The 461373-nt window shown below is 48.1% G+C and carries 420 protein-coding genes, 3 tRNA genes, 3 rRNA genes, 1 other RNA gene, 9 pseudogenes and 1 riboswitch (2 of these 437 cut by a window edge); of the genes and pseudogenes, 303 read left to right on the top strand and 133 right to left on the bottom strand.

Features of this window, described 5'->3' with window-relative positions:
• From BN7444_RS04365 to BN7444_RS04350, 4 genes are all read right to left on the bottom strand, one after another.
• Positions 1-233: the 5' portion of an MBL fold metallo-hydrolase gene (locus tag BN7444_RS04365; protein WP_068456264.1), read on the bottom strand. 556 nt of this gene lie to the left of the window's left edge; the window shows 233 of its 789 coding nt (coding positions 1-233); the start codon lies at positions 231-233; its stop codon lies off the left edge, out of view.
• 145 nt (positions 234-378) lie between these two features.
• Positions 379-2535, bottom strand: coding sequence for an S-layer homology domain-containing protein (locus BN7444_RS04360; protein WP_135122030.1), 2157 nt, complete (start codon positions 2533-2535; stop codon positions 379-381).
• A gap of 57 nt (positions 2536-2592) precedes the next feature.
• Positions 2593-7215: an SHIRT domain-containing protein gene (locus tag BN7444_RS04355; protein ID WP_068456258.1), complete on the bottom strand. Its 4623-nt coding sequence runs from the start codon at positions 7213-7215 to the stop codon at positions 2593-2595.
• A gap of 337 nt (positions 7216-7552) precedes the next feature.
• A complete protein-coding gene (locus BN7444_RS04350) occupies positions 7553-8407 on the bottom strand; it encodes a pirin family protein (RefSeq protein WP_068456255.1) in 855 nt (284 codons plus the stop codon).
• A gap of 140 nt (positions 8408-8547) precedes the next feature.
• On the opposite strand from BN7444_RS04350, the gene BN7444_RS04345 reads away from it, so the two are divergent.
• Positions 8548-8988, top strand: coding sequence for a universal stress protein (locus tag BN7444_RS04345; protein WP_068456252.1), 441 nt, complete (start codon positions 8548-8550; stop codon positions 8986-8988).
• Between the two features lie 66 nt (positions 8989-9054).
• On the top strand, positions 9055-10050 hold the full coding sequence (locus BN7444_RS04340) for an ornithine cyclodeaminase family protein (protein ID WP_068456249.1): 996 nt from the start codon (positions 9055-9057) through the stop codon (positions 10048-10050).
• Between the two features lie 579 nt (positions 10051-10629).
• Here BN7444_RS04340 and BN7444_RS04335 read toward each other — a convergent pair.
• A complete protein-coding gene (locus BN7444_RS04335; RefSeq protein WP_068456246.1) occupies positions 10630-11580 on the bottom strand; it encodes a magnesium transporter CorA family protein in 951 nt (316 codons plus the stop codon).
• A 388-nt stretch (positions 11581-11968) separates the two neighbouring features.
• On the opposite strand from BN7444_RS04335, the gene BN7444_RS04330 reads away from it, so the two are divergent.
• Positions 11969-13159, top strand: a complete 1191-nt coding sequence (locus BN7444_RS04330) for a pyridoxal phosphate-dependent aminotransferase (RefSeq protein WP_068456243.1) — start codon at positions 11969-11971, stop codon at positions 13157-13159.
• Positions 13160-13427: 268 nt separating this feature from the next.
• Here BN7444_RS04330 and BN7444_RS04325 read toward each other — a convergent pair whose 3' ends face one another.
• The 6 genes from BN7444_RS04325 to BN7444_RS04305 form a co-directional block, all read right to left on the bottom strand.
• Positions 13428-14381 (bottom strand): sulfurtransferase, encoded by a 954-nt coding sequence (locus tag BN7444_RS04325; RefSeq protein ID WP_135122029.1) that lies wholly within the window; start codon positions 14379-14381, stop codon positions 13428-13430.
• Positions 14382-14398: 17 nt separating this feature from the next.
• A complete protein-coding gene (locus tag BN7444_RS09270) occupies positions 14399-14887 on the bottom strand; it encodes a rhodanese-like domain-containing protein (RefSeq protein WP_135122027.1) in 489 nt (162 codons plus the stop codon).
• Positions 14884-15420: a hypothetical protein gene (locus BN7444_RS04320; protein ID WP_068456240.1), complete on the bottom strand. Its 537-nt coding sequence runs from the start codon at positions 15418-15420 to the stop codon at positions 14884-14886. The genes BN7444_RS09270 and BN7444_RS04320 overlap by 4 nt, the downstream gene beginning before the upstream one ends.
• 205 nt (positions 15421-15625) lie before the next feature.
• Positions 15626-16567: a putative ABC transporter permease gene (locus BN7444_RS04315; protein WP_068456237.1), complete on the bottom strand. Its 942-nt coding sequence runs from the start codon at positions 16565-16567 to the stop codon at positions 15626-15628.
• A gap of 141 nt (positions 16568-16708) precedes the next feature.
• A complete protein-coding gene (locus tag BN7444_RS04310) occupies positions 16709-17869 on the bottom strand; it encodes an ArgE/DapE family deacylase (protein ID WP_068456234.1) in 1161 nt (386 codons plus the stop codon).
• Between the two features lie 11 nt (positions 17870-17880).
• Positions 17881-19155, bottom strand: a complete 1275-nt coding sequence (locus BN7444_RS04305) for an MFS transporter (protein ID WP_218016010.1) — start codon at positions 19153-19155, stop codon at positions 17881-17883.
• Positions 19156-19660: 505 nt separating this feature from the next.
• Here BN7444_RS04305 and BN7444_RS04300 point away from each other — a divergent pair.
• Positions 19661-20032, top strand: coding sequence for a CidA/LrgA family protein (locus BN7444_RS04300; protein WP_218016009.1), 372 nt, complete (start codon positions 19661-19663; stop codon positions 20030-20032).
• Entirely contained in the window at positions 20025-20726 is a 702-nt protein-coding gene (locus BN7444_RS04295; protein WP_068456227.1) for an LrgB family protein, read from the top strand. Before BN7444_RS04300 ends, BN7444_RS04295 begins: the two co-directional genes overlap by 8 nt.
• A gap of 226 nt (positions 20727-20952) precedes the next feature.
• Here BN7444_RS04295 and BN7444_RS04290 read toward each other — a convergent pair whose 3' ends face one another.
• The 3 genes from BN7444_RS04290 to xerA form a co-directional block, all read right to left on the bottom strand.
• Entirely contained in the window at positions 20953-24099 is a 3147-nt protein-coding gene (locus tag BN7444_RS04290; protein WP_068456223.1) for a type I restriction endonuclease subunit R, read from the bottom strand.
• A gap of 88 nt (positions 24100-24187) precedes the next feature.
• Positions 24188-25327, bottom strand: a complete 1140-nt coding sequence (locus BN7444_RS04285) for a restriction endonuclease subunit S (protein ID WP_068456220.1) — start codon at positions 25325-25327, stop codon at positions 24188-24190.
• A gap of 12 nt (positions 25328-25339) precedes the next feature.
• Entirely contained in the window at positions 25340-26323 is a 984-nt protein-coding gene (gene xerA, locus BN7444_RS04280; RefSeq protein ID WP_068456217.1) for a site-specific tyrosine recombinase/integron integrase, read from the bottom strand.
• A 79-nt stretch (positions 26324-26402) separates the two neighbouring features.
• Here xerA and BN7444_RS09120 point away from each other — a divergent pair, with 79 nt between their 5' ends.
• Positions 26403-27065, top strand: coding sequence for a restriction endonuclease subunit S (locus BN7444_RS09120; protein ID WP_218016008.1), 663 nt, complete (start codon positions 26403-26405; stop codon positions 27063-27065).
• On the opposite strand, the gene BN7444_RS04270 is transcribed toward BN7444_RS09120, so the two are convergent.
• From BN7444_RS04270 to BN7444_RS04250, 5 genes are all read right to left on the bottom strand, one after another.
• A complete protein-coding gene (locus BN7444_RS04270; protein WP_068456211.1) occupies positions 27062-27583 on the bottom strand; it encodes a restriction endonuclease subunit S in 522 nt (173 codons plus the stop codon). The two genes, BN7444_RS09120 and BN7444_RS04270, sit on opposite strands and share 4 nt — an antisense overlap.
• On the bottom strand, positions 27573-29105 hold the full coding sequence (locus tag BN7444_RS04265; protein ID WP_068456208.1) for a type I restriction-modification system subunit M: 1533 nt from the start codon (positions 29103-29105) through the stop codon (positions 27573-27575). The genes BN7444_RS04270 and BN7444_RS04265 overlap by 11 nt, the downstream gene beginning before the upstream one ends.
• A gap of 477 nt (positions 29106-29582) precedes the next feature.
• On the bottom strand, positions 29583-29792 hold the full coding sequence (locus tag BN7444_RS04260) for a helix-turn-helix domain-containing protein (RefSeq protein ID WP_032840830.1): 210 nt from the start codon (positions 29790-29792) through the stop codon (positions 29583-29585).
• Between the two features lie 11 nt (positions 29793-29803).
• Positions 29804-32707: a DEAD/DEAH box helicase gene (locus BN7444_RS04255; RefSeq protein WP_218016007.1), complete on the bottom strand. Its 2904-nt coding sequence runs from the start codon at positions 32705-32707 to the stop codon at positions 29804-29806.
• A gap of 100 nt (positions 32708-32807) precedes the next feature.
• Complete coding sequence (locus BN7444_RS04250; protein WP_068456205.1) at positions 32808-33224, bottom strand: sigma factor-like helix-turn-helix DNA-binding protein; 417 nt, start codon at positions 33222-33224, stop codon at positions 32808-32810.
• Between the two features lie 145 nt (positions 33225-33369).
• On the opposite strand from BN7444_RS04250, the gene BN7444_RS09115 reads away from it, so the two are divergent.
• A protein-coding gene (locus BN7444_RS09115) for an IS3 family transposase (RefSeq protein WP_417875469.1) occupies positions 33370-34796 on the top strand; the annotation gives its coding sequence in 2 pieces (ribosomal slippage) (positions 33370-33940 and positions 33940-34796; 1428 coding nt in all).
• A 150-nt stretch (positions 34797-34946) separates the two neighbouring features.
• Here BN7444_RS09115 and tnpA (BN7444_RS04235) read toward each other — a convergent pair.
• From tnpA (BN7444_RS04235) to guaA, 4 genes are all read right to left on the bottom strand, one after another.
• On the bottom strand, positions 34947-35408 hold the full coding sequence (gene tnpA, locus BN7444_RS04235) for an IS200/IS605 family transposase (RefSeq protein WP_068456197.1): 462 nt from the start codon (positions 35406-35408) through the stop codon (positions 34947-34949).
• 279 nt (positions 35409-35687) lie between these two features.
• A complete protein-coding gene (locus BN7444_RS04230; RefSeq protein WP_068456194.1) occupies positions 35688-36086 on the bottom strand; it encodes a hypothetical protein in 399 nt (132 codons plus the stop codon).
• Positions 36087-36105: 19 nt separating this feature from the next.
• Positions 36106-37065, bottom strand: a complete 960-nt coding sequence (locus BN7444_RS04225; protein ID WP_068456191.1) for a DUF4365 domain-containing protein — start codon at positions 37063-37065, stop codon at positions 36106-36108.
• Positions 37066-37415: 350 nt separating this feature from the next.
• Positions 37416-38948, bottom strand: a complete 1533-nt coding sequence (gene guaA, locus BN7444_RS04220; protein WP_068456188.1) for a glutamine-hydrolyzing GMP synthase — start codon at positions 38946-38948, stop codon at positions 37416-37418.
• Between the two features lie 133 nt (positions 38949-39081).
• Between guaA and BN7444_RS04215 the strand changes: the two genes are divergently transcribed.
• Entirely contained in the window at positions 39082-39630 is a 549-nt protein-coding gene (locus BN7444_RS04215; protein ID WP_068456184.1) for a helix-turn-helix domain-containing protein, read from the top strand.
• Between the two features lie 42 nt (positions 39631-39672).
• On the opposite strand, the gene BN7444_RS04210 is transcribed toward BN7444_RS04215, so the two are convergent.
• The 3 genes from BN7444_RS04210 to BN7444_RS04200 are packed head-to-tail and all read right to left on the bottom strand — an operon-like array spanning position 39673 to position 43858.
• Positions 39673-40167: an NUDIX hydrolase gene (locus BN7444_RS04210; protein ID WP_068456181.1), complete on the bottom strand. Its 495-nt coding sequence runs from the start codon at positions 40165-40167 to the stop codon at positions 39673-39675.
• Positions 40164-41771, bottom strand: a complete 1608-nt coding sequence (locus BN7444_RS04205; RefSeq protein ID WP_068456178.1) for a CTP synthase — start codon at positions 41769-41771, stop codon at positions 40164-40166. Before BN7444_RS04205 ends, BN7444_RS04210 begins: the two co-directional genes overlap by 4 nt.
• An 8-nt stretch (positions 41772-41779) precedes the next feature.
• A complete protein-coding gene (locus BN7444_RS04200) occupies positions 41780-43858 on the bottom strand; it encodes a glutamine synthetase III domain-containing protein (protein ID WP_068456174.1) in 2079 nt (692 codons plus the stop codon).
• A gap of 448 nt (positions 43859-44306) precedes the next feature.
• On the opposite strand from BN7444_RS04200, the gene proS reads away from it, so the two are divergent.
• Entirely contained in the window at positions 44307-45743 is a 1437-nt protein-coding gene (proS, locus tag BN7444_RS04195) for a proline--tRNA ligase (protein ID WP_068456171.1), read from the top strand.
• A 54-nt stretch (positions 45744-45797) separates the two neighbouring features.
• On the opposite strand, the gene BN7444_RS04190 is transcribed toward proS, so the two are convergent.
• On the bottom strand, positions 45798-47147 hold the full coding sequence (locus BN7444_RS04190) for a hypothetical protein (protein WP_068456168.1): 1350 nt from the start codon (positions 47145-47147) through the stop codon (positions 45798-45800).
• Positions 47148-47259: 112 nt separating this feature from the next.
• Between BN7444_RS04190 and BN7444_RS04185 the strand changes: the two genes are divergently transcribed.
• Positions 47260-48441 (top strand): coenzyme F420-0:L-glutamate ligase, encoded by a 1182-nt coding sequence (locus BN7444_RS04185; RefSeq protein WP_068456166.1) that lies wholly within the window; start codon positions 47260-47262, stop codon positions 48439-48441.
• A gap of 54 nt (positions 48442-48495) precedes the next feature.
• On the opposite strand, the gene BN7444_RS04180 is transcribed toward BN7444_RS04185, so the two are convergent.
• The 5 genes from BN7444_RS04180 to murJ form a co-directional block, all read right to left on the bottom strand.
• Positions 48496-49827, bottom strand: coding sequence for an aldehyde dehydrogenase family protein (locus BN7444_RS04180; RefSeq protein ID WP_068456163.1), 1332 nt, complete (start codon positions 49825-49827; stop codon positions 48496-48498).
• A 65-nt stretch (positions 49828-49892) separates the two neighbouring features.
• The gene (locus tag BN7444_RS04175) at positions 49893-50321 is read right to left on the bottom strand and encodes a DUF3021 domain-containing protein (protein WP_068456159.1); all 429 of its coding nucleotides are present in this window, start codon (positions 50319-50321) and stop codon (positions 49893-49895) included.
• Between the two features lie 10 nt (positions 50322-50331).
• The gene (locus BN7444_RS04170) at positions 50332-50772 is read right to left on the bottom strand and encodes a LytTR family DNA-binding domain-containing protein (protein ID WP_068456158.1); all 441 of its coding nucleotides are present in this window, start codon (positions 50770-50772) and stop codon (positions 50332-50334) included.
• A gap of 117 nt (positions 50773-50889) precedes the next feature.
• Positions 50890-51195, bottom strand: coding sequence for a hypothetical protein (locus BN7444_RS04165; protein ID WP_068456155.1), 306 nt, complete (start codon positions 51193-51195; stop codon positions 50890-50892).
• A gap of 15 nt (positions 51196-51210) precedes the next feature.
• On the bottom strand, positions 51211-52773 hold the full coding sequence (gene murJ, locus BN7444_RS04160) for a murein biosynthesis integral membrane protein MurJ (RefSeq protein ID WP_068456152.1): 1563 nt from the start codon (positions 52771-52773) through the stop codon (positions 51211-51213).
• Between the two features lie 98 nt (positions 52774-52871).
• Between murJ and BN7444_RS04155 the strand changes: the two genes are divergently transcribed.
• Positions 52872-53750, top strand: coding sequence for an N-acetylmuramoyl-L-alanine amidase family protein (locus BN7444_RS04155; RefSeq protein WP_068456149.1), 879 nt, complete (start codon positions 52872-52874; stop codon positions 53748-53750).
• A 51-nt stretch (positions 53751-53801) separates the two neighbouring features.
• Here BN7444_RS04155 and BN7444_RS04150 read toward each other — a convergent pair whose 3' ends face one another.
• From BN7444_RS04150 to sufC, 7 genes are all read right to left on the bottom strand, one after another.
• Positions 53802-55442 (bottom strand): DUF1343 domain-containing protein, encoded by a 1641-nt coding sequence (locus BN7444_RS04150; protein WP_218016006.1) that lies wholly within the window; start codon positions 55440-55442, stop codon positions 53802-53804.
• Between the two features lie 141 nt (positions 55443-55583).
• The gene (locus BN7444_RS04145; RefSeq protein WP_068456146.1) at positions 55584-56072 is read right to left on the bottom strand and encodes a MarR family winged helix-turn-helix transcriptional regulator; all 489 of its coding nucleotides are present in this window, start codon (positions 56070-56072) and stop codon (positions 55584-55586) included.
• Between the two features lie 179 nt (positions 56073-56251).
• Positions 56252-56677: a Fe-S cluster assembly sulfur transfer protein SufU gene (gene sufU, locus BN7444_RS04140; protein ID WP_068456143.1), complete on the bottom strand. Its 426-nt coding sequence runs from the start codon at positions 56675-56677 to the stop codon at positions 56252-56254.
• Positions 56664-57911, bottom strand: coding sequence for an aminotransferase class V-fold PLP-dependent enzyme (locus BN7444_RS04135; RefSeq protein WP_068456140.1), 1248 nt, complete (start codon positions 57909-57911; stop codon positions 56664-56666). Before BN7444_RS04135 ends, sufU begins: the two co-directional genes overlap by 14 nt.
• The gene (locus tag BN7444_RS04130; RefSeq protein WP_068456137.1) at positions 57898-58917 is read right to left on the bottom strand and encodes a SufB/SufD family protein; all 1020 of its coding nucleotides are present in this window, start codon (positions 58915-58917) and stop codon (positions 57898-57900) included. The genes BN7444_RS04135 and BN7444_RS04130 overlap by 14 nt, the downstream gene beginning before the upstream one ends.
• Positions 58917-60332 (bottom strand): Fe-S cluster assembly protein SufB, encoded by a 1416-nt coding sequence (sufB, locus tag BN7444_RS04125; RefSeq protein ID WP_068456134.1) that lies wholly within the window; start codon positions 60330-60332, stop codon positions 58917-58919. Before sufB ends, BN7444_RS04130 begins: the two co-directional genes overlap by 1 nt.
• Entirely contained in the window at positions 60325-61071 is a 747-nt protein-coding gene (sufC, locus tag BN7444_RS04120) for a Fe-S cluster assembly ATPase SufC (protein WP_068456131.1), read from the bottom strand. The genes sufB and sufC overlap by 8 nt, the downstream gene beginning before the upstream one ends.
• 115 nt (positions 61072-61186) lie before the next feature.
• Between sufC and mutY the strand changes: the two genes are divergently transcribed.
• The 3 genes from mutY to BN7444_RS04105 are packed head-to-tail and all read left to right on the top strand — an operon-like array spanning position 61187 to position 63399.
• Positions 61187-62215, top strand: a complete 1029-nt coding sequence (mutY, locus tag BN7444_RS04115) for an A/G-specific adenine glycosylase (RefSeq protein WP_068456128.1) — start codon at positions 61187-61189, stop codon at positions 62213-62215.
• The gene (locus BN7444_RS04110) at positions 62202-62744 is read left to right on the top strand and encodes an NUDIX hydrolase (RefSeq protein ID WP_068456126.1); all 543 of its coding nucleotides are present in this window, start codon (positions 62202-62204) and stop codon (positions 62742-62744) included. Before mutY ends, BN7444_RS04110 begins: the two co-directional genes overlap by 14 nt.
• Positions 62734-63399, top strand: coding sequence for a YoaK family protein (locus BN7444_RS04105; protein ID WP_068456122.1), 666 nt, complete (start codon positions 62734-62736; stop codon positions 63397-63399). The genes BN7444_RS04110 and BN7444_RS04105 overlap by 11 nt, the downstream gene beginning before the upstream one ends.
• A gap of 41 nt (positions 63400-63440) precedes the next feature.
• Here the strand turns inward: BN7444_RS04105 and BN7444_RS04100 are convergent, their stop codons facing one another.
• Positions 63441-63794: an arsenate reductase family protein gene (locus BN7444_RS04100; RefSeq protein ID WP_068456120.1), complete on the bottom strand. Its 354-nt coding sequence runs from the start codon at positions 63792-63794 to the stop codon at positions 63441-63443.
• 30 nt (positions 63795-63824) lie between these two features.
• Here BN7444_RS04100 and BN7444_RS04095 point away from each other — a divergent pair, with 30 nt between their 5' ends.
• A complete protein-coding gene (locus BN7444_RS04095) occupies positions 63825-64502 on the top strand; it encodes a thermonuclease family protein (protein ID WP_068456117.1) in 678 nt (225 codons plus the stop codon).
• Positions 64503-64584: 82 nt separating this feature from the next.
• Here the strand turns inward: BN7444_RS04095 and BN7444_RS04090 are convergent, their stop codons facing one another.
• From BN7444_RS04090 to rpmH, 14 genes are all read right to left on the bottom strand, one after another.
• Positions 64585-65439 (bottom strand): diacylglycerol/lipid kinase family protein, encoded by an 855-nt coding sequence (locus BN7444_RS04090; RefSeq protein ID WP_068456114.1) that lies wholly within the window; start codon positions 65437-65439, stop codon positions 64585-64587.
• On the bottom strand, positions 65436-66023 hold the full coding sequence (locus tag BN7444_RS04085; RefSeq protein WP_068456111.1) for a cyclodeaminase/cyclohydrolase family protein: 588 nt from the start codon (positions 66021-66023) through the stop codon (positions 65436-65438). Before BN7444_RS04085 ends, BN7444_RS04090 begins: the two co-directional genes overlap by 4 nt.
• Positions 66020-66898: a PhzF family phenazine biosynthesis protein gene (locus tag BN7444_RS04080; RefSeq protein WP_068456108.1), complete on the bottom strand. Its 879-nt coding sequence runs from the start codon at positions 66896-66898 to the stop codon at positions 66020-66022. Before BN7444_RS04080 ends, BN7444_RS04085 begins: the two co-directional genes overlap by 4 nt.
• On the bottom strand, positions 66891-67727 hold the full coding sequence (locus tag BN7444_RS04075) for a ParB/RepB/Spo0J family partition protein (RefSeq protein ID WP_068456105.1): 837 nt from the start codon (positions 67725-67727) through the stop codon (positions 66891-66893). Before BN7444_RS04075 ends, BN7444_RS04080 begins: the two co-directional genes overlap by 8 nt.
• Complete coding sequence (locus BN7444_RS04070; protein ID WP_068456102.1) at positions 67727-68476, bottom strand: ParA family protein; 750 nt, start codon at positions 68474-68476, stop codon at positions 67727-67729. The genes BN7444_RS04075 and BN7444_RS04070 overlap by 1 nt, the downstream gene beginning before the upstream one ends.
• Before the next feature lie 81 nt (positions 68477-68557).
• Positions 68558-68986, bottom strand: coding sequence for a hypothetical protein (locus BN7444_RS04065; RefSeq protein WP_068456099.1), 429 nt, complete (start codon positions 68984-68986; stop codon positions 68558-68560).
• A gap of 2 nt (positions 68987-68988) precedes the next feature.
• A complete protein-coding gene (gene rsmG / locus BN7444_RS04060; RefSeq protein ID WP_068456096.1) occupies positions 68989-69690 on the bottom strand; it encodes a 16S rRNA (guanine(527)-N(7))-methyltransferase RsmG in 702 nt (233 codons plus the stop codon).
• Complete coding sequence (mnmG, locus tag BN7444_RS04055) at positions 69671-71578, bottom strand: tRNA uridine-5-carboxymethylaminomethyl(34) synthesis enzyme MnmG (RefSeq protein WP_068456094.1); 1908 nt, start codon at positions 71576-71578, stop codon at positions 69671-69673. The genes rsmG and mnmG overlap by 20 nt, the downstream gene beginning before the upstream one ends.
• A 9-nt stretch (positions 71579-71587) precedes the next feature.
• Positions 71588-72946 carry a tRNA uridine-5-carboxymethylaminomethyl(34) synthesis GTPase MnmE gene (gene mnmE / locus BN7444_RS04050; RefSeq protein ID WP_068456091.1) on the bottom strand — a complete coding sequence of 453 codons (1359 nt, stop codon included), beginning with the start codon at positions 72944-72946 and terminating at the stop codon, positions 71588-71590.
• A 36-nt stretch (positions 72947-72982) separates the two neighbouring features.
• Positions 72983-73825, bottom strand: a complete 843-nt coding sequence (jag, locus tag BN7444_RS04045) for an RNA-binding cell elongation regulator Jag/EloR (protein WP_068456088.1) — start codon at positions 73823-73825, stop codon at positions 72983-72985.
• A gap of 1 nt (position 73826) precedes the next feature.
• Positions 73827-74546, bottom strand: a complete 720-nt coding sequence (locus tag BN7444_RS04040) for a YidC/Oxa1 family membrane protein insertase (protein WP_245654192.1) — start codon at positions 74544-74546, stop codon at positions 73827-73829.
• Positions 74547-74563: 17 nt separating this feature from the next.
• Complete coding sequence (gene yidD, locus BN7444_RS09110; RefSeq protein WP_082941264.1) at positions 74564-74779, bottom strand: membrane protein insertion efficiency factor YidD; 216 nt, start codon at positions 74777-74779, stop codon at positions 74564-74566.
• Positions 74776-75126, bottom strand: a complete 351-nt coding sequence (gene rnpA, locus BN7444_RS04035) for a ribonuclease P protein component (RefSeq protein WP_068456085.1) — start codon at positions 75124-75126, stop codon at positions 74776-74778. Before rnpA ends, yidD begins: the two co-directional genes overlap by 4 nt.
• A gap of 3 nt (positions 75127-75129) precedes the next feature.
• Positions 75130-75264: a 50S ribosomal protein L34 gene (gene rpmH / locus BN7444_RS09105; protein ID WP_077074495.1), complete on the bottom strand. Its 135-nt coding sequence runs from the start codon at positions 75262-75264 to the stop codon at positions 75130-75132.
• Positions 75265-75737: 473 nt separating this feature from the next.
• On the opposite strand from rpmH, the gene dnaA reads away from it, so the two are divergent.
• The 20 genes from dnaA (at position 75738) to arsS (ending at position 93575) form a co-directional block, all read left to right on the top strand.
• Positions 75738-77072, top strand: a complete 1335-nt coding sequence (dnaA, locus tag BN7444_RS04030) for a chromosomal replication initiator protein DnaA (RefSeq protein WP_068456082.1) — start codon at positions 75738-75740, stop codon at positions 77070-77072.
• A gap of 154 nt (positions 77073-77226) precedes the next feature.
• Positions 77227-78324 carry a DNA polymerase III subunit beta gene (gene dnaN / locus BN7444_RS04025; protein WP_068456079.1) on the top strand — a complete coding sequence of 366 codons (1098 nt, stop codon included), beginning with the start codon at positions 77227-77229 and terminating at the stop codon, positions 78322-78324.
• The gene (locus BN7444_RS04020) at positions 78321-78524 is read left to right on the top strand and encodes an RNA-binding S4 domain-containing protein (protein ID WP_068456076.1); all 204 of its coding nucleotides are present in this window, start codon (positions 78321-78323) and stop codon (positions 78522-78524) included. The genes dnaN and BN7444_RS04020 overlap by 4 nt, the downstream gene beginning before the upstream one ends.
• A gap of 64 nt (positions 78525-78588) precedes the next feature.
• Positions 78589-79689: a DNA replication/repair protein RecF gene (gene recF, locus BN7444_RS04015; RefSeq protein WP_068456073.1), complete on the top strand. Its 1101-nt coding sequence runs from the start codon at positions 78589-78591 to the stop codon at positions 79687-79689.
• Positions 79683-81602: a DNA topoisomerase (ATP-hydrolyzing) subunit B gene (gene gyrB / locus BN7444_RS04010; RefSeq protein ID WP_068456070.1), complete on the top strand. Its 1920-nt coding sequence runs from the start codon at positions 79683-79685 to the stop codon at positions 81600-81602. Before recF ends, gyrB begins: the two co-directional genes overlap by 7 nt.
• A 9-nt stretch (positions 81603-81611) precedes the next feature.
• Positions 81612-84038 (top strand): DNA gyrase subunit A, encoded by a 2427-nt coding sequence (gene gyrA, locus BN7444_RS04005; protein ID WP_082941262.1) that lies wholly within the window; start codon positions 81612-81614, stop codon positions 84036-84038.
• A 53-nt stretch (positions 84039-84091) separates the two neighbouring features.
• Positions 84092-84406 carry an STAS domain-containing protein gene (locus BN7444_RS04000; RefSeq protein WP_068456067.1) on the top strand — a complete coding sequence of 105 codons (315 nt, stop codon included), beginning with the start codon at positions 84092-84094 and terminating at the stop codon, positions 84404-84406.
• On the top strand, positions 84406-84762 hold the full coding sequence (locus BN7444_RS03995; RefSeq protein ID WP_068456065.1) for an ATP-binding protein: 357 nt from the start codon (positions 84406-84408) through the stop codon (positions 84760-84762). Before BN7444_RS04000 ends, BN7444_RS03995 begins: the two co-directional genes overlap by 1 nt.
• 1 nt (position 84763) lies before the next feature.
• Positions 84764-85555: a SigB/SigF/SigG family RNA polymerase sigma factor gene (locus BN7444_RS03990; protein ID WP_068456063.1), complete on the top strand. Its 792-nt coding sequence runs from the start codon at positions 84764-84766 to the stop codon at positions 85553-85555.
• Entirely contained in the window at positions 85552-86184 is a 633-nt protein-coding gene (locus tag BN7444_RS03985; protein ID WP_068456060.1) for a phosphate-starvation-inducible PsiE family protein, read from the top strand. Before BN7444_RS03990 ends, BN7444_RS03985 begins: the two co-directional genes overlap by 4 nt.
• 66 nt (positions 86185-86250) lie before the next feature.
• Positions 86251-86327, top strand: a tRNA-Arg gene (locus BN7444_RS03980).
• A 141-nt stretch (positions 86328-86468) separates the two neighbouring features.
• Complete coding sequence (locus tag BN7444_RS03975) at positions 86469-86960, top strand: MarR family winged helix-turn-helix transcriptional regulator (protein WP_082941261.1); 492 nt, start codon at positions 86469-86471, stop codon at positions 86958-86960.
• Between the two features lie 3 nt (positions 86961-86963).
• Positions 86964-87167 (top strand): hypothetical protein, encoded by a 204-nt coding sequence (locus BN7444_RS09265; RefSeq protein WP_135122026.1) that lies wholly within the window; start codon positions 86964-86966, stop codon positions 87165-87167.
• A gap of 87 nt (positions 87168-87254) precedes the next feature.
• Complete coding sequence (locus BN7444_RS03970; protein WP_082941260.1) at positions 87255-88379, top strand: TlpA family protein disulfide reductase; 1125 nt, start codon at positions 87255-87257, stop codon at positions 88377-88379.
• A 159-nt stretch (positions 88380-88538) separates the two neighbouring features.
• The gene (locus BN7444_RS03965; protein WP_245654191.1) at positions 88539-89663 is read left to right on the top strand and encodes a TlpA family protein disulfide reductase; all 1125 of its coding nucleotides are present in this window, start codon (positions 88539-88541) and stop codon (positions 89661-89663) included.
• Position 89664: 1 nt separating this feature from the next.
• Positions 89665-89814, top strand: coding sequence for a CD1871A family CXXC motif-containing protein (locus BN7444_RS03960; protein WP_068456054.1), 150 nt, complete (start codon positions 89665-89667; stop codon positions 89812-89814).
• 13 nt (positions 89815-89827) lie between these two features.
• On the top strand, positions 89828-90700 hold the full coding sequence (locus BN7444_RS03955; protein WP_068456051.1) for a 4Fe-4S binding protein: 873 nt from the start codon (positions 89828-89830) through the stop codon (positions 90698-90700).
• A gap of 70 nt (positions 90701-90770) precedes the next feature.
• Positions 90771-91442: a response regulator transcription factor gene (locus BN7444_RS03950; protein ID WP_068456048.1), complete on the top strand. Its 672-nt coding sequence runs from the start codon at positions 90771-90773 to the stop codon at positions 91440-91442.
• Positions 91429-92565 carry a sensor histidine kinase gene (locus BN7444_RS03945; RefSeq protein WP_068456046.1) on the top strand — a complete coding sequence of 379 codons (1137 nt, stop codon included), beginning with the start codon at positions 91429-91431 and terminating at the stop codon, positions 92563-92565. The genes BN7444_RS03950 and BN7444_RS03945 overlap by 14 nt, the downstream gene beginning before the upstream one ends.
• An 86-nt stretch (positions 92566-92651) precedes the next feature.
• Entirely contained in the window at positions 92652-93575 is a 924-nt protein-coding gene (gene arsS / locus BN7444_RS03940) for an arsenosugar biosynthesis radical SAM (seleno)protein ArsS (protein ID WP_245654190.1), read from the top strand.
• An 85-nt stretch (positions 93576-93660) separates the two neighbouring features.
• On the opposite strand, the gene BN7444_RS03935 is transcribed toward arsS, so the two are convergent.
• Together BN7444_RS03935 and BN7444_RS03930 are read right to left on the bottom strand one after the other, a co-directional pair.
• Positions 93661-94191, bottom strand: coding sequence for a DUF3783 domain-containing protein (locus tag BN7444_RS03935; protein WP_068456040.1), 531 nt, complete (start codon positions 94189-94191; stop codon positions 93661-93663).
• 95 nt (positions 94192-94286) lie between these two features.
• Positions 94287-94934 (bottom strand): HAD family hydrolase, encoded by a 648-nt coding sequence (locus BN7444_RS03930; RefSeq protein WP_068456037.1) that lies wholly within the window; start codon positions 94932-94934, stop codon positions 94287-94289.
• Between the two features lie 67 nt (positions 94935-95001).
• Between BN7444_RS03930 and dinB the strand changes: the two genes are divergently transcribed.
• The 16 genes from dinB (at position 95002) to BN7444_RS03850 (ending at position 111111) form a co-directional block, all read left to right on the top strand.
• Entirely contained in the window at positions 95002-96033 is a 1032-nt protein-coding gene (gene dinB / locus BN7444_RS03925; RefSeq protein ID WP_245654189.1) for a DNA polymerase IV, read from the top strand.
• Between the two features lie 8 nt (positions 96034-96041).
• The gene (locus tag BN7444_RS03920; protein ID WP_068456034.1) at positions 96042-96425 is read left to right on the top strand and encodes a PaaI family thioesterase; all 384 of its coding nucleotides are present in this window, start codon (positions 96042-96044) and stop codon (positions 96423-96425) included.
• A 9-nt stretch (positions 96426-96434) separates the two neighbouring features.
• On the top strand, positions 96435-96851 hold the full coding sequence (locus BN7444_RS03915; protein WP_068456031.1) for a hotdog family protein: 417 nt from the start codon (positions 96435-96437) through the stop codon (positions 96849-96851).
• The gene (locus BN7444_RS03910; protein ID WP_068456028.1) at positions 96841-97734 is read left to right on the top strand and encodes a DMT family transporter; all 894 of its coding nucleotides are present in this window, start codon (positions 96841-96843) and stop codon (positions 97732-97734) included. Before BN7444_RS03915 ends, BN7444_RS03910 begins: the two co-directional genes overlap by 11 nt.
• A gap of 93 nt (positions 97735-97827) precedes the next feature.
• Complete coding sequence (locus BN7444_RS03905; RefSeq protein WP_068456026.1) at positions 97828-98550, top strand: zinc ribbon domain-containing protein; 723 nt, start codon at positions 97828-97830, stop codon at positions 98548-98550.
• Complete coding sequence (locus BN7444_RS03900) at positions 98547-99197, top strand: DNA alkylation repair protein (RefSeq protein WP_068456023.1); 651 nt, start codon at positions 98547-98549, stop codon at positions 99195-99197. Before BN7444_RS03905 ends, BN7444_RS03900 begins: the two co-directional genes overlap by 4 nt.
• Before the next feature lie 40 nt (positions 99198-99237).
• The gene (locus BN7444_RS03895) at positions 99238-100347 is read left to right on the top strand and encodes a cysteine desulfurase family protein (RefSeq protein WP_068456021.1); all 1110 of its coding nucleotides are present in this window, start codon (positions 99238-99240) and stop codon (positions 100345-100347) included.
• On the top strand, positions 100344-101417 hold the full coding sequence (gene mnmA, locus BN7444_RS03890; protein WP_068456019.1) for a tRNA 2-thiouridine(34) synthase MnmA: 1074 nt from the start codon (positions 100344-100346) through the stop codon (positions 101415-101417). The genes BN7444_RS03895 and mnmA overlap by 4 nt, the downstream gene beginning before the upstream one ends.
• A gap of 14 nt (positions 101418-101431) precedes the next feature.
• Positions 101432-101887 carry a MaoC/PaaZ C-terminal domain-containing protein gene (locus BN7444_RS03885; RefSeq protein WP_068456017.1) on the top strand — a complete coding sequence of 152 codons (456 nt, stop codon included), beginning with the start codon at positions 101432-101434 and terminating at the stop codon, positions 101885-101887.
• A gap of 201 nt (positions 101888-102088) precedes the next feature.
• On the top strand, positions 102089-103417 hold the full coding sequence (gene brnQ / locus BN7444_RS03880; protein ID WP_068456015.1) for a branched-chain amino acid transport system II carrier protein: 1329 nt from the start codon (positions 102089-102091) through the stop codon (positions 103415-103417).
• A 280-nt stretch (positions 103418-103697) separates the two neighbouring features.
• On the top strand, positions 103698-105059 hold the full coding sequence (locus BN7444_RS03875) for a sodium-dependent transporter (protein ID WP_068456013.1): 1362 nt from the start codon (positions 103698-103700) through the stop codon (positions 105057-105059).
• Between the two features lie 280 nt (positions 105060-105339).
• Complete coding sequence (gene nhaC / locus BN7444_RS03870; RefSeq protein ID WP_068456010.1) at positions 105340-106764, top strand: Na+/H+ antiporter NhaC; 1425 nt, start codon at positions 105340-105342, stop codon at positions 106762-106764.
• Positions 106765-106767: 3 nt separating this feature from the next.
• A complete protein-coding gene (locus BN7444_RS03865) occupies positions 106768-107307 on the top strand; it encodes a glycoside hydrolase family 73 protein (protein WP_082941258.1) in 540 nt (179 codons plus the stop codon).
• 148 nt (positions 107308-107455) lie between these two features.
• Entirely contained in the window at positions 107456-109582 is a 2127-nt protein-coding gene (locus BN7444_RS03860; protein WP_068456007.1) for an adenosylcobalamin-dependent ribonucleoside-diphosphate reductase, read from the top strand.
• A gap of 228 nt (positions 109583-109810) precedes the next feature.
• Positions 109811-110947, top strand: a complete 1137-nt coding sequence (locus BN7444_RS03855) for a peptidoglycan DD-metalloendopeptidase family protein (RefSeq protein ID WP_167627199.1) — start codon at positions 109811-109813, stop codon at positions 110945-110947.
• 75 nt (positions 110948-111022) lie between these two features.
• Positions 111023-111111, top strand: a tRNA-Ser gene (locus tag BN7444_RS03850).
• A gap of 54 nt (positions 111112-111165) precedes the next feature.
• Here the strand turns inward: BN7444_RS03850 and BN7444_RS03845 are convergent.
• Positions 111166-112335, bottom strand: coding sequence for a hypothetical protein (locus tag BN7444_RS03845; protein ID WP_068456001.1), 1170 nt, complete (start codon positions 112333-112335; stop codon positions 111166-111168).
• A gap of 146 nt (positions 112336-112481) precedes the next feature.
• Between BN7444_RS03845 and tpx the strand changes: the two genes are divergently transcribed.
• The 8 genes from tpx to BN7444_RS03805 all read left to right on the top strand — a co-directional run bounded on the left by tpx (position 112482) and on the right by BN7444_RS03805 (position 117926).
• Positions 112482-112991 (top strand): thiol peroxidase, encoded by a 510-nt coding sequence (gene tpx / locus BN7444_RS03840; protein WP_068455997.1) that lies wholly within the window; start codon positions 112482-112484, stop codon positions 112989-112991.
• Positions 112992-112993: 2 nt separating this feature from the next.
• A complete protein-coding gene (rlmH, locus tag BN7444_RS03835; RefSeq protein ID WP_068455994.1) occupies positions 112994-113473 on the top strand; it encodes a 23S rRNA (pseudouridine(1915)-N(3))-methyltransferase RlmH in 480 nt (159 codons plus the stop codon).
• A 9-nt stretch (positions 113474-113482) separates the two neighbouring features.
• The gene (locus BN7444_RS03830; RefSeq protein ID WP_068455991.1) at positions 113483-113665 is read left to right on the top strand and encodes a CDIF630_02480 family spore surface protein; all 183 of its coding nucleotides are present in this window, start codon (positions 113483-113485) and stop codon (positions 113663-113665) included.
• A 64-nt stretch (positions 113666-113729) separates the two neighbouring features.
• Entirely contained in the window at positions 113730-114242 is a 513-nt protein-coding gene (locus BN7444_RS03825) for a hypothetical protein (RefSeq protein ID WP_068455989.1), read from the top strand.
• A complete protein-coding gene (locus BN7444_RS03820) occupies positions 114242-115003 on the top strand; it encodes an NADPH-dependent oxidoreductase (RefSeq protein ID WP_068455983.1) in 762 nt (253 codons plus the stop codon). Before BN7444_RS03825 ends, BN7444_RS03820 begins: the two co-directional genes overlap by 1 nt.
• Before the next feature lie 3 nt (positions 115004-115006).
• Entirely contained in the window at positions 115007-115423 is a 417-nt protein-coding gene (locus BN7444_RS03815) for a hypothetical protein (RefSeq protein ID WP_068455980.1), read from the top strand.
• A 233-nt stretch (positions 115424-115656) separates the two neighbouring features.
• On the top strand, positions 115657-116817 hold the full coding sequence (locus BN7444_RS03810; RefSeq protein WP_068455977.1) for an MFS transporter: 1161 nt from the start codon (positions 115657-115659) through the stop codon (positions 116815-116817).
• 44 nt (positions 116818-116861) lie between these two features.
• Positions 116862-117926 (top strand): FAD-dependent oxidoreductase, encoded by a 1065-nt coding sequence (locus BN7444_RS03805; RefSeq protein WP_068455974.1) that lies wholly within the window; start codon positions 116862-116864, stop codon positions 117924-117926.
• Between the two features lie 35 nt (positions 117927-117961).
• Here the strand turns inward: BN7444_RS03805 and BN7444_RS03800 are convergent, their stop codons facing one another.
• On the bottom strand, positions 117962-118369 hold the full coding sequence (locus tag BN7444_RS03800) for a Fur family transcriptional regulator (RefSeq protein WP_068455971.1): 408 nt from the start codon (positions 118367-118369) through the stop codon (positions 117962-117964).
• A gap of 147 nt (positions 118370-118516) precedes the next feature.
• On the opposite strand from BN7444_RS03800, the gene BN7444_RS03795 reads away from it, so the two are divergent.
• From BN7444_RS03795 to BN7444_RS03735, 11 genes are all read left to right on the top strand, one after another.
• Complete coding sequence (locus tag BN7444_RS03795; protein ID WP_068455968.1) at positions 118517-119611, top strand: metal ABC transporter substrate-binding protein; 1095 nt, start codon at positions 118517-118519, stop codon at positions 119609-119611.
• Complete coding sequence (locus tag BN7444_RS03790; RefSeq protein WP_068455966.1) at positions 119608-120270, top strand: metal ABC transporter ATP-binding protein; 663 nt, start codon at positions 119608-119610, stop codon at positions 120268-120270. Before BN7444_RS03795 ends, BN7444_RS03790 begins: the two co-directional genes overlap by 4 nt.
• On the top strand, positions 120270-121076 hold the full coding sequence (locus BN7444_RS03785; RefSeq protein WP_068455964.1) for a metal ABC transporter permease: 807 nt from the start codon (positions 120270-120272) through the stop codon (positions 121074-121076). Before BN7444_RS03790 ends, BN7444_RS03785 begins: the two co-directional genes overlap by 1 nt.
• Positions 121077-121179: 103 nt before the next feature.
• Complete coding sequence (locus BN7444_RS03780; protein ID WP_068455960.1) at positions 121180-122076, top strand: DegV family protein; 897 nt, start codon at positions 121180-121182, stop codon at positions 122074-122076.
• A 179-nt stretch (positions 122077-122255) separates the two neighbouring features.
• Entirely contained in the window at positions 122256-124100 is a 1845-nt protein-coding gene (locus BN7444_RS03775; protein WP_068455957.1) for an acyltransferase family protein, read from the top strand.
• An 88-nt stretch (positions 124101-124188) separates the two neighbouring features.
• Positions 124189-125262, top strand: coding sequence for an iron-containing alcohol dehydrogenase family protein (locus tag BN7444_RS03770; protein ID WP_068455954.1), 1074 nt, complete (start codon positions 124189-124191; stop codon positions 125260-125262).
• A gap of 405 nt (positions 125263-125667) precedes the next feature.
• A protein-coding gene (locus BN7444_RS03760; RefSeq protein WP_135122023.1) for an IS3 family transposase occupies positions 125668-126821 on the top strand; the annotation gives its coding sequence in 2 pieces (ribosomal slippage) (positions 125668-125949 and positions 125952-126821; 1152 coding nt in all).
• A 525-nt stretch (positions 126822-127346) separates the two neighbouring features.
• Positions 127347-128225, top strand: a complete 879-nt coding sequence (gene cysK, locus BN7444_RS03750) for a cysteine synthase A (RefSeq protein WP_068455948.1) — start codon at positions 127347-127349, stop codon at positions 128223-128225.
• A gap of 2 nt (positions 128226-128227) precedes the next feature.
• The gene (gene cysE / locus BN7444_RS03745) at positions 128228-128809 is read left to right on the top strand and encodes a serine O-acetyltransferase (RefSeq protein WP_068455945.1); all 582 of its coding nucleotides are present in this window, start codon (positions 128228-128230) and stop codon (positions 128807-128809) included.
• Positions 128810-128953: 144 nt separating this feature from the next.
• On the top strand, positions 128954-129472 hold the full coding sequence (locus BN7444_RS03740; RefSeq protein ID WP_082941256.1) for a zinc ribbon domain-containing protein: 519 nt from the start codon (positions 128954-128956) through the stop codon (positions 129470-129472).
• On the top strand, positions 129469-130476 hold the full coding sequence (locus BN7444_RS03735) for an SH3 domain-containing protein (RefSeq protein WP_068455942.1): 1008 nt from the start codon (positions 129469-129471) through the stop codon (positions 130474-130476). The genes BN7444_RS03740 and BN7444_RS03735 overlap by 4 nt, the downstream gene beginning before the upstream one ends.
• Before the next feature lie 172 nt (positions 130477-130648).
• Here the strand turns inward: BN7444_RS03735 and BN7444_RS03730 are convergent.
• The 4 genes from BN7444_RS03730 to BN7444_RS03715 form a co-directional block, all read right to left on the bottom strand.
• Positions 130649-131802, bottom strand: a protein-coding gene (locus BN7444_RS03730) for an IS3 family transposase (RefSeq protein ID WP_135122023.1) whose coding sequence is annotated in 2 segments (ribosomal slippage) — positions 130649-131518 and positions 131521-131802 — 1152 coding nt in all. Because the reading frame shifts where the segments join, the coding sequence is not laid out codon by codon here.
• Between the two features lie 338 nt (positions 131803-132140).
• Positions 132141-132266 (bottom strand): hypothetical protein, encoded by a 126-nt coding sequence (locus BN7444_RS09565; RefSeq protein ID WP_281189446.1) that lies wholly within the window; start codon positions 132264-132266, stop codon positions 132141-132143.
• Positions 132263-132775 carry a macro domain-containing protein gene (locus BN7444_RS03720; RefSeq protein ID WP_218016005.1) on the bottom strand — a complete coding sequence of 171 codons (513 nt, stop codon included), beginning with the start codon at positions 132773-132775 and terminating at the stop codon, positions 132263-132265. Before BN7444_RS03720 ends, BN7444_RS09565 begins: the two co-directional genes overlap by 4 nt.
• Positions 132776-132870: 95 nt before the next feature.
• Positions 132871-134718 carry an LTA synthase family protein gene (locus tag BN7444_RS03715; RefSeq protein WP_068455930.1) on the bottom strand — a complete coding sequence of 616 codons (1848 nt, stop codon included), beginning with the start codon at positions 134716-134718 and terminating at the stop codon, positions 132871-132873.
• Positions 134719-135058: 340 nt separating this feature from the next.
• Here BN7444_RS03715 and BN7444_RS03710 point away from each other — a divergent pair, with 340 nt between their 5' ends.
• A complete protein-coding gene (locus BN7444_RS03710) occupies positions 135059-142288 on the top strand; it encodes an InlB B-repeat-containing protein (RefSeq protein WP_068455927.1) in 7230 nt (2409 codons plus the stop codon).
• A gap of 773 nt (positions 142289-143061) precedes the next feature.
• Positions 143062-149808, top strand: a complete 6747-nt coding sequence (locus BN7444_RS03705; RefSeq protein ID WP_068455924.1) for an S-layer homology domain-containing protein — start codon at positions 143062-143064, stop codon at positions 149806-149808.
• A 90-nt stretch (positions 149809-149898) separates the two neighbouring features.
• Here BN7444_RS03705 and BN7444_RS03700 read toward each other — a convergent pair whose 3' ends face one another.
• From BN7444_RS03700 to BN7444_RS03690, 3 genes are all read right to left on the bottom strand, one after another.
• Positions 149899-150150 (bottom strand): GlsB/YeaQ/YmgE family stress response membrane protein, encoded by a 252-nt coding sequence (locus BN7444_RS03700; RefSeq protein ID WP_068455921.1) that lies wholly within the window; start codon positions 150148-150150, stop codon positions 149899-149901.
• 112 nt (positions 150151-150262) lie between these two features.
• Positions 150263-152068 (bottom strand): ABC transporter ATP-binding protein, encoded by a 1806-nt coding sequence (locus BN7444_RS03695; RefSeq protein ID WP_068455918.1) that lies wholly within the window; start codon positions 152066-152068, stop codon positions 150263-150265.
• Positions 152061-153782 (bottom strand): ABC transporter ATP-binding protein, encoded by a 1722-nt coding sequence (locus tag BN7444_RS03690; RefSeq protein ID WP_068455915.1) that lies wholly within the window; start codon positions 153780-153782, stop codon positions 152061-152063. Before BN7444_RS03690 ends, BN7444_RS03695 begins: the two co-directional genes overlap by 8 nt.
• Positions 153783-153847: 65 nt before the next feature.
• On the opposite strand from BN7444_RS03690, the gene BN7444_RS03685 reads away from it, so the two are divergent.
• Positions 153848-154408, top strand: coding sequence for a cysteine peptidase family C39 domain-containing protein (locus BN7444_RS03685; RefSeq protein WP_068455913.1), 561 nt, complete (start codon positions 153848-153850; stop codon positions 154406-154408).
• Between the two features lie 679 nt (positions 154409-155087).
• On the opposite strand, the pseudogene BN7444_RS09500 reads toward BN7444_RS03685, so the two are convergent.
• The 5 genes and pseudogenes from BN7444_RS09500 to BN7444_RS03660 form a co-directional block, all read right to left on the bottom strand.
• Positions 155088-155966 (bottom strand): annotated as a pseudogene (locus BN7444_RS09500) (IS3 family transposase); the annotation flags it as partial.
• On the bottom strand, positions 155930-156514 hold the full coding sequence (locus tag BN7444_RS09495) for a helix-turn-helix domain-containing protein (RefSeq protein WP_068455907.1): 585 nt from the start codon (positions 156512-156514) through the stop codon (positions 155930-155932). The gene BN7444_RS09495 and the pseudogene BN7444_RS09500, both read right to left, overlap by 37 nt.
• 56 nt (positions 156515-156570) lie before the next feature.
• Positions 156571-157128, bottom strand: a complete 558-nt coding sequence (locus BN7444_RS03670) for a hypothetical protein (RefSeq protein WP_068455904.1) — start codon at positions 157126-157128, stop codon at positions 156571-156573.
• A complete protein-coding gene (locus tag BN7444_RS03665) occupies positions 157125-158216 on the bottom strand; it encodes an ABC transporter substrate-binding protein (protein WP_068455901.1) in 1092 nt (363 codons plus the stop codon). The genes BN7444_RS03670 and BN7444_RS03665 overlap by 4 nt, the downstream gene beginning before the upstream one ends.
• Entirely contained in the window at positions 158213-159730 is a 1518-nt protein-coding gene (locus BN7444_RS03660; RefSeq protein ID WP_068455899.1) for a ClC family H(+)/Cl(-) exchange transporter, read from the bottom strand. Before BN7444_RS03660 ends, BN7444_RS03665 begins: the two co-directional genes overlap by 4 nt.
• 461 nt (positions 159731-160191) lie before the next feature.
• Here BN7444_RS03660 and BN7444_RS03655 point away from each other — a divergent pair, with 461 nt between their 5' ends.
• From BN7444_RS03655 to BN7444_RS03645, 3 genes are read left to right on the top strand one after another with little or no spacing between them, the layout of a single operon-like run.
• Positions 160192-161019, top strand: coding sequence for an amino acid ABC transporter substrate-binding protein (locus tag BN7444_RS03655; protein WP_068455897.1), 828 nt, complete (start codon positions 160192-160194; stop codon positions 161017-161019).
• Positions 161020-161041: 22 nt separating this feature from the next.
• On the top strand, positions 161042-161686 hold the full coding sequence (locus BN7444_RS03650) for an amino acid ABC transporter permease (protein ID WP_082941252.1): 645 nt from the start codon (positions 161042-161044) through the stop codon (positions 161684-161686).
• Entirely contained in the window at positions 161683-162333 is a 651-nt protein-coding gene (locus tag BN7444_RS03645) for an amino acid ABC transporter ATP-binding protein (RefSeq protein WP_068455893.1), read from the top strand. The genes BN7444_RS03650 and BN7444_RS03645 overlap by 4 nt, the downstream gene beginning before the upstream one ends.
• Positions 162334-162520: 187 nt before the next feature.
• Here BN7444_RS03645 and BN7444_RS03640 read toward each other — a convergent pair whose 3' ends face one another.
• A complete protein-coding gene (locus BN7444_RS03640) occupies positions 162521-163297 on the bottom strand; it encodes an IclR family transcriptional regulator (RefSeq protein ID WP_068455890.1) in 777 nt (258 codons plus the stop codon).
• A 101-nt stretch (positions 163298-163398) separates the two neighbouring features.
• Here BN7444_RS03640 and BN7444_RS03635 point away from each other — a divergent pair, with 101 nt between their 5' ends.
• The 6 genes from BN7444_RS03635 (at position 163399) to BN7444_RS03605 (ending at position 171769) form a co-directional block, all read left to right on the top strand.
• Positions 163399-164559, top strand: a complete 1161-nt coding sequence (locus BN7444_RS03635) for an aminotransferase class I/II-fold pyridoxal phosphate-dependent enzyme (protein ID WP_068455886.1) — start codon at positions 163399-163401, stop codon at positions 164557-164559.
• 290 nt (positions 164560-164849) lie between these two features.
• Complete coding sequence (locus BN7444_RS09340) at positions 164850-165014, top strand: hypothetical protein (RefSeq protein WP_167627198.1); 165 nt, start codon at positions 164850-164852, stop codon at positions 165012-165014.
• A gap of 343 nt (positions 165015-165357) precedes the next feature.
• Positions 165358-166885: ribosomal RNA gene (locus tag BN7444_RS03620) — 16S ribosomal RNA — on the top strand.
• Between the two features lie 219 nt (positions 166886-167104).
• Positions 167105-169963 (top strand): 23S ribosomal RNA (locus tag BN7444_RS03615).
• Between the two features lie 26 nt (positions 169964-169989).
• Positions 169990-170106 (top strand): 5S ribosomal RNA (gene rrf / locus BN7444_RS03610).
• The 16S, 23S and 5S rRNA genes sit together here, the layout of an rRNA operon.
• Positions 170107-170431: 325 nt before the next feature.
• Complete coding sequence (locus tag BN7444_RS03605; RefSeq protein WP_068455877.1) at positions 170432-171769, top strand: sodium-dependent transporter; 1338 nt, start codon at positions 170432-170434, stop codon at positions 171767-171769.
• Positions 171770-172041: 272 nt separating this feature from the next.
• On the opposite strand, the gene BN7444_RS03600 is transcribed toward BN7444_RS03605, so the two are convergent.
• Genes BN7444_RS03600 through BN7444_RS03590 form a run of 3 tightly spaced genes read right to left on the bottom strand, consistent with a single transcriptional unit; the run spans position 172042 to position 173226 of the window.
• Positions 172042-172527: a hypothetical protein gene (locus BN7444_RS03600; protein ID WP_068455874.1), complete on the bottom strand. Its 486-nt coding sequence runs from the start codon at positions 172525-172527 to the stop codon at positions 172042-172044.
• Positions 172514-172735 (bottom strand): helix-turn-helix domain-containing protein, encoded by a 222-nt coding sequence (locus tag BN7444_RS03595; RefSeq protein ID WP_068455871.1) that lies wholly within the window; start codon positions 172733-172735, stop codon positions 172514-172516. Before BN7444_RS03595 ends, BN7444_RS03600 begins: the two co-directional genes overlap by 14 nt.
• An 8-nt stretch (positions 172736-172743) precedes the next feature.
• Entirely contained in the window at positions 172744-173226 is a 483-nt protein-coding gene (locus tag BN7444_RS03590; RefSeq protein ID WP_068455869.1) for a DUF2975 domain-containing protein, read from the bottom strand.
• 594 nt (positions 173227-173820) lie between these two features.
• On the opposite strand from BN7444_RS03590, the gene BN7444_RS03580 reads away from it, so the two are divergent.
• The gene (locus tag BN7444_RS03580) at positions 173821-174240 is read left to right on the top strand and encodes a flavodoxin domain-containing protein (RefSeq protein ID WP_068455862.1); all 420 of its coding nucleotides are present in this window, start codon (positions 173821-173823) and stop codon (positions 174238-174240) included.
• Positions 174215-174808 carry a DUF3793 family protein gene (locus BN7444_RS03575; protein WP_068455858.1) on the top strand — a complete coding sequence of 198 codons (594 nt, stop codon included), beginning with the start codon at positions 174215-174217 and terminating at the stop codon, positions 174806-174808. The genes BN7444_RS03580 and BN7444_RS03575 overlap by 26 nt, the downstream gene beginning before the upstream one ends.
• Positions 174809-174898: 90 nt before the next feature.
• On the opposite strand, the gene BN7444_RS03570 is transcribed toward BN7444_RS03575, so the two are convergent.
• On the bottom strand, positions 174899-175411 hold the full coding sequence (locus tag BN7444_RS03570; RefSeq protein WP_068455855.1) for a helix-turn-helix domain-containing protein: 513 nt from the start codon (positions 175409-175411) through the stop codon (positions 174899-174901).
• Between the two features lie 240 nt (positions 175412-175651).
• On the opposite strand from BN7444_RS03570, the gene BN7444_RS03565 reads away from it, so the two are divergent.
• From BN7444_RS03565 to BN7444_RS03540, 6 genes are all read left to right on the top strand, one after another.
• Positions 175652-176539: an ABC transporter ATP-binding protein gene (locus BN7444_RS03565; RefSeq protein ID WP_068455852.1), complete on the top strand. Its 888-nt coding sequence runs from the start codon at positions 175652-175654 to the stop codon at positions 176537-176539.
• Complete coding sequence (locus tag BN7444_RS03560; protein WP_068455849.1) at positions 176508-177260, top strand: ABC transporter permease subunit; 753 nt, start codon at positions 176508-176510, stop codon at positions 177258-177260. Before BN7444_RS03565 ends, BN7444_RS03560 begins: the two co-directional genes overlap by 32 nt.
• 29 nt (positions 177261-177289) lie before the next feature.
• Complete coding sequence (locus tag BN7444_RS03555) at positions 177290-177667, top strand: GntR family transcriptional regulator (protein ID WP_068455846.1); 378 nt, start codon at positions 177290-177292, stop codon at positions 177665-177667.
• A complete protein-coding gene (locus BN7444_RS03550) occupies positions 177654-178349 on the top strand; it encodes an ABC transporter ATP-binding protein (RefSeq protein ID WP_068455842.1) in 696 nt (231 codons plus the stop codon). The genes BN7444_RS03555 and BN7444_RS03550 overlap by 14 nt, the downstream gene beginning before the upstream one ends.
• Complete coding sequence (locus BN7444_RS03545; RefSeq protein ID WP_068455839.1) at positions 178342-179109, top strand: hypothetical protein; 768 nt, start codon at positions 178342-178344, stop codon at positions 179107-179109. The genes BN7444_RS03550 and BN7444_RS03545 overlap by 8 nt, the downstream gene beginning before the upstream one ends.
• A gap of 95 nt (positions 179110-179204) precedes the next feature.
• Positions 179205-179582 carry an SdpI family protein gene (locus tag BN7444_RS03540; protein WP_068455836.1) on the top strand — a complete coding sequence of 126 codons (378 nt, stop codon included), beginning with the start codon at positions 179205-179207 and terminating at the stop codon, positions 179580-179582.
• A gap of 116 nt (positions 179583-179698) precedes the next feature.
• Here the strand turns inward: BN7444_RS03540 and BN7444_RS03535 are convergent, their stop codons facing one another.
• The 4 genes from BN7444_RS03535 to BN7444_RS03520 are packed head-to-tail and all read right to left on the bottom strand — an operon-like array spanning position 179699 to position 183142.
• Positions 179699-180436, bottom strand: coding sequence for a DUF169 domain-containing protein (locus BN7444_RS03535; RefSeq protein ID WP_068455833.1), 738 nt, complete (start codon positions 180434-180436; stop codon positions 179699-179701).
• Positions 180436-181185 carry an energy-coupling factor transporter transmembrane component T family protein gene (locus tag BN7444_RS03530; RefSeq protein WP_068455830.1) on the bottom strand — a complete coding sequence of 250 codons (750 nt, stop codon included), beginning with the start codon at positions 181183-181185 and terminating at the stop codon, positions 180436-180438. The genes BN7444_RS03535 and BN7444_RS03530 overlap by 1 nt, the downstream gene beginning before the upstream one ends.
• Positions 181178-182587, bottom strand: a complete 1410-nt coding sequence (locus tag BN7444_RS03525; RefSeq protein ID WP_068455827.1) for an ABC transporter ATP-binding protein — start codon at positions 182585-182587, stop codon at positions 181178-181180. Before BN7444_RS03525 ends, BN7444_RS03530 begins: the two co-directional genes overlap by 8 nt.
• Before the next feature lie 3 nt (positions 182588-182590).
• The gene (locus tag BN7444_RS03520; RefSeq protein ID WP_068455824.1) at positions 182591-183142 is read right to left on the bottom strand and encodes an ECF transporter S component; all 552 of its coding nucleotides are present in this window, start codon (positions 183140-183142) and stop codon (positions 182591-182593) included.
• Between the two features lie 240 nt (positions 183143-183382).
• On the opposite strand from BN7444_RS03520, the gene BN7444_RS03515 reads away from it, so the two are divergent.
• From BN7444_RS03515 to BN7444_RS03465, 10 genes are all read left to right on the top strand, one after another.
• Complete coding sequence (locus tag BN7444_RS03515; protein WP_068455821.1) at positions 183383-184117, top strand: SDR family NAD(P)-dependent oxidoreductase; 735 nt, start codon at positions 183383-183385, stop codon at positions 184115-184117.
• A 156-nt stretch (positions 184118-184273) separates the two neighbouring features.
• Positions 184274-185992 carry an S-layer homology domain-containing protein gene (locus tag BN7444_RS03510; protein WP_068455818.1) on the top strand — a complete coding sequence of 573 codons (1719 nt, stop codon included), beginning with the start codon at positions 184274-184276 and terminating at the stop codon, positions 185990-185992.
• Positions 185993-186154: 162 nt separating this feature from the next.
• The gene (locus tag BN7444_RS03505) at positions 186155-187480 is read left to right on the top strand and encodes a zinc ribbon domain-containing protein (RefSeq protein WP_068455815.1); all 1326 of its coding nucleotides are present in this window, start codon (positions 186155-186157) and stop codon (positions 187478-187480) included.
• 163 nt (positions 187481-187643) lie between these two features.
• Positions 187644-188627 (top strand): hypothetical protein, encoded by a 984-nt coding sequence (locus BN7444_RS03500; RefSeq protein WP_068455812.1) that lies wholly within the window; start codon positions 187644-187646, stop codon positions 188625-188627.
• A gap of 20 nt (positions 188628-188647) precedes the next feature.
• Complete coding sequence (gene cysS, locus BN7444_RS03495) at positions 188648-190039, top strand: cysteine--tRNA ligase (RefSeq protein WP_068455809.1); 1392 nt, start codon at positions 188648-188650, stop codon at positions 190037-190039.
• A complete protein-coding gene (locus BN7444_RS03490) occupies positions 190024-190452 on the top strand; it encodes a Mini-ribonuclease 3 (RefSeq protein WP_068455806.1) in 429 nt (142 codons plus the stop codon). Before cysS ends, BN7444_RS03490 begins: the two co-directional genes overlap by 16 nt.
• Positions 190442-191215: an FAD-dependent thymidylate synthase gene (gene thyX / locus BN7444_RS03485; RefSeq protein ID WP_068455803.1), complete on the top strand. Its 774-nt coding sequence runs from the start codon at positions 190442-190444 to the stop codon at positions 191213-191215. Before BN7444_RS03490 ends, thyX begins: the two co-directional genes overlap by 11 nt.
• Positions 191200-191943 carry a 23S rRNA (guanosine(2251)-2'-O)-methyltransferase RlmB gene (gene rlmB, locus BN7444_RS03480; protein ID WP_068455798.1) on the top strand — a complete coding sequence of 248 codons (744 nt, stop codon included), beginning with the start codon at positions 191200-191202 and terminating at the stop codon, positions 191941-191943. Before thyX ends, rlmB begins: the two co-directional genes overlap by 16 nt.
• Positions 191921-192460 (top strand): NYN domain-containing protein, encoded by a 540-nt coding sequence (locus tag BN7444_RS03475; protein ID WP_068455794.1) that lies wholly within the window; start codon positions 191921-191923, stop codon positions 192458-192460. Before rlmB ends, BN7444_RS03475 begins: the two co-directional genes overlap by 23 nt.
• A gap of 469 nt (positions 192461-192929) precedes the next feature.
• Positions 192930-193325 carry a hypothetical protein gene (locus BN7444_RS03465; protein ID WP_068455788.1) on the top strand — a complete coding sequence of 132 codons (396 nt, stop codon included), beginning with the start codon at positions 192930-192932 and terminating at the stop codon, positions 193323-193325.
• Here BN7444_RS03465 and BN7444_RS09655 read toward each other — a convergent pair.
• Positions 193289-193558 carry a transposase family protein gene (locus tag BN7444_RS09655; protein WP_470381989.1) on the bottom strand — a complete coding sequence of 90 codons (270 nt, stop codon included), beginning with the start codon at positions 193556-193558 and terminating at the stop codon, positions 193289-193291. The two genes, BN7444_RS03465 and BN7444_RS09655, sit on opposite strands and share 37 nt — an antisense overlap.
• A gap of 273 nt (positions 193559-193831) precedes the next feature.
• On the opposite strand from BN7444_RS09655, the gene BN7444_RS03460 reads away from it, so the two are divergent.
• Entirely contained in the window at positions 193832-194620 is a 789-nt protein-coding gene (locus BN7444_RS03460) for a copper amine oxidase N-terminal domain-containing protein (RefSeq protein WP_068455785.1), read from the top strand.
• Between the two features lie 97 nt (positions 194621-194717).
• Here BN7444_RS03460 and BN7444_RS09095 read toward each other — a convergent pair.
• The 3 genes from BN7444_RS09095 to BN7444_RS03440 all read right to left on the bottom strand — a co-directional run bounded on the left by BN7444_RS09095 (position 194718) and on the right by BN7444_RS03440 (position 198755).
• Positions 194718-196144, bottom strand: a protein-coding gene (locus BN7444_RS09095; protein WP_417875430.1) for an IS3 family transposase whose coding sequence is annotated in 2 segments (ribosomal slippage) — positions 194718-195574 and positions 195574-196144 — 1428 coding nt in all. Because the reading frame shifts where the segments join, the coding sequence is not laid out codon by codon here.
• A 140-nt stretch (positions 196145-196284) separates the two neighbouring features.
• A complete protein-coding gene (locus tag BN7444_RS03445; RefSeq protein ID WP_068458409.1) occupies positions 196285-197472 on the bottom strand; it encodes a cobalamin-independent methionine synthase II family protein in 1188 nt (395 codons plus the stop codon).
• A gap of 14 nt (positions 197473-197486) precedes the next feature.
• A complete protein-coding gene (locus BN7444_RS03440) occupies positions 197487-198755 on the bottom strand; it encodes a rhodanese-like domain-containing protein (protein WP_068455777.1) in 1269 nt (422 codons plus the stop codon).
• 153 nt (positions 198756-198908) lie between these two features.
• Between BN7444_RS03440 and BN7444_RS03435 the strand changes: the two genes are divergently transcribed.
• From BN7444_RS03435 to BN7444_RS03420, 4 genes are all read left to right on the top strand, one after another.
• Entirely contained in the window at positions 198909-200090 is a 1182-nt protein-coding gene (locus tag BN7444_RS03435) for an ABC transporter permease (protein ID WP_068455774.1), read from the top strand.
• Entirely contained in the window at positions 200087-201037 is a 951-nt protein-coding gene (locus BN7444_RS03430) for an ABC transporter ATP-binding protein (protein WP_068455771.1), read from the top strand. The genes BN7444_RS03435 and BN7444_RS03430 overlap by 4 nt, the downstream gene beginning before the upstream one ends.
• The gene (locus tag BN7444_RS03425) at positions 201024-201767 is read left to right on the top strand and encodes an ABC transporter permease (protein WP_082941245.1); all 744 of its coding nucleotides are present in this window, start codon (positions 201024-201026) and stop codon (positions 201765-201767) included. The genes BN7444_RS03430 and BN7444_RS03425 overlap by 14 nt, the downstream gene beginning before the upstream one ends.
• 61 nt (positions 201768-201828) lie before the next feature.
• Complete coding sequence (locus BN7444_RS03420) at positions 201829-202779, top strand: glycine betaine ABC transporter substrate-binding protein (protein ID WP_068455768.1); 951 nt, start codon at positions 201829-201831, stop codon at positions 202777-202779.
• Positions 202780-202957: 178 nt separating this feature from the next.
• Here BN7444_RS03420 and BN7444_RS03415 read toward each other — a convergent pair whose 3' ends face one another.
• Together BN7444_RS03415 and BN7444_RS03410 are read right to left on the bottom strand one after the other, a co-directional pair.
• Entirely contained in the window at positions 202958-203914 is a 957-nt protein-coding gene (locus BN7444_RS03415) for a helix-turn-helix domain-containing protein (protein WP_068455765.1), read from the bottom strand.
• Positions 203915-204045: 131 nt separating this feature from the next.
• Positions 204046-205131, bottom strand: a complete 1086-nt coding sequence (locus BN7444_RS03410) for a pyridoxal phosphate-dependent aminotransferase (protein ID WP_068455762.1) — start codon at positions 205129-205131, stop codon at positions 204046-204048.
• Between the two features lie 66 nt (positions 205132-205197).
• On the opposite strand from BN7444_RS03410, the gene BN7444_RS03405 reads away from it, so the two are divergent.
• From BN7444_RS03405 to BN7444_RS03385, 5 genes are all read left to right on the top strand, one after another.
• Positions 205198-206223, top strand: coding sequence for a threonine aldolase family protein (locus BN7444_RS03405; RefSeq protein ID WP_068455760.1), 1026 nt, complete (start codon positions 205198-205200; stop codon positions 206221-206223).
• A 260-nt stretch (positions 206224-206483) separates the two neighbouring features.
• Positions 206484-207152 carry an amino acid ABC transporter permease gene (locus tag BN7444_RS03400; protein ID WP_068455758.1) on the top strand — a complete coding sequence of 223 codons (669 nt, stop codon included), beginning with the start codon at positions 206484-206486 and terminating at the stop codon, positions 207150-207152.
• Positions 207124-207801 (top strand): amino acid ABC transporter permease, encoded by a 678-nt coding sequence (locus tag BN7444_RS03395; protein ID WP_245654188.1) that lies wholly within the window; start codon positions 207124-207126, stop codon positions 207799-207801. The genes BN7444_RS03400 and BN7444_RS03395 overlap by 29 nt, the downstream gene beginning before the upstream one ends.
• On the top strand, positions 207801-208535 hold the full coding sequence (locus tag BN7444_RS03390; protein ID WP_068455756.1) for an amino acid ABC transporter ATP-binding protein: 735 nt from the start codon (positions 207801-207803) through the stop codon (positions 208533-208535). The genes BN7444_RS03395 and BN7444_RS03390 overlap by 1 nt, the downstream gene beginning before the upstream one ends.
• 10 nt (positions 208536-208545) lie before the next feature.
• The gene (locus tag BN7444_RS03385; protein WP_068455754.1) at positions 208546-209400 is read left to right on the top strand and encodes a cysteine ABC transporter substrate-binding protein; all 855 of its coding nucleotides are present in this window, start codon (positions 208546-208548) and stop codon (positions 209398-209400) included.
• 56 nt (positions 209401-209456) lie between these two features.
• On the opposite strand, the gene BN7444_RS03380 is transcribed toward BN7444_RS03385, so the two are convergent.
• The gene (locus BN7444_RS03380) at positions 209457-210677 is read right to left on the bottom strand and encodes a dihydroorotase (protein ID WP_068455752.1); all 1221 of its coding nucleotides are present in this window, start codon (positions 210675-210677) and stop codon (positions 209457-209459) included.
• A gap of 81 nt (positions 210678-210758) precedes the next feature.
• On the opposite strand from BN7444_RS03380, the gene sdaAB reads away from it, so the two are divergent.
• The 3 genes from sdaAB (at position 210759) to BN7444_RS03365 (ending at position 212909) form a co-directional block, all read left to right on the top strand.
• Positions 210759-211451: an L-serine ammonia-lyase, iron-sulfur-dependent subunit beta gene (gene sdaAB, locus BN7444_RS03375; RefSeq protein ID WP_068455750.1), complete on the top strand. Its 693-nt coding sequence runs from the start codon at positions 210759-210761 to the stop codon at positions 211449-211451.
• A complete protein-coding gene (gene sdaAA / locus BN7444_RS03370) occupies positions 211444-212316 on the top strand; it encodes an L-serine ammonia-lyase, iron-sulfur-dependent, subunit alpha (protein WP_068455748.1) in 873 nt (290 codons plus the stop codon). The genes sdaAB and sdaAA overlap by 8 nt, the downstream gene beginning before the upstream one ends.
• 116 nt (positions 212317-212432) lie before the next feature.
• Positions 212433-212909, top strand: a complete 477-nt coding sequence (locus tag BN7444_RS03365; protein ID WP_068455746.1) for a DUF4342 domain-containing protein — start codon at positions 212433-212435, stop codon at positions 212907-212909.
• 36 nt (positions 212910-212945) lie between these two features.
• Here the strand turns inward: BN7444_RS03365 and BN7444_RS03360 are convergent, their stop codons facing one another.
• Positions 212946-213833: an arginine deiminase-related protein gene (locus tag BN7444_RS03360; RefSeq protein ID WP_068455743.1), complete on the bottom strand. Its 888-nt coding sequence runs from the start codon at positions 213831-213833 to the stop codon at positions 212946-212948.
• Positions 213834-214268: 435 nt separating this feature from the next.
• On the opposite strand from BN7444_RS03360, the gene gdhA reads away from it, so the two are divergent.
• Positions 214269-215615, top strand: a complete 1347-nt coding sequence (gene gdhA / locus BN7444_RS03355; protein WP_068455740.1) for an NADP-specific glutamate dehydrogenase — start codon at positions 214269-214271, stop codon at positions 215613-215615.
• Positions 215616-215739: 124 nt separating this feature from the next.
• Positions 215740-216324, top strand: a complete 585-nt coding sequence (locus BN7444_RS03350) for a hydrolase (RefSeq protein ID WP_068455737.1) — start codon at positions 215740-215742, stop codon at positions 216322-216324.
• 46 nt (positions 216325-216370) lie between these two features.
• On the opposite strand, the gene BN7444_RS03345 is transcribed toward BN7444_RS03350, so the two are convergent.
• Complete coding sequence (locus BN7444_RS03345; RefSeq protein WP_068455734.1) at positions 216371-217315, bottom strand: AEC family transporter; 945 nt, start codon at positions 217313-217315, stop codon at positions 216371-216373.
• 120 nt (positions 217316-217435) lie between these two features.
• Between BN7444_RS03345 and BN7444_RS03340 the strand changes: the two genes are divergently transcribed.
• From BN7444_RS03340 to BN7444_RS03330, 3 genes are read left to right on the top strand one after another with little or no spacing between them, the layout of a single operon-like run.
• Positions 217436-218659, top strand: coding sequence for an MFS transporter (locus BN7444_RS03340; RefSeq protein ID WP_068455731.1), 1224 nt, complete (start codon positions 217436-217438; stop codon positions 218657-218659).
• Positions 218660-218697: 38 nt separating this feature from the next.
• Positions 218698-219165 carry a hotdog domain-containing protein gene (locus BN7444_RS03335; RefSeq protein WP_068455728.1) on the top strand — a complete coding sequence of 156 codons (468 nt, stop codon included), beginning with the start codon at positions 218698-218700 and terminating at the stop codon, positions 219163-219165.
• Positions 219166-219177: 12 nt separating this feature from the next.
• Positions 219178-219735, top strand: a complete 558-nt coding sequence (locus BN7444_RS03330; protein ID WP_068455725.1) for an isochorismatase family protein — start codon at positions 219178-219180, stop codon at positions 219733-219735.
• A gap of 98 nt (positions 219736-219833) precedes the next feature.
• Here the strand turns inward: BN7444_RS03330 and BN7444_RS03325 are convergent, their stop codons facing one another.
• Positions 219834-220172 carry a type II toxin-antitoxin system RelE/ParE family toxin gene (locus tag BN7444_RS03325; protein WP_068455723.1) on the bottom strand — a complete coding sequence of 113 codons (339 nt, stop codon included), beginning with the start codon at positions 220170-220172 and terminating at the stop codon, positions 219834-219836.
• A complete protein-coding gene (locus BN7444_RS03320; protein WP_068455720.1) occupies positions 220169-220468 on the bottom strand; it encodes a type II toxin-antitoxin system RelB/DinJ family antitoxin in 300 nt (99 codons plus the stop codon). The genes BN7444_RS03325 and BN7444_RS03320 overlap by 4 nt, the downstream gene beginning before the upstream one ends.
• A gap of 205 nt (positions 220469-220673) precedes the next feature.
• Between BN7444_RS03320 and BN7444_RS03315 the strand changes: the two genes are divergently transcribed.
• The 3 genes from BN7444_RS03315 to BN7444_RS03305 all read left to right on the top strand — a co-directional run bounded on the left by BN7444_RS03315 (position 220674) and on the right by BN7444_RS03305 (position 223221).
• Positions 220674-221090, top strand: coding sequence for a 2-thiouracil desulfurase family protein (locus BN7444_RS03315; protein WP_068455717.1), 417 nt, complete (start codon positions 220674-220676; stop codon positions 221088-221090).
• A gap of 167 nt (positions 221091-221257) precedes the next feature.
• On the top strand, positions 221258-222499 hold the full coding sequence (locus BN7444_RS03310; protein ID WP_068455715.1) for a DUF819 family protein: 1242 nt from the start codon (positions 221258-221260) through the stop codon (positions 222497-222499).
• 14 nt (positions 222500-222513) lie between these two features.
• Positions 222514-223221: a M15 family metallopeptidase gene (locus tag BN7444_RS03305; protein ID WP_068455712.1), complete on the top strand. Its 708-nt coding sequence runs from the start codon at positions 222514-222516 to the stop codon at positions 223219-223221.
• Positions 223222-223348: 127 nt separating this feature from the next.
• Here the strand turns inward: BN7444_RS03305 and BN7444_RS03300 are convergent, their stop codons facing one another.
• Positions 223349-225253 (bottom strand): ABC-F family ATP-binding cassette domain-containing protein, encoded by a 1905-nt coding sequence (locus tag BN7444_RS03300; protein ID WP_068455709.1) that lies wholly within the window; start codon positions 225251-225253, stop codon positions 223349-223351.
• 172 nt (positions 225254-225425) lie between these two features.
• Between BN7444_RS03300 and BN7444_RS03295 the strand changes: the two genes are divergently transcribed.
• From BN7444_RS03295 to BN7444_RS03285, 3 genes are read left to right on the top strand one after another with little or no spacing between them, the layout of a single operon-like run.
• The gene (locus BN7444_RS03295) at positions 225426-226067 is read left to right on the top strand and encodes a redox-sensing transcriptional repressor Rex (RefSeq protein ID WP_135122018.1); all 642 of its coding nucleotides are present in this window, start codon (positions 225426-225428) and stop codon (positions 226065-226067) included.
• A 54-nt stretch (positions 226068-226121) separates the two neighbouring features.
• Positions 226122-226901: a DNA-3-methyladenine glycosylase family protein gene (locus BN7444_RS03290; protein WP_068455706.1), complete on the top strand. Its 780-nt coding sequence runs from the start codon at positions 226122-226124 to the stop codon at positions 226899-226901.
• Positions 226898-227602, top strand: coding sequence for a DUF554 domain-containing protein (locus BN7444_RS03285; protein ID WP_068455704.1), 705 nt, complete (start codon positions 226898-226900; stop codon positions 227600-227602). The genes BN7444_RS03290 and BN7444_RS03285 overlap by 4 nt, the downstream gene beginning before the upstream one ends.
• Before the next feature lie 76 nt (positions 227603-227678).
• Here the strand turns inward: BN7444_RS03285 and BN7444_RS03280 are convergent, their stop codons facing one another.
• The 3 genes from BN7444_RS03280 to nrdD form a co-directional block, all read right to left on the bottom strand.
• Complete coding sequence (locus BN7444_RS03280; protein ID WP_068455701.1) at positions 227679-229463, bottom strand: LTA synthase family protein; 1785 nt, start codon at positions 229461-229463, stop codon at positions 227679-227681.
• Between the two features lie 95 nt (positions 229464-229558).
• Positions 229559-230065 carry an anaerobic ribonucleoside-triphosphate reductase activating protein gene (gene nrdG / locus BN7444_RS03275; RefSeq protein ID WP_068455698.1) on the bottom strand — a complete coding sequence of 169 codons (507 nt, stop codon included), beginning with the start codon at positions 230063-230065 and terminating at the stop codon, positions 229559-229561.
• 1 nt (position 230066) lies between these two features.
• Positions 230067-232226: an anaerobic ribonucleoside-triphosphate reductase gene (gene nrdD, locus BN7444_RS03270; RefSeq protein ID WP_068455696.1), complete on the bottom strand. Its 2160-nt coding sequence runs from the start codon at positions 232224-232226 to the stop codon at positions 230067-230069.
• 306 nt (positions 232227-232532) lie between these two features.
• On the opposite strand from nrdD, the gene BN7444_RS03265 reads away from it, so the two are divergent.
• From BN7444_RS03265 to BN7444_RS03255, 3 genes are all read left to right on the top strand, one after another.
• A complete protein-coding gene (locus BN7444_RS03265; protein ID WP_068455693.1) occupies positions 232533-232814 on the top strand; it encodes a co-chaperone GroES in 282 nt (93 codons plus the stop codon).
• Positions 232815-232845: 31 nt separating this feature from the next.
• The gene (gene groL, locus BN7444_RS03260) at positions 232846-234474 is read left to right on the top strand and encodes a chaperonin GroEL (RefSeq protein WP_068455690.1); all 1629 of its coding nucleotides are present in this window, start codon (positions 232846-232848) and stop codon (positions 234472-234474) included.
• Between the two features lie 174 nt (positions 234475-234648).
• The gene (locus tag BN7444_RS03255) at positions 234649-235380 is read left to right on the top strand and encodes a TraX family protein (RefSeq protein ID WP_068455687.1); all 732 of its coding nucleotides are present in this window, start codon (positions 234649-234651) and stop codon (positions 235378-235380) included.
• A gap of 13 nt (positions 235381-235393) precedes the next feature.
• Here BN7444_RS03255 and BN7444_RS03250 read toward each other — a convergent pair whose 3' ends face one another.
• Together BN7444_RS03250 and BN7444_RS03245 are read right to left on the bottom strand one after the other, a co-directional pair.
• A complete protein-coding gene (locus BN7444_RS03250; RefSeq protein ID WP_068455684.1) occupies positions 235394-235771 on the bottom strand; it encodes a type II toxin-antitoxin system death-on-curing family toxin in 378 nt (125 codons plus the stop codon).
• Positions 235768-236013 carry a type II toxin-antitoxin system Phd/YefM family antitoxin gene (locus BN7444_RS03245; RefSeq protein WP_245654187.1) on the bottom strand — a complete coding sequence of 82 codons (246 nt, stop codon included), beginning with the start codon at positions 236011-236013 and terminating at the stop codon, positions 235768-235770. The genes BN7444_RS03250 and BN7444_RS03245 overlap by 4 nt, the downstream gene beginning before the upstream one ends.
• A gap of 190 nt (positions 236014-236203) precedes the next feature.
• Positions 236204-236363: riboswitch (cobalamin riboswitch) on the top strand.
• A gap of 40 nt (positions 236364-236403) precedes the next feature.
• On the opposite strand from BN7444_RS03245, the gene BN7444_RS03240 reads away from it, so the two are divergent.
• The 9 genes from BN7444_RS03240 to BN7444_RS03200 all read left to right on the top strand — a co-directional run bounded on the left by BN7444_RS03240 (position 236404) and on the right by BN7444_RS03200 (position 245953).
• Positions 236404-237411 (top strand): ABC transporter substrate-binding protein, encoded by a 1008-nt coding sequence (locus tag BN7444_RS03240; RefSeq protein WP_068455681.1) that lies wholly within the window; start codon positions 236404-236406, stop codon positions 237409-237411.
• Entirely contained in the window at positions 237408-238424 is a 1017-nt protein-coding gene (locus BN7444_RS03235) for a FecCD family ABC transporter permease (protein WP_068455678.1), read from the top strand. The genes BN7444_RS03240 and BN7444_RS03235 overlap by 4 nt, the downstream gene beginning before the upstream one ends.
• Positions 238421-239170: an ABC transporter ATP-binding protein gene (locus tag BN7444_RS03230; protein ID WP_082941242.1), complete on the top strand. Its 750-nt coding sequence runs from the start codon at positions 238421-238423 to the stop codon at positions 239168-239170. Before BN7444_RS03235 ends, BN7444_RS03230 begins: the two co-directional genes overlap by 4 nt.
• A 108-nt stretch (positions 239171-239278) precedes the next feature.
• A complete protein-coding gene (locus BN7444_RS03225) occupies positions 239279-239641 on the top strand; it encodes a hypothetical protein (RefSeq protein WP_068455676.1) in 363 nt (120 codons plus the stop codon).
• A gap of 238 nt (positions 239642-239879) precedes the next feature.
• Complete coding sequence (locus tag BN7444_RS03220) at positions 239880-241667, top strand: aminopeptidase P family protein (RefSeq protein ID WP_068455672.1); 1788 nt, start codon at positions 239880-239882, stop codon at positions 241665-241667.
• Positions 241668-241676: 9 nt separating this feature from the next.
• Entirely contained in the window at positions 241677-243014 is a 1338-nt protein-coding gene (locus tag BN7444_RS03215) for a peptide MFS transporter (RefSeq protein WP_068455670.1), read from the top strand.
• A 57-nt stretch (positions 243015-243071) separates the two neighbouring features.
• Entirely contained in the window at positions 243072-244157 is a 1086-nt protein-coding gene (locus BN7444_RS03210) for a M24 family metallopeptidase (protein WP_068455667.1), read from the top strand.
• A 1-nt stretch (position 244158) separates the two neighbouring features.
• Complete coding sequence (gene pepI / locus BN7444_RS03205; RefSeq protein ID WP_068455664.1) at positions 244159-245046, top strand: proline iminopeptidase; 888 nt, start codon at positions 244159-244161, stop codon at positions 245044-245046.
• 100 nt (positions 245047-245146) lie between these two features.
• Positions 245147-245953 carry a hypothetical protein gene (locus tag BN7444_RS03200; RefSeq protein ID WP_068455660.1) on the top strand — a complete coding sequence of 269 codons (807 nt, stop codon included), beginning with the start codon at positions 245147-245149 and terminating at the stop codon, positions 245951-245953.
• A gap of 50 nt (positions 245954-246003) precedes the next feature.
• Here BN7444_RS03200 and BN7444_RS03195 read toward each other — a convergent pair whose 3' ends face one another.
• On the bottom strand, positions 246004-247218 hold the full coding sequence (locus BN7444_RS03195; protein WP_068455656.1) for a CAP and S-layer homology domain-containing protein: 1215 nt from the start codon (positions 247216-247218) through the stop codon (positions 246004-246006).
• Positions 247219-247479: 261 nt separating this feature from the next.
• Between BN7444_RS03195 and BN7444_RS03190 the strand changes: the two genes are divergently transcribed.
• A complete protein-coding gene (locus tag BN7444_RS03190) occupies positions 247480-253203 on the top strand; it encodes a G5 domain-containing protein (protein WP_068455654.1) in 5724 nt (1907 codons plus the stop codon).
• A gap of 129 nt (positions 253204-253332) precedes the next feature.
• Here BN7444_RS03190 and BN7444_RS03185 read toward each other — a convergent pair whose 3' ends face one another.
• From BN7444_RS03185 to BN7444_RS03175, 3 genes are read right to left on the bottom strand one after another with little or no spacing between them, the layout of a single operon-like run.
• Entirely contained in the window at positions 253333-255438 is a 2106-nt protein-coding gene (locus tag BN7444_RS03185) for a stalk domain-containing protein (RefSeq protein WP_068455651.1), read from the bottom strand.
• A gap of 54 nt (positions 255439-255492) precedes the next feature.
• Positions 255493-256047: an ImmA/IrrE family metallo-endopeptidase gene (locus BN7444_RS03180; RefSeq protein ID WP_068455648.1), complete on the bottom strand. Its 555-nt coding sequence runs from the start codon at positions 256045-256047 to the stop codon at positions 255493-255495.
• Positions 256031-256444, bottom strand: a complete 414-nt coding sequence (locus tag BN7444_RS03175; RefSeq protein ID WP_068455645.1) for a helix-turn-helix domain-containing protein — start codon at positions 256442-256444, stop codon at positions 256031-256033. The genes BN7444_RS03180 and BN7444_RS03175 overlap by 17 nt, the downstream gene beginning before the upstream one ends.
• A 147-nt stretch (positions 256445-256591) precedes the next feature.
• Here BN7444_RS03175 and BN7444_RS03170 point away from each other — a divergent pair, with 147 nt between their 5' ends.
• The 20 genes from BN7444_RS03170 (at position 256592) to BN7444_RS03080 (ending at position 280304) form a co-directional block, all read left to right on the top strand.
• On the top strand, positions 256592-257830 hold the full coding sequence (locus BN7444_RS03170; RefSeq protein ID WP_068458397.1) for a DNA polymerase Y family protein: 1239 nt from the start codon (positions 256592-256594) through the stop codon (positions 257828-257830).
• Positions 257831-257924: 94 nt separating this feature from the next.
• Positions 257925-258125, top strand: a complete 201-nt coding sequence (locus tag BN7444_RS03165; RefSeq protein WP_167627197.1) for an AtpZ/AtpI family protein — start codon at positions 257925-257927, stop codon at positions 258123-258125.
• Positions 258122-258508, top strand: coding sequence for an ATP synthase subunit I (locus BN7444_RS03160; protein ID WP_068455638.1), 387 nt, complete (start codon positions 258122-258124; stop codon positions 258506-258508). Before BN7444_RS03165 ends, BN7444_RS03160 begins: the two co-directional genes overlap by 4 nt.
• On the top strand, positions 258505-259230 hold the full coding sequence (gene atpB / locus BN7444_RS03155; RefSeq protein ID WP_082941241.1) for a F0F1 ATP synthase subunit A: 726 nt from the start codon (positions 258505-258507) through the stop codon (positions 259228-259230). Before BN7444_RS03160 ends, atpB begins: the two co-directional genes overlap by 4 nt.
• 32 nt (positions 259231-259262) lie before the next feature.
• The gene (atpE, locus tag BN7444_RS03150; protein WP_068455635.1) at positions 259263-259520 is read left to right on the top strand and encodes an ATP synthase F0 subunit C; all 258 of its coding nucleotides are present in this window, start codon (positions 259263-259265) and stop codon (positions 259518-259520) included.
• Between the two features lie 34 nt (positions 259521-259554).
• The gene (gene atpF, locus BN7444_RS03145) at positions 259555-260055 is read left to right on the top strand and encodes a F0F1 ATP synthase subunit B (RefSeq protein ID WP_068455632.1); all 501 of its coding nucleotides are present in this window, start codon (positions 259555-259557) and stop codon (positions 260053-260055) included.
• Positions 260048-260578 (top strand): ATP synthase F1 subunit delta, encoded by a 531-nt coding sequence (gene atpH / locus BN7444_RS03140; RefSeq protein ID WP_068455629.1) that lies wholly within the window; start codon positions 260048-260050, stop codon positions 260576-260578. The genes atpF and atpH overlap by 8 nt, the downstream gene beginning before the upstream one ends.
• Before the next feature lie 11 nt (positions 260579-260589).
• A complete protein-coding gene (gene atpA, locus BN7444_RS03135; RefSeq protein ID WP_068455626.1) occupies positions 260590-262089 on the top strand; it encodes a F0F1 ATP synthase subunit alpha in 1500 nt (499 codons plus the stop codon).
• Positions 262090-262098: 9 nt separating this feature from the next.
• Positions 262099-262956 carry an ATP synthase F1 subunit gamma gene (gene atpG, locus BN7444_RS03130; protein WP_068455623.1) on the top strand — a complete coding sequence of 286 codons (858 nt, stop codon included), beginning with the start codon at positions 262099-262101 and terminating at the stop codon, positions 262954-262956.
• Positions 262957-262970: 14 nt separating this feature from the next.
• The gene (gene atpD, locus BN7444_RS03125) at positions 262971-264422 is read left to right on the top strand and encodes a F0F1 ATP synthase subunit beta (protein WP_068455620.1); all 1452 of its coding nucleotides are present in this window, start codon (positions 262971-262973) and stop codon (positions 264420-264422) included.
• Entirely contained in the window at positions 264419-264823 is a 405-nt protein-coding gene (gene atpC, locus BN7444_RS03120) for an ATP synthase F1 subunit epsilon (protein ID WP_068455617.1), read from the top strand. Before atpD ends, atpC begins: the two co-directional genes overlap by 4 nt.
• A gap of 141 nt (positions 264824-264964) precedes the next feature.
• Complete coding sequence (cls, locus tag BN7444_RS03115) at positions 264965-266557, top strand: cardiolipin synthase (protein WP_082941240.1); 1593 nt, start codon at positions 264965-264967, stop codon at positions 266555-266557.
• Between the two features lie 9 nt (positions 266558-266566).
• Positions 266567-268309 carry a DUF4153 domain-containing protein gene (locus BN7444_RS03110; RefSeq protein ID WP_068455614.1) on the top strand — a complete coding sequence of 581 codons (1743 nt, stop codon included), beginning with the start codon at positions 266567-266569 and terminating at the stop codon, positions 268307-268309.
• A 28-nt stretch (positions 268310-268337) separates the two neighbouring features.
• Positions 268338-268502 (top strand): TMEM165/GDT1 family protein, encoded by a 165-nt coding sequence (locus tag BN7444_RS09090; RefSeq protein WP_082941239.1) that lies wholly within the window; start codon positions 268338-268340, stop codon positions 268500-268502.
• Positions 268503-268605: 103 nt separating this feature from the next.
• Entirely contained in the window at positions 268606-269274 is a 669-nt protein-coding gene (locus BN7444_RS03105) for a tRNA1(Val) (adenine(37)-N6)-methyltransferase (protein WP_068455611.1), read from the top strand.
• Complete coding sequence (rsmI, locus tag BN7444_RS03100; protein ID WP_068455608.1) at positions 269264-270076, top strand: 16S rRNA (cytidine(1402)-2'-O)-methyltransferase; 813 nt, start codon at positions 269264-269266, stop codon at positions 270074-270076. Before BN7444_RS03105 ends, rsmI begins: the two co-directional genes overlap by 11 nt.
• The gene (locus tag BN7444_RS03095; protein WP_082941238.1) at positions 270073-271023 is read left to right on the top strand and encodes a DNA double-strand break repair nuclease NurA; all 951 of its coding nucleotides are present in this window, start codon (positions 270073-270075) and stop codon (positions 271021-271023) included. The genes rsmI and BN7444_RS03095 overlap by 4 nt, the downstream gene beginning before the upstream one ends.
• A 42-nt stretch (positions 271024-271065) precedes the next feature.
• Entirely contained in the window at positions 271066-274026 is a 2961-nt protein-coding gene (locus BN7444_RS03090) for an S-layer homology domain-containing protein (protein WP_068455605.1), read from the top strand.
• A gap of 24 nt (positions 274027-274050) precedes the next feature.
• Positions 274051-275886, top strand: a complete 1836-nt coding sequence (locus tag BN7444_RS03085) for an ATP-binding protein (RefSeq protein ID WP_245654186.1) — start codon at positions 274051-274053, stop codon at positions 275884-275886.
• Positions 275887-276020: 134 nt separating this feature from the next.
• The gene (locus BN7444_RS03080; protein ID WP_068455602.1) at positions 276021-280304 is read left to right on the top strand and encodes an S-layer homology domain-containing protein; all 4284 of its coding nucleotides are present in this window, start codon (positions 276021-276023) and stop codon (positions 280302-280304) included.
• A gap of 115 nt (positions 280305-280419) precedes the next feature.
• Here the strand turns inward: BN7444_RS03080 and BN7444_RS03075 are convergent, their stop codons facing one another.
• Positions 280420-281379: an L-lactate dehydrogenase gene (locus BN7444_RS03075; RefSeq protein WP_082941351.1), complete on the bottom strand. Its 960-nt coding sequence runs from the start codon at positions 281377-281379 to the stop codon at positions 280420-280422.
• 529 nt (positions 281380-281908) lie between these two features.
• Between BN7444_RS03075 and BN7444_RS09085 the strand changes: the two genes are divergently transcribed.
• From BN7444_RS09085 to BN7444_RS03060, 3 genes are all read left to right on the top strand, one after another.
• Positions 281909-283840, top strand: coding sequence for an acyl-CoA dehydrogenase family protein (locus tag BN7444_RS09085; RefSeq protein ID WP_082941237.1), 1932 nt, complete (start codon positions 281909-281911; stop codon positions 283838-283840).
• A 17-nt stretch (positions 283841-283857) separates the two neighbouring features.
• Positions 283858-285093, top strand: coding sequence for an FprA family A-type flavoprotein (locus BN7444_RS03065; protein WP_068455596.1), 1236 nt, complete (start codon positions 283858-283860; stop codon positions 285091-285093).
• A gap of 239 nt (positions 285094-285332) precedes the next feature.
• Positions 285333-286520: a hypothetical protein gene (locus BN7444_RS03060; protein WP_068455593.1), complete on the top strand. Its 1188-nt coding sequence runs from the start codon at positions 285333-285335 to the stop codon at positions 286518-286520.
• Between the two features lie 89 nt (positions 286521-286609).
• On the opposite strand, the gene BN7444_RS03055 is transcribed toward BN7444_RS03060, so the two are convergent.
• A complete protein-coding gene (locus tag BN7444_RS03055) occupies positions 286610-287104 on the bottom strand; it encodes a hypothetical protein (RefSeq protein ID WP_068455591.1) in 495 nt (164 codons plus the stop codon).
• Between the two features lie 133 nt (positions 287105-287237).
• Between BN7444_RS03055 and BN7444_RS03050 the strand changes: the two genes are divergently transcribed.
• The 8 genes from BN7444_RS03050 (at position 287238) to BN7444_RS03015 (ending at position 297352) form a co-directional block, all read left to right on the top strand.
• A complete protein-coding gene (locus tag BN7444_RS03050) occupies positions 287238-287975 on the top strand; it encodes a DHHA2 domain-containing protein (RefSeq protein ID WP_245654185.1) in 738 nt (245 codons plus the stop codon).
• A 16-nt stretch (positions 287976-287991) separates the two neighbouring features.
• Positions 287992-288561 (top strand): TetR/AcrR family transcriptional regulator, encoded by a 570-nt coding sequence (locus BN7444_RS03045; protein WP_135122016.1) that lies wholly within the window; start codon positions 287992-287994, stop codon positions 288559-288561.
• A 119-nt stretch (positions 288562-288680) separates the two neighbouring features.
• Positions 288681-289220: an HdeD family acid-resistance protein gene (locus BN7444_RS03040; protein ID WP_068455585.1), complete on the top strand. Its 540-nt coding sequence runs from the start codon at positions 288681-288683 to the stop codon at positions 289218-289220.
• A gap of 4 nt (positions 289221-289224) precedes the next feature.
• Positions 289225-290589: a radical SAM/SPASM domain-containing protein gene (locus BN7444_RS03035; RefSeq protein ID WP_068455582.1), complete on the top strand. Its 1365-nt coding sequence runs from the start codon at positions 289225-289227 to the stop codon at positions 290587-290589.
• A 76-nt stretch (positions 290590-290665) separates the two neighbouring features.
• A complete protein-coding gene (locus BN7444_RS03030) occupies positions 290666-291373 on the top strand; it encodes a GTP pyrophosphokinase (protein ID WP_068455579.1) in 708 nt (235 codons plus the stop codon).
• 21 nt (positions 291374-291394) lie between these two features.
• Positions 291395-292102 (top strand): TVP38/TMEM64 family protein, encoded by a 708-nt coding sequence (locus tag BN7444_RS03025; protein WP_068455576.1) that lies wholly within the window; start codon positions 291395-291397, stop codon positions 292100-292102.
• A 14-nt stretch (positions 292103-292116) separates the two neighbouring features.
• Positions 292117-292986 carry a DegV family protein gene (locus BN7444_RS03020; RefSeq protein ID WP_068455573.1) on the top strand — a complete coding sequence of 290 codons (870 nt, stop codon included), beginning with the start codon at positions 292117-292119 and terminating at the stop codon, positions 292984-292986.
• 121 nt (positions 292987-293107) lie between these two features.
• The gene (locus tag BN7444_RS03015) at positions 293108-297352 is read left to right on the top strand and encodes a 2-hydroxyacyl-CoA dehydratase (RefSeq protein ID WP_068455570.1); all 4245 of its coding nucleotides are present in this window, start codon (positions 293108-293110) and stop codon (positions 297350-297352) included.
• Positions 297353-297464: 112 nt separating this feature from the next.
• Here the strand turns inward: BN7444_RS03015 and pdxS are convergent, their stop codons facing one another.
• Complete coding sequence (gene pdxS, locus BN7444_RS03010) at positions 297465-298322, bottom strand: pyridoxal 5'-phosphate synthase lyase subunit PdxS (protein WP_068455567.1); 858 nt, start codon at positions 298320-298322, stop codon at positions 297465-297467.
• A gap of 99 nt (positions 298323-298421) precedes the next feature.
• Here pdxS and pdxR point away from each other — a divergent pair, with 99 nt between their 5' ends.
• Positions 298422-299804, top strand: coding sequence for a MocR-like pyridoxine biosynthesis transcription factor PdxR (pdxR, locus tag BN7444_RS03005; protein ID WP_068455562.1), 1383 nt, complete (start codon positions 298422-298424; stop codon positions 299802-299804).
• Between the two features lie 46 nt (positions 299805-299850).
• Here the strand turns inward: pdxR and BN7444_RS03000 are convergent, their stop codons facing one another.
• Positions 299851-300591, bottom strand: a complete 741-nt coding sequence (locus tag BN7444_RS03000) for a hypothetical protein (RefSeq protein ID WP_068455559.1) — start codon at positions 300589-300591, stop codon at positions 299851-299853.
• A gap of 103 nt (positions 300592-300694) precedes the next feature.
• Between BN7444_RS03000 and BN7444_RS02995 the strand changes: the two genes are divergently transcribed.
• From BN7444_RS02995 to tuf, 4 genes are all read left to right on the top strand, one after another.
• Positions 300695-302053, top strand: coding sequence for a CCA tRNA nucleotidyltransferase (locus BN7444_RS02995; RefSeq protein ID WP_082941235.1), 1359 nt, complete (start codon positions 300695-300697; stop codon positions 302051-302053).
• On the top strand, positions 302050-303396 hold the full coding sequence (gene glmM / locus BN7444_RS02990) for a phosphoglucosamine mutase (protein WP_068455556.1): 1347 nt from the start codon (positions 302050-302052) through the stop codon (positions 303394-303396). The genes BN7444_RS02995 and glmM overlap by 4 nt, the downstream gene beginning before the upstream one ends.
• Positions 303393-304235, top strand: a complete 843-nt coding sequence (locus BN7444_RS02985; protein WP_068455553.1) for a DegV family protein — start codon at positions 303393-303395, stop codon at positions 304233-304235. Before glmM ends, BN7444_RS02985 begins: the two co-directional genes overlap by 4 nt.
• A 69-nt stretch (positions 304236-304304) precedes the next feature.
• Positions 304305-305498, top strand: a complete 1194-nt coding sequence (gene tuf, locus BN7444_RS02980) for an elongation factor Tu (RefSeq protein ID WP_068455550.1) — start codon at positions 304305-304307, stop codon at positions 305496-305498.
• Positions 305499-305760: 262 nt separating this feature from the next.
• Here tuf and BN7444_RS02975 read toward each other — a convergent pair whose 3' ends face one another.
• Entirely contained in the window at positions 305761-307092 is a 1332-nt protein-coding gene (locus tag BN7444_RS02975; protein ID WP_068455548.1) for an IS3 family transposase, read from the bottom strand.
• Positions 307093-307928: 836 nt separating this feature from the next.
• On the opposite strand from BN7444_RS02975, the gene BN7444_RS02970 reads away from it, so the two are divergent.
• From BN7444_RS02970 to BN7444_RS02950, 5 genes are all read left to right on the top strand, one after another.
• On the top strand, positions 307929-309125 hold the full coding sequence (locus BN7444_RS02970) for a 3-phosphoshikimate 1-carboxyvinyltransferase (protein WP_135122014.1): 1197 nt from the start codon (positions 307929-307931) through the stop codon (positions 309123-309125).
• A gap of 11 nt (positions 309126-309136) precedes the next feature.
• Complete coding sequence (locus BN7444_RS02965) at positions 309137-310150, top strand: chorismate synthase (protein ID WP_068455545.1); 1014 nt, start codon at positions 309137-309139, stop codon at positions 310148-310150.
• Positions 310147-310638, top strand: a complete 492-nt coding sequence (locus tag BN7444_RS02960; protein ID WP_068455542.1) for a shikimate kinase — start codon at positions 310147-310149, stop codon at positions 310636-310638. The genes BN7444_RS02965 and BN7444_RS02960 overlap by 4 nt, the downstream gene beginning before the upstream one ends.
• Before the next feature lie 217 nt (positions 310639-310855).
• Positions 310856-313177 carry an S-layer homology domain-containing protein gene (locus BN7444_RS02955; protein ID WP_068455539.1) on the top strand — a complete coding sequence of 774 codons (2322 nt, stop codon included), beginning with the start codon at positions 310856-310858 and terminating at the stop codon, positions 313175-313177.
• Between the two features lie 420 nt (positions 313178-313597).
• Positions 313598-313795 carry a hypothetical protein gene (locus BN7444_RS02950; RefSeq protein ID WP_068455536.1) on the top strand — a complete coding sequence of 66 codons (198 nt, stop codon included), beginning with the start codon at positions 313598-313600 and terminating at the stop codon, positions 313793-313795.
• Between the two features lie 4 nt (positions 313796-313799).
• On the opposite strand, the gene BN7444_RS09560 is transcribed toward BN7444_RS02950, so the two are convergent.
• The gene (locus tag BN7444_RS09560; RefSeq protein WP_281189427.1) at positions 313800-313934 is read right to left on the bottom strand and encodes a hypothetical protein; all 135 of its coding nucleotides are present in this window, start codon (positions 313932-313934) and stop codon (positions 313800-313802) included.
• Positions 313935-314092: 158 nt separating this feature from the next.
• Between BN7444_RS09560 and BN7444_RS02945 the strand changes: the two genes are divergently transcribed.
• From BN7444_RS02945 to BN7444_RS09080, 3 genes are read left to right on the top strand one after another with little or no spacing between them, the layout of a single operon-like run.
• Entirely contained in the window at positions 314093-314299 is a 207-nt protein-coding gene (locus BN7444_RS02945) for a DUF1659 domain-containing protein (protein ID WP_068455533.1), read from the top strand.
• A gap of 11 nt (positions 314300-314310) precedes the next feature.
• Positions 314311-314529 (top strand): DUF2922 domain-containing protein, encoded by a 219-nt coding sequence (locus BN7444_RS02940; protein ID WP_068455531.1) that lies wholly within the window; start codon positions 314311-314313, stop codon positions 314527-314529.
• A gap of 9 nt (positions 314530-314538) precedes the next feature.
• Positions 314539-314691: a YvrJ family protein gene (locus tag BN7444_RS09080; RefSeq protein ID WP_245654184.1), complete on the top strand. Its 153-nt coding sequence runs from the start codon at positions 314539-314541 to the stop codon at positions 314689-314691.
• 369 nt (positions 314692-315060) lie between these two features.
• On the opposite strand, the gene BN7444_RS09335 is transcribed toward BN7444_RS09080, so the two are convergent.
• Positions 315061-315237: a hypothetical protein gene (locus tag BN7444_RS09335; RefSeq protein WP_167627196.1), complete on the bottom strand. Its 177-nt coding sequence runs from the start codon at positions 315235-315237 to the stop codon at positions 315061-315063.
• Between the two features lie 361 nt (positions 315238-315598).
• Positions 315599-317146, bottom strand: coding sequence for an AlbA family DNA-binding domain-containing protein (locus BN7444_RS02935; protein WP_068455528.1), 1548 nt, complete (start codon positions 317144-317146; stop codon positions 315599-315601).
• Between the two features lie 228 nt (positions 317147-317374).
• Here BN7444_RS02935 and BN7444_RS02930 point away from each other — a divergent pair, with 228 nt between their 5' ends.
• Positions 317375-317932, top strand: a complete 558-nt coding sequence (locus BN7444_RS02930) for an RNA polymerase sigma factor (RefSeq protein WP_068455525.1) — start codon at positions 317375-317377, stop codon at positions 317930-317932.
• Positions 317901-318374, top strand: coding sequence for a peptidoglycan recognition protein family protein (locus BN7444_RS02925; RefSeq protein WP_068455521.1), 474 nt, complete (start codon positions 317901-317903; stop codon positions 318372-318374). Before BN7444_RS02930 ends, BN7444_RS02925 begins: the two co-directional genes overlap by 32 nt.
• 75 nt (positions 318375-318449) lie before the next feature.
• On the opposite strand, the gene BN7444_RS02920 is transcribed toward BN7444_RS02925, so the two are convergent.
• Positions 318450-318896, bottom strand: coding sequence for a C-GCAxxG-C-C family (seleno)protein (locus BN7444_RS02920; RefSeq protein WP_068455518.1), 447 nt, complete (start codon positions 318894-318896; stop codon positions 318450-318452).
• 154 nt (positions 318897-319050) lie between these two features.
• Between BN7444_RS02920 and BN7444_RS02915 the strand changes: the two genes are divergently transcribed.
• The gene (locus tag BN7444_RS02915; protein ID WP_068455514.1) at positions 319051-319551 is read left to right on the top strand and encodes an ECF transporter S component; all 501 of its coding nucleotides are present in this window, start codon (positions 319051-319053) and stop codon (positions 319549-319551) included.
• A gap of 59 nt (positions 319552-319610) precedes the next feature.
• On the opposite strand, the gene yedF is transcribed toward BN7444_RS02915, so the two are convergent.
• The 3 genes from yedF to BN7444_RS02900 all read right to left on the bottom strand — a co-directional run bounded on the left by yedF (position 319611) and on the right by BN7444_RS02900 (position 322231).
• Complete coding sequence (yedF, locus tag BN7444_RS02910) at positions 319611-320198, bottom strand: sulfurtransferase-like selenium metabolism protein YedF (protein ID WP_068455511.1); 588 nt, start codon at positions 320196-320198, stop codon at positions 319611-319613.
• Positions 320199-320203: 5 nt separating this feature from the next.
• Entirely contained in the window at positions 320204-321211 is a 1008-nt protein-coding gene (selD, locus tag BN7444_RS02905; RefSeq protein ID WP_068455509.1) for a selenide, water dikinase SelD, read from the bottom strand.
• Positions 321212-321367: 156 nt separating this feature from the next.
• Complete coding sequence (locus BN7444_RS02900) at positions 321368-322231, bottom strand: ATP-grasp domain-containing protein (protein WP_068455506.1); 864 nt, start codon at positions 322229-322231, stop codon at positions 321368-321370.
• A gap of 18 nt (positions 322232-322249) precedes the next feature.
• Between BN7444_RS02900 and BN7444_RS02895 the strand changes: the two genes are divergently transcribed.
• The 6 genes from BN7444_RS02895 to BN7444_RS02870 all read left to right on the top strand — a co-directional run bounded on the left by BN7444_RS02895 (position 322250) and on the right by BN7444_RS02870 (position 328007).
• On the top strand, positions 322250-322498 hold the full coding sequence (locus BN7444_RS02895) for a chorismate mutase (protein WP_068455503.1): 249 nt from the start codon (positions 322250-322252) through the stop codon (positions 322496-322498).
• Positions 322499-322558: 60 nt separating this feature from the next.
• Entirely contained in the window at positions 322559-323242 is a 684-nt protein-coding gene (locus BN7444_RS02890) for a response regulator (protein WP_068455500.1), read from the top strand.
• The gene (locus BN7444_RS02885; RefSeq protein WP_068455497.1) at positions 323232-325037 is read left to right on the top strand and encodes an ATP-binding protein; all 1806 of its coding nucleotides are present in this window, start codon (positions 323232-323234) and stop codon (positions 325035-325037) included. The genes BN7444_RS02890 and BN7444_RS02885 overlap by 11 nt, the downstream gene beginning before the upstream one ends.
• Positions 325034-326371 carry a hypothetical protein gene (locus BN7444_RS02880; protein ID WP_068455494.1) on the top strand — a complete coding sequence of 446 codons (1338 nt, stop codon included), beginning with the start codon at positions 325034-325036 and terminating at the stop codon, positions 326369-326371. The genes BN7444_RS02885 and BN7444_RS02880 overlap by 4 nt, the downstream gene beginning before the upstream one ends.
• On the top strand, positions 326368-327207 hold the full coding sequence (gene yycI / locus BN7444_RS02875) for a two-component system regulatory protein YycI (protein ID WP_068455491.1): 840 nt from the start codon (positions 326368-326370) through the stop codon (positions 327205-327207). The genes BN7444_RS02880 and yycI overlap by 4 nt, the downstream gene beginning before the upstream one ends.
• Positions 327208-327371: 164 nt before the next feature.
• Positions 327372-328007: a hypothetical protein gene (locus tag BN7444_RS02870; protein ID WP_068455488.1), complete on the top strand. Its 636-nt coding sequence runs from the start codon at positions 327372-327374 to the stop codon at positions 328005-328007.
• Positions 328008-328109: 102 nt separating this feature from the next.
• Here BN7444_RS02870 and BN7444_RS02865 read toward each other — a convergent pair whose 3' ends face one another.
• From BN7444_RS02865 to BN7444_RS02855, 3 genes are all read right to left on the bottom strand, one after another.
• Entirely contained in the window at positions 328110-329117 is a 1008-nt protein-coding gene (locus tag BN7444_RS02865) for a uroporphyrinogen decarboxylase family protein (protein ID WP_068455484.1), read from the bottom strand.
• A gap of 139 nt (positions 329118-329256) precedes the next feature.
• Positions 329257-330468 (bottom strand): carboxylate--amine ligase, encoded by a 1212-nt coding sequence (locus tag BN7444_RS02860; protein WP_068455480.1) that lies wholly within the window; start codon positions 330466-330468, stop codon positions 329257-329259.
• Complete coding sequence (locus tag BN7444_RS02855) at positions 330468-331145, bottom strand: aspartate/glutamate racemase family protein (RefSeq protein ID WP_068455477.1); 678 nt, start codon at positions 331143-331145, stop codon at positions 330468-330470. Before BN7444_RS02855 ends, BN7444_RS02860 begins: the two co-directional genes overlap by 1 nt.
• A 206-nt stretch (positions 331146-331351) precedes the next feature.
• Here BN7444_RS02855 and BN7444_RS02850 point away from each other — a divergent pair, with 206 nt between their 5' ends.
• Positions 331352-335029: a leucine-rich repeat protein gene (locus BN7444_RS02850; protein ID WP_167627195.1), complete on the top strand. Its 3678-nt coding sequence runs from the start codon at positions 331352-331354 to the stop codon at positions 335027-335029.
• Between the two features lie 87 nt (positions 335030-335116).
• Here the strand turns inward: BN7444_RS02850 and BN7444_RS02845 are convergent, their stop codons facing one another.
• Positions 335117-336517: a protein adenylyltransferase SelO gene (locus BN7444_RS02845; protein ID WP_068455472.1), complete on the bottom strand. Its 1401-nt coding sequence runs from the start codon at positions 336515-336517 to the stop codon at positions 335117-335119.
• A gap of 153 nt (positions 336518-336670) precedes the next feature.
• Here BN7444_RS02845 and BN7444_RS02840 point away from each other — a divergent pair, with 153 nt between their 5' ends.
• Positions 336671-339565 carry an S-layer homology domain-containing protein gene (locus tag BN7444_RS02840; protein WP_068455469.1) on the top strand — a complete coding sequence of 965 codons (2895 nt, stop codon included), beginning with the start codon at positions 336671-336673 and terminating at the stop codon, positions 339563-339565.
• Positions 339566-339658: 93 nt separating this feature from the next.
• The gene (gene rlmD / locus BN7444_RS02835; RefSeq protein ID WP_068455466.1) at positions 339659-340987 is read left to right on the top strand and encodes a 23S rRNA (uracil(1939)-C(5))-methyltransferase RlmD; all 1329 of its coding nucleotides are present in this window, start codon (positions 339659-339661) and stop codon (positions 340985-340987) included.
• A gap of 4 nt (positions 340988-340991) precedes the next feature.
• On the opposite strand, the pseudogene BN7444_RS09645 reads toward rlmD, so the two are convergent.
• Positions 340992-341102 (bottom strand): annotated as a pseudogene (locus BN7444_RS09645) (relaxase); the annotation flags it as partial.
• A pseudogene (locus BN7444_RS02830) lies at positions 341095-341449 on the bottom strand (plasmid mobilization protein). The pseudogenes BN7444_RS09645 and BN7444_RS02830, both read right to left, overlap by 8 nt.
• Before the next feature lie 312 nt (positions 341450-341761).
• Between BN7444_RS02830 and BN7444_RS02825 the strand changes: the two are divergent.
• The 26 genes from BN7444_RS02825 to BN7444_RS02705 all read left to right on the top strand — a co-directional run bounded on the left by BN7444_RS02825 (position 341762) and on the right by BN7444_RS02705 (position 365560).
• Complete coding sequence (locus BN7444_RS02825) at positions 341762-342373, top strand: TetR/AcrR family transcriptional regulator (RefSeq protein ID WP_082941232.1); 612 nt, start codon at positions 341762-341764, stop codon at positions 342371-342373.
• A 17-nt stretch (positions 342374-342390) separates the two neighbouring features.
• Entirely contained in the window at positions 342391-342972 is a 582-nt protein-coding gene (locus BN7444_RS02820) for an MptD family putative ECF transporter S component (protein WP_054253434.1), read from the top strand.
• Between the two features lie 24 nt (positions 342973-342996).
• Positions 342997-343698, top strand: coding sequence for an energy-coupling factor transporter transmembrane component T (locus BN7444_RS02815; RefSeq protein ID WP_002836640.1), 702 nt, complete (start codon positions 342997-342999; stop codon positions 343696-343698).
• Positions 343691-345082, top strand: a complete 1392-nt coding sequence (locus tag BN7444_RS02810) for an ATP-binding cassette domain-containing protein (RefSeq protein ID WP_068455460.1) — start codon at positions 343691-343693, stop codon at positions 345080-345082. Before BN7444_RS02815 ends, BN7444_RS02810 begins: the two co-directional genes overlap by 8 nt.
• 24 nt (positions 345083-345106) lie before the next feature.
• Positions 345107-346822, top strand: coding sequence for an ABC transporter ATP-binding protein (locus BN7444_RS02805; RefSeq protein WP_245654183.1), 1716 nt, complete (start codon positions 345107-345109; stop codon positions 346820-346822).
• A gap of 10 nt (positions 346823-346832) precedes the next feature.
• Complete coding sequence (locus BN7444_RS02800; protein ID WP_068455456.1) at positions 346833-348569, top strand: ABC transporter ATP-binding protein; 1737 nt, start codon at positions 346833-346835, stop codon at positions 348567-348569.
• 278 nt (positions 348570-348847) lie between these two features.
• Positions 348848-349099 (top strand): DUF3784 domain-containing protein, encoded by a 252-nt coding sequence (locus BN7444_RS02795; RefSeq protein WP_335340606.1) that lies wholly within the window; start codon positions 348848-348850, stop codon positions 349097-349099.
• Between the two features lie 194 nt (positions 349100-349293).
• Positions 349294-349551 (top strand): hypothetical protein, encoded by a 258-nt coding sequence (locus BN7444_RS09490; RefSeq protein WP_068455450.1) that lies wholly within the window; start codon positions 349294-349296, stop codon positions 349549-349551.
• Positions 349552-349756: 205 nt separating this feature from the next.
• Positions 349757-350269, top strand: coding sequence for a hypothetical protein (locus BN7444_RS02785; RefSeq protein ID WP_068455447.1), 513 nt, complete (start codon positions 349757-349759; stop codon positions 350267-350269).
• A gap of 715 nt (positions 350270-350984) precedes the next feature.
• Positions 350985-351167, top strand: a complete 183-nt coding sequence (locus tag BN7444_RS02780) for an RNA polymerase sigma factor sigma-70 region 4 domain-containing protein (RefSeq protein ID WP_068455445.1) — start codon at positions 350985-350987, stop codon at positions 351165-351167.
• Positions 351168-351398: 231 nt separating this feature from the next.
• A complete protein-coding gene (locus BN7444_RS02775) occupies positions 351399-351680 on the top strand; it encodes an ArsR/SmtB family transcription factor (RefSeq protein WP_068455443.1) in 282 nt (93 codons plus the stop codon).
• 96 nt (positions 351681-351776) lie between these two features.
• Entirely contained in the window at positions 351777-352154 is a 378-nt protein-coding gene (gene arsD, locus BN7444_RS02770) for an arsenite efflux transporter metallochaperone ArsD (RefSeq protein WP_068455441.1), read from the top strand.
• A 12-nt stretch (positions 352155-352166) separates the two neighbouring features.
• Positions 352167-353897 carry an arsenical pump-driving ATPase gene (gene arsA, locus BN7444_RS02765; RefSeq protein ID WP_068455439.1) on the top strand — a complete coding sequence of 577 codons (1731 nt, stop codon included), beginning with the start codon at positions 352167-352169 and terminating at the stop codon, positions 353895-353897.
• A 9-nt stretch (positions 353898-353906) separates the two neighbouring features.
• Entirely contained in the window at positions 353907-354311 is a 405-nt protein-coding gene (locus BN7444_RS02760; RefSeq protein WP_068455436.1) for an arsenate reductase ArsC, read from the top strand.
• Between the two features lie 2 nt (positions 354312-354313).
• Complete coding sequence (gene arsB, locus BN7444_RS02755) at positions 354314-355354, top strand: ACR3 family arsenite efflux transporter (RefSeq protein ID WP_068455433.1); 1041 nt, start codon at positions 354314-354316, stop codon at positions 355352-355354.
• A 525-nt stretch (positions 355355-355879) separates the two neighbouring features.
• Positions 355880-356830 carry a 2-keto-3-deoxygluconate permease gene (locus BN7444_RS02750; RefSeq protein ID WP_068455432.1) on the top strand — a complete coding sequence of 317 codons (951 nt, stop codon included), beginning with the start codon at positions 355880-355882 and terminating at the stop codon, positions 356828-356830.
• Between the two features lie 9 nt (positions 356831-356839).
• A complete protein-coding gene (locus BN7444_RS02745) occupies positions 356840-358009 on the top strand; it encodes a M20 metallopeptidase family protein (protein ID WP_068455430.1) in 1170 nt (389 codons plus the stop codon).
• A 173-nt stretch (positions 358010-358182) separates the two neighbouring features.
• Entirely contained in the window at positions 358183-358716 is a 534-nt protein-coding gene (locus BN7444_RS02740; protein ID WP_068455428.1) for a GNAT family N-acetyltransferase, read from the top strand.
• A gap of 457 nt (positions 358717-359173) precedes the next feature.
• Positions 359174-359866, top strand: coding sequence for an MgtC/SapB family protein (locus BN7444_RS02735; RefSeq protein ID WP_068455426.1), 693 nt, complete (start codon positions 359174-359176; stop codon positions 359864-359866).
• Positions 359867-360346: 480 nt separating this feature from the next.
• Entirely contained in the window at positions 360347-360985 is a 639-nt protein-coding gene (locus BN7444_RS02730) for a DUF6796 family protein (RefSeq protein WP_068455424.1), read from the top strand.
• Positions 360986-361035: 50 nt separating this feature from the next.
• Complete coding sequence (locus BN7444_RS02725; RefSeq protein ID WP_068455420.1) at positions 361036-361863, top strand: class I SAM-dependent methyltransferase; 828 nt, start codon at positions 361036-361038, stop codon at positions 361861-361863.
• A gap of 44 nt (positions 361864-361907) precedes the next feature.
• Positions 361908-362534, top strand: a complete 627-nt coding sequence (locus tag BN7444_RS02720) for an L-2-amino-thiazoline-4-carboxylic acid hydrolase (RefSeq protein WP_068455416.1) — start codon at positions 361908-361910, stop codon at positions 362532-362534.
• Between the two features lie 48 nt (positions 362535-362582).
• Entirely contained in the window at positions 362583-363518 is a 936-nt protein-coding gene (locus BN7444_RS02715; protein WP_068455413.1) for an alpha/beta hydrolase, read from the top strand.
• Complete coding sequence (locus BN7444_RS09485; RefSeq protein ID WP_245654182.1) at positions 363519-363695, top strand: alpha/beta fold hydrolase; 177 nt, start codon at positions 363519-363521, stop codon at positions 363693-363695.
• Positions 363696-363782: 87 nt separating this feature from the next.
• Positions 363783-363992, top strand: a complete 210-nt coding sequence (locus tag BN7444_RS09480) for a hypothetical protein (protein WP_245654181.1) — start codon at positions 363783-363785, stop codon at positions 363990-363992.
• 77 nt (positions 363993-364069) lie between these two features.
• A complete protein-coding gene (locus BN7444_RS02705) occupies positions 364070-365560 on the top strand; it encodes a DUF438 domain-containing protein (protein ID WP_068455410.1) in 1491 nt (496 codons plus the stop codon).
• A 131-nt stretch (positions 365561-365691) separates the two neighbouring features.
• Here the strand turns inward: BN7444_RS02705 and BN7444_RS02700 are convergent, their stop codons facing one another.
• The gene (locus BN7444_RS02700; protein WP_068455407.1) at positions 365692-366363 is read right to left on the bottom strand and encodes a Crp/Fnr family transcriptional regulator; all 672 of its coding nucleotides are present in this window, start codon (positions 366361-366363) and stop codon (positions 365692-365694) included.
• 88 nt (positions 366364-366451) lie between these two features.
• On the opposite strand from BN7444_RS02700, the gene BN7444_RS02695 reads away from it, so the two are divergent.
• The 3 genes from BN7444_RS02695 to BN7444_RS02685 all read left to right on the top strand — a co-directional run bounded on the left by BN7444_RS02695 (position 366452) and on the right by BN7444_RS02685 (position 368864).
• A complete protein-coding gene (locus tag BN7444_RS02695) occupies positions 366452-367123 on the top strand; it encodes a cupin domain-containing protein (RefSeq protein ID WP_245654180.1) in 672 nt (223 codons plus the stop codon).
• A 23-nt stretch (positions 367124-367146) separates the two neighbouring features.
• Positions 367147-368358, top strand: coding sequence for an oxygen-binding di-iron domain-containing protein (locus tag BN7444_RS02690; RefSeq protein WP_068455400.1), 1212 nt, complete (start codon positions 367147-367149; stop codon positions 368356-368358).
• Between the two features lie 179 nt (positions 368359-368537).
• Positions 368538-368864: a cupin domain-containing protein gene (locus tag BN7444_RS02685; protein WP_245654179.1), complete on the top strand. Its 327-nt coding sequence runs from the start codon at positions 368538-368540 to the stop codon at positions 368862-368864.
• A 210-nt stretch (positions 368865-369074) separates the two neighbouring features.
• Here BN7444_RS02685 and BN7444_RS02680 read toward each other — a convergent pair whose 3' ends face one another.
• Positions 369075-370190, bottom strand: a complete 1116-nt coding sequence (locus BN7444_RS02680) for a hypothetical protein (protein WP_167627194.1) — start codon at positions 370188-370190, stop codon at positions 369075-369077.
• A 235-nt stretch (positions 370191-370425) separates the two neighbouring features.
• Between BN7444_RS02680 and BN7444_RS02675 the strand changes: the two genes are divergently transcribed.
• The 8 genes from BN7444_RS02675 (at position 370426) to BN7444_RS02645 (ending at position 376282) form a co-directional block, all read left to right on the top strand.
• Positions 370426-370728, top strand: coding sequence for a type II toxin-antitoxin system RelB/DinJ family antitoxin (locus BN7444_RS02675; RefSeq protein WP_068455394.1), 303 nt, complete (start codon positions 370426-370428; stop codon positions 370726-370728).
• Between the two features lie 415 nt (positions 370729-371143).
• Entirely contained in the window at positions 371144-371356 is a 213-nt protein-coding gene (locus tag BN7444_RS02670; protein WP_068455391.1) for a helix-turn-helix transcriptional regulator, read from the top strand.
• Entirely contained in the window at positions 371346-371786 is a 441-nt protein-coding gene (locus BN7444_RS02665; RefSeq protein WP_068455388.1) for a hypothetical protein, read from the top strand. Before BN7444_RS02670 ends, BN7444_RS02665 begins: the two co-directional genes overlap by 11 nt.
• Positions 371787-371803: 17 nt before the next feature.
• Positions 371804-372082, top strand: a complete 279-nt coding sequence (locus BN7444_RS02660) for a DUF1648 domain-containing protein (RefSeq protein ID WP_068455386.1) — start codon at positions 371804-371806, stop codon at positions 372080-372082.
• A gap of 372 nt (positions 372083-372454) precedes the next feature.
• Positions 372455-373378, top strand: a complete 924-nt coding sequence (locus tag BN7444_RS02655; protein ID WP_068455384.1) for a DMT family transporter — start codon at positions 372455-372457, stop codon at positions 373376-373378.
• 82 nt (positions 373379-373460) lie between these two features.
• Positions 373461-374186, top strand: coding sequence for a CPBP family intramembrane glutamic endopeptidase (locus BN7444_RS02650; RefSeq protein ID WP_068455382.1), 726 nt, complete (start codon positions 373461-373463; stop codon positions 374184-374186).
• Between the two features lie 173 nt (positions 374187-374359).
• A complete protein-coding gene (locus tag BN7444_RS09640) occupies positions 374360-374467 on the top strand; it encodes an HNH endonuclease (protein WP_135122071.1) in 108 nt (35 codons plus the stop codon).
• A gap of 24 nt (positions 374468-374491) precedes the next feature.
• Positions 374492-376282 (top strand): DUF262 domain-containing protein, encoded by a 1791-nt coding sequence (locus BN7444_RS02645; protein ID WP_068455380.1) that lies wholly within the window; start codon positions 374492-374494, stop codon positions 376280-376282.
• 72 nt (positions 376283-376354) lie between these two features.
• On the opposite strand, the gene BN7444_RS02640 is transcribed toward BN7444_RS02645, so the two are convergent.
• Complete coding sequence (locus BN7444_RS02640; protein ID WP_068455378.1) at positions 376355-377362, bottom strand: potassium channel family protein; 1008 nt, start codon at positions 377360-377362, stop codon at positions 376355-376357.
• A 251-nt stretch (positions 377363-377613) separates the two neighbouring features.
• Here BN7444_RS02640 and tnpA (BN7444_RS02635) point away from each other — a divergent pair, with 251 nt between their 5' ends.
• On the top strand, positions 377614-378075 hold the full coding sequence (tnpA, locus tag BN7444_RS02635) for an IS200/IS605 family transposase (protein WP_068454118.1): 462 nt from the start codon (positions 377614-377616) through the stop codon (positions 378073-378075).
• 133 nt (positions 378076-378208) lie between these two features.
• On the opposite strand, the gene BN7444_RS02630 is transcribed toward tnpA (BN7444_RS02635), so the two are convergent.
• Entirely contained in the window at positions 378209-379069 is an 861-nt protein-coding gene (locus BN7444_RS02630; RefSeq protein WP_167627193.1) for a zinc ribbon domain-containing protein, read from the bottom strand.
• 240 nt (positions 379070-379309) lie between these two features.
• Between BN7444_RS02630 and BN7444_RS02625 the strand changes: the two are divergent.
• The 4 genes and pseudogenes from BN7444_RS02625 (at position 379310) to BN7444_RS02615 (ending at position 382593) form a co-directional block, all read left to right on the top strand.
• A pseudogene (locus BN7444_RS02625) lies at positions 379310-380674 on the top strand (DUF2254 family protein).
• A gap of 118 nt (positions 380675-380792) precedes the next feature.
• On the top strand, positions 380793-380921 hold the full coding sequence (locus BN7444_RS09555) for an LDCC motif putative metal-binding protein (RefSeq protein ID WP_281189424.1): 129 nt from the start codon (positions 380793-380795) through the stop codon (positions 380919-380921).
• 146 nt (positions 380922-381067) lie between these two features.
• Entirely contained in the window at positions 381068-382234 is a 1167-nt protein-coding gene (locus tag BN7444_RS02620; RefSeq protein WP_218016004.1) for an MFS transporter, read from the top strand.
• Positions 382235-382245: 11 nt separating this feature from the next.
• Positions 382246-382593 carry an arsenate reductase family protein gene (locus tag BN7444_RS02615; RefSeq protein ID WP_068455369.1) on the top strand — a complete coding sequence of 116 codons (348 nt, stop codon included), beginning with the start codon at positions 382246-382248 and terminating at the stop codon, positions 382591-382593.
• Between the two features lie 447 nt (positions 382594-383040).
• Here BN7444_RS02615 and BN7444_RS02610 read toward each other — a convergent pair whose 3' ends face one another.
• From BN7444_RS02610 to BN7444_RS02590, 5 genes are all read right to left on the bottom strand, one after another.
• A complete protein-coding gene (locus BN7444_RS02610; RefSeq protein ID WP_082941230.1) occupies positions 383041-383820 on the bottom strand; it encodes a DUF169 domain-containing protein in 780 nt (259 codons plus the stop codon).
• Complete coding sequence (locus BN7444_RS02605; protein WP_068455363.1) at positions 383820-384644, bottom strand: MetQ/NlpA family ABC transporter substrate-binding protein; 825 nt, start codon at positions 384642-384644, stop codon at positions 383820-383822. The genes BN7444_RS02610 and BN7444_RS02605 overlap by 1 nt, the downstream gene beginning before the upstream one ends.
• 8 nt (positions 384645-384652) lie before the next feature.
• A complete protein-coding gene (locus BN7444_RS02600) occupies positions 384653-385318 on the bottom strand; it encodes a methionine ABC transporter permease (RefSeq protein WP_068455360.1) in 666 nt (221 codons plus the stop codon).
• 4 nt (positions 385319-385322) lie between these two features.
• Positions 385323-386042, bottom strand: coding sequence for a methionine ABC transporter ATP-binding protein (locus BN7444_RS02595; RefSeq protein ID WP_068455358.1), 720 nt, complete (start codon positions 386040-386042; stop codon positions 385323-385325).
• Between the two features lie 531 nt (positions 386043-386573).
• Positions 386574-388019: a nicotinate phosphoribosyltransferase gene (locus BN7444_RS02590; RefSeq protein ID WP_068455355.1), complete on the bottom strand. Its 1446-nt coding sequence runs from the start codon at positions 388017-388019 to the stop codon at positions 386574-386576.
• Positions 388020-388165: 146 nt separating this feature from the next.
• Here BN7444_RS02590 and BN7444_RS02585 point away from each other — a divergent pair, with 146 nt between their 5' ends.
• The 9 genes from BN7444_RS02585 to BN7444_RS02545 all read left to right on the top strand — a co-directional run bounded on the left by BN7444_RS02585 (position 388166) and on the right by BN7444_RS02545 (position 398403).
• Positions 388166-389776 (top strand): ABC-F family ATP-binding cassette domain-containing protein, encoded by a 1611-nt coding sequence (locus BN7444_RS02585; RefSeq protein WP_068455352.1) that lies wholly within the window; start codon positions 388166-388168, stop codon positions 389774-389776.
• A gap of 47 nt (positions 389777-389823) precedes the next feature.
• Complete coding sequence (locus BN7444_RS02580) at positions 389824-390729, top strand: Ppx/GppA phosphatase family protein (RefSeq protein WP_068455350.1); 906 nt, start codon at positions 389824-389826, stop codon at positions 390727-390729.
• A 2-nt stretch (positions 390730-390731) separates the two neighbouring features.
• Positions 390732-392876: a polyphosphate kinase 1 gene (ppk1, locus tag BN7444_RS02575; RefSeq protein WP_068455347.1), complete on the top strand. Its 2145-nt coding sequence runs from the start codon at positions 390732-390734 to the stop codon at positions 392874-392876.
• Positions 392877-393045: 169 nt separating this feature from the next.
• Entirely contained in the window at positions 393046-393507 is a 462-nt protein-coding gene (tnpA, locus tag BN7444_RS02570) for an IS200/IS605 family transposase (RefSeq protein ID WP_068455343.1), read from the top strand.
• Positions 393508-393725: 218 nt separating this feature from the next.
• Positions 393726-395174 carry an MBOAT family O-acyltransferase gene (locus BN7444_RS02565; RefSeq protein ID WP_068455340.1) on the top strand — a complete coding sequence of 483 codons (1449 nt, stop codon included), beginning with the start codon at positions 393726-393728 and terminating at the stop codon, positions 395172-395174.
• Positions 395175-395186: 12 nt separating this feature from the next.
• Complete coding sequence (locus BN7444_RS02560; RefSeq protein WP_068455337.1) at positions 395187-396137, top strand: SGNH/GDSL hydrolase family protein; 951 nt, start codon at positions 395187-395189, stop codon at positions 396135-396137.
• A gap of 13 nt (positions 396138-396150) precedes the next feature.
• Entirely contained in the window at positions 396151-396621 is a 471-nt protein-coding gene (locus BN7444_RS02555; RefSeq protein ID WP_082941228.1) for a methylated-DNA--[protein]-cysteine S-methyltransferase, read from the top strand.
• A complete protein-coding gene (locus BN7444_RS02550) occupies positions 396618-398285 on the top strand; it encodes a potassium/proton antiporter (RefSeq protein ID WP_068455334.1) in 1668 nt (555 codons plus the stop codon). The genes BN7444_RS02555 and BN7444_RS02550 overlap by 4 nt, the downstream gene beginning before the upstream one ends.
• A 42-nt stretch (positions 398286-398327) precedes the next feature.
• Positions 398328-398403, top strand: a tRNA-Thr gene (locus tag BN7444_RS02545).
• A gap of 102 nt (positions 398404-398505) precedes the next feature.
• Here the strand turns inward: BN7444_RS02545 and BN7444_RS02540 are convergent.
• Together BN7444_RS02540 and sppA are read right to left on the bottom strand one after the other, a co-directional pair.
• Complete coding sequence (locus BN7444_RS02540) at positions 398506-399228, bottom strand: RDD family protein (protein ID WP_068455332.1); 723 nt, start codon at positions 399226-399228, stop codon at positions 398506-398508.
• Positions 399228-400241 (bottom strand): signal peptide peptidase SppA, encoded by a 1014-nt coding sequence (sppA, locus tag BN7444_RS02535; RefSeq protein ID WP_218016003.1) that lies wholly within the window; start codon positions 400239-400241, stop codon positions 399228-399230. The genes BN7444_RS02540 and sppA overlap by 1 nt, the downstream gene beginning before the upstream one ends.
• 93 nt (positions 400242-400334) lie before the next feature.
• Between sppA and BN7444_RS02530 the strand changes: the two genes are divergently transcribed.
• The 6 genes from BN7444_RS02530 to ssrA all read left to right on the top strand — a co-directional run bounded on the left by BN7444_RS02530 (position 400335) and on the right by ssrA (position 406334).
• Complete coding sequence (locus BN7444_RS02530; RefSeq protein WP_068455328.1) at positions 400335-400892, top strand: DUF2140 family protein; 558 nt, start codon at positions 400335-400337, stop codon at positions 400890-400892.
• Positions 400893-402143 (top strand): hemolysin family protein, encoded by a 1251-nt coding sequence (locus tag BN7444_RS02525; RefSeq protein WP_068455326.1) that lies wholly within the window; start codon positions 400893-400895, stop codon positions 402141-402143.
• An 11-nt stretch (positions 402144-402154) separates the two neighbouring features.
• A complete protein-coding gene (locus BN7444_RS02520) occupies positions 402155-403336 on the top strand; it encodes a cation diffusion facilitator family transporter (RefSeq protein WP_068455322.1) in 1182 nt (393 codons plus the stop codon).
• Positions 403329-404123, top strand: coding sequence for a TraX family protein (locus tag BN7444_RS02515; RefSeq protein ID WP_068455319.1), 795 nt, complete (start codon positions 403329-403331; stop codon positions 404121-404123). Before BN7444_RS02520 ends, BN7444_RS02515 begins: the two co-directional genes overlap by 8 nt.
• A 16-nt stretch (positions 404124-404139) precedes the next feature.
• On the top strand, positions 404140-405900 hold the full coding sequence (locus BN7444_RS02510) for an ABC transporter ATP-binding protein (protein WP_068455314.1): 1761 nt from the start codon (positions 404140-404142) through the stop codon (positions 405898-405900).
• An 83-nt stretch (positions 405901-405983) separates the two neighbouring features.
• Positions 405984-406334: a transfer-messenger RNA gene (gene ssrA / locus BN7444_RS02505) on the top strand.
• A gap of 139 nt (positions 406335-406473) precedes the next feature.
• Here the strand turns inward: ssrA and BN7444_RS02500 are convergent.
• Both BN7444_RS02500 and lexA read right to left on the bottom strand, forming a co-directional pair.
• Positions 406474-407640 (bottom strand): tyrosine-type recombinase/integrase, encoded by a 1167-nt coding sequence (locus BN7444_RS02500; RefSeq protein ID WP_068455311.1) that lies wholly within the window; start codon positions 407638-407640, stop codon positions 406474-406476.
• Between the two features lie 153 nt (positions 407641-407793).
• On the bottom strand, positions 407794-408426 hold the full coding sequence (lexA, locus tag BN7444_RS02495) for a transcriptional repressor LexA (RefSeq protein ID WP_068455308.1): 633 nt from the start codon (positions 408424-408426) through the stop codon (positions 407794-407796).
• Positions 408427-408589: 163 nt separating this feature from the next.
• Here lexA and BN7444_RS02490 point away from each other — a divergent pair, with 163 nt between their 5' ends.
• The 10 genes from BN7444_RS02490 to BN7444_RS02440 all read left to right on the top strand — a co-directional run bounded on the left by BN7444_RS02490 (position 408590) and on the right by BN7444_RS02440 (position 419177).
• The gene (locus BN7444_RS02490; protein ID WP_068455305.1) at positions 408590-408805 is read left to right on the top strand and encodes a helix-turn-helix domain-containing protein; all 216 of its coding nucleotides are present in this window, start codon (positions 408590-408592) and stop codon (positions 408803-408805) included.
• 119 nt (positions 408806-408924) lie between these two features.
• The gene (locus tag BN7444_RS02485; protein ID WP_068455302.1) at positions 408925-409170 is read left to right on the top strand and encodes a helix-turn-helix domain-containing protein; all 246 of its coding nucleotides are present in this window, start codon (positions 408925-408927) and stop codon (positions 409168-409170) included.
• A gap of 191 nt (positions 409171-409361) precedes the next feature.
• Positions 409362-409682 (top strand): hypothetical protein, encoded by a 321-nt coding sequence (locus tag BN7444_RS02475; RefSeq protein ID WP_068455296.1) that lies wholly within the window; start codon positions 409362-409364, stop codon positions 409680-409682.
• A 14-nt stretch (positions 409683-409696) separates the two neighbouring features.
• Complete coding sequence (locus tag BN7444_RS02470) at positions 409697-410689, top strand: hypothetical protein (protein ID WP_068455293.1); 993 nt, start codon at positions 409697-409699, stop codon at positions 410687-410689.
• Positions 410686-411267: a replicative helicase loader/inhibitor gene (locus BN7444_RS02465; protein WP_068455290.1), complete on the top strand. Its 582-nt coding sequence runs from the start codon at positions 410686-410688 to the stop codon at positions 411265-411267. Before BN7444_RS02470 ends, BN7444_RS02465 begins: the two co-directional genes overlap by 4 nt.
• 467 nt (positions 411268-411734) lie before the next feature.
• Positions 411735-412046 (top strand): hypothetical protein, encoded by a 312-nt coding sequence (locus tag BN7444_RS02460; protein WP_068455287.1) that lies wholly within the window; start codon positions 411735-411737, stop codon positions 412044-412046.
• 8 nt (positions 412047-412054) lie between these two features.
• The gene (locus BN7444_RS02455; protein WP_068455284.1) at positions 412055-412555 is read left to right on the top strand and encodes a hypothetical protein; all 501 of its coding nucleotides are present in this window, start codon (positions 412055-412057) and stop codon (positions 412553-412555) included.
• 59 nt (positions 412556-412614) lie between these two features.
• Positions 412615-416106 carry a stalk domain-containing protein gene (locus tag BN7444_RS02450; RefSeq protein ID WP_068455281.1) on the top strand — a complete coding sequence of 1164 codons (3492 nt, stop codon included), beginning with the start codon at positions 412615-412617 and terminating at the stop codon, positions 416104-416106.
• Between the two features lie 59 nt (positions 416107-416165).
• On the top strand, positions 416166-417284 hold the full coding sequence (locus BN7444_RS02445; protein WP_068455278.1) for a type IV secretory system conjugative DNA transfer family protein: 1119 nt from the start codon (positions 416166-416168) through the stop codon (positions 417282-417284).
• Between the two features lie 39 nt (positions 417285-417323).
• A complete protein-coding gene (locus tag BN7444_RS02440) occupies positions 417324-419177 on the top strand; it encodes a recombinase family protein (protein ID WP_068455275.1) in 1854 nt (617 codons plus the stop codon).
• Between the two features lie 48 nt (positions 419178-419225).
• On the opposite strand, the gene BN7444_RS02435 is transcribed toward BN7444_RS02440, so the two are convergent.
• Positions 419226-420197, bottom strand: coding sequence for a helix-turn-helix transcriptional regulator (locus BN7444_RS02435; protein ID WP_068455272.1), 972 nt, complete (start codon positions 420195-420197; stop codon positions 419226-419228).
• A gap of 216 nt (positions 420198-420413) precedes the next feature.
• Here BN7444_RS02435 and BN7444_RS02430 point away from each other — a divergent pair, with 216 nt between their 5' ends.
• From BN7444_RS02430 to BN7444_RS02355, 18 genes and pseudogenes are all read left to right on the top strand, one after another.
• Positions 420414-422180 carry an ABC transporter ATP-binding protein gene (locus BN7444_RS02430; RefSeq protein WP_019117248.1) on the top strand — a complete coding sequence of 589 codons (1767 nt, stop codon included), beginning with the start codon at positions 420414-420416 and terminating at the stop codon, positions 422178-422180.
• Positions 422173-423921, top strand: coding sequence for an ABC transporter ATP-binding protein (locus BN7444_RS02425; RefSeq protein ID WP_012290752.1), 1749 nt, complete (start codon positions 422173-422175; stop codon positions 423919-423921). Before BN7444_RS02430 ends, BN7444_RS02425 begins: the two co-directional genes overlap by 8 nt.
• Positions 423908-424132: a FeoA family protein gene (locus BN7444_RS02420; protein ID WP_002416391.1), complete on the top strand. Its 225-nt coding sequence runs from the start codon at positions 423908-423910 to the stop codon at positions 424130-424132. Before BN7444_RS02425 ends, BN7444_RS02420 begins: the two co-directional genes overlap by 14 nt.
• 3 nt (positions 424133-424135) lie before the next feature.
• Positions 424136-426157 (top strand): ferrous iron transport protein B, encoded by a 2022-nt coding sequence (gene feoB, locus BN7444_RS02415; protein ID WP_068455269.1) that lies wholly within the window; start codon positions 424136-424138, stop codon positions 426155-426157.
• Positions 426158-426169: 12 nt separating this feature from the next.
• Complete coding sequence (locus tag BN7444_RS02410; RefSeq protein WP_002416388.1) at positions 426170-426403, top strand: hypothetical protein; 234 nt, start codon at positions 426170-426172, stop codon at positions 426401-426403.
• 286 nt (positions 426404-426689) lie between these two features.
• Positions 426690-427106, top strand: a complete 417-nt coding sequence (locus BN7444_RS02405) for a sigma-70 RNA polymerase sigma factor region 4 domain-containing protein (RefSeq protein ID WP_068455266.1) — start codon at positions 426690-426692, stop codon at positions 427104-427106.
• 86 nt (positions 427107-427192) lie between these two features.
• Positions 427193-427567, top strand: a complete 375-nt coding sequence (locus tag BN7444_RS02400) for a hypothetical protein (protein WP_002416385.1) — start codon at positions 427193-427195, stop codon at positions 427565-427567.
• A gap of 314 nt (positions 427568-427881) precedes the next feature.
• Positions 427882-429522 (top strand): MobQ family relaxase, encoded by a 1641-nt coding sequence (gene mobQ, locus BN7444_RS02395; RefSeq protein WP_068455263.1) that lies wholly within the window; start codon positions 427882-427884, stop codon positions 429520-429522.
• 73 nt (positions 429523-429595) lie between these two features.
• Entirely contained in the window at positions 429596-429769 is a 174-nt protein-coding gene (locus tag BN7444_RS09330) for a hypothetical protein (RefSeq protein ID WP_167627192.1), read from the top strand.
• A gap of 243 nt (positions 429770-430012) precedes the next feature.
• The gene (locus BN7444_RS02390; RefSeq protein ID WP_470381990.1) at positions 430013-430477 is read left to right on the top strand and encodes a PcfB family protein; all 465 of its coding nucleotides are present in this window, start codon (positions 430013-430015) and stop codon (positions 430475-430477) included.
• 413 nt (positions 430478-430890) lie between these two features.
• Entirely contained in the window at positions 430891-431964 is a 1074-nt protein-coding gene (locus tag BN7444_RS02385) for a PDDEXK nuclease domain-containing protein (RefSeq protein WP_068455257.1), read from the top strand.
• A gap of 71 nt (positions 431965-432035) precedes the next feature.
• Positions 432036-432749, top strand: a complete 714-nt coding sequence (locus tag BN7444_RS02380; RefSeq protein WP_068455254.1) for a replisome organizer — start codon at positions 432036-432038, stop codon at positions 432747-432749.
• A gap of 158 nt (positions 432750-432907) precedes the next feature.
• The gene (locus BN7444_RS02375; protein ID WP_068455251.1) at positions 432908-433093 is read left to right on the top strand and encodes a transposon-encoded TnpW family protein; all 186 of its coding nucleotides are present in this window, start codon (positions 432908-432910) and stop codon (positions 433091-433093) included.
• An 11-nt stretch (positions 433094-433104) separates the two neighbouring features.
• Positions 433105-433902, top strand: a pseudogene (locus BN7444_RS02370) (VirD4-like conjugal transfer protein, CD1115 family); the annotation flags it as partial.
• 52 nt (positions 433903-433954) lie between these two features.
• Positions 433955-434203 carry a hypothetical protein gene (locus BN7444_RS02365; protein WP_068455246.1) on the top strand — a complete coding sequence of 83 codons (249 nt, stop codon included), beginning with the start codon at positions 433955-433957 and terminating at the stop codon, positions 434201-434203.
• A gap of 15 nt (positions 434204-434218) precedes the next feature.
• Positions 434219-434374, top strand: a complete 156-nt coding sequence (locus tag BN7444_RS09060) for a Maff2 family mobile element protein (protein ID WP_082941224.1) — start codon at positions 434219-434221, stop codon at positions 434372-434374.
• 120 nt (positions 434375-434494) lie between these two features.
• Positions 434495-434713: a helix-turn-helix domain-containing protein gene (locus BN7444_RS02360; RefSeq protein WP_002839984.1), complete on the top strand. Its 219-nt coding sequence runs from the start codon at positions 434495-434497 to the stop codon at positions 434711-434713.
• A gap of 429 nt (positions 434714-435142) precedes the next feature.
• Positions 435143-435637, top strand: coding sequence for a hypothetical protein (locus tag BN7444_RS02355; protein WP_068455243.1), 495 nt, complete (start codon positions 435143-435145; stop codon positions 435635-435637).
• Positions 435638-435896: 259 nt separating this feature from the next.
• On the opposite strand, the pseudogene BN7444_RS09055 reads toward BN7444_RS02355, so the two are convergent.
• Positions 435897-436352 (bottom strand): annotated as a pseudogene (locus tag BN7444_RS09055) (helix-turn-helix domain-containing protein); the annotation flags it as partial.
• Positions 436353-436616: 264 nt separating this feature from the next.
• Here BN7444_RS09055 and BN7444_RS02350 point away from each other — a divergent pair.
• The 25 genes and pseudogenes from BN7444_RS02350 to BN7444_RS02255 all read left to right on the top strand — a co-directional run.
• Positions 436617-436907: a DUF3847 domain-containing protein gene (locus BN7444_RS02350; RefSeq protein WP_068455240.1), complete on the top strand. Its 291-nt coding sequence runs from the start codon at positions 436617-436619 to the stop codon at positions 436905-436907.
• Positions 436908-437238: 331 nt separating this feature from the next.
• Positions 437239-438873, top strand: coding sequence for a MobQ family relaxase (mobQ, locus tag BN7444_RS02345; RefSeq protein ID WP_068455238.1), 1635 nt, complete (start codon positions 437239-437241; stop codon positions 438871-438873).
• A gap of 73 nt (positions 438874-438946) precedes the next feature.
• Positions 438947-439120: a hypothetical protein gene (locus BN7444_RS09325; protein ID WP_167627191.1), complete on the top strand. Its 174-nt coding sequence runs from the start codon at positions 438947-438949 to the stop codon at positions 439118-439120.
• Positions 439086-439289 (top strand): annotated as a pseudogene (locus tag BN7444_RS09550) (hypothetical protein); the annotation flags it as partial. The gene BN7444_RS09325 and the pseudogene BN7444_RS09550, both read left to right, overlap by 35 nt.
• A gap of 33 nt (positions 439290-439322) precedes the next feature.
• The gene (locus BN7444_RS02340) at positions 439323-439715 is read left to right on the top strand and encodes a DUF4368 domain-containing protein (protein WP_068455235.1); all 393 of its coding nucleotides are present in this window, start codon (positions 439323-439325) and stop codon (positions 439713-439715) included.
• A gap of 239 nt (positions 439716-439954) precedes the next feature.
• Positions 439955-440581, top strand: coding sequence for a TetR/AcrR family transcriptional regulator (locus tag BN7444_RS02335; protein ID WP_068455232.1), 627 nt, complete (start codon positions 439955-439957; stop codon positions 440579-440581).
• 4 nt (positions 440582-440585) lie between these two features.
• Positions 440586-442751 carry an ATP-binding cassette domain-containing protein gene (locus BN7444_RS02330; RefSeq protein ID WP_068455228.1) on the top strand — a complete coding sequence of 722 codons (2166 nt, stop codon included), beginning with the start codon at positions 440586-440588 and terminating at the stop codon, positions 442749-442751.
• Positions 442752-442769: 18 nt separating this feature from the next.
• Entirely contained in the window at positions 442770-443351 is a 582-nt protein-coding gene (locus BN7444_RS02325) for an MptD family putative ECF transporter S component (RefSeq protein ID WP_068455225.1), read from the top strand.
• A gap of 9 nt (positions 443352-443360) precedes the next feature.
• The gene (locus BN7444_RS02320) at positions 443361-445082 is read left to right on the top strand and encodes an ABC transporter ATP-binding protein (protein WP_068455222.1); all 1722 of its coding nucleotides are present in this window, start codon (positions 443361-443363) and stop codon (positions 445080-445082) included.
• A 14-nt stretch (positions 445083-445096) separates the two neighbouring features.
• Entirely contained in the window at positions 445097-446827 is a 1731-nt protein-coding gene (locus BN7444_RS02315; RefSeq protein ID WP_068455219.1) for an ABC transporter ATP-binding protein, read from the top strand.
• A 202-nt stretch (positions 446828-447029) separates the two neighbouring features.
• Positions 447030-447124 (top strand): annotated as a pseudogene (locus BN7444_RS09635) (PcfB family protein); the annotation flags it as partial.
• Positions 447125-447345: 221 nt separating this feature from the next.
• Positions 447346-447519, top strand: coding sequence for a hypothetical protein (locus BN7444_RS09320; RefSeq protein WP_167627190.1), 174 nt, complete (start codon positions 447346-447348; stop codon positions 447517-447519).
• A 182-nt stretch (positions 447520-447701) separates the two neighbouring features.
• Entirely contained in the window at positions 447702-448229 is a 528-nt protein-coding gene (locus BN7444_RS02310) for a PcfB family protein (RefSeq protein ID WP_068455216.1), read from the top strand.
• A 202-nt stretch (positions 448230-448431) separates the two neighbouring features.
• Complete coding sequence (locus BN7444_RS02305) at positions 448432-449463, top strand: PDDEXK nuclease domain-containing protein (RefSeq protein WP_068455214.1); 1032 nt, start codon at positions 448432-448434, stop codon at positions 449461-449463.
• Positions 449464-449528: 65 nt separating this feature from the next.
• Positions 449529-449861, top strand: a pseudogene (locus tag BN7444_RS02300) (phage replisome organizer N-terminal domain-containing protein); the annotation flags it as partial.
• A 302-nt stretch (positions 449862-450163) separates the two neighbouring features.
• A complete protein-coding gene (locus tag BN7444_RS09470; RefSeq protein ID WP_245654178.1) occupies positions 450164-450523 on the top strand; it encodes a PDDEXK nuclease domain-containing protein in 360 nt (119 codons plus the stop codon).
• 82 nt (positions 450524-450605) lie between these two features.
• Positions 450606-451307 (top strand): replisome organizer, encoded by a 702-nt coding sequence (locus tag BN7444_RS02290; RefSeq protein ID WP_068455208.1) that lies wholly within the window; start codon positions 450606-450608, stop codon positions 451305-451307.
• 153 nt (positions 451308-451460) lie between these two features.
• Positions 451461-451685 carry a hypothetical protein gene (locus BN7444_RS02285; protein WP_068455205.1) on the top strand — a complete coding sequence of 75 codons (225 nt, stop codon included), beginning with the start codon at positions 451461-451463 and terminating at the stop codon, positions 451683-451685.
• Between the two features lie 3 nt (positions 451686-451688).
• The gene (locus tag BN7444_RS02280) at positions 451689-453335 is read left to right on the top strand and encodes a recombinase family protein (RefSeq protein WP_068455203.1); all 1647 of its coding nucleotides are present in this window, start codon (positions 451689-451691) and stop codon (positions 453333-453335) included.
• 6 nt (positions 453336-453341) lie between these two features.
• Positions 453342-453419, top strand: a complete 78-nt coding sequence (locus BN7444_RS09050) for a Maff2 family mobile element protein (protein ID WP_445323176.1) — start codon at positions 453342-453344, stop codon at positions 453417-453419.
• Positions 453420-453461: 42 nt separating this feature from the next.
• Positions 453462-454322, top strand: coding sequence for a VirB6/TrbL-like conjugal transfer protein, CD1112 family (locus tag BN7444_RS02275; RefSeq protein ID WP_068455200.1), 861 nt, complete (start codon positions 453462-453464; stop codon positions 454320-454322).
• Positions 454323-454337: 15 nt separating this feature from the next.
• Positions 454338-454700: a PrgI family protein gene (locus BN7444_RS02270; protein WP_068455197.1), complete on the top strand. Its 363-nt coding sequence runs from the start codon at positions 454338-454340 to the stop codon at positions 454698-454700.
• A 7-nt stretch (positions 454701-454707) separates the two neighbouring features.
• Positions 454708-457176, top strand: a complete 2469-nt coding sequence (locus BN7444_RS02265) for a VirB4-like conjugal transfer ATPase, CD1110 family (RefSeq protein ID WP_082941222.1) — start codon at positions 454708-454710, stop codon at positions 457174-457176.
• Between the two features lie 16 nt (positions 457177-457192).
• Positions 457193-461065: a CD1108 family mobile element protein gene (locus tag BN7444_RS02260; protein ID WP_068455192.1), complete on the top strand. Its 3873-nt coding sequence runs from the start codon at positions 457193-457195 to the stop codon at positions 461063-461065.
• Between the two features lie 189 nt (positions 461066-461254).
• Positions 461255-461373: the beginning of a hypothetical protein gene (locus tag BN7444_RS02255; RefSeq protein WP_068455189.1), read on the top strand. It continues 130 nt past the right edge of the window; the window shows 119 of its 249 coding nt (coding positions 1-119); the start codon lies at positions 461255-461257; its stop codon lies off the right edge, out of view.

The raw sequence follows: 461373 nt of genomic DNA, 5'->3' as shown, positions 1-461373 counted from the left end.
GCGAAGACATCCAGGCCCCAGCGGCGGGCCAAAATCCCCACGCCCTTCACGTGATCGTTGTGCTCGTGAGTGACGAAAATCCCGTCCAAATCCCTGGGATCCACCCCCACGGCGCGCAAATTTTCCTCGATAGCCTTGCCGCTTAAGCCGGCGTCGATTAAAATCTTTTTTTCGTTTGTTTCTATATATTGGCAGTTGCCGCTGCTGCCACTGGCGATTGCACAAAATTTCATAGTTTCCTCCACAGCTATTATAGCAAACTCTCCGCCGAGGAAAAGAGAGGAAACAAATTCTTTCCATTTTCCTAAAATGAAATCCATGTTCGCCGAAAAAGGGCGCAAAAAATCCCCGACCCGTTTCGGCATCGGGGATTTATTTTTATTTCGCTTCTTTGTTGTACCAAAGATTGGTCCAGCGTTCGTAGTCGCGGGCCAAATCGTCTTGGCCGCCGCGGCGAACCAATTGATGGCTGTTGGTGGCTTCCACTAATTCATAGTAGAACCAGGTGTCCTTTTGAAGATCCGTAAACTTCGCCAGGCGCGCTTCGAAGCCTTCCACCGCTTTAGCGTCGGCCACGCGATTAAAGACGCGGTTCAGGAAAGCCGCCGATTCGGCGCGGGTCAAGGTGTTGTCGGGCTTAAAGCTACCGTCTTCATAGCCCATGGCCCGGCGATTGCCGTAGACCTGATTAATTTCCTTTTCGTACTTGTGGCCGGCAATGTCCGTAAAGGGCGCCTTGCCCTCGGAGGGCCTGTCGATGGCGGCGATCATCTTCACGAATTCGCCACGGGTCACCGGCGCGTCGGGACGTAAATTGCCCGCATCGTCCGTATCCAACATGCCCGCCTTCAGCGCGGCGTTTATATAGGGGAGATACCACGCCCCATCCTTTACGTCGGGGTAGTCGGCCTTGGACGTGTCGGAAAGATCGAGCCTGCCCAGGCGAGTCACCATGGCAGCCGCTTCCGCGCGAGTCAAATTGCCTTCCGGCCGCACGGACTTGTCCGGGTAACCGAAGATATAGGCCATGTGATCTTCCGTCGCCTCTTCCTTCTTTCCTCCGCCGGGAAGAATCCACATGCCGCCATTGTCAGGCTTGGGTTCGGGTTTCGGTTCTTCCTTTTTGTGGATGTAAGACAGCTTCACCGGTTTTTTGACTGTGCTTTCGTCAATCGGTAAATCCTGTTTCAACGGAACGGTTATTCCAAAAGCACTCACGGACCCGGCCTCTGCAAAGACATGACCTTTAATGGTCCCTTTAATATCGATGGTGTCTTTTGCCTCGCCGTCTGCAAGCGCTCTGGCCTTTGCATCAGAGATTTTAACGATGTTTTTATTTTCAATGCCATCAGCAGATCCCAACACGCGCAAGGTCATATTAGACAAAATTTCACTTGCAACGGTCCCTGCAGGTTCTTTAGGGATCTTGCTTTCGGGAATTCGTTCAGCGCTAAATGGTGTTTGATGGGGTTTTTCAACCCTGTTATCCCATTCTCTTAAAACGACGCGAATGGTAATTTTTCTATAGCCTTTTGTTTCTACACCAAATGTGCTTTCCGGCTTGTCACCGCTTCCTATTTTCTCAAAATCACCTTGATTAACAATACCGGGATCTTTGCTTAGCTTGGTTCCCTCTTGATCCAGCATCTGTAATACAGTCTTGGTGCCGTCGTCATTTATTCCGAAAGCGTAAAGGGGACGCCAAGTGTAGCTCTTAAATTCGAGGAACAAATTGTCGGGAATCACAAGGCCTTTGTCGGTTCCGAAGTCCATGTTTAGGTCAACATAAGTGTAACCGGCATCTACTCCGTCCTTCGTCGGGAAGTCATTATTCTTATATCGTGTGTTGTAATCGTAGCTTAAAACCGGTCTCAAGGCATTGCTTCCGGTTTGATTTCTGTACGCAAGCATGGCCACGACCCAGTCCATATTAAATTCAGACCTTAGAACAACTTCGTTAATGTCGTTCACATCGTCTTTCTTTTCATAGTAATCGACGATGGTATCCCCTGATTTGGCAATGTCCGTCTTATTTAATACATCGTCAGCTGCAACGTCGTTGTTAATCGTAATCTCGTTCTTGTTTACTCTATCCTTTAAGTTTTCTAAAACACTACCAAGAGCTAACATTGACAATGGATCTTGGGGAAATGGGTCGCCATAAGGCTTGTTAACCTCATAATAGACGGCATAGAGCTTTGCATCATTCGGAATAGAGCTTCCGAACACATCACTGATGGTATCTTCAGGCGAAAACAGCTTTGCGCCATCTGCCAGCACGCCGTTATCGGCGGGTGCCTTATCCGACCAGCCTAAGAATTGTTTGGCAAGGCCTCTTAATAAGCCGGAATTATACTCCGGAGGCCCTATTTTATCCGTCAATTCGTAGTGTTTGGACACATCTTTTTTCTGACTCGAATCATTCACCCATTGTCCCACGAGCGTAACATTCTTTTCTCCTTCGGCAAAAACCTGCCACGGCATCACGCCCAGCAGCATCACCGCCGCCAAAAATATGCTCAGTAATCTTTTCATATCATCTTCCTTTCTTGCAAAAGCCTCGGGCCGGGATTGCCCGGCCGTGGCCTTCATTTACTTTCTATACAATAGGGGAAAGCGGAATTCTTCCCCGTTGAGACGGATCCAGTTTTCTTCCTGCGGGGCCTTTCTCGTGTAGTCGTGGCCGTGGGTCGCTTCCATAATGGGGAAGTAAGCCCAGTTGGCTTCCGTCAAATCGTGGAACGGAATCATTTCGGGCAGGTGGCCGCGCACGAAATCCTTGTCGGCGTAGCGGTCCAACATAATATTGGTAATGGACACCACTTCCGAACGGGTGATCTTGCGCTCCGGCTTAAAGCTGCCGTCGGGATAGCCGGAAACCCAGCCCTTGGCTGCCGCCGAGTCGATGGAGGCCACTGCCCAGTGGGTGTCGGGCACGTCGTTGAAGGGATTGCCCTTGCCGGCCACGAGCTTGTCGAAGCGGGCGGCCATGGCGGCAAATTCCGCCCGGCTAATGGCTTCCTTGGGTCTGAAGCTGCCGTCTTCGTAGCCTTTAATAATGCCCTTTTCCGTCATAAAGCCGATGGCCTCGTAAGACCAGTCTCTCTCCGTTACGTCCTTGTAGGGAATGGCGTAGCTTCTGCGCTCCCTGGGATAATCCTTCAAGAGGCGGGCAAACATAGCCGTGACCTCTTCCCGCGTCATATTGCGATCGGGAAGGAAATTACCGTCGGGATAGCCGAACATATAAGCCTTGTGGTCCTTCTTGTTCAACAGACCGTCGTCGGATACCGGCTCATTCTTCCAAACGATGTAACCGCCGGTGTTGCGATTGTCTTCGGGGATTTTTTTGTAAATGTGGCGAATAACATCTTTGCCCTTTTCGGTACGAAGGTAGGTGTAGCCCTTAATCTCGACGACGGGCTGTGCGCCTTCTTTGTCGGAAATTAATTTGTTTCCTTGCTCGTCCACGTATTGCGTGACGACTTTCGTCGGCGGATTGGGATTGTCTTCTTTCAACTTGCTCTCGGTTGTAGCCGTTTTCGGAACATTCTCGTGAGTAACCGTGACCGTGTTGATGACAGCTTTGGCCTTTACATCCTCTTCCGTTACGGTGTAGGCGTATTTAAATTCCTTGCTTTCGCCTTTTTCCAAGTCGAAAGTCGGAGTGTCGAATGTCGTTTTGGGATCCGAAATCATCAGGTCCGTTAAATCTTTTTCGCCGGTATTCGTTACCGTGACCGTGTAATTCAGTACGTCGCCGGCTTTTTTAAAGGTTTCCTTATCGACCGTTTTTTCCACGGTGAAGTCGGATTTCTTTTCCGTAAAAGTCCAGATTCCTTCAAATGTTACATCGGCTTTGTTTACTGTCTTTGTGTTTGCATCCCATTTTTCAAAGGTCCAGGTGCCGTCTTCGATTTCAAGTACTTTTATCGTCGGTTCTTTGGCGGTGACTGTTGCCTTGTCTTCATATTCAGTCGCATCTGTCGGCTTGAATCCGTCGATTTCACCCGGAAGTGCTTTGCCTTCCGTTCCGCTCTTAAAGACATAATGGACTTTGTATTTATCAGGTGCCGGTTCTTCTTTTTTCGCAAAAATCCAAGTACCCTCGAAGGTTACATCGCCTTTGTTTACTGTCTTTGTGTTTGCATCCCATTTTTCAAAGGTCCAAGTGCCGTCTTCGACTTCAAATACTTTTGTCGTCGGTTCTTTGGCGGTGACTGTTGCTTTGTCTTCATATTCAGTCGCATCCGTCGGCTTGAATCCTTCAATTTCCGCCGGAAGGGCTTTGCCTTCCGTTCCGCTCTTAAAGACATAATGGACTTTGTATTTATCAGGTGCCGGTTCTTCTTTTTTCGCAAAAATCCAAGTACCCTCGAAGGTTACATCGCCTTTGTTTACTGTCTTTGTGTTTGCATCCCATTTTTCAAAGGTCCAAGTGCCGTCTTCGACTTCAAATACTTTTGTCGTCGGTTCTTTGGCGGTGACTGTTGCTTTGTCTTCATATTCAGTCGCATCCGTCGGCTTGAATCCTTCAATTTCCGCCGGAAGGGCTTTGCCTTCCGTTCCGCTTTCAAATTTGTAACTTACTTTGTACTTTACTTTTGTATTCGTAACTGTAAAATAGCTATTAATCTCTCCCACTTGATTCGCCACTAACTTGTCCGGTCTATAGCTTGGCGTAAATCCTTTTATCGGTGTTTCTACAACGCTATATTCCCTGGGGGTGAACTTTAAGTTCATGTTCTTTTCTTCGTCAGGTTCGTAGGATTTTGTAAATACCGGAAGATTTGTAAAGCTATCGGAGTAATATCTTGCTTCTGTCAATGTAACAGTTTTGTCCTTATCTCCGCCTTTTAGCGTTACAGTTACATCAACTTTATCAGCATCTTCTGCATCTTCCCACGCTTTTGAAACACCTAGTTCTATATTTTGAGACCAGCCGGCGTAAGTGTGGATAATATTTGGAGTGATGATCTTATCGGTATTTTCTTCATTGTTTTCAAATTCAACTCTTGAGAAATCAAATAATTTTTCTCTTAAATCATCCGGTATTTTTATATTTTGAATTGAGTCGTCAGTATCTTCAACACTGTCGCCATCTTTCCAGAAGTACCAACCCATAAAGCTGCTTCCTTCTAATTCCGGATCAGCTACTTGGTATTCTTCTAATTGTCCTTCCCAGAAATTAGGATTTTTGTAAACATCTACAGTCTTTTCTGCTGAATCATTTTCACCTAATTTACCAAGATTGCCATGATAAATTAGCTTAACTCTTTGACCAAGAACTACCTTTTTATTGTCTTTATCAAGGACAAAGTCCCATTCACCGGTGCTTTTGTCATCTGCAAATGCTGCTCGTGGTTGATTTGAATAGTGACTAGCGTCTTCTTTATTCGTTCTGCCTATATAGTGCAAGAAATTTGCATCGGCTTTCGTCGCTTTATAGTCATCTTTTCCTTCTGCTATAACATAGCCGACTTGTCTCTTTGCCTTTTCACTGCCTCCTGCAATTTCACTTATGGAGACATCAATTTCTTTTGTTAAGGCTCCTGTTAAAAGGATTTTGGATTGTCCATCTAAAACTCTAACATCTTTGCCGGTTGTAAGACTGGCTTCCGGCGTAATGGTCACGCTTTTTTCAGCATAGATATTTGTTCCGCCGTGTTCATATTTTTTTTCATGTCCCGGTGTTTGATTCCAGTTTGCCGGACCGACAAAATTACCTGCTACTGTAGCTTTATCTACAGTCAAGTCACCATTGTTATAAATTTCTCCACCGAGTTTCGAACCGACTCCGCCGGTTAGTGACGATCCACCGCTGATGGTTAAATTGCCTTCGTTATAAATGCCGCCACCGTAGGAAGATCTCGTATCTGACATGGTGTCGTTTGACATGGTCACTGTGGCTTCAGGTCCTATAAAGATGCCGCCGCCATGTTGTGCTCCCCAAAATAAAGTTCCGGCATTTGAAATTTTGTTGCCGCTCATGGTGACTGTCGAGGGTGTGCTTTCACCTTTGCGCGTTCCGATGGCGATGGCGCCGCCGTTGTCGGAAGCCGATGAGTCCTTAATTGTATTATCTTTAATGGTAACCGTAGCATTGGCGCCTTGCTCGACGCTGATGGCACCGCCAAAGGAGGCTATTTGTTGTCCGTTTTCCTTTCCGGCACCTGTCATTTTATTACCATCAATAACATGAGCGCCAGCGCCAACTATATCTATAAAGCCACCTGCGTGATATAATTTTGAGTCAGTGCATTTAAAAGTAGAGGCCTTAACTTCACTTGTGCCGTTTTGGAAACAGAATACACCGCCACTGTATCCATAGCCATCGCCTTGATTAGCTATTGTAAAAGTAGACTCATTCACTTTTACTGTGCTTCCCAGTGATCTTAAAAAGCCGCCGGTGTTAAATCCTTTTGAAATTTCAGCTTCTACATTGGAAATTTTGGCTGTTACTTTATCTCTCGTGTGGATACATGCTCCTTGCGTTCCGGCATTGCCGCCTTCAGCGTGGCCTTTATTATTTTTAAAGCTTGTTCCGGTTACAGTTAAGCTACCATTTTCTTGATAAATAGCTGCACCGTGGCCATATGCTTTTACCTCGTTATCTTCAAAGCTTCCGCCGGTAATTTTAATATCTGCCGAGGTTTTTCCGGAATAGATGGCACCGCCGTTTAAATCTCTATCGCCTTCATCGAGTCCTTGGGTCGTGCCGGGCGTGTTGCCTATAAAATCAGTCTTCGTGGCCGTTAACGAACCGCCTCTTAAGAAGACGCCTCCGCCGGGATTGGCCTTGGCGTTTGCGCCGGGGCATCCGTTTTTCAATGTCGATTCGTTCAGTGTGATAGTTCCGCGCTCGGAATAAATCAGCCGTCCTTGTTTTTTTCCATCCAAGGTAACCTTGTTCAACGTTAAGGCTTTTCCATCTACCTTAAACATCTGATCTTTAGAAAAATCATTAGCCAAGGTCAATGTATAGCCTTCCCCGGAAATCTTTACATCCTTATCTTTGATCTCCAAGGTTTCCGTAACGACAATATCCTTCGTTAGCTTGATTTCATCGCCGGCTTCCACTGCCGTCTTCAGTTCGTCAAAACTGCCGACATCCGTCGCAGCAAAAACAGGGGTCTTTCCCGATACAAGTACCAGGACCAGGGCCAGGATCATCATGTAGATCCGGCTTCGCCTCGGGTGCGCGTGCTTGTTCATATGCTCTCCTTCCTACTTTCAATTGCTTTCGAACAAAATAAAAACAGGCAATAGAAGCTATCTATCTATAAGATAACTTCCATTGCCTGTTGTAAAACGGACGCCAAAAGAAGACAGGCTAGGCTGTCTGTCTGTCTGTCTGTCTGTCTGTCTGTCTGTCTGGGGATTTTACCTAAACCGTTCATCTCCCACCGTCCTTTTCTGTATTACTTTTATAATATCAGGAAGTTTAGAGGTTTTCCATAAATCTAATGATTTTTATCCATTTACAGCTCTCCTATTTTTTCCTTTTAAAAGTAATAAAAAAACCGCAGGCTTTCCTGCGGCTTCCGATACATTATTCCCGGCTCATGGCGATTTTTTCTTTGAGGAATGTGCCTTTTTTGAGTTCGTCGTAGGCTTCTTCCAATTCTTCGTCCGTATTCATGACGATGGGCCCGGGCCACCAGGCGATGGGCTCATTCATGGGCTCGCCGGTGAAGAGCAGGACGCAGATGGTTTCATCCGTGTCGTTTGAGATGCGAACTTCGTCGCCTTCATCTAAAATGGCGGCGCCAAAATGTTCCACCCGCTCTCCTTCCACGGTGGGGCTGCCCACCAGGGCGAAGAGGGTCACGGATGCGGTTTCGCTTACTTTCGTCTGAAATGTTTTTCCGGGCTCGATGTGCACGTCGTAGTAGTTCACGGGATGATAGGGCGCCCGGTGGCCCTCACGGCCTTCGTAGCTCCCGGCGAGGATGCGCACTTTGCCGCCATCGAAGGGAATTTCCGGTATGGATTCCGATGGCACGGCCACATAGGCGGGTGGCGCGAATTTGTTTTCTTTCGCCATGTTGAGCCACAGCTGCACGCCGAAGAGGCGCTTCACCGGCGGCAATTCTTCTTCGTGAAGGATGCCGCTGCCCGCCGTCATCCACTGAATGCCGCCGTCTGTGACGGCGTCTTCGTTGCCCAGGGAGTCTCGGTGGACCATGGTGCCTTCCATCACATAGGAGATGGTCTCGATGCCCCGGTGGGGGTGCATGGGAAAGCCTGCCACGTATTTTTCAGGATCCGTGGCGTCAAAGGCATCTAACAGGAGCAGAGGGTCGGTATCGTACATGGTGTGGCGGCTGAGGACGTGGGTCAGGTGCACGCCGGCGCCGTCGACGCCCGGCTCGCCTTTCACTGTGTGTTTAATTTTTCGTATCATTCCTGTTCCTTTCTTTTTGTTGCTTATCTTTTTCTATTTTACTTATACCCGATGCCCGCTTTTTCAACAGAGAGCATTTTTCAGTTTTATGTTTCAAGGTCGCTTTAGTATGGTATACTATTAGCAAAGGAGGCGTTTCCATGTATAAGAAAATATTAGTACCGGTCGACGGTTCGCAGGATTCTTACTGCGCATTGAAAGAAGGGGAATTGTTGGCTCAGGCTTTCGATTCGAAGCTGATTATTCTCACGGTCTTAACCGATACCAATGTGATCGAACATTATCCCGGCAATTTCCTGTCCACGGATTTTAAAAAGGCCCAAGAACAACGAGGCCAAAAGATTTTGGACAAGGCGCTGGCAACCATCGATTACAAGGGCGACGTGGAAACCTGTGTTCGCGTCGGTCGAGCGTCGGAAGAAATTTTAAAATGCGCCGAGGAAAAAAATGTGAATCTCATCGTCATCGGCAGTCGCGGCTTAGGCGGTTTCTCGAGAACCCTGTTGGGCTCCGTCTCCGACAAGGTATTGAATGCGGCGAAGGTTCCCGTCCTCGTCAACAAAGTTACCTGCAGAATCTAAGCATCTCTGTGCCTTGCCTCGGCAGGGCACTTTTTCTTTTTTGTATGATTGTCTAAAGGAGGCAAAATGAATTTATTAATCCTTAACGCGGAAGAAGTCACGGCGTCCATGGACGTGAAAGATGTCATCGAGGCCGACAAAGAGGCCATGGCCCTTTACTCCAAGGGCGAAAGCAATATTCCCCTGCGCAGCAATTTAGACGTGAAAGAGGCCGAAGGTCAGGCGCTTTTTATGCCGGGTTTGGTAGAAGGCGCCAAGGCTTTGGGGGCGAAGATTATTTCCGTCTATCCGAAAAATCCCGCCAAGGGGCTCCCCGCCGTGCCGGCGACTATGGTGGTTATGGACACGGAAACGGGCCTGGTGAAGGGCATTATGGACGGCACGGAGCTCACCCGCATGCGCACCGGGGGTCTCGCCGGCGCCGCCACCGATGTCTTGGCAAAAAAGGACGCGAAGACTTTCGTCCTTATCGGCACCGGCGGCCAAGCCAAGAGCCAGCTGGAATCGGTGCTGGCCGTGAGGGATATCGAAACGGCCTATATTTTTAACCGCAAGCAGGAAAAAGCCGCGGCCTTTGTCGCTTCCGTGGAAAAAGACATGGCGGCTTACGGCGCGAAGCTCGTCCCCGTGTCCGATTTAGGCCCGGTGATCCCCGAGGCGGATATTATTACCGCCGTCACCACGGCCACAGAGCCGGTCTTCGACGGCACCAAGGTGAAGGCGGGCTGCCACATTAACGGCATCGGCGCCTATACCCCCGAGATGATCGAGCTGCCGCCGGAAATCGTCGCCCGGGCGGACAAGATTTATGTCGACACCATCGACGGCGTGTTAAATGAAGCCGGCGACATGATCAAGCCCATAAAAGACGGCTTGGTTCCGGAAGAAAAAATCGCCAACGAACTGGGCCAAGTGCTCTTAGGCGAAATCCCCGGCAGAGAAAACGATGACGAGATTACTCTGTTTAAGTCGACAGGCTCTGCTGTATTTGATGTGGTGGTAGGAGAAAAGATCTGCCGCTTTGCAGAAGAGAAAGGGATTGGGACGACGGTGGAAATGTAGGGATGTCATCTTTTCCCTTTTTACCTTCGCTTCATTATTGTCTTGCTTCCCGATGGCACACCTTTTGCTTGGTGTAAACTATTTTTCTTTTTCACAAATTATATCTTCGCATTTGTTTCCGGGGGAGGGAAAAAGGGCGTTGCGATTCGCCCTCTGCCCCTTCCCCAGGGCCCTCATGACCTATCCCGACGAGGGTCGCGAGTCGTAGGAAGGTCAGATGCAGTCTTACACCGTTTCGAGGAGGCGAAGCCGAATCGAAACGGATGTATAGTTGTACATCCCCAGCCACCCACAAAACGCTTTTTAGCGGTACAAATGCCTGACGGCATTTGATTCCTATTGGGATGCGTCGCGGAAGAAAAAAGGTGAGTTCGTTTTTTTGTTTTTATTGGTGGGAGGTATTATCTGCCTCTTCCCCGGGCCCTCATGACCTATCCCGACGAGGGAAGCGAATCGTAGGAAGGTCAGATGCAGTCTTACACCGTTTTGGGAAGGCTTCGCCTTCTCGAAACGGATGGTTAGTTGTATTCTATAAAGCTTTTACAAAAATCGGAACCCGTAAGGGTTCCGATTTTTATTTTAGAGATAGTCTCTCTTTTTCAGGTAGAAGTACATGAGTATGATGACCGCAAAGGTAAGTCCCAATAGCCACCAGAAGGCGTGGGGCTCTTCCGAAAAGGGTAAGGATGTATTCATGCCCCAATAGCCGCCGATAATGGTGGGGATGGTCAAAAGGATCGTAATGGAGGTCAGGGTCTTCATGACGTCGTTTAGATTGTTTCCCACGAGGCTCGAATAGAGATCGGACAGCTTTTCTACCGTGACCGACGCTTCTTTTACCATGAGGCGGGCCTGTGTGCTTTCCACTTTTAAATCGTTGAGCAGTTGATTTCTGGAAAGAGAGCTGTTTAACGGGGCGAGATGAAACAGATCGTGCAAGACGAATTCGTTATTTTCCGTTGCCATAGAAAAGCGGATCAGGCTCCGCGAAAGGCTGATGAGTTGACGGATGGTCTCGCTTTTCGTCGAACGTGCCATGTCTTTCTCCAGCTCCTCGATCCGTTCGTTAATGCTTTTTGTAAAGTCGATATAGGATTTACAAATGTGATAGGCCAAATCGACGAGGATTTTTTCCTTGGGAAAGCCTTCGTCTACGACCAGGCGATGGCCTTTTCCCTCTAAAAAGTCGAAAAAGGCCTTGTCATCGTAGTATTTTACGGTGATGACCAGCTCGTCGGTTCGAATCATTGCCAAAGGACGGGTTTCGTAGACGTCCTTGGCGACCTCCACCGGGTAGCGGAGAATAAATAAATCGTAGGTCGAGCTATACCTTCCGTCGCTGCGAGCGACCTCGCCGGGGTCGGCGACGGCAGAGAGAATGCTTTCGGGCACCTGATATTTTTGGGATAAAGACTGAATTTCTTCATCCGTGGGATCGATGAGGTGAATCCAATGACCGATTTCATCTGTTGAGGACATGTCCGTCGTTAAGCTGTATATTTGATCCCTGTTGTCAACGTAGTATTTCATAGTATCCCCCGGATAATTAAGAATTTCGTATTTGAAAAGAGCGATCTCTGCGGAGTGATTTTATTTTACATCATTTCCCGTACCCTTCGTTATTATTTTTATTTCAAGCGCAGGGCGAGCGCATAAAAACGGCCGGATGATTCGGATCAATTAAAGCGATTTCTTGCCTGCACCGAAAGAATTCTTTCGCGGCAATTTTAGGTCGGGCGGCGTCATTTTTGTCGCTCTTTTAGCGGGTTTATGAAAGAGGGACGGGGCTTTTTTCTGTATAAATTTAAACATCATCTCTTTTCCCTCAAAAAACGGCAGAACCTTTTCTTTCCCTTGAGAAATCGTTTTATATCAACTATAATGGAATACAGTGTAAAGAAAGAGAGGAGATTTATTTATGAAACTATCCAACCGTATCGAGTCCATGCCCTATAGCGCGATCCGCAAACTGACCCCCTATGCCAACAAGGCAAAAGCAGCGGGCAAAAAAGTTTACCACTTAAACATCGGTGCTCCCGACGTTGAAACTCCCCAAGAGTTCTTCGAAGCCATTCGGAACATCGACATGAAAGTGTTGAGCTATGCTCCCTCCCCGGGTCTTCCCGAACTTCGCGAAGGTATGGCCAGATACTATCAACGCAGAAACATCCCCATGACCGCTGACGACATCGTCGTTACCGCAGGCGGCTCCGAAGCCCTTCTTTTCACCCTGCTCGCCATTACCGACGTAGGCGATGAAATCCTCACCTGCGAACCCTACTACACCAACTATTATTCTTACTTTATCGAAACCTCGACCACGGTAACCACCTTCCCCACCGTCGTCGAAAACGACTTCCACCTGCCCTCGAAAGAAGTCATCGAATCCAAGATTACGGACAAGACCAAGGCCATCCTCTTGGCTAACCCGGGCAACCCCACCGGTGCCGTTTACACCCAAGAAGAAATCGAATTGATCGCAGACATCGCTATCGAACACGATCTCTGGATCATCGCTGAAGAACTTTACCGCGAATTCATTTTCGACGGCAGAGAATTCCACAGCTTCGGTACCATCGAACGCATCCAAGACCGCTTGATCCTTCAAGACTCCATCTCCAAACGCTTCAGCGGTTGCGGCGCTCGTATCGGTAACTTGGCCTGCATGAACAAAGACTTCATCGCCGCTGCCAACAAGCTGGCTACCGGCCGTTTGGCTTGCCCCACCGTGGACATGATCGGTGCTGCAGCTCTTTACGACATGGATGATTCCTACCTGGATCAAATCTCCAAGATTTACCAAGAACGCCGCGACGTTATCGTCGAAGAATTAAACAAAATTGACGGCGTTAAATGCAACATGGCCGGCGGCGCTTTCTATACCGTAGCCGACCTGCCCGTAGACGATGCCGAAGACTTCTGCCGCTGGTTGCTTGAAGAATTCGAAATTGACGGCGAAACCTTAATGATGGCTCCCGCCGCAGGCTTCTACGAACACAGCGAAGATTACATGAGCCAAGTTCGTTTGGCTTACGTATTGAATGTGGACGCTTTGAGAAAAGCTATGCACATTTTAGACGAAGGCCTGAAGGCTTACAAAGCCAGATAATCAAACCGACTATCGGAAATAAAAGAGGCTATGCTCCCTGTGGGCATAGCCTTTTTTGTGTGTTAGTGCTTGCGTTCAAGCTTCTATTTCTCAAAGGAAAGAGTTCCTTTGAATCGCAGGGGATGCATCGATTTCAATGCATGGTATTCCTCGCCGAATGCGGTCTTCTTGCCAATAAAAAACCGGGCAAGCTATGCCTGCCCGGTTTTTCATTTTATGCTATTTTACGCTTGGAAAACTTCTTTAAATGGTGCTAGGCAGCGCCCGGTTATTTCTTTTTGTAGTGGTATTGTTCCGGCTTTTGTTCCGGAGCGTCTTTGGGGAGTCCGGGTTCTTTAGTCGGGCCGCCTCGCTTCGACCATTCATACCAACCACCGACGTAAACGCCGTCGCCTTCCCAACCGAGGGCTTTTCCAATGTAATAAGTTTCGGCAGCTCTCCATCCGGTGCCGCAGTGCCAAGAGATGCGCTTGTCTCCGGTAATGCCCCATTTTTCCCAACGATCTTTAATTATTTCGTAGTTAAACATGGTGTTGTCTATATTTCTGTAATCTTCCATGGAGTAGGGGTCGGATCCGGCATAGGCGAATCGACCGTTTTTAATATCGCCTGCTTCGGCAATATAGGTGTATCCGCTCGTTTTTCCGAGGTATTCGTCCCAGCTTCTTACAGATGCAATGACTGTCTTGTCGTCGTCGATAAAATTCATTTCATCGTCATAGTCAAAGACAATATCGGGGTTTTGCGGTACATTACCGGCAAAATTGGCTTTTTCAACACTGACCGGCTCCGTATCCAGAGCTCTTTTTTCTAAGGTCCACAAGGGTTTTCCGCCGTTTAACAGGCGAATATCTTTGACTCCGGCATAGTCCATGACGAGAGCCGCACGATTTGCTGCGGTCGTTGCCGCTTCCGTACCGTATAAAATAACGGTGGTATCCTCGTCGATTCCCAAATTTTCGATTTCTTTCTTGATGTTTTCATCCGTCGGGAAACCCCAGAAGGTTAATTGTTCTTCCATGGGAATGCCTTCGTACTCTTCTACCATTCGGGGTCCGGGTATTTGATTGATTTTATTCGGGTCGGCATACACTGCTCCGGGAATATGACCTTCTTTATAGTCTTCCTCTTTCAAGGCGACCTCAACAATTTGATACTTTTTGCCTTCGTAGCCTTCGGGCTTTTTGCCATCTATCAAATCGCTGACCCATTGCGGAGACACGTAGCGCGTATAGCCTTCTAATGCCGTCGTTTTTCTCCCTTTTTATCATAGTCATTAATGCCGCCTTCGAGTACGGCCAGATCTTCAAACCCGTGGTCTGCAAACTTTTTGTAAACATCCTCCGTCACATCATCATTACCATAAAGAACGGTGGGTTTCGTTTTGTCGATATGGCGTCGTTCAAGCTCGATGTCAATAATTTTTGCATCGGGTTCGTAGTCAAACCAGGTCTCCGGGAAGTCAATTGCTCCGGGTATATGGCCGCTGACTCCTTCGCTGTTTTTCCATCCGATAAACTGATCCGGGGTACGCGTATCAATGATTTGCATGTCGTCCTTTAATTGGTCGACAGCCACTTTCTTCATGTCCTTCGATGCATCGGCAGTCTCAGCTGCATTGTTATTGGCAGCGTCATTGCTGTTCGACGAATTCGATCCGCAAGCCACAAGGCACATGCTGAGTAGTGTAACCGCCGCTATGAGGACGACACGTGATAAATGTTTCATGAATCACTCCTTTTTGTCTTAAAGGTAATTTCGTACAAATAATAAATCGCAAAAGCGACTACAAGAGATAGTCCGTATACTTTCCCCTGCTCAATTATGGATTTTACTGTTAATGCTGAATGAAGGTCCACCGGCATATCGGTGACGAGACTCATGATGAGTAGGCTGATTGGCTTGGATAGCAAAGCCATAGCGATAGCAGCATAGACGCCACCTTTTATCGATCGTCTTTTTTCTCCTATAATCAGGCTTATCAAAAGGGCGTTCACCAAATTGATCACGAGGGCATAAGAAAACATGCTGCCTACCAGACCGAATTTCAGAAAAACGCCTTGAACCAATAAAATGAAGCAAGCTGAAGGAATGAATCCGAAATAAATGGTGAAAATAAAAAAACCGATTTTATTTACGAATAAAATCCCCGGCAGTTTTGTCACAATCGGCAAAAGTGTTGTTAACAAAACAAACACAACAGCTGTCAATAAAATAACGCCGTTTTTAAGCAAACGCTCGTCCTTTGAAAAATAGTTCATTTAAACCTCAAACATCACTGAAACATTATATGTAAAATATCCTTATATAGATTATCATTGCCACCGAACCATGTCAATTATTTGTTATCTAATTCAGGGCCATGCGAAACGATAGGTTCTAAAAAACAGGCATCTTATTCCGGCGCGGACAGATCAAGAACATAATAAAAGAGGCTATGCTCCTCGTGGGCATAGCCTTTTTGTGTTAATCGGCGCGCAAGAGGTGCAGCCTTCGTTCTCTCGCTTCCAATATGTCTTTGTCTTCTTTTATGGCGGCTTCCAGCTCTTTTAGGGCGTCTTGATCGGCGCCGCTTTTCAGGGAGTCGATGAGGGCGTCCTGTTTCTCGATGATTTCCCGCTGCAGGCTCCAGGTGGTGGTGAGGTTTTTCGATGCGGCTTCCCGCGCCCGCTCTTCCAGGGCTTCGACTTTTTCTTCGGCGAGGAGGCGCATGGCTTCGCCTTCGTTGCGGATGCGCTCTAAGCGGGCTTTGACTTTTTCCGTGCGGAAGGTAATCTCGGGGTAGGCGTCCAGGATCCGCTTGTGGAAGACGGATCTATTTTCCAGCAGGTAGCGGACTTCGGCGGCGATTTCTTCGCTCTTGTCGGCCCGGCTTTCTTCGATGCCTCGCTTCAAGAGACTCATGATGAAGGCGCTCATGATTCCGTCGGCGACAAAGAGGAGGCTTAAGGCCATAAGCAGGCTGTTAAATAACAGGGGCTCCATGGCCGTCGCCAGGGCCAGGAAGCGGGGGTTGAAGACTTCCAATATCAGTACGCCGCCGAGGCCGAAGAGGATGAGGTTGCCGATCCACACTCGGCCGTGGAGGTTCATGGGCTTTTGGCTGTAGTCCCACCAGCGGGCGTGGAAGTATTTTTCCAAAATGTAGCTCGTCATGTATTCCAGCAGGCCGCAAAGGACGAAGGCGATGAGAAAGCTCATGGCCCAGGAGCGGTCTACGGGGGCGAGAAGGTTTCCGCCCAGGGTCACGATGACGGCGCCGGTGCCGTAGATGGGGCAGTAGGGGCCGATGAGAAAGCCCCGGTTAATAAAGCGCTTGTACTGGAAGTATTTTAATACGACTTCCGTCACCCACCCCATCAAGGAGTAGATGAAGAATAGCCACAATAGCTGCGCTGCGTTTTCCATTAAATCATCCTTTCCTCTTCCACGATTCTCCTTCTATGGTACTCGCCGGCTGACAAAAAGACCAGATTCTTTTTTCCCTTTAGGGGAAATTTTTGTAAGGGTGCAAAAAAGGCACGGACCGCCGGGTCTGTGCCTCTCGTTTTATTTACTTTCCGTAAAAGCCACCGCCATGTCTTTAAAGATGCGGATGGTGTCTTCGTATTCGTCGATTTCGATGTATTCGTCGATTTTGTGGGCCATTTTCGTGAGGCCCGGGCCGTAGACCACGAGATCCACATCCCCCGGCAGGTGGATATAGCGGGAGAGCTCGCAGGTGCCGATAAGGGGGCGAACCTGCACGTTTTTGTCTTTCCCCGCTTCTTTTAATGCGCGGATCAGGGCCGTGTCTTTTTTCGCCTCAGCGGCATCCAGTACCTGGTTCAGTTCCAGGGTGAGGCTGGCATTCTCGGGATTTTCGTTGTTTGCGTCCACGTTTTTTTGCAAAAGCTCCACGGCGCGGGCGGAGTCGTATTCCGGCACGGTGCGGGCGTTGCCTTTAATGATGACGTGATCGGGCACGGAGTTGAACTGCCGTCCCCCTTCGATGACGGAAAAGACGTTGAGGGTGTCGCCCAGCTCGTCGTTGTGGCAAGCGGGGTCGTTGGTAATGGCGTCGAAATCATTTTGCGTCTTTTGAATAAATTCCGCCGCCGTCATAATGGCGTTGATGCCCAGCTCGGGCATGGAGGAGTGGGCGGCTTTGCCTTCGCCGTGAATGGTGTACATAATGGAGCCTTTGGAGGCGAAAATGGCTTGGTTTTCGCCGTCGCGCTTCGTGGGCTCGGGGATGACGATGCCGTCCACCTGATCCAGGTAGCCGCCTTCCACCAAATCCAGGGCGCCTTGCATGCCCACTTCTTCGCCGACGGTGCCGATAAACCACACTTCCCCGGCGAAATCCGCGCCTTCATCGGCGAGATCCAATAGCATGACGAGGGCTGCCGCCACGCCGGCTTTCATGTCGCAGGTGCCGCGGCCGTACATTTTGTTGCCTTCGATGGCGCCTTCAAAGGGCGGATGGGTCCAGCCTTCGCCGGGCTCCACCACGTCCAGGTGGCCGGAGACGGCGAAAATTTTCCCGGGCCGATTGCCTTTGAGTTTCACGAGAATATTGTCCCGCCCCGGATAAGAGGCCACGATTTGTGTTTCGATGTTTTTATAATCCTTAAACAGCTCGGCGATATATTTTGCCACCGCCCCTTCGCCGTCGTTGACCGATTCGATTTGAATGAGTTCTTTTAAAATGGAAAGATGTCTTTTCATCTATGCCTCCTTTATTTTTCCGTTTTACCCGCAAAAGCTTGGGCGTTTTTGTGGGCGAGGAACCACAAGAGGCCCGTGAGCAGTGCGAAGCCGATGTTAATGATCCATGCCAAGTAGTAGCTGCCCGAGGAGTCGAAAATAAAGGACACGAGCAGAGGCCCGAAGGCCGCCCCTACTTGGACGGAGGATTGGACGAAGCCATAGGCCTCGCCGTACATGGCGCGCCCGTAGATCGACGCGGTGACCAAGGGCGGCAGGACCGAGCCCAGGGCCAGCCCGAAGCCGAAGACTACAGCCACGAGCCAGGGTCCCCAGGCAAAAGGCACGAAGAGCATGGCCACAAAGCTTAAGGCCAAAGTGGATGCGCCGAAAATAATGGCGTGGTAGATGCCGTATTTGTCGGCGATGCGGCCCAAGAGCAGCTTGCCGAAGACGCCGAGGAGGAGGTAAATGGAAACTACGGTCCCCGCCGTTTGAAAGCCCGCCGCTTCCTGAAGTGCCGGCGGAAATTGCAGCGAGGCCCCGTTGGCCAAGCCGTTCATCGCCGAGCCCAAAAGCAGGAAGATGAAAAAGCTGCAGGACATGGATGCGGCGATTGATAGGCCCACATTTAAGGATTTATTGGAATCCGCACTTTGAACCGCCTCGCCCTCGTCGCCTTCCTTATAACCGTAGGGTTTCAAGCCCTTGTCTTCCGGCCTGAGATAGATCAAAAAGAAACCGAAGACCACGGCCAGCGCCAAAATAATCAGGGCATAGACCCGATAAGACATGCGCCAGCCCACGTGGTCGATGAGGCCGTTGACCAAAGGACTCAACAGGGCGCCGCCGGCGGAAATGCCGGAGACGGCGATGGAGGTGGCCAGGCCCTTCTTCTCCGTAAACCAATTGTTAATGAGCATCATCATGGGAATTTGCGCCGTGGTAATGTAGGCGGCACCGACGACGAGGCCCAGGGCGTAGAAATGATACTGATTTTGCGCCAGGGAGTAGCCGAAAACCGCCGCTGCAAAGGCGATGGCCGATGCCGTCCAAATGCGTTTGAAATTATATTTCGTCAGGACCACCGAAATCACGGGGCCGAGAAAAATCCCCACGGCTTGAGTAATGGTACCCGTTAAGGAAAAGGCCGTGCGGGAAAAGCCCAAATCCTCGGTCACGGCGATCTGCCAAGTGTTGGACAGAGAATTCACCACCGGCACATAGACCCCGAGGACCAACATGGCCACCACCATAATGACCCAGGCGTAGTGAAAGCCGCTCTTTTGATTCATTTCACCATTCATACGAAACCCCCCTTAAAAACATTCTTGATTATGCTCTATTGTATCTTGTTTTAGGAAAAAGTCACGCCTTTTTTCTATATTGTAAATTAAAAGACGACAGTTTCGTCTTGCGGGAGAAGAAAAAAGCGCTCATAAGAGCGCTAAAAAATGAAGGAATAGACCGGCAAGCTAAGCTTCTGCCGGTAAAAAATAAACCGACTTACAAATACGCAGTTTAAATAGTGCCGATTTAATGCAAATACGCAATAGAAAAGGATGGGCGAGGAACTATCCTTTTCATTTTTGCTGACATTCGTCGAATTTCACTTCATCTGTTTTAAAAAACATTTTTCTTTTTCCTGCTTTTCCCATTCCAAACCGCCGCCCTCATAATTTAGTACTTTGCATGACTACGAGGTAAGTACCTTGTATTGACGCCATTTTTGATTTATGCCTTGTCAGCAAGCCCTTTGTTTTATATATTAGATGGGCTATGAATAAAAAAGACCTAGTAAGGAGTGAAAACGTGTTATTCCAATTATTCGTTCTCTTTGGGACGGCGCTTTTGGGCCAAATGATTTCCGGTCTGTTGCCCTTTCCCTTTCCCGGCACGATTATCGCCGCTTTGATTTTGTTTCTCTTGCTCGAATTCAAAATTGTTAAATTGGATCAGTTGAAAGACGTGATCCAAATGTCCAACAAATACTTGGCCTTCGTCTTTATTCCCGCAGGCGTCGCCATCATGGAGTACTTTTTGGAATTTTCCCACGTGGTCTGGCTGAAAATTTTCCTCGTCGTCGTCGTTTCCACCGGCGCCACCATGATGGTCACCGGAAAAGTGAGCGACGGGATCATCGCTCTGCAGAAAAAAAGGACGGGAGGTAAAAAGGATGCTTGATCTTATCACGCAAACCCCCTATTTCGGGCTGGTCATCTCCCTTCTGTTTTTTATTTTATTTTCGAAGCTCAGCGCCCGCTTTCACCTCGCGATTTTAAATCCCCTCCTATTTACTATTATCGCCATCATTCTGGTCCTCTCCCTCTTCGATATTCCCTTAGAGAATTACCAAATCGGCGGCAATCTGATTCAGACGCTGATTTCGCCGGTTCAGGCCCTGGTCATCGGCGTGAGCCTTTATAAGCAAAAGGACAATCTCTTAAAATATTTTGTACCGATTTTAATTTCCGTGACCGTGGGCTGTATTTTCGTCGTGTTCTTTGTGGTGTTCTTGGGAAATGCCCTGGCTATTCCCGAAGAGGTGGTTCTCGCGTCCATTCCGAAATCCGTCACCACCGCCGTCGCCATGGAAATCTCCGACAAAATGGGCTGGATCGTCTCCATTACCGTGATGTTCGTCATCCTTACAGGCATTTTCGGCGCCGTGATCGCGCCCTACTGCATCAAGCTTGCGAAAATTAAAAATCCCGTGTCCAAGGGCCTCGGCATCGGCACCGCCGCCCACGCCGTTGGCACCAGCTACGCCATGAAGCTGGGCGAAGTGGAAGGCGCCATGAGCGGTTTAACCATCGGTCTGCACGCCATTATCGCCTCTATCGTTCTGCCCCTGTTAATTCGCCTGCTTGGCCTATAAAAGATAAGAGCGCAAAGGAGTGGGAAGAGGCTTGGCAATACTTGACGAGGAGGAAAAACAGCTCTACTTACAAATACGCAGTTTAAAAAGTGGCGATTTCATGCAAATACGCAATAGAAAAGGATAGGCGAGGGCCTATCCTTTGTTTCATATTCAGTTCAATGAACTTCAATAAAGTCTTTCCATTTTTCTCTGCTCACCTACAGGTCTCCATAAATTAAACGAATTAATTATATTTCACTCCATCGTCCGCTGCCAGCGGCATAGATTCACCGGCATAATCTCTATATGAGTAAACATATCCGTCCTCTTCGAAGTTAACATTATCGGTCCACAGCTCACATTGCGTCATAACCGTTTGAACCGCATCTTCCATGCCTTCGGGTGGATATTTATGCTTTTTCAAAAGCTTTTTGATGAGCATACGCATTTTGGCTCTCGCCGACTCTCGTTTCTGCCAGTCGATTGTTTTGTTTTTTCGAAGAGCCTCAGTCAATTCTTTTGTTATGGCGATCAGCTCGTCGTTTTCGTAAAAATCTTTAATAGCTTCCGGCTTTGTCAGGGCATCATAAAAGGCAAGTTCATCCGCCGTCAACCCGAGCTTGTCCCCTTCTTCTTGTGCATCTTTAATCTGCTTGGCGAGCTTCAGCATTTCCGCGATGACCTCTTCATTGGTCAGCATCCCGTTAAGATACGCGTTGAGAGAACGTTGCATAATCTCACTGAACTTCTCCGACTTCACCACATTGGTTCTTCGGTAAATGGATACCTGCTCTGCGATTAATTTTTTTAACAGTTCGACAGCTAAATTTTTTTCTTTCATATTCGCGACTTCTTCGAGAAATTTCGGATCAAATAAGGAAAACTCCTCCCGAATATCCGAAAAAAGATTAATGACGCCGTCGCTCTTAATGCTTTGCTTCAACAATTCATTTATTCTCGCATTGACTTCCGGCAACGAAATTTTGCCTCCGGCTCCGTTATTGCTCAGCCGAAGGACAAGCACACGAACGGCTTCAAAGAAAGCTGCTTCAAATCTGTCCTCTTCCTCGACCAATGACGAACACAGAGAAAGGGCCTGGTGAAGCATAAGGGCTTCTTTTACAAAAGAGTCTTTGTCCTCAATTTTTTCTCTGTCCATTATGAAATTCACGGCGCCGCTAATGGTCTTTGCCCTTTCAAGATCCGTGCCTTCACGGAATTTCGAGTAATCATAGCCGTGGAATTTATCGCGACATACCGCCAATTTTTCCAAGAATTTCGGATACGCTGCTGTTGCTATATCGGGATCGCCATAGTTCTTTTTGTCGCGAGCCGTATAGTCATTCATCGCCCGCTTCAACGCGCCGGCAATCCCGACATAGTCCACAACCAGGCCGCCCTCTTTGTCGCGGAACACGCGATTGACGCGAGCAATGGCCTGCATCAGATTATGGCCCGCCATCGGCTTGTAGACATACATGGTGGCAAGAGACGGGACATCAAAGCCCGTCAACCACATATCCACCACTATGGCGATCTTCATGGGACTGTCGTTATCCTTAAATTTCTTCGCAAGTTCTTCCTTATGATGTTTGTTGCCGATAATTTGCCGCCATTCTTCCGGGTCATTATTACCGGAGGTCATAACGACGCCGACCTTTTCAGTCCAATCCGGCCGCAGTTCCAAAATTCGCTTATAAATTTTCATGGCAATCGGTCGGGAATAAGCGACGATCATCGCCTTGCCCGTCAACAAATCTTCGCGATTATTTTCGTAATGGTCAAGAATATCCGTAACAAGGGAATTGATCGTGTTGTCATTTCCGAGCACGGCTTCCATTCGCCCAAGCTCACGCTTGCTCTTTTCAATGACTTCCTCATCCGCATTCAGAGCCATGAGGTCGTACTCCGCGTCAATCAGCTGTAGCGTAGCGCGATCGAGATTTAATTTAATGACGCGGCTCTCGTAATAAACCGGCCGCGTCGCCCCGTCTTCGACGGCCTGGGTCATGTCGTAAATGTCGATGTAGTCGCCAAAGACCTCCCGCGTACTGCGGTCCTTCGACGAAATCGGTGTACCGGTAAAACCGATATATGTAGCATTTGGAAGTGCATTACGAATCACGCGCGCCGTACCTACCACGCGCTTCGCCACATCCTCGCCATCTTCATTCTTCGATATCTTAATTTTTTCGGCCAATCCGTACTGGCCTCTGTGAGCTTCATCCGCCATGACAATAATATTGCGGCGCTCAGATAAGGGCTCGTCAGACTCCTCAAACTTTTGCATCGTCGTAAACAAAATGCCGTTGGCCCGGCGACCGGCGAGCAGAGATTTTAAATCGCTGCGGCTTTCGGCTTGAACCGGTTCCTGGCGCAAAAAGTCCTTGCACTTTGCAAATTGCCCGTAAAGCTGATCGTCCAAATCATTTCGGTCCGTGAGCACGACGATGGTCGGGCTGTCCAAAGCTTCCTGCAACAGATGGGCATAAAAAACCATGGAAAGAGATTTGCCGCTTCCTTGTGTATGCCAAAAAACGCCGCCCTTGCCGTCGGTGACTGTGGCTCTTTTCGTCGACTCGATGGCCTTTCTCACCGCAAAATACTGATGGTATCCGGCGAGAATTTTAAACGAGTCCAATCCCTCATTTGAAAAACAAATAAAGTTCTTGATGATGTCGAGGAGGCGCTCCTTTTGAAATAAGCCTTCGAAGAAAGTATCGAACTGCGCGTACTGTGTGTTTTCGTAGCTCCCGTCTTTGGTCTTCCATTCCATAAATCGATCTTCGCCGGAGGTAATGGTGCCGGCCTTGGAGGTCAGGTGGTCGCTCATGACACAGATGGCATTGTAAACAAACATCGACGGAATTTCCTGCATATAGTTGCGCAACTGCCGATAGGCTTCGGACACATCTGTCTCTTCCCTAGAGGGCGACTTCAGTTCAACCAATACAACGGGCAAGCCGTTTAAAAAAAGAATAATATCCGGTCGCTTTTCGCTGTTCTCGATAAAAGTCCACTGATTAGCGACGATAAAGGAATTGTTGTCGACGTTTTTATAGTCCACAAGATAGACAATGGAAGAACGTTCCTCGCCCTTTACAAAAAAGCTCACCGGAATACCGTTTTGCAGATACTCCATAAAAACAGCATTTTTATGGGCCAATTCCCCAATTTCAAAATTTTTAAGTTTGAACAAGGCATCTTGAATAGCGGCCTCCGGCAAGTCGCCATTTAAACGATGCAGAGAATCCACTAAGATCTCCTCATAAAGAGGGCTGTCAAAATCCCTTTCAATGTCAGGACCATAGACGTGCTCATAGCCTAATTCATTTTGAAATAATTCAATGATTGAATTTTCGTAATCCGCTTCTATGAAAGTAAATGACATGATGGATTCTCCTTTCGCCTTTCTAAATCTATTTTAAATCTTCTTTTGCTATTATGACAGGGGTTAATATAAACAATAATTTAGTGGCTTAAACCTCAATATCGGAAACATTGATTTCGCCAGACATTAGCTTTGGTAAGAGTGCGTCTCTTAACTCGGAAAGTCTAATGTTTTCTTCTCGGATCGAAGCGATGTGATTATTGACTGCGTTAAAATAGTCAATGATATGAAAATCTTCAAGATCTCTTGGGGCATAAAACGAAAAGTTTTCGAGGTTTCCTTTCGTAATAAACTTAATGACCGATCCGCGGGCGGCTAACGTAATTTTATTAAGATTATGCTTAATTGCATAATACAGCCATGCAGAGTATTTTTCATTGTGTGGAATTAAGACATAAGTTCGCTGATAAGCCTCAAATTTCCCATTATAAAATTTTGCGTTAAAATCGCCGTTTCCAGCGACAAGGATTGCACTCCCTTCAAATGAATAGTCATCCGTCCAAGAAATATCTTGAGAGCAGCTGAAAAACGGGTACAGACCACTGCTTGAAGAGACATTTGCATTTTTTTTGCCGGTTATTACGGGTAGGAACTCACTAAGCTTATATTCCTTCCAATCAGGCGGAATATTTCCATTATACGGCTCGAAATCTATAAACCAAGATTTAAAAATCGCCATTGCTTGCTCTTCTAAATTATTGTTTATACTCTCATTTTTCTCGATTTTATCGTCCAGTGATCCAAGAACCAAGGCTATCTTCTCTTGTGTTTTCTTGTCTTTCGGAATAGAAACAATGATATTCTTCATCGTATTGCCCGATACTTCTTTAAATGTTGTTCCGCTTCCCATAGCTTCTATTTTTTCTTTGTTATATTTAAGCAAATAATACAAAAAGATTGGGTCAATGTTTTCATTTGGCATAACGCTCTTGAATCCTTGATTGGTACACACTTCATTTGCAGCAATGGCTACATAGCCAATTGGGGCCCTGGAAGAAAACAAAACTGTGTTCTCCGGCAATAGCTGTGTAGAACAACTTTTAAGCCCTTTTTGAGTAATATTCCTTTCTCCTCGCTCTATGTATCTTCCCCTAAATGTCGATAAGTCCTTTGGTGTTATCCATGCTATTGTTCCACCATCATAATTCTCCGGCCTCTTTGTCGAAGGTGTTGCGCCACCAACAACCGTTCCGATGTCTGATATTTTGCACTCCATCCATTCAGTCATTATTTGTCCTTCCTACCCAATATACTTTCTATGAGCCAACTTTACATTGCTCTGCTTCACCATGGCATATTGTAAAGTCGTATCTATCCTTCTGTGCCCCAAAAGCTGCTGCAACTGCTCAATGGGCATGCCCTTATCGATGGCCATGGTGGCCAGGGTGCGCCTGAATTTGTGGGGGTGTACCTTGTTAAGCCCCAGCCTTCTTCCCAGTTCGCGAAGGCGCACTTCGACACCGCCTATTTTCAATCTTCTGTGAGGCGATTTCAGCGACACAAAAAGGGCCGGATCGTCGTCCGTTCTGCTAGCCAAGTAATTTTGCAAGTGAATTTTCGTACGGGCATCGAAATACACCACCCGTTCCTTGCTACCTTTGCCGAAGACGACACATTCCCTTTCGTTGAAGTCGATGTCGTTTCGATTTAATAGCACCATCTCGCCTACGCGCATCCCTGTCGAGGCGAGCATATCGATCATCGCCAAGTCGCGGAGCGCCGTACAACTATCCCGCATAAGTTCCAATGTTTCATCGGAATAAGTCTCTTTAATATTTGTTCCTGTCTTGACCTTATGTATGCGCCGCACCGGACTTTTCAGTATATAATCCTCATCCTCCAGCCACGAAAAGAAGCTGGAAAGAATGCGGCGGATATTGTCGATGGTCACCTTGCTCGATTTCTTTTTATACTGATAATCTCTCAGATAGCCTCTGATGTCGTCTGTCACAATGTGTTTAACGTCTTTATTCAATTCGCCCAACATGGCCTCGATGGTTGCCTTATAGTATTTAAGCGATTTCTCGGAACAGCCCTCGATATGCTTTGCGGACAAAAACAGCCCTACATAGTTCTGCTCCGAATGGCTCTCTCGCCGTTGATCCTCTATGAGCTCGTAATTTGCAAGGGTGTATTGCAGCACCTCTTGTAACTTTTCACTTTGCCCATTGTTCAAATAGGGCAGCATTTCCTGAATAATATCTCTTATGAAATCTTCTTTCATCGTTCATTCTCCTTTATTTCCCGGAGAACGACGATGGGGTGGTGGTCCCCGTCATAAATCCTCGCCACCCACGAGTGTTTTGAAATGGCTTATAAACAATAATTTAGAAGAGCTAGCAAAATCTCTCTATAAAGATTGGTTTTTTGATTTTTCTCCATTTTCAACCAATGGCACCCTTCCTGCTGACTGGCATATGGGCACAGTCAACGATATTATTCAATTCCACGACTCTAAGCGAGTCCCTCTCTCCAGTGTAGAAAGAGATAAAATGGAAAAAATATACCCTTACTATGGCGCTACATCAATGATGGACTATGTCAACGATTATATTTTTGAAGGTATTTATCTTTTACTCGGTGAAGATGGCACCGTTGTTGATAATTTAGGCTTCCCAATTCTTCAATACGTTTATGGAAAATTTTGGGTTAATAATCATGCTCACGTTATAACTGGGAAAGAGGGTTTTTCTGTTGAAAATTTATATCTGTTTTTCAGTCTAACAAATATTAAATCAGTAGTTACCGGAGCCGTTCAACAAAAGATTAGCCAACAAAACTTAAAGAAGATACCTGTAATTATACCAAGCAAGGATGTCTTGAGCTCATTTGACGATTTAATACAGCCTATTTTTTCTCAAATTCGGAATTTAAAAAATGAAAATAACTATTTGGCTGACTTAAGGGATACGCTCTTACCAAAACTTATGTCAGGTGAACTCGATGTATCTGCCATCGACATCTAAGCCGCTAAATTATTGTTTATCGCATTGTTGAGTTTTATTTTATCATCCAAATCTCGTAACTTTTTGCCTATTACTTTTTGCTCTCTTATAGAGGGAATCTCAACTGTTAAATTCTTTACTACACCTGCTTGAACTCGTTGTCTGCCAGATGAACCAACCATTGATTTAATTGCCGGTTCTCTTACGATCGGGCTACTTACTAAGTAGTACAGATAATCTTCGTCGACTCCTTCTTTTGCACGGAAAACAATATATTCAGTAGATCCGAATCCAATTTCATCTTCATCAAGAAAATTAACCTTCGCAATTTTTCCGTTTTCCAGGCACGGGGTTATTCTTGCCATAATAGTGTCACCATTGCGGAATTTAGTTCCACCTGTAAATGGTTTTTCTTCGTATGACATTATGTCTCTACAAAAGGGTTGGAGTTTATCCATTCCAACTTTTTTAGCCATTTTCCCCTTTTGTAATGATTCGCGTGGATTGAAATCTACAATTTCTTCAAGCCTACACTTCATAACCAATCGCCCCCAGATTCTTTCTTATCTCTTCTTCCAGTTCGTGGGACTTTTCAAACATTTCTGAGAGCTCTGAGGTTAATCGCTTCATCTTTTCTTCAAAGGGCTCGCCGTCGTCTTCCACTTCTTCTATCCCTACGTAGCGGCCCGGGGTTAAAATGTAGTCTTGCTTCGCGATGTCTTCTATCGTGGCTATGGCCGAGAAGCCTTTTTTCTCTTCCAGTGTCCCGTTTTGAAAATCTTCAAAAGTCTTCGCCAGTAGATCGATATCGCCGAGGCTGCCGTCTTCCTGCATGCCTTCCGTAAAATCTCTGTGTTTGCGGTCGACCATGTAGCCCATTTTTCTCGCATCGATAAACAGTGTCTTGCCTTTTTGCTTTTTATTTTTCGTAATAAACCACAAGGTGACGGGAATGGTGACGCTGTAAAAGAGTTGTGTCGGCAGGGCTACGATCCCTTCGACGAGATCGTCTTCGATAATCTTTTTTCTTATATCGCCTTCGCCGGATGTTTGGGAAGACAGCGCGCCATTGGCAAGGACTAAACCTATTTTTCCGTTGGGTGCCAAGTGATGGATCATGTGTTGTATCCATGCGTAGTTTGCATTTCCCGCCGGCGGGGTTCCGTATTTCCAACGTACATCGTCTTTTAATTTATCCGCTCCCCAGTTTTTAAGATTAAAGGGCGGATTGGCCATAATGAAATCCGATTTCAAGGTTTTGTGCAGATCGTTAAAAAATGTATCGGCCTGATAGGATCCCAGGTTTGCGTCGATTCCTCTGATGGCCATGTTCATTTTTGCCATCTTCCACGTATCCGCATTGGATTCCTGCCCGTAAACAGAAATGTTTCCTCGATTCCCGCTGTGGGCCTGTACAAATTTTTCGCTTTGGACGAACATACCGCCACTGCCGCAGCAGGGGTCATAAACACGGCAGTTGTCGAAGGGCTTTAATATAGCGACAATGGTTTTTACTATGCTCGACGGCGTATAAAATTCGCCGCCTTTCGTGCCTTCATAGGCCGCAAATTGGGCGATGCAATATTCATAGGTCCTGCCTAGTAAGTCTTTGCTTGCCTCCATGCCGTCCATTTTAACTTCGTTCGTAAATAGATCGACGACTTCTCCCAGTACTCTCTTATCTAAATCGGGGCTGGCATAGTTTTTAGGCAAGACGTTTTTTAAGCTCGCGTTTTCTTTTTCTATGGCTCGCATGGCGTTATCGATGATTGTGCCAATTTCAGGTGTGTGGGCGGCGGAGGCAATCTTGTTCCAACGGGCCTCTTCCGGCACAAAGAATATATTTTCCGCCACATAAGCGTCTCGGTCGTCTTCAAAGCCGTCGTCTTCTTTTACAAGTTCTTCGTAGCGCTTTTCAAAGGCGCTGGAAATATAGCGGAGGAAGATCAGTCCGACGATTACCTTCCTATACTCCGCCGCAGGAATGTGTCCCCAAAGAACGCATGCCGCATCCCAGATTTGTTTTTCAAAGCCAATTTTCGCGTTGTTTTTTTCGGCCATTCTCACTCTCCGTCCTCTCCGTTTTCCGTCGTTTCTTTCGTTTGTGTCTTGAATATGTATCGACTTCGCAATCTTTTCCGATTCTTATCAAATTATATCATGTTTCCGATCTAAACATATTTTATTCAATGTTTTCGCTTCATGTTACGGCAATAGAGCTATCTTAGTTTATAAAAATGTGACACCGTTTAAAAAGTATGACACATAAAAAATCGAGCAAGCTATATGCTTACTCGATTAAGTCCAATTGGATTGGCCGGTCTGTTTTCTTCTCTCCCCTTATTCCCATTCAATAATTACCATAGCATATTTGTTTCTTTAATTCTATATTAGTATCTTTTCAGTTTCTGTTTTCGGCTATTTTTATACCCATTTTTTGTGGTTTTAGAGTTTTATAGTATCAAAACAGTATCAAGAGTGGTACTATTATTCTGCACTAAAACTAATAATTTATTTATGATGCATATACTCTGTATATCATATAACTTTTTCACATTCTACAATTTCTGAAATATCACAGTCTAATGTATTACAAATCCTAAGTAAAACATCTGTAGTTACATTTTGCCCATTCTTTATTTTATAGAATGTACTTTTACTCACATTTGCCTTTTCCATAAGTTCATTGTTTGTCATGTCTAAATCAATTAGTTTTTTAAACAAATTTTTATATGAAAACTTTCTCATTTTCATCTCCTTTACTCGCTTCCAATTACCAATAATTCTTGGACTTTACCCGTATTTTTTATAAATGCTGTTGCAGCAGAAAGTATAGTTCCAATTTTATCCGGAATTTGAAGAGACTTACTGATTGCAGGTTGTACAACATATACTTTTACTTGCAATACTTTCGGTCCTTGCAATATTTTTTTTAAGGTTTTAAATTCTCCCCTAATAAATTTCTCACTACTTGCCCTTGATACCCTATCATTAATTTTCTTAAGAAGCATCGCCTTAGAGGAAACCCAAATAGTACTTTTTATCGCCTGCTGAGTTACTTCATACACATCCCCTACTGACGAATTATATTCTCTTCCTTTCTTTGCTTTACAATGGTACATTTCCACATAAATGAAATTTCCATTTTCTTCAATAGTAATAAAGTCCGCAATTTCACCTGTTCCATGATCAAATATGATATGTGAAAACTCGGATTCTTTTTCTAAGTAATTTCTAAGTCCATCTTGAATAGAAATCATTCCACCAGTTCCAGTTCCACATTCTAAACTTGTATCGACCTTCATATCATCCCATTTCAAAGCACAAATTCGTTTTGAATCATATTTTTCCAATTCTAAATTCCCTTTTAAGACTTCTTGTCCACAATAAACAGTATCATTCGCCGTCTTAAAAGAAAGAGGATTATTAGAAAAATATTCTGCCAAAGAATATTCTTCTTTTCCATTTTTACAAATAAACTCTTTCTTTTCTGAGCTATAGTTTCCCATTAGATCACAGTTTATAACTTCACATTTATCAAATAGCTCAACTTTAAATTTGATGATATTATTATTTACCTCTATAATTTTAAATATAACATCTGTAATCAATGCTTTTTCATCCAGATTGCCTCTATATGCTATAGTACAAGGAGATATATACGATTTCTTATCCAAGAAGCAAAACAATATATCACTTTCATATTCTACAATCCTAACGGGGATTGGTAACTTATCATAATTTGTATTTGTTTTTACTTTTAATTTATCGTTAGAAATTTTTTCTCCGAATAAATCACACCACTTAATATATTCAGGAATAGTAAAGTAAGAGCTACTCCAAAATTTTGATCCACTACTGTAACCAATTGTACTTTCGTAACCATCTTTTTTAACCTTACAAAATGCATGCCCTGCAGAAACCATTTTTCCTGTTGTTTCATCAATTGATGCAGCTGTATTTGATCCAGCATAAATCCTATAAGATTCTCCACTTTCTGAATACCTATTCTGCATTCCAGTGTTGAAAAATTCATACTCAGAAAACTCTGCCAGCACTCTATTCATTTCATCTCTTGGAATCTTATCATAATTTTCTACAAAAGATTCTACTATCGATTCATACACCGCTTCTGTTTTATTTTGTGAATATATAAACAGCAACTTGGTCATTGGTTGGTAATGGACAATATATAAGCCAAACTCATTATTTAATACACTATCTCCAGCTAACCATAATGGCGTACTACTTATCTTTGAGATTCCTACGATAGAATTCGTTTCTTCACTCCTATATATATTTTCTCCAACTTTTAATTCTTCTGGAAAACTTCCATATATATCGAAATTTGAAACTTTATATACTTTTGCATGGCAATTAGGTCGAATATTATTCAGAGATATCGATTCATCCTGTTCTTCAGGTTTTGTAAAATGATTCAAAACTTCATTAGCTTCTAAATCTCCCTCTATTTTTTCTTCCGACATACTTATTATCATATCCTGCCATGCAGCATCACTTGAATATAATTTGTGATTTTCAATTTTAAGGTTATCATCATTCATAGCAATAAACTTTGCGGTACCTATTTTTTCAGCATTAGTTCTTGCAAAACGACCGATGAATTGGAGAGTACTAGCAAGAGATTTATGTGGTTCATGTATTGCCGCAATTTTTAAATTAGGAAAATCGAATCCTTCGCCCAACATATCTACACAAATCACACCATCAAGTTCTTTTTTCTTAAGTAACATTATGGTTTTTTCAACAGTTCTTGTAGACATCGCACTATCAATTCGTTTCAGTTTTAATTTTGTAATATTTTCATATAGCTTTTCTAATTCTTTTGCTTTATCTTTAGTATCAGTTCTTACCATCAAAAAATGATCATATCCACTTTCTCTATCATTCAGTAGAATTCTTTCTGCCTCTAAAGCAATTCTTTTATCCTTTTCAGTCCCTTCCTCTATTGGATTAAACATTATTTCGCCAAATATTCCGTCCTTATATGCTCTAGATAGTGGATAATTATAAACTGTCTTCCCTTTTATTTCTTTTTTATCCAATCTAAAAGGAGTGGCTGTAACAAGTAAAGATGGAACATTTATCATATTTTTTAATATTCGTTGCCATGTTGGAGCAGGAACATGATGCGCTTCATCAATAATAATATAGTCAAAAACATTTTTTATCTGCGCCTCCGAAATTGATGCAGCCACCTGATGAGTAGCTACCACTACATCAGCATTTAAAATGTCATCATCTACGTCTATACTATACAGATGCTTAGCTTCATATATGTTTGGAGCATTAGTATCTTTTGAAAACACTCCAACATATTTTAACGTTCTTAAACTTGCGTAGTCGTTTGCAATTTGCCCCCTAACCATAGCACTAGGAGTAACAATTAAGACCTTTGCTTTTTTTAAAATATATGGTGCCATCATAACAACTGTCGTTTTCCCAGAGCCTGTGGGCATAACAATAACAGCTGAATCTTTTGAATTAAGTGTTGCATAAGAAGCAACCGCATGTATTGCTCCTATTTGAGCATTTCGAAGTCCCGCCTCTTTCCCTTCTGCAATTGGAAATCTTAAATTTTCATATAAATCGCTAAAATAACTGATTATAATCACCTCCAAATATTTTATTTTATTATACAATACTAAATACTCTTTTTCAAATAATATATTCTCTTTTCCCGAACTCGTATATATTTAGAAAGGTTAAGCACCTTTTTTGACACTTAACCTTTCCAAGTTTTTAGATTTTATCTTTCAATAGCTCTCTTAGTTTCTCTAAAGTCTTATCCCTCCTTTTTCCGATTGCTTGATAACTTACTTTTTCTTTTTTACCGATTGACCTTAGAGTTTCTTCTCTGTAAAAGATGGCTTCCATTAACTCTTGTTCTTCTTTTGTGAGAGTATTTATGACTCTATAAAGTTCTTCAATTTGCATTTTTAGTTCTATAATTTTTTCTAAGTCCATTTTTTCATCTATGATGTTGTCTACAAAATGTCCGTCATGATCCAATGATGAAAATGATATAATATTATGCTTCCAATCTTTTCTTTGAAGATACTTTTCATGCTCTGTTATCTTCCAGTATGCTTTGTAGATTTCTTCACTTACAGGTACTGCTTTTCCTTTTACATAAAGGTAATATTCTTTCTTATCCATCGTGTTATCCTCCTTTTCCTGTTCTCTGTTTTGCTTTTTGAGAATAAAAAAGGAGGACTTCTACACTTTGGCGTAAAAAGTCCTCTTAACTTTGCACTGACCCCCAAAAGTTGGACCAAGAAATCCAACCTTTGGGGGTCTTTTAATGGCAAAATACAGTTATGAATTAAAAAGGAAAATCGTCGAAGAATACCTGTTCGGAGAGTCAAGCTATCCCATCTTAGAAGATAAATATCAAATTGGCGAATCGCAGATCAGACGCTGGGTCAACAATTACAAACATTTTGGCGATGAAGGTTTAATGCGCTCTAGAAATAAACGTGAGTACAGTGTAGAGTTTAAGTTAGAAGCCATTACACGCTACGAAACGAGCGAATACAGCTACCAACAATTGGCCCTTGAACTCGGCTTAACGAATCCATCCATCATCGCCAACTGGCGCAGGCAGTACCGAGAGGAGGGCATAGAGGGGCTGCAACCACATAAGCGAGGGAGACCTGTGACAAAGAAAGACGACCTTAATCAAACATCAAAGTCTGCAACTAAGAAGGCGCCCCTTGATGCATCCTCGCGTGAGGCATTGGAAAAACGCATCAAAGAATTAGAGGCGGAGAACCGGAAACTCACCATTCAAAAGCTATACCTGGAGGAGCTAAGGAGTTTGGTGAGGGAAGAAAAAATGAGAAAAAGGCGAGGATCGTCGCCAAACTCCGAGAAAAATACCAACTAACCAAGATTCTTGCCGCCATCAACTTTCCCAAATCCACCTTCATGTATTGGCAAAAAAAGTGGAGCGAAGAAGATAAGGACCAAGCGTTAAAAGACGAAATCTTGGCCATTCGGCGCGAACACAAAGACTACGGCTACCGAAGGATCCATTTGGAGCTGAAGAACCGGGGCTGGGCGGTAAACAAAAAGAAAGTTCAACGACTGGTTCAGATCATGGGACTCCAAGTCCGTGCCTATGGCAGGAAATACAAGAAGTACAACTCCTACAAAGGCGTCGTCGGCAAAATTAAGAAGAACCGAATTAACCGACGCTTCAACACTTGTATCCCATATCAAAAAATTACCACCGACACCACAGAATTCAAATACTACGAAGAAGATCAAGCAGGGAAACTTCAAACAAAGAAACTCTACCTCGATCCGTACATGGACATGTACAATCTGGAAATCATCAGTTACGTCCTTTCCGATCAGCCCAACGGCGTCACCATGCTACGGGGCTTAGAAGAAGCCATCGAGCGAACCAACACCTGTCCCTACCGACGTACCTTCCACTCCGATCGCGGGTGGGGCTACCAAATGACCGCCTATCAAGCCATGTTAGAAGAACACCACATCTTCCAAAGCATGTCCAGAAAAGGAAACTGCTACGACAACGCACCCATGGAGAACTTCTTCAGTGTACTGAAAAGAGAAATCTACGACGGTTACGTCTATCGAAGCCGACAAGAACTCGTGCGTTCCATCGAACGTTTCATCCGCTACTACAACAACGATCGGATCAAAGAAAAGTTAGGAGGCTTGAGTCCGAAGCAATACCGTGAACGAATGGAATCTGCATAGAACGAATGGTATGTAAAATCAGAACCACCGGCTTAGCCGGTGGTTTGTTATTCCCCTATAAGGGGCTGTTACCGGCAGCACTCTCGTGCTCTGAATTTCTTCCTCTTGCAACAATTCCCCAGTTGGCGCTAAAGCGCCTGTTCTCATACTTTATTTGACCTGCTGACCAGTAAACGGATCGATGAATTCCTTCATGCTTATCTGATCCGCCATATAATCTTCTTCCAATTGGTTTTTGATGTATTCTTGAATTTTTTTCGCATTTTTTCCCGCAGTATCGACGTAGTATCCTCTACACCAGAAATGCCTATTTCCATATTTGTACTTCAGATTTGCGTGTCTATCAAAAATGATTAAGCTACTTTTCTCTTTTAAGTATCCCATGATTTGACACACACTATATTTCGGTGGAATTTCCACCAGCATATGTATATGATCCGGACAACATTCCGCTTCGATTATATTTATTCCTTTTCTCTCGCATAGGTCTCTTAATGTTTTTCCTATGTCTTGTTTCAATTTCCCGTATATAACCTGCCGCCTATATTTTGGCGCAAACACGATATGATACTTACAATTCCAACTTGTATGTGCTAAGCTGTTCTTATCCATATGGATACCTCCTTGATATTTTATTGCCGATAACACAATAATTTTATCATAGGAGGTTCTTTTTTTACTTGAAGCTAAAGCTTTTTATGCCTACCACCAGCATAGCTGGTGGTTTATTCATGCTAAAGCGCACAACAAAATCGAGCAAGCGAAATGCTTACTCGATTAAGTCCAACTTTATGGGGTCACTCTAAAGATTTTTTGGTCTTAAAGTCATGTGCTTTATTTTTATTGTATTACACCTTCATTGAATTATTGCTTTATCATATTTACAAGGATTCACATGCATCCTCCTAAAGTAAGTATTACTATTGTATGTTTATATCCTTTATTCTTATTGCTGCACTCCATGACAATAAAATAATCACTATCATTCTCATCCTTTACAACGATACCTTGGGAATAATCAGTTTTCCAAAGTGGTTTAACACCATAATATTTAGCCACCAATTCGTTCGTTGGATTTGGGTCTTCCACACTGAATCCATTTTCAAATAACCATGCATGATAATTTTTAAGTGCAGGAGGATAACCCATTATGTTAAAGGACATCATAATTGATTGTTGAAATTCTATTTCTTCTAAAAAATTAATTACATACTTCTCAGTAGGATCAAGTCTGTATCCATCGACCGACATTTCGTTTTCTATGCTGTCACTAAGATTAATTTTTTTCATATTTCTCTCCGCAATATTATTATTCTTCTGGTACTGCCTTTGTATAGGGTTGTTCTTTTGATATATACTCATCTATGGTTAAAAATGATCTGCCCAACTCATTTATACTTAAAGTCAACATATATTCAGCTACTTCTCCTGAATAGTCAATGCTACGCATAGGATTTAATTTTTTTCGAAATTCTTCAAATGAATCTCCAACAATAAGCAATTCTTCATCTTCTTTATCATAATAACAATGATATTCACGCCACAATGATTCGTCTTTTTCCATATAAAAATCTTCATCAGCTTCAAAATCTGCCCAAGGGAACAACTTAGGAAAAACTTCAGTGTAAGGGGTAAAAGGAAAATAATATGGATATGAATATCTCTTTTCATTTTCTCCATCATCAACAATCAATTCTGTCTTTCCTTTGCCACTGCTCTTGTTTATCCATTCTGTTGAATGAAGTTTAACTGTTCCTCCATCTTTAATAATCTGGATGAATTTCTTTTGAGATAACAAAAAGTTATAATTTAAAACATGTTTTGGTAGGTTGGTAAAAGAAAGAAGTTTTTCATTTGATGAATGATTTAAAAATGACTGAGCAGTAGGAACTTTAACAAAAAAGCCCTTACCTCTACCTCCTTTTGTTCTTTCAATAGTTTTATCAGTTAATTTCTGCCAAATGCACATATCATCATCTGGATTATATAAAACTACAATGCACGGTAAGGAATTTGTAGTCCAATAATTATATTGTCTATCATTTATATCTCTAAAAACTATATAATCATCTTTTTTATCCCTAAACCAACTGGAGCCTGATTTAATTTGCAATGCTAAAAGTTGTCTGTTCTTGCCAGACTCGTCAACAAATTCCATATGAGCATCAATGCCGATATCATCAACTGGTTGTTCTCTAAATATCCATTTATTGCGTACAGCAATTTCAGCACAATGATGAATCCCTATGCGTTCAATTGTATTCGCCATAAAAACACCTCCTTTTTATGTTATTAGGTAATTATCAATATATAAATAGTTTTAAGAATAGTAAGATTTCACCGGCATTAGAAATTCAGAGCTTCGCTTTTATTGACTTATACTAAATCCACAAAAGCCTCCCCACCAAAATGATGGAAGGCTTTCTATGATCTCCTACATTATTGCCCTTCGGTCAAAAAATATCGCTCGTAGAGCTCGCTTAATTCAACAACTACCTTTTGAACCTACTATTTCAACTTTTTAGTATCAAAATAGTATCACTCAGGAATTTTTTATTTCCATAAATCGCTAAAACCCACTGTTTTCAAGGGTTTGTGGCAGTATTATATTTGTTTCTGTTATTCCCATTCAATCGTTGCCGGGGGTTTCGATGTAATATCATACACGATGCGGTTGATGTGTTCCACTTCGTTGACGACTCTCACGCTGACTTTGTCCAGTACCTCGTAGGGGATGCGGGCCCAGTCGGCGGTCATGAAGTCGGAAGTGGTGACGGCGCGTAGGGCCAGGGTGTAGTCGTAGGTTCTGAAGTCGCCCATGACGCCGACGCTCCTATTGTTGGTGAGGACAGCGAAGTATTGGTTGATGTCGCGGTCCATGCCGGCTTTGGCGATTTCGTCGCGGAAGATGTAGTCGGCTTCTCTTAAGATGTCGAGTTTTTCTTCGGTGATTTCGCCCATGACGCGAATGGCTAGGCCGGGTCCCGGGAAGGGTTGGCGCCAAACGAGTTTGGGATCGAGACCGATGGCCTCACCCAGTTTTCTGACTTCGTCTTTAAAGAGATCGCGCAAGGGCTCGATGAGGTCTTTGAAGTCGACGACGGAGGGAAGCCCGCCGACGTTGTGGTGGCTTTTGATGACGGCGGCATCGCCCGCGCCGCTTTCGATGACGTCGGGGTAGATGGTGCCTTGGGCCAAAAAGTCCACGGCGCCGATTTTTCTGCCTTCGTCTTCGAAGACGCGGATGAATTCTTCGCCGATGATTTTTCGTTTTTGTTCGGGCTCGGTGACGCCTTCTAAGCGTTTGAGGAAGCGGTCTTTGGCATCGACACGGATAAAGTGCATGCCCGTGTCTTTAAAGGCGGCTTCCACTTCGTCGCCTTCGTTTTTGCGCATGAGGCCGTGGTCGACGAAGATGCAGCTCAGGTTTTCGCCGATGGCATCGACGAGGAGTTTCGCGCAGACGGAGGAGTCCACGCCGCCGGAGAGGGCGAGGAGGACTTTTTTGTCGCCGACTTTTTCCTGTATGGCGCGCTTGGCTTCGATGGCGAAGTCGTCCATGTTCCAGTCGCCCTTGGCGTGACATACTTTTTTCAGGAAGTTGTCGATGATTTCGTGTCCATGTTCGGTGTGATTGACCTCGCCGTGGAATTGGATGGCGTAGATGTTTTTTTCTTTGTTTTCCATGGCGGCCACGGGGCAGCTGTCGGTAGAAGCCACGGTGCGGAAGCCTTGGGGCAGTTCTTTGACGTAGTCCACGTGGCTCATCCAGGTGGTTTGTTCCACGTCCAGGCCGTCGAAGAGTTTGGATGCGGGGTCGACCATGGTTTTGGTCTTGCCGAATTCTCTGTGGTCGGATTTGGTCACGGTGCCGCCCAGGTTTTTGGCGATGAGCTGCATGCCGTAGCAGATGCCCAAGATGGGCAGGCCCATGTCTAATATTTCCGGATCGATGTCCGGGCTTTTGGCGTCGTAGACGCTGTTGGGGCCGCCGGTAAAGATGAGGCCGATGGGCTTTTCTTTTTTAATGGCGTCCAGGGCTTTTTTGTAGGGAACCACTTCCGCGTAGACGTTTTTTTCGCGGACGCGCCGTGTGATCAGTTGATTGTATTGACCACCGAAGTCGATGACCAGTATTTTTTCTCTTTCCATGGAAAACCTCCTATTCGGCTTTTATTATAGCATATTCGGCCTCGGCCTTTTTCTTTCTTCTTTTTCAACTTTTTAAATTTTGTGGTATACTGTACTTAGTATATATGCAGTCTCGGATGAGGGGGTGTGTTGTATGTCCGGAAAGTTTTCGGGACAAAAAATTCGTACCATGCGCAAGGCTTTGGGCATGAGTATTAAGGATCTGGCGGAGGCCGCCAATCTGTCCACGGGGCTGATCAGTCAGATCGAACGGGACTTGGTATCGCCTTCGGTGAACGCCATGTTGCGCATTGTCGACGCCTTACATACGACCATGGGGGAATTTTTCGAGGACGTGCCGTCGAAGAAAAAGCCCACGATTATTCGCTGCGGCGAACACCACATGATCGACAGCGGCGCCGCCGACCGGCGTTTGCGCCTTTTGTCGCCTGAAAACCGTCGCCACTACGAGGTGGTGGAGATGCGTTTTGAAACGACGGAAAGGAAGGATGTGGTGCCCACCATCGGTGAAAGCGGAGAGGCTTTCGGCTTTATTTTGGCGGGCAGGCTCACGGTGATGTTGGACGATGTGGCTTATTCCGTGGCATCCGGCGACAGCGTGGTCTTCGACCGCTCGGCGAAGTATGCGCTGTTTAACGAGGGCCGGGAGCCCTGTTTGTCTATTTGGGTCTTTATGCCGTGATTTGTGATTTGAAAAAACAGGGGTCTTCCGATCCCTGTTTTTTTATTTCCATCCTAAGAAAAAGTCTTTGTAGTAAGAAAGTTTGGTCATGTGCTTGGTTTCCACCCAGTCCATAACTTCGTCTCTGTCTAAAAAGATAAAGTCGTCCACTTCCGCCGGATCCAAGGTAATGTCTTCTTCCGTCAGTTCTTTTTCAATGCGGTAGATATAGTAGTGGGCGGGAAATTCCGTGATGATTCGGTCCAGGACCAGCTCTTCTTTTGTCAGCTCCACGCCCATTTCTTCTTTCATTTCCCGAATCATGGCATCGTCCGGCGCCTCATCTTTGACGACGCTGCCGCAGGCGGTGCAGGACCAGTAGCCCGGGTAGTTTTTCTTTTTCATGGAGCGCTTTTGCAGGATGTAGCGCCCGTCGTGGGTGCGGATCCAGGCTTCCACTACGCGGTGATAGCGGTCTTTGGGCATGCGCTCGCCTCGGGCCAGGGTTTCGCCGGTGGGGCGATTGTCTTTGTCGTAAAGATCCCAGTACTCTCTCACCGCAAGGCCCGCTTCCCGGCCGCTTCGACGAATCCGTGGAACAGGGGATGGATGTGATTGGGTCTGGATTTAAATTCCGGATGGAATTGGCAGGCGACGAAGTAGCTGTCCTGATCCAGCTCGATGATTTCCACCAGGTCCAAATCTTCGTTGATACCGGCGATGGTGAGGCCGGCTTGTCTGAGCACGCCTCTGAATTCGTTGTTGAATTCGTAGCGGTGGCGATGGCGCTCTAAAATATCCGATTCGTTGTAGAGCTTTTTGGCGCGGGTGTCGTCCAAAATGTGGCAAGGGTAGTTGCCCAGCCGTTGGGTGCCGCCCATGTTTTCCACGCCTACCTGAGATTCCATCAGGTCGATGACGGGATAGGTGGCGTCTACGTCAAATTCCGTGGAGTTGGCGTCTTTTAAGCCGGCGATGTTTCTCGCGATGTCGATGACGGCGATTTGCATGCCGAGGCAGATGCCGAAGTAGGGGATTTTGTGTTCCCGGGCGTATTTCGATGCGCGGATCATGCCTTCGATGCCCCGTTCGCCGAAGCCGCCGGGGACCAGGATGCCGTGAACGTCTTTCAATGCCTTATCCAGGGCGGCATCGTCTACTAAATCTTCCGCATCCACGTAGTCGATGGTGACCAAACGGCCCATGTCGTAGCCCGCATCCAAAAGGGCTTGGGAGACGGAGAGGTAGGCGTCGTGAAGTTGCACGTATTTGCCCACGAGGGCGATGCGTATTTCGCCTTCCGCCTGTTTAAAGGCTTCCACCATGTGGCGCCAGTCGTCGGCCATGAGTTCTTTCGGCTCCAGCTTTAAGTGGTTCATAATGATTTCGTCGAGATTTTGTTCTTTGAACACATTGGGCAGTTCGTAGATCAGGCCCACGTGGCGGGATTCGATGACATTTTCCTTGGGCACGTCGCAGAAAAGGGAAATTTTGTTGCGAATGGAGGCGTCGATGGCGCCGTCGCTTCTGGTAATGATGATGTCCGCCTTGATCCCCTGGCTCATAAGCTGTTTAAAGCTGTGTTGGGTGGGCTTGGTCTTCAGCTCGTCGCTTCCCGGAATCACGGGGATCAGCACCGTATGCACGAAGAGCACGTCTTCTACGGGACATTCCGAGTGGATTTGGCGAATGGCTTCGATAAAGGGCAGCCCTTCGATGTCGCCGACGGTGCCGCCGATTTCGGTGATGACTACGTCGGCTCCGGATTCTTTGCCGGCGCGGTAGACGGCGTGTTTGATTTCGTCGGTGACGTGGGGGATGACTTGTACCGTGGCCCCGTCGTAGTCGCCGCGGCGTTCTTTTTTAATGACGCGGGAATAAATTTTGCCCGTGGTCACTGAGGCGGCCTTGGTGAGCTCTTCGTCGATAAAGCGCTCGTAGTGGCCCAGGTCCAGGTCCGTTTCCGCCCCGTCGGCGGTGACGAAGACTTCCCCGTGTTGGTAGGGGCTCATGGTGCCGGGATCCACGTTCAGATAAGGATCGAATTTCTGCATAAACACGCTGAAGCCGCGATTTTTTAACAAACGGCCGATACTCGCCGCGCTAATGCCTTTGCCGATGCCTGAAACGACGCCGCCGGTTACAAAAATATACTTAGTCATAATGCCTCCTAATTGAGTCCTGTGAAAATATCTTCGTAGGTGGGAATCATCCAATGTTTTCTGGAAATGCGATTTTCCAATTCGTCGCAGATCTTTCGTATATGGGGGAATTGGGTGATGATTTCTTTTTCAAAAAATTCCGCCCGTTCGTAGCCTTCCAAGGTCTTGGCCTTGGCATAGGACGCCTTTAGTTTTTTGTGCCGCAAGAGGAGCTCTTCAAAGAGCACGTTTAAGGTTTGAAGGCGCTCTTCCAGTGCCGCATTTTCCAAGCGACCGGTGACGTTTAAAATGTCGTTTAATTCCGCCACCACCGCCGGCTCCACGTCTTTGGAAAGCATGGTCATGAGGGTTCTCGCTTCGAGAAAACCGTGGACGGACACGGATTCCAGGCCCACTTCGTAAATGGCTTCCACTTCGCTTTCGCTCATGACGTCGTAGTCGCCGAAAATTTTGATTAAGTCCTTGTCCTTCAGCGCCTGAATGGCTTCGAAGAAGGTGCGGTAGTGGGGCAGGCCCCGGCGCTCAGCTTCTTCTACCCAGGCTTGGGCGTAATTGTCTTTGTTGTAGAGGATGCGCTCGTGGGCGCTGACGATTTCGGCGATCATGGTATAGGCTTCTTTTCTCAGGGCCTCTTCGTCCTCCGCGAAGGGCTCCAGGCGATCGGCCATTTTCTTCAGGCTGTGGCCCAAAGTGGTGTTAATGACGATATTGGCATCGGCCCCGGTCATGGAGGAGCCCACCATGCGGAATTCGAATTTGTTTCCCGTGAAAGCCAAGGGGCTGGTGCGGTTGCGGTCGCTGGAATCCCGCGGCGTGTAGCCCAGGGAATTGATCTTGATCGCAGGCGGCGCCTCGATCTTGGCGTGGTACTCTTCGTGGGCGATGTCTTTTAAAATCTCTTCCAGGTCGTTTCCGAGGAATATGGATATAATCGAAGGCGGCGCTTCCAAACCGCCTAAGCGACGGTCGTTGGACGGGCCTCCCGATGCAATGCGAAACAGAGGCGCGTAGTCGTCGGCGGCTTCAATCATGGCCGAGAGGAATAAGAGGAAGGTGAGGTTTTCTTTGGGATTGTCCCCGGGATCAAAGACGTTTTTGCCGTAATTGGTGGTGAGGGAATAGTTGTTGTGCTTGCCGCTGCCGTTGACGCCGGCAAAGGGCTTTTCGTGAAGCAGACAGACCAAATCGTAGGCCGCCGCCGTTTCCTTTAATATGCTCATAATGAGCTGATTGTAATCCACGGCGATATTGGCGTTTTCAAACAATGCCACGATTTCGAATTGGCAGGGGGCCACTTCGTTGTGCTCGGTCTTGGCAAAGATGCCCAGCTCCCACAGCTTTTCGTTGACTTCTTCGTAAAAGGCCATGACCCGCTTGGGAATGCCGCCCAGGTAGTGGTCGCCCATCTCTTGTCCCTTGGGGGCGCCGGCGCCGATTAAGGTGCGGCCCACGCTTTTTAAATCGCTCCGTTTGTCGTAATGATGTTTGTCGATGAGGAAAAATTCCTGTTCCAGGCCCACCTTCGGCTTCATGCGATAGGTGTACTCGTCCTTTTCAAAGAGGTTCACCACTCGGGAGCCGTGTTCGCTGATAAGGCCCATGGATGCGAGCAAGGGGCCCTTCTTGTCCAGTTTGTCCCCGTTAAAGGAAACGAAGATCGTGGGGATGTATAAGATCCGGTCGATAATAAAGGAATTGGCCGTGGCGTCCCAATAGGTGTAGCCCCGGGCTTCGAAGGTGCTGCGCATGCCGCCGGTGGGAAAAGAGGAGCCGTCGCTTTCGCCGCGAATCAATTCCTTGCCTGAAAAGCGTTGAATCACTTCATAGGTGTCCGTGCGGTCCAAAAAGGCGTCGTGTTTTTTCGCCGTGAGGCCGTTTAAAGGTTGAAACCAGTGGCAGTAATGGGTGGCGCCTTTCTCCAGAGCCCATTCCTTCATGGCGTGGGCGATGGCATCGGCGGTCTCCCGATCCAAGGGCACTTCGTTTCGGATGGCATTTTTCCACCGATAATAAATGGCGTGGGGCAGCCTTTCCCGCATCATGCGCTTGTTAAACGCCATCTCCCCGAACTTTTTGTCTAGATCCATATTTCCTCCTAAAATAGAAAAAATTGGTTCTCTCGAAAGATAACCAATATAAAAAAACCTATAGAACCCTCGCGGCGCAAGGGGTGTTTTCTTTTATAATAGTCAATGGAAATTTCAATGTCAAGAACTCGGGGCCTTCGAGGCGCAAAAAAATAAATTTTACACCTCCTTCACTTGACAACCGGGCTCTTCCCTGTATAATAAATGTAATCAAAAGACTTTGATGGAGAAAAGTACGCAAGATGAAAATCTCAGGGAGTCGAATCCACCGACTGCAAGATTCGACGATGGCCGCTTGCGGAATCCCGCTCCGGAGTTGTCCGTAAACCGGACCGCTTGTCCCGTTAAGACATGAAGGATACCTGTTAAAGGTATTGAATTTGGGTGGTACCACGGTTTTTCGTCCCTGAGAAACCGTGGTTTTTTTATTGAGTTTAGGAGGCAAAACGTGGCTGAAGAAAAATTTGTAAGAGAGATTACTTCCCGGGACGATGATTTCGCCCAATGGTATACCGACGTCGTATTAAAGGCGGAAATGGCCGACTACGCCCCGGTCAGAGGCTGTATGATCATTCGCCCCTACGGTTTCGCCGTTTGGGAACGCATTAAGGAAGAGGCTGACCGCCGCTTTAAGGCAACGGGTCATAAAAACGCCTATTTCCCCATGCTCATTCCGGAACATTTGCTTCAAAAAGAAGTGGAACACTTCGACGGCTTTGCCCCGGAAGTATTGTGGGTGACCCACGGCGGCGACGAAGAGCTGGCGGAACGCTTAATCGTGCGCCCCACCTCGGAAACCATTATTAACTCCATGTATTCCAAATGGGTGCAAACCTACCGCGACCTGCCGGTTTTAATTAACCAATGGTGCTCCGTCTTCCGCTGGGAAAAGACGACCCGTCCCTTCCTGCGCACCGTGGAATTTTTGTGGCAAGAAGGCCATACGGTTCACGAAACCTATGAAGACGCTCAAGAAGAAACCTTGCGCATTCACGAAATTTATCGCCAAGTCATCGAAGACGAAATGGCCATCCCCGTGCTCTTAGGTAAGAAGAGCGAGTCGGAACGCTTTGCCGGCGCCGACGCCACCTACACCTTGGAAGCCATGATGCACGACGGCAAAGCCCTGCAATCAGGCACGAGCCACAACTTGGGCCAAAACTTCGCAAAAATGTTCGACATTCAGTTCCAAGACAGAGAAGGCAAGCTCGCCACGGCATGGACCACGAGCTGGGGCATTTCCACCCGCCTGATCGGGGGCCTTATTATGGTTCACGGCGACGACCGCGGCATGGTGATGCCGCCCCACGTGGCACCGACTCAAGTGGTTATCGTGCCCATCGCCATGCACAAAGGCGGCGTCGAGGAAAAAGCCCAAGAACTTTACGACAGCTTAAAGGGCCGCTTCACCGTGGAATTGGACGACCGGGAACAATACAGCCCGGGCTGGAAGTTCAATCAATGGGAACTGAAGGGCGTGCCCCTGCGCATCGAAATCGGACCCAAGGACATCGAAAAGAATCAAGTAGTCTTCGTCCGTCGCGACACTAACGAAAAGACCTTCGTCCCCATGGACAACATGGCCGAACAAGTCAACGACATGTTGGAAACCATTCAAAAAGACATGTTCGACGCAGCGAAAAAACGTATGGACGACAATACCTTCGTAGTGACGGACTTCGACGAATTTAAAGAAAAAATGGCCGCAGGCAATGTCTTCCTTAAAGGCATGTGGTGCGGCGATGCGGAATGCGAAGCGGAAATCAAAGACGAAACGACCGCCACCATTCGCTGCATCCCCTTCGAAGAAGAACATCTGTCGGATACCTGTGTCCACTGCGGCAAACCCGCTAAGCACATGGTTTACTACGCCAAGGCTTATTAATGGGCGAGAAAAAAGCACTCGGAGAATTTCCGGGTGCTTTTATTGTGTCTAAAATTATTCTTGCCCCTGTTTCTTGAGCCCTTCTCTGTAGGCGCGCTTGCCGCGAAGGTAGCGCATGATGCCGCCTGCGACGGACGCCGCGGCGGGGATCAAAAAGCCCACGGCCATAAAGCGGAAGGGCAATAAGGTGAGGGCGTAGCGATCGAAGGCGAAGGCGTAGGCCATGATGTAAATTTGCACCAGGTAGGCGAAGAGGGCGAAAAAGGTTTCCGCTCGGTATTTTCGCGCCAAAAGCGCCGCCGCTGCCGCCGCCATGGCCGGGAAAAAGCCCGCTTTCCTCAAAAGCACAATGGCATGCTTCGTGTGGGGAACGACTTCGTCCCAATAAAAGCTTGCGGAAAACATGGCTTTGGGCTTGAGCCAAAGGTAGCTTCTCACCATGGACTCCCGGTCGTGCTTCCACCAATAGACCATGCGTGCCCGGGCCAGTTTTTCGTCGGCCAGCAGTTCGAAATAGCGCTCGTGTTTCGGCGCAAAGCGGCCGTCTTTGTCTTTCAAAAAGGCGTGTTCCTCATACACCTCGTCCACGTATTTCGAGCGATCGAATAGCTCTTCGGGAGGATAGCCCTCCCCTTGATAGGTGCCGAGAAGCAGGGAATGGCCCATGCCGTAGGTGGTGGGAATGTAGGCGCGGAAGTGTTTGTAATTTCTCACGCTCCAGGGGAGCATAAAGGCCAAGAGGGCGATGAATACCATAAAGGCCTGCAGGTAGAGGCGGCCGGAGGGGTATTTTTTGATCCAAAGGTAGGGCAGGGGCAGAAGGAAGAGGCAGAGGGCCCGGGTCTGCAGGAGAAAAGCCAAATAGGCGCTAATGGCCATAATCGCAAATCCCGCCCAATCCTTTCGATTCCCCATGCGCATGGTGCCGTAAAGGTAGAGGCTCACGAGAAATAAGTAAGGGGTCTCCGTTAAAATCACATTGTCCTGCCAGGCGAAGTCCGGCGCAAAAAAGAACAGGGCCACGATGAGGCCGGCATAAGCCGGTGCCTTTTCCCTAATGGCCAGATAGGTAAACCAAGCGGCCAAGCTCCCCATGATGCACCAGGCGAGCTTTAACGGAAGCCACAGGCCGCTCCCCGTGCCGAAAATGGCGCAGAAGAGGGCGATGAGGGCGGAAAGCCCGGGCATCACTTGGGCGCTGATGAGGCCGTTCATGGTGAATGCGCCGGTGCGGTAAAGGGTGATCCCCGATTTGATGTAGCTGATGTCGGCGCTGTTTATATTGTACGAGGCCCCCAGGCGGGAGAGCATCCACAGGCGCTCAAAAAAAAGCAACCACAAAATGATGAGCATCACCCAATGGCTGCGGAAAAAATCCCTGCGTCGTCGAATCGCACCCTGCACCGACCGTCCTCCTTTACCATCTCTTTGACGTTCATCATACCACCTTTTGGCGAAGTATGGTAGAATAGTATAGTCATTTTTTACTTTTGAATATGAAAGAGGCGATACGTACATGAAGCGTTATATTGGAACGACAACCCGAGGCATTCGACTTCCCATCGTGAAGGAAGGCGACAATTTGGTGGATGTGGTTTTTGATTCGGTGAAACGAGCCATCGAATCGGAAGGCATCAAGACGAGAGACAAAGATATTATCTGCGTCACGGAATCTTTGGTCGCCAGAAGCCAAGGCAATTACGCCACGGTGGACGACATTGCCAAGGACGTGGCCGACACCTTTGACGGCCCCTTCGGCGTCGTTTTTCCGATCTTATCGCGGAACCGCTTTTCCACGATCTTAAAGGGTCTCGCAAAAAGCGGCCGCAAGCTCCATATTTTGCTGAGCTTCCCTTCCGACGAAGTGGGCAATCACTTGATGGACGAAAACAAGCTTTACGGCACGGGAATCAACCCCTACCGCGACGTCATCACGGAAGCGGAATACCGCGAGCTCTTCGGCGAAGAAGTGAAACACGAATTCACCGGCATCGACTATGTGAAGCTCTATAAAGAAATCGCTCCGAACAGCGAAATCTATTTCTCCAACGACCCCCGCACCATTCTCTCCTACACCAAGGACGTGTTGGTGGCAAGCATTCACACCCGCGAGCTCATTAAGCGGGAGCTGAAGGACAACGGCGGCAATTTGGTCCTGGGTCTGGACGATATCCTGGCTCACAAAACCGACGAACACGGCTACAACGACCAATACGGTCTTTTGGGCAGCAACATGGCCGGCCCGGAAAAGATTAAGCTCTTCCCGAGAGACGGACAAATCTTTGTAGATGCCCTGCAAAAACGCCTGAACGAACACTTCGGCACACATTTCGAAGTCATGATCTACGGCGACGGTGCCTTTAAAGATCCCGTCGGAAAGATTTGGGAACTGGCAGACCCCGTGGTCTCCCCCGCCTACACCAGCGGCCTGGAAGGCACGCCCAACGAGCTCAAGATGAAGTATCTGGCCGATACGGAATTAAAGGACATGAGCACGGAAGAAATGGAAGCGGCCATCGTGGATCGCATTCACGAAAAGGATGTGGACCTTTTAGGCAAGGACGAAACTTTAGGCACCACGCCCCGTCGTCTCACCGACCTTTTAGGCTCCCTCGCCGACTTAACCAGCGGCAGCGGCGACAAGGGAACGCCGGTGGTCATGGTTCAAGGTTACTTCGACAATTACGCAAATGACTAATCGTCTATAATGAAAGCCCCGAAATTAGCTTCGGGGCTTTTTCTATGCTCAAATTTAAAAGGGATGGTAGCGCAGGGAGATGTCGAATCGGCGCGACTTTTTCAACACGGTTCGGGGTCGGGAGAATGTGTCGTAGCTCCACTTGCCGTGGTATGTGCCCATGCCCGAAGGCCCGACGCCTCCGAAGGGCGCCTTGTTCGACGCCAGATGCAGAAGGGTGTCGTTGACGCAGACGCCGCCGCTGTCGATGGAATGAATGGCGCGGCGAATAAAGGCCTCGTCTTCTGAAAAGAGATAGAGGGCCAGGGGCTTGTCTTTTTCCCTTAATTCGGCAAAAAGTGCTTCTTCCGATTCGTAGGCCACCACCGGCAACAGGGGCCCGAAGATTTCTTCTTCGAGCAAACGGCCCCGTGGATTTTCCACGACACAGGGAAAGACGTGGAGGCTCTCGTCGTAAAAAATGCGGGGATGCTTCGTGCGAAGGTCCCCTTCTTTTGCCAGCTCTTTCATGCGCTCGTAGCGGCCCCGATGGTTCATGCGCACGGTTTCGTGAATAAAGTAATCTTCCGTGGGAAAGGCTTCCTCGAAGGCATCCAGCAGCCCGTTGATCAGGGCTTCTTTTTTCGACGGGTGGACGTAGACCGTGTCCGGCGCCACGCAGGTCTGCCCGGCGTTCATGGTTTTGCCGAAGGCGATGCGCTTCGCCGCCATGGGGATGTCGGCGGTCTTATCGACGATGACCGGGCTCTTTCCCCCGAGCTCCAAGGTCACCGGAGCCGGGTGCGCCGCCGCCTGTTTCATCACCGAGCGGCCCACGTCGCCGTTTCCCGTAAAAAACACTTTGTCGAAGGGCTCGGCCAAGAGGGCTTTCGCCGCCTCTTCCTCACCGAAGACGAAGGTCACCAAGCCTTCATCGAGCACGCTGTCGCAGAGGGCCTTGAGCACCTTCCCCGTCTCCGGCGCGAATTCCGAGGGCTTCACCACCACGGCATTGCCCGCGGCAATGGCCCCCACCACGGGGAGCAGGCTCAATTGGAAGGGATAGTTCCACGGGCTGATGACGAGCACCGTGCCGTAGGGCTCCCTTCGAACGGCGAGCTTTCCCGGCAGTTGGGCGACGCCGGGAAGGGGGTGCGCGGTGCGGCCGTAGCTTCCCATGTGGCGAATCATGTGGCGGATTTCTTCTTTCGTCAGATAGATTTCCGTGAGAAAGGCTTCTCGGGAGGATTTGTTTAAATCCGCCTTTAAGGCGGCGTCGATGGCTCCGCGAAAGGCATCGATGCCCTTGAGGAGGGCGAAAAGTTGTTTCTTTCTGTATAAAAGGGGCCGGGTCTTTCCCGAGCGGTAAAAATCCCGTGCCGTGATGTATGCGTCGTGACTGTTCATTTTTTTCACCTCTGTTGAGATTCATACCCCTCTCAATAAAAAAACCGCCGTAGTGGCGGCGGCTTTTATTTCAGTTGTTCGTTCATTTTTTCAACCAGTCGCTTTTCTTTCAGATAGAAGGCGATCCAAATGATGAAGTAGATCGCGACGAAGGAAAGAACGGAATAAAGGACCGAGGTCGGGTCTGTGAACCACTTCAGATAAAATCCCACGAATACAAAGTAGACGAGGAGGATGAAAAAGTGCAGGCCATGCATGAGGTAGAATGCGCCTTTCTTGCTTTTACAAAATTCGCCGCACAGATAAGAGACGAGGCCGAAGCCGCCGTAGCAGAGGCACTGAATAATTTTCGCATAACCGGGAGCGATAGTATCGACAAATTCCGGCACGCCCGCGATGTTCATGCCCAGCCCGATAGAGACAAAGGCTTCGATAAGGGCACCGATACCCACGCCGATTAAAAAAGAGACGATCGCATTTTTTAAAGTTTTCATAAGACACCTCCTAAAGTCCCAGGGCTTCTTTAAAGCCCCGCAGGTTTCGCCGAGATACGTAGACCACGTCGCCGTTTTTCATTTCCACGGCGATGGTGCCCGTAAAGCTTAAATCCAGTTTCTTTACGTAATCTAAATTAATGATGTCGAAGCGGGAAATGCGCAAAAAGCGATGGGCCCTGAGGCGCTCCTCGCAAGAGGCAAGGCTCAGCCTCAGGCGATAAATCTCGCCCCCCGCCACGGCGTAGACGGCTTTGTCCTGAGCATAGATTCGCAGGATATTGCCGTAGTCCAGGAGAAAGACCTCATCTTCCTTCAGCCCCACCAGCTTTTCGATGGCCGCCGTATTTAGTGCCTCTCGTATTTTTTCCACTTCTTCCGTCACGGTACGGGTGTAAATTTTCACCGACGGCTGCTCGTAGGCGTCGTCCAGAATGATTTCGACCTTCATATCGCACCTCCTGAGTTTATAGTAAAGGATGGGGCGGATAATTTCCGCCCTTTTTCGACAAGCGGCTTGTTTTTTCTTCTGAGCGGTATAAAAAAGGGCACCCGCAGGTGCCGCAATTTATATTTCCATGATGCCGTTGGCCACGAAGAGCCGGGTGATGCCGAGAGCTTTTTCCGCATCGATGACGATGCATTCTCCCTCCACCTCGGTGTAGTAGGGATAGTAGATGGCGACGCCCCGGTCGTCGCATTTTTTGTAGACGACGGGATCTTTTTTCGGCAGGCCCTTGGACACGGTGGCGCTCATCACATCGGCCACACCGCAACAGGCCATGGTCGGCGTATCCACGGAAAGGGCGGTGATGTTTTTCTTTTTGACATAGGCCATGGCGGCGTCGGTTAAGCGAGCACTGGTAGCTTTCATTCCGTTCCTTTCTGTTTAAGCGATTTTTTTCTTTAAAATCTTAATGGCCACGATCTTCTTAATGTCCTTTACCTCCTTGAGGCCTAAGAGGTCCAGGATAAAGAAGTAAAGAATGGAAGAAAGGGCGACGGTAATCGTAAAGTGGATGAGCTTCACGGCGTTACCCACATTGCCTAAAAGGCCGATGCCGCCGAAATAGAAGTAGTAGGCGAAGGCCCCCATGATAACCGAGGCGATGACGGTTTTCACGGTGATCTTCACATAGCTCTTCATGCCGATGTGGCCGATTTTCTTTCTGAGCATGGTGAAGGAGAACCAGGTGACCACGGTTTGGGCGATGGACACGGAAAGGGCCAGGCCGTTGATGCCCATGGTGCGTACCAAAAGCAGATTGCAGCCTACGTTAAAGAGTACGTTGACCACCCCGAGATAGAAGGGCGTCTTCGTGTCTTCCAAGCTATAGAAGACCCGGTTCTGCACATTGTTTACGGAAATGGACACGAGGGCCAGGGTATAGAAGCGGAGGCAGATGGCCGTGGCGTCGGCGTCGGCTTGGGTAAAGACGCCACGCATAAAGGCGAGCTCCACAATGGGCTGGGCCAAAACGATGAGCCCTGCCATGGCGGGAATGGTGATAAGCAGCACCGAGCGCACGGAGCCGTTCATGATCCGCTTGCCCTTTTCCATTTCCCCTTCGTCGAAGGCCTTGCTCATGGCGGGATAGATGACCGAGGTAATGGCCGTAATAAAGATCCCGATGACCAGGACATTGAGCTTGTTGGCATAGTCCAAACGACTCATGGAGCCGGAAACCAGCCCCGATGCCAATGCCCGGTTGACCAAGGTGTTAATATTGTTGACGCTGACCGTAATAATGGCGGGAATGGCCAAGAGCAGGGTCTGCTTCGTATGCTCGTCTTTTAAATCCAGTATGGGCTGGAAGCGGTAGCCCACCCGGCGGGAGCCGTACCAGACGCATATATATTCCGCCACCACGGCGAGCACGGAGACGATGGTCAGGCCGTAGATGCCGAATTTCGTGGAGAAAATCATCAGGTAAACTAAGTAAACCAGATTCAGCCAAATAGGCACCGACGCCGCCATGCCGAAGCGATTGTGGAAATGCAAATAGCCGGTGAAAATCCCCTCGTAGGCGGAAAAGACGATGACGGGCATGCCCAATTGTATGAGCTCAACGGTGAGGGCTTTCGTCCGCGCGTCGAAACGCGGGCCCACGAGCATGGTCAAGAGGGGCGCGCCGACGATGCCCAAGATCATAATTAAAATAGTGAGCAAGCTCACGATGGTAAATATATTATTGGTGAATTTATGCTTGCCCTCTTCCCCGTACTTGGAATAGACCGATTGCAAGCTGGGGATAAATACGGTACTGATCCCCATGACGATGTACATACTCACCGTCGATGTAGCCGATTGGGCGGCGACGAACGCGTCTTTTTCAAAACCCGCCCCGAATATGGCGGCAACCATAGACTCACGGACAAAGCCCATCATTTTTCCGATCAGGGAAAACAAAATAATGAGCACCGTGGATTTGGCGATGGATGTCTTCTTCATATTGCCTCCTTACAATGCTACATTATACCAAATGAAGAGCCGATGAACTCAAAAGTTTGCCAAAGATCTGTGGTAAAATGGGTTCAAAGGAGCGAAATATGAAAAAATGGATCTTAGGCGCCATTCTTCTGTTGATCGTCACGGCGGCGGGACTGAAAATTTACGCCGCGAAAACCGAAGCGGAGCTCACCCGCCAGGTCAAACAGGAAGAAGCCCTGCGCGATAAAAAACGGGAAGAACGACTGAAAAAAGAGGCGGCGAAGAAAAAAGCGGCGGAAGTAAAAAAAGAGGCTCCCGCCCCGGCGGAGCCGCCCGCCGAAGAAGCACCTGCGGCCAATGCCATACCCGGGGAAGGGCCCCTTATCGCCATCGACGCCGGCCACCAGGCTCACGGCAATCCCGAGCAGGAGACCGTCGCCCCCTCCTCCGGCAAAACCAAGGCGAAGGTGGCGGACGGCACCCGAGGCGTGGCCACGGGTATTGCCGAATACGAATTTAATCTTAATTTCAGCCAATGCTTGAAGCGGAAATTGGAATCGGCGGGCTACCGGGTGTTTATGATCAGGGAGAGCAACGACGTAAATATTTCCAATCAAGAGCGGGCGGCCATGGCCAACGCCTCCGGCGCCGATGTGTACTTAAGGATCCACGCCAACGGCGGTCCCGCCTCGGCAAAGGGCATCGAGACCTACTACCCGTCGAAAAACAATCCCGACGTAGGTCATCTCTCCGATGCCTCACGCCGCCTGTCGGAGCTGATTTTAAGCGAGATGTGCGCCTCCACGGGAGCCAAGGGCCGAGGCGCCATCGCCCGCGACGACCTAACCGGCACCAACTTCGCCCAAATGCCTACGAGCCTTATCGAGTGCGGCTACATGTCCAATGCGGAAGAGGATAAAAAGCTCAACGACCCGAACTACCAAGAGGCCATGGCCCTGGGCATATTGCGAGCCCTGGACCGCTATTTCCAACGATAACACGAGCATATGAAAAGGACAGACACGGAAAATGTCTGTCCTTTTTTGCGATTATTTATAAATCAGATACTGCGTGCGTTGGGCCTTAAAGGCGTTGACGTCGCTTTCATAGGCCTGCACGATTCTCTCAGGCGATGCCCCTGCGCGGAAGAGGTTCGCCATTTGTTCCGAGCCCTGAACCAGATAGAACATGTGATAGGGTTTTTTGCAGGCAGGAACGTTAATGGGCCGCATTTGATTGGCCACGGCCAGTGTGTAGACTCCGGTGCGAGCCGGATTAAATGTATGCCAATCCGTAACTTTCAGGCGCACGCCGCCGCGAGAGCCTTTCGGCGCGGGAATGAAGGTGACGCCGGGGAGGTTCGCTGCGTTGAGCCGACGGGCGTATTCGGCGGAATCTAAATTTTTGCCGCCGACCCAGCGGAAGTATTCGCTTTGGCCGATGCCGGTGCCTTCGCCGCTTCCCGTGGCCATGTATAAAAAGGCGCTTTCCAAATTTGGGATGTTGGGGCTTGTTTGAGCGAAGGGCAGGCCCGTGTCTTGCCAGACCATGTTCCGGGTCCAATTTTTCATGGGGACCACGGTGAGATCGGCGCCGATTTCTCGATTGAAGAATTGTCCCAGCTCGCCGGCGGTCATGCCGTGGGCCATGGGGATTTTGTCGATGCCCACGAAGGATTTAAAGCGGGTTTCACGCAAGAAGCCTTCCACGATTTCACCGCCCAGGGGATTGGGCCGGTCCAGGACGACGATGGGAATGCCATTTTCCTTCGCCGCCAACATGGCGTTTTGCAGGGTGGAGATGTAGGTGTAGGTTCTCGAGCCGATGTCCTGCATGTCGTAGACCAAGACGTCCACGCCCTTCAGCATGTCGCGGGAGGGCTTTCTCGTCGGGCCGTAGAGGCTGTAGACGGGAAGGTTCATCTTTGCGTCGAAATAGCTTGCCACATAGGCGCCCGCCTTTTGCTTGCCGTCGAGTCCGTGTTCCGGGCTGTAGAGAGCCACCAGCTTCGCATTGGGATAGGCCTTGATTTTTTCCGCCACGGGCACACCATTGGCGTCCACGCCCGTTTGATTGGTAATGAGGCCCACCCGCTTGTTGTCGATTAAGCCCCTGTATTCCGTGAGGAGTCGCTCGTTGCCTAAAATGACACGGCCCGCGGGCGCTTGAGGTGTAGGCACAGGCGCCGGTGCGGGTTTCCTGTCGGCCTTTGTGGTGATCAATGCCAGGTTTTTTCCCTCATCAAAGCTCACGTCGAAGCCTAACACGGCGCCGACGCTTCTCAGGCGGAAGTAGTTAAAGCCACGAATGTTGTAGGCATTTTCTATGACGTCCGCCGGGCTGTCGCCTAAGACCTTCAGCTGCATGGGATGAAGCACGGCCCGCTCCTTGGCGGCGCCCGATTGATCGCCGGGGAAGCTTTGGTAGGTCTTGGTCCGATCGACGACGATCTGTTTGTCGTCGCCTTTCAGATCGAAGTCCACCTTGCCCTTTAAGATCTGTGCCAAATCTCTGAGCCGGTAGTAATTGTACCCGCCGATGCTGTAGCCGCGCAGCTCCGTCATTTGGCCGTCGACGACGAGTGCCTGGGGACTTCTTACGGCGCGGGCCGTTTCGGCATGTGCCGTATCCGGTGCCATCAGGCCGCACAGGATAAGTATCAAAACGCTGAGTTTAAAAAATTTCTTCATGTCCTCTCCTTTCTCCCTCTATTATAATTCATGGGCGAAAATTTTCCCAAGTCCCTTATGAATGACTCGGATTTGACATATTCAGGCGCAAAAAAAGCCTCCGCCTCTTCCCTCGGGACAGATGCGGAGGCTTTGATTCGATTATTCTTTCGGCGAGGGTTCGGGTTTTGTCTTGCCGCGAATTTCTTTCACATCGTCGGATTCGTTGAGCAGTTTTTCCACATTGGCCATGGATTTTAAAATAAAGCGCAGGTCGCCGTCGCTTAAGTACTCGCCCACTTTTTCAAAATAGGGCGAAACGACGCCGCGGAATTCTTCCACGTATTCCTTGCCTATTTCCGTCAGGTAGATATTGACGATGCGGCTGTCCGTTTCCGAGCGCTGTCGATAGACGAAGCCTTTTTCTTCGAGTAGGGTGCAGATCTTCGATATATTGCCGTGATCCCGACGCAGAGACCTGGCGATGGAGCGAATGGACGTGTCTTCCAGGGAATCCACTTGACCCATGACGAGGACTTGCAATTGGGTCAGTTCGTAGGTCTTTGAAAAGTATTCCATTAAATCGTTTTTCGTTTCGCAGGCTTCTTTAACCAGACCCCAGTAGGCCCATAAAAATTCTCTGGATTCCATTCTTTCCCCCCTTGCATTGTATGTATATCGACGGCGATTTACTGTGGTTAATGTTATTGAAATTATACCACAGATACATCTCACTTATAGGATATTTTATTCTTTATTTTACTTATATATTTCCTCTTTTTACATATTTAAACAAAAAAAGAGCCGCGGCATGCGGCTCGATTCATCTTTTACTTTTCCAAAATATTTTTCAAGGTGTACCAGGGAAGCACGGCGCATTTCACCCGGGCGGGAAGTTTGGAAACGCCTTCGAATGCCATGGCATCTTCCAATGCTTCTTCTTCCTCTTCCGTGAGGGAGACGCCTTTAATCATGCCGATAAAGGTGTCGGCCAGATGCACGGCTTCTTCCCGGCTCTTGCCCCGCACCGTGTCGATCATAATGGAGGTGGAGGCTTGGGAAATGGCGCAGCCTTCGCCGGTGTAGGACAAATCCTTCAGCGTGTCGCCGTCCATTTTGATCTGCAGGGTGATTTCGTCGCCGCAGCTCGGATTGTGGCCCAGCTCTTTAAAGTCCGGATTGTCCAAATCCCCTTTGTTGTGTTCCGAGCGGGACTCTTCCATAATCAGCGTGGTGTAAATATCATCGAGTGCCAAGGCCCATCAACCTCCTTACTTCGTCCAGGTTCTTAATAAAGTAGTCCACTTCTTCAATGGTGTTGTAGACGGCAAAGCTTGCCCGGCAGGAGAAATGAATGCCGAAGCTTCTGTGCAGGGGTTGGGCGCAGTGGTGACCGCTGCGAATGGCAATGCCCTTGGAATCCAAGATGGATGCCACGTCGTGGGGGTGAACGTCGTTGAAATTAAAGGTAATGAGTCCGCCTCTGGGATTGGTGGGGCGGGAGAGGATGGTGATGTCGTCCATTTGGCTCATGGCGTCGTAGGCGTAGTCCACGAGATAGCTTTCGTATTCGTGGATCTTGTCCAGTCCGATGGCGTTTAAATAGTCGATGGCCACGGGGAGGCTGGATGCGGCGCCCACGTCTTGGGTGCCCGCTTCGAAGCGTCCGGGGGCATCGAGGAAGGTGGAATGATCTTCGTAGACGTATTCGATCATGTCGCCGCCATACATATAGGGCTTCAAGGCGTTCAGATTGTCGAGCTTGCCGTAGAGGACGCCCGCCCCCATGGCGGCAAACATTTTGTGGCCGCTGAAGACGTAGAAATCGCAGTCCAGATCTTTCACATCCACGGGCATGTGGGGTGCGGCTTGGGCGCCGTCCACCACGGCCTTGGCTTCAGGACTGACTTTTCTCAAATAGGCGATCATGCTCTTTACATCGGGCATGGTGCCGAGAACATTAGAAGATTGAGTAATGGCCAAAAGCTTGGTCTTTGCCGTAATCTTTTCTTCGATTTCTTTTTTCGGAATCTCTTTGTTTTCGTCGATGTAGAGATAGACCAGCTTGGCGCCGGTTTTTTCCGCCACGTACTGCCAGGTCACTAAATTGGCGTGGTGTTCCATAATGGACAGGACGATTTCGTCCCCGGCCTTTAAGTTTTCCAGGCCCCAACAGTAGGCGAGAAGGTTTAAGCCTTCCGTGGCGTTTCTGGTAAAGATGATTTCGTTCACGCTGTTTGCGCCGAGGAAGTCTTTCACCGCCTCACGGGCGCCTTCGTAGACTTCCGTGGCCGCCATGGACAGGCGGTGGGCGCCGCGGTGGGGCCCGCCGTTTTCATAGCTGTAGTAGCGGTTCATGGCCTCGATCACTTGTCTCGGCTTTTGCGTCGTCGCCGCCGAGTCCAAATAAACCAGGGGACTGTCCTTGGTGGACAGTTCTAAAAAGGGAAAATCCTTGCGGATCTCCTTAATTTCGCTAGGCTGTAACATTTTCGCGCCTCCTCAAGATGGTTTCCAGTTGATCGTAGATCATTGCGCGCTCGTTTTCGTAAACGACGGCATCGATCACCGGTGCAAATTTCGCATCGACGATCATGCGCTCGGCGGTTTTTACGTCGAAACCGCGAGTGAGGAAGTAAAAGAGCATGTCCTGATCGATTCTCCCCGCACTGGCGGCGTGATTGCCCTCTACATCGTCTTCGTGGCTCAAGAGAGCGGGCACGGAAAGGCTTCTCGCCGTAGAATCCAATAAAATGGCAAATTCTTCTTCGTTGCCCCGGCTGTGCTTGGAGCCTTCCAAAAAGTCGATACGGCTCTTAAATACCTTATAGGCATTGTCCATAAGGGCACCGTCCACGACGAGGTTCGAGGTGGTGTCGATTCCTTCGTGAATCATGTCGTAAACCAAATCGTAAGATTGGCCGCCCTTTCCGAGGTAGATGGATTGAATATTGCCGAGGGCGTTTTCGCCCTTCAAATAGCATTTCACATTGCTGGTTTCATCGCCGTCTCCCATGTGGAAGATGTAGCAATCGAGCTTCGCTCCTTCTTCGACGATGGCGCCGAGGGAGAGGTAGTTGGCCACTTCGCTCTCGTCCATATTGACGAAATATAAGCGGGCTACGGCCTTTTTCTTTACGTGAATGCGCACGAGGGCGGAGCGATAACCGTCTTTCTTTTCCGATACGAAATAACCGGTAAGGCGAGCATTTTCCGCTACATCGAAATCTAAGGTTACGATTTCGTCCTCGTCGCCGTCCAGTCTGTGGACGCCGAGATCTTTCGCGCACGTAATATTATAATGCTTGGCAATCGTGGAGCTCGTGTCATGATATTCCACCATTTCTTTGCTGATGCCGTAATCGTAATTTTTAAAGACTTCGGCGGCAGAAGCTTTCTCGTCGCCTTTTATCTCGCTTCCTTCAACTTCTACTTCATTTACATTTAAATATGAGTAGGTTTTATAGTCTAGTATATTACCTGTATGTGCCTTCATTAGCCAATGCTCCCTTCTAATTCCAAGGAGATGAGATTGTTCATCTCGACGGCGTATTCCAGGGGCAGTTCCTTGGCAATGGGATCGGCAAAGCCCCGGACCACCGTGGCCCGCGCCTCTTCCTCGGGAATGCCTCGGGTCATGAGATAGAAGATGACCTCGTCGGAAATGCGGCCGATTTTTGCCTCGTGACCGAAGTCCACGTCGCGGTTGTGAATGTCGATGGCGGGAATCGTGTCTTGACGACTCAAGTCATCGAGCATAAGGGATTCACAGGAGACGGTGGATTTCGTGTGCTTGGCGTCGTCCGTAACTTTCACCAGTCCGCGATAGACGCCGATGCCGCCGCCTTTTGAAATGGATTTCGATTGAATGGAGCTCTTGGTGTCGTTAGCCGCGTGAATGACCTGTGCGCCGGTGTCGATGTTTTGACCGGCCCCGGCAAAGCTGATGCCGGTGTATTCGTTTTGGGCGCCGTCGCCTGCCAGGACGCTCATGGGATAGAGCATGCTCACCTTGGAGCCGAAGGAGCCGGAGACCCATTGGATCTTGCCGTTTTTGCCTACGATGGCCCGCTTGGTGTTTAAGTTATACATATTTCTCGACCAGTTTTCGATGGTGGAGTAACGCAGGGTGGCGTCGTCTTTGACGAAAAGTTCCACGGCCCCGGCGTGCAGGTTCAGTGCGTTGTATTTCGGCGCGGAGCAGCCTTCGATAAAGTGGCACTTGGCGCCTTTTTCGATAATGATCAGGGTGTGCTCGAATTGTCCGGCTCCCGGCGCGTTTAGGCGGAAGTAGGACTGCAGGGGCACGTCCACGTCCACGCCTTCGGGCACGTAAACGAAGCTGCCGCCGCTCCATACGGCGTAGTGCAGGGCGGCGTATTTGTGCAGATTGGGATTGATGCACTTGCCGAAGTATTCCTTCACGATGTCTTCGTATTCGTGAAGACCCGTTTCAAAGTCGGTATAGATAACCCCTTGATCCAAGAGGTGTTGTTGAATACTGTGGTAGACCACTTCCGAGTCGTATTGAGCGCCGACGCCGGAGAGCATGGCTTCTTTTTCCGCCTCGGGAATGCCCAGCTTGTCGAAGGTGCTTCTGATTTCTTCGGGAACGTCGTCCCAGTCGGCGGCCAAATCCGCGTCGGGGCGAATATAGGTGATGAGCTTGTCCATGTCCACTTCCGACAGATCCGGTCCCCAGGAGGGGTTTTCTTTTTCGTTAAAAATCTTTAAAGCTTCCAGACGTTTTTCCAGCATCCATTCCGGTTCGTTTTTTTCCGCAGAAATTTGACGCACGATGGATTCGTTTAAGCCTTGCTCCGTCTTTTTTCGATAGGTGAAGGGATTTTTTTCGTCGTAAATCCCCCGGTCCATGTCTTGAATTTGAGTCTTTTTTCTCGTCTTACGCATTTTTCTCATCCTTAATCCAGCCGAAGCCTTCTTCTTCGATGCGATCGATGATTTCGTCTCCGCCTTCGGTGACGATGCGGCCGTCGTTAATGACGTGTACGAAATCCGGTTGAATTTCTTTCAAAATTTCCCGGTGGTGCGTAATAATAATGGCGGATTTTTCGCCGTCCAGATATTCCTTTAAGCCGCGGCTTACGGTGGCGACGGCATCCACGTCGAGACCGGAGTCCGTTTCGTCTAAAATGGCGAGCTTGGGATTCAGCATTAAGAGTTGAAGGATTTCCGTCTTTTTGCGTTCCCCGCCGGAAAAGCCCACGTTTAAATAACGGCCGGCGTATTCCGACTTCATGTCCAGAAGTTCCATTTCCTTTGCCAGAGCCTTTTTAAATTTCACGATGGAGGTCTTTTCGCCGCGAGCCAAAAGGGATTGGCGAATGAAGTTTTCCACGCTGATCCCCGGAATTTCGTAGGGGGTTTGGAAACTTAAATACAATCCGCGACGGGCACGCTTGTCCGTGGATTCCTCGGTGACGTCTTCTCCTTCGAAGAAGATCTTGCCTTCGGTCATGGTGTAGGCGGGATTCGCCATAATCACATTGGCCAAGGTGGACTTCCCGCTGCCGTTGGGGCCCATGATGACGTGGACTTCGCCCTTGTTGACCTTCAGGTTCATGCCTTTTAAAATTTCTTTTTCGCCTGCGGAGGCGCGCACGCCTTCCACTCTCAATAATTCATTCATCGGTTACAACTTCCTCCTATATCCTATTGATTCCGTATGATATCTCTCCTCACTATAACACGGTTCCAAAAGCCCGTCAATATACACCTTTTTCCCTTTTTGTTATAATGGGTTCATGTGTATTTCGAAGAAAATTTTAAATTGGTACGCCCCCGAGGATCGGGGACTGCCTTGGCGAAAGACAAGGGGCCCTTATGCCATTTGGGTGTCTGAAATTATGCTTCAGCAAACTCAGGCGGCCACGGTGATTCCCTATTACGAGCGCTTTATGGCGAGCTTTCCCACGGCGGAGGCCCTGGCACGGGCATCGGAGGAGGCCCTTTTAAAGCATTGGCAGGGCCTGGGCTATTATCGCCGGGCGAAGCATTTAAAACAGGCGGCGGAAATCGTGGCACGTGAGGGCATGCCCGTGGATTTCGAGGGCTTAAAGGCTCTTCCCGGCATCGGGGATTACACGGCGGCGGCCATTGCATCCATCGCCTATAAGGAACCGGTGGCGGCGGTGGACGGCAATCTCCTGCGCATTTACAGCCGCCTCTATAAGATTGAGGAGAAGATCGAGACGGCGGCGGGGAAGCGGCGGATTTTCGAGCTGGCCAATAAGGATATCTCCGCCGAGCGGCCCGGGGATTTCAATCAGGCCATGATGGATCTGGGCAATAAGATCTGCACGCCCACAGCTCCCGCCTGCGGCGACTGCCCTCTTCGGGGCCATTGCGCGGCCTTTGAGGCAAATTGCGCCGAAGACTATCCGAAGCGCACGCCAAAGAAAAAGCAGAGGGAAGAGGATCTGACTCTGCTTCTTTTGGATCTCGGCGGCCGCTATTTAATCGAGAAGCGGTCGAGCGGGCTCTTGGCTTCTATGTGGGGCTTTCCCATGGTGACGGGCCATATTAAAGAGGAAGACGTGCTGAAGATTTTGGCAGAGGAAAATTTCGCCGCCCCCTCCGCCGAGAAGGTGGCCGCCTATCGCCACGTCTTCAGCCACAGGATTTGGAATGTGTGGGTCTATTACGCAAAGGTCGACGCCCTATTTGCCGCAGAAGACGGGCGCACCTGGGCCACGGCAGAGGAGCTGAAGAGCCTTTACGCCGTACCGTCGGCTTTTTCGCCGGCACTGGAGGTAATTTATGGAATGGATTGAATCCTACGAACCGAAAAATAAAGAAGAGGCGGAGGACAGGGAGCATTTGTTGCAGCTGAACCCCACCCTTATCGCCGCGGACCGAAGCGCGCCTTATCACTACACCACATCCTCTATGGTCATGGATTTTGAGACGGATAAGCTTTTAATGATCTACCACCCCATTTACAAGTCCTTCTCCTGGCCCGGGGGGCATGTTGAGGAAGGAGAAGCGCTCTTTTATTCCGCCCTGCGGGAGCTTTACGAGGAGACGAGCATACGCTATGTCAAGCCGCTGAGCGAAGAGCCCCTGGCTATGGAGCTAATGCCCGTAAAGGCCCACCAGCGCAAGGGTGAGGCCGTGGACAGCCACTTCCACATTAATTTCTGCTACGGCTTTTTAGGCCACGAGGACGACACCTTGTTTGAGGCCAATGAAAATCGCAAGTGGGTTCCGGTTAATGCGCTGGACACCTTCGTCTCCGAGGCCCATATGCTTCCTATTTACAAGGATTTGATCGAACGAATGAGGGCGCTCTATGAAAAATAAAACTTGGTCCGAATCTCTGCTCTTCGCCACCTTTCTCACTTTGGCAGGGGGCCTGCAGGACGGCTACTCCTACGCCCTCCGCGGCAAGGTCTTCGTCAACGCCCTGACGGGAAATGTAGTGCTCATGGCCTTTAACTTGGCCGAGGGAAATTTCCCCGCCATGCTCCGCTACTTTATTCAAATCGCATCCTTTGCGCTGGGTGTCTATGTCTCGGGCCGGGTGGCCTTTGCCGAAAAACGGCACATGGGCCTGCACTTTAAGCAGCGCATCCTGGCCGTGGAAATTCTGATTCTCGTCATCGTGGGCTTTCTTTCGAAAGAGCTGGACAGCATCGCCAACAGTATGATGGCCTTCTCCTGCGGCATGCAGGTAAACACCTTCAGAAAATTCGCGGACATCAACGCCGCCACCACCATGTGCGTGGGCAATGTGCGCACGATCATGCACAATCTGGCGGGCTACCACCACACGAAGGGCGCCGCCCACAGAGAGGCGAGCCGCACCGTCTTATTTATCGTATGTATCTTTTTTCTCGGCGCCTTTATCGGCGGGCTGTTCTTCCCTCTGTTGGAGCTGAAGACCATTTGGCTTTCGGCGGCATTTCTCGCCGTGTCATTTCTTATCCTCCACATGGATCCCGCCATTCGCACCTGATGAATTTTCCCGATAAAAAAAGAGGCGCCACGGCACCTCAATTACTTTTCTTCATCGGCCCATTTCTTCCATACTTCCGGCGCATGGCCCAACACCGCCCGCTTCTTGCTCCTGACGATGGGAAGCTTCATAATACTCGGATGGTCGATAATATAGGCCTCCTTGCTTTCCTCCGTGGCGTATTTCACATAGGCGAGGCCGTCGGCATCTTTGGAATTTTCGTCGATCCAGGCGTCCAGCCCGCCGATAGAGGCGGTAATGGAATCGAATTCGCCCCACGACATTTCCACTTCATTTAAATCAATAAATTGAAATTTAATGCCCCGCTCTTTAAAAAAGCGCTGGGCTTTTTTCGTGTCGTTGGATTTTTTCGTGCCGAAAATTTGAATGGCCATGGCTCTCCTTCTTTCTGTTATACTGATGGTATGAAACATTTAAACAAACATTTGCGAACATTTTTACTGATCGTGCTGGCCCTGGCGGCGACCTTTACCGCCAAAGAGGGCCTGGATTCGCCGAAAGACACCGCCGGCGTCAAGGTGAAGCGGGTGGTAGACGGCGACACTTTAATCATCGACGACGGCGCCGACACCCGGGTGCGCCTCATCGGCGTGGACACGCCGGAGACCGTAAAGCCTCGGGGCCGGGTGGAGCCTTGGGGCAAGGAAGCCTCGGATTTTTCGAAAAAGGCCTTGACGGGAAAGGCCGTCTTTTTGGAATTCGACGAGGAAAAGGAGGACCGCTACGGCCGCACCCTGGCCTATATTTGGACGGAAGACCCCCGTATCAGCGACAAGCCCAAGGAGGAAATCCTCTTTAACTACCAGCTGGTAGCCTCGGGCTATGCCCGGGAGCGAGCCTACGAGCCCAATACCAAGTACCAGGCCCTGCTCCATGAGGGCGAGATCGTCGCCATGGATCACGTGCGGGGCATTTGGGCCGTGGAGGGAAAGGAAGGCCCGGCCAAGGGCAACAAAAAGAGCAAGATCTACCATTTGCCTACGGACAAGTCCTATGACAGAGTGTCACCGCAAAACGCCGTGTATTTTGAAAACGCCATGGAGGCGGAGTGCGCCGGCTATCAGCGCAGCTTCAGCCGCTAAAGAGAACAGCCCTGTTCGATGAAATAGGGCTGTTTTTTTATGATGATTTTAAAAAAACTCCGTCCGCCTTCAGAAGACGGCCTTACTTATTCACCGGCCCTACATAGAGGATTTCTTTCGGTAGGATTTCCACGTGGACGGGACCTTTTTCCCGAAAATTTTCCCCGTCCAGATTCACATTGGCCTCGTCGATTAAGGTAAAGTCCATGGAGCAAAGGGACGCCCGCACCATATCTTTCTTCCAAAGCCGGTCTTTTCCCATAAAGAGGCAGATCAAAAAGGGCACAATGTGCTTCAGCCGGCTCTTTCCCGCTCCCAGAAAGAGGAGCTTCCCGGAAAAGGGGCTGGCCTTGGGAAAAATGGGAAAACCCCCGCCGTAATAGCCACCGTTTCCAATGGTAAAGAGGGTCCATTCCCGGAGGGCGAGGCCTTCTTTTTCTATGATCCTCGGCCTGTAGGTAAAGAGGGTTTTAATGACGCTTAAGGTATAACTGAAAGGGCCGAAGCGCTTCAGCCCGTCGTTATTATTGGCGTTCACGTCGGCATCGAAGCCCACGGAGGCGATGTTTAAAAAGTAGTGCTCGTTCCACTTTCCCAGGTCCATAGGGCGGGGCTCGGCGGACTGAGCTTCTTTCAATATATTGATGACATCCCTCCCAAGGCCAAGGCAGCGGGCAAAGTCGTTGCCGCTTCCCGCCGGGACGATGGTGAGCTTCCGCGCCGAAGTCTTCATCATGGTGTTCACTGCAGCGAAGATGGTGCCGTCACCGCCCACGGCGACGAAGTGATCGTAGTCGGCCAGTGCATCGGCGTCGTAGTCCCAAATATTGCCTCGGACAAAGTCGTAGTCGCCCTTCCAGTAACGAGCGGCGGCCTCGGCGACTTCCCGCTTTTTCGCCTCTTTCAGTCGGGGATTCAGGATAAACAGCGTCTTCATGCCCGATAGGTCGCCTGCAGGCGGTCGTATTCATCCGCCATTCTTTCTATTATATCTTCAAGTTTATCCTCGTAAACGGCGCGAGTAGCGTCGTCTTTTAATGCCTTAATATTGATCACGGCCGTGTCCTTGGCGCCGTTAAAGGCCGTGAGGGCCAAATCCGCCGCCAAATACAGATCGCTCAGGGCCTCGTCGCCCATATAGGCCTCGTGCTTTATCAGCGTATGGATAATTAAATAGGAACACTGCATGGTGAGTATGGGCACGTCGATGGCCTCTTTATAGCCTTCTTCGATGGCGAGGCGGCGGGCTTTTTTCTCCTCTTCCGTGGTCTTCGGCATGCGAAAGGCTTTCAGCACGCCGTCGAAGGAGGTGCTGTCATCGTCGATATTTGCCCTCAGCTGCTTGGAATAAATGTCGTATTCCTTCGCCTGTTCCTCGGCGCCGGAAAGGTTCAAGACCATGGAGGCGAGAGAGGCGGCGAGGGCGCCGCAAAGGGCGGCCACGGAACCGCCGCCGGGAACGGAGCTCTTGTCCTGTGCTTTTATAATGTAGTCGTTTAGACTCATGTCCACGAGTTTCATAGGCGCATAATCCCTTCCATAACGACGCAGGCTATGCCGCCGGCGTATATCGATCCCTCTTTCTCCTTAATGACGATCTCCGACGGGCGTCCCATCTCCTCGCCTTGGTGGCAGGTAATTTTTTCTTCCCTGAGCAGGCCTTTCACCTTTAAATAGAAGTACATGGCGCCGCTGCCCGTACCGGTACCCGATTCTTCCCAAATACCCACGGCGGGGGAAAAGTTGCGCTGAAGCACGGCGGAGGCCCCGTCGTAGTAAAAGAGATGGAAACACTGGGCGCCGTATTTCTCCGTGAGCTCTCCCATGCGCCGGCGCTTGGGTTCCATAGCCTTAAGGGCATCGCGGTTCGTAAGGGGGATGACCATGGTCTTGATCCCCGCATTGATGACCGCTGGCTTCAGACCTTGTTCGCCGACGATGCTCTCTTCCTTTAATTTAAAGGCTGCGGCGACGGAGGCAACGTCCTCCACTTCGAGGGCGGTTTCCATTTTCGGCAGTTCCACGTCCACGAAGCGAATCTTCTCGTCGGCAAAGTGAAAGTCCACATAGAGGGCGCCGGCCTTGGTGTATTGGCGAATGCGACGGGTCTCTTCCCGACCGTCGATGTATCCCCGCTCCGCCAAGGCCCAAAAGGTTCCCAGGGCCGCGTGGCCGGATAGGGATACTTCCTTTACGGGAGAAAAGTAGCGCACGTGGTAAATGTCCTTGTCCAGGCGGCGGACACAGGTGGTCTCCGAGTGCTTCAGCTCCCGCGCCGCCTTTAGCATTTCCTCGTCGCTCATTTTTCCCTCGGTCAGGACGATGCCGGAGGGATTTCCCACAAAGGAAAGGTCGGTGTAGGCGTCGGCGACGAAGTATTTGTATTCTCTAACCATCGATGTCTTCCCCCAAAATCAAATCGCTAAGGCGCATTAAATCATCTTCGGAATAATAGTCGATGACGATTTTTCCCTTTTCGTGATTGCCCACGATTTCCGTCTTCGTGCCCAGTACGTCCATTAAGGCGTTTTCCAAATAGGAGTAGTAGCCTTGATGGTCCTTGCGCTTCTTCGTGGTCTTTTTCGTATTTTGCGTACTTTCGGCGATGGTTTGGCCTTCCTCCACCATGCGCTTCGCCTGCTTGATCTGCTCGTTGCCGTCCTTCACGGAAAGGAGGAGCTTGCCCTGACTGATGGACAACTCTTCCCGGCGGAGCATTTCCTTGACCACGGGCTCCAGCTTTAAAAGACGCAGGCTGTTGGCAATATAGGGACGGGATTTCCCCACGAGGCCGGCGATCTTCTCCTGGGTGTACTTATATTTCTTCCGCAAAGTCTCGTAAGCCTCGGCCTCTTCCATGGGATTTAAGTCTTCCCGCTGCACGTTTTCGATAAGGGAGATCCTGTCGCCTTCTTCCTCGTCCACGTCGATAAAGCGTACCGGTACCTCTTTCAGGCCGGCCTTTTTCGCCGCCCGAAGGCGCCGTTCACCGGCGATTAAAAGATTCGTGTCGCCTTCTTTTTTTATCAGAAGAGGCTGCAGGACGCCCACGGCCTGAATGCTTTCCGCCAGCTCATCGATGCTTTCCTCGGAAAAATATTTCCGCGGCTGATGGGGATTGGTTTCAATGGCTTCCACAGCCAGGGTCTCGGCTTCTTTATTTTCTTCCTGTTGCGCGCCGAAAAAATTATCCAGCCCGCGACCTAAACCGCGTTTCTTTTCCATTAGGACCTCCTCTTTTCCACTTCATCGGCCAAAGCGGCATAAGCCTTGGCGCCGCGGCTGTTTTTATCGTAATCTATAATGCTCATGCCATAGGACGGCGCTTCCGCTAAACGCACATTCCTCGGGATCACCGTGGAGAACACGGCGTTCTTAAAATAATTTTTTACCTCTTCCACGACCTGCATGCTTAAATTCGTGCGGCCGTCGTACATAGTGAGGAGGACGCCTTCGATTTCAAGGTCCGGATTAAAGCCTCCCCGCACCAACTGAATGGATTCCATAAGCTGAGAAAGACCTTCCAGGGCGTAGTATTCGCACTGCACGGGGATGAGAATGCCGTCAGCCGCAGTCAATGCCAAAATGGAGAGAACCCCCAAAGACGGCGGGCAGTCCATAATAATGTAATCATAGCCTTCCAATTGAGCCATATCCTCTTTTAAAACCGTCTGCCACCCGTCGCGGCGGGCGAATTCGATTTCGATCCCCGCCAAGGTGGCGCCGGATGGAATGATATCCAGATTTTCTTTAATCGGCACGATGCAATCGCCCTCCTCGCCCAGTAGAAAATCGTAAATCATAGGGTCTCTGTCTTTATCGACATTCATTCCGCTGGTGGCATTCCCTTGGGGATCCATATCTAAAATTAATACGCGATGGCCCTTGTTAGCCAAGGCGTCGGCCAGATTTATTACTGTCGTCGTTTTGCCGACGCCGCCTTTTTGATTGAATACGGCAATTTTTCTCATCATAGCGCCACTCCCTTCCTAACTATAGTATCAAACCGGAAGACAAATAAAAAGAGCGGAGTGTTCCATGTGGAACATTTCCGCTCAATTTTTATTTTCTGTTTCGCTTTCCGATTTGTTTTCTTCATTTGTTCCACGTGGAACATTTTTCCCATCCCGCTTCAAGTAGATGACCTTTTGCTCCGAGGTCTTTCGATCCTTAATGACGATACGCTCGTGATCCTCGTCGATTTTTCTTAAGGGTGCGGCATTTTCACGAAGCATGCGGCGCTCTTTTAAATAGTTGATCTTGGCTACTTTGTATTCCCGCCAAGACAAAAAGATAAGATAGAGCACGCAGATTAAGGCCAGGGTAGGGAAGATCGCCGGAATGGGTTCGATAAACAAAGACGGGACGCCCATGTAGGCCACGGCGCTGAGAACGCAGAGGACAATAAGAAAAAGAGTCGTCTTGCTCCGCCGCTTATAGAGATCGTAAAGGAGATAGATGAAAGCCGGTACATAGAAAATCATGATTACAGAGGATCCTTTCTCGGTTTACCGCCGCCGCGAGGGTATTTCGCAGGCGTGGCCTTTACTTTTTTTACGACTACCAAGTGGCGTTCGTCGCCGCCGGGAAGCTTGAGGTCCACGATCTCTTCCAGCTTACCGCCTAAAATATCGATGGCGCGCTTCGCTTCCTCTGTTTCGTCGACGCCCTCGGCGCCTTTCATGGCGACGAAGTGACCGCCCAGGTAGACGAAAGGCAGACAGTATTCCGCCAAAATCGGCAAGCGCGCCACGGCGCGAGAGATAACCAGTCCGTATTGCTCCCGGAATTTAGCGTCCCGTCCCGCCTCTTCGGCACGGCCGTGAAAGGTCCTTACATTGGAAAGCCCCAGTTCATCTACTACATGGTCCAGAAAAGTGATGCGCTTCTTTAGGCTGTCCATTAAATGAACCTCCCTCTGAGGCGATACCATGGCGAGCACCATGCCGGGAAAGCCTGCGCCGGTACCCAGATCTAAAATTTTGCCCGTGCCCTCGTAGGCATCGAGAAGGGTTGGCGTCAGAGAGTCGATGAAGTGCTTGTCCATCATATCGTCTTCGTCGGTAATGCGGGTCAGGTTCATGCGTTCGTTCCATTCCAGGAGAATCTCCCCGTAGCGGTCGAAGGCCTTATAGGGAATCTCCACGGGAAACTGCTTTAAATAATCCTCACGCGTCTGCCAATTCATTTGATTCCTCCCTGTGTTTTTGCTCTAAATAAATCAACAGGACATTAATATCCGCCGGACTCACGCCGCTGATGCGGCTCGCCTGTCCCACGGATTCCGGCTGAATTTTCGACAGCTTTTCCTTGGCTTCGTTTCTCAAGCCGCCGATCGCTTCGTAATCCAATTCCTTAGAGAGAAGCTTGTTCTCCATCTTCCGGAATTTCTGAATTTGCGCCGCTTGCTTTTCGATATAGCCCTTGTAGCGAATATCCGTTTCCACCTCGTCGATGACGTGGCGGGGAAGGGACGGCCTGTCGGGATCGAAGACGGCCAAACGGTCGTAGGTGAGCTCCGGACGCTGCATGAGATTTAATAAGGGCGTGGCGTTTTTCAAAACGGCCGAATCCATGGCGTTTAATATGTCGGAATTTTCCTTCGTCGGATTGATCTGAATGGATGCCAGGCGCGCCCGTTCCTTTTCGATGGCGTCCCTGCGCTCGACGAACCTCTCGTATTGCTCGTCTCCAACGAGGCCCACGGTCCGTCCGATTTCCGTAAGCCGCAGATCCGCATTGTCCTGACGCAGTGTAAGTCGGTACTCGGCCCGCGCCGTCATCATGCGGTAGGGCTCCCGGGTCCCCTTGGTGACTAAATCGTCAATTAAAACGCCGATATAAGCCTGATCGCGTCCTAAGATAAGAGGCTCTTTGCCTTCGATGGCAAGGGCCGCGTTGATTCCCGCCATAAGGCCCTGAGCCGCCGCCTCTTCGTAGCCGCTGGATCCGTTGATTTGCCCTGCCATATAGAGATTCGGCGTCTCCGTCACCTGTAAACTCAGCCGTAATTTCGTGGCGTCGATGGCGTCGTATTCGATGGCGTAGGCGGGGCGCATAAACTCACAGGTCTCAAGGCCCTCGATTTTTTTGTATAGGGCCATTTGCACCTCCACGGGCAGGGAAGAGGACACGCCCTGTACGTAGATTTCCTTGGTATGCAAGCCTTCCGGCTCGAGAAAGACCTGGTGTTTGTCCCGATCGGCAAAGCGGGTCACCTTGTCTTCGATGGAGGGGCAGTAGCGGGGCCCGACGCCCTCGATATCCCCCATGGCCATGGCGGAGCGATGAATATTTTCGCGAATGATCTCGTGACATTCCGGCGTCGTATAGGTTAAGTAACAGTCGATTTGCTCTTTGTCGGAGTAATCCACGTCGAAATTCGAAAAGGAGAAGGGCACGATGGTTTCGTCGCCCTTTTGCACGTCCATACCGGTAAAATCGATGGAGTCCCGGTGCACCCGGGCCGGCGTCCCGGTCTTCATGCGCATGGTCTTAAGGCCCAGGCCTTCGATGGCGGAAGTAAGCTCGTTGGCTGGCTGCATGCCGTCGGGGCCCGAAGCGTAATTCACCTCGCCCATGAAAATGCGGCCGCGCAAATAGGTGCCCGTAGCCAAAATGGTCTTCTTCGCCCGGTAAATGGCGCCGCTCTTTCCGATAACGCCGCAAACGTCCCCGTCCTCCATATTGAAAGCCACGGCTTCCTCTTGAATTAGATAAAGATTCCTTGTATTTTCCAGGGTCTCCTTCATGGCTGCGTGGTAGTCCCACTTGTCCGCCTGAGCTCGCAGGGAGTGGACCGCCGGCCCCTTGGAGCGATTGAGCATGCGGCATTGAATAAAGGTCTTGTCGATATTTCGGCCGATCTCACCGCCTAAAGCGTCGATTTCCCGCACCAAGTGGCCCTTGCCCGTGCCGCCCACATTGGGATTGCAGTTCATGGCGGCAATGGCATTTAAATTAATGGTAAGAATCGCTACACTGTGGCCCATGCGCGCCGCCGCCAGCGCCGCTTCACATCCGGCATGGCCGGCACCGACGACGACGATATCGACATTTTTCGCTAAAAAATTCATCTTCGCTCCTTATTTTCCGATACAAAATTTAGAAAAGACATGGTCCAAGACCTCTTCGCCGGCGGTTTGCCCGGTAATCTCCCCTAATTTCAAAAAGGCATCTTCGATATACACCTCGGCGAGATCCAAACCGATGCCGGCGCCGATATCGTCCACCGCCTTGGCCAGAGATTCCACCGCCTCCGAAAGGAGAATCTTGTGACGCAGGGAATAAATTTGAGTCTCGTCTTCCTCGATGGTGCCCGACAAAAACCAGGACTGAATCAAGTCTTCCACGGCGGCGAGACCCTCGTCCCGAATAAAGCTGGTTTCCACCACGGCACCGGGGAAGTGGGCCTCCATAGTTTTTTTATCCAAAACCGCGCCCAGATCCTGCTTGTTTAAGAGGCAGATCACCCGCTTGTCCTTGATCCGCTCCATAATTTCAAAATCCATATCCTCTAAGGGACGGGAGGCATCGAAAAGGGCGATGACCAGATCCGCCTCCTCCATGCTGGCCATGGCGCGCTCGATGCCGATTTGCTCGATGGTATCGTCGGTTTTTCGTATCCCCGCCGTATCCTGAATTCTAAGGTGAATGCCGTCGAGGGAGTAAGAGGCCTCTAACACGTCCCGGGTGGTGCCGGGAATATCCGTGACGATGGCCTTATCTTCTCTAAGCATCTTATTTAAAAAGGAGCTCTTGCCCACATTGGGCTTGCCCACAATGGCCGTCGCAATACCCTCTTGAACCATTTTTCCTCGGGAAAAAGTTCCTTCCAGCTCCTTCATTTCCCTTAAAATGCCTTCACAGGTGGTGATCAAGGCGCTGATATCCACGGGCTCCACTTCCTCCGTGGAAAAATCGATATCCGCCACCAAATGGGCCAAGGTATCCTTGATGCGAGTGCGGAAGCCTTCGATTTTGCGGTACAAGTGGCCGGTGAGCTGGCGAGCGCTCTGCTTTTGGGCCGACACGCTTTCCGCCTCGATCATGTCGATAATGGCCTCGGCCTCCGTTAAATCCAGCTTGCCGTTTAAAAAGGCGATTTTCGTAAATTCTCCCCGTTTTGCCGGCTCCGCCCCGGCTGAAATAAAGCAGTTTAAAATCCGCTCCAGGCCGACGCGACTGCCGTGGGCCTGAATCTCCACCATGTCCTCGCCGGTATAGCTAAAAGGGGCGCGAAAGGCCACGGCCAGAACCTCATCCACCACTTCCCCTTCGGAGACGATGTGGCCATAAAGAAGCTTGCGATCATTGGCCGGATCCGTCAAATCCTGTTTGCTCTTAAAAAAACCGTCGGCTAAGGAAATAGCGTCCTCGCCGCTTAAGCGCACGATGCCGATGCCCGCGGCGGATTTCGCCGTAGAGATAGCCGCAATAGTCATAGTGTCACCTTTCCTATAAAAAAGCCTTCATAGAGACTATGAAGGCTGGGATGTATCCTTATGAATGACGACGCGCCTATGGGGCTCCTTGCCCTCGCTTCGCGTTCGAATACCGTCGACATTGGCCAGGCAGGCGTGAATAATGCGCCTTTCCTGTGCATTCATCGGCTCCAATTTAATGGATTTATTTGTCTTTAAAACCTTATTGGCCGTCTTACCGGCGATGCGTTTCAACACTTGTTCGCGCCGTTTTCTGTAACCGCTGCAATCCACGATAACGCGGCGGAATTCCTCGCTTCGTTGATTGACCATGGCGGATAAGACGATTTGGATACCGTTTAACGTGGATCCGTGCTTGCCGATAATAATGCCCGTTTCTTCTCGCTTGCCGTCGATGGAAACAAAGATTTCATTTTCATTGAAATCCACGGACAGGGTATAGCCGAGTTTGATGGCGCTCATAATGCGGTCGATGTACTCGCGAATTAAATCCTCCAGCTCCTCGTCGTTTAAATACTCGAAAGCCGGCTCTTGTGTCGCATCCTCCGCCTGTTCGTTTTCTTCCTCGACTTCATCGGCTTCCGGGACCTCCGCCTCTTCTTCCGATTCGGCGGCGGCTTCTTCCTTCGCCTTTTCATCTAAAACCGAGCGCACGGATTCGATTTCTTCATCTTTTAAAATGGAATCCACAATGTCCTTGTGGTCCATTTTTCTTCTCACTTTGACAATAGCATCCTTGCCCCCAATCAGCCCTAAAAAACCGCCGGAGGGCTCTTCAATAACTTCGATGTCGACCTCGTCCCGCGTCGCTTTTAACTCGAGAAGGGCCTTTTCTACGGCCTCGTCAACCGTTTTTGCCGATTGGATGGAGAAATTCATGCTAAGCCTCCGCTTCTTTTTCTTTTTCGATGATTTTGTTGCTCACAAATTGTTGGAAAATCGTGTAAATACTACCGACGATCCAGTACAAGACCAAACCCGCCGCCATCCGTCTCGCAAACATAAAAATCATAACCGGCATCATCATCGACATGGTGCGCATCATTTGCTCAGAAGACTCTGTCGACGGCGCTTTGTTGCTCTTTTGCACGATGTAAGTAGACAGCCAGGTAAAAAATGCTGCGATCACCGGCAAGGCTATTTTTGTCGGATCGGGATGATCGAGATTTTGAATAAAAAAGAAATTCTTTTGTATGGACGCGTAAAAATCCGGATTCGTAAAGGCAAACTTTGTCGGGAACATAAAGATCCGATAGAATGCCAAGAGAACGGGAAATTGAATGAGCATGGGCAAACAGCCGCTTAAAGGATTAAATTGAGCTTCCTTATAGAGCTGAGATTGCTTTTGCGCCAAGAGCTGCGGGTCTTTTTCGTATTTTTTTTGGATTTTTTTCATTTCCGGCTGCAATTTTGCCATCTTCAACTGGTTTTTCGTTTGAAATAAATTCAAAGGCAGAAGCGCCAAACGGAAAAGCAGGGTGGTAATAATGATGGCAATGGCATAGTAGGAAATTGCACCGGGCTCGGAACCGATACTCGCGACGAAATTATAAATTCCGTGCAGAATCGTGCCGAAAAAACTCGCTAATGCGTTAATCAACTGAACTTCCTCCTAATCTATGGAAGTGGATCATAGCCGCCCTCGTGAAAAGGGTGGCAGCGTAAAATGCGCCTTACCGTTAAATAAAGCGCTTTAAAGAAAGGGTATTTTGAAAAAGCCTGGTAGCCGTATTCACTGCAAGTGGGATTAAACCGACAGTGGGCACCGGGTAAGAAATAAGGAGAAATCACTTTTTGGTAAAAGCGAATCAGTCCCAAAGCAAAAGTCCTCATGACTTCTTGTCTCCTTTTAAAAACTTCGATACGCGGAACAGATGGTGGAAGGCCGATTTCATGGTTTTAAAATCCAAATCCGCCACATTGTTTTTGACGACGACGACGTAATCGTATCCCGGCGTCAAGCGGGGATAGTAATCTGTGTACAACGCCCTTAATCGTCTTTTTATTTTATTACGAACAACGGCCTTTCCCACCTTCTTGTTGATGGAAAAACCCATCCTGGAATGGGCCAGGCCGTTTCTTTTAACGTAAAGAGTAAAATTTCTGTTCCCGAACGTTTTTCTCTTTCTATATACTTTTTTAAAATCGCCGTCTTTCGTTAGAAAGTACTTTTTTTCCATGGATTATGCGGAAAGTCTTTTTCTACCTTTGGCTCTACGGGCGCGTAAAACCTTGCGACCGCCGCGGGTTCTCATGCGCGCACGAAAACCGTGTTCTCTTTTTCTTTGTTTGCGTTTCGGTTGGTACGTTCTTTTCATGGTTACACCTCCTCCATCGGGATAAAAAAATGCCCAAAGGACCTATTCTTTTAAATACACTCTATATATTATAGAGACTGACATGATTTAAGTCAATTACTTTTCGCGAGAAAGTCCATAAAATAGACGAAATTCGGCCTTGAAACCGGGAAACGAAAGGCTCTTCCACCCCTGTCAGATATGTTGATAACTTTTTTATATTTGTGTATAATTACCTCAAGTGTGTGAATAAAAAGAAAGCCTGTGAACAGCCCTTGTTTATACACAGTCTGTGCATAACTTGTTGATAAGTTTTACATTTTTATCCTACATCTCTCAAAATACGAAAAAACATCCCCTGTTTATAAACAGTTGAATTTTCATTCATTGTTTGTAAATTGCTTATCCCCATCATCCACAATGCTGTGGATTTTTTCATCCATAAGGATTCTTTCCACATGTTTATATGTTAATACATAAATCAAGGAGCGAGTATGTCAACCGATGTTAAAACACTATGGGACGACGCCTTTCAGCTGCTTCTCGAAGAAAATCTTTACGAGTCGCAAATCAATACGTGGTTTCGTCCGATTCAACCCATTGCCATCCAAGGCGACGCCCTTATTTTAGGCGTCTCGAGAGAATTCGTCCTGAACCATTTAAAAAGGAACAACAATAATTACAAAAACCTGATTCGACGCGTCGTCAAAGAAGCCGGCGGCCGGGATTTGGATATCGAATTCGTCCTTACATCCGACGGTGAGACCCCTTATAAGGCCTCTGAAAATACGGCAGAAGCCCTCTACCATCTGAATCCGAAATACACCTTCGATTCCTTTGTGGTGGGCCAGTCCAATCAATTTGCCCACGCGGCCTCTTTGGCCGTGGCGGAAAATCCCAAGGAAGCCCACGCCAATCCGTTGTTTATCTACGGCGGCGTCGGTTTGGGAAAGACCCACTTAATGCATGCCATCGGCCATTTTATGCACCGCAGCGATCCAAACAAGCGAATACTCTATGTGACCAGCGAGCAATTCACCAACGAATTTATCGCATCCATTCAAACCAATAAAAACGAAGAATTTCGCAGGAAGTACCGGTCCCAGGACCTGCTTCTCATCGACGATATTCAATTTATCGCCGATAAAGAATCCACCATGGACGAATTCTTCCATACCTTTAACGAACTTCATGCTCAGGATAAACAGATCGTCCTGACCAGCGACAAGCCGCCGAAGGATATTAAAAAATTGGAGCAGCGCCTTATCTCCCGCTTTGCCTGGGGATTGGTTGTAGATATTCAGGCGCCGGATCTGGAAACCCGCATCGCCATATTGAGAAATAAGGCGAAAAGCGACGGCTTCGTCGTGCCCGACGAGGTGATTAATTACATCGCCACCCACGTGAAGAGCAATATTCGTGAATTGGAAGGCGCCCTGTCCCGTGTGACGGCCTATTCCAAACTGACCACCGGCATTATTACCGAAGAAACGGCGGCCACGGTATTAAAGGATATTTACGAAAACAACAAACCCGTAAAAATTACCGTCGACCATATAAAGAGCGTGGTCTGCGACAAATACCATATTACCTTGGAAGAAATGGACAGTAAAAAGCGGTCCAGACCCTTGGCTTATCCCCGTCAAATCGCCATGTATCTGACTCGGGAATTAACCGATATGTCCCTGCCGAAAATCGGCCAGGAATTCGGCGGTCGGGATCACTCCACGGTGATTCACGCCTGCGATAAAATCAAAGGCGATATGGAAAAAGACAGCCAACTCTTTGTCACCATCGAATCCTTAAAGGAACAAATCAAAGGCAATTAAAGGATTGTGGATAAAAGGAAAACCATCCACGGAGATATCCATAGACTATCCACATGATGATTTCCACTGCCCTCCATGAAAAGGGGGCTATCCACAAATTCACAGGCCCTACTACGAATACGAAGTACTAATCTTATATAGAGGAGGAGACAATTTGAAATTTCAAATCGAAAAATCCGTTCTGTCTACCATTGTATCCACCGTCTCCCGTGCTATTTCGTCTAAGACGAATATGCAAATACTGGAAGGCATTTACATGGAAGCGACGGATGGCCAATTAATTCTGCGAGCCACAGACACGGAAATTTCCATGGAATCCCGCCACGCCTGCTTCGTTCAGGAACCGGGAAGCATCGTTTTAAATGCCTCTCTGTTCGGAGACATCGTGCGCAAATTGCCCAATGCCATGGTCCATATGGAAAGCGAAGGACAAAAACTTTCCTTAGTATGCGAACAATCGGAATTTGAAATCATGGGACAAAATCCCGAAGAGTATCCCCAACTTCCGGAACTGGGCGGCGCGGAAAAAATCGTCGTCACCGGAGAATCCCTTTTAAAGGCTTTTAAGGAAACCCAATTCGCCACGTCCAACGACGATATGCGCATGGTCCTTACCGGCGTCCTCTTGGATGTTAAAAAAGAAGACATTACCTTCGTCGCCTTGGACGGCTATCGCATGGCCCTGAGTCGCATCGAAGGGGAACAATCCATGGAGCGGGATTTAATCTTACCGGCGAGAAGCGTGTCGGAGATTTCGAAACTTATCGACGAGTCCAAGACATTGACCTTGGAGATCGGAAACAATCACGTATTAATTCAATTCGACGAGACGAAATTCTTTACGAAACTTTTAAACGGCGAATTTTTCCGCTACAACAGCTTGATTCGCAAGGAACACGAGGTAAGTGTCGTGGCTGACAGAAAGCAATTAATCGACGCTTTGGAGCGGGCCAGCTTAATGACCGGCAAGGAACGCAACGGCTTGGTGCGCTTGGAAATTAAAGACGATCAAATCGAAATCCTCTCCAATTCCGAAGTGGGGAAAGTTCACGAGACCATTCGGGCGCAAAAGACCGGCGCCGATCTAATCATCGCCTTTAACGCCCGCTATTTGCTGGAAGGCATACGGGTCATGGATACGGAAGAAATTACCATGGGCTTTACCGACGCGGTAAACCCCTGTATTATTACGCCTTTAAACGGAAATGACATGCTCTACTTAGTATTACCTGTACGGTTGGCCAATCTATGAAAATAAGTACCGATTTTATTAAACTGGACAGCTTTTTAAAATACGTGCAGTGGGTGGATTCCGGCGGTATGGCCAAGGCCGTGGTTTCAGACGGCTTGGTCTATGTTAACGGCGAAATGGAGCTGCGCCGGGGGAGAAAACTTTACCCCGGCGATGTCGTCGAATTTATGGGCGAGAAAGACAGCATCGAAAGGGAATGATTCGTCCTTTGTAGGAAGAGAACATTTGTACTATACTAAGGGTGGTTAAAAGCGGGAGGGCGACGTGTTTGTCAAACAATTAAACATAGTCTCTTTTCGCAATCACCGGCGCCTTTTTATGGATTTAGAGCCGAAAATGTATCATATCGTCGGCCCCAACGGCACGGGTAAGACGAATTTTTTAGAAGCCATCTACCTATCTTTGACGGGAAGAAGCTTCAAGACCGCTTCTTTAAAGGAAGTGATCACTTTCGGCGAAGAGAGCGCTTTTGTTTCGGCTACTGCCGTCTTGGATGATTTTTCCCACGATATGGAAATCATCGTAAAAGAAGACAAGCGGCGCTTTATGCGAGATCACAATCCGGTGAAAAACACCTCGGCCTACGGTCGGGGTATGGGCGTGGTTCTTTTCGAGCCCAAGCATTTACAAATGGTTCAGGGATCGCCTTCCCAGCGTCGCGGCTTTATCGACGATATGCTCCGCATGATCAATCCTCAATACGAGGAAGCCTACAGCGGCTATTACCACATACTTTATCAGCGAAATGTGACCTTGAGAAAATTCAGGGACACGAATTTATTGGATGTTTACGACCGAAGCCTGGCCTCTTACGCGGCGATTATATTAAAAGAGCGATTGAAGTTTTTAAAGCGCATGGCCGCTTCCGTCTCCGACTATTACGAAGCCATCGCCGGGGAAAAGGAGCGATTGGAAATTCGCTACAAAGCCTCCTTTCCCGTGGCATTGGACGAAAATTTGGACCGGGCTTTTTACGAGAGCTTAAAGCACCGAAGGCGGGAAGACAGAGAGCGGGGACGCACGGGCATCGGGCCCCATTTAGACGACTTGTCCTTTTTATTAAACGGAGAGGAAGCGAAGAAATTCGCCTCCACCGGGCAAATACGAAGCATCGTCCTGGCTATGAAGTGCATGGAAATCGATCGGGTGGCGGAACACATCGGTTCTTCTCCCGTGGTTTTGTTGGACGATGTCTTATCGGAACTGGACGATAAAAGGCGGCGCATGCTGATCGAAATGATTCGCGGCCAGTGTTTTATTACGGCGGCGGAACCCATGGGCGTATTGGAAGGCCGATCGGAAGCCATTGACTTAATAGATAAAAAAAGAAGCGCAGAAGCCTTGCGCAAGGAGGATTTATGGTAAGGGAAAATGAGTACAATGCCGGTAATATACAGGTCTTAACGGGACTTGAGCCGGTCAGAAAACGGCCGGGGATGTATATCGGCTCCACGGGCCCCAAAGGCCTGCACCACTTGGTATACGAAGTGGTGGACAATTCCATCGACGAAATTTTAGCCGGCCGCTGCGATCAGGTCATTGTGGAACTGAACGAAGACGGCTCCGTTTCCGTGCGGGACAACGGCAGCGGCATTCCCGTGGACATTCACCCTCAAACGAAAAAATCCACGGTGGAAACCGTCCTTACCATTCTCCACGCCGGGGGAAAATTCGACAGCAACGCCTACAAAGTTTCCGGCGGCCTTCACGGCGTCGGCGTATCCGTGGTCAACGCCCTGTCTAAGAAGCTCGTCGCCAATGTGCGCCGGGATGGCAAAGAATACGAACAGGTTTTTTCCAGAGGCAAAGCCCAAACGGAACTGACCGTCGTCGGCGAAGGGATCAAAGAAACGGGTACCACCATTACCTTTTGGCCCGACGAAGAAATTTTCAAGGAAACCGTGGAATTCAGCCGGGAAGTTTTGGCCCGTCGCTTCCGCGAAATGGCCTTTTTAAACAAAGGCGCCTATATCGAATTTATCGACCATCGGGACGACGACAAGTTTAAGGAAATTTACCACTACGTCGGCGGCATTCAAAGTTATGTGGAATACATTAATCGGAACAAAAAGCCCATTCACGATAAAATCCTCTACGTGGACGAAACGGATTCAGACACCAATGTAGAGATTTCGATTCAATACACGGACAGCTATCGTGAGACGGTCTTGTCTTTCGCAAACAACATCAATACGGAAGAAGGGGGCAGTCACCTATCCGGCTTCAGAAGCGCCCTGACTAAGAGCATTAACGAGTACGGCAGAAAGTACAATTACATTAAGGAAAAGGAAGAAAATCTTTCCGGCGACGATGTGCGGGAAGGCATCAGCGCCGTCATCAGCGTGAAGATTCCCGATCCTCAATTCGAAGGCCAAACCAAGGCCAAGCTGGGCAATTCCGAAACGAAGGCCATTGTGGAAAGGGTGTTGAACAACTACTTAAACGCCTTTTTGGAAGAAAATCCCAAGATCGGAAAGATCATTTTAACCAAGGCCCTTTCCGCCCGCCGCGCCAGAGAAGCGGCGAGAAAAGCCCGGGATTTAACGCGAAAGCGCTCCATTTTAGATAACACGCCCCTTCCCGGCAAACTGGTGGACTGCCAATTAAACGACAACGAAAAAACCGAGATCTTCCTGGTGGAAGGGGACTCCGCCGGCGGCAGCGCCAAGGGCGGACGGGACAGCAGCTATCAAGCGATTTTGCCCCTTCGCGGCAAGATCATGAATGTGGAAAAAGCGCGGATGGATAAGATTTTAAATTCCAACGAAATTCGCGCCATGATCACCGCCTTCGGCACGGGGATCGACAAGGAATTCGACATCGAAAAGCTGCGCTACGGAAAAATCATCATCATGACCGATGCGGACGTGGACGGCGCCCACATTCAAACCCTGCTTTTAACCTTTTTGTTCCGCCATTTGCCGGAGCTTATCGAAGCGGGACACGTCTTTGTGGCGAAGCCGCCCCTTTACGGCATTAAGCGGGGCACGAAGGTACTGGAATACTGCTATAGCGACGACGAACTTCAAGGCGCCCTGAACCGATTGGGTCGTGACAAGAATTTAAAGGTCAGCCGCTACAAAGGTCTCGGTGAAATGAATGCCGAAGAATTGTGGGAAACCACCATGAATCCCGAGCACCGTGTGCTTTTAAAAGTGGAAGTGGACGACGCCCAAGTGGCCGACGAAGTCTTTTCCATGCTCATGGGCCAGGAAGTGGGACCGAGACGAGAATTTATCGAAGAAAACGCAATTTACGTCGAAAACATCGACGCCTAGGAGGATACAGTGGCAAAATTTGCAAATGAAAGCGGCATTCAAGACGTCGTCTTAGAAAAGGCCATGAAAAAGGCTTATTTGGAATATTCCATGAGCGTCATCGTCGCCCGGGCACTACCCGACGTGCGCGACGGCTTAAAACCCGTGCATCGCCGTATTCTCTACGGCATGCAACAACAGGGCCTCACGCCGGATAAGCCTCATAGAAAAAGTGCCCGCCTCGTCGGGGATGTTATGGGTAAGTATCACCCCCACGGCGATTTGTCGATTTACGACGCCGTAGTGCGACTGGCACAGGACTTTAACATTCGCTACCCCTTAGCCGACGGCCAGGGGAACTTCGGTTCCATGGACGGGGACAGCCCGGCGGCCATGCGTTATACGGAAGTCCGCATGTCGAAGCTCGCCATGGAAATGTTGAGAGATATAAACAAGGAAACCGTGGACTTCGTTCCTAATTTCGACGAAGAATTGCTGGAGCCTTCCGTGCTTCCTTCCCGCTTCCCCAATCTTTTGGTCAACGGCTCCGCCGGCATCGCCGTCGGGATGGCCACCAATATGGCCCCTCACAATATGAATGAGGTTATCGACGGGGTCATCGCCTATATGGACGACGAAAACATTTCATTGGAAGAGATGATGACCCACATTAAGGGGCCGGATTTTCCCACCGGCGCCTTTATTATGGGGCGTGAAGGGATTAAAGAAGCCTATCAAACCGGCCGCGGCAAGGTGCGTGTACGGGCGCGGGCGGAAATCGAGCCCTTAAAGAGCAAGCACCAAATCGTGGTGACGGAATTTCCCTACCAGGTCAACAAGGCGCGTGTCATCGAAAAAATCGCGGAGCTGGTCAAAGACAAAAAGCTCGACGGTATTTCCGACATTCGCGACGAATCCAATCGCCGCGGCGTGCGCATGGTGGTGGAACTGAAGCGGGATGCCAATCCCCACGTGGTTTTAAACCGCCTGTATAAGGAAACCCAGCTGCAAATCACCTTCGGCATCATCAACCTCGCCCTGGTGGACGGCGTACCCAGGGAATTGACCCTCCTCGAGCTTATTCACTACTATGTGAAGCATCAACGTGACGTGGTCACTCGCCGCACCACCTTCGACTTAAACAAGGCCAAGGCGCGGGTTCACATTATCGAAGGCTTGAAGCTTGCCATCGCCAATATCGACGAAATCATCGAAATCGTCAAAAGCTATCGCACCGACGAAGAAATCAAGGTTAAATTTACCGAGCGCTTCGGCCTCACCGACGTCCAAGGCCAGGCCATTTTGGACATGCGCATCAAGCGCTTAAGCGGCTTGCAAGTGGAAAAATTGGAAGAAGAATATCGGGAGCTTTTGGCTTTGATCGAGCAATTGGAGTTGATTCTTTCCGATCCCAAGGTATTGGACAAGACCATTCAAGACGAACTTTTGGAAATCAAGGAAAAATACGGCGACCTGCGCCGCACGGTGATTACGAAATCCGACGGCGATATGGAAGACGAAGATTTAATCGACGACGAGGAAGTGGTAGTGACCCTGACCAATTCCGGCTACATTAAGCGCATGCCGGAAGGCACCTACAAACCGCAAAATCGCGGGGGCCAAGGGATCAGCGCCTTAAATAAAAAGGCCGACGACTTCGTCACCAGCCTCTTTATTACATCCACCTTGGACACGATTTTATTCTTCACCGACTGCGGTCAAGTCTATAAGAAACAGGCCTACGAAATTCCCGCCGCCGGCAGAAATGCCAAGGGCACGGCCATCGTGAACCTCCTTCAATTGGAAGAAGGGGAGCGGATTCAAACCATTATTCCCATTGCCGACGTGTCTGACGACGACAATTTATTCCTCGTCACCCGTCGCGGCTATATTAAAAAGACGAAAATGGGCGAATACAAAAACATTCGCAAAAACGGCTTAATCGCCATGGGATTAAGAGACGGCGATACGGTTATCGGCGGCATTCAATGCGGCGACGACGAAGATTTAATTTTCGTCACGAAAAAAGGCATGTCTCTGCGCTTTAAAGGCAAGGACCTGCGGGAACAAGGCCGCACCGCCATGGGCGTCATCGGCATTCGCTTAGATGATGACGACGAAGTGGTGAGCTTCGTCAAGGCCGAGGAAGGCAAGACCCTGGCCGTCATTAGCGAATACGGCTACGGCAAACGCACGGCCCTGGAAGAATATAATGTGCAAAACCGCGGCGGCAAGGGCCTGATCACCTATCGTATCAAGGAAAAGACCGGCCAATTGGTCTCCGCCAAAGTATTAAACGATTCGGATCAGCTCATGATGATTTCCGAAGACGGCGTCATCATTCGCCTGAAAGCGGAATCCATTTCCATCCTGGGACGGGCCACATCCGGTGTGAAACTGATGAATATTAAGGACAGCCACATCGTCGCCGTGGCCGAGTACGTGGGAGAAGAATAATCGGTTGCTCTCCCTCGGGGGAGCATATATACTAAAGGACAAAGGAGGGCGGAATGTTTACACTGAATATAAAAGACGAAGGCGATCAACTGCGTCTGATTCCCTGCGGCGAAATGGATATGTACTATACGGCGCAGTTTAAAGAAGAAGCCATTAGCGCCTACGACGCCCATAAAAAAGATATACTCATCGACTGCAAGGATTTAAATTACGTGGATTCCACGGGACTCGGCGGCTTTATCTTCCTCCTCAATCACATGAAGGAAGAGGGACATGAGGTGCGCATGGAACATTTGGATCCCAATGTGAAAAAGCTCTTTACCATTACGAAACTGGATCAATTGTTTCAAATCGAAGGAGAGGCCTAATGGGTGAGAGAGTTTATTTGACCATCCCGGCCAAGCCCCGCTACCTTTCCCTGGCCCGATTAAATGTTTCGGGCATTTGCATGGAAGAGGACGTGGATCTGGACACCTTGGGTGATCTTCGTCTGCTTCTGACGGAAAGCTGCAATCTTTCCTTTGCCATCGGCATGAGTGACACCATCGATATCGTCATGGAACCGGAAGAAGGAGCCATTCGCTTTAAAGTTTCCGGCATTACCGAGGAAAAAGTGGCATCCGACGAGCATTTGGCCATTACCGCCATGATCATCGAGTCCTTGGCCGACGAATTTTCCTATGACGACGGGCATTTGGTCGTCTATAAAACCTTCGGAGCGTAGTATGGACAAAGAAGCCTATTACAGCATGGACCGGCCCCTTTCGAAAGCAAAGCGCAAAGAATTATTTGCCGAATATGCGGAAACCGGCGACAAGGTGCTTCGAGACATATTAATCGAGGAACATCTTTACATCGCGGAGATTTTGGCGAAAAAATACACGGGCAAAGGCATCGACTATGACGATATTTTTCAGGTCGCATCCATGGGTCTGATCTTTGCCGTGGAGCGCTACGATCCATCTAAGGGTTTTGAATTTTCTTCCTTTGCTACGCCCACCATTATCGGGGAAATAAAAAAATACTTCCGCGACAAGGGATGGACCATTCGCGTGCCTCGCAGGGTGCAGGAGCTGTCGAAAAAAATCAACGATGCCAAGCTGACCCTGGCACAGAAAAATCAAAAGACCCCCACCATTACCGATATCGCCGAATACCTGGACATTACCACGGCGGAAGTGTTGGAAGTCATGGAGGCGTCGAAGGTCTATTCGCCGGAAAGTTTGGACATGAACTTCGACACGGGCAGCGAAGATCGGGATCTCTCTCGAGGCGATAAAATCGGCGTGGAAGAAGAATATTTCCAAAAAGTGGAAATGAACGATTTTATTCAGCGGGCCATGGAAAAGTTTAACGATGTGGAAAAAACCATCCTCATCGACCGGTACCAATACCGAAAAACCCAGGTTTCCATCGCCGAAAAGCTGGGCATTTCGCAAATGACCGTGAGTCGAATCGAAAAAAAGCTCTTGGAAAAGATGCGTAAGGAAATAGAAAAGTCAGGAGAGTTGGGATGAAACGGAAAAAATACATTCAAACGCTTCGGCAGTTTCTCTATGTCTTTGAATTTGCCATGGCCATCATTATCTTCGTCGGAATTATTATTTCCATTCCCGATCTGTTTAAGTATATGATGGAGATTTTTAACAGCGGCCAAGCCCACAGCTACAAACTCTTCCAATCCTTTTTGGCCCACGTGCTTTTAATGGTCATCGGTTTGGAATTTGTGGCCATGCTGATCAATCACGAAGAATATCAGGTCATCTACATTATGATCATGGTGGTGGCCAGAAAGATGCTGATTTACGGCGACAACACTCGGGATTTGTTTATCGGCGTCCTGGCCATTGCCGTCTTGTTTATCGTGCGCAAATACTTTACCATTCATAAAATCCTCGCCAATGCCGGCGTCGCCATTTTCGATGCCAACACGAGAATGGAAAGTGTGAACGAACACTTGGTCCGGGACATTGAAAGTCGCGAAGATATTCTGGGCGCTTACGTTCGAAAAATGTTCGACGAACAGGAAATAATCGTCGAAGTCGGTTCCGTGGTCGAGGACGAGCGCTACATTTACCAAGTGGAAGAAATGGACGGCGAGGAAATCGCGTTAATCGCCCTGGAAGACAAATTCAAGGGAATGTAAAATATTTTCTCCCGTGAAACAATAGTAATTGCAAATAGATAAATAGATGCGTATACTGTTCTTAATGGAGCTGTAGCTCAGTTGGATAGAGCAGTGCCCTCCTAAGGCACGTGCCGGGGGTTCGATTCCTCTCAGCTCCGCCATAACTTAAGGAGGCAGATTCGTCTTCAGAGAAGAACAATGCCTTTTGGTATTGTTCTTTTCGATTAAATAAGTTTTGGCAGGGCACGAGAATATTTAGATGAAATAAATTTTTTGAATGAAAATAGAAGCGAGGTATCCGGATGGACAATAAGGAACGTTCGATGCAAGATGTGATGAATTCGATTTATTTGAAATACAAATTAAATTTCTACAAGAATCTCTATCGGAATAATCGCCAGCCCGATTCCTTGACGGTGATGGAAAAATTCTGTGCCGAAGCCATTTACGCCTTGCAAGGCCCTACCATTAACGAACTGGCCAATTTTATTCGCGTCAGCCAACCCAATGCCGCCTATAAGGTAAACAATTTGGTGGAAAAGGGCCATGTGGAAAAAGTCCGCAGTCAAAAAGACCGCCGCCAAATTCACTTATTCGTGACGGATAAATTTAAGAAGTACTACCAAGTGAATTACGATTTCGTTGAAGACGTTCAAAAATGCTTGGAAAACAAAGTGTCCGAAGAAAAAATGCAGGTCTTTAAAGAAGTGCTGGAAGTATTAGACGACGGCATCGTGGAAGCGGTAACGGAAGAAATCGACGAAGCCTACAGACGCGACCATACCAAGTTCTAGTCCATGGACCTGAAATCGTTGCGCCATTATCGGCGGCTGGAAAAAGATATGCTCCGCACCGAAAAGGCCTATGTCCACGATCTGATGGAAGCCATGGATTTTAAAGGTGAAGCCGATGTGGCCGCCATGGAAGAAAAACAAAAGCAGTTTGAAAAAGCCATTGAGGGCTTTAAGGCCGCCTTACGGGGCGAAGAAAATAAGCGATGAGAAATTCTAAGGGCTCTCCCTTAAAATTTTTTTATGTCTTAACGGCCCTTCCTGTACAATGGCTTTAACATCAAAAAGGAGGGTGATATGAACAAGAAGATGAAAAAGATAATAGCCGCCGGTTTAATTGCAAGTCTGAGTATCGGACTGATGGCCTGTGAGAAGAAAGACAACCGTCGTGAAGATCATCCGGAAGAAGTGGAAAGCGTGGAGGCTTCCAAAGCCGGCATGAGCAACGAAATGATCAAGCCCGCCGATTACGCGTGGTGGGTAAAGGATACTTATGAATTTCCCTATATGGGTGCAAAAGTCACTCTACCCAAAACCTTACAAGATATGATGACCAAAAAAGACGTGATCATGCTTGATGATCAATCCTTAGGTGACAAAAACGAAATTAAATACGCCATGCTCACCTTCTCCGCTTTGACGGAAGAAGATAAGAACAAGGAAATTCCCGAAATGGGCGACGAATACCCGAAGTGGATGGAAGCCATTAAGCGGGCGGGTACCTTGGGTATTTACGAAAAATCCATGGACGAGGACGCCATTAGTAAAGTGACGAAATGCGACACCCACACCAAGATTGGTGAAAGCCAAGACGGCAAGTACAATTACTACCTGTCCACGGCAGGGGATGTGGATCAATCGATTCAAGACGCATTAAAGGAAGTCAAGCTGGAAACCATGGAACGCACCCCCATGGCTGAAAACGACTATGTCTTCCAAGAAAAAGAAATGAAGCAAACGTCCGATGTAAAATCAATTGCCCCCTTTAAGACCCAAGACATCGACGGCAAGGCCTTTACTGAGGCCGATCTCGCCAAAAACAAACTGACCATGGTCAATGTCTTTGCTACTTGGTGCACGGCATGCATTCAAGAAATTCCCGATTTGGAAAAATTAAATAAGGAAATGAAAGACAAGGGCGTCGGCGTCGTCGGCGTGGTCGTGGATACCCACGAAGACGGAAAGGACATTCCCGATGCCCTGGATAAGGCTAAGGCCATTCAAAGCAAATTAAAGACCACCTACCCCTTCTTAAAACCCGACGACAAATTAATGAACGGCCGCTTGCAAGGCATTCAAGGCTTTCCGGAAACCTTCTTTGTCGACAGCAAAGGTAATGTTGTCGGCGAATTCTACTTAGGCGCTAAGAGCTTGGAAGAATGGAAGGCCGTGGTGGAAAAAGAACTGAAGAATGTAAAGTAATTTGAAGAAGCCATTGAGGGCTTTAAGGTCGCCTTATGGGGCGAAGAAAATAAGCGAGGAAAAATTCTAAGGGCTCTCCCTTAGAATTTTTTTCTGTCTTAACACCGTCTTAACGGCCCGTCCTGTACAATGGCTTTAACATAAAAAAGGAGTGTTTACATGAACAAGAAGATGAAAAAGATAATAGCCGCCGGTTTAATTGCAAGTCTGAGTATCGGACTGATGGCCTGTGAGAAGAAAGACAACCGTCGTGAAGATCATCCGGAAGAAGTGGAAAGCGTGGAGGCTTCCAAAGCCGGCATGAGCAACGAAATGATCAAGCCCGCCGATTACGCGTGGTGGGTAAAGGATACTTATGAATTTCCCTATATGGGTGCAAAAGTCACTCTACCCAAAACCTTACAAGATATGATGACCAAAAAAGACGTGATCATGCTTGATGATCAATCCTTAGGCGACAAGAACGAAATCAAGTACGCCATGCTCACCTTCTCCGCCTTGACGGAAGAAGACAAGAACAAGGAAATTCCCAAAATGGGCGACGAATACCCGAAGTGGCTGGAAGCCATTAAGCGGGCGGGCACTCTGGGGATTTACGAAAAATCCATGGACGAAGCTGCCATTAGTAAAGTGACGAAATGCGACACCCACACCAAGCTCGGCGAAAGCCAAGATGGCAAGTATAATTACTACCTGTCTACGGCAGGGGATGTGGATCAATCGATTCAAGACGCATTAAAAGAAGTCAAGCTGGAAACCATGGAACGTACCCCCATGGCTGAAAACGGCTACGTCTTCCAGGAAAAAGAAATGGAGCAGACCTCCGACGCCAAGTCCGTCGCTCCCTTTGAAACCCAAGACATCGACGGCAAGGCCTTTACCGATGCGGATTTCGCGAAAAACAAATTGACCATGGTCAATGTCTTCGCTACCTGGTGCACGGCGTGCATTCAGGAAATTCCCGATCTGGAAAAGTTAAATGAAGAAATGAAAGACAAGGGCGTCGGCATCGTCGGCGTGGTCATGGACACCCACGAAGACGGAAAAGACATTCCCGACGCCCTGGACAAGGCCAAAGCCATTCAAAGCAAATTAAAGACCACCTACCCCTTCTTAAAACCCGACGACAAATTAATGAACGGCCGCCTGCAAGGCATTCAAGCCCTGCCGGAAACCTTCTTCGTGGACAGCAAGGGCAATATCGTCGGCGAAACCTACACCGGTGCCAAGAGCCTGGAAGAATGGAAGGCCGTGGTGGAAAAAGAACTGAAGAACGTGAAGTAAGATGAGAAAAAAAGCGTATCGTGCCTATTTAGGACCCGCCATCCTCCTCGCCTCTGTGGCCATGATGGCCTTCGGCATTCACCGGGGAGAGATGCAAGTGGTCTTTGAAAAGGCCGTGAGAATTTGCATGGAGTGTATCGGCATTGGCTAGTGAAAAGAAGTCTATGAAAGAAACGAAGCGCCATCTGTTTCAAGGCCTGTGGTTTCTCGCCACCAATTCCTATATGGAAGGCTTTAAGACGGGGAAGATCTATCAGGGCAAGATGAAAAACCTCTGCGTGCCGGGAATGAATTGCTACTCCTGTCCCGGCGCCAAGGGGGCCTGCCCCATCGGGGCATTGCAGGCCGTCATAGGAAATATGGATTACAAATTCGCTTTTTACGTGGTGGGTTTTCTCTTCTTCATCGGCGCCCTGATGGGCCGTTTCGTCTGCGGATGGCTCTGCCCCTTCGGCTTGGTGCAGGACCTTCTTCATAAAATCCCCTTTCCGAAAAAGATTGAGACCTTTAAAGCCGACAAGTATTTGAGAAAAGTAAAATACGCCATCCTGCTGATCTTCGTCCTAATCCTTCCCCTTTTTCTCGTGGACGTCTTGGGTCAGGGATCCCCCTATTTCTGCAAACTCATCTGTCCCGTGGGCATGCTGGAAGGCGGCATCCCCCTGGTTTGGAAAAACGAAAGCATGCGAGGGGCCATCGGCTTTTTGTACGCGTGGAAAGGCGCCATTCTCGCCGTCACGATTCTTTTAAGCCTGATGATCTATCGTCCCTTCTGCAAATACATCTGCCCCTTGGGGGCCATCTACTCCCTCTTCAATCCCATATCCGTTTTTAAATACCGACTGGACAAAGAAGCCTGCGTTCACTGCGGCGCCTGCAAAAGAGCCTGCAAGATGAATGTGGATCCCGTGGAAAACGAAAACGCCGCCGAGTGCATTCGCTGCGGCCAATGCGAAAAGGCATGCCCTACCGGCGCCATTTCGAAAGGCATCTGTGCCATGGGAAAGAAAGAAATGAAAGAACTGCCTGAAAACTAAAAGATTCGAAAACGCAAGGAGGCGCGGCCTGTTTGCGTTTTTGCTATAATGAGAAAAAAAGGAGGGAAGCATGCGACTTTTAATCGTGGAAGACGAAAAGGAACTGTTGGAAAGTATCGCCGAAGGACTGCGCCTCTCGGGATACGCCGTGGATACGGCATCGGACGGGGCGGAGGCGGAAGATCTCTTTTGGAGCGAGACCTACGATCTCATCGTCCTGGACATTAATCTTCCGAAAATCGACGGCTTCACCTTGCTGGAAGAAATTCGCGAAGAAGACAAAAAGGTTAATGTGATTATGCTGACCGCCCGCACCCAAGTGGCGGATCGGGTCAAGGGGCTGGATTTGGGCGCCAACGACTACTTAATCAAACCCTTCCACTTCGACGAATTGGAAGCGCGGATTCGCTCCCTGCTCCGCAGAAAACAGGTGGTGGAAGACAAGATCATTCACTACAGGAATCTGTCCTTCGACACGGCGACGAAAAGCCTTACCGCCGGCGGCGAGGTGATTAAGCTTACGGCGAAGGAGCGGGGCATTTTCGAGTACCTGATTTTAAATCAGGGCCGCTACGTTCCCGCGGAAGAGCTCATGGAACACGTGTGGGACATGAATGTCAGCGACGTGTCCAACGCCGTGCGGGTGCACATGTCCGCTCTTCGGCGGAAGATCAAAGAAGCCGCCGGGGAAAACATCATTCGAAACGAAATCGGAAGGGGTTATATGATTGACAGGGAATAAAAGAACCGATCGTTCCATTATCTTTAAACTGACGGCGGCGAGCCTCGCCGTCTTTATGATCATGCTGATCCTCTCCAATTTTCTCATTACTCGGCGGCAGGCGGACATCGCCACCAATCTCACGGCCCAAGTGGAAAGTCGCATGAAGGGAAAATCCGCCACAGACGAATCGGTCATGGTCTTTATCGACGAAGACGAGATTCGCCATTTGGCGGATTTTAAGCTCTACGCCCTGGGGGTCTTTCTCGCCACCGGGCTCTTAGGCGGCGGGATCTTTATCCTGCTCATTCGCCGCACTCTCAGCCCCCTGGAGGCCCTTACGAAAAAAGTGGCGGCCACGGACATGGACGCCATGGCGCAAAAAGACAGCCTGGTTTTAAAGGAGGGGGCCTACGAAATCGTCGCCCTGTCGGAAGCCTTTCAAAAGACCTTGGATAAAATTTACGACAATTACGAAAAAGAGCGGCTCTTTTCCGTGAACGTGGCCCACGAGCTGCGCACGCCCCTCGCCGTGTTGCGCACCAGGGTGGACGTGTTTAAGAAAAAAAGAAACGGTATGGATCCGGAGCTCGCCGCCTTTGTGGAAAGCATGGAAAAAAACATCCGCCGCCTCTCCGATTTGGTGGAAGAGATTTTATTTTTAGGCCGCGACGCCGCCCCGATGCTTCGTCCCGTGAACGTGAAGGACGTGGCGTGGGAGCTGGTGCTGGATCTGGAAGAAAAGGCCGCGGAAAAAAACGTGGCCCTCGCCGTGGAAGGGGAGGATGTGATCCTTCAAACCGACGACGCCCTTTTGGAGCGGGCCATGTACAATCTTCTGGACAACGCCATAAAATATAACGTGCCCGGGGGAAAAGTCACGATTTCCTTTAGGGAAGACAAGGAGAAGGTCACCATCTCCGTCGCCGACACGGGCATGGGAATGAATGATGAGGACAAGACAAAGGCCTTCGACCTCTTTTACCGGGCCGATCCGTCGAGAAATCACGACGGCTACGGCGTGGGCCTAGCATTGGTAAAAGAAGTCGCCCGTCGCCTGGAGGGAAAAATCGACATTCGAGACAACGAGCCTATGGGGACGATTTTCGACTTCATCCTTTCGAAAAAAGAGGAACGGCCATAGAAAAACAAAATACTGGATTTTTCATATAGAGACGATCCTATGCTATGATAGTTAGGAGAATATAGAAAGATTCAGAAAGGAAGATCATGATGGCATTTATCGACCGCGTACCGGAGGAATTTCGCACCACCGGCCCCGTGGGCGTCCTGCAATTAAACATTACGGGGAAATGTAATTTGCGCTGCGCCCACTGTCACATAATGAAAAACTCCGATCACGACGAAATGTCTAAGGAGACCATGGACAAATGCGTGGAGGCATTGAAGAAGCATCGCTTTCATACGGTGGACATTACCGGCGGCGAACCGACCACCCATCCCCTTCTCATTCCCTTTATCCGCGAAGTGAGTGAGTATACCGACGACATCATCCTTCGGACCAATGCCGTGGCTATGGACAAAAATCCCGAGCTTATGGAGCTCTTGGATGAAAAGAACATCCACGTGGTCGTGTCCCTTCCCTGCTACACGGAAGACAATGTGGACTCCCAACGGGGCGAAGGCACCTTTAAGCACGTGATTCCCAATTTGCAAAAGCTCAACGCCATGGGCTACGGCAGCAAAAAAGACCTGTCCCTGGTCAATAATCCCCTGGGCGCTTATTTGCCGGGACCTCAAGACGGCCTTCAAGCCGACTACCGCAAGTATTTGGAAGAAGAGGGCGTGGAATTTTCCGAGCTCTTCACCATTACCAATATGCCCATGGGCTATTTCGGCGACAAATTGCGGGACGAAGGCATTGAAGAGGAGTACATGAAGCTCTTGGAAGATAATTTCAATCCCGACACCGTGGAAAACCTCATGTGCCGCTTCCAAATTTCCGTGGATCCCAAGGGCCGCATCTACGACTGCGACTTCCATCAAGCGGAAAGAATCCCCGCCGCCACCTATAAGACCATCGACGAGGTAATCGAAGCCGACGATCTGTCCCGCCCCATGGTGTGGAAAGAATACTGCTACGGCTGCACGGCAGGAGCCGGAAGCAGCTGCGGCGGCGCATTGGCGGAATAAGGCACCGTTGCGGATAAGTATTCGCTGTCGAATCCTTAAAAACGAGCATAAAAAGACGAGCCCCGATTCGGGACTCGTTTTTCTTTTATAAGCTTTCTTCCAGGCGGTGTATGGCCTCTTTCACATCGGCCTCTTCCATGGCCTCGCCTTTCAGGCGCAGGTCTTTTGCAAAAGCCAATGCTTCGGCGCGGGCGTCGGTGGGATCGGTCTTTTGCTTTTCCATACATTCCTTGGCCACGGCGAGCATTTTCGACCATGCCTGCACGATGGCATTTTCTCTGCGAATGTGTTTAATGAGCCGGGCGAAGGTCCAGTCTTTGTTGGTGTCCGTCAATGCCGCCTTGTGGGGAAACACTTCCCCCATGTCCCGAAGGGCCATAAGGATATTTTGCAGATCGTGGGAATGGAGATCGACAAAGACCAAAAGCTCTTCTTCCGGCGCATCCTCCGCGCCGCCGAGCTTTTCGTAGCCTTCCAGGCCCGCCAAGTAGCCCACGTATTCGCCCACTTCGTCCCGTGCCACTTCACGCAAGGCGATGTCCTGTGCCTTTGCGGCCTCGATTAAACGGGCCTCGCGCTCCTCGTTCTTTATATTGTAATAAATAATCAAACTCATGCCCTCATCCTTTCCGAATTTGCCGTCGCGGAATCCGTCGTTATTCGTCGCGCGTTGCGACTTTTCGAAAGATAGATACCCGAGGCATGACACATTTAATCGTCGAGGAAGGCGTGTGTGATTTCGTGCCAGTCGAGATGGAGATAGCCCTCGGCATCGGTCTTGTTGTTGATCAAATAGCGGGTCTTGACCAGCTCCATCATGGGACGGTCGGCGGAAAGGGAATCGCTGTAGGCGACGCTGTTTTCGTAGTCGATCTCCATGCCCTTTTCCGTCAAATGGGCGAGGATATTGTCCACCTTTTTCTCGTGCTTGTTGTTGTCTCCCGTCATGCGGTACTCGGCGTCGGTTTTCGTGCCGATAATGTGGTCGAAGGGGAGCACGTCCCCCACGTATTTCAGATAATCCTCCACGGAGGCGGAAACCAGAAGCAGGTAGTAGCCCGCGGCCTTCAAGGCGTAAATTTCATCCACCGCCTCTTTAAAAGTGCGGGCCATGACGTCGTCGTAGACGAAAGCCTTGATTTCGTCTTCCGTATAGTAGCGGAGCATGGAGAGAAAACTGTCCTTGACGTTTTTCTTTACGCCCTTGGGCGATTTAAAGATGCTCCCCAAGAGCAGGGATTTATAAAGTTTCGTGCGAAAGCCCGGGATTTTTCTCGCCGTCACGTCGTATAATATAAGGATAGAGTCCGTGGATATAACGGTGCGATCGAAATCAAAGAGGGCGATTTTTTGTTTCATATTGTCTCCTTTCCATAGGCGATTTACGCCGACGGTGGTTTTTTGATATATTAGGGTGGTGATTCATTTGGACATATTACATGTGGATATGGACGCGTTTTTTGCCTCTGTTGAGATTTTATTGAATCCCGCCCTGAAAAACAAGCCCCTAGCCGTAGGCGGAAAGAATCCTTCGGGGATCGTCACCACGGCTAGCTACGAGGCGCGGAAGTACGGGGTGCATTCCGCCATGCCCATGTTTATGGCAAGGAGCCTGTGCCCGAATCTCATCGTGGTGCCTACGAGAAAGGGCGTCTACGGGCAGGCGAGCCGAAAGGTCTTCGGCTATTTGCACGGCTACGGCTTTCCCATGGAGCAGGTGTCCATCGACGAGGCCTATTTGGATTTGACGGGGGCGGACAATCCCCGGGCCCTGGCCAAAACCATGCAGAGGGAAGTGAAGCGCCGCTTCGGTCTTTCCATGAGCTGCGGCCTGAGCTACAATAAATTTCTCGCAAAAATCGCCTCGGATATGGACAAGCCCGCTGGCTTTACCATCATCGACCGGAAACGGGCGGCGGAGGTCATTGATGCCCTTCCCCTTTCGAAGATTCACGGCATCGGCGAGAAGACGGAGATGCGATTAAAAGAGCTGGGAATTCACAACGGGGCAGATCTGAAGGCTTTGGATCGGGATTTTCTCGAGGAGGCCTTCGGAAAACCGGGCCTGGAGCTTTACGACCGGGTGCGGGGCGAAGACCTGCGGCCCGTGGAGCCCGGCAGGAAGCGAAAATCCATCGGTACGGAAGAGACCTTCGCGGAGACGCGGGACAGGAATTTTTTCAAAGAGCAGCTGAAGCGCTCCGCCGAGGAAACGGCCTTTCTCATGGAGAAAAAAGGCATCGTGGGCTACACCCTCACCGTGAAGATCAAGACCTCGGATTTCCATACCCACACGAAATCCAAGACCTTCGGCCTGCCCCTGGAAGGGGAGGCGCTGTTGTTTCGAGAGGCATGGGCTTTGTTCCTGGCCCTGTACGGCGGCGAAAAGCTGCGGCTCTTGGGCCTGAGCGTGTCGTCATTAGAGGAAAATTACAGCAGGCAGCTGCGTTTTATATAGGAGGAAGTATGGAAGAGTGGAGACAGGAGCGAGTGCGAGAAATTACTCAGCGCTTTTCGAGCCAGTTCGACCTGACGATTTTGGAGCATACGGACGAGACCGTCTACGCCCGCTGGCATGTGGACGAAAACTCGCTGAATCCGGCGGACATCGCCCACGGCGGGGCGATTTTTTCCGTGGCCGATGTGGTTTGCGCGGCCCTGGGCCTTCGGAACAATCACTTGCTCACCAAGAGCGTGAATTTTTATTACTACCACTCCCTGCGACTGGGGGATGCGTACCTTCGCGCGAACTTTCAGAAAGTGGGCAGCTATACCTCGGTTATGGAGGTGGAGATATACCAAGAGGGCGTCCTTTGCGCCAAGGGCCTTTTCGACATGGCGCAGATGTAGGGAGGATTTATGGCAGAATTTCATTATTTGGAAGAGGGTTTGGATCATCGCCTCATGGCGGATTCCGAACTGAGTATAAAAGAGCAGGAGGGCGAGACGCTCACCGCCACGTGGAAGGTGTGGCCCGGCGCCTTAAACTCCGCCGGCACCTGCCAGGGCATGATCCACTTCGGCATGGCCGATGTGATCAGCGCCATCTTGTGCGATCGGGAAGGGGTGGTGGTGACTAAGTCCGCCGCCTGCTTCTATCACGCGCCCCTTTACGAGGGGGAGGTTCGGGCCGAGGCCGCCTTTAACAAGCGGGGCAAGGTCAACGACAATGTGGAGGTGCGTTTTTTTCAAAAGGGCGTCCTCTGCTATCAGGTTATTTTCAACATGCACGCCACCGGCGTTCGATTAAACAAAGGAGGGGAAAATGAAGCGTAGTCAAGCGATTATGCTTTTGCTCTTAACGACGATAATTTGGGGTATGGGCATAGTGGCACAGATCGCCGGCATGGATTACATCCATCCTTTCGCCCTGAACGTGCACCGCTCTTTGGCGGCGGCGCTGTTCCTCTTATTCGTGCTGCTCTTCGTTCCGAAGCTGCGGGACGTGGGCACGGATCTGAAGGCCACCATCAAGGGCGGCATTTTATGCGGCATCTGTTTAAGCGTCGCCATGGCCCTGCAACAATACGGCCTTCAATACACCACCGCCGGCAAGGGCGGTTTTATTACGGCCCTTTATATTATCATCGTGCCCATCGGCGGCATTCTCTTAGGCCATCCCATTTCGAAAAAAACCTGGTTCGCCGTCCTTATCGCCGCCGTGGGACTGTACTTTATCAGCATGAAAAAAGGCGCGGGCTTTTCCATGGGCAGGGGCGATTTTCTGGTTCTGCTTTCCGCCGTGGCCTTCAGCGCACATATTCTCGTCATCGACCGCTTCGCGCCCTATGTCGACGGCGTGGCCATGAGCTGTATTCAATTCTTCACGGCGGCGGTGCTGTCCCTGATTCTCGTTGTGTCTACCGGGGCCTCCCTCTTCGGCGAATACACCAAGGCTCTTCCCGCCATATTATACTTGGGGATTCTCTCAAGCGGCGTGGGCTTTACCTTGCAGATCATGGGCCAGCGCTACACGGAGCCCACCACGGCGAGCCTGATCCTCAGCATGGAGGCGGTCTTTTCCCTCTTAGGGGGCATCATCCTCTTAAGCGAAGCCCTGACGGCCCGCGAGGCCTTCGGCTGCGTCCTTCTCTTCGTCGCCATCCTTATCGCCCAACTGCCCATGCCGAAAATTCGAAGGGCGTCGACGAAAGATTAAAAGAAAATTTCAGAAAAGCCCTTTATCTGTGAAATAAATAGCCATCCTTCGGGTATAGATAAACTTAAAGGATTAGCTTAAGGAGGGAATGAAATGAAATGTCGTTATTGCGGTTATGAAAATGAGCCCGGTGTGAAGTTTTGTGCGTCCTGCGAAACGCCCATGGTCTATCCCCTGGGCTACAAGCCGGAAGACGAGGCGGCGGCAAAAGGGGAGCCCGCGCCGGAAGCACCCAAGGCGGAAGGGAAGCCCGCTGAGGAAGTGGCCGAGGAGAAACCGGAAGGGAAGCCCGTAGAGGAAATCGCCGAAGAAAAGCCTGAAGCGAAACCTGTAGAGGAAATTGCCGAAGAAAAGCCTGTAGAGGAAGTGGCCGAGGACAAACCTCAAGCGCCTGCGGCAAAACCGGCAGAGCCCGAGGAAAAAATCGAGGCCGCGGACGCCTACAAAAAAGAAAAACCCGTGGACAAGCGCAAGAAACAGGCCCAAAAGCGGAAGAAAAAGGCGGAAAAGAAGCCGGAAAAAGATACGAGTGAAAACGCAGAGAAAAAGCGCTTAGAACACCAAAGCCACAATTCGAAACCGGCGCCGAATAAAGAAGCCCCGGAAAAGAAAAAACCCGAGACGAAACCGGAAGCGCCGAAGGAAAAAGCGAAGGCTCCCGAAAAGAAGGAAGCGCCGGCGGAAAAAACACCTGTTAAAGCGCCTCAAAAGAAGCCGGAAAGAAAGCCCGAGCCCAAGAAAGGCCGCATCAGTCCGGTCTTTGCGGTGATCGTCCTTCTGCTTCTGCTCTTTATCATCTATAAAGTGGTGAAATGACGAACTTAAACGAAGCCCTGAGGGAGGCGGCCACCGAGCGGCACAAGGCTTTTTCGGAGCGATTGATTCCCACGGTACCCTCGGATACAATCATAGGTGTACCTATGCCCGCTCTGAGAAAGATCGCCAAGGACTTGGACGGGTCTTTTCTCCGCGAGCTGCCCCACGAGAGCTACGAGGAAAACATCCTTCACGGCCTCTTGATCAATCGAGGGGTCTGCGAGGATGTTATGGAAGCCCTAGATGATTTTTTACCCTATTTGGACAATTGGGCCGTGGTGGATGCCATCGACCCGCCGGAATTTTATCGGGGCGATTATAGGGATTACTACGAGAGGCTCATGAAGGATTCCCGCCCCTTCGTAACTAGGCTGGGGATCGTCCTCGCCCTTCGCCACCTGGCGGAGGATCCGCCGGGGCTCATCGGCGCCGTCGCCGCCGTGGAAAGCGGTCCCTACTACGTGGACATGGCCATGGCGTGGTTTTTTGCCGAAGCCCTCTTACACGATGCCGAGGCCGTCTTTACCCTGTTGGAATCCGAAGCTCTGACGCCGTCGGTTACTCGAAAAACCGTGAGGAAAATAAAAGAATCTTTCCGCGTTCCCGATGAATTGAAAAATCGGGCGGCGGCAGTAGGAAAAAAATAGACGGCTCCTTTCGGGGAGCTGTTTTTGTGAAAGGAGATCCATGATTTACTTCGACCACGCGGCCACTTGCCCCATGAGCGAAAGAGCCATCGACACCATGATCGCCCTCTTAAAGGCGGGCTACGGCAATCCCTCCAGCCCTCACCGCTTGGGGCGGGAAGCGAAAAATGCCTTGGAAGGCGCCCGATTGGATGTGGCGCAGCTCTTCGGCCTGTCCATGAAAAACGTGATCTTTACGGGATCGGGAACGGAAGCCGATAACATCGCCATCATGAGCGCCTACAAAAACCGAAAAAAGAGCCCGGGCCACATGATCACCACGGCCATGGAACACGAAGCCGTGTTGAAATGTGCCGAAGCTTTGGAAGAAAAGGGCGTGGAAGTGACTTACATCGCTCCGAATAAAAACGGCGTGGTGGACGCGGAAGCCGTCCTCTCCGCCGTGCGGGAAGACACTTTTTTGGTCAGCGTCATGGCGGTGAACAACGAAGTGGGCACTGTTCAGCCCTTAAAAGAAATCTCTGAGGGCCTCGATGGGGACGTGCACTTCCACGTGGACGCCGTGCAGGCGGCGGGCCATCGGCCGAAGGACAGCTACGCCTTTGCCCATACCGTGGCCATGAGCGGCCACAAATTTTACGGGCCCAAGGGCGTGGGAATATTGCTGACGCGAAACGAGCTCGAGCCCGTCACCTACGGCGGCGGACAGGAGCGGGGCATACGCAGCGGCACGGAAAATGTCTCCGCCATCTGCGCCATGGCCGAGGCATTAAAAGAGGCGGAGGCCCACAGGGAAGAAGACGCCGCCCACATGGACGAGCTGTCCCGCTACTTGCGGGAAGGCCTGGAAGAAATTCAAGGGGTGGCGCTTACCGTTCCGGCCGCCGACGGCCGCATTGTCCACGCCATGGTGGACGGCATGGAGCGGGACGTCCTTTTATATCAATTGGACCGCAGAGGCTTCGCCCTATCCGGAGGCAGCGCCTGTCAGGCCGGCGCCGCCACGGAGAGCCACGTCCTTCGCGCCATGGGCGTGGATCAGAAAAATCGGGCGCCCATGCGCCTGTCCCTGGGCAGGGAAAACACCGCAGACGAAGTGGACGCCTTTTTAAAGGCACTGAGAGAAATATTAGAAGGGAAGAGATCGTGAGTCGCATACTTGTCGCCATGTCCGGCGGCGTGGATTCCTCCGTCGCCGCCTATTTATTAAAAAAAGCCGGGCACGAATGCATCGGCGTCACCATGAAATTGTACGAAAACGACACTGTGGCCCACACCGGGCACACCTGTTGCTCCTTAGACGATATCGACGATGCCCGCATGGTTTCGGCGAAGTTGGGCATGGATTACTTCGTCTACGATTTTTCCGCCCGCTTCGAAGACGAGGTCATCGACAAATTCGTCGCCTATTACGAAAAGGGCTGGACGCCCAATCCCTGCATCGACTGCAATCGCTACTTAAAATTCGAAGACCTTTACAAGCGGGCGCGGGAGCTGGACTGCGACTACATCGCCACGGGTCACTACGCCCGCATCGAATACGACGAAAAATTAAAGCGCTACGCCCTTTTAAAGGGACCCGACGAAAAGAAGGACCAATCCTACGTCCTCTACAGCTTGAGCCAGGACCAGCTGGCCCACACCCTCTTTCCCTTAGGGGATTTGGAAAAGAGCGAGGTACGACAAATCGCCGAAGAGGCGGGCCTGGTCAATGCAAAGAAGCACGACTCTCAGGACATCTGCTTCGTCCCCGACGGCGACTACAAGGCCTTTTTGGAGCGCCGGGAAGAGAAGACCTATGAAAAAGGCGATATCGTCGATGAAGAAGGCCGCGTCCTCGGTCGCCACGACGGCGCCGTGGGCTATACCATCGGCCAGCGCAAGGGACTGGGCGTGGCGGCGGGCCACCCGGTCTATGTTTTGGACAAGGATATGGAGAAAAACCGCGTCGTCGTGGGAAATAAGGAGAGCCTGAAGAAGAAAGAGCTGGATGCCGTGGACTTTCACTGGCTCAGCGTTCCGGAAACCGACGAATTAAAAGTCACCGCCCGCACCCGCTACCACGGCAAGGAGACGGCGGCCACATTGATCGACAGAAAAGACGGGAAGATCACCCTGATCTTCGACGAGCCCCACGGCGCCATCGCCAAGGGCCAGGCCGTGGTCTGCTACGACGGCGAGAAAGTCGTGGGCGGCGGCACCATCGTCGATGCCCGCTGAGAAAGAGAGGCAGTATGTATTTAGAAGATTATTCAGAAGGCATCACCTTTCAAATGCCTCCCGTTTCTTTAAGGTCAGAGGAAATCATAGACTTCGCCCGCACCTACGACCCCAGGCCCATTCACGTGGACCGGAGGGCTGCGGAGGCGAGTCGCTTCGGCGGCATAATCGCCTCGGGTCTTCACACCTTAGACGTCTGCTGGGGCAAGTGGGTGCACACGAAATTAGATGAAGGCGGCCTCGTCGCCGGCATGGGCATGGACAATTTGCGCTGGTTAAAGCCCGTCTATGCCCGTATGCCGCTCTACACCACCATCGTCGTAGATCGCGTGGACGTGAGAAAGGGCGGCGATTACGTCGTCGTCCACATGCACGTGAACGTGCAGGACGAAAAGGGCGAAGCCAAAATGGAATGGGACGTGTCCTTCCTGGCCGCATCCCGGGACGTGGAAAGGGCGAAGGCCGTGTAGCGCAAGGAGACATATACAATATAACGATCGTTTAATGTAAAATTAGCTCCTAAAAATTTTCAAATTCCACGGAGTATTTCCAAAATCATTTTGGAAATCAGAGGCTTTTACCGATAAACCATTCAAAATGACTGCTTTCGTAGAGTTTGGGTTCAATATTCTGTATAATGAATCTCGTATTGAAATTTGAGGAGTGTGTAAATGAAAAGCAGTAAATCTAAAGACGTTATCGTCATAGGCTTCGCGCTGTTCGCTATCTTTTTCGGCGCGGGCAACTTAATTTTTCCGCCCTTTTTGGGCTTCCACGCAGGGGATTCGTGGACATCGGTTATGGCAGGCTTTCTTTTGGCCGACCCGGTCATTCCCATCATCACCCTGGTGGTCACGATTTTTGCCGGCGGCAAGGCCGTGGACTTGGGACGTCGGGTCAATTATCCCTTCGCCGTCATCCTCGCCGCTGCAGGCATGATCAGCGTCGGCCCGGTCTTCGCCATTCCCCGTACGGCGGCCACGACTCACGAAGTCGGGATCCTTCCCTTCTTCCCCGGCGCGCCGATCTGGCTGACCTCGGGCATCTTCTTTGCCGTGACCCTGGCCCTGGCCATTAAGGAAACCGGCGTTATCGACATTATCGGCCAATACATTACGCCGTTTCTGCTCGTCTTCCTAGGTATTATCATCGTCAAGGCTACGATCCATCCCATCGGGCCCGTGCTTCCCACGGAAAACGCGGACTTCTTTACCCAGGGGATTAAGGAAGGTTATCAAACCATGGACGCCATGGTGGCCCTGTTATGTACGTCCATCGTTACCGGCGACTTGATACGAAAGGGCTACGGCAGCGCATCGAAGAAAGAAAAGCAGATGATGATCATCAAGGTCTGCGTCTTGGCCATGGTCCTTCTCTTCGTCATCTACGGCGGCCTGACCTATGTCGGCGCACAAGGCGGCACCCACTTCGCCAAAGACGCTACCCGTGTGGAAATTCTCGTAGGAAGCGTCGGCATGCTCTTGGGCAGATGGGGCCAAGTGGCTCTGGCCGTGGCCGTAAGTCTGGCTTGCTTGACCACGGCGGTAGGCCTAACCTCCGCTGCGGGCAACTTCTTTAACTCCGTCTCCAACGAAAAGTGGCGTTACGAATACGTCGTCGTCGTATCGGTCCTCGTCAGCTTCACCTTCTCCTTGGTGGGCGTCGACGGCATCATCGGCCTGGCAGGCCCGGTTCTCGACATCGTCTATCCCGCCATTATCGCCATGTCCTTCATTATGATCTTCGACCGTCAAATTAAATACGACGGCACCATTATCGGCATGGCCGTCGGCACCATTATCGCCGCGGCATTCACCACGATCTACAATGCCACCGGATCCTTCGAAGGAGCGGCGAACATTATCGACAACATGCCTTTGGCGGAATTCGGATTCAGCTGGCTCGTTCCCGGCATCGTCGGGGCCTTCGTCGGTACCATTTGCGGCGTCATGGGCATGGGCAAAACCCGTGATGACCACGACATTAAGCCCGCTTTCTAAAATAAAATTTAAGATAGCAAATTGCGCACTTCGGTGCGCATTTTTTATTGGACAACAAAATTTTTCGAACGCCGGCCTATTTTTAGCTCCGCAATGCTGTATTTTAGGCGGCGAGGGAAAGAAGTGATATCTTTTTGCAAAAATATACATGTTAATAAATAAATTTTCACTAAAATGGATTGATTTTCAGAAATTCTATTGGTAAAATAAGAATACAATATAACGTTTATGGAGCTCGCTCCACAGATGTTGTTGCAATATGTTGTGAAAGGATGATTTTATGGAAAATCAAAAAGATCGTGGCTCTTTTAGCAAAATTGGTTTTATCCTCGCTGCTGCAGGCTCATCCATTGGTTTAGGGAATTTATGGAAATTCCCCTACTTGACGGGTCAAAACGGTGGGGGCGTGTTCGTCGTCATCTACTTGATTATCATTGCAACAATCGGCTTTACTTGCATGTTGGGCGAAATGGCCATCGGCAAGTACACGAAACTCAATCCTATCGGCGCATATAAGAAGATCGCGTCGAAATGGAAATTTGTAGGCGTCCTTGGGATCTTGGTTCCCTTTATGATCGTTACTTATTACAATATCATCGGCGGCTGGGTTCTGAAGTACATCGTGGAATCCGTTATGGGTCATCTTCCCGGAATCGCCGGCGATTCTGAAAACTTCTTCACCTCTTACGTTTCCAGCGGTGGAGCTCCCATTTTCTTCACCCTACTCTTTGTTATCATCAATGCCATCATTATTCAAGCAGGCGTCTCCTCCGGGATTGAACGGGCTTCGAAAGTGCTTATGCCTACCCTGTTCGTCTTGTTAATCGTCATCGCCATTCGCTCGATCACCCTTCCGGGAGCCGGAGCAGGCTTGGAATTCTACTTAAAACCCGACTTCTCTAAATTAACACTCAGTACGGTCACCGCAGCTCTGGGGCAATGTTTCTTCTCTTTGAGTCTTGGGATGGGTGCCATGATCACCTACGGCTCTTATTTGCCGGATTCCAGTCACATTGAAAAAGACTCCATCGTCGTGCCCTTGTTGGATACTTGTGCAGCACTGCTCGCCGGCTTTGCCATTCTGCCCGCAGTCTTCGCATTCGGCTTCGAACCTTCCGCAGGTCCCGGCCTTATCTTTATCACGCTGCCCGCCGTATTCGACTCCATGCCTTTAGGCTCCCTGTGGGCTGTTATCTTCTTTATCCTGGTTCTCTTTGCAGCCATTACCTCTTCGGTTTCCTTAATTGAAAACCCGACTTCCTGGCTCATCGACTCCTACGATATGGACAGAAAAAAGGCTACCTGGCTCGTATGTATCGTCGCTTTCTTAATCGCCATCCCCGAAGCTTTGTCTATGGGTATTTGGAGCGGAATTACCTTCCCGCCCATGGCAATGAACTTCTTCGACGAAGTCAGCTACATCGCCGAATCCATCCTCATGCCCGCTGCCGGTTTCTTCATGTGTATCGTTATCGGCCACGTTTGGGGTATGGACAACTTTGAAAAAGCCGTCACCAACAACGGAGAATTCCCCTTCAAGAGCAAGGGCTTCGTCTCCGTCATGGTAAAATACATCGCTCCCTTCGCCATCCTGTGTATCTGGCTGAACTCCAGCGGTATCTTAGGCTTGTTCATGAAATAAGAATTGTAGGAATGTAAGAAAAATCATTTGGCCCCCGAGGATTGGTTTGGATCCGGTCCCCGGGGGTCTTTTATTGGCGACGACGCAGGCGAGGGGCGTGCGTCGCTTTTATCCGCGGCGATCCCCTTTATGGATAAGTCGTTGATTTCTATTTCTTGTATTTTAGGAAAGTTGCGCGCACGGCGGCTCATTTCTGTGGCGCCGAAGGGCATTTTATATTATAATGACCTCAACTATTCCTACTTGCTAATGTAGTAAAGTTTTGGGAGGAGGACCCTTCATGAATGATAATTATGCGCCCAGGAAGGCGAAGCTGTGGGAGGCCCTGACGGTCTTTCTCGGTCTCGTCGTGATTATGTGCGTAAGTATTTTAAAATTTAAGATCGAGCCGCACATCCCCATGTTTATCGGCGTGATCTTTGCGGCCTTAATGGCTCTGTTTATCGGCTACCGCTGGGAAGACATCGAAAAGGCCATGGTCCGCGGCATCTCCCAGGCCCTGCCTTCCGTGATGATTTTAATCACCATCGGGATTCTGGTCGGGATTTGGATTGCCACGGGCGTGGTGCCTTCCATGATTTACTACGGCCTGGGCATTTTAAAGCCCTCGATTTTTCTCGTCGCAGCCTGTTTGATCTGCTCCATCACCTCCCTTGCCACGGGGAGCAGCTGGGGAACGGCGGCCACCATGGGGATCGCCCTTATGGGCATCGCCCAAGGATTGAACATACCGGCTCCCGTCACCGCCGGCGCCATTTTGTCCGGCGCCTATTTCGGGGACAAGATGAGCCCTCTGTCGGACACGACGAATCTCGCCCCCGCCATGAGCGGCACCGACGTCTTTACCCACGTGAAGGCCATGGTCAAACCCACCATGGTAACCTACATCATCACCCTGGCCGTCTTCGCCTTCTTAACCGGCCGCTACATAGGCGCTTCCGGTGCGGCGGACACTTCGGGGATCGTGGCCCTGCAAGAGGGCTTGAAGAGCACCTTCGTCATCAGCCCCCTCTTGCTCCTTCCGCCCATTGTGGTCATCGTTACCATCGCTTTTAAGTTGCCGGCCTTGCCCGGCATCGTGCTGGGCATCGTCGTGGCCACCTTGATTGGCCCGATTATTCAGCCCACCGTGGGCATCAACGAAATCTTAGGAAGCGGCATGAACGGCTACGTATCCGAAACGGGCATTGAAAGTTTGGACAAGCTCTTAACCGCCGGCGGGCTGATGAATATGATGCAGTCCGTGTCACTGACTTTAATCGCCATGATGTTCGGCGGCATCGCCGAGGAGACGGGCCAGATGGAAGTCATCGTCAAGACCTTGGTACAGGGGATTCGCTCCGTCACCGGCCTCGTCAGCGCCACCCTCTTGACCTGCCTTCTGTCCAATATGACCATGCCGGAACAATACATCTCTCTCGTGGTGCCGGGCCGCATGTTTGCGCCGGAATACCGCCGGCGTGGTCTGCACCCGAAGCTCCTTTCCTCCACCTTGGAGGCATCGGGGACGGTGACCAGCTGTCTCGTTCCGTGGAATACCTGCGGCGTCTATATGAAAGGCGTGCTCCACGTCTCGCCCCTGGCCTACATGCCCTTCGCCGTCTTTAACTACCTCATGCCCTTTGTGGTCATCATTATGACGGCCTTGGGGAAAAATGTCTTCTATATTAAGGACGATCCCGACACGGTAACCGAGGTGGAATAAATCGTGAAGAAGAGAAAGCGGGCCCTCCTTCTGGCCATGGCCTTTGTGGCGGCCCTTCTGTTTTTGCTCAGACCCCGCTACGAGCCCGACCGGGCATCAATTTTGAACCGGGAAGATTTTTTCGCGGAGTTCGCTCCCTTGGCGCAGGAGGTGGGGAAGAAGTACGATCTCTATCCCTCGGTGATCCTGGCCCAGGCGGCGGTGGAATCGAATTTCGGCGAAAGCGAGCTGTCGAAGCATTACAATAATTACTTCGGCATTAAGGGCAAGGGCGTCGTCCTTCCCACCATGGAAATGGAGGGGGAGGAGGAGAAAATGGTCAAGGACGGCTTTCGCACCTACGGCTCCGCCCGGGAGAGCTTTTACGATTACGGCAAGCTCATCGCCAAGGCGCCCCGCTACGAAGCCGTGCGAAGGGCGGAAAGTGCCGAGGCCTACGCCCGGGCCCTTCACCCGGCGGGCTACAGCACCAATCCCCGCTACGGCGACATTTTGATTCGGACCATGGAGGCATACAATTTAAAAGCCTACGACGAAAACTGAGACGCTTCGGCGTCTTTTTTATTTGGAAAAATCGCCTTGAAAAATACCCGGCCATAGCGTAGTATAATACCGTATACTACATTTAGAGGTAAGAAGAAACTTAACCACTACATGTTGATAACATGTGGATAAATAAAAGGAGGAAAAGATGAAGGTTCGCAAGCGTAATGGGAATGTGGTGGATTTCGACGGAGAAAAAATCGTCGTCGCCGTACAAAAAGCCATGGCGGAAACGGAAAAGGGCGTGGACGAAGAAGCGGCCCGTGCCGTCGCTCGAGAGGTAACGGAAAAATTCGACGGCAACGACGCCATCGACATCGAAGCCATTCAAGACGCCGTGGAAATTTCCTTGATGACGAAGGATCCGGCGGCAGCAAAAAAATACATTCTCTACCGCGAAGAGCGCACCCGCTTGCGGGAACACGGCTGGGATATGACGGATCTGCAGCGCGACATTTACGAGAAGAAATACCGCTTCGATTCGGAAAACTTCGAAGGCTTCCTGGAGCGGGTCTCCGGCGGCAACTCCGCCATTAAAAAGGCCATCGCCAATAAAGAATTTATGCCTGCCGGTCGGATCTTAGCCGGCCGCGGCCTGGACGCCTACGGAAAAAAGATCACCCTGTCCAACTGCTACGTCATGCCTCAAGTGGAAGACAATATCGAATCCATTTACGACACGGCCAAGTGGATGGCGCGCACCTACAGCTACGGCGGCGGCGTGGGCCTCACCTTAAACAAACTGCGTCCCAAGGGAGCCAAGGTCAACAACGCCGCCTCCTCCACCACGGGGGCCGTGAGCTTTATGGACCTCTACTCCCTTACTACGGGCCTCATCGGCATGCGGGGCCGCCGCGGCGCCCTCATGCTCAATATGGACGCCTCCCACCCGGACATTATCGACTTCATTAATGTAAAGAAAGATCTGGACAAGGTCACCAGCGCCAATATTTCCGTCAACTGCGGCGACGATTTCTTCGAAGCCTACAAAGAGGACGAGCCCTTTACCTTAAAATTCGACGTGGAAGCCACCGGGGAAAAAATCAGAAGAGAAGTCAGCGCCCGGGAGATGATGCACAATTTGGCCCTGAACAATTGGGACATGGCTGAGCCGGGCATCCTCTTTAAAGACCGGATCAATTCCTGGCACATTATGAGCGAAGACGACACCTTCGAATACGCCGGGGTGAATCCCTGTGCGGAAGAGCCCCTGCCCGCCTTCGGCTCCTGCAATCTTTCCAGTATTAATCTCGGGGAGTTTGTAAAATACCCCTTCAGCAAATTTGCCCGCTTCGAATTCGAATCCTTCGGCCGACTGGTGCGGGAAGGCGTCATCTATTTAAACGAGGTGCTGGACGAAAATATGAACCTGCACCCCTTGAAGCAGCAACAGGAACTGTCTCGGGACCTGCGCCAAATCGGTCTGGGCATTATGGGCGTCGCCGATATGTTCATTAAAATGGGCGTGAAGTACGGCTCCTCGGAATCCCTAAACCTCATCAATCAAATCGGTCGGGTCCTCGTCAACGAAGCTCTGCGTCAATCCGCCCTTCTGGCGAAAGAAGACGGCCCCTTCCCCCGCTACAGAAAAGACAAGGTGCTGGCCAGTGAATTTATTCGCTCCAATGCCGACGAAGACGTGCTGGCACTTATCGAAGAGTACGGCCTGAGAAACTCTCAGCTTTTGACCATCGCGCCTACGGGATCCATCTCCACCTTAATCGGCTGCAGCAACGGCGTGGAACCCATCTTCCAAATCAGTTACGTGAGAAAATCCGAATCCCTCCACGCCGAGGACACCTACTACACGGTGTATACGGAGATCATTCGCAAGCTTATGGAAGCTCAGGGCATTTCCACGGAAGAAGAGCTGCCCGATTACGTCATCACCACATCCAATTTAAATTACCGCGACCGGATCAATGTCCAGTCCACCTGGCAGCAATTTATCGACGCTTCCATCTCCTCCACGGTGAACGTGCCCAATGAATTCAGCGTGGAAGATGTGGAAGACCTTTACGTCTACGCCTGGGAGCGGGGACTGAAGGGCATCACCATTTACCGCGACGGCTGCGCCAGAAGCGGCATCCTGATTACCAAGGACAAGAAAGATTCCGGCAATCGCATCAAAGAATTACAGGACGAATTAAATCGGGAGATCGCCAAGCAAATGACGGAAAATCCCGACACCTGCCCCATGTGCGGCGGCACCATGAACCACTCGGGCGGCTGCGCCGAATGCCAGGACTGCGGTTACAGCCCCTGCGCCATTTAATAGAAAATAGAATTTTACAAATAGGAAAAGCGAAGGTGGAGCCTTCGCTTTTTTACATGCCCATGACTTTTGTCATGGAACTGTCATCTTTTTGTAGCATGAACGCCATAGACCAAGGGGCGTTCTCTGTTATAATATGCCTCGTGCTCTAAAAGAGTTACAAATTAGTAACGAAGCCCGAGAGGTTTCATATAGATCAGATTAGAAAGCGAGACAGAGATGAAGAAAATGAACAGAACAATAAAAGTAAGCGCCCTGGCGGCGATGATGGCGGCGGGCCTGATTTACAGTCCGGCCTTTGCTCAAGGAAATGCCCCCGCGGAAGCCAAGGCAGCGGCCGTGGCTGTGGAAAATGAAAAAGCGGCGGATGTGATGACCGTATACATAGGGGATGAGGCGGTTTTTAATTTAAAGAGCGCCGCCGATTACGACGCCCTTATGAAGAAAATCGAAAACTACTTTAAGGCTCAAGGCGCCACCGTCCGCCGCATGGAAATCGAGCCGGCTATAAAAGCCGAAGCCGCCAAAGGGGAAGAGATCCTCACCGTGGACGAGGGCTTTAAGCTTCTGATGACCGGCGGCAAGGAAGAGGTCGTCTACGTGGCGGATAAAACGGAATCCTTGGAGTCCGTGGCGAAGAAATTCAACATGACCGTGGACGAAATCAAGGCCTTAAACGCCAACTGGGAAGACCCCTTGCACAAGGGCTCGAAGATCAATGTCTTAAAGGCGGCGCCCATGATTACCGTCACCTTGGATCAGGAAGTCAAGGCTCAAGCAGCCGTCCCCTTTAAAACCGTCGTGAGAGAAGACGCAGGTCAAGTGAAGAGCGTAAAAAAAGTCGAACGTGCCGGAAAGGCCGGCGTCGTGGAAACCACCACGGCGATTCAATCGAAAAACGGCAAGATCACTTCTTCGGTCACACAAAGCAGCCGCCTGGTTCAAGAGGCAGTGGATCAAATCGTCGTCGTAGGCACGAAAGAAGGCGTGGCCACGGGCAGCTTTATTAAGCCCACGGTCGGCCGCCTCTCTTCCCCCTTCGGTCCCCGCTGGGGCCGCTTCCACTACGGCATCGACCTGGCCAATCGCACGGGCACCGATGTCGTCGCGGCAGACGGCGGCGTCGTTACCCGCGTCGGCATGGCGGGAAGCTACGGCAATCTCATCATCATCGACCACCAAAACGGCACCTCCACCCGCTACGCCCACTTGAGTGCCTATAATGTCAAGGTCGGCGACGTGGTGGCACAGGGACAGTCCATCGGCAAGATCGGCTCCACCGGTCGCTCCACCGGCCCCCACCTGCATTTCGAAGTGCGTGTCGGCGGCGTGGCGAAAAATCCCCTGGACTTTATTAAACTGTAAAATCGAGCCTGGCGAAAAACGACTTTTAAAACGGGAGAAAATCCTGTATAATAGATTCGTTAACTCAATAGGCTTGGAGCGGTATCGAAGTGGTCATAACGGGGCTGACTCGAAATCAGTTTGCCTTCACGGGCACGTGGGTTCGAATCCCACCCGCTCCGCCAAATAAAAACGACCCTTTGCTGAAATGGCAAGGGGTCGTTTTTTCATGTCCTTATTTATTTTTTTAGGGGCAACATATCCCTCATGCCCTTGGCTTTACTGAGGCTTTCCGCGCCTAATTTATTCAGTCCCGGGCCCATGTCGTCCCAAGCCCATGTGGCGGGAACTTTTCTGAATTTGTAGTCGCTGATGATTTTCATCAGGCCCATGTGGCCGGTTTTCAAATAGTTGCTGATGGCGCGCAGATCGTTGAAGCCATCTTTAAAGTGGCAGTTCGTATCCGACTGAAAGAAAATATGGGGCAGCTCTTCTCCCGTGGCGTCGAGATAATAGAGATAGGGCAGCTCGAAGCCCAGGTGGCTGTAGAGCTCCGTCTCCGGGGGAAAGGCGGTGTCGGCGCCGGTTATATAGACCTTGCGGCTGAACTCGTCCCGCTTAAAGCGCACTCGGATTAGGCCGCGAAAGCCCGCCTCTTTCAGCCGGGGATGGACCAGACCGATGAGTTCGGGGATCCACTTCTGCTTCATGTAGGTGGCTTCCCCCACATTTTCCGGGCACTGGCGCAGCACCTCGGCGGTAACGAAGCCCGCCAGCTCGCCGCCCGCGCCGTAGTAGAGCACGGCGGAGGAATTGTCCGATGCCTCGCCGGGAATGAAGCGTTCGGCGAAATAGTTTCCGGGATCGAAAATTTTTTCGAGGACCCGAGACAGGGCGCCGGGGCTCGAAATAAATTCCGCGGGGACGGATAGATCCCCCACGTCTTTCACCCGCCGCCGGATCAGGCAGGGAAAGCCGATGGTGGTGGCGATTTTAAGCTCTGTGGCCTGAAGCGTCTCCCCGTCTAAATCCACGGTGGTCGGCATGAAATCGTCAAACATATCCGTTGATCCGCGCCAAAAAATCCCCTCCGGGCTCTCGGCGGGAAAGCGGAAATAGTTTTTCAAGAGAGAAAAGTGCTGCGCCACAAAGGCGGCGTAGGCGGGGGATGCGGGAAAGAGCACCGGCGGCTCGCCCTCTCGGGAAATGGCGATGAGGCTCTCTAAAAGGGCCTCGTCCGATTCCTTCTCCAGAAGGACGGCGTCATTTGTGTAGCGGCTGATGCCGTAGTCCGAGGGAGAGGTGTCCACGGTGCGCACCGAAATGCCGTGGCGACCTAAATTGCGAATAATGGCTAATGATGTATGGGAACGCCCGTCTAAAACCAGGGCGGAAGAATTGAAAGTCATAATGCCTCCTGTTCTATATCTATCATAACGCATCGGCGGGGCTTTGGCGCGACGAAAAAATAAAAAAGCTTGGCGATTCTGTGTTTGTTTTGTCCAAATTAGGATATACATGTATTGTATGAGCCAATGAGTTTAGGAGGTACATTATGTCCAGAGAAAATATTACATTCGGCGGAGACGCCATCAACATTTTAGGTGAAGAAATTAAAGTCGGCGACAAAGCCCCGGATTTCGTTGCGGTTAACAACGATTTAAGCCCCTTCGAATCCAAGGAATTGAACGGCACCGTACGTATTTATTCCGTCGTTCCTTCCGTCGACACCGGCGTCTGCGCCATTCAAACCGGCAATTTTAACCAAATGGCCACGGATTTAGGCGATAACGTTCACGTCATCACCATTTCCAACGACCTGCCCTTCGCACAAGAACGCTTCGGCGCCGCCGAAGGCATCGATCGCGCCAAATTGGTCAGCGACTACCAAATCTGCGATTTCGGTATGAAATACGGCTTCTTAATCGAAGGCCTGCGCCTCTTGACCCGCGGCATCGTCGTCGTCGGCGAAGATGACAAGGTGAAATACGTTGAATACGTACAAGAAGTCACCAATCATCCCGATTACGACAAGGCTTTGGAAGCGGTTAAGGCACTGATCTAAGGATGAGTATTCAGGTACTGGCCCTGGGAAAGTTAAAGGACCGCGCCTTGGAGTCCTTGGTTTCCGAGTATGTGAAGCGTCTTCGACCTTACACGCCTGCGAAAATCGTGGAGCTGAAGGACGAGCGCGCTCCGGAAAGCTTGTCGGCCAAAGAGGCGGAAGGGGTTCTGCAACGGGAGGGCGAGCGCCTACTCGCAAAGATAAAGCCCCGGGACAAAGTCATCGTCCTGGCGATAGAGGGAAAGCAGGTGGATTCACCGGCTTTTTCAAAAAAATTGTATGATTTCATTGAAACGACCGACGGGGATGTGGTCTTTGTCATCGGAAGCAGCATGGGACTGTCGCCCGCCGTGAAGGCGCGGGCCGATTGGCTCCTGTCTTTTTCCGAAATGACCCTGCCCCACACCCTCATGCGCGTCGTCTTAATGGAACAGATATATCGGGCTGCGCGAATTCACGCCGGCCATGTGTACCACAAATAGGAGGAAATAATGTCTAAAAAAGAACAAGAAGCAAAAGCAAGAAGAGAACAAGAAAACCAAAACGATGAACACGCTCCCGCATCCGACATTTACGGCAAAGTAGCCGGCAAGGATCCGGAAACCGGCGTCGAAATCCCTACAGACGAAGCCGTTAAAGAATCCATGAAATGGATGAACGAAAACGCAAAATAAGCGTTGAAGGCGAAAGGTACCGGCACAGTCGGTACCTTTTCTTTTTAAAGAGATGGGAGAAGCTATGGCACAGGGAAATCGCGCCTATTACTTGTATACGGATCAGCTCCCCGACGAGGATGGCTTTTTAGCCGTGGAAGAGGCCTATCGCTCTCGCCTGAAAGCGGGAGACGGATTGTGGCTCGTGGGAGAGAAAGAGCGCCTCTATTCCGTCGACGGAATCACCGACGAAGGCGTCTATTTAAGCGAGCGGATCTTCGGCGACGAGGAATTTTTCGATCCCTCACAGATCAATCTACCCGCTATGCGTCAGAGCTCGGCCCTGATGCCCATGGCCGAGTCGCCCTTTGCCGTGGAAGTGGAACACGGAGAGGGCGGCGGCCCCGGGGAAATGGTCATCGAACTTTACGGCAAGGATCGGGGAGGGCTGTTTAAAACCACATCCGACGAAGAGGACGCCTATCTGGCGGAATCCCTAAAGGGCCTTCTGCGCATGCAGATTAAGACCATGGAATCCACGGCGGAAATCGGCGAAATGTGGATTCGCCGGCTGAAGGAAAAACAAAGGAGGAAGTAATGGCGGATAAAAAGCTGTTCGAAAAGCAATTAAACCACGTGACCATTCGGGAGTTTAAACAGGAGCCCGTGGATCCGGAACTGGTGGAGACGCTGAAAGAAGTGGCCAATCACACGGCCACATCCACGGGGATGCAGTCCTTTTCCATCATCCGCATCGTCGATGAGAAAAAGAGAAAAGCTCTGGCGGAAATCGGCGGTCAGGATTACATCGCCCGGGCGCCGGAGCTGTGGGTCTTTATCGTGGACGTCTACCGCAACAGCCGCATCGCCCGGGAACAAGGCTTCGAACTGGCTGCCGAGGCGGACAGCGACCGCTTCTTCCAAGGCTTTACCGACGCGGTTCTGGCGGGGCAAAACGTCACCAACGCCATCGAGGCGGCGGGCCTGGGCGCCGTGTATCTGGGAAGCCTTTTAAACGACGCCCGCGCCGTCATCGAGCTCTTGGATCTGCCCAAGCTCACCTTCCCCGTCTTCGGACTGGGCTTCGGCCGTCCCGATCAGGTGCCGCAGCTCAAGCCTCGCATGCCCATGGAGCTGAAGTGCTTTACCGACAGCTACGTGGTTCAAGACAATTACATGGAGGCCATCGCCGATTACGACGAAGAAATGCAGACCTATTATGATTTAAGGGATGCGAACCGGCGGGTGGATTCCTTTTCGAAGCAAGTGGTGGCTCGCTTACAGGGCGCCTCAAAAAATCGCGCCGCTCTCGCCGAAATCGCCGAAGAGCAGGGCTTTCATTTAGTGAACGGGAGATAGGCCATGCTTCATTTAAAACAGGGAAATACGGAAATCAATGTGGAAATTTTGGAATTCGAGTACCCGCCGGGCTGGGGCGTGGGCACGGGTTTCAGCACCGACTACTTGATTACGAAAATCGAAGGGATGCACGAGGGCGCGCCCTTTGAAGCGGAAGACAGCTTCTTTAAATTCGAAGAGCTCACCGCCATTTACGACGAGTGCATTCGTATTTTAGACGGGGACAGCTACGGCTTTGAAGCCGTCATCGAAGACAAGCGGCTTGGCTTTTACGTGGAAATTGAAGAAGGCATGCTCTCCGTCACCATGAATTTCCTGAACGGAGAAATGATCTCCGTCAACGAAAAACAAACCCCGGTGGAATTTCGGGCCATGACCCAAGGCATTTACGACGCCCTCAGGGACATGATGGGCATATAAGAAATTCGGTAAGAATAGATAAAGAACCCTTGACGGCATAGCGGATTCATGTGATAATACCTTTATCGATGGACGAATATGCCGACTTACTCCTAGCTATAAGTTTAAATACTTAGAGTTGTTTCTTACTTACTGTTGCTTACCAAAAATCGGAATGGCATACCATCGAGTCGGCGTCAAGCCGGGAAAAGTGACCCGCGGGTCACTTTTTTTGTGGAAAATTCGAGGTGATTATGAAAAACAAACCGTCAATTTATCGCACCGCCCTGCCCCTGTACTTCACCTATTTTATTCACGGCATCGGCGTATCCATTCTCTCGCAATACAAATCCGCCCTACAGACCGCTTGGGGTGCGGCGGATATTTCCGCGGTGATCCAGGTCATCGCCGCTTTGGGCCTGGGCCGTTTGGTGGCCCTGCCCATTTCCGGCTATGTGTCGGACCGGCGGGGGCGAAAGACCTCGGGCCTTTGGGGCGTCTTTCTCTACGCCCTGTACTTTTTCGGAATCGCCTATGCGCCTTCGGCAAAGGCCGCCTATGCCGCGGCGATCATCGGTGGCATGGCCAATTCCTTTTTGGATACCTGCGTCACCCCTACGGTCATGGAGCTCTTTAAGGAAAGGGGCCCGCGGGCCAATATGTTTACGAAATTCGCCATGTCTTTGGGTCAATTTGTGCTGCCCTTTGTCATCGGCTTCTTTGCCGCAAAATCTTTAAGCTACACCGCCGTCTTTATCCTCTTCGGCGCGCTTATCGCCGTGGACGGCCTCTTGATCTTCACGGCGGCCTTTCCTGATGAAGGGGAAAGGGCGGCGAAGGACGAGCGCCCCATGGGCCTACGGCGGGGCATCGTGCCCGTGGTGCTCATGGGCTTTACCGCCACCGCCACCTTTACCCTGTGGCTCAACTGCAATCAGGAGCTGGGCAGCCTCTACGGCATGAAAGATCCTTCCATGATACAGTCGGTTTACGCGGCGGGGACCATCGTCGCCGTCCTGGCTACGGCTTTCGTCGTGCTGAAGAAAATCGACACGGAAGACGTCCTCGTCCTCTATCCGGCCCTGTGCCTCTGTGCCCTGGCCTATACCTACTTCGTGAAGAGCCCGGTCTCGCCTTTAATCGGCGGCTTCTTCATCGGCTACGGCGGTGCCGGCGGCGTTCTGCAGCTGGTGGTGGCGGAAGCCAACGGCCTCTACGAAGAGCACAAGGGGAAGATCACCTCCGTGGTCATGATGGCATCGTCTCTGGCCAATTACGTGGTCCTCGCCGCGGCGGGAGCCATTACCGCCGCATCGGGCACAGAGGGGCCCGAGCGGGTGGTGCTGTTAAACATGGCCATTACCGCCGCGAGCGTCGTCCTCGCCCTGGTGATTCGAAAGGGAAAGACGAAATAAGACAGAAGCATTCGGCGATTTTTCTATGAAAGAAGGGAGCGGGAATGAAACATCTGGTATTGGCGGGAGGCGGCCACGGCCACATCCTCCTCTTAAAGAAATTTGCGAAAAAGCCCCTTTGCGGCGTGGAAGTTACATTAATCACCGATTACCCCAAGCAGTATTACTCCGGCATGCTGGCAGGCTATGTGGAAGGCATCTATTGTGAAGAAGAAATGGCCTTCGATGTGAGGGCCCTGGCCGAGGCGGCGGGGGTCAATTACATCGAGACCGATATTCGCACCATAGACAGAGAAAAAAACGCGGTGATCACCGATTCCGGGGAAATCACCTACGACATCCTTTCCATGAATCTGGGCGTGCGCTCTCAGGAACCTTTTCTCCTGGAGCGGAGGGAAGCGAGCTACGTCAAGCCCATCGCCCGCACCGTAGCATTTAAAAAGCAGCTGAATAAGGCGAGCGGGCTGAAAGAAAAGCGGCTGGTCATCGTCGGCGGCGGGGCTTCCGGCGTGGAGCTGACCCTGGCGCTGAAAGCCGCTTACGATTTCCGGGAAGTTCTTTTGCTCACCTCCGGGGAAGTGGCGAAAAACATGAATACCGCCTCCAGGGAAAGGCTGCGCCGCCTCTTGAAGGACAAGGGCATCGACCTTTACGAATCCACCACGGTCCGCGGGGTGGATCGGGAGAAAGTGCAGGCGGGGGACGAAGCCTACGCCTACGACTATCTGATCCTCTCTACGGGATTTACCGGCGTGGAAGTGGAGTACAAAGGCTTTGACGTCACCGAATCCAATTACGTCTACGTGGATTCCCATTTAAAGGCGGCGCCCAATGTCTTCGCCATGGGGGACATGGTCACATTGAAAGATTGGCCCCGCTTGCCCAAGGCGGGAGTCTTCGCCATACGCCAAGCCCCGATCCTCTACCACAATCTCATGAAGGCATTGGCAGGGGAGGACGACCTTCGTTCCTACACTCCTCAGGAAAACTACCTGCAGATCATTAACGGCGGCGGAAAAAAAGCCCTGTTCAATCGCGGATCCTTTTCCCTTTACGGCCACATACCCTGGCTCATTAAAGACATGATCGACCGACGCTACATGAAATAAAAAGAACCGACGAGGCCTAAGCTTCGTCGGTTTCTTTATTCCTTCTTCAAACAATCGGGGCATATGCCTTCCAGCTGAAAGCGGTGGCCCGTAATGGTGTAGCCCGTGGAGCGGAGAATGTGCTTCTCCAATGCGTCCAAGGGGCAGTCGTCGATGGGGGCGAGCTTGCCGCAGCGGGAGCAGACGATGTAGTGGCGGTGCTCCTCGTTTCGGTACTCGTAATAAGTGCTCTCGTCCTGCTCCAGGGACGCCTGCAAAATATCCGCCTCGGTCAGTTGATTTAAAATCCTGTAGACCGTGGACAGCGAGGCGCACATATCCTTCGGCGTCTCGCGAAAAACCTGGGCCGCGCTCATGGGACGCGCCGCCTCTTTTAAAATTTTCAAGACCTCCAGGCGACCCTTCGTCGCCTTCAATCCTTTTTCCCTTAATAAATTTTCCATTGGCCACCCTCCCGGAATCATCATAAGCCATGGACGCAAAAAAGAAAAGCGGGGAGAAAAAAATTAATGAAAATACTTCCCATTAAGCCGAGAAAAGTGGTATACTTAGTAGCGTTAAATAACAATGATTTCTATTTGGAGGTATAAATGAAAGCAAAACAAATCATCGCCGTGGCCTGTGCCGCGCTCATGCTTACCGCCTGCGGAACGAAAGCGGCGAACAACGACAATAACAACAATAACAATAACAATAATAACAACAACGACAATAAAGTCGTAGCCACCGAGAGCCAAAAGCCCAAGGGCCAAAGCCTGAAAGTGGTGACCACCACCTACATCCTTCGCGATCTCGCACGGGAAATCGCCGGGGACAAGGCCGAGGTCAGCTGCATGATTCCCAAGGGCCAAGGGGTCCACGGCTTCGAGCCTTCGCCGAAGGACATTAACGGCTTAAACGACGCGGATCTCTTTATCTACAACGGCGCCGGATTGGAATCCTTCACCGACTCCTTAAAGGATACCTTAAACGGCGACGTGAGCTTAGTGGAAGCGTCGAAGGGCATCGAATTGTTGGCCGGCGGCCATCACCATCACCACGACGAAGATGAGGCGACGGAACACGATCACGACCACGACAACCACAACCACAACAATAATCACGACAATAACCACAACAATCACAACCATAACAACGACAATCACGAACACGAAGCCGCAGATCACGAACACGATCACGGCGGCATGGATCCCCACGTGTGGATGTCTCCGGACAATGCGGAAGAAATGGCTGAAAACATCTACGAAGCCATGGCGGCGAAAGATCCCGACAATGCGGATTTCTACAAAGCCAATTACGAAAAGCTCGCAGGTCAATTTGAAGCGCTTGACGAATCCTTTGAAAAAGTGTTGGACAATGTGAAGCACAAAGACATCGTCGTCAGTCACGAAGCCTACGGCTACCTGGCCAAGGAATTCGGCTTAAACCAAATTCCCATCGAAGGCATTAATTCCGAGTCGGAACCGGATCCCAAGGCCATGAAAGACATCATCGATCTCATGAAGGCTAAGGGCATTAAAACCGTCTTTACGGAACCGGAGGGCGACGACAAAATCGCACAAACCATCGCATCGGAAACGGGTGCCGAAGTGAAGGAACTGGATCCCATGGAATACGAAACCGACAAGAGCTACTTTGAACGCATGGAAAGCAATCTGAAAATACTGGAGTCGGCATTGCGATGAAAGAAATTTACGGCGTAAAAAACCTGTACTTTTCCTACGGGAAAAATGCGGTATTAAAAGGAGTGAATCTCTCTGTTCAACAGGGAGATTTTCTCGCATTTATAGGGGCCAACGGCTCGGGGAAATCCACCTTGATCAAGCTCCTGTTGGGCATCGAGGTGCCCGATAAGGGCGTTATCGAATACGAAGGCGTGCCCCTGGGCAAGGACACGGACTTTTCCCGCATCAGCTACGTGCCACAGCTCATGACCTCTTCCTACGATTTTCCCATTACCGTGCGGGAGATCGTGGATTTGGGCCTTTACGGAGAAAAGCTCACGGAAGGGGAGCGCAAGCACCGCATCGACGATGCCCTTTCCCTCGTGGACCTGCAGGGCTTTCAAGACAGGCTCTACGGCGCCCTCTCCGGCGGGCAGCGGCAGCGCGTCTTAATCGCCAAGGCCCTGATCTCCATGACCGACGTGCTTATTTTAGACGAGCCCACCACGGGCATCGACTTTAAGGCGAGGGAAGAGCTGTTTCACATTTTGGGCCACCTTCACGACGCCCACGGCATGACGATTTTAATGATTACCCACGAATTGCACTTAGTCGAAGATATCATCGACGGCATTTACGTCCTGGAAGACGGCGTGCTTGAAAAAAGGAGCCGAGACTGATGGAGCTTTTTCAATACGATTATATGATTCGGGCCATGATCGTGGGCCTGGTGCTTTCGATCGTGATCCCCGCCATGGGCGTGGTCATCGTGAACCGCAGACTGGCCATGATCGGCGACGCCCTGTCCCACGTGTCTCTGGCCGGGGTCATGCTGGGGCTCTTGCTCGGCATCAATCCCATTTTAGGCGCCGTCCTCACCTGTGCCGCCGCCGCCCTGTCCATGGAATGGATTCGCCGCCGCTTTCCCTCTTACGGAGAAATTTCCACGGCGGTGATCATGTCCACCGGCGTGGGCATGGCCTCCATTCTTTCGGGTTTCGTCAAAGGCGGGGCTAATTTCGAATCCTTCCTCTTCGGCACCATCGTGGCTATAACGGATTTTGAATTTTACATGATCCTCGCCGTGTCTTTGGCCGTTGTCGTCTTTTTGGTTTTAAATTATAGAAAGCTCCTGTACCTCTCCTTCGACGGCATTTCCGCCTGCCTGGCCGGAATTCGCGCCGATCGACTGAGCGGCATCTTCGTCCTCTTGACGGGGCTCACCGTGGCCATCTCCGCCCGCACCGTGGGCGTGCTGATCATCTCGTCCCTCTTGGTGCTTCCCGTCTCCTGCGCCCTGCAGCTGAAACTGAGCTACAAGAAGACCCATGTGGCCGCCATCCTCTTCGGCATCTTCTTTACGGAAGCGGGCCTCGCCCTCTCCTACTATCTGGGCTTGAAGCCCGGGGGAAGCATCGTCATGCTCGGCGTGGTGACCCTGATCATTTTAATGGCAAAAAGGCAAGTGGCGGGGGCGAAAAAGTAAGGATAGAAGGCTCGTCGTTGACTTTAAATGTCCGAACACGTAATATAAAGACTATCGAAGATAATAAGGACTCGATAATAAATGACGCCACAAGGAGCGAATCATGATAAAGATATTTACCGACGACGGTTCGGATTTAAATTTTAAAATGCGGGAAGGCGCCCAAATCGTGGAGCTGCCCATCGCCGTCACCGACGGAGAGAACGAATTTGAAACGGGCAAGGCCATCGACATCGACACCTTCTACGACAATATGCGCCAAGGCACCGTCTATCGCACCTCCCGGGTGCTTCCCGGCGTGCTGGAAGACGCCTTTAGAGAAGCGCTGGAAGAAGGCCATGAGGTCCTATACATCAGTCTGTCTTCGGGCCTGTCCTCCTCTTATGAAGGGGCGGAAATGGTGAAGGCCATGTTGGAAAAAGACTATCCGGGAAAGATCGCCGTGGTGGATTCCAAAGCCGCCACCTTCGGCGAAGGGCTATTGGCATTAAAGGCCGCCATCCTGCGGGATCGGGGCGAAAGCCTGGAAGCCATTGCGGATTACCTGAACAAGATCAAAACCACCTCCCACGAATGCTTTACCGTGGGCACATTGGAATATTTGCACCGGGGCGGCCGCGTGTCCAAGGCGACGAAAATCGCCGGCGGCGTGCTCCAGCTCTGCCCCTTGCTGGAACTGGAAAAGGAAAATGGCACCTTGGAAGTGCTGGACGTCTACCGCGGCCATAAAGCCTATTTAAAGAAGCTGAGAAAGTACATGGAAGAGCATTCCAAAGGCGGCGTCTTTAATCCCAATCAAAGAGTCTATGTCTACTCCGGCGATTGGCCCGAGCGCGTGGCTCAGGTAAAAGAATTCCTCATCAAAGACATGGGCATGGAAGAGAAAAACATCGACACGAGCCCTCGGGTGGGTTGCGTCATCGGTGCCCACACGGGACCGGACATCTGCGTCGTCACCTTTTCCGGCGATCCCGACGAACTGTCCCTTATGAATAAATAAAGATGAGAGCCGGCTCTTCGGGCCGGTTTTTTATTTCGCAAAAAGTTCTTCTTCCTAAAAGGGAAAGAAACTTTTCATGGGCCTAAGCTTGTGATAACATTTAGCCCATAGATGCCCTCGCCTCCCGAATGGTGAGCGGCGGCTACAAAACGGCACCCGCCGTGATTCAGGAGGCAGACTTGCACAAAGAAATCAAATCATTTACCGGACTCCGCGCCCTGGCCCTGTGGGGCGTGATCCTTTACCACCTTTATCCCCACAAAATCGCCGGGGGCTATCTGGGCGTCGTCATGTTTTTTCTCCTTTCGGGCTATCTGCTCATGCGCCAACACCTGGCGGAAAAAAACCACGACCCCTTTAAAAAATTTGTAAAGCAGTACAAAAAGCTCACGCCGCCTTTGGTCTTTGTCGTGGCCGCGGTGCTCTTTATCGCCGCCGTGGCCTTTCAGGCGGAATTTCGCGACGTGGCCGCATCGGGGATCAGCGCCATCTTCGGCGTGAACAACTGGCAACAGATCCTTCGGGGCTTTTCCTACTTCGATCTCCACGGAAAATTTTTGCCCTTTACCCACTTCTGGGCCTTGTCGGCACAAATCCAATTCTATCTGATCTGGGCGATCCTCAGACGATTCTGCGGCAAAGATCGGGGCAAGCTCGCCCTGTCTCTCGCCGTCACCGGAGCCGTCTCCCTTCTCTTAATGCCCATGATGACCCCCTTCGTCAAAGACATGACCCGCGTCTATTACGGCACGGACACCCGCTACTTCGCCTTTGCCATCGGCGCATTGGCCGGCCTCGTAGGGGAAAAGGGTAGCTTCAGCCGTAGCCAAAAGGCGAAAGCGCCCCAGGCGGCAGGGCTTTTGGCAGCCATGCTCCTCTGCTTTGTCGTCTTTAAAAGCGGCGGCTTCCTCTACTACGGCGGTATGGCCCTCTTCTCCGTCCTGGGCGCGGCCCTCTTGCTCTATACGGCAAAAGACGACAATGCCACCGCCAAAGCCTTGGGAAATCCCGTGCTCAGCTACTTCGGCAAGCGCAGCTACGAGCTCTACCTGTGGCAATACCCGGTGATGCTCCTTTTTCAACAGGCCTTCTCCCACAGCGAACTGCCCTACTTCGCCGTGGTCCTCATCCAACTGCCCGTGCTCTTCCTCTTAGGGGAAGGCACCTACCGCCTCTTTAAGCATCCCATAAAGAAGAAGCGTGCCCTTTCCGCATCGGCGGCGGCCGTCCTCGTCCTCACCCTTATCGGCTCCGTGGCCTTCAGTCCCAAGCGCATCGCCGCCAAGGAAGAGGCCGAGGCAAAGCGAATCGAGGCGAAACAAAAAGCCGAGGCCAAGGCAAAAGAGCCCGAGCCTGTGGACGACGAAAACCTCTCCGACGAAATCAAGGAGATCAATCGCCGCTGGCCCCAGGTAGCTCTCGGCGAAAAGGACATAAACGCCCTGGCCGAGCGCGACGGGCTCATGATCGGCGACAGTTTGACGGAAATGGAAGCGGAATACATTAAAATGATTCTGCCGAAATTCACCGTGGACGGAAAAAAGAACCGCCAAATGGCCAAAGGCCGAGAGATTTTGGAAAACCACGACCTGAGTGCTCTTTCTCCCGACGCGCCCATCGTCATACAGCTGGGCACCAATTACGACTTTAATACAAAGGTGCTGGACAGCTTAATCGCCGCCACGGGAAAACACCCGGTGTACTTGGTCAACACCGTCATGCCCGATCCCTGGGAAGAGCCGGTGAATCAAAAGCTCGCCGCCGCCGCCAAGGCCTCGAAGCGGGTGCACCTCATCGACTGGCACAAAATCGCCAAGGAAGAAGACGAGATCTTTATTTCCGACCACACTCACCCGAAAAATCTGGGCCTCTACCTCTTCCCTCAAGTAGTGGCCAAAGGCATTATGCCTTCGGTGAAGCCCGTCAAGGCGAAACCGAAGACCGAAGAGAAAAAGGTAGATAAGCAATCGACGAAAGAAAATAAAGTCGAGGCGACGCAGAACGAAAAGAAAACCGATGAATAATATATTTTTCTCCCTTTCTTCTTGCACCGAAGGGCAAGGCGGGTGTATAGTGTTTTCCATCTCGCAATAACGAAAGGGGAAAACGACTATGTATATGCCGAATTACCATCTGTCGAAAGACGGATACGACGAATTGCCCGAGGTGCTCGCTTCGAGAGGCTTTAAAAAAGCCGTCCTCGTCGGCGGAAAGCGCGCCCTGGACGCCGCTTCGGGAAAAATAAAAGATGTCCTGAAGGGCACGGATGTGGCCATCACCGGCACCTTTGTCTACGGGGTGGAATGTACCGACGCAAACATCGAACGCCTTATGAAAGAGCCCGCCGTTCAAGAGGCCGATATTATCTTCGGCATCGGCGGGGGTAAGGCCCTGGACACGGCGAAAGTGCTGTCCCTGCGCGTCGACAAGCCCGCCTTTTCCTTTCCCACCATCTGCTCCAACTGCGCGGCCATGACCGCCATCGCCGTCGTTTATCACGAAGACGGCCGGGTGCGGGGCTACGAATTTCCCAAGTCCCCCTCGGATATCTTCATCGACCTGAAAATCATCGCCGAAGCTCCTGAAATCTATTTCTGGGCCGGCATCGGCGACGGCATCAGCAAACAGGCGGAAGTCCTTTCCGCATCGAAGGGCGACGACCTGAGCCACATGGCCCGCCTGGGCGTGGGCATCGCCGAAACCTGCGAAGAGCCCTTCTTGAAATGGGGCAAAGAGGGCTTGGAAGATGTGAAGCACAACCGGGTCTCCCGGGCCGTGGAAGAAATCGCCCTGGACGTCTTGGTCTCCACGGGTTACGTGAGCAATCTCACCAATCAACCGGATTTCTACTACAATTCCTACATCGCCCACATCTTCTTCGATGCCGCCTGTTTGATCCCGAGAGAAGGCAATTACCTTCACGGCGAAGTGGTCTCCTTCGGCGTCATGGTGCTCCACGCCTACGACGGCAACGAGGCGGAACTGAAAAAGATCGCCCGCTTCAACCAATCCATCGGCCTGCCCATTACCTTGGAAGATGTGGGGCTGACCGCCGACGACCTGGACGAAATGATGACCTTCGTTCCGGAAACCACGGAATACAAGCGGGCAAGCAAAACCATTTCCATCGAAAAAATAAAAGCCGCCGCCTTAATGGCAGACGCCTATGGCCGCAGCTTAAAATAAGCGCAAAACAAAACCCTGTTTGCAAACAGGGTTTTTTTCGTGCTGAGCTCCTTCGTCGTAGGTCATGATTGCACTGCTAACAGGCGTTTGTGGGTGGGACAACGATCTATCCGTTTCGAAAAAGCTCGGTGTGCAGCACATCCCAATAAAAATCGGAACCCGTAAGGGTTCCGCACATATAAAAAGCGTTTTGTGGGTGGATGGGGATGTACAACTATACATCCGTTTCGATTCGGCTTCGCCTCCTCGAAACGGTGTAAGACTGCATCTGACCTTCCTACGACTCGCGACCCTCGTCGGGATAGGTCATGAGGGCCCCGGGGAAGGGGCAGAGGGTGGATAGGCTACAATAATTAGGACAGTTTCCTTAAGGTGTGGTATCTTATGATCAACAAGGAGGATCAAATGGAAAAAGCACCTAGAAAAAGAAGAGCCTTTTCAGACGAGTTCAAGCAGCACGTGGTGGATCTTTACGAAGAAGGCATGAGTCGACAAGAGATCATTCAGAAATACTCATTAACCCCTTCCGCCTTTGACCGCTGGGTTAGCCAATTCCGCACCACCGGTACCTTCAAAGAGACGGTGTCGTTAAGTGAATCGGATCAGGAAAAGATTGCATTGCGTAAAGAGATTCAACGGCTCAAGATGGAGAATGACATTTTAAAGCAGGCCGCGCTGATACTTGCGGAGAAAAACGATACGTCATCGATCGTTTAAAACACAAATACCCGGTATCAGCGCTTTGCAGAGTATTAGGTATCAGCCGTTCCGCCTACTACTACCGGCCGAAAGCTCTTTCCGACGATGCGATCGACCTGGAGATCAAGGTCCGTGCCATTTTTCGTGCAAGTCGCAACGTCTATGGCGCACGCAAGATAAAAAGTGAATTAGAAGCGGAAAACATCGTCGCCTCCAGGCGACGAATTCGCGCCATTATGAAGAAGCTTCATTTGGTTTCCGTTTACACCAAAGCAAAGTACAAACACCATCCGTCAAAGAAAAACGAAGAGCAAATACACAACGAGCTCAACCGCGAATTCAGTCAACGTCAGCCGTTGGAAGTCATCGTTTCTGATTTGACCTACGTTCGCATCCATCAGCGCTGGGCCTACGTTTGTGCCATCACCGATCTTTTCAATCGCGAAGTCATCGGTTACTCCTGCGGCTTACGTCGCGACTCTGCCCTCATACAACAAGCATTCGACACCATCCCTTACCCACTAGAAGCCATCGGCTGCTTTCATACCGACCGAGGGAAAGAATTCGATAACAACCATATACGTGCCCTCTTAAAAGCCAACCACATCAAACGCTCGCTGAGTCGCCCCGGCAATCCCTATGACAACGCCGTGGCAGAAAACATATTTAAGAGCTTCAAAACAGAATTTTTAGAGAGAGAAACCTTTCAAAGCCTGAATGACTTAAGAGAGAAACTCAGCAGTTATATTCAATGGTGGAACAGCGTGCGAAGACATACAAGTCTTGAAAACATGACCCCTCTCGCATACCGAGAAAGAGAGGGGATAAAAAGCAAGCCCGTCGTTCGAGCGACACCTTAACAAAAGTGTCCAAAAAACTGTTGCCATTCCAGCCCTCTGCCCCTTCCCCGGGGCCCCATCCCCATCCACCCACAAACGCCTTTTAGCAGAGCAAATGCCTGACGGCATTTGATTCCTGTTGGGATGTGTTGCGGAAGATAGAATGTGAGTTGGGCTAGCGTCCTTTTTTTAAAATCAACGCTCGCCCAACTCATTTTCATTCTTGAGCAAAGAAGCCCAATAGGAATCGGAACCCGCCAGGGTTCCGCACATTAGAAAAGCGTTAGGGTTAAAGGGTGGGGGTCCGGGGGCGGGATAAGGGCGAATCGCAACGCCCTTTTTCCCGCCCCCGGAAATAACTGTTGAAGAAGATTTATTTTAGGTCAAAAGAAAAAGCACATCACAATCATATGTACTATAAATTAAAAAACACTTTTTTCTTCCCCGCCTCACTCTTCTGAGTGAACCGGGGAATTTTTTGGTTTACTTATTCTTCACGAAGCGATACAATAGCCATTAAATCTGAGTTGAAAGGTTGGTTTTGTAATGAATGTTTTAGATACAGTGGGAAAGACACCTCTCGTGCAGTTATCCATGGGTGACGGACGCATTTTCGCCAAGTTGGAAAAGAATAATCCCGCCGCCTCCATTAAGGACCGGGTGGCCTATGGCATGATCGAGGATGCCGCAGCCCGCGGCGCTCTGAAGCCGGGTATGAAGATCGTGGAGCCCACGTCGGGCAACACGGGCATCGCCCTGGCCATGGTGGGCAAGCAAATGGGCTATGAGGTGGCCATCGTCATGCCCGCGTCTATGAGCGACGAGCGCAAGGCTCTGATCCGCTCCTTCGGCGCCGAATTGATTTTAATCGAAGAAGGCGGCATGCAAGGAGCCGTGGACAAGGCCAATGAAATGGCGGCCACGGGCGAGTATTTCATGCCGGATCAATTTAACACCCCCGCCAATCCGCGGATCCACGAACTCACCACGGGCCCTGAAATTTTGTCGGCCTTGGACGACGATGTATCGGTATTCGTGGCGGGCATCGGCACCGGCGGCACGGTGACCGGCGTGGGCCGCGCTCTGAAGGCGAAAAATCCCGACACTTATATCGTAGGCGTCGAGCCGGCGGAAAGTCCTCTGATTACGGAAAACAGATCGGATGCTCACAAGATTCAGGGAATCGGTGCCAATTTTATTCCCGGCAATTACGATCCCGAAGTGGTGGATGAGGTGATCACCGTAAAAGGCGACGATGCCATCGCCATGGCGAAGAAATTGAGCGCCGAGGAAGGCCTGAGCGTGGGCATTTCGTCCGGGGCCAATGTGCTGGCAGCCGTGAAGCTGGCCGAACGCTTTGAGGGCAATATCGTCACCGTGCTCCCCGATGCCGCCGAGCGTTATATGTCCACGGAATTGTTTTAGCCATGTTGTTTAAGGAGCGCAGGAAGATCGGGCGGGTGATTTTGGAAAAGGACCCGGCCTGCAGAAATTTGTTTGAAGCCATGTTTCTCTATCCCATGGTGGCGGCCCTCTTGAGCCACCGCCGTGCCCACCGCCTCTATAAGAGGGGCTACACGACCCTCGCCCGCTTTCTGTCCCACCGGGCGCGGAGAAAGACCGGCATCGAGATTCACCCGGGGGCGGAAATCGGCGAAAGGCTCTTTATCGACCACGGCATGGGCGTGGTTATCGGCGAGACGGCGGAGATCGGCGACGACGTGACTCTGTATCACGGGGTCACCTTAGGCGGCCGCGGCCTGAGCAAGACGAAGCGCCACCCTACGGTGAAAGACGGGGCCATGGTCGGCGCGCGGGCCACGATTTTAGGACCCGTGACCATCGGCGAAGGGGTCAAGGTGGGGGCAGGCGCCGTGGTGCTTCACTCCGTGCCTGCCGGGGAGACGGTGGTAGGGGTGCCCGCCCATGACGCCCATCCCGTCGTGCCTGAGGATTTTTCCTTCACCTTCGAGCGCGAGCCTCATCACGGAAAATACGCACAAAATTAATGATCGAAAAGGCTTTCCGAAGCACGTTCGCAAAATCCTTTGGCGGCGTCCGAAGAGGACGCTGTTTTTTATGCCCGCTTTTTTATTTTTCATATTGAAATTGTTTTCAAAAGAATATACCATGGTTTTACAAAGGAGGTTGCTATGTTTTGTACTCACTGCGGCAAGGAATTGCTTCCCAGCGACAAGTTCTGTACCGGTTGCGGCGCGCCTGTAGACGATGCCGGCTACGAACAGGACAGCTTTCCATCGGATGACACGTGGACCATGCAATCCGCCGCCTATAACGAACCTTATGCTCCGGTGCCGGATCGGATGAAGGATCCCTACAATCGCCAACGGCCCGGCCGCTTTAACTGGGGCGCTTTTTCCCTGACCATGATTTGGGGAATCGGCAATCGCTGTTACATAACGCTCCTGTGCCTCGTGCCTTTCGTCGGCATCATCATGTCTTTCGTCGCCGGCTTCAAGGGCAACGAATGGGCCCTTCAAAACAATCGCTACCGCGACATGGAAGAGTTTGCCCAAGTGCAGGACACGTGGAATCGGGCGGGATTCATTTGTTTTATCGCTCAATTAGTCCTCGGCGGATTCTGGATTTTCTTCGTGCTTCTGTCAGGCTTAACCCTTTTTTCGATACCCTTTTTAGGTGACGTATTATGAAATGTTTAAATTGCGGCGCAGACAATGTCGCCGACGCGAAATTTTGTAAATCCTGTGGTCAGGTTCTTTCCCGAGAAGAATCCTCGGACACGACGCCGATCCGCCCGGTGGACGCTTACGAAAGCGACCCCGCCTATGCCTATGCCGATGTGCGGAACGAGGAGGATGCGGAAGAAAAATCTTCCGGCAAGAAGAAGGGCGCACTCATCGCCGCCTCCGTGGCGGGGATCATCGTCCTCCTGGTTCTTTCCGTCTTTATCTACCGCACCGGACGGCGGATCAGTTTGGAAAAATCCGCTGCCGCCGCCATCGAAGACGAAAATTTCGACAAGGCCCGGGAGCAATACGAAAAGCTTTACGAAATCACCAATCGCGGCGTCTATAAGGAGAAGACCAAGGAAGCCAAAACCATGGCCAAGGACGTGGAACTTTTAGACGAGGCGAAAGATGCTTTGGCCAACGGCTCCTACGCCGAGGCCCTGCGCATGTATAATGCCATCGTTCAACACGACAACGATCTTTCCGACAAGGCGCGCAAGGGCGTCGACGATGTGGTGGATGCGGCGAGCCCGAAGATCCGCGCCCTGATGGACGGCGACGATTACGAAGGGGCCATGGACATGGTGAATAACCTCATCGCCGTGGCGCCGACGAACGACCGCCTGGAAAGTTTGAAGCAGGAAGTGAAGCAAGGGGCGAAGAATTTAAGCGACGAAAAGATTCGCGTCGCCACCGCCGAGTCCGAGGCCGCCAAGGCCAAGGCGTCGGCTGAAAAAAGCGCCAAGAAGGCGTCGGAGGCCAGCCGCATTCTCTATACGGTTCAATACGTCACCGCCGCCGAAGCCAATGTGCGCACGGGCCCGGGAAAGAATTATCCCGTGGCCTATACCCTGACGCGGGGCGCCGAGGTCTATGTCATCGACACGCGGGCCGATTCCGTTCGCACCTGGTGCAATATCGGCGACGGCTGGATCTCCTACCGCACCTTGAACGGCGAATTTTAAAATTATCCGGGAGATTCCTCCCAAGGCCCTTATTTAATTGCATAGCCAACTGATTAGAATCCGATTTTCTATTTTGAATAAAAATCCATTCTTATACGGCTTTTAAACCCGGGGAAGGGGCTAGGGCGTTGCGATTCGCCCTGGAATGGCAACAGTTTTTTGGACACTTTTGTTAAGGTGTCGCTCGAACGACGGGCTTGCTTTTTATCCCCTCTCTTTCTCGGTATGCGAGAGGGGTCATGTTTTCAAGACTTGTATGTCTTCGCACGCTGTTCCACCATTGAATATAACTGCTGAGTTTCTCTCTTAAGTCATTCAGGCTTTGAAAGGTTTCTCTCTCTAAAAATTCTGTTTTGAAGCTCTTAAATATGTTTTCTGCCACGGCGTTGTCATAGGGATTGCCGGGGCGACTCAGCGAGCGTTTGATGTGGTTGGCTTTTAAGAGGGCACGTATATGGTTGTTATCGAATTCTTTCCCTCGGTCGGTATGAAAGCAGCCGATGGCTTCTAGTGGGTAAGGGATGGTGTCGAATGCTTGTTGTATGAGGGCAGAGTCGCGACGTAAGCCGCAGGAGTAACCGATGACTTCGCGATTGAAAAGATCGGTGATGGCACAAACGTAGGCCCAGCGCTGATGGATGCGAACGTAGGTCAAATCAGAAACGATGACTTCCAACGGCTGACGTTGACTGAATTCGCGGTTGAGCTCGTTGTGTATTTGCTCTTCGTTTTTCTTTGACGGATGGTGTTTGTACTTTGCTTTGGTGTAAACGGAAACCAAATGAAGCTTCTTCATAATGGCGCGAATTCGTCGCCTGGAGGCGACGATGTTTTCCGCTTCTAATTCACTTTTTATCTTGCGTGCGCCATAGACGTTGCGACTTGCACGAAAAATGGCACGGACCTTGATCTCCAGGTCGATCGCATCGTCGGAAAGAGCTTTCGGCCGGTAGTAGTAGGCGGAACGGCTGATACCTAATACTCTGCAAAGCGCTGATACCGGGTATTTGTGTTTTAAACGATCGATGACGTATCGTTTTTCTCCGCAAGTATCAGCGCGGCCTGCTTTAAAATGTCATTCTCCATCTTGAGCCGTTGAATCTCTTTACGCAATGCAATCTTTTCCTGATCCGATTCACTTAACGACACCGTCTCTTTGAAGGTACCGGTGGTGCGGAATTGGCTAACCCAGCGGTCAAAGGCGGAAGGGGTTAATGAGTATTTCTGAATGATCTCTTGTCGACTCATGCCTTCTTCGTAAAGATCCACCACGTGCTGCTTGAACTCGTCTGAAAAGGCTCTTCTTTTTCTAGGTGCTTTTTCCATTTGATCCTCCTTGTTGATCATAAGATACCACACCTTAAGGAAACTGTCCTAATTATTGTAGCCTATCCAGGGCGAATCGCAACGCCCTAGCCCCTTCCCCGGGTTTAAAAGCCATGTAAGAATAAATTTTCAGCGAAGAGAGTTTTTTGATTTTCTAACGTCGGCTACGCTTTAAAAAATTTATCGCCACAGAATTGACGCCCTTTTTCCCTCCCCCGGAAACAAATGCGAAGATATAATTTGTGAAAAAGAAAATAGTTTACGCCAAACAAAAGGTGTGTTATTTGAAAACAAGGCAAAAGTGGTGTGCGAAGGAGAAAAAGGAAAAGAAGAAAACCCTACATTTCCACCGTCGTCCCAATCCCTTTCTCTTCTGCAAAGCGGCAGATCTTTTTCGCTACCGCCACATCAAACACGGCGGAGCCGGTGTATTTAAGCAAAGTAATCTCATCCCTCGCCCTCATCTCGCCTCCGCCAAGGCCTCATCGTAAGTGGCCTTCGTCTTTTCGTCGAAGAGCACCCACATCACCTTCATGGCGTGGTTTTCCACAAAGGCCAGGCCCCTTTCCACGGCGATTTTTGCCGCCTCATCCGTGGGGTAGCCGAAGATGCCCGTGGAGATCGAGGGAAAGGCGATGGATTTCAGCCCGTTGATCTCGGCGAGAGCCAAGGATTTGTCGTAGCAGGAGGCGAGAAGGGCGGGCTCGTTTTCGCCGCCGCCCCGCCACACGGGGCCCACGGTGTGAATAATATAATCCGCCGGCAGATCGAAGCCCGGCGTCATTACCGCATCTCCGGTGTCGCAGTGGCCGATCATGCGGCAGGCAGCATCCAGCTTGCCTCCCGCGCCGCGGAAAATAGCGCCGCAGACGCCGCCGCCCCGCACCAATCCTTCGTTGGCCGCATTCACTATGGCATCGGCCTTCACAGTGGTAATGTCCCCTAAAATCATTTCGACGGATCCTCTCATCATTCGCTCCTTTCATTCCGCACAATGTCTTACATTCAGCCTATCGAAGGGCCGCAAAAAAAGCAATCAATCCAATAAAAAAGGCCGCCTAAGCGACCTTATTTTTTTACCTTTTCATTGGCGCGGTAGTATTCCATGCAGTGGTATTGGCGCACCATTTCCGCCAGAGACGGGTCGTCATCCACCAACCTATACTCGCTGTCTTTTCGAATATAGGGCATATGAAGCACCGTGGTTTCGGGCAGATACTCGTCCTGCACCGCCATCATGGCGTCGTGGGGCCAGCCCATGGTGTCGAAGAGATAGCGCATCAGGAGGAAGGGACTCAGATCCGGACCTTCCCCCGTAAAATCCTTGCCCAGCTTCGCCTTGGCGGCGTCGTTGGCCCAAATCACATAGGGCGTGGTGTAGTAATTCATCTGGCCTTCCAAAGTGGAAAGGTCGATGTCGATCCCCATGCTCTTGTAGCCGCTGTCCCCTTCGCCGAGCCCGGGCTTGTGGTCGCCGAAAAAGATCAGCACCACCGGCTCCGGATGGTTCCTGAGGTTTTCCACAAATTGGCCCAAAGCATCGTCCGTGGCGGCGATATTGGACAGGTAATTGTTGAAAATCGCCCAGTCCTTGGGATCCTGTCCTTCCATCATGTCCACATAATGCCTGTCCGCCGCATTGTAATCGGGATAGGGGCCGTGGCCCTGATAGGTGAGGGCGTAGGAAAAGTAATACTTCCCCTCGGCGACGGCGGCATTCATGCGCTTTTCCACCTCCGGGAAAAAGTGATTGTCCCGGGTGTAGAGCCAATCCGTATCCCCCTCCCTCTCTTCCACCTCTTGGAAGTAATTGTCGTAACACAAATACTCGTCGAAGCCCAGGCGGGGATTCACATTCTTTCGATTGTAAAACCAACCGTAAATCGGGTGCAGCGCCTCGGCGGTGTAGCCGTTGTCCTTAAAATAACGCACGTGGGAAAAAGTGTCGCTCATCATGGCGACGGATTCCGCATAGCCCGTGCCGGAAAAGCCCGTCAAAAAGCCACGCTCCGAGTTTACCGTGCCGCCGCCGAAAATATCGGCGATCATGTGGCCGTGCACGCCCTCCCGTTGAATGGCGTGGAAAGAATCATACACGTCCCTGTGAATGGGAATATTGTCGTAGACGGAAAAGTCGGCAAAAGATTCCAGCATCACCGAAATCACGTGCACCTTCTTCTCCTCGGGCACCTCGGGCTCCTTCACCTTCTCCCACATCGTGGCGGCGAGCTTCTTGTCGTAGTTCTCGGGCTTGTTGCCGCTGAACATGCGCCCGCTCATCACAAAGGGATACACCAGCCCGCGGGCCTTGTAATTCTCCGTGGAATTTAAGTTATTGATCGGCGCATTTTCGCCCATCCGGGCATAGACCTTCGATGAAAAATAAGGACCGCTGAAGCCTTGAAAAACAAAAACAATGGCCGCCGTCGACAGGAGCAGCAAAAGCCGCCGCCCCCTGCCTACCAAAGGCTTCCGGTCCCTTAAAAACAAAAACACGGATACGGCAATCATGACGATGAGACCGATTAAGGTCACGGGATTGGAGGCAAAGATCGACAATTGGTAATGGCCCTTCATCATCAGCGATTCGCGAAAGAGCAAAATCTCCGGCATGACAAAAGGTTCATCCCGATACATGAGCTTAAACTGTTGCACCACGGAAAGCGCAAAAAACAAAAGCCCCGTGAGAGAAAAACTCAGCCACATCCTGCCGCTTAAGGCATAGAGAAAAACCAAGGCACAAAAGACCGGAAGAAAATTCATAAACAACAGCAGGGGGTTAGTCAGATAAGAGGCGAAGAGCGCCTCCCGCTCGGGTCCGCTTCCGCAGGCATAGTACAAAGTAAACAGCGTAATTACGGCGCCGGCAACCGCCATAAAAAGAAAGGGCCACCAACGAAAAGTTTGACGCTTCATGCCCATCTCCTTTCAATAAAATATTACAAACAGTTTACCACAAAATAATCCTTTCATAACAATGTCCTAACAAAATTGTCCTGCCGAGAAAAGAGCGAGGAATAAATCCCGAAGCATAAAGATAAGTGGGAAAAAAGCGTGGGATTGGCCGATATATTTTTTCGCATATGGATATATACAGGCTAAAAACGTTTAAAAGCCTTGAAAAGACTTGCTAAGTAAATGAAACAAGGATACTATTAAAAGTGAGCCACTGTATGCAAATATCCTTTCAGCCTCGGCCCCGGCAAGGGGCGCCGAAGGACGAATGATATAGATGAAGAAACAAATAGGAGGGCATATGAAAAACATATTAAAACAGCTTTGCCTCTGGACATTGATCCTCACCATGGTTCTGTCCGGGCCCATGAGCGCTTTTGCGCAGGTGAACCACGAAGACCTTAGCAAAGACAAAGCGACGATCATCAGCAAAGAGCCGGTGACCCCGGCGAAGTTAAAGGAAGGCCAAACGGCGGAGCAGCTGATTAAAAATCCCGCCCAGCCGGCCATCTACACCCTGCGCACCGACTACAAGGTGCAAAGAGGGGATAAGTATGTCGTCGACTACCAACCCTACATTGCCAGCGTAGGGGAAGCTGCGACGGAAGATGAACAAAAAAGGGTCAACAAAACCATCGAGCTGCCGGACCTCGCCGGCTACGAAAAGCCCGACGACGATTACAAAATCACCTACGACAAGGTGAAAGAAGCGGCCGACGGCAAAGGCCAGACGGGCAATAAGACCAACGGAATCAGATACCAAGCCAATGAATACTTCCGTTACAAAGCCAAGGCCAATGAAATCACGATCAAGCACGTCTTCCAAGACCTTCATGATTTTTCCAAGTACACCAATCCCGACGGCACGGTGGGCGAAGAAGGACAACTCATTACGACCCAAAGCGGGAACACCGGCTCCACCATGGAAGTGAGCCCCTTGGATGAAAAGCATCCGAACCGCAAAGGCTTTGTTCCGGAAGCGCCCTACATCACCATGCAAGTGCCGGAAAATGCCGAAAACTTCATTTTGGAATACCGCTACAATCGCGCCCACTACGATGTCAACTTCGACACCAAGGGCGGCACCCCGGTTCCCAACCGCACCCTTTACTACGAACAAATCATCCCGACAATTGACGACAAGAGCATTCCCACAAAGGTAGGAAGCGACTTTTTGGGATGGATGCCGTCGATCACATTAGAAACGACAGGCGGAACAACCTATACGGAAAATGAAATCATCAAAGACAGCGCCGGCAAGCCCATCTTAAATCTTGCCGCAGATCTGAAGATGCCGGCGAGCAAGATCACCTTTACCGCCGTGTGGAAAGATAAACCCAAGGCCGACTACGCCATCCAATTCTGGGCAGAAAAGTCAGACCATGCCGACAATGCATCCATAATGGACAAGTACGAATATATGGGTACCCGTGTCTATAAAGACAAAGACACAGGTACGAGACCGGACTTGGATAAAGAGCCGGTCAAGGGTATAAAATTCCCCGACCTGGACGATACGCGCTTACAAAAAATTTGGAATGGCGATACATTCAATCGTGGCCATGATCTTTATCTAAACAAGTTCTTTTTTTACAACAAAAGTTTAACGGCCGAGCAAAACAAAGATCCCGACAATGCGAGCGTCGTTAAGTCCGTATCCTCTACGGGCAAGACCGTCTACAACATCTACTACGACCGCCAGGTCTACGATCTTTACTTTACCAAGTCCAATGCACAACCTAAGAAAAACACCTTCTACCCTGAAATTTGGAAATACGACGAAAAACAAGGCGAAGCAGTCAAGGTGGGCGGCCCCGGCAATCTCTACCACTACAAGGCGAGATTCAACGAAATGATGTATAAGTGGCCCAACGACGCCAAGCAAACCAAGGGCTTTACACCGGGCTATCAATCTTTTGGATGGGGTCCAAACTATACTACCCCTAATTGGCCGCTGCATTTAGATACACCACCATATCGACTCAATGCCGACGAGTTCCTCGACATGGAAAAATACACCATTTGGGCCGGCTATACCAAGCACATAGACAAGGGCGACGGCAAAACAATCGATTTAGATCGATTCGACTATACAACCCTTTCCTTCGGCATCAAACAGGATCATCCTTCCATTCCCCACCACATGGACTTTTGGATGGATGGCTTTAAGCCGGGAGAAACCATCATCCGTTACGACCTGGTGCGGACCAAGGCGGACACCGCCGCTTCGGACTATGGCCACAGATATCCAAGAGTACAAGGCTTTACGCCTCATGGCTATGATCCTAATAATCCTCAAAGCGCATGGCCTGTTATTAGAGAGGGAAGTGAGGAAAACGGCCGTGTGGACGAAGAGGGAATTAATGACCTAAACGACGAGCGGGACGAAATCACCCCCAACAACTGCGGGCTCTACTATAACAACAATGGGATCAAATTACCCATCGGTCAGCTGGACTTTATCCCCGTTTTCTTTAGCGATACTGACGACTTTGGCGACGTAAAGGCAGGTGGTCAAGAATTTAAAGAAAACGGCTACCTTCAATTCCATTACAAACGCAACAAGTATCCCCTGCGGTTTAACTACGACCCGTCAATCATTCGGGACGATAGTTATTTTAAATCGACCAACCAACTGGACACCTTCTACGAATTCCCTCTAAAAGTTTTAAGCCCTGATTTGGTAGATTCAAATCTAGATAGAGAAGATAGGGAATATTTCAAAGAAGACCCGAAAAACCTATTAGATAACCCGGAAAATCTGCAAAAATTAGGTCTTACAGATCTTGTATTTACGGATAAAGACGGTAAGCTAAAGGTCAAGAGACCGGATGACCTTTCCGATCAAATGGTCTTCAAAGGCTGGGCATTGGACCCTGCCGGCACAAAACTGATTTGGGAAAATCCAAAGGAAACCATGCCCACGCACCCGGTCAACCTCTATGCCAAGTGGGGCGAGCCGGACTATAAATGGAAGGTCACCTTCGATCCCGACGGCGGAAGCTTTAGATCCGTTAAGAAAGAAAACTTAACCACAAGTACGAAGACCATCCAAGAAGGGGACATCGGCCAAGAAGAAGTCAAAACCTATCCGATAAAAGAAAAGGGCGATGGCAACAAGCAAGTCTTTACCGTCATTCAAAGACAAAAGCTCGTGGAACCGAACTTTAAGCCCGAAAAGAAGGGCTACGACTTCATGGGTTGGGAAGTCATTCGTTATAAGAAGGATGCCAAGACAGGCGACTACACAGATGAAATAGACAACTCTTATAGAGAAACCTACAAAGTGCCCGAGCTCTACTCCTTCGGCAACGACGTGGTAAGCCCCATCTACCTCAAGGCCATTTGGGTGCCCAACCAACGGGTGGACATCGACGTCTTCCACTATTACCTGGACAAGGACTATAAATTAGATAAAAGCATCGAACAGAATCCCGAACCGGACAAGCTGGAAAACAAACGGGCAGGCTATTTAGTAGCCACCACCGGCGACAGACAAGACGACAAATTCCTCTTGGCACCTGCCGACGAGCTCAAAGCCCACAGCGATAAGGACTTTTACGGAATTTACAAGGAATACAACGACCGCGTCGGCTTAAACAACTCCTTCTTCCAAACCTTTAGAGTTGAACCGGCAGAGATTCCGGATCCTGAGGATTCTGAGAAAATGATTCCTAATCCGGACGTTAAAAACAATGTCTTTAAATTCTTCTACAGACCCTATAGGCAAAGAGAATACAAGGTCAACTACATCGACGAACAGTTTAAGGACAATCCTGAAAAAGGCAAGATCATCGACCAAGAGGTCGTGACAAACGGCAACCGCCACTACGATGCAAGAAACTACCGGCAAATCCCCGGTTGGGTTTTAGCTGAAAATGAAAAGCCCCAACAACAACTCTTCTTCGATGTGGACGAAGACACAAACGCACTGACAGGCATTAACGGCACCGGCAAAGACGAAATTACCTTCTATTATAAGGACGTCCGCGTCATCGAAGTGCCGAAAGACGGCAAAACGCCGGATGGTTATGTAAGAGTGACCTTTAAGGCAGACAAGGGCGGCTCCTTTGGTAACGACGAACAAGGCAACCCAATTACCGAGCTGAACTACGACGTCATTAAGGGGCTGAAGTCCGACCTCCTTCCCGTACCGCAAGAGCTGAAAGACGGCGAGAAAAAAGAAGCGGACAAATACTATATCACCCCCGAGGACGGTAAGAAATTTACCAAGTGGGATAAGAGCCCGCTATTGAATAAGAACACCATCATCAACGACAACCATAGCTTTACCGCCTACTTCGAATGGTCGGGACTCACGGCAAAGGGAATGGTACGCACCGAAGCCTTTAACGACCCGAACGGCAAGTGGACCAACGACTTTGCTCCGAAGATTGAGGACTTAAAGAAACAACTTGAGTGGAGAGAAAAAGACCAAGTTAAATCGCTTCCTGCCGGAACGAAAATTCAATTCTTCGATGAAAACGGCAACGAATTAAAGACAAACGAAGATGTCTTTAACTTAGTCAAAGAAGCAAATAAGGCCGACAAAGAGGAAGTCGTTCGTACCGTAAACATCAAGGTAAAGGCCACCTTCAAAGCGGGACAAGATCCCCAAGAACTGACCATCCCGATCACGGTCTACAAAAACGTCTACGAAGCATTAAACAAAGAAGGCGACAAGCCCCTCTTCTTAACAGAAGCTGAAGGCAAAAAAGCTGAAGACGGCGGACTGCAAGACGTAACCGGAAACTATGTAAAAGTTACAGTACAGCCGACTGAAAAGAACACTAACAAAGATGCCAAGGTGTATTATGTCAATCCGAAAGCTTGGGTCACTATTCCTGAAATTGAGTGGTCAGAAGCTGACAAGGATAAGTATGACTTCTTAAAGTGGACAGCAGATAAAAAAGATCAAAACGAAAAGAAAGAAGAAAATGGAATTTTCGACTTTAAGAAACGACACAAGTTTACGGATGAAGAAACACTTATCAAACCACTATTCACTGATGATGTAGTGGAACAAAAACAAGGCGAAGACAAGCCGAAAGTACCTGATACTTTTGTAAAAGTTATTGTTAAAACTACAGACAAAGCTACAACTGAATTGACGCAAACCTTCTGGGTCAACCCGACGAAAGACGTTACCATTCCGGTAGCGAACCCCACGGGTAAATCGGATCAAGAGGTGGATATTCCAAAACTCGGCAAGAAGAAAGTCAACTATGTATTTAATCAATGGCAAAAAGTCAAGACAGGCGAAGCCGATGACAGTCTAACAGAAGTCAAACCGGCAGTAGAAATTGACTTAGCTAAGAACAAATACACCGACAAGGTAACAGTAATCGAAGCCTCTTACTTTGAACGGTTTGCTGCCACACCCATCGTCAAGCCCATTAAGACAGAAAAGCTTGACACACCTGAAGGCAAAGAAATCACCGACAAAGACTTAATTGATAAAATTACTCCTCCGAGCAATAAAGAAATTGAGTCGATAACAGTAGTTGAAAGGCCGGATCCTTCAAAACCGGGTAAGCAAGAAGCAAAAGTAACCATTAAGTACAAAGACGGTTCCACCCAAGGCACCAAAGACAACCCCGTCGTCATCCCCGTGGAAGTTCACAAAAACATCATTCCCGAAGCACCGGGCAAACAACGGCCGAAAGATGCCCTGGCCAACTACGTCAAAGTCATCTTTAAGGCAGGCACCGGCGGCACCGTCTCCGGCGACTTGGTCTACTACGTCAGCCCCGAAGTGGAAGTCGATATGACCGCTTCGGCAGGTAAGATTACCAAGACCCCGAGCGTCGGCTACGTTGTAAAAGGCGAAAAGTGGACGAACACAGATGGCAAAACGCTGAAAGGCACATTTACCGATTCGGAAACAGAATTTGTCTTCACTTTCGATAAGTCCAAAGACATCGTCGAAAAGATTGACGAGAATACGAAAATTCCCGCAGGCTACGTCAAAGTCACATTCAAGACCGAAGATGAAAACAAGGGTAAGCTTGAAGGCGGAAAGTTAGCAAAGATCTACTACGTCAATCCGACGGCAGGCATTACGCTGAAAGTTTTAGGCGATGACGAAACAGCTACGGCAAAACAACTGGTCGTTCCCAAAACAGCGCCCGCTACAAACTACGAATTCGAAAAATGGTATGAAGAAATCGATCAATCGACGCCCATTACCAGCGAACGAATCCACGTGGCGAAATTCAAATTGGCGAAAGTCACATTGACCTATGACAAGGGCGGAGAAGACGTGACCGGCGACGTACCGGAAGTACTCAAAGTCGATCACGGAACCACCGTCAGACTGGCCGGTCCCGGCAACCTTGCAAAAGAAAATGCTGAGTTTGCAGGATGGGAAATCGGAGACAAAACCTATCAAGCCGGCGATGAAGTCACCTTAAACGAAAACACCACCGCCACGGCACAATGGAATACAGCTAAACACACCGTCATGTTCGACTTAGCCAAAGGCACCATCGATAACAAGACGGTGAAAGATCCTGTGCAAGTTGACCACGGCTCGACCGTGGGAACCGTCACGGAACCCGTGCGCGAAGGCTACGTCTTTACAGGATGGAAATTTGGCGAAACTTCCTTTGATCCGGCAACCACACCGGTCAATAGTGACGTGACCCTCGTCGCTCAATGGGAAAAAGCCGTTCAACCGATTGGCAAAAACGACACCGTCGATAACAAACACTTCATTAAAGTAACCTTTAATAATGGCAAACACGGCACATTGATTCCCGAGAAAAACAAAACAGCCGACACCGTCACCTACAAAGTGGCGAAAGACTACAGTTTTAACGACGCCGTCAAACACGGCCTCGTTGTCCCCGGAATCGTCCCTGCAAAATACTACAAGGCAAAGACAGCCAACGATGGTTGGGATAAAGAATTGAAGCTTGCAGGAAAAGACGCAACCTTCACCGCCCAATATGAACCCATGGCCGACGTCATCCCCATCGATCCGAAAGTTACAGACGAAAACCAAATCAAAAAAGAAAAGCCGGACGGCATGGTATTAGTAGAATTTAAAGTTGACCCTAACAAGGCCTTTATGACAGGAAACACGAAGTTCTATGTAAAAGCCAATGAGCCTTTAAACATCGAAGCGCCGGTTGTTCATCCGTTGACCTTAGAAAACGAGCACAACGATTATGTATTCGAAGGCTGGAGCATGAACACAGAAGATGAAAATAATAAAGTAAGCTTTGGAAGCGACACAGAAATTAAAGACTCAAAAGAAGAAAAGCCGGATATACAAATAAGTAGACCAAGGCCTAATTCAAATAATGTTCTCATTAGTGTATTGACAGATGGAGCTAAGGGATATCTTGAAATAACCGGAGACGGCATTCCAAATAATACAATAATCGAAGCTTCTAAAAGAGGTCGTCTAAACATCTTCTATATAAATAAAGCAATGGGTAGAGGATTAAAAAGAGATGATGTCATTAAGATTTATGCAGTTAAAAACGGCATTAAGTCTGAAGAAAGAGAGTATAGAGTAAAATGACAAAAGAAATGAACAAGAGAATAACGTCTTTGTTCTTAGCTTTTACAATGCTATTGCAAATTCTCATGCCACAAAACATATTTGCTGAGGGAGACAAAAGTCTTCCTCAGGACAAATATGTTAAAGTTGGCATGCTAGATGGAAAAAGCTATGACGCAAAGATGATGAACGAACTAAATAGGATTGCGGCTAAAAACAGGAAGTCGAGCCCTGGTAAGCCGGGAGTTAGATTATTTAGCAAAGGACCATATTTTGGTGATAACAACGAACCAAAAGATGAGGATAAACCAAAATACTTTGGGAATGTAAGTGCAAAGCTGGACCTAGTAGGTCTTGACGGAAATAAATTCCAGTGGAACGAAATATTTGGTGTGGATGAAAGCGGAAATCCAAAACCTGCCCAAATAATCTTTAGGCAAATGGATGAGGAAACAAGCACAGACACTGGTATAGAGTATATTTTACAAATTACTAAGGGAGGCAAATATACTTGGTCTGATGGAGAAGGCAAACCGACAAAACTGCCTTTATTTTCCAAGAGTTTAAAGCCTTACAGATATGAGGTAAGGATTGATGAAAGAGTCTCAGATAAGGTTAAACTTTTGACTGAAGTAATTTTTGGGACCGAAGGATCTTCACCAACATTTTCACCTGAAAATGCAGACGGCGAGATAATTGCAAATATAACATTGGGACTCACGTATCAGCAAATCGCATCTACCAAGTTTAAATCTGAATGGCATACAGATGTGGTTGAAGCAGATAGACCGGGTATGAAAGCGAATTTTGCCTTTGACGATGAAGGAGATGGCCTATCTCCGGTCAGTGTAGAACTACCAAAGAACGATAAAGATACTAAAATCATAAGAGACTGGTACAATGAGTTTGATCCTGATCTTGTAATATCATATTATCTGGAAAAAACTCCGGATGTAAAAATTGATGAAACTACGGCTGGTTTAACCTTTGACACGACAAAGAAGACCGTTACCTCAGGCGATCACAAATACAAATACGACTTCAAATACGACGTCATTAACGGCGGCAAGCTCACCATGACAGAAATCTTGCCCGTGACTTTCGACGCCAACGACGGGAAGTTTGATTCTCTTGATGCGACTGCAGAGCAAAAGATTAAGTCGGAAGTGGATTACGAAAAGGATGTGACGGCACCCAAAGCGCCGACAAAAGAGGGAGAAACTTTTATCGGCTGGGGCGAGAAGCCGGATGCCACAACGCCCGTTTCGACCGGTGCCTTTAAAGGAATAAAAGAGGCTAAAACCTTCTACGCCATCTTCACGAAAGATATCATCGAGCAAGAAGGCGAGGACGAACCGGAGAATGTCCCCGACGGCCACGTGAAGGTGACGGTGGATGTAACGGACAAGGCGGAACTTGGTGAAGGCAAAAAGCAAACCCGCATTTTCTGGGTCGATCCGAAAAAGGAAGTCACCTTGCCTGTGACCAAGCCCACGGGAAAAGATGTGCCGGTAGATGACACCAATCCCAAGGAATATACGTGGGTGTTTACCAAGTGGACCTCCGATGAAGCGGCGCCGAGAACGTGGAGCGATGGCATTACCGCCACCTTCCCGAAGGACACCACCATCACCGCCAACTACGACAAGAAAGTTAGCGACCAAGGGACTGTCGATGCCAAGGAAATCACCGTCCACGAATCATTTAAAAAGAGCGAGACCGAATGGGTTAACAACTTTATTCCTGAAGCAGACACCTTAAAAGCCGCAGTAAAAGTAAATGACGCGAACGGCAATGAAGTAGACTTACCTGAAGGGGCTAAAGTTGAGCTTGTCGACGATGGCGGAGCTGCTTATGCAGACGACGCATTAAAGAACGCCCTTTACGACAAACTTCAAGAAAAAGACAATCCCGATGACAAACCCACCCGCGTGGAAAAGGTCAAGGCGAAAGTCACCTTTGAAAACGGCGAAGTTCAAATGGTGGATATTCCCATCAAGGTCCTCAAGAATATTTACGAAGCCAAGACCGAAACGAAACCGCCTTACTACGTGCCGAAAGACTATGTAAAGGTCACGTTGGATCCCACCACTAAGGCAAAGGAACCTCAAAAGACCTATTACTACGTCAATCCCGAAGCGAAAGTCGTGATTCCCGGGAAAGATCCCGTAGGTACGGACGGAAATAACTTTGTCAATTGGACGATGAAACCGGACAGCGCGGCAGCCGATGTCAAAGGCGATGTTTATACGCTCGCAAATAGAAATAAATTCACAGAAGCGAGCACCATTACGGCCAACTACGTCGATAATGTTGTGGAGCAACCGGATCCCGATGATGATAATACAAAACCTGCAGTGCCCAAAGATTTCGTCAAAGTCATCGTCGACAAAACCGAAAAGGCAAAACTTGACCGAGGCGAAAATCAAAAACAAGTTTTCTGGGTTAAGAAAAATACAAAGGTTCGTATTAAGGTCAAAGACCCCGTGGCCGCAACTGAGGGAGAAGCATTTAGCAAGTGGAAAGAAGAGAAAGCAACCAATCGATTCTATATCATTAATCTGAACGAAGAACACAAATTCAGTGAACAAGTAACCAATATCCGGGCTTTCTATATTGGCCTAGCCATCGAACAAAAAGAGGGGGAAGACAAGCCCGACACGGTGCCCGATAACTTTATCAAGGTAATTTTCAAAACCACAGATAAGGCAAATGAGGAAAAACAATACACCTGGTGGTTAGCTCCGAATAACGATAGTGTTAAATTTGCTTTAGAAGAACCTGTGGGGAAAGAAGTAAAGGACGGTGCCGGCAACACCCTTTACAAATGGAAGTTTGGAAATCTCTGGAAAAGTAAAACTAACGAAGCGAAACGTGACGGCGATGTGGGCGGAATACCAATCTACAAAGTTGACACGAGGAATGTAACCGACGGAGAAGTTTTCTACGCCCAATACACGACGGACAATGTCATTCCCTACGATCCTGCCAACCCCATCGATCAACCCGAAGGTTATGTAAATGTAACCTTTAATGCTGAAACCGGATTGAGCCTAAAGGCGCCCAAGGCATATTACGTGAAGAAAAATGCCGGGGTCACTTTACAAAAGCTAAAGGATGACACAACCAAATTCGGTTATCCGACAGTGGAAGAAAAGGCGGGATACGCCTTTGACAAGTGGGACCTCGCAGAGACCACTAAAATCAAAGACAAAGACATTGTGGTAACGGCAAAAGCCAAACCTGTTTCCGATGTCATCGAGAAAAAGGAAGGCAAAACCAAGCCGGAAGGCTATGTGGAAGTAACATTCGTTCCTACGGATAAGGCGACGGACAAAACGGAAAGAACCTTCTGGGTTAACCCGAAAAAGAAAGTCACCATTCCTGTAAAGGATCCCGTAGGGAAGCAATACTTCACATTTAAAGAATGGAAGATTGGCGACATTGCCACCGGTGAAACTTATGCGCCTACGACGCCGAAGCAGTTTACTGAAAAGCTCACCACCATCACCGCAACTTATGAAGAAGCGAAGACGATTATTCCTTACGATCCTGTAAAAAATCCAACGACAAGACCGGACGGTTATATTCGCGTCACTTTTGAAGCGAAAACCGGATTAAAGCTTACTGAGTCCAAAGCATATTATGTAAAGAAAAATGCCAAGGACGAGCATGGCACCGCTTTAACTCTTGCAAGCTTGGCAAAGCCGGAATACAAAGAAGAAACCGGCTACAAGTTTAAAGAGTGGGATAAAAAAGATACACTAACTATCGGAACAGACGATATTGTCGTAACAGCCAGTGCGACGAAGCTGGAGAAGGTGATTCCGGAAAAAGACGATAAGGGAAACAAGAACGACAAGCCCGAAGGCTACAAGGAAGTTAACTTTGTAATCAAAACGGAAGATAAAGACAAAGGCTCTATTACAGGCGTAGCCAAGTTCTACGTCAACCCCACGGAATATGTCACCATCAATCCGCCGTCGACCAAGGCTGAAACAGGTTTTGAATTCGGCACATGGGATAAAGATACGACCATTCCCACGGTTTACGAAAATGACACCACCGTCACCGGCTCCTTCAACGACCTGGAAGCCGTCATTCCGAATACGAATCCGGACGGGGCTGAAAATAAACAACCGGCCGGCTATAAGACGGTCACCTTCGTCATCGACCCGGCGACAGGCGGAAAGATTGTGGATGGCGAGACCAAAGTTTACTTCGTCAACCCTGCGAAGGACGTAACCGTTCCCCAACCGAAGACGAATGCCGACACCGGCTACGTATTCGACAAGTGGGATCAAGACACGGTAACGACGGCCAAGCAGTATAGCAAGGATACGACGGTCAAAGGGAACTTCAAGAAGCTTGAAGATATTATTCCGAGCAAAAAGGACGACGGCACACCCAATGCCAAGCCCGACGGCTATATCACCGTCACTTTCGAAAAGGGCGAGCACGGAACGAAAATAGAAGGCCAAACGGTCTACTACGTCAATCCGAAGGCCAATCCTGTGAAGACTTTGGGTAATATCACCAAGCCGACGGTAACGCCTGAAACCGGCTGGAAACAAAAAGCTGCTCCGAATGCTTGGGATAAAGCGGACACTACGGAACTTAAGGGATCTCAAGAAATTGTCGTCACGGCAAAATATGATTCTATCGATGATGTCGTAGATGGAAGCAAACCTAAGCCCGAAGGCTATATTACCGTCACCTTTGAAAAGGGCGAGCACGGAAAAGAATTGACGGGTCAAGCAGTTTACTACGTCAATCCCAATAAAGCCGTTGCGTTAGAAGACAAGGCTCCGAAAGTTACACCCAATACCGGCTATGACTTTGCTGGGTGGGATACCCAAATCGAAAAGAAGATCCAATATTCTGATGGAGATATCATTAAGGCTCTTTATAACGAAAAGGGCGATGTGATTCCCCAAGAAAACCCCAACGGCACCGACAAGCCGGCAGGTTATTTGACCGTCACATTTGTGAAGGGCGATCATGGAACTTTAAACGGCAAGACCGTTTACTACGTGAAGCCCAACAAAGAAGTGACCGTACCGGCTCCTACGGTGAAAGCGAATGTTGGATATGCATTTAGTAAATGGGACAAAGAGCTAACACAAACATTTGCTGAAGATACAAAAATCACGGCTCAATATAAAGAGCGTGACAACATTATTCCTCAGGGAAAACCCGACGGATCGGACAGGCCCGATGGATATTTCACAGTAACATTTAAATCGGATGCCAATGGTTCTTTATCGGGCAAAACAGTTTACTATGTCAAGCCGAATACAGACATTGATCTGACAAACACCGCTAATGGCATTACCAAAACCCCCAATATCGGTTACACGGCAGATGGCGGTACTTGGGATCCTAAAATCACAAGCAAGGTGTACAACGACAATGCTGAATATACATTTAAATTCAAAGCATTGGACGATGTCATTTTGAAGACGAAGGATGATGAATCTGAAAAGCCGAAGGGCTATGTCACGGTGAAATTCCTTGCCGGACCCGACGGCTCCCTCGTCGGCGGAGACAAGATCTACTACGTCAATCCGAAGGCAGGCGTTAAAATCGGTAGTGAGGCTATTCCCGTTCCAGCTACGAAGCCGAAAACAGATTACGAGTTTAAAGAACAGTGGGTTGAAGCGGTTGATACAAACAAGACTATTACCGACAATCAAACCCACGTGGCACAGTTTGTCTACAATCCTGCTACGGTGACATTGACTTACGAAGCACCTGATAAGACTTCCGGCGATGTTCCCGGTGCGCAAATCGTTAAGAAAGGCGATAAGGCTATTTTGGCAGGTGCCAATAACTTAAAGAAAGACAACGCCACATTTAAGGGCTGGAAAATCGGCGATACGGTTTATAAAGTCGGCGATCAAATCACCTTAACAAAGGATGCTACAGCTATTGCGCAATGGACGATTGATAAAACTATCATTCCTTACGATCCAAAAGAGCCTATTACAAGACCGGATGACACTTATGTAAGAGTGACATTTAAAGCAGAAAAAGGTCTTGAGTTAACCGAACAAAAAGCCTACTACGTCAAGAAAAACGCAGGTATCAACCTCGGAAATGCAGAGCTTGTAAAACCGGGGTATTCTGAAGACACCGGCTACAAGTTTGACAAGTGGGACAAGGGTGACGATACTGTTATAAATGCTGATATCGTCGTAACAGCAAAGGCAACAAAGCTTGATAATGTTATTCCGGAAAAAGACGCAAATGGAAAAACTAATGAAAAGCCAACAGGCTATGTTCAGGTCACAGTGGACCCCACGAATAAGGCGACAGATCCAACGACGCAAGTCTTCTGGGTCAATCCTAATGAAATGGTCCAAATTCCCGCAAAACAGCCTACAGGCAAAAAAGAAGACAAGATAACCTATGTCTTCGATGAGTGGAATCCTTCCTTAGTCGGAAAATTCACCGAAGATACTACGATTACGGCAAAGTACAAGGAACAAACACCGCTAACACCGATTTTTGATCCTCGTATTACCACTCGCGTCGTGGCGACGGATTTGAATAAACAACCGCCGCAGGATGCTTATAAAGAGCAAATTATATCGGAATCGCACAAGGAGTTTGATTTAGTCGAGATCGTCGAACAGCCCAAGGTCAATGAATCAGGCTTTACTTCGGCCAAGATAAAGATTCGTTTCACGGAAAACGGCATGACCCAGGTTGTGGATGTACTGGTTTATGTAAAACCCGCTCCGGTCATTATCGAAAAGCCCTATCCCGTTCCGGGGGATTGCAACAACAGTTGCGATCAACCGAATCAACCGAACAAACCGGGTGAACCGAACAAACCGAATCAGCCGAATCAACCGAATATCGGTATGGACGCGTTGAACACCACGGATCACTACCAATACCTCATCGGTTATCCCAACGGCAATTTCGCCCCCAACAGGGGCATGACCCGTGCGGAAGTGGCCACGATGTTTACCCGCCTCTTGAGAGAGCGCCCGGTGAAAGGCCAACGCTACTACACGGGCTTCAGCGACATTCAAGCCGGCGATTGGTACGCGAACACCGTGGGCTATGCGGTGCAAGTCGGCATTGTCAGCGGCTATCCCGACGGCAGCTTTAAGCCCAACAAGCCCATTACCCGCGCGGAATTCGCCGCCATCGCTTCGCGATTTGACGCATTGCCTCAAGGAAATAACATTGCGTTCAACGACTTGGCGCCGAGCCACTGGGGTTACAATGCCATTCGTTCTGCGGCGAGCAAGGGATGGATTACGGGCTATCCGGACGATACCTTCCGCCCCGAAAAAGCCATTACCCGCGCAGAAGTTACTTCCATTACCAACCGCATGCTGAATCGCTACGCCGATCTCTATTGGATCGACGCCCACCGCGCCGAAGTGATTCGCTTTGGCGATGTGAAACGCAGCGATTGGTACTTTGAACCGATTATGGAAGCCACCATGGGTCACGATTTCATTCGCGACCGCGATGGAAAGACAGAACATTGGTCGGGCCTTAACGGCAAGAGCTTTATCTAAAGCCCGATGAAATGAGAAAAGACAGGTTCGCCTGTCTTTTCTCTTTGCCCAACAAAAAAGCCTCCCTTGCGGGAGGCCTTTTTTCTGTGCTTATTTTCTGTTTTTCACGGCGTTCACGATCCAGAGGAGGATCACGGAGCCGACGACGGCGATGATGAGGCTGTAAAGGTTAAAGCCCGATACCTTGCCCATGTGAAAGACATTGCTGGCGATAAAGCCGCCGATAAAGGATCCGATGATACCGGTGGCGATGTTTGCCACGGCACCCATGGATTCGTCTTTGCCCATAATTTTACTTGCGATCCATCCGGCCAATGCGCCGAAGATTAACCAAAATAACATGAAAGTGCTCCTTTCGAATAATTCCAAAATAATGTTACTATTTAATACTTACCCGAGGCGAAAAAAATTATTCACTAAAATGGAATGTTTTCGAAAAAATCATCTTCATATGCTAAATTTCTTTTCCTTCGAATTGGCTGTGGTAGAGCGCGTAGTATTCGCCCTTTTGCGCCATGAGGCTGTCGTGGCTGCCTTGCTCCACAATGTTTCCGTCTTTTAGAACGAGGATCACGTCGGCGCCGACGATGGTGGAGAGGCGGTGGGCGATGACGAAGTTGGTGCGGCCGTGCATGAGTCGGTCCATGGCTTTTTGGATGAGCTTTTCCGTTCGCGTGTCCACGGAGCTGGTGGCTTCGTCCAAGATTAGTATATCGGGGTCGGAGATCAGTGCCCGGGCGATGGTTAAAAGTTGCCGCTGGCCTTGGGAGATTTCCGAGCCGGATTCGGTAATGATTTCGTCGTAGCCCTTGGGCAGGGTGCGAATGAAGTTGTCGGCGTAGGTGGCCTTGGCGGCGGCGCGGATTTCATCCTCCGTAGCGTCTTCTTTGCCATAGGCGATGTTGTCTTTAATGGAGCCCGAGAAAAGCCAGGTGTCTTGGAGCACCATGCCGAAATGGCGGCGCAGCTCGTCGCGACTGAGGCGGCGAATGTCTACGCCGTCTACGGAGATGCTGCCTCCGTCGGGCTCGTAAAAGCGCATAAGGAGATTGATGAGGGTGGTCTTGCCCGCGCCGGTGGGGCCCACGATGGCCACGGTCTCGCCGGGGCGCACGTGGAGGGAGAAGTCGTCGATGACCACTTGGTTTTTCTCGTAGCCGAAGCGCACGTTTTCGAAGGCGACCTCGCCTTTTAATCCCTTCAGGGCGACGGGATCGGCGGCTTCCTCTTCTTCCTCGGCATCCAGCACGTGGAAGATGCGGTCGGCGGCGGAGATAGCCGATTGCAGGGCGCCCACCACTTCCGCCATGCCGCTGATGGGTTGATTGAGCTTGCGGGAGTATTGGAAGAAGGCCTGAATGGCGCCCAGGGTAATGGCGCCGTTTAGGACCAGAAAGCCGCCGTAGACGGCGATGGCCACGTAGCCCAGATTGGAGATAAAGCCCATGAGGGGCATGATTTCGCCGCTGACGAACTGCGCCATGTAGGCGTTGCCGTAAAGGGCGTCGTTAATTTCGTTAAATTCCGCCATGGCCCGCTCTTCAAAGGTAAAGCTCTTGACCACTTCCTGTGCCGAAATAATTTCTTCCATGTAGCCGTCCACACGGCCCATGTCGTGGCTTTTGGCCCGGAAGTAGCGCTGGCTGATGCCGGCGATTTTCGCCGTGACCAGGGCGCTTACGGGCAGCACGATCAAAGAAATCACAGTGAGCCGCGGCTCGATGTAAAGCATCATGGCCAAGGTGCCGATAATGGTGACCACGGCGCTGATGATCTGGGCGATGTTTTGCCGCATATTATTGACCACGGATTCCATGTCGTTGGTCATGCGGGAGAGGAGATCCCCCACGGTAAAGCGATCCAAATAGGCCACGGGGAGGCGCTGAATTTTTTCGGAAAATTCTTTGCGCAGGGTAAAGACGGTTTTCTGCGTGATCTTCACCAGGATGCGTCCCCGGAAGAAGTAGAAAATCGACGAGGTCACATACATGGCGAGGAGAATGAGGGCGATGCGATTTAAATAGCCGTAGTCGATGCCCCGCCCCGCCTTCACGGAGTCGTAGATATTCGTAATGCCCAGGCCCAAGATCCAGGGCGTGAAGATGTCGATAATCGTCGCCGTGGCGGTAAAGAGTATGGCGAGAGCCATGTATAGCTTGTCTTGATTTAAATAGCCGATGAGCCGCTTCATAATGCGGCGGCTGTCGGCGCTTCTGAGGCTGCGGCGGTCCCTCTCCGTGACGCCTTTTAATCTAGGCATAGAGCACCTCCTCTCCCAATTGAGAGGCGGCGATTTCCCGATACACCGTGGAAGACTTCATGAGCTCCTCGTGGGTGCCGCGGGAGATGATCTTGCCGTCGTCGAGGACGAGGATTTCGTCGCAGTCCAACACCGTCATGACTCGCTGGGCCACGATGAGGGTGGCGGCCTTTTCCGTCATAGGCGCCAGGGCGCGGCGCAGGGCCTTGTCCGTTTGAAAGTCCAGTGCGGAAAAAGCGTCGTCGAAGAGAAGCACCTCGGGCTCCTTGGCCAATGCTCTTGCGATGGAGAGGCGCTGTTTCTGTCCGCCGCTCAGGTTTTTGCCTACCTGAGCCACGGTGGCATCCACGCCATCCTCGTCGGCGTAGACGAAATCTTGCGCCTGGGCGATGGCAAGGTAGCGGTCCGTCTCATCATCGGTCAAGGGCGTATCGTGGGACAGGCCGATGTTTTCACGGACGCTACGCAAAAGCAGCATGGCCTTTTGCGGCGCATAGCCCAGCCGGCCGCGGAGCTCCTTGGCGGAAAGGTCTTCGATGTTCACGCCGTTCAGGCGAATTTCGCCGCCGCTGACGTGGTAAAAGCGGTGGATCAGCTTTAAGAGGGTGCTCTTGCCGCTGCCCGTGCCGCCGATAATGGCCACCTTCTCGCCGGCCTTCACTTCAAAGGAAATGTCCGACAAGACGGGCCGCTCCGCCCCGGGATAGGCAAAGCTTACGTGATCGAAGACGAGGGAGGTTTCCCCGCCCTCGGGGAGCGTCGCCTTCACATTTTCTTTTGCCGGCGGCGTATCCAGCACCTCCACGATGCGGTCGTAGGCGGCCTTGGCATTGGGGTACATGGCAAAGAGCATGGCAAACATGCTAAGGCCGAACAAAATTTGCGCCACGTATTGGATAAAGGCCATGAGATCCCCTACGGCCATGGTGCCGGCGTGGATGCGGCCGGCGCCGAAGTAAAGCACCGCCACCGCAGTAAAATTAAAAATTAAATTAAAGGCGGGAAGCATGGTGATCAGGTAATTGTTCACCTGCTCCGAGGTGCGGCGCATGGAGCGGTTCACCTCGTCGAAGCGGCGTTCTTCGTAGTCCTCCTTGCGAAAGGCGCGGATCACGCGAATCCCCGTGAGCCGTTCGCGAAAGTGCAGATTGATCTCGTCCATAAGCTTTCGAATTTGGCGAAAACCGGGAATGGATGCGCGGGCGATGGCTATGACCACGGCGAGAAGCATGGGCGCCGAAATCAAAATCACGGCGGAAAGCTTCACATCCGTGGTGACGCACATATAGGCGGCGCCGAGAAACATGAGGGGCGCGCGCACCAAGGGACGCAGTGCCACCACGGCCATGCGCTCCAACTGGCTGATGTCGTCGGTGGCACGGGTCAAAATGGAAGGGGCGCCGAAGGTTTCAAACGAGGGAAAATCCAGAGAGAGCACGTGGGAAAAAAGCCCGGCGCGCAGATCCCGGGCAAAGCCCATGGAGATCTTCGCCGCCATCAGCCCCGCCACGGTCATGAGAATGACGGAGAGGGCGGCAAGGCCGATCATGGCCACGCCCTTGTTTAGAATTAATGGCACGTCGCCCTTCAAGACCCCGGCGTCCACAATGTGGCTCATAAGCCGGGGCAGGTAGAGATCCGCCAAAATACTCAGGGCGATCAAGAGCACTTCGACCACGATTAAGGGTATATAAGGCTTAATGTATTGTTTCATTTCACCATCCTTTTCAGAAAAAAACTTGTTCTTATAATAATTACCCGAATAGAAAGGTCGTACACATGAAGACTCTGGCCGCATTAAAAAACAAAAACTTCATCGACGTGGACGGAGGCTACGGCTTCGACCAAAACGCCCTTCGCGGCAAATGGAGCGCCTATCGCGTGGACCGGGCCTGCGGCATCGCGGCACTGGCCAATCTCATCGCCTACACCGAAGGGAAGCGGAAGATAGATAAAGGCGAGGCACTGAAACTCATGGGCGAGATCCTCCTCGCCGCCCCGCCGCGGCCCTGGGGCATCGCCGCCGGACGCATCCTCGTGCGGGCCATGGGGATGATGGGCATGGGCTATAAGGTAGAATTTCTGAAGCGCCGTGCCACGGATGAAGAAATCAAAGCCTTCCTCCTCCGCGCGCTGAAAGCCGATCGCCCCGTAGCACTCCTGAACACCAACCACCCCCACAAAGCCTTCCGCTACCACTGGGTGACCATTACGGAACTGGTGGAGGAAGAAGGAGAGATGTATGTGCGATTTTCTTCCTGGGGAAGGAGATACAAGATGCGGTTTGAGGAAATGTATGTTAAGGGGATGATGTATAGGAGTATGTTTTTTATAAAATAGGTTTTTTCTTTCCCATTTATTTTATGCTCAAAAATTGTTTCTGCTTTCCCGTTCCCGGGGCCCTCATGACCTATCCCGACGAGGGTCGCGAGTCGTAGGAAGGTCAGATGCAGTCTTACACCGTTTCGAGGAGGCGAAGCCGAAATCGAAACGGATGTATAGTTGTACATCCCACTCGACCCACAAAACGCTTTTTAGCAGTGCAAATGCCTGACGGCATTTGATTCCTGTTGGGCCGTGTTGCGGAAGAAAGATGTTGAATTGGGTAAATGTATTAGCGAGCGATGTTTTTTAAACCTCTGACTTTTAATCTAATTCACAGCCATTCTTCAGCGAAGAAGCCCGGTAGGAATCGAAACCCGCAGGGTTTCGCACATTAGAAAAGCGTTAGGGTTAAAGGGTGGGGGCCCGGGGGCGGGATAAGGGCGAATCGCAACGCCCTTTTTCCCGCCCCCGGGAGATGGAAAGAGGAAGATATTTTAAGTAAAAGAAAAACAAAGGGCTAGTACCATCATCCCGCGTTTGGAAAGAAAGAACATAACCTAAGTAAGAAAAAGAAAATACGCCCCATCTCTCTGTGGGCAAGAAAAAAACAGACCGTCTTAGAGTGACCCCATAAAGTTGGACTTAATCGAGTAAGCATTTCGCTTGCTCGATTTTGTTTTACATAACATTCCTTCTATGCTGCATTCATGCGTTCACGGTATTGCTTCGGACTTAAACCTCCTAACTTTTCTTTGATTCGATCGTTGTTGTAGTAGCGGATAAAGTGTTCGATGGCCCGCACAAGTTCTTGCCGGCTCCGGTAGACATAGCCGTCGTAGACTTCTCTTTTCAGCACACTGAAGAAGTTCTCCATGGGTGCGTTGTCGTAGCAGTTGCCTTTTCTGGACATGCTTTGAAAGATGTGGTGCTCTTCTAACATGGCTTGATAGGCGGTCATCTGGTAGCCCCAGCCACGATCGGAGTGGAAGGTGCGGCGGTAGGGGCAGCCGTTGGTTCGTTCGATGGCTTCTTCTAAGCCTCGTAGCATGGTGACGCCGTTGGGCTGATCGGAGAGGACGTAGCTGATGATTTCCAGATTGTACATGTCCATGTACGGATCGAGGTAGAGTTTCTTTGTTTGAAGTTTCCCCGCCTCATCTTCTTCGTAGTATTTAAATTCCGTGGTGTCGGTGGTAATTTTTTGGTAGGGGATGCAGGTGTTGAAGCGTCGATTGATTCGATTTTTCTTGATTTTCCCGACGACGCCTTTGTAGGAGTTGTACTTCTTGTATTTTCTGCCATAAGCACGAACTTGAAGGCCCATGACCTGAACCAGTCGTTGAACTTTCTTTTTGTTGACCGCCCATCCCCGGTTTTTCAACTCCAGATGGATCCTTCGGTAGCCATAGTCTTTGTGTTCACGCCGAATGGCCAAGATTTCATCCTTTAACGCTTGATCCTTATCTTCTTCGCTCCACTTTTTCTGCCAATACATAAAGGTGGATTTTGGAAAGTTGATGGCGGCAAGAATCTTTCTTAGTTGGAATTGTCCTCGGAGTTTGGCGACGATCCTCGCCTTTTGTTCATTTTTTCTTCCCTCACCAAACTCCTTAGCTCCTCCAAGTACATCTTTTGAATGGTGAGTATTTCATTCTCCGCTTCCAATTCTTTGATGCGGTTTTCCAATGCCTCCCGTGTGGATGCATCAAGAGGCTCCTTCTTTGTTGAAGACTTTGGTGTTTGATTGCGATCGTTATTCTTCGTCACAGGTCTCCCTCGCTTATGTGATCGCAGACCCTCAACGCCCTCCTCTCGGTACTGTCTGCGCCAGTTGGCGATGATGGACGGATTCGTCAAACCGAGTTCAAGGGCCAATTGTTGGTAGCTGTATTCGCTCGTTTCGTAGCGTTTAATGGCTTCTAACTTAAACTCTACACTGTACGAGCGTTTATTTCTAGAGCGCATTAAGCCTTCATTGCCAAAATGTTTGTAATTGTTGACCCAGCGTTCAATTTGCGAGACGCCGATTTGGTATTTCTTAGCCAAGATTTTATGACCTGCGTGTCCATTCAAATATTCCTCAACAATTTTCCTCTTCAATTCATAACTGTATTTTGCCATTAAAAGACCCCCAAAGGTTGGATTTTTTTGGTCCAACTTTTGGGGGTCAGTGCATCTCAGGTCTGTTTTTTATTGCCCGTTATGCCTAAATTCGGTAGAAAGAGAAAAATGATTCCGTAGATTCCGGCTGCAGTGCCGCCCATGGGCAGGTCGCGCTGTATTCTCCCAGGGAGGTCTGTGAAGAGCTCCGTGCCGGGAAGGGCAAACTCCGGGGCGGCGAGGAGGTAGACGAGGCCGAAGATCAGGGCGGAGTAAATGGCGGCAGCCCATTTTTTCCGTCTCGTGGGATAGAGGCGAAAGGTGCTTTTTCTGAAGGCGTTAAATTGCAAGAAGTAGCTGAGGCTGTAGGCGACGACGAGAAGGCCGCTTATGAGGCCATCGGCGTTCAGGGTCTTCAGTGCGGGCAGGCTGTAGGCGATAAGGCCGTTTGCCAAAAAGAGGGCGATGAGCCGAAGGGCGCTTTTGGATTTTTGCACCCATTCCGCCAGAAAGTAGGCGATGGCGAGAAGGGCCAGGGCCATGATCTGCATTTTATCGGCGTAGCCCAGGCTGTATAGCCCTGCCCAGATGGCCAGGTGAAAGCCTGTCAGTAAGAGGTCTCGATTGTTTTTCACGATCCCACCTCCACGGATGTGACGTAGTCGGGGGTCTTGCCTTTTTGGCGCATTATGGGTACGCTCCTCGTCTTGTGGCGTTTGTTGATGCCCAAAGCGCCGTCGAATGTGTCGAGCCTGCGCAGGTAGCGGGCGACGGCCGCCCGATCGGGGCCCACTTCGTTCATGGCGTCGGCGATGAGATTGTAGGCATCGTAGCCCATGGCGGCGTAGGATGTGGGGGCGCGGTCGTAGGCTTTTTCGTAGGCCAGGAGAAAGGCGTCGGATGCCTGATTAAAGGTTTCGTAGCGGGCGTAGTGGGCGGTAAAGTAGACGCCTTCCACGTCATCTTTGCCGATTTCTTTAAAAGACGGATTTTCCCAGCGGTCGGCGCCCATGAGGGGCACGTTCATGCCGGCTTTTTTCGCGGCGCGAATAAAGTAGGCGCCGGAGGTGGCGTCGCCTGGGCAGTAGATGCCGTCGACGGGGTATTTTTTCAGTCGGGCGATTTCCCGACTGAAGCGGGTCTCCCCGGTGTGGTAGTGGACGGTGTAGCTATGGACGTAGTCGGGCAGGGCTTGGGCAAAGTTTTTCGCCAGATCGGTGCCGTAACCCGTTTCCGCGTCCACGACGATGGCGATGTCCCTCAGACCCAGGGTGTTTGCGGCAAAGGCCGCCATGGCCCGTGCCTGTTCCCTGTCGTTCATGCACACGGGGGTGATCCAGTAGTCGTCGTTTAAATCGGCGGCGGTGGAGCCGGTGACCGTGGGGGTTTTCGCCGCTTTGATCACCGGGCGGGCCCGATTCATGCTGTCGGTACCGAAGGTGCCGATAAGGGCGAGGGCGCCTTTGTCGGAAAGGACGCTGACGCCGTTGGCCGCCTCAAAGGATTGGCTCTTCGTGTCGTAAAGGGACAGGGCGATCTGTTTGCCTCCCGCTACGGGGCGCAGGCTGTGGGCGAGCTTCACGCCGCGCCAGGTGTCCGCACCGGTTTCGCCGTAAAGGCCTTGTTGGGGCTCGAAGACGCCGAGCATCACTCGGTCGTCGAGGGTTTTTTGCCTGCATCCCACCAAGAGGAGCAGGGCGAGGATGGGGATCAGTCGCTTCATGATACATCTCCGAAATAATCCGCCAAGTCTTCCAAATCCTCTTCCCTGCAGAGGACCAAAAGCTCGTCGCCCCCTTCCAGGGTGGTGTCCGCATTGGGGGTAAAGGTCACATCTTCCCGCTTCACCGAGGCGATGACCGGGTGATTGGGAATGTGCAGCTTTTTCAGGGGAATGTCCAGGTAGTCGGCATCGCCGGGGACGAGGAAGTATTGCAGGGTTTGATCTTCCCGGTGCGTGTCGCCATTTTTCTTGAACATATTGTCGTAGAGGGATTCGTAAATGGGCCCGTTTTTCAAAAGCTGGGCCACGATGTAGGCCACCATGGCGGTGGTGGTGACGGAAATCATTTGAAGCATGGTGCCGCTCATTTCCGAGACCAAAAGAATGGACAGCAGGGGCGCTTGAACCACGGAGGAGAGGATGGCGGCCATGCCCAGGTAAAGGAAGTTGGCATAGTACATATCCCCGCCTAAGATCAGGCCGTGGAGAAGGGCACCGATAAGGGCTCCCAAGGTGAGCACGGGGAGGAAGATGCCTCCTTGGGCGCCGGAGCCGTAGCCGGTCCAAACCAAAATCATGCGCAGGGCGAAAAAGCCTACGAGGATTTTTGCGGAGACGGCGGTGGTGGCCAGTCGCTCGATGAGGCCGTGGCCGCCGCCTAAAAGGATGGGATTGTAGAGCCCGGCCAAGAGGGCAAGGACCATGGCGAGAAAGATCACGACGTAGCGAGGGACGGGGAGTTTCTTCATGCGGGTGCTTGCAAAGAGCAGGCCTTTGTTAAAGACGGAGCCGAAGATGCCGCCGACGACGCCGACGACGACGGGGGCCCAGATCATCCCCGTAGGGAGCATTTCTTTCATGGGAAAGGAAAAGGCGGGCTCCATGCCCAAGATGCTGAAGCTGACCCAGTTGGCCACCACCGAGGCCACGACGCAGGGCACGACGAAGAAGTGGGAGAAGCTCTTGTGCAGCTCTTCCAGGGCGAAGAGGGCGCCGGCCAGGGGCGCGTTAAAGGCCGCGGCGAGGCCGGCGGATGCCCCGGCGGTGATAAAGTAGCGTTGCTCCATTTCCGTGGCGTGAAACATTTTGCCCAGAAGCTTCGCCAAGGTGCCCCCCAATTGAATGGAAGGGCCCTCTCTGCCCAAGGTCAGGCCCGAGAAGGCCGCCATGGCGCCGCCGAAGAATTTGGAGATCAAGGTGGGCACCGGAGCGATGTCGGCCTTGCCCAAAAGTTCGCCGCGAATTTGGGGAATCCCGCTGCCGCCGCTTAAGGGCGACCAGTTCAGTAAGAGGTGCATGGCCACGGCCATGGCGAAAAAGAGGAGAAGCATGAGCAGGACTCGGGTCGGGGTCATGTTCGCATAGAGGAGATTTCTCAAATCGTCCAGTTTCCCCAAGGTGAACCGGTACAAGACGGAAATCATCCCCGAGGCCAGGCCCACGAAAAAGCCCCCGAAGACCAAATGCATCCTCAGACGGTTGCGATCGTAATGTTGTGCGTGGTGGGTATCCATTGAGACTCCTTTCCCAACCGACGAAAGTGTTAAAAGATAAAGCGAAGGAAGATAACCGTGCCGCAGCTGCCAATGGCGGCGGTAACAAATAATAATTTTATCAAATGAGGGCGTGGTTCGAAACAGTAGGCGATTAAATTCACCACCACGGGAAAAATAAATTCACGCGCCGTAGATTTCCGCAAGCCTCGCCGATGATGTCCACGTCGACGAGACCGAAGAGTAGGGCGACGAGAAAAGACCTAAGCCCCGTGCGGGCTCTGGCAACAGAAGGGACAACACTTCCGAAGGCATGCGACCTAAAACAAATACCGCGGCAGGATAAAAAGCCGTCGAAATTTTTAAGAGCCTTCCATACAATATATTTTTTAAAAAAGGCTTTACAAAGTTCGAAAGAGGTTGTATTATTAACCCATGATGATTTACTATGATAAAGCGATAAAGAAAGAAAGGAACCGAGCATGAAGAAAAAACTTTTGACCCTCACCACTCTGTTGATGATTTTCCTCGTCGGCTGTTCCGGCGGCGGGAACAAGCAGGAAAACAATGCAGCCAACGACGGCGGCAACAATGCCAAGCAAGAGGCTGCCGGCGAATTAGATACGAGCAAGACCTATGTCCTGGGCATGGACGACACCTTCGCTCCTATGGGCTTCCGCGATGAAAAAGGCGAGCTCGTCGGCTTCGACGTGGAACTGGCACAAGCGGCCGCCAAGGAAATGGGCATTAAAGTCGAATGCCAACCCATCGACTGGACGGTGAAGGAAACGGAATTAGATTCCGGCAATGTGGACTTTTTATGGAACGGCTACTCCATTACTCCCGAACGTGAAAAGAAAGTGCTCTTCTCCGATCCCTATATGGACAATCGCCAAATTATCGTGACCTTAAAGGACTCCCCCGTCAATTCCAAAGCGGACTTGGCAGGCAAGCGCGTCACCGTGCAAGGAGAATCCTCGGCACTGGAAGCCGTCACCAAAGACGAAGCTTTCGTCAACAGCTTGGCCGAACCGCCGGTTGAATATGCAACCAACACGGAATGCTTTAAAGACATCGAAGCGAAGCGCTGCGACGCCATCGTCGTCGACGAAGTTCTGGCCCGTTACTACATGAAGCAAAACGGCGAAGACAAATATAAAGTCTTGGACGACAACTTCGGCGAAGAACAATTTGCCGTCGGTATGCGCAAAGACGATGTGGCTTTACAGGAAGCACTGAACAAGGCGCTGGCAAAGTTAAAAGAAGACGGCACCTACGACGAGATCTACAAGAAATATTTCGCCGACTAAGGCTTAATATCAGGAGGCAGTTTTGGAAGTACTACAACGTTTAATCCCTTTACTGGGAGAAGGAATGAAGACCACGGCGTCGGTTTTTATCGTCACCATCGTCCTGTCTTCCGTTCTCTGTATACCGGTTGCATGGGCGCGTCTGTCCCGTAACCCAATTATATCGAAGTTGGCGGCGATTTACATTTACATTATGCGAGCGACACCTTTGCTCCTTCAATTAATGTTCGTGTTCTTCGGGCTGCCCCTTCTGCCCGCGGGCATTACCCTGGGCCGGTTTACTTCCATCTTCCTCGCCTTCGTCCTAAACTACACGGCCTATCTCGCCGAAATTTTAAGAGGCGGGGTACAATCCGTGGATCCCGGACAGTGGGAAGCGGGAAAAGTGTTGGGGCTGTCCAAGAGCTACACCTTCTTTAAGGTGATTCTGCCCGTGGTCATTCAGCGCAGCTTCCCCGCCTACTCCAACGAAGTCATTACTCTGGTCAAGGACACATCCTTGGTTTACATTCTGGGCGTCATGGACATTTTGAAAGCGGCCAAGTCCGTCTCGAACACCATGTCCTCCATTCTGCCCTACGTCTATGTCGGGATAGTTTATCTGATCGTCGTCGGCCTGTTGACCCTGCTTTTGAGACACACAGAGAGGAAGATTGAAGCGTCATGAAAATCACCGTGGAAAATTTAAAAAAGTCCTTTGGCGACCGCTGCATTTGGAGCGACATCGACCTGACCTTCACCTCCGATGAGATCGTCTCCATCGCCGGCAAGAGCGGCCAAGGAAAGACCACCTTTCTCCGTTGCTTAAACGGGCTGGAAACCTACGACGACGGCAAGGTATCCTTCGACGGCGAGCTCATGCCGGCGGGAACGACGGATGCGAAAAAAATCGGCATGGTCTTTCAAGGCTACTCCCTCTTTCCGAAAATGACCGTGTGGGAGAACATCCTCCTGGCTCCCATCTACCACGGCGTGGACCGAAAAGAAGCCCAAGAGCGGGCGGAGCGGCTCATGAAGGAGCTTGAGATTTACGAGGAAAGGGACAAGTACCCGAGAAGCCTTTCCGGCGGCCAACAGCAGCGGGTGGCCATTGTCAGGGCCTGTATGCTGGAGCCGGAGATCCTCTGTTTCGACGAGCCCACCTCCGCCCTGGACGGGGCGACCATCGACAAGCTGGCCCAAACCATGAACCGTTTGAAGGAAAAGGGCATGGGCATGATCGTCGTCACGCACGACCGGGCCTTTGCCGAGCGCATCTCCGATCGCATCCTACACTTTGAAGAAGGTCACCTGAGAGAAGAAATCGTGGCGTAAGACTTCCTCCTTTTGCCAATCACTTTCGCCGCGAATACGTACAAACGACATTTTCCTATGTCGATCCTTTGTAAAGCGTCGTGCACGCCACGATGCTTGCCATAATCTATTATTTCTTTCTTCTCTATGAAAAAGTTGTCGTCATGGCGGCGGCAACTTTTTTATTGAAGGGAAGAAAGTATGGAAATTAAAGAGAAAGCAAGGTGCCCAGGCCCGGCTCCTCCGCCAAGGCATCGGCCACGTCGGCGAGGATATTTTCCAAGCGGTCCATGCCCTTGTGCTCCAGACGGCTCGTTGGGCCCGACAGACTTACCCCGGCGATGAGCTTGCCTTCGAAATAAACGCCCTTGGCCATGCAGGTCAGGCCGTATTCGTATTCCTCCCGGTCGTGGGCCGTGCCCGTCTCCACCACGTCTTGTAAATCCGCCGCCAAGGCCTCTTTCGTCGTCAAGGTGGAAATGGTGCGGGGCGCCAGCTCGTGGCGGGCGAGGTAGCGGGCGAGATCATCCGCCTCGTACTCGGCGAGGAAAATCTTTCCGATGGCGGAGCAGTAAAGAGGGGCCACGGGGATCAGGTGGCGCATAATAAAAAACTCCTCCCCGGCTACGGTGTCCAACATGACAATGGCATCGTCGGCGCAAATGCCCAAGTTTAAACTTTCGCCCATCTCCCGTACCGCCCGTTCCATAATGGGGCGGGTCACCGTGGTGAAATCCCAGCGATTCCTGACCTCGGCGTCGTAGGGAATAAAGCCCAGGCCCAGGCGATAGCGGTCCTCGCTGTCCTTTGCCACGAAATGTTCCCCCTCCAGGGTATAGAGGATTTTAAAGACACTGGCCTTGGGCAGGTCCAGGCGGCTCGCAATATCGCCGATGCCGTGGGCGCCGCCGTTTTCCAAGAGGAAATGCAAAATTTGCAGCGCCTTATCCACCATGGGCACTGTATAGTCAGGTTTTTTTGCCATTCGCCTATCCCTCCTTTATAATGGAACCATTCGACGAAGATTTACAAACATTCTTGCATCACAATCAGTATATCAGATAATACACAGATAGAGGAGAAAGTATGAATAAAGCCATGATTTCGAAAAAATACGGGAACCGAGAATCCGGGGCATTGGCGGCAAGTGCCGATTTGGCCAAGGCCTACCACGACGTAGTGGACTTTACCCTGGGCGATCCCGACCTTACCACCCCGGCGGCCATTATCCGCGCCGCGGCGGAAGACGCCCTCTCGGGCCACACCCACTACACAAACAGTCAAGGCGACGGAGAACTCATCGCCGCCATCGTAGACTTTCAAAAGGAAACCTACGGCGTGGAGCTTTCGCCGGAAAATGTCTTCGTCACCACCTCCGCTTGCCACGGCATGTGGCTGGTGCTTGAAACCATGCTCGATGAAGGCGATGAGGTCATGATCATCGAGCCCTACTTCGCCCCCTACGCCGATCAGGTCAAAATGGCGGGGGGCGTGCCCGTGTTTATTCCCACGGATCCCGACGAGGGCTTCCGCCCGAACATGGACGCGATTCGAAAAAAGGTCACGGAAAAAACCAAGGCCCTCATCGTCAACACCCCCAACAATCCCTCGGGCCTGTGTCTGAAAAAAGAAGAGCTCATGGCCCTGGGGCAACTGGCGGAAGAAAAAGACTTCTATTTAATAGCCGACGATATTTACACCGCCTTTTCCTATGAGAGCCCCTTCGTGCCCATGGCATCCATAGACGCCTGCAAAGACCGCACCATTACCCTGCGCTCCTTTTCCAAAAACTTCGCCATGACCGGCTGGCGTATCGGCTATATCTTAGGAGATAAAGATTTTATCGCCGCGGCGAAATCCGTAAACGAAAACAATGTCTACACCGCCCCGGCCATCTCCCAGCGCGCCGCCCTCTACGCCCTCACCCATCGAGACGAAGTGCAGCCCGCCATTGTGGAGGAATTTAAAAAGCGCACCTTCCACGCCTACGAGCGCTTGAAGCGACTCAAAAACATTCGCATCGCCGAGCCTACGGGCACCTTCTACCTCTTCGTGGACATTCGCCCTACGGGTTTAACCGAAGACGAGGTGTGGCAAAAGCTGTTGGACGAAGCCCACGTGCTCACGGTGAAAGGCTCCGCCTTCGGCGAAAGCGGCCGCGGCTTTTTGCGCCTCGCCGTCACCGTCGGCGTGGACGACATCGACAAGGCCTTCGACCGCATGGAAAAAATGACCATCTTTCAATAATAAATAGACCAAGGCATAAAAAAAGACGCCCCTCCGAAGAGGGGCGTCTTTCGCTCTATTAAACAAAGGAGCACCATCAGACATAGATGAATGGATGTAGGATTCCCTACGCTATTTATTCTATCAGAAAACGGCATAAGAAGGTAGGTTAAAATAAAAGGTTTGAAATTCCATAGATATTTCGCGGGAAGTAAAATCATCGCTTGACCGTATTCTTACAGCAAATTTATAATAAAGAAGAAAAAACTGCCTCGGGACTCGAGGCCCGTCGAGAAAAGGAGCATATGCCCATGAAGACCAATCAAATTTTCGCCATCATTACATTTGTCGTCGCCCTGCTGAATCTGGAAGGTATTCTTTGGAAGAATAAATGGGCGGCAAAGAACGGAAAAGCGATCAGGATCGCAAGTGCCGTAGTTATGCTCTGCATCGGCCTCTACTATCTGTTTCAATAAAAAAGAAAAACACCATTGACAGATCCCGGTACCGGTGGTAGACTATGCAAGTCGCCTCGAAAGAGATGCAGCTGTTTGAGAAAAATGTCAAAAAACTTCTTGACAGTTCGAATCTCGCGAGGTATGATATAAAAGTTATCGCGCGAGGCGTGCGGAAAGAATTTTTACAAAGTGTTAAAAAGTTCTTGACAAAGCATTCCCTGCGAGATATACTAAATAAGCTGTTTCGAAAGAAGCGGCACTGAACCAAGTTAATTAAATGGTATAAGAGATTAAACCATAACAATCTAAAAGCTTAAAGCGGAACACAGTCAGTGAATCCGAGCTAAGCAAACTCAAAGTTTTTATTGAGAGTTTGATCCTGGCTCAGGACGAACGCTGGCGGCGCGCCTAACACATGCAAGTCGAGCGATGAACATTCATTGATCCCTTCGGGGTGATTTGATTGGGATTAGCGGCGAACGGGTGAGTAACGCGTGAGGAACCTGCCTCTTACAACGGGATAGCCTCGGGAAACCGGGATTAATACCGTATAAGACTCCGACACCTCCTGGTGATGAAGTCAAAGTGCTAGCGGTAAGAGATGGCCTCGCGTCTGATTAGTTAGTTGGTGGGGTAACGGCCTACCAAGACGACGATCAGTAACCGGCCTGAGAGGGTGAACGGTCACATTGGAACTGAGACACGGTCCAAACTCCTACGGGAGGCAGCAGTGGGGAATCTTGCACAATGGGGGAAACCCTGATGCAGCGACGCCGCGTGAGCGATGAAGGTTTTCGAATCGTAAAGCTCTGTCCTATGGGAAGATAATGACGGTACCATAGGAGGAAGCCCCGGCTAACTACGTGCCAGCAGCCGCGGTAATACGTAGGGGGCGAGCGTTGTCCGGAATTACTGGGCGTAAAGGGTTCGCAGGCGGCATGGCAAGTCCGATGTAAAAGGCGAAGGCTCAACCTTCGTAAGCATCGGAAACTGTCAAGCTTGAGTGAAGGAGAGGCAAGTGGAATTCCTAGTGTAGCGGTGGAATGCGTAGATATTAGGAGGAATACCGGTGGCGAAGGCGACTTGCTGGACTTCAACTGACGCTGAGGAACGAAAGCGTGGGTAGCAAACAGGATTAGATACCCTGGTAGTCCACGCCGTAAACGATGAGTGCTAGGTGTCGGGGGTCAAACCTCGGTGCCGCCGTTAACACAATAAGCACTCCGCCTGGGGAGTACGTGCGCAAGCATGAAACTCAAAGGAATTGACGGGGACCCGCACAAGCAGCGGAGCATGTGGTTTAATTCGAAGCAACGCGAAGAACCTTACCAGGACTTGAAATACTAGCGCCCGCTTTAGAGATAAAGCCTTTTCTTCGGAAACGCTAATACAGGTGGTGCATGGTTGTCGTCAGCTCGTGTCGTGAGATGTTGGGTTAAGTCCCGCAACGAGCGCAACCCTTACTTTTAGTTGCCAGCACGTAACGGTGGGAACTCTAAAGGGACTGCCGATGATAAATCGGAGGAAGGTGGGGATGACGTCAAATCATCATGCCCTTTATGTCCTGGGCTACACACGTGCTACAATGGTCGGTACAGAGGGCAGCGACAGAGCGATCTCAAGCGAATCTCAAAAAGCCGATCCCAGTTCGGATTGCAGGCTGCAACTCGCCTGCATGAAGTCGGAGTTGCTAGTAATCGCAGATCAGAATGCTGCGGTGAATGCGTTCCCGGGTCTTGTACACACCGCCCGTCACACCATGGGAGTTGGCAATACCCGAAGCCAGCGAGCTAACCGCAAGGAGGCAGCTGTCGAAGGTAGGGTTAATGACTGGGGTGAAGTCGTAACAAGGTAGCCGTATCGGAAGGTGCGGCTGGATCACCTCCTTTCTAAGGAAGAACGTCCTTCCCTGCGGGGAAGGACGACAGATGGATAAATCTCTTATACCTTTAATTATGAATCCGCAAGTCGCGTAATCGTCTGTGCAAGTCAGGCGGGATTCTATTTTTGAACCAAGAAAACTGCATATACAATCAAAAACGAGAACATCGTAAATCAAATCTTCAAATTTAAATTTAAGATTACAATTTCAACGAAATAGATCGTAAGGTCAAGTTAGAAAGAGCATCCGGTGGATGCCTTGGCACCAAGAGCCGATGAAGGACGCGATAAGCTGCGAAAAGCTGTGGGGAGTGGCAAATACACATCGATCCACAGATTTCCGAATGGGGAAACCCGCTGAGAGAACCTCTCAGCATTCATGTGTGAATCCATAGCGTATGAAAGGAATACCGGGGGAACTGAAACATCTAAGTACCCCGAGGAAAAGAAAGAAACCTCGATACCCTCAGTAGCGGCGAGCGAACGGGGTTCAGCCCAACTTGAGATACGGCGAGCTAACGCGAGCAGAATGATTTGGAAAGATCAACCATAGCGGGTAACAGTCCCGTATGCGAAGCGAACGCGAGCCACTCTAAACGAGTACCACAGGGCACGTGAAACCCGGTGGGAATACAGGGGGACCACCCCCTAAGGCTAAATACTCCTTGGTGACCGATAGCGCATAAGTACCGTGAGGGAAAGGTGAAAAGAACCCCGGGAGGGGAGTGAAATAGAATCTGAAACCGGATGTTTACAAGCAGCGAAAGTGGTCTCGAACCACGATCGTGTACTTTTTGTAGAACGGGCCAGCGAGTTATGATTTCCGGCGAGGTTAAAATGTTTTGCATTGAAGCCGTAGCGAAAGCGAGTCTGAACAGGGCGAAGAGTCGGAGGTCATAGACCCGAAACCGCGTGATCTATCCATGGGCAGAGTGAAGTTGAAGTAAAATTCAATGGAGGCTCGAACCGGGTAACGTTTAAAAGTTATCGGATGACCTGTGGATAGGGGTGAAAAGCCAAACGAACGCGGAGATAGCTGGTTCTCCTCGAAATAGCTTTAGGGCTAGCCTGGAAGGGCGTGTCTCGGGGGTAGAGCACTGAATGGTCAAGGGACTTTACCAAGTTACCGCGACCTATCAAACTCCGAATACCGAAGACATGAGCCTCCGGAGTCAGACTATGTGGGATGAGCTTCATAGTCGAGAGGGAAACAACCCAGACCACCGGCTAAGGTCCCAAAATTCGTGTTAAGTGGAAAAGGATGTGGAGTTACTGAGACAACTAGGATGTTGGCTTAGAAGCAGCCATACATTGAAAGAGTGCGTAATAGCTCACTAGTCAAGTGACTCTGCGCCGAAGATAACCGGGGCTAAACACGATACCGAAGCCGTGGAATCCAACGGATTGGTAGAGGAGCATTGTGTAGGCGATGAAGCAGAAGCCGTAAGGCCCTGTGGAGCGTACAGAAGAGAGAATGCTGGCATGAGTAGCGAGAGGTGAGTGAGAATCTCACCCGTCGAAAACCCAAGGTTTCCTGAGGAAGGCTCGTCCACTCAGGGTAAGTCGGGACCTAAGGCAAGGCCGAAAGGCGTAGTCGATGGACAACAGGTGGAAATTCCTGTACCGGCAACCGCAATGAAGATGTGGGGACGCAGGAGGATACGCGTAGCGCCCGGTTGGTGAGGCGTGCAAGCACCAAGGATGAGAAGTAGGCAAATCCGCTTCTTATAAGTCTGACGTGTGATGCGGATCGAAAACAAGTAGAGAAGGAGCCGACTCCATACTGCCAAGAAAAGCCACTATTCGCGGACTGTCGCCCGTACCGTAAACCGACACAGGTAGGTGAGGAGAGAATCCTAAGACGAGCGGAAAAACCTTTGTTAAGGAACTCGGCAAAATGACCCCGTAACTTCGGGAGAAGGGGAGCCATGGAAACATGGCCGCAGTGAAAAGGCCCAAGCGACTGTTTACCAAAAACACAAGTCTCTGCGAAGTCGAAAGACGAAGTATAGGGGCTGACACCTGCCCGGTGCTGGAAGGTTAAGGGAAAAAGTTAGCGCAAGCGAAGCTTAGAACTGAAGCCCCAGTAAACGGCGGCCGTAACTATAACGGTCCTAAGGTAGCGAAATTCCTTGTCGGGTAAGTTCCGACCCGCACGAAAGGTGTAACGATTTGGGCACTGTCTCAACAAAGGATCCGGTGAAATTGTAGTAGCGGTAAAGATGCCGCTTACCCACGACAGGACGGAAAGACCCCATGGAGCTTTACTGCAGGCTGATATTGGATTTCGGAATGGACTGTACAGGATAGGTGGGAGACGAAGAACGAAGCACGCCAGTGTTTCGGGAGTCGCCCTTGGGATACCACTCTATTCATTCTGGAATTCTAACCTACTTCCGTGAATCCGGAAGAGGGACACTGTCAGTTGGGCAGTTTGACTGGGGCGGTCGCCTCCTAAAGAGTAACGGAGGCGTTCAAAGGTTTCCTCAGCACGGACGGAAATCGTGCGCAGAGTGCAAAGGCAAAAGGAAGCTTAACTGCGACACCGACAAGTGGAGCAGATGCGAAAGCAGGACTTAGTGATCCGGTGGTACCGAGTGGAAGGGCCATCGCTCAACGGATAAAAGCTACCCTGGGGATAACAGGCTTATCTCCCCCAAGAGTCCACATCGACGGGGAGGTTTGGCACCTCGATGTCGGCTCGTCTCATCCTGGGGCTGAAGCATGTCCCAAGGGTTGGGCTGTTCGCCCATTAAAGAGGCACGCGAGCTGGGTTCAGAACGTCGTGAGACAGTTCGGTCCCTATCCGTCGTGGGCGTAGGAAATTTGAGAGGATCTGTCCTTAGTACGAGAGGACCGGGATGGACAAACCGCTGGTGTATCAGTTGTCATGCCAATGGCATAGCTGAGTAGCTAAGTTTGGAAGGGATAAGCGCTGAAAGCATCTAAGCACGAAGCCCCCCTCGAGATGAGATTTCCCTCAGTAATGATAAGACCCCTTGTAGCCTACGAGGTAGATAGGTCTCAGGTGGAAGTGCAGCAATGTATGTAGCTAAGAGATACTAATCGGTCGAAGACTTGACCAAAGAGATTGTATATGCAGCTTGGTTCGTCCGGTGACGATAGCAAGAGGGACACACCTGTACCCATACCGAACACAGAAGTTAAGCCTCTTAACGCCGATGGTACTTGGTTGGTAACGACCCGGGAGAGTAGGAAATTGCCGGTCACACAAAGGACGCACGCTGATCTTAACGACGGCGTGTGTTTTTTTGTGCCCTAAAATTCTGAAATGAGAAAAGACGCCTTTTTTGTGCCCTAAAATGTAAAATGCCGCCTCCGTCTTTTCTTGCATAAGCCATTTTCTCGAGCCATAAATTTGTTTTTCTCCACCGTCTTTTGCCCTAAGGATTCGGGCCGCGATCAAGGCATGGTTTTATCCGAAATCAGTATCAAAAAAAGGCGGGAAAAGGTGGACATGGTAGGGGAAAGGGTGTATGATATCGGGTAAGTTTATTTAATCAAAGTGATAAAGAATAACAAAGGAGGTTTAAATGAAGGACAATAAGTTTACATCGACTTGGGGCTTCATACTGACCACCGTCGGCTCGGCGGTAGGTATGGCAAATGTGTGGGGCTTTCCTTATAAGCTGGCAGCCAACGGCGGAGGCGCATTTTTAATCGTCTACTTAATTTTTATCGCCATCTTCGCCTATTTCGGTCTGTCCGCCGAGTATGCCGCAGGTCGTTACTCCGAAACCGGGACCTTGGGCTCTTACGAAAAGGCCTGGTCCCACAGAAAATTGTCTAAAGTCGGAAAAGCTGTCGGCATTTTACCTCTTTTAGGTTCCATCTGCATCGCCATCGGCTACGCCGTCATCATTTCTTATGTATTAAAATCCCTTTTCCAAAGCGTGAGCGGAAGCTTGATGACCGTGGATTCGGAAGCTTGGTTCGCATCCTTTTCGGGCCAAAATTTCAGCGTCATCCCCTTCCACGCCATCGTCATTATTCTGACTCTTTTGACCTGTATCAGAGGGGCGCAGTCCATTGAAAAGGCAAATAAAATTATGATGCCGCTGTTCTTCGTGCTGTTTGTCATCTTGGCCATTCGTGTGGCCTTCCTTCCCAATGCCGCCGCCGGTTACAAATTTATGTTTACGCCGGATTGGAAAATGCTCGCGGATCCGAAGGTCCTGGTGGGAGCCATGGGGCAAGCCTTCTTCTCCCTGTCCATTACGGGGAGCGGCATGCTGGTTTGCGGCGCTTACCTGAACAAGGACGAAGACATTGTGGGAGGGGCCAAGCAAACGGCGCTCTTCGACACCATTGCGGCCATGGTTGCGGCCTTGGTCATGATCCCCGCCCTCTTTTCCTTCAGTGAAAATCCCGAAGGCGGTCCCGGGCTCTTGTTCGTCACCCTGCCTACGATTCTTCAACACATGGTGGGAGGCAGATTTTTTGCCATCGCCCTGTACTTGGCCGTGCTTTTCGGCGGAATCTCTTCTCTGCAAAATATGTTTGAAGTCGTTTGCGAGTCCTTGCTCCATCAATTTGAAGGCTTAAATCGTAAGGCGGCATTGGTCCTTATCGGTCTCGCCGCTTTTATCCCCGGCATCTTCATGGAACCTATCGGCGGCGTCGACGGCGCTATTTTAGGCGGTTGGGGCCCCTGGATGGATCTCGTGTCCATCTACATCATTCCCTTGGGCGCCACCCTCGGTGCCATTTCCTGGTTCTGGATTATGGATGCCGATGCCCTGGTCGATGAGATCAATACGGGCAGTAAGGTGAAGCGCACCAAGAGATGGTACTATCTGGGCAAGTTTATTTACGTGCCCATGGCAGTGATCTTGTGCTTTATCGCCCTGTACTTTAGAATCGCATTTTAACCGTAGATGGCAACCGGGCGACTCGCTCGGCTCGTCCCGCCGGGCCATCCTGACATAGGACCTACCAACCATTTTCTCGTCCCTTCGGTCCGCAAAATGGGGTTAGGTCTCTAATAGAAGAAAATTTTTAATCACAACGGAATAAATGAAATGAACTGTCGAGGCAAAGGTCTCGGCAGTTTTTTAATGGAAAATTTTCAGGGCAAGAAAAAACAGCTCCTTGCCAATAGCAATGAGCCGTGATTATTTTCGGTCCTATGAATTTGAAAGCCTTAGCTGTCGTAGACCAGATACATAATCAGGTGATTGTCCTCGTCCACGACCAAGGCGTCGTAGTTGGAAACATAATCCGCCGTCCCGCCCGGGGAGCGATTCACATAATAGTAGCGGCAGTTTGGAAATGACAGGGCGGGATCTTTAATGGCCGGCTGCTCCCTTTTCGCCCACTGCAGGCCCGAGGATACGGACTCGCCGATCTCGCTGTCGGCGGAAAAAGCTTTCGTCTTTTTCAAATCCTGATTCAGCTGCGCCATGTCCTCGTCATTCAACTTATAAATCGTATAGCTCACGCCGTCGCCGAGAAAATCCGGCGGCTTTTTCACATCGTCCACGCACACGGCCCGCCTCGTGACGTGCGTACCAAAAGCGGCGTTCATGGCCTTGATCCTTCGAGGCGTGGCGTCGGAGAAAATCAAAATCGCCGCAAGGCCCGCGAGAAAGAGCGCCCCTAAAACCGTCAGGCCCTTAGTCCGCGTCATGCTCATCATCTCCTTCGTAGCGCAAAATGTCTCCAGGCTGACAATCAAGGGCCCGGCAAATAGCGTCGAGGGTGGAAAAGCGAATGGCCTTGGCCTTTCCCGTCTTTAAAATGGACAGATTGGGCAGGCTCACATCCACCGCCCGGGACAATTCCGTCAGGCTCATCTTTCGTTTGGCGAGCATAATATCTAAATCCACACAAATCATGGCACACCTCAAATGGTCAGGTCGTTTTCTTCCCGCAGGCGGCGGCCCTCATCCACCGCATCGGCCAGAAGGAAGAAGAAAAGCGCCGCCGCAGCGAGGAGCAGGGCGAGGAGAAAGAAGAGCAGAAAGAGGGCGGCGAGCTGCACATTCACGGCCAGGTAAATGGCGAGAAGCAAAAAGCTTCCCCCGGCACCTAAAAAGCATAACCCCACTCGCTCCAGGCCGCGGACCATGGCCGGGGTGAAGAGGCGGCCCCTGGCGTACAAAAACGTCGTGTAAAGGCCGAAGGCCAGCCCCGCGAGAAGAAAGGCGCCGCTTATGCCCCAAAAGGCGAGGCTCGCGGGGATCAGGGGCAGGTAGATGGTAAAGGTGGCATCCTTCAGCACCCAAGCTTTCACTAAAGCCGATCCGATAATGGCGAAAAAGGCGCTCACGGAAAGGATGGCCGCCGCCAAGACGACGGCGATAATTGTGGTTTGTAATTGTTTCATATTGACCTCCTGCTTTTATTATAGCCGATATTTAACGATAAACAATAAATAGTTAGCGAAAAAAGTAAAGAACCGGCGAAGGATTCGTCCTGAGAAAGGGAAAGAAAGATTTGAACGTAAAACTCGCGGGGAAAAATCGCCGGGGAGAGGGAGGCGATGAAAGGCGATGGCAGAAGGAGGGCGAAAGATGATCGAGAGAAAAATCGGAAGAAGCCCGAAGAGAGAAAACGAAAGAATTCGGAGAAGAAAATTTCGGAAAAAGAACGGTGAGAAAGAAATCGAAAGCAGATCGAAAAGAAGAATCGAAAGTGGAGCGAAAAAAATCGAAGCCGGAGCGAGAAGAAAATTTCGAAAAAAGCATAGCTTGTAAAGAAAACACGCCCGAAAAGCCCGAAACCAAGCCGAAAATACGCATTGAAAATAAATCTCAAAAAGTTTCGAAAAAGCCTTGCAAAAATCGGAAAGGGCGATTATAATAACAATTGTAAACGATACGAATTATCAAATCATTCTTTGCGGTACATATCAGGTGATTCTGTCGTTTATGCCAATGCGTGCAGCGTGAACGTGCCGCAAGGTAGAAAGGAGGGAATTATGGTACCTGTCATTTATTGGTCGGGGACCGGCAACACAGAAGCCATGGCGAAGGCAGTCGCCAAGGGCTTGGAAGCGGCCGGTCAGGAAGCTTCGTTAATCGAAGCCGCCGACGCAACAGAGGCCATCGTCAAAGATGCAGACAGGATCGCATTCGGTTGTCCGGCTATGGGTGCAGAAGAGCTGGAAGAATCGACCATGCGTCCTTTGATGGATGATGTGAATCCTCTGCTGAAAGGAAAATACGTATTACTCTTTGGCTCCTACGATTGGGCGGAAGGCGAATGGATGGAAACCTGGGAGGACGAAGTTCGAGGACTTTCTCCTGCCTATGTCGCCACCGTCATTTGTAAAGGCGAGCCGGATGCAGACGGCTTGAAGGAGTGCGAAGACAGTGCTCGCGCATTATGTGAAGCGTAAACTCAATGACTCCACGGTTCGTTACCTCAACCGATGCGCATCATGTAATGATCGAGATTATTTAGAAGCCATACTCAAAGCCTATACGGCCCCCACGGTTTTTTGCGGAAAAACGGGAACTCTGGTTAACTTAGTCAATCCATCGAGAGACCTAAGCCGGTGTTGGGCCCGGGACGAAAGCATCAAGCATGTCATACCCCTTGCACATGCCGAGCTGATTAATCCCAAAGGCAGTTTGCTTCTATACTTCTACGACAGAAAAAGACTTGAACACAGACTCACAGACCGAAGATGCCGAGCTTTTTTAAAGAATCGCGGCTATGAATACGCCACTGTGGACGAAGCCATTGCGGAATTAAAAACACGGTTTTTAATTGGCTGTCCCGACGAAATAGGCATCTTTCTCGGTTATCCCGTCTCCGACGTGGAAGCCTTTAGTCAGAGGCGACACCATCGATTCGTCGGTTACTGGAAATGCTATGAAAACATCTTGCTATCGAAAGTGCGCTTTTTCTTATTTGACTTAGCGAAATATTTTGTCATGAATAAAGCGATGCAAGAATACTAAAATAATGACACCTTCCTATATTCTGAATGAAAGCGGACGCCATGTGCGTCCGTTTTTTTGCGCAAAAAACCCGCGTCGTGCGCGGGAGAATTAATCTTTCTTTTTGAAAAGAGAATAGAGAACGACCACAGGGCCGATAACATAAAGCGCGGGGAGCGCCACCAGGCGAAAGAAATTAATATCTAAATGATCCAGCCGGTCGCCGGCGTATTTATAGGCTTGGGGAAAGACCACGGTGGCGAGGATGAAGTAAAGAGTGAGAGGCATTAAGGCCGCAGAGGTGGGGCTTTTGTGGAAGAGGGTGTCGGCAAGGACAAAATAATAGACGAGAAAAAAGAACAGACCGATGGCATAGGCGAGGATTGAAACAACGGTGGAGCTGAGAGGAGAAGGTTCTTCTTTCTTCGAATCATCTTCTCCGATGAAATAGGCCATGTCCACGGAAAATATCTGTGCCAACTCTCGTAGATTAGACGTGGTCGGCTGCGCTCGATCCATTTCCCATTTGGACACGGCTTGGCGGGTGACGCCGAGCTTTTCCGCCAAGACCTCTTGCGAAAGCCCCATGGCCTTTCGTTTTGCTTTTATTTTTTCACCATACATAAGAAACTCCTTCTTTAGCTGTGTATTTATCTTAAATTCACTGTAACAAAAAGAAGAACAGGGCACAAGCAAAAGGAACGCAACTTTCGGTTGCGGCGGATGGTTTCGGCGACATTTTATTAAAATCTTCGGAAGAGACATTTTCAGCAAAAATAATTCAAAAAAAGAGTTGACACTGTATTAAGACGGCGGTACAATATGACTGTATTAAGGAAGTAGCACAGATGAAAGGAGGGAATGATGGATTTACTTGATGTGGCGTCCTTAACCAAAGACTATGGAAACGGAAGAGGACTTTTCGACTTCTCGATGCAATTAAATGCGGGCGACATTGTCGGCCTTATCGGCGTAAACGGCGCCGGTAAAACGACTTTATTGAACATGTTGGCCGGTTGCATTCACGCCGATTCCGGAAAAATAGGCTACGAAGGCGAAGAAGTTACCATGGATTCGCCTTGCCGGAAAAAGTTCGGCATTTCCGTGGAGCCGAATTTTTATGAGTATTTGACCGCTTATGAAAACTTGGAATCCATTCTGTACCTAAACGGAATAACGGATGCAGAAAGAATAAACACTGAAATCAAGGACGTGCTAAACACGGTTGGCTTGGAAGGGGTGGAGAAAAAGAAGATTAAGGAATTTTCTTTCGGAATGAAGCAGAGGCTCGGATTTGCGCAAGCCTTGCTCAATGCCCAAACCGTGCTGCTTTTAGATGAACCTTTTGTGGGATTGGATATTCACGGGCGCGGGATGGTAAAAAGCCTCATTCAGGAGATGGCAAAGAAGCAGAAAATGGCGGTGATTTTTTCGGACCACAACTTAGACGAAGTGAAGTCTTTATGCAATCGTCTCATTGTGATTAGAGACGGAGTTAAGCACTATGATGGGGACATTCATATTCAAAGCGCCGTCATGTTGAATGTTGACGACACGGATAAAATCGATAGTCGTTACGCAAGAAAATTAGATCAGCATAGGCTGGTGATCACAGAGGAAAACATGAACGAGAAGCTACACTACATTAGCTCGGTCGCTACCATAGTGAATATTGAAAAGGTAATCAATCCACTGGAAAAATTACTGGAGGAGGGGAATGATGAAGACGCTTGTACGGTTCGAGCTATTTAAGCAGTTAAGGCGAAAAGAGAATCTGCTGGTGTTCTTCATGTTCCTAATGCCCTTGTTTTACGGGTTGGGCGTACACAATCACTCTTTGATTGTGACGTATACCAGCAAGGAGCTAATCAATGGGCTAACATTTGCCGACAACATGTACACCTTGGTTTATATGGTCTTCGTTATATTTCTCATTCTCGCCATCAACAGTGCGAATATATTAAAAGGAGAAATTGAAAACGGAAGCCTTTCCATGATGTTGAATCGCGTCAATAACAGGCGCAACATCTACCGGTCGAAGTTTTATGCGCAATCCATTTACTGGTGGGTCGTGACGGTGCTATTCGTTGTATTTTCGATAGGTTGCTATTATTTGTTGGTGGCGAATCTTCCAATAGCCGACGGAAAACTGATCAGTGCGCATTATCTTTCTGATCTAATGACGATCGTTGCAACCGGTTCGTTGTACATACTGGCGATTAGCTTAGTACAAAGTCTCAGTATGTATGTTAAATCCTACGTTTCCATCGGCGTATTTATTGTTCTGTTTGTCGTTTTCGTGTATTTAAAATCATTCCCGGGGGTCCAACTGGCATCGCCTATGTATCATTTGGGGCAGCTGCTGGATACCGGAAAGGGAATCGACTTCATGCGGTTTATGGCACTAAACTGGGGATTGGTCTTATTATTGAACACCATAGGCATAAGGAAATTTGAACGATGTGATTTGTAGAAGAAGCAGCACAGATGAAAGGAGGGCCCATGGAATTTGACGGCAATCGACCGATTTATCTGCAGCTTTACGAAACCATTCGAAAGCAAATCGCCGCCGGGGAGCTGATCCCCGGAGAGAAATTGGAATCGGTGCGAAATTTGGCGAAGGAATACGGTGTGAATCCAAACACCGTGCAGCGGGCACTACAGGAACTGGAGCGGGAAACGCTCATTGAAACGGATCGAACGCGGGGGAAATTTGTGACGGAAAATAAAGACATCATCGATACCCTGGGCAAGGACGCCTTTTTCGACGCCTGCGATCAATTGATCGGCGTGGCGGCGGATCTGTCCATGACACAGGAGACAGCGGTAAAATTACTGAACAAGCGTTGGGAGAAAGGAGGGTCTCATGAAGGCCGTTGATTGCAAGAAAATCGACATCGACTACCGAGGCAAATACGTCTTGGACAAACTGGACTTAGCATTGGAGCCGGGCCACATCGTGGGGCTTATGGGGCCCAACGGCGTGGGGAAAACCACCTTGCTCCGCATTTTGGCCGGCCTCGAGATGAGCTATAAGGGCGAGGTGGAAATCTTCGGCGAAGAGATCGGCAAGGCCACGAAAAACATGGTGAGCTACCAGCCCGACCACCTGCCTCTGCCGAAGGATTTAAGCGCCGAGGCCTGCGTGGATCTCTACGGCCACTTTTATGACGATTTCGACCGGGAAAAGGCCTTTTACATGCTGAAATCTTTCGACCTGGAGCCCTCCCGCCGCATTCGCGAGATGAGCAAGGGTATGCAGGACAAGCTGCAAGTGGCGCTGACCCTTTCGAGAAAGGCGCGGCTCTATTTAATGGATGAGCCCATCGGCGGCGTGGATCCCCTGTCGCGAAAAAACGTCATCGACGGAATTTTGGACGGCTTCGACACGGAGGCGACCTTGATCATCTCCACCCACATGGTGGAACCCATCGAGCCCATTATCGACACGGCGGTGTTTTTAAAAGACGGCAAGGTGCTTTTAAACGAAGAGGTGGAAGCCCTTCGCGGCCGCTACGGCAAGGATTTGGAAGCGATTTTCAGGGAGGTGTACGATGTCTAAACTCATCAGCTATTATTTCAAGCGGGACAAATGGATTCTTCTCGCCATGGTGGTCTGCGCCCTTCTCGGCAGTTTCCTCTTATGGGGCTACACGGGAGAAGAGAGCGCGTTCGGCGCCGTCACCGTCTTCGTCGGCGTCATGTCCTTCTTCTTCGCCGTAGTTATCGTTCCCTTATGGCTTTTTGTGCGGGATTACAAGCGCATGTACGGTTCCTACGGCAGTTTCTTCGCCGCCCTTCCCTTGACGGGAAAAGAGGCCATGGGCGGCCGGGCGATTTGGTTTATTATCGTGGAACTGGTCGCGGTCCTCTCATCCCTGACTTTTTTTGGACCCTTTTTCGTCCGCCAAATAGGGAGCGATCCGGAGGTAAGAGAGTTTCTCAGTGCCCTGTTAGATAAGCCGGCCATCACCTATTTGCAAGGCTTTATCCTTCTGGTCATCGTCGGTATGCTATTTTCAGCGGCCGTGTGGGTCTTTGTCACAAGCGTAGGGAGCGAAAAGCCCTTCCGCCGCTTCGGCATCGGCGGGCCCATCATGCTCTATATCGGCCTGCAAGTGGCCATAAATGTGGTGACGAAAGCGGTGATCGAAACCATGGGAAGCCAAAGACAGATTGTCAACGAAGAATTTTTTGAACAGGCCCTCTCCCAACAGTTTTTCAGAACGTCTCTTGTGTTGAGCGGGCTCATGCTCATCGCCGCCGTGGTGCTCTATCTGAGGAGCGTCCACAGCCACGACAAGAAACTTTCCGTGTCATAATAAATAAATCAGCGAGGCCTTCGGGCCTCGTTTTTCTTTTTTCTATTTCGGGTAAAATGGCTTTAGAAAAAGCATTTCAAGAGAAAGGAGAGCTTATGGGGTTTAAAGTCTTTATGGCGTTCGCCGTATTACTCATTCCCGGAATCATGATCTTTTTCGGCCGCCTTATGATGGATCATCCGCCGAAAACCATTAACGCGGCCTACGGCTACCGCACCGCCATGTCCATGATTAATCAGGCTACCTGGGACTACGCCCAGACCGCCTGCGCCGAGCGGTGGCGGAAATGGGGTCGCCTCCTCGCCCTGATTACCCTGATTGTGTTATTTTTCGCCCTTCGCCGGCCGGCCTTTGCCGATGTGTTGGGCTTCTATACCGCCTTTGAAACCGCCTTTCTCTTGGCCTCCGTGGCCGCCACGGAAATCGACCTGCGCCGCACCTTCGACGAAAAGGGACAGAGGCGAGATGATTGATCCTTTGGACAAGGGAAGGTGAAGCGTTGCGTCATGAATGAAAATTGGAGAAAACTAAATATCTTTCTAATGAAAAAGAGCCTCTACATTCAGAGGCTCTTTTCTATAGGGGAAAATTATTTGACTTTCTTCACTTCGGCGATGCCTTCCAGGAGCGTATCCATTTTGTCCATGGGAATGCCCGCCATCATTTCCTCCGGTTTCCACTTGGATAAGGTGCGAGTGGAAGGACAGAGGAGGGAAATATTTATTTTGCCGGTTAAATAGGGTGTCGCCGTAATTTCGGAGCAAACTCCTTGCATGGCGGCGATGTTCATGTTCAGGCGCTCGCCGTTTTCGTAAAGGGAGCCTTGGGTGATGCGCATAATGGAAAAGGGCTTGCCGATGACGATGCAAATGTCCGGCTCGGAATCGAAGGCATCCAGTGGCGCGATGCCGATGCCGTAGATTTTTATGCCGGCAGCGGGAAAGGCGGTAACATTGTTCCAAACCTTTTGGGCAATGCCCTTGGTCTTATAGAGGCCGTAGGAGTGGTAGATGCGGCCGGAGCGAATGTCTTGTGACGGCTGTTCCAATCCCAAGGCGGTGGTGCCGCCGTCGCAGTAGTAATTTTCGAAAGAGGTTTTCACGGCAAGACCCGTACGGGACGCTTTTTCGACGAAAACGCAGTAGGCCATTTTGTAGTCGCAGGCGGGCAAAGAAGATTGGTTGAATTCTTCTTCCGTGTAGTAAAATTCAATGCCCACCGGGCGTCTTTCTAACTCCAGCATTTCTGTCAGGCGACGGGCGTTGTCTTCGTTTCGTTCTTTCCATGTAGCGTCTTTCAAATTGAGGTTTTGTTTGTAGACAGGCATCAGTACCCTCCTTTAATTCTGATGAGACCGAAGGCCATGAGGAGGAAAAAACCGCCGCTAATGACGAGGACATTCGTCAAAAGCAATTTCTTATCCCAAGGGCTCATGGTCAATTCGTCGTAATAGGTTCTCGTTTCGAACTTTCCGAATCCCCGATTTTCCATGGCCACGGAGATGCGGATTCCCCGGCGAATGGCGGTAACTAAAATCGGGATGGTGTAATTCTTCATGTTGATGATCGGGGCAAAGGGGCCGCTTGCTCCAATGCCGCGAACGGCGTGTGAAAATTTAATCTGTTGCAATTCCTCTTTAAAAGAGGGAAAAAAGCGGTAGGCGGACAGAAAGGCGAAGCCCATGGCATCGGTCATTTTAAAGTATTTAATGAATGACATGACCAAAAGCTTCGGATTGATGGTCTTAATAAAGATAAAGGACAGAGAGGCGATAGCGATAAAGCGCAGACCCAAGGAAATGGTGTAGAGGTAATCCACGGGGGCGCGGGCCATGTGCTTGCCCAGGAGAATAAAGCCGGCATAGAAGACGCCGACGACGACGGGTACCCGCAATTTATATAGAAATTGCAGAGGGGTGTAATCCGTGACCCAACGGCTGAGGACAAAGGACCAGACAATCATCGCGAGGGGATAGTAGGGATTCTTGTCCAAAGAGACATGAATCGTCAGCAAAATCATGGCGATAATCAGGGACAGGGGATTGATCGGTTTAAAACCGCTGTCGATATTATCCATGAGCCTCACCTCTTTCATAGGGCACCAATCTGCCGTCCGTCATCCACAATGCCCGGTGGCAGCAGCGGGTAACCAGTTCCGGATCGTGGGAGATTAAAATAATGCCGACCTTTTCGCGCGCCACTTTGTATAAAAGCTCCAGAAGGTGGATCAAATTCTCCCGGTCCTGGCCGTAGGTAGGTTCGTCGAGAATCAGAACCTTCTGACCGGTGATCAACATGGACGCCGTAGATAGCTTGCGCTTTTCCCCTTGAGACAGCTCGTAGGGATTGGCGTCTTTTTTCTCCACCAGACGAAAGGCGACAAGGGACGCTTCCACATGCTCGGTAATGGCGTCGCTGTCGTAGTGACGGGTCACCAGCCCCAGGGCCAATTCGTCCCAGACGGTATATTTAATAAACTGGTGCTCGGGATTTTGAAAGACCAGGCCCACGGTTTCCCCCATGGCCATGGTATTGAGCTTCGACAGATCTTTGCCGTCGATTTCGATGGCCTTTGCCGGCGCTCGCACCAGCCCCGAGAGGAGATTGGCCAAGGTGGATTTGCCGCTGCCGCTTTTCCCGGCGATGGCCAAGATCTCGCCCTCTCTTAAATCCAGAGAGATGTCCTTTAATACGTTGAGATCCCCGTAGCTGAAGGAAATATTTTTTCCCGAAAGAATCACTTTTTCTCCCGGAGGAAAGTCGATGGGAGGAAGTTCGTAGTTGTGAATATATGATTCGATGTATTCGGCGACGCCGTCGGTGACGAGGTGCCGATTATCTAAGTCGTAAAGGCCGTCCACATCGTCTTTAATGTAGCCGTGATTGTGCTCCACGATAAGGACGGTTTTACCCTCTTCGCGAACGAGCATTTTTGCAATGGCGATAATTTCCCTGGCGCTGTCCGGATCCAAATTGGCCGTGGGTTCGTCCAGGAGAAAGACCTGCGGATTCATGGCGTAAAGGGCGGCGAAGCAGACCTTTTGCTTTTGCCCGCCGGAGAGTTCGGAAATGGAACGGTGGCGCAAATCTTCGATTTGGAAGAGCCGAAGGACGTCGTTCATGCGGGTGGTCATTTCTTCTTTCGGCAGATTTAAATTTTCCATGCCGAATAAAATTTCGTCTTTGACGCTGAAGGTGCAGAGCTGACTGTCGGCATCCTGCATCATATAGCCCACGTCGCCGGACATGCCCACGACCCCTTCATCCACGGGATTTTTATCCCCGATGGAAACAGAGCCCGAGACTTCGCCTTTCACTACTTCGGGAATCATGCCCGCCAATGCCTGAAGGATGAGGGACTTTCCCGATCCGCTCCTTCCCTTTATAAGAAAGAAGCTTTCGGCGGAAACGTCGAAACTGATTCCGCTGAAAACTTCTTTTTCTTCTAAAGTCAGTGATAAATTTTTTACGCTGATCATAAATTACGCTTTGTCTAAGGATTTTAATACGCCGGTTTTTCTCAGTGCCGTGGCGATCAACAGAGCCAGGCCGCCGCCGATAAAGAAGGCGGAGAGCACGCGGACGATGAGAATGGCGGGAAGCATGGAGCCCATTTCGGACAGACCGAAGACGAACCAGTCGCGGATCGTGACGAGGATGGTGGCGAAAATGCCGCCGAGGCCCAGGGCAACGAGATTAAAGCGATTGTACTTCCAAATAGCTACGGCCAACTCCACGCCGACCCCTTGAAGAAGGGAGGCGACGATGATGTTAATGCCGTAAGGGCTGCCCATTAACAAATTGACGATACCCGTGAATAAAGAACCGATAATTGCAGCACCGGGTTTTCTGATAATGGCCATGGGGATCAGTGCCGAAATTAAATAGACGCCGTAAAGCAAAGCGCCGCCGATGGGGCCCAGTGCCGTGGTTATCGGCGTATAAATGGCATCCACGCCCGTAAAGACGATGCCCATGACGACGGCGATCATGGCCATGACGACAATTTCCATGAGCTTCAATGGTTTTTTCATATATATACCTCCTTAATTTACCAAAAGTATAACACAGGAAATTAGACGAAAACGCAACATAGGAAATTAAAAAAAACACAAAAAAGGATAGAAAAAAGCAATAATAACATGCAAAAACTTTTCAATGTCTCGAGGATTTGTTGTGAGAGGAACCGTCCGAATCATAGGTAGTAAAACCGCGTTTAAAGATATTCAATTTCAGGTATAAAGAAAGGGAAACAACAAATCAAGGAGGACAATATGTTAAAAGATAAAGTATGTGTGGTTACCGGGGGCACTCGTGGCATCGGGCACGCCATTGTAGAGGAATTTTTGGCTCAAGGGGCGAAGGTGATTTTCTTCGGCTCCCGCCAAGAGACGGTGGATGCCGCCATGAAGTCCTTTGAAGGCAAAGGCGAAGTGGAAGGGGCATGTCCCGATCTCTTGGACGGGGATGCGGTGAAGGCGGAAATGGACCGCATCGTGGAAAAATACGGCCGCATCGACGTGTTGGCCAACAATGCCGGCATTGCCGACGACGTGTCCGTCTACGATTACACGGCGGAAAAATTCGACAAGATCATGAATTTAAACGTCAAGGGCGTCTTTAACGCCATTTTGGCGGCGATCCCCCACATGAAGAAGCAAGGGGGCGGCGCCATTATCTCCACCAGCTCCATGGTAAGCAAATACGGTCAACCCATCGGCGTGGGCTATCCCACCAGTAAATTCGCCGTCAACGGCATGACCATCTCTCTGGCCCGCGAACTGGGTCCCGACGGCATTCGCGTCAACGCCGTGGCGCCGGGGGTCACCAATACGGACATGATGCGCAATGTGCCCAAGGAAATGATCGAGCCCATCGTGGCTAATATTCCCATGCGCCGCATCGGCGAGCCGGAAGACATCGCCAAGGCCTACGCCTTTTTGGCCAGCGACGCCGCCTCTTATATTTCCGGCACCGTTTTAAATGTAGACGGCGGCATGCTCGTCTGATAGAAATGAAAAGAGCTCCTGCGGGAGCTTTTTTTGCGGAAAAAATCGGGCGTTTTTCACGACAATGACTATAAAGTGTAGGATTTATAAAAAACAAACGTATATTTTATTATTTAATGATATAATCCAATCAAGTATCACTTGAAGGAGGTTATGATGAAAAAATTCGTGAAGAGACAGTGGACGGTGCTGGTCCTGGCCCTGGTCATGACCTTGACGGCGGGGGCTCAGGTTTTCGGCGCAAGCTACAAAGACATCGGCGGCCACTGGTCGGAAGGCACCATGATCAAAGCCGCGGAGCTCGGCTGGATCAAAGGCTATGAAGACAATACCCTGCGCCCGAACCAAGCGGTGACTCGGGCGGAATACATCGCCATGGTGCATCGCATGGCAGGCCTTTCCAAGGTTCCGGCAAAGAGCGAGTCGGCCTACGGCGATGTGAATCAGGCGGCATGGGCCGATGAAACCATTCGCCAAGCCGAAGCGGCGCGGCTCTTGGAGCCCGTCTTCTCCGGCCCCTATCTGCGTCCCAACGATCCCATTACCCGTGAAGAAGCGGCCACCCTTTTAAATGTGGGTACCATACTCAGGAATATGGGAGCCCGCTCGGGATTGGACGAAGAAGGCATCGAAGGTGTTCAACGGCTGGTGGAGCTGCAAATCAAAAGAAACAGTCGTCCGGAAGTTCTGCCTTATGCAGATAAAGGGGCGGTTACCCCGCGCTTCGTGTGGGCAGTAGACGATCTGTCTCGTGCCAAGGTCATCTCCGGCTACGACGACAAGAGCTTTAAGCCCCAAGGTAAGCTCACCCGTGCCGAAGCCATGACCCTGATTCTCAAGGCCACGGGAGAAACGCCGGCAAAAGTGCAAAAGCCGGCGCCGCAACCGCAACCGACGCCGCAACCGCAACCGGCGGCTCAGGCCAAGGGCAAAATCGTTCAGGAAGACGGCAAGTACTACATCGTCAATGTAGAAACCGGCGCCCGCTTCAGTCGAAGCAGCTTTAAAGACGGCTACGTCACCATAGGCGATCAAGCCTACCTCATCGGCGCAGATGACGCCCTCACCTCGGGCTTTATTCGCAGAGACAACAAGACCTACTACATCGACCGGGAAAAGGGAAAAGTCCGCGGCTGGAAAAAAGTGGGCGACGGCCTCTATTACTTCTCGCCGGTCAATTACCGCATGTACAGAAATGGCATGTTCTCCACCGGCGAAGGCGTGTACTGGTTCGGCCAAGACGGCAAGCTTAAAATCGGCAAGCGCCCCGGCGGGCAACACGGCCGCAAAGTTTACTGGGCGGGCCCCTCGGCCAAGGAATTGGAAAACGGCTGGCTCACCGGCCCCAATCAAGAGCTTCGCTTCAGAGGACAGGAAATGGCCAACTACGCCGCCGCCTTTGAAGGCCAGCCCTTCCGCTGGTACGGCTTTGAATTCAACAGCGGCAGAGGCGTCTACTGCGTCGGTCTCACTTACGCCACCCACAAGGCCTTCGGCATTCACATCCCGGGCCCCAACGACGCCAACATTCACAAGCATAAAGGCTACGAGCTGCCTCGGGTGCAATACGAAGCCGCCTACAAATTCGGTGGCATGCGCTATCCGGCGAACTTCGCCAACGCATGGCCCGGCGACATTATCTTTAACTACAGCCCCAATTTCTATTTAGGCTACAACCACGTGGGCCTGTATATGGGCAAGAACAACGGGCGGGACATTTACGTTCACGCCACGCTGAAAAACGGCATCTTTGTCGGCGACTGCCGCGAAATGAACCGCACCATCGGCCGCCGCTTCAACAAAGAATTCGTCCGCTACAATACGGACAAGAACAAGGGCAACGGCAAGATTCCCGAAATTTTACGCCGCCAATAAAACCATACAATTTGATTGAATCGAGTGGGCATTTGCTCGCTCGATTTTTTCTGCCATGGTTTTGATCGGGAAAAGGCCCAAAGTCTTGATGAAAAAATTTTCTCAGGCTATAATGAATGCAAAGGATTTCATACATATTATTACAGTTCATTAGGAGGAATTATGAAGTGTAGGTATTGCGGTACTGAAAACGAATCGTCGGCCAAGTTTTGCAGAGGTTGCGGCAAGCCCATGGAGGCGGCGCCTGTGAATTACGGGGACCATGTGTCCGCGAACGGCCCGGTTCAACAGATGCAGATTTCCCCGGGGGATGCGCCCGAGAAATCGAAATGGCGCAAGCAGATTTTAATCGCCGTCGTCGCCATCGGCGTCTTGCTTCTCATGATCATGACGGTCTTGTTTCTTCAGCTCAAGCAGATGAAGGCCAAGGACTTGTACGAGCAGGAACGCTACCGCAGCGTGCTCATGCTCAATCGCCTGAAGCCGGTGGAAAAGAAGGACAAAGTGTACGTGGGCCTCGCCTACGACCGCCTGGGCAAACACGAACAGGCCTACAATATCTATCAGGACGTGTATCATGTGCTGGAAGTCTTTCCCACGGAAGTCTATCTCGACGGCTACAAGGGCTATTTGCGCGACGGCTATCTTCTGGGCTATATCACTCAGGAAACATTGGAGCAGCAGGACTATACGGTAACGGGCTATGCGGAAGAGCTGGTGGTCTATCGGGAAGAACTGATTGCCGGCGTCTATGACGACGACTTCGGCGAAGCGGTAGTGGCGGGGGATTCCGAATCCGCCTCCGGTAAGTACCGCGTCGTCTTCGAAGGGGAGGAAATCCTCTCCGATATCGAGCCCGTAGAAAAAGGCGGAAAGCTTCTCTTCCCCGCCATGGCCATTGCCGAGAAGGCCCAATACCTGTCGCCCTATGGTGACGATGAAGGCGTCGATCCCACGGAGGGCTACGCGGAAATTACCGACGACGACGGCGTCGAGATTTATGAAATCAACGATTGCAAATACGTTCCCGAATACAAGATTTTGCTCATGGAGACCGAATACGACGTCCTCGGTTACAACTTCGACACGGAACCGGTGGCGAAAGACGACGAGGTCTATGTGGACCTCGACACCCTTCACGCCCTCACGGGCCTCACCTGCGATTTAGACGAAGACGAAGGTTTGTTGACCCTGACCATGGACGAGGACAATTTAGGGAATGTGAACAAATGGATCGAAATCGTCATGCCCGATGAAGGGGACGATTACGCGGATGACGAAGGGCCCGACGAGGCGGACGCAGCCGACGACTACGGTTGGGAAGATGCCTCCGTCGACGACTACGACGATGAAACGGATTGGGATGCCACGGACTACGATGTGGATTCGGATGACGGCGATTACGACGATGAAGCCGTGAAGGAACATTCCTTAAGCGGCCGCGAATACTACGAATACGTGGCCAAGTATTTTAAAGAAAATCGTTAAGGTCGTTCCCGCAGATTTGCAGAACATGAACCGACTCGAAAGGGTCGGTTTTTTACCGCCTACGGGTAAGAAGAAAAGGCGGCTTATATGGGGATTGATATAGAGTTCCCTCTCTTTTAATGATAAAATGGATAGAGTAAATTTAGAAATGGAGAAAGAACAAATGAACAAAAATTACATGGTAAATGAAATTAAAAATGAAATGAAAAACTGCATCGACGGCATCGACTCGGGCAATCTATTCGAGCGCCGGGGCCGCATGGAAAAGCTCTTCGATTTAATGGAGCTTTTGCTTGACATCGAGACCGACGGGGGCTTTCAAGACCGCGCCCCTCAAGCTGCCAATGACGACGAGGGCTATGTGGGCCGCGTGCACCTGCGCCTGGGCGGCGGCACCTTGGGCGAGGACAATGTCTTCATCCCGGAAAAAGTGCTGCGCATGCAAAACATCGGCGAAGGCGACGAAGTGCGGGCCACGGTGGTGAAGCGGGTTTACAACAACAATCACCTGAAAAACATTTATAATTACGAATTGTTGGAAAAAGCCACGGAAGTGACGGAAAGCGAACGCCGCACCATCGCTTACGCGCGGGTGCTCTACGATCCCGATTTGAGCGGCCTCTACATCGAAGGCGAAGGCGACGACGGCGCGCTCCGCGTGAATTTGGAAGACGTGAGCTTGGGCAATTTAAATGTGGATGAAGGCGACATTATCGACTACGCCTACTGGCAACGGGATCCCGAAGGGGGCCGAGTCATTTGGATCCACAATATGGACGGGGAAAATGTGCTCACCGCGGACTTCGGCAGTGCCGCAGTGGAAGACGACGAATTTCTCAATCAACTGGCCCTCGCCGTCTTCGGCCGAGGCCCGGTGGTGGCGGAACAGGTGGAAGCCTTAAGAGAAGCGGGAAGCGATGCGGTTCTGATGGAAGACGGATCGCCTGAAAGCCTGGAAGCATCCTTGGATGAGGCGGATCTGGTCCTCGTCTATCTGAACTCCGTGGCCCCCGCCGATGTGAATCGCATTCGCAACGAAGTGGACAGTCGGGACATGGACGTTTTGTTTATTCAAGACGAAGATTTCGGCAATATTGTAGCCGCCATTCACGACAAATTGGAAAACAGCTATTATTTTGATATTTAAGGGGAAGAAAGGGGACAATCGTGAAATTATTTAATTCCATGACGAGGCAAAAAGAGGAATTCAAGCCCATCGAAGACAAAAAGGTGCGCATGTACAATTGCGGGCCCACGGTCTACAACTTTATTCACGTGGGGAACGCCCGCCCCTTGGTGGTCTTCGACACCTTGCGCCGCTACTTTATTTACAAAGGCTACGACGTGGACTTCGTCGTGAACTTTACGGATATCGACGACAAGCTCATTAACCGCGCCAAGGACGAAGACACCACCGTCTCCGCCATTGCCGAGCGCTACATCGGCGAATTTATGCAAGACGCCAACGGGCTCAACCTTTACACCTACAAGACCACCAATCCCCGGGCTACGGAATTTATCGACCCCATGTTGAAATTCGTGTCGGGTCTGGTGGAAAAAGGCGCGGCCTATCCCTTAAACGGCGACGTCTACTTCGACATTACCAAGGCCAAGGACTACGGCAAGCTTTCCGGCAAGAACATCGACGAGCTCCAAAGCGGCGCCCGCATCGAAGTAAACAGCGAAAAGAAAAATCCCGGCGACTTCGTCCTCTGGAAGGGCAAGAAAGAAGGAGAACCCTTCTGGCCCAGTCCCTGGGGCGACGGCCGTCCCGGCTGGCACTTGGAATGCTCCGTCATGGCAAAAACCCTGCTGGGCGATACCATCGACATCCACTCCGGAGGGGAAGATTTGCAATTCCCTCACCACGAAAACGAAATCGCCCAATCGGAAACCCTGACGGGCAAGACCTTTGCCAATTACTGGCTCCACAACGGCATGATCACCGTGGACGGCACGAAGATGAGCAAGTCTTTGGGCAATTTCTTTACGGTGCGCGAAGTGGCCAATGTCTTCGACCTGGAAGTGCTGCGCTTCTTCCTTTTAAGCGCCCACTACCGCAGCCCCATTAACTACTCCTACGACGCCATGGAACAAACCAAGGCGGGTCTGGATCGCCTCTACGGCGTGCGGGACCACATGGAACAGCTCCTGAAGGGCGAATTGGAAGCCGGCAGCGACGCCGAATTCGATGCCGCCGTGGAAAAGGAAAGAGAAGAGTTTATGGATGCCATGGACGACGACTTAAACACCGCCCGTGCCACCGGCGCCCTCTTTACCCTGGCCCGGGACATTAATTCCTTTATCGCCAAGGGTGCGAAGAAAGACAGCCTGCAAAAGGCCTACGACACCTTTATGGAACTGGCAGGGGTTCTGGGCATTCTCTATCGCCGGGAAGAAGCCGACGAAGACAGCGCCATCGAAGCCTTGCTTGAAGAGCGAAAAGCCGCTCGCGCCAACAAAGACTTCGCCCGAGCCGACGCCATTCGCGACGAACTCTTCGAAAAAGGCATCGCCATCGAAGACACGAGAGAGGGCACTCTGTGGAAGAGGATTTAAGAAGATATTTTTCCGCGCCCATGTGGACGGAAGCCGAGGCGAGGGGGCAAAATCCCCTCGTTCTTGCGTACATAGGGGATTGCGTTTACGAGCTTTTCGTCAGAAGCCGCATCCTGCACCGAAACGAAAAAGTGGCGCGGCTGCACCGGGCATCGGCGAAGCGGGCCAAGGCATCGGCCCAGTCGGCCCTTGCCGAAAGCCTGCAGGATTTTTTTACGGAAGAAGAAGCCGCTGTCTTTCGCCGCGGGCGCAACGCCCATCCGAAGACCATGGCGAAAAACGCCTCCATGGTCGATTACCGTAAGGCCACGGGGCTGGAGTGCTTAATCGGCTATCTCTACGGCTCGGGAAACACGGCGCGGCTGTTGGAGTATTTTAACGAGATTGAGAGGATTTGGGAGAATGAAGGTTAAACTCATCGCATACACCCCCGACGGGGCGGCCACCATCGCCAAGGCGGCCAAGCTTTGCTACTCGCCGGTGGGCGTGGAGGCCATCGAAAAGAAATTGGACGAGGCGGAAGTCGCCCGCTTCGTCGCCATGCTCGCCGACATGGGCCACGAATCGCCTATGGAACACATCAGCTTCACCTTTGCCGTGGAAGGAGTGAGCCGGGTCTTGACCCATCAATTGGTGCGCCACCGCCTGGCCAGCTACTCCCAACAATCCCAGCGCTACGTGCGTTTGGATCAGTTCGAGTACATCATCCCCAAAGCCATTGAAAAAGACGAAGCCGCCAAGGCCCGCTTTATTCAAAGCATGGAAGATGCCCACAAGGCCTACGAAGATTTGGCCGACGAGCTCAAGGCGGGCTATGTGAAAGAGCTTACGGAATCGGGCATGGACGAGAAAAAGGCCGCCCGCATGGCGGAAAAGCGCGCCATCGAAGATGCCCGCTACGTGCTGCCCAACGCCTGTGAGACGAAAATCGTCGTGACCATGAACGCCCGCAGCCTCATGCACTTTTTCACCATGCGCCTCTGCGAGCGGGCTCAGTGGGAAATTCGCGACATGGCCCTGGCCATGTTAAAAGAAGTCATCGCCGTGGCGCCGGAAGTCTTCAGACAGGCGGGCCCCGCCTGCGTCACGGGCCCCTGCCCGGAAGGCGCCATGACCTGCGGCAAAATAAAAGAAGTCCGCGCCTTTTACAAGGAGGAACTATGGAAACGACCATGATCTACGGGCGCAATCCCGTATTGGAAGCCCTGGACAAAATGCCCGATAAAGTCTACATTCAAAAGGGCGCCAAAGACGGCTCCATGAAAAAAATTCGCGGCCGGGCCAAAGAACTGGGCATCTACATTCAAGAGCGTGAAAAATCCCGCCTGGACGAAATGACGGGCGGCCAAAACCATCAGGGCGTCGTGGCATTTATTTCCGACTTCACCTACGGCAGCGTGGAAGACATGCTGGCCCTGGCGGAAGAAAAAAGCGAGGATCCCCTGATCGTACTCCTAGACGGCATCGAAGATCCCCACAATCTCGGCGCCATTATTCGCTCCGCCTACGCCATGGGCGCCCACGGCGTCGTCATCCCCAAGCATCGGGCCGCCGCCGTGAACGGCACCGTGTATAAGACCTCCGCCGGGGCGGTGGATCACATGATCGTGGCCAAGGTCACCAATATGAACCGCACCATCGACGATTTAAAGGCGAAAAACATTTGGGTCTACGGCGCCGACGGGGGACAGGCTCCCCTTTACGAGGCGGATCTCACCGGGCCCGTCGCCGTCGTCATCGGCAACGAAGGCAAGGGCATGGCGCAAAAGACCAAGGAACACGTGGACAGCCTCCTCTCCATCCCCATGGAAGGCGGCTTCGACTCCCTGAACGCCTCCGTGGCGGCGTCGATCTTCCTCTACGACATCCAAAGGCAAAGGCATGGCAAGGCAAAGAGTCTATAGGCGAGGGGGACGCTACCTCTTTGTCGACGGCTACAATATCATCAACTCCTGGGCCGTCTTCGAAGGCCTCGTGGACGAACACTTGGAAGAGGCGCGGGAGCTTTTGGTGGACATATTGGAAGAATACGCCGCCACGGAACACCTCTACATCATCCTCGTCTTCGACGCCTATCGGGTCAAGGGCCACGGCGGCACCGTGGAGAAAAAGGCCCATATGGACGTGGTCTTTACGAAAGAAACCGTCACCGCCGACCGCTACATCGAAAGCGAAATCGCCGCCATGGGCAGGGTGCGGGACGTGACCGTGGCTACCAGCGATTATGTGGAGCAACAGATCATCCTGGCTCGCGGGGGCAAGCGCATCAGTTCCAGAGAGCTGGAGATGCTGGTGAACCGATCCAAAACCGTGACGCGAAAAGAAGCCAATCGCATTCGCACGAAAAAAGGCAACGCCCTGGCCATGGACGAAGAAAACAAGAAAAAGCTGGAAGATTTGCGCCGGCGTCTGGAAAAATAAAGGAGAAACGGAAGGGAATGCCCCTTTCGTTTTTTTTTGGTTCTATGTCAACCGTTGAGGAGTCTAGTGAAAACTAGACTTCTTTTTGCTTTCAGCATCTGATTCAGTACCAGGGATCCGTGACGATGTGCCACCTGCCATTCGCTTACAAAACAGCAAAAACAACCCAAAAATACTATTATAAAACTTTTTTGAATCAACTAGCTAAAAACAACAACATAATTGCAGAGAAACCTTGACAAGTAAGTCTTATATAAATACTATCCTTATAGAAGATATTATTATAATAACAATAAGAGAGGGTGACGTAGAAAAGATGGAGCAAGTTTGGGCGTTTGACGCCACTAAAAACAATAGAAAGAGTATAGAGAAATATTTAAAGGAGGAATTCTATGAAAAAATGGATGGCCAGAAAGATAAGAGCATATTTTGTACGAGAAAATAGAAATAACGGTTGTTGAGTTGTACCATGAACTTCATCAAAAAATGTAAACAAAATATAAGCCCCAATAAACGAATGGTTCTGTTCTACTTGGGCTTTGTCGTGCTCCTCGTCTTAATGTATTGGACACTAAGCATTGAAGGTTCTCCTCGTAATGTACCGGTAAGAACGCCTTTTGGTTCAGATACAGTGGCTCTTTCGTGGTTTATGACAGGCATTATATACTGGCTGTCTCTACTCCTTATCTTCTACGGCATTTTATTGGTAGACAAGGACATTGGAATACTCGTTGTTTTGTTTTTGTTGATCGCCCCACATCTTTATCTTATCGCTCTTGAATATGGTCTTTCAGGAGGAAATGTGCTAAAAATGCTTAGTAAGTATTTTTACATGTATATTCTAGGAAGGCTCTTTTGGGGATAATCTATTGATAAATGGAATGATAAGGAGATAGTACATGAAAGACTTTGCATCGGCGCATCCCGAAGCACCTGCTCCCTGTGATCATGTACCCACGCATGGGATGAGCCGCAATGAGGACATACTCGATCATGGCGTAGAGTACAATCAATAACAATACGGCGTTTATCTTCTGAAACACCGGTAACCTCAACATCTTGGATTCCTAAAAGTAATCTGGTAATATGACTTAGCACTTGTTTCCCCCCTTTATTATGTTGTGGCGATTTAATTTTAGGCTATTGGGAAAACAAGTGCTATCTTTTTGCACAAAAACATCCGTTGAGGAGGTTACTCCCCAACGGATATTATAGAGCCTTTTTTGTACCGCAAAAATTTTCCCGACTATTTTTTAAAAAGCCTTGTTTTTCCGTTGAAGGGAGAGTATGCTCAAATTAATCGCAATACATAGATCGTTTCACTATAAACGAGGCGATCGACGCCAAATTAGTTGGCGAAAGGAGGCAGTCATGAAAAAATTATCCGTCTTACTCTTGGCTCTCGTCCTGATCCCCGGCTCGGTATTCGCCGAAGGATCCGGTGCAGGCCTACACTGTTTCTTAAAGGGAAAAGCCCTGGAAGCAAACGGCCCCTTTATTCAGGACAACCGCACCTTTGCATCGGCTGAGCTGTTGAAAAAAGAAGGCTTCGACATTACCGTGGACGGCAAGGCCATCACCGTGAAGGATAAAGACCGCAGCATCACCATGACCGTGGGCGAAATAGACTACCGCGCCGATGCGGCGAAATTCACCATGGACGTGGCACCCTTTGAAAAAGACGGAGAAGTTTACCTGCCCCTGCGTTACGTATCGGAAGGCTTCGGCATGAAAGTCACATGGGATGAAGACAAACGTGTGGCATGCCTGGGCGATTACACGGAAGAGATGCCCTTCAGTAACGAAGAACCCACTACGACGAAAGAAGGCTTCGCCTTCGTGATTCCGGAAAAATACAAAAACTACTACGAAATCGAAGACGACCGCAGCGAAGTCCGCTTCTACGACAAAGCCAATTACAGAAAAACCGACCACGTGGGATTGATCGGCACCATGGTAAAAGTGGCGGATCCCACGGAAGCCAAAGAGCCCATGCTTCTGTTAAGCCCCGTGCCCGGCGGTTACTTGATCTTTACCTACGCCGATGTCACCGGCATGAAAAATGTCGACGACGAAAACTTAAAACAACAATACGAACAATCGAAAACCGCCCTGGCCGAAGTGTTAAAAACCGTGAGAGCCTCGGAACACGTCGAATAAAGAAAAGACCTGTGTGGAAACTAGAGTGACCCCATAAAGTTGGACTTAATCGAGTAAGCATTTCGCTTGCTCGATTTTGTTTTACATAACATTCCTTCTATGCGGATTGCATTCGTTCGCGATATTGTTTCGGACTCAGGCCCCCTAACTTTTCTTTGATTCGATCGTTGTTGTAGTAGCGGATGAAGTGTTCGATCGCCCGCACGAGTTCTTGTCGGCTCCGGTAAACATAGCCGTCGTATATTTCTCTTTTCAGCACGCTGAAGAAGTTCTCCATGGGTGCGTTGTCGTAGCAGTTTCCTTTTCTGGACATGCTTTGGAAGATGTGGTGTTCTTCTAACATGGCTTGATAGGCGGTCATTTGGTAGCCCCACCCGCGATCGGAGTGGAAGGTACGTCGGTAGGGACAGGTGTTGGTTCGCTCGATGGCTTCTTCTAAGCCCCGTAGCATGGTGACGCCGTTGGGCTGATCGGAAAGGACGTAACTGATGATTTCCAGATTGTACATGTCCATGTACGGATCGAGGTAGAGTTTCTTTGTTTGAAGTTTCCCTGCTTGATCTTCTTCGTAGTATTTGAATTCTGTGGTGTCGGTGGTAATTTTTTGATATGGGATACAAGTGTTGAAGCGTCGGTTAATTCGGTTCTTCTTAATTTTGCCGACGACGCCTTTGTAGGAGTTGTACTTCTTGTATTTCCTGCCATAGGCACGGACTTGGAGTCCCATGATCTGAACCAGTCGTTGAACTTTCTTTTTGTTTACCGCCCAGCCCCGGTTCTTCAGCTCCAAATGGATCCTTCGGTAGCCGTAGTCTTTGTGTTCGCGCCGAATGGCCAAGATTTCGTCTTTTAACGCTTGGTCCTTATCTTCTTCGCTCCACTTTTTTTGCCAATACATGAAGGTGGATTTGGGAAAGTTGATGGCGGCAAGAATCTTGGTTAGTTGGTATTTTTCTCGGAGTTTGGCGACGATCCTCGCCTTTTTCTCATTTTTTCTTCCCTCACCAAACTCCTTAGCTCCTCCAGGTATAGCTTTTGAATGGTGAGTTTCCGGTTCTCCGCCTCTAATTCTTTGATGCGTTTTTCCAATGCCTCACGCGAGGATGCATCAAGGGGCGCCTTCTTAGTTGCAGACTTTGATGTTTGATTAAGGTCGTCTTTCTTTGTCACAGGTCTCCCTCGCTTATGTGGTTGCAGCCCCTCTATGCCCTCCTCTCGGTACTGCCTGCGCCAGTTGGCGATGATGGATGGATTCGTTAAGCCGAGTTCAAGGGCCAATTGTTGGTAGCTGTATTCGCTCGTTTCGTAGCGTGTAATGGCTTCTAACTTAAACTCTACACTGTACTCACGTTTATTTCTAGAGCGCATTAACCCTTCATCGCCAAATTGTTTGTAATTATTGACCCAACGTTCAATTTGCGAGACGCCGATTTGGTATTTCTTAGCCAGGATTTTATGACCTGCGTGTCCATTTAAATATTCCTCAACAATTTTCCTCTTCAATTCATAACTGTATTTTGCCATTAAAAGACCCCCAAAGGTTGGATTTTTTTGGTCCAACTTTTGGGGGTCAGTGCAAACTCCACGACAGGTCTTTTTTTTTTATGCTTAGGTTTATTGATCATCAAGAAATAGGCAATATGAAACAAAGGGCTGAGGCGAAATTACATTTCTTCTCTTAAGAGTCTTTGTGCTTCCTTCATATTTCTAATCTTTTGAGCAATGATCTGTAAGGTATTCATCGGTCTTTGCTCGAAAGTGGCAAAACCGCAGTCGGGGTTGAGCCATACTTTATCCGGTTCCAGAATTTTTCGCGCTTCATGAACACGTTCCATAATGGACTCGGTGGATTCGGCATATTCCGTCTTCGGGTTGACTACGCCCAAGCCGAGAATGGATTGCGACGATAAAAATTCGTTAATATACAAATCATTGATGCTGCCGGCACGAGGTGTCGAAAATTCCAATGTAAGAATATCGGGCTTAACGATGGAGAAAAAGTCGGATAAGCTGGCGTAGGAGCCGGAAAGAAGGGAGTCTTCGTTTTTGGTGTAATTGCCGCGGCAAACGTGGAGACAACTATAGGATCCCGTGCCTGAAATGGCTTCGATGACCGGTTGGATGAGATTCATGGCGAAAAGAAGCTCGTGGTCGTACCGAATTCTTTCGGAGAGTCTTCCGCAGAAGAAGGTTTCTTCCTCGTCGTCTGCCATGACGATTTCGGATAAGATCGGGTCGTCAAATTGAATTACCTCAACACCCATATCGGTCAGTCGCTTCACTTCATTTAAAAGAAGCTTTACGACATCTTCGCCCAAGGCTTCACGAGAAGGATAAAATTTGTCGGAAAGACCGGTTAACCAAGTAGTTCTCGTCAGCAAGTAGGGACTCGGGAGGGTGGCCTTAATCGGCATATCCGTCAACTGTCTCAATAGTTGCATCGTGGGATATTCGAAAGTAGCGGACGTATCAATGCGGCCGGTACAAATGGGATTTGAAAGATTGGCGGTTTCGGTATTTCTCTGAATCATACTTTCTTCAAGATTTTCCCGTTGATCCTCGGAAGTATATTCGAGAATTTCCGTGTTCTTCATACTGGTGAACCCGTCGACATAATCGGCAATGAAGGAAATATAATTATCTCTCGTAATTTCGCCGGAGGTAATAATATCGACGCCGTTTTCCTCTTGAAGTTCAACAATTTTCTTGGTCTCTTCAAAAACAATTTTGTCATACTCATCTTTTGGCATTTTGCCTTGAGTAAAATCATTTCTTGCAGCGATAATCTCCTGACTTCTCGGCATGCTTCCGATGAGAGAAATGGTATAAGGTTTAAAATTAATTTTCTTCATTTTCATGCTCCTTCCTACGGTTTTTCCGTAAGCATTTCAGTTTCCGTCGGGTTATCCGGGTAGGATGACCATTCGCTCCATCCGCCCTCGTACACTTTAATATTATCGTTTCCGAAAACCTCACTGTAATACATAATTTGAGCGGCGCCCCATCCCGCGGAACCGCAGAAGTAATACAAAACATGGTTGAGGTCAAGATTGTGTTTCTTCATGAGCGATTCAATTTCCGCTTCGCTGCGGATAGTATCGTCGATGTTCTTGTAATCATTATAGGATCCGCCCCAAATGGCGCCGGGAATCCTTCCGACGGCTTCAATATGCTTGTAACCGCTGGTGAAAGCGGAGTACTCTTCCCACGTTCTGCCATCGACCAATGTTGCTTTATCGGGATTTTTAAGAACCTCGATCGCCTCGTCGGTATCAATGAAAAAGTCGGGATTAATTTGCGGGAGATCGGAATCGGATAGCTTGTAGCCCAACGCTTCCTTTTTAACGGATCCTCTTTCGACGGGATAGCCCATGATTCTCCAAGCGGGGAATCCGCCGTTAAGGACCTTTACCTTTTTATGGCCCAGGTATTTTAAAATAAAGGCCATTTTATATTCGGCACCGTCGGATCCGTTTGAGTACAAAACGATGGTCTCGTCAAAACTGATTCCGTTGGCTTCTAAAAATTGATAGAGCTCTTCGTCGGATCGCCGGACCCAAATAGGCGGCGCTTCAAACTCATCGGAGTTTACTTGAACGGAGGTGGGAATATGGCTTCCTAAAAAAATGATATCCTCGGGACCCCAGGAACACTCATATATTTTAAAGCCCTTGCCGTCGTAAAATTCGGGATTCTCTCCGTCGAGCAACGATTTTATCCAAGTTGCGGGTACTAAATTTGAAAAATTAGGATAGTACTCCAAAGAGGAACTCCAATTATCCAAGTTAAAATAAAGGAGGTTTTCGTAACCGAGGCTTTGTAAATAATCGCGAACCAGTTGATGGTCGGTGCGGTTATTGTCGTAAAGGACAACCTCCCTATCGCGAGGTATAACCTCATGAATGCGGTCGAGCATCATTTTTTTCTTAAACTCGGACATTGTTTTCGATAAGACATTTTTCTCCAGGTGATGGAACCATTTATAGGATATGCTTATGGCGCTTGGAATATGTCCCCTCACCTTTGCTCCGTCCGACAACCAGCCGATAAACGCATCGGTACTTCGCGTGTCTACAATGACGGGCTGTCCTTCATCCATCATTGACAAAAGGTCCCTTTCATTGATTTCTTTCATAGTTCCTCCAATCATTGTTTATTTCAATACAATAATAAATCTATTGAAATAAACCATAGTCCACCTGTTTCGGGTGTGGTATAATCCTGATTAAGATTATAAGGAATAATCAAAGTTGAAGCAAGGAAAAATCTAAGGGTTGCGGAGGTTTACATGAAAAGAGAAGTAGACATAGCCTCGTATTTCGCTTTAATCGTTGCATTTGCCACGCTCTTTATGAATCAATTTTTGTTTTACAGTAAGACGAGAGTTGACTTAAAGCACGGGATCAGCGCCATAGGCGGGATGGGAGGCTGTTTTTGGATACTGCTGGCCCTCTTGGCCGTTAATTTAGTGTGTGTATTTTTAATAGGAAAAACAAATAAAAACACTTACCGAATATTGCTTGCCTTCTCATGTGGCATAGCGATTGCCGTATTGCTTTACTTTGCCAATAAGACCGCGAAGGACTTTCCCGGTCAGACGAACACTTTACGCGTGTCCTTAAGTATCGGCGCCTATTTGTTTATCCTACAGATGTACCTTTTAATCGAAAAGTCGGCATCCGCTTTTAAAAACAAATACATGAAGTTTGTCCTGTACTTACCGCTGGTCGTATCGATCGTCGTCTTGCTGCTCACCGGAAATCTCGAACAACTGTCGATCTATAAAGAATACAGAGCGAGAAGCACGCAGTTTTCGACGGAGTTCTTCAAGCATATGGGAATGGTTTACGCCGTCTTGATTACCTCGATTGTAATCGGGATACCCTTAGGTTGGTATATGACTAAAAATTCGAAGTGGGAACACGGAATCAGTTCATTTCTAAGCACCATCGAATCCATCCCGTCGGTTGCCTTCATGTTTATCATCATGTTTCCCCTTGCGTTCATTAACAGAAACGTTCCTTTTGCCAATAAAATCGGGATATCAGGTATCGGAGCCACGCCGGTTTTTATCGGGTTGCTGTTTTACTCGCTGTTCCATATCGTCAACGGAACATTTAGCTCGATTAAAAATATTGAGGGCAAATACATTGAAGTGGCACAAGGCATGGGAATGTCGACAGGCGACATCTTCAAGAAAGTGGAGCTGCCCCTTGCTTTGCCCGTCATCTTATCGAGCATAAAGGTAGCGAGCATCGTGACCATTTCCGGGACGACACTGGGTGCTTTTGTCGGTTTTGGTGGACTGGGAGTCTTTATTTTGCAAGGCTCTAGCGGCTTTGCCATTGACTTAATCTTATTAGGCGCCCTGCCTATTTTGCTGTTGATTGTCCTGGTGGCTATCACAATTGATATTTTAATCGACCTTATCAGTCTCTACACATTAAGGAAAGGGAGGATGACCGTATGATCAGTCTAGAAAACGTGACAAAGAAGTTTGGTGACAGAGTTGTCGTAAATAATGTCAGCTTAGATATTGCCGAAGGCGAATTCTTTGTTCTTCTCGGGGAATCCGGTGGCGGAAAGTCGACGATCATGAAAATGATCAACGGGTTAATTCCTCACAACTCAGGCAGCATCAGTATTTTCGGAAAAGACATCTCCGAATTCGACTTGTTGACCTTAAGAAGGCAGATCGGCTATGTCGTTCAAAACACAGGCCTCTTTCCGAATATGAATGTTTATCAGAATATTGCCACCGTTCCAAAGCTATTGAAATGGGATCAAAAGGCAATAAACGATCGTGTTTTGGAAATGTTGGAGCTGGTCAGATTAGATCCGAAGATCTACCTGAACAAATTTCCCAATGAACTTTCCGGCGGTCAGGCTCAAAGGGTCGGCGTCGCGAGAGCATTGGCGGCGGACCAATCCATTATTCTTATGGACGAACCTTTTGGCGCACTGGACCCCATCACCCGTTCCAATCTTCAAGACGAGTTGTTAAAGATTCAAAAGCAGTTAAACAAGACCATCGTCTTCGTCACCCATGACTTGGTAGAGGCGGTGAAATTAGCCGACAGAATAGCGGTTATGGAGGAAGGGTCCATTGCAGCATTGGGCACGCCTTATGAAATCATCAGCAGCACCAGCGAATTTGTAAAGGGATTTTTAGGAAAAGATTCGTTTATAAATATACTGGCTAAGTATTTCGTGAAAGACCATTACACTCCGAACAAGAAAACAACTTCTCAGCTCAACGTGAAAACATCCGAAACCATGAAAGATGCTCTTAACATGTTCATCAAGTGTGGCGCGACAGAGCTCGGCGTTGTCGATGATCAAGGAACGCCGGTAGGGACCTTAGACCTGCAAAGCATAATTACTATGTTCCAAGGTGAGACGAATGAAAAAGAATAAAAGCCAACTCATAAAGATATTCATACTGCTCGGTATTTTGGTTCTCTTTGTAGGACAGTACAGTAAATTTAGGTTTACGCTGTATCAATGGTATCCGAGCAATTACGGCATGAACGCGGAAAACAACTTGCCCGCCCTGACTCATGAGTTTATTTCCGTCGCACTGATAAGTGCGCTGATTGCCACTTTTTTAGGCGTGTTAATAGGAATATTCGTCTTCACCAAATACGGTAAAAGCTTTCAGATTCGCGTGGATCGAATATCGTCAATTTTGTATTCCATTCCGTCCATTGCAATCATCATGATCTGCTTGAACATCTTTGGTACGGGGAAGATACCGGGAATCATAGCCATCGTCAGCCAAGCTCTCTTGCCCATTATCAGCTCAACCTATAGCGGCATTTCATCTATAGATAAAAATGTAATTGAAGTGGCTGAGGGCATAGGCATGTCCCCGCTTCAAACCTTGTTCAAAGTTCAAATTCCCACAGCACTTCCGGTCATCGTTTCGGGCATAAGGGTTTCTCTGGTTATCTGTATCAGTTCGACGACCTTAGCTTATCAAGCAGGTGCCGGCGGATTGGGAAAAATGATTTTCTCAGGCTTTACAACTTATGACTTCGTGTCTATATTTGCCGGAACCCTGCCAATTTGCTTGCTTGCCCTTTTATCTGATCAGACCTTTAAATTCATTGAAGATATGCTTTCTGTTCGAAAGGTAGGAGGTTGATCTATGCATTGAAATTTTCAGGTATTCGTTTGTTGCAAATTTACGATCAAGGAGGTCACATATGATGAAAAAATTTAATATTTTACTATTGGTTCTCGCCATGGCTCTCTTCAGCCTTACCGGCTGCAAATCTGAAAGCAAAGACGTAAAGAATCCGGGCGAACCCATTCGCTTTGGTTCTCAAAACGACGAAGAAGGCTACGTTTTAGGCGCCATGATGCAGCAGATGTTGGAACACAACGGTTATGAAGTAGACGCCAAGGTTGGTCAGTTGGTAAACAACACCAGCTTAATGCGCGGCTCCATTATGGAAGATCAACTGGACATGACGCTGGATTATACCGGCCGCGGCTTGATGTTCATTGAAGGTGTGGATCAAACCCTGTATCAAAAAGATGAAAAAACAGCTTATGAAACAACAAAAGAAGCCGATAAAGAAAACGGAATCATTTGGTTAACCTACGCACCGGCCAACAATACGGACGCCCTCTGCGTTACGAAGGAATTCTCCGAAAAGAATAATGTAAAATCCTTGAAAGACCTAGGTGATTATATTAAACAAGGGAATCCCGTTAAATTAGCGATCCAATCGGGATATGAATACTATACTTCGGCACCGACCACCCTTCCGGGCTGGAAAGCAGCTTATGGCTTGGACATTCCCGAAAAAGACATCATTACCGGTATTGCCGATGCCAGAACGGCATTAGCTCAAGGTACGGACGGCATCAATGTAGTAACCACCTCTACCACCAACGGCTTAACAAAAGCATTTGACTTTGTCATTTTGGACGACCCGGACCACGTATCTCCCTTCTACAGCCCTGCACCCCTTGTTAGCGCTAAAGTATTGGAAAAGTATCCTGACTTAGAGCACATGTTTGACAAAATGTTTGCCAGCTTAGACAAAGATACTTTAACGACTCTGAACGCCAAATTTGAAGAAGAAGGCGTTTCCGAAGTAGATGTCGCCAAAGAATATTTGGAACAAAATAATTACTTCGAAGATTAATTCAATTTAAAGTAATTTAGATTGACGAAGATCACCGATTTTATGATTGAAAACCTCTTGCATAGAGAGCTCAATGAAATGAATAGGTTAAAAAAACATCCAACGAGGAGCATGCTCCTTATTGGATGTTTTTTTTAACCATGAGGAAAACCGGTGGAAACCGAGATTTTTTGAATTTCTATTCTTCCCGAGACAAATCCCGCGACTCCGCCAGGCTTGCGGCGACGAATTTGATGAAGAGGGCGGCGGGCCAAATAATCCACGTGTACTGCCACTTGCCGGTGTAAAACGATGCGCCCAGGTAAATCATAAGGATCAAGAGGTAATAGGCCCGGGCCGCGGGGGCGTAGCGTCGCCGGGCGATTTTCTTGCGGCGGGTAAAGCCGCCCTGCTCCAAAATTTTTTCGAAGCCTTCCTCTATGACGGCAGTGCGCAGGATAAGATAGACGCCGAAGGCCACGATGCATAGAGTCGCGGCGAGACCCAGGGCGATGGTACCGTCGTCGTTTGTGGCGGAGGATATGAGCAAGGGAGCGGCGGATAGAATACAGAGCACGATCCCCGCGGCTAAATTGCGGCGGTGAAGGGGAGCGTAGTCGTCTCTTCGCTTTTTCATGGCACCGTCGACGCCGTAGGCCGTGTCGATGGGATCGTCGAAGCGTTGGAAATCTTCCGGCGTTTTTGCGCCGCCGACCAGGAGAAAGACGCCTGCCGCCACGACGATGAGGGTACCTATGGTGCCCAAGGCGTAAGTGCCGTCCGTGTCCTTGATGCCGCTCAAGACCACGGGCAGGGCGGAGAGGATAAAGAGGCTCACGGCGAGGGCGACTCTCGGCGCCCGGGCGACGAGATGGTTCATGTAGGCGTCGGCATCTTCCAATGTCACCGAGGAGAGGGTCTCTTCCGTGGAAAGGTCGGTCGCCTCATCGGCCGTGGTCATGGAATCCAAGAGCAGGAAATCCGTGGACACGTGAAAGTATTTGCTGATTTCGATGATCTTCGCCATTTCGGGGATGGCGCCGGCGCCTTCCCATTTCGATATGGACTGGCGGGATACGCCCAGGGCTTCGGCCAAGGCTTCCTGCGTGAGGCCGGATTTTTTTCGCAGATAGACGAGTTTTTCAGAGAATAACATGATGCGCTCCTTTTCTTTTTCAGCATTGTTTTCTAAGAAAAGAATAGGCCTTTTGCCGGTAGCATACCATACAGACCTCTTGGAATTTTCGCAACCTGCAGTTGCAATGGCGAAATCAAGCCATTTTCGCCCTAGTCTTTTTCAAAAAAATCCTTCACGGCGCGGATCAAGGCGTCGTTGGATTCGGCGTCCAAGAGGCAGAAGCGGAAGAAGCGCTCGTCTAAATTTTTAAAGCCGGCGCAGTCCCGGATCACCATTTTTTGTGCCAGAAGGGCTTCGTGCAGTTCCGCCGCCGAGTGGCTGCGGTCTTTGATTTTCACCAGGACGAAATTCCCGTAGGAGGGAAAGATTTTTAAGGCGGGAATGGTCTCGAGGGCGGTAATCACTTTTTCCTTTTCTCGCTGAATCAATCGAAAGCTTTCGTCTCTGTAGGCGGCGTCGTTGAACATGACCCGCCCCATGACATCGGCCATGCTGTTAATGCCCCAGATGGACAGCTCCCCGGCGAGGGCCTCGGAAAGCTTCTCGTCCCCGGTAAGGGCGTAGCCCAGGCGAATCCCCGGCGTGGCGAAAAATTTGCTCGTGCCCCGAATGACGATGAGTTTTTTTCGGGAGCTCACCAGGGGCACGGCGGAGTAAATGGCCGGGTCCGTAAATTCGATATAGGTTTCGTCTACCAGCACATAGGCATCGGTTTCGTCCAAGATCCGCGCCACATCGGCCCGGGTCAAAATGGAGCCCGTGGGATTGTTGGGATTGGTGAGGACGTAAAGCTGGATGCCCTCTTCATTGATCCGCGCCACGATGTCGTCCACGTCGATGGCGAAGTTTTTGTGGTAATCCAGAGGGTATTCGCCGACGGCCGCCCCGATTTTTTCCAGCTCCCGCTCGTATTCGCTGTAGCAGGGGCTGTTGATGAGGGCCCGGGCGGGCTTTAAGTAGCCGATGGCCGCCTGTATCAGCTGAGACGTGCCGCAGCCCAAGAGAATGGAGCCGTGGGGCACCTTCAGGTACTCGGCGATGGCGGCTTTTAGCTTCCGGTATTCGGGATCGGGATAGCGGCAGAGAGCGCCGATGTTTTTCGCCGCCGCCTCCATGGCCTTGGGCGAGGGGCCCAGAGGATTGATATTCGATGAAAAATCCCTGATGTCTTCGGGACGATAGTGGTATTTTTTTTCCAAGGCGTAAAGATCGGCGCCGTGTCGGTTCGTCTTCATGGACTCCCTCCTTTCCCACCTATGATATAATGACGAAAAAGAAAAGACAATAAAAAAGGGGTGCCTATGTTTAATTTCAGAAACGATTACCACGATTTATGCCATCCGAATGTACTAAAGGCCTTGGCCGCCACCGACGGGGAGGGAAATGCCGGCTACGGCTTCGACGCCCACACGGAGCGGGCCGCGCAATTGATTCGTGACGCCGCGGGAGGCGACTATCCCGTGCACTTCGTCCACGGAGGCACCGCCGCCAATGTGCTGGCCCTCACCTTCCATCTGCGGCCCCACGAAGCCATCGTCAGCGCCGACACGGGGCATGTGGTGGAGCACGAGGTGGGCGCCATTGAAGCCGCCGGCCACAAAGTGGTTTCCGTCAAGACAGAAGCCGGCAAATACGACGCGCAGGACTTGGACGAATTTCTCGCCTCTTTCGGCGATTTTCACAATGTCCTGCCCGGCATTATCTATCTTTCCAACACCACGGAAACGGGGCTTGTCTATCGCAAAGACGAGCTCGCCGCCATTCGCAAGGTGGCGGACAAATACCGGCTTCCCGTCTATATCGACGGTGCCCGCATGGCCAGCGCCCTCACAAGTGAATTTAACGACGTGAAGCTTTCCGAATACATGGATTACGCCGACATGTTTTCCGTTGGCGGCACGAAAAACGGCGCCCTCTTCGGCGAGGCATTGGTCTTTAAAAACGAAGACCTGGCCCGGGAATTTATCTATTTCCAAAAACAGCGGGCCCTCTTAATGGCCAAGGGCTTTACCCTGGGCGCCCAGTACGAAGCTCTCTTTACCGACGACCTCTTCTTCGAAAACGGACGGGCCGCCAATCGGGCTGCGAGCTATTTGGCCCGGGAGCTTACCTGGCTCGGCGTGGAATTTATCTATCCCCCCGAGAGCAATCAGCTCTTTATTCGCCTGCCCAAGGCTGCGGCCGACGAGCTTGCGAAACACGGCCAATTCGACATCATGGGCCCGAAGGAAGCGGGCACGGTGCCCGTGCGCTTCGTCACCGATTACAACACGACGAAGGACGAAATCGACGGCGCCATCAAGGTTCTGGAGGGCCTGCTGAAGTAGGGGCGATTTAATTCAGAGTAAATTAGTTTGACAAGGCCACTGTGCCGTGGTATGATGTGAAAAAATTCAGAGGAGAAATTATGGTTAAGCAAATCCAAACCATCTGCAAATGTGCTTGCACCTGTACCTGTTGTTGTACGGGTTATTTGCCTGCGCAGATGTTTTGGGAAGAACCATAGCTTTTTCCGGCTATTATTTTCCATAGGCATCTTTGAAGCGGGCTTCGGCTCGCTTTTTTTATTTGTCTGAAAGGAGTTGTTATGAACCGGGATTTTCTCGTGGCCATGCTGCCGCAATACGTGGAGGCGGCCAAACTCACACTGTCCATCGGCCTCTTGGGCGTTTTGGGCTCCGTCCTCGTGGGGCTGATCATCGCCTTTATCCGGGTGGAAAAAATTCCCCTGCTCAACGGCATCGCCAAGGCCTATATCGAAGTGTCGAGAAACACGCCATTATTGATTCAATTATTTTTTCTCTACTTCGGTCTGCCCAAGGCGGGCATCGTCCTCTCGTCGGAAGCCTGCGCCATTATCGGCATGATCTTTCTCGGCGCAAGCTACATGGCCGAGTCCTTTCGCTCCGGGATCGAGGCGGTGGATAGACGGCAAATCGAAGCGGCCATGGCCATCGGCCTCACCAAGAGCCAGCGCATACGCTACGTGGTCTTGCCCCAGGCTTTGGCCGTGGCCATTCCCTCCATCGGCGCCAACACGATCTTTCTTATGAAAGAAACCTCCGTCTTCAGCGCCGTGGCACTGGCGGATCTCATGTACGTGGCGAAGGATTTAATCGGCCTCTACTACGAAACCGACGAGGCATTGTTTATGTTGGTGGTGAGCTATCTGGTGATTTTAGTCCCTATAGCCGTCATCTTCTCTTTACTGGAAAGGAGGCTGAGACGTGGCATCGGCACGAGCGCTATTGCTTAATCCCCACACCATGGCCCGGCTGCTGAAGGGCCTGTCCGTCACCTTGCGGGTGTCCCTCTTGTCCGTGGCCCTTTCCGTCTTCTTCGGCCTCATCTTCGGCTGGATCATGACGAAGAAATCCCCGATCATCAAAATTCTTTCAAAGATCTATTTGGAATTTATGCGCCTCATGCCCCAACTGGTGCTCCTCTTTATCGTCTACTTCGGCATGGCCCGGGCACTGGGGATCCACATCTCCGGCTTCAACGCCGCCATCATCGTCTTTACCCTGTGGGGCACGGCGGAAATGGGGGATCTCGTGCGCGGCGCCATCTCATCGATCCCGAAGCACCAATACGAGGCCGCCGCATCCATCGGTCTGACCCGGCTTCAGACCATGGGCTATGTGGTGCTGCCCCAAGCCCTGCGTCGGCTCATTCCCCAGGCCATGAATCTGGTGACCCGCATGATCAAGACCACCTCCCTCATCGCCCTTATCGGCGTGGTGGAAGTGATCAAGACCGGGCAGCAAATCGTGGAAGCCGTCAGGCTGGAATTCGCCTCGGCGGCCCTCTGGATCTATCTCGTCATCTTAATCTTATACTTTTTGGTCTGCTACCCTCTGTCCAAATGGGCGGGGCATTTAGAAGAGAAATGGAAGGAGGCATAATGGCTATTCTTGAAGTAAAGGACATGGTGAAGGCCTACGACGGCGACCCCATCTTCGACGGCTTTTCCATGGACGTGGAGACGGGCGACGTGGTGGCGGTGCTGGGGCCTTCGGGCTGCGGCAAAAGCACCTTGCTCCGCTGCATCAACGGCCTTGAAAAAATTCAGGGCGGCGACATTCTCCTCAGAGGAGAAAGCGTGGTGAAGAGAGAAAAGGACATGCCCGACGTCCGCAAGAAAATCGGCATGGTCTTTCAATCCTATGAACTCTTCGGCCACATGAAGGTGCTGGACAATTTAACCCTGGGGCCGGTGAAGGCCAAGGGCGAAGACAAAGCCGAGGCCGAAAAAAGAGCCCTGGCCCTGTTGGATAGGGTGGGCTTAAAAGACAAGGCCGACAGCTATCCCCGCAGCCTCTCCGGCGGCCAGCAACAGCGGGTGGCCATTCTGCGGGCCATGCTCATGGACCCGGAGCTCTTTCTCTTCGACGAAGTCACCGCCGCCCTGGATCCGGAAATGGTGCAGGAGGTGCTTGCCCTCGTCGGCGAACTGGCCAAAGAAGGTAAGACCATGCTCATCGTCACCCACGAAATGGAATTTGCGAGAAAAGTCGCCAATCGCATTTTGTTTATAGAAGAAGGGCGCATCGTGGAAGATACCGACCCGGAAACTTTCTTCGAACGCCCCGAGACCGAACGAAGTCGTCAATTTTTAGAAGGACTGCATTACAATTAAGGAGGACAAAATGAAGAAACTACTCACCGCACTGATCGTCGCCATGATGGCACTGGGCCTCGTCGCCTGCGGCGGCGTGGAAGAAGAGGGCGCCCCTACCGCAGACAATGCCGGCGTGCGCACCGTGGAGGACATTAAAAAATCCGGCGAAATCACCATCGGCGTCTTCGGCGACAAAAAGCCCTTCGGCTACATGGACGAAAAAGGCGAATTCCAAGGCTACGACATCGCCCTGGGCAATCGCATCGCGGAAGAACTGGGCGTGAAGGTCAAATACGTCCCCGTGGAAGCGGCGAGCCGCGTGGAATATTTAAACGCCAATAAAATCGACCTCCTTCTCGCCAACTTCACCGTCACCGACGAGCGCAAAGAGCAAGTGGACTTCGCCCTGCCCTATATGAAAGTGTCTTTGGGCGTCGTGTCTCCGAAAGGTGAAATCACCGACGTGGCCCAACTGAAAGACAAGACCCTGATCATTTCCAAAGGCACCACGGCGGAAACCTACTTCACGGAAAAGCATCCGGAAATCAAGCTGCAAAAATACGACCAATACGCCGAAGCCTACAGCGCCCTTTTAGACGGCCGGGGCGATGCCATGAGCACGGACAATACGGAAGTTCTCGCCTGGGCATTGGAAAACGACGGCTACGACGTGGGCATTAAGACCCTGGGCGATGTGGATTACATCGCACCGGCGGTGAAAAAAGGTAATCAGGAAATGCTGGACTTCGTCAACGGCGTCATCGAAAAACTCTACGGCGAAAAATTCTTCACCAAAGCCTTCCAAGACACCTTGGCTCCCACCTATGGGGATGCTGCCAAACCGGAAGACATGGTAGTGGAAGCCAAACCGGAAGATTATTAAAAAAAGAGGATCGAGTGCAAATGCTCGATCCTTTTTTTATTGAATGAAAATTTCCTTTAAAACTCGTGATATCGTCCCTTGACGCAAATCCCTTTAATCTTCCCCCTGAACCTTTCTCCCATGAGAGGAGAGTTGTGGCTCTTGCCCCGGAAGAAGGCGTCGTCCACCTCGGTTTCCCCTTGGGGATCGAAGAGGACGAATTCTCCCCCCGCCACGCCTTGGTGGGGGAGTTTGTAGAAATCCGCCGGGATTTTCGTCATGGCACAGACGAGGTCTTCCAGTCCGCACTTTTCCGTCAGCACCAGCTCCCTGTAGAGGAGGACGAAGGCGGTCTCCATCCCCGTAATGCCCGAGGGGGCCTCTTTCAGGGGACGGTTCTTTTCCTCCGGCGTGTGGGGCGCATGATCCGTGGCGATGCAGAAGTTCTCGTGGCCGATAAATTCGGCGAGGCCCGCCGCGTCCTCGGCGGTGCGCAGGGGCGGATTCATTTTCGCCAGGCTGCCGTGGACCTTCACATCCTCTGCGGTCATGGTCAGGTGATGGGGCGTGATCTCGCCCAGCACCTTCGCCCCCGATGCGGCAAAGGCCGCCACCAGGCGAGCGGTGAGGGCACAGGAGATGTGCTGAATGTCAAGCTTCGCCCCCATGTAGTGGGCCAGGGACAGATCCCGGGCCGAGAGGCTGACCTCCGCCATGGCCTCGGCGCCCTTTAAGCCGAAAGCCGGGGCCACGCGGCTGTCCACGCCGGGGTTTTTCACATAGGCCGGATCCTCTTCGTGAAGGCTGATGGGCAGATCCAATGCCTTGGCCCGGGCGAGCCCTTCTTCCAGGAGGGACACATTGTCCACGGGAAAGCCGTCGTCGGAAAAGCCCACGGCACCCAACCGCGCCGCCTCTTCCATGTCCACCGGCTCTTTGCCTTTAAGATCTTTTGTCAGGGCGCTCACGGTATAGGCGTGAATGGGAAGCGCCTTCGCCCGTCGGTAAAAATCGGCAATGGCCTCCCCGCACATGACGGGCTTCGTATTGGCCATGGCCAGGACGTGGCCGAAGCCGCCGTGAAGGGCCGCCGCCGCGCCGGTTTCCAGGGTTTCTTTTTCCGTAAAGCCCGGGTCCCTTAAATGGACGTGGACGTCGACAAAGGCGGGGAAGGCATAGAGGCCTTCGCCGTCCATGGTGATGTCCTCGCCCTCTACGGGGCAGGTAATTGTGGCGGTTTCGTTTTTGTTTAAGACGGGATCCAGTACGCGGACGTTTTTTATAGTAAGTGTAGCCATACTTCCTCCTAAGGATGGGGCGCAATTATGATAAAATAGAATGGTCAACGGGTGAGCAACGAGAACGAACAGAGGTGGAACATGAAAAGATACAAGGCATTTGACGTGGTGGGGCCCATTATGGTGGGGCCCTCCAGCTCCCACACGGCGGGGGCGTGTAAAATCGGTAACGCCGCATTGGCCATTAGCGGAGGCAGCCCCTTTCACAAGGTGCGCTTTAATCTCCACGGCTCCTTTGCGTCGACCTATCGGGGTCACGGCACGGACATGGCGTTGGTGGGCGGCGTCCTGGGCATTATGCCCGACGACGAAGCGCTGAGAGACAGCTTTAAAATCGCGGAAGAAAAGGGACTCAGCTACGAATTCGTGGAAACGGATCTCGGCGACCGGCACCCCAACTCCGTAGAGATCATCTTCTTCTACGACAACGGCGGCCATTTGTCCGTCACCGGCTCGTCCATCGGCGGCGGCAATATTTTAATCGTAGCCATTAACGACATCGAAGTGGCCTTTAAAAATCAATACCCTACTCTTATTTTACAATATCAGGAACAAAAAGGGGTCATCGCTCTGGTTTCCAGTATTTTAACGAACAACGACTACAATATCGAAACCATGGTGACGGACAAAATCGACGAGACGGTCACCCTGGTTACGGAGATCACCCACTCCGTGGATCCGGCGATTCTGGAGCCGATTTTAAAGGATCCTCGCTTCGAATTTGCGAAATACGTGGATATTATCGAACCCATGAAAGGACGCGCTCATGATTAAAACGGCAAAGGCATTGATCGATTTATGCCGGGAAAAGAATTGGAAGATTTCGGACTACGTCCTGGAAGAAGAATCCAAAGGCGATGAGGAAAAGAAGGCGGCCATCTTAAAGGAACTCCACCACATGCTCGCCATTATGAAGGAATCCACCGGGCGCACCTTGGAAACGGGCACGGATTTAAAACACGATTTAATCAAGGACTTCGGCAAAAAGACCTGGGACTATTCCAAGAGCGGGAAGAAATTCGTCACCGATGAAAAGACTCTGCGCGCCATGGCCCGCGCCTTTTCCACCTTCGAATCCAATGCCAAGATGGAAGTCATCGTGGCGGCGCCTACGGCGGGCAGCTGCGGCATCGTGCCGGCGGCCTTGGTGACGGCGGCGGAAGATTTAAACGCCACCGACGACGACTTGGTCCGCGGCCTCTTGACGGCCATCGGCATCGGCCAGTTTATCGCCGGCTACGGCACTTTCGCCGGCAGTGAAGGAGGCTGCCAGGCGGAATGCGGCGCGGCCTCCTCCATGGCGGCGGCGGCTCTCGCGGAACTTTACGGCGGCGATGTGGAAACCTGCTTAAACGCCGCCTCCATCGCCATTGTCAACATCCTGGGCCTGGTCTGCGATCCCTTAGGCGGCTTGGTTCAATACCCCTGCACTTTCAGAAACGCATCGGGAGTCTCCAATGCCCGGGTCAGCGCCGACATGGCCCTCGCCGGCACCTTCAGCATCATTCCCTTCGACGAAGTCTGCAAGGCCATGAAAGAAGTGGGCGACGCTTTGCCCGCCTCCCTGCGCGAAACCGGTATCGGCGGTCTGGCCGGCACGGACACGGCGAAGACCCTTTGCGGCAAGATCTTCGGTTAATAAATCTAACCTTTGGTAAAGAAAGGTAAAACAAAGACGCAGAGTCCTTTTTTTCCCTGTCCTTTCGGGTACAATGAGAACAAGAAGACACACCGATATCAAGGAGGCAATAATTTATGATTACCATGGAAAAAATCGACTACGTGATCTCCGTCACCGGCGCAAGCTACGGCGACGTGCGGGAAGCACTCTTGTCCGCCGACGGCGACGTGGACAAGGCCATTCGCCTGTTGATGGGCGAGGAAAAAGTCGAAGACGAAAAAACCGAGGGCTTCGATTTTAAAGATGCGAGAACCAGAGCGGAAGACATTTCCGACACCATTTCCAATTTCGGCGAAGAAGTCATCGACGCCGTGAAAGATTTCTGGGAAAAAGGCAATGCCACCAAGCTCGTCATCATGGACGAAAAAGACGAAGTGATCTTAAACGTGTCCATGAACCTGGGCGCCATTTGGACGGTCATCGCACCGGTGGCGGCCCTTATGGGCGTAGGCATCGGCATCATCAGCCGTTGGGAATTTTACATCTATCTCGACGACGGCAAAGTCATCAATGTAAAAGATTATATTACCAACAAACATCGCATGCGCTAAAAAGAAACGAGGCAGGATCATTCCCGCCTCGTTTTTTTATGCGTCGATGAAATTTTCCGCGATCATACAGCGGGCGCTGCCGCCGCCTAATTGTGAAATGACGGGAAGGGGCACGTGAAGGATCCGATCGTATTTTTCGATCCGCGCGATTTTTTCCGGCGCCAAATGCTCGTAGGCCTCCTCGCTCATAACGAGAAGCGGCGCGTCTCCCATCAGCTCCAAACAATTGCCGCAGAAGTGATCCACCTCATCGGCACTCAGGGGAATGATCTCCTTCCCCGTGGCCTTCAGGCGGGCGAGGAGATCCTCCTTTCCTTCCGTGATCAGCTCCTCGGCGATGAGGGCGAAGTGTTCCGCCACGGTCATAATCACATTGGTGTGATAGACAGCCGCGTCGTGATGCCGTGCGCGGAAGGGAACGTGCTCAAGGCCGTAGGCGTCGCAAAAGCGCATGAGCAGATCTTCGTCGCAGCGGGCGGAGAGGGCGGCATAGCATATATCATGGAAGCGGTCCAAGACCATGGCGCCGGTGCCCTCCAAGGCGGCGGGCTCATGGGAATAATCCGCCACCTCGAGCCGCGACAGATCGAAGAGCGCGTCGTATTGGGGCCGCAATTTGGGAAATTCCTTTTTTCGATTGTCGCTGTACATGGGACAGAGAAAAAGCTTTCCGGGGAAAGTGACGAAAGTATTGTTGGGGAAAATCGAATCCGGCGTGTCCTCGCCGTCGTCGTTTAAGACATCCACCTTCACCCCCGCCGCACGCAGGGCGCCTGCCAGGGCAGAAAATTCATCCGCCGCCCGGGCCTGCACCTCGTCGGGGGAGAGGCTGCGGTCGTTGACTTGATAGGCATTGTCCGCCGCCGTCTCCGCATTAAAGCGGAAAGCCGAGGGACGCACCATGATAATTTTATCGGCAATCATAGAGACTCCTTTGTTTAAAAATTCTTACGTCTATTTTACAACAGCCGAGGAAAAAAGCACAGTCCGCCGGCGGGAAAAGGGTACTACGTGGCGGAAAGATAGGCAAAGAGGGTGGAGAGCATGTAAAGGCTTTGCGCTTTTTGCGCCGCGGCAAATAATCCATGGCAAGAACGGTCAAAAAAGGTGAAAGAAACGATTCATATTGTTAATGACGCGCCCGGCCCCTTGAAAATACAGGCGTTGAGCCCGGAGGCGGGAAGAAAAATTTAAAAACCACGTGGAAATTTCACAGTCTATGTGGTATGATGAATGCGTTAGAGCTAAGGCGTTAACACGTGGCACAGGACACGGCGTTTTTTATTTCCCCGCAGGGAAAGCCTTTGCTCTTTTAGTGAGGCTTTTAGCCAACTCATGTTCTTTAAGGAGGAATATTGTATGAGCTATCTTGAAAGTGTAATCGAACGTGTAAAAGAAAGACACGCCAGCGAACCGGAATTCTGCCAAACCGTAGAAGAAGTATTAAGTTCTTTAAAACCGGTTATCGACCAACATCCGGAATATGAACGCGTCGACCTTTTAGGCCGCATGGTTGAACCGGACCGTCTGTTCAGCTTCCGCGTCGTATGGCAAGATGACGAAGGTCAATACCACACCAACATTGGTTACCGTGTACAATTTAACGGAGCCCTCGGGCCGTACAAGGGCGGCATTCGCTTCCACCCCACCGTTAACCAATCCGTTATTAAATTCCTCGGTTTCGAACAATGCTTCAAGAACTCCATGACCGGCCTCCCCATCGGCGGCGGCAAGGGCGGCAGCGACTTCGACCCCCGCGGAAGAAGTGACGACGAAATTATGCGTTTCTGCCAATCCTTCATGAGCACCCTCTACCACTACATCGGACCGGACACCGACGTACCGGCAGGTGACATGGGCGTAGGCGCAAGAGAAGTCGGCTTTATGTATGGCCAATATCGTCGCTTAAAAGCTAAATTCGAAAACGGTACCTTCACCGGCAAGGGCTTCAGCTTCGGCGGATCCCGCGTACGTCCCGAAGCTACCGGCTACGGCGCAGTATACTACCTCTTAAACGTACTGGATCACTTCGGCGAAGACATTAAAGACAAGAAGATCGCCGTTTCCGGTTTCGGTAACGTTGCTTGGGGTATCTGCAAGAAAGTACAACAACTCGGCGGTAAAGTTGTTACCATCGCCGGTCCCGACGGATACATCTACGACAAAGACGGCATCAACACCGAAGAAAAAGTTGAATACATGCTCGAAATGCGCGCTTCCGGTCGCGACAAAGTTCAAGACTACGCAGACAAATTCGGCGTAGACTTCTTCCCCGGTGAAAAACCCTGGATCAACGCAGACTACGACATCGCTATGCCGGCTGCTTACCAAAACGAAATCACCATGGAAGAAGCAGAAGCTATGGTTAAAAAAGGCATCGAATACTACATCGAAGTAGCTAACATGCCCACCACCAACGACGCATTGAACTACCTCATCAAAAACGTCAAAGTCGTTGCTCCCTCCAAGGCAGTTAACGCAGGCGGCGTTGCAGGTTCCGCTCTCGAAATGAGCCAAAACAGCGCTCGTTTGAGCTGGCCCGCAGAAGAAGTTGACAAACAACTTCACATGATCATGGACAACATCTACAAGATGTCCGTCGAAGCAGCTGAACAATACGGCTTAGGCTACAACCTGGTAGCAGGCGCCAACATCGCCGGTTTCGTTCGCTTGGCAGACGCCATGATGGCACAAGGTGTATTCTAGAGATAAAGAGAAGCACTCTATTCGAAAAGAATAAAATGACTTTAAAAGGCCGCATACGAAAGTATGTGGTCTTTTTTATGGAAAAACGCCACCGAGGGTATAAAAAGAAAAAAGGAGGATGAAGATGAACACGCTAAAAGAAAAAGACGCATTGGATTTGCTGTTGAAATACAATTCCGACCGGTTTCACCTGCGCCACGCCCTCACGGTGAAACACGTCATGATCCACTTCGCCCGCGAATTGGGCTTTGAAGACGAGGCGGACTTCTGGGGCATGGTCGGGCTCTTACACGACGTGGACTGGGAAAAATATCCGGAAGAGCACTGCCGAAAGGCGCCGGAGCTTTTGGCGGAAATCGACGCCCTCGACGAACTCACCCGCGCTGTCGTAAGCCACGGCTGGGAGATCTGTGCCGACGTGGAGCCGGAGCACATGATGGAAAAAGTGCTCTACGCCACCGACGAGCTCACCGGCCTCATCTACGCCTACTCCCTTATGCGGCCATCGGGCTCCGTAGAGGACATGAAACTCAAAAGTCTGAAGAAAAAATTTAAAGACAAAAAATTTGCCGCCGGCGTGGACCGCGATATCGTCGAGCGGGGCGCCGCCATGCTGGGTTGGGATATGGATACCCTCCTTACCCGCACCATGGATGCCATGGCGGAGACGGAAGATGCCGTGGAAAAAGAACTGGCAGAACTGGCGTAAAAAAAGAAGGCTCCTTTGTAATCAAGGGAGCCTTTTTGCGTAGGCTTTACAGGAGTCCCGCGGCTTTCATCCAGGCGATGCCCACGGGGTAGGTGACGATGGCGAGGAGGAAGCTCGCCGTAATGATTTTCGATGCCAGGCGGTAGTTCGAGCCCATTTCCCGGGTGAAGATAAAGCAGTTCACGGCGCAGGGCGTGGCCCAAAAGACGTAGGCGATGCCCAGTTCCACCTTGCCCATGCCCATGGCCATGCCCAGGGGAATGAGGAGAAGGGGCACGACGATGTTTTTGATGCCGGCGGCGGCGAGGATCAGGGGCAGGTCGTCTTTCAGTGACGAAAAGTCCAGGCTGGCGCCGATGAGGATGAGGGACAGGGGCGTGGACAGCCGTGCGAGGAGCTCCATGCCGTCGGTGATGCCGCCGTAGACGGGGACGCGTAGGAAATGAAAGGCGAGGCCCGCCAATATGCCGATGATCATGGGATTTTTCAGCACCTTAATGGCGATGGCCGCGGGATCGATGCGGGCGCCGCTATCTTCGCCGTAGTATGTAAGGATGAAGATGGCCAAAATATTGTAGAGGGTGAGGCCGAAGGCGGTGACGATCATCACGTGCTCCGCCGACGGGGTGCCGAAGAGGGCGTCTAAAATGGGAAAGCCCACGTAGACGAAATTGGAGCGGTAGGCGCAGTGGACGAAGGCGGAAAGTTGTTTGCGGTCTTTTATAAAGAAGCGGGCGATAAACCAGGTGCCGAAGAAGATGATGCAGATCCCCGAGAGGATGTAGATCACATAGGGCAGGTGCAGGGTGTGGATGTCGGCGGTGCGCATGTCGTTAAAGAGTTTGAAGGGCAGGGCGATGTAGAAGACGAGCCAAGTGGCCTTTTTCACGAAGGCGTCGTCTAAAAAGCCCTTTTCTTTGGCCGCGTAGCCTGCGAAAAGGACGAAGAATATGGGAAAGATAATGTTGATGCCGAGTAGTAAATGTGTCATAAGAACCCCCTTTCGATTATAGGAGAATCTCGGGGAAATGTAAAATCCAGGCGCACGCCCTTGTTCCTCCCGGGCCCTTGTTTTATGATAGATGAAAGATCAGAGAAGGAAGGGTTTATTTTGAAAAAAAGTCGCAGGCTTTCGCCGGCCATGGTGTTCATTTTGATGTTCGGCATGGTCAGTTTGTTTTCGGACATGACTCACGAGGGAGCCGCCAGTATGCGGGGGGCCTATCTCTCGTTTCTCGGGGCGTCGGCGGCCACTATCGGCTTCGTGTCGGGCCTGGGCGAGCTGGTGGGCTATGCCATGCGCTACGTCTTCGGCGCCCTTACGGACAGGACGGGGAAGTATTGGCCCATGGTGATGATCGGCTATGTGCTGGATATCGCGGCGGTGCCCGCCCTGGCCCTCGTGGGCGAGCATGGCTGGGTGGCGGCATCGGCGCTACTCATCGTGCAGCGCATGGGCAAGGCCATTAAGAAGCCGGCGAAGGATACGATTATGTCTTTTGCCGCGAGCCGTGAAGGGGCGGGGAAGAGCTTCGCCATTCAGGAGGCGCTGGATCAAATCGGGGCCTTTCTGGGGCCGGTGCTGCTCTTTGCCGTCATGAGCGCGAAGTCGGGCATGCCTCAGGCGCAGCTTTATTCCGCGGCCTTCGCCGTTTTGGCCGTACCCGGCGCCGTGACCTTGATTTTGCTTTTAGTCACGAAGCGCAAATTCCCCAATCCGGAAGAATTCGAAGGGGGCAAGACGGTTTACGAGCCCATGAAGCTGAAGCGCTCCTTTAAAATTTACATGGCGGGGATCAGCCTCTTCGCCTTCGGCTTTATGGACTACGCCCTGATTCTGATGCACGTGACGAAGCACATGGCCCTTTACGGCGGCACCATCACCACGGGCAATCTGCCCCTCATTTACGCCGGGGCCATGTTGGTGGATGCCGCATCGGCCCTTGTCTTCGGGAGTCTCTTCGACAAGAAGGGCGTAGGGGCTTTGGTGGTCGCCACGGTGGTGGCGGCGCCTTTCGCCATCCTTGTCTTTTACGCCGAGAGCCTGCCCGTGCTTCTCACCGGCGTCGCCCTTTGGGGCGTGGGCATGGGGGCTCAGGAATCGGTGCTGAAGGCCGCCGTGGCCACCATGGTGGACAAATCCGCTCGAGCCACGGGCTACGGCCTCTTTGAATGCTCCTTCGGGATCTTTTGGTTCATGGGCAGCTGGCTCTTAGGCAGCCTCTACGACGTAAACCTGGGGCTGATGATCGCCGTTTCCGTGGCGGCACAGCTGGCCGCCGTACCCCTCTTTTATTTGGCGGGAAAGGCGATGGAACCTTCGGCGAAGGGGTAAAAATCACGTGATGAGAAATTTCGGAAAGGAGCACGACCATGGATAAATTGGCCATTCAGGATACTTACGGCGAGCGGTTTCAACACTGCTGGGGCTGCGGCCCGAAAAACGACGCGGGCCTGCACTTGAAATCTTACCCGGCGGGGGAGGAGTGCATCTGCACCTTGACGCCGGAGGGGGCATACACCGGCGGCGTGCCCCAAAATCTTTTCGGCGGCATGATCGCCATGCTCTTCGATTGCCACGGCACGGCATCGGCGGCGTATTTCAAGCATCGGGACAAGGGCCTGGAGCTTACGAAAGACACGGTCATCGGCCGCTTCATAACGGCGCATTTGGAAATCGACTTTAAAAAGCCCGTGCCCATGGAAAGTCCCGTGACCATTCGTGCCACGGCGGAGGAAATCGGCGAGCGAAAAGTGGTCGTCGCCATGGAAATGGAAGCGGCGGGAGAAGTGCGTGCCAAGGCGAAGATGGTGGCCGTGGCCGTGAAGGACAATATGTAGAAGGGATGAAGCATGAAAACATTGATTATCGTAGATGCACAGGTGGATTTTATTTCGGGCTCTTTGGCCTGTAAGGGAAGCGAGGCGGCCCTCGAGAATTTAGTGGAGCTGGTGGAATCCGATCCTGAGATGAAGGTGGTTTACACGGCGGATTGGCACAGCCCCGCCAACGGTAGTTTCGAAAAAAACGGCGGCATTTGGCCCGTGCACTGCGTGGAAAACACGGAAGGCGCCAGTCTTTACGAGGGCTTCTATAAGCTTTCCCGAGAAGACGCTCGCCCGAACGGCGCCAATGTCTTTAAGAAGGGCAAGCGGGACGATGTGGAAGAATACTCCGGCTGCAAGGGCACCAACGATGCCGGCGACGTGCTGGAAGATGCCGTGGGCGGGGAACTTTACGTGGCGGGCTTCGCCAGCGAATACTGCGTTCGGGAAACCTTGCTGGGACTTTTGGAGAAAGGGCACAAAGCCGCCCTCTACCTGCCCGGCGTCGCCTATGTGGACGAAAAAGACCACGAGAAAAACATCGCGGATTTGAAACAACGGAAAATTCCGGTTTTGGAAGACTGATTTCAGCTGAAAAACGCCGGGCACCGGCAACCCCATAAAGCATCCCGAGGGATGCTTTTCTTATGCAAAAAAGCAGTTCCCTGGAAGAGAACTGCTTTTCATCTTTCATAGAGATCCATATTTTTCAGCGCTTTAAGCTGATCTCGTCTTGCATAGATTAGATTCAAAACATAAACCTTTCCGGAGGCGGCGTCCGGTCGGTAGTAGATATAGAAATTCTTGAAAGCGATCCTGCGCACGCCTCTCGCGTGCCACGGTTCACGTTCCACCGGTGCCATGCTGTCTGCCATATAGGAAAGTTTTTCCATTTCCTTACGCAGAGATCGGATGTAATTTAAGGCAACCTCGGGCACCTGCAGAGTCTCGGCTATGTAATCTTTGATCTCGCGAAGGTCCGCTTCCGCATCCGGCGTAAGGATGATTTCATAGTTGTTCACTTTTGCAGGTCCTTTTCAAGTTCATCGAACACGTCCCCGAGGGGTCTGCCTTCGCCGCGGGTCGACTGAGCATAGCTGTGCTGAAGCATTTCGTCGAGGGCCGCATCCGACATGGTATCCATTGTTTTCGGTTCTGACGGAACAGTTAAGGGGAATGGAATGCCGTGACGATAAATGATTTGGCGGTACAGGGAATTAATGACGACAGAGACGGGAACGCCGAGCTGCTTTAGAATATCCTCCGCCTCATTTTTTATATTATTTTCAACGCGTGCGCTGACTGTGGAATCTTTCATATGAATGCACCTCCCGTTGCCTCTATTGTAATTCGATGTCTTACTGATTGCAATACATTAGGCGAGGCGTGTCTATAAATTTCATTTATTTTCGAAAAACAAATTTTGCTCGCCCTGGCGGATTCGGCAAAAGAGCGTAAAGGCCGGGGCCATGGGATATGAATAAACAGTGAGAGGGATGAAGGTGTGCGGAAGGGAGCGAAAGATGATTATCGGCGTCAGCGCCTGTTTATTGGGCGAGAATTGCAAGTACAACGGAGGAAACAATTATTCCGAAAGATTGCATGAATTTTTAAAGGGCCACAGCGTGGTGCCCATCTGCCCGGAAGTCATGGGCGGCCTGCCCACGCCGCGGGATCCCGCCGAAATTATTGATGGTGAGGTGCGGCAGAAAAACGGCCGCTCCGTAGACGAGGCATTCAGAAAAGGCGCCCGGGCGGCGCTGAAAAAAGTAAAGGATGCCGGCGCGGAGATGGTGATCCTTCAGTCCCGTAGCCCCTCTTGCGGCGTGAACGAAATCTACGATGGCAGCTTCACGGGCAGGCGGGTGAAGGGAAAAGGCGTCTTCGCCCGGTTGCTGGAAGAAGAAGGCATCCGGGCCGTGGATGTGGAAGATATATAATTTTGCGAATAAGACCTCCCGAGGCGGGATAAAGAATTCCGTCTGCGGGAGGTTTATGTATATTGACGACAACTTACACTAGTGGTATTCTTATTTAAAGGAATAAAGTGTAGATGTGTTATTTTCACACCGAATCCTTTGAATATTACAGAAAAGGAGAACGTCTTATGTTTAGCAGTTATTTTGAATCGACTCTGGGCAGAGCGAGCCTGATATCTCCCGAAGATACCTGGTCCTTACTATTCATTCTGCTCGTGTCCGTCAGCGCGGCAATTTTTCTGGAACAAAAATACCACTGGGCTTCTAAAATTTCGGGAGCGATCATCGCCCTGATCATCGCCCTGGTTCTTTCCAATCTTGCCATCCTCCCTACGAATAGCGTCCTCTACGATGATATTATTTGGGGCTATGCGGTTCCCCTGGGGATCCCCCTCTTGCTCCTGCAATGTAATATGACCAAGATTTGGCGCGAAACGGGCCGCATGTTGGTGGTCTTTTTAATCGGCGCCGTGGGAACGGTAGTCGGGGCGCTATTGGCCTTCACCTTATTGAAAGACATGGTACCCGATGCCGCCGGCGTAGCGGCCATGATGACCGGTTCTTATATCGGCGGGGGCGTCAACTTTGCCGCCTTGGCAGGTCAATTCGACGTGCCTTCCCAAACCATCGGCGCCACCACCGTGGCCGACAACCTGTTGATGGCCATCTACTTCTTCGTCCTGATCAGCATTGCGGGCCTCGCCGTATTCCGCAGAAACTTTCCCCACCCCTATATTGAAAAGGTGGAATCCCAAGGTTTAGGCGATGCGCAAACACAGGCCTCGGCCTACTGGTCTCGCAAGGACATTTCCCTGAAAGACATTGCCATGAACCTGGCCTACTCCGTGTCCGTAGTCTTTTTTGCCAAGCTTATCGGCGCGGGCCTGGGCAATGTGATTCCCACGGACTCCTCGGGTCTCGGAATGCTTAACACTTTCCTTTCCTCGGAATATGTTTGGATCACGACCATTTCTATGTTGGTGGCAACTTATGCGGAAGACAAGGTACAAAAATTAAACGGCTCCCAAGAAATCGGCACCTACTTTATCTATCTCTTCCTCTTCGTCATCGGGGTACCCGCATCCGTTATGCAAATCATCACCGAAGCGCCCGCCCTGTTCCTCTTTACCGCCCTTATGGTACTGGTCAATATGATCTTCTGCTTCCTTGGCGGCAAACTGTTGAAATTTGACCTGGAAGACTGCATCCTGGCATCCAACGCCAATATCGGCGGGCCGACCACGGCAGCCGGCATGGCCATCTCCCAAGGCTGGGCGGACCTCGTCGGTCCCACCATGCTCGTGGGCTCCTTGGGCTATGTTGTCGGAACCTATGCCGGTGTCATTATCGGAAGTATCTTAGGTGCTTAGGAAAGAGGTAAAAAATGGAACAATGGATCAATAAAAAAATCCCCGTCATCGACGATCCGCCGGTATACGAGGAAAGAGACTTTATCGACTCTCCCCTGGTGGAAGTAAAAGGGAGCGATAAGATCAAAATCGCCATGCAATACCCGGAGCTGGGCTTTAAAAACGGCGAAGCCCGCTGCTACTTGCGCAAAGAAGCGGCGGAAAAGCTGCAGGAAGCGGCGGCCCTCTTGCCCGACGGCTACGCCTTTTGCGTGTGGGACGCCTGGCGCCCCTTCGCCCTTCAGGAAGAACTCTACTACGCCTACAGAGAACAGATCATCGAAGAATTTAATTTGAAGGATCTGCCTGAAGCGGAAAGAGAAGCGGCCATCGGCGCCTACGTGGCCAATCCCATCCCCAATCACGACGTGCCCCCCTATCACACCACGGGCGGCGCCATCGACCTGACCATCACGGGTCCCAATGGAGAGCTTTTGGAAATGGGTACGGGCTTCGACGATTTTACCGACAAGACCCGCACCACCTACTTCGAAGACGAAGAAGGCGATGAGGCAGAAACCATTCGCAACAATCGCCGCCTGCTCTACCACATCATGACCTCCGTGGGCTTCTGTAACCTTCCTTCGGAATGGTGGCACTACTCCTACGGCGATCGCTCCTGGGGCTACCAAAACAAAGTGCCGGCACAGTACAGAGGCATCTTCTCCCTGGACGAGCAATAAAAAGAATAGCCTGAGAGGCAAAAAGGACCCTGAATTTTCGGGGTTCTTTTTTTGAAAAAATGCTTTCAACCGAACAACACAACTCATCTTTTCCCCATGAAAAAAGCGGCACCTGCGTGCCGTTTTTTTATTCATCCTCTTCTAAAAGGGCGAACCATTTTTCGTAGAGGGCGTTTAGTTTTTCCTGGGCATCGTCTCGCTTTTGGGACAGTTCCAGGGCCACGGTGTGGTCGTCGTAGGTGGCGGGGTCGGCCAGGGTCGCATCCATTTCTTCGATTTCAGTCTCCAGGGCGTGGATCTCAGCCTCGGTTTCCCGCAGGTCTTTTTTGCGCTTGCGGGCTTCTTTTTGTTCTTCCCGAGTTTTTTTCTTTTCCTTGACGATTTGGGTCTTGGTGATTTCCTCCTCGTCGTCTTCCACGGTGTGGGCGTCTTCCCATTTCTTCAGGAAGTAGCTGTAGTCGCCGTCCACCATAAAGGTGCCTTCGTCGGAGAGGCAGACGATTTTCGTCGTCACCCGGTCGAGGAAGTAGCGGTCGTGGCTAATGGTAAGGATGGTGCCGGTGTAGTCTTTCAGTGCCGCTTCCAGAGATTCCTTGCTCTCGATGTCCAGGTGGTTGGTGGGCTCGTCCAGGAGAAGGAAGTTGGCGCCGCTCAGCATGACGATGAGGAGGGACAGACGCCCTTTTTCGCCGCCGGACAGGTCGCCGATGCGCTTGTCCAAGTCGTCACCGGTAAAGAGGAAGCGGGCCAGGTAGGCGTGGATTTGGAAGCGGTCCAGCTTCGGGTAGCGATCCCAGAGCTCGTCGGCCACGGTTTTGTTTTCGTCCAGGGTCTTCATTTCCTGATCGAAGTAGGCGATGGTGACACCTTTGCCCAGCTGAATCTCGCCGGATGTGGCGGCGATTTCTTTCATAATGATTTTAAAGAGGGTACTTTTACCGATGCCGTTGGGGCCGATAAGGCCCACTCGCTCGCCTTTGTAGACGGGGAAGGTGACGTCGTCGAATAATTGTTTCGCGGGGAAGGATTTGGACAGGTGCTCCACGGCGAGGACGTCGCGGCCGCTTTCCGTGGCGGGGGCGAAGGTGAGGTGCATGGTCTTTTCGCCCCGCACATCTTCCAGCCGCTCCACTTTGTCCAGCTGTTTCTGCTTGCTTCGCGCGGCACGCACGCTTTTTTCCCGGTTCCAGGAGGCGTAGCGCCGGATCATTTCTTCCTGGCGCTTGATTTCTTTTTGCTGCATCAGGTAGGCGTGGCGCATCCGGTCTTCTTCTTCCCGTCTGCGGCGAATGAAGTTGGTGTAATTGCCCTGATAGCTCTTTACGCCGCCGTCTTTCAGAAAGAGGATGCGGTCCACAATGGCGTCGAGGAAGTAGCGGTCGTGGCTGATGACCACCACGGCGCCTTTAAAGGCCTTTAAAAATTTTTCCAGCCAGGCGATGGAGTCCATGTCCAAGTGGTTGGTGGGCTCGTCTAAGAGAAGGAGGTCGGGCTCGTGGAGCAGGAGTTTGGCCAGAGCCAGGCGGGATTTCTGTCCGCCGGAGAGGTTTTCCGCGGGCATGGCCATGTCTTCTTCGGAAAAGCCCAGGCCCCGCAGGGCGCCGGTGACGGCACTTTCACGGCTATAGCCGCCGCTTTTTTCGTAGCGGTCCACCAAGACCTGGTAGCGGGCGATGTGCTCGTTGAGTGCCTCGCCTTCCAAGTGGGCCATCTCCACTTCCATGGCGCGAATTTTTTCTTCCAGCTCGATCACCGCCTGAAAGGAGGCCATGCATTCTTCGTAAATGCTGGCACCCTTCGTTACCGAGGCGTGTTGGGCGAGATAGCCCACCTCCAGATCCTTGGTGGTGGCGATGCTGCCCCCGTCGGGGGTGAGTTCCCCCGCCAACATGGCCATAAGGGTGGTCTTGCCGCTGCCGTTGTTGCCGATGAGCCCGATTTTTTCTCCGGCTTCGATTAAAAAGCCCACGTCCTTTAAAATCGGGTCGATGTAAAAAGTTTTTTCCAAGCCTTGCGCCGATACGATTGCCAAAAGTCTCTCCTCCTTGCTAAAAATATCATAGCAGAAAAGGGCGGAGAGAAAAAGTCGGTAAAATAGTGGAATAAGGCTTTTCAAGATAAGAAATTTTCTGTATACTAAGACTAGGGTACTAGATAAATAAGTGTCATACTTTCGGGGAATGATACGTTGAAAGGTGATAATAGTGGCAATAAATAAAGGAAAAGTTTCGGAAACGGTCATTCGGAGACTTCCGAAATACCATAGATATCTGAGTGAGTTACAGGAAAAGGGCGAAGACCGCATCTCTTCTCAAGAGCTCAGCGACTTAACCGGCTTTACGGCGTCGCAAATTCGCCAGGACTTAAATAATTTCGGCGGCTTCGGTCAACAGGGCTACGGCTATAAGGTGGCCGTGTTGAAGAAGGAGCTGGAAAATATTTTGGGGATCCCCAAGATTTACAAGACCATATTGATCGGCGCCGGCCGCTTGGGCACGGTGGTGTGCAATTACAAGGGCTTTTTAGACAGCGGCTTTGAGATCGTCGCCATGTTCGATAAAAGCGAAGACGTCATCGGCAAGTCCGTGGGCAACCACGTGGTTCGTCCCGTAGATGAATTGGAAGGCTTCATGGAAGAACACGGGGAAGTGGAAGTCGCCATTTTAACCGTGCCGAAAGAAGGGGCCCAAGCCATCGCCGACCGCCTGGTGCGTGCAGGCATTCGCGGCATTTGGAATTTTGCACCGGAAGATTTGGAAGCGCCGGACAGCGTCGTCGTGGAAAACATCCGTCTGACGGACAGTCTGTTGACTTTAAGTTATTATCTGACGGAAAACAATCGCTAAGGGAAAAAACGAGGAGCGGGGAAACTCGCTCTTATTTTTATGAAAGGAGAGGCCATGTTCGATCCGGTCATGACATTGGAAAGCGGCCAGTTCCATCATTGGGAGCGACGGGGCGATTTGATCTGCGCCGTGAACGGCGACGACGCTTTTTTCCTGAAAGACGGCGCCCTCGCGGCCGGCGACGATAAGCGGGCGGCGATTTTTTTCGACGAAGGCTACGACTACGACCGGGCGGCGGAAATGGTGATGACCTCCGAGGATTTACAGGACCTCGCGCCCTATTTGCCCCTTCGGATTTTAAAGCAGGATCCTTGGGAAGCCGTGGTGGGCTATATTTTTTCATCAAACAATAATCTGCATCGCATAGGAAAGAGCGTGCGGGATCTGTCCCGGTCCTACGGCAAGAAGCTCGCCGAGCACGGCGGCCTCGAAGCCTACGCCCTGCCCGAGCCCGAGGTGCTGTGTAAGCTATCTAATGATGCCATGCGGGCATTGGGGGCGGGCTACAGGGACAAGTATTTAATCGAAACGGCCCGTCAGGTGGCGTCGGGGGAAGTGGATCTCGCCCGGCCCTACGAGCTGGATTATGCCGAGGCGAAGAAGTATCTTATGAAGCTTTCCGGCGTGGGGCCCAAGGTGGCAGATTGCATTTTGCTTTTCGGCTACGGAAAGAAAGATGCCTTTCCCGTGGACGTGTGGATCGAACGTGCCATGGCGCGCTTCGGCGATTTTTCCTCGCGACAGGCTGCGTCGGATTACGCCATTGAACGCTTCGGCGAAGACGCAGGATACATTCAGCAACTACTTTTTATGAACGAGCGGAGGAAGAAATGATCGGAGTCATTATCAATGCCCTGGCCATTGCCATCTTGACGGTATTGGGCAAATTCATAGGCAATCGAATACCATCGCGCGTTCAAGAACAGGTATTGATGGTAATTCCCTTGAGCGTGATGACCATGGGCATTCAAATGGCCTTAAAGGCCGATGAATTTATCATCGTCATGATGTCTCTTGCCATCGGCACGGGCATCGGCGCAGCCGTGGATATCGACGGTGCATTTAAGCGTTTCGGCGATAAAATCGACAGTCGTCTGGCGCAGCGCGCAGGCGGCGAGGCGACGGGAGAAGGCCCCATGACCGCCGCCGTCCAAGCGTCCATTTTATTTTGCGTCGGTTCCATGGCCATTATCGGCTCTATCGAGGCGGGGATGAACGGAAATCCCGAAACCTTAATGATCAAGAGCGTGCTGGACGGCATGACCTCATTGGTCTTCGGCTCCACCCTGGGCATCGGCGTCGCCCTATCGGCGATTCCCACCTTCTTGTACGAAAGCGCCCTGGTCCTTATGGCCGGCTTTTTAGAACCTTATATCAGCGAAATTTTACTCGCCGATCTAACCTCCGTCGGGGGCATTATGATTCTCGCCATCGGCTTTGGCATTCTAGACATTAAAGATCTGAAAGTCGCCAATATGTTGCCGGCCTTTGTCATCGTGATTCTCATTCACGCCTTGATGGGGCTGTTTATGTAAGGAAAAGGACGAAAAAATTCATAAAAAAATCGAGCACATGGCTCGATTTCCTCACATGCGGGTCCCGGGACCCGTTTTATTTTTCGTCGTAATAAAAATGCTTGCTGTTGTAGTAATCCAGGCACCGTACAAATTCATGGATGGTGGCGAAGTCTTCCTCATTGGGATGAAGATACTTCCCTCGGTTTCTGATCAATTGATCGTTTACCACCGTCACCTCGGGCAGCTCCGAATTGATGATCTGCATATACCTCGGGCCCGTCCATCCAAGATAATGAAAGGCGTAGTTCAATAAATATTGGGGCGAGAGATCGGGGCCTTCGCCGACGAAATCCTTGCCGGTACTCGCCTTCAGGGCGCTGTTGGCCCATACAATATAGGGAGTGCGGCAGCGATTCAAATAGCCGTTCAATTGGTCGGTACCGACGTCGATGCCCAGGTCCTTATAGGAGCCGTCGGTCTCCTGTCCCAAGGCGGGATTGTGATCGCCGAATACGATTAAAAGCGTGGGGGATTTGTCTTCGTCCAGGCGCTCCAAGAGGTATTTCAATGCGTCGCCGCTGTCCTTAATTCCGTGAAGGTAATTGTTTATTTGATTGTGATTGGCATCGCTTGAAAAAAGATTGCGGGGAAGATAGACGCTCTCGGCGGCATCGGGATCGTAGGGGCCGTGGTTTTGCATGGTTACCGTAAAATTAAAATAGGGTGCGGCGGCTTTCTTGTCCAGAGCCAGCAGGTGATCGTACAATTTGCGGTCGGGGAAGTAGCCGTCGCCGTCGTCGTAGTTCTTAAAATAATTTTCCATGTAGTAAAACTTGTCGAAGCCCAATTTCGGATTGACGTTTCGCCGATTGTAAAAGGCGCCGTCGTGAGGGTGCATGGCCAAAGTAGTGTAGCCTTGGCTTTTAAAGTAGTGGACGTAACTGTTGAAGGGGCTGTAGTACCTGGCGTAGTAACTGCAGCCGTTTAAAAAATAGCGCTCCACATAGGCGGTGCCGCCGCCGAACATATTGTTTACGATTTTTCCGTGAATGCTGTTTTTTTGAATCGCGTGGAAACTTTCGTAGGGATCCTTCTCGAAGGGAAGGCCGAAGTCGGAAAAGTCGTTAAAGCTTTCCAGCATAACGGCCACCACATTGATCTTCTGATCTGCGGGAATGGGGGCGTCGTCGTAAGCCTTCCAAATTTTTTCCACGGCCGCCTCATCGTAATTATTCGGGGGCTGTATGAACACATCCCGGGCGGAATAGATGAAAGCATAGATCATGCCGTGGCCCTTAGCATCTTCCACCTCCACCCATTCGTTAAAGTAGGGGGCCCGGTGAGAGGCGTAGGTCGTTTCGGACAAGAGCAGAGGCTTGGATGCCGCCATTAAAAGCAGAACCGGCACCACTCCCAAGATGCCATAGACCGGGGGTAGGCGACGGCGCCTGAGAAAGGAGAGAAAGACGACGACGGCAAGCATCAACAAGACGGCGGGAATGAAGTAAGGGGGCATAAGAGGGCTGAATTGATTGGCCATCATCTTTGCGCCCTCGCGAGCCAGGAGCAAATCGGAAAATTTAAAATTTTCGTAGCGGTAATGCAATTTCGAGGCCTGCACCACTCCCATCAAGGCGACGATGAGAAAAACCGCCGCGGCGCTGCGGGACGTGCGACCCAAGGCGAAGTAAAAAAACAGAGTCAAGAGGAAAAGGGGGATGAAATTACATAAAAGGATGGTGGGCTCCAAGAAATAAAGGATGAGCACACCAAGGGACGCATCCGAGCCCGTAAAGGTAAAGGACAGGATCAGGGCCACACCTGCGACGAGAAAAAGAAGGATGAGATCGATGAGCATATCCTTCGGGGAAAACTTCATAGGGACCTCCGAAATAGTAAACAGTTATTTGCTTCATTATATCAGCTGTTTCGGAAAAAAGAATGAGGGGGAGGAAAGCAAAAAAAGAGAGAGACTTAATCGTCTCTCTCTTTTAATATGGCCTTGTGGGCTTTCAGGCTTTTGGGGATGTCTAAGATGCGTTGGTTTTCGCTGCCGCGGAAGGCGAGTTTTAAATTTTTCTTCGCCTCCACAAAGGGGCCGTCGACGAGGACGTCGCAGGCTTCGAGCAGCTCTGTCTTTTCGGGATCGGCGAGGATCTCTTCAAAGGTGTCGCCGGAGTAAATCCACACGGAGGTCGGGATTTCTTTTTTCACATCCGCCAATACCTTGCGTAGCCACGTGTTTTCCATGGGTTCGCCGCCGAGAAGGGTGAGGCCCGAGACTTCCGGGCGGCTTAAATACTTGATCAATGTTTTCGTCGTCTCCTCGGTCCAAGGCTCGCCGTAGCTCGGGTCTTGGTAGAGCTCGTTGAAACAGTTTTTGCATTTGCGGCTGCAGCCGGTGACGAAGACCGACACGCGAATGCCCGGGCCGTTTGCCACGTCCAAGGGCCGAATTTGTGCGTAGTGGCCGTAGTTCATCTTAAATGTGCAGGACGCGGGCGTCGATTTCTTTGGTGCGGCCTTCGTTCCAGAAGTTTTCTCCTAAATAGCCGCAGGTTCTGCGAATGACCGTGAGCTTGGCGCGGTCTTTGTTTCCGCATTGGGGGCACTCCCAGTCGCCGTCCTCGTTCACGGTGATTTCGCCGTCGAAGCCGCATTCGTGGCAGTAGTCGGATTTCGTATTAAATTCCGCATAGGAGATGTGATCGTAAATGTAGCCGATCATGGTCATCACCGCGTCGATATTGTTGTTCATGTTGGGAATTTCCACGTAGCTGATGCAGCCGCCGGTGGAGATTTTTTGGAATTCGCTTTCGAAATCGAATTTGTCGAAGGCGTTGATCTCTTCCCGCACGTCCACGTGGTAGCTGTTGGTGTAGTAGCCCTTGTCCGTAATGTCTTCGATGTCGCCGAAGGTGGCTTTATCGATGGAGCAGAAGCGGTGAGTCAAAGATTCCGCCGGGGTGCCGTAAAGGGCGAAGCCCAGGCCGGTTTCCGCCTTCCAGCGGTCCACGGCATCTCGCATGGTGTGCATGACGCGCATGGCGAAGGCGTGGCCTTCTTTCGTGGTGTGGGACGTGCCCATGACGCATTTCGTGGCCTCGTAAAGACCGATGTAGCCCAAGGACAGGGTGGAGTAGCCGCCTTCCAGATAGTCGGCGATTTTTTCGCCGGGTTCCAGGCGGGCGATGGCGCCGTCTTGCCAGTGGATGGGGGAGACATCGCTGGTCACTTCCTTCAGGCGCTCGTAGCGAATCAACAGGGCTTTCTTCACCAGTTCCAGACGCTTGTTCAGGAGCTCGAAGTAGGCGTCTTCGTCGTGGCCGGCCAAAATGCCGATTTGGGCCAGGTTCACGCTGACTACGCCCATATTAAAGCGGCCGTCGAATTTGTAATTGCCTTCTTCGTCTTTCCAGGGGGAAAGGAAGGAGCGGCAGCCCATGGGGGAGAAGACATTGCCTTCGTAGATTTCCTTCATCTTTTTGGCGGAAATGTAGTCGGGATACATGCGCTTGGCCGTGCAGGTGGCGGCGAGGCGGGTGAGGTAGTAGTAGGGGCTGTCTTTGTGCATATTATGCTCGTCCAAGACATAGATCAACTTCGGGAAGGCCGGCGTGACCTTCACCCCTTGTTTGTTTTTAATGCCGTCGATCCGTTGGCGAAGAATTTCTTCCGTAATCAGGGAGGCCTCGTAGGCGTATTCGCTTTCGGGATCGAAGTACATAAACAGGGTGACGAAGGGCGCCTGACCATTGGTGGTCATGAGGGTGTTGATTTGGTATTGAATGGTTTGTACGCCCGATTTAATTTCCCGCTTCGTGCGCTTCCATGCCACTTTTTCCGCCATGGCCATGTCGGCGGTTTCCATGCCGTAAATGTCCAGCTGCTCGGAAATGGAGGCGCTTAAATATTTTTCGTAGCTCTTCCGTACGTAGGGGGCCAAAATGCGGTCGATGCCGTTAATGGATTGGCCGCCGAATTGGCCGGAAGCCACTTGGGCGATGATTTGCGTGGTAATGGTGCACGCCGTTTGGAAACTTCTCGGCGATTCGATCATTTTGCCGTTGACCACCGTGCCGTTTTTCAGCATGTCTTCCAGATTGATCAAACAGCAGTTGAACATGGGCTGAATGTAGTAGTCCATGTCGTGAACGTGAATGGCGCCGGAGTCGTGGGCGGTGACGATGTCCGTGGGCAGGATGCGGCGGCGGGCGATGTCTTTGGAGACTTCCCCGGCGATGAGATCCCGTTGGGTGGAGACCACCACGGCGTTTTTGTTGGAGTTTTCATCCATTAAGTCCGCGTCGGAATAAGTCAACAGACTTTCGATGGAGGAGTCCGTGGAGTTGTTTTCCCGCTTAAAGGATTGCACCGAGCGGTAGGACTCGTAGGCTTTCGCCGTGGCGATATTGTTCTTTTCGATTAGCTTTTCGAAGACCCGCTTTTCCACTTGAAGCACGGTGGAAGGCAAGTCGTGATGTAAAATTTCATCTTCGATTTCCTTCGCCACCATGTCCGCTTGATTTTCCACGAAGTAGCCCGTAGGCGAGTGCATGGCCTTTTCAATGGCCACGACGATTTTTGATCCGTCGAAATCCGCGGCCTCGCCGTTTCTCTTAATAATACGTAAGTTGCTCATCTCTTCCTCCAAAAACATTTCTTCTATTACACCCCGAAGGGAATTCTCACAAAGAAATCGAAGCCAGCGCTTCGAATGGTTCGATTATACTATATCTTGGTAAAAAATGGAAGAACTTCTTAAAAAAATATCTATATGTAGTGGCACAGCGGGAAGGGCTTGATTCAGCGGATAGGCGAGGGGCGGGGGCTTTCCTCGGAAATATTGCGGCGAAAGAGTTTACAAGTTGGGAAAGTGTGGTATCATATTAGGGAGAGCTGGCACTCATCGAGTGCAAGTGCTAATAAAAATTTCAGGAGGCACATCATGAGCATTAAACCATTAGGTGAACGTGTTGTAATTCAAAAAATAGAAAAAGAAAACGTCACGGCCAGCGGCATCGTCTTGCCGGATTCCGCCAAGGAAGAATCCAATGTGGCCACGGTTCTCGCCGTGAGCGAAGAGCTGAAACATTCCGAAGAGATCCACTGCGACGTCAGTGAAGGCGACAAGGTCATTTACAGTAAATACGCAGGCAATGAAGTGGAAGTGGACGGGGAAAAAGTCATCGTCTTAAAATACCAAGACCTGCTCGCCAAATTAAACTAAGTTTACTAATAAATAGAAAGTAGGAGATACTATGGCAAAAGATTTAAAATTCAGCGCAGACGCCCGGGAAGGTCTCGTCGGCGGCATTAACAAATTGGCAGATACGGTGAAGGTAACCTTGGGACCCAAGGGCAGAAACGTCGTCCTGGACAAGGAATTCGGCGCACCCCTCATTACCAACGACGGCGTCACCATCGCCCGCGAAATCGAATTGGAAGACCGTTTCGAAAACATGGGCGCTCAACTGGTGAAAGAAGTGGCCACGAAGACCAACGACGTGGCCGGCGACGGCACCACCACCGCCACCCTTCTCGCCCAAGCCATTATTCGCGAAGGCTTGAAGAATTTGGCCGCCGGCGCCAATCCCATGGTCCTTCAAAAGGGCATTAAAAAAGCCGTGGACGCCATTGTGGACGAATTAAAGAAATTCTCCGTCCCCGTGGATGATTCCGCCGCCATCGCCAATGTAGCGGCCATTTCCGCCGCCGACGAACGCATCGGCGAGCTCATCGCCGAAGCCATGGAAAAAGTGGGCAAAGACGGCGTCATCACCGTGGAAGAAAGCCGTTCCATGGGCACCCAATTGGATGTCGTGGAAGGGATGCAATTCGACCGCGGCTACCTGAGCCCCTACATGGTCACCGATCCCGAAAAGCGCGTGGCCGAGCTGGAAGATCCCTACATCTTAATTACGGATAAGAAGATCAGCAATATTCAAGACATTCTTCCCGTCTTGGAACAAGTGCTTCAAGAATCCCGTCCCGTCCTCTTAATCGCAGACGACATCGAAGGGGAAGCCCTGGCGACCTTAGTGGTCAATAAATTGCGCGGCACCTTAAACGTCGTCGGCGTGAAGGCACCGGGCTACGGCGACAGAAGAAAAGACATGCTCCAAGACATCGCCATTTTAACCGGCGGCACGGTGATCACCGAAGACCTGGGCTTGGACATTAAGGAAGCCACTGTGGACATGCTGGGCCGGGCACAAAAGGTTCGCGTGGAAAAAGACAAGACCGTCATCGTCAGCGGCGCCGGCGAACGAGATGCCATCGACGATCGCATCGGCCAAATCCGTGCCCAAATCGAAGAAACGGAAAGCGAATTCGACCGCGAAAAATTACAAGAACGCCTGGCAAAACTTTCCGGCGGCGTCGCCGTGATTCAAGTGGGCGCAGCGACGGAAATCGAACTCAAAGAACGCAAGCTCCGCATCGAAGACGCCTTGGCAGCCACTCGGGCAGCCGTGGAAGAAGGCATCGTCCCCGGCGGCGGCGTGGTCCTCGTGGACTGCATCGGCTGCGTAGAAGCTTTGGCAGAGGCCGGCGAAGGCGACGAAAAGACCGGCATGATGATTATCCTCCGTGCACTGGAAGAGCCCCTTCGTCAAATCGCGGAAAACGCCGGTGCCGAAGGCTCCGTTATCGTGGAACACGTGAAGGGCGAAAAACCCGGCGTGGGCTACGACGCTTACCACGGCAAGTACGTGAACATGATCGAAGCCGGCATCGTGGATCCCACCAAGGTCACGAGAAGCGCCCTGCAAAACGCAGCCAGCGTGGCCAGCATGCTTCTCACCACCGAAGCCGCTGTGGCCACCATTAAAGAAGACATGCCCGATTTAGGCGCAGCCGGCATGGGCGGCGGCATGGGCATGATGTAATCAAATAAAAAAAGCCCCTTGAAAAAGGGATAGGATCAATGAAAGGAATCGAGCGAGCCCGTGCTTGCCCGGTTCCTTTTTTACATAGAAACTTGCCGCAAAAAAAGATAGACAGATTTTCGCCCCTGCTGTAAAATAAAACCTTCCGAAAATTAAGAAGCAAAGGAGAATTCTATGGAAGCAATAAAAAAAGGGCAGCCGCCGAAGCGCCTACAGGTGTTTAACGGCGCCCAATTAAAATACATGGCCTTTCTGTCCATGCTCTTGGACCACGTGAACAATTCTATGATCACGCCCTATTTAGACGGCAAAGGCCCCCTGCTCCATGTGAGCAATCTGTTGAGCATTTTAGGCCGCGTGGCCTTTCCCCTGTTTATGTTTTTCCTCGTGGAAGGCTTTTTCAAGACCCGCTCTCGAAAAAAATACCTGATCAATCTATTGATCTTCGGTATTTTGTCGGAAGTGCCCTTCGATCTCTTTACCTCCCGGGAACTTTTCAACAAAAACTGGAACAATATGATGTTCACCTTGGCCCTGTCCTTGGCCACCATTTGGATCGTGGACGAAATGAAGGGCAGGCTCGCGAAAAAATCCAAGGCCCTGTGGTACGGAGCGTCCTTCGTTATCGTGGCCGCCATGTGCGCCGTGGCCATGTTTTTCAGTTTGGACTACGACTACCACGCCATTATCGTCGCCTATCTGTTTTATATTTTCTATGAAAAGCCCCTTTACGGCGCGGCACTGGGCTATCTGTCCATTATAAAAGAGCTCTATTCCGTGCTTGGCTTTGCCGCCACCCTCACCTACAACGGCGAGCGGGGCAAGCAGTACAAATGGCTGAACTACGCCTTCTACCCGGTGCATCTTTTGATCCTGGGCCTCCTTCGTGTGGCGCTGAAGATTTAAGGGGGAGAAGCAGTTAGATCAAATGATCGTAAATCCATTTTTGCCACTGTGCTTCTTTCAAGGAAGAATCTGCAATGCCTAAAATAACGCGTATCAGCTCTTCCTGGGAGTAGCTGACGGAGAATCCGTTTATCTCAAGCAAAACGAGAGTCACGTGAGCGCCGATTCGTTTGTTGCCGTCGACAAAAGGATGATACTTTACCAACGAATAACCTAGATGTGCCACCTTTTTTATCGTATCGGGATAGAGATCTTTCCCTTCAAAGGTTTGAAAGGGTGAAGCGAGACAAAGGTCCAATAGAAACTCATCCCTAACACCCTGCGAACCGCCGAACGACCGTATCAAAGATTCGTGAAGGCGTATCAGTTGCTCTTTATCGATCTTAATCATTTAGCCAATTCCTCGTAAGCGTGACAGTTTTTCTTTATCAGTCTTTCCGAAATGGCATCGATGCTTTCGTCGTCGGCCGTGGCCGCGCTTTCAAAGTCTTCATACTTCATGAGGACATAGGTGGGGCGATTGTTTTTTAAGATTAGAGCCGAGCCCGCCTCGTCGACGAGTCGAGTCACTTTTGAAAAGTTTTGATTGGCCTCTGTCATGGAAATCAGATTTTTTGCATTGATCATCATCATAATCCCTCCTAATGAGATTATACCACGGCATAGGATGAATTTATCCTATAATGTTGCATCGACGCAACTTTTTTTCATTCCCTTGTAAGAAAAATTGCGTCAACGCAACACCATCCCAAGCATGTCTTGGGATTTTTTTATTGCTTATGAAAAATTCCTTCCGTTCTTCACTGCTTTTCTCTGCTCAAGCGGTTATAATGGTGGCATAGGTTCTTCGGATTAAAAGGGAAGTTGCTTGCGGCACGCGGTCCCGCCACTGTAAAGGCCGAGACGCCCATTCACTTCACGGGAAGGATGGAGCGTCGCTCGAGGTCAGAAGCCAGGATACCTGCCTATGGAAAAAATTTCTTCACGAGGTATGGAGTGGTCCATACAAGATAGGAGGTCTTTATGAAAAAGATTCTGAACGTCTTGTTGCTCGCGGCATTGATGCTTTTAACCGCCTGTGGCGGAGGAGACAATGTCGCCAAGAACGAAAACAATCAAGCCCCGGCCAATGCAAGTGCCGAGACGGAAGCGAAGGACGATTATTATCCCGTCACCATCGACACGGTGGACGCCCAGGGCAATCCCATTCAGGAAACCTTTGAAAAGGAACCGGAGCGGGTGGTGGCCGTGTATCAATCGGCCATCGAAAACATGTTGGCTCTCGGTCTCGAGGACAAAATGGTTCTCGCCGCCCAATTGGACATCGACGTCAAGGACGAATACAAGGACGCCTTCAGCAAGGTGGAATACGTGAAAGACGCGCCGTCGAAGGAAGCGGTCATCGCCGCCAAGCCGGACTTTATTATTTCCTGGTCCTCTTACTTCGGCGATAAAACCTTGGGCGATGTGAAAGAGTGGCAGGACAAGGGCGTCAACACCTTTATTCTGAAAAACAGCGGCGCCGTGGAAGTGGACAGCTTGGAAAATGAATACGACGATCTTATTAATCTGGGTAAGATCTTCAATAAAGAAAAAGAAGCGGAAGCCATCGTTCAATCCATGAAGGATCGCCTGGCGGAAACGGAAAAACTTCGCGAAGGCAAGGAGCCGGTGAAGGCGGCGATTTTGGAAATCGAAGACGACAATCTCTTCAGAAACTACGGCGCGAAAACCGTGGGCGGCGAAATCGCCGAAAAAGCCGGCGCCAAGCTGGTCATGGACGAAGACCGCTTCGGCTCCGAAGCCCTGCTCGCCAAGGATCCCGACGTGATCTTCGTGGTCTATTACGGCGACGAGAAGGTCGAGGACGCTGAGTTGGATCGCTTTAAATCCCTGCCCGCCTTAAAGGGCCTCTCCGCCATTAAAAACGATCGGGTCTATCCCATCAGTTTGTCGGAAGTTTACGCATCCGGCGTGCGCACCGCCGACGGCATCGAAACCATGATTAAGGGCCTCTATCCCGAATCATGAAGCGATCGGCGATTTATGTAGGGCTCATTCTCTTTTTCGTCGCATCCATTGTCGGCGGCCTGTATTTGGGCTATGCGGATCTGAGCCTCGGTGACATCCTCGGCGCATTATCCCGCGGCATGGCCGGGAAGGGCGGGGACGATGTGGCCTATGCCATCGTCATGAACATTCGCCTGCCCCGGGTGCTTCTCGCCATCTTAACCGGCGTAGCTCTCGCTGTCTCCGGCCTCATTATGCAGGCGGTGGTGGGCAACCCCATTGCCGATCCCTATATTTTGGGGATCTCCTCGGGGGCCTCACTGGGCGCCACCCTGGCCATCGTCACCGGCGTGATGAGCGCCTTGGGCTCTGTGGCCGTGGGGCTCAGCGCCTTTCTCTTCGCCCTGTTAACTTCCGTGGGCGTCATGATCCTTTCCCGCCTGGGGGGCCGCGCCACATCGGAGCGGCTCATCCTTTCGGGCCTGGTCCTTTCCGCCGCCACATCCAGCGTCGCCACCCTCTTGGTCTACACGGCGAAAAACCGCGACGCCATTCGGGAAGTGAATTTCTGGCTTATGGGCTCTTTATCCGGGGCGAAGATGAGCCAGATCGCGGTGATCGGGCCGATTATTATCGCCCTCTGCCTTTTTCTTTCCGTGCAGAGCCGCAATTTAAATCTGCTCCTCTTGGGCGACGAGGTGGCATATACCTTGGGAAAGGACTTGGCCAAGCTGAGGAGCGCCTATATTGTGGTGGTGTCTCTCCTCGTGGGCCTCGTGGTTTACACCTCGGGCACCATCGGCTTCGTGGGGCTTATCGTGCCTCACATGGCCCGCTTTCTCTTGGGCACTAATCACCGCCACCTGATTCCCGGCACCGTCCTCTTGGGGGCGAGTCTGCTCCTTTGGGCCGACGTGGCGGCCAGGAACGCCCTTCCCGCCGGGGAACTGCCCACCGGCGTCGTCGTATCCGTGGTGGGGGCGCCTCTCTTCGTCTATCTCATCGTGAAAAACAGCAGGGAGGCGAGATCATGATTCGCGCGGAAAATCTCTCCGTCACCTACGGCAAGAAAGAGGTGGTGCGGGATCTGTCCCTCACCGTCGCCGACGGGGAACTGGTGGCGCTTATCGGGCCCAACGGCTCGGGCAAGAGCAGCTTCTTAAAAGCCCTGGCGCGAATTCTGCCCTACGAGGGGAAAATTTTTCTCGACGGCAAAGACATTCACGCCATGCACCGAAGGGACTACGCCAAGCGCCTGGCCATGGTGGGCCAGTTTAACGATATGGCCTTCGACATGACCGTCATGGACATGGTGCTGATGGGGCGCACGCCCTATAAGTCCCTGTTGGAAAGGGACACAAAGGAAGACCGGGCCATGGCCATGGAAGCCCTGGCCTCCGTGGGCATGGAAAGCTACGCCCCCCGCTCTCTGCGGGAACTGTCCGGCGGGGAAAAGCAGCGGGCGGTGCTGGCCCGGGCCCTGGTGCAGCAGACCGACCATCTGCTTTTAGATGAAGCCACCAATCACCTGGATATCTACTACCAGTTGAAGCTCCTCTCCACGGTGGAAGCGGGCTCTCTCACCGTGGTGGCGGCCCTTCACGACATGAACCTGGCCCTGGCCTACGGCGACCGCATCGTGGCCCTGAAAGAAGGGCGGATTCTCTTCGACGAGGCGCCGGATGATGTGACCCCCGCCATGATCGAAGCCCTTTACGATACGCCCTGCACCATTCACCGAGCCGACGGCCGGCCCGTGGCGGTGTTTAAAAAGCCGTAAATTATTTTTTTTAGAGTGTTTGTATTTTTCAGGGGGGGTATAATAGAAGCAAGAAAAGTTTTACCACAGAACAAATCGACGCAGCACTCTGCGAAAGGGAGGAATATTATGAACAAACAAGCCAATATGAAAATGGCGGCCTACGCCCTGATCGTGGGCGTGGTAGCGGCCCTGCTCAGAAATTTTATGAAGCCGAACATTCCCGACAACATCTCTCTGATCATCGGGGGCGTCCTCGTGGTCATCGCCCTGGGCATCGCCGTGCTGGAAGTAAAAAACAAAACCGGCCTTTTTTACGCCTACGGAGAAAACTGGAAGGGCGATTTTCTCGCCAACAGCGGCTCCATCGCAGGCGTCGCCTGCTTCTTTTTACACACGGCGAAGTTAAACGGCTTTGTCTGTGCCCCGGTCTTGGCGGCGGTGCTCTTTGCCCTTCGCCAAATTTACGGAAAATCCCTTAGCCATAACTGATGTCATCACCAAAAGAACTCGGCGCGACCGGGTTCTTTTTTTGTGCCCTTTGTGCCGAAAGGTTTTCACGAAGAGAAAGGCGCGCCCCGGTCGGAGGAGGGAAGGGGAAGGCATCATAGAATTATTTTGACTTAAGAAGGGCGGTTAAAAAAGCTTCGGAAAGTGTTTGTTAGTTTACATTGCAAGCCCTAAGATATATAATAGTTTTCGCAAGAACAGGTACTATCGAAAGGAGTTTATGGTGCGACATCAAGCTGAACAATTACTTTCTTTAATGAAAGAACGCGGGATAGACGTTTACATCGTACCGTCCGAAGACTTTCACCAAAGTGAATACGTGGGCGAATACTTTAAGGCACGGGGCTTCGTGTCCGGCTTCACGGGAAGCGCTGGCACGGTCGTAGCCACCGCCGACGAAGTTTGCCTCTGGACCGACGGACGCTACTTCCTCCAAGGCGAGGCGCAATTAAAGGGCAGCGGCATTAAGCTGCAAAAAATGTTCCAACCCGGCGTGCCTTCCGTTGAGGAATACATCGAAGCGAAACTTCCCGAAGGCGGCACCCTGGGCTTTGACGGCAGAACCATTTCCGTTTCCGACGGCGCCGGCTACGAAGCGATTTGCGAAAAGAAAAGCGCCTCCATCGTCTACAATATGGACCTGGTCGGCGAATTCTGGACCGATCGTCCGCCGCTTTCCGAAAAGCCGGCCTTTAAATTAGACGAAGCCATTACCGGCGAAAGCGCCGAATCGAAACTCGCCCGCATTCGCAAGGTCATGAAAGACAAGGGCTGCGACACCCACATCATCGCCTCCTTAGACGACGTATGCTGGACACTGAATCTGCGCGGCGACGACATTTTATACTCGCCCATCCTTCTGTGCTACGCCATCATCACCTTAGACGGCGTCACCCTCTTTATGGACGAGGCGAAATTAAGCGACGAAATCAAGGCCGATCTGAAGGCACTGAACGTCACCCTGCGTCCCTACAACGCCATTTACGAAGACGTAAAGAAGATTACGGGCAAGCACATCCTCCTGGATCCCACGAAGATGAACTACGCCCTTCGCGAAAATATTCCCGACAGCAATGTGCTGGTGGAAGCACCGAATCCTTCCATTTTAATGAAGGCCATGAAAAACGACGTGGAAGTCAAGAACATGGCCATCGCCCATGTCAAAGACGGCATTGCATGGACCAAATTCATGCACTGGCTGAAGAAAAACATCGGCAAGGAAGAAATCACCGAAATCGGTGCGTCGGATAAATTGGAAGACTTCCGCAAGGAACAAGAAGGCTATATGTGGCCCTCCTTTGCGCCCATCAGCGGTTACGGCGAACACGCCGCCATCGTCCACTACGAAGCCGACGAAGAGAGCGACATTCCCTTGGAAGCCAAAGGCCTCTACCTTTCCGACACGGGATCGAACTTCGCCGAAGGCTCCACGGACATTACCCGTACCATCGCATTAGGCGAATTGACCGACGAAGAAATCTACCACTTCACCTTGGTCTTAAAGAGCCACTTGGCCCTGGCCATGGCAAAATTCCCCTACGGCGCCCACGGTTACTCCCTGGACTATGCCGCAAGAAAGCCTTTCTGGGACGAGCATTTAGACTTTAACCACGGCACCGGTCACGGCATCGGCCAGCTGTTAAATATTCACGAAGGCCCCACGGGCTTCCGCTACAAAATTAATGTGGCGAAAAACGAACACCATCAAATCGAACCCGGCATGATTATCACCGACGAGCCCGGCATCTACATCGCCGGCAAGCACGGCATCCGTTTGGAAAACTGCCTGGTAGTTAAAGAAGCGGAAGAAAACGAATACGGCAAATGGCTGTATATGGAACCCCTTACCCTGGTTCCCTTCGACACCGACGCCGTGGACTTCTCCCTCTTAGACAACAAGGAAATCGCGTACTTGAACGAGTACAACAAACTTGTTTTCAAGACCATTTCTCCTCACTTGACCGATGAGGAAGTCGAATGGCTGAAAAAATATACAAAGGAAATTTAGGAGGAAATTATGGAAGCTAAAAACAAAATGCCTTTCGGTTTTTACATTGTCTCCCTCGGTTTCTCCATGGAACGTTTTGCGTTTTATTCCGCAAAATGGTTGATGACGGTAATGGTTGCAGCCGCCGTCGTCGATGGAGGCCTTGGTTTGAGTGATGCCGATGCGGCAAAAATCAGTGCGAACTTAGTCGCTATGACCTACATCGCACCTTTAATCGGTTCGATTATCTCCGACCGTTTCATCGGTGCAAGATACTTGATCCCCGTAGGGATGGCCCTTATGGGCGCCGGTTACTTAATCGGATGGAAAGCCGACAATGTTGCAATGATCAATATGATGATTCTCGTCGTCTCCATCGGTACCGGTTTGTTTAAACCCCAATCCAACGCCATTACCGGCCGTCTCTTCGACGACCCGAAGATTTTGGATACAGCCTTCTCAACGCAATACTCATTCGTTAATATCGGCTCATTTATCGGGACGACGATTATCGGCGTTCTGGCACTGAGCAAAGGCTACTCCTTCTGCTTCTTGGTTTGCGGTATTATCATGTTCGTTAACGCCATTTGGTTTATCTGGGGCTGGCGCTTCTTAGGCGACGCCGGTAAGAAACCCTTCAAGGTCGACGAACGGAAAGCCCTTGGCGAAGAAGCTGAAAAGAAAGAAGAAAAACGCCCCTTAACCAGCATCGAAAAGAAACGTGTCGGCGCGATTATTCTCGTCTCCGCTTTCTCCACCATCTTCTGGTTATTCTGGTACCTGGCATACATGCCCGTATACTTCCACTGGGCCGGTGACAACCCGGCAGCCAACTGGATGATCGGCAACTTCGAAGTGCCCACCGCATGGTTCGACTCTTTGAACGCCCTCTGCTGTATCACCATGGGTCCCCTCTTAGGTATGTTCTGGGCAAAACGCGCCAGAAGCCCCAAGGGCGACTTCAATATGTTCCAAAAGACATCCTTCGGTATGTTGCTGTTAGGCCTGGCCTACATCATCTTTGCCGTCGCCGATATCGCTCGCGGCGAAAGCCTCGCCAGCCTAGGTTGGTTAGTTGCCTTCGGTATCACCCTGTCCTTAGGCGAAATGGTCTTCTCGCCCCTCGGAAACTCCTTTATCTCTAAGTTTGCTCCGGCACGACTTCTTTCGGTCATGATGAGTGTTTGGACCTTGGCGATCTTCGTTTCCGCAAAAACTTACGGCAATCTTTACGAATTCACCTTGCAATTCGACTTTGCAAAAACCTACTTCATCATCGCCGGCATCGCTATTGCCTGCGGCATCATTCTCTTTGCACTGAGCCCGAAATTAAACGGCCTCGTCGCAGAAGATGCAGAAGAAGAATAAGCACGCTGTACCCTTTAAATAATGTACGCTATCCCTATTAGTTGAAAGGAGCCCCACATGAATCAAGAACGTATCGATCGAGTCATTAAAGGCATGAAAGAACACGGGATCGACGATATCGTCATTTCCGACCCTATCGCCATCTTCTACCTTCTTGGAAGAAAGATCGTTCCCGGCGAAAGAATGCTCGTCCTCTATCTGCATGTAGACGGCACGGCAAAACTCGTCATTAACGAACTCTTCCCCCAAGACGGCGATGTCGGCGTAGAACTTGTCTGGTATAACGACATCGACGACGGCGTAAAGATTCTTTCCGACCATATGGTTCCGGGTAAAGTCATCGGCATCGACAAGAACTGGCCCAGCCACTTCTTGCTCCGTCTCCAAGAGCTTCATCCCGAAATGAAATACGTCAATGGCTCGGCCATCGTCGACGATGTACGTCAAATCAAAGATGAAGAAGAAAAGCAATTGATGCGCGAATCCGCTGAAATTTGCGACAAAGTTATGGAAGAGCTGATTCCCTGGGTCGTCAAAGGCCTCACGGAAAAAGAACTCAATGCCAAGACCCGCGAACTCTTTGCCAACCACGGTGTCATGGAAGTGTCCTTCGACCCGATCACGGCTTACGGCCGCGGCGGCGCCGACCCGCACCACGTCACTGACGACTCCAAGGGCAAACGAGGCGATTCCGTCGTATTGGATATCGGCGGCTTCTACAAAGACTACGCTTCCGACATGACCCGTACCGTCTTTATCGGCGAAGTGTCCGATAAAGCTCGTGAAGTCTACGAAATCGTTAGAGAAGCAAACCTCCGCGGTATTGCAGCCGCTAAACCGGGCAATCGCATGTGCGATGTCGACAATGCTTGCCGCGATTACATCGAATCCAAAGGCTACGGCGAATACTTTACCCACCGCACCGGTCACTCCATCGGTTTGGAAGACCACGAAGTGGGCGACGTTTCTTCCGTTAACGAAGCCATTATTCGTCCGGGCCAATGCTTCTCCGTCGAACCGGGTATCTACCTGCTGGACGAAGGTATCGGCGTTCGCGTCGAAGATATCGTCCTTATTACCGAAGACGGTTGTGAAATCTTGAATAAAGTGACAAAGGATCTTATCGTCGTAGAGGAGGAATAAGATGGTAGCCATTAAAGAAGGACGCATGCCCTTTAAAGGATTTGAAACCTACTACCGTATTACCAATCCCGATGGAAAGAAAGCCCCCCTCGTTCTGCTTCACGGCGGACCGGGGAGCACCCACAACTACTTCGAAGGCTTTGACAAATTAGCCGAAGCCATCGATCGTCCCATCGTCATGTACGACCAAATCGGCTGCGGCGAATCCGCCACGCCGGGTCACACCGAGCTATACAACGCCGACGTATGGATGGACGAACTCCAAGCCTTAAGAGATCACCTGGGCATGGACAAGGTCCACCTCCTGGGTCAATCCTGGGGCGGCATGCTCGCAATCTACTACATGATGGAGAGGGAACCGGAAGGCGTCCTTTCGATTGTCCTGTCGTCCACCCTTCACTCCGCCATTTTGTGGCGTGAAGAACAGTGGCGCCGGATCTACCGCTTTATGTCCAAAGAAGAACAGGACATCTTCAACAAAGCCGAAGCGTCGGATCAGTACGACGACCCGGCCTACTTGAAAGCCCTGGATCACTTCATGGAAATGTACTGCGGCCCCACCGTCGACGCCGGCAGCCCGGAATATTTGAAACGGGAAAAGAAAAATGGCGGCGAAGTCTACGTGACCGGCTGGGGAGCCAATGAATTCGGCCCCACCGGCACCTTGGCCGACTACGACTACCGCGGCAAGCTCGGTAAAATTACCGTGCCCACCCTGGTTACCAGCGGCCAAATGGATTTGTGCAGCCCCTTCATCGCCAAGAGCATGTATGACGAGTTGCCCAATTCCCGCTGGGAACTCTTCCGCTACTCCCGCCACATGGCCTTCGTAGAAGAAGAGGAAAGATACTTCGAAGTCATGAAAGACTGGCTGAAAGATCTCGATTAAAACAAAGCGCCGCCCGGCGCAGGCGAGGTCCCTTCGGGGGCCTCGCTTTTTTGTGCGCCGACACCCTTCTTGCTATAATAAGGATGAAAGGAGGTGCGCCATGGGAAATATTATCGAACTGCCCCGGGCAAAAGAGCTGGAAGAATCCGTCAGCGCCCTGCGCCGGGCGGCGGCCGAGGCGATTTGCGCTAATATCAGCCTCGTTTACGTCGAGGGGAAGGCCATCGAAATGAACTACCGCCTGGCCTTCGGCGAATTGGAGATCGCCATATTCGATACCTATTGCCGCACCTTGCGCCTGAGGCGAAAGCGGGAAGTGATCCGGGGAAAGATCACCCGGCAAGCGCCCCGGTCCGTAAAAATTTTAGAAGCCCAACTGGACGAGGAGCTCGCCCGCTACGAAGGGGAGCTGCTGCGGAAGAAGCGGCTGGTGGAAGAAGCCCGGCAGTGGGAGAAACATCCCCGAGGCGTGGTAAAAGAAGGGGCCATGAAGGCCCAGTTCACCGCCGTGATCCTCGCCCTGCACCCGGACGTTCGCCCGGAGAAAAGTGATTTACGCATTTTAAATGATGCTGCAGACGCCTATATCGACGGCGACGGACAAAAGCTGCGCCGCCTGCGAAAAGATGTGCGCGCAGATGACGACGATCTGCCTCTCGGCGGCTTAATCGATGAAGAAAAGCGGCTGATGGATCTGGTACAAGACCTGGAGGCGGAAAACGGCGCCGTCCAAATTCGCGCCCCCTTTACCATGCGGGCCAATGTGGAAGAGGAAGAGGCGCGCAGGGCGTGGCGGGAGCAGCTGGAAGGAGAGCTGGAAAGCCATCGCCGCCGACTGGCGGAAGAGGAAGTGGCCCTGACGAATATGATGAAGCTGGCGAGGCGATTGGAAAACAAAAGGCCTTAAAGAAAATTGAATCTACGGCACAAAAAAAGAGCTGCACATGCAGCTCATTTTTATTTGCGGTACTCGCCTCGGAAGTGGGTGCTTCCCACGAAAAGCACGGTGTAACGTCCCGGCGGCGCGTCTTTCGACAGATCGGAGGCACGGGTTTGGACATTGATGTAGCGGAAGCGGGGATACATCATATTTTCCCGATGGGAGGGAGAGTCCCACCAAAGCTTGTAATAGGTGCGGGCCAATTGCTTGCCGTCGGTCAACAGAGGACGGCTGTTCTTCCCGATCCGCACCGTGGAAGTGTTGCAGATTTCAAGCAAATTTTCTCCCCGGGCCGTGGTGAAAAGCCGGGGCTCCAAATAACTGAAGGCCGTGTTCCATTTCCTGCCGTCGGTGCGCACGTGGTCCTGTCCCCGAACGGAAATGGATCCGTAGGCGGCCAGCTCTTCGCAGCGGGTAATGCCCCCCTGTTCCAAATCGTCGGCCCATTCCAGGGGATGAAGGCCCAGCCTGCGGCGATCCTCGTTGATCAGGCGCAGGAACTCATTTCGAAAGGCGGCCTCGTCGTAACTTTGGCCCCGATTGAAGGCGGCGATAAGATCGTTTTTGGCGAGGACGGGCTTGGGCGTCGGTTGCGCCGGTTGCGTCTGTTGTTGCGCCGGTCGGGCAGGGCGCGGGGCGGCAGGCGCCTTCGCCATGCCGTTATAAAGCATGACGAAGACATCGCCTCGGGTGGCGGGGGAGTCGGCACTCAATGGGCCGATGTCCGAGCCCTTGCCGACGATTCCCGCCGCATTGGCACGGGCGACCCAGCCGTCGGGCCAGGATGTTTGCGTCGCTTGGGCGGGAGTCAGGCTGCCATCTGCGATGACGACGGCGATCTTCATCATTTCGGCATTGAAAATATATTTTTCCGGGCCGAAAGTGCCGTCGGGATAGCCGACAATGGCTCTTACGCCGCCCATCCCCTTGATGTGGCTCGCCACATTAATGTAGCCGTTGGCCCAATGGTTCAGGGGGACGTCGGAGTAGGCCCGCGTCTTCATTTGGGCGGCGTCCTCGGCTCGGGCGATTTTCGTCAAGAGGGTGGCGATCTCCGAACGCTTAATGGGCAGGTCCAGCCCCAGGGAGCCGTCGGGATAGCCGGTGACGATGCCCTTATTTTGCAAGGCGGAAATTTTTTCCTCCCGAGTCATGGCGAAAGCCTTGCCCGCCGGCAAAAGCAGGGCGGCGGCGAGCAAAAGCACGGCTAACTTTTTTACCGATCCTTTCATATATACCTCCGAATGTCGTATATAGCTGTTATTTTATCTTCCGAATCCCATTCTACCACGCCGCCGCTTTATTTGTCCCGAAAAGGAATTTTCTCCCGTGACACAAAAGGAGCGCAAGGATTTTTTTAATTCCTTTAAAGTGAAAAAAATAAATTGACAGTGGCCGGTCGTAAAGGTTACACTGAGGACTGCTGAATTACAAGCTATTTAGTAGACTTTAATATCAATCAGAAAGATACATTCGGGAAAGGAAGGAAACCCATGACAAGCAATAAAGAAATTCGGGACGTCGAAAATTTTTCGGCCATTCCCTTGTCTAATGAGAGTATAAAGAAAAGAAGAAACAATCTGCTAAAATCGGTCATCGGGGCGTCGGTCATCGCCACCGGGCTCACCATGATGCCCCAGGCATCCTTCGCCCAAGTGGCGGAGCAGCCCCCGGCCATCGTGCAAAAGGAAGCCGTAGCCGCACAAGCTCCCGCCGCGAATGCAACCGAAGCTGCCTCTTCGGAAGCGCCGGCGAAAGCAAAGAAAGATGAAGCTGCGGAAGCCTTAGCCGTCGACAGCGCAAGTGTATCGGATGCTGCGCCGGAAGCACAAGGGACAGAAGCGCAAGAGACAGCTGCACCGGCCGAGACCGCTACCACGCCGGAAGCGGGCTTGGAAATCGGCAAAGAACAGTCGCCGGAAGCCCAACAAGGTGCGGAAACTGAGCCGAACTATGTCGAAGATGAAAAGAAAATCCAAGACTACAATGAATCTGAACATTATAAGGAAACGGATTTACAACCGGGAAATGTAAATCAGGAGCTCTACAATACCGATGAAAAGAAGGTAAAAGACGGCTTTAAATTTGATGTTAAAAACCCATCCGCAGAATCGCCGAGTAAGACGGAATACGGCTACCAAATCACCATCGACAAAAAGACCGGCCAAAGAACCTATACTAAGATTTCTGTTACAGATTCAGGACTTGTACCGGCACCCTTAGGCGAAAAACCTATGATGGAAGAAGGAGATAAATTGACTTCTGAATCCCCTGAGGTAAATTTCAAGCCGGATGAAAATGGAGAAGTGACTGCCGGTGGACGACAAAGAAATTTAAACTACGAAGCCGGCGAAGAGACCCTAAAGCACATCAACAGCAAGGACAATTCATCTACTTCCTTTGGCATGAAGGATGACTATACTAAAGAAAATCCGGGAGTGAAGTTTTTCGGTGAGAACTTCGTTTTAACCTATAAGGTAAACCCATGGCCAAATGAAAATGACAAGCTTGAGTTGATGAAATTAAATGGAGAGTACAATGAGAAGGTCTTTGTCCAAGGTCAAGATATCGACACCGGTATCAAGGTAGACAATGTAGACGAAAATGCAAAGGAAAGACTAGTCGGCCAAGTTTATAACCCTGTTACAGGTAAAATTGTTCCGGGAGCAAGTGCCTATATAGGAGATGATGGCAATATCCACGTTAAGTTACCTGACGGAGCCCTAAAGAAGGATGAATCCGGCAAGACTGTCATCAATGAAGACTCCATCTTTAATACACCTGAATTTAAAGCCCTTCAAAACCTAGATGTTAAATTCTTTGCCCGTCCGAGAACAGCTGACGAATTTAGAAAAATAGCTCAAACACCGGATGACTTTGGTGAAATAGGAACCTATACAGAAACAGGGGCAGGAACAGGTACAATCAATCACAAGGGTCAAGATGTTACCATCGATAAACAAGGCATCGATCGCTACGACCACTACAACCTCATCGGAGACTTTAAGCTAAATCTTGACGATACAAGATACTACGAGCAAAACTTTATTGACGGAAATAATGAAGATACAAGAAAAAACACGTCATCATCTGTTAAACCCGGAGAACCTTTTGAGGTAAAAATTTATGAGCCGGAAGAATCCGGCAAGTATCAAAAGTCTTCATCTGAAATGAATGAGGCCGAAAACAGGGGAGAAGCTTCCGGCAAGGTCATTTTAGACTTTATCAATCGTGAAAATCAGGGCAAGGAAGACAAGGACCAATGGAAGGTAACCTTGACTGATGGAGATATTGGCAAGTTTTCTATTACGCCGCCGAAGTCCGCCAAGGCAGGGGACTTTGTGGCCGTGCCGGTAGAATACACCTACACCAATGGCTCCAAAGACACCCACTGGTTCCATTTTGTCGTTCAGGAATCGGACAACTACCGACCGGAATACCATGCGGAGATCGGATTCAAGGGAGATAAATTAACGAGCACTCCGGACCCCGTACCGGAAGATACGAAGAAAAACAAACCCCTTTCCTATGAACTCGTTCCCGGAACTTACAAGGACAGCGCGGGCCATGTTTGGGATAATATTAAAGTAGACCCGAAAACCGGTGTGGTTACCGCAGTTGTCCCCGAACACGCCGAGATTAAAGGCGGGGAAAACCTCTTTGTCGACGTCAAGGTCAACTATGAAGACGAGTATGGTGTAAAGAAAGAAGAGACCGTTAAGGCGCAGTTCATTGCCCGCCCGAAATACAAGCAAGAAGTCACGAAAGAATTTACGAGCAAGATTCCCTTCGAGACCAAGGTCGTCTATGACGATACGCTGGAAGCCGGAAAAGTCGTAAAAACGGAAGGCGTCGTCGGCGAAACGAAGACCACCTTCAAGCAAGTGGTCATCAATGGCGAAAAGGGAATTATTAACGACAAGGGTGAGTTTGTAGCAGGTAAAGAATCCGCCGAAGTGACTACCGTAACGGAAAAACAAGACGCCGTGATCCGGATCGGCACCAAGCCGGCGGAAACCAAGGTGGAAATCCCCTTTGACACGGAATACGAACTGGACTACACGAAGAAAAAAGGCGAAGCACCGACGGAAATCACTCCGGGCAAAAAGGGCGAAGTCACCATCACGACGACGAGAGATCCTGAAACCGGCGAAATCAAAGTTACTCAAGAAGAAACAAAGGCTCCGGAGAAGAGAAAACTGAGCATCCCGGCGGGAACGGAAGGTACCCACGAGTACAAAGAAGAAAAACCCTTCACATTTGATGTAGAGTTCGATCCCAACTTCTATACCAACTATCCCGATGCGACGGAGAACTATAAGGTCGTCACTGAAGGAAAAGTCGGAGAAAAGACGACGAAGTGGAAGATCGAAAACTCCAAGATCGTCGGCGAACCGGAAATTACGGAAACCGATCCGATCAATGCAATCATCAAGGTAGGCCAAAAAGACTACACGGGCACGGTGAACAACACCGTGACGAAAGAAGTCCCCTACACCGTAAAAGTAGAATACAACCCCAACCTTGCAGCAGGCACGACCAATGTAAAGCAAGAAGGCAAGGCCGGATCCAGAACCTATGAATACAGCGGCGACATCGTAAACGGAAAACTTAAAGACGGCACCAACTTCACGGAAAAAGAACTGACCGACAAGTATGTAGAACCGACGGAACACATTATCGAAATCGGCACCAAGCCCGTTGAAAATACGAAAGATGTGGAAAGCGAAGTCGGCGTCGATGTGGAATGGGTCTTCGATCCGAACAAGGACATCGGCGTTATCGAAGTCGGCGATCTGATTCCCGGCAAGGTGACGACAACAACAAAGAATGTTTACGATCCTGCAACAGGTGAAATTAAAACGATTCAAGAAACTGTCGTAGAAAAAGGCAAGAGAAAGGTTGTCGCCGGCACCAAGGCCTATAATGGAGAGTTTGAAGAGGTAAATAAGGACATTATTCCCTATGAAACGGAAATAGTCTTTGACAATACCTTAAAAGCCGGCGAAAAAGAAATTACGCAAGCCGGAGAAAACGGTCTGAAAACCACGACGACCAAGCGGCATATCGTTAATGGCGAAGTGGTAGGCAGCGATGATCCCGTTGAAGAAATTACGAAGGAAGCCAAAAAACAAATTATCAGAGTGGGTACCATGACCGACGGAACCCACTCCCACACAGAAAAACTGCCCTTTGAAACGCATGTCGAAGTCAATCCGGAGCTTAAAAAGGGCGAATGGAGATACAAGACCGTGGACGGTGCCGAGCAAAAAGGCAAACTCGGCTCCAGAAAAACCGAATGGACGATTGTAAACTCTGAAGTTCAAAAAGATCCTAAGGTAACGGAAGAAAAACCGGTGGACGCCATTATCGAAGTGGGTTCCGCAGACTTTGAAGGCGAAGTCAAGCACACGGAACACTTTGAAATCCCCTTTGAAGTAGAAGTCAGATATAATGATCAACTTCCGGCGGGAACGAGTAAGGAAATTCAAAAAGGCGTCGTGGGCTCCTACGATGTGGAGTACAAGCAAGCCATCAAGAACGGCGAAGCTGACGGCGAAATGACCAAGACGGAATCCAACAAGGTAGAAGCGAAGAAGCATATTATCGAAATCGGAACCAAGGTGGAAACGCCGGAAAATAACTACTCCAAGGATGTGGAAGTCGAAATCGAATACGTTTACGACGATACCAAGGACAAAGGCGTCGTCGAAACGGGAGTTCTCACTCCCGGCAAGGTGGAAACCAAAGTCGTCGACAAGTTTAATCCGGAAACCGGAAAGGTCGAACAGAAAACTGAACAAGTGGTAACCAAGGCCAAGCAAAAGGTTATCGTCGGCGCCAAGGACTTCACAGGCACTTACGAATACAAGAAGACCTGCCCCATTCCCTTTGAAGTGGAAGTTAGAGAAGATCCAACTCTTTCTAAGGGTGAAAAGAAAATAGAACAACAAGGTGTGGCTGGTTCTAAGACCACGAGCTATGAACAAGCGATCAAAAACGGTCAACCGGATGGTCAAGCTAGACAGGTCGGCGAACCTACAATTGTAGAACCGACCAAGCACATTGTCCTTGTCGGCACAAAATCACTTGAAGGCAACAGAGAGTATGTTGTAGATAAGGCTATTCCTTACGGTACAAAAGTAACCTATGACGAAAACCTCGAAGCAGGTACCCGAATCGTAGATAACGAAGGCAAGGACGGCACGGAAAGAGTGACGACGACCATCGCTACGAAAGATGGAACTATAGAATACAATTCACATGGAACAGTTATTGTTGAAAAAGAAGACAGGGTCGTCCGCGTCGGCATCAAACCGGTTGTTAAGACAGAAGAGATTCCGTTTGAAAAAGAATTTGAACATGATCCGAATCTGGAAGCCGGCAAAACCGAGAAAATTTCCGACGGCACGCCGGGCAAGGTAACAATTACAACCAGCTTCAACAAGGAAACGGGTAAACTTGAGACCAAGGTCGTACGAACGGAACCGACTAATGCGAAGTATAAATACGGTTCGAAGACCGAAGGCAGCTTTACAGTGGAATCCGAAATACCCTTTAAGGTTCAAGTCATCGAAGACGAAACCCTTGATGCGGGCACTTACAAAGTGGAACAAGAGGGCGTAGTCGGCAAGAAGGAAACTGCAGTTAAAGTTAAAAACAGCAAGGAAGAATCAAGAGAAGTAAAAACAATTACAGAAGCTGTAGATAAGATTATCAGAGTCGGTACGAAACCCAATGATAAAATGTGCCCGGTTCCCGAAGATCCGAGCACGCCGAACAACCCGAATCCGAGCAATCCGGGCGGAGACAATCCGGTGAACCCGAATCCGAGCAATCCGGGCAACCCGGGCGGGGACAACCCGAGCACTCCCGGTGGCAACACTCCCGGCGGCAACACTCCGGGCGGAGACAATCCGGTAAACCCGAATCCGAATACGCCGAATAATCCGGCAAATCCGAATCCGAGCACGCCGGGGAGTCCGGCAAATCCGGATAAGTCGGAAGGTTCCGTGCCCGGCAGGGCAAGCCAAGTGGACGAAGAAGACGGCAGCAGAAGAGCGACCCCATCGGCCCTTGAAGGAGCGAAGGGAAGTGACGACGCAAAAGCGCCGCAAACCTTCGATCCCGGCGTCGCCGCTCCTGCGGGACTGGCCGCACTGGCATCGGGCCTCCTCGTCGGTTTGGAACGCTTGAAGAGAAGAAAAAGAGATTAATCTCTCGAATCGAATAGAAAAACACCGCCATGAATTTGTGGCGGTGTTTTTGTATTGAAAGGACCTGGGCAAAGAGGGCAAAAGAAAAGCACCCGCAGGGGTGCTTTTTGCATGCCTTTCAAGGCGCTCTTAATTGATTTTTTGGAAGATGGAGATGGAGCGGTCGGCGTCTTCGTAGTAGACTTCCATGCCCATCTTTTCTACGATGAAGCGCAGGGGCACCATGGTGCGATCGTTTTGAATGGTGGCGCCCACGTCCAGGGGGACGGTGTTGCCGTCGATGACGGCCAGGTTTTTGTCCGCGGGTAGGGCGATGGTGTGGCCCTTGTATTGAACCACGGCGGTGCGCTCGGGAGCGTTCCAGCCCACTTCGGCGCCGTAGGATTCCATTAAGAAGCGCAGGGGCACGAGGGTACGGTCGTTTTTAATCACCGGCGTCGTGTCCATGGTGCGGTTTTTGCCTGCGGCGGTAAAGTTTTTCTTGCCCACGGTCATGCGCACTTTCGCATATCCCGGGGATTCTTTCACATAGCTTGCGCTGTTGCCGCCGAATCTCGCCTTGTAGGCGATGTAGGCGCCGTTCACCTTTTGTTGGGTAAAGACGGCGGCGGGCTCTTTCGCGCCCGCTTTCCAGCTGTTCGTGTCGCCTTGTGCCGCGCCGTTTTCCACGGTCCACTTGATTTGATTCGGATCGATGGCGATGCTTCTACCCGCCTTGGTCACGCCTTTCGGCGCCAGGGTAATGATATTGCCGTTGTCCTTAACCGCCAGAGTAAAGCTCTTAAGGGCGGAGGGGCTTTGGATATCCACGGGCAGGCTGACGGTGAGGCCCGTGTTTGTGGTCAAGAGAATATTGGTCTTGCCTTGCTTCGGCGAAAGGAAGCGGCCATTGAGCCAGGCACCTTTGCCGAAGGTGCTGTCCGTGAGGCTGTAGCCGATGCCGTTTACCTTCATGGGGTGGTAGTTGCTGTCCCAGGCCTTGGCCAGATTGTAGCTCGCCACTTCGCCCAATACGATGTGGCGAGGCCCGCCGATTTCGCCGCCGGCGAGGGCGGTTCGGGGCGCCTTGTTCATGACGCCGATGCCGTTAACGATGCGCCGCTCGGCTCCGTTGCGTTCCGGGCGGGTGATTTTCGTGTTTTTAAAATCTCCGTGGCCCCGAGCCACCAAGGTGGTGGAGCCGCCGCCGTCTAAGTTAATGGCTTTTTCCACGCCCAAGGCGGCGACGGTGGCCGCCCATTCGTTCAGCTTCATGCCGCGGCTTCTGGAGCTGCGGCCTTCCGTGGCCACGAGATAGACGGTCTTGCGGTCTTTGGAAATGGCCGCGGCGCTGCGTGCCCGGTAGCCGTCGATGGAGGCGGCGTCCATAATGTAGGGCTGGGCCAGGCCGCCGTTAACCAAGAGGGCGTGGCCGCCGATTAAAAAGCGCCAGTTTCGGTTGGGGCTCACATTGTAATTCAGACGCAGCTTTTGGCCCACTCTGACGTTTTGGCGAATAAAGTCTTTCGCCCGGCCGTTGACCTGCAAAATATATTTGCCCTTGGGAGTGACCATAGGCAGGGGACGGTCCAGGGAAATTCTTTCCACGACGAAATTGCCGTTCACCAGCACCTCGCCGCTGCCTCTGAGTCCCCGAGAGACGGAGGTCCAAAAGTCGTTGTACAATTGGATGCTGTCTTTGTGGGAGGGGACTTGGGTGTGGTTAATAATGTAGTCGGTTTTGTTTAAGCCGCTGATCCTGTAGCGGGCGCCGTTTTGTGCCGTGGCGGTGCCGTTAAAGGTAAAGCTTTCAATGTAGGCGTTTTTGTTGGCGTCGATGCCGAAGGCGAACAGGCCGACGGATTCCAAAGGCGAGGACTGAAGCTTGCCGCCGACGACGGAAGGGCCGAAGGGCGCGCCTTGTTTCGACATATTAAAGAAGTCGCCGTTAATGCCGGCGTAGGCATCGGTGCGGTCGGCCATGTGGCTCACCGTGTCTTTGCGGGTGTAGCTCCCCGCCCCGGCCATGACCTGAAGATCCGCTGCGGGATTGTTCAGATCCACCTGAATCACGTCGACTTTGTGGTTTCTGCCGCCGATGGTTGCGGAAAGCTCCCGGCGAATGACGCCGGGGGAGACGGTGGTCCGTCCGGTTTCTTTTAATGAAACGGCTTCGGCACCCTTGGGCATGAGAAGCACCAGGGCCAAGACCCATAAAAATACGAATTGCCTTTTTAATAGATTCAAATCAAACACCTCTTTCTCCTTTCATTGTACTGGAAAAGGAATGCCTCTTGCGTGTTATTCCCGTTACAAATCCCGGGGGAGTTTGCGGCCGTCGATCTTTCTGAAAAAGTCGTTGTCCGCCGCCTCCAGCGCCGGAAGATCGTAGCCCATGCGCTGCATTTCGTTGAGCTTAAAGATCATCAGGTTCACGTCCACGGAAAAAGCCCGGGCCATGTCCATATAGGAGTAGCCCGCCCGCGCCATGGCATAGACCGCCTCTTCGTCCAAGAGGAAGTGGGCGGAGAAGATATTCGCCTCCAGCTCCATGGCGTCGGTTAAGTGAAAGAGGGTGTATTCGACGAGCTCCGCCCCCTCGGCGTGTTTGCGGTGGTAGAGATGGTGGCCCAGCTCGTGGGCGAGGACCATGCGCTGAATCGGCGCCGGCATGCGGTCGTTGTAGAAGACGAAGGGCTTGTTCAAAATAATTTTGTACATGCCCAAAAGCTTCGTGGAAGCGGCCATGGGAATCAGATCCACCTTCATGGCCTCCAGGGCCTTTTTCGGATCGCCGTCGTAGCGCGCTCGGAGGCGGGCGGCGTCGTCGTAAAGGTGGCGGTGGCGGTTAGTGTTCTTGTTCATGGGGCCCGCCCGCCTTCTTCGATTCGCTTTCCAGCTTCGCCCGGAAATAGGCTTCCTGAATGGCCTCAAACACCGCCTGCTTGTCCTCATCGTCTAATTTGCCGCCGGCGAAGAGGCCGATGACCCCGTCCACCAACTCACGGGCATCTTCGGCGCCGCTTTTTCCCCAGCGGGCCTGAGCCGCCATAATAAAGGCGTCTTCCTCCGTAAAGAAATAGGCCTTGGGCACGTGAAATAGCTCGGCCAGGGCGTCGTAAGTGGCGTCGTGGCGGGGGCGCAGGCCGCCGGTTTCGTAATTGGATATGGTGCGCAGCGACAGGCCCAGCGCCTCGGCCAAGTCTTTCTGCGTCATGCCCCGCTCTTTCCTGAGGGCTTTTATTTTTTCTCCGAATGTCATGATTCACCTCGATGTGCAATTTAATTGCGTATAAAAAAGAAAAACACCTTGAAAAACGCAAGTCAATTTCGTATTATGAAAGCAAATAGGAAATCGAATTGCGTAAATCATAGAATGAATTGCGCCTTTTGTCAAGAAAGGATCGCCATGAAACGGGTTATTTTACATTCGGACATGAACAATTGCTACGCCTCCATCGAAATTCAGCGCAACCCATCCCTTCGGGGGAAGGCCCTGGTGGTGGGCGGCTCCGTGGAAGATCGCCACGGCATCGTCCTGGCCAAGTCCATAGAGGCCAAGGCCATGGGCATTCAAACCGGCGAGGCCCTGTGGCAGGCGAAAAACAAATGCCCGAACCTTATCGTGGTGGAGCCTCACTACGAGGTGTATCTGGATTTTTCCCGGCGGGCTCGGGCCATTTACTACGACTACACCAATCAGGTGGAGCCCTTCGGTCTGGACGAGTGCTGGCTCGATGTGACGGGAAGCACGCATCTCTTCGGCTCCGGCGAGGCCATGGCTCATACCATTCGCCGGCGCATGAAAAAGGAGCTGGGCATTACGGTGTCCATCGGCGTGAGCTTTACCAAGACCTTTGCGAAGTTGGGAAGCGATATGAAAAAGCCCGACGCCGTGACGGTCATCGCCGAGGAAGACGTGGCGAGGAAAGTCTATCCTCTGCCCGCCGACGCCATGATCGGCATCGGACGAAAGACGAGGGAGAAGCTGCGGGCCGTGGGGATCGATACCCTGGGGGACTTGGCCGCGGCGGATGTGGCCCTTTTGAAGAGCCGTTTGGGCATCAACGGGGTGAAGCTTTGGAAAAAGGCCCGGGGCATGGAGGAGGATCCCGTGCGGGACCGAGACGATCTGCCCCCCATAAAGAGCGTGGGCAACGGCATCACCCTGCGGGAGGATTTAAAAAGTCCCGTGGAGGTGCGGCGGATTTTTCAGATCCTCGCCTTAAAGGTGGCGCGCAGGCTACGGGAAGGGGAGCTCATGGCCCGGGGTGTGGAAATTCATTTGCGGGATGTGGATTTAAGAACCGCCTCTTTTCAATGCAAGCTGCCCTACGATGGGGCGTCGTCTTTTCTCTTAAGGGATGCGGCCTTCGATTTGTACTTGGCGAAAATGGATCCCGCCCGTCCCATTCGCGCCGTCACCATTCGCGCCACGGACCTCGTGCCGCGAAAGGCGGCGGTGCAATTGGATTTGTTTTCCGATTACGAAAAAAAGAAGCGGGAAGATGCCCTGGACGATGCCATATACGGCATCCGTCGGCGCTACGGCGAAGATTCCCTCACTTTTTTGGGCCTCTTAAACGACACGAAAATGCCCCTTCACACCACCGACGTGGTCACCCTTCCCCACCCGGTCTTGCGATAGGCGTTATTTTAGTGTGCAAAAGGGGTAAATAGATTGAATAGAACATGGAGATTCGATAAAATAGGGGAATAGACAGAAAGAGGAGGTGATGTCCGTGAAAAAATCGCCTTACAACGGCCTGGCGCTGATCTCCCAAGTGGGCCTCAATGTACTGATTCCCATTCTGGGCTGCATGCTCCTCGGCGCGTGGTTGGATAAAAAAACGGGAGGAAGCGGTTTGTTTCTTCTGCTTCTCACCCTCGTGGGCATCGCCGCCGGCGTCATGAATATTCTTCGCTTGGGAAAGAAGCTATGAAAGATCGCTTCACCAACGAATACATCGCCTTGACCGCGGGGTTTGCCCTCGTCGTATCGGGGGTGTTGATCGTGGTTTTGAAAGATCCGAAGCCCGTCGTACTGGGCTGGATTTTCGGTTCCCTGATTGCCATGGCCATGTTTAAGCTCATGTACTTTACCTTGCTCCGCGCCCTGGATAAGCCCGAGGCGCAGGCTGCGCGCTACACGGGTATCCATTACCTGCTGCGCTTTATCCTTTATGCCGTCGTGTTAATCGTGGCGGCCAAGGCGGAGTACTTAAGCCTGGTCGGGACGTTTTTCGGTCTATTATCCGTCAAGTACGTGATACTTCTTAGAAACATGTTCGACTATCTTCGCAGTAAGAAAGGAGGGGGCTTTTGAAACGAGGCATCGTCTTTCACGCAGGTGACAAGACCATATGGCTCCACGAATCCTTGTTCACGACCTTTGTCATCGTCGTGGTCCTCGTGATTCTGAGCTTATATATTAACTCAAAAATTAAAAAAGCCGACCTTAAGGAAAAGCCCACGGGACTTCTCCACGTGGTGGAAATCCTCGTCGGTGCGGTCAATAATTTAACCGTGCAGACCATGGGCGAGCACAACAAAGGCTTTGCGCCCTACATGCTTTCCTTAGGCGTATTCTTAGCTTGCGCCAATCTGTCCGGGCTTTTGGGCTTTGTACCGCCGACCAGCGACTACAATGTCACTCTGGCGCTGGCTTTAATTACCTTTGCCATGATCCACTTCTTCTCCTTAAAGACCAAGGGGATCGGGGGCTATTTAAAGCAATACGCCGAGCCCATCGCCATTTTAACGCCCATTAATATTTTGGGAGAGCTGGCCAATCCCGTCTCTCTCAGCTTCCGTTTGTTCGGAAATATTTTAAGCGGCGTGTTGATCATGAGTCTGGTCTATCAGGGACTGGGATTGATTTCGAAATTCCTCATTCCCCTGGTCGCGTGGCCCTTACACGGCTACTTCGACGTATTCAGCGGCATGTTGCAGACCTTTATCTTCGTCATGCTGTCCATGACCTATATCAACTCCGATATGGCCACCCCGGAAGAAATCGCAGAGAGAAAAGCAAAAAGACAGTCGTAACTATATAGATTGAGCATATAGGGAGGAAACATATGCAAATTACCAGTGAAGCGTTCATTTTAGGTTGTTCGGCCATCGGTGCCGGTTTGGCAGTTATCGCAGGGATCGGCCCCGGTATCGGTCAAGGTTATGCAGCAGGTCAAGCGGCATCGGCCGTCGGACGTCAACCGGAAGCCAAGGCTGACATCGTTCAAACCATGCTTCTCGGTCAAGCCGTTGCGGAAACCACGGGTATTTACGGCCTGGTTATCGCCATTATCTTACTGTTCGTCAAACCCTTATTAGGTTAATAAAAGGCGCAGAGAACCGAAAGGAGTTGTCCCTATGGAAATTTTTGTCGTGCCGGACATGTGGAATGTGTTGGCACAATGGGGCGCCACACTTATCTTGTTTCTCGTCATTCGCCACTTTGTCTACGAGCCGGTCAACGAATTCTTAGAGAAAAGACGCCACGCCGTCGTTTCGGAAATCGAAGAGGCGGAGGATCTTTTGCAGGAAGCGGAAGACCTTCGCAACGAATACAAAGACAAAATACAGCAGGCCCGTAAAGAGGGGGCGCAAATCATCGAAGCCTCCAGAGAACGGGGCAGGGACCTGGAAAAATCCACTTTGGAAGAAGCCAAGGTTCGCGCGGCGAATATGATCGATAAGGCTGAAAAGGACATTGCCAATCAAAAGGCCGAAGCCATGAAAGATGTGCGCAACGAAACCGCCGATCTCGCCGTGATGATCGCGGAAAAACTGTTGAAAGAAAACATTGACGTGAAAAATCAAGACGCATTGGTCGACGGCCTCATCGAAGACTTGGAGAAGAACCATGTATGATGAAGGTCTGAGCAAATACAGTATCGCTCTCTATGATGTGGCGAAAGAATCCGGCGACTTTATGTTGGATAAATTGGACGAGGTGCGGGAGGCCTACAAGGATCCGGCATTGATGCATGCCATGGCCCATCCCAAACTTCGCCGGGAGGCAAGGCGCGCCATTTTGAAGGAAGTCTTCGGCGACGACCTGCCTGAGCCTTTGTTAAATTTGCTCTTGATCGTGGCCGATAACGGACGCACGTATCGCATCGATCGCATACTGCAGTCTTATGAAGATTTGTGCTATGAAGATCAACGCATCGAGCGCATCCGCATCGTCACGCCCATGCCCTTGTCCGAAGAAAAAGCCGAGGCCATTCGCGCCGCCTACGCAAAAAACCGAAAAGGCGAAGTGAAGGCCAAGGTGGAGATCGACCCGTCCTTAATCGGCGGTGTGAAAATCATCACCGACGAAGGCGTCATCGACCACAGCCTGTCGAGGCAGCTGGCGGATTTGGGGCACAGCTTGAGACAGAACCCATAGAGAGGTGAGACATGAAACTAAGATCAAAAGAGATCGGCGCCGTCATACGGGAGCAGATCAAAAACTATAATGTAGATTTGGTCATGGAAGAAGTGGGCACCGTCATCGAAGTCGGCGACGGCATCGCCCGCATCTGGGGCTTGGAGCAAGCCAAGGCCGGCGAGTTAATCGAATTTCCCGGCGGCGTTTACGGCATGGTCCAAAACCTGGAAATGAACAATGTAGGCGTCGTCTTACTGGGCGACGGCGACATTAAAGAAGGGGACGAAGTCAGGGCCACGGGCAAAGTGGTTCAAGTTCCCGTCGGCGAAGGCCTTCTTGGCCGGGTGGTCAACGCCCTGGGCGCACCCATCGACGGCAAAGGCGACTACCCTTACGAAAAAACCATGCCCATCGAAAAAATCGCCCCCGGGGTCATTACGAGACAATCCGTCTCCGAACCCCTGCAAACGGGCACCAAGGCCATCGACGCCCTCTTCCCCATCGGCCGCGGCCAACGGGAGCTGATTATCGGCGACAGGCAAACGGGTAAGACCGCCATTGCCATCGACGCCATCATCAATCAAAAAGACACGGACGTCATTTGTATTTACGTGGCCATCGGTCAAAAGACCTCCACGGTGGCACAAATCGTGGACACCCTGGAACAACACGAAGCCATGGACCACACCATCGTCGTGGCGGCGACGGCGGCGGAACTTGCGCCGATCCAATACATCGCCCCCTACGCCGGGGTCACCATGGCGGAAGAATTTATGGCACAGGGCAAAGACGTGCTCATCGTCTACGACGACTTGTCGAAACACGCCGTGGCCTACCGGACCATGAGTCTTCTTTTACGCAGACCGCCGGGACGGGAAGCCTTCCCCGGCGACGTCTTCTATCTCCACTCCAGACTGCTGGAGCGGGCGGCCCGTATGAGCGACGAATACGGCGGCGGATCCATTACGGCCCTGCCCATTATCGAAACCCAGGCGGGAGACATTTCCGCCTACATCCCTACCAATGTCATCTCTATTACCGACGGCCAAATCTTCTTGGAAACGGACCTGTTCTTTGCGGGACAGCGGCCGGCCATTAACACCGGGCTTTCCGTCTCCCGTGTCGGGGGCGCCGCCCAAACCAAGGCCATTAAGAAGATTTCGTCGACGATGAAATTGGATTTGGCACAGTACAGAGACCTGGCATCCTTCGCCCAATTCGGCAGCGAACTGGACAAGGAAACCCAACGGACCCTGGCCCAAGGGGAGCGGATGATGCGGATTTTGCGTCAACCCCAATACCGCCCCATGAAGCTGGAGCATCAGGTGCTGATCCTCTATGCCGTCACCAAGGGCTATCTGTTGGATGTGGACGTGGACGATGTGTTGAATTTCGAAGAAGAGTACCTGCTCTATGTGGAAAATCACCATCCCGACCTCATCAAAAATTTGCGTGAGCAAAAAGAAATGACCGATGCCATCGAAGACGCCATCAAGGCGAGCCTCGTCGAATTTAAACAGACGCGATAGGAGGTTTTTATGGCATCAACGAGAGAAATTAAACGGCGCATCAAGGGCATTAACAGCATTTTGCAAATCACCAAGGCCATGGAGCTGGTCTCCACGGCCAAGCTTCGCCGCGCCCGCATCCGACTTGCCAAAACCAAACCCTATTTTCAAACCGTCGTCGACGACATTCGGGAGATCTTAACGATTGTAGACGACAATCATCCCCTGCTGTCGCGGGAGAAAAGAGATGCCGTACTCTACATCGTGCTGACCTCGGACAAGGGACTTGCCGGCGGATACAACGCCAATGTCCTGCGCCTGACGGAAAAGGCGATTAAAGAAGACGGCCTTCCGTCGAAGCTTTTGGTGGTGGGCACCAAGGCCAAGGACTATTTCGAGCGTCGCAATTACGACATCGTCGAGTCCTACACGGGGCTCAGCGAAGATCCCGAATACTCCGACGCCAGGGAATTGGCCGCTGCGGCCATGGACCTGTACGAAAGCGGGGAAGTGGATGCCATTCGCATCATCTACACCCGTTTTATTTCCACCATCAGCTACGACGCGCAGGTGGTATCCATTCTGCCTTCCGACGAATTGAAGGCCAATGAAGACCGCACCACCGCCCGTACGCAAATCGAATTCGAACCGTCGCCTATGGCGGTGCTGGACGATTTGATTCCCATGTACGTGGTGACGACGATTTTCGGCGCCCTCATCGAAGCGGCCGCTTCGGAACAGGGATCCCGTCGGGTGGCCATGGAAAACGCGTCGGACAATGCCCACGACATGATCGACGAGCTACAAACCAACTACAACCGCGCCCGTCAAGCGGCGATTACCAATGAAATCACCGAAATCGTCTCGGCGGCGGATGCAGTGCAATAGGAAGAGGTATCGGTATGCATGAGAATATAGGAACTATCTGCCAGGTCATCGGACCTGTGGTAGACATCCAATTCGAGCAGGAATACCTGCCGGATTTATTAAACGCCATTAAAATAGAAAACGGCGAGGAAATCCTCACCGTGGAAGTGGCACAACACATCGGCGACGACGTGGTGCGCTGCATCGCTTTAGGCGCCACCGACGGACTGAAGCGGGGAATGGATGCCGTCAACACCGGCGCCGCCATCTCCGTGCCCGTAGGAAATCAAACATTGGGCCGCATGTTCAATGTTTTAGGCGAGCCCATCGACGGCAAAGACGCCTTAAAGGGCGAAGAAACCTCGCCCATTCACAAAAAGGCCCCGAGTTTCGAAGATCAGGATACATCCAATGAAGTCTACGAAACGGGGATCAAGGTTATCGACCTGCTCTGCCCCTATGCCAAGGGCGGCAAGGTCGGCCTCTTCGGCGGGGCCGGCGTGGGCAAGACCGTCTTGATTCAGGAATTGATTCACAACATCGCCCAAGAACACGGCGGCATTTCCGTATTTACCGGCGTCGGCGAGCGTACCCGTGAAGGGAACGACTTGTACTACGAAATGATCGACTCCGGCGTTATCGATAAGACCGCTTTGGTTTTCGGACAAATGAACGAACCGCCGGGAAGCCGGATGCGCGTCGCCTTAACGGGGCTCACCATGGCGGAATACTTCCGCGACGAAGCGGGCCAAGACGTGCTCTTATTTATCGACAATATCTACCGCTTTACCCAAGCGGGAAGTGAAGTTTCCGCCCTCTTGGGCCGCATGCCCTCCGCCGTCGGTTACCAACCCACATTGGCGACGGAAATGGGCGCGTTGCAAGAGCGGATCACATCGACGAAAAAAGGCTCCATCACATCGGTACAGGCCGTCTACGTTCCCGCCGACGACTTAACCGACCCGGCGCCCGCCACCACCTTTAACCACTTGGACGCCACCACGGTTCTTTCGAGAAACATCGCCGGTATGGGCCTCTATCCCGCCGTGGATCCTTTGGACTCCACCAGCCGGATTCTCGACCCCAACGTGGTTGGCGCGGAACACTACAACGTGGCCCGCCAAGTACAGGAAGTGCTTCAAGAGTACAAAGACCTGCAAGACATTATCGCCGTTCTGGGCTTGGAAGAGCTGTCCGAAGAACAACGGACCACCGTGGCCCGGGCGCGGAAGGTGCAACGCTTCCTGTCGCAACCTTTCAGCGTGGCCAGCCAATTTACCGGCATCGACGGCAAGTATGTGCCCATCGAAGAAACGGTGCGCGGCTTTAAGGAAATCTTAGAAGGCAAGCACGACGATGTGCCCGAATCCGCCTTCCTCTTTGTCGGCGACATCGACGAAGTCTTGGAAAAAGCCAAGGCCGCCGCGGCAGAAGAGCAAGCTTCCGCTCCCGAAGAAGATGAAGGGAAAGAAGGAGACGAACAATGATCGACCTGCGCCTGGTGACCCCTCACGGCGACGGCTTTGAAAGGCAGGTGGACAAAGTCATCGTTCGCGGAGCTTTAGGCGATTTAATGTTTATGAAAAACACGGCGCCCATCGTCACGCCTCTGGGCTACGGACTTATGTACGTCTATGAGGAGGGCAAGCGCAGCGTGGGCCTCGTTCACGGGGGCTACGCTTCCATGAAAGACAATGTGGTCACCATTGCCACCGACGCCTTCGAGTGGACCTACGACATCGACGTGACCCGGGCGCAAAAGGCCAAAGAACGAGCCGAGGCTCGCCTGCAAGAGGCCCGCGCCGCCGGGGAAGAACACACGAGAAGCATCGAAGAGACCAAGATGGACTTGTTAAGAGCCATTAACCGAATCAAGCATGCGGAATAGGAAAAGGAGCCGTCGGAGAGATCCGGCGGCTGTTTTTATGGAAAGAAAGCCACCTACCTGCTTCTAGTATGCTATTCCTCTCCGTGCTATAATAATTCCATAGTACAGCTCGCTTCGGGATGAGTTAGAGATGGAGACGACATGAAAGATTTTACGGACATTAAAAATTTTCAGGACTTTACAAATAAATTCAGAATAAAAAATTCCCTGCCCGGGGTGCTCACCACCCTGCTCCTTTACGGCATCCTGTTCTTAGTGCAATTCGCCTTGATCTACGCCGTGGGGCATTATTTAAAAGAGCACGAGGACATCTTTCAATGGGTCTTTTTCATCGTGGACCTGGCCGTCGGCCTTCACATCGTCAACGACAAACGAAACGACGCAGTGTACAAGGTGGCCTTTCTCTTTACCATGATCGTCCTGCCCATGTTCGGCGCCTTTCTCTACATATTGAGCAAATGGGACATTATGCGCCGCTGGTTTTCGGAAAAATTCGAAAGCTCCAAGAAGAAAAATTTCACCTACTATCGCCAAGACCCGGAGATTATGGAAGAAACCCGCCTCTTGGATCCCCTGTTTTATAATACGGCCCGCTTTTTGTGGAATCAGGAAGACTATCCCCTGTACCGAAATGGGGACTGCGACTATTTTCCCTTGGGGGAAGCGTACTGGCAGCGCATGTTGGAAGAGCTGGAAAATGCGAAGAAGTTTATTTTTATGGAATACTTCATCGTCCAACAGGGAGATATGTGGGACAGCATTTTAGATATTTTAAAGCGCAAGGTGGAAGAGGGCGTGGAAGTGCGCCTCATGTACGACGGCACGGCGGTGCTGACGAAGCTGCCCATTAACTATCCCCAGGCCATGGAAAAGCTGGGCATTAAGACCAAGGTCTTTAAGCCCATTGTGCCGGTCTTAAGTCTGTATCAAAACCACCGGGACCACCGCAAGATTCTGGTCATCGACAACAAGGTGGCCTTTACCGGCGGCATCAACTTAGCCGACGAGTACGTCAATTTAACGGCGCCCTTCGGTCATTGGAAGGATACCGGCGTTGCGGTCTACGGCTCCTGCGTCCGCAGCTTTACCAATATGTTTCTGTCCATGTGGGACGTGAATGCCGACGATCCGGAAAGTTTCAGACCCTATATCGCGCCGCCCGATGAAGAGTACAGGGGCAAACACAGCGGCTATGTGATTCCCTTTGGTGACGACCCCTACGGGAAGAACCGGGTGGGGAAAGAAGTCTATAACGACATAGTGAACCAGGCGGTGAATTACCTCCACATTATGACGCCCTATTTGATTCTCGACGACGAGACCAAGAGCGACTTGATTCACCTGGCCCACACGGGCACGGACGTGAAGATCATCACGCCTCACATTCCCGACAAGAAAGTTGTCTTTCGCGTGACCCGCAGCTATTACAAGGAGCTGATTCGAAACGGCGTGGAAATTTACGAGTACACCCCGGGCTTTATTCATGCCAAGAGCTTCGTTTCCGACGACCGAAAGGCCGTGGTGGGCACCATTAATTGCGACTACCGCTCCCTCTTTTTGCACTTCGAATGCGCCGCCTACTTTTTCGACAAGGCCATGGCCCGAAAGGTGGAGGAAGATTTCCAAGAGACCTTAAAGGAATGCACGCCCTTTACCATGGACATGTGCATGGAATTTAATTACTTCCAACGGGCGGCGGGCCGCGTGCTCCGTATTTTTGCCCCGATTATGTAGGAGGTTGTTATGAGATTACTACATCTGATCGCCGAAGAGCTCAGGCAGGGGAAGGAGGCCTTTCGCCGCTTTCCCCTGTCCATGGCCTTCGCCATCCTGGCGGCGATCTTTCAATGCCTGTGGCTGCATAAAAACGACGCCGTCGTCTTTCATGTATCGCCCTATCTTCTCGTCGCCCTGGCGGTTATCGGCTTTTTTACCACCACGGCGGCTTATTTATTTTTGGAAGGGGCGAGAGATAAGGAAAACTTCCACTCCATCCTCTTGGGCACCTGGATGGGGATTTTGCTTTTTCTCGTGATCAGCGGCTTTCGCCTGTCCGCCATGGGAAAAGAAGGGGTGGACATCTACACGGCCATGCCCACCTTGCTCCTCTTTGCCGCATCGGGGCTCATGGTCTTTTGCGGCGGAAAAATTCACGACGAGCGGCGCTTTCCCGCCTATGTTCTCGTCCTATTGATCGAAATCGCCGTGGCCTATCTCTACGCCTTCGTCCTCTTCGGGGCCCTGTGCCTCCTGGTCGTCGGGGCAGATGTCCTCTTCGGCATCGTGGATTTCTCCTCGGCGGTCATGTATCTCGCCACCATTTGCTTTATGCCCTTTATGGCGACGATCTTTCTCTCCCGCCTGAGTGCCGTGGAAAGCGGCCGCAGCCCCTACGGCGCGGGGATCCACGTCATCAACAATCTCTTCAATAATATTTTGGCGCCGGTCCTGGGCCTCTACGTCCTGCTCCTCTATGTCTATCTGGCGAAGATATTGATTCTGCGCCAGCTGCCCACCACCAGCGTGGTGAATCTCATCCTCTGGCCCATGACTCTGGCCGTCTTCGTCCTCTTTATGGTGGACCACAACCGGGACCGCACCGCCGCCTATTACTTCCGCAAGATCATTCCTCAGGCGGCGCTGCCCCTTTTGGGCCTTATGTACTACGCCTGGTTTTTGCGGGTGCATCAATACGGCCTCACGGAAAATCGCTACATGATCTTTGCCGTGGGCTTGTGGGTGGCCTTCGCCATGGTCCACTTCATCATCCAGAAGCGGGAACTGCACATGATTCTGCCCATGACTTTGGTGGCCGTGCTTCTGGTATCCGTCTTCGGCGGGCCCATCGGTGCCGACGGCGTGGCCTTTCGCTCTCAGAAAAATCGGCTTGACCGCATCCTCGCCGCCAATCACATGTTAAAGGGCGGCGAAGTGGTGCCTTCCAACAATCTCTCCGTGAAAGAAAAGCGGGAGATTCAGGAAATCGTCGAATACCTCACCCGACACCACGACGTGTCCCACGTGGCCTATTTGCGGGACGCCAATTCGGCGGAAGCCATCGAGCGAATCTACGGCTTTACCCCCGACGAGGGCGGCCCGGTAATGAATTTGAATTACGCCATGGATATGGCGAGTGGCATGGACATCTCCGGCTACGACAAGATCTACTTTATCGACTCCTACGGGGAAGGGGACCCGGAGACCTCGGAAGGCTTGAAGACCGAGCGGAGCCGCGGCCACCTGACCATTTACCTGACGGAGAAAGATACGCTCACCCTGAATCTAAAAGACGTTCGCGAAAAGATCCGCATTTTGCGCGAAACGAAAGAAGAAATCGAGCCCGAAGACCTCACGATGGAAGGGGAAAAGGGCGGCGTCTCCTACAAGATCTACATTACGGGCACGGTGTTTTTCGCCCCCATGGGGGAAGTGGACCCGGACGCCGGGATCTCTCTCTGCATCTTGGTGCGGGAGCAAGGAAAGTAATTGAGGAATAGGGAAGGAAGTTATAGCATTGCGTGAATTTTTGGAAGCCTTCGTCATGGTCTTTGTGGGGGAAATGGGGGACAAGTCGCAATTTTTGGCCCTGGCCTTCGCCACCACCTACGCCGCCGTACTGGCGGGACTCGTCATCTATACCTTGGTTCAAAACAAAAAGGCGAGGAAAGAAGGGGAATAAAAAACCAGCTGTGAGCGGCGGGAGTCGTTCACGGCTTTTTTCATGGAGAAAGAGCCGCCCGCCTGTGGGATCACATAGGGTATAATAGCTATAAGGAGGGCTTATGGGCAGTGATTATATTCCCGCAAACGGGATGCGGATTTTTCAAAAGAAGGGCGTCTTTTCCTTTAGCATGGATTCCGTGCTTCTGGCCGCATACGGCGAAAGCAAGGGTCGCGTGCTGGATCTGGGCTGCGGCAGCGGCTACCTGGCCTTAATGGCGGCGAAGGATGCCGACGAGGTGGTGGCGGTGGATCGCTTGAAGGAAGCCGTGGACTTGGTGGAAAAAAGCGCCGCGGCCAACGGCGTCGAAATCAAAACGGCGGTGGGGGACTTCAGAGAGCTGGAGCTCGCACCCTTTGACGTGATCTTTACCAATCCGCCCTTTTACAGAGACAGCATGACAAACGACGATCCGTCTATTTCCGCGGCGAAGCATTTGGATCCCGACATGCGCTGGTTTTACGAAGCCGCCCGCTTCTTAAAGCCCGGGGGCAAGATCTACGGCATCGTGGACGTGGCCCGCTTTCAGGAGGTCGTGGCGGATCTCACCGCGGCCAAGGTGGCGGTGAAGCGCATGCGTCCCGTCTATTGGAAGCGGGGCGAGGCGGCCCGGCGCATTCTCTTCGAAGGGGTCTTAGGCGGCGGTTGTTTTATGGTTCTGGAGCCCGCCCTTTATGTCTACGAGGACGGCGACTACAGCGAGGAGGTAGCAGGCTATTATGGCAGGTAAGGTGTATTTTTGTCCCACGCCCATCGGCAATTTGGAAGATATTACATTAAGGACCCTCAGGGTGCTGAAGGAAGTCGACGTGATTTTGGCGGAGGACACCCGCCACTCCCGGCCCCTTTTGAATCACTACGCCATCGCCACGCCCATGGAAAGCTACCACAAGTTTAACGAGGCGGAAAAAATCGCCGCCGTGCTGGCGCGGCTGGACGGTGGGGAAGATGTGGCGGTTATATCCGATGCGGGGATGCCCGGGGTGTCCGATCCCGGGGCCGTGCTTATGACGGCCCTGTTAAAGGAGGGCCGGCCCTACGAGGTGCTCCCCGGCGCCTGCGCCCACGTCAGCGCGTCGGTAATTGCCAATTTGGAAGAGGGACGCTACCTCTTCTGGGGCTTTCTGCCGCAAAAACACGGCGCCCGGGTGAAGACCCTGGAAAGCTTAAAGGACTTGCCCGTGCCCGTGATCTTTTACGAAGCGCCCCACCGCATCGAGAAATTTGCCCAGGATGTGATTGAAGCCATGGGCGATCGGGTGCTGATTTTTGTCCGGGAGATTTCCAAGATGTACGAGGAGCGCATCGAAACCACTGCCGAGGATTTCCTCACCCATATGGAGGACTACACCATTAAGGGGGAATTCGCCGTGGTGCTTATGCCTCAAAAAGAGGAAGAGGCTGTAGACATTCTTTCGGCTTTGAAAGAAAAAATCGACGAAGGCATGAGCCCTTCCAAGGCGGCGAAGGAAGTGGCCAAGGAATGGAATTTGCCGAAGAATGTGGTGTATAAGGAGAGTTTGAAGCTTTGAATCAAGAAGATCTGCTGGCCTTTCGCCGGGAAATCGGCGAGCTGAACGAAGCCCTAAAGACGAAGTACGATCCCCTGTTTCAAAAAACGGGGCGGGATTTTAAAAAGGCCCTTACGGAGGATGTGGGCACCATTCACAAGCTGGAGCCCTTAAGCGAGGAAGAGCTCCGGGTCGTGGGCTCCGTGGCCGGCGTGGACGGCTCGGTGATCCGCCAAGGCGGCGCTCATCCCCACTACGTGGAATTTTATCAGGGCCTGGCTCTGAGTATGCAGAAGAAGGAGCGGCGCATTCGCCGCATCTACACGCCCCTCCTCGCCGGGGACGACGCCGTGTGCGCGGAAAAGCTCCACGACCGCTATCTGGCCGAGGTGGAGCTGGAGGCGGCCATGGCCCTGGTGGAGGAGGAAGACGTGGCGGTCCTCATCATGGACGGGGGCCTCTTGCGCTACGCCATCAACTCCCCGGCCAAGTGGGAGGAGCTGAGGGGGCTCTGCCTGGCGAAAGAAACCCTCCTCGTCGGCGCCATTAAAGACATAAAGACCAGAGACATCGCCCGCCGCATGGACCGGGGGCGGGATTTCTACGACCGGGAATACTTAGCCGGCAAGCTGGACGTGGGCGAGATCTTGATCCTTGCAGAGGATAAAGACGATGAAGAAGAGGGCAAGACCGCCGCGGGCCTCGTGGGGGCCTTCTACCGCCCCACCCGCCACTGGGAAGTGGTGGGCATGGACGTCCTGGCCGAGCAAAAAGACGCGCTGAATTTCCTCGCCCGCCTGCTCTACACCCTGACGCCGAAAAACGGCCGGGGCGTGCCCTTTTGGATCGACATCGTGGACAAGGAAGTGAAAGTCAAGCAGAAAGAAGTGCGCCTGATTTTGGAAGAGGCGCTGGACCGAGATATGATGGAACGATTTTTCGTATCGGAAAGAGATCGGAGAGTATAAGAAAGTCGTAAACTCAGTACGTCAATGTGAAAGGAGAAAGTGATGAAACGTTTAGAAAGAGCCCTTTTACTTATGGTCCTCGCCATAAGCCTTTTGTTTTCTTCCGCGCCCACTTGGGCACAGGGGAATGAACCGGTCCACGTCTATATTTTATTGGATGCCCAATCCATGTATCCCGAGGAGACCCGCTTCGTCGGTACGATTACCGCTTTTGCCGAGCAAATTAAAAGGCAAAATCCGAGAAACCGCGTATCCGTCGTGGTGAAAAACGACGTCATGTCCAAGGATACATACGGGAACTTCTTCGGTAATTACAGAGGATTTACCCATCGCGAAAATCTCATTTTCGAAAAGCGCGACTATACCCTGAAAGACAGCATGGAGCGGGTGAAGGCAATGCAAAAAAAGGACGACCCGAGCCTTCGAAAAGTACTCCTTATCATCGATAGCGACGGCGATGTCGATACCGCTGCCGAAAGAAAATATGATTTCAGAACCCATTACCATCAATACGCAGACCTCGCAACCAAAACCTATCTCGATATCATGAGGACATCGGCGCCCTTCTGCAGAAATCAGGAGGTCTATTCCGTTCGCTTCCCCATCGGTATCGCAGACGCCGAGACGCCGGAAACCTATCCTTATATTTTAAAATCGACGAATCTCAGGAACCAATTCGGCAAGCAGATTCTCGACGGCTTGCAAAATCGGGGCTATTACGAAATGAAGGAATCGGACCCTCAAGAGCTGCACGGCGTCTTGCGTCAGTATGAAAAGAAAATAGCGGCGAGTACGTCGACGCGCGTTCCGGCGCCCTATACGATTACAGAGAGCATCAGCTCTGACTATCGTGGGAACCACACATACTCGGTATATGTTGCCGTGGAAAAAAAGCCCGAGGCGAAAGATGTAAGAAACCTTCGCTTCAATCTGACCCTCCCCGCCGGCCATGAAATCGTAAAGGACAATAAAGAACCCGGCTTCAGCACGGAAAGTGAGGTAAAGCTCGACAATATCAGCGGCGAATACGCTGAGATTCAGTGGAAGATTCGCTACCGGGGGAAAGCGCCGAAGGCCGGAGATAAGGTTATCCTTACTTACACAAACGATGATTATTTGCCGGAGCGCATGGAAAGGCAGCTTGATATTCGTCCCAAGACCCTTTGGGAATATTTTTGGAGTTTTCAGAACTTCAAGTATCCGAAATACGATCGCTATTCCAATTCTTATGTTCAAAGTCTATACGAGGGCTTGGAGGATCAAGAGAAAGAGCTTGTTGAGGAGGGCTTTAAAGATAGTAAAGGCGGGAACTGTTATGGTATGGCCTTTACGTCGATTTTAGCCAATGAAAACAAGCTGGATAAAGAAAGATTGGCGCTTAAAGATAACAATAATCTTCCTGTAAAAAACAGTGACGGCATTGGAAGGGCGAATAGAGATAGCGCAAAGGACATAGTTCTCTTATACCAAGCCTCTCAGGGATATGCGTTTCAGTATGATGATAAGTGGCGTGTGAAGGGTAATAAAGAGGGAATAGAGAAGCTGATCAGCTATATGCATAAGGTGGAAGAGAATGGGGCACCACCGGTTTTGCTCACTTTTAAATTTTATAAACGGTGGCCAATTCGAATTAACCATGCACTGGTGATGCATAGCATGACTCCTTTGTCGGGTGTTGAATACGACTATGTTATAGACTACTATGATTCCAATCGTCCGGGAGTTTCGAATCAACTTTTTGTGAACTCAAAAAATGGAAAGTTTAAATGGTCGCAAGATTATATTAATAAGGGTGAAATCACATGTGTGGTTGACGACGTGACCCTTTTAGATCCTTTCCGCATGACAGGTGTCAATGATCAATCGGAATTAGGTAAATTGCGCGATGCCTCATTTAAGCCTATTGTTTTTATAAGTCCGAGCTCCGGCATACTTTCATTGACGTCGCAAAAAAGCGGTCGGTCTTGGATCATCGATACGGACAATATGGAAAAGACGAAATTGGATTGGCGCTCCCTAAGTGCAGGGGAGGGGAGTGGCCGATATGTAATCACCCTTCCCGAAGGAGAAGTCGGCTATCGCTTGCGCCCCGAGCGCGGCGACAGATCTTTAGATGCCTTGGTTTCATACAAGGATCAACTGATCAATGTTACAGTATCTAAAGCCGGTGAGCTTACCTTTGATCCCAAAGGAACGCTTGGCATAAAGGGAGCCCAAGGTACGGTGCATGCAAAGTTGGTGCGCAACAAAAGGAAGGGCAGCGAAGAAAACTTTTACGCCGTCAAGGGAAGGGCAAATGGCGACATCGCTCTTTCCCAAACGAGCAGCGGCTTAAAAGGCGAAGGCAAGTTAAGTAACGTTCAACTGCGTTACGGCAGCGGAAAAAACAGGGAAGAGACGAAGGGAATAGCCGAATTCAACGGCGGCTACCTCCTCGGCGCAAAGGCCGCGGGCCTTCCCTTTAGCGACGTGGCACAAAGCAGCTGGTACTATCCCGCCGTACGCTACGTCTATGAAAAAGGACTGATGACGGGAGTGAATGCAGATACCTTCAGTCCCGAGACCACCATTACCCGGGCGCAAATGGCCCAGATCATTTACAATATGGAAGGCGGCAAGCGGGCGAAAAACCCCTCCTCATTTAAAGACGTTCCCTCAAGCCACTGGAGCTACAAGGCGGTGAGCTGGGCGAAGGAAAATAATATCGTCAAGGGCTACGAAGACGGCAGCTTTAAGCCCAACGCCCCCATCACCCGCCAGGATGCGGTGGCCATTTTGTACCGTTACAAAATCAAAGAGGCGACCGCTAACCTTTCAAGAAATAAGTACGACGGATTTAAAGATCGGGATCAAGTGGCGGCCTACGCCCAAGAGCCCATGGCATGGGCAGTGGACCGGGGCATCGTCAACGGCGACAATCACAAGCGCCTAAATCCGAGAAACCATATGAAGCGTGCGGAAATGGCGCAAATTTTAAAAAACGGAAATAAGATCCTCCATTAAAGCATATAGATCGGAGAGAGTGTGATGCAAATAAAAGTAGTGGGACTAACCAATCCCAGAGAGGTCACCGTGGGAAGTCGGGACCACAATTTTCGCGTGGCGGAATTTTTAATGATCGAAGACCCGGTGCAGGGGCCCATCCTCGGGGAAGTGGTAGAGGCACAGACCTACAACCGCTTCATCCCCATGGACGTGGGCGGCGATTTCGTCGACGACGGCGTGTTGGCCTCTTTGCGGCAATTGGGCTACGACATTCACAACGAAACCATTTACGTGGCCAAGGTGCGCTTTTTGCACGAGACCCCGTACCCGCCCCTCACGGGTTCCGACGCCCGGCGGCCGGAATTTTCGGAAATCCGCGGCCTTCTCGTGCCCACGGGCCCCGACGACGGCCTGGTCCTCGGCGCCATTCGCCACACGGATTACCTCTACGATGCCATGGAAGACAATCTCAAGGGGCTCTTTGAGCTTTACGAAGAGGGAGCTCATCTGCCTCAAAAAGACGTGCCCTATGTACTGGATCTGCGGGCTATGCACCAATACCCCCACATGGGGATTTTCGGCGGCAGCGGCAGCGGCAAGTCCTTCGGCATGCGTGTGCTCTTGGAAGAGCTTATGGAGAAAAACGTCCCCGGCGTGGTGCTGGACCCCCACTACGAAATGGACTTTTCCAATCCGGCGGAAGGGGGCAAGAGCTACGAAAAAAACCACCGGCGCTTTCAAATCGGCGTGGACATCGGCATCGACTTTTCGTCCATTTCCGCCGGCGATTTAAAAACCATTTTAAACGCCGTGTCGGAACTGTCCGAGGCCATGAAGAGTACCGTGGACCTCTTGTTCCAAAGCAAGAGCAGCTTCTCCACCTTTTCCGGGCGGCTCATCGACTTAATCGAAGGCCACGAAGCGGGCGGCACGGACAAGATTCGGGAAATGACCATGGATCCCTCGGCGGATCAGAAAAAGTGGCAGCGGGTGCAAAATCTCTACGAGCGCTTCGGCAAGTCCACCAACATTTCCTCTCTGCGGGGAATTTTGTGGCGGCTCAACAGCCTGGAGCGAGACGGCCTCTTTGCCGGGGACTCCAAGCCCGTGGAAGATGCCATCTTCGAAGGCAAGCTCGCCGTGATCCAAGGCTCGGTGAAGCTCATTCAAATGTATGCCACCTACATCATTCGCAATCTCTACAAAAAGCGCCGGGACTACAAAGACGCCCAGTTCGTGCAGCCCGCAGGCGGCGATTACTTCCCGCCCTTTTTCGTGGTCACCGACGAAAGCCACACCTTCGCCCCCAAGGGCCTCCCCGCCCCGTCCAAGACCGTGCTTCGTGAAATCGCTCAGGAAGGGCGAAAGTACGGCGTGTTTTTAATCCTCGCCACCCAGCGGCCCACCCTCTTAGACGACACCATCACCGCCCAGCTCAACTGCAAAATGATCTACCGCACCGTGCGGGCACAGGACATCGACACCATTCAGGGGGAAACGGACATTAGCGTGGAGGAATCACGCCGCCTGCCCTACCTGCAAACCGGCGACGTGTTTATTTCCTCATCCCATCTGGGCCGCACCACCTTCGCCCGCATCCGCATGGCGAGAACCACCTCGCCTCACACAGAAAACCCCTTCGACGAACTGAAGAAGGTCAAGACCGCTTCCCAAGACCAACTCCTGAAAGCCGCGGCGGAACTCTTCCCCATCTCCACGGCCAACGACATCCTTGCCGTGCTGCCGGAGCTGGAAAAGCGCGGCCTCTCCTTTACAAGAGAAGGCCTTATCAGCGCTCTGGACCAATTGGCGGAAGAGGGCAAAATCCAACGCAGCGTGGACTTTTTAGGCAACAGCAAATACGAAATGGTGGAATAGAGAATGGATAAAACGGACATCGACGGGTGTCCGTTTTTTGGTTATGGCAAAAGAATTTATGAAAAGCATGGTAAACACCAAATTTATTGACTATACTGGGAGTATCAAAGGAAGTGAAGGATAAGGAGGTAAAAATGAGAAGAAGGCTAGCTTTATTTTTGGCTTTGGTCGTGTTATTTACGTCTATACCTTTCGGTGTTTGGGCGAAAAGCGACAGAGTCAACAGCATAAGAAAGATTGACCGAGTCGCAGATGAACCGGATATGGGTATGCAAAAGCGACCGGAGGTGCCAATCGAAAAGGATGCAGCTATCGACCGAGAAGAGGCATTAGCACCAGTACAAAAACCGGAATCCTTGCCACAAGTGGCGATGATGCGTGCACCGGCGCCAAGGGAAAGGATCGAAATCAATTCTAAAGAAGATTTTTTAAAGCTTTGGAATACGACGGAATATTATAGCGGTTTTGGACCGTCTTCCTATCAACCGGGCCCCGGTTACGACAAGGGGGATGCGTGGCACCACGGCGTAAAGAATAAGGACATTGTTTTAAACGTGAACATCGAAGTATCTTCTGATGAAATCAATGCTCCGATTCAAAAAAATGAGCACGATCCCATTCACAACTTTGGCTTCGGTATGGAAGACTGTACCTTTAATGGGAATAATCACACCATTACCGTCACCAAGGGCACAAGGGACATCTATCCGCTCTTCGGCGATATTCGGAGTACCTACAACAATGAAACCTCGAGAGATATAAAAGACTTAAATATTCTCTATAAAGGCGATGTTGTAGGCTCCGCCTTTGCGAGAAACATTTTAAGCAGCAATTCATTTAGCCCGGTTGTCGATTATAAAATTTCAAATATTAAGGTCAACGTTGACGGAAACATTCTTCCCTATGCAACTCTAATTCCCGCCAAACAATCCCTCGGTAGAGAAGATATTCAGTCATCGGAATTCACCGGGTTTCCGCGCTTCGATACGGAGACCTTCGCGGTAGGTATGGCTTATCTTTTGGATAGTGCCGAAATCGACGGATACACTTTAAATGTGAAAGGCGATATCGGATCTCCTGAAGTAAAAAAACATAACTTGGCGAAGACCGATCTTGTCTACGCAAGGGCATCGGGACTATTCATTAGAAAAAATATGTATGACTTCAAGGTTTTTGCAGGCGTTAAAAACGTCGACATTCATGTCGGCGGCGGCATTTATGCACACGCACAAAATTTCCGCGCGGAAGCCTTTGGAATCGGAAGCGATGTTCAAAACAAGCGTTACACCGCTTTAAACATTGACGTCAAAGGCGACATTGAAGCCAAGGCAACGGGGAAAATCGTATTTACTAAAAACTATAGCTATGGCCATGAACCGTCTATGGCGGCGGGCTTTGCCAGAGATCTCCATCAATTGGAAAATTCAAAAATCAATGTCGGTGGTTCGATCAGATCCATCAACGAGACTGATATAGACATGGACACGACTGCCGCAGGCATTGGTTTATGGGACTATATAAATAACCATAAGGGACCGGGCGAATCGGGCTTAACCGATGAAAACAGTTTGGAAAAATACCCGCAGACCATAAAAAATGTCGAAGTCACTGTGGGCGGAGATATCTACGCCGAGTCCACGAAAGCACCGAAGTTTAACACGAATATCGTCATCGGAACGGAAGCCGTCGGCGGCATGCTGAACACCATGGAGTCCGGTCTAAGAAATTTTGATGATTTTTCCAATAACAAAATTAAAATCAACGGTGACATCGTAGCAAAATCGGCTTATGGACAAGTGACAAAAGCTGCTTTTTCGAGAGCGTATCTCTGGGGCTACTTTACCGGCAATAACAATGAGTTTTCGGCAAATTCAATTAAATCTACTGCAAAAGATAACTTTGCATACGCTGCGCCCTACTTGCATTTTCTAAAGGGAGAAAAGAACAAGGTCAGTGTACCGGGAGGTATTTTCGTCGATTCCTTAGAAGATTACGCGGCCGGTGTCGCCACGAACGTGACGGAATACGACGGCGAAAAGAATACGACGGAAGTAGGGCCTATTACGACGACGCACCCCGCCGAGGTCGCCGGTTTTGCCACGGAAATTCGCACCCATAAACACCACAGCAATCCTAAAGAGACCGACAAGCGTAAATTTTATGTGGCACCTGTGGTAAAGAATGTTCATATTGAACCTGAGATTATTGTTAACTCCGACGGCCAAGAGGGCAAGAGCAAAGTTTGGCTAGGCGGATTTACAGGGTACAATGCGGGAACAATAGAAAACTGCAGCGTGAGGATTAAAGCACCAATTGCACTAAAGGTATCGGAAGATGCAAAAGTCGGCGGATTTGTCGCCGAAAACGCAGGAAAGATTTTAAATTCGTCCGCTTGCATCAAGTCCATCGAAGTCGACGGCGGAGGAAATCATCTCAATGTTGCGGGATTCGCAGCTTATGGAAACGGCGACGCCATTAGAAATTCATCGGCTTTCGTCAATGATTCCATTAATGTAACCAACGGAAATTACGTCAACGTCGGGGGCTTTAGAGGAATCGCCTTTGATTGCACTGATGACAATAATGCCGCACAAATTGGCGAAGACTTAACTGCAACAGAAAACAAAGGACCTGTTACCATAGGCGGTTATGCAGGAAAGATTCAAGCTCATTCTGGTACATTGAATCCCGAGGTAAAAAACTCAACATCCCTAGTCTTTGGAGATGTAAAAGGACAAACAACAGCACCGTCTTTTAATGCTCAAGGAGCACCTATTTTAGGAAATACAAGTGCCGGATTTATCGGCGTCGTTCGAGGGAAAGTGTTCCAAGATTCCCAAGGAAGAACGGGTGTACGTCCGGTGGATGTTTTCGATTCTGCGGCTTATGTGGGCGGAAAGATGATATCTGAATATCCGGACAAAAATAGAATTAACGGATCTGTGGGAATACTTTTCGGCGGAAGATTAAAGGGCTTCACTGTTATAGCTAACTATACGGACGACGGCGCTCAAAATGTGATTACGGCCAACAATTATCTCGAGGGCATGGGCTACTCGAAATTTGATGAAAACACCAATTACTATGTGGAAGTAAAAGACGGCAAGCGCACGGCTTGGCCCATTTATGTGTCCGATCAACCGGACGGCTCACAAAGCTTTGACAAGACGAACCCTGACAAGCCCATTGGCGAAATCGAGATTGCACATAGAACCTTCCAGAAAGATTATTGGGAGAAGGATGCAAGTCCTGAAAAGGTGACTCTGCCTTACAAAGACTTCGATTATGTAAAAAATAATGGTGGATTGACTTTAGAAGGATTCTCGAAAGATAAAGATACCATCGCAACAGGCACCGATTTTTCCAAGGCGACCTTAGAAAAATACTGCGCGCGCCATATGGCCATTCGAAGCAACAAGGTCACTTACGATATCCTAGGCATACCGAGTCCTGCAAAGGTAGGAAAAGTCATCTTTGATTTAAACTACAAGAAGGATGACGGAAATGCGGCCGGTAAGTATAAAGAAGTCGAGGGAACTTTGGGCCTTGGACTCGCCGACAAATTCCCGCCAAATCCCCAACGTTCGGGCTATGAATTTTTGGGCTGGAACACGGCGGCTGACGGCAAGGGCGCGGCCTTCACTAAAGATTCTCTTGTAAATGAGGATGTGACGGTCTATGCCCAATGGAAGAAGATTGAAAAACCCGTAACGCCGCCGACGCCGGCAAAGCCCGGTGGGCAAAGCTATTTCGTGCCCTCGGTCAAGCTGAACACCAAGGATCACTTCGCCTATCTCTTCGGCTATCCGGACAGCACCTTCCGCCCCGACAAATCCATGACTCGGGCAGAAGTAGCGGCGATGTTCGTTCGCCTCATGGAAAAAGCACCGGATGCTTCCGCCGCATCCTTTAAGGACGTGGCGCCCGGCGCCTGGTATTACGACTACATTGCCAAGGCAGAAGCGGCAGGCATATTGAAGGGCTACGAAGACGGCAGCTTCCGTCCCCAAGGGGAAATCACTCGGGCGGAATTTGCGGCCATCGCTACCCGTTTCGACAAACTCAGCCCGGCGCCCATGGCCTTTACCGACGTGGCGAATGATTACTGGGCTCACGACGCCATCGCCGCCGCTTACGGCAAGGGATGGATCGCAGGCTACGAAGACAACACCTTCCGTCCCACGCAAAGTATTAAGCGCTCGGAAGTTGCGGCCCTGACCAATCAGGTTCTGAATCGTTTCGCCGATAAGGACTGGGTACAAGCCAATCGTCAAGCCATTATAAACTTTACGGATGTAAACGAAAGCCACTGGGCCTTCTATCCCATTACGGAAGCTACCAATGGCCACGATTACACGAGAAAACCCGACGGCAAAAACGAAACGTGGATTCAACTGAATCACCTCGAACGCAGATAAAATGAAACGGGCATCATCAGGTGCCCGTTTTTTGTATGAAAATTTTATCCCACAAAAAAAGCGTCCCGCGGGACGCTTTTTTTTGAGGAATGTTTTATGAGGAATGTTTTTTCGATTACAGGCCGAGTCTTTCCATGCCTTGTTCTTGAACTTCTTTCAATGCATTGTAGGAAATTTGCATTTGTTCTTGTTCTTTTTCGTTCAAGGGGACTTCGATGATTTTTTGGATGCCGTTGCGGCTCAGGACCACGGGAGTGCCCATGTAGATGTCGTCGCAGCCGTATTCGCCGTCCAGGTAGGCGCCCACGGTAATGATGGAGTGGGAGTCTTCGATGATGATGCGGCAAATTTTTGCAAGGACGGTGGCCACGCCGTAGTAGGTGGCGCCTTTGGCGTCGATGATGCGGTAGGCCTTGTCGCGAACGTCGGTGTAGATTTTTTCTTTGGCGGCGTCGATGTCGTCGGTCTTTTCGGCGAGCCATTCGTCTAAGTGGCGGCCGCCGATGGATGCTTGGCTCCATACGGGGAAGGAGGTGTCGCCGTGTTCGCCCATGATGCTGGCGGAAACGTCCCGGGCATCCAGATCCAGGTAGCGGGAGATTTCGTCGCAGAAGCGGGCGGAGTCCAAAGACGTGCCGGAAGAGATGACCCGTTCTTTCGGGAAGCCGGAGATCTTTAAGACGGCGTAGGTCAAAATGTCTACCGGGTTGGCGGCCACGAGGAAGATGCCGTTAAAGCCCGATTCCATAATTTGTTCCACCACGTCTTTGACGATGGCCAGGTTTTTGTGTACCAGGTCCAAGCGGCTTTCGCCGGGTTTTTGGGGCGCGCCGGCGGTAATGACGACGATGTCGGCATCGGCACAGTCGCTGTATTCGGCGGCGTAAATGGTCTTTGCGGCGTTGTAGGTTAAAGCGGCGGTTAAGTCCATGGCGTCACCTTGGGCTTTCTTCGTGTTCACGTCGATAATGCCCAGTTCGCGGCCCAGGCCTTTTAAGGTCATGGCAAAGGCGAAGGAGGATCCCACGGATCCGTCGCCGACGAGGATTACTTTTGCGTTGGGGTTTTTCATCATATTTGTCATCTTCAAGCTCCTTTAAATTCTTTTTCAATTCGTTTCTGATTATAGTCCCGAGAAGGAAAAAAGTGAATGGGAAAAGGGAAAAACTTTGACTTTGAGCGAAAACAATAAGGTCGACAAAATAGTAAATAAAAAATTGGTAAGACCGATGAATAGGCGATTGAGGTGATCCGGATCGCCTCTCGTCGCCGGCGGGAAAACGGGGAAAGTGCAACGGAAGGAAAGGAGCTGCTTTTTCTGAAGAAACGGTTTTCATGCAGCACCTGCGGAATTAAAATTTTATTAAAAAAGTAGTGTAAATAAATGTTTCGGGGGTAAATTCCTAATGTATGACGTGGGGGCGGGTGAAAAAAGTCGAGAAATCCTGCGATTTTTCGAAAAAACAATGATCGGAACGGCTTTACAACGGAAAATGCCTGTGCTATAGTAAAACTATACACAAGCGGTACGGTTTGTTGTTCCGGCTTCAACACCGGCCACTCACATGCATTGTAGTCTGTGACATTGATTGCAAGGAGGAAATATGTTATTCAAAACAAACGAAGCGCACGAAGCGCTGAGAAAGAAAGTTCGCGAGTTCGCGGAAACCGTTGTCGCACCGGTCGCTTTTGAGCTCGACCGTGAAAACAAATACCCGGAAGACATCGTTGCGCAAATGGCGGATCTGGGCATTATGGGTCTTCCCACTGCCGAAGAATACGGCGGAGCAGGGGCCGATGTTATTTCCTACGCCATTGCCGTTGAAGAACTTTCCCGCGTCGATGGGGGCGTCGGCGTTATTTTATCCGCTCACACCTCCTTGGGTACTTATCCCATCGATCATTTCGGAACGGAAGAACAAAAACAAAAATACCTGATTCCCTTGGCTAAGGGCGAAAAAGTCGGCGCTTTCGGCTTGACGGAAACCAATGCCGGCTCCGACGCAGGTGAAACGGAAACCACCGCCGTCTTAGACGGAGACCACTACATCTTAAACGGCCAAAAGATTTTCATCACCAATGCACCGGCTGCAGACACTTACGTCGTCTTCGCCGTCACCACGCCGGACATCGGTACCCACGGCATCAGTGCCTTTATCGTCGAAAAAGATTTCGAAGGCTTCACCTTCTCCGATCACTACGACAAATTGGGTATCCGTTCCTCCACCACGGCGGAACTGCACTTTAACAATGTTCGCGTACCCAAGGAAAACCTCCTGGGCAAAGAAGGCAAGGGCTTTAACATCGCCATGGCCACCTTGGACGGCGGCCGTATCGGTATTGCCGCACAAGCATTAGGTATCGCTCAAGGCGCTTACGAACACGCCCTGGCTTATTCCAAGGAACGGATTCAATTCGGTCAACCTTTGGCAGCCAACCAAGGCATTTCCTTTAAGCTCGCCGATATGTACACCAAGATCGACGCCGCTCGTATGCTCATCTACCGTGCTGCGGAAATGAAATCCAACGGCGAACGTTACGGTTTGCAAGCAGCTGAAGCAAAAATGTTCGCTTCCGACATGGCTCTTGAAGTTGTCAACGACGCTCTGCAAATTTACGGCGGCAGCGGCTTCATGAAGGGTATGGAAGTGGAACGCGCCTACAGAGACGCCAAGATTACCACCATTTACGAAGGTACCAACGAAATTCAACGTGTCGTTATTGCCGCAAACATCATCGGCAAGGCTGCCCGCTCCGCAGGCGGCGGCGCCAAGAAAGCATCGGGCAAGGGCCCCATCACCGGCATCCGCAAAAAAGAAATCTTCGACAGCGATAATCAAGAAGAAAACGTCAAGAACTTAATCGCCGCCCTTCAAAAAGACGGCTACGACTTCAGCGTCGGTATCGATCTGATGACGCCCATCGTCGATGCGGAACGCGTGGTCTCCATGGGTAAAGGCTTTAACGGCAACAAGGATTTGGCAGAAGACTTGGCACGTGCCTTCGGCGCCGCCATCGGCTCCTCCCGTCCCGTCGCCGAAACCGACAAAGTTCTCCCCATCGAACGCTACGTCGGTATGTCCGGTCAAAAATTCCGCGGCAATCTCTATGTAGCCTGCGGTATTTCCGGCGCCGGCCAACACTTAAAGGGCATTAAAGATGCGGCCACCATCGTCGCCATTAACAACGCCCCCAACGCCATGATCTTCAAGAACTGCGACTACGGCATTGTCGGCGACATCGAAGAAGTGGCACCCCTGATCATCGAAGCATTAGGTACGGAAGGCAAGGGCGAAGCACCTGAAATGGTCAAGATGAAACGCTCCAAACCGAGAAAGACCGCACCGAAGGACGATATCTACGTCTGCCAAGGCTGCGGCTACGAATACAATCCCGAACGGGGCGACGAAGAAAGCGAAATCGAAGAAGGAACCCCCTTCGACAAGCTGCCCGATGAATACATCTGCCCGAAATGCGGCGAAGAAAAAGATAATTTCATCAAAGTCGACTTCCCCGAAGATCGTACCTTTAAATAAGGATTAGGAGGTAAGCAATGTATACCGTTAGAAAAGTCACCGACGATTTATACTGGGTAGGCGCCAACGAACACCGCCTGCACCTGTTTGAAAATATTCACCCGATTCCCCGTGGCGTCAGCTACAACTCCTACCTGCTCATGGACGAAAAAACCGTCCTCTTCGATACGGTGGACTGGGCTGTTTGCCGGGAATTCTTAAACAATGTAGAACACGTATTAGACGGCCGCGATCTGGATTATGTCATCATCAACCACTTGGAACCCGACCACGCCGCATCCTTAGACGAAGTCTTGCTTCGCTATCCCAATGCCAAGGTCATTTCCAACGAACGGGCCTTTATGATGATGCGTCAATTCGGTTTTAATGTCGACGGCAAAGAAATCGAAGTAGCCGAAGGCGACGCTATGAGCTTCGGCAAACACGAAATCACCTGGGTCGCAGCACCTATGGTTCACTGGCCCGAAGCCATGGTCAGCTTTGACGTGACCAACGGCGTCCTCTTCTCCGCCGACGCCTTCGGTACCTTCGGCGCATTGGACGGCAAGCTTTTCGCAGACGAAGTCAACTTCGACCGCGACTGGCTCGACGACGCTCGCCGCTACCTGACCAACATCGTCGGCAAGTACGGCCCCCACGTTCAAGACCTTCTGAAGAAGGCCGGCACCATCGACATTAAGATGATCTGCCCCTTACACGGACCGGTCTGGAGAGAAGATCTGGGCTACTTCATCGAAAAATACGACAAATGGTCTCGCTACGAACCGGAAGAAGACGGCGTGCTCTTGGTTTACGCCTCCATGTACGGCAACACGGAATACGCCGCACAATGCTTGGCCACCAAACTTTGCGAACGGGGCATGACCAATGTCCACATGTACGACGTGTCCAAAACCCACGTCAGCTACCTGGTATCCGAAGCGTTCCGCCTGAGCCACATCGTGCTGGCATCGGTTACCTACAACTTGGAAATCTATCCCGTCATGCACCAATTCCTCAACGAAATTCGCATGCTGAACCTGCAAAACCGCACCGTCGGCATTATCGAAAACGGAACTTGGGCACCGCAAGCGGGCACCTTGATGGAAGAATTCTTAGACAAGAACATGAAGCTCATGGATACCCTGGGCGGCGAAGTCACCGTATCCTCCTCTTTAACCGACTCCACGGAAAAAGAATTGGACGGCCTGGCCGATTCCATCGTCGAATCCTTCGCAAAAATCAAGGAAGAAAAAGAAAAAGCGCAAGCATAAACCTTCGATTAAAAAGTCCGATCCTAGGGGGTCGGGCTTTTTGGGTAGTGCAATGGTTTGTGATTAAAAGTAAGGTCAAGTGGTTTGCATGACCATGCTTGAAAGTATTATATGGCTTTTGAAAAGTGGCTTCGTTTAGTTGTTTTCAATAGGATTAGAATATTAAATAATGCAATTTAGTCATTAAGAGCTGAAAATTGGAAGTTCTACTATGAAATGCTTAAGGAGGATGATTGTAGATGAAAAAAACGTTCAGGAAAGGAATATATTTGTTAATGGTATTTCTGTTACTACTTTCCAGCGAGTCATCGGTTCTTGCTGAAAGTTTTAAAGAAATTAACGTGCCAGAAAAACAAGAAATTCGACACATCATTAATAAGATAGATGCGATCAAAATAGCAGATACGTTTAAAATTGAATTTGATGGAGAAAGTATAGTAAATCATGGTTTTAAGCGTGACACTTTGGAACTATTAAAAGGAAAAGTCTATAATTTATTTGATATGGAAGATAATTTAGTGGCATATTTAGTGTTAACCGATCATGGATATATAGTTGTGGATGCTAACGCTGAAAATCCAAGAGTTCTTGTTACAGCAGAATATGGTGATTCACTGGAGAAAATAAGGAAAAAATTGTCGGAAAGTTCATCACTCTATTTTATCTTTCCTTTTACCATATTAACAAAAGAGGAACGTGATCAATATATGCTGAGCAACGATGTTGTTGCTGAAGATATCGTTTCGGTTCCCAAAACTACATTTAGTAGTGACAATTTAGAAAAAGAAGATGATATTTCTGCATCAGTAGGCAATGTAAGTGTTGAGTTAAAAAATGAGAAAAATTTTGTTAAACTCATTGATGACAAGGGTAAAAAATATTATGGTGGAAACCAAAGGTGGTTTAACGATCAAGTCAACAGGAAAAAAGGTTGTGGGGTCATAGCGTTGACCAATGTGGTATCCCACTTGGCAAAAAACGGATATCCGCGGTTATATAATGATGGTGTTACTAATTTATCGGTCAATTATAATACTTACAGAAGTAAGATGGAAGGATTGGCTGCCGGCTATCTGTCACCTGGCCTGTTTGGGATTCCATTTGTCGCCAATTATAATACAGCAGCTAATAGATTTTTCAAGGATAAAGGTTATTCAAATTTAGAAGCACAAACATTCAGTTCTAATTATACCGCAAATATTAAAGCGGCGTTGAGAGCCAACCAACCCGTCCCCATGTTAATTTGGGTTGACGGTAGTGGAAAAAATCTGAATAAGCACTGGATTACGATAACAAAATATTTTAAAAGTGGTTCAACAAATGAGCAATACATTGCCCTCTCGACATGGGGGGATAGAAGGTCTGTAAATTTAGACGCAATTCTTTCCGGTTATGTAAGAGGAGCCACGTATATGAGGCGCAAGTAATTGATCTAAATCTCTAGAAGTTTTGAATATAAAGCGGTGCTTGGTTATCATCTTTTATAGATGTTACCCTTGCACAGTTTTTTGTCGACTTAGTTTTTATAGAGTACCCCTTCATTTTCTGCGCCGCCGATCGTCCACGTCTTGTAGCCGTCGATATTGTCGGGGTTTTCATCGGATCTGTATGTCTTATTATATTGACTGAAAATCAGATAATCGTAATTATTTCCCTCTTTATCTTTGCCGGAATAAATATATAAAATAAAATCGGAGGGTCGAGCGCCGCCCCAATAGTTATCGCCGATTTTTTGCATGAATTCCACATCGACCAAGGCCTTAAAATCTTCCATAATGGAAATCAGCTTTTCTTTATCTAAGGGCCCCTCATAGACCATCTCCGCTCTCAAAGTGGGTCTTTGAAAGTAGAACTTTAAGTCTTTTATATGTTCATCGGAACGGCACATGGTCTCTGTAAATTGCCTGACCTCTTTCATGCGCACTCTTTTACTTCTACTTGGATTACTTTCCACGAGGATCAATAAGACGGCGAAAAGAATGATGCCGGCAAGAAAAAACTTTTTTTTCATCGTAAACCTCCGAATGATGTAAGATAAAAGATCGGTGAAACGCAACATTTAACGGGTGATGTCGGATCTTCCGATTCAATTTTACCATATGGGCGAATGGATATGTTATAATGGCGTAGCTTTTGGAGGGATTATGAAGAAAAAGATCATTCTCGTAGATCACAACGAGCGCAATCAATCCATCGACGATTTGGACAGCGCGGAGATTTTACAGATCGTCGACCATCACCGGGTGGCCAATGTGGCCACGTCGTCGCCGATTTTTTTCAGAAACGAACCCGTGGGCTCCACGGCGACGATCGTTTCCAAAATGTTTTTCGAAAACGGCATTATGCCTTCGACAAAAGTGGCCGGGCTCTTGTGCGCCGCCATGATTTCCGACACCCTTCTCTTCCGCTCGCCCACGTCCACGGCCACGGACCGCTACATTTTAAATAAAATGAGCAAGATCGCCGGCATCGACGTGGAAGACTTCGCCATGAAAATGTTTAAGGCGGGGACGAGCCTGGAAGGGAAGAAGCCGGAAGAGCTTTTAAACACCGACGTGAAAAACTTCGTCTTCGACGGCGACACCGTGCGCATCTGCCAGATCTTTACTATGGATCCAGACAGCACCGCCGCCGTGGAAGAGAGCCTGAAAGAGGCCATGGAAGATTACGTGAAAAAAGAAGCCGTGGCGAGCTTTATTTTAATGATCACGGACATTTTCAGAGAAGTGTCCGATATCATTGTCGTAGGCGGGTTTAAAGAGGCCTTGGCCCGCGAGTTCGGAAAAGAGATTCGGGGCGACAAATTTTCCGCCGAAGGCCTTTTGTCCCGCAAGAAGCAACTTGTGCCCAAAGTGGGCGCCGCCGTAGACGAGAGCCGATAGGAGAGGAGGTGACCCGTTGAGCAAGCATACGCAGCAGGCGATGATCGATGTCTTTATGGCGCTGTTGAAAGAAAAATCCTTCGACAAAATCACGGTAAAAGAGATCATCGAAGGGGCGGAAGTGAACCGCAACACCTTTTACTACCACTTTATGGACATCAACGATCTGTTGGAGGCCGCCTTTCAGCAGGAATCCGTGAAATTTCGTGAGGAGAGCCGCGCCGAAAATACCTTCGGCGAGGAATACCTGCGCACGGTGAATTTCCTTCTGGAGCATCGGGACGCCATTATCCACATCTACGAATCCAAGAGCCGACGGGTCGTCATCAGCTACGTGGAATCCGCCGTCAGCTACTTTATCGGCCGCTTCGTGGAAGAAGAAGCCGCGGGCACGAAGCTTTCCGAAAAGGGAAAGGAACACATCACCTATTTTTACAGCGACGCCGTCTTAGCCGCCACCCTTCGTTGGGTGGAAGGGAAGATGGAGGCTTCGCAGGAAGATTTAATGGAAACCGTCGAGCGCGCTTTTTACGCCACCATCCATCCCATGATCGATGCCTACATCGAGGGCCACGGCGACAAATAGAAAAATCAAATTTCATTAGACAAAAGAGGCAAAGTGTCTGGAATTCAGATACTTTGCTTTTTTTGTCCGTTGGAATCCCTTCGGAGCGGGACTACACTGTAGTCAAGCGAGGTGAGAATATGGACCGTGTAATAAAAATAAAAAAGATGTACAGTGTTTTTTCCGTCGGTCTCATCGCCCTCGGCGCTCTGTTTTTATTTAAACCCACCATGACTGCCGAGGTGTTTTGCAAAATCGGTGGGGTGTTTATGCTCTTCTTCGGCGCAGTAAAACTCTACAGCTATTTTTCGAAAGACATACTGCAGCTGGCCTTTCAATTCGATTTCGCCATGGGCATCTTATCGGCGCTCTTGGGCATCGTCATGCTCAGCCAAACGACGAAATTTCTCGATCTCATCGTCGTCTGCATGGGCCTGTTTATGCTCGTGGATGCCTTGCTCCGAATGCAGACGGCCATGGACGCGTGGCGCATCGGCGTCAAGCGTTGGCGAATGATCTTGGTTTTTGCACTGCTCGTGGCACTGGCAGGGGCCATGCTCTTTTTAAGACCCTATGAGGGCCGCAATGCCATTGTCATGTTAATGGGAGTTAATTTAATCATCGACGGCGTTTTGAATCTATTTGTGGTACAGAACACGGTATCGATTTTGAGGAGGTAGTATCATGGCAAAATTAACACATTTATCCGCACGAAAAGCGGCGAGTTTAGGCATCGACGTTTTACTTAAAAAGGTCAATAAAAACGACCGGGAAGAAGAAATGCTCAAGCTCGTGGATATTATGGAAAAATTCATGGAAGGCGACGAGATGGCCCTGGATTACGATTGGATCCGCGGCCTGGTGGGGAGCAAGGAAACCGCCTTGAACCGCTACCTGAACAAGGCATTGGACGAATTGGATCCGGTTGTGGTCAAGACCACGGTGCTGAACTTAGGCTTCGAGGCCATGCTCTCCGGCACCAAGACCATGCACGCCCTGCGCAAGGAACACGGCTGCAATATTCCCTGGGTCATACTCATGGACCCGACCAGCGCCTGCAATCTTCACTGCACTGGTTGCTGGGCGGCGGAATACGGCAACAAATTGAACTTAACTTACGATGAATTGTCCGACATCGTCAAACAGGGCAAAGAGCTGGGCATCCACTTCTATATGTTCACCGGCGGCGAACCCCTGGTGCGCAAAGACGACATCATCAAGCTCTGCGAAGAACACAACGACTGCCAATTCCTCGCCTTTACCAACGGCACCTTGGTGGATCAGGCCTTCTGCGACGAGATGAAGCGGGTGGGCAATTTCGCCTTGGCCATCAGCTTGGAAGGCTCCCCGGAAGTCAACGACCTACGCCGCGGCGACGGGGTGTATGAGCGGGTCATGACCGCCATGGATCTCTTAAGGGAAAACGGCCTGATCTTCGGCACATCCATTTGCTACACGTCGAAAAACTGTGAATCGGTGACGAGCAAAGAATTTGTGGAACTCATGATCGAAAAAGGTTGCCGCTACGCCCTCTACTTCCACTACATGCCCGTGGGCAACGACGCCTCCGTGGAACTTCTGCCAACGCCGGAGCAACGGGTGGCGACGAAAAACCGCATCCGAGCCATTCGCAATCTGGATCACGGGGAAGGGCTCTTTACCATGGACTTCCAAAACGACGGGGAATACATGGACGGCTGCATCGCCGGGGGACGAAACTACTTCCACATCAACGCCAACGGCGATGCGGAACCCTGCGTCTTCATCCACTACTCCGATTCCAATATCAGAGACCACTCCCTGTTGGAAATTTTGAAGCGGCCCCTCTTTATGGCTTATCACGACAATCAACCCTTTAACGAAAACCACCTGCGGCCCTGCCCTATGTTGGAAAATCCGGAAATTCTCCAACGCATCGTCCACGAAACCGGCGTCCACTCCACCGACCTGCAATCGCCAGAGGCGGTGGAACACCTTTGCGGCAAGTGCAAACCCTATGCCGCAAGCTGGAAACCCTGCGCCGACGAAGAGTGGTACGGCGTAAGATAATTCTAAAAAACGGAGCGATAAGCAATAAGGTGCGGCCTTATTGCTTATTGTTTGTAAAAGAGAAACAGGTGACACCATGGAATTTGAAGACATTCAAAACCGGCTGACCGCTCGCCTTCTGGAACAGTTGGAAAATCAAAAAATTTCCGACCTGTTGCGAAAATCCATTCAGCCCTACAAGGAACTCATGAGCTATTATCGCTGCGCCATGATGGAAGTGGAGACGAAATTTTCCGTCTTAAGCGAAGAGCTATCCATGCAATACGATCGCAATCCCATCGAATCCATTCGCACCCGGCTGAAATCGCCGGAAAGTATTCGGGAGAAAATGGTGCGCAAAGGCTATCCCCTCACCGTGGAAAGCATCGAGGAAAATCTACACGACATCGCCGGCGTGCGGGTGATCTGCTCCTTTCCGGCAGACCTCTACACCCTGGCCGATTCCCTTTTGGAGCAGGACGACATCCATCTCATCGAGAAAAAGGATTATATTAAGCACCCGAAGGCCAACGGTTATCGCAGTCTGCATCTCATCGTGGAAATTCCCATCTACCTTCACGATCAGAAGAAAATGATGAAGGTGGAAGTGCAGCTGAGGACCATTTCCATGGATTGGTGGGCCAGTTTGGAACACAAGATACGCTACAAAAAAGGCCTGCCCCATTCGGAATACATCGAAAGGGAGCTGAGCGAGTGTGCGGAAATGAGCGCCGCCTTGGACGAGCGCATGGAACGCCTCTACATCATGGCGTCGGAGCACATGGAGGACGAGGTGGCGGAGTAGAAACAGAGAGGAGGAGACGGAATGAAGGAGCATGAAAACAAAAATAAAGAGACGCTGCAAAAACAGCTCAAACGCATTCAGATCATCGCCCTGATATCCTTCGGCATCGCCCTTATCGCCATTTATCTGATGACGAAAGAGCATATGACCGTTGAGAGCATATTGTCCGGCGTGGGGGCGGATAGCCCGAGAGCCACCCTCATGCTCCTTCTTCTCTTCGGTATCAAGAGCCTTTCCATCGTCATCCCTCTGCCCTCCCTCTACCTTGCAAGCGGCCTACTCTATCATCCTGTAAAAGCCGTGGCAATCAGCTACCTGGGCCTGGCCATAGCCCTTAGCATCCCCTACATCCTCGGGCGCTGGGCAGGCGGGGCGGGTATCGACTACGTCATGGACCGCTACCCGAAGATGGAGAAGGTCATCGCCATGCAGAAGAAAAATGAATTTTTCTCTAATTTTATCGTGCGGATCATCGGCTGGTTTCCATGTGATATACTAAGTTTTTACTTCGGCGCCACGGCCACGCCCTATCCCGTTTACCTCGGGGCGTCCCTCTTGGGCTGCTCCATCGGCGTCATTACCAACACCCTTTTAGGCGATGTGATTTTAAATCCCCTCTCGCCGCAATTTGCCATTATGATCGCCATTAAAATCGCCGTCTCCGCGGCGGCCTTTGGCGTGGCCTATCGTTTAAACAAAAAAGAAAATCAGAACGGCGAACAGAAATAAAGAAGGAGCGAAAGATGAAAGTTGCCATTTTAACCGACACCAACAGCGGCATTTTTACCCCCGATGAAAATGCCGGCCTTTTCGTGCTCCCCATGCCCATCGTCATCGGCGACGACACCTATTACGAAGGGGAAAATTTAAGCGAAAAGGAACTCTGCCGATTTATGGAGCAAGGGGAAAAAGTCACCACCTCTCAGCCGCCCATCGGCATGTTAATGGACAAGCTCGACAGCATCCTGGCCGCAGGCTTTGAAGAAGTAGTCTATATTCCCATGTCCAGCAGCATGAGCAGCTCCTGTCAAACGGCGAGCATGGTGGCGAAGGAATACGGCGGAAAGGTGTACGTGGCGGACAATCACCGCATATCCGTCACCCAAAAAGATTCCGTCATGGACGCCCTTCGCATGGCAAAGAAGCGGGCCGGGGGCAAGAAGATCCTTCGCCATTTGGAAGAAGACGCCTTCAACTGTACGATTTATCTTTCCGTCTCCTCTCTGGAGCAGCTGAAAAAAGGCGGCAGGATCAGCCCGTCGGCGGCGGCCATCGCCACCGTATTGAGTATCAAGCCCGTGCTCACCTTCCGCGGCGAAAAGATCGAGCCCTACGAAAAGGTGCGGGGCAGCATGTACCGCGCCCAGCTTAAAATGATCGACGCCCTGCACAAAGACGTGGACCGCCGCTACCCCAAGGTGGATCCCGAGCGCATTCGCATCGGCGTGGCGGGCTTCGGCATCGACGAGGGGGAACAGGCGCGCTGGCTCGAACTGGCGGCCAACGCCTTTCCCCTGGCGGATGTGCGCTACGATCCCCTTCCCGCCAGCGTCGGCGCCCACACGGGGGCGGGGGCCTACGGCATCGGCATTACCGTGGAAGGGAAAGTGTAATAGAGCGGAAAAAGAAAGTGGACCGCGATCAAATTGATTACTGCCTTTTCATAAGAAAAATGTTATAATCTAGTTCTACAGTAAGAGCAAACAACATATATATAAGAAAGAAGGTAGTTAAATGTTGCTGCACATGGGCTTAGACGTGGGTTCCACCACGGTAAAACTTGTGGCACTCAACGATAAGAAGGAAATCTTGTACTCCACTTATCGACGACATTTTTCCGATATGAAAAAAACCGTCGCGGAAATCTTGACGACGGTCTACCATAAATTTTCAGACGACGAAACCACCATTAACGTCACCGGATCCGGCGGGATCGCCGTGGCGGAATTTTTAAAGGTGCCCTTTATCCAGGAAGTGGTGGCGGGCACCGCCGCCATTGAAGCCTACCTCCCCGAAACGGATGTGGCCATCGAACTGGGAGGGGAAGATTCCAAAATCACCTACCTCCGCGGTAGTTTGGAACAACGCATGAACAGTATCTGCGCCGGTGGCACCGGGGCCTTTATCGACCAAATGGCCTCCCTCTTAAAAACCGACGCTTCCGGCCTCAATGAACTGGCCAAGGAGCACACGAAGATCTATCCCATCGCATCCCGATGCGGCGTCTTTGCCAAGACCGACGTTCAGGCCCTTTTAAACCAAGGGGCGACGAAGGCCGACATCGCCGTGTCCGTCTTTCAGTCCGTGGTCAACCAGACCATTTCCAATCTGGCCTGCGGACGGCCCATTCGAGGCAAGGTCGCCTTTTTAGGCGGCCCTCTTACGTTTTTAGATGAATTGAAAAAGCGCTTCATCGAAACCCTGGGCCTTGCAGACGACGAAATTCTCGCGCCGGAAAACGGCCAGATCTTCGTGGCGCTGGGGGCGGCACTGAAGGCCGTGGACCGGGCGCCGGTGAAGGTCAAGGACCTTTACGACCGCCTGAGCACCACGGAAGACGTCCACGTGGACGCCGACGCCCTCTTGGAGCCCCTCTTTAAAGACGAGGCGGAGCTTCAAGCTTTTCGCGCCCGCCACGCCGGCTGCGATTTGCCCCGCCGGGATTTGGATTCCTACGCCGGGCCCCTCTACGTGGGGATCGACGCCGGCAGTACCACGACGAAAATGGTGGCCCTCTCCGACAAAGGCGAGGTCCTTTACGAAGCCTACGGCCCCAACAGCGGCTCGCCCCTGGACCGGGTGAAGGCCTACCTTATGGACCTTTACGACCGCATGGGCGCCGACACCTACGTGGCCTCCTCGGGGGTCACGGGCTACGGCGAAGACTTTATTAAGGCGGCCCTGAAGGTGGATCGGGGCGAGGTGGAAACCATCGCCCACTTCCGCGCCGCCCGCTACTTCGAGCCCGAAGTGGATTTTATTTTGGACATCGGCGGCCAGGACATGAAGGCAATGAAGGTGAAGGGCGATGTCATCGAGTCCATCCTCTTAAACGAAGCCTGCTCCTCGGGCTGCGGCTCCTTCCTTCAAACCTTCGCCGGCGGCGTGGACCATACGGTACAGGAATTTGCCGCCGTGGCTCTCGAAAGCGACGCCCCGGTGGACCTGGGTAGCCGCTGCACCGTCTTTATGAACTCCAAGGTGAAGCAGGCCCAAAAAGAAGGGGCGAGCGTGGCGGATATTTCCGCGGGCCTCGCTTATTCCGTCATACGCAACGCCATTCAAAAGGTCATTAAAATTCGCGACCCGAAAAAACTGGGCGAGCACATCGTGGTACAGGGGGGCACCTTCTACAGCGACGCCGTGCTCCGCGCCTTCGAAAAGATCACGGGCAGGGAAGTGGTGCGGCCGAAAATGAGCGGCACCATGGGCGCCATCGGCATGGCCCTTATGGCCATGGAAGAAGGCGGCGAAGAGAGTAGCCTCCTATCCCGGGAAGAGCTGGACGAATTTACCTACACCACGAAACACGCCCGCTGCGGCCAATGCGCCAACAACTGCGCCCTCTCCGTCCATATCTTTAAAGACGGCAGCCGCTACATTACCGGCAACCGCTGCGAGCGGGGGGCGGGCATCGTCCGCGGGGAAGACGAAATGCTTCCCAATCTCTACGCCTATAAATTAAAGCGCGTCTTCGATTACGAAAGCCTCCCGGAAGGCGCGCCTACCATGGGCATTCCCCGGGTGCTGAATATGTACGAAAACTACCCCTTCTGGCACACCTTCTTTACGAAGCTGGGCTACCGGGTGGTCCTTTCCGATATGTCCTCCCGCACCCTCTACGAAAAGGGGCTGGAGTCCATCACCTCGGAAACCGCCTGCTATCCGGCGAAAATCGCCCACGGTCACGTGGAAAACCTCGTGGAAAAAGGCGTGGACACCATCTTCTACCCGGCCATCTTTTACGAAGAAAAGAAAATGGGTCATGCGGACAACACCCTGAACTGCCCCGTGGTGGCCGGCTACAGCGAAGTCATTAAAAACAATGTGGAGAGCATCGAAAAAAGCGGTATTCGCTACTTAAATCCCTTCCTCTCCTTCGATAACAGGGAAAAACTGGCCGAGCGCCTTTCGGAAGTCTTTCCCGACCACGACAAAAAGGCCGTGAAAGAAGCCGTGGCCGCCGCCTACGAGGAAGAGACCCGCTACCGCGACGACGTGCGAGCCGCCGGCAAGCGCGCCCTGGAATTTTTGGAAGAGACGGACAGCGTGGGCATCGTCCTCGCCGGCCGCCCCTACCATGTGGATCCCGAAATCAATCACGGCATGGCGGAAATGATTACGGGCCTGGGCCTTCCCGTCCTGTCGGAAGACAGCATCGTCGGCGAAGAAAACATCGACGGCCGGCTTCGTGTGCTGGATCAGTGGAACTACCACTCCCGCCTCTACCGGGCGGCGAAAATCGTCGGCGAAAGCGAGCATCTGGAAATGGTGCAGCTCAACTCCTTCGGCTGCGGCCTGGACGCCGTCACCACGGATCAGGTCAACGAAATTCTGGAAGCCCACCACAAAATCTACACCGTCTTGAAAATCGACGAAGTCAACAATCTGGGGGCGGCGAAAATCCGCCTGCGCTCCTTGATCCAAGCCGTGCAAAATCGCACCCTGGACAAAGAGGCGGAATCCATGTACAAAGACCCCGTCCTCTTTACGGAAGAGATGCGCAAGACCCATACCATCCTCATTCCGCAAATGGCGCCCATCCACTTCCGCCTCCTCGAGCCCATGCTCAAAAGCGAAGGCTTCAATGTGGAAGTGCTCCCCGATCTTTCCACCCACGTGGTGGACAAGGGCTTGCAATACGTCAACAACGACGCCTGCTACCCCTCCATCTTCGTCGTGGGCCAATTTATGGAAGCGGTGAAAAGCGGCCGCTACGACACCGACAACCTCACCCTGCTCATGACCCAAACCGGCGGCGCCTGCCGGGCAAGCAACTACGTGGGCTTTATCAGAAAGGCCCTGAAAGATGCGGGTTACGGCCAAATCCCCGTGCTGGGCGCGTCCCTTCAGGGCATCGAGCGACACCCGGGCTTTCAAATGAGCAAGGCCCAAATCGTGCGCCTCGGGAAAAAAGCCGTGCAGAACATGCTCTACGGCGACCTGATCATGCGCCTTTCAAACGCCACCCGGCCCTATGAAGTGGAGGTCGGCGAGGCGAAGGCCCTGGCAGATAAGTGGATAGAAAAATTAAACGCAAAGGATCGCCGCTACTCCCGAAAAGAATTCAGGGAAAATGTCCGCTCCATGATCGCCGATTTTACCGCCGTGAAAATACGGGACGAAGTGCGGCCGAAAGTGGGCATCGTCGGCGAAATCCTCGTGAAGTATCTCCCCGAGGCCAACAACCACGTGCAGCGCCAACTGGAAGCGGAAGGCGCCGAAGTGGTGGTACCGGATCTCACGGACTTTATGATCTACTCCTTTAAAAACGCAAAGATCAAAGAAAATCGCTACGGCACGTCGAAAATGGGCAGCTTCATGGCGGAAATCATGATCCGCTACGTGGAAAGCTATCGCCGCGTCATCCGAGACGCCCTGAAAAATTCCCCCTACGACGCCCCGGAAACCGTGGAAACCCTTATGGCCTATGCCGAAGAATTCGTGGACCTGGGGAATCAATACGGGGAAGGCTGGCTCCTTACGGCGGAAATGGTGGAACTCATCCGATCCGGCGCCGGCAACATTGTCTGCGTCCAGCCCTTCGGCTGCCTGCCCAATCACATTACGGGCAAAGGTGTGATCAAATCCGTGCGGGAAGCCTACCCCACGGCCAATATCATCCCCATCGACTACGACGCCTCCGCCTCGGCGGTAAACCAAACCAACCGCATCAAGCTCATGATGGCACAGGCGGAGAAAAACAAATTCATCAATCACGATATGGCAAAAGAACACAAAAAAGTCGCGAGCAATTAAGCGGCACAAAAGAAAAGCGGATTTCCGAAAAAGGAGATCCGCTTTTTACATGAGAAAACCCCCGTGCGGGGGCTTTTCTCTATATGAGTGTTGCAGAGAGTGAGTTTTCGTCTTACCTTTCCGCCATAATGGTTTCGATTTCGTCGGGATTGATGCCCACCATGGCTTCGCCGATGTCTTCGCTCACTTCGGCGATGATGTTGTCGTCCATGTAGTTTTCCACGGCTCTCACGATGGCTTTGGCCCGCTTTTCGGGATTGTTGGATTTAAAGATCCCGCTGCCCACAAAGACCCCTTCGGCACCGAGGCGGCGCATCAGGGCGGCATCGGCGGGAGTGGCTACGCCGCCGGCGGAGAAATTGGCCACGGGGAGCTTGCCATTTTCGTGAACGTAGAGGAGCAGATCGTAGCTTACGCCCATTTCCTTGGCCAGGGCATAGAGCTCGTCGCTCTTCGCGCTGACCACATAGGCCATTTCGCCCATAATGGCCCGCATGTGATCCACGGCTTGGGACACGTCGCCGGTGCCGGCTTCGCCCTTGGTGCGGATCATGGCCGCCCCTTCTTCGATGCGGCGAAGGGCTTCGGAAAGATTTCGCGCGCCGCAGACGAAGGGCGTGTCGAATTTCTTCTTTTCGATGTGGAAAGTACCGTCCGCCGGAGTCAACACCTCCGATTCGTCGATGTAGTCGATGCCGATGGCTTGAAGCACCGATGCTTCCACAAAGTGGCCGATGCGCACCTTGGCCATAACGGGAATCTTCACCGTCTTTTGAATTTCCTTAATCATCTTCGGATCGCTCATGCGGCTCACGCCGCCGGCGGCGCGAATGTCGGCGGGGATCCGTTCCAAGGCCATAACGGCCACGGCGCCGGCTTCCTCGGCGATCTTTGCCTGCTCGGGGCTGGTCACGTCCATAATGACGCCGCCTTTCAGGGAATCGGTCAGTTTAACAAATGCTTCGTTCATTTCTTCCTCCTTGTGATTTATGTAATCGCTACAGTGACATTGTAAGGCGAATTTGGTATCATCAAAAGGATCAAATAAATAAAATTTGGAGGAACCAGATTGTTTACCATCCATTTCAAAGAGGGCACCCCCCTTTACGAAGCCCTCTACGATTACATTAAAGACGCCGTGGTCACGGGCGCCATGAAAGAAGGGGAGAAGCTGCCCTCGAAGCGGGATCTGGCCAATCACCTGGGCCTTTCCGTGAACACCGTCACCGCCGCCTACGACCAGCTCGCCGACGAAGGCTATCTCGTCGCCAAGGAGCGGGTGGGCTTTTTCGTGGCGGAAATCGAAAATCTCCACAAAAAAATCGCCCCGCGGGCGACGGCACCGGCCAAGGAAGCCCCGGCATTCGATTACGATTTCGACTTAAACAAAAACGCCGACTACCGTTTCCCCGACAACCACTTTAAGAAATGCCTGCAGTGGGCGGCGGAAGAGGAAGAGCCCTTGAACCGCCGGGAGAACGAAGGCTTGGCCGAGCTTCGGAGCGCCGTGGCCGATTACCTGCGGGCATCCCGCGGCGTGGACGTGCAGGCGGAGGACATCATCCTCAGCGCCGGCATGGAGTATTTGCTTCTCATCCTCTTCGCCATCTTGCCGAAAGACGCCACCTATCGCCTGGAAAACCCGGGCTACATCGGCATGAGAAAAATCTTCGAGCAGCACCGCAGGCCCTACGCCTTTATGGACGTGGACGATGCCGGCGTGGATCCCGACACCTTGCCACGGGACAAGAGCATCTATCTCGTGACCCCCTCCCATCAATTTCCCACGGGAAGCATTCTGCGGGTGGACCGGCGCACCAAGCTTTTAAATCACGTGAAGGCCACGGACAGTTACATCATCGAAGACGATTACGACAGCGAATTTAAATACTACGGCAGGCCCATTCCCGCCTTAAAAAGCTTGGACGCCGTGGACCGGGTTATCTATCTCTCCAACTTTTCCAAATCCCTGTCGCCCACCCTGCGGGTCTCCTTTATGGTGCTGCCTCGCCCTCTGATGGAGCGCTACCGCCGCCTGCGTCCCGTGATGAACTGCCCCATTCCCAATCTGGTGCAGCTGGCCCTCGCCCGGTACATGCGCGAGGGCCACTTCGAGCGCAGGCTCAATCGCCGCCGCAAGACCTACGATCAGCGCAGAAAAATCGCCGTGGACGCCTTTTTAGGCGACGAACTCTTTGAGGTGGACGACAAGCGGGCGGGCATGCACTTTCTTCTGACCTGCAAAATCCCCGTGGAGGAGAAAGAGCTTTTGGATCACCTTCACCACTCCCGCATCCACATCAAAGGCCTCTCGGATTACTCCGTAAAGGCATCGAGCGACTACCCCCGCCTCATCGTGGGCTACGGCAATATGAGCTTGGACACATTACAGGAAGGGCTCGAGGTACTGAAAGAAAAAATAGAGGCATTCGCTCCACCGAAGGAAAAGTAAAAATCCCCGCAAAAAAACAGCCTCGTCGTGAGGCTGTTTGCTATTTCTATTGTTCATCGGAAGAAGATTTCTTCGACGATTTTTTCGAATCGGACGAGCTCTTCGATTGGCTCGAAGATTTTTTCGTATCCGACGTGCTCTTCGTCGATTCCTTCGAAGAGGATGTTTTCGAAGAAGACTTTTTCGAAGAAGAGGACGATTTTTCGGAAGACGAATCCTTTGAGGAGCCATAGCTGTCCTCGTCATAGGCATCGGCGTCCTTTTTCGATTTTACCGAAGACGTATCTTCCTCGTCCTCGTCCAAATCGCCGTAAGTCCGTTCCATGTGGCGCAGGAGCGGATCGTCGCTTCCGTCCACGGCGTAATAGCCGTAAGTGGGATGCACCGGGCCCACCACGCCGTCGGCGCCGTCGCGATAGAAGATAATGTATTCCTGATTCGGCGTCATGCCCTTGGGAACGGGAAGTTCCACCGTGCTCAACATGCCCTTGTAATTCTTAATAAACTCCAACTCCATTTGGCCGTTGGCATTGGTGGAAAGCTCCACCAGGGCGATGTAGTCGCTGGCATCTTCCAAGGCGGCGTTGCGCTTGTCCTCGTTGTCGCTTTCAAAAAGGGCCTTTTCAGCGGCGGCCTTGTCCTTTTCCGGCTCATAAGCCTCGTCCTTCTTCGTCGTAGCGGCGACCTTGGCGGGCTTCTCTTCCTTCTTCGGCGCCTCCGACTTCTTGCCGCAGCCGGCGAGACACAGACAAAGAGCCAAAGCGAGAGCCGTGTAATTCCGTTTCATACAATACCTCCCAACTCAATCCGTCTTTTTAACGATTATACCACGTAGGGGAGAAAACGCCTACGGAAAAGAAAAAAACCGCCGGAAGTGTTATAATAAGCCTATGAAATTACCTGCAAGCATCCAAGGAATTTTTCGCCGTTTTCGCGAAAAAGACATACCCATCTACGTCGTCGGCGGCGCCGTGCGCGACAGCCTTATGGGCATCGAACCCCACGACTACGATCTCACCACCCCGGCGAGGCCCGAAGAGATCCTCGCCATGATGGAAGGGGAGAAGACCTTCCGCGAAGGGGAAAAATTCGGCACCATCGGCGTCATGACCGCCACGGGCCCCGTGGAGATCACCACCTTTCGCATCGACGGCACCTATAGCGACAATCGCAAGCCCGATGCAATTACCTTTACGGCGGATTTAAGGGAAGATTTGGCCCGCCGCGACTTCACCGTCAACGCCATGGCCTACAGCGAAGAGACGGGCGTCGTGGATCCCTTCGGCGGCAGGGAAGATCTTCAAGACAAAACACTCCGCGCCGTCGGCGATCCCGCTCGGCGCTTTTCGGAAGACGCCCTGCGCATCCTGCGGGCCTTTCGCTTTATGGGCCAGCTGAACATGACACTCGAGCCCGCGCTCCTCGCCGCGGCAAAAAAAGAAGCCTACCGCATCGAAAGCCTTTCCGCCGAGCGCGTGGCGGAGGAAATGGGCAAGATCCTTCTTCAAGACAGGCCCTCCCGCGTCCTCTACGCCATGGAAGAAGCCGGCGTCCTCGATAAGCTCTTTCCCGAGCTCACCCCCACCGTGGGCTACGATCAGCGCAATCCCCATCACGACAAGACCCTCTTCGACCACATCCTCTGCGTCGTGGATCACACGTCGAAAAAACTGCCCCTGCGCTACGCCGCCCTCTTTCACGATGTCAACAAGCCCGACACCTTGACCATAGACGAAACGGGCAAGGGCCGGTTCTTTGGCCACGACACTATGGGCGCCGAGACGGCGAAAGAAATCCTCGCCCGGCTGAAGAGCCAAAAGGCCCTGATTCGTGAAGTGGACGTGCTCATTAAAGAACACATGAAAGTCCACGACACCATGACCGACAAAGCCCTGCGCCGCCAGATTCGGCGGGTAGGGGAGGACTACATCCTGGATCTCTACGACCTTATGGCGGCGGACATGGCATGCACCTATGGCGCGCGAGACATATCCTTTATACTGGAGAGAAAAGAGCACATCCGCACCCTTATGGACGAAGGCATCGTCAGCCGCAAAACCTTGGCCATAAACGGCAACGACCTCATGGCCCTGGGCATGAAGCCCGGTCCCGCCATGGGCGCGCTGCTGAAAGAAATCGAAGACAAAACCGTCGACGATCCCACATTAAACGAGAAAGAAACCCTTCTGGCCTACGCCAAAGCATATATAGAGCATAGAAAAGACACATCCTCGGAGGAGACACCATGAAACTATTCGGAACCGACGGCATACGCGGCGTCGCAAACACAGACCTAACACCGGAACTGGCCATGAAACTGGGCCGAGTCCTGGCCGAGCGCATCAGAGAGACGGGGGCGGAAAAGCCCTTCGTCCTCATCGGCAGAGACACGAGGCGATCCGGCGCCATGCTGGCCATGGCCATCTCCTCGGGCCTTATGGCGGGAGGCGTCGACTGCGTGGAACTTCACGTCATCCCCACCCCCGGCGTCGCCTACCTTACGAGAAAATACGGCGCCGCCATGGGCATCGTCATCTCCGCATCCCATAACCCCTTCGAATACAACGGCATCAAAATCTTTTCCCATAAGGGATTGAAACTCCCCGACGCCGTGGAAGAAGAAATCGAAGAAAAACTCCTCGATCCGAATTACGCCCCGGCGCCCCTGACGGGAAAAGATTTGGGCATCGAGCGGAGCGACTTTCCCGGCATCGCCGACTACGAAGACTACCTGGTGAGCCTCGTAGACCGAGACCTCGCCGGCACAAAAATCGCCGTAGACGCCGGCAACGGCGCATTAAGCGAAGCGGCGGAAAGAGTCCTCGCGCGCCTCGGCGCAGAGGTCACCGCCATTAACACCGCCCCCGACGGCGCCAACATCAACGCCGCCTGCGGCTCCACCGCCCCCGAAAAAATACAGGCATTAGTGAAAGAAACCGGCGCCCGCGTCGGCTTTTCCTTCGACGGCGACGCCGATCGCATCATCGCCGTAGACGAAAAAGGCGATATCATCGACGGCGACCACATCCTCGCCATCTGCGCCAAAAGCCTGAAAGCCAAAGGCGAGCTGGACAACGACACCGTCGTCGGCACCGTCATGACCAATATCGGGCTGGACCGCTTCCTGAAACAAGAAGGCATCGCCCTGGTCAAGACCAAAGTCGGCGATCGCTACGTGCTGGAAGAAATGATCGAAAAAACCTACGTCCTCGGCGGCGAACAATCGGGCCACATCATCTTCAGCCGCTACAACACCACCGGCGACGGACTGGCCACCGGTCTCCATCTCTTGGAAGTCATGGCCGAAACAGGCAAGCCCATGAGCGAGCTCAACGCCCTCATGACATCCTATCCCCAAGTCCTCGTCAACGCCAAAGTGGCGAAAGAGAAAAAACACGCCTACGCCGATCACGACGGCATACAGGAAAAAATCCGCGCCCTGGAAGAAAAATTCCAAGACGAAGGCCGAGTCGTCATTCGCCCCTCGGGCACCGAACCCCTGGTCCGCGTCATGATCGAAGGCAAAGACCAGGCCGTGCTTGAAGAAGAAGCGGAAAAACTGGCCCGCTATATAGAAGAGGTACTTCAATGAAACCCATAAAAATCATCACCGACACATCCGCCGACTTCACCAAAGAAGAAGAAAAAGCCATGGACATCACCTACGTCCCCTTCACCATCGACGCCGGCGGCACCACCTACGTCGACGACGACGATCTGGACATAGACGCCCTCTACGCCGATATGGCAAAGACCGACGAGCCCATACGCACCGGCTGCCCCTCGCCCTTCAGCTACAAAGAAGCCATCCTGGACTCCGGCGCCGACGAAATCTTCGTCGTCACCATTACATCCAAACTCTCCGGCAGCTACAACGCCGCCCAAAGCGCCGTGGCGGAAGTGTTGCGGGAACATCCCGAGAAAAAAATCGCCCTCATCGATTCCAAATCCGCCTCCGCCGGCACCGCCAACGTCGTGGACACCATCTACACCCTGGCGAAAGAAGGCAAAGACTTCGACACCATTAAAACAGAAATCGAAGCCTACGCCGACAAACAACACACCTTCTTCATACTGGAATCCATGGAAAACCTCATTAAAAACGGCCGCATCCCCAAATTGGCGGGAAAAGCCGTCAACGTATTGAACATGAAACCCATCATGCACTCCGAAGACGGCGCCATCGGCCTCTTCCAAATCAACCGAGGCTTCAAAAAAAGCCTGGCGAAACTGGCAAAAGAAGTCATCAGAATCAACGCCGAAAAAGGCGTGCGCCTCATCACCATCAGCTACTCCCAAGGCGAAGAAAAAGCGAAACTCTTTAAAGACTACATCCAAGACGAATTTCAAAACGTGCGCATACGCATCGTACCCACCAAAGGCCTCTCAAGCGTCTACGCCGACGCGGGAGGCATCGTCGTCGCCCTGTAAAACCTTGCAATTTTACAAAAAATGGGGTAACATAGGCTTATATATTGTGCGAAAAATAGGAGGACAATTATGGCAAAAGGAAAATTTGAAAGAAACAAACCCCACGTCAACGTCGGCACCATCGGCCACGTCGACCACGGCAAGACCACCCTTACGGCAGCAATCACCCTCGTATTAAACAAACGCTTCGGTAGCGGCGAATTCGTCGACTACGCAAACATCGACAAAGCCCCCGAAGAAAGAGAACGTGGAATCACCATCTCCACCTCCCACGTCGAATACGAAACCGAAAAGCGTCACTACGCTCACGTCGACTGCCCCGGCCACGCCGACTACGTTAAAAACATGATCACCGGTGCAGCCCAAATGGACGGCGCCATCCTCGTTGTGTCCGCAGCAGACGGCCCCATGCCCCAAACCCGCGAACACATCCTCTTGGCCCGCCAAGTCGGTGTACCCAAAATCGTCGTATTCCTCAACAAACAAGACCAAGTCGATGACGACGAACTCATCGAACTCGTCGAGATGGAAGTACGCGACCTCTTAAGCGAATACGAATTCGACGGCGACAACACCCCCATCACCGTGGGCAGCGCCTTAAAAGCATTAGAAGATCCGGACGGAGAATGGGGAGACAAAATCGTCGCCCTCATGGAAACCGTCGACGAATGGATCGACGATCCCGTTCGTGACATCGACCACCCCTTCCTCATGCCCGTGGAAGACATCTTCTCCATCACCGGCCGCGGCACCGTTGCTACCGGCCGTGTAGAACGCGGAACCATCCAAATCAACGACAACGTCGAAATCGTCGGCTTAACCACCGAAAAGAGAACCGTCGTCGTAACCGGCGTCGAAATGTTCAGAAAACAACTCGACCGCGCCGAAGCAGGCGACAATGTCGGCCTCCTCCTTCGTGGCGTCCAAAGAGACGACATCGAACGCGGCCAAGTACTGGCAGCCCCCGGCAGCATCCATCCCCACACCAAATTCGAAGCCGAAGTTTACGTCCTGAGCAAAGAAGAAGGCGGACGCCACACCCCGTTCTTTAACGGCTACCGTCCCCAATTCTACTTCAGAACCACCGACGTAACCGGCGACATCACCCTCGCTGACGGCGTGGAAATGGTTATGCCCGGCGACAACGCCACCTTCAAAGTAGAACTCATCACCCCCGTCGCCATGGACGAAGGTCTGCGCTTCGCCATCAGAGAAGGCGGCCGCACCGTCGCCTCCGGGGTCGTATCCAAAATCGTAGAATAAAAACCAAAACAAATAGAGAAAAGGACGTGGAAACACGTCCTTTCTCTATTTAAAAATACATATTTCTCGAAGAAAAACACACCGCTTTCTCTTTTTTTAAGTAACGACTCATCCTTAACGGCATAGCCGACTGACTATAATCAAGATACTTCTTTAATTAAAATATTCATTCTTACATGCCTCTTAAACCCGGGGACGGGGGAAAGGGCTCAGAGCGAAGGCCGCATTTAAGGTGGACCCGGTTCTTTGGACACGTCAACCCCTATGCGTGGAGCAGTGTTGAGCCGTATTCGTATGGCGTCATATCGCCGAGGCCTTCTTGGTATCGGCGGTAGCGGTAGTAGTTTATGTAGTCGGCGACGGCGGCTTCAATCTCTTGGTCGTCGGCGTTTTCGTCAAATGGGACTTCTTGTTTCATTTTTCCGAAGAAGGATTCGCAGGGCGCGTTGTCCCAGCAGTTGCCTTTTCTTGACATGGATTGGATGAGGCCCATGGATTGGACGGTGTCTCGGAATTTTTTTGCTGTGTAGTGAACGCCTTGATCGGAGTGGATGATGGCGTTTTGGCTGTAGCCACAGGCGTTGAGTTGCTCGAGGGTCTCGAGGACGAAGTCGAGGCTGTAGCTTGTGCTGGTTTTGTAGGCGACGGGTTCGTTGGTTTGGGCGTCGATGATGACGGAGACGTAGGAGAAGTGGCCTTGGTGTTTGATGTAGGTGATGTCGGTGAGGAAGAGTTTTCTGGCTTTGCCCGGCTTGAAGGCGCGCTTGACGCGGTTCGGGGCGATTTTGCTTTCTTGGCCGTCGTTTTTCCGTTTGTCGTAGGGCCGTGCTTTTTTCACCGGGCATTTGAGTTGGTATTTCCGCATGATGCGTTGGATTTTTTTGCGATTGTAGATGATGTCGTAGTCGTTTTTCAGGACCATGCGAAGGGAGCGGCTGCCTTTGTGGTAGTATTTGCCGCTATGGTCATAGGCTTTTTGTATGAAGTACAGGGCTTCTTGATCTGCTTCTTCTCTTCGTTGCCGGTTTTCTTTGCTGGCTTTGTAGTAGTAATAGGTGCTTCGAGGCAGTTGAAGATTTTCGCAAAGGGCTTTGATGTTAATGGCTTTCCCGTAGATTTCGACGGTTTCTTCGATAATTTTACAGAGATCAGTCGTTCCATATTCCTTCTTGTCGCATCGCCTCCCTCCTAGCCAGCCAGCTTTTTTTAATGCTTCGATCTCCGCAGCTTGTTGTTGTATGGTTTTTTCTTGCTTTGCCAGTTGCTCTTTGGCTTTTTTCAGATCGTCAATGGCATCGATAGCCTGAAGGGCTTCTTTTGCGGCTTCTTGGTCTATTGATGCGAGAATGGTGTCCCGAATGTGGCGCTCTTTCCACCGCGCGGTGGCCCGCTCGATGCGTTTGTCGCCTAAGATTTCCAGGTCAAAACCGGCTTCAACAAAGATTTGTTTAGGCCGCTTGCCTGTGCTCAGCGCATCAATGAAGTGTTTTTTAAATTCATCCGTATAGAGAATACATTTATCGTTGACTGATTTGACATTTGGATTGGTGCGTAAGATGGCTTGCTCTTCAGCAGTTAGTTTTCCTCGTCCCATGGTTTCCCTCCTTAATTGAATTATACACGATTTAAGGTAGGGGGAATGTCCAAATCTTGGGGACCGGGTTACATTTCCCCCGTCCCCGGGACCCCTTGCCCCCTTTCTGGCCGCGTGTGATTGGAAAGAAAATGCCTGCGGCATTTTCTACATATTTCCCTTTTCGTCGTCGCGATAGGTAGCCTATGTCACAAAAGCTGAGCGGCACTATGCAGGTGACTGGCTTCACTGATAACCCGCCGCCCCTGTTACTCCGAGCGATCGCCTTACATTTTACGCACGCACGCTCACGAGTGTCGCACTTCATTGACTTAATTGACCAATTACCCGATTCAGTTTCTTTCGTAGGCAACACGGCCCAGCAGGAATCAAATGCCGTTAGGCATTTGTACTGCTAAAAAGCGTTTTGTGGGTGGAGGGGGATGTACAACTATACATCCGTTTCGATTCGGCTTCGCCTTTTCGAAACGGTGTAAGACTGCATCTGACCTTCCGGCGACTCGCTTCGCTCGTCGGGATAGGTCATGAGGGTCCCGGGGAAGGGTTAGATGGTTCAAGACCGCCACTAAAAAAACGAACTCAAAATCTCTCTTCCGCGACGCGGCCCAGCAGGAATCGAAACCCGTTAGGGTTTCGCACATTAAGAGAGCGTTAGGGTTAAAGGGTGGGGGTCCGGGGGAGGGATAAGGGCGAATCGCAACGCCCTATTTCCCTCCCCCGGAGAGGAAAAGGTGAATAAAGGGACAGAAAGAGAAAAACAAAGGGAAAGAACCCTTCTTCCGCACCCTTACCGCAAGAACATAAAGGAAAGAAAGAAAAAGAAAAAGGAAAAAATAATGAACATCACACTATTGGCGGGAGCTCGGGAGGGGCGCATACCCCTCCCGCCCTCCAAATCCATTGCCCACAGAAAAATAATTCTCTCCGCGTTAGCGCCTCTTGGGGGAGAAGTGCGCCTATGGTCGATCTCAAACGACATTCGCGCCACGATCGACCTCGTCGAATCCCTCGGCGGCAGCATAAGCATTAAACAATTTAATCAAATACATCACATAAAAATCTCCCCCCTTCCGAAAAAGATCCCCGCTCCCGTTCGCATCCACGTAGACGAAAGTGCCACCACCATGCGCATCGCCCTGATCCTGGCGCCGGCCCTGGCCGATCACGTCATCTTTACCGCCGGGGAGCAGCTCCGCACCCGCCCCATGGACGAAGGCATTCGCTTCCTGAAAGAACACGGCGTGGAAGTCAAAGGCCCCTGGCCCATGGAAACAAGCGGCCGCCTTACATTTACAGACGCTCAAATCACGGCAAAAACCACCGGCCAATTCGTCACCGGCGCCCTCCTGGCAAGCCTGACACAGCGCCGCCCCGTCACCGTCGCCGCAAAGAATCCCCCCTCCGCCCCCTACATCCGCATGACCGCCCGCATGATGGAAGAGGCGGGAGTGAATATCGAAGAAAATAACGGCATCTACACTATCCATCCCGGCGACATCACACACATCGACCCGGTTGTGGAAGGCGACTACAGCCACGCCGCCTACGCCATCGTCGCCAACGCCATGGGCAGCAAAATAAGCCTTACCAACCTGCCGGCCCACAGCCTCCAGGGCGACAAGCAAATCCTCGAGCACATAAAAAAAATAAAAGCCCACAAGCCCGTGGACCTCACCCATACCCCCGACCTCCTCATGGCCCTCGCCGTCCTCGCCACGAAAACCGGCGCCACTTTCACCGGCATCCGCCGCCTGCGCACCAAAGAAAGCGACCGCATCGCCGCCACATCCGCCATGCTCCGCGAACTGGGTATAAATACGAAGACAACGGACGACAGCCTCACCGTCGCCCCGGGGCAAATCACATCGGGCACAGTCGACAGCTGCGGCGATCACCGCATCGCCTTCGCCGCCGCCCTGGTCGCCACCGCCGCCACAGGCCCCATCACCGTCGTGGGAGCCGAAGCCGTAGACAAAAGCTGGCCCGGCTTCTATGAAAGCTTCGCCGCACTGAAAATCATCGAAGACCAATAGAAAGGAACACCATGGGAAAAAACATCTCCATCACCCTCTTCGGCGAAAGCCACGGCAAAGGCGTCGGCGCCCTCCTCACCGGCATGCCGCCCCACATCCCCGTGGATGCCGCCGCCATCGAGCGCGCCCTCGCCCGCAGGAGACCGGGAGGCGACTACGCCACCCCGCGCAGAGAGCCCGACCCCTGGGACATCCTCTCCGGCACCTACAGGGGCAAGACCACCGGCGATCCCATCGCCATCTGGATCCCGAACAAAGACGTCAAAAGCGAAGACTACGAAAACATGCCCTACCGCCCCGGCCACGGCGACTACACCGCCCACGTGAAAAGCTTCGGCGCAGACGATCCCCGCGGCGGCGGATACAGAAGCGGCCGCCTCACCGCCCCCCTCGTCGTCGCCGGCTCCCTGGCGAGCACCCTCCTGGAAAAACAAAACATAAAAATTACATCGAGGATCGCGGAAATCGGGGGAGAGACCGATCCGCTGAAGCAAAAAAAAGCATTAGAGCAGGCGAAAAAAGAAGGCGACAGCCTCGGCGGCATGGTGCACATCACCATCATAGGCGCCCCCGCAGGCATGGGCGGCCCCCGAGAAGCCTCCGCCCAAAGCGCCCTGGCCCATGCCCTCTACGCCGTCGGCGCCGTAAAAAGCGTGGCATTCGGCGCGGGAGAAGATGCCGCCCGATTAAAAGGCTCCGAAAATAACGACCCTTATATAGAAGAAAAGGGAAAAATAAAAACGGCGAGCAACCATGCCGGCGGAATCCTGAGCGGCATCACCACGGGGGAGCCCATCGAAATCACCGTCGCCGTGAAGCCCACCCCATCCATATCAAAGCCCCAACACACCGTAGACAGACAAGGCAAAAACACCGTCCTTGAAATTGCAGGCCGCCACGACACCGCCATCGTGGGCCGCATCCCCGTGGTCCTGGAATCCGCCGCCGCCCTCACGATCCTGGACCTGTGGATCGAAAGGCAAAAAGAAATCGCCCTCCGAGAAAAAACGGGAGAGAAGCAATGAAAGATAAAAACATCGTCATCATCGGCATGCCCGGCGCGGGCAAAACCTCCGTGGCCGAAGCCGTGGCACAAAAACTCGGCAGAAAAATGATCGACATCGACACCGAAATCGTCAAAGCCCACGGCGACATCCCCAAAATCTTCGAAAAAGAAGGAGAAGCCGGCTTTCGCGCCTACGAAAAACAGGCGGTAGCACAAGCCGCAAAAGAGACATCCGTCGTCATCGCCACCGGCGGCGGCAGCCTTCTGGACCGGGAAAACACCAAAGCCCTCAAAAGCACCGGCACCCTCTACTGGATCACCCGCCCCTTAGAAAGCCTCGCCACCGACGGTCGCCCCCTGTCCAAAGGCGGCATCGAAACTCTGAAAAAGCTTTATAACGAAAGAAAAGAAATCTACGCCGCCGCAGCCGACGCCGTAGTGGAAAACAAAAGCATACAAACCGCCGCCGAAGAAATCATCCGCATAGGAAACGTAACAAAAAAGTGAAAACTGCCCCGCCTGTCATAGAACTGTAATTTAATAAAGCGGGGCAATCGGTTATAATGGACTCATCATAGAGGCAGAGTCGATACTCACCTCGTGACATCACATTGAAAAAGGGAGCACCACTTGAACCCTGCTCGATGCGATGGTATAATAGTGTAAGATTCACAGGAATATGCCTGGGAGAATCTGAAAATTCATAAGGAGGTCGAAAGACAAGATGAACAAGAAATTTCTTAGCCTTGTACTCGCACTAGTCATGGTACTTGGCACATTCGGAAACGTCTTTGCGGCTGAAGCTAAGGATAAGAAGGAAGTTAAGGAAGTTCCGAAACTTACTACTACCGAAGCAAAAGCTCAATGGCTCATCGACAACGGTTATGTCGTCGGTACCGCAGACAAAGACGGCAAAGCAACCGGCAATATGGACCTGAAGAGCCCCATTCGCAGAGACGCAGTAGCTAAAATGCTCGTTTTTGCCATTGGCGAAAAGGACTTAGCTGCCAAATTACAAGGCGTGTACACACCCTTCCCCGACGTTAAAGTCGACAACATCATGAACGGTTTCATTACCGCCGCTGCTTCCAAAACAGCTAACGGTGTTCCGATTATCGTCGGTTATCAAGACGGTACTTTCCGTCCCACGAAGGACGTTACCTACGCTGAATTGGCAAAAATGCTCGTCGTAGCAATCGACAAAGACCTGACCCCCGCGAAGGCAGCTTCTTACAGCTGGCCCCAAGGCTGGATGGAAAGAGCAGCTCAACTGGACATCTTCTCCGGTCTCAGCATTGCTGATGCCAACAAACCGGCTGTACGTTCCGATGCTTTCGCAATGATCTTTAACGCATTCTACAAGTTGAAAAACTTAGAACCCGTACCGGCTAACGAATTCCGCGGCGTTATCAGCGAATCCTCTGACGGAACCACCCTGGTATTGAACCAAGGCGAATTCAAGAAGGAATTCAAAGTAACCAAAGACACCATTTTCGTTAACCAAAAAGGCGAAGCTAAAAAATGGATCTTCAACAAAGTAGCTGCAAGCGACTACTATGTAGGCTCCGTTGTACGCGTCCTCTTCAACAAAGACGGCGTTGTTTCCCACATCATCGAAATGGGTAACCCCGTAGACGGTATTAAGAACCATGACAGAGCTTGGGTCGAACTGGGCAACAAGTCCTTACAATTAGCTAGCAACTGGCAAAAAGCGAAACCCGTTTACAATGTTACGCTGAACAAAGACAACATTGAGTTTATCAACACGTTTAAAAATGCTGCCAACAAGGCTGTATCGAAATTCGAAGTGAACTCCGAAACTGAATTCTACGTAGCAGATGCAGGCGTCTACACGAAAGTAAAAGACTACGATGCTGCAAAGAAATTAGTAGCCGACAAAGACAACAAGACCTACAACGTCTACCTGGCATACGAAAAATTAACCGTATCCGGCGTAAACGAAGCCAGAATTGTTGTATTCAACAAAGCAGAAATTTCTGCAGACACCACTCTCGTTCGTGTTAACAAGGCTGTCAGCAACAAAGACTTCAAGCTCTACGTTGAAAAACCCGCTTATGAAGGCGGCGAAGTAACCGCAGTTAGCGCATTAAATGACCAAGTTTGGGGCTACACCGCCATCAACTTGAACAAGTACGATGTTGCTAAATTGCCCATCGCTAACAACAAGCTTGACTTTAACGTAGCTCAACCGAAGTTAATTGATGCTAAGAAAGACAATGTATACGAAGTTGTAGACGTTCTTCTGAACGGTGCTTCCATCGACACGGAAAAAACCTCCGCTGACATGGGCATCAACAAGGCAAACAAAGTTGTCTTGAAAGATAAGGACAATTACGTACAAGCATTCGACCTTGAAAAAGACTACAAATACTTCTTCGGTAAAGAATTCAAGAAGGGCGCTAAGGTTCAAATCGCAGTACGTTCCGACAACAAGGACATCATCCAAGTTGTTTCCGTACTTCCCAACGAAACCGGATTAAAGGGTAACCTGGAAAAAGGCGTTCGTGCAGGTCTTGTAAAAGGCAAGCTCGTAAGCTACAACAAAGTTGACGGTCACTTGGCTCAAGTTACCATCTTACCTGAAGGTAGCAAAGATGCTAAGACCTATTTAACCGCTTTAGAAGAAAAAGCTTTCTCCAAAGACGGTAAGTCCACTTTGGAAGCAGGCGCTTATGTTGAAGCTAAAGTTGAAAAACTTCTCAACACCACGATCGAAGGACAAATCACTGAAGTTCTTCAAGTAAGTGCAGATGTTCAATCGATTAAAGACGGTCTTGATAAGTTCATTCTGGGCGACAACACCCTCGACATGAAAGATGCAAAGAAAACGCGTGCAGCTCTTATTTCTGCCCGTGATGCTTTCATCAAATTAGATGCTAGTCTTCTTGAAAAGAACAGAGAATTAGCAAACGAAATTAACCGTCGCATTGATGAATTCAATAAACTCAATGTAAACGGAGAAGCTAATGATATTCCTAACGGAATCGATACAAACGACTTGAGCAAACTTGCTCCTCGTGTGTAATCTAGCTAACTAAAAAACTCGCGTGGAAACACGCGGGTTTTTTTGTGCCCAAATTGACTCCATAGGCCACATCATCATAACAATACCATAGACCATAAACACCAAAGAGCCCCGAGGGGGCTCTTTTTTTATGTCTACATACAAAAGCCTGTGTGGGGAAAGCCCTTCAGAAAAACTTTCTGACACATAGGTAGTAGACGTTGAAGGCGAAATCTTTGGCCGTGAACCGAAAAAAATCACGAAATCCCGCGTAAATTCTTCCTTTAAACCGTTTATAGAGGTAAAGGCAAATGGCCTAATGTTAAAGGTCCTTTCCTTTTTAATCTCCAAAGGAAGATGCCCAACGCAAAAGGGCGTCCCCCGGGAGAGTATGGGATCTTCACCTAAGAAAGGAGGCTTAGTCCTATTAAAGGTGTAAAGATGAATAAAGTCATCGGATTCGTCATAGTCGCCATCGTCCTATGCTACCTTATCAAATGTCAAAGAGAATGGCTTACAGTCCAATCATTGAGCATGGCGTGGCGCAAGGTGGTGTCATTCGCCATCGATCGAATCATCGATGTCCTTATAAAGAAGTTAAGACAACGGATTAATCATAAGAAAAGCATCGATCGATAACCAATTAAAAGAGAAGTGAACAATGAATGAAATAATCAATCGGTGAAGATCCACAAGCCGCAGGGAAAGCCTCCCTGCGGCTTTGACCTGTTCCTAAAATCCCGGGTTTAAAACTTTTTTCGTCTTTTTTCAAATCCATAGGTATAAATCCCGCCCCAAATTCTATCTACCAAGTGAGGGGGAAAACTTCTCCGCCGCCTCGGCGGAAAGGGCCCGAAAAAGTTTTTCGAAAATTTTCGAAAACCATAGGTAAAATTTCTCCTCAAATTCTATCTAATAAGTGAAGGAGGTGATCTCATGGACGAATTAAAGAAATCCCTGCGCATCGTCTATAACGGAGGTACCGACGGCCACGGCAAGATGTTGACCAAGAGCCAAACCTATTCCGGTTTGATTCCCGAAGCCACCGACGAAAACTTAAAGTCGGCTGCCAACGCCCTCGCCGGTCTCTGTGCAAACAAAATGATCTACGCCGAAGTCAGCACCGTTCAACGCTTAAAATAAGGAGGTAAATTATGGAAAGAACCTATGTATCCGTCACCTTCCAAGACGAGTCCGGTAAGACCGGCCTCGTCCGCGTCAATGACGCGAAGAAGGATCTGGAAGGCGGGGCGGTAAAAGCCGCCGCCCAAACCGTCGTCGACGCCGGTGTCTTTCGCGCCAAAGGCAAATTCGTGGCAGCAAAAAAAGCCGATCTGGTTACCGTCTCTTCCACTCAGCTTTTCAGTGAATAAGGTATCGCCATGAACTTGGACGAAATCCTGTCCCTCATCGCCAACACCGGCTTCCCCATCGTCGTCGCCAGCTACTTCATCATCCGCATGGAAGAAAAGCTCGACAAGTTGGCGGAAACCATTGCCGAATTGGGACACACCATTGAAAGCAAAATGCAATGAAAAAGGGACCCTTTGGTCCCTTTTTCGTTGCAAAAAACGCTGTTTTGTAAATATGAAATTTTTGTTCTCTTTTTTCTTTTTGCTCTCACTCAAGATATGCTCTTCTTTTCAAATTGCGGAGGAGAGGTAATGTAATCAAGATACTTTTCTCTTTTAAGTATTCATTCTTTCATGGTTTTGAGACCCGGGGAAGGGGAAAAGAGCTCAGAGCGGAAGGCCGCAATTTTCCCCTTCCCCGGGACCCCTTCCCCTTTTTTGGCCACGTTTAAGAAGATAGAAAATGCCTGCGGCATTTTCTAACTAGTTGGGCTGTGTCGCCTAGTGGGAGCTGCGTATCGGGTGGAGAAAATGGTAAGTATCAAAAATGGTTTACTCTTTGTTCAGTTCCGACAGAGCTTCTTCCACGTGGGTATAGTAGATGGTGCGGGGGTCGTCGATCATTTCGTCGGCTTCTAGCATTGCACGACGCGTCACATCATTGGGCTCGTGACGGTTCACATCGCCGTCGACACCCGGTCGCAGATTAAAATCAGTGTAGTCAGCCATAGCAACCTCCTTTTTTAGAAGTGTAAAACGTCCGCCATGGAAAGTCAAGAACCGAGGGCGTAAGAAAAAAGGATGATCACGATTAAACTTCGAAAGAATAAAAAAATCGGGTGACGCATAAATGCATCACCCGCAAAACTTTCGTTTTCAATTCGCAAATTCATTGTAGTGTTAATTGTGGAGATAGTCAATTCTCCCTTCCAACACCAATAAAGAACTAATTCATTGAATTGGGATGTGTTGCTCACAGCAGTCGGTGAGTTGGGTCGTCATAGGTTGAATAGGAGAAACGCAAACCATGTGTGTTTGCGGGGTGGTGATTAGATTTTACTCTAATCACCGCTTAATGGAGTGGGTTGAACTATTTCAGCACAATCCATTTTCCCGATTTAGTAGAACCTACTCTAGTAATAACACCATTCTCTTTAAGTTTGCTTATATGGTAGCGCACGCCACTTACAGATATCTCATTAATCTCACTTGCTATCTTTTTGGCGGTAATTTTTGGATTATTTTGCATAAGAAGCAGGATTTGGTCTTGGATGCTCATAGTTTCTTTACCAGTTTCTTTGCTAGTTTCTTTACTAGTTTCTTTGCTAGTACTATTATTAAACCGATTTAAAAATTCTGCATTTATCTCTATAACTGCGTTGGTATAGTTATCTACGTCATTTTCAGGATAGAATTTAAGCTCCGGCGATCTGTTTTCAGAAAGTGCATCTTTTGCGCGCCTTATGCCTGAACCGTAAGATTCTATCAAATTGAGTGAAAAGAACATTTCTTTAAGCTCTTTATTTAGGTATTGTCTTCTATCAAAACTCCTTTCTCGGTTAAGAGATTCGATTGTTACGGGAGGAAGTGGTTTATTATGATTTACAAAAGAGATCCTGTCCCTATAAATATAGATTCCCACATATTCAGGCGTGTCATACTCTTTATGCAGAATGGCATTAGTCGCTAGTTCCTCAAAGGCTGTCAGTGGATAGTTATAAATAATCTTATGCTCGATTTTATCGGGCTCTCTTATTGTATAGGCGGCCATGATATTATCTTCAAAATATTTGCTTACTTGCTTTGCCTGAATCCAAACAGGACCATCAAATTTTTTAGATTCCATTTTATCTGTTCCGTCTATTTCTCTTATGATTTCTACATGAGCGTTTGGAATAAATTTATTCGGAGTTTCTGCAAACATCAGGACAGCGAAGTTTTTAGCTCTATAACCGCCATATTCACTTTCGCTGACAAGTCCCATACTTTTTGCTATATCAAGCTTGGACATTTCTCTAATATCTTTTTTCGCACTAGTTTGAAGCAAATATTCTTTCATGTATTCGTAACTTAGATCATCTATCGTCGCCGTATCATTGAGATTCGAACAGAAAGAATAATTTGCAAATTTCTTCAAAAGCTCAAATTCTTCGATTGGGTTTGGAAGCTTAGAATCTCTGCCGACTCTAATATATCTGCCTGCTTTTAGTTTGATATTTTTATTCTTTTCCGCTTTGTCACTTGTTTGAAAGGGGCCGTTACTGTTGTTTTCTACCGCAACGACGAGATAGTATTCTTCATCAATTTTATCAGTAATAATGTGATAGTTTATTTTGGGGTGGATATTGGAAAGAAGTGATTTTAACTCATTTTCAGTTGTTTCCAATTTTGCTTCTTTTATGCCTTTAATGGGTCTTTTTGGAATCGCTTTTTCTCCCGTTTCTTTATCATCAACTTCTTCAATCCCAATAAATAATAAGCCGATCTCGTCGTTCATATAGTTATTAGCGAAGGCACAAGCTGTTTTTAGAATTTTATCTTTGAAATTTATAGACTTTTTATATTCGATAAAACTGCTTTCTATGCTTTGGTTGTCCAGAATGTTATGTGCCATTCTCTTTATATCTAAAAGCTGCATAATGCCTCCCTATTCCTGATTATTTTATCCTATTATACCATTATTAGTTTTTTCTCAGATGATTTACTTTGAAGGGTACCGAATTAAAAATGTTCTATTTTACAAAGGATTGATACTAAAAGGTTTGGAAGTGCAGACGGATTGAACGTATGTTCTATAAGTGGTAAAATATCCTCACAGATAAAAAACATTTGTTCGAAATTTATGTGAAAGGAGTCTTTAGTCTTTATGGAAGGTCAACTGATACGTGCTGCCAAATCTCGGGATCCCGAAGCTTTGGCGCAGCTGCTGGTGGATCTGTCGCCGCTCACCCGGGCGACGATCCGCCGGATCCAACCTTATGTGGCGGATCCGGATAATTTATCGGGTGAAGCCAATGTCATTTTGCTCGAAGCGCTCGACGAATTCGACGAGGAGCGGGGCGTGCCTTTTTATTTGTTTTATCGCCAGCGTCTGTCTTATTTTTTAATGGACGATTTAAAGCGTAGGATCAAGCACAAGGACGTGCCTCTTACCGACGAGGTCGTGGCCTATCTCGCAGTGGAGGAGGACACGGAGGGGGATCTGGTGGCGCGAGAGCGTGCCCGCGAGCTTCACGTGGCGGTGAATAATCTGCCGGATCGGGAACGGGCGGTGATCGCCATGTATTTTTTCCTGGATCTGTCGCTCTCTGAAATCGGGGGCAAGCTCAATTTGTCTTATCAAACCGTGGCCAATACGAAGGTGCGGGCCATGAAGCGTTTAAGGAGGTTTTATGCTCATCAACAAGAAGCTGATTCATTATAATTTTTCGTCTCGTAACGGGACGCGCATCGCCTATATCGTGGTGCACGACACGGGCAATCCCGCCCCCGGTGCCGACGCCATGGCCCACTACCGCTATTTCGGCGGCGGGAACCGGCGAGCCAGCGCCCATTACTTTGTAGACGATCACGGTGTGGTGCAGATTATCGAAGACGCTTATGCGGCCTGGCACTGCGGCGACGGCCGGGGGAAGCGGGGGATTACGAACCGCAACTCCATCGGCGTGGAGATTTGCATTAATCGGGGCGTGGACCGCAGGGCGGCTCTCGCTCATGCCCGCGATCTGGTGCGGGAGCTTATGGCTTTTTACCGCATTCCCAAGGATCACGTGGTGCGTCACTTCGATGCGTCCGGCAAGATTTGCCCCGGCACCATGGCCGCTAATCATTGGGGCGACTGGTGGGGCTTCTGGGAAAGTCTGTAAGCGTACCTTCCACCGCAACAAGATTCCTTCCACTAAAAAACGAGCTTTGCGGAGCTCGTTTTTTTATGCCTGTATTTATTTCGCCTCTTCTTCCGCCACCATGGTGAGCAGATCGATCATGGTGTTGTCCACGATTTTGGCGCATTTGCATTTTCTGTCGGGATCGTCGTTGTCGTAGCCGTGGGTGAGGGCGCGGCAGCAGGTGGCGCCGTTTTTGTCCCGAAAGGCGTCGTGCATTTTTTTGCTCATTTCGAAGCACCGGTTGATCTTGGGATCGCCGGGCTCGGTGCGGCCGTAGAGGTAGCCCAGGCACATGGTGGCTCCTGCCAGGGCGCCGCAGATGCATCCGCCGCCTCCCAGTCCCCAGGGAAAGCCGCTGCTCATGGCGATGGCTTCGTCGGGTATGTCCAGCTCCAATGTCTTTCTGAAGGTGTCGATGACGGCCTCGGAGCAGGCGTAGCCGGAGTGGAAGGCTTCGTCGGCATAGGCTCTGGCTTCTTCCATATCAAAATCTTTTTTCACGTGATACCCCTTTCTGCGTGTCGTTTCTTTTCTTTATTCTATCACGCTTTGGGCTTTGCTCCAAATGCTTCGCCTCTGGTACCATATGAAAAGCCGAGACTGTATCTTTTAGCGGCTCCACTTTCGGTTTATAATGGTGGGAAGAGGTGAAGACATGAAAAATATTTCTACGAAGAAGTTGACCATGATCGCCATGTTTATGGCTCTGACCACGGTGGCGACCATGATTATTCAAATTCCCATTCCCGCCACCAAGGGCTATCTCAACGTGGGGGACACGGTGGTCATCGCATCGGCCCTCTTAATGGGCAAGATGGCCGGCGGTCTCGTCGGCGGCATCGGCTCGGCCTTGGCGGATCTCCTGTCGGGCTACGGCTATTACGCCCCCATCACTTTGGTAGTGAAGGGCTTGGAAGGTTTTGTGGCGGGCTATCTCCACGAAAAGACCCGTTTGAGCTTCGTGCTTTGCGGTTTGGCAGGGGGCCTGGTCATGGCGGTAGGCTATTTACTCGCCGAAGGACTCATTCTTTATAATTTCCCCACGGCCATCGCAAGTTTCGTCCCCAACATCATTCAAGGGGTGGCAGGCGCTCTCTTGGCGGATATTCTCTATCCCCTCCTGCGCCGCGCCATGGGCGACGAACGCTTGGCATAAGTTTCTGCATTAAAAAACATCCTTTGCACGAGGCAGAGGATGTTTTTTCTTGCGATTCTTTAGCAGGGTTTGACGACTTTGTATTGGATCATGAGCTCGCAGATGCGATACATATTGGTGACTTCGCCCACTTGCAGCTTTTCTTTCAGATCGTATTGACCCAGGCAGAGGCCGCAGGAGAGGACTTGTGTGCCCCGTTCTTCCAAAGCCTTTAAGTCGCCGATGACTTTTTCGTTGATGCTGGGTAGGGTGACGCCCATATTGTAGAAGACCACGTATTTCGGCGCCACGTCTTGTTCGGTGAGGGCGTAGATGAAGCCTTCAAGCAGGTTTTTGGAGAAGGTTTCGTCGCCGGTGCCCATGTGGTCGGATGAGATGGCGACGATGTATTCGCTGCTGTCTTCTTCAAACATAAGCTCGCATTGAGCGTCGCCGGTTTTTTTCAGATAGACTTCGTAATCGGTTTTGGAATTGGTTTTGACTTCGGCACTAAAGCCCAATTGCTTGCCCATTTTCGTCAGGTTTTCCGTGGCGATTTCGTTGTCCACCTTGACGGTGACTTCGTCGAGATTTTCTTCGCGAATGGCTTTCTTCGTTAAAATAACCGGTCTCGGACAGGCGAGACCCATGGCATCGATAATTTTCATTTCTATCACCTCACGTAAATTGCTTTGTCGCCGGGCTCGATCATTTCGCCGATGCAGGCGACGTCGATGCCGGCGGCTTTCATTTCTTCCGCCATCTTTGCTCCGTCTTTGGCTGCGACGCTGATCAAAAGGCCGCCGGAGGTTTGGGGGTCGTAGAGAACTTCTTCCAAGGCGAAGTCGTCGATTTCAAAGGCGATTTTGTCGCCGTAGGCTTTGCGATTGCGTTGGCCGCCGGCGGTGAAGAGGAAGCCTTCAGCGGCTTCTTTGGCGCCGGGGAGTATGTTCAACTGATCGGACAGGACGACGGCGCTTGTGCCTTCCGCCATTTCGCACAGGTGGCCCAAGAGGCCGAAGCCCGTGACGTCGGTGAGGGCGTGGACATCGTATTTTCTCAGGACTTCGTAGGCGCCTTTGTTGAGGCGGCACATGGAATCCACGGCGCGTTGGTAATCTTCTTCGGACACTTCGTCTACTTGGTAGCCGCTCATTAACAGGGACACGCCCAGGGGTTTGGTCAAATACAGGGCGTCGCCGACTTCAGGGGTGTTGTTGCGCAGCACTTCTGAGAGTTTCAATTTGCCGATGACGCTGAGGCCGTATTTAATCTTCGGGTCGTGAATGGAGTGGCCGCCGGTCAATGTGGCGCCCGCTTCCTCACAAACTTCGGCGCCCCCTTGCAGGATGGCGTCTAAAATGTCCATGTCTTCTTCTTCGGGGAAGGCCACGATGTTCATGGCGCTCACCGGTTCCGCGCCCATGGCGTAGAGATCACTCAGGGCGTTGGCTGCGGCGATTCTACCGAAGGCGTAGGCGTCTTCCACCATAGGCGGGAAGAAGTCCACAGAGGTGACCACGGCCAAGTCGTCGGAGACTTGGATAATGGCACCGTCTTCGTTGCCCTCAAAGCCCGCGAGAATATCGTCTCGCTTGTGAATAGGTAATTTCTTCAAAATTTTCGTCAGGTCGCCGGCGCCGATTTTGGCGTTGCAACCTCCACATACGTCTAGATGCATAGTATCCCTCCATAATTGAATTATAACATAGGAAAGCACAAGGGATTACGTCGGTTCCATAGAATTACGCCATGAAACGCGCGGGCTATAGATTTTTTGAATAGGACCGGAATTGTTTCTATGGAATAAACGTGCTACACTGATCCCATAAAGGCATCAGGCCATTTTTGCGGTCGCCTCGACGTAAGACAGGAGTTTCCCTGACACGTCGATCCCCGTGGCTTCCTGAAAGCCCAGGTAGCTCATATTGGAGTTGATTTCCACCAGGAGAGGGCCCTTTTCGGACTCGATGAGGTCGATGCCGGAAAAATCGAGTTTCGCCTTTTTGTGGGCGGCGAGGGCGATGGCTTTTTCTTCCTCGCTAAGCTCGATGGGCCGTGCCACGGATCCCGCGGCGATATTGGCGCGGAAGTCGTGCTCGTTTCTGCGCTCGATGGCGCCGACGATTTCACCGCCGATGACGAGCACCCGCTTGTCCACGCCGGCGGACTCGGCGATAAAGGGCTGAAAGAGAAAATCATCCCCGGCCATGGTCTCGGCGATGGCCTGCGCCTCGCTGCGATTTTTCGCCAGATGCACCTGCTCGCCGAAGGAGCCTTTGGCGGCTTTGATCACCATGGGATAGCCGAAGCGTGTTTCTACATAGGCGAGGAAATCTTCCTTCAACGCTTCCTTTCGGTAGTGGAAGGGGGCGGGCACCGTGTCCACCATGGGGAGGGAAGGCGCCAAGGCGGTGTAGGTGGAAATTTTATCGTCGGCCAAGGCGATGGCATCCGCCGAATTAAAGACGGGGCGGTTTTTTTCCAGGGCCCGCGCCAGGCGAATGTCTTTGTCGAAAAACAAATAGGCGTCGGGGGCGGGATCTTTTTTTAAATCCCGGGCGAGGATGGTGCCCTCATCCGCCTCCAAAATATAGTCCGTGTGGGGCTTGGCGAGGACGCCTGTGCCTTTATTGATTAAATCCTGCACCACCTTGTGGATGGCGAAGGAGAAGTAACCGTGGTAAATAATGTGAATCATAGAACCTCCGGAGGTATTATGTCTATCGAATTGTTGCGAAAAGAAATCGACGTCGTGGACGATCAGTTGGTGGCCCTTCTAAAGGCCCGCTTCGATCTGTCTCGCGCCATCGGCGAGGAGAAAAAGAAATTGAACCGCCCTGTCTACGATGCCGCGCGGGAGGCGACACTCCTTTTGCGGCTGGAAGAGGCGGCGGCGCCTTACGGCGGTGAAGTGCGTGTTCTCTATGAAAGAATCATGGAACTTTCGCGAAAGCTTCAGGCCTAAGGCTTCCCCTTGATTATAACCGATTTCACCTGTGATATAATCAAAGTAGGAGGCGATCCCATGAAAATTTTAATTACTGAAGACGAAGCGGCTATTGCCGAAATTATCGCATACAATTTATCCAACGAAGGTTACGAAACCGCCACGGCCAAAGACGGGGTGGAGTGTCTGGAAACATTCGACAGCTGGGCGCCGGATCTGGTGCTTTTGGATGTGATGATGCCGCGCATGGACGGTTTTGAAGCCTTGCGGGAAATTCGCAAGAAGAGCCGGGTGCCGGTGATTATGCTTACGGCGAAAGATGCCGAAGGCGATCGCATTCGCGGCTTGGAGCTGGGCGCCGACGATTACGTGGTGAAGCCTTTCAGCATGGGGGAATTGATCGCCCGTGTGAAGGCGAACTTCCGCCGCCAGGATTTCGAAAACGAAGGCTATCTCCCCGACGAGGTCATCGAGGAAGCGGATCTGAACATCGATCCCGTGAAGTACGAAGTGACCAAGCGGGGCAAGGTGGTGGATCTGACGCTGCGGGAGTTTGAGCTGTTGAAGTACTTAGCTCAGTCGCCGGGCACGGTGTTCAGCCGGGAGACTCTCTTGGAAGAGGTCTGGGGCTACGAATACTACGGCGACATTCGCACCGTGGACGTGACGGTGCGCCGTTTGAGAGAAAAGATCGAAGATGCCGGCGAAGATTTTCGCTATATTTTAACGAAGCGAGGAGTGGGCTATTACTTTGGAGGATAAGTATTATTCCAGCATCAAGTGGCGTTTTATCTTCATCTACGTCCTTCTCGTCTTGGTGGTCATGGCCATTATCGGGGCTTTTATCGTCAACCGCCTGGAAGATGCCCAGCTGGAGAAGGTGCAGACGGATATGGAGCAGACACTAAGCTCCATCGCCAATTCATCGCCTTATTTAACGGAGACGCCTTGGGACGAAGTCCACGGCCGCATTCAAAACACCTTGAATGCCTGGCGCATCGGAAGCGACGAGGCCATTTACGTCATCGGCCCCGGGGAGGTGCCGAAGGTCATCGCCACCACCAACAATTCCGGGGAGCTGGCGGTGGGACAAAACGCCCTGGGGGAATCGGAGCTTTCGCCGAAGCTGATCTTGGACGGCTTTCGCGGCGAAGGCTCCTCCATCATTCGTGAAGATGCCAAGACAAAAGTACGCTACGCCCATTACACCATGCCCGTCTTTGCAAAAGACGGCAACGTCATGGGCTTATTTTACATGGTCGCCGATCTAAGCAGCCTTTACGGCGTGGTAGGCGACGCCCGGGTCATTATGACCTACGCCATGGTGGTGGCCATGGGCATTACCACCCTGCTCGCCTATGTTTTGGCCCGCTCCATTACCCTGCCCATTCGGGACGTGACCCGGCAGGCGCGGGAAATGGCCGAGGGCAATTTCAATCAAAAGGTAGAGGTCAAGAGCAACGACGAAATCGGCCGGCTGGGGAGCATGTTTAATTACCTCACCGACGAATTGGAAGAGACCATCTCCCGCATGGACTCCGAGCGGTCTAAGCTGGACACCATGTTCCACTACATGTCCGAGGGGATTATCGCCGTGGACTCCATGGGCAAGCTGATCCACGTGAATCCCGTGGCCCGGGAGATTTTGGATCTGGCCGACGATGCCGTGGGCGGCTCCTTCGACGTGAAGCGGCTGAACATTGCCAAGCTCAATTACTTTGAGGTGGGCTCATTGACCGGGCTCAGTCAGGTGGAAATCAAAAACAAATACTACAATATTCGCTACGCCCCCTACAAGGGCGAGAGCAATCGGCCCCAGGGGATTATCGCCGTGCTCCAGGATATTACGGAAGAGCACAATTTGGACGTGCTGAGAAAAGATTTCGTCGCCAATGTGGGCCACGAGCTCAAGACCCCCATTACCACCATTAAATCCTATACGGAGACTTTGATGAAGGCGTCCTTAAATCGGGAGGCTCAGCTGCGCTTTTTGAGCATTATCGACCGGGAGAGCGACCGCATGACCCACTTGGTCACCGACCTCTTGCAGCTGTCTAATATGGATGCGAAAAGGACCAATTGGGAGCCCGTGTCCATGGACGCTTACGAAGTGGTGACGGCGATTTTGGAATCCTTGCAGCCCATGATCAAGGAGCGGCACCACAAGGTGTATCTGGACATTCCCGTGGACATACGTCCCTTTTTGGCGGACAAGCACGGGGCGTACCAGGTCATTACCAATATTTTGACCAATGCCTTTAAGTACACCACCTACGCGGGAAAAATCGAAATCATCGGAAGGAATTTCGGCTCCCGGGTGCACATTCAGATCAAGGACAACGGCATCGGCATTTCCCGCCGGGATTTGGACCGGATCTTCGAACGCTTTTACCGCGTGGAAAAGGGGCGTAGCCGCGCCATGGGCGGCAGCGGCCTGGGCCTTTCCATCGCCAAGGATATTATGGAAAACATGGGCGGCAGGATCCGCATTAAGAGCGAGCTCAATGTGGGCACCGAAGTGCTCTTGAGTTTTCCCATGGATCAGGAGGAAGCATGAAAGCGCGTATAAAATCCATCGCCATCGCCGTGCTCCTCTTCCTCACCCTGGGCCTCGCCCAACAGATCTGGCTGGCGCCGCCGCCCACGGGTAATAAATTGATTCCCGTCACGGATCCGAAGCTTACCGACGCCGTGGCGGGGCGCATGATGCCCGCGGCCATGGTGGTGAATTTCGGCGGCGGCGTGCACACGAAGACGGTGCAGCTGAAAAACCTGTGGCCCTTTTATCGCAATGTCCTGAAGCAGACCTTCGTTGGCAAAGACGATTTTCAGTGGGAAAAAATGGCCTACAAGGACTATTTAAAATGCCACGACACGCCCTCCGTGGTCTTTGAAGTGGCGAAGGGCACCTATTCCGATCTCTTTAAAAATGTCTACCACTTGGATTCCCTCCCCGGGGACATTTTGGCCATTTACTTTTCCGAATCGGAAGGGATCATCTTCGAGACGGAAGAGGGCGTCATGAAGCCCGACTTCGCCGTGAACCTGTCGGACATTACGAAATACATTCGCTCCCTGGAAAAGGAAGACAATCCATCCTACAGCTCCCTATGGGAGCGCTACGGCATTCAGCGGGCGCTGTATCTTTCCGACGAAAAGCCCGTCTTCGAAGGGGACGTCATCTACAAAAATGACCTGGCCCATATGGAAAGCGCCTATAAAAACGACCTCCTGCGCCGCCTCTTGAAGGCGAGCATCGACGATATGCACGAAATCGACGAAGAGGACTCCACCCTTTACGTCAACGGCCAGCGCACGGTGCGCCTCTACAAAAACGGCATGTTGGATTACAAAGACCAGACCGAGGTGGGGAAGGAAGTCATGGACCCGGCCGGTGCCGTGGAGCGGGCCTTTGAATTCGTGGCGAAAAACACCGGCAATATCGACGACATGTATCTGGAAAAGCTGGAATCCGTCACATCGGGCGGCGTTCGCGGCTATCGCGTGGTCATGAACCATTCGGAAAAGGGGTTGCCCGTTTTGCCTATGCGGGAGGAAAAGGGCGACTACATCGTGGTGGAGCTCTTTAACAATCAGGTGAAGCGCATGACCTATCTCTACAGAAACAAGGCGGAGGACCGAGGCGAAAACGACAAGGTGGAAGGCATGGCCTTTGCCGACGTGGTGGCCATGCATCCGGAAATATTCGGCGCCAAGACCGAGGGCTACGACCAATTGCTAAAGCCCCTACGCCGCGTAAGCCTCTGCTACCTGGACCGGGCGGGGGAAGAGACGGCGGCCCTTTTGCCGGGCTACTACGTCCTCTACGGCGACGAGCTCTACTTTTTCGACGCCCTCACCGGGCAGTTGATAGGCGGTGATCCATCGTGAATTGGGAAAAAGCAAAGACCGTTCTTATCGTCGCCCTTTTAATCACCGACGCCTTTCTCGCCGGCATCCTCTACATGGACCGCAGGCGGGTGGAGCCGTTGGAAAACGCCCCGGCCTTTCACCGGGAGACCAAGGAGATGTTGGCCGATGCCGGGATCAAGGTGGAAGCCGAGATCCCCGAAGACGGGGACACCCTGCCTGTGCTGGACGTGGCCTTTGAAACACAGACGCCGGAAGAATTAAACGAGCGCTTCTTTCACGGCAAAGGCAAACCGGACGACCGAGGCGACGACGAAATCATCATCACCACGCCGCGGGCCAAATTAAAAGTGCTGGACAATCGCCGCTTTATTTACGAAGCCGACGGCACCTCCAACGCCTTTTTGGAAAAAGACGAGGCGGAGAAGTCGGCCCTGGCCTTTTTAAAGGAGCGAGGCTTCGCCACCGACGACATGCACCTCTACTACAGCGAGACCGCGGGCAATCGGCGCCGACTGATCTTTACGAAGACCTACAAGAAAAACTACGTGGAGTCGGCCTACACGGAAGTGAAAATGGTCGGCGACAAAGTCGTTTACATGGACCGCATGTGGATCGACGTCTTGGAAGAAACCCGGGAGCGTGAGGCGCTTCCTATGGCCACCCAATCCCTCCTACGGCTTCTGTCCCACAAAAGCCTAAAGGGCAGAACCATAAAAAAAATCGACCCCTGTTACTACTTCAATCCCAAAGAGCAAGGCGCCGTGGAAAACCTCACCCACGGCACCCGGGGCTATGCCACCGTGGCATGGCGCATGGAATTGGACGGCGGGGAAGAGCTGGTTCTCCTCCATTAAAAAAATCACCCGAAGGTATTTTCTGCCTTCGGGTTTTTTGTCGAAAAAAATCATAAAAAAATCAAAAAAGTTCTTCATCTCATCCTTTTGGGCGATGTGGAAGGGATCCGCCGGTGGTAATCTATAGTCAAGAAAAATCTCTATCCAATAGAAGGAGGATGACTATGAGAAAGAAACTATTATGGATCGCCCTGGCACTGATGATGCTCGTGGCCCTTCCCGCCTGTAACAAAAAATCCGACACGGAGCTGGCGAAGGAAGCCGCCGAAGGCTTTATGACCGCCTTCAGCGAAATGAAAATTGAGGATGCGCAAAAATACGTCTTGGACAAGGACAAAGAGTTTTTAAAAGACGACGAATTCGTGAAGGATATGGACAAGCCGGAAAATAAGTTCTTCATCGACATTTTGAAGAGCGCTAAGTTCGAGTTTAAATCCGGCGAAATCAAAGACGGCGCCGAGGAAGGCACACTGGTCTACACCATTACCTCGAAAAACATCATGAGCATCATATCGCAATCCATGGACGACATACTGGCAGGCAAGTCCGAAGAAGAAATCATGGCCGGCGTCGACGTGGAAAAAATGGAAGACCAAACGAAAGACGTGGAAATCGCCGTGAAGAAAGAGGGAGACAGCTGGAAGGTAGCCGAACCCGAAAATATTATGATGGAACTGGTCGGCCTCGGTGACTTCGACGGTCTTATGGAAGATATGGGCGGCGAAGCTACGAACACCGAAAATACGAACACCGAAAATACGAACACCGAAAATACGGCCAACGAAAATACGGGTAACTAAGCTACGGGCGAAGAAGAGTAATCAGCTCTCCTATATAAGAAAACCGAGGCATGTCCTCGGTTTTTTTGTGTGCAATGAAAAAGCCCCCGCAGGGGCTTTAATTTATCGGGAATATTTTTCCGCCACTTCGCGGACGAAGGCCAGTCGATTTAAGTCGATGTCCGCGGGTACGGCGCAGTCGGCGCCGATGATCAGACCGCGTTTGCCGGTCTTTTCGATAAGGTCTTTGACGAAGGCTTCCACTTCTTCGTCGGTGCCGTCTTCCAACACGGTGTGGGGCTTGTAGTCGAACCCGCCGATGACGGCGGCGTTAAAGAGGTCCTTGCCTTCTTTCAATGAGAAGTTGTCGGTGTGAACGGCCCAGTTATAAGCCTTGGCCTTGTATTTTTTGTAGAAGGGGATGTCGTTGTGGTAGCCGGCGATGCCGCAAATGTGGATGAGATTGTTGTCCCACAGCTCATTGGCTGCATCCAGTACCTGCAGATCCGAAGGAACCACGTATTTGTCGTGGAAGGCTTCGTCGGCCTTTTCGTTTTGAATGGTTTGCACGCTGTAGTAGATGCCGTCGATAGCCGTCTCTTCCTTCAAGGCTTCCATAAGGGCGATGGTGTCGTCGCCGATGATCTTTGCCGCGGCGGCCATGTCTTCCGGGTGATTCATAATCAAATCCTGGAAGGCGTCTACGTCGGAGAAGATGTATTCGATGTACATGCGCATGGATTGCATGGGGGCGAAAATATTGTAAAAGACCATGACCTCGCCTTCCATGTATTCCATGGCTTTTTTCGTTAATGCCACCTGTTCACGAATCCAGGGATGGTCTTTGCCGATGGGTTTGATCTTCTTTAAATCTTCCACGGTGCGAATGTCGTTTTCCACGACGCTGGGGTGGGAGAAGTAGCCGTCGGTCATGAGCTTCACGAAATCCGGCTTGAGTATGTCGTAGGTTTCCTTTTGCTTCTTTACCACCGTGTCGAAAATCGAGGGATCTTGAAGGCCGGCGGAGTGTTTGTCCTTGGGCACGAAATGCCACCAAAAACCGATGGGGACGCGAGGGGCATCTTCCATATTCAATACTTTTTGAACCAATGCACGTTTGTCTTCTGCCATAGAAACCTCCTTATGTTGTGTTAAGTAATTATCGTTCTAAGGCTATTATACGCAGAAAAGGAGGGGACGAGGATTGTGTTTTTCCATGGAAGATTTCTTCAATCGACAAAAGCAATAAAAGAGCCCCCGGGCGGGGGCATCAGTCGTTTTGCCTTTGGGGCTCGTAGTGGGGATAGTATTTCCGCGTGGAGAATCGGCGGCGCATGTAGTCCAGCCAGCGGGGCAGGGAGCGGTCTTTCTCGTACCACTGGGTGAAGGTGAAGCCTTCCCTCAGTGATTTTTCGATTAAGTCCTTGTCTTGCGCACTTCCGTATTTTCTCAGTACGGCGGGATCCACAAAGAGCCACAGGCCCCGCTCGTCGTGGTAGTGGCAGGGCGTTGATTCGCCGACAATCAAATCCTGCACAGGATAGGTCATGAAATTGCAGCCGCCGGCGGTCATGTAATAGGACGAGCGGCCCTGGCGAATGTTGATTTCGAAGACCTTGTAGGTTTTATCCCGCACGTCGTATTTCAAATCGAAATTGGCGAAGCCCCGGTAGTCCATGGCCTTTAAAAAAGCCTCGTATTGATGGTAAAGGGCCTGATCTCCCATGGTCAAAAGGGCGTTGTAATTGCCGATCTCATAGGGCAGGCATTCGTCCAAAAGGCACTTGCCCAAGCACATCATGGTCACCTCGCCGCGGGTGTCCACATAGGCGTTGAGGACGTACATGGCGGAGGAGTTGCCGGGAATAAAGTCCTGGGCGATGAGATCCCCCTTGTAGCCGGCGGCGTAAATGTCGTCCACCACGCGGGCGAGCTCCTCGGCGTCTTCGATCTTGTAAAACTTCTTCTTGCCCTCGAAGTGCAGATGCACGAAGGCGATGCTGTCGTTGGCCTTGAGGCCCACGGGATAGGTGAGGCCCAGGTCCGGGTCGTGCTTGTTTTCTTCGGTAATAATCACGGTCTTGGGATAATCCAGGCCGTACTCCTCGCAAATGGCGTAGAAGTCCTCTTTGTTTTCCAGCTTTTGTTGCAGCTCGTAGTCGATGTAATTAAAGCGGAAGCGGTCTTTGAGCTCCTCCTTGTGCTTGGAGATCAGGGCGGTGTAGCCGTCGGAGCAGGAGGTGAGGAGCAGGGGCAGATTTCGATCCTTGAAGCGATCGTAAATGGCGTTCATCACCGGCATAAAGCCCGCCTCCGTGTCGAAGCCGTCGTGAATTTCCACATCCACGATTTTCGATTTTCGCGTAAAGCGCAGGGGCTTCACCCCGTAGGCGTAGGAATGTACGCCGTAGGCCTCGTGAAGGGAGCGGGCCACGCCGTAGGCATTGTTGTCCGTGCCTAAAACAATTGAAATAAAATCCATTATACCCTCTTTCTGCCGCAGCGGGCGATGATCACATCGCCCAGGACTTGGGTGGTGTCCACCACCTTGTCGTGGTCGATGCCGATGGTGGAAAGCTCCGTACAGGCGAGAATCACCACGGCGTCTTTCGTGTACTTGTCGATAAGCGCGTCCATGACGGGGAAGCGGGTCTTGCCCAATTCCTTTACGTCGTAAATCACCCGGCTGATGGCGGCCTGCTCGTCGGCGTCGGGATAGACGACGGTGAGATCGTGGGCCTCGGCGAAGCGGTCGTAAGACTTGGCGGCGCGGGTGCCTTCCGTGGCAAAGACCGCCACCTTGTCGGCGCCCATAGACTTGCAGCGAGCCAGGGTCTCGTCGATCATATTGATAATCTCCCCGTCGGCCATGGCTTCCATGGCTTCAAAAAAGTAGTGGCCCGTGTTGCAGGGAAAGGCGATGAGCGGCACCTTGAGCATATTCAGAATCTCGTAATCGCCCTTCACGGCGTCGAGAAAATCCTTATCCTCCCCGTGGAGAATGACCTCCGTGCGGTCGGGCAGCGTGGCGTGATTTAGAATCAAAGCGTTAATGTGGTCTTGGTCTTTATGGGCGGCGGTGTGGCGGACGATGTAGTCGAAGAGAACGGAAGTGGCCAAAGGCCCCATGCCGCCGACGATGCCTAATTCGTAATTCATAGTGTCAGATCCTTTATCGTATTTTCTTTATTGTACCATACTAGCCGCTCCAATGGACGGCGAGGCGCGGCGCCGGGGGAAAGGGAAGTGTCATAGAAAAAGGAAATAGAAAAGTACTTGTATCGGCATATCCACTAATTGTTGAAAACCTTCTTATATATATATATAGTAGAACGCTTTTATTTTAAGTGAAAGGAGAATCAATGATGAAACGAAAGCCATTGATCTACTTGTTGTCACTGCTTATGATTCTGACTTGCTTGCCCTTGAACTTGGTTCATGCCAATTCAAAATTGGACGTCTTGCAAGAAAAGAAGATTGTCGTAGGTAGAGACGGCGGTGATCTGCAACTGGATGCCACCCTCACTCGGGCGGAAGCCATGAAACTTATCGTTCACGGTTCCGACCTGGAAGGAAAGATGAAAGAGATCAATTGGGCATCTCAAAGCTTTAAGGACGTGCCCAAGAGCCACTGGGCCCACGATTACATCGAATTTCTGAGAGCCGCCGGCGTGGCCGTGGGCATGCCCGATGGAAATTTCTATCCGGATAAACCGGTCACCAATCAGGAAATGATCGCCTTTATCGTGCGCCTGGACAAAGGTTATAAGGAAGGCGCTCCCATTAACGGAAAGGATTGGGCCAAGCCCTATTTGGAATACGCCGCGGCAAAAGGCATGCTGTCCGGTGTAGAGATCAAAGACTTTAACGCCCCGGCCGTCCGTCGAGATATTTTCGACATCGTCTACAACGGTCTGCCCATGCTGGAAGAAAACAATCGCCTGCGGGATAAAGTCGCAGGCAAGGATAACAGCACCTGGCTTCCCTCTTACACGGGCAATACCGGCAATTCCAACGGCGGCAGCAAGCCCGCGCCGGATCCGAAACCGAATCCCGATCCGAAACCGAATCCCGACCCGAAACCCGATCCCGGCAAAAACGACACACCGGAAATGAAAGACGCCCGCCGCATCTTAGGCGAATTCATCGACAAGGCCAAGAGCCGCCTGGCAGGCCTGAGCCCCAGCAACGAAACGGATTCCAAGAAGATCGAAGAAGGGGAAGTCGTAGCCAAACAGGCGGACATCGACGCATTGAATGCACAAATCAAAGTCGCCGAAGCGGAATTCAACAATCCCGAGGCCACACTGGAATCCCTTCAAAAGGAAAAAGCCGATTTGGAACAAGCCACCATCGACTTTAAAACCGTGGAAGGCGAAAAACCTGCCGCCGTCGATCCCTATGTGAAGGAAGACTTCGTCGTCGAAGGCAAGGCCATTAAGGGCTTGACGGATCAAGGCAAGGCCAAACTCGAAAAGAACAAAAACAATCTCGTCATTCCCGCCATTGACGGCGTGGATGAAATCGCGGACAACGCCTTTGCCAATCAACCGATTAAGGTCCTGACCATCGACGGATCCATTAAGTCCGTTGGCGTCAACGCCTTCCTCAAATGCGGCATCGCCAAATTAAATTTGAAGGACGGCATTGAACACATCAAGGCCCGCGCATTTTCCTTTAACAACATGACAAGCCTGACCATCCCGGGCACACTGAATGATATTGAGCCCAGTGCATTTGCCAAAAGTAACATCGTAAATTTAACCATTGAAGAAGGCGTGACCTTTATCGGCGACTCCGCCTTTTCAGAAAACGCCATTTCCAATGTAAAATTCCCCTCCACGCTGAAGGAAATCGACCTGGGCGCCTTTAAATCGAATTTGGTGAGAAACGTCGATTTCCCCGACGGATTAGAAACTATTGCGCCGAAGATTTTCTGCCGCAACAAGATCACGGAAGTTACCGTGCCCAATTCCCTCAAGGTATTCTGCGGAAACTCCTTCCGCTTTAACCCGGGTTTTGAAGGGGACACCATCTTTAAGATTTATCTGAAGGATCCCGTGAATATCACGTCCCTTGACGGGAAGTCCGTGGAAGAAAAATTAAGCGAAGTCGTTCAATTACGTCCCTATATCTTCAAGGGCCAAATCAAAGATGAAAAGACGGCCCTGGGCATCGACAGCTGGGAACTCCTGGACAGAGAAGGCGATATTTCCACCTACAGTGCGAAATTCGAACAAATTTCCGACGAAAAGCTGAACAGCCTCTTAGGTCCCAACAAAACAGACGGCACCTCCAACGAAACCGTACAGGAAAATCTGAAGAAGATTCGCCTCATCGTCAAGGTAAAAATTGCCAAAGATACGCTGGGCGTCTGGGACAAAGAAGACTTTGTCGTGGAAGGCAACAAAATTACCGGCTTCAGCGACCAAGGCAAGGAACGGGTCGCAACGGATAAGAATCTGGTCATCCCCGTTATGGACGGCGTAGATACCATTGCCAAAACCGCATTTAAAAACCCCACCCGAGCCCCGAAATATGATTTGGCATCGGTGGAAATTCCCAAGAATATCAAGACCATCGAACTGGGAGCTTTTGCAGGAAATCCCTTGGAAAAAGTGCGCTTCAACGAAGGCCTGGAAACCATCGACAAACAAGCCTTCCTGGCCCACCATATTAAAGAACTGCAATTCCCCGATTCTCTGAAGTCCGTCGGCGATATGGCCTTTTATGCTGACAGGAAGATGCCCTCATTGGAAAGTGTCACCTTCGGGAAAAACCTCGAATCCATCGGGCGCAATGCCTTTATGAACGGGAAGCTGACGGAGCTCGTATGTAACGAAAATCTGAAGAAAATCGACGTCAATGCTTTTTCGGGCAATGAACTGACATCGGTAAAATTCAACAAAGCCTTGGAAGAAGTGGCATGCTCCGCCTTTGGAAGCAATCAATTGACCAAGGTGAATTTGCCCTTCGGCTTGAAAAAGATCTGCGAAAGCGCCTTTAGCGGCAACAGTGGCATCGAAGTCGTCCTCGGCAACCGCCTGGGCGTCAAAGGCTTAGAGCAGGATGCCGTTAAAGCCATGTTAAATGAAAAGATCACGACCCAAGTCGGCTACGGCAAAAACGGTGCCGGCTTGGCCAAGGCGGTTGATTGGGAAATCAACGGCGATACGGCGAAACCTGTATTTGCCGAAGAAGTACAAAGTCAACTTGCAGGGACCCCCTTTGTCGTGAAACTGGATGCCCTCTTCGACAGCGGCTCCGACCAAGACATCGACGACGACTACACCGGCGTGCCCTGGACGGCGGAAGACTTCGTCGTTGAAGGCGGCACCCTCACCGGCATTTCCGAAGAGGCGAAGAACAAACTCGCCACCAGCAACAGAGTGACCATTCCCTCCCATGATGCGGCAGGCAATCCCATTACGAAGGTTGCGCCGAACCTATTCGCAAGAAACGCCTCCGATCCGGACGACACTAAGATCAAAGAGTTGGTCATCGAAGACGGCATCGAAGTCATCGGAAACGCCGCCTTTAGAAACAATCTCATCGAAGAAGTGATCATCCCCGACAGCGTAAAGACCATTGAACCCGGTGCTTTTTCGAATTGCACACACTTAAAGAAAGTCACTTTATCCAAGAGTCTCACCGAAATTGCACCTTCCGTCTTTTACGGATGCCCCATTCAGGAATTGACCATTCCCGAAGGTGTGACCACCATCGGCATGCGCTCCTTCCAAAATGCGGACATTAGAAACCTGACCATTCCCGCGTCGGTTACCGAAATTAAGTCGAATGCATTTAGCGGCAATAAGAATCTTCAAGACCTGGTAATTCCGGGTACGGTCAAGAAAATCGGCAACAGTGCCTTCAATGCTTGCGGTCTGATCAATCTGACTTTGGAAGAAGGCATCGAAACCATCGATAAAAAAGCTTTCGCTTACAATAATATTGTGAAAGTCACCATTCCCGCATCGGTTACGAAATTAGCTGGCAACGCTTTTGAAAATAATATCGGCATCGAAATCACTAAAAACTAAGAGACTCCTTATGGGAAAAGATGAAAGCCACCTCACGGTGGCTTTTTTCTTTATCCTATTTTTTTGCATTATCGGTATCCCGCGCCATCAAGTGCCGCAAAAGGTTTTGTATCCGGGGATGGCCGGGGCGTTCCTCAGGGCCATTTGTTCCGGCGTGTGGGCGTAGGGCTCTTCCAAAAGCTCCATGAAGTGGAGCAGAAAGCTTTTGTCCCCGAGCTCCGCCTCTTGAATGGCCCGCTCTACCAGGTAATTGCGGGGGAAAATGGCGGGATTGTTTTCGCGGCGAATGGTATCGCCTTCGTCACCCGTGGCCGAAATAATTTTTTCGTAAAGGGCGGCGAAGTTATCAGACCAATCATCCCGCTCGTCGCCGTGGGTGAGGCGCAGGAAGGATTCGTTGTAGTCCAGCTTCTCCTCTAAAAGCAGATTGAGCCATTGATTGATCAGATCGCAGACGGCGTCACTCGCATCCTTAAAGCCCAATCGACGGGCCAAGAGACGGAAGTAGGTCGTGCGAAAGGCGTCGGCGTAGGCGGTCAAGGCGGCGTTTATTTTTTCTTCCTGCGCCTTTTCGTCGCCGAGGACGCCGCCCAGGGCCTCGCCCAATTTCGTGAGATTGTAGGTGCCGATCTGCGCCTGATTTTCGAAGCGGTAGCGGCCCAATTGGTCGATGGAGCTGAACACGGTCTTGGGATTGAAGGTATCCAAAAAGGCACAGGGGCCGTAGTCGATGGTTTCGCCGGAGATGGTCATATTGTCCGTGTTCATGACACCGTGGACGAAGCCCAGGGCCATCCACCGGGCGATAAGCTCCCCTTGTCGCGCCGCCACACGGGCGAGCCAGCGGGCTGCGCAGTCGTCGGCGCCGAGGAGATCCGGGTCGTGGCGCTTGATGGCGTAGTCCAAAAGCACGTTTATATCGCCGCCGGATGCGGCCAGCCACTCGAAGGTGCCCACCCGCAAATGGCTCTTGGCCACGCGGGTCAGGACGGCGCCTTCTTCCCTCTGGTTGCGAAAAACGGTCTGGCCCGTGGTGACCACGGCCAGGGCCCGGGTCGTGGGCACGCCTAAATGGGCCATGGCCTCGCTTAAAATATATTCGCGAAGCATGGGCCCCAGAGCCGCGCGCCCGTCGCCCATGCGGGAAAAGGGCGTCTGCCCCGCCCCTTTCAGCTGAATGTCAAACCGCTCCCCGGCGGGCGTGATCTGTTCGCCGAGAAGAATGGCCCGCCCGTCGCCTAAAATGGCCGGGTAGCCGAACTGATGGCCCATATAGGCCATGGCAATGGACGACGCCCCCTCGGGAAGGGCGTTGCCGCTTAAATAAGCCAGACCTTCCTCGGAGAAAAGAGCCTCGTCGTCGATGCCCAAATCACGCGCCAGCGTTCTATTCGTTATAAAAAATTCGGGATCCGCCACCGGCGTGGGCTCCACCTTGCGGTAAAAATGCCGGGGCAGTCCCTCGTAAGAATTGTCAAAATTAAACATAGTATCACCGGTAAATATATACCCAAAGGTGGAGAATTTACAGGATTGTGGTATAATAAGAAAATAGAGAAAAATTTTTTTAAAAATGAGGTAGAGCATGGTCGCTCATGTCGGTAAGGCAGAGTGGCCGGAAGGAACACAGGAGGTAGAGGAATGAAAGGAAGAAGAAAAAGACAGTTCACGATTTTAGCTGTGATGCTTTTCGCCTTTTTCATCGCTTTTTCGGGTAGCCCGAAGCACGCTTTTGCCGTGAGCCCCGGAGGAGAAAAGGCCATTACGCTTTTGAAAGAGGGAGAAGCAATTGGCGACTACAACACCATCAATCAAGTCATCGACAAAATGTACGACCTTACAAAAGACGGGTCGAAATATAATTTTGTCGTTCAGGTGAATAAGGACATTGAATTAACGGAATATAGTCAGTTTGGCTTTCCCTACGGCGAAGTCACCCTTACGAGCAAGGACCCGGCAAACCCGAGGACCATTAAAGCGAATAGCAAGGTTCATAATATGATGCTCGGTGTCGTCAACGGGGCGCATCTGACCGTAGAAGATATTATTATCGACGGGAACAACGCAAAGCGTCTGTTTTGGATGGAATCCACGGAAGCACTTCCCGCAAGTTTGACGATTAATAAGGGCGCCATATTGGAAAACGGCAAGGTGGAAGCGAGCGATCAGACCAGAATAGGCGGCGGGATTTATTGCCAAGGTGCCGGCGATTTGACCATTAACGGAGGCATTATAAGAAATAACGAGGCCATACAAGCTGGCGGTGCCATTGCTTATATCGGCAAGGGAATCTTGACAATTAACGGCGGAGAGATTACCGGCAACAAGGTTCCTACTGACTCAGGCTTTGGAGGAGCTATCGTTCTGCAAGGCAAAGGCTTAATTAAGGGCGGTAAAATATATAAAAACACCGCTTACGACGGCGGCGGTATCGCCACCGGAAAGAATACAAACTTGGAAATCACCGGCGGCGAAATCAGCGAAAACACCGCGTCCTATGCCGGCGGAGGAATTTATTGTTTCAAAAATTCTGTCGTTAAGCTTACCGGCGGCCAAGTATCTAAAAACAAAGGGAAATATGGCGGTGGCGTAACTGCGGCATTTAACAGTAATTTCATCATGGAAGGTAATGGCGTCATTTCAGAAAACGAAGCTTATACAGGCGGCGGCTTTTATCCTTGGGGGACAACTCCTTCCTGTGATTTAAAGTCCGGAATCATTGAAAAAAATAAAGCCAACTACGGCGGCGGCATCCGCCTCCGGTCGCCGAAGGCAAAAATCGGCGGCGTCGTTATTCAAGAGAATATCGCAAACTTTGGCGGCGGCATCTACTCCAGCTTGCCCGAGGGCGAAACCCTCACCATCGACGGCGTGAAGCTTTATAAAAATGAAGCCTTATCCGGCGGCGGTGTATGCCTTACTGACGAAACTGGCAGCTTGAACTTTAAAAATGCTGAATTTAAAGAGAATAAAGCTTATTACGGCGGCGGCATCTGGACGAGTAATACCATGACCATAGAAAAATCCACCTTTGATGGAAATGAAGCTATTAAGTCCGAACCATCCATCTTGCCCGACGGCAAACACGAAAACAACGGTCACGGCGGAGCCATCTATGTTAATACTGCTTTAGCCAAAGACGGCGTCGTCACCGTGGACGGTTGCACCTTTACCAAGAACAAGGCGGACAAATCCGGCGGCGCCATTTCCGTCGACGAAACCCACGGTCTGCTAAAGGTCATCAACAACACGGTCTTTGACGGCAACGAAGCTACGGGCGAACTGGGCCACGGCGGCGCTATCTACAGCAACCTTCACGCCTATATGCCTGAATACGACGACGGCACCACGGGGGGTCTGGTCCAACCGCCGACGGCGAAGGATTTCTACTACAATATCAACACCGATGCGACCACGGTTTTCAAAAACAACAAGGCTTTCCAAACCTTTACGCCGCCGAGCACAAAGGACGAATTTGTGAAGCTCTTGTATCAATCCACATCTCACCCGGGCACGAAATACGACCACCCCTTGAACAATGACGACGTGAATTTACTCGTGTTTAAGGAAGTCATCTTCCACAAGAATTATGAAACGGAAGACCCGATTCACGACGCATTCCTCGTATTGGAAAAGAGCAAATTAGAAGATTTTCCAACCGACCCTGTAAGGGAAGGCTATATTTTCAAGGGATGGAACACTCAAAAAGACGGCAAGGGGACGGAGTTTAAACCGGGTGCTGTCATTGAAGATGACATTACCGTTTACGCACAATGGGAAGCCGATCCGACAAAGCCCGATCCCAATAAGCCCGACAAGCCGACTCCGGGCGGCGGATTCTACTTTGTGCCCACGGACACGCCTCTCTTAAACCGAAAAGATCATGCCCAATACATGATCGGCTATCCGGATCAAAACTTTAAGCCCGACAATCACATGTCTCGCCAGGAAGTGACGGTCATGTTCTCCCGCTTATTAAACGAACGGCCGCAAAAGGGCATCATTTATAGTCGCGATTACAAAGACATCCCCGACGACCTCTGGTCCGTCACCGCCATCAGCTACATGAGCAAGCTGGGCATGGTGAAGGGCTATCCCGACGGCAACTTTATGCCTCGGGCCGCCATTACCCGGGCGGAATTTGCCGCTATGGCCACGCGCTTTGCCGACATTTCGGCGGGCAGCAAAACCTTCACCGACGTGAGCCAAGATCACTGGGCCTACGATGTGATTCAAAAGGCCGCCGAGGCCGGATGGATTTCCGGTTATCCCGACGGAAGCTTTAAGCCCGATCAACCCATTACCCGGGCGGAAGTGGTGGCCATCACCAATCGCATGCTCAATCGCTTTGCCGACGAGGCCTATGTGGACGCTCATCAAGACAAGATCCTGCAGTTTAAGGACATGAAGAAGGGCATGTGGTCTTACTATCCCGTCGTCGAAGCCACCAACGGCCACGGCTACGAGCGCAAGGCCAACGGAAAAGACGAAACCTGGTTCGAAGTTAACGGCACGAGCTTTGTCTACGACAAGTAAATTTATAAAAAGAGAAGCTACCGATGGATGTCGGTAGCTTTTTCTATGGGAGGGAGCCCATGGTATAATGGAGGGAAGAATAAAGGAGGCATTATGGCGAAGAAATATGTAGAAGGCGAGATTACCGAGCGGCATTTCCCCAACAAATCCGTGGTGGAAACGGAAGACGGCGTGCGGGTCGTGGTGAAAGGCGGCCTGCCCGGGCAAAAAGTGGGCGTGCGCATTACGAGAAACCGAAAGGATAACAAAAAGGGAAAGATCGTGGAGCTTTTGGCCTCCTCACCCATGGAAGAGGCGCCCGATTGCCCTCATGCGGCCATTTGCGGCGGCTGCACCTACCAGAGCTTAAGCTACGAAAAGGAATCGGCGCTGAAAAAATCCATGATCGACGATCTCTACGGCAGGGACGTGCCCTACACGCCGGCGCCGCGGGTCTATCACTACCGCAACAAAATGGAATACACCTTCGGCGATGCGGAAAAAGGCGGCCCCCTCACCCTGGGCCTGCACCACAAAAAGGGCTTTTACGACATCGTCTCCACCACGGGCTGCCTCCTGGTGCCGGAAGACATGGAGGCCATTCGCGCCGCCGTGGAAGACTATTTCCGCGAGCTGAACACGCCCTTTTACCACCGCATGAAACACGAAGGCACTCTGCGCTTTCTCGTCGTGCGCCACGCCCGGGCCACGGACAGCTACTTGGTGAACCTGGTGACCTCGTCAGATGAGGTGGACGAGGCGGCCTTCGTGGATTTTTTGCGTTCCTTGAAGCTAAAAGGAAATATTGCGAGCATTTACCGCACCATCACCGACGACTGGGCCGACGCCATTAAGCCCGAGGAGGTGCGTCATCTCTACGGCGACGAGGTGATCGGCGAAAATCTTTTGGACCTTCACTTCGACATCGGGCCCTTTTCCTTTTTCCAGCCCAATCCCGATACGGCCACGCTGATCTACGAAAAAGCCCGGGCCCTGGCGGCGGAAGAAAAAGGTGTCGTCTTCGACCTCTATTCCGGCACAGGCACCATCGGCCAGGTGCTGGCCAAGGCGGCGAAAAAAGTAGTGGGCATCGAAATCGTGGAATCCGCCGTGGAGGATGCCAATCGATCGGCGAAGCGCAACGGCATCGACAACGCCCGCTTCATCGCCGGCGACGTGCTGGAGATGATCGACACCGTGGAGGAAACCTGCGACCTTCTCGTCGTGGATCCGCCCCGCGACGGCATCCACCCGAAAGCCATCGACAAGCTCGCCGCCCTCGGCGCGGGACGCATCCTCTACATCAGCTGCAACCCCGTGACCCAAGTCCGCGACATCGACATCCTGGAGGCGAAAGGGTATAAGGTGGAACACCTCGAAGCCGTGGACCAATTCCCGAGGACGGCACACGTGGAAGCTATAGCGTTGATACAAAAGATGTAAATAAGGAAGATACCAAGACGTTTTCATCAGTTTTTTCACCCTTAGTAATGTAATCTATTGTCAAATTTAGAGTTGATTTTATAGGATGTATTTTTGTAATTGCCACACTAATCATCAGAACTTTCTTTTGATTTATTAAGAAGTAGGGAATGGATCTGCCATATTTCTCTTGACAGTTTTTCTATCTGTTTATTCATTTCTTCAATTTCATTTTTGTAAATAATGCCAGTTGTATTAGTAGCCTTGGCGATCTGGTTTATATTATTTGTTGCATTTGAGAGTAGCCATTGTAAGTTTCTAAATGGTTCTAAATCTACAACATAAATTTCTTTCTCTAATACACATTTCCTAAGAAAGTGGGACATAGTTTTGCAATTAGCAAGTTTCATTTTCTTTTCAAAAATTTTTTTCTTCTTTGGTTAATTTTATTTCTATTCCTTCATTTCTAAATCTATCTGCCATTTTATTGTCCTTTATAAAATATATTTCGGGGTCTTAGGGTTCTCCCTAACAAGGTTAAAATTAAAAAAATGGAGCATTCCGTAAAGGTCTGCTCCATTAATTTTTTTGTAAGTGTCCGTACACTTACTGTGCTTGCTATTAAAGTTATAAGTGTAAAGCGTTTATTAAGTTTTATTAATTAGACCGTATTTAAATAAATTAATTAAGAAGTATATGGTAGAGTAGAGCAAAATTTATAATTTGATCGATATTGAAAATACTTCCCAATTAAGCTATAATAAAAACCGAGGGAATCCTCGGAAAAATAATCGAATGACTGGAGGTATTTTATTGAAAGATAAGGAAATAAAAGTTGGTCAAATAAGAAAAAAAGAAATTCGAGATGCAGCAATGAGATGTTTTTTGAATAAGGGATTTCAGAATACAACGATGGAAGATGTGATTAAAGAAGTTGGCATGAGCACAGGTGGCGTCTATCATCATTATAAAAGCACAGCTGAAATGCTTAAAGATTTAATGCTTGATGGAAATCAGTATAGAAATAATTTAATTGATAATTATTTAGAAGCTCACATAGGTCAAGATAAATATGAACAGATGAGTGAAATTTTAGTGGATAAGTGTCTACCAGATACAGATATTACTAAGGTTTATTCTCTTTTATTACAATCAAAAAAATATAATGAAGATTTAGAGAAGATGTTTCAAGATTTGAAAACAGAAACAGTAAATCAATTAGATTCAATATCTAATAAATTAGGAATTGATTCAAAGATTTTTGAAGATGGTTTTTTAGTAAATTATATAAATGGAATGATATTAAGCTCGCAAGTTCTTAATGCAAGAGATTCATATGATGAGAATAGGAAATATCTAAAAGATACAATTTTAAATTATATTTTAGATTTAGAAAAAAATAGATAACTAAGGAGGTTTCAGAAATGAATAAAAAATTAGAAGTTAGAGATTTAATTAATGTTGGTTTGTTTGCAGTACTTGGGTTTATTTTTATGCTAATAGGCTCATTTACAGCTATGGTTCCTGTTTTGATGCCAATTGTTCCATTAGTACAGGGAATTTTAGTTGGACCTAGTAACATGCTTTTTTCAACAAAAATTAAGAAGCCAGGAATGCTTTTTATTCAAACAATGCTAATATCTTTAGCTTATGTCATCATGGGTCATGGTCCATGGGCACTTTTAACAGGAGCAATTGCAGGATTTATTGGAGAAATAATATTAAAATCAGGCTCTTATGACAGTAAAGGAAAATCTAGATTAGCATTTTCTTTTTCAAGTCTTTGTACTTTAGGAAACTATGTTCCGATTATCATCTCAAGAAATGAGTATGTACAAGAGCTTTTAAATCAAGGTTATAAGCAAGAATTTATTGACACGATGATGAAAGTTATGCCTGATTGGATTTTAATAGTCATGGCTATTTTAGGATTTATTGGTGCTTTTGTAGGTTGTAGTTTGGGAATTGTGTTCTTGAAAAAACATTTTTCAAAAGTTGGTAAGTAAGAATTAGGGAGCGGGTTATTAGATATGATAAGGATAGATTTTAGAGCAAAATTATTTTTAATGATGGTTATTTCTTTTATTATGACAATTGGAAATATTCAAAGCCTAAATCCTATATATTATGTATTAATATGTATGCTCCCTACTTTTTTATTATTTTTATCTGGACATATAAAATCTGGGATTAAATCAATCATACTTTTTATAATATTGAATATTATAGAAATTAATATTAGAGAATTAAATGATTCTATAATATTATCACTTATACACATAGTTATAATTATAATAAAAAGAGTTTTTGCACCTATGGTTATGGGAAATTATATAATTTTAACGACTAGTGTAGGAGAAGCAATTTGTTCATTAAAAAAGGTGAAGTGTCCTGATCAGATAGCCATTCCTGTTGCGGTTATGGTTAGATATTTTTATGCAACAAGAATTGAGTATAGACAAATAAAACAAGCTATTTATTTGAGGGGTATAAGTTTTAGGAAATTTTTAAAGAATCCTATTTTATTAATTGAATATAGGATAATCCCACTATTGATGACCCTATCAAATTCTGCTGATGAATTGACAGTAGCTTCATTAACTAAGGGTCTTGCTGTCAATCAAAATAGATCAAATATTAGAGAAGCAAAGTTAACATTTGCTGACTATTTAATTTTTTTTGTTTCTATTTTAGTTTTATTTTTTTATATAAGAGGTAGAAAATATGCTTAAAATAAGAAAGCTTGATTTATCTTTTGATGATGAAAATATCTTAAAAAATCTAAATTTTGAATGTAAAGCTGGTGAAATTACAGTTATTACAGGACATTCTGGATGTGGAAAAAGCACACTATTAAAAGCAATTAATGGAGTAATACCTGAATACCTTGATGCTAATATTAGTGAAGAAATAAAATATAACAGCCTAGATTTACTTAGTAAAAATATATTTGAAAGATCATGTATTATTTCAAATGTATTTCAAAATCCAAAATCTCAATTCTACTGTATGAATTCCACTGAGGAGTTAGCCTTTCAGCTAGAAAATAGAAATACTGACAAGTTAGAGATAATCAATAGAATAAAGAAATACTCAAAACTCTTAAATATAGAATACTTACTAGACAAAAATATATTTGATTTATCTGGTGGAGAAAAGCAAATGATAGCACTTGCAGCTTGTGCAATTTCTGAAAATGATATTATCTTATTAGATGAACCATCTTCATCATTAGATAATGAATCTATAGAAAGGTTAAAAGAAGCCTTAGTGAAATTAAAAGAATTAAATAAGATAATAATTGTTGTGGAACATAGATTATTTTATTTAAAGGATATAATGGATAGGCTCTGTATTATTGATAATGAGTCTTTAATTTCATACGAAAAAGAAGATTTAAATGATTATAATTTGAAAGCTATTGCAGAAGGATATGGACTTAGAACATTTAGTAAAATAGAGAAAAGTGATTTAGAGATTAATAAGTATTATAAAGTAAATTTATTGGATGATAAAAATATTTTTAGTAATGGAGATTTATCATGTCATAATTTTAAGAAAAAATATGAAAAGAATAAAATTTTCGACTTTAGTATTTCCTTTAATAAGGGAGTAAATTTTATCATTGGAAAAAATGGAATAGGGAAAAGTACTTTCATTAAATTATTGACCGGTATTACAAAAGGTCACGGAGATGTATTTGTTAATCAAAAAAAAGTTACAAAACAAAATAAAGAAATTTTTATGGTAATGCAAGATCCTAGCTCTCAGCTTTTTACAGAAAGTGTATTATCGGAAGTATCAACAGTAAGTGAAGATACAAGCCTAAATGAAAAAATGTTGGAAAAGATGGGATTATTATCAAAGCTTGAAAAACATCCTCAAAGTTTATCGGGAGGAGAGAAGCAAAGATTGTTGATTGCTATAGCAAGGCTTAGTAATAAACCTATTATTATCTTAGATGAGCCTACAAGTGGATTATGTAAACCACAGATGGATATATTAATTAATTTCCTACACGATATGGAGAGAGAAGGAAAACTCATTATAATTATTACACACGATTATGAGTTTATAAAAAACTGTGGAGGTAATATTTATGAGTTTTCAAAATAAAATATTTTAGAATGGAGGAGTATTGTGGAGTATTTAAAACGCATTTGGGAATATGCAGAAACAGAGAAAAAGTGGATTAAACTTGCTATTTTTCTTTCTAGTATAGGGGTTTTATGTGGAATTATGCCATATATTTTTGCTAGCAGCATTATAAATAATCTAATTCAAGGGAATCATGATACTAAATATTATATGTTACTATGTCTTTTTATATTTCTTGGATATAGCTTAAAATCAATTTTATATTCATTTGCACTAAAAATTTCTCATAAAGCAACCTTTTCAATTTTAAAGAACTTAAGAATAAGTATAGCTCAAAAACTTCCTAGAATGCCTTTAGGAAAGATTATAGACACAAGTAGCGGAGAATTTAAAACAACCATTGTTGACCAAGTAGAAAAAATGGAAAGACCATTAGCTCATTTGCTTCCAGAAATGACGGCAAACATATTAGGACCGCTATTTATCATTATTTATTTATTAATCATTGATTGGAGATTGGCAATTCTTTCTTTAGTTTCAATTCCAGTTGGTATGATGTTTATGGGTTTAATTATGAAAGATTACGCAAGTGATTATGCTAAATCTGTTGAGGTCAATACTAATATGAATAAGTCAATTGTCGAATATATCAATGGAATTGAGGTTATAAAAACTTTTAATCAGGGTGAGAATTCCTATTCTAAATATGAGAATAGTATTTATGCAAATGCTGAATATTTTTATAAATGGATGAAGAAGACTCAATTTTCTATGTCGTTATCTAAAGCAATATCACCTACTACTTTGATAACGATACTGCCTATAGGTTTTTTGATGTATATAGGTGGTAGCCTAGAAATTAGTAGTTTTATAATGGTCATAATACTTTCATTAGGAGTAGCAGGTCCTTTATTAGCCGCAATTAATTTTATTGACAGTTTAGCACAAGTAGGAACAACAGTTAATAGAATAGATTCTATTTTAGCAGCTGATGAACAGATTCATAGCGATAATATAACTTATTTTGAGAACTATGAAATTAAGATTAAGGATTTACATTTTGCATACGATGAAAACAAAGAAATTTTAAAGGGCGTAGATTTATTTGTAGAAGAAAATACTGTTAATGCTTTAGTTGGACCTTCAGGTTCTGGGAAGTCCACTATAGCAAAGCTTATTGCTGGGTATTGGGATATTAGTGATGGAGTAATTACTATTGGAGATAAAAATATATTAGATATTCCACTTAGACAACTATATGATTTGGTAGCATTTGTATCTCAAGACACTTTTCTTTTTAATGATACTGTGATGGAAAATATAAGAATGGGAAAGGTAAATGCTAGTGATGATGAAGTAATAGAAATGGCAAAAGCTTCGGGTTGTCATGAATTTATTATGTCATTAGAAAAAGGATATCAAACGATAGTAGGTTCTGGGGGAAGTAATTTATCTGGGGGAGAAAGGCAAAGAATTACTATAGCTCGAGCTATGCTTAAAAATGCACCAATTCTTATATTAGACGAAGCAACAGCTTATATTGATCCGGAAAATGAAGTTAAGTTACAAGAATCAATTTCTAAATTGATAGAGGGGAAAACTGTTATAATTATTGCTCATAGGCTATCTACTGTAACTGATGTAGATAAGATTTTTCTAGTTGAAGATGGAAAAATATCTTGTGCTGGTAATCATGAAGAATTACTAAATAAAAGCAATACTTATAAAGATATGTGGAGAGCAAATCTAAAAAAATAAGGAGTGCAAAATGATTAGTGGACTTAAAAAAATTTGGAACTTTGCAGATCTTGAGAAATCTAATTTAAATGTCTCTGTGGTCTTTGAGTTTATTTACGCCATATTTAATATGTTACAGATTGTAGCAATTTACATTGTATTAAACTCCATCTTTTCAGATAATAAAAATATGAAAGTTTCATTAATAGTTTTAATATTACTAACTTTAAGTATTATTGGAAGAAGCTATTTTAATTCTCTTGCCCAACTTAAACAGGTACACGCAGGATATTTTATGGTAGCTAATAAAAGAGTAGAAATAGGGAAACTTTTAAAAACTGTACCTATGGGATATTTTAATAGAAATAATACTGCTTATATAACAGGAATAACTACTTCAGTATTGGATGATATAGAAAATACTGCACCATTTATTCTAGTAGGTGTATTAAGTGGTTTAATAAATTCAATAGTTTTTACTTTAATGATTTTTATTTTTGAATTTAAACTAGGATGTATTGTTTTTATAGGAACATTATTATACTTGTGCGCCGTATCCTATATGGAAAAGAAGTCAAGAGTCAGTTCTGCTGCTAGGCAAAAATCTCAATCAGAACTTGTGCAAAGAACTCTAGAATATATACAAGGGCTTTTTGTAATAAAAGCTTTTAATCTTGAAGGTATAAGAGATAAGGAAATAATATCGTCTATTACTAAGAATGAAAAAGTAAACTTAGATATGGAAGAAAGTCTTACTCCCTATATCATAATTCAAGATATTATTATAGCTTTCTTTAGTGTTATTATGATAGCAACATCATTGCAATTATTTTTTAAGGGAAGTATGAATATTTCAGACGGGATAATGGGTATAATAATGTCCTTTCTAGCTTTTAATCATATAAAATCAACGGGTAGCGTATTAGCAACTTTAAGACTAGCAACAAGTTCTATTGAAGAAGTTGAAAAAACTATGAGTATGCCTAAAATCGATATAGATGGCAAAAACATAGATCCAGAAAAATGTGATATAGAATTTAATGAAGTTTCTTTTTCCTACGAGGATAAAAAAATATTAAAAAACATATCTTGTAAAATTAAAGAAAATACAATGACTGCAATTGTAGGACTTTCAGGTTCAGGGAAAACAACTATGTGCAATCTAATTTCCAGGTTTTGGGACGTTGATAAAGGAAGTATAAAGATAGGTGGAATAGATATAAGAAAATATAAGTTAGAATCACTTATGGAATTAATAAGTACAGTTTTCCAAGATGTATATCTCTTCGAAGACACTATTGAAAACAATATAAAATTTGGAAAACAAAATGCAAGCCATGAAGAGGTTGTAGAAGCTGCAAAGAAGGCAAGGTGCCATGAATTTATAGAAGCTTTACCAGAAGGATATGACACTATCATCGGAGAAGGTGGAGCAAGCCTATCTGGTGGAGAAAAACAAAGAATTTCCATAGCTAGAGCCATGCTAAAAGATGCAGATATAATTATCTTTGATGAGGCAACTGCAAATATAGACCCAGAAAATGAAGATAAGCTTAAAGAAGCTATAGAACAACTTACAAAAAATAAGACAGTAATTATGATTGCCCACAGACTAAAAACCATAAGAAATGCAGACCAAATTTTAGTCTTAAAAGATGGAGAAATAGTAGAACGTGGAAATCACGAAGAACTGATTAAAAATAATGGACTTTATTCTGATCTTATCAACGCAAAAGCTAAGGCAGAATCATGGAAATTAAATAATTGATAGGAAGAAAGATTTAAAGTCTTTGAAGAAGAAAACTTAGATTAGAGGATTTATGCCTAATAGCATAAGTCCTTTTTTTATGTTCAAATTAATCATTGAAACTCAAAAATACTATAAAAAATAAAAATTCTGGTTACCAAAGAGGACAAATTTCACTTTATAAAGTGAGGGGTATTTTGTCATCAGGGAAGGTTCGGGCAGGAGTACATTTTATTTTCGTGCGGACAGCAAATGATTTTCGTCCAAAATGAAGCTAATTTGAATGAAAGCAGGTACGAGTGGATAAAAATGATTTAGGGGTTGGCAGAATGTTGATATTAAAAATTATACTAATGACGCTCGGCGTTGCATTTACCGTATTTGGATATAAGATTTATTTTCGAAAGAAGTATAATCTAATCAACGGCTTTGAAGAAGCTTATAAAGCAGGTAGAAAGACAGAATCAGATGCCAAGCGCGTGGGATTGGTAGAATTAATTATTGGAATTAGCCTAATTTTATTTGGAGTCTATGCGATTATTATCAAATAACAGACTGGGATTTGTGAAAGGGTAGTATTAGGTGGCTAGTATTTGGTATGGGTACAATAATCTTTGCGAAATTCAATGGAATATGGCTATTTAAGGAAAACTTGCAATACTATTTTCCGGCAAGTCGTATATAGAGCATAGCAAGAAAAGTCTTGTAGGCAGAATTAGGAGCTTAGAAAAATGGAGAAGACTTTATGAGGAAGAATTTAAGCAAGAAGTTATTTTTACTTGGACTTGTACTATTTGTAATTTCTTACCTACTTCCGGTAGACATATTTCAAAGCTATACAAATCTAAGGCCAACTGGGCTCACATCGATGTTTGTCTGCCCAATTGTTGGACTAATAGGTTTAATATTTGGGGTAAGGGAAAAGGACGGATTATTTATAGTATTGAATATTATGTTAATCTTATTACTGCCTATAGCAATGTTTGTAAGTCATCTAATATAAGTAATGCGACTAAAACAAGAAAATAATAATCTAAACAGCTCTTTGGAGGGCTGTTTTTTCTTAGTTCTAAAATGATATAATAAATTATAAGATGTTTATTGATTAACATGTTCCCACATAAGAGGCTTTTAAGAAGTTGTGTCTTTCATCTCAACTGACCTCTCAAGCTATTCTGAATTAGGTATAATATCAAGGGGAGACTTATATGAAGAGGTTAAATACTCCGCTTGGAGATATATTTATAAAAATAAATGGCAAAGAAATAGGTTACGAATACAAAAAGTGCGCCAATGATAGAACTTGTTCTAATATATTAGGCAGGTACTTAATAGAAATAAGATCCAAACCAACAGGTGAAGAATATAGCATTTCTTGCGAAATTATAAATAATCAATCCTTGAAATCTGAAATAGAAACTGGGGAGATGCTAGAATGTATAGGTTTTTATGGGGAAGAAAGAGTAAAGCTATCTATTGGGGCCTACGGGGAAAGTTGGGGATACATAGGAGGTAGACTAATCGAAGCAAATAATGATTACGATATAGAATATAAGCCTAATGGTCTATCTTATTTGGTATTAAAAGAAACTCAAACAGAGAAATATTACTTCGCAATCTCATGGATTGATGATGTAGGATATGAAGATCCTATAAATAATGGTGAGCATGATAGAGATGTAGAGACTTGGTTTGGCTCAGATCCTATGTTATTAATATGAATTGCCGGCATCTACGAAAGTAGGTGCTTTTCTTATACCTAATTTAAGGAGGGTGGTAATATAAACATTTTAAATAGAATATCCATCCATAAGGGCACAGGTAAGTCGAGAGACAAACCTAAAGACGGGGAGATCTTCTTCGTCTTTTTTATTTGGGAGAACAACAGCAGGTAGGAATGTAAACGAATTTACTGCCATGCAAATGACGGCAGTTTATTCATGTGTAAGAGTTCTTGCTGAAACCTTAGCAGGAGTTTCTTATTTTTCATATAAAAAGGTATACTCTTTGTAAAGTATCTAGTAAGAAAGAGAATAAAAAGTTAATTGACTTATTCCAACATACGAAGCGTTAGAGAAATATTAATTTTTATCCATACTGACCACTCGAGCCACGTTGAAGCCCTAACCCTATTGGTACGAGATTCGCACAGCGAATCGAAGTAGCAATAGAGGAAGGTCAGTAGACATTTGCACCAAATCAAAGATTTGGGCAAATGGTTGCATCAGACCTACATTGATTCGCTTTCGCTCATCATGTTAGGTCTTGATCATACCAAGAATCTCCAAGAGAGGCGCCCGCTAGGGTGATTCGATAGGCAAGATTCGACGGCTGAGGCTATAGTATTGATGTCAAGAAACCAGGATAATAGGCTATAAAATTGATGCGGAGGTATAAATCCTTATTGAACTGAAAAGGCAGATAAGAGATTTGCTAATGACCGTCAAAGATACAGACGAACAGTTGGTTTTGATGTATCGCTATCTTCATAACTATACTTGGGAGCATATCGGGAAAGTTCTATTTGCCGATGCAAGAACGGTAAGGAGGTGGCATAAAAAGGCACCTGAAACGACGAAAGCTCCGGAACATCCGATTCGCATTACAAATGGTTCTTGAGGATTTTAGATGTCAGATAAAAAGGAGAGATGGTGCTTGTAATGTCATTCCATAAACTTATATGCTCCATGATCGGAGTATGAACATAAAAGAAACTAACATTAATTACAATAAAATAAGATGACAAGATTATGCAGAAGCAATTTTGATATCTTACGAAATAAGACTTGACATGAAGAACAATTGGTGATACGGTAAACACATCAAAATAAATTGATGTGAGGGGGTTTTATGACCAGAGACTTAGTAAAAACTGCAAAGATATTTAAAGCCTTTTCTGTGGCGATTCGCCTAGAGATATTAGATTTATTAAAAAATGGGGAAGAATGTGCCTGTGTTTTACTGGAAAAACTAGATTTAACACAATCAGGCTTGTCATACCATATGAAAATATTGATAGAGTCAGGAATTGTTACAGCAAGAGAAGAAGGCAAGTGGGTTTACTACTCTATATCTGAACAAGGAAGACAAAAAATAATACAGATGTTTTTAGAATCTACAGCAAGACATTAGTTACCCTTAGGGGTAACTAAAAAAAGGCTATTCACATCAAAATAATTTGATATATCAAAAAATTCAATTCGGGAAATTGAAGAAAGGGTGTAAAAAATGAAAAGAATGTCAATTTATGAACCGGCTATGTGTTGTGATACAGGTGTTTGCGGAGTTAATGTAGATCCTGAACTCGTACGTATTTCAACAGTAATTAATAACTTGAAGAAAAATGGTATCACTATTGAAAGATACAATTTATCAAGTGAGCCGGCGGCCTTTGTCAATAATAGCAAGGTAAAAGATGCTTTGGATAAAAGTGGAACCGATGGGCTGCCATTAATCCTTGTGGACGACGATATAGTCATAGAAGGCAGATATCCAAAGAATGAAGAAATAATGGAACTTTTACAAATCTCTAAAGATTATCTTGAAAGTAGTGAAGATAAAGAACCAAATCAAGGGTGCTGTGGAAATAATAGCTCTTGTTGCTAAGGGGAACTTATCATGAAGGAATTTAATCTTGAAAATGTTGAATTAACTAAATATCTATTTTTCACAGGCAAGGGAGGCGTTGGTAAAACATCTGCAGCTTGTGCAACAGCAGTAACTTTAGCAGACGAAGGAAAGAAAGTACTACTTATTAGTACAGACCCTGCTTCAAATCTTCAAGATGTTTTTGAAACAGAATTAGGCGGTGAAGCAAAGCCGATTAAAGGAGTAGAAAATTTAGAAGTAATCAATCTGGATCCATTGGAAGCGGCGCATAACTATAAAGAAAGTGTAGTAGCACCTTTTAGGGGCAAATTACCTGATTCTGTTATTGAGAATATGGAAGAACAGCTATCCGGATCTTGTACAGTAGAGATTGCTGCCTTTAATGAGTTTTCTAATTTCATTACAAATCCTAAGCTCAATACAGACTATGACCATATCATATTTGATACAGCGCCTACAGGTCATACTCTTAGAATGTTACAGCTTCCTTCTGCTTGGACTGATTTCATCAGTGAAAGCACACATGGAGCATCTTGTTTAGGACAGTTATCAGGATTAGAGTCTAAAAAAGAAACCTATAAACAGGCAGTTGAAAATTTAGCAGATGGGAGTTTAACAACCCTAGTATTAGTTACAAGGCCTGATAAAACACCACTTAATGAGGTAGCCAGAGCATCAGAGGAGCTATCTGAGATTGGAATAAAAAATCAAATACTATTGATTAATGGTGTCTTAGAAAAATATGATGATGACTTATCTGAAAGTATATACAAGAAACAAAAGTTAGCCCTTGAAAATATGCCGGATATGTTAACTGAGTTTGAGACCTATACGATCGCCTTGAGATCATATAACATTACCGGAATTGAATCTATAAGAAATCTCCTTAAGAGGGATCAAATTAATGAAGAAAAAGAGGAAGTAAAAGGCAAACTCTTTAATTTAGATGATGTTGTTAGCGATCTTGTAAAAAATAATAGAAAAGTCATCTTTACTATGGGTAAGGGCGGTGTAGGAAAGACTACTATTGCAGCTTCTGTTGCCCTCAAGCTAAGCAAACTTGGTAAAAAGGTACACCTAGCTACAACAGATCCCGCTGACCATATAAAATTTATGATAGATAGTTCAAGCGGAATATCTATGAGTCATATTGATGAAAAAGAAGAATTAAAAAAATATCAAGATGAAGTATTAGAAAATGCAAGAAAAACAATGAATGAGGATGATGTAGCTTACATTGAGGAAGATTTAAGATCACCATGTACACAGGAAATAGCTGTATTTAGGGCTTTTGCAGAGCTCGTGGAAAAAGCAGATGATGAAATAGTGGTAATTGATACTGCTCCTACGGGTCATACCTTGTTACTCTTAGACTCAACTTTAAGCTATCATAAAGAAGTTGAAAGAACACAAGGACAGATACCTGAATCTGTAAAAAAATTGTTACCTAGATTAAGAGGAGAGGAAACAGAAGTATTAATCGTTAGCTTGGCGGAGGCTACCCCATTTTATGAGGCATATCGATTGGAAGAAGATCTAAAAAGGGCATCGATTCATACAAATTGGTGGATTGTTAATTCATCCCTATATAAAGCAAATCCCGGCAACAAGATGTTATCTGCCAAAGCAAATGAAGAAGTTAAGTGGATTAACAAGATATTAGATCACACTTCAGGAAAACTTGCCGTCGTTGAATGGACAAAAGAAGACCTTCGTGGTGATAAACTTTATTTGATATAGAAGGAAAAAATGAAGAAAACTAAAGTTGCCTTTGTGTGCGTTCACAATTCATGCAGAAGTCTAATCGCTGAAGCACTGACAAAAAAATTCGCCGGAGATTCTATTGAGGTATATTCTGCAGGGACAGAATTAAAGGATCAAATTAATCAGGATGCAGTAAGGCTTGTCAAAGAAATGTATGTCATTGATATGGAGGAGACTCAAAAGCCAAAGCTTCTAGGTGATATTCCTGAAGTTGATTACCTCATCACAATGGGATGCAATGTCGTTTGTCCAATTCTGCCTTACACTGTTAAAAAAGATGATTGGGGACTAGAAGATCCTAGTGGAAAAAATGATGAAGAGTTTATAAAAACTATTAAGGAGATTGAAAGTAAGGTTCATAAATTAATTGAGGAAGTTGAGGCAAATTAAGAATGAAGAAAACAAATGATATTGGTTTTTTTGAGAAAAACCTGACTTTTTGGGTGTTAATTTGTATGGTAATAGGCGTACTTATTGGGAACTATTTTCCTTATATTCCAGAGTGGTTAGGAAAATTTGAGTTCTACAACGTGTCTATACCGACAACAATTTTACTTTGGATAATGATTTATCCAATGATGTTGAAAATTGATTTTAAGAGTATAAAAGACATAGGAAAAAATCCTAAGGGTCTATTTATTACATGGTTTGTAAATTGGATCATTAAGCCACTCACTATGTATTTAATCGCGTCCTTATTTTTCTTTATTGTTTATAAAGGATTTATTAATAAGGAATTGGCATCAGAATATTTAGCAGGAGCGGTTTTACTGGGAGCTGCACCATGTACCGCAATGGTATTTGTATGGAGCAAGTTAACAAGAGGTGATAGTGCTTATACCTTAGTACAGGTAGCTAGTAACGACTTAATCATCTTGATTGCATATATACCGATTGTGAGCTTCTTATTAAAGGTTGGAAATGTAAATATTCCATGGGAAACACTTTTATTGTCCATTGTATTATTTATTGTCGTTCCTCTTGTTTTAAGCATGGTAACTAGAAGTATAATAATTAAAAATAAAGGGGAGGACTACCTAAATAATACGTTTATCCCTGCATTTGATAAATACACTATGGTGGGATTATTGTTGACCTTGATTATAATATTTTCATTTCAAGGACAGAAGATATTGGATCAACCATTAAATATTGTCCTTATTGCAATTCCTTTGATTATTCAAACTTTGTTTATATTTGGAGTAACATTTTTCATGGCATATTTAGCAAAGCTACCATATTCAATAGCAGCTCCATGTGCCATGATTGGTGCATCTAACTTTTTTGAGCTGGCCGTTGCAGTTGCCATATCTCTATTTGGACTATCATCAGGAGCTACCTTAGCAACTGTAGTAGGCGTTCTGGTTGAAGTTCCTGTTATGTTGGCCTTGGTAAGAATTGCCAACTCTATGGAAAATAAATTTAATCGTTGAATATGAGTTAAAACTGCCAACAATAAACAAGTGGTATTAATTTACAAAATGCCGGATCAGAGATCACCCTAAACGTCTTAGAATGTCCATCTATAGTCTGTGGTACCATATAATCAGCAAGAAATATAATATAAGCCTTGGAGGGAAACCTTCAGGGCTTTTCTTATACCCATTAGGAGTCGGAAGGATTGCCAAGAAAGCCAAAGCGACTTGCTCTTATTCTCAGTAAGTATTGCTAATAATACAAAGCACCGATTTTTAGAAAATTAAGAATCTTAAGTTTACGGAGATTAGAGATTTGGAGTTTTATTCAATATCAAATCCCAGGTATGGAATGGCTCAATGAATTGACAGGAGAAGTATTAGCAAATCATGGTTTTGATATGACTTCAAAACTTGGAAGAAGCTTACAATTTTTCATCTATGATGCTATAAAATGACTAATGATGATTGGGGCTTCCTTTAATATCATGTTTAATAACTTATTGTGTTAGTTGGGTATATGTTAAGTGTGGAGGTGCTTTTATGTTAAAATTCATGAGAAAAATTCCCGGTGGCATGCTTTTAATTCCTATGCTAATCAGCGCATTATTTGCAACATTTTTGCCGGACATTTTTAAGATAGGCGGGATGACGGAAGCATTCTTTACCACGAAAGGTATTAACTACATAGTTGCTCTGGTTTGCTTTTGTTCGTCAGCAGCCCTGGATTTAGAAAAAATCAAAAAAGTATTAAAGAAGCAGGGTTCGATTTTGCTGGTAAAAATTATACTTTGTTTTGCTTTTTCAATTCTATTCTTCCGTTTCTTTGGAATGGAAGGCATTTGGGGCATTTCAGCCATTGCCTTTACTACAACGATTTGTTCACTAAATCCATCCCTATACCTCGCTCTTGTTAGCGACTACGGAAGCGAAAGCGATGAAGCAGCATTTGGACTTACTGGTCTATTATGTGTGCCGGCTTTCCCGATATTGGTGTACAGCGTGTCCAAAGCATCGAGTGTTGATTGGATGCCGGTTATTTCAGTATTAATTCCGATTTTATCGGGAGTAATCATTGGCAACTTGGACAAAGACCTGGGCAAATTTTTCTCGGCAGCAGTTCCTATTCTAAACCCATTTATGGGCTGGGCATTCGGTGCCGGAATTAATTTGATCTCAGCTTTTAAAGCCGGATTTGAGGGAATCATTTTAACTGTCATTTTCTATGTTATTTGTTTTCCGCTCATTTGGCTTTTCGAAACAAGGGTTTTAAAAGAAGACGGAATGACAACCTTTGGAATCACATCGATCGCCGGTTTGTCAGTTTCTGTGCCTATGATAATCGCCGCAGCTGACCCGAGTATAGCTGAAATTGCAAGGCTAGCGGTTGCACAAATTGCATTTGGCGTGGTGCTGACGAGCATTATCACTCCAATATTAACTGAAAAGTATGCAAGGAAGCGAAATATTCAAAAGAGAAGTTTAAACATGTAAGGAGGATTTATGTCGAATTATTTTAAAGAAGCTCTAAAATACAAAGATGAGCTGATTGAAAAAAGAAGAGCCCTTCACCAAATTCCGGAAGTTGGACTGGATTTGCCGAAAACAAAGGCATATGTAAAGGGTGAACTCGAAGCACTTGGCCTTGAAGTAAAAGAATATGGTTCTTCCGGTTTATCTACCATTATTCAAGGTGAAAAAGGCGAAGGCAAATGCATGATGATTAGGGCGGACATGGATGCCCTTCCAATGAATGAAGATAATGGCTTGCCCTTTGCTTCAACCGGAAATACTGCCCACACTTGCGGACACGATCTCCATTCTGCTATTGGCCTAACTGCTGCAAAAGTTCTATTAAAAGAAAAGGCAAATTTCAAGGGTACAGTGAAATTTATGTTCCAACCTGCTGAAGAAATTTTTGCAGGATCTAAAATGATGATTGAAAATGGAATATTAGAAAATCCTAAAGTGGATCGGGCTCTTGCACTTCACACAGCTCTCGACAGAGAAACAGGTTCAATTTGTTACAATGAAGGCTATCTTGCTACAAGCTCGGATAACTTTAAAATTACAATTAAAGGGAAAGGCGGCCACGGCGCATATCCGCACACGACCATTGACCCGATCAATGTGGCTGTCAATATTTACACAAATTTCTTAGAGCTAATCGCCCGGGAATGCCCGCCTCAAGAAACGAGCACATTGACCTTTGGGATGCTAAGTGCCGGTTCGAACTCAAATATCATTCCGGATCTTGCGGAAATGCAAGGAACCCTTCGTGCATACAATCCGGAAGTCAGAAACAAATTAAAAACAAGAATGCTGGAAATTCTTGAGGGATTAAAGATTTCGACAAAAGCTGAAATCGACATCGACTTTTTCACCGGCGTTCCAAGCCTTTATTCCGACCCGGAATTCACAAGAGAAATTGTGGGCTATATAAAAAACAGTGACTTTGACGGCGAACTCATTCCGGACTCACGAATCATGGCAAGCGAAGATATGGCTCTCGTGGCTGAAAAAGTTCCAACCGCCTATTTCAATATAGACTGCAAATTGCCGGGCAACAACTTTAGCCACCACAATCCCGGAGTGGATTTTGACGAAAATATGATGCCGATTGGGCTGGGGCTCATGCTTACAGCCGCTGTCAACTGGCTAAACAACAACTAGTTTGCATTAAAAAAGGCCCTTAGATTAGAAGCTAATGGTGGCCAACTCAAAAAATCGGACACATTAGTAGTACAAGGATGCCATCTATATTTTGTAGCCGGCATCCTTTTTTCTAAGGTCATTCTAATGAAAAATCCGATGCCGGATGGCATGAAATTGAAAGGGGCGATGGAATGATTCGAAAGGCGGTTGATTCCGATCTCGATGCTGTGGCGGCTATTTACAATGAAATCCTCCAATTGCAAGAGGACGGGGCGATCACGGTAGGGTGGATTCGTGACGTGTACCCGACGAGATCGACGGCAGAAGACGCGCTGCGTCGAGAAGATTTGTTTGTTATGGAAAAGGATGGTGTGATTCTGGGCTCCGCCATCATCAATCAGCTTCAGGTGGATGTCTATGCAAAGGCCAAATGGCGGCATGCAGTAGATGCCGAAAAGGTATGTGTGCTGCACACGCTGACCATTTCTCCGCAAGCGGGCGGGCAGGGACTCGGAAAGCAGTTTGTCGATTTCTATGAAAGCTATGCATTGGATCACGGATGTTATGCGCTTCGCATGGACACAAATGAACGAAATCTTGTGGCGCGGAAGATGTACGAGAAGCTGAATTATGAAGAAGTAGGTATCGTACCCACTGTGTTTAACGGCATTCCCGATGTCAATCTGGTTCTTCTGGAGAAATACTTGGGCGATACAGAGAAGTAAGTTTAGTCGTAAAAAGGATAAGCTGTTTAAGGAGACGAAATGAACAAAAAGAATTTATGGCTGCTATTAACGATTCTCGCATTTATTACACTCATAGCTTCGATATTTATGTCATATAAAACCGGAAGAACGGAGTACGCATGGATCATTGGCTCCATGCTTTTCGGTATAGGATGCGGCGATCGGTATAACAAGTTGAAAAAGATGTAAAAGCATAAGGATTTCAGAATCGATTTTTGGAAAATCGATGGCGGAATCTATGGCCCTTCTGGAATTATAGGATCTGCCGTCGTTTGTATCTCTAATATATGTTTCATAAAAACAGTCAAAAGTTGCATCACATTTTAATTTTACCGGCAATTAAGATATAATTAATAAAATACCCATGGGAAATAAATTAGCGATTGCTGAAAGAGATATTAAAATAGTCATTAATTAGGATGGGAGAGGGCAGAGGATGGATTTATTAGTCGTTGCGGTCAGAATAATTTTCGCAGCTTTATTAGGGGCGATTATCGGCATTGAGAGGGAAACGAAACACAAGGCGGCCGGCTTCAGAACCCATATTATCGTCAGCGTCGGCGCATGTTTAATTATGCTCACAGGCATCGACGGCGTGGGCAAACTTTCCGGCAGCGAGGGATGGGACGCGCTAAGGATTCCCGCCCAAGTGGTCAGCGGAATCGGCTTCTTAGGTGCGGGCACCATACTCCAAACGAAAGACGGGGTATCCGGTCTTACCACGGCCGCCACTTTATGGCTATCTGCGGCCATCGGGCTTGCATCAGGCGTCGGATATTATGAAGGAGCAATTATTGCAACGGTTATTTGCCTGATCACCTTGGTATCGCTCATGGGAGTCAGTGATTTTATTAATAAGAGGGTGACGAAGTCTTATCTCATGGTCTTCGATACGGATAGCTTTGATGAGGATGGTTTTCTGGACTTTGCTTTGAGAGAGGGTGTGCAAGTAAGAAAATTAGATGTCATCGATGAGCACATAGAGAATGAATCGATTATTGAATCAACTCTCTCCTTTCATAAAAATGCAAAGGCCGGTATCTTTTTTAAGAAACTACAATCGGAGTACCATTTGATATCGGTAAAAGTGAGCAATAGAAGACACAAGTTGACGGAACTGGGTTTTTAGAATAGGGACAAATTTTCCGGACCCCTTGTCGAATGGAATCATAACAATGTTGACGGTGAAAGTGTTTCAGACATCGTAAGAAAAATCGTGGGAAGAAAGGACTTGTTTGTTTTTGACGGCAATCGGCTATGATCGATGGGGTGGAAGTTTTTACCATCCCGCGACAAAGATTGTGCCCGAATGAAAACCGGACGATGCCGAGAAAACAAGATAACAGACTATAAATGCGTTGAAATAATGGCTTTTGGGATTTCAAAAGAAGTCCCGGAAGCTATTTTTTTGTTAATTAGCCTTTAGGAGACATGGTTTAAAGATGCAATAAAAAGAATCGATCGAAGGAAGAAATGCTGAAGGGTTTTTTAGAAAATATGATGTGAAATACAAGTAAGCCGTAGCCAATATTTTTATAGATTTCAGCAAATTCAGGTGGTACAATTAAGCTGATAATAGATATCACACAAGCGAAAGAAGGTGTTTATTGTGACATTATACGAGAGTATCTTGATCGGTCTTTTGGGTTCGTTTCTCACGTTTTTGGGAGATATGACTTTATATTATGATTCCAATGATTACGACGGCAAGGACACCATGAGCAGCATTACCGGCATAATGAAAAAGGTCGGCATCAAAAGATTATATATTGGCGGTCTTTTAGGTCCCATAGGCGCCTTTATCTATTGCATTGGCTTTTATCATATTGTTTTGGCCATGCAGGAAAAGTATTTAAGCATCGGTTGGTTTGTATTTTTAATCAATTGCTTCGGCATGATATTGGGAGGCGCTTATCACATTCAATGTGCCTACCTAGGTCTTTTATCAAGACACGAAGACAAAGGAGCCTTTGATGAATTTTTAAAATTTTTAAAACTCCAAGCAAAAATTGTTTTTGGAGTGATGGCTTTAGCAAACATAGCAATGGCGTGGATCATTTTATTTGGATTCACCGTATTTCCAAGCCGGCAAGCCTTCTTTACACCGATATTTCTTATAATTTTCACGCCAATTGCCGGGCGATTGCCGAAGGGCCTACATATGATAGTTCGCGGAGGTTGGCTCAACATCATCTATTTTATTTACTACCTATCCTTATTGATACACTGCACGAATATGAATTTATAAGCTATAAAGCCGGGAATTAAAATGATTAATAGGAGATATAGAGGAATTTTATGAAACAATCACATTTTTCTGAGGACAAGAAAATAAAACCCGACTACAAAAACTGGATTCCTAAAAGATTATTGAAGGCGAAGATTGGCGAAACTCTGGTTTGCCTTATTTTGTTCATCTTATTTGGTGCAAGTGATGCAATTCTTCAAGGAAGGCCAAGGATCATCTGCGGACTTGTCTTGGGGATAGGATGCCTAATACTCCTATTAACGACTGTCTGGCTTACCATTTTATATAGGAGCTTTGATTACAAGGGCAAAAGAAAGCTCGCGAAAGTCATAATCGAAGGGACTGCCGACTATGTAAAGATCCCGGATGGTGGCGTCGGCTTAGATGTGGGCTGCGGCAGTGGAGCTCTGACCATAGCCTGTGCCAAGAAAAACCCGGGGGCGATGATGGTAGGCTGTGACATATGGAGCGGGGGATACAAGAGTGAATTTTCAGAGACGCTTTGCCGGGACAATGCCGGGGCTGAGGGAGTGGGAAATGTGCGCTTTGAAAGTGGCAATGCAGTGAAGCTTCCCTTTGCAGATGAAAGTTTTGATGCAGTCACAAGCAACTATGTTTATCACAATATTTTTGGGAAAAATAAACAAAAACTTTTACTGGAAACATTTCGTGTACTTAAAAAAGGGGGCGTTTTTGTTATTCACGATTTGATGAATAAGCCAAGATATGGAGATATGAATAAATTTATCGAAAAGCTGGAAAAAGACGGCTATGAAGATGTGCAATTCATTGATACGACAAAGGGTCTTTTTATGAGTCGCAAAGAAGCTATGTTGCTGGGACTTTCCGGCTCGACACTTCTCATTGGAAGAAAATAATAAAATACATACAAATCAGCATAAAAACGGATGGGGTATGCGAGATGAAATATAAAGGTATTTATTTCTTATTATTTAAGAGTCCGATGAAGAAAGTTCTTATAGAAAAGTATGATAAAGCGTATGCGTCAGAAATTATCAGAAAGAGCAAAAAGGTGTATCGGGAACTTGTAGAAAATATGGACGATATCGGCGAGGATAATCCCATGGCCTACAATGAGATGTTTGCCCTCGTTTTTGTCGCCCCCTACTTAGCAAGCGAGAAAAAGATTCCGCCTGAAATCGTGCAGGAGATGATGCGTCGGTCCCTTTATTTTGTAGGCCCGTATTTTTCCCTGATCGACCTCAATACGAAGTGGGGAAAAGCGGCCAACAAGAAAAACATCCTGAAGTATGTCAAATGGTATACGCCGGAAAGAGAAAAGCGCTACCCCACGTCGTTCAAAGTGGATTTTGTGGGCGAACCCTATGAGGGCGCCTGTTACTACAGAATCACCCGTTGCCCGATTTGTGCCTACACCGAGAAGCTCGGGGTTGCTGAATTAATGCCCCTGTTTTGCGAGCTGGATGAGGTGATGATCAGCCTTCAACATGGCGTGCTTCACCGAAAAGACACCATAGCAAATGGCGCGGATTGTTGCGATTATTTTATTACAGGGGACAGAGAATAAATCGCAGGGCCAAGTAGCATTGGGGAAATGATCTTCAAGGAGGGGAAAATGAGTTTAACTTATAAGATGGCAGCGACGATCGTGAGATTTCTCGGGGTCAAAAAAATATTTTTGAAGAACAAAGAAGACATACTTGCCTATGCAAGGAAAGAAAATGCGAAACCGGTCTTTGATTTCGAGAAGGCCTTGAAGCGGGCCCAGAGAAAAAATTATTATCTCTTCGACAGAGAGGTCATGGGATACAGGCTGCTTTCTTATCAAAAGAATCAAAGCCCCGCCGACGGGGCGGTCCTTTATCTCTTCGGCGGCGGCATGATCACGCAACCGAACCAATTAGATTTTCCTTTGGCGGAAAGAATCATGGAAGAAACGGATAAAGATGTTTGGTTTTTGTTCTATCCCCTCTGTTCGGAGGATGTAAAGGTGGATAAGACTTATGAAGTGTCCTTCGAAACCTATCGGCTGATGACAGAAACCTATAAGGCAGAAAACATCGGCGTCCTTGGATTTTCCTCCGGTGCCTGTCTTTCCCTTGGGATCTTTCTACATAATAATGCCTTGGGCAGACCCCTTCCCATGCCGGGGAAAATCATTTCGGTTTCTCCCGGCGGCATTCCCGATGTCACCCTCCATGAGAACAGAGAGATATGGGAAAAGTTACATGGGCTGAAGCATAAAGACATTATGATTGAACCCACCTATATAAAAACGGCAAGAGAAATCCTCAGAGGCGATGAGGATTTGCCTGAATATATGTTGGACGGAACGGTAGGGGATTTTACCGATTTCCCGGAGACTTTCCTTTATTTCGGGGGAAATGAATGCCTTTACGCCTTTGCAGGGGAATTTAAAAAAGCCATGGAAACATACCGGGTGCCTTACGAAATCATCGTCGGAAAGGGCATGTGCCACTGCTATCCCATGGCACGTTTTTTCAGAGAAGGCAGAGAAGCACAGGATGAAATCATCGAACGGCTAAAGTAATTGCCGGGCAGGGACGACGCGTACCTCACCTTAGATGACTATATCAATATCTATATCGATGACTGTGTCGAACACATGAGAAAAGAAAGCGGAGCAAGCAAGATCAACATCTTAGGTGTCTGCCAAGGGGGAACCTTCAGCCTGATGTATACGGCCCTTCATCCGGAAAATTGTTAAAAACCTGGTCACCATGGTTACGCCGGTGGATTTTCCACCGACGACGGCCTGCTATTCAAGTGGGGAAAATTCCTGAATGCAGATAAGATGGTGGAAGCCTACGGCGTCGTTCCCGGCGAATTTATGAACACCGGATTCTTGACCTTTAAACCCATTTCCCTCATGGTCAATAAATACGTCGACCTGATCAACGACCCGGATGAACCGGACAGTATGTCGAACTTTATGACCATTTTTGTTTTTCTAAAAGCCATTGCTCACCGGATTTTAGAATATAAGAATTTCCTATTCACATAAAATGTTGGTAAAACAACATACTTAGACGCCTTTTGCGATTATAATAAAGAAAAAGAGAAATGAGAGGAGTTATCGACATGGCAAAGAAACTTGATTTGAATAAAACGGTCTTCGAGCTGACACAGGAGTATCCGGAGCTTGTGGATATTATGGCGGGTCTGGGTTTTACCGAAATTACGAAAAAGCCCATGCTGTATTCCGTGGGGAAAATGATGACCATCCCGAAGGGTGCGAAGATGAAGAACATCGCCATGACGGATGTGATGACCGCGCTGATGAGCCATGGGTTTGAGCCGGTGGGCGATATGCCGGATATGGCTTCGGTTTCGAATGCACAAGGGCAGAAAGAAGAATCAAGCCATTCTTCTTCTGAACGCAGGGAACAATTGAAGGCTTATCTGAAACGTCTCGGCGACGGTGAAGCGCTGGAAGATGTCAGGGCGGATTTCGTCCGCGATTTCGGAGAAGTGGAGGCCTCAGAAATTATGGAAGCGGAGCAGGAGCTTTTGAAGGAAGGCACGCCCCTCGGCGAGGTTCAGCGTCTGTGCGACGTTCACTCGGCGCTGTTTCACGGATCCACCACGGAAGAGAAGATCGCCAATGCCGAAAAGGAAGTGGAGGCCTCGGTCTTGAGGAAAAAAGCGCAGCAGGCAAAGCAAGATAAAAATGCCAAGGCCGCGGCGCTGGAAGAAATCCCGGGCCATCCCCTTTCCACCTTTAAGAAAGAAAACGAGGCATTGTCGGCGCTGCTCGCCAAATTTAAAGAGAGCAGAGATGAATCGCTCCTTCCTCAAATTCGCGAGCTTTCGATTCATTATGCCAAGAAGGGCGATCTTCTCTATCCCTTGCTCAAGGTTCACTACGGAATCTCCGGTCCTTCCGATGTCATGTGGACGGTAGACGATGAAATTCGGGATACCCTCTCTTCCCTTGCGAAGAAGAAAGAACGCGGCAGCGAATGGAATAGCGAGCTCGATGCAGTGCTTACCCGTGCGGAGGAGATGATTTTCAAAGAACAGAATATTCTCTTTCCCATTTGCGCGGTTAATTTTACGGAAGAGGAATGGCAAGGCATCTATCGTGATTCCAAAGATTATGCCACCTGCTTCGGCGTCGAAGGGGATTCTTGGGAAGCTGCGGAAAAGGCGAGGTTGACGGCGGCTGAAGCCGCGGAAGGGGAGATCGTCATGCCCGGCGGCCGTCTTACCATAGATCAGCTGACCGCCCTTTTGAACACGATCCCCATGGAGATCACCTTTGTCGATGCAGACGATATCAATCGCTTCTTCGACGAAGGGCCGAAGGTATTTAAACGCCCCCTCATGGCGCTGAACCGCGAGGTGTTTTCTTGCCATCCGCCGAAGATCGAACCCATGGTGCGTCATATTATCGACGATTTTAGACAGGGCCGTCGCGATTTCGTGGAGGTATGGATGGAAAAAGGCGGGCGCACCATGCTGGTGAAGTACATGGCCGTGCGGGACAGGGACGGCAAATATCTCGGCACCCTGGAGTTGGTACAGGACATGGAATTTGCGAAGGAACATTTTCTCGGGAAGCAAGCTTAAATTTGCGCAACAAAAAAGATTCTCCGGCTACGGCAAGAGAATCTTTTTTTGTGGAATAGTTGCTGCCTGTCTAAGAAAAGGAGATGCCATCCGTTTCCGCGGGCGCCCCATTAATCTTTTCTCATCGCCATTTATTCATCCCGTGCGGTTTCGTTCAAGATAAATTCATTTTTCCGAAACGTAATGAGCCCTTCCTCCTGCATCTTCGAAAGCTCATTGGACATGGCGCTGCGATTCACGGCGAGGTAGTCGGCCAGCTGCTGGCGGTTAAAGGGAATGGTGAATTGCGCGCTTCCCCGTTCCAAGGCCTGCTCGGACAAGTAAGACAGGAGCCTTTCCCGCAGAGACTTGGAAGCGGTATGCATCATGCGGGAAGACATATTTAAATTTTTTTGAGCGGAAATGCGAAGCATATTCTGAATGATGCGGTTGTGATAGGCGCATCCCATTCGGCAGGTCGTCATCACACTCTGCATTTTAAGAAAGAGGACCTGGGTATCCTCGCAGGCGACCACGTCGCAAGCCAGCTCTTTTCCTGGAACGGCCGCGTAATTTTCCGCAAAGACCTCGCCCTTGCCCATATGGCCGAAAATAATACTGTTGCCCCAATAGAGATTCACCACGATATTGACGCTGCCGGAAAGCACAAGCCCGAATTCGTCGATAGGGGATCCGGCTCGGAAGATAGTGTCGCCCTTTTGGAAACTGCACTCATGTGCCCCCAGGCAGAGGAGGAGCTCCTCTACTTCACTTTCGCTGATGCCGCGAAAAAGCTGCGTGTTCGCAAGAAAAAAAGTATTCATAAAACCTCCGGTTGGTTGTCGTAACAACATACACGTTGTTACGATTGTACTATAATACAAGTAGAAAATCGAGGGAGGAGGAAAAATCATGAACGACATGGAGGTCAATGAAAAGAAAACCCCCGGCAAAGTCTTTTCCATCGGGGAGGAGAATCCGCCGATTCCGGGGTGCACCGTTTCGAAAGCCTTCGGCGGAGATAGCGGGATCACGTATTTTTCCCTGGCCGAGAACACCGACATCAGCGCGGAAATCTATCCCTACCATAAATTAATGATCGTGGCGGAGGGAAGTGTGGAGGTTTACGGAAACGACGGCTTTTCGCAAAAGCTGTGCGCCGGAGAATGCATCTTCACGTGGACCGACGTCCCCGTGGGCATGCGAACGGAAGAAGGCAGTGTGTATACGGAAGTGTGTATAGAAAAGGAGAGCAGGATGAACGAAATCATTAAAGCAGGAGAAATTTTTAAGCTGGAAGACCTGGTTCCCTATGGGGAAGGCAAGATCGTCAACATGGACGTAGTGCATAATGACAAGATGAAGCTTGTGGTCATGGCTTTCGACGAAGGCACGGGCCTTTCGGAACACGCAGCCCCCGGCGAGGCGATTATCTTTGCGCTGGACGGCGAGGCGGTGATCGGATACGAGGGGCAAGATCATGCCATTCGCGCCGGCGAAAACTTTCACTTCGCGAAGGGCGGTCTTCATTCGGTAAAGGCGACGAAGAAGTTTAAGATGGCGCTTCTTCTGACCTTGGAATAAAAAGAAAGGGGAGATGAAAAATTATGAAAAAACAAATCAAGAACAATGTATATTGGGTCGGAAAAATTGACTGGGAACTTCAGGAATTTCACGGAACAGAATACTCCGTGCACAATGGATCCAGCCAAAATGCTTATTTGATCAAAGAAGAAAAGACGGTATTAATTGACACTGTATGGACTCCCCATAAAGAAGAGTTTGTAAAGAATCTTAAGAGTGAAATCGAGTTGAAGGAAATTGACTATATCGTTATTAACCATGGAGAACCCGATCATTCAGGGTCTTTATTAGAAATTATGGAGGAAATTCCAAATACTCCGATTTTCTGTACAGCCAATGGTAAAAAATCGCTCATTGGGCAATATCATCACCCGGAATGGGACTATAGGGTTGTAAAAACCGGGGATTCTGTGGATATAGGAAACGGAAAGCAATTAGTGTTTGTAGAAATGAGAATGCTTCACTGGCCGGATTCAATGGCAACTTATTTGACCGGAGACAATATCTTATTTTCCAATGATGCCTTCGGTCAGCACTATGCCCTAAGTGAACTCTTCAACGACAAGGCAGACCCGACGATTCTATGGAATGAAGCGATGAAGTACTATGCGAACATTTTAAATCCTTTTTCGTCTTTTGCTAAAAAGAAGATTGAGGAGATTGTAGCTATGAACCTGCCTATAGACATTATCGCAACAAGTCATGGTAGTATTTGGAGAGAGAATACCCTTGAAATAGTAGAAAAATATGCTGAATGGGCAGATGCTTATAAGGAAGATCAAGTCACAATTATCTACGACTCAATGTGGGGAGCAACCAAAAAAATTGCCCACAAAATTGCAGATGATATAAGAGAACTCTCCCCGTCCACCAGGACAAAGGTTCTGTCTGTGGCAGAAATGGACAGAAATGACATAATGACTGAAGTTTTTAAATCGAAGGCCATCGCTGTAGGCTCTCCCACAGTCGGACGATCTGCAATTACCACGATTTCGGGCTGGTTACACTTCCTTCAAGAACTTAAATTTAAAGACAAAGTAGCAGGAGTTTTCGGTTCCTACGGATGGTCGGGAGAAGGGAACAAAGTTTTACGAGAAGAACTCGAAAAGGCAGGTTTTGAACTTATAGACGAAGAATTAAAGGCTTCTTGGATGCCGGACGATGAGTTTTTAAAAGGAACTGAAAAGTTTGCTAAGTCTTTACTGGATGCTTCGACTTTTGAAAAGAAAAATTAATAAGAGCGAATGTGCTAATTTTTCAATAAAAGTTGTAATGTCCAATTGACAGGAAGATCTTATTTTTGCAAGTGGTGCAAGTTGGAGACGGCATCATCACATTGGCGGGCACCCCTATGGGCATGCGGACGACAGAAGGCAGTGTGTATACGGAAGTGTGTATAGAAAAGGAGAGCAGGATGAACGAAATCATTAAAGCAGGAGAAATTTTTAAGCTGGAAGACCTGGTTCCCTATGGGGAAGGCAAGATCGTCAACATGGACGTGGCGCATAATGACAAAATGAAGCTTGTGGTCATGGCTTTCGACGAAGGCACGAGCCTTTCGGAACACGCCGCCCCCGGCGAAGCGATTATCTTTGCGCTGGACGGCGAGGCGGTGATCGGCTACGAAGGGACAGATCATGCCATTCGCGCCGGCGAAAACTTTCACTTCGCGAAGGGCGGTCTGCACTCGGTAAAAGCGACGAAGAAATTTAAAATGGCCCTTCTTTTGACCTTGGAATAAAAGCATAGGCATCGTCTTGCTCCCTTGCAATGAATTTATTGCCCCGGGCAGGCTCCACGAATTAAATATCAAGGCCTACCTCGCAACCGAATCGAAGATGTGATCCTTGTCGACGGGTCAAAAGAAAATACAAAGCGCTCCGGATTAGAATGATGCTCTGGCCGGAGCGTTTTGTTTTTTAGAAGGAAAAAAGTTTACGAAGCAAGCAGTTTAATCGGCGCCGGATTCGGCTGTTTCCGGGAATTGTGCGCTGTTAATAATGGCCGTCACCATGTCGATGATCATTTGCTTGTTTTTCACATCGGCCTTGTCGGCGTCGTTGTCGCTGTCGATATAAGTCATCATATCGAGGATGAGGCGCTTTTCCGCCTTGTCCTTGACAAGCTCGATCACCACTTCGTCTCTGAAGTCTTCATCGTTGAAACGAATGGCCGCAGGATAGCCCGCGATTTCCATTTCCTCGAAGCCCTTTTCCACCTCGGGATCTTCGTTATTGGAGAAATGGCGATCGAAATAGGCCTTGTCGTCGTAGGCTTCGGGATCATACAACTCATCCCGAGCCAACTCGATGCGATAGACGACTCCCGGGTTGGCAGGGTCTTCGTATTGGAATTTCACCGAGGCTTTGTCATTGCCCAAGTATTCTTCGGCCTTGATGACGCCGCCTTCAAAAGGAATTTCAAAGGGCCATTTGAGGCGATGGCTGCCGGTGTAAGCTGCATCGGAAAAGTCGGGCTTGCCCTTATAATTGCTGTCGTACTTAAAGCTGTTCAGAATCGTCTTTTCAATTTTGTCATAGAGCTCCAGATCAGGCTCTTGGCCTTCTTCCAGGTTGCCGTTAGGAAGGATGGTGAAGTCAACCGTGCGGTAGCCGTTTAAATACTCGTCCAGGCAAGTGGAGTATGAGATATGATAGTTGTCGTTCGTGGTCTTCACCCATTTCATACCCGATTCGGATTCCACCACGCTCTGGCTGTCGTCCACGGGCTCTTTCCCGTCGACGACAATCTTTTGATATGACGTTTCTCCTGCGGATACCTCCACCTGAACACACCAACTATTTGTGGCGTCGAAATTCTCGCCTTCGGGATTGTAGGTGAAATCTTCCGATGTCCCTCCGAATTGATGATCTAACACATACCAATCCTCTTCGTTGCCGGGCAAGTTAAAGGATATTTCCGTGCCGATGCGGTCGTTTCTGATTTTGAATTCAGTGACCGGATCCTCTTCAGCGCCTCCACAGGCGGTGAGGGGAAGGAGCAGTGCGGCGGCCAAAATCATTGGCACAGCTTTTTTAAAAAATGGTAACCCGTCTTCATGTGTCATCCTCCCTTCAAGGATCACTCTCTTTCCATAAACTGACAGGGGTGACTTTTGAGTTTGACCCCATTATATCGGCAAGAGACTTTTTCCACATCATACGAAAGTGTGAGGTGGAAAAAATTTGTTTGCAGAAACGAAAAAATGAAGCCTTTGTATGTTTGAATAGGCTTTTCTTCCAAAGCATGTGTTGCAAAAAGCGACACAAGATTTTATAATCATCTTAAAGGGGGCGAACTCTATGGCAATGACAAAAACTGCGAATGTGAATGTGAGAATACAAGAAGATATTAAACAACAGGCCGAATCGATTCTGGAGACCATCGGCATTTCAAGAGCCACGGCCATCGATCTGTTTTATCGCCAAATCATTTTGAATCAGGGGATTCCATTTACTCTTACCATACCGAAATCTTTACCGGATCGTGACACCATGGACGAAAAGACCTTTAACGGCATAATGGCAAGGGGCTATGATCAGGCCATTCGAGGAGATACGTATCCCGTAGAGGATGTTTTTGAGGAGCTCGAGAAAGGCCTCTAATGGATCGTTATAAAATAAAAATCACGAGACAGGCGAAAGAACATTTGATGCATATCCGAGAATATGTCGCCACAGAATTAAGCGAGCCGGCGTCGGCGAAGAGGGTGCCGTATCGTCATGTAGAGCCGTATTATATTTCTACACCGGGTATCGCGTGTTGAAAAACGACGGTAGCTACTATACCACCGGTGAATTTTCAATCTTCCCCTTTAATTTTTTGTAGGAATAGAATTTGTTTAAGCACTTACAATTGTAGGTGCTTTTTTTATCTTCATTCAACAAAATGGAAAAGTTGTTCATGGACGTACACGAGAAAAATAGTAAGCATAAAAAATGGAAAGTAAACTTGACATGGTTGCAGGATTACATTACAATAGATGTAAAGCTAGCTTGTCATCCGTGGAGGTGATGTCATCTGAAGAACAGACTTGAAGAGATAAGAAAGGAATACGGAATCACGCAAGTGGAACTCGCCGATATTCTCGAAGTATCCAGGCAGACCATCGGTTCTTTAGAAAACGGAAGATACAATCCTTCCATTCTTTTGGCCTTTAAAATTGCAACGTATTTCAATTTGACCATTGAAGAAATTTTTATCTATGAAGAGGGGGAGGAAGATGGAAAGTAACGGCACGGTTATAAAGAATTTAGCTTTTGCATGTTTGGGACTCGGATTGATCGTCCTCGGTTTTTTCAGTCACACGGTCGTGACGAGCACCGAACGAGGGATCATCGCCATCCCCTATCTATTGATCGGCCTCGGTTGCGGGATTTTCGGTCATTATACGGGAAATATCATCAGCTATTTCTCCACAAAAAATAACGAGGAGTTAAAGAGACAAATCGAGATCGAAAAAAATGACGAAAGAAATAGATTGATCGCAGAAAAGTCCAAGTCGAAAGCTTACGATCTCATGATTTATCTGTTTGCCGCCATGCTCATAATGTTTTCGTTAATGGGCGTCGATAAATTTCAGATTGTCATCGTCGTGGCCATCTATTTGTCCATACAAATTTACGCCTTGTATTGGCGCTCGAAATTCGAAAGCACGATGTAAACGGGGAGGAAAAGAAAATGAACAAGAAAATGGTATTAGGGGCTATGGTAGTTGCAGCCATCGGGCTGGGAATTTACGGTTATAAGGTCTTGCCGGAAATGGTGACCGTGCAAGTCGATCTATCGGGCAATCCTTCCAACACCTATCCGAAAGTACTGGCCATCGCTTCCCAGTCCGTTCTGACTATCGGCGGAGGCATCGGATATTATTTTTCCAAGGAGAGACAAAAGAGTTTTTTGATTCTCGCCATCGTCGGGATTCTCGTCTCTGTCATTACCCTGGTGTATAACACTTGATTGTTTACTATTGACGAAAACAGTGAATCATCATAGATGCGCTGTTTTTATATTTTCAAGCGGCATCAATGTGGATATAAGAAAAAGAGATGTTTAAAGCGCGGTTCGAGCAGGAGCATCTGTCGAGGACTTTTGGGAAAAGCTCATGTTCCTTTATTTGTTCTCGGCGCGCTCACACTTTATGTTATGATAAAGGCAGTGAAGCAATCACCGAGCGGGGTCGAATGCATGGCGACGGGAATGAACATGAAGAAAAAAGAGAAATAAATGGAGCGTACCCCGACATGGCAGGTCTTTCCTTGCCCTGTCGGGTTTTTGATTCGTCAAAGAGATGGACGAGCGTTAGAGAATAAAAGAGTTGCGGAGGCAAATTTGTTAAGAGATAAGAAAAAAGCCATTTTACTAAGTATCCTTGCCATGCTCTTGTGGGGGAGCGCCATCCCCCTGATCAAATCCACTTTTGTGGAGCTTGGCATCGGCCAAGGGGATGCGGGATTAAAAATACTGGTGGCGGGGATCCGTTTTTTATTTGCCGGGTTCTTGACCCTCATCTATTTTAAAATAAGCGAAAAGGGGCGGCCGGTAGCCTTTAACAAAGTCAACTGGAAATTTGTCGTGATCCTGGCTCTGATTCAAACGTCCCTGCAATACATTTTTTACTACATCGGCCTCTCCCATGTGCCGGGGGTGCGGTCGTCCATTATTCAATCCACCAATGCCTTTCTCGTGGTGTTGATCTCGGCGATTCTGATCCCCAAGGAAAAGGTGAACCCCAACATCATCATCGCCCTCATTCTGGGCACCATGGGCATATTGATTTCCAAAGGCGCGGGGGAAAGTGCCGGGGGAGGCTTTCACGCCGCCGGGGAAGGCTTCGTGCTTATGGCCACCACCCTAAACGCCCTGGCCTCGGTGTTGATCCGAAAATACGGAAAGGGCGAAAACTCCTTTATCCTCACGGCCTTTCAATTTATTATCGGCGCGACGGTGCTCATCGTCCTCGGCCTTTGCGTCGCAGGCAGGCCCTTGGCCCTTACGGCAAAAGGCTGCCTTATGATTCTATACGGCTCCTTTATTTCGGCGACCTCCTTTTCTATCTGGACCTCGGTGCTGCAACACTACCATGCCAACGAATTCAGCGTGTATAAATTATTTATACCGATCTTCGGCTCCCTGCTCTCGGTGCTGGTACTGGGCGAGCCCTTTACCCTCAACATGGCCATCGGACTGGCCCTCGTGCTCCTCGGCTCCTTTATCTTAAACAGGAAAAAAATAAAATTAGGCTTGGGGCGATAAGATCGATTTAACAAAAAATAAACACTCTTATGACATGAATCGTGAATGGGAAAGATAGAATGGCGGCGAGAGGAGGAATGATATGCACGGTCTGTACAAGAAAAACGAATTGGCCTTTGCCCTGCTGTGGATCGCCGTCTATTGCGCGGTGACCATGACCCTTCGCGGGCAATTCGGCGACGAAAGCATCTACCTGCTCCTCGCCCTTGCCGCCATGGCTGCGGTAATCGGCCTGTGGGTGAAAAAATACGATTTACAGGGAAAATACGAGCTGAACACATGGCCGAAAGACGGTAAAAAATACCTCTACTTTCTCCCTATGTGTTTCTTGGCCACGGGCAATCTTTGGAACGGCATCGCTCCCGCCTACGGCGGCCTCGCCCAATGGTGGGCGTGCTTGTCCATGCTTCTCATCGGCTTTATCGAGGAAGTGATTTTCCGCGGCTTCCTCTTTAAAGCCCTGGTGCCGAGAGACGGCCTCTTGAAATCCATCGTCATCGTGGCCGTCACTTTCGGCATGGGCCACATCATCAACCTGCTTACGGGACAAGGCGGGCCGGAGACCGTGGCCCAGATCATCTTTGCCGTGGCATGGGGATTTATGTTCACCATCGTTTTTTATAAGAGCAAGAGCCTTTGGCCATGCATCCTGATCCACGGCTTCATCAACGCAAGCTCGAAATACGGCATAGAGACGACGAAAATTTTGTGGATCTACATCATCGCCACGGCGGTTATATCCGCGGCCTACTGCGCCTATCTGCTGAAGATAAAGGATGAAACAGAACTAAACGAGGATAGGGACTGAGAAAGCCGAGAAAAATTACGACAAACCACTTGCCTATAAAAACCTTCCATATAAGAGAGAGAACCGACGAGGAGACTCTCAAACACAGCCCTTGCGAGGGCTTTTTTGTTGCGACGAAGCAACAGGGCAGTAGATAAAGAATGAAATAGACGGTAGAATGGATGAAAGGATAAATTTCGGAGAGCAATGAGGCATCACCGCATACATTTAAGGACAAGACCGTACCGGGAAATTGCCAAATGCTTTGCCGGGACTGCAATATTAAAAAGACCAATGACTGATATCCCTTTGAAGGAGGGCATGTGATGACGACGACCATTGAAGTGAATAAGCAAAGTGTGGAGGCGCTTTTAGGGAGCGGGAAGTCGAAGCCCTTTGTCATTCCCGAATACCAGCGGCCCTATGCCTGGACGGATGAACAGGTGGAGACTCTTTTTGAAGATTTGTGGGAGTTTACCACGACCATCGGAGGCACTGAAAACGAAAGCTCTTATTTCCTCGGTAGCGTCGTTTCTTACGAGAATGAAGACGGCGAGCAGGAAATTATCGATGGGCAGCAGCGCATTACCTCGCTATTTTTATTGCTGCGCGCCATTTACACAAAGCTGACTCAGACGCCGGCATCGGAGCGAACGGCGGAGGCCAACAATTTTATAAGCAAGATTGAGCCGACCATCTGGCGTACCAACAAGCTTACCGGAACCGTGGACTACAAGGACATTCTTTTGACGTCGCGGGTGGTAAATAACGACGGCAATGAAATTTTGCGTTCGATTTTGGAAAGCGGGCAGGCGGACGAAGACGCAAAAGACAACTACTCGAAGAATTATCGCCTCTTCCAAGAGTTATTCGACAGGCATTCCACGGAGAATCCCTTGATGGTGTATCAGTTTATCTATGCTCTGTTGAATCAGGCCATTCTGTTGCCCATTACGGCGGATACCCAAGACACGGCATTGACTATTTTCTCTACTCTTAACGATCGGGGCCTGCCTTTGTCCGATGCGGATATTTTCAAGGCCAAGATTTATAATCGGCTGGATGCCGATGACAAGAAGGCTTTTATTGAACGCTGGAAGGATTTAGATGAAGAGGCCGCAGAGGCGAATGAGAGCATTCAGCAGTTGTTCTACTACAATATGTTTTACTACCGGGCTCTGGAAAAGGACACGAAGAGTACGACTCCCGGCTTGAGAAAATATTATGCCGCCAATAAATTTGAACGCTTGTACAAGCTCGAATTGATGGATACTTTGTTTGCCATTCTCGATTTGTGGGTGGTGGTGAATAAGGGCGAAGAGCTGGAGAATGAACCGTGGTCGAAGAATATTAAAATCAGGCAGCGGTTGGACACATTGACCTCTTATCCCAACGAGTTTTGGAAATATCCGGTGGTCATTTATTATATCTGCTATCGAAGTGAGGCCGATTTTGAAACGAAATTCGCCAAGTTTTTAAATAAGCTGTTGATGGAACTGATGACGAAGTATCTGACGACGCCGACGATCAATGCGGTGAAGCCGGATATCATGAAGTTGAATGCCGCTATCGTCGCATCGGATGTACCTGCCTTTGATTTCAAGGCGGTGGACATGGCTAATCTGGAAACTTATATTCACAGCCCGAACCGCAATGTGGTGCGTATGCTCTTAAAGACCTTGGCCTACGAGCATCAGGATGAATTGCTCCCGGCCAGGTGGGAGATCGAGCACATCCTCCCGAGGAAGTGGCAGACGAATTATTTCCCCGACGAGTCGGATGACACGATGAAGGAAAAAATCGAACAAATCGGAAACAAGCTGCCTTTCGAGAAGAAGCTGAATATCGTTGCGGGCAACGGCTATTTCGATAAGAAGAAGAAAGCCTATGCGGCATCGAAGATCGCCATTACAAATGCTATGGGCACCTGTGACGCTATGGATTGGGACCTGGATTCCATTATGAAGCGCAATATTCGCGTGTCCGACGAGGTGGTCAGGATCTTAAACCGATGGAACAGCGATTACTTAAACAGGCCCGCTGTCGAAGCGGTACAAGAGCCTTCAGCTGAGGATTTGGCCCGCATCGAAGAATTTAAGAAAAAGGGCTGGATTTGATAAGATCAAAACTAAGTAAGCCATGAAAAATGCATGAAAAAAGGCGATGGTGTTATCGCCTATTTTCATGCCTTATTTTATTTCGTCGCCTAAATGTTTCAGCTTGTCCACCTGTTCCTCCCGTCCCAAGACGATGAGGATGTCGCCGATTTCAAAGTGATAGTCGATGGGCGGGTTGAAGAGCATTTTTCCGTCTTCTTGCCGTTTAATGGCCAGGACGGTGAGCCCTGTTTTTTTCGGGATCTGTGCCTCGATGAGGTTTTTGTCTTCCAGATAGGAGCCCTTCTTGACGACGATTTCTTCCAGATCCAGTTCCACGTCGCCGATGCGGGTGACCACGTCGAGGAAATTAATGATGTTGGGCTTAATCATCAAAGAGGCCATGCGCTTGCCGCTGATTTCCACGGCGGACAGGGTTTTGTCGGCGCCCACCTTTAATAATTTGTCGTTGCCCGATTTGCTCACGGAATTGGCGATAATGTAAATATCCTTGTTCATGTTCCGCGCCGTGAGCACGGTAACGATATTGTCCACCTCGTTGTCCAGGGTCGCCAAAAGCCCCTTGGCCCGCGCGATGCCGGCGTGTTCCAACACGCTCTCTTCTGTGGAATGACCTTCCACGACTAAAATATCGTGGTGACTGTAGTCGTCCAAGTCTTCTCGCTTGTCGGTGATGACGATGAAATCCAATTCTTCGTGAATAAATTTATTGATGATGACCTCGGCCAATTCGCCGGAGCCGCAGATGATGTAATGATCATTGAGTGCGGAAATTTTTTTGTTCATTTTACTTCCCTTCCACAAATCTTCAACTTTCCCTTCGACGAACATGGCCACAACGGTGGAAAAGGCATAGCCCACAATGCCCACGCCTAAAAAAATCATGAGGACCGAAAACATTTCGGAGGCATTGCTTGTGGTGCCGATCTCGCCGAAGCCTACCGTGGAGATGGTGATCACGGTCATGTAAAAGGCGTCGATGAAATCCACATTCAGCAGAAATTTGTAGCCGATCATGCCGAAGATGAGCAAAAACGCAAAGGAGTAAAAGGTGAATTTGAGTTTTCTTTTTTCGTCCATAGGCCCCTCCTTATGGCTTCGATTATAATATAATTTGTCGGAAAAAGCTGTTTATTTTCGTTTTTTGTCAAAGAGAAGAGACACAAAAAGGAGAAGCCGAGCGGCTTCTCCTTTTATTGTGCGCTTTAGCATGAATATACCACCAGCTATGCTGGTGGTAGGCATAAAAAGCTTTAGCTTCAAGTAAAAAAAGAACCTCCTATGATAAAATTATTGTGTTATCGGCAATAAAATATCAAGGAGGTATCCATATGGATAAGAACAGCTTAGCACATACAAGTTGGAATTGTAAGTATCATATTGTGTTTGCGCCAAAATATAGGCGGCAGGTTATATACGGGAAATTGAAACAAGACATAGGAAAAACATTAAGAGACCTATGCGAGAGAAAAGGAATAAATATAATCGAAGCGGAATGTTGTCCGGATCATATACATATGCTGCTGGAAATTCCACCGAAATATAGTGTATCTCAAATCATGGGATACTTAAAAGGGAAAAGTAGCTTAATCATTTTTGATAGACACGCAAATCTGAAGTACAAATATGGAAATAGGCATTTCTGGTGTAGAGGGTACTACGTCGATACTGCGGGAAAAAATGCGAAAAAAATTCAAGAATACATCAAAAACCAATTGGAAGAAGATTATATGGCGGATCAGATAAGCATGAAGGAATTCATCGATCCGTTTACGGGTCAGCAGGTCAAATAAAGTATGAGAACAGGCGCTTTAGCGCCAACTGAGGAATTGTTGCAAGAGGAAGAAATTCAGAGCACGAGAGTGCTGCCGGTAACAGCCCCTTATAGGGGCATGACAAACCACCGGCTAAGCCGGTGGTTCTGATTTATTGATGTTCTTTCGTGGATTTGAAGTACAGGACCGCCGATGCCAAGAGGGCGATGGAGGCGAGGATGCAGAAGTAGTAGCCGACGCCCATTTTGATTAAATCGCCGCCGAGGATGCCGCTGACCAGATCTCGAACCTGTTTCGCCCTGCCCATTTCAAAGAGGGAAAACACGGTGGCGGCGCCGCCGATGCAAAGCATGGCGGTTTTGTTTTTCAGCTTCCAAACCACCATGGCCGCGATGGCGATGGCGATGAGCAGGATGCCGTCGCCCCACTGGGTGGCGCCTTCGGTGATGCCGGAAGGGATGCGCACGAAGTTGAAGCTCAGCGTCATGCCGTACATGCTGACGCTGATGTAGGGCATAAAGGGGCTTAAAAAGGCGACGACGGCGGAAATCAAATAGGCCAGATAGGCATAGCCGGCGTAGGTGTCGGAGCCCATATTATCCGCCCATTCCTTCGCCTTTTCGTTTCCTGTGCGGGCGAAATCATCGACCTTCTTGCCCAGATTTTTGCCCAGGGATTCAAAGCTTCCGCCGCCTTCACTTTGAGGAGGGGCATCATTCCCGTCGGGACCGACATTTTCTTCGGCCTTGTTTTCAAAGGGAGGCGCCGGCTCTTCCTTCGGCGCCGGTTTTTCTTCCGCAGGCGGTATGATGGGCGCCGCTTTTTCTTCCACAGGGGGAGTGGGCGGCGCAACGGGTGCCGTCTTTTCTTCTTTAGGCGGCATTCTTTTTTCTACCGGAGCGGCCAAGGGCTTGCCGCAGTTGATGCAAAAGACCGCCTCTTTTTCATTTTTCTGTCCGCAGTGCCTGCAAAACATGCCCCGTCCCATACTTCCATCCTTGTCTAATGCCATGATCTCCCATCCTTTCTCACGTGGCTTGCTCGTCATCCCGCGTCTTTCCGATTATTATTGAGTTAAGTATATCAGGTAACATGGGGCGGGACAATGTCGGCGGAAGGGTGACGAACTTAACCTTTGCCAAGGACAAGAAAAAAGAAGGGATACGCTTTGTGCGGATCGCTTTTGCTTTGTCGGGATCATTTATAATAAAAGGATTTTTTTGGCGGAAATTCTCCGTGCATCGGCCCGGTCATGTTACACTATTTAACAAGTAGATCAATGCTGTTTGAGAAAGGACGAGCCATGGTAGATCGAATTAAATTATGGTTTATTAACGAAAAGAATTTAATGAAGATGGCAAAGTTCGTCCTTCTGACGATATCTCTTCTGATATTGACATGGATTTTCGATCATGGGTTCCCCGAGTTGAAGGATCATGTGCCGGATCAATTGCTTTTGCCTGTTGATGTGTCCACGGATTTTCTCTCGAATATTTCCGGCGTCTTTTTGACCATCAGCATTTTTTCCTTTACTACCATCGTCACGGTGCTGAATAAATACAGCAGCAGCGTGTCGCCTCGCATGCTCCAAACGTTTATCGACCGCACCGACGTCCTGGGCCTCTTCGGCATTTTTATCAGCGGCTTTTTCTATTCGATTATCAGCATTCTCCTGCTTCAAAATATCGGGGCCGACGACCACGTCATGGCGGGGAGTTTTGCCATCGCCTATGCCATTGTGGCCATGATCGGGTTTGTCGTCTTTGCCAAGCAGGTGCTTGAGAACATTCAAATATCAAACATTATCGAAGGCGTGTACACCGATTGCGACGCTTTGATCGATGAGGAGGTGGCCCTTCGGGAAAATGCGAAGCGCTACTAGGAGGACAAGGACGCGAAGGAATTTCCCGTGTTGGCCACGACGACGGGATACCTTTACGACATTCAGACCGATGCGATTTTAAAGGCCCTGGACGGGATCAAGGCCGAGTTCACCATTAAGAAACGAATCGGCGAATACGCTACGGAGGGGGAATCCGTAGGGGTGTTGAAGCTTTTCGGCGGAAAAAATCTCAGCGGAGACGAAATCGAAGAGCTGATCGATACCATCGGGCGCGCCCTGGTGATTAATATTTTTAAAAACATTCAAGACGATTACCATCACGGACTGGTGATTCTCACGGAGATTTCCGTCCTGGCTATGAGCCCGGGGACCAAGGACCCGAACACGGCGGTGGCCTGTGTCAATAAAATTTCCACGCTTCTCGGCAAGCTCCTCTCCACGGCCAATCAATTTATCGTCTTGAAAGAGGATGGGGATACGAAGATCATTTACCAATGCTATTCCGTGGAAGACGAGCTCTATTTGGTTTTCAGCCAGATCATTACCTATTCCGGCGGCGATCCGCTGGTGACCCGGGCCATCCTGCAGGGACTCTACTTTATCTACATGAAGGCAGGGGAGAGCGCGAAGCCCGGCGTAAAAAATTACTTTGACTCTGCCTACGAACTGCTTATGGTGAATTTTACCCACGAGGTGCATCGGATGCGATTCGAGAAGATTCGAAAGAATTTGGAAGAGCGCGTGAGCATAAAAGAAGATCGCCACTTGGCTTAGATTTTGCTGCAAAAAATTTGTACGGACTTATCCTCCCACATGTGATTAGAATCTGCGCCGATTAGGTATAGATATAATGAAAGAAGGAAACAGTGGATTCGTCGAGGAGGCGAAACAAATGAAATTTACCGAAACCATAAAGAGCAAATGGAAACACTTTTTAGATAAATTGGCCGGCGAAAATAAAAAAGCTTTCGGAGATGCGCCCTTGGATTGCTGCTCCTTGAACCAAAAAGAAAATCACTAAAGAAAGGTCCTCCGGGGCCTTTTTTTAACGCATGGGGAAAGTTTTCTATGCGATTTTTCTTCGCCGTGAAAAGAAATGCGGGAAAAAATTCCGTCTGCCCTGATCTTTTGATAAAATAAGGCAGATAAAGATTTTTGGAGGTCGTTTTGGAAAACACAAGAAACAGTAAAAAGAATGCGCCCTTATTGATCCTTATGTCCACGGTGACTTTGCTCGCCATTCTCTGCGAGCTGGTGCCCTCGGGGGTCTTGCCGCAAATGAGCGAGGCCTTCGACGTGAGCATCGCCAAGGCCGGGGGCTTGGTGGGGTCCTATGCCATCGCCTCGGCGATTTTCGGGCTGCCCCTCGTGGCCTACACGGTGACCTGGCAGAGGAGGCGGCTGCTCTTTATTCTCTTAATGGGCTTTGCCGCCGCCAACGCCGTGGTGAGCTTCGCGCCGAGCTACGAGATCGCCATGGCGGGTCGCTTTATGGGCGGCATCTGCGCCGGCACCCTGTGGCCCATGATCACCGCCTACGGCATGGCTTTGGTGGATGAGAAGGATCAGGGCCGGGCCGTGGCCATCATTATGTCGGGGATTACCGTGGGCATGAGCCTGGGGCTTCCCCTCATGACCTGGATCGGTACGAGATACAGCTATCATGCGTCCTTTCTCGTTCTGGCGGCGGCACCGGCGATCATCGCCCTGGCCTGTCGCATGGCGCTTCCCGACGTGCCCGGCGAGGCGCGAAGCAAGGGCAATTCGCCCTTGGCCATGCTGAACAACCGCGGCGTGCTCCTGGTGATCTGCCTCACTTTTCTCGCCGTGGGGGCCAACTACGGCGTCTATACCTATGTCAGCAATCTGGTGACGGAGATCGGCTATCCCGGCGTCGCCGTGGCCCAGCTTTTCTTCGGCGCGGGTTCCATCGTGGCGGTGATCCTATCTATGCTCTTCATCGACCGTCACCTGCACGGCATGTTCGTCGCCCTCTACGCATCGGGAGCGGCGACCATGGCCCTGTTTTACTTCACCGGGAGCATCGTTTTGTTCCACGGAGCCTTCGTCCTTTGGGGCATGGGCTTCGGCGCCATGAGCAGCATGTTCCAAACGGCCACGGCTCGGCAGGTTACCGAAGGCGTGGCCGTGGCCAACGCCGTGCAGTCCATGGCCTTTAACTTCGCCATTATGGTGGGCTCCACCGGCGCCGGCATTTTGTTGGAAAGAGAGGGGACGCGTCCCATCCTCCTCGTCGCCATGATCGTGCTGCTCGTGGGCCTGGGCATTGTGGTATGTAATAAAAAACGATTCGAAAGACCGACGGCAAAGTGAAAGGAGATTCCATGTTATTTATCGAATATCCCAAATGTTCCACCTGCAAGAAAGCGAAAAAGTGGCTCGACGATCGGGGCCTCGACTATACCGATCGCCATATCGTGGAAGAAAATCCCTCGGCGGAAGAACTGAAAGCCTGGCACGAAAAAAGCGGCCTGCCACTGAAGCGCTTCTTTAACACCAGCGGCATGCGCTATAGAGAGCTTGGGTTGAAAGATAAACTGAAAGACATGAGCGAGGAAGAACAATATGAGCTGCTGTCTACCGACGGAATGTTGGTGAAGCGGCCGATCCTTGTTTATGACAATGGGGTCTTGGTTGGGTTTAAAGAGAAAGAATGGGAAGAAACGTTATAAAATTATTTTTTTCTTTTTTCTCGCACACCGTTTTCCTCGTTCTATAATTATATCTTCGTGATTCTTTCCGGGGGCGGGAAAAAGGGCGTTAATCATGTGGGAGTAGATTTTTTTAAGCGTAGCCGAGGTAATTAAATCAAGTTACTCTTTCGCTTAAATTTCATTCTTACATGGCTCTGAGACCAGGGGAAGGGCCTAGGGCGTTGCGATTCGCCCTCTGGCCCTTCCCCTGGACCCCATCCCACTCCACCCACAAAACGCCTTTTAAATGTGCGAAGCCCTGCCGGGCTTCGATTCCTGCTGGGCTGTGTCGCCGAAAAATGAATGTTTGTTGGGCAAATAAATTTTAAAGGAATTTAAAAACGAGTAGGCGACATGCCTACTCGTTTTAGATTCTGTGTCTTTGAAGATGAAGCATCTTTTCATAGGAATGGGGAAATATCTCTCTTACTTACAACTCTTGTAATAATTATATCCGAATTGTAAATTAAGAGGCTCCCAATGCTCTTTCCAGCGCGATTGTATGCGCTGTTTCTCTTCGTCGCTTTCCATAATATTGGCCGTTTTTTCCAAACCTTCGATAACGCCGGCAAATTTATCGCCGGGAATGCCCATGGACATATCTTCCTTCGACCAGCCGGCCCGATGACGTGTACCGATACACAGTAGAGATAGATTGATTTCATCGGTGGTCAGGGGCAAGGTCGTCGATTCATAGCAGACGGCTTGGTTGCCCATGACCCGAAGATTTTCCGGTTGTCCGTAAAGATAAGCGTATCCTTGCATCAGTCGCATCATATTGTAGGGAAGGTCAAATACCAAGACGACTTGCGGCACCTGCTCCCATTTTTCAAGAGGCTTGACGATGACGCCATAGTGTTCACCTGAAACGTCTTTTTGCTTTTTTCGAATGTCTCGCGCAGTGTCTTTGTCGGCATACATGCCCAGATGATGCCAATTTTCTCCATTGGAATTGATGGGATCCGTCGGATCGATGCCAAAGAAACGTTCGGCACTCTTGCAACGAAACTTCCCTTGGGGAATTTTCACGCTACGTCCTCGACTGGCCGCCCGGACAGCGCCGCAATAGTTGATGGGATTTTTTATTTCCTCTACATCCGCCTTGTCGTACTGCTCGAAATCATCGACCAATTCGATGCCGACGGCGCTGTATTTAAGGTCTAAAAGAGCGTATAATTTTTCTACTTGTTCGGAAAACTCACTCATTATTTCGCCTCGTCGTCACTCTTGTAGAAAGTGAAAACGCCGGGGAACTTTTCTTCGATTACTTTTTGAGATTCCGGTGTACGCATGCTTTCGGCGAAATCCACAGCCCAGGGTGCGTTTTCGTTTTCTTTCTTAACGATGACGCCCATGGGGTAGCGAATCATGACGGTATCACGAGCGATATACTTCGTCGGGTCTTTTCCCGCACTGGACATATGGGTAAAGAAGACGCAGGCTGCATCTAAGTCTTCGAGAGCCGTAACGGTTTGTCCTTGTTCCATTTCGACGATGTCAATATTTTTGGGATTTGCCGTAACATCCGCCTTGGTGTAAAGGTCCTTGCCTTCTTTTAATTCGACGAGTCCGTTTTCTTGAAGAATGCGCATGGCAATGTCTTCGTTCATCGGGTCGTTCATGACGGCGATTTTAGCACCTTCGGGAAGTGCATCGACGGAATCATATTTTTCGGAATACAAGCCGATGCCCGTGTGGAAGACGTAGGGCTTTGCCATGGTTAAATCGCCCGATTTGTTTTCGTTGAAGGATTCAACAAATTTCAAGTGTTGGCCGATGGAAATGTCCACGTCGCCGCTGTTGCAAGCTTCCAAAACGACGGGGTTGGCGTCGAAGGGCACAAACTCCGTCTTATAGCCCTTCTTTTCAAAATCTTCTTTACATGCATCGTAGTAAATTTGAGAGATTGACGTGCCGCCGATACGGATGACGTCTTTTTCCGACTTTGTTTCCGTTTCAGTTTTTCCGCATGCAGTGACGGAAAGCAAGCCTACCGTAAGCAACGACAGTAATACTAATTTCTTTTTCATAACTCCTCCTACTTCAATTTCTTATACAATAAAGTGCTGGCTCCCTGGATCGCGAGTACAATTATAAGCAAAATCAATACGATGAAATACATTATGCCGTAATCGAAACGCTGATATCCGTAAGTGAGTGCAATGGCACCCAACCCTCCTGCACCGACAGCGCCGGCTATCGTCGATACATTAAGCATGTTGATTAATAAAATCGTGTAATTCGATACGATGCTCGGCAGAGCTTCCACCAAGAGGACGCGATAGATAATCTGTCCGGTGCTTGCGCCGAAGGACTGAGCCGCCTTGATCAGACTGGTGTCCACTCCTTGCAGGGCGTTTTCAATCATGCGAGTGGCAAAGGGGGTGCAGACAAAACTAATGCCTACAATAGCCGCATTGGCACCTACCGCTGTACCGACGATCATCCGCGTCAAAGGCGCGAGAGATACGATCAGAATGATTGTAGGGAAGGCACGCAATATATCGGTGATTTTTGCTAACACCGCATGCAACACCCGCTTTTCCCATAAACCGCCTTTATCGGTGATAAATAGCAAGACGCCGAACACGACGCCTAAGCACATGGAGATAACTGCGGAGAAAATCATGATCTTAAACGTCGCAGCCAGTGCCGGGAGAATGACACTGGGCAAGTATTCCATTAATTCAGTATTTTCAAACATCTTATTACTCACCGCCTAAGAGTCTGCTGACCGCCGCCGAATTGCCGCTAAATACGTCTTCGGGAGTTCCTGATTCCACGATATTGCCGTTTTCCAGCAAGATGACGCGATTACACATTTTTTTTGCAACCTCCATATCATGGGTGACCAAGATAATGGTGACGTGGCGTTCGCGTTGAATCTCGAGCATCAAGTCTAAGATCGACTGCGTTGTAGCCGGGTCGAGGGCCGACGTGAATTCGTCGCACACGATATAGCGGGGGTCCATACTTAAGGCCCGTGCAATGGCGACCCTCTGCTTCTGACCGCCGCTCAATTCTTTCGGCTTCTTCGTAACATGATCCTCTAAGCCGACCATTTCGGCCAAGCGATTGGTACGCTCTTGGATTTCTGCATCGTCGTATCCCCAACATTTAAGCGGCAATGCGATATTTTGAATCACATTCCGACGAGATAAGAGGGAAAAATTCTGAAAGACGAATCCGATTTCTTTTCTGACGGCGCGAGCATCTTTGAGATTCAACAAACCGATGTTTTCGCCGTCGATAAAAATACTGCCTTCATCAAAATCTTTCAGCCCAGAGATACAGTCCAGGAGGGTGGTCTTTCCTGAACCGCTCCTGCCGATAATGCCGAAGATGTCGCCTTCATGAATCTCAAAGTTCAGATCGTGAAGGACTGTCTTGCCATCATACTGCTTACTCAAATGATCTACTTTAATCATTATTTCAACTCCATCCATATTTTCTCCGTGATCAATATATCATAACGATAATACGGAAAACAATTTAAAACAACCGGTATTGTAATTATCTATAGGACTCAAAAATCGGCGCCAAATTCTATAGTAAGGAAATCTGTATTACCTGTTGTTTCATTACTTGTAGCCGGCATTGATGCTTTTCTGTTGTTCGCTTATTAAAATTCTATAATAAGAATAATTCTTCCGCGATGCGACCCAACAGGAATCGGAACCCGTTAGGGTTTACAACTATACATCCATTTCGAGGAGGCGAAGCCTCCCCGAAATGGTGTAAGACTGCATCTGACCTTCCTACGACTCGCGACCCTCGTCGGGATAGGTCATGAGGGTCCGGGGGAGGGATAAGGGCGAATCGCAACGCCCTTTTTCCCTCCCCCGGAATAAATGGATGAAGAAATGGTGTGAAAGGAATAAAAGAGAAGCGAGCTCCTTCCATCTGTTCGAAAAGCGGCGCTTTTCCAATTAAAAAGAAGGCACATCGGTGCCTTCTTTTTAATTAGAGTTGTGTTTTTTTAAAAGATCGTCTTTGATCTTCCACAGCTCGGGGCTTAAGTCCACGATGTATTCCTGGGGGGTGTTGAGTCGTTTGACTTCGTCCCAGAGGCTGTTCAGCTCTCGCTGCACTTTTTCGCGGATTTCTTCCAGGCTCGGGCTTTCGTAAACCAGCTTGCCACCGATGTAGATGTCTTCCAAGAGGGAGCGCACTTCGTAGTTTTTCAATGTCTTGCGCTTCCAGGTGAAGAGGGGGTGGAAGATTTCGTAATTGTCTTCGGGTATTTCTTCGCCACGTACGGCGAGGACGTCGGCAATGGCCTTGCCTTGTTCTTTGTCGTAGAAGCGGAAGATGTCTTTCACGCCGGGTGTGGTGATTTTCGACACGTTTTCTGAGATTTTAATGGTGGGTTTGATCTCGCCGTCGTCTTCCGTGGCCACGAGTTTGTAGACGCCGCCGAAGACGGGATGGCTCTTCGATGTGATGAGCCGCTCGCCGACGCCGAAGGAGTCCACTTGGGCGCCTTGCTTCAGCAGGTCTTCGATGACGTATTCGTCCAGGGAGTTGGACGCCATAATGGTGACGTCGGGGAAGCCCGCTTCGTCCAACATTTTGCGGCACTGCTTGCTCAAATAGGCGATGTCTCCGGAGTCGATGCGCACGCCGCGGCCTTCGTGGCCGGCCTCTCTCAGCTCTTTAAAGACCTGAATAGCGTTGGGCAGGCCTTGGTCCAGGACATCGTAGGTATCGATTAAGAGGAAGCAGCTGTCGGGATAGACTTTAGCGTAGGCTCTGAAGGCGTCGATTTCCTCGTCGAACATTTGCACCCAGCTGTGGGCCATGGTGCCCAGGGCGGGGACGCCGTAGAGCTGTTCCGCCAAGGTGTTGGCGCTGCCGTTGCATCCGCCGATGTAGGCGGCCCGCGCGCCTAAATTGGCGCCACTGTAGCCTTGGGCGCGGCGGGAACCGAATTCGGTGACCGCCCGTCCGCCGGCGGCCTTGCAGATGCGATTGGCCTTGGTGGTGATCAGGGTTTGGTGGTTGATGGTGAGTAGCACCATGGTTTCGATGAGCTGGGCCTGAATGGCCGGGCCTCTGACGGTAACCAAGGGCTCCGAGGGAAAGACCACGGTGCCTTCGGGGATGGCCCGCACGTCGCAGGTGAATTCGAAGCTTGCCAGGTAATCTAAAAAGGCCTCGCTGAAGATGCCCTTGGACCGCAAAAAGGCGATGTCTTCTTCGTCGAAGGTTAGGCTTTCAAGGTATTCGATGAGTTGTTCCAAACCGCTTAGGATGACGTAGCTGGCCTCGTCGGGCGCGGAGCGGAAAAACATGTCGAAGTGCACGATTTCGTCTTTCATGCCGTTTTCGAAATAGCCGTTGCCCATGGTGAATTCATAAAAATCCGCCAAGAGGGTGTAGTTGTTGTGATCTGTAAATTTCATAGCGCTCACTTTCTTGTTTATGATCTTTTTCCTCATTATAGCACAAGTCCATGAGATAGGCGCCGATAAGGCTTTATCTTGGCGGCTTGCAGGCGTCTTTCGTGGTACAATAAAGGCAGCAAAAAATAAAAATGGAAAGGTGAACTATGTTACAAGTAACTGATGTAAGCGTGTTGTTTCCCGATAAAAAATTGTTCGACGACGTGAATCTGCTCTTTCAACAGGGCAATTGCTACGGCGTCATCGGCGCCAACGGCGCGGGGAAATCCACGTTTTTAAAAATTCTATCCGGCGAAAAGGAGCCCTCCACGGGCCACGTGTCCAAGGGCAAGAACGAGCGGCTCTCGAAATTAAAGCAGGACCACTTTGCCTTTGAAGATTTCACGGTGATGGACACGGTGATTCAAGGGAATGAGGAGCTTTACGCCATTCAAAAGGAAAAGGACGCCATTTACATGAAGCCGGATTTTTCCGACGAAGACGGCATTCGCGCCGGGGAGCTTGAGGCGCGCTTTGCGGAAATGAACGGCTACGAAGCTGAGTCCGACGCCTCCCGCCTCTTGCAGGGGCTGGGCATCGGTTTGGAAAAACACGAGCAGATGATGTACGAGCTTCGGGAATCGGAAAAGGTGAAGGTGCTTTTGGCCCAGGCGCTTTTCGGCAATCCCGAGATTCTTTTGTTGGACGAGCCCACCAACGGTTTGGACGTGCGTGCGGTGATGTGGCTGGAAGATTTCCTCGCGGATTTCGAAGGCATCGTCATTATCGTGAGCCACGACCGCTACTTCCTGAACAACGTCTGTACCCACATGGTGGACATCGACTTCGGCAAGATCAATATGGTCACGGGGAACTACGACTTCTGGTACGAATCCGGGCAGCTGGCGGCAAAGCTGATCAAGGAACAAAACAAAAAGAAAGAAGAAAAGATCAAAGAGCTGCAAGACTTTATCGCCCGCTTCAGCGCCAACAAGTCCAAGTCTCGCCAAGCCACGAGCCGCAAGAAGCTCTTGGATAAAATCGACCTGACGGAGATTCGCCCGTCCTCCCGCCGCTATCCCTTCGTAGGCTTTACTTTATCTAGGGAAGTGGGGAACGAAATCCTCACCGTGGAAAATCTCACCTCGGAGCTGGACGGCAATCTGCTTTTTAAGGATCTTTCCTTCCGTCTGGACAAGGACGACAAGGTGGCTTTTATCGGCAATGAAGTGGCCATTACCCGCCTCTTTGAAATTTTAACGGACCACTGTGACGATTACAGCGGCGAATTTAAGTGGGGACAGACCATTACCATGCGCTACTTCCCCAGGGACAACAACGCCTTTTTCGACGGCGTGGACAAGAATTTAATCGACTGGCTCAGGGACTACAGCGAGGACCAATCGGAAATCGTCATGCGCTCCCTCTTGGGCCGCATGCTCTTTTCCGGGGACGAGGCCCTGAAAAAAGCCGACGTCCTCTCCGGGGGCGAGCGGGTGCGGATGATGTTTTCCAAAATGATGATCGATCCCGCCAATGTGCTGATCTTCGACCAGCCCACCAACCACCTGGATTTGGAAAGTATCGAAGCGGTGAACAACGGGCTTATGGATTTTAAGGGGAATCTGCTCTTTACCTCCCACGACCATCAATTTATTTCATCCATCGCCAACCGCATCATCGAAATACGAGACGACGGCAGCTTCCGCGACGCCAAGATGAATTACGAAGACTACATCGCCCGCTTCATCGTCGAAGGTGACGAAGGTTTAAACTAAATTTTACAAAGGCATAACATGTGGCCATTAGAATAAAAAGGAGGTGTATGATGCACGGCGTCATCGACATCGGTTCAAATACCGTGCGCCTGTCGGTCTTCCGCGTGGAAGACCGACAGGCGCAAAATTTATTCAATGAAAAGCAAACCTTGGGTCTGGCCGGCTACCGAAAAAACGGTCGCCTGACGGAAGAGGGCATCGTCGCCCTGATCGAGACCTTGGGTCACTTCAACTTCATCCTGAATCAGTTAGGCGATATTCACCACACCCACGCCATTGCCACGGCCTCCATTCGTAACGTCAACAATTCCGAGGAAGTCCTTCGCCGGGTAAAAGAGGCGCTGGGTATCGACATCGAAATTTTAAGCGGGGAAGAAGAGGCGCGCTTGGCTTATATTGGCGCGGCTGGCACGGTTCAGGGGCATCCCGACGGCGTCCTCACCGACATCGGCGGCGGCTCCACGGAGCTGGTGCTCTTTCAAAACCATGAGGTGGTGGACTCGGCGTCTTTAGACATCGGCTCCCTCTCCGTGTTTCGGGACTACGTCGACGGCCTGTTTTTAACCAACGACGAGCGCAAGGCCATGGACGAGCGGCTGAAGTTTCTCTTAAACGCTCAGGCCATGGCGGGGAATCGCTACCCGATCCTCTGTGCCGTCGGGGGCAGTGCCCGGGCGACGTTGAAAATGTACAACACTCTTTTCGACGAGGACCACGACAACGACGAAATGAGGACCGACGACCTAAAGACCTTGATGAAACATTTGCTGGACATTGAAGATAAAGAAAAAATGGAGATTATTTTAAAGGTAAAAGCAGACCGTATCCATACTTTGCTTCCCGGCCTATCGATTCTTTACCGAATCGCCAAGTATTTTCACGTGGAAAAAATTGCCGTCGCTCAGACGGGAATTCGGGAGGGGTACGTTATCAGCCGAATCATAGGAGGCTAATAATGTTCGACATTTCTTTCACTCAAAATCGCGAATTATCCTGGCTGCGCTTCAACGAGCGGGTCTTGGACGAAGCTCAGGACGGGCAGGTACCCTTATTGGAGCGCATGAAATTTCTGTCCATTTTCGATTCCAATCTGGACGAATTTTTCATGGTGCGGGTGGGTTCTTTAACGGACCTTTCCATGCTCCACAAGCGGGTCATCGACAACAAGTCCATGATGGATCAAGACGAGCAGCTGGCCGCCATTATGGAGCAGGTGAGAATCCTGTATCAGAAAAAAGATTACGTCTACGAAGACCTTAGGGATCAGTGCCGGGCCAAGGGCTATTACGCCATCGAAAGTGCGGAAATGACGGAGCACGAGGAAAAAATTCTGCGCCCCTATTTCGAGAACACGGTGAGCCCCTATTTAAGCTACCAAATCGTGGACTTGACCCATCCCTTTCCCCATATTCCCAATTTGGGCATCGTCATCGTCTATCGCCTGAGAAAAAAAGGCGACGACGACGTGAGTTGCATGGGGATCATTCAGGTGCCGCCCAATTTAAATCGAACCATTCGCCTGGACAACAATAAATACATTTTGCTGGAAAAGGTCATCGAAAAATACGGCGCAGGCCTTTTCGAATCCTACGAAGTGAAAGACAGCTTTATTATGAGCGTCACGCGCAATGCAGACATCGACTGGGACGACGAGGACTACGAGTTCGGCGAGGACTATCGTTCCCACATGAAAAAGATGCTGAAGAAGAGAAAGCGGCTCGTGCCCGTGCGTCTGGAGTTGGATCGTATGCCGCCTCGGGATCTCTTGGACACGCTTCTCGCCAAACTCTCTTTAGACGAAAGCCGGGTCTTCGTGACCCAGAGCCCGGTGCAACTGGGCTATCTCTTCGGCTTGGTAGATGAGCTGGCGCCGATTATGGGGCCGGAGAGCGTGGATCCGCCCTTTGAGCCGAAGATGAGCCGCTACGTAGACGAGCACAAGCCCATGATGGCCCGGGTGGAGGCGGGGGACATTCTTCTGTCCTATCCCTACGAATCCATGGATCCCATCATCCGCCTATTGGACGAGGCGGCCAAGGATCCCGACGTGGTCTCCATTAAGATCACCCTCTACCGCATCGCGAAAAATTCCATGGTGGCGGAAAAGCTTATGGAGGCGGCGGAAAACGGCAAGGACGTTCTGGTTTTAATGGAGCTTCGGGCCCGCTTCGACGAAGAGAACAACATCCTTTGGTCGGCGAATCTGGAAAAGGCCGGCTGCCGCGTGATCTACGGCTTCAACAAATTTAAGTGCCACTCCAAGGTGCTGCTCATTACCCGGGTCGTCGGCGGCAAGCCCAAGTACATGGCCCAAATCGCCACGGGCAATTACAACGAAAAGACGGCGAAGCTCTACTCGGACTTCGCCCTGATCACCGCCCATCAAGGCATCGGCAGGGACGTAAACCGCCTCTTCGACAATTTCCTTATCGGGGAATTAAACGGCAGCTACGATTACCTTTGGGTGAGCCCGAAGACTTTGCCCGAGGGGGTGGAGGCCGCCATAGATCGGGAGATCGAAAAGGTGAAGGCCGGGGGAGAAGGCTATGTGCGGCTGAAGATGAATTCCATCTCCGACAGGGAAATGATCGATAAAATTTCCGAAGCCTCCAATGCCGGCGTCACCGTGGACATGCTGGTGCGGGGCATCAGCTGCATCGTACCGAAAGTGCCCGAGCGCACGGAAAATCTCTCCGTCTATTCCATCGTCGGCCGCTTCTTGGAACACCACCGCATCTACCAATTCGGCCGGGGCGACGACGCCGAGGTGTACATTTCCTCGGCGGATTTCATGACGCGGAACCTCAGGAAGCGGGTGGAAGTGGCGTGCCCGATTCTGGATCCCGAAATCAAAAAGCGGATTCTGGATTTTATGGACACCATGTTTCAAGACGATGTGAAGCGCAGGGAGCTTTTGCCCTCGAAGCGCTACGCCCATGTGGAGAACAGGGAAAATTTCATCGCCCAGGACTATCTTATGGAAGAAGCCGCCCGCTTCGAAAGAAAAGAAGGGGAGGCCAAGCCGGCGGCGATCCGAAGCGAAAGAGAAGAGACGGTCGGCTTTTTCGCCCGCCTGATGAAAAAGTTGTTGGGCAAATAAGAAGAGAATCGGCAGGGATACCTGTCGATTTTTATTGTGCGCTTTAGCATGAATAAACCACCAGCTATGCTGGTGGTAGGCATAAAAAGCTTTAGCTTCAAGTAAAAAAAGAACCTCCTATGATAAAATTATTGTGTTATCGGCAATAAAATATCAAGGAGGTATCCATATGGATAAGAACAGCTTAGCACATACAAGTTGGAATTGTAAGTATCATATCGTGTTTGCGCCAAAATATAGGCGGCAGGTTATATACGGGAAATTGAAACAAGACATAGGAAAAACATTAAGAGACCTATGCGAGAGAAAAGGAATAAATATAATCGAAGCGGAGTGTTGTCCGGATCATATACATATGCTGGTGGAAATTCCACCGAAATATAGTGTGTCTCAAATCATGGGATACTTAAAAGGGAAAAGTAGCTTAATCATTTTTGATAGACACGCAAATCTGAAGTACAAATATGGAAATAGGCATTTCTGGTGTAGAGGATACTACGTCGATACTGCGGGAAAAAATGCGAAAAAAATTCAAGAATACATCAAAAACCAATTGGAAGAAGATTATATGGCGGATCAGATAAGCATGAAGGAATTCATCGATCCGTTTACGGGTCAGCAGGTCAAATAAAGTATGAGAACAGGCGCTTTAGCGCCAACTGGGGAATTGTTGCAAGAGGAAGAAATTCAGAGCACGAGAGTGCTGCCGGTAACAGCCCCTTATAGGGGCATGACAAACCACCGGCTAAGCCGGTGGTTCTGATTGCGCAATCCACCGATTTAGGGAAAAGTTTTGAATTTCACGGGGGAATGTACTATTATAAAATAGATAAATTATGTGGAGGCCCTATGCTTTTTAATTCCCTAAATTACTTACTTTTCTTTCCCATCGTCGTCGCCCTTTACTTTTTCTTGCCCCCTCGGGCGAAAAAGGGCTTTCTTTTAGCGGCCAGTTTATTTTTCTACAGCTGTTGGAACGTAAAGTACACCCTCCTGATGGTGCTGTCCATTGTGATCACCTTCGTGACGGGAATAGGCGTGGAGGATGCGAAAGAGGAGAGAAGGAAAAAGACCTTTGTGTTTTTTTGCTTCCTCATTAATCTGGGCATTCTCTTTTTATTTAAATACGCGAACTTTACCGTGAATACATATAATCGATTGGCCGGCTTATTTAACGGAACGACCCTGGATTTAAGTTTTCGCTTTCTCCTTCCCGTGGGGATTTCTTTTTACACCTTCCAGGCCTTGGGCTACACGGTGGACGTGTATCGGGGTGATTTAAAAGCGGAGAGGAATCTGTTGGACTACGCCCTCTTCGTGTCCTTTTTTCCCCAACTGGTGGCAGGGCCCATCGAGCGCTCCACGAATCTTTTGCCTCAAATAAAAAAGCCCGCGACTTTCTCCTACGAAAACATGGTCCAAGGCTTCGTCTACATGTGTTGGGGCTTTTTCCTAAAGCTGGTCTTGGCCGATCGGGTGGCCATTTTGGTCAATGAAGTGTTTAATGACAGCGGATCCTACGGAGGGCTCATGCTCCTCGTCGGGGCGGTTTTTTTCACCATTCAGATTTACTGCGATTTTTACTCCTACTCCGTCATCGCCAAGGGCTCGGCGAAGGTGCTGGGCATCGATCTCATGGACAATTTCAAAGAGCCTCTCTTGGCCGCATCCATCGGCGAATTTTGGCGGCGCTGGCACATTTCCCTGTCCACCTGGTTTCGCGATTACTTGTATATTCCCCTGGGAGGCAGCAGGAAAGGACGCCCGCGCCATCTCTTTAATCTGATGGCGGTGTTTATGGTCTCCGGCCTTTGGCACGGGGCGGCCATGCATTTCGTCTTGTGGGGCGTCATTCACGGCCTGTTCAATTGCCTGGAAGCCGCGACGGGAATAGGCAAAGGAAAAAAATCCGCCGGGCTCAAACGGATCGGCGGCCGAGCTTACACCTTTGTCGTGGTCGTAACGGCATTTGTCTTTTTCCGAGCCGATTCGATTACACAGGGCTTTCGCTACATACGCCTTTTGTTTGCCGGCGACTACGGCAGGGATTTATTTTTAAACCAATTGGCAAACTCCGCCTTGGGCAACGTGAACATGGTGTGCGCCCTCGTCGCTATGGCGGTGCTTGTGGTTGTGGACGGGATAAAATACCGCGGCGTGAAACTCGGGGATGCCGTGGCCCGAGGCCCCGTTCTTTTGCGCTGGATCATCCTGTGGTCCTTGATTCTCGCCACGGTTATTTTCGGCGTCTACGGTCCGGGTTATGCGGAAAGCCAATTTATTTACTTTCAATTTTAGGAGGCGGAAAGGATGAAAAAAGTCATCACATGGGCGAAATGCCTTTTGTTTTGCGCGATCCTCTGCCTCGCCTTGGCCCGCGCCAATCAAATCTGTATTCGCAAATCCCTCGAGCCGCCCTGGGACATGAGTAACAAGATCGGCGGCTTCTACAACGAAGAAGACAGGGGAACCATTTACTTTTTAGGCGCCAGCCACAGTTATTGCACCTTTTCGCCGAACATTCTCGAAGAGCTTTGCGGCGTGAAATCCTATGTCCTGGCCAGTCAACAACAGCCGGTGGACGCCAGTTATTATTATTTAAAAGAAGCCGTGGGCACACAGAAGCCCGAGGCGGTGGTGCTGGATGTCATGACCTGTATTTACGACGGGGATTACGGCGAGGAAGGCGTCGTCCATTCCTATTCGGATCCCTTGCCCTTCAGCTTTAATAAACTGGCCATGGTGGTGAATGCGGCGCCTCGCAAGCTTTGGCCCCAGGCCCTCTTTCCCTTAATAAAATACCATAGCCGCTGGTCGGAATTAAAAGACGAGGATTACAACGTGCGGCCGGAAGACTACAAGGATCCGCTGAGAGGCCACGTGGCCCTTCAAGGGCAAAGCGAGGATTTTGCGGCAGGAGGGGAGCATTTCAGTTCGAAAGATTTTCTGCGCCATATGCGCCGGTCGGACAAGGCCATACTTTTGAAAATGAAAAAGTACTGCGACGACAGGGGCATTCGATTTATTTTGGTGAAGACGCCGACGTATAAAGAGAATATGTATAAGGCTTCCATCGAGGATGTAAAAGCCTTTGCGAAAGAATCCGCCATTCCCTTCGTGGATCTCAACGAATTGAAATCCGCGGCGGGGCTCGAGCGGGAGGATTTTTACGACGGCTACCACTTAAACGAAGCGGGCGCGATAAAATTCAATCGCACCTTGTGGTCGAAGCCGGAGATTCTTTTAGACGGCATAAAATAGAAACGGGGAGAAAATGCAAATTCAAGAGCCGATTTTCGAGGCTTTCGTCGAAACGCCGGTGGGCAGAATAAAAATCACCGCCGACGATGAGCGGATTCTTTCCATCGATTTTACAGGCGAAGCCCACGCATCCTGCGGCAATGCCTTGTGCGAGCGGGCGGTAAGGGAGCTCAGGGAGTATTTTTCCGGCAAGCGGAAGACCTTCGACCTGCCCCTGAAGAAGGCGCCCTCCGCCTTTGCCCAGAGGGTCTACGACGAGGCGATGAAGATTCCCTTCGGCGAGACCGCAAGCTACGGCGAGCTGGCCCGAGCCGCGGGATCGCCAGGTGCCGCCCGCGCCGTGGGAACCGCCCTGTCGAAAAATCCCCACATCATCGTCGTGCCCTGTCACCGCGTGATCCGTCAAAACGGCGAGCCGGGCCGCTACACCGGCGGCGACGAAAAAAAGATCGCCCTCTTAGCATTTGAAGGAGCTGTGTCGTGAATCAACTCTTGCTTTTTGTCTCCATCGTTTTTATATTGGCCCTCTTTGCCATTCGCGTCTCCCATAAATACGGGATCCCCGCCCTGCTGTTATTTTTCATTCTCGGCATCGGCGCCGCCTCCCTGGGGCTGGACTTTCAAAATTTCGACTTTATGGAGCGCTACGCCTCCTTCGCCCTGTTCATCATTATGTTCTACGGGGGCTACGGTACCAAGCTGGAAATGGGCATTCCCGTCCTGAAGCCCGCCGTCATATTAAGTTGTTTGGGCGTGGTGATCACCGCCCTGGTCACCGGGCTCTTCGTCCATTACGTCCTGCACTTTTCCATGATCGAATCCATGCTCTTCGGTGCCGTCGTCGGCTCCACGGATTACGCCTCGGTCTCATCGGTGCTGCAGAGCAAAAATCTGAACCTGAAGTATCGCTCCGCCCCCTTGCTGGAACTGGAGAGCGGCTCCAACGACCCGACGGCCTACACCATGACCATGATCTTCTTGAGCATACTCCTGGGCTCGGACATTTCCATTCCCCTGTTGGTGGCAAAACAAATCGGCTTTGCCCTCGTCATCGGCTTTCTCATGACTCGCATCTTCTTTTTTATAACGGAGCATGTGAACTTTCGTAAAGAAGGGCTGTTTACCATTTACGTCTTCGCCATGGCTTTGGGCACCTACGCCCTTACCGGCGTCCTGGACGGCAACGGCTATTTGGCCGCCTACCTCTTCGGCATCATCGTCGGCAATCAGGAGTACATGGGCAAGCGGGAAGTGGTGTTCTTCTTCGACGGTCTGACGGAAATTATGCAGATCAGCCTGTTCTTTCTCATCGGCTTTCTTTCCGATCTGCCCACCCTCGTCCATTGGCTGCCCATCGGATTCATCGTCACCCTATTTATGATCTTCGTGGCCCGTCCCGTGGCCGTCTTCAGCGTCATGGCCTTTTTTAAATCCACGGTGAAGCAAAATGTGGTTCTCTGCTGGGCCGGCCTGCGGGGAGCGGCGGCCATCGCCTTTGCCATTATGGTCATTAACAGCGGCGCGCCCCTGGAAGGGGATCTCTTTCACGCCGTCTTCGCCCTGTGTATCGTCTCCAGCCTGATTCAAGGCTCCCTGCTCCCTTGGGTGGTGAAGAAAATGGACATGCTGGATCCCAACGACACGGTGCTCAAGACCTTTAACTACTACCAAGACCGAAGCGACATCGGCTTTTTGGAAACCCATATTCACGACGAAGAGCTCATCGGCACGTCGGTGAAGGACTTAAATTTGACCTTCGACTTTATCGTGGCGAAAATCGTGAGAAAGGGCAGGACCATCGTGCCCCACGGCAACACGGTGCTGGAAAAAGGCGACGTGGCCGTCATCGGCGGCAAGAGCCACTTCGACGAAGTGGGGGGCAATCTGGAAGAGTTCACCATCCGCAAGCACCACCCCTGGGAGGGCAAGCGGATTATGGACATCGACTTTAAGCCTTCGGAGCTGATCCTCATCGTGCAGCGGGATCAAAACATTCTCGTGCCCTCGGGCCAGACCGTGCTCTGTGCCGGGGACAAGGTGGTCTATACCGACAACGAAGACGAAATCTTCGACGAGGAGGGCAAGGATATTTCCGGGACCGAAGAGGCGGAATCCCGGCGATTAAAAAAGAAACGAATTCGCCCTTGACAAAAGACAATCTCTCGCCTATAATCATATAGGTATTGAGATGCTATCGTAGCTCAGCCGGTAGAGCACTACATTGGTAATGTAGAGGTCGCAGGTTCAAGTCCCGTCGATAGCTCCACAAAGAAGATCGCCGAATGGCGGTCTTTTTTTTATGCCCTTTTCTAAACGAGGGCGCAAAAAAACTGCGGCGACCTTGTCCGCAGTTTTTTCATGTCACGATTTAGTTTTCGTAGGCGTAAAAGAGATCGCCTTCGTCTTTCTCCACCACGTAGAGGGCGTCTTTCACGACGAAGGTGTCGGAAAGGAAGTCGCCGAGGTTTTGTTTCCTTTCGGAGAAGGCGGTGATGACGTAGAGCAGAAGGAAGGTGGTTTGGATCAGGCGGCAAAAGCCTTCTCGAATGACGACGGTGGTCAAAGAGAGGCGCGGCTCGTCGGGATGAATGACGCGAATCCCCGTCATCATTTTTCCCAAGGTCTGACCGTTGGTCAGGTAGGTGGAAAGAACGAAGTACAGGTAGAAGAAGAAACCGCTGATGGCTTTGGCGGCCAAGCTTCCATCCGTGAGGAAGAAGGCGGTAATAGGCGAGGCGAAGATCGAGGCAAAGGCCGCGGCGACGGCGGCATCGATTAAAAAGGCCACGGTGCGAATCCAAAAGCCCGCCGAGACCATGGCGGAGACGGGATACTTGCGTCGACGTAGAGGCGCCTTGGCGATATCCGCCTTCGGTTCGGGGCCTTCAGAGAAATTTTCTTCGAAGGGCTTTTCCGCTTTCGTCGTTTCGATAATCGGCTCGGAAATTTTTTCATCCGCCTTATCGATGATCGGCTCGGAAATTTTTTCGATCCCTTCGTCATTTACGGACATTTCTTTTTCGTCGGTCTCTTTTTTATGAAAGAGGCCTTTTTTCTTTTCGGAAAAAGGATCGTAGTGTTGGTCTTTCATTATTCACCTCCGTAGAGGTACATGGGCCGGTCGTTGTCGGCGAGGGCTTTCAGCACGAGATTGGCCGCCGCTTCGTTTTGCGAAGCCTTTTGGCTGAAGAGGGAGGCGAAGAAATTGTCTCCCAGGCCCGTGGTGTAGTTAAAGACTTCGGGCTCGTCTACCTTAATGGCTTTTTTCAGCGCCGCCAAGGCGTCTTCCGGATAGCCCAGCTCGTCTACCAGGCCTTGGGCCTTGGCCTGCTTGCCTGTAAAGACTCTGCCGTCGGCCAAGGGACGAAGCTTGGCCATATCCATGTGGCGGCCTTGGGAAACCACGTTTAAAAATTCCCCGTAGAGATCGTCCACCACGCTTTGCAAAATGGCCCGTTCTTCCTCGGTCATGGGGCGGGTGTTGCTGCCGATGTCCTTGTGAGCGGCGCTCTTAATGGTTTGATCGGCGATGCCGAATTTTTCCATGAGGCCGGAAATATTGGTTCCTCCCATAATGACGCCGATGGAGCCGGTGAGGGTGGAGGGGGCGGCGAAAATTTTCGTCGCCGGGGCGGAAATATAATAGCCGCCGCTGGCCGCCGTATCGCCCATGGACACGTAGACGGGCTTTTTCGCGTCGACAATGGCCTTCACCCGCTTGTGCAGCTCGGCGCTTTCGTAGACGCCGCCGCCGGGGGAGTTTACCTTCAGGAGCACGCCTTTAATGGTGTCGTCTTCTAAAACATTGTCCAAGGCGTTCAGTGTGGCCTGATGATCGTAGGCTTCGGTGAGGAAGGAGGCCTGAGGCACATTCATAATGGCGCCATCCACGGTAATGACGGCGATGCGCTTGTCGGCATCTCCTTCTTCCACCACTTCTTCGTTCATGCCGCTGACGGCATCTTTCAGGGAATCTTCCAGCTTTCTCATGCGCGCTTCGCGATTGAGATTTTCGCTGATGCCGCTTGAAAGGGCGCTGATCCCCAGGATCAACACGGCGATGCCTACGGCAATCCACCGTCTCGTATTCATTTTTTCAAGCATAAATCCTCCTTACTGCTACAATTGTTTTTCATATTATAGTATGATATCTCTAGTACGAATGCGTACAAAAAAATCATAACACAGGAGCGTACCATGCACAATTCCTCGTGGAAAATTGCTTTTCTTTTGCTTCTGGCCGTGAACATCATCGTTCTCGTGGGCCTGTTTATTTTGTCCCGCCCCAAGGAACGGCCGAAGGAAGAAGAGATCGTTATAAATGAAAAATCCAATTACGAAGTGAGCCTGACGAGAGAAGCCTTGGAGAGCGCCATGCGCGAAGGCTTGGAAAGAAGCGGAAGCGATATTCGTTTTTCGGTCGCCGACGGCTTTTATTTCCGCATACCCGTGGAGGCTTACGGCATGCGGAGTGAACTGGTCTTAAAGACGAATCCCGTCGCCTATAAAGACGGCACGGTGCACATGAAGGTGGAGCGTTTGAATTTGGGAAGCCTCCTGCTCCCCGAAGGAGCGGCCCTTTCTCTGGCCCAAGCCTCCGTGAATGTGGAGGGGCTCAAGTTGGTGCCGGCACAAAAAGAAATCGTCCTGGATCCCAACGCCTTTATGCCCGAGCATATGGGCACCTTGCGGGCGAAGGTACTGGATGTAAAGAATGACCGCTACGTATTTGAAGGAAATTTGGGAGCGAAGTAAATGGAAGATATTTGGATATATATACCGGTCGTCGCAATATTAATTGCTCTATCGGGTTTTTTCTCTTCGTCGGAAACGGCCCTCACTTCGGTGAATCAAATTCGCCTGCGTCAGCGCGCCGCCGACGGGGACAATAAAAGTTTGACCGTTTTAAAACTTTTGGAAAAGCCCCAGGACGTGCTGTCCAGTATTTTAATCGGCAACAACATCGTCAACATCGCCTCCTCGGCGGTGGCCACGGTGTTTTTCACCCAACTCTTGGGCGCCAGCGGCCCGGTGGTGGCCACGGTGGTCATGACCATTTTGGTCTTGATCTTCGGCGAAGTGCTGCCGAAAACCGCCGCCCAACAGCAGCCGGAAATGATCAGCCGCAAGGTGGCGAAGTCCATTAGCCGGCTCACCACGCTCTTTACGCCCCTGGTCTTTCTCCTCTCGGCCTTTACCAATCTCATGACCAAGCTGCTTTTTTCCAATGTGGACGATTCCCCCACCATTACCGAGGAAGAATTTAAAACCCTGGTAGAAGTGGGAGAAGAGGAAGGGGTGCTGCAGCGGGAAGAGCGGGCCTATATCGACAATGTGCTGGACTTTTCTTCCGCCACGGCTTCGGACATGATGAAGCCCCGCACTTCCGTGGTGGCGCTGGATGTGGAGGCTACGGAAGAGGAAATCTTTGAGCTGCTGAAGGACAATCGCTACAGCCGCATTCCCGTCTACGAAGATTCCATCGACCACATTATCGGCATCCTATACATGAAAGATGTGGTGCGCCTCTTGGCTCAAGGGGAGGCGATTCACCTGAGAGAAATTCTCCGCGACGCCTACTTTATCGGCGAAAGCGCCGTGGCCGATCGCATTTTCCGCGAGCTGAAGGCGCGTAATCTTTCCATCGCCGTGGTGGTGGACGAGTACGCCGGCACCAGCGGCATAATCACCATGGAAGATATTTTGGAAGAGCTCGTGGGCAATATCGACGACGAGTACGATTTGGAAAGCACCGACGTGATTCTTCTGGAAAACGGCGTCTACCTCGTGGATCCGGAGCTCAGGATCGACGAGATCAACGACTACTTCCACATGAATTTGGAAAGCGAAAAATCCGACTCCATCGGCGGCTTCGTCATCGAGCTTTTGGACCGCATTCCCAAGCAGGGGGAAGTGGTGCGCTACGGCGACATTCTCTTTACGGTGAACGAAATGCAGGGCCTGAAGATGACGAAATTGAAGATGGATTTAAGAACCGACGCTTAGGCGAGGGAACTATGCTGGATAAACTGATTCAAAAGAAATTGCCCGATCCCAAGGATCAGGCGCGGCGCACCGCCATGGGGAGAGAAGCGGCGGTATTGGGCATCGTATTAAACTTTATCTTTGCCCTGTCGAAAATCGTCTTAGGCACCTTGGCAGGCGCCATCTCCATGATCGCCGACGGCCTGAACAATGTCATGGACCTGATGAGCTCCGTCATCGCCCTGGGGGGCTTTCACCTGGCCGCCATGCCGGCGGACAGAAACCATCCCTACGGCCACGCCCGCATGGAGTATTTGGCCTCTTTTCTCGTGAGCCTGATCATTATTTGGACCGGGCTCAGTTTGTTATGGGAATCGGGGAAGACCATCATTCACCCCGAGGTCATGGAAACGTCGAAACTCGCCGTGGGGGCACTGATCTTTGCCATGGCGGGCAAGGTGTTTTTGTACCGCTACAATGTGGCCTTAGGCGAGGCCATGGATTCGGAACTTCTCGTGGCCACGGGCTACGACGCGCGGGGCGACGTCTTCGCCACGGCGGCGGTGCTTCTGTCCCTCGCGGTCTATCACTTTTTTTCGTTGAACATCGACGGATGGATGGGCCTTCTCGTGGCGGGCATCATCTTAAAAAGCGGCTGGGAAAGCTTAATGGAGACCGTGGATTCCCTTTTGGGTCGCAAGACCGATCCCGAGTTGATCCGCGCCATTATGAAGGATATTAAGAGCTTCCCCGTGGCCCTCGGCGTTCACGACATGATGTATCACGATTACGGCGCCGACAATCAATTCCTCACCCTCCACGTGGAGGTCAACAGCGAAGACGATGTCATGAAAATTCATCAGGACATCGACGAAATCGAGCGGCACATTGCCGCCAAGTACCATATGGATGCGACGATCCACATCGATCCCATTCGTATCGACGATCCCCGGAGCAACGCCCTCTACGATTACGTGAAGAAGAAGCTCAGGGAAATAGATTCCCGCCTGGATCTCCACGATTTTCGCATCGTCGGCCGCAAGGACGGCTTGAATTTAATTTTCGACGTGCTCATGCCCATGGATTTAGAGGGCAAGGCAAAGCACATCGACGCCGAATTAAAGTGGAAGGTGGAAAAGGACCATCCCGAATACGCCCTTATCGCCATCTACGACATGGACTATCAGGATCTTTTGGAGGCGAAGGATGAATAGACTCCTGACGCCGGAGGCAAGGGAAAGCCTTCTGGCCTCGTGGCACAGGGAAAAGGGCCTTTCCGGCAACGCCCTGAAGATGATCGCCTGTGTGTTGATGTTTTTCGACCACCTGAGCCAGGGCGTGGCATTAAACAGCCTGGGCTTTATGCCGACGGGCGTTACGACGTCGTGGGGGATTCCCGTTTTGTGGGGCATTCCGACGGCGAGCCTTCTCGCCACCATCGCGACTTTGGCCGGGCGCATCGCCTTTCCCATCTTCTGCTTTTTTCTCGTCCAGGGCGTGTTGCTCAGCGGGGACTTTAAAAAACAAATTCAGCGGCTCTTGCTCTTCGCTTTTCTTTCCGAAGTGCCCTTCGACTTGGGGCTCTTCGGCCAGGTTTTTTATTGGGACCATCAAAATGTATTCTTTGAATTGGCCCTGGGAGCCATTACCATCGCGGCCATGAAAAAAATCCTCGACGGCGAGGGCAAGCGGAAGCGCCTTGTGGCCACCTGCACCTTTATCGCCACGGCCGTCATCGCGGAATTTTTAAGATTCGATTACGGCGCCAGCGGCATCGTGGCCATGGTTTTATTTTTTCTGGTCTTTAACAACCGCCGCCGCACCATGCTCATGGGCCTTATCGCCTTTTTATTCGAGGCGCCCCTTTACGGCACGGTCTATCTGTCCCTGCCCCTGATCTATCAGTACAACGGCAAGCGGGGCAGAGGCGGGCGCTGGTTCTTCTATATTTTCTATCCCGCCCATCTCTTGGCCCTTTACCTGCTGTCTCTTTGGATATAACGAAAGGAGTTCATTCTTGTTTAAAAAGTTTGACGTGGTCAAACCCTATTTTGCAAATTACAAAGGCATATTATTTACCGACCTGCTCTGCGCGGGATTCACCACTGTGACGGAAATCGTCCTGCCGGTGATTCTGCGCCACATGACCAATCTGGGTTCGAAAGATATTCACCTGATCACCCCGGGCCTCATCGGGCGGCTGGCCATATTGTTTTTCGCCATTAAGGCCGTGGAAATCGTGGCCGCCTACTACATGACCAATATCGGCCACATGATGGGGGCGAAGATCGAAAAAGACATGCGCCGGGACGTGTACAATCACCTGCAGACCCTGAGCGCATCCTTCTACAACGATACCCAGGTGGGCCAGATCATGAGCCGCATCACCAACGACCTATTCGACATTACGGAATTTTCCCACCACGCCCCGGAAGAATACTTTATCTTCCTGGTAAAAGTGACGGCGACCTTCCTGATCCTGGCGTCGGTTCATTTGAAGCTCACCCTGATCCTCTATCTCATGATTCCCCTTATGCTCATTGCGGCGCGAAAATTTCGCCTGCGCATGCTCGCCGCTCAGCGGAAGCAGCGGGCCATGATGGGGGATTTAAACGCCACCATCGAAGATTCCATCTCCGGCATACGGGTGACGAAATCCTTCGCCAACGAAGACATGGAGAAGGAGCGCTTCGAAAACGAAAACCAACGCTTCTTGGAAACCAAGCGGGAATACTACAAGGCTATGGCGGGCTTTAACGCCGTGACGCGAAACTTCGACGGTATCATGTACCTGATCGTCATCATCGCCGGCGGCCGATGCATGATGGCCGGGGAAATCCTCCCCGGGGACATGATCGTCTATATAATGTATGTCACTACCATGGTGGCTTCCGTGCGCCGCATCATCGACTTCACTGAAACCTTCCAAAAGGGCACCACGGGCATCGAGCGCTTCCGTGATATTATGTCCATCGAAAGCGAAATCAAGGACAAGAAAGACGCCGCGGAATTAAAAAATCCCGAAGGGGACATCCTCTTCGACTCCGTGGACTTCGCCTACGAAGGCAAGACCCAAGTGCTGAAGGATTTCAGCCTTCACGTCGCCCCCGGCGAAAACGTGGCCCTCGTCGGCCCCTCCGGCGCGGGCAAGACCACCATCTGCAATCTCATTCCCCGCTTCTATGACGTGGATCGAGGCGCGGTGAAGGTGGATGGTCACGACGTGCGGGATCTAAAACTGGAAAGCCTGCGCAACCACATCGGCATGGTGCAACAGGACGTGTATCTCTTTAACACGAATATCATGGAAAATATTCGCTACGGCCGCCCCGACGCTACCGACGCTGAGGTTATGGAGGCGGCGAAGCTGGCCAATGCCTACGACTTCATCATGGCTTTGGAAAAGGGCTTTAAGACCCACGTAGGGGAGAAGGGCGTGAAGCTTTCCGGCGGACAGAAACAGCGGATCTCCATCGCCCGGGTCTTCTTGAAAAATCCGGCCATCCTGATTTTGGACGAGGCCACCTCGGCTCTGGATAACGAAAGCGAAATGATCATCCAAAACTCATTGGACGAGCTGACCAAAGGGCGCACCACCATCACCATCGCCCACCGCCTCTCCACCGTGGAAGCGGCGGATACCATCCTCGTCATGGAGAAGGATAGAGGCATTGTGGAACAGGGCGATCACCGCGCCCTTATGGCGAAGAAAGGCCTGTACTACTACCTTTACACCAAGGGCGGCGACTTGGTGGAAAATTTCGAATCGGCAGAATAAGCAAAGGCTCGGCACCCGCCGGGTCTTTTTTGCCGATAGAATTGACATTGGGCGCCAAAAACGATAGGCTAGAAGATACCTACGGGGACGAAATGGCTTCGACGGGGATTCGGAACCCGAGGTAGCAAGCCGTTGATGAGTCAGGCAACGTAAAAATGGCTCAAAAAATTAAATGCTAACGAAAATAATTTAGCACTGGCAGCGTAAACTACGCTACCCACGGAACTAAGAGGACCACGGCTTAGGGAAGTGTCAAATCAGTGGTGAAACGTCGTCGGTCAAGCTTTGCCCCGATGCCGGAATTAATGAAGCTACCTTTTAGCGGCCTTTTGTTTTTCTTACCGCTCTAAGGGAAATTTAAAGAAAAACTGAGCTTGGAGAAACCTCGGTGGAAGAGTTCTCGGACGCGGGTTCGACCCCCGCCGTCTCCACCATACCATTTCAAACGGTTTCAAATAATCTTGAAACCGCATATTTAAGCCATTTGCTGTTTTCGGAATTGCAAATGGCTTTCATTTTGTCTTAAATAATCCCGACCGGTTGCACACTCCGTTGCACACTGAAAGCATAGTTTCATATAATGCCGTCTAATAAATCGACTGCCGATTTTTTAGAATCATCTAATACTGTTACATAAATTTCCGTTGTTCGTATATCATAATGTCCCAACAGCAATTGAATAGTTCGAACAGGAACGCCTTGTTCATAAAGCCTAGTAGCATAACTATGGCGAAGCTCATGGAATGTAAAAGTAGGTAGATTGATACTTTCGCAAATTGTTTTAACTCTTCTTGTGGGACGCTTGCTTTCAATATAATTTCCCTTATCGTCTGGGAAGATTAAATTCCGGTCTATAAAATGGTCAGAGTCCCGTTTTAAATTTAAGGTAATTTCCTTTTGGCGATCTAACATTTTTATAGTAGTATCTGTAACCGGTATTTCTCGTATACTGGTATCGCTTTTGGGAACGCTTATTTCTCTGTGCCAGGTTTTTTCTCCATTTTCCTTAATCTCAGCACTTTTTCTATATTGTTTATTGATTATAATAGAGTGTCCAGTATAGTCTTCCCAAGTTAGTGCTGTAATTTCGGCAAGACGACCACCAGTAGCAAGCGACATATAAATGAAATTATCTAGAGAAGTGTTTTTTAAATTGGAAACAAATTTTTTTTGTTGTTCTGCCGTCATAGGCATAGATCGCTTCTTTATTTTCGAATTGCGTTTCGGTATCATGACTGAGGCAATAGGATTTTTATAAATATCTTCATGATTCATTGCGAAGTCAAGACAATGCTTTATAATTCTATAGTTTTTTTGTATTGTGGGGAGTGGATATTTTTTTTGTAAATCATCAAAGTGGTATTGTAGGTGAGTTGCTTTTAAGTCTTTCATTTTGATTTTAGCAAGTGTAGAATTTTTAATTCGTAATCTATATTCCGTTTCATATTTTTGAAAACTTGTTGGCATAATTTTTTCTTTTTTGGAAGAAAAGATCCAGTGTTTAAAATAGTCTGCGAAAACTTCATCTGAAGGTTCGATAAGAATATTTTTATCTGCTAAGACCTGAAATTCTCGTAGCTTTTTGACGACTGTTTGACGATCATACCCGCCGACGGTTTTTCTAATTGCTTTACCATTATTATCTACTTCAATTGTGGCAGCTCCACGATAATAAACTCGTCCATTGCGTATTTCTGTCCAGATACTTCCGTCACCATTGGCTCTTTTGATTTTTTTCATAATGTCACCTCATATCTAGAAAGTAAAGTCTTACAAATCTTGATATAGGCACTTTCGCATGATAAGATAAATGTGTCACCAGTACCTTCATGCGAAGGTGCTTGCCTCCAGTCAGTCGACTGGAGGCTTTTTTATTTACTTACTATAAATCAGTTATATCTTACTTAATTTATAAACAGCTTTACCAATAATTGAAATGTTTGAGTGGTTATCAAAAAGCATAGGTTTATACTTTGGGTTTTCTGCTCGAAGTTCAACTACATCATTTCCATGCTTGTAGACCTTCTTCAATGTCGCAGAGTCATCGATAAGAACAGCAGCGATTTCGCCATTTTCGACGTCAGGTTGCTGCCTAATAAAGACTATATCACCATCAAAAATGTAAGAAAGCACCATTGAGTCACCAGAGACTCTAAGACAAAAATCGGCGTTGATTTTTTTATCTAGGCTAATATATTCTTCTATATTCTCTTCAGCTAAAACTGGTACACCTGCAGCAATGGTTCCTATTAAAGGGTATTGCTTCGTGGAAGGTGGATTTATGGCATTAGTAATATTATTAAAGTCTTCATTGCCATAGAAGAGCCAGTTTATAGAAACATTTAATTTCTCGGCTATTTTAAGTGCCATAGAGTATGCTGGATCATTACGTCCAGACTCATATCCGGAGATAACACTTTTACTAGTACCAAGTTTATTAGCGAGTTCTTCCTGAGACCAGTCTTTGGAGAGCCTAGCCTTTTTAACTCTGGCACCAAAGTTTTTTAGATTTTCTTGTTTTTTCATCTAACAACCTCCTGTACATATAGTCTATCAAAGGGTGTTCGAAATTTCAATCGTTGCACGTAATAAAAAGAAAAAAGTTCGAAATATAGGTTGACATTTAATTATAGCATTGCTAATATAAATGCATGTTCGAGATATAGAACTGTCCAAAGGAGGAAATATTATGGAAGTATCCTACAATAAATTAAAAGGACTAATGGCTGAAAAGGGATTTACCATTCGTTCGTTGTCTAAAAATACAGGAATTCCTGTAAGTACACTGTCCAATAAATTAAATGGTTTAACAGAGTTTAAAACAAGTGAAATCCTAAAGATATCCTACATTTTAGGTATTTCTGATGTGACAGAATATTTTTTACTGCAAAAGTTCGATATATAGAACGGATTGCAAAATAAGATGTACATTTTTCTTAATTCTTTTTTGGCGTTACCGAGTTGAAATTATTGTTAAATCACTATGTTGTTTTATGCTAAACAACGACAAATAAGGAGTTAAATATGGAAGCAGTTACATTGAATGACGTTGGATTTAATGAAGTTAAAAAGCAATTACAAAATATAGAAAATCTATTAGTTGAAAATAACAAATATGGTTTGTCCGTAAAAGAAGCTGCTAGATATAGCGGTATCGGAAGGACTCAGCTATACCGCCTCATGGAAAGTGGAGAACTTGATTATAAGCAAGTGACACCACAAAAGAGAATTATCACGAAAAAAGCTCTAAATGACTACTTGGAAAGATAGTGGTTGGCTATGGTAGTAACCTCAAAAGAAAGAGCGAACTATATAAGACTAAAACTGGTTAGCGTTATTTTCGCTGTCGATCTCGCCCTTAACGACAAGTGCAAATGCAATTGGAATGAAGATATTATAAAGAGCCTTATTGAGACACGTGACATGTGCCGGAGGACTTTGAATGAATTGGAGGAAGTCATATGAAAGCATATTGTTTAAATGACTTAATAAACTGGGATTCAATCGATTATGGTGACGTTACTATTGAGAGACTAATAATTGATGATTCGGTCGAAAAGATTATGATGCCCGGAGAAAGTAAAACGTGGTTTTATACAGATGACTATAACGTTTATAAGTGGTACGAAAGCTATTCAGATGCTTTAGCCACGATAAATGAAGCTGTTGAATACGGATTGATTTCAACAAAGGAATTTCGAGAGTGGAGATTCTTGCACTGTAAACAGCCTGATGATCTTATAGAGTTTGCGGAAGAATTAGAAAGATCTTTCGTTTTTTAAGGAGGATCTTGTATATGCAAAATAGCCTAAAACAACTTCTTCTTGGGTGGTCAGGATTTATTGCGATTAATCGTAAAGTTTTGAAAGTTCTCGGATTAGACAGAGCCTATCTTCTTAGCATTCTTGCTGAAGGAGAAGAGATGTTTTCTAAAAAAGGCGACGATGAGGGTTGGTTTTATCAAACAGTCAGCTCAATAGAAAACATGTCCGGTTTCTCGCAATCGAAGCAATACAGGCTACTTAAAGAATTTGAAGATATGGGAATACTTTCAGTCAAGTTCGACGGTTTTCCACAAAGGAGATATTTAAAGCTTCACTACGACGCAATCGAAAAAATAGTTTTTGGTGAAAATGAACAAGCTCCAGAGGATCCAGTGCCACAAAATGATGAAGTCAAAATGAATGAACAGGGTCTTCAAAATGACTGCTCAGAGGATTCATACAGTCAAGATGAATTACCAGATCAGTCAAAAGGAATGACCAGATCAGTCAAAGCGAATGATCAGATCAGTCAAACTGAATTACCAAATCAGTTAAACGGAATGACCAGATCAGTCAAAAAGACTGCTTTATATAATAAAGAAAGTAGAGATAAAGAAAGTATTAATCTAAAACATAGTATAAATAACCCCAATAAAGAAATCGCCGGGGGAAGTCAAAAATTTAATTCAGTCGAAAAAAACGAGGAATCAGATGACAATGAAATTACGAATCTCGTATTTTTCTTTACCTCAAACTTTGAACTCCAGGACGCATTATTTAACTTTATTGCTTATCGAAAAGAGTTAGGTGCTGCTATAACTCCGTCTATATTGCCAATATTTCTTGAGGAGCTAAAGACAATCGGCTCATCGGAAAAAGAAATGATCGCTGTTCTAAAGCAATCCATGGTGAACGGTTGGAAAAGAATATTACCGGTTCATCAAAATAATGGCACGGTTAACACGCCCAAGACAGTTGTCGATGAGGTGGCAGACTTTTATGAGTGGCGTGGAGGTGTGTCATGACAATTAGTGATGACGACAGGGCTGTAGCGGAATGTTTAAGTGTGCTAAAAGCGGCTTATCCGCAATATAAATTTTTGACAGATCACGCCATAATGGAATTGTGGCATCGAAAATTGTCGGTACTGGATTCTGAAAAAAGAAGACTCGCTATTGAGTTTTGGATTAATACCGAGAGGTATCCGCCGGCAATTAGCGATATTTATGAGTTGTGCAGTCCTAAATCTTTACCGAATAAAGATTGGTCTGAGGCGTGGCACCTAGTCCAGAGAGCAATACAGCGGTTTGGTGCGTCTCGTGAAATTGAAGCTATGAATTGGCTACAATCTGAAGATTCTATGACGGCAGAAGCTGCTAGAAGATTAGGATTTCAAAATTGCTGCCTATCACAAAATATCGCTCAGGAAAGAGCGAACTTTAGAATGATCTATCAGAGCATGGAAGAAAAACAAGAAGCAGACGAACGCTTTATGCGTTTACCGGTCGGCTTACGTTATGAGGAAAGGAGCAAGGATTTTGCCGAACTTAACATTAACGAAAGATCAATTAAGCCAGTATCACTGTTTAAAGCGGGAAATTAAATTACTTTCTGAACGACTAGATAATCTCGACGCAGAGGTTACAGATACTGTCGTCGGTTCGAATAGCTCGTTTCCTTTTCAGAAAATGCACATAACAATTCGTGGTAGGGAAACTCAATCAGACTACACGACTGCTTTGAAAAAGCTATTAACACAAAGGCTGAATAAATCAGTCGATTCGCTTTATAAAATAGAGTCATTTATATCGACAATCGAGGACGATCGAGTCCGCTATGTTTTTACAAGACGATATATCGACAAATCTAGTTGGAAGCGGATATCCGGAGAAATGGGGAGTAGTGATGAAAGCTATGCCCGTAAAATACACGACCGCTACATTAAAAGGTATTTTTAAATTTGTCCGTTTCGTCCGATTTTTGTCCGTTCTGTCCGTTTTGTCCGTATAGCATAAAGGGTGAGGAAAGCTAATGCTTTTCTATTGCTCGACGTAAGAAGGGTGAATTTAGATGATTAATGATTTTTTGTTAGACCGTGTTTTTAAGAATGCGAAAGACCCAAAGGAGTGGTGCGTATCGTTTAAAGGAATGGACTATGAAGAATGGCAACCTCTTTCCGCAAATGAGTTTATTCGTGAAGTTGAATTAAAGAACTCGTGGAATGATGTTGATCCTGAAATTTACGAAAAAGCATTAGGAACCGTCGGCATAGACTTTGCTTCATATGACGATCCTGATGAAATGTGGGAAGATTTCCTACTTGCTGTCAAAAGAACAATCGATAGTTGGCAGCAAGAAAATCAAATTATAACTCGTAGGTAGGTGATCTCATGGGAATGGGCATACAAGAAGGCTTAGCTGATAGTGTGCATGATAGACGTAAAGTAATGTTTTTTCTGGATTTATCAAGAAAGCTTTTTACAAATATCAGTTCATCGCCAGTACAAAAAGCCACGTATGACGACATGAAAATATGGAAGGAACGACAGAAAATGAATGGTCAACTTGATCAAGAACAGGTTATCTCTACAGATTTACAAGAAGAGTTAGTAAAAGCCTGTGATAAGGAAGGCATTCAATTTGCCGTTGCACCTATTGATGATGAAAAGTTTCGACTGTACTTTCACGCTAAAGACACTAAACAAGTCGATCAGGTTCTAAAAAGGACATATCAAGGTTTAGAGGCTAAACGAGAGCGTGAAGGCGACAGGAAACCTTATAAAGAACGCTATAATGCTGCTAAAGAAATTCGTGATGAATTACGAGAAAAAGCAGCTAATAGTAGAGAAGATAAGTTAAAACAAAAAGACCGAGGAATGGATCGAAACTAAAACTCAGGCGAAAGCCTTTTATTATAAATATTAGTTAACTATCCAAGGAGGAAATAATAATGGTGAAAAAAATTACACGAAAGAAAGCACTTAGTTTAGCACTTGCGGGATTAATGCTTGCACCGAGCTTACCTATTCAAAGTTTTGCTCAAGGAGCTAATCAAGGAGCAAAGGTAGAGTCAGGTACAAACAAGAATGGAGGACCTCTTCACAATCAATCAAAACAGTATATATGGGGAAAATATAATGTAAGTAAAACAGAGTCCGGAGAACCTAAACTGGGAGACATCCGATCATTTGCTACTAATGGAAACTATGGAGTATATAAAGGCATTGGGGAAATAGGAGGCGGTTTTCCGGGTATTAAAGTTGATGGATATTTAAAAGCCACTATTGTGCCTGGAAATATGGTAAAACTATCTCAACCATATCAAAAGTACTTTGAAGCAAGTTACGGTGGTCCAGTTAGTGGTGAACTGCCAAGTACACTTTATACAACTGGTGCAGATTATATTGTTGACAACGACGCTTATCCAAAGGGAGACTATTTTTCTCCAGAAATTAGAATGCATTCCTTTGTTTTAGCTGATATAAGTCAAGTTGAAGTTATAAAAAATGGAAGAGTAACAGTATCTAAGAGTAGTCCAAATGCTGAATATTTGGGAGATTTATATCGAATTGTAGGGGCAGAAGAGGTGTATTCGAAATCTAACTATATCGAAGATGTTACTGCTCCTAAAGGAACCTATCCTAACAATGGTGAAAAAGATGGATTCTGGTATGTTTTAAAAGGTGAGGCACCGACTGATCCGACTGTTAATACAGCGAAATCAGAAAGCGACGACGATATTAAAGGAGCCATTGAGAACCTTCCTGAAGGTGCTAAGGTAGATATCGTCTCGAAGCCTGAGCGTACCGCTTATACTCCTGAAATTAAGGAATTAACAGTTAAGCCCGGCGAAAAGGCAGACTTAACTCAAGCGGTTACTAATCCTAAAGCAGGTGTCAAGATTGTAGAAAAAACTGCCGTTGACACCAGTAAAGTTGGAAAACAAACGGGGTCTATTACTGTAATCTTGCCGGCAGAAACTAAAAATGCGAAGGCAAAGATCACATTTAAAGATCAAACAACAAAAGAAGTAGACGTACCTGTCGAATTTAAAGAGTTAAGTAAAGACTATGACGTAACGGTTAATGTAAAGGAAACAGCTGTTAAAGTTACTCTTAACTACGTTGACGAATCCGGTAAAACGGTAGCTACAAAAGAAATGTCCGCTGAATCCGGAAGTAAAATTAAATTAGCCGACATTCCTGAACTCTTCGGCTTTAAGTTGCTCTCTACTGATGACATTACCGTTAGCGAAGACGGTCAAGCTGTTACTGTAAAAGTAAAAGACCTAAATGCTGAAATTAAGAGCCTTGAAGATCAACTGAACGCCAAAAAAGGCGAACTTAGCAAACTTGAGGAACAACTGGCTGCTGAAAAAGCAAAAGGCGAACAAGACACGGCTAAGATTGCCGAACTTGAAAAAGCAATTAATGACAAGAAGGCTGAGATTGACAAACTCAATAAGCAAATTGGCGATCTTGACGAAGTCATTAAGCAACTGCAAGAAAAGCTCAATGGGCTGAAAGGTAATTTAGAAGCAGCAAACAAAGAGCTTGCCAAGTCTAAAAACGACTTAGAAAATCTTAAAAAAGAATTAGAAGCCAAGATCACTGATCTTAACGGTCAAATTGCAGATAAAGACGCTAAAGGTAAAGATCTTGAAAAGCAACTTGCCGACGAAAAAGCAAAAGGCGATCAAGACGCCACGAAGATTGCTGAACTTGAAAAAGCGATCAAAGATAACAACGACGCAAAAGACGCCTTGAATAAGGAAAAAGAAGGTTTAGCAAAAGAACTCGCTGACAAAGAAGCTAAAATTGCTGAACTTGAAGCAAACGCTAAAAAGCTAGAAGGTAATGTAAAAGACCTGGAAGCAAAAATTAAAGATCTAATTAGTGGTAAAGCTGTTGATGCCGAAACTATGAAAGCTCTCCAAGATCAATTAGAAAAGGCAAAAGCAGAAAATCAAAAGCTCGCAGATAACCTTAGCGCATTAGAAAAAGCAATTGCAGAAAAAGAAGCCGAAATCGGTAAGTTGAATGATAAAGTCGGAAGCCAATCCGAACTCATTAAAGCACTGCAAGCAAAGCTCGATGAAATGAAAAAGGATTTAGAAGAAGCTAATAAAAATCTATTAGATTCCAAATCTAATCTTGATAACCTCAAGAAAGAACTTGCTGACAAAATTGCAGCACTAAATGATCAAATTGCCGGCAGAGATGCGAAAGGTAAAGACCTTGAAAAACAACTTGCCGACGAAAAAGCAAAAGGTAATCAAGACACCGCTAAGATCGCAGAGTTAGAAAAAGCAATTAAAGACAACAACGACGCAAAAGACGCCTTGAATAAAGAAAAAGAAGGTTTAGCAAAAGAACTTGCCGAAAAAGAAGCTAAGATTGCTGAACTCGAAGCAAACGCTAAAAAGCTAGAAGGTAATGTAAAAGACCTTGAAGCAAAAATTAAAGACTTGATCGACGGTAAGTCCGTTGACGCAAGCGCTTTAAAGAAAGCTGAAGAAGCATTAGCACAAGCAAAAGCTGATAATGCAAAACTTGCCGATGAAGTTAAAAAACTTCAAGACAGCCTGAAAACTGAAAAAACAGCAAGTGCTGAAAAAGATAAAGAGCTATCTAAACTGCGTGAAGAAGCAAAAGCAAATCACGATTCTAACCTTTCTGAACTTAAAAAAGAACTGAAGAAAGAACTTGATAGATCGGATAAAGTCGATCGTAAACGCCTAAGCGAACAAGAAAACAAAAAACTCGATGAAGCTATTAAGAAGGCTAAAGATATTTTCGCCAAAAAAGATGCTAAAGATGATGAAGTAAAACAAGCAATCAAGGATTTAAAAGAAACCTTGAAACCTTACGAAAACTTTATTTTCGACGACAAGCATATCAATGGGTTGCTCGGCAAAAATATCAAATCCTTAAAAGACTTTATCAACAAGGTAGAAAAAGCAATTGGCGGAACCTTGATCGAAGAGGAAACAATTAGTAAAGACGGCGAATACACTGCATTAAAATATGTCTTTATGATTGACTCCAACAAATATGCACAAGCAACGAATAAAGATACTAAGATCTACAAAATGGACGTTAGCCCCTTTATTCGCAACAGCAGAACTATGTTACCGCTCCGGTATGTAGCAAATGTACTAGGTGCCGATGTTAAGTGGGATCATGGAACAAGAACTGCTACCTTCACCAAAGACGGTATGGAAGCAAAAATCAATATCGACGAAGGTAAGACCATTAAGGTAGGCGGAAAATCGGTAGAACTTTCTGCGAAGCCTGAAATCGTACAAGACAGAATCTTTGTACCGCTAACAGATATTTCGAAAGTATTCGAAGTAACCAATGGCAATACCGATGACGGTATTAACCAAGACATTGAGTGGAACAAAGACAATAGAACGGTTACCGTTCACATTGCAAGATAGTACTTGATGGGAAGGGGGATATTCCCTCTTCCTATTCTTTTACTTAAAAAGGGCTATTTATGGATATTATCAATCAAATTTCAAAAGACATTCAGGATTATGTGGATTCTAAAATACAGGATTTGAGAGAAGTCAATAAGAAAACGCTGTTTGCGTTGATTTTCCCCTATATACTATTTTTCTTTTTCTTTAATCGACTTTTCTTTTTAATCGATCGTGTTTCCTTTGGGTTTGCATTTAAAAATCTGGCGATGTGTTTTAATACTGAAATTCCACTTATACCCTTGGGAAATTTTACACTCTATGCCTTAGCTGCAAGTGTACTCATTCGAATCATCGTATGGCAGAAAGCTAAAAATGCGAAGAAGTTTCGGAAAGGTGAAGAGTATGGCTCTGCGAAATGGGCAGATCATAAAGATATCAAGCCATACATTAATAGCAGCGATCCTGACGAGAATATTATTCTGACAAAGACAGAATCATTAACTATGGAAGAAAGAATGCCGGTGAGTAAAAAGAAGTACGAGAGAAATAAAAATGTTCTGGTAATCGGCGGTTCCGGTTCAGGTAAAACACGCTTCTATGTAAAACCTAATATTATGCAACAGCATAGCTCCTACGTGATAACAGACCCGAAAGGCAGTCTTTTGACGGAGACGGGAAAAATGCTTGCTCGTGGCAAGATTATGACTAAAAAAGATAAAAAAGGCAAGAAGAAAGCAGTGCGTGAAGCTTATCAAATTAGAGTGTTTAATACAATCAACTTTAAAAAGTCCATGCACTATAATCCTTTTGCCTATGTAAGAACAGAAAAAGACATCTTAAAGCTTGTAAATACTTTGATGATTAACACGAAAGGTGAAGGAAGTCATGCCGGAGAAGACTTTTGGGTTAAAGCGGAGCGTCTGCTTTACTGTGCATTAATTGCCTACATCGTATTTGAACTTGAAGAGAAAGATCGTAACTTTGGAACGCTAGTGGATATGATCGACAATTCTCAGGTAAGTGAAGAGGACGAAAGCTATAAAAACATTATCGACATCATGTTTGAAGAACTTGAAGAGCGGAAAAAAGACTGTTTTGCAGTCCGTCAATATAAGAAGTATAAATTGGCAGCCGGAGTAATAGAATTAAGGAGAACACTTAATCACTGTTTTAGTGAAATATGTACTTCTTAATTCTTTTTTATTTAAAAAATTAAGAGGAAGGAGGAAAAAGTGAGGAATTTTGAAAAGATAACAGCACTCTATGAGAGATTAAGTCGAGATGATGAACTTGAAGGAGAAAGTAACTCAATCGTTAATCAAAAGAAAATCCTTGAAGAATATGCAAGTAAGAATAATTTAACCAACATCATCCATTTTACAGATGACGGAATAAGCGGGACACAGTTTGATAGACCAGGCTTTATGGAAATGATGAATGGAGTAAATACTGGAAATATCGGTTGTATCATCGTAAAGGATATGAGTAGACTCGGCAGAGATTATCTCAAAGTTGGTCAATGTATGGAGATATTAAGACAAAAGGGCGTAAGACTGATTGCTATCAATGACAATGTAGACAGCTTTTACAGAGAAGATGATTTTACCCCTTTTAGAAATATTATGAATGAATGGTATGCAAGAGATACTTCAAGAAAAATACAATCTACATTCAGATCAAAAGGAGAAAGCGGAAAGCATACGGCAAGCACACCGCCTTATGGATACATCAAAGATGAAAAAGACAAAGATAAGTGGGTTGTAGATGAAAAAGCAGCCGAGATAGTAAGACGAATATTTAATCTTACAATGGACGGAGCAGGACCATACAAAATAGCAAAGATACTGGAAGCGGATAAGATAGATATACCCGCTTATCATCAGAAAAAATTGGGATATGGATTACATCAAAGCAAAAACTTTGAATATCCTTATCGTTGGTGTAGCTCCACAATTGCAAGTATCTTAAAGAAAAAAGAATACTTAGGGCATACAGTTAACTTTAAAACAAGAAAGCATTTCAAGGATAAGAAAAGTAAATATGTATCCGAAGATAATTGGCTCATCTTTGAAAATACTCACGAAGCCATCATAGACCAAGAAACCTTTGATAATGTGCAAAGGATAAGAGGAAATGTAAAAAGGTATCCTGATGGTTGGGGCGAATATCACCCACTAACAGGACTGATGTATTGTGCAGATTGTGGAAGCAAGATGTATGTTCATAGGACAAATAACTATAAGAATATTCCTTATTATGTTTGCAGTAATTATAAGAAAGTACCTTGCGGAACGCTATGTCCATCAGCTCATAGGATAAAAGCAGAAGTAGTCTTAAACCTTATCCAAGAAACATTAAAAGATATAAAAAATTATCTTGATGAAGATAATGAAGCATTTATTCATTCCATTCAAAATGAAATGGAAGAAAAGGAAAAGGCACATATAGAAAAGAAAAAGATAAGATTAACAGAAAGCCAAAACAGGCTTCAAGAGCTGGAACGATTGATGTGCAGAATTTATGAAGATATGATTTTAAATAAGATACCGAATAATCGCTATGAAATTTTAAATAACCAATATGAAACTGAGCAACTCACGTTAAGTAAAGAGATTAAAGACTTAGAGCTTGTAATATCAAGATATGAAAAGGAAACAGATAAGGCAAGAAAATTCATATCCCTTATTAGTCGTTATGAAAACTTTGATAATCTCACAAACACAATGATAAATGAGTTTGTAAAGAAGATAATCATTCATGAAAGAGATAGGAAAGGCAGTCAAACATCAAAGCAAAAGATAGAAATATATTTTAACTTCATAGGAAATTATGAAGTGCCAAAAGAAGAGTTAAGCGAAGAAGAACGATCAAAACTTGAGGAAGAAGAACGAAAAATTAATGAGAGAAGAGACAGACTTCATCAAAATTATCTAAAGCGTAAAGCAAATGGAAAACAACAGGAGTATGAGGAAAGGTATAAGGAAAGGAGAGAACAGAAAAAACAGGAGAAGTTAAAGGTTTTGAAAAGGGCAGGTATACTGATGAAGGATTATAAAAACAAGGAATCATTTAAAGAGAGCGTGTAAAAATTACACGCTCTAAATTTATGTTTTATAATATTGGGATAAATTTCTTTAGTTAAGCATACTTCTATATTTACTTGGTGTGATACCATAAGTTGATTTGAATATTTTAGCAAAATGTCCTGTGTGTGTATAGCCAACTTTTTCTGCTATCGTAGATATTTTATACTCGGGATTTTTCAGCAATAATAATGCCTTATTAAGCCTTAGTTCTTTTAAGTACTCGTAGGGAGGAACACCATAGTATTTGCGAAAAGCTAATTGAAATCGTGCAGGACTCATTAAAGCAATTTTAGAGAGTTCAAGTCCGTCAATATGAACCGATAAATCTTTTTTCATAGCTGATACAGCCCTTTTCAGATTTTGCTTATCTTTTTTAGTTAAGACAACGGATATATTTTTTTCCTTTTCTTCTAACTCTGTAATTATGATAGATAATAGTTCCATAACTTTGCTTTCCAAATATAAAGGCAAAATCTTTCCTTCAGCTTGGGATTCTCTTATCTGTTGAAATATAAAATTCAACTGCGGAGAATTTTGAGTTTTTAACAAATAAGAATTAAGAATCTTTGTTTTTTCATATTCAAAATCATCATATTTTAATTTTAAGAAAGTATCAAAGTATTCTTTGGTTAGGATTATTTTCGTAAACTTTACAGGCTTATTTGCCTCACAATAGGTATAGGTTTTCTTTTCTGTATTTAAGTAACAATATATACCTTTTTCTACATTATTTAACTTTCTGCCACCGACTTTAAATGAACTGCTTTCTGTTTCAAATTGGCTAATCTCTAAATACTTTTCAGATACTTCGGTTATTTTCTCCATTGTTTCATTTGGAGTAAAGTTAGCAATTAAAATTAGAATTAAACGGCTGTCAAATTTTAGTATGCGAAAAGTACCTTTGCCAAAATGGGGATCTATTTTAAAGATTTGTTTGTTTTCAGTTGATAAAGTTGGAACAGGAATAAAAGGAGCGTCATGTACTAAGTTTGTTAAATAATCAATAACTGTTCTATCCATCAATTCTACTCACCTCTTTTAATATCACAAATTTATTTTATTATATCACAAATTTATAAAAATGTAAATAGAAATACTGATAAAAAGCTTATAAATAAAGGGATTACAAGGAATATCAAAATTCATAGTTAGATTTTGAGTTATAAAAAATTAGCTTTATAATGAATGTAGTTAGTTAGATACGGCTAACAATTATGAAAGGAGATGGAATAACTAATGGAAAAAAAGAAGACAGGAATATCTTATGTGTTTCAATTAGCAAAAGATGAGAGAAAAAAGCTACATTTAGGAATGTTTTTATCTGTCATTTCTGCGACTTTATCATTAGTTCCTTATTTTGTAGTTTATAAGATATTACTAATGATATTTCAGAAAAATATTTTGTATACAGAAATTTTAATGTGGGCAGGTATAGGAATTATAAGTGCTGTTTTGCAAGCAATACTAATGTCCTTTGCGGGCATTTTATCTCATACAGCAGCTTTTAACACAATACACAGAATCAAGCTGAAAGTTGTAAATCATATTTCAAAATTTAATTTGGGATTCTTTCAAGAGCATGCCCCCGGAGAAATTAAAACATTGTTGTTTGATGATGTAGATAGAGTTGAAAATTTTTTGGCTCATAGCACTTTGGAATTAGCTCAGGCAGCAGTTGTTCCGGTTATTATGTTCATTTTCATGTTGAAATTAAATTGGATGATGGCACTTGTTATGCTTATTCCTATGATTTTGGGATTAGGAATTCCTATGATGCTAATGAAAAATTATCCGGATATGTCAACGGAGCTATCCGAAGATATTGCTGATTTAAATGCTTCGGCAAACGAATTTATAAAGGCTATGCCTGTAATAAAAATGTATCATTTAACAGCAGAAAAATTTGAACAATATAGAAGCTCATTGAATGCGTATATTACTTGTTGGAAAAAGATGTGTATGAGCTCTTGCTATCCTTTATCAATAACCTTAGTGGTTTTGGATTCAGCAATCTTATTTACATTGCCGTTCGGAGGATATTTCTTTTTGAGAAATTCTTTATCAGCAACATCCTATTTGCTATTTATTATGCTTACAATGTGCTTTTTTGTTTCGTTCTTAAATATGGTAACAATCTTTATGCAATCTATGGAGCTTGGAAGCGGATTGGATAACATAAAAAAAATAATGGATATGGATGAATTGAAAGACGGAACAAAAATCATAAACAAGAATGAGTGTATGAAAATAGATTTTAAAGACGTTACTTTCAGTTATGACGATGAAGAAACAAAAAATAAAGCATTACAACATATAAATTTATCCTTAAAACCGAATACAATAAATGCTTTTGTGGGACCTTCCGGTGCAGGCAAGACAACTGCTGCACAATTGATTGGGAGGTACTGGGATGTAACAAGTGGAGCAATTAAAATTAACGACATACCGATCAATGAATTAAAAATAGATAATTTGATGGACATTACATCATTTGTTTTTCAAGATGTATTTCTTTTGGAGGATACTCTCTATGAGAATATTCGTATGGGAACAGATACAGATGAAAATAAGATTATTGAGGCTGCAAAAGCAGCACAAATTCATGACTTTATTATGAGTTTACCGAATGGATATCAGACAAGAATCGGGGATCAAGGGGTGAAATTGTCAGGTGGACAGCAACAAAGAATCTCAATCGCTAGGGCAATACTCAAAGATTCTCCAATTATTATTTTTGATGAAGCAACTTCCTATTCAGATATAGAAAATGAGTACCAGATACAGTTAGCACTTCAAAACTTGTTGAAAAATAAAACAATCATTATGATTGCTCATCGTTTGCATACTATTAAGAATGCAGATCAAATTGTTGTATTTGATGAAGGGGAAGTCGTAGAGGTTGGAACACATAAAACTCTTTTAGAAAGAAAAGGGGTCTATGAAAGTATGTGGAACACATACACAAAAGATTACTTTGGAGAGGGGGTAAGTGCAAATGCTTAAGATTATTAGAACACTTCTGAAAGATAAAAAAGAAAAATTGTATTTACCGATTTTTCTAATGGTTATTGATTCGATAGGAAGCATTGTTTTGTATTTAATGCTCTATTTTACCGTAGTTAGTATATTGCAAAATACATTAACTAAAACCTTAATCATAGAATATACGGTAATATGTTTCATCAGTATGATTGCAAGGATACTGATTTATAGGCATGCATACTATTTGAGCTTTTCAAGAGGAGCTGAAATGTGTGGAGATATGCGTTTGGATTTAGCAAATCATTATAGGAGTTTGAGCCTTGGTCATTTCCAAAAAAATAGTAGTGGTTATCTATTATCAACTCTTACAAAAGATTTGAGTAGTTTTGAACTGATCATAACGCACACCTTGCCATCGGTTATTAAAACGGCAGTTACAGCAATATTGATTTTATTAGGCACATTTTTTATCGATTGGAAGCTCGCATTATTAGAGTGTTTAGTATTGCTTATCGCATATCCTATGTTGATATGGGGCAACAAATTGATAGAAAAATACGGGGCAAGAAAAAGAAATTTAAATTCTAAGATGATTTCTATTATTTTAGAGTACATTCAAGGTATGAAAGCGTTTAAGTCAGCTAATATGACAAGTGAACATTTTGAAAGAATGATAAATACACTTGAAAATGTTAGAAAGACAAGCGTAAACGCAGAAAAGAAAATGGCGTTACCTACAAGTATGTACTTTATCACAGTTAACTTTTTGCTTCCGATAGTTCTTCTTATAGGAGGATATTTGCTTATAAATGGTAGTGTTAGAACTGAACAGTTTGTGGCTTTTATGCTTATGAGTTTAGCATTATCTGCACTTCTTATTGCCTTTCAACATTCCTATGGACTATTGAAAGATTTGAAATTAGCTGCAAGTAATCTTGAGAAAGCTTATGAAACGAAGCCATTGCCTTATTCTGAAAATGAAGTTGAATTAGAAAATTTTGATATTCAATTTAAGAATGTAAATTTTTCTTATGATAGAAATAAAACGATTCTGAACAATATTTCTTTTGAAGCAAAAGAAGGAACTTCTACAGCTTTAATTGGTCCTTCCGGTGGAGGAAAAACTACAATCGCTAATTTGATTGCAAGATTTTGGGATGTAAATAGTGGAGAAATTATAATTGGTGGAAAAAATATAAAATCCATAAAACCTGATGTGTTGCTTAAATATGTTAGTCAGGTTTTTCAAGATAATGTACTGTTAACCGATACTGTTTATAACAATATCAGGGTTGGAAAACCTAATGCAACAAAGGAAGAAGTTTATCAAGCTGCAAAATTAGCTTGTTGCCATGAATTTATTTTGAAAATGAAGGATGGATATGAAACGGAAATAAAAGATGGAGGAAGTACATTATCCGGCGGTGAACGACAAAGGATTGCTATTGCAAGAGCGATTCTGAAGGATGCACCAATTCTTTTGTTGGATGAATCTACAGCTTCTCTTGATCCTGATAATGAAGCTAAAATCAATAATGCTTTGGAGCATTTAATGCAAGGAAAGACAGTTTTTGTTATTGCTCACAGATTGAATACCATTAAAAACGCTAATCAAATTATTTTGATAAATAACGGAAGAATTGAAGAACAAGGAAATCATAATGAACTTTATGGAAAAAAAGGACATTACTATGAAATGGTAAATACACAGGAAAGAGCGAAAAAGTGGATGATAAAGGAGAATAGTTATGGAGAGGCTTAGTACTTTGAAAGAAAAGACAAAAGGTAAAGTTGTTGAAATTATTGGTGATACACATTTTCAAAGCAGAATAATATCTATCGGAATAACTGTCGGAAGCGATGTTGAAGTTATCCAGAATTATAAAAAGCAACCTATTCTCATTTATTGTAGAGATACGATGATAGCTGTCAATAAGATAGAGGCAGAGAAAATAATGATGGAGGTACTTTGAGATATGAAGAAAATAACGATTGCTTTGCTGGGGCAGCCTAATTCTGGAAAATCGACTTTGTTTAATGGGTTGACAGGCTCAAATCAACATGTTGGAAATTGGCCGGGTAAAACCGTTGAGAAAAAAGAAGGCGAATTTTCGTATAAAGATACCAATTATACGATTGTGGATTTACCAGGAACTTACGGATTATCAGCAAATTCAGAGGAAGAAGTTATAACAAGAGAATATATAGAAACCGGGAACGCAGACCTAATTGCTATTATGGCAGATGCTTCACAATTAAATCGAAGTCTATTTATGCTCTCTGACTACATTGGAATAAATATTCCGGTTGTCTTAATCATGAACATGATGGATGTTGCTACAAGTCAAGGGAAAAATATAAATATAAAGGGGTTACAAAAATCCTTGAATATACCTGTCATTCCTATCGTTGCGGCAGATAAAAAGGAATACAAAGAGTTTTATGCTTTTCTGGAGCATTCAGATAGAGGAAAAATTTTATCTGACGAAAATTTAGAAAGGGCATATGAAAATATTGTTGGAGATAACTATAAGCTATTAAAAAAACATATCCCTGATAAAGGTATAGGTGTATTTTCAAAGTCGTGGATTATCGGAAAATTATTAGATCAGGATGCAAAAGTAATTGCGTTAGTAAAAGATAATGTTGAAAAAGTCGAATTTGAAGAAATAGAGAACGTATTAAAAAGCATAAAAAATGGCAATTTAATAACCGGTAATTGTAAATTTGAATGGATAGATAAACTTATCAATGCAAATGTTATTCAGAAAAAGAGAGTATTTAAGAGAAGCAAATTTGATCGTATAGCCACAAGTAAAGCTTTCGGAAAACCTATGGCTATCGGAGTTATCATTTTAGGATTAGTTGCTTCTATGCTCATCGGATTTCCGCTAATGGGGTTATTTGGGTTTGTTATACCTAAAATATCAACATTGTTGGCAAAGGGGCTTGTCGCCATTGGAGTATCAAATTGGCTGATTTCACTTTTGTGTGGAGCCGTAATGACTGCAATTACTTTTGCATTGCAAATGGCAAGTTATGTATTGGGAATTAGCTTAGTATTTGGATTCTTGGAAGATGTAGGATATATGGCAAGAGTTTCCTATGTCTTTGACAACACTATGTCGAAATTAGGATTGCAAGGAAAAGCAATTATGCCGTTCTTGTTAAGTTTCGGCTGTAATATAGGTGGAATCACAGGAACGAGAGTAATTGATTCATGGGGACAGAGGGTTATGACGATTGCATTATCTTGGGTAGTCCCTTGCGGGTCAACATGGGGAGTAGTCGGGCTTGTTACAGGAACATTCTTCGGAAAACAGGCAGTATTTGTGATATTAAGCCTATTTGCAGTTGCTTTTCTACATTTACTAATCACATATAGGATTTTCAGAAAATCGCTTTATGAGGGAAGTGAACATTTTGGAATGATTATGGAACTTCCACCATATCACAAGCCACATTGGAAAAATTTACTTTCTTCTGTAATGAATAGGATGGGAAATGTACTGAAAAGGGCATTGAGTATCATTATCCTTATTTCTGTTATATTTTGGATTCTTGCCTATACGCCTGATGGAAATATAGCTAACAGCCTTATTTATAAAGTAGGAACATTTATAGAGCCTGTAACAAAATTGTTTGGGTTACCATGGCAATTATTTATGGCTTTTGTTGCTTCTGCAATGGGAAAAGAATCGGCATTAGGAGTAATGGCATCATTATTTACTTCTTCAGGAATATGGCATGCAGTTGAGGTTAAAGGGACAGTAGATACCGCTATTCTAAGCAATAATATGTTTACAATGATTTCAAAGCCGGAAGCCTTAGCATTTACTTTTGCCTTTTTCTTCAATATGCCTTGTTTGATGGCTCTTGCAGCTACCGCACAAGAAACACATTCAAAAAAATGGACGATAAAAATAGCACTGTATTATATATTATCGGCTCTAATTATATCTTGTGTTGCATATCATATTGGACAACTGATTTTTTAAGGTGTGATAAGTATGCTTATACAACTATTAGAAGTATTGAAAAAGAAAAAGACTTGCACTTTGCAAGAACTTGCTGAACTGACAGGTGAGGATTTAGATAGTGTAAAAATGAAAATTGAATATCTCGAAAATAATGGATATTTGGTAAAAACTAAAAGGTCTGCAACAAGTAAATGCCAAAGTCAATGTTCGGGATGCTCGAATTGTGTTGTTAATCAAGATGATATTTGGATTGTAAAAGAGTAGTTTGGTTAAGTACAGAATCAAAGAATGGAGGTTAAAATGTAGCTAAGCAATGGAGGGATAAATAATGAAAACACTAAATTTTGTTATTCACATAAGATATATTTATCATTTTTTATGCTTGGAATTGCTTACACGTAGCAATAACACTTTACCAGAAACAACAAAATAGAAAATCATATAAAATATTAGTTTTTAAGCCGAGAGGACTTTTTACGTCAAAGTGTAGAAGTCCTCCTTTTTTATTCTCAAAAAGCAAAACAGAGAACTTAAAAAGGAGGATAACACAATGCCTAATAAGGAATATTACCTTTATGTCAAAGGGGAAGCTATACCCATAAGTGAAGAAGTCTACAAAGCCTATTGGAAGATAACAGAGCATGAAAAATATCTTCAGAAAAAGGATTGCAAGTATGGAGTTATTCCATTTTCATCATTAGATCATGATGGACACTTTGTAGATAACATCATAGATGAAAAAATAGACTTAGAAAAAATTGTAGAAGTCAAAATGCAAATTGAAGAACTGCATAAGGCATTAGCTACACTGACAAAAGAAGAAAGAGAGTTAATGGAAGCCATCTTCTACAGAGAAGAAAGTCTTAGGTCAATCAGCAGAAAAGAGAAAGTTACACATCAGGCAATCGGACAAAGGAGGAATCAAATTTTAGAAAAACTAAGAAAGATTTTAGAAGATAAAATCTAAAAAATGATGAAAGGTTAAGTATCAAAGAAAGGTGCTTAGCCTTTCTTTGTTTGGAACACAACAATATTGAAATGGAGGAATGAAAAATGAAAGAGTTAGAAAATGTAATGAGCCAGTTGGAAAAAGAAACTAAGAAAAAAGAACAGGTAGAAAACAAAATTAAGCAACTAAGACAAAAGAAATCACAGCTAAAAAGAAAGGCGGACACGAAACGAAAAGTAGAAAAAGGAGGCGTGTTTGAGAAATTTGAAAAACAGATAACCGGAGCAGAAGAAAGTACCGACAATGATTTAATCTATGCCTTTTTAGATTATGTACTTTCCGATAATCGAAATAGAGAAAAGCTAAAAGAACTTACAGAAATTCATTTAAAAGAAAAAGAAATCTCTTTAGAAGAAAATCCAAATCTTAAAGAGGAAAATGCAAATGATGATTTTGAAGAACTGACAGAGGAAGAATAAGGAAAACAGAAAATGTATTAGAAACTGAGATGGAGCAAAGTGAGAACATTTTAACACTTTGCTTTTTTGTGGATTTGAAAAATCTACAAAAAACAAAGTTCACAGGGGTCTAAGGGGGAGTAGCCCCCTTGAACAAATAAAAATGCTTTAGCGTTTTCGTTTCCTTAGCGGAGCTATAAGCTTTCCGCAGGAACGCAAAGCACCGTAGTCAAACGGTGTATCTTTGCGCCCTTTGAAAAAGGGAGCGAGGATACGACCTGAACATTTGGATAGTAAAATCTCAAAATTGAAAACAGATAAAGGAGGAAAAGACAATGGAAATCAAAAGTTTGCATACCCATGTAGATATTGTGGCAAGGTCAAAAGGGCATAGCGTGATTGCAAAAGCTGCATACAATGCAAGAGATAAATTACATGATGAATACTATGGAAAAACACATGACTATTCTAAAAAAGAAGACCTTGTATTCTCAAAAATATTTCTGCCGGAACATATCCCGAAAGAGTTTTCAAACAGAGAATACCTATGGAATAGTGTTGAAAAAATAGAGAAAAGTAAAAATTCACAACTTGCAAGAAATTTGCTCTTTACACTTCCAAGAGAATTAAATGAACAGGACAGAATAAAGTTAATCAGCGAATTTATAGAAGAAAACTTTACTTCTAAAGGTATGATAGCAGATTGTAATATTCATAATCCTATGGCAAGCGATCATGAAGAACAACCACACGCCCATATCCTACTTACCCTTAGAGAAATAGACGAAAAAGGGAATTGGAAACCGAAATGCAGAAAAGAATATATCCTTGATGAAAACGGAGAAAAGATAAAACTGAAAAGCGGAAACTATAAATCAAGAAAAGTAAATCTGAACGATTGGAACGAACCTGACAAAGCAAAAGAGTGGAGAGAAAACTTTTCAAAGAAAGCAAACGAATACTTGGCAAGGAACAACATAAATAAAAGGATAGATCCACGCACCTTTAAAGAACAAGGCAGAGAAGAACTCCCGCAAATTCATTTAGGCACAAGCAGTTGTCAGATGGAGAAAAAAGGCATACAGACAGAGAGAGGAAACCAAAACAGAAAAATCATCGCCTTGAATTTAGAATTTAGAAAATTAAAAGAGGAGCTATCCAAACTTACATCTTGGATAGGCTCGTTACTTGGAAGTCTGCAAGTAAAATATGATGAATACAAACAGGAGAAAAAAGAAGAATATGAGAATAAGGCGGAACTCTTTAATCTCTATGAGTACATCAGTATTTATTATGACTTACAGGGAGAAAAAGCAAGAAAGTTAAATTCCTATGCAAGCAACAAAAAGATAGGTGCAGACCTAAGACGATTTTCCAAAGCAAGAATATATCTGAAAGACAACAATCTTAAAACCATAGCCGACCTACAAGAAAAGATAAGCACATTACAATCCCAAAATAAGAAGATTAGTCAAGACATTAAGGCGAAAACCACAAGAATAGAAAACTTAAATAAATGCTTTGCCTATGCGGACATCATCAAGGATAACAAAAAAGTCTTTGAGGAATGGAACAGTAAATCCCTATTCAAAGACAGCTTTTACAATTCCCATAAAGATGAGATAGATAAATATAAAAGAGCAAGGGCAATTCTTGAAAAGATAACAGGCTCATCGGCGATTAAGTCTAAAGACTGGAAAAAAGAAATCCAAACCCTTGAAGATGAAATATCGAAACTCAACAGACAATCACAATCAATCAAAGAAGAGTACGAAAGTATCAACCATATCAAGTATGCAGTCAAGACAGTCAATGACGATTATGGTATCGACCTATCAATAGAAATTGACAAGGCAATTAAGAGAGGAGAAAAAGAAAGTATCATAGCAAAGATAAAAGAGTATAAGCAAGACAGTGATAATTTTAATAAAAAAAGACAAATCACCAAAGACTATTACAAAAATCAAGAAAGATAAGACCTGGTAAAAATATCTTATCCAAGCTATAATATGACCAAACAATTAAAGACCGTTCTAGGAGGTAATAGAGATGAATAAAAGGCAAGAGCTAATAGATGAACTCATAAAAGCAGATCAAGACGGAACATACAAAACCTATAAAAGCAATGAAGAAATAAAAGCAATGAACAATGAAGAAATACAGATTATATATTCCAACATGAAAAACTATCTATCAGACAAAAGAACACATATAAACTACTAAAGGTGGAAAAGCATTGTAAGCTATTTAAAAGTATAAAAGGTACAAATACCTAATAAATATATAAAAACATCAAAACAAAGCATTCCACCACCAACAACCAAATAAAAACAATCAAAGGGAAGTATAGAAAAATTAAAACCTATACTTCCCTTTTTTTAATTCAAACAAAGGAGATAAAGCATGATAAACGAAGAAATAAGCAAAGAAGCAGGTCAAGCAGCACAAACCATAATAACATAAACAATAAAAGCAGCAAAAGAATCAATTAACTTAGAAAAAGAAATAAGAAAAAAGATGAATGATACTTTAGAAAAAGCAAATGGAAACCTAAAAAGTCTTATGGGACGAGAAACAAAACTAAAAGACCTCTACAAGAAAGGACAACTAGAAAATATAAGCATAGATCAAAGCGACCTCAAAGACTTAAAAAAAGAACTAAACAAACTTGGAGTAAGTTTCTCAGTAATGAAAAACAAAGAAACACAAAACTATGAAATATTCTTCCAAGCCAAAGACATAAAAGTAATGGAATATGCCTTTAAGCAAGTCATAGCCAAGGAAAATAAAAAAGAAAAAGAAAGTATCCTAAAACAAATAAAGAAATACAAAGACCTATCCAAGAACAAGGATAAGACAAAAGAGAAAGTCAAAAGGAAAGTAAAAGAAAAAGTAAAACCAAGCAAAAAAGATATGACCAGAGAAATCTAAGGGAGTAACGAAAAGTTACACCCTTAAATAACCATAATAACAAGACTTCCGAAAAGCAGAAGTCCAGAATTCCGAAAATCGGAAATCAAGAATTTCGATTATCGAAAATCAAGAAAGGAGCAGATATGTCAACAAACAAAAGATATTATTGGATAAAATTAAAAGAGGACATTGTCCTTAATGAGTCCAACCCATGTCCGACAAGAGATAGAGAAAGATATAGAGATAGATAAAGAGAGAGAGGGAGAGATAGAAAAGATTTAACATTTTTGGTATAATCACATTAATTAAACTAAATGTGTAATGATAAAATGAGCTTGTTAACCGTAAGCTGATTATGATAAAAAGATTAAAACTCCCACCATTGGTGTAAGAAACAGAATAAAATAAAGAATCAGATTGGAGTGATTAGAATGGATAAAAAAGATTTAGATATTATAGGAGATAGTGAATATAAAAAATTACTTTTAGATTTAAAGGAAAAAGTTAGACGCAGTCAATTAAAAGCAGCAGTAAAAGTTAATTATGAGTTGCTTGATTTGTATTGGAACTTGGGAAAAGAAATTGTTGAAAAACAAAAGCAATATTCTTGGGGTGATAGTTTTCTAAAATTATTGAGTAGTGATTTAAGAAAAGAATTTCCAGACATGAGAGGATTTTCAGCAGTAAACTTAAAACACATAAGATATTGGTATATCTTTTATAATGATTACCTAATTGGGTTACAAGCTGTAACCCAATTATCGGATATTGAAAGAAGGATAAAAAGTATTCCTTGGGGACATAATCAAAGGATTATGTATAAGTGTAAAGATGTCAAAGAGGCTTTGTTTTATATAGATAAGACTATTGAAAATGGATGGAGCAGGACGGTTTTGGAACATCAGATTGATGGAGATTTATATAAAAGGGTTGGGAATGCAGTTACTAATTTTGATAATAGATTACCGGCTGTCCAATCTGAATTAGCTAAGCAAACAATAAAAGATCCATACAACTTTGATTTTCTAACAATAAGGGATAAATATGATGAAAGAGAGTTGGAAGAAGCATTAGTAAATCAAATAACTTCTTTTCTTTTGGAACTTGGTACAGGATTTTCTTACATCGGTAGGCAAGTTCATATCAAGGTTGGCGAAAGTGATTTTTATATAGATTTACTTTTCTATCATGTTAAACTACACTCCTATGTTGTAGTAGAATTAAAGACAGAGAAATTTAAGCCAGAATTTGTAGGACAACTCAATTTTTATGTAACAGCTGTAAATAAGAATATGAAATCAAATAGTGATAATCAAACCATAGGAATACTAATTTGCAGAGATAAAGACAATGTAGTCGCTGAATATTCGCTTGAAAATATCTCGCAGCCAATAGGAATAAGTAAGTATGAAATTAGCAAATTACTTGAGCAGGAATATAAAAGTAGCTTACCATCTATTGAAGAAATAGAAGAGTCTATAAAAGAATTAGATTCAGAAAAATAAAATATGAACTTACAAAAGGCGGTAGAAGTAAAAACTATCGTCTTTTTTTATTTGAAGAAAGGTAGGAGAGCATGGCAGATAAAAGAATGTTTTCACTAAAGATAGTAGATAGCGACTTATTTTTGGATATGCCACTAAGTAGTCAATGCCTATATTTTCATTTATCAATGAGGGCAGATGATGATGGTTTTGTGGACAATCCAAAGAAGATAATAAAAATCATAGGAGCAAATGAAGATGACCTAAAAATCCTAATAACAAAAGGCTTTGTAATTGTCTTTGAAAGGGGAATTATTGTAATTACTCATTGGAAGATAAATAACTACATCAGGAATGACAGGCGAAAAGAAACGATGTATATTACAGAAAAACAAAGCTTAACACAAACAGAAAATGGAGCATATATCAAACTTGAAAATCTTGGTATACCAAATGACAACCAAGTGTCAACCATTTGTCCGCATAGTATAGGTAAGGATAGATTAGATAAGGTTAGTATAGATAAGGGGAGAGGAGAAAAAGAAAACCAAGCAGCCCCAGTTTCTTTTTATGGAGAATTCAAAAATGTAAGGTTAAGCAAAGAAGAATATAAAAACCTTAAAGAAAAATTAAACTCACACGCAGAAATAATGATAAATAAACTATCAAGATACATGGAAAGCAGTGGTAAGACCTATCAAAACCACTATGCGACAATCTTAAAATGGTATGAAGAAGATAAAGAAAAACTAACACAGAGAGGTTTAAATAAAAAAATGAATTATGACGTAGGAGAATCTTTATAGATAAAAAGAGGTGGAAAGCCATTATTAAAGACTTTAAGTCTAAAAAGGTATCAAAGTATGCAAGATATAATAAAAATGTAAATATGACACTTAAAAGGCGATTAGAAAATTAAAAATCTAATCGCCTTTTTTATTGAAACAAACAGGAGAAAAAATATATGCACGAAAATAAAAATGAACAGAGTACAGGAACAAAAACTATCAAGAAAATTGGTAAAGCAACCTATGAGGTTGTTGTTCACTTTAATGAAAATGCAACAGAAACAATGCAAGACAAATTAAAACGCATAATTCTTAGAGAAATGGAGAGAGAAAAACATCAAAAAGTCGATAAAAATGATTAGAAAGTCCTTGACAAGTTGTTACAGGAAAAACTGCTAAGTCCATTTTAATTTCTTGCGGTGCGCGATTAGCTCCTTTTGATATAGACGAATTGAAAGAAATTATGTCTTACGACGACCTTGAACTAGATAAAATCGGCGACCGTAAAACTGCTCTATTTATTATTGTTTCCGACACCGATACGACCTTTAACTTTGTTATAGCAATGCTTTATTCTCAGCTCTTTAACTTACTGTGTGAGCGAGCAGACGATAAGTTTGGTGGGAAACTTCCTGTCCACGTCCGTTGTTTGCTTGATGAATTTGCCAACATTGGACAAATACCTAATTTCGAAAAATTAATTGCTACAATTCGTTCGAGAAGAATTTCTGCTAGTGTTATTCTTCAGACCCAATCGCAATTAAAAGACCTCTATAAAGAAAAAGCAGATACCATTGTTGGGAACTGTGATACTACTCTTTTCCTGGGTGGCAAGGAGAAAACAACTTCCAAAGAAATGGAAGAACTGTTAGGTAAGGAGACAATAGACTTATTTAATGACTCTGAAAATAGAGGAAGAGAAAAGAGTTATGGTATGTCGTATCAAAAGACAGGTCGCTCATTAATGACGCAAGATGAAGTAGCCGTCATGGACGGCGGTAAGTGCATTTTGCAGATTCGTGGTTCCAGACCTTTTTTTAGTGATAAATACGATTTACTAAGTCATAAACGTTATAAACAGTTATCCGATTATAACGACAAATATGCTTTTGATGTCGAAAAATATCTATATAGAAGAAGCATGAGCTATCTAAAAAAGAAAACAACGATTCCTAAACAAGTAATGAGTACGTATATTGACAGAATAAAGAAGGAAGAAGGTAATGATGAAAAGAAAACAGCGTGAGAAATTTTCTTATGGCGTTGCAGTAGGGGTAGTAGCATTCTCCTCTATAGCAACAGTCGGCGCTATGGGCGTTTTAGCCATGAAAAAGCTAAAAAGATTTGTTCAAAGAACGGCGGATACTGCTGTTGAAATTAAGCTCTATGAAAGGGCATGGGAAGATTTATTGGACGAACTGGAAGATGAAGAATGCGAAGAGTACGAAGTTTGCTTTAATTATAAAGATTAAATAAAGGAGAATATTATGGGATTTTTTAGTAGTGCAGTTACAACCTTACAACAATTAGTAGTAGCTTTAGGTGCCGGTCTCGGTGCGTGGGGCGTAATCAATCTTTTGGAAGGCTATGGGAACGATAATCCCGGCGCAAAATCGCAAGGTATTAAGCAATTTATGGCATAATAAGGACGGAATAACACAACAAATTCTCTAAAACAAATCACTAAACCAATGTAAGATTGAATGAAATCAATATTTATGCTATAATTAAATAAATCTAATAAAGAGAAAAAGAGGGATATTATGGCACTTAACTATAAACCATTATGGATACAGTTAGCAAAAAAAGGATTAAAGAAAACAGATGTAATAGCTATGGCAGGACTAACAACAAATGTTATGGCACAAATGGGCAAGGATAAACCAATTACATTTAAGAATTTAGAAAGAATATGTAAGGCTCTATCTTGCACTCCTAATGATATTATTAGTTTTGAAGATGAATTTGAAAAAGAGATTTAAATTCTTATAGTTCTTTACACTTGATTTACAAGGGATCAAAGAAAATCTTAATAAGGGTTTCTAAAATTTTATTGAAATAATGTATAATTTGTTATAGCTTACTTACAATTTTAGAATTGTAATCTTTATATAGGGTGTTTTTATATCTTGTCAATGATTTTGTAAATATCTTTTAGATTGGAATCCAAAGTTTTGTGAGTAATTTATTTGAGAATTTACAAAACTTCTTAATACATGACCTGTATGTGTATAATTACATTGACAAGAAGACATCTGTGATTATAGATTTTAAACAACCATATAAATTGTAAAAAAGTATAGCACTAATACTAGCAAGAAAATTTATACGAATTTAGTTGACACAACTAAGAAAAATTGCTCCCATTTACGAAATGGTTTATACTTCAAGAGAGGAGGTAAACTAAATTGATGAAAACACTTGGTATGTTAACAATCACCTGCTTAACAGCATCAATTATGATGATGAGTTTTATACTTATTATACCGAAATTTGGCTCGAAGCATTTCGGCGCACCTGATGATATCAAAGTTATGATGAGTAAGTTGCCAGATAAACCGATTTGGGTCAATATAATCGGCGGACTTATCATGATACTTGGATTGCTAGCCATTGCAGCCGTTCTAGGCTGGGCAATTGTTGATACAGTAAAATTTAGTTTAACTTTTCAGCAAGCCTTTGTTAGATTTTTAATACTATTTGAAGGATATAAGCTTTTTGATATTATCTTTTTTGATTATCTCATGCTTACCAAGTTAAAATTGCCGACTAAAGTTTATCCAGAGACGGTTGGTGCTAAGGGTTATGATAATTTTGGTTTTAATGGGAAAAGTCAGATTGCAAAAATTATAATCTTCTTTTTCGTGAGCCTAATTTTGGCATATTTACTGACCGTTTTGGTTTAACTAGAAATTCATAACTTATAATGTTCAATTCGACTTCTTGGCTATTTGTTTTAAGGGGCTGTAGCTTAAAAAAACCAATTATCAGAAATAGATATAAGCCATGAACAGTTATATGAAGATGGGTTAGAGTGAAATATAAACGAAAGAAACTTCAATCTAATGAATGTGAGCATATCTTAAAAACAAGACAAGAACCATTCCTATACAAATATCTATACATGCAAATTCATATAAGATAAAGGCGTATAAAAATAATAGTTTAATCACAGCAATCACAATTTAAATTGTGATGTTCGCAAGCTAAACTACGGACTTCACTAGGAAGTTTTCCTTTGTATCTTTTGTAATAAATAGAAAATTTGCTATGGGATGTGTATCCAACAGATTCAGCAATTTCCTTTATAGGTAGTTCGGTATTTAAGAGAAGAGTTTCAGCTACATTCATTCTTTTTCTTTGGGTGTATTCTGTAATGCTCTGACCGTATTTTTCTTTGAACAAATTTTTTAATTTTGTCCCACTCATTCTTGAAATCTTTTCAAGGGTTTCTTGATTTACATTCATGGCGAAATGATCATCTAAAAATCTTGCTACATCTTCAAGCGCTTTATTATCATCAATTTCAATTTTATATTTTTTCTTTTTTAAGTAGGTATCTATTACTATACTTACCCATTCATTTGCTTTGGCTTTGAAGAAAAAATCACTGAAATGGGCTTTAAAATTGAGTGGGGCTCTAATAATATAAATAAAAATGGCAGAAGAATTTATCTACTAATAGCCTACATCTTTTATCTTTGTGAGAAAAATATGATAAAAAAGATAAACAAAAAGTTATAACATTCCAGATTGGGATTACATGGAAAGATATATAGAAAACGTAAAACTAAAATGTAATATAGAAATGTATAACATTTAGAAAAAAGACGATTAGAAAAATAAAAACTAGTCGTCTTTTTTATTGTAGGAAAGGATATAAGTATGAAAAAATTAGATCAAATAAGACAAGAGTCAAAAGAGATAAAAGATAAAATAGAGGATACAGAAGAAAGATTAAGGCAACTAAAAAATCAAGAACAAAAGATATTAAAACAAGACATAGTGAAAAGAAGAAAAGAAAGAACACATAGGCTCATAACAAGAGGAGCAATCTTAGAAAGCCTTATAGAAAATGCAGAAGAACTAACAGATGAAGAAATAAAAATCCTACTAGAAGAAGCAACAAAGACAAAAGAATTTAAAGAAACACTAAAAATAATGAGAGAAAATTAGAAAAATAAAATAACCAAATCTCCCTTAGATTTCTAAGGGCGCAATTATACACCCTAAAGGGTGCTTGCGTCATGCGGAGCCAAACCCTTGCAGGGAGCAACAACCATTCGCTTTTTAAAAGTCAAGGGTAAATAAACTCGCTAAGGCTCGCCCTTGACTTTTAAAATTTGAAATGAAAGTAACAATTAAGCCGACATACTGAAACAACAAAAATTAATTCAGTAGTCGGCTTTTTCTATTCTATCATTTCAAAACGCTCATTTACAAAGTGGCTATAAAAAATCTATTAAGCCTCCACCTAAAACAACAAAAAAGAAAGGAAGTGATAAAAATGGCAGACAGTTTTCATTTTTCAGTAAACATAATATCAAGAGGAAAAGGAAAAAGTGCAGTAGCAAGTGCAGCATATATAAGTGGAGAAAAAATAAAAAATGAATGGGACGGAGTAACCCATGACTACACCAAAAAACAAGGAGTAATTAGCAAAGAAATATATTTACCAGATCACGCACCAAAAGAATATAAAGACCGAAAAACATTGTGGAACTCGGTAGAACTTTTTGAGAAAAACTCTAATGCCCAACTTGCAAGAAACTTTATCATATCATTACCAAAAGAGTTAAGCATAGAAGAAAATAAAAAGATGATAGAAGAATATATACAAACCAACTTTGTAAAAGAGGGAATGATAGTAGACCTAGCAATTCATGATGAAAGTAGAGAGGGAAATCAAAATATCCATGCTCATATAATGACCATAGTAAGACCAATAAATGAAGATGGAACATGGGGGCAAAAAAGTAAAAAAGAATATATCCTAGATGAAAAAGGAGAAAAAGTATTAAACAAAAATGGAAAACCAAAGACAAGAAAAGTAGAACTAACAACCTGGAACGATAAAGGCAATGTAGAAAAATGGAGAGAAAATTTTTCTAATCTTTGCAATGAATATCTAGCAAAAAATAAGATAGAAAAAAGAGTAGACCATAGGAGTTTTAAAAGACAAGGCATAAAACAAATACCAACAATACATCTAGGAGCAAGTGCTAGTGCAATGGAAAGAAAAGGAATAAGAACAGAAAAAGGAGATATAAATCGTGAAATAAAAAAACAGAATGAACTATTAAAAAACATAGGCAATGAAATAAAGAAAATAACATCATGGTTAGCAGGCTTCAAAGATAAGCTAAAAGAATCATACAAGGAATATAAAGACCAAAGTAAAAAGCAAATCGAAAATGAATCAGGACTCTTTAACCTCTATGAATATTTAAGCTTCTATCAAGAAATGCAAGAAAATAATAGAGCTGACTTATCATTTTATGGGAAAAGAAACAAAGCAATCTATGATCTAAAAAGATATGCAAGTGGAATAAATTATCTAAGAGAAAACAAAATAAAAACCATATCAGACCTACAAGGACATATAAATAACCTAAGAAGTAAAAACTCTGAAATATATAAGACCATAAAAGAAAACAGTCAAAAGATAGAAGACCTTAATAAGTGCTTAGCCTATGCAAAGACTGTAAGAAAAACAAAAGCAATCTACCAAGAATATGAAAGCAAGAAAATATTCAAAGAAAGCTTCTACAAGAATAACAAAAAGGAAATAGACCAACATATAAGGGCAAGAACCTTAATTGAAAAAATCACCGGAAAGAAAAGTTTAAGAGAAAAAGAATGGTTAGGAGAAATTAAAAGCTTAGAAGATGAAATCAGTAAACTAAATACAGAGTCAGAAAAGATAATGGAAAGATACAAGGAAATAAATCATATTAAATATGCAGTAGAAGTAGTGAATAAAGAATATGATATTGACCTATCAATAGAAATTGACAAGGCGATTAAGAGAGGAGAAAAAGAAAGTATCATAGAAAAGATAAAAGAGTATAAGAAAGATAGTGATAGTTTTAATAAAAAAAGACAATCCACCAAAGATTATTACAAAAATCAAGAAAGATAAGACCTGGTAAAAATATCTTATCCAAGCTATAATATGACCAAGAAAATAAAGGCAGGTCTAGGAGGTAATAGAGATGACTAAAAGGCAAGAGCTAATAGATGAACTTATAAAAGCAAATGAAGACGGAACATACAAAACCTATAAAAGCACAGAAGAAATAAAAGCGATGAACAATGAAGAAGTGCAGACTATATATTCCAACATGAAAAACTATCTATCAGACAAAAGAACACACACAAACTACTAAAGGTGGAAAAGCCGGATTTAAAAGAGATTGGTCAGGCAGAAAAACAGATAAAAGGCGTCCCCCTAAAGATGAATATATTTGTTCAACATATAACCTAGCAAAAGGGAATTTTGAAGAAAAATGTTCATCACACTATATCAGGAACGAAGTTCTTAATAAATTTGTTTTAGAGACTATTAAAGAAGTAATCGAGTATGTAAAGTTGAATGAAGAAGAATTTATAAAAAAAGTGTACTCAACCTCAAAAGAGCAAATGGCATTAGAAAAATCCATTGAACATTCAAAAAGTATATTAAAAAACTTTGAGGAAGATAGTATTAGAGCAGATAAGTTTATATCACTTGTAAAGAAATATGCTGATTTTAGCGAACTTACAACTCCAATGATAAATGAATTTGTAGATAAGATACTGGTTCACGAGGGTAAATGGGATAACTATGAAAGAACACAGGAAGTTGAAATATACCTGAACTTTATTGGCAAGTTTGAATTGCCACAAGAAGAACCTAAAGAACTTACGCAATATCAACTTGATGAACTAGAGAAGCTAAGGAAAAAGAGAGAGAAGAAGCGAGAGTATAATTACAGATATTAAAAAAAGAAAAAAGCCAGTATGGAAAAAAATTATGACTTTGTGGTCGGCGTAGTTTTAAAACTGCACCGACTATTTTATTTCATACAAATAAATATGTAAATCAGTAAATTTTCTAAAAAACATCTTACAACTATTGTTAGATAAAACTAACTGATGTATAATCAATAATATCATTATTGATAATTTGATTATTGATTATACTATTAAAATTAAAGTTTTGTAAGAATGGAGGAATGGACATGGCAAATAGAAACCATGAACTTGATAAACCAATCATTGAAGCTGCTAAAATAGAGTTTTTGCAAAATGGATTTCAGGCTGCTTCAATAGGCAATATTGCTAAAAGAGCGGGAGTTACAACGGGAGCAATCTATACAAGGTATAAAGGGAAAGATGAACTTTTTTATAGTTTGATAAAAGAATTTTTAGAAGCTATAAGTGTGAAAAGAAAAGAGAACGAATACTCGTATAGGGAATATTGCGTAGATAAAAACTTTGATCATTTTTTGCGTAGCATTCAGAAAGAAACCAAAGGATATGTAGATGTGTTATTTAAATATTATGAGGAGTGCAAACTAATACTTTGCTCAAGTAAAGGCAGTTCTGTAGAAGCAATATTTCGTGAAATGATGAATAAAAAAATTTCCATAACAAAACAATTTATAAGGGAAAATATAGACCCGAATATAAGTGAGATGAAATTAGATTTGGTAGAGCTTTTGATGAATCAACAATTTAGTGCTTTTAAATTAGTGATTGAAAAAGGATATAGCAAAGAGGAGACAATCGAGTACACAAAAATGCTCGGCGAATTTATTGGGGCGGGTTGGGAAAAGATATTTGATGAAATTATAAATAGGTATTGAATTTATGTACGATAAAGGCAAGAAGGACGAAAATATTTTAGATTTTAAAATAGATTTTTCCTATGAAGGCAAAAAGGAAAAGTCGTTAGATGATGTAATTGGCAGCATATCAAAAGGAGATTGCATAGTTCTTTGTGGCGAAAGTGGATGTGGAAAATCAACATTACTTAGGTGCTTAAACCATTTAATACCGGAGTTCTATGATGGGATATTTAATGGCTATATTTTGGTAAATAGCAACAATATAGAAAACAAGAACATTGGAGAAGTTGGAGAATTGATTTCGTCCGTTTTTCAAGATCCAAGAAGTCAATTTTTTACAATGGAAAGCGATACGGAAGTATCTTTTGGACTTGAAAATAAAGGGTTAAGCCATGAAATAATAAAAAGAAGAACAGAAGAAGCTTTTTCAAAATTTGGCTTGGAGTATTTGAAAAACAGGGAAGTATTCAAACTTTCAAGCGGAGAGCGTCAACTAATAGCGATTATGTCTGCTTGGGCAATGGATACGGATATTATTTTACTTGACGAGCCAACTGCAAACTTAGATTATTTAGCCATAGAAAAACTGAAAAATATCTTATTGCTTCTAAAAGAAGATGGAAAAACTCTAATAATCAGTGAACATAGGCTTTACTATTTGAAAGAGTTGGCTGATGAATATTGGCTGATAAAAAATGGAAGCTTTTATGAAAAGTATGATAAGGACGATTTTAAGATATTTTCTAAGGATGAATTAAATAATTTGTGTTTACGAGTTACGGATTTGAAGCAGATTGAGGTTCAGAAGAAGTGTTCTAATGTTGTCAATGATAAATTAGAGGTAAAAAATATATCCTTTGGATATAAAAAACAACATATTTTAAATGATTTGTCGTTTACAGCTTATTTGGGAGAAGTGACTTGCTTGATTGGCAAAAATGGTTCAGGCAAAACCACCTTAGGAAAATGTATATGTGGACTATTGAAACCACAAAAGGGAAGAGTTTTTCTAAAGGAAAAAGAATTGAGCCACAGACAGCTATCGCAGGATAGCCTCTTTATTATGCAAGAAGCTGAATTTCAATTTTTTACAAATTCTGTATTATCTGAACTAAAGTACGGTGTAAATCGAAGCAAATATGATGAGATAGAAGCTCTACTTAAAAAGTTTGATATGTGGAAATATCGTGATAGGCATCCATTTTCTCTTTCAGGTGGGCAAATGCAAAAATTAACATTAATGATGGCGTATCTTTCGGATAAAAGTGTGGTTATTTTAGATGAGCCAACCTCAGGAATGGACAAAAGAAGTTTAGATACTGTAGTGGGATTGATAAACGATATGAAAAAGAAAAAAATCGTGATAACAATTAGCCATGACTTAGAATTTATTTCATCAGTTGCGGATAAATGTTTGGAACTTGATGATGGAACGATACAAAGGATTTGTGAAGTAAAAGAGAATAGAGATATTGAAAGCATTAAAAGTATATTTGAAAAAGATTTAGAACATCAACCCCCGGCAAAAAGAGAAAAAAATCTTTTAGATCCGAGAACAAATATTTTGTTTTGGCTTCTTTGTATGGTTGCAGTAGGAATCGACAATAAAAGTTTGATTTTTGAATGCAATTTATTAGCTCTCGTTTTTTCTCTTGCAAATAGAAGATATAAGACTTTAGGAATTACTTCTATCATTATAGGACTTATTTACGGTCTTGAAATCATATATCCGAATGAAATTACAATATTTACGGCAAATTTGTTTCCTAGATTTATTTTAATATTTCTACTATTTCCTATTATTCTTGGAGGTAGAGGGACAACAAATATGCTTGTGGGACTTAGAAAAATAAGAATACCTGAGAAGTTATTATTGATTCTTGCAGTTTCTTTCAGGTTTTTCCCGGTGCTAAGGAATGATTTTAAATTACTTAGACAGGTGCTTAGAAATAGAGGAAGTTGCAAGCATAAAAATATAATAAAAGAAAAAATAGATTATCTTGAGGCTCTGATTGTATCACTCATTTTTCGAGTGATAAGAATAGGGGAAACTTTATCAGCTTCAGCAGAAACAAGAGGAATTGCTTTAAATCATAAAAAATCATCTTATGTTACTTTACAGTTCAATTTATGCGATTACATATTGATGATTGGAATGATAGTAATTTTGATGATAAATATTTTATAAAAATAGGAGGACTTAATCATGAACAAAAACAAATTGAAAGCGAAAGATATCATTACAGTTACTTTATTATCATTGTGTAACATTTTGATATTTTCGATTGGAACATTCATGTATGCAACACCAATTACCATACTCTTAACACCGGTGCTTTACTCATTATTACAGGGTATTGTTTTCTATGTTATCGGAGTGAAAGTGAAAAAAAGAGGAGCGTTTTTTATATATTCCCTTATTCAAGGAGTGATAGCATTCTATCCACCATATATTTTGATGTTTGTAATTTCAGGATTGATAGCAGAGTTTTTATTATATAAAAAAGGTTATGGTAATTTAAAAGTTATTGGAGTCAGCTATGTTATTCAGCAAACTTTGGCTTCAATTGGAAGTGTAATTTATCCATATACAATAGCCTTGAATAAAACTATAGGAGCCATGAAACAAAAGGAGTTAGCTTCAAATATTATAGCGGCAGGCAAAATGATTTCTTCTTGGGGAACGCTGATTTTACTTGCCTTAGTTATAGTTTCAGCAATCGCAGGAGCTTATATAGGTAGCAAGGTCGTAAGGAAACATATTTTAGAAAAAGAAGCTAATGCATAGGGTGAAGTCATGAAAAAAGAGAAAGAACCAAACTTTTTTAAAGAAATGGATTCGTTTATAAAGCCATACAAAAAAAGATATATTTTATCTGTTATGCTAAGTATGCTTTCTGTTCTATGCGAACTGTTATCCTACGCTTTTGTTGGAATTTTAGCGGGATATATCTTCAAAGGATTTCATGGAAACAACATGATATATGTCTTGATTTTCACTATAATCTGCAAAATATCAGGGGTGCTGCTTTCAAATATTTCAACACTTATATCTCATAAAGCAGCATACTTAACGCTAAAGGACTTAAGATATGCAATTTGTGATAAATTTGTTAGATTGCCGATGGGATATTTTGATATGAATCCTAGTGGAACATTAAAAACGATATTGGTAGATAGGGTGGAAGATATAGAAAAAACATTAGCACATCTACTTCCTGAGATGACTGCAAATTTATTGATACCTATTGCCATGATTGTTTGGATGCTTGCAGTTAATATTAAGCTTACCGGGATTATATTTCTTTGGGTTATATTTGGACTATCAATCGGAATGCTTATGATGATTGGATATAAGAAAAAATATGAGGGACAAGTACAGGCACAAAAGAATATGAATCAAGCGGTTATAGAGTATGTCAAGGGGATTGATGTAATTAAAACTTTCAATATGGAAGATAGCTCCTATGCTAAATATAAAAATGCAGTCATACGCCATGCGGAGTATGCTATAAACTGGATGAAAAGCTCACAGATTTATGCGTCTCTTTCCTATAGCATAGCTCCTGTATCTATATTTCCAACAATTGTTGTGGGATTGATATTTTTTAATAATGGGTTTCTTACTGAGCAAAGTTTATTTTTGTTTATGATGATTTCTCTTGGAATATTTAAACCGATTGTTAAAGCATCCAGTTATGTTGACCAATTGGCACAGATGGGAACTGTTACTAAGGAAATAAAAGGAATCTTAGATTATCCGGAACTTAAGAGAAGTGAGAATTCTAATTTAAAAGAAAAAATGACATACGACATAGCGTTTGAAAATTTACAATTTTCTTATGATGGTACAAAAAATGATGTTGATGATGTGAATTTAACCATTAAAGAAAAAACTATGACTGCAATTATTGGTACTTCAGGTTCAGGAAAATCAACTCTAATGAAACTTTTAGCCGGATTTTGGGATTTTGAGAAAGGAAACATAAAAATAGGTGGTATAGGGGTAAAAGACCTTTCAATGAATGATCTGAATACTCTTATATCCTATGTGGATCAAAATACATTTTTATTTGATGATACTATTTTGGAAAATATTAGAATAGGTAAAAAAGATGCAACGAATGATGAGGTGATAGAAGCTGCTAAAAGAGCCGGTTGTCATGATTTTATTCTAACTTTGCCTGATGGATATGACACCATCGCAGGGGATAGGTTATCCGGTGGAGAAAAGCAAAGAATAGCTATTGCCAGAGCAATTCTAAAAAATGCTCCAATTATCATATTAGATGAAGCAACTGCAAGTACAGATATTGAAAATGAAGAAAAAATTCAAGGAGCGTTACTGGAATTTACCAAAGGAAAAACACTAATTGTTATTACACATAAAATTAAAACTGTCATAAATGCAGATAAGATCATATATATGGAAAATGGGAAAATCATTTGCGATGGAAAACATGAAGAACTTATTAAGTCGTGTTCTGCGTATAAGCATTTATATGAAATAGCAAATTGATTGGAGGTGAGAATATGTTTGAAGCTATAAAAAGTGTATGGAACTTTAGTAAGAAAAGGCAAGGCAGTTTAGTCAAAATTTTAATTCTATCATTTATAGAAGGCATATTCGTTATGCTGAAAATGATAGCAATAATTTTAGCGGTAAACGCCATGTTTAATAGTAATTTAATGGACAATTATATTTATAAGGTAATGATACTCGGAATTGTATGTATCATCGGAGTATTTGGTCTTGGTTATTTCACACAACTGGGTTCTGTATCCGTTGGATTTGAGATGGCGAAAGATAAAAGGTTATATTTTGGCTCATTATTTAAAAAACTCTATTTAGGGTTCTTTAGCAAAAATTCAGTAGGAAATATAAACTCAACACTGACTACATCTATTTCAACTGTAGAACAAGTCGCACCAATCATTTTAATTCATGTGATAGGTGGAATTTTATCTGCTATATCAATAGTTTTAGGATTTGCTTACTATGAATGGCAAGTTTCCGTTGTAATATTTGCAGGCATATTAACATATTTGTTTGTAGTTAATTATCAAATGAAAATTTCAAGAAGCGAAGCTCCCAAAAGACAATTAGCACAAACAAAATTAACGGAAAGTGCTATTGAATTTATACAGGGAATAAGCGTAATTAAGGCTTTTGGTATGGGAGAAAAAGATGAAAGAGTAAAAAAAGATATAGATGGTAGTTGTGTTAATAATATAAATTTATCCGAAAAATCTATTCCCTCAAGCATAGGTGCCGGTCTTACGATACAACTGTTTGAAATTATGATTATTAGCTATGCGTTTTTTATGTGGAATAGTGGAGAAATTTCTCCTCAAAAAGCCATCAATTTATTGATTATGAGCTTTGTAATATTCCAGTCTGTAAGTCAAGCAGGTTCTATTCTTTCTATGATTGGGCTTTTAGATAGTTCACTAAAGGATATAAGCAGTATGGAAAATGCTGAAGAAATAAAGGTATTATCACCTATTCAAAATATAAAATCCAATGAAATAGAATTTAAAAACGTGAGTTTTTCTTACGGAAAAGGAGAAGCTTTAAAGGGAATATCAGTAGCTCTTAAACCGAACACACTTACAGCGATTATCGGACCTTCAGGTTCAGGAAAAACAACGTTTTGCAAGCTTATACCGAGATTTTATGATGTAAGCGAAGGAGAAATTCTGATTGGTGGAGCAAAAATAACAAATATCTCCACCGAAGAATTGATGAAAAATATAAGTATGGTATTTCAAAATGTGTATTTGTTTGAAGATACAATTATGAATAATATTCGTTTGGCAAAGCCAAATGCCAGTGATGAGGATATTATATCCGCTGCAAAAAAAGCGCGCTGTCATGACTTTATAAAAAGCTTGCAAAAAGGATACGAAACTAAAATTGGCGAAGCGGGTAGCACTTTATCCGGCGGAGAAAAACAAAGAATAGCGATAGCTAGAGCAATACTCAAAGATGCTCCCATTGTGATTTTAGATGAATTTACCAGTGCTTTAGATGTAGAAAATGAACGCCATATTTTGCAAGCCATCGATAATTTAGTACAGAATAAAACAGTTATTATGATTGCACACAGGTTAGAAACTGTTAGGAAAGCAGATAACATCATAGTTTTAGATAAAGGGGAAATAGCACAAGAAGGAACGCATAATGAGCTTATAACTCAAGATGGGATATATAAATCATTCATTTCAATAAGAGAGCGAGCAAATAAATGGAGTTTTAAGTAAATACATCTATTTTGATGTTTGACTAAATAGATGAGTATTTAATGGGAGATGACGATGTTTTTTGATAATAAAAGTTTTTGAAAGTAACTTTTAACACAAAAATTAAATAATTCAATAACAATAAGAGTTAATTTGATTGTTATTTTCGGAGGACTTTTTACGCCAAAGTGGAGAAGTCCTCCTTTTTTATTCTCAGAAAACCATGATGTCATACGCAATAAAGGCAGCAAAAGAATCCATAAATCTTGAAAAAGAAATAAGAAAAAAGGTGAATAATATTTAGAAAAAGCAAATGGAATATGATTTTAAATAAGCCATAGCCAAGGTAAATAAAAAAGAAAAAGAAAGTATCATAGAAAAGATAAAAGAGTATAAGCAAGACAGTGATAGTTTTAATAAAAAAAGACAAATGAATAAAGACTATTACAAAAATCAAGAAAGATAAGACCTGGTAAAAATATCTTATCCAAGCTATAATATGACCAAGAAAATAAAGGCAGATCTAGGAGATAATATAGATGAATAAAAGGCAAGAGCTAATAGACGAACTCATAAAAGCAGACGAAGATGGAACATACAAAACATATAAAAGCACAGAAGAAATAAAAGCAATGAACAATGAAGAAATACAGATTATATATTCCAACATGAAAAACTATCTATCAGACAAAAGAACACACACAAACTACTAAAGGTGGAAAAGCATTGTAAGCTATTTTAAAGTATAAAAGGTGCAAATACCTAAGAAAGATATAAAAACATCAAAATAAAGCATTCCACCACCAAGAACAATAAAATAAAGACAAGCAAAGGGAAGTATAGAAAAATTAAAGCCTATACTTCCCTTTTTTAATTCAAACAAAGGAGAGAAAACATGATAAACGAGGAAATAAGCAAAGAAGCAGGTCAAGCAGCACAAACCATAATAACATACACAATAAAGGCAGCAAAAGAATCAATCAACTTAGACAAAGAAATAAGAAAAAAGATGAATGATACTTTAGAAAAAGCAAATGGAAACCTCAAAAGTCTTATGGGACGAGAAACAAAACTAAAAGACCTCTATAAAAAAGGACAACTAGAAAACATAAGCATAGATCAAAGCGACCTCAAAGACTTAAAAAAAGAACTAAACAAACTTGGAGTAAGTTTCTCAGTAATGAAAAATAAAGAAAGCAAAAATTATGAAGTATTCTTCCAAGCCAAAGACATAAAAGTAATGGAATATGCCTTTAAACAAGTCATAGCCAAGGAAAATAAAAAAGAAAAAGAAAGTATCCTAAAACAAATAAAGAAATACAAAGACCTATCCAATAAAAAGGATAAGACAAAAGAAAAAGTCAAAAGAAAAGTAAAAGAAAAAGTAAAACCAAACAAAAAAGATATGACCAGAGAAATCTAAGGGAGTAACAAAAAGTTACACCCTTAAATAACCATAATAACAAGACTTCCGAAAAGCAGAAGTCCAGAATTCCGAAAATCGGAAATCAAGAATTTCGATTATCGAAAATCTGAGAAATATCAAGGCGGATAGGATATAAAATTGAATAAACACAATATTTATGATATAATTAAAGCAATTAAGAGGTCAAAGAGGTGCTTGTATGAATAAGAAAAATAACATAGATAGAGTTCATGATGATGTTTTTAATAGTATAAAAACATTGATGGATAAGGCAAGGAATGAAGTCGCAAGAGAAGTCAATAATATTTTGGTGCAAACTTACTGGGAGATTGGACGTATCATCGTAGAAGATGAGCAAGGTCATTCAGAAAGAGCGGAGTATGGCAAAGAGCTTATAAATGACTTATCAAGACAACTTACAAAGGAATATGGTAAGGGATTTTCTAAGTCTAATTTATTTAATATGAGAAACCTATATTTATCATATCCAATTTTCCAGACACTGTCTGGAAAATTGACCTGGTCCCATTATTGTGAACTATTATCCATCAGCGATGAGAAAAAGCGAAGCTTCTATGAAAAAGAAAGTATAAATGCAAATTGGTCAGTGAGAGAACTTAAAAGACAGATTAAAACATCACTCTTTGAAAGATTGCTCTTATCATCAGGAGAAGAGAACAAAGAAAAAGTTCTGGACCTAGCCTTAAAGGGCAATGAAATAAATAAAGCATCTGATCTTGTAAAAGACCCTTATGTGTTTGAATTTTTAGGTTTACCGGAAGAAAAACCAATGATGGAAAGTGATTTAGAAAAAGCACTCATAGATCATATTGAAAAATTCTTGCTTGAACTTGGCAAGGGTTTTATGTATGTAGGCAGCCAACAAAGGGTAACCCTCGGCAACACCCACTATTATGTGGATATGGTATTTTACAATAAAATATTAAGGTCTTATGTCTTAATCGAACTGAAAACAAGTAAGCTAATGCCAGAAGCAGTTGGGCAAATAAATATGTATCTCAATTATTATAAGGCAGAAGTCAATGATGAGATGGACAATGAGCCAATAGGAATAATCTTATGTACTGATAAAGACGGAGTCCAAGCAGAATATGCCTTAGGAAATTTATCAAATAAAATATTCGCATCAAAATACACCTTATATATCCCAGACAGGGAAGAGCTTGAAGAACAAGTAGAAAAAGTTATTAAAAAATATAAGGAAAAATAAAATATAAATTATAAGGAGAAGTAGAGAAAAAATCTACTTCTTTTTTTATTGCAAGGAGGATTAGAATGGCAATAAACAAGAGATATTATTGGATAAAATTAAAAGAAGAATTTTTCACAGATAAAAGGATAGAAAGAATAAGGAGAATATCGGGAGGAGATACCTATACGATAATCTACTTAAAACTTCTACTACTAAGCCTAAAAGATGAGGGCAAACTCTATTATGACGGAGTAGAAAGTGATTTTACAAAAGAGTTAGCACTAACCATAGATGAAACAGACGATGATGTAATGGTTACAATTAATTATTTAATCAATCAAGGCTTACTAGAAGTTGTAACAGAAAACGATGAATATTATTTAACTGAAATACCAAACTTAATCGGATCAGAAACAGAATAAAATAAAAACATATACAAGCAGGCAACTTAAAGTAGCAGTTTCGGTCAATTCTGAAATGCTAAAGTTTTACTATAGTTTAGGAGAAGAAATTATTAGCTTAAAGGCAGAAAGCAGATGAGGTAGTGGATTCTATAAAAAATTAAGTTCGGATTTAAAAAAATGAAATTCCCAGTGTCAAAGGATTTTCTGTTACTAATTTAAAATATATGAAAAAATTTTATGAAATTTATTCGCCATTAAATCGTCCACAGCTTGTGGACGATTTATGAATATCTAAAGTCGGCGAATATTTTAATATGATTTTTAGTATCTCAGTAGTTGGAAATTCAGAAGAATTTATTGATATGTTATTCTACAACATTAAGCTACATTGCTATGTAGTTGTGGAGGTTAAAATTTCCGCATTTAAACCTGCGGATATAGGACAACTTGGAACCTATGTAACATCTGTAAACCATATATTAAAGGGAGAAGGGGATAATCAAACAATAGGTCTTTTAATCTGTAAGACAAAGGATAATGTATTGGCAAAATATGCTTCTGAAAGCTCCAGAGAGCTTATTGGAATTTCAGAATATCAACTACAAAACTTAATTCCTGAAAGTTTAAAGGGAGCATTACCAACCATAGAAGAAATTGAAAACGAACTAAAATAAATTTTAAAAACATAATAAATGTACACAAGGCGGTAGAAGTAAAAACTATCGTCTTTTTTTATTTGAAGAAAGGTAGGAGAGCATGGCAGATAAAAGAATGTTTTCACTAAAGATAGTAGATAGCGACTTATTTTTGGATATGCCACTAAGTAGTCAATGCCTATATTTTCATTTATCAATGAGGGCAGATGATGATGGTTTTGTAAATAATCCTAAGAAAATCATCAAGATTATCGGAGCTAATGAAGATGACCTAAAAATACTTATTGCCAAAGGCTTTGTGATAGTATTTGATCAGGGAATTATCGTCATTACACATTGGAAGATAAATAACTATATTAGAAAAGACAGATATAAGCCAACAATGTATATAGAGCAGAAACAACAGCTTTATCAGACGGAAAATGGAGCATATATTTCAGAAGAAAAAGTTGGTTGTCATCTGGTTAACCAAAGGTTGTCAAGTGGTCAACCCAGTATAGATAAGGGTAGATTAGATAAGGTTAGTATAGATAAGGGGAGAGAAGAACAGTCCACCCCCATTTTTTATGGAGAATTCAAAAATGTAAGGTTAAGCAAAGAAGAATATAAAAATTTAAAAGAAAAATTAAACTCACACACAGAAATAATGATAAATAAACTATCAAGATACATGGAAAGCAGTGGTAAGACCTATCAAAACCATTATGCGACAATCTTAAAATGGTATGAAGAAGATAAAGACAAACTAAGACAAAAAGGTGGAAATAAAAAAATGAACTATGACGTAGGAGAATCTTTATAGATAAAAAGAGGTGGAAAGCCACTATTAAAGACTTTAAGTATGAAAAGGTATAAAAGTATGCCAGAGATAATAAAAATGTAAATATGACACTTAAAAGGCGATTAGAAAATTAAAAATCTAATCGCCTTTTTTTATTGCATGAAAGGATAAGTTATGACAAAAAGACAAACAAAATACATTGTAAAAAGAAATTATGATAATAGAAGAACAGATACAGAAGCTTTTCTAAGACTAATAAAAAAATCAAACAAATTAAGTAAGGACAATGAAATTGAGTATAACAAATATAATATTGATAGTAATGAAAAAGAGTGCTATAATAAAAATAGTTTTAGAGAAAGTTGTGTTATTTCTGAAAACTCAAACAAGGAGGAATAGGAAATGATACAAACAAATTCAAATCACTTTTCATTCAAAGCTGCAATTTATTGCAGACTATCTAAAGATGATGAGCAGAAAGGAGAGAGTGCCAGCATACAAAACCAAAAGGAACTTTTAGAAAACTATGTGAAATCAAAAGGTTGGAGTATTTACGATGTATATATAGATGATGGATATACTGGATTAAATACAAATAGACCATCATTTCAAAGACTAATTAGAGATATTGAAAATAAAAAAGTGGATATAGTCATCACTAAGGACTTATCAAGGCTTGGAAGAAACTATTTGCAGACTGGATACTATACAGAAAATTTCTTCCCAAAGAACAATGTCAGATATATAGCTTTAAATGATGGAGTAGATACCTTTCAAGAAAACAATGAAATAGTTCCTTTTAAAAATGTTTTAAACGAGTTTTATTCAAGAGATGTTTCCAAAAAGATGAAATCTGCCTATATGACAAGAGCAAGGCAAGGAAAATTTATTGGTTGTCTTGCTCCAATAGGATATAGGAAAGACGATGATGATCCACATAAATTAGTAATCGATGATGAAACTTCATGGATTGTTGAAAAAATTTTTGATCTTGCTTTTAGTGGTTATGGAGTACAAGCAATTAGAAGAAGACTTTTTGAAGAAAAAATACCTACACCTACCTGGTGGAATAGGAAAAAAGGACTTAGAAATAAAAAAACTAAGTTAGAAATGACCGTAGATGGTGGGGAGTATTGGTGGGACTGCACAACCCTAAAAGAAATTATTGAAAATCCAGTTTATATTGGTCATATTGCTAGTCAAAAAGTTAATTATAAATTCAAAGTAGGTTGGTTATCCGATAAACCTAAAGAGGAATGGATAATAGTAGAAAATACACACGAACCAATTATTTCTGAAGATATTTATAATATAGCAAATGAAAAATTAAAGAGCAGGAGAAGACCATTTAAAAATGGAGAAGAAAGTATATTTGCAGGCATTGTAAAATGCCCCGATTGTGGAAAATCTTTAAATCTTGGAAGAAACAAATCAAAGAAAAGAGAAAAGTTACTCACTTGTAACACTTATAGAAGATACGGAAAGTCATTATGTAGTCAACATAGAATTTATTACGATACTCTTTATGAGATAGTGCTTAAAGATATTAGAAAAAATGCAGAAATAGCATTAAAAGATGAAAAAGAAATTATAAAAGCACTTGAAAAATCACGAGAAATTGATAATGAAGAAGAACAAAAATTTATCATGGATAAGATTTACGAAGACCAAATAAGAGTAGAAGACTTAACTAAAAAGATTGAAAGATTATATGATGACTGGCTAGATAATAAGATAAGTGAAAGTAACTTCCAAAAAATTCTTGAAAAATCACAAAACGAACAAGACTATCTAAACCAAAGAATAGAAGATAATCAAAAATTGATTGTTAAAGAAGACCTTGAAGATATTAATGTCAAAAAATGGATTGAACTCATAAAAAAACATAGGGATATAAAGAAGCTGGACAAAGAAACCTTAAACGAACTCATCTCAAAAATCTATGTTCACGAAAAAGAAGTAGTGAATGGAGAAATCACCCAAACAATTGATATTTACTACAATTTCATAGGAAATACAGACACACTACAAGTATTTTACAATCTCTAATTAGGCATAAAGCAGTTAATGGCTGGTGGTGGCGTTGTTTTAGTTGGAACGAAACTAATTCCCCTATTATCGGGTTTATTTTAAGACAAAACAAGCTAATAATAGCCTTTTATCGAGGAGGTGCTTATGCAGTTAGCGGAGAAGTTCCTTAACGGTTTAAAGCAACCTATGATCGATAACTGTATGAAGGTCTTTGAAAATATGCAGAAGATGATGAACGACCAAATGACGAAAGCAGGCGATGTCGTATCACAAACTCCACAAGCATATAATTCAGACTTGTACAATTTAGCAAAAAACATTAATGAGACGGCGGTTATACCAATCGCCGTCTTAATTATTACCTTTATTGCGATCTATGAAATAATTCATCTAGTTATCGATAGGAACAATTTTAATGATTTTGAAACCTTTATATTTTTTAAATGGATTTTTAAAACATCGATATCAATTTATTTAGTTAGTCATGCTTTTGAATTTTCAATGGCAATATTTGATGTTATGCAGTCTGTCATACGCTCAGCCTCAGGAATTAGTATTCAACAATTCCAGGTAGGGCAAGAAGCTATGAAAGCAAGTATAGAAAAGATGAGCATAGTAGACCTAATGTTTTTTACCACGCAACTTAATGCTATGCAGATGATTGTCTGGGCATTAGGCATTGTTATTTGGGTCATTTGTGTAGGACGTATTATTGAGATGTACTTTATTATTTCTGTAGGTGCATTACCCTTTGCGACTCTAACATCGAGCCGATATGGACATATTGGAGACTCTTATATCAAATCAGCGGTCGCATTAGGCTTGCAAGGTTTATTTATTATCATCACTCTAGGAGCATGGTCGGTATTCGTGCAGTCTCTAACAGTAGCAAAAAATGGCAATCCATGGACATTTATGTTCTCGTTCCTAGCAGCGAGCTTACTTGCCGTGATTGTACTCTTTAGAACAAAATCGGCAGCAAGTTCGATTGTCTCTGCAGCGTAAAGAAAGGAGGAAGCAATGGCTTATGTAAATGTACCGAGAGACCTGTCAAAGTATGAAGCTAAAGTCGCATTTAACCTAACAAAAAGACAATTGATTTGTTTTTCGATAGGAGCGGCTTTTGCAATTCCCGCTTACTGGTTTACACGTCATTTTTTACCAAGTGACGTGCGTTCAATTTTAATGTTTATTATTGCAAGTCCTTTTTTTGTTGCCGGTATTTTTAAAAAAGACGGCATGACTCTAGAGAAATATCTCTACATTGTGTGCCGACAGAAATATTTTAGACCTGGCATACGACGCTATAAGACGCTGACTCAAAGTAAGCGAGAAGTTACGACAAAAACAAAAGGTAAAACAAAAAAGAAGAAAAAGAGGTGAGATCATCTTGAATCAAAATTTCCAAAAAAAGCAAGAACAGCGTCTAAAATCAAACATCGACGCAGCGAAGAAAAATAAAGAAGACTTTGGCAACACAAAAGCCAAAAAGTCGGAATCGAAGACTCCTCAGGTTTTACAAAACTTATTGCAATTACTCGTTAAGAAAGAGGACAACGAAGTCTACACGACGCAAGATAGCTTACCTTACGACAAGATCTTTCAAGACGGTATTATGAAGCTTGACGAAGGACGCTATAACAAATGTATTGAGTTTACTGACATTAACTACCGATTAGCAAAGCCTGAAGATCAAAGAAAGATTTTCGACGACTATTGTAAGTTTTTAAACTACTTCGACTCGACGATTGATTTCCAACTGACTTTTTTAAATTTAACAGGTTTTGCTGACAGGCTCATGCACAATATTCGCATACAAAAGCAGAATGACCCGTTCAATGATATTCGAATGGAATATAGTAGAATGCTTCGTAATCAATTGGCAAAAGGTAACAATGGTTTGATTAAACGAAAGTTTATTACTTTTACCATTAAAGCTAAAAATTTAAAGGAAGCTATTCCAAGACTCGAACGGATAGAAACAGATATACGAAATAACTTTAAAACACTTGGTGTGCAAGCAGAATGTTTAACGGGAAAGCAACGTGTTGAATTGCTCCATGACATTTTAAATCAAGGAAGCGACAGAGAACGGATGACCTTTGATTGGCATAATGTAAGAACTGGAAACATGACTACGAAGGATTATATATCTCCCTCATCGTTTAATTTCCAATATCAACGAATGTTTAAAATGGGGCAGATGTATGGTGCGAGTAGCTTTTTAAGGATTGACGCTCCTGAACTTTCAGATAAAATGCTTGCTGAAATTTTAGACATCGAAGACGATTTGCTTGTAAATATTCATATTCGCTCTATGGATCAACAGGAAGCGATCAAGGAAGTTAAGCGGACAATTACCGACTTAGATAGAACGAAGATCGAGGAACAAAAGAAAGCCGTTCGCTCAGGTTACGATATGGATATTATTCCATCAGACCTTGCGAGCTTTTCAGAAGAAGCTAAAAATCTTTTGGAAGAACTCCAAGGGCGGAACGAACGCCATTTCATCGTAAGCTTTCAAATTACGACCTTTGCTAAAAATAGGAAGAAGCTTGAAAATATCATTTTCCAATTAAACGGTATCGTACAAAAATACAACTGTAGTCTAAAGCGTATGGACTATCAACAGGAACAAGGACTTATGTCTGCGTTACCGATTGGTGTAAATCAAATAGACTTTGAAAGAAAGCTCACAACGTCTTGTGCAGCTATTTTTGTACCCTTTACGACCCAAGAGCTGTTTATGGGCGGAAAAGCTCTCTATTACGGTTTAAACGCTATATCCAACAATATGATTATGGTAGATAGAGGTACGCTAAAGAACCCTAATGGACTGATTCTAGGTACTCCTGGTGCCGGTAAATCTTTCTCGGCTAAACGTGAAATGACAAATGCTTTTTTCATTACAGATAATGACATTATTATTTGTGATCCTGAAGCAGAATATTCGCCATTGGTAAAAGCACTCGGCGGTGAAGTTGTTGAAATTTCGCCAAATTCAAAACATCATATCAATCCTTTGGACATTAACATTAACTACGCCGACGGCGACGACCCAATCATGTTTAAAGCATCGTTTATTCTATCGCTATTCGAGCTGATCACAGGTGGTACACAAGGTTTACAGCCGACGGAAATTACGATCATCGACCGTTGTACGAGAGCGATCTATCGGAAATATTTAGAAAATCCTATTCCTGAAAATATTCCGATTCTGGAAGACCTTTACAATGAATTAAAGAGACAAAAGGATATAGAAGCTGAGCGATTAGCGACCTCTCTTGAAATTTATGTAACAGGTTCGCTGCGAGTTTTCAACAATCGTACAAATGTAGATGCTAACAATCGAGTCATTTGCTACGACATTAAAAACTTGGGTAATGCACTGAAGAAGCTAGGTATGCTGATTATTCAAGACCAAGTTTGGAATCGAGTGTCCATTAATAGAGACAACTTTAAAAAGACCTGTTTTTACATTGACGAGTTCCACTTGCTGCTCAAAGAAAAGCAAACTGCGGAATATTCGGTGGAAATCTGGAAGCGGTTTAGAAAGTGGGGAGGAATCCCGACTGGTATCACACAAAACGTTAAGGACTTACTACTAAGTCAAGAAATCGAAAACATCATCGAAAACTCAGACTTTGTTTTAATGTTAAATCAAGCTTCTGGCGACCGTGAAATATTAGCTCATCGTCTCGGCATTTCACAAGATCAACTTTCCTACATCACCAATTCAGGTGAAGGAGAGGGCTTATTATACTTTGGTAATGTTATCGTGCCATTTATAGATAAGTTCCCGAAGGAAACGAAACTCTACAAACTCATGACAACGAAACCGGGAGAGAAAATGTATTAGATAGGAAGGTGAAGTTTTGAAAAGAAACAATTATAAAAATAAGCCTAGCCAACAGCCTATCGATTCTTCTAAGGTACAAAAGAGTAAGGAGAATTATAGCCAATCTCTGAACAGAACTAGAGACGATTACAATGCCAAGCACGAATCTTTTCATGCTTCATCTTTCAAAGACTATCGAGCCTTTACCAATCAGCAAGAAAATATAAAGAAGCAAGAAAGCGTTAAGCAAGACTTTAGAAAGACTGATAAAGCTATAAATGCTCAACTCACGGCTTCCTATGAACAGCAAAAGAGGTTAAATTATAGAAAAAACCTCATGAGAAAAGAGCGTAGAGAGCGTGAAAGAGAGGAATATGCTAAAGAGCTAGAACAAAGAAGGCGAGACGAAGAACGGCGATTAGAAGAAAACAGAAAAATTGACGAACGCCGAATTGAAGAAGAACGACGTCGTCAAGATTATCTTCAAGAACTGGAAAATCAAAAGTTTATTCCGACTCAATCGCCTCTTTCTGCTGCTATTCAGCGTGAACTCGTAGATAAGCCCGCTAATCGTGTAGTCGATTTAACGGAAAGAAAAGAGAAATACGAGAAGCTGAATAAAAGAAAAACCTCTAACGAGAATTTTTCATCAAAAGAGAAAGAGCCTTCTACCGGTAGTCAGCCTAAGTCTTACGCCGATCAAAATTTTTATGATGCTGATCGATCTTCTGTACGGCAACATCGTGATAGCGTTAAAGATCCAAAAAAAGAAAAGCTTAGAAAAAAACAGGCGAACACTGTTTATCAAAGATATCAGACAGATGTGGCTGACAATAAAGTGGAGGCGGAAAGACAAAATTCTTCGGCTCAAACTCAAAAGTTTAAAAGGACAGATGAAATGGATCTCGACGGTGACGGCATTATTGATCGATATGATGCCGACTTCAGAGATTCGAATGTTCAACATTATGGCGATTTAGACGAGCGAGAAGACGCAAGAGCGGATTCGGAAAAAGAATATACAAACAAGGATATTAAAGAATCCCTTCTCTTTAACTCTGAACCCGCAAACTCAAATAGTGCTGCGAAAAAGAAGAAGCTAATTAAAAAAGCCTATTCTTCGAAATATCGTAATGAGCAAGAGAAAGAATCTGATTTAAAAAAAGAAAAACGATTCTCGGACAAAATGCTCTTTGATGACGAAGAAAAGGTCAATGCTGAACATTTAAAACTCGATCAAAAACTCGAAAGTGTTTCCGATCGAATTGCAAGATTAAACAAAGATAAAAACGCCGGTGCTGACACCGTAGCACGAAGCGTCGGTATGTCTGCAATGGCATTAAAAGCTGCTAAAAAAAGAAAGCAGTATGCGTCACGATTAAAAAATGATGAATCATCAATGATTCATAAAGTTAAAGAACACAAGTTTAACATTGAAGATGAAGCAACTAGACGGGTAGATCAGCTAAATGCAGATCAGAATCTTGCAGTTGAAACTGGCAACAAGGCAGCTAAAACTGCCGCTAAAACGAGAAAAGCTACCCAAAAGATTAACAAGGCATATCAAAAAGCTAGGAATAAGAAGAAAGCAAGAGAAGCCTACTTAGAATCAAAAGGGGCTTCGTCAAATGCTCAAACATTAAGAGAAAGAATAAGCAATGCGATGAAAAATCCCGGTCAAGCGATTAAAAGGGTCGGGGAAAAAGAAGGTGCTAAATATTTAGCACTGGCACTCATCATCGTGCTGCTTATTTTTGTGCTTTTTTCTTGTGTATCTTCATCTTTAGTAGGTATTACCTATTTAGGTAATACGTCTTATCTTGCAGATTTTATCGATGTTACAGAAGCAGACAAATACTATATGAAAAAAGAAGCAAAGCTACAATGGGAGCTTCAAAATATCGAGAAAGTTTATCCTGGTTTTGATGAGTATCACGTTGAAGATGACGCTATAGGTCACGATCCGCATTTGCTTATTGCATATTTAACGGTAAAATTCGAGGACTTCAAATTGAAAGATGTTACCGGAGAATTAGAGAGTATATTCAAGGAACAGTATCAATACAAAGTTGTTAAACGCACGGAAGTACGCTACCGACGGAATGGAAGCCCGTACCTATATAAGATTTTAGAAGCGACACTTTATACTAATGACTTAGAAACGGTGCTTCGCTCTCGATTAGGTGGAGGAGATTATTCAGGGGCAACTGGCGAAATGGGAGATTATGGCAATGGTCAATTTGCACAGCCTTTAAAGCATATAAGAGTTACCTCGCCTTTTGGACCTCGAAAGAGACCTGTACCTGGAGCTAGCACATATCATAGAGGCGTGGATTTTCATGCGACTGTTGGTACGCCTGTCTATGCCTCGGAATCCGGTCGAGTTGTTACTAATAAATATAACAGCGCCAGAGGGTGGTATATTGTAATTGATCATGGCGGGGGACTGCGTACCTTATACCAACACTTAAATGGTCGAGCGCCCAAGCCGGTAGGATCAAGTGTACAACGTGGAGAAGTTATTGCTCGTTCTGGAAATAGTGGGATAGGTTCGGCTGCTCATCTCCATTACGAAGTCCATGTCAATGGCAAACCTGTCAATCCGCTACCTTTTATTCAAGGCAATGGAAGGCGCAAGCCAAAGCCCAAACCAAATCCACCGACACCGCCACCTTCTACTCCGGAGATTTCTGGAAGTTCAGGAGACTCAGACAAAGTAACAGACCTTGAAAAATTCGATATTTATATGGAATCTAAAGGTAACTTCATGCTCTTCGAATCTCCAATAGAAAGTGATTGGAAGGGCAAGATATCAAGAATGTTCGGTTGGAACGTTATAAACAATAAGGTTACTCTTTATAACTGGTTGGATATTAATGCCGGCGGTGAAAAGGTAGTAGCTGTAAATGACGGTGTAGTATCTTCGAGCAGCGGTGGTCTAACTTTAACTGATGACACAGGTTGGAAGATTAAGTATCGAGGAGTTAGTCCGACCAAAACCGGTAAGGTTAAAATCGGAGATCAAATCGGTACTGCGTCAGGTAAGCTATCTATTCAAATTATTAATGACCAAAATCAAATACTAAATCCGTATTTTCATTTATGGTCAGAAGGCGGACGAGTCCAGTACAAGATGTACAATCCACGTCCAAGCATAGGCAGTATAGATTTCTCTTCCGGAGGTTGGGGTCAAGGTGGCGCAATGCCAAGCGAAGCCAAACCTTTAGGCGATTATTTTATTGCAACTGCCTACACGCCTGATCCTAGAGAAAATGGCGGTTACAATGGAACTGCCATGGGGACAAAACTTGTACGAGGCGTGGTAGCTGTTGACCCGAAAGTGATTCCGCTAGGAACCGTTTTATGGGTAGAAGGCTACGGTGTTTGTCGTGCAGAAGATACAGGTGGAGCCATTAAAGGTAAACGCCTTGACTTGCTGTTTGAAACTAAAAAAGAAGCCTACAATTGGGGACGACGCAAAGTGCGTGTAGCGATACTTCCAAAAGGTTATAAGCCGGGAGGAAATGTTAGTGAACGGCGAACATCACTATTAAAAGAAGCACAACGCTATAGTGGCGTTCCTTATGTTTGGGGCGGTACAAGTCCACGAGGCTTTGACTGTAGTGGCTTTGTACATTACGTCTATAAGCAAAAAGGTATTAATATTCCGAGAGAAACCGTATCTTTGTACAACGGTGCGAGAAAGGTTTCGGGAGATCAGGCAAAGCCTGGCGATATAGTGTTCTTCCACAGAACGTACAATACGAGTAAGCCGATATCACACGTCGGAATCTACATTGGAAATGGAAAAATGATACACGCCAGTTCCAGTAGAGGTGTCATTATAGCGAACATTAATACGAGTTACTGGAGAAGTAAACTTGTTGGATTCGGAAGTTATTTACCGTAAAGGAGAAAAAATGGATAAACTAATATTTTGGGTCACTATGGCCACTATGGTTATTAACGCCATTCTTACGATGGTTTTGATTTGTTCAAGCAATAGACCAATCATTTTCTTCGCTTTTCTTTTATCGATAGTCGTTAGTATGTCGTCGGTTACACTGCACATAATATTTGAAAACAGATAGGAGAAAAAATGACGATAGAAAAAGTTGTAAAAAAGAAAACAAAGATTCAAAAACTCGAATCGAAAATCGCAGATATGCAGAAAGAGTTAGATGTTCTAAACGAAGATTACTATGCTGATCTTGGTAA

Origin of the sequence: Peptoniphilus pacaensis, assembly GCF_900088125.1 — a bacterium.
Classification (GTDB): domain Bacteria; phylum Bacillota; class Clostridia; order Tissierellales; family Peptoniphilaceae; genus Aedoeadaptatus; species Aedoeadaptatus pacaensis.
The sequence above is the reverse complement of the archived record's forward strand: the minus strand, read 5'-3'. Positions and strand labels throughout refer to the sequence as shown.

Coding starts and splice junctions, on each gene's coding strand:
- BN7444_RS04000 (WP_068456067.1), top strand. CDS start 84,092: ATGTTTACACTGAATATAAAAGACGAAGGCGATCAACTGCGTCTGATT.
- BN7444_RS03305 (WP_068455712.1), top strand. CDS start 222,514: ATGGAACAATGGATCAATAAAAAAATCCCCGTCATCGACGATCCGCCG.
- BN7444_RS02350 (WP_068455240.1), top strand. CDS start 436,617: ATGAAAAAATTAGATCAAATAAGACAAGAGTCAAAAGAGATAAAAGAT.
- BN7444_RS03800 (WP_068455971.1), bottom strand. CDS start 118,369: ATGGAAAATTTATTAAGGGAAAAAGGATTGAAGGCGACGAAGGGTCGC.
- BN7444_RS03465 (WP_068455788.1), top strand. CDS start 192,930: ATGAACTTCATCAAAAAATGTAAACAAAATATAAGCCCCAATAAACGA.
- BN7444_RS02995 (WP_082941235.1), top strand. CDS start 300,695: ATGAAATTACCTGCAAGCATCCAAGGAATTTTTCGCCGTTTTCGCGAA.
- BN7444_RS02950 (WP_068455536.1), top strand. CDS start 313,598: ATGAATAAAGTCATCGGATTCGTCATAGTCGCCATCGTCCTATGCTAC.
- BN7444_RS02955 (WP_068455539.1), top strand. CDS start 310,856: ATGAACAAGAAATTTCTTAGCCTTGTACTCGCACTAGTCATGGTACTT.
- BN7444_RS03525 (WP_068455827.1), bottom strand. CDS start 182,587: ATGATCAGCGTAAAAAATTTATCACTGACTTTAGAAGAAAAAGAAGTT.
- BN7444_RS03000 (WP_068455559.1), bottom strand. CDS start 300,591: ATGAAACGGAATTACACGGCTCTCGCTTTGGCTCTTTGTCTGTGTCTC.
- BN7444_RS02530 (WP_068455328.1), top strand. CDS start 400,335: ATGCACAATTCCTCGTGGAAAATTGCTTTTCTTTTGCTTCTGGCCGTG.
- BN7444_RS03605 (WP_068455877.1), top strand. CDS start 170,432: ATGAAGGACAATAAGTTTACATCGACTTGGGGCTTCATACTGACCACC.
- nrdD (WP_068455696.1), bottom strand. CDS start 232,226: ATGAGCAACTTACGTATTATTAAGAGAAACGGCGAGGCCGCGGATTTC.
- BN7444_RS02605 (WP_068455363.1), bottom strand. CDS start 384,644: ATGAAAAAGAAATTAGTATTACTGTCGTTGCTTACGGTAGGCTTGCTT.
- BN7444_RS03825 (WP_068455989.1), top strand. CDS start 113,730: ATGGCACAGGGAAATCGCGCCTATTACTTGTATACGGATCAGCTCCCC.
- BN7444_RS02735 (WP_068455426.1), top strand. CDS start 359,174: ATGGATTTATTAGTCGTTGCGGTCAGAATAATTTTCGCAGCTTTATTA.
- BN7444_RS03780 (WP_068455960.1), top strand. CDS start 121,180: ATGATAAAGATATTTACCGACGACGGTTCGGATTTAAATTTTAAAATG.
- BN7444_RS04315 (WP_068456237.1), bottom strand. CDS start 16,567: ATGGAAAACGCAGCGCAGCTATTGTGGCTATTCTTCATCTACTCCTTG.
- BN7444_RS02525 (WP_068455326.1), top strand. CDS start 400,893: ATGGAAGATATTTGGATATATATACCGGTCGTCGCAATATTAATTGCT.
- BN7444_RS03600 (WP_068455874.1), bottom strand. CDS start 172,527: ATGACGCGGACTAAGGGCCTGACGGTTTTAGGGGCGCTCTTTCTCGCG.
- BN7444_RS03400 (WP_068455758.1), top strand. CDS start 206,484: ATGAACCGGGATTTTCTCGTGGCCATGCTGCCGCAATACGTGGAGGCG.
- BN7444_RS03080 (WP_068455602.1), top strand. CDS start 276,021: ATGAGAAGAAGGCTAGCTTTATTTTTGGCTTTGGTCGTGTTATTTACG.
- gyrB (WP_068456070.1), top strand. CDS start 79,683: ATGGTAAGGGAAAATGAGTACAATGCCGGTAATATACAGGTCTTAACG.
- BN7444_RS02725 (WP_068455420.1), top strand. CDS start 361,036: ATGAAACAATCACATTTTTCTGAGGACAAGAAAATAAAACCCGACTAC.
- BN7444_RS03950 (WP_068456048.1), top strand. CDS start 90,771: ATGCGACTTTTAATCGTGGAAGACGAAAAGGAACTGTTGGAAAGTATC.
- BN7444_RS02320 (WP_068455222.1), top strand. CDS start 443,361: ATGAAAAAAGAGAAAGAACCAAACTTTTTTAAAGAAATGGATTCGTTT.
- BN7444_RS02745 (WP_068455430.1), top strand. CDS start 356,840: ATGTCGAATTATTTTAAAGAAGCTCTAAAATACAAAGATGAGCTGATT.
- arsB (WP_068455433.1), top strand. CDS start 354,314: ATGAAGAAAACAAATGATATTGGTTTTTTTGAGAAAAACCTGACTTTT.
- mutY (WP_068456128.1), top strand. CDS start 61,187: ATGTGTATTTCGAAGAAAATTTTAAATTGGTACGCCCCCGAGGATCGG.
- BN7444_RS09565 (WP_281189446.1), bottom strand. CDS start 132,266: ATGAGGGCGAGGGATGAGATTACTTTGCTTAAATACACCGGCTCCGCC.
- BN7444_RS02965 (WP_068455545.1), top strand. CDS start 309,137: ATGGGAAAAAACATCTCCATCACCCTCTTCGGCGAAAGCCACGGCAAA.
- rlmD (WP_068455466.1), top strand. CDS start 339,659: ATGGCGAAGAAATATGTAGAAGGCGAGATTACCGAGCGGCATTTCCCC.
- BN7444_RS04230 (WP_068456194.1), bottom strand. CDS start 36,086: ATGAAAAAAATTAATCTTAGTGACAGCATAGAAAACGAAATGTCGGTC.
- BN7444_RS03445 (WP_068458409.1), bottom strand. CDS start 197,472: ATGAAGAAAATTAATTTTAAACCTTATACCATTTCTCTCATCGGAAGC.
- atpF (WP_068455632.1), top strand. CDS start 259,555: ATGGAAATTTTTGTCGTGCCGGACATGTGGAATGTGTTGGCACAATGG.
- jag (WP_068456088.1), bottom strand. CDS start 73,825: ATGAATTTCTCCATCCAATCGGCAAAAACGGTTGACGAGGCCGTAGAA.
- BN7444_RS03200 (WP_068455660.1), top strand. CDS start 245,147: ATGGGAAATATTATCGAACTGCCCCGGGCAAAAGAGCTGGAAGAATCC.
- dnaA (WP_068456082.1), top strand. CDS start 75,738: ATGTCAACCGATGTTAAAACACTATGGGACGACGCCTTTCAGCTGCTT.
- BN7444_RS04290 (WP_068456223.1), bottom strand. CDS start 24,099: ATGTCATTTACTTTCATAGAAGCGGATTACGAAAATTCAATCATTGAA.
- BN7444_RS09320 (WP_167627190.1), top strand. CDS start 447,346: ATGAATAAAAGGCAAGAGCTAATAGACGAACTCATAAAAGCAGACGAA.
- BN7444_RS03645 (WP_068455893.1), top strand. CDS start 161,683: ATGAAAATCACCGTGGAAAATTTAAAAAAGTCCTTTGGCGACCGCTGC.
- selD (WP_068455509.1), bottom strand. CDS start 321,211: ATGCATCTAGACGTATGTGGAGGTTGCAACGCCAAAATCGGCGCCGGC.
- BN7444_RS02425 (WP_012290752.1), top strand. CDS start 422,173: ATGCTTAAGATTATTAGAACACTTCTGAAAGATAAAAAAGAAAAATTG.
- BN7444_RS02665 (WP_068455388.1), top strand. CDS start 371,346: ATGGAAAGTAACGGCACGGTTATAAAGAATTTAGCTTTTGCATGTTTG.
- rnpA (WP_068456085.1), bottom strand. CDS start 75,126: ATGGAAAAAAAGTACTTTCTAACGAAAGACGGCGATTTTAAAAAAGTA.
- BN7444_RS03985 (WP_068456060.1), top strand. CDS start 85,552: ATGAAACGGAAAAAATACATTCAAACGCTTCGGCAGTTTCTCTATGTC.
- BN7444_RS03805 (WP_068455974.1), top strand. CDS start 116,862: ATGAAACATCTGGTATTGGCGGGAGGCGGCCACGGCCACATCCTCCTC.
- BN7444_RS03225 (WP_068455676.1), top strand. CDS start 239,279: ATGAACAAACAAGCCAATATGAAAATGGCGGCCTACGCCCTGATCGTG.
- BN7444_RS09555 (WP_281189424.1), top strand. CDS start 380,793: ATGAAATTTACCGAAACCATAAAGAGCAAATGGAAACACTTTTTAGAT.
- BN7444_RS03065 (WP_068455596.1), top strand. CDS start 283,858: ATGTATACCGTTAGAAAAGTCACCGACGATTTATACTGGGTAGGCGCC.
- BN7444_RS04355 (WP_068456258.1), bottom strand. CDS start 7,215: ATGAACAAGCACGCGCACCCGAGGCGAAGCCGGATCTACATGATGATC.
- BN7444_RS03570 (WP_068455855.1), bottom strand. CDS start 175,411: ATGTATGGTGAAAAAATAAAAGCAAAACGAAAGGCCATGGGGCTTTCG.
- BN7444_RS02870 (WP_068455488.1), top strand. CDS start 327,372: ATGAGAAAGAAACTATTATGGATCGCCCTGGCACTGATGATGCTCGTG.
- BN7444_RS02400 (WP_002416385.1), top strand. CDS start 427,193: ATGAAAGAGTTAGAAAATGTAATGAGCCAGTTGGAAAAAGAAACTAAG.
- BN7444_RS02520 (WP_068455322.1), top strand. CDS start 402,155: ATGCTGGATAAACTGATTCAAAAGAAATTGCCCGATCCCAAGGATCAG.
- BN7444_RS04295 (WP_068456227.1), top strand. CDS start 20,025: ATGCTTGATCTTATCACGCAAACCCCCTATTTCGGGCTGGTCATCTCC.
- BN7444_RS04250 (WP_068456205.1), bottom strand. CDS start 33,224: ATGGATAAGAAAGAATATTACCTTTATGTAAAAGGAAAAGCAGTACCT.
- pepI (WP_068455664.1), top strand. CDS start 244,159: ATGGTAGCCATTAAAGAAGGACGCATGCCCTTTAAAGGATTTGAAACC.
- BN7444_RS03020 (WP_068455573.1), top strand. CDS start 292,117: ATGAAAGTTGCCATTTTAACCGACACCAACAGCGGCATTTTTACCCCC.
- BN7444_RS09480 (WP_245654181.1), top strand. CDS start 363,783: ATGGTGGAAGCCTACGGCGTCGTTCCCGGCGAATTTATGAACACCGGA.
- BN7444_RS02460 (WP_068455287.1), top strand. CDS start 411,735: ATGATTAATGATTTTTTGTTAGACCGTGTTTTTAAGAATGCGAAAGAC.
- BN7444_RS03900 (WP_068456023.1), top strand. CDS start 98,547: ATGACGAACTTAAACGAAGCCCTGAGGGAGGCGGCCACCGAGCGGCAC.
- gdhA (WP_068455740.1), top strand. CDS start 214,269: ATGAGCTATCTTGAAAGTGTAATCGAACGTGTAAAAGAAAGACACGCC.
- BN7444_RS04090 (WP_068456114.1), bottom strand. CDS start 65,439: ATGAAGACGCTGTTTATCCTGAATCCCCGACTGAAAGAGGCGAAAAAG.
- BN7444_RS03705 (WP_068455924.1), top strand. CDS start 143,062: ATGAAAGCGAATTTTGCCTTTGACGATGAAGGAGATGGCCTATCTCCG.
- BN7444_RS02280 (WP_068455203.1), top strand. CDS start 451,689: ATGATACAAACAAATTCAAATCACTTTTCATTCAAAGCTGCAATTTAT.
- BN7444_RS03505 (WP_068455815.1), top strand. CDS start 186,155: ATGAAGTGTAGGTATTGCGGTACTGAAAACGAATCGTCGGCCAAGTTT.
- BN7444_RS02690 (WP_068455400.1), top strand. CDS start 367,147: ATGAAAAAACAAATCAAGAACAATGTATATTGGGTCGGAAAAATTGAC.
- BN7444_RS03905 (WP_068456026.1), top strand. CDS start 97,828: ATGAAATGTCGTTATTGCGGTTATGAAAATGAGCCCGGTGTGAAGTTT.
- yedF (WP_068455511.1), bottom strand. CDS start 320,198: ATGAAAATTATCGATGCCATGGGTCTCGCCTGTCCGAGACCGGTTATT.
- BN7444_RS02640 (WP_068455378.1), bottom strand. CDS start 377,362: ATGGACGAAAAAAGAAAACTCAAATTCACCTTTTACTCCTTTGCGTTT.
- atpG (WP_068455623.1), top strand. CDS start 262,099: ATGGCATCAACGAGAGAAATTAAACGGCGCATCAAGGGCATTAACAGC.
- xerA (WP_068456217.1), bottom strand. CDS start 26,323: ATGAAAGAAGATTTCATAAGAGATATTATTCAGGAAATGCTGCCCTAT.
- BN7444_RS04020 (WP_068456076.1), top strand. CDS start 78,321: ATGAAAATAAGTACCGATTTTATTAAACTGGACAGCTTTTTAAAATAC.
- BN7444_RS02405 (WP_068455266.1), top strand. CDS start 426,690: ATGCCTAATAAGGAATATTACCTTTATGTCAAAGGGGAAGCTATACCC.
- BN7444_RS02840 (WP_068455469.1), top strand. CDS start 336,671: ATGAAAGGAAGAAGAAAAAGACAGTTCACGATTTTAGCTGTGATGCTT.
- BN7444_RS03040 (WP_068455585.1), top strand. CDS start 288,681: ATGGACCGTGTAATAAAAATAAAAAAGATGTACAGTGTTTTTTCCGTC.
- BN7444_RS02820 (WP_054253434.1), top strand. CDS start 342,391: ATGAATAAAAAATTAGAAGTTAGAGATTTAATTAATGTTGGTTTGTTT.
- BN7444_RS02305 (WP_068455214.1), top strand. CDS start 448,432: ATGAATAAGAAAAATAACATAGATAGAGTTCATGATGATGTTTTTAAT.
- BN7444_RS03365 (WP_068455746.1), top strand. CDS start 212,433: ATGATTACCATGGAAAAAATCGACTACGTGATCTCCGTCACCGGCGCA.
- BN7444_RS02365 (WP_068455246.1), top strand. CDS start 433,955: ATGATGAAAAGAAAACAGCGTGAGAAATTTTCTTATGGCGTTGCAGTA.
- BN7444_RS03535 (WP_068455833.1), bottom strand. CDS start 180,436: ATGCCTGTCTACAAACAAAACCTCAATTTGAAAGACGCTACATGGAAA.
- BN7444_RS02685 (WP_245654179.1), top strand. CDS start 368,538: ATGAACGAAATCATTAAAGCAGGAGAAATTTTTAAGCTGGAAGACCTG.
- BN7444_RS03690 (WP_068455915.1), bottom strand. CDS start 153,782: ATGAAACAATACATTAAGCCTTATATACCCTTAATCGTGGTCGAAGTG.
- BN7444_RS02610 (WP_082941230.1), bottom strand. CDS start 383,820: ATGAGTGAGTTTTCCGAACAAGTAGAAAAATTATACGCTCTTTTAGAC.
- BN7444_RS09270 (WP_135122027.1), bottom strand. CDS start 14,887: ATGAAACATTTATCACGTGTCGTCCTCATAGCGGCGGTTACACTACTC.
- BN7444_RS03660 (WP_068455899.1), bottom strand. CDS start 159,730: ATGGATACCCACCACGCACAACATTACGATCGCAACCGTCTGAGGATG.
- BN7444_RS02565 (WP_068455340.1), top strand. CDS start 393,726: ATGCTTTTTAATTCCCTAAATTACTTACTTTTCTTTCCCATCGTCGTC.
- BN7444_RS03385 (WP_068455754.1), top strand. CDS start 208,546: ATGAAGAAACTACTCACCGCACTGATCGTCGCCATGATGGCACTGGGC.
- BN7444_RS03060 (WP_068455593.1), top strand. CDS start 285,333: ATGAAAAAAACGTTCAGGAAAGGAATATATTTGTTAATGGTATTTCTG.
- BN7444_RS03235 (WP_068455678.1), top strand. CDS start 237,408: ATGAAGCGATCGGCGATTTATGTAGGGCTCATTCTCTTTTTCGTCGCA.
- BN7444_RS02630 (WP_167627193.1), bottom strand. CDS start 379,069: ATGGCATTAGACAAGGATGGAAGTATGGGACGGGGCATGTTTTGCAGG.
- BN7444_RS03405 (WP_068455760.1), top strand. CDS start 205,198: ATGTTTAATTTCAGAAACGATTACCACGATTTATGCCATCCGAATGTA.
- BN7444_RS04285 (WP_068456220.1), bottom strand. CDS start 25,327: ATGACTGAATGGATGGAGTGCAAAATATCAGACATCGGAACGGTTGTT.
- BN7444_RS04185 (WP_068456166.1), top strand. CDS start 47,260: ATGAAGCGTTATATTGGAACGACAACCCGAGGCATTCGACTTCCCATC.
- BN7444_RS02825 (WP_082941232.1), top strand. CDS start 341,762: ATGACTGGAGGTATTTTATTGAAAGATAAGGAAATAAAAGTTGGTCAA.
- BN7444_RS04135 (WP_068456140.1), bottom strand. CDS start 57,911: ATGTTACAGCCTAGCGAAATTAAGGAGATCCGCAAGGATTTTCCCTTT.
- atpE (WP_068455635.1), top strand. CDS start 259,263: ATGCAAATTACCAGTGAAGCGTTCATTTTAGGTTGTTCGGCCATCGGT.
- BN7444_RS02680 (WP_167627194.1), bottom strand. CDS start 370,190: ATGACACATGAAGACGGGTTACCATTTTTTAAAAAAGCTGTGCCAATG.
- BN7444_RS03640 (WP_068455890.1), bottom strand. CDS start 163,297: ATGGCAAAAAAACCTGACTATACAGTGCCCATGGTGGATAAGGCGCTG.
- BN7444_RS03460 (WP_068455785.1), top strand. CDS start 193,832: ATGAAAAAATTATCCGTCTTACTCTTGGCTCTCGTCCTGATCCCCGGC.
- BN7444_RS03915 (WP_068456031.1), top strand. CDS start 96,435: ATGGCAGAATTTCATTATTTGGAAGAGGGTTTGGATCATCGCCTCATG.
- BN7444_RS02780 (WP_068455445.1), top strand. CDS start 350,985: ATGACCGTCAAAGATACAGACGAACAGTTGGTTTTGATGTATCGCTAT.
- BN7444_RS03815 (WP_068455980.1), top strand. CDS start 115,007: ATGCTTCATTTAAAACAGGGAAATACGGAAATCAATGTGGAAATTTTG.
- BN7444_RS04165 (WP_068456155.1), bottom strand. CDS start 51,195: ATGAAAGCTACCAGTGCTCGCTTAACCGACGCCGCCATGGCCTATGTC.
- arsS (WP_245654190.1), top strand. CDS start 92,652: ATGATGGCATTTATCGACCGCGTACCGGAGGAATTTCGCACCACCGGC.
- atpD (WP_068455620.1), top strand. CDS start 262,971: ATGCATGAGAATATAGGAACTATCTGCCAGGTCATCGGACCTGTGGTA.
- BN7444_RS04360 (WP_135122030.1), bottom strand. CDS start 2,535: ATGAAAAGATTACTGAGCATATTTTTGGCGGCGGTGATGCTGCTGGGC.
- BN7444_RS02430 (WP_019117248.1), top strand. CDS start 420,414: ATGGAAAAAAAGAAGACAGGAATATCTTATGTGTTTCAATTAGCAAAA.
- BN7444_RS02940 (WP_068455531.1), top strand. CDS start 314,311: ATGGAAAGAACCTATGTATCCGTCACCTTCCAAGACGAGTCCGGTAAG.
- BN7444_RS03315 (WP_068455717.1), top strand. CDS start 220,674: ATGATTATCGGCGTCAGCGCCTGTTTATTGGGCGAGAATTGCAAGTAC.
- BN7444_RS03170 (WP_068458397.1), top strand. CDS start 256,592: ATGAAACGGGTTATTTTACATTCGGACATGAACAATTGCTACGCCTCC.
- BN7444_RS03510 (WP_068455818.1), top strand. CDS start 184,274: ATGAAAAAATTCGTGAAGAGACAGTGGACGGTGCTGGTCCTGGCCCTG.
- BN7444_RS03360 (WP_068455743.1), bottom strand. CDS start 213,833: ATGATTGCCGATAAAATTATCATGGTGCGTCCCTCGGCTTTCCGCTTT.
- BN7444_RS03180 (WP_068455648.1), bottom strand. CDS start 256,047: ATGAACAAGAACACTAACCGCCACCGCCACCTTTACGACGACGCCGCC.
- BN7444_RS03030 (WP_068455579.1), top strand. CDS start 290,666: ATGGAATTTGAAGACATTCAAAACCGGCTGACCGCTCGCCTTCTGGAA.
- BN7444_RS03595 (WP_068455871.1), bottom strand. CDS start 172,735: ATGATTTGTGTGGATTTAGATATTATGCTCGCCAAACGAAAGATGAGC.
- thyX (WP_068455803.1), top strand. CDS start 190,442: ATGAAGGTTAAACTCATCGCATACACCCCCGACGGGGCGGCCACCATC.
- rsmG (WP_068456096.1), bottom strand. CDS start 69,690: ATGAATTGGCAGACGCGTGAGGATTATTTAAAGCAGTTTCCCGTGGAG.
- BN7444_RS03195 (WP_068455656.1), bottom strand. CDS start 247,218: ATGAAAGGATCGGTAAAAAAGTTAGCCGTGCTTTTGCTCGCCGCCGCC.
- BN7444_RS03425 (WP_082941245.1), top strand. CDS start 201,024: ATGAAAAAGAATAAAAGCCAACTCATAAAGATATTCATACTGCTCGGT.
- BN7444_RS02410 (WP_002416388.1), top strand. CDS start 426,170: ATGCTTATACAACTATTAGAAGTATTGAAAAAGAAAAAGACTTGCACT.
- BN7444_RS02850 (WP_167627195.1), top strand. CDS start 331,352: ATGAAACGAAAGCCATTGATCTACTTGTTGTCACTGCTTATGATTCTG.
- BN7444_RS02760 (WP_068455436.1), top strand. CDS start 353,907: ATGAAGAAAACTAAAGTTGCCTTTGTGTGCGTTCACAATTCATGCAGA.
- BN7444_RS03655 (WP_068455897.1), top strand. CDS start 160,192: ATGAAGAAAAAACTTTTGACCCTCACCACTCTGTTGATGATTTTCCTC.
- BN7444_RS03435 (WP_068455774.1), top strand. CDS start 198,909: ATGAAAAGAGAAGTAGACATAGCCTCGTATTTCGCTTTAATCGTTGCA.
- BN7444_RS03545 (WP_068455839.1), top strand. CDS start 178,342: ATGTCTAAACTCATCAGCTATTATTTCAAGCGGGACAAATGGATTCTT.
- BN7444_RS03240 (WP_068455681.1), top strand. CDS start 236,404: ATGAAAAAGATTCTGAACGTCTTGTTGCTCGCGGCATTGATGCTTTTA.
- BN7444_RS03190 (WP_068455654.1), top strand. CDS start 247,480: ATGACAAGCAATAAAGAAATTCGGGACGTCGAAAATTTTTCGGCCATT.
- BN7444_RS03160 (WP_068455638.1), top strand. CDS start 258,122: ATGAAAGATCGCTTCACCAACGAATACATCGCCTTGACCGCGGGGTTT.
- BN7444_RS02385 (WP_068455257.1), top strand. CDS start 430,891: ATGGATAAAAAAGATTTAGATATTATAGGAGATAGTGAATATAAAAAA.
- BN7444_RS03475 (WP_068455794.1), top strand. CDS start 191,921: ATGGCAAGGCAAAGAGTCTATAGGCGAGGGGGACGCTACCTCTTTGTC.
- BN7444_RS04065 (WP_068456099.1), bottom strand. CDS start 68,986: ATGATTTTCTATGTACCGGCTTTCATCTATCTCCTTTACGATCTCTAT.
- glmM (WP_068455556.1), top strand. CDS start 302,050: ATGAAACTATTCGGAACCGACGGCATACGCGGCGTCGCAAACACAGAC.
- BN7444_RS03990 (WP_068456063.1), top strand. CDS start 84,764: ATGGACAAAGAAGCCTATTACAGCATGGACCGGCCCCTTTCGAAAGCA.
- BN7444_RS03335 (WP_068455728.1), top strand. CDS start 218,698: ATGGATAAATTGGCCATTCAGGATACTTACGGCGAGCGGTTTCAACAC.
- BN7444_RS03685 (WP_068455913.1), top strand. CDS start 153,848: ATGAAGACTCTGGCCGCATTAAAAAACAAAAACTTCATCGACGTGGAC.
- BN7444_RS04150 (WP_218016006.1), bottom strand. CDS start 55,442: ATGAAGAAATTTTTTAAACTCAGCGTTTTGATACTTATCCTGTGCGGC.
- BN7444_RS03930 (WP_068456037.1), bottom strand. CDS start 94,934: ATGAAACAAAAAATCGCCCTCTTTGATTTCGATCGCACCGTTATATCC.
- BN7444_RS02500 (WP_068455311.1), bottom strand. CDS start 407,640: ATGAAAAAAATCAAAAGAGCCAATGGTGACGGAAGTATCTGGACAGAA.
- BN7444_RS02470 (WP_068455293.1), top strand. CDS start 409,697: ATGCAAAATAGCCTAAAACAACTTCTTCTTGGGTGGTCAGGATTTATT.
- BN7444_RS02380 (WP_068455254.1), top strand. CDS start 432,036: ATGGCAGATAAAAGAATGTTTTCACTAAAGATAGTAGATAGCGACTTA.
- BN7444_RS02485 (WP_068455302.1), top strand. CDS start 408,925: ATGGAAGCAGTTACATTGAATGACGTTGGATTTAATGAAGTTAAAAAG.
- BN7444_RS02915 (WP_068455514.1), top strand. CDS start 319,051: ATGAAAAATATTTCTACGAAGAAGTTGACCATGATCGCCATGTTTATG.
- cysK (WP_068455948.1), top strand. CDS start 127,347: ATGAATGTTTTAGATACAGTGGGAAAGACACCTCTCGTGCAGTTATCC.
- murJ (WP_068456152.1), bottom strand. CDS start 52,773: ATGAAGAAGACATCCATCGCCAAATCCACGGTGCTCATTATTTTGTTT.
- BN7444_RS02970 (WP_135122014.1), top strand. CDS start 307,929: ATGAACATCACACTATTGGCGGGAGCTCGGGAGGGGCGCATACCCCTC.
- BN7444_RS03560 (WP_068455849.1), top strand. CDS start 176,508: ATGAAGACGCTTGTACGGTTCGAGCTATTTAAGCAGTTAAGGCGAAAA.
- BN7444_RS02360 (WP_002839984.1), top strand. CDS start 434,495: ATGGCACTTAACTATAAACCATTATGGATACAGTTAGCAAAAAAAGGA.
- BN7444_RS03740 (WP_082941256.1), top strand. CDS start 128,954: ATGTTTTGTACTCACTGCGGCAAGGAATTGCTTCCCAGCGACAAGTTC.
- BN7444_RS02325 (WP_068455225.1), top strand. CDS start 442,770: ATGAACAAAAACAAATTGAAAGCGAAAGATATCATTACAGTTACTTTA.
- BN7444_RS03230 (WP_082941242.1), top strand. CDS start 238,421: ATGATTCGCGCGGAAAATCTCTCCGTCACCTACGGCAAGAAAGAGGTG.
- BN7444_RS03710 (WP_068455927.1), top strand. CDS start 135,059: ATGAAAAACATATTAAAACAGCTTTGCCTCTGGACATTGATCCTCACC.
- BN7444_RS09340 (WP_167627198.1), top strand. CDS start 164,850: ATGAAGACCAATCAAATTTTCGCCATCATTACATTTGTCGTCGCCCTG.
- BN7444_RS02375 (WP_068455251.1), top strand. CDS start 432,908: ATGCACGAAAATAAAAATGAACAGAGTACAGGAACAAAAACTATCAAG.
- sufB (WP_068456134.1), bottom strand. CDS start 60,332: ATGCGTAAGACGAGAAAAAAGACTCAAATTCAAGACATGGACCGGGGG.
- BN7444_RS03015 (WP_068455570.1), top strand. CDS start 293,108: ATGTTGCTGCACATGGGCTTAGACGTGGGTTCCACCACGGTAAAACTT.
- BN7444_RS02900 (WP_068455506.1), bottom strand. CDS start 322,231: ATGATTCACATTATTTACCACGGTTACTTCTCCTTCGCCATCCACAAG.
- BN7444_RS03845 (WP_068456001.1), bottom strand. CDS start 112,335: ATGACTTTCAATTCTTCCGCCCTGGTTTTAGACGGGCGTTCCCATACA.
- BN7444_RS04330 (WP_068456243.1), top strand. CDS start 11,969: ATGAAACTATCCAACCGTATCGAGTCCATGCCCTATAGCGCGATCCGC.
- BN7444_RS03995 (WP_068456065.1), top strand. CDS start 84,406: ATGGGTGAGAGAGTTTATTTGACCATCCCGGCCAAGCCCCGCTACCTT.
- BN7444_RS03285 (WP_068455704.1), top strand. CDS start 226,898: ATGATCGGAGTCATTATCAATGCCCTGGCCATTGCCATCTTGACGGTA.
- BN7444_RS02705 (WP_068455410.1), top strand. CDS start 364,070: ATGGCAAAGAAACTTGATTTGAATAAAACGGTCTTCGAGCTGACACAG.
- BN7444_RS03500 (WP_068455812.1), top strand. CDS start 187,644: ATGAACAAAAATTACATGGTAAATGAAATTAAAAATGAAATGAAAAAC.
- BN7444_RS02540 (WP_068455332.1), bottom strand. CDS start 399,228: ATGAAAGACCAACACTACGATCCTTTTTCCGAAAAGAAAAAAGGCCTC.
- BN7444_RS09470 (WP_245654178.1), top strand. CDS start 450,164: ATGATTTTTAGTATCTCAGTAGTTGGAAATTCAGAAGAATTTATTGAT.
- BN7444_RS04350 (WP_068456255.1), bottom strand. CDS start 8,407: ATGATACGAAAAATTAAACACACAGTGAAAGGCGAGCCGGGCGTCGAC.
- mnmG (WP_068456094.1), bottom strand. CDS start 71,578: ATGAATTTTTTAGCGAAAAATGTCGATATCGTCGTCGTCGGTGCCGGC.
- BN7444_RS03935 (WP_068456040.1), bottom strand. CDS start 94,191: ATGAGTTTGATTATTTATTACAATATAAAGAACGAGGAGCGCGAGGCC.
- BN7444_RS02895 (WP_068455503.1), top strand. CDS start 322,250: ATGTCTATCGAATTGTTGCGAAAAGAAATCGACGTCGTGGACGATCAG.
- cysE (WP_068455945.1), top strand. CDS start 128,228: ATGTTGTTTAAGGAGCGCAGGAAGATCGGGCGGGTGATTTTGGAAAAG.
- BN7444_RS04180 (WP_068456163.1), bottom strand. CDS start 49,827: ATGAACAGTCACGACGCATACATCACGGCACGGGATTTTTACCGCTCG.
- BN7444_RS02585 (WP_068455352.1), top strand. CDS start 388,166: ATGTTACAAGTAACTGATGTAAGCGTGTTGTTTCCCGATAAAAAATTG.
- BN7444_RS03420 (WP_068455768.1), top strand. CDS start 201,829: ATGATGAAAAAATTTAATATTTTACTATTGGTTCTCGCCATGGCTCTC.
- BN7444_RS02600 (WP_068455360.1), bottom strand. CDS start 385,318: ATGTTTGAAAATACTGAATTAATGGAATACTTGCCCAGTGTCATTCTC.
- cls (WP_082941240.1), top strand. CDS start 264,965: ATGAAAGATTTTACGGACATTAAAAATTTTCAGGACTTTACAAATAAA.
- BN7444_RS02615 (WP_068455369.1), top strand. CDS start 382,246: ATGTTATTTATCGAATATCCCAAATGTTCCACCTGCAAGAAAGCGAAA.
- BN7444_RS03215 (WP_068455670.1), top strand. CDS start 241,677: ATGGAAGCTAAAAACAAAATGCCTTTCGGTTTTTACATTGTCTCCCTC.
- BN7444_RS03540 (WP_068455836.1), top strand. CDS start 179,205: ATGGGGTTTAAAGTCTTTATGGCGTTCGCCGTATTACTCATTCCCGGA.
- BN7444_RS02465 (WP_068455290.1), top strand. CDS start 410,686: ATGACAATTAGTGATGACGACAGGGCTGTAGCGGAATGTTTAAGTGTG.
- BN7444_RS03025 (WP_068455576.1), top strand. CDS start 291,395: ATGAAGGAGCATGAAAACAAAAATAAAGAGACGCTGCAAAAACAGCTC.
- BN7444_RS02420 (WP_002416391.1), top strand. CDS start 423,908: ATGGAGAGGCTTAGTACTTTGAAAGAAAAGACAAAAGGTAAAGTTGTT.
- BN7444_RS04155 (WP_068456149.1), top strand. CDS start 52,872: ATGAAAAAATGGATCTTAGGCGCCATTCTTCTGTTGATCGTCACGGCG.
- BN7444_RS02515 (WP_068455319.1), top strand. CDS start 403,329: ATGAATAGACTCCTGACGCCGGAGGCAAGGGAAAGCCTTCTGGCCTCG.
- BN7444_RS04085 (WP_068456111.1), bottom strand. CDS start 66,023: ATGAAACTCGTGGACATGAGTCTAAACGACTACATTATAAAAGCACAG.
- BN7444_RS02720 (WP_068455416.1), top strand. CDS start 361,908: ATGAAATATAAAGGTATTTATTTCTTATTATTTAAGAGTCCGATGAAG.
- BN7444_RS02475 (WP_068455296.1), top strand. CDS start 409,362: ATGAAAGCATATTGTTTAAATGACTTAATAAACTGGGATTCAATCGAT.
- BN7444_RS04095 (WP_068456117.1), top strand. CDS start 63,825: ATGAAACATTTAAACAAACATTTGCGAACATTTTTACTGATCGTGCTG.
- BN7444_RS02660 (WP_068455386.1), top strand. CDS start 371,804: ATGAACAAGAAAATGGTATTAGGGGCTATGGTAGTTGCAGCCATCGGG.
- BN7444_RS04225 (WP_068456191.1), bottom strand. CDS start 37,065: ATGGCGAATACAATTGAACGCATAGGGATTCATCATTGTGCTGAAATT.
- BN7444_RS02645 (WP_068455380.1), top strand. CDS start 374,492: ATGACGACGACCATTGAAGTGAATAAGCAAAGTGTGGAGGCGCTTTTA.
- BN7444_RS04265 (WP_068456208.1), bottom strand. CDS start 29,105: ATGGCCGAAAAAAACAACGCGAAAATTGGCTTTGAAAAACAAATCTGG.
- BN7444_RS03735 (WP_068455942.1), top strand. CDS start 129,469: ATGAAATGTTTAAATTGCGGCGCAGACAATGTCGCCGACGCGAAATTT.
- BN7444_RS03920 (WP_068456034.1), top strand. CDS start 96,042: ATGGAAGAGTGGAGACAGGAGCGAGTGCGAGAAATTACTCAGCGCTTT.
- BN7444_RS03875 (WP_068456013.1), top strand. CDS start 103,698: ATGGAAAATCAAAAAGATCGTGGCTCTTTTAGCAAAATTGGTTTTATC.
- BN7444_RS04100 (WP_068456120.1), bottom strand. CDS start 63,794: ATGGCCATTCAAATTTTCGGCACGAAAAAATCCAACGACACGAAAAAA.
- BN7444_RS03565 (WP_068455852.1), top strand. CDS start 175,652: ATGGATTTACTTGATGTGGCGTCCTTAACCAAAGACTATGGAAACGGA.
- BN7444_RS03055 (WP_068455591.1), bottom strand. CDS start 287,104: ATGAAAAAAAAGTTTTTTCTTGCCGGCATCATTCTTTTCGCCGTCTTA.
- BN7444_RS02560 (WP_068455337.1), top strand. CDS start 395,187: ATGAAAAAAGTCATCACATGGGCGAAATGCCTTTTGTTTTGCGCGATC.
- BN7444_RS04345 (WP_068456252.1), top strand. CDS start 8,548: ATGTATAAGAAAATATTAGTACCGGTCGACGGTTCGCAGGATTCTTAC.
- brnQ (WP_068456015.1), top strand. CDS start 102,089: ATGAAAAGCAGTAAATCTAAAGACGTTATCGTCATAGGCTTCGCGCTG.
- BN7444_RS09560 (WP_281189427.1), bottom strand. CDS start 313,934: ATGGATTTGAAAAAAGACGAAAAAAGTTTTAAACCCGGGATTTTAGGA.
- BN7444_RS03380 (WP_068455752.1), bottom strand. CDS start 210,677: ATGGCTACACTTACTATAAAAAACGTCCGCGTACTGGATCCCGTCTTA.
- tuf (WP_068455550.1), top strand. CDS start 304,305: ATGGCAAAAGGAAAATTTGAAAGAAACAAACCCCACGTCAACGTCGGC.
- BN7444_RS02845 (WP_068455472.1), bottom strand. CDS start 336,517: ATGTTTAATTTTGACAATTCTTACGAGGGACTGCCCCGGCATTTTTAC.
- BN7444_RS03885 (WP_068456017.1), top strand. CDS start 101,432: ATGTATTTAGAAGATTATTCAGAAGGCATCACCTTTCAAATGCCTCCC.
- atpH (WP_068455629.1), top strand. CDS start 260,048: ATGTATGATGAAGGTCTGAGCAAATACAGTATCGCTCTCTATGATGTG.
- BN7444_RS03770 (WP_068455954.1), top strand. CDS start 124,189: ATGTATATGCCGAATTACCATCTGTCGAAAGACGGATACGACGAATTG.
- BN7444_RS03810 (WP_068455977.1), top strand. CDS start 115,657: ATGAAAAACAAACCGTCAATTTATCGCACCGCCCTGCCCCTGTACTTC.
- yidD (WP_082941264.1), bottom strand. CDS start 74,779: ATGAGGACTTTTGCTTTGGGACTGATTCGCTTTTACCAAAAAGTGATT.
- BN7444_RS02310 (WP_068455216.1), top strand. CDS start 447,702: ATGATAAACGAGGAAATAAGCAAAGAAGCAGGTCAAGCAGCACAAACC.
- BN7444_RS03220 (WP_068455672.1), top strand. CDS start 239,880: ATGGTGCGACATCAAGCTGAACAATTACTTTCTTTAATGAAAGAACGC.
- BN7444_RS03830 (WP_068455991.1), top strand. CDS start 113,483: ATGTCTAAAAAAGAACAAGAAGCAAAAGCAAGAAGAGAACAAGAAAAC.
- BN7444_RS02455 (WP_068455284.1), top strand. CDS start 412,055: ATGGGAATGGGCATACAAGAAGGCTTAGCTGATAGTGTGCATGATAGA.
- BN7444_RS03820 (WP_068455983.1), top strand. CDS start 114,242: ATGGCGGATAAAAAGCTGTTCGAAAAGCAATTAAACCACGTGACCATT.
- BN7444_RS02740 (WP_068455428.1), top strand. CDS start 358,183: ATGATTCGAAAGGCGGTTGATTCCGATCTCGATGCTGTGGCGGCTATT.
- BN7444_RS03895 (WP_068456021.1), top strand. CDS start 99,238: ATGATTTACTTCGACCACGCGGCCACTTGCCCCATGAGCGAAAGAGCC.
- ppk1 (WP_068455347.1), top strand. CDS start 390,732: ATGTTCGACATTTCTTTCACTCAAAATCGCGAATTATCCTGGCTGCGC.
- BN7444_RS04310 (WP_068456234.1), bottom strand. CDS start 17,869: ATGAAAAGACATCTTTCCATTTTAAAAGAACTCATTCAAATCGAATCG.
- BN7444_RS04175 (WP_068456159.1), bottom strand. CDS start 50,321: ATGAAAACTTTAAAAAATGCGATCGTCTCTTTTTTAATCGGCGTGGGT.
- BN7444_RS03105 (WP_068455611.1), top strand. CDS start 268,606: ATGGGCAGTGATTATATTCCCGCAAACGGGATGCGGATTTTTCAAAAG.
- BN7444_RS03715 (WP_068455930.1), bottom strand. CDS start 134,718: ATGAAGCGTCAAACTTTTCGTTGGTGGCCCTTTCTTTTTATGGCGGTT.
- arsA (WP_068455439.1), top strand. CDS start 352,167: ATGAAGGAATTTAATCTTGAAAATGTTGAATTAACTAAATATCTATTT.
- BN7444_RS09265 (WP_135122026.1), top strand. CDS start 86,964: ATGGACCTGAAATCGTTGCGCCATTATCGGCGGCTGGAAAAAGATATG.
- BN7444_RS03390 (WP_068455756.1), top strand. CDS start 207,801: ATGGCTATTCTTGAAGTAAAGGACATGGTGAAGGCCTACGACGGCGAC.
- BN7444_RS03110 (WP_068455614.1), top strand. CDS start 266,567: ATGAGATTACTACATCTGATCGCCGAAGAGCTCAGGCAGGGGAAGGAG.
- BN7444_RS02855 (WP_068455477.1), bottom strand. CDS start 331,145: ATGAATTACGAATTAGGCATCGTCGGCGGCATGGGGCCTTTGGCCACT.
- BN7444_RS02750 (WP_068455432.1), top strand. CDS start 355,880: ATGTTAAAATTCATGAGAAAAATTCCCGGTGGCATGCTTTTAATTCCT.
- BN7444_RS03350 (WP_068455737.1), top strand. CDS start 215,740: ATGAACACGCTAAAAGAAAAAGACGCATTGGATTTGCTGTTGAAATAC.
- BN7444_RS02595 (WP_068455358.1), bottom strand. CDS start 386,042: ATGATTAAAGTAGATCATTTGAGTAAGCAGTATGATGGCAAGACAGTC.
- BN7444_RS03515 (WP_068455821.1), top strand. CDS start 183,383: ATGTTAAAAGATAAAGTATGTGTGGTTACCGGGGGCACTCGTGGCATC.
- BN7444_RS02945 (WP_068455533.1), top strand. CDS start 314,093: ATGGACGAATTAAAGAAATCCCTGCGCATCGTCTATAACGGAGGTACC.
- BN7444_RS03210 (WP_068455667.1), top strand. CDS start 243,072: ATGAATCAAGAACGTATCGATCGAGTCATTAAAGGCATGAAAGAACAC.
- BN7444_RS09080 (WP_245654184.1), top strand. CDS start 314,539: ATGAACTTGGACGAAATCCTGTCCCTCATCGCCAACACCGGCTTCCCC.
- BN7444_RS03695 (WP_068455918.1), bottom strand. CDS start 152,068: ATGCCTAGATTAAAAGGCGTCACGGAGAGGGACCGCCGCAGCCTCAGA.
- BN7444_RS03330 (WP_068455725.1), top strand. CDS start 219,178: ATGAAAACATTGATTATCGTAGATGCACAGGTGGATTTTATTTCGGGC.
- BN7444_RS02435 (WP_068455272.1), bottom strand. CDS start 420,197: ATGGATAGAACAGTTATTGATTATTTAACAAACTTAGTACATGACGCT.
- BN7444_RS03720 (WP_218016005.1), bottom strand. CDS start 132,775: ATGATGAGAGGATCCGTCGAAATGATTTTAGGGGACATTACCACTGTG.
- BN7444_RS02960 (WP_068455542.1), top strand. CDS start 310,147: ATGAAAGATAAAAACATCGTCATCATCGGCATGCCCGGCGCGGGCAAA.
- BN7444_RS02695 (WP_245654180.1), top strand. CDS start 366,452: ATGAACGACATGGAGGTCAATGAAAAGAAAACCCCCGGCAAAGTCTTT.
- nhaC (WP_068456010.1), top strand. CDS start 105,340: ATGAATGATAATTATGCGCCCAGGAAGGCGAAGCTGTGGGAGGCCCTG.
- BN7444_RS03860 (WP_068456007.1), top strand. CDS start 107,456: ATGAAGGTTCGCAAGCGTAATGGGAATGTGGTGGATTTCGACGGAGAA.
- BN7444_RS04270 (WP_068456211.1), bottom strand. CDS start 27,583: ATGAAGTGTAGGCTTGAAGAAATTGTAGATTTCAATCCACGCGAATCA.
- BN7444_RS02935 (WP_068455528.1), bottom strand. CDS start 317,146: ATGCAGCTTTTAGATATAAAGAGAATGGCACATAACATTCTGGACAAC.
- tnpA (WP_068455343.1), top strand. CDS start 393,046: ATGGATAAGAACAGCTTAGCACATACAAGTTGGAATTGTAAGTATCAT.
- BN7444_RS03415 (WP_068455765.1), bottom strand. CDS start 203,914: ATGTTATTCTCTGAAAAACTCGTCTATCTGCGAAAAAAATCCGGCCTC.
- tpx (WP_068455997.1), top strand. CDS start 112,482: ATGTCCAGAGAAAATATTACATTCGGCGGAGACGCCATCAACATTTTA.
- BN7444_RS02890 (WP_068455500.1), top strand. CDS start 322,559: ATGAAAATTTTAATTACTGAAGACGAAGCGGCTATTGCCGAAATTATC.
- tnpA (WP_068454118.1), top strand. CDS start 377,614: ATGGATAAGAACAGCTTAGCACATACAAGTTGGAATTGTAAGTATCAT.
- BN7444_RS02880 (WP_068455494.1), top strand. CDS start 325,034: ATGAAAGCGCGTATAAAATCCATCGCCATCGCCGTGCTCCTCTTCCTC.
- BN7444_RS03975 (WP_082941261.1), top strand. CDS start 86,469: ATGGACAATAAGGAACGTTCGATGCAAGATGTGATGAATTCGATTTAT.
- BN7444_RS02675 (WP_068455394.1), top strand. CDS start 370,426: ATGGCAATGACAAAAACTGCGAATGTGAATGTGAGAATACAAGAAGAT.
- BN7444_RS02270 (WP_068455197.1), top strand. CDS start 454,338: ATGGCTTATGTAAATGTACCGAGAGACCTGTCAAAGTATGAAGCTAAA.
- BN7444_RS04335 (WP_068456246.1), bottom strand. CDS start 11,580: ATGAAATACTACGTTGACAACAGGGATCAAATATACAGCTTAACGACG.
- BN7444_RS02860 (WP_068455480.1), bottom strand. CDS start 330,468: ATGGATTTTATTTCAATTGTTTTAGGCACGGACAACAATGCCTACGGC.
- BN7444_RS02925 (WP_068455521.1), top strand. CDS start 317,901: ATGCTCATCAACAAGAAGCTGATTCATTATAATTTTTCGTCTCGTAAC.
- nrdG (WP_068455698.1), bottom strand. CDS start 230,065: ATGAACTACGGCCACTACGCACAAATTCGGCCCTTGGACGTGGCAAAC.
- BN7444_RS03970 (WP_082941260.1), top strand. CDS start 87,255: ATGAACAAGAAGATGAAAAAGATAATAGCCGCCGGTTTAATTGCAAGT.
- mobQ (WP_068455238.1), top strand. CDS start 437,239: ATGGCAGACAGTTTTCATTTTTCAGTAAACATAATATCAAGAGGAAAA.
- BN7444_RS03290 (WP_068455706.1), top strand. CDS start 226,122: ATGTTCGATCCGGTCATGACATTGGAAAGCGGCCAGTTCCATCATTGG.
- BN7444_RS04070 (WP_068456102.1), bottom strand. CDS start 68,476: ATGATGAGAAAAATTGCCGTATTCAATCAAAAAGGCGGCGTCGGCAAA.
- BN7444_RS03345 (WP_068455734.1), bottom strand. CDS start 217,315: ATGACACATTTACTACTCGGCATCAACATTATCTTTCCCATATTCTTC.
- feoB (WP_068455269.1), top strand. CDS start 424,136: ATGAAGAAAATAACGATTGCTTTGCTGGGGCAGCCTAATTCTGGAAAA.
- BN7444_RS02650 (WP_068455382.1), top strand. CDS start 373,461: ATGCACGGTCTGTACAAGAAAAACGAATTGGCCTTTGCCCTGCTGTGG.
- sufC (WP_068456131.1), bottom strand. CDS start 61,071: ATGAATGAATTATTGAGAGTGGAAGGCGTGCGCGCCTCCGCAGGCGAA.
- BN7444_RS09330 (WP_167627192.1), top strand. CDS start 429,596: ATGAATAAAAGGCAAGAGCTAATAGATGAACTCATAAAAGCAGATCAA.
- BN7444_RS03440 (WP_068455777.1), bottom strand. CDS start 198,755: ATGAAAGAAATCAATGAAAGGGACCTTTTGTCAATGATGGATGAAGGA.
- pdxS (WP_068455567.1), bottom strand. CDS start 298,322: ATGAACGAAGCATTTGTTAAACTGACCGATTCCCTGAAAGGCGGCGTC.
- rsmI (WP_068455608.1), top strand. CDS start 269,264: ATGGCAGGTAAGGTGTATTTTTGTCCCACGCCCATCGGCAATTTGGAA.
- BN7444_RS02290 (WP_068455208.1), top strand. CDS start 450,606: ATGGCAGATAAAAGAATGTTTTCACTAAAGATAGTAGATAGCGACTTA.
- BN7444_RS04320 (WP_068456240.1), bottom strand. CDS start 15,420: ATGAACTATTTTTCAAAGGACGAGCGTTTGCTTAAAAACGGCGTTATT.
- BN7444_RS03590 (WP_068455869.1), bottom strand. CDS start 173,226: ATGAAACAATTACAAACCACAATTATCGCCGTCGTCTTGGCGGCGGCC.
- BN7444_RS09495 (WP_068455907.1), bottom strand. CDS start 156,514: ATGGCAAAATACAGTTATGAATTGAAGAGGAAAATTGTTGAGGAATAT.
- BN7444_RS03580 (WP_068455862.1), top strand. CDS start 173,821: ATGGTACCTGTCATTTATTGGTCGGGGACCGGCAACACAGAAGCCATG.
- BN7444_RS03960 (WP_068456054.1), top strand. CDS start 89,665: ATGAGAAAAAAAGCGTATCGTGCCTATTTAGGACCCGCCATCCTCCTC.
- BN7444_RS02355 (WP_068455243.1), top strand. CDS start 435,143: ATGAAAACACTTGGTATGTTAACAATCACCTGCTTAACAGCATCAATT.
- BN7444_RS02810 (WP_068455460.1), top strand. CDS start 343,691: ATGCTTAAAATAAGAAAGCTTGATTTATCTTTTGATGATGAAAATATC.
- BN7444_RS03855 (WP_167627199.1), top strand. CDS start 109,811: ATGAACAGAACAATAAAAGTAAGCGCCCTGGCGGCGATGATGGCGGCG.
- BN7444_RS02865 (WP_068455484.1), bottom strand. CDS start 329,117: ATGGCAGAAGACAAACGTGCATTGGTTCAAAAAGTATTGAATATGGAA.
- BN7444_RS02775 (WP_068455443.1), top strand. CDS start 351,399: ATGACCAGAGACTTAGTAAAAACTGCAAAGATATTTAAAGCCTTTTCT.
- groL (WP_068455690.1), top strand. CDS start 232,846: ATGGCAAAAGATTTAAAATTCAGCGCAGACGCCCGGGAAGGTCTCGTC.
- BN7444_RS04200 (WP_068456174.1), bottom strand. CDS start 43,858: ATGGATCTAGACAAAAAGTTCGGGGAGATGGCGTTTAACAAGCGCATG.
- BN7444_RS03090 (WP_068455605.1), top strand. CDS start 271,066: ATGAAACGTTTAGAAAGAGCCCTTTTACTTATGGTCCTCGCCATAAGC.
- BN7444_RS03785 (WP_068455964.1), top strand. CDS start 120,270: ATGGAGCTTTTTCAATACGATTATATGATTCGGGCCATGATCGTGGGC.
- BN7444_RS02800 (WP_068455456.1), top strand. CDS start 346,833: ATGATTAGTGGACTTAAAAAAATTTGGAACTTTGCAGATCTTGAGAAA.
- BN7444_RS09335 (WP_167627196.1), bottom strand. CDS start 315,237: ATGGCTGACTACACTGATTTTAATCTGCGACCGGGTGTCGACGGCGAT.
- BN7444_RS03700 (WP_068455921.1), bottom strand. CDS start 150,150: ATGTTATTTTGGTTAATCTTCGGCGCATTGGCCGGATGGATCGCAAGT.
- arsD (WP_068455441.1), top strand. CDS start 351,777: ATGAAAAGAATGTCAATTTATGAACCGGCTATGTGTTGTGATACAGGT.
- BN7444_RS02785 (WP_068455447.1), top strand. CDS start 349,757: ATGAAGAGGTTAAATACTCCGCTTGGAGATATATTTATAAAAATAAAT.
- sdaAB (WP_068455750.1), top strand. CDS start 210,759: ATGAAAAGATACAAGGCATTTGACGTGGTGGGGCCCATTATGGTGGGG.
- BN7444_RS02815 (WP_002836640.1), top strand. CDS start 342,997: ATGATAAGGATAGATTTTAGAGCAAAATTATTTTTAATGATGGTTATT.
- BN7444_RS03530 (WP_068455830.1), bottom strand. CDS start 181,185: ATGGATAATATCGACAGCGGTTTTAAACCGATCAATCCCCTGTCCCTG.
- atpC (WP_068455617.1), top strand. CDS start 264,419: ATGATCGACCTGCGCCTGGTGACCCCTCACGGCGACGGCTTTGAAAGG.
- BN7444_RS03175 (WP_068455645.1), bottom strand. CDS start 256,444: ATGACATTCGGAGAAAAAATAAAAGCCCTCAGGAAAGAGCGGGGCATG.
- BN7444_RS02285 (WP_068455205.1), top strand. CDS start 451,461: ATGACAAAAAGACAAACAAAATACATTGTAAAAAGAAATTATGATAAT.
- mobQ (WP_068455263.1), top strand. CDS start 427,882: ATGGAAATCAAAAGTTTGCATACCCATGTAGATATTGTGGCAAGGTCA.
- BN7444_RS03410 (WP_068455762.1), bottom strand. CDS start 205,131: ATGAAGACGAACCGACACGGCGCCGATCTTTACGCCTTGGAAAAAAAA.
- BN7444_RS04305 (WP_218016010.1), bottom strand. CDS start 19,155: ATGAATGGTGAAATGAATCAAAAGAGCGGCTTTCACTACGCCTGGGTC.
- BN7444_RS04130 (WP_068456137.1), bottom strand. CDS start 58,917: ATGAAGGCACATACAGGTAATATACTAGACTATAAAACCTACTCATAT.
- BN7444_RS09060 (WP_082941224.1), top strand. CDS start 434,219: ATGGGATTTTTTAGTAGTGCAGTTACAACCTTACAACAATTAGTAGTA.
- BN7444_RS04080 (WP_068456108.1), bottom strand. CDS start 66,898: ATGGTTAGAGAATACAAATACTTCGTCGCCGACGCCTACACCGACCTT.
- BN7444_RS04205 (WP_068456178.1), bottom strand. CDS start 41,771: ATGACTAAGTATATTTTTGTAACCGGCGGCGTCGTTTCAGGCATCGGC.
- BN7444_RS02700 (WP_068455407.1), bottom strand. CDS start 366,363: ATGAATACTTTTTTTCTTGCGAACACGCAGCTTTTTCGCGGCATCAGC.
- BN7444_RS03245 (WP_245654187.1), bottom strand. CDS start 236,013: ATGATGATGATCAATGCAAAAAATCTGATTTCCATGACAGAGGCCAAT.
- BN7444_RS04215 (WP_068456184.1), top strand. CDS start 39,082: ATGTCCGGAAAGTTTTCGGGACAAAAAATTCGTACCATGCGCAAGGCT.
- BN7444_RS02985 (WP_068455553.1), top strand. CDS start 303,393: ATGAAACCCATAAAAATCATCACCGACACATCCGCCGACTTCACCAAA.
- BN7444_RS04170 (WP_068456158.1), bottom strand. CDS start 50,772: ATGAAGGTCGAAATCATTCTGGACGACGCCTACGAGCAGCCGTCGGTG.
- BN7444_RS03280 (WP_068455701.1), bottom strand. CDS start 229,463: ATGAAGTTTTCCCCGAAGGATATGCTCATCGATCTCATCCTTCTTTTT.
- BN7444_RS03795 (WP_068455968.1), top strand. CDS start 118,517: ATGAAAGCAAAACAAATCATCGCCGTGGCCTGTGCCGCGCTCATGCTT.
- BN7444_RS09325 (WP_167627191.1), top strand. CDS start 438,947: ATGACTAAAAGGCAAGAGCTAATAGATGAACTTATAAAAGCAAATGAA.
- BN7444_RS02715 (WP_068455413.1), top strand. CDS start 362,583: ATGAGTTTAACTTATAAGATGGCAGCGACGATCGTGAGATTTCTCGGG.
- BN7444_RS04145 (WP_068456146.1), bottom strand. CDS start 56,072: ATGGAATCCAGAGAATTTTTATGGGCCTACTGGGGTCTGGTTAAAGAA.
- BN7444_RS03550 (WP_068455842.1), top strand. CDS start 177,654: ATGAAGGCCGTTGATTGCAAGAAAATCGACATCGACTACCGAGGCAAA.
- mnmE (WP_068456091.1), bottom strand. CDS start 72,946: ATGACTATTGCGGCTATCTCTACGGCGAAATCCGCCGCGGGCATCGGC.
- lexA (WP_068455308.1), bottom strand. CDS start 408,426: ATGAAAAAACAAGAAAATCTAAAAAACTTTGGTGCCAGAGTTAAAAAG.
- BN7444_RS04260 (WP_032840830.1), bottom strand. CDS start 29,792: ATGAGAAAGTTTTCATATAAAAATTTGTTTAAAAAACTAATTGATTTA.
- sppA (WP_218016003.1), bottom strand. CDS start 400,241: ATGCTTGAAAAAATGAATACGAGACGGTGGATTGCCGTAGGCATCGCC.
- rlmH (WP_068455994.1), top strand. CDS start 112,994: ATGAGTATTCAGGTACTGGCCCTGGGAAAGTTAAAGGACCGCGCCTTG.
- BN7444_RS03075 (WP_082941351.1), bottom strand. CDS start 281,379: ATGATGAAAAACCCCAACGCAAAAGTAATCCTCGTCGGCGACGGATCC.
- BN7444_RS02490 (WP_068455305.1), top strand. CDS start 408,590: ATGGAAGTATCCTACAATAAATTAAAAGGACTAATGGCTGAAAAGGGA.
- rlmB (WP_068455798.1), top strand. CDS start 191,200: ATGGAAACGACCATGATCTACGGGCGCAATCCCGTATTGGAAGCCCTG.
- BN7444_RS03635 (WP_068455886.1), top strand. CDS start 163,399: ATGAATAAAGCCATGATTTCGAAAAAATACGGGAACCGAGAATCCGGG.
- BN7444_RS04340 (WP_068456249.1), top strand. CDS start 9,055: ATGAATTTATTAATCCTTAACGCGGAAGAAGTCACGGCGTCCATGGAC.
- BN7444_RS04110 (WP_068456126.1), top strand. CDS start 62,202: ATGGAATGGATTGAATCCTACGAACCGAAAAATAAAGAAGAGGCGGAG.
- BN7444_RS02590 (WP_068455355.1), bottom strand. CDS start 388,019: ATGAAATTTACAGATCACAACAACTACACCCTCTTGGCGGATTTTTAT.
- BN7444_RS03255 (WP_068455687.1), top strand. CDS start 234,649: ATGGAAGCAATAAAAAAAGGGCAGCCGCCGAAGCGCCTACAGGTGTTT.
- BN7444_RS03320 (WP_068455720.1), bottom strand. CDS start 220,468: ATGAAAGATTCCACAGTCAGCGCACGCGTTGAAAATAATATAAAAAAT.
- rpmH (WP_077074495.1), bottom strand. CDS start 75,264: ATGAAAAGAACGTACCAACCGAAACGCAAACAAAGAAAAAGAGAACAC.
- BN7444_RS03910 (WP_068456028.1), top strand. CDS start 96,841: ATGAAGCGTAGTCAAGCGATTATGCTTTTGCTCTTAACGACGATAATT.
- BN7444_RS09085 (WP_082941237.1), top strand. CDS start 281,909: ATGTTATTCAAAACAAACGAAGCGCACGAAGCGCTGAGAAAGAAAGTT.
- BN7444_RS02555 (WP_082941228.1), top strand. CDS start 396,151: ATGCAAATTCAAGAGCCGATTTTCGAGGCTTTCGTCGAAACGCCGGTG.
- BN7444_RS03430 (WP_068455771.1), top strand. CDS start 200,087: ATGATCAGTCTAGAAAACGTGACAAAGAAGTTTGGTGACAGAGTTGTC.
- BN7444_RS03085 (WP_245654186.1), top strand. CDS start 274,051: ATGCAAATAAAAGTAGTGGGACTAACCAATCCCAGAGAGGTCACCGTG.
- BN7444_RS03250 (WP_068455684.1), bottom strand. CDS start 235,771: ATGATTAAGATCGATAAAGAGCAACTGATACGCCTTCACGAATCTTTG.
- BN7444_RS03965 (WP_245654191.1), top strand. CDS start 88,539: ATGAACAAGAAGATGAAAAAGATAATAGCCGCCGGTTTAATTGCAAGT.
- BN7444_RS03265 (WP_068455693.1), top strand. CDS start 232,533: ATGAGCATTAAACCATTAGGTGAACGTGTTGTAATTCAAAAAATAGAA.
- BN7444_RS03520 (WP_068455824.1), bottom strand. CDS start 183,142: ATGAAAAAACCATTGAAGCTCATGGAAATTGTCGTCATGGCCATGATC.
- BN7444_RS04075 (WP_068456105.1), bottom strand. CDS start 67,727: ATGGAAAAGAAACGCGGTTTAGGTCGCGGGCTGGATAATTTTTTCGGC.
- BN7444_RS02335 (WP_068455232.1), top strand. CDS start 439,955: ATGGCAAATAGAAACCATGAACTTGATAAACCAATCATTGAAGCTGCT.
- BN7444_RS04105 (WP_068456122.1), top strand. CDS start 62,734: ATGAAAAATAAAACTTGGTCCGAATCTCTGCTCTTCGCCACCTTTCTC.
- BN7444_RS02315 (WP_068455219.1), top strand. CDS start 445,097: ATGTTTGAAGCTATAAAAAGTGTATGGAACTTTAGTAAGAAAAGGCAA.
- BN7444_RS03050 (WP_245654185.1), top strand. CDS start 287,238: ATGAAGAAAAAGATCATTCTCGTAGATCACAACGAGCGCAATCAATCC.
- BN7444_RS02445 (WP_068455278.1), top strand. CDS start 416,166: ATGGATATTATCAATCAAATTTCAAAAGACATTCAGGATTATGTGGAT.
- BN7444_RS03665 (WP_068455901.1), bottom strand. CDS start 158,216: ATGAAGCGACTGATCCCCATCCTCGCCCTGCTCCTCTTGGTGGGATGC.
- BN7444_RS02275 (WP_068455200.1), top strand. CDS start 453,462: ATGCAGTTAGCGGAGAAGTTCCTTAACGGTTTAAAGCAACCTATGATC.
- BN7444_RS03790 (WP_068455966.1), top strand. CDS start 119,608: ATGAAAGAAATTTACGGCGTAAAAAACCTGTACTTTTCCTACGGGAAA.
- BN7444_RS02975 (WP_068455548.1), bottom strand. CDS start 307,092: ATGGGACGAGGAAAACTAACTGCTGAAGAGCAAGCCATCTTACGCACC.
- atpA (WP_068455626.1), top strand. CDS start 260,590: ATGAAACTAAGATCAAAAGAGATCGGCGCCGTCATACGGGAGCAGATC.
- guaA (WP_068456188.1), bottom strand. CDS start 38,948: ATGGAAAGAGAAAAAATACTGGTCATCGACTTCGGTGGTCAATACAAT.
- sdaAA (WP_068455748.1), top strand. CDS start 211,444: ATGATTAAAACGGCAAAGGCATTGATCGATTTATGCCGGGAAAAGAAT.
- BN7444_RS02930 (WP_068455525.1), top strand. CDS start 317,375: ATGGAAGGTCAACTGATACGTGCTGCCAAATCTCGGGATCCCGAAGCT.
- BN7444_RS02450 (WP_068455281.1), top strand. CDS start 412,615: ATGGTGAAAAAAATTACACGAAAGAAAGCACTTAGTTTAGCACTTGCG.
- BN7444_RS02330 (WP_068455228.1), top strand. CDS start 440,586: ATGTACGATAAAGGCAAGAAGGACGAAAATATTTTAGATTTTAAAATA.
- BN7444_RS09490 (WP_068455450.1), top strand. CDS start 349,294: ATGAGGAAGAATTTAAGCAAGAAGTTATTTTTACTTGGACTTGTACTA.
- BN7444_RS03310 (WP_068455715.1), top strand. CDS start 221,258: ATGTTTAGCAGTTATTTTGAATCGACTCTGGGCAGAGCGAGCCTGATA.
- BN7444_RS03555 (WP_068455846.1), top strand. CDS start 177,290: ATGGAATTTGACGGCAATCGACCGATTTATCTGCAGCTTTACGAAACC.
- BN7444_RS02580 (WP_068455350.1), top strand. CDS start 389,824: ATGATGCACGGCGTCATCGACATCGGTTCAAATACCGTGCGCCTGTCG.
- BN7444_RS03035 (WP_068455582.1), top strand. CDS start 289,225: ATGGCAAAATTAACACATTTATCCGCACGAAAAGCGGCGAGTTTAGGC.
- BN7444_RS03955 (WP_068456051.1), top strand. CDS start 89,828: ATGAAAGAAACGAAGCGCCATCTGTTTCAAGGCCTGTGGTTTCTCGCC.
- tnpA (WP_068456197.1), bottom strand. CDS start 35,408: ATGGATAAGAACAGCTTAGCACATACAAGTTGGAATTGTAAGTATCAT.